This window comes from Streptomyces sp. NBC_00019 (genome assembly GCF_045041015.1).
Taxonomy (GTDB): domain Bacteria; phylum Actinomycetota; class Actinomycetes; order Streptomycetales; family Streptomycetaceae; genus Streptomyces.
The window spans coordinates 848,289-1,299,000 of record NZ_CP108302.1 but is presented as its reverse complement, the minus strand read 5'-3'; the positions used below and the strand labels follow the sequence as shown (position 1 = coordinate 1,299,000).

Genomic DNA, 450,712 nt, shown 5'->3' with positions numbered 1-450,712 from the left:
TTCGCGGCCGTCTGTGTGCTGCTCGCCGCCCTGGGCCACGTGATGATGTCCGGCAGTGACGTCCCGGTGTGGGCGTTGGCGGCCGGGGCGGTCGTGACCGGCGGCGTGGGATGGTGCTTGGCGGGTCGTGAGCGCGGGCTGCCGCTGATCGTGGCCGTCGTGGTCGCCGCCCAGACCGGGCTGCACTCGGCCTTCTCGCTCGCCCAGTCGGCTACCGGGGGTGCGGGTCCCACGGGGCACGACATGGGGTCGATGGACATGGGCGCCATGCACACGGGCTCGATGCACATGCACTCCATGGACTCCATGGATATGGGGCACATGGATTACGCGGGCCACTCCATGACCGGCTCGTCGTCCTTCGGAATGCTCGCCGCCCACCTGCTGGCCGCGTCGCTGTGCGGGCTGTGGCTGGCGTACGGCGAGCGGGCCGCGTTCCGCATCCTGCGGGCCGTCGCCGGATGGCTGGCCGCACCGCTGCGGCTGCTGCTCGCCGCTCTGCCCATCCCCCCTGAGCGTCCACGCGTCCGTGCGCACCGGCCTTCCTCGGACCGGGTGCCGCGGCTCCTCCTCGTCCATGCGATCACTTCTCGGGGTCCGCCCGTGGGGACCGCTGTCGCCTGACGACAGCCGGTATCCCCGAGGCCGTCCCTGAGGCGCCTCGGGCCTTGGCCGTACGCCGCCCTCGCGTTGCCGTACGGCCGTCTCCCCACGCACCGGACCGTTCGCGCTTCCCATGCGCCCCGGTCCGGATCACGGATGACCGAGAAGGACACCAAGTGATCACTTCTGCCCTGTCGGCCGCGCGCGAGAACCACGACGCGGCGATGTCGATGGACGAGTCGATAACCGCCTGGGCGCTCGCCGCCCGCGGAGGTGACGCGGACGCGGTCGAGCACTTCGTACGCGCCCTGCACCTCGACGTGACGCGCTATGTCGCCCACCTCTGCGGCGACCCACAGGCCGCCGACGACCTCGCCCAGGACACGTTCCTGCGCGCGCTCGGCAGCCTGCACCGGTTCGAGGGCCGCTCCTCGGCCCGTGCCTGGCTGCTGTCCATCGCCCGCCGCGCGGTGGTCGACAGCTACCGGTACGCCTCCGCCCGGCCCCGCCTGTCCGACGTACCGGACTGGCAGTTGGCCGTCGAGAACGCGCAGCCGCGGGACCTGCCCGGCTTCGACGACGGCATCGTGGTGCTCGACCTGCTGGAGTCGCTGCCGGACGAACGCCGTGAGGCGTTCATCCTCACCCAGCTGGTGGGCCTGCCCTACGCGGAGGCGGCCGAGGTCAGCGACTGCCCCGTCGGCACGGTCCGCTCCCGCGTCGCCCGGGCCCGGTCGACCTTGATGGACCTGCTGGACGAGGCGGAGCGGCCTGCCCTGCAGGCGGCCTGAGCAAGGCGGGAGGGTGTCGGTGCGAGCGGCGAGCTCCGGCACCGACACCCGCGTCAGCGTCTGAAGCGTCAGGCGGCGACGGCGTACCCCGCCTCGACGATGGCCGCGCGCAGTTGCTTGTCGTCCAGGTCCGCGCCGTGCACCGTGACCGCGTTCGCGGCCGGGTCGACCACGACCTCGCTCACCCAGGCCACCTCGGAGACCTCCTCCCTGACGCTCGCCGCGCAGTGCTCGCAGGTCATGCCGGTGACGGTGTACTGCTTCTGGGCCATGCCGAACTCCTGGATGCCGTAAGGGTGTTGGCTGGCGTACGGACCCGCCGGGGCGGGCGTGCAAACCGACGCCGTCACCTCAGGAGTCGGTCCGGCGGAGCGCGCAGATCCGTGGGATGCGGCCTGATTTCCCGGCGACGGGTCGATCCCCAACGTCCGCCGACTCAAGGGGAATTCGTCCGAACGGCCGGGAACTCGAACCTCGCCTCGCCCGACTACTGGTTCGACAGCGCACCCCGACACGTCGATCCGGAGAGCCGCGTGACACCGGAGATAGAGGCAGCGTTCGCCGCGATCCGAGCCGAGTTCGGGGCGGAATCGATCGCTCGGGTCGAGCAGATGCTGGAACCGGGCGGAAGCGAACGGCATCCGCTGCAGAAGGGGGCCAAGTGGATCATGCCGGGTCTCTCGCCCACTCCGTGGCACGACCCCTACGCCTATGCCGAACTGGCCCCCGTCGTCCATGAGCTCGAAGCCAGTCACGGGGCGATCAAGAAGGAGCTGAATTCCGCATGGGATCGGCGGCGGAAGGATTTCTCGGACTACGAGCACTATCTGACCCGCCAGGAGAACTGGCAGGCCCTCTACCTCTTCCGCCGGGGAGACCTCGTCGAGCGGTCGGCCGTCACGGCTCCCACCGCTTATCGCCCGCCCCCGACTCGGCCTGGACGAGGCGGAGTTCGCCGAACTCGCCCGCACCTGCGGCGCGATCCTCCACAACGGCGCGACCGTGAGCATCATGCGCGAGTACGCCACCCTCCGCGCCGCCAACACCGAGTCCACCCGCACCCTGCTGCGCATGGCGGCCGTACGCGCGACGCCCCTGCACCTCGTGTCGACCCTCTCCGTGGCCCCGCCACTCACCCTCGTCCCCGAAGTCCCGGAGGCGTTCCTCCCGTCCCATCCCGGACTGCGCCACGGCTACCAGCAGTCCAAGTGGGCCGCCGAACGTCTGCTGGAGCAGGCCGCCGAACGGGGAATGCCGGTCACCGTGCACCGGCTCGGCCGCATCCTCGGCCCGGCCGCCACCGGGTACGTGAACGAGCGGGACTTCCTGTGGAGCGTGCTGCGCGCGGGGATCCCCGCAGGGATCGTCCCCGACCTGTTCGAGGAGGAGACCTGGACCCCGGTCGACCACGTCGCCCAGGCTCTCGTCCACCTCTGCCTCCGGCAGCGACCACCGGGAGCCACCGTCTTCAACCACGCCGCCACCGCCCCGGTGCGCCTGAGTGACGTCTACGACTGGCTGGAGGAGTACGGCTACGAGCTGCGGCGCCTGCCGTTGGCGCGGTGGCGTGCGGAGCTGCCGCCCACTTCCGACGCGGCACAGAGCATGCTCGCCTTCTTCGAGGCCGCGGACACGACGGCCGCCGTCGACGCGAGCGGACCCGACCTGCGTCTGGGACACGTCCGTGCCGACAACGTCGTCGCCGGCCTGCACGGCAGCGGGATCACCTGCCCGCCGGCCGACCGGGACCTTGTCTTCCGCCACCTCGACCACTGCGTCACCACCGGGGCGCTGCCCGCTCCGGCCGGGAAACGGGGCCCGCTCGCAACTCCCGTGAAGTAGTGGGGAATTCCCGGGAACTCACGGTGCCGGCCCCCCGACTACTGCAACAGAACCCGTCGCGTCACGAGCACCCCGCACCAAGGAGCCTGCATGCCGGAGAAACGGCCCGCCGCGATCGCCCTGGCCGGCGCCCTCTGTCTGGTCACCGCGGCCTGCGGCTCCTCGACGGACACCGCGGACGGCGACGCGGGCAAGGCGCCCGCGGCCGCCGCGAACTCCGGCTACCCGGTGACCCTGGAGAACTGCGGAGCCCCCGAGAGGTTCACCGAGGAACCCGGCCGCGTCGTCGTCATGAACGGCGCCTCGGTCGCCGAGGTCTCCACCCTGCTCGCCCTCGGCGTCGATGACCGCATCGTCGCCAACCAGCAGACCTACGGGATGTCCGAGGTCGCGGGCCGCGCCGACGCCATCAAGAAGCTGCCCACCGGTGACGTCAAGCTCAACGACGCCTACGACATCCCGCGCGAGGCGATGATCGGGCTCCGCCCGGACCTGGTGCTGTCGACGACGTCGTACGGCTTCGACGAGAAGAACGGCTTCGCCACCCGCGAGCAGCTGAAGCAGGTGGGCGCCCACACCTACGTCTCCCCGCAGGGCTGCGACCAGGACACCTCCGAGATGACCATCGCCGACAGCTACACACTGCTGCGCGACATGGGCAAGGTCTTCGGCAGGAGCGCCCAGGCCGAGAAGATCGTCGCCGCCTCCGAGAAGCACATCGAAGAGGTCTCCGCCAAGGTCGAGGGCGAAAAACAGCCCGAGGTCATGGTCCTGTTCTCCAACATGGCCATGGGCGGCAACGACTTCAGCTCGGTCGTCGCCAAGGGCATCTACAACGACATCCTCGCCAAGGCCGGCGGCTCCAACGCCTTCGAGAACGCCTCCGCGACCTCCTTCGCCGACCTCAGCAAGGAGAAGGTGGCCGCCACCGACGTCGACGCGCTCGTCGTCATCGGCTACAACGACCCGAACCCGGCGGCCTACGCCAAGAAACTGCTGAAGGAGTTCCCCCAGTGGCCGGCCGCGAAGAACAACAAGTACGTGGCTCTGTCGGACTCGATGTACCTCGGCCCGAGCAACGACCTGGCGGTGGAGGAGATCGCGAAGGTGCTGCACCCCGACAGGTTCTGAGCCGTCTGCGGTTGCCCCTGGGGGTCCTCGGGCTCCTCGTCGTCCTCGTCGCCGTGATGGTGGTGGCGGTCAGCATCGGCGCGGTGAACATCCCGGTGGGTGAGGTGTGGAGGATCCTCCTGCACCACCTCACCGGCCGCGGAGCCACCGGTGATCCGGCCCTCGACCAGATCGTGTGGACCTTCCGAGCCCCCCGCGTCGCCCTGGCCGCCCTGGTCGGCGCGGGCCTGGCCGTGGCCGGGGCGGTGCTGCAGACCCTGGTCTCCAACCCGCTCGCCGACCCGATCGTCCTCGGCTTCTCCTACGGCGCCTCCCTGGGGGCCGTACTGGTCATCACCCTCGGCGGTGTCGCGCTCGCCGGACTGGGCGGACTCGGCGTCTCGGGAGCGGCCTTCGTCGGTGCCCTGGCGGCCGGGGCACTGGTCTTCGCGCTGGGGCAGCGGCGGGGCCGGCTGGCGCCGACCCGGCTGGTCCTGGCCGGGGTCGCGGTCGGGTACGTCCTGCTGTCGGTCACCAGCTTCGTCCAGCTGATGGCGACCCCGACCGAGCTGCGTACGGTCATGTTCTGGATGCTCGGGAGCGTCGCCGGCGCCCAGTGGAGCCAACTGCCCACCGTCACCGTGGTGGTCCTCGCGAGCACCGTCCTGCTGGCCCTGTTCGGGCGTCGGCTCAACGCCCTGCTGGCCGGCGACGAGTCCGCGACCGCGCTCGGCGTCGACGTCAACCGGCTGCGGGCCGCCCTGCTGGTGATCAGCGCCCTGCTCACCAGCACCGTCATCGCCGTCGCGGGCGGCATCGGCTTCGTCGGCCTGATGATCCCCCACCTGGTCCGCATGACCGTGGGTGCCGACCACCGACGCCTGCTGCCCCTGACAGCACTCCTGGGCGCCAATTACCTGGTCCTCGTGGACCTGTTCTCCCGCACCCTCACCCGCCCCAACGAACTGCCGCTGGGCATCCTCACCGCCCTGCTCGGCGCCCCCTTCTTCCTGTGGCTGCTGCGCCGCAACAAGGGCCTGGACACCGTATGAAACTGACCGTGGACCAGCTCCACATCACCCTGGACCGCAAAGCGATCCTCCGCGCGGTGGATCTGGAGGCGGCCAAGGGGGACATCGTCGGGCTCGTGGGCCCCAACGGCAGCGGCAAGTCCACCCTGCTGCGCACCGTCTACCGCTCGCTGCGGCCGGCCGACGGAGTGGTCAGGGTGGGCGGCGACGACGTGTGGGAGCTGTCCGCGCGGACCGCCGCCCGCCGCACGGCGGCCGTCCTCCAGGACGCCGGCACCACGACCGGACTGAGCGTCACCGAGATCGTCGCCCTCGGCCGCACGCCCCACCACGGTCTGATGGGCCGGGACGGCGCCGACGACCGAGAAGCCGTGGCCGAGGCGGTCGCACGCTGCGGCGTCGGCCCCTTCGCGGACCGCGACTACGCCACCCTGTCCGGCGGCGAACGCCAGCGCGTCCTGCTGGCCCGCGCACTCGCCCAGCGACCCCGGCTCCTGGTCCTGGACGAACTCACCAACCACCTCGACATCCGCGCCCGCTTCGAGCTCCTGGACCTGATCCGCAGCACCGGCATCACCACCCTGGCGGTCCTGCACGACCTCGACCTGGCCGCCCGGCTCTGCGACCACATGGTCGTCCTCCACGAGGGCGCGGTGGTGGCGGCGGGGCCCGTCCTGGACGTCCTGACCCCGGACCTCCTGCGGGACGTCTTCGGCGTACGGGGCAGCACGGAACGCCACGCGGACGGCGTCGTCCGCATCACCTACGCCGCGCAGCCCCTCGCCCACGAGAAGCACACCGCACGACACCCGTGATCGTCTTCTGACTCCTCGGACGACAGCCGGACCCTCTCCTGCGGGTGCCCGACGTTCAGTTTCCCGAGACCAGCACCCGGGCCCGCGCCACGAACACATCGTGCAGATCCTGGACCGCGCGCGGCACCGGGTCCGCGCGGCGGCGCTGAAGCATCAGCAGGACCCGGGTCGAGTCGTCGGTGAGCGGGCGATGGGTGAGCGCACCGCCGCGCACCAGCGGATCGTCCACGACGCTGAAGTCCGGCAGCACCGTCACACCGAGCCCCTCCGCGACCATCAGCTTGCCCATCTCGGCGCCGTCGGTGGAGTACGAGAACGAGGGCGCCCTGCCGTCCAGCAGCCGGTGAACATAACGGTGCATGACATAGCCCGAGCGCATCGCGATCAGCGGCGTGTCCAGGAGGTCGGTCACCGACAGGGCGGTCCGTGAGGCCAGTGGACTGTCCGGGCGCAGGCACACCACGGGGCGGCCGCGCAGCAGCTCCGCGCTCTCCAGCCCACGCCGGTGCGTCGTCATGGTTCACGCGCCGAGATCGAAACCGCCCTCGGACAGCGCCCGGTGGATGTCGGTCTGCTGGGCGCCGACCACCTCGACCTGGGTCACCGGATGGGTGGCGCGGAACTCCCGCACCGCCGGGATCAGCAGCGGCACGGTCGCCGCGTTCACCGTCCCCACGCGCACCATCCGGCTGATGCGGTGCTGCTCGCCCGCCGCCGACCTCAGCCGGTCCACCGCGTCCAGCACATTGATGATGTGCGGCAGCAGCTCCCGGCCCTCCGCGCTCATCGTCGCGCCCGAGCGCTTGCGCTCCAGGAGGTCCACGCCCAGCTCGCGTTCCAGGTTCCGTACCGTCTCGCTCAACGCGGGCTGGGAAAAGCGCAGTTCCTCCGCGGCCCGGCGCAGGGAACCGAGCCGGGTCACCGCGGCGATGTATTCGAGCTGTTCGGTCCGCATGGCAGGAAGAATGCGGCCCATTTCCCGGTGCGTTCAAGGGTTTCCCTGTCCCACCTTCGTGAAATTCAATGGTCCGCGATACGAGACCGGTCGGGTTTACCTTGACGGCCCGGACCGGCGGCTGTCACGATCGAGAACATGATGATGCGACTGGACCTCACGCGGCGACGCCATGTCGACCTCGCGCGCGTCTCCAGCGCCTCCTGTTGCCCCGCGGCCTGATCACTCTCCCGAGATCCGCCGCGCTTTTCGCTCTCCCCGCCTGAATTCAACGCGTCCGCGTTCCCTTTGACGACCTCCTTGAATTCGGCGTGCTCGAAAACATTCCGCAACTGGAGTTCCGCATGCCCGCAGAGCCCGTGAAATTCGCCTACTGGGTCCCCAACGTCAGCGGGGGCCTCGTCACCAGCGAGATCGAGCAGCGCACCGACTGGGGCTACGACTACAACCGCGAACTCGCCGTCCTCGCCGAGAACAACGGATTCGACTACGCCCTCAGCCAGGTCCGCTACATGGCCAGCTACGGCGCCGAGTACCAGCACGAGTCGACCAGCTTCAGCCTCGCCCTCCTCCTCGCCACCCAGCGTCTGAAGGTCATCGCCGCCGTCCACCCCGGCGTGCTGGCCAAGCTCGGCGCCACCGCCGACCACCTCTCGAACGGCCGCTTCGCCGTGAACGTCGTGTCCGGCTGGTTCAAGGGCGAGTTCACCGCCCTCGGCGAGCTCTGGCTGGAGCATGACGAGCGCTACCGCCGCTCCGAGGAGTTCATCCGCGCCCTGCGCCAGATCTGGACCGAGGACCACACCGAACTCGCCGGTGACTTCTACCGGCTGCGCGACTTCTCCCTCAAGCCCAAGCCGCTCAACACGCCCGAGCGCCCGCACCCGGAGATCTTCCAGGGCGGCAACTCCAGCGCCGCACGGCAGATGGCCGGCCGGGTCTCCGACTGGTACTTCTCCAACGGCAAGGACTTCGACGGGGTCGTCGAGCAGATCGAGGACGTCCGCAAGTCCGCCGCCGAAGTCGGCCGCACCGCACCACAGTTCGGCCTCAACGGCTTCCTCATCGCCCGTGACACGGAGGCCGAGGCCCGCGACACCCTCGGGGAGATCGTCGCCAAGGCGCCCCATCACCTCACCTTTGTGGGCCCCAACTCCACGGCGCCGTCGCCCAGTTGCTGCACGCCGCCATCGACGCCGGGATCGCCGGGGGAGCGCTGGCGGAGGCGGCGGAGTTCGTACGGACGAAGAGCAGGCCGTGGTTCGAGAGCGGCCTCGAAACGGCTGCCGAGGACCCGCTGCTGATCCAGCGGTTCGGCGAACTCGCCCTCCAGGTACGGGCGGCGGAAGCGCTGCTGCGGGAAGCCGCGCGTGCCGTGGAGGCGGCCCGGGCCGACCTCACCGACGACTCCGCCGCCGAGGCGTCCATCGCGGTCGCCGCCGCCAAGGTGCAGGCCGCGAACGCCGCCGTGGACGTGGCGAGCGCCCTCTTCGAGGTGTCCGGCACCCGATCGGCCCTCAACTCCCTCAATCTGCACCGGCATTGGCGCGACGCCCGCACGCACACCCTGCACGATCCGACCCGCTGGAAGATCCAGCACATCGGCCGGTACGTGCTCAACGGCACCAGGCCGCCCCGCCACGGTCTGCTCTGACCCCGAAGATCCCGAAGCCTTGATCGGAGACCCCCACGTGTCCCTCACCTTCCACTGGTTCCTCCCCACCAACGGGGACAGCCGACATGTCGTCGGCGGCGGCCACGGCACCCCGGCGACCGTCTCCGGGCGTGACCGGCCGCCGACGGTGGCCTATCTGAGCCAGATCGCCCGTGCCGCCGAGGATCTCGGTTTCGTCGGCGCGCTCACGCCGACCGGCGCCTGGTGCGAGGACGCGTGGCTGACCACCGCCATGGTCAGCCAGCACACCGAGCGGCTGAAGTTCCTGGTCGCCTTCCGCCCCGGTTTCGTCTCACCGACCCTCGCCGCGCAGATGGCCTCCACCTTCCAGCGGCAGAGCGGCGGACGGCTCCTGCTCAACGTCGTCACCGGCGGCGAGAGCCATGAGCAGCGGGCCTACGGCGACTTCCTCGACAAGGACGACCGCTACCGCCGTACCGGCGAATTCCTCGAAGTCGTACGCGGGTTGTGGGAGGGCAAGACGGTCGACCTGAAGGGCGATCACCTCCAGGTCGAGGACGCCAAGCTCGCCCGGGTGCCCGACCCGGTCCCCGAGGTGTACTTCGGCGGCTCCTCGCCGATCGCCGGCGAGGTCGCCGCGCAGCACGTCGACGTGTACCTGACCTGGGGCGAACCCCCGGCGGCGGTCGCCGGGAAGATCGCCTGGGTCCGGGGGCTGGCGGCGAAGCACGGCCGCACCCTGCGCTTCGGCATCCGGCTGCACGTCATCACCCGCGACACCTCCGAGCAGGCATGGGCCGAGGCGAACCGGCTCCTGGAGGGCTTCGACCCGGACACCGTGAAGTCGGTCCAGGCCGGACTCGCCCGCAGCGAGTCCGAGGGACAGCAGCGGATGCTCGCCCTGCACAGCGGAGGCACCGGCGACGGACTGGAGATCCACCCCAACCTCTGGGCCGGCATCGGCCTGGTCCGCGGCGGCGCGGGCACCGCCCTGGTCGGCAGCCACGACGAGGTCGCCGAGCGGATCAAGGAGTACCACGCCCTCGGCATCGACGAGTTCGTCCTCTCCGGCTATCCGCACCTGGAGGAGGCGTACTGGTTCGGCGAGGGCGTCCTGCCGCGGCTCGCCGCCCAGGGGCTGTGGCGGCACCCGTTCGAGAAGGCGGCCGCTCCCTCCGCGCAGGTACCGTTCGCGAGCTAGCGGCTGCCGCTGACCTCGCCACCGAAGAAGACCTGCACCTCCCCAATGAGCCCGTCCCGGACGGTGATCGCCTCGACATTGCGGTACCGGCCGCCGGTCGTGAGCTCGTACTCGTAGTGCACGAGTACGAGCTCCCCGTCGGCGGGGACGACGTGCAGCAGCCGCTGCTCCGCGAACCGGTCCGCGGTCGGGAAACACCGCTCGAAGAAGGCCGCCCTGTCGATGTGGTCGTCCCGCGGACTGGTGAAGGTGAAGTCCTCGGCGTAGAGCGCGAAGGCGGCCTCGCGATCCTGTGATCGGTAGTGGCGAAACGCCGCTTCGACGATGTCGGTCGGACTGTTGCTCATGCGGACCCCCAGAGTTCCGTCAGCGCGTCGAGATGCGCCCTTCGCACCACCGACGTCTGCCCCTGCACCAGCAGGAACAGTCCCTCCCGGGCCAGCCGCTGGGCAGGATGGCGTACGTCCATGGTGCGGCCGCCCCCGGCCACGACCGCGGCGGTCGTGGCCGCACGCATCAGGTCGTACGACCGGGTCTTGAGCGCCAGGCGCTCCTCGACGCGCTCGTGCGCGACGGGGTGATCGGCCAGCGCGTACGCCTGTCGCCGCACCTCGTCGACCTGCCCGCGCAGCTCACGGGCCGTCTCCGACTCCCCGGCGTCCTCCAGCACACGCAGCGCGGCATAGGCCACCCCGAAGACCGCCGGGGACGTGTTGGTGCTCCGGGGCAGGTCGAGGAGGGCGAACTTCTCCTGCGGAGTGCGCAGCACCACGCTCTCCTCGGGCAGCCACAGACCGTCCAGCTCCAGGGAGACCGTACGGGCGGCCGTGAGCGCCGCCAGCCGCATCGGCTCCGAGGCACGCACACCCGGCCGCTCGCGCGCGTTGGCGAAGGCGAACACGATCTCGTCGGAGTCGGTCACGCCCGCGAGCAGCATCACGTCGTTCAGACCCCAGCCCGTGTACCAGGGCACGGCCCCGTCGAACCGCCAGCCGCCCCGCTCGACCGTCGCGCGCACGGGGACCCGGGGGAACGCGCGGACATGGGCGTACGCGATCCCGGCCAGCAACTCGCCGGACGCCAAGGGACGCAACAGGCGTTCGCGGACAGGGAGTTCGGACTTGGCGAGCATCCGCACCGGAGTGTGGTGCTGGGTCTGCACGAACCAGGTCGAGCAGCACGCCCCGGCCAGGATCTCCTGGATCTCCCGCGCCACCGAGTCGGGGGCGCCCGCCCCGCCGTACTCCGTCGGCGCGCTCACCCCGAGCAGCCCCGACTGCCTGATCTCCGCGACATGACTCACGGGCACCTCCGCCAGGTCGACCCGCGCCGCCTGCGGGGCGAGGAGACGGTCGGCGAGCTCCTGGGTGCGGACGACGAGCGGGTGCGATGCCATGGTCATGGAAAAGATTCTCCCGATGTCGTCGTGCGCGGTGTCGATCCGGGGGTGAGCCGTTCGTGTAGGAGCTGAGAGAACGACACCGCACCAAGGAGGACGTCATGCAGTACTACCTGCTCAGCGTGATCACCCCGACCGACGGAACGCCGCCCGGACCCGAGGCCATGGCGGAGATCGTCCGCAACCTCGACACCTTCCACGAGGAACTGCGCGAGGCCGGCGCCTGGGTATTCGCCGGCGGACTGCACGGCCCCGACACGGCCACCGTGCTGCGCCCCAGGGACGGCGACATCCTGATCACCGACGGACCGTACGCCGAGGGCAAGGAGTACCTGGGCGGCATCTGTCTCATCAAGGCCCCCGACCTGGACGCGGCCCTGGAATGGGGCAGGAAGGCGACCCGGGCCACCACCCTGCCCATCGAGGTGCGCCCGTTCATGCACCAGGCCGAGGACTGATGCCGGCGCCCGTCGACATCGAGGCGGTCTTCCGCGCCGAGTACGGCCGGGCCGTCGCCGTCCTCGTCCGCTTCCTCGGCGACATCGACCTCGCCGAGGAAGCGGTCCAGGACGCCTTCACCACGGCTGTGCAGCGCTGGCCGGAGACCGGAGTGCCGCCGAGCCCGGCCGGCTGGATCATCACCACCGCCCGCAACCGAGCGATCGACCGGCTGCGCCGCGAGGCCAAACGGGACGGCCGACACGCCGAGGCGACCCTCCTGCACACCCCCGACGCGCCGCCCGAGGAGGGCCCCGTGCGCGACGAACGCCTCCGTCTGATCTTCACCTGCTGCCATCCCGCCCTCGCGCCGCAGGCCCGGGTCGCCCTGACCCTGCGCCTGCTCGGTGGGCTCACCACGCCCCAGATCGCCCGCGCCTTCCTCGTCCCCGAGCCGACCATGGCCCAGCGCCTGGTCCGCGCCAAGGCGAAGATCCGCGACGCCCGGATCCCGTATCGCGTGCCCCGCGACGCCGACCTACCGGACCGGCTGCGAGGGGTCCTCGCCGTCGTCTACCTGATCTTCAACGAGGGCTCGGCCGGCCTGTGCGCGGAAGCGCTCCGCCTCGGCCGTCTGCTGACCGACCTGATGCCGGACGAGCCCGAGGCCACGGGCCTGCTCGCCCTGATGCTCCTCGTCGAGTCCCGCAGGGCGGCACGGGAGGACGGCGAGGGCGTGCTCGTGCCGCTGCCCGAGCAGGACCGCGGGCGCTGGGACCGCGAGCTCGTCACCGAGGGGCAGGATCTGGTACGCCGGTGTCTGCGCCGCAACCAGCCCGGTCCGTACCAGATCCAGGCCGCCATCCAGGCCGTCCACAGCGACGGGCCGCCGACGGACTGGACGCAGGTCCTCCAGCTGTACGACCAGCTGACGGCCCTGGCTCCCAGCCCGGTCGTGGCACTGAACCGGGCGGTCGCCGTGGCCGAGGTCGAGGGACCGCGCCCGGCCCTCGACCTCGTGGACACCCTCGACCTCGACGGCTACCACGTCTTCCACGCGGTCCGCGCCGACCTGCTGCGCCGCCTCGGCCGGGACACGGAGGCGGTGCGGGCCTACGAGGCCGCCGTCGCCCTGGCCGAGAACCCGGCGGAACGCGCCTGGCTCGAACGCCGCCTCACACGCTGAGCGCCTCCCGCACCGCGAGCTCCGACTCCTTGCCGCCCTCGCCGAAGGACGTGACGCGCCCGGCCTCCAGGACGTAGTACTTCTGCGCCGCCCGCATCGCGAAGCCGACGTGCTGCTCGACCAGCAGCACCGAGAGCCCGCCCCGGGCGGCCAGCGCGAGGATCGTCTCCTCGATCTCGGCCACCACCGACGGCTGGATGCCCTCGGTCGGCTCGTCCAGCAGAAGGATCCGAGGCTCCGTCACCAGGGCGCGGGCGATGGCGAGTTGCTGCCGCTGACCGCCGGAGAGCAGTCCCGCACGCCGACCGGACAGCGTCCGCAGCGCGGGGAACAGGTCCAGCGCCTCGGCGATCGCCTCCTTGCCGCGTCTGCGGCCGTCCGCGACGAGCTGGAGGTTCTCCGCGGTGGTCAGGTGCGGGAACGACTGCTGCCCCTGCGGGACGTACGCCATCCCGCGCGCGACCCGCTCGTGCGGCCTGCGACGGGTGATGTCCTCGCCGTCGAGGCGGATCGTCCCGCTGCTCGGGGTGAGCAGGCCGACGGCGGCGCGCAGCAGCGTGCTCTTGCCGGCGCCGTTGTGCCCGAGCACCGCGGCCACGCCGTCCTTCGGTACCTCGATCGACACCCCGTGCAGGACCGTGCTGCGGTGGTAGCCGACGCGGACGTCCTCGATCTGCAACATCACGCCTCCAGTACGACGGCAGGGACGTCCTCGGTCACCGCGTGCCCGAGGTACACCTCCTGCACCTTCGGGTCCGCCTGCACCTGGGCCACCGTGCCCTCGCTGAGCACCTTGCCGGCGTGCAGCACGCTGACGCTGCGCGCGAAGGAGCGCATGAAGTCCATGTCGTGCTCGATGACGACGACGGTGCGCTCCTCGCTGATGCGCTGCAACAGCTCGCCGGTGGCCTGCCGTTCGTCGTGGCTCATACCGGCCACCGGCTCGTCGAGGAGCAGCAGCTTCACGTCCTGCACGAGCAGCATGCCGATCTCCAGCCACTGCTTCTGGCCGTGGGCGAGGGTTCCGGCGGGGGAGTCGGCGAGGTCCGTGAGCCCGACGGTCTCCAGCGCCTTCGCGACGGGCTCCGGGATGTCCTTGCGGCGCCGCAGCATGGTCCACATGCTCCGGCCCGCGCCCGCCGCGATGTCCAGGTTCTGAAGGACCGTCAACTCCTCGAAGACGGTGGCCGTCTGGAAGGTCCGCCCGATCCCGGACCGCGCGATCCGGTGCACGGCCCGCCCCAACAGTTCCCGGTCGTCGAACCGCACCGAGCCCTCCGCCTTCACCAGACCGGTGACCGCGTCGACGAGGGTCGTCTTGCCCGCGCCGTTCGGCCCGATGAGGAAGCGCAGATCACCCGGGCTGACGTCGAGGTCGACGCCGTCGACGGCGGTGAACCCGTCGAAGGACACCCGCAGTCCGCGTATCTCCAGCTCGCTCATGCTGCCTCTCCCACGGGAATGGCGGTCGGCTTCTTCTCGGTGGTCGCCTTGCGCCCCCGTACGAGGACCACCAGCGAGGCGAGTCCGCCCGGGAGGAAGGCCAGCGCCACGATGAACAGCAGCCCCTGGAAGTAGGTCCAGGCCGCCGGGAACTCCTCCGACAGGGCGGTCTTGGCCCACGCGACCGCGACCGCGCCCAGGACCGCACCCACCAGGCTGGCCCGGCCGCCCACCGCCGCGCCGATCACGAACTCGATGGACGGCACGATGCCGATCAGCGCCGGCGAGATGATGCCGACCGCCGGCACGAACAGCGCCCCCGCAAGGCCCGCCATACCGGCGGCGACGACGTACGCGACGAGCTTGACGTTCGCCGGGTCGTACCCCAGGAAGCGCACCCGCTCCTCGGAGTCCCGTACGGCGACGAGGAGTTCGCCGTACCGGCTGTTGATGAGCTGGCGGGCGATCACGATCAGGAGCAGCAGGGCCGCGGCGATGACGAAGTACACCATCCGCTGGTTGACCGGGTCGTCGAGGCTGTAGCCGAAGAAGCCCTGGATGTCGGTGAGCCCGTTGGTGCCGCCGGTGGTGGCCTGCTGGCCGATCAGCCAGATGGCCAGCGCCGCGGCGAGGGCCTGGCTGAGGATCGCGAAGTAGGCGCCCTTGACCCGGCGCCGGAAGATGAACAGACCGAGCAGCGCGGCGACGGCCATCGGGAGCAGCACGGTCGCCGCGAGGGCGAACAGCGGGTTCTCGAACGGCTTCCACCACCAGGGGAGTTCGGTGGCCGTGCCGTACAGCTGCATGAAGTCGGGCAGGTTGCCCGGCCCGGCATCGGCGATCTTCAGATGCATCGCCATGGCGTAGCCGCCGAGCCCGAAGAACACCCCCTGTCCGAGCGTCAGCAGCCCGCCGCGGCCCCAGGCCAGACAGACGCCGACCGCGACCATGGCCGTGCACAGGTACTTGGCGAGCAGCCCGAGCCGGAAGTCGGACAGCGCGAGCGGAGCGACGGCGAAGAGCAGGACGGCGGCCCCGGCGAAACCCGCCCACACCCGTGCCGAGCGGCCTGTCAGGAGGTTCATACGAGACTCCTCGTACGCAGCGTGTACAGCCCCTGGGGCCGCCACTGGAGGAACGCGACGATGGCGACGAGCACCAGCACCTTGGCGACGCTGACGGTCGTGGAGTACTCCAGGACCGACTGGAGCACGCCCAGCACGAAGGCGACGATGACCGTGCCCTTGAGCTGCCCGATGCCGCCGACCACGATCACCAGGAAGGCGTCGATGATGACGTTGGTGCCCATCGTCGGCCCGATCGGACCGACCAGCGTCAGCGCCACCCCGGCCACGCCCGCGAGCCCGGAGCCGATGAAGAAGGCCGTACGGTCCACGGTCGAGGTCGAGATGCCGGACACCTCGGCCAGGTCCCGGTTCTGCACCACGGCCCTGATCCGGCGTCCCAGCGAGGTCAGCCGCAGCGTCAGCGAGAGCGCGACCACGGCCGCCACGGCCAGTCCCAGAATGAACAGGCGGCTGTTGGCGAAGGTGAGCGGGTCGTCGCCGCCGATGACGGTGATGTTCCCGGTGAGGACGTCCGGCGCGCGGGTCTGGACATTGGGTGCGCCGAAAATGTCCCGGGCGAGCTGCTGGAGCATCAGCGAGACGCCCCAGGTGACGAGAAGAGTGTCAAGTGGCCGCAGATACAGGCGCCGTATCAACAGCCATTCCAGCAACGCGCCCAGTGCGCCCGAGACGAGAAATGCGATGGGAAGTGCGACCAGCAGCGAAATTCCCGCGCTGGAAATGGACTTCTGCAGGACGTATGTCGTGTAGGCGCCCGCCATGATGAACTCGCCGTGGGCCATGTTGATGACGTTCATCTGGCCGAAGGTGAGCGAGAGGCCGAGCGCGATGAGGAGCAGGACGGCACCGATGCTGATGCCGGTGAAGGTCTGACCGAGGATCACGGTCATACGGCGGCTCCGTAGAGGCGTGAGGAGAGGCGTAAGACGGGCGGCGGCCCCGCGTGGCGAGGCCGCCGTGTGACGGTCGGTCAGGACAGGTCGGAGGCCCAGGAGTAGCCCTTGAGGAACGGGTCCGGCTTGATGGGCTTGCCGGAGTTCCAGACCTCCTTGATCTGGCCGTCGGTGCCGATCTCGCCGATCCGGGCGGTCTTGTAGACGTGCTGCGAGGCGCCGTCGACGGTGACCTTGCCCTCGGGGGCGTCGAAGGTGATGCCGTCGGAGGCGGCCTTCACCTTCTCCGGGTCGAAGGACTTCGCCTTCTCGACCATCGCCTTCCACAGGTAGACCGAGGTGTACGCGGCCTCCATCGGGTCACTGGTCGGCTTGTCCTGGCCGTACTTGGCCTTGTACGCCTTCACGAACTTCGCGTTCGCCGCGCCCGCGGTGGTCTGGTAGTAGTTCCAGGCCGTCAACTGGCCCGCCAGGTACTGCGTTCCGATCGACTTGACCTCCTCCTCGGCGATCGACACCGAGACGACCGGCATGGCCTTGGCGGTGAGCCCCGCGGACTTGTACTCCTTGAAGAAGGCCACGTTGGAGTCGCCGTTGAGGGTGTTGAAGACGGCGTCCGCCTTCGACGCCTTCACCTTGTTGGCGATCGTGGAGAACTCCGTGGAGCCCAGCGGCGCGTAGTCCTCACCGGCGATCGTCATCCCGTTGGCCTTGGCGTACGCCTTGATCTCCTTGTTGGCGGTACGCGGGAAGACGTAGTCGCTGCCGACCAGGTAGATCTTCTTCAGGCCCTTGCTCTTGAGGTAGTCGAGGCCCGGGACGATCTGCTGGTTGGTGGTCGCGCCCGTGTAGAAGATGTACGGGGACTCCTCGAGCCCCTCGTACTGCACCGGGTAGAAGAGCAGCGACTTGTTCTTCTCGAAGACCGGTTTGACGGCCTTGCGGCTGGCGGAGGTCCAGCAGCCGAAGGTGGCCGCGACCCCGTCCTCCTTGATGAGTTTCTGCGCCTTCTCGGCGAACGTCGGCCAGTCGGAGGCGCCGTCCTCGCTGATGGGCTTGATCTGCTTGCCGAGCACCCCGCCGGAGGCATTGATCTCGTCGATCGCCAGCTTCAGCGAGTCGCGTACGGTCACCTCGCTGATCGCCATGGTGCCGGAGAGCGAGTTGAGCAGACCGACCTTGACCGTGTCACCGCTGACGTCGATCTTCGCGGCCTTGTCGGACGACGAGCCGGCCGCGTCGGTCTTCGCGCCGCACGCGGAGAGGGCCACCACCGCGGTGAGCGCGGCGCCGCCGGCCAGGAAACGTCGGCGGAGAATACGGGAACTGCTGGAACCGCTGGAACCGCTGGACAAACCAACCCCCTCGGGTGACTGCCTGCTGAAGTGCGGTCCACAGACTCAAGTCCCCCTGTTTCCGGGGTGTTTCGCTTGACTTTCCCGGAGGCAACAAAAAACGCCCCTGGCGGCATGTGATCTGCATTCAGAAACTGAAATCACAATTCGCCCGAGGCATTCTAATTACTTTCTGTGGGAAGTATCTTGGCGGTGCCGGGTACCTGTCAAGAGCGGGAACCGTGAAGATCGAGCTCCGTGAGGACGTCGAAGTCCAGCCCGTCGGCGCGCGCCAGGTAGATCCGCTGGCGCACATGCCGGCCCCGCAGATGCATGAGCCCGCGCGGTCCCTCGTAGGACACCGTCCCGGCCGCCGCCCCGATCGCCGTGACGTCCAGCGTCCCGGCCTGCCTGAGCAGCGCGGCGAGCAACAGCACGCCCTCGTAACAGGATTCGCCGAGACTGCCCAGCGCGGGCGCCTCGACGCCGTAGCGTCCGGCGTACTGCCCGTGGAAGTCGAGGGTGTCCTGGTTGGCGAGCGAGGCGAAGAAGCCGGCGGTGCTGTAGAGGTCCTCGGTGGCCGAAGGGCCGCTCGCCATCAGCATGTTCTCGTCCATGAGCGTGCTGAGCCGCAGACAGCGCGCGGGCAGCCCGTAGGCGGCGAACGCCCGGTTGAAGCGCACCGCGTCGCTGCCCACCAGCAGCATCAGCACCGCGTCCGCTTCCGACCGCTCGATGCGCCGCAGCACCGGCTCGAAGTCATGGGTGCCCAGCGGGAGATAGACCTCCCCGTCCACGATCCCACCGGACTCGCGCGCATACCCGTGCGCCGCCCGTGCCGTACGCCGCGGCCACACATAGTCGTTGCCGACCACGAACCACCGGCGCACCCCGCGCTCATGTGCCAACAGTCCCATCGCGGGCCGGAGTTGGTCGCGCGGCGTCTCGCTCGTCAGGAACACCCCGGCGGTGTGCTCGCCGCCCTCGTACAGGGCGGTGTAGACGTACGGCACCCGATGGGCGATCCTCGGCGCCAGCGCCTGCCGCACCGAGGAGATGTGCCAGCCCGTGACGCCCTGCACGACCCCCAGGTCCACCAGTGCCTCGACATGGTCGGCGATCTCCCGCGGCGAACCGCCGCCGTCCACGGGCAGCAGCCGCAGCTCCCGCCCCAGCACCCCGCCCGCCCGGTTGACCTCCTCGGCCGCCAACTGCGCGCACAGCTCGCAGGTCGGCCCGAAGATCCCCGCCGGCCCCTGCATCGGGACCACGAGGGCCACGCCGAGCACGGAGGCGTCGGCCGTGAACCACTCGGGTGCGGGAGGATCGTGCCGGAACATGGCGTCATGATTTCGGGTCCGCCCGGTGAACTCCAGCCTGTCTCATACGATGTACGCACCCCGTGACCTAGGAGCGCGATGCCCACCTCATCTCCGCGTCAGCCCCGTGACCTGGTGCAGCTCCTGACGCGGGCCGAGCGACTGGCCGCGCGCCGCCTCCAGACGGTCCTGGACAGGGAGGGCTGCTCGCTCGACGCCTGGCGGGTGCTCGGCCTGCTCTGTGACGGGCAGGGGCACCACATGACGGCGATAGCCGAGGCTGCGTTCCTGCCGCCGCCGACGCTGACCAAGCTCATCGACCAGCTCGTCGACCAGAACCTCGTCCACCGCCGTGTCGACCCGCTGGACCGGCGCCGCATCCTCGCCCACCTCACCCCGCGCGGCCAGGAATACTGGCGCCGCGTCGACCGCGCCGTCCGTGCCGACTGGCCCGCCCTCGGGGACAGCGACGAGGAGCTCCTGCGCGAACTGCTCGACCGGCTGGCGGGCACGCTGGACAGCTCCACCCGAGTGTGATCGCGGCGTAGCGGAAAGTTACCTACGTGGTGAGGGAATGTATCTGGGTGGAGAAAAGGTTGGTAATTACATCCAACCGTTCGAGGCCGTGCCCAGCGGCCCTCGCAGCATCAGCGAGGCATCGTGAACCAGCCCACCCCCGAGCAGCCCGCCGACATCGTGGCCCGGCTGCGCGCCACCTTCCGCACCGGCCGCACCAAGCCCCTCGCATGGCGCACCACGCAGCTGCGCCGACTGCGCGAGATGCTCACCGAGCACGGCACCGACCTGGCCGACGCCCTCCACGCCGATCTGGGCAAGAGCTCCACCGAGGCCTACCGCACCGAGATCGACTTCGTGATCCGCGAGATCGACCACACCCTCGACCACCTCGAGGACTGGCTGCGCGTCGAGTCCGCCCCGGTCCCCGCGCACCTCGGCGCCGACGCCACCGCCTGGACGCAGTACGACCCGCTCGGCGTCGTCCTCGTCATCGCCCCCTGGAACTACCCGGCCCAGCTCCTGCTCGCCCCCGTGGTCGGCGCCCTGGCATCCGGCAACGCGGTCGTGGTCAAGCCGAGCGAGATGGCCCCGGCCACCTCCGCCGTACTGGCTCGGCTCCTGCCGGCGTTCCTCGACACCGAGGCCTTCGCGGTCGTCGAGGGCGGCATCCCGGAGACCACGGCCCTGCTGGCCGAGCGCTTCGACCACATCTTCTACACCGGCAACGGCACAGTCGGCCGTATCGTCATGCGCGCCGCCGCCGAACACCTCACCCCGGTCACCCTCGAACTCGGCGGCAAGTCCCCGGCTTTCGTCGATCGGGACGCCGACCTCTCCGTCGTCGCCGACCGACTGGCCCGCGGCAAGTTCCTCAACGCGGGGCAGACCTGCGTCGCCCCCGACTACGTCCTCACCGACCCGGAGACCGCCGCCGCCCTAGAGCCCCTGTTCCGCAAGGCGGTCGAGGCCGTCTACGGCAGCGACGCCTCGGCCTCCGGCGAGTACGGCCGGATCGTCAACGAACGGCACTTCGACCGGCTGAGCGGGCTGCTCGACTCGGGCCGAGTCGTCGTGGGCGGCGCGAGCGACCGTACGACGAAGTACATCGCGCCCACCGTCCTCGCCGACGTCGACCCCGCCTCGCCCGTCATGCAGGAGGAGATCTTCGGCCCGATCCTCCCGATCGTCACCGTGCCGGACCTCGACGGGGCGATCGACTTCATCAACGACCGCGACAAGCCCCTCGCCCTGTACGTCTTCACCGCCTCGCAGGACACCCGGGACCGGCTCGCCGCCGAGACGTCCTCCGGCGGCCTCGGCTACGGCCTGCCGCTGGCCCACCTCACCGTCTCCGACCTGCCGTTCGGCGGGGTGGGGGCGAGCGGCATGGGCAACTACCACGGGCGGTACTCCATCGAGACGTTCAGCCACCGCAAGGCGGTGCTGGACAAGCCGCTGGTCTGAGGCGCGCTGTGCTGAACTGAGACCATGCGTACGCGTGTTGTGGGAGTGGACGTCGGGTCGGTGGCCCTGGGCCGATTCGCCTGGGCTGCCGTCGGCGTACCCTCTCCGACCCTCGCGGCTCAGGGGAGCGATCCGGAGTCGGCGGTCCTGGCGCTGGCCGAGGGCCTGGCGTCCGGAGGCCGTGCCGCGCTCGTGCTGGAGGCGCCGATGGCCGTACCGGTCCCGGCCGGGTGGCAGGAGCTGGGCCGGCTTCGTCGACCACATCCTCAACAAGAGCCCCGAAGTGGTACGCGTCTACCTCCCGCCGGACGCCAACACCCTGCTCTCCGTCGCCGACCACGCACTGCGCAGCCGCGACTACGTCAATGTGATCGTCGCCGGCAAACAGCCCTGCTACGACTGGCTGTCGATGGAGCAGGCCAAGGCGCACTGCGCCCGCGGCGCCGGCATCTGGGAGTGGGCCGGCACGGGGAACGGCGACTGCGAACCGGACGTGGTCCTGGCGGCCGCCGGCGACGTCCCGACCCAGGAGGTGCTGGCCGCCGCCGGCGACGTCCCGACCCAGGAGGTGCTGGCCGCCGCCCAGTTGCTCCGCCGCCACCTGCCACGGCTCGCCGTACGCGTCGTCAACGTCGTCGACATCGCACGGCTCATGCCGGGCGACGAACACCCGCACGGGATGAGCGACTTCGAGTACGACGGCCTGTTCACCACCGACCGGCCGGTGATCTTCGCCTACCACGGCTACCCCTGGCTCATCCACCGTCTGGCCTACCGCCGCGACGGCCACCCGCATCTCCATGTCCGCGGATACAAGGAGATCGGCACCACGACCACGCCCTTCGACATGGTCGTCCGCAACGACCTCGACCGCTACCGCCTGGTCATGGACGTCATCGACCGCGTCCCCGGTCTCGCCGTGCGCGCCGCTCCGGTACGACAGCAGATGGAGGATGCCCGACTGCGCCACCACGCATGGATCCGCGAACACGGCACGGATCTGCCGGAGGTGGCGGACTGGACCTGGGGCGGATGATTCATATGTCCGTCAAGGGACCACGTCCCTCGGCGGTCTCTGTGTGACACTCCGCTGATGACCTCCGAAACGATCACCGCGGAGACCGCGGGCACCTGGAAACTGGGCGACCTGACCGTCAACCGCCTCGGCCTCGGCGCGATGCGGCTGACGGGCAGCGCCGCCTTCCACCACGGGACGCCGAGCGACCGGCAACGCTCGATCGCCGTACTGCACAAGGCGATCGAGCTCGGCGTCGACCACATCGACACGGCGGCCTTCTACTTCTCGTCCCTGCGCTCCGCCAACGAACTGATCAACACCGCCCTGGCCCCTTACCCCGACGACCTGGTCATCGCCGTCAAGGTCGGCCCCTTCCGCGACTACACGGGGGAGTGGGGCACCTCGGCCCGCCCCGAGGACCTCCGCGGCCATGTCGAGGAGAACCTGCGCCAGCTGGGCCGGGACCACCTGGACCTGGTGTACCTGCGCCGCATGCGACAGGACTCGATCGCCGAGCACTTCGGCGCCCTGGCCGAACTGCGCGAGGCGGGTCTCATCCGCCACCTGGGCATCTCCGGGGTGAAACCCCGCCACCTCGCCGAGGCACAGGCCATCGCCCCCGTGGTGAGCGTCCAGAACCGCTACGCCCTGGACCACCCCGACGAACTCCTGCGCATCTGCGGCGAACAGGGCATCGCCTACGTCCCGTTCTACGCGGTGGCCGGCACGGCGGGCGAAAAGGGCGCGACCACGAACCACGACGACGAGGTCCTCGCCGTCGCCCAGGCGCACGGTGCGAGCCCCGCGCAGATCCGTATCGCCTGGACGCTGCACCAGGGCCCGCACGTGCTGGCCATTCCCGGTACCGGAAACCCCGACCACCTCGTCGACAACGTGGCGGCCGGCGCGATCCGGCTGACCGACGACGAGCTGAACCGCCTCAACCCGTCGCACACCAAGGCAGGTTGATCAGGCGACGTCACCGATCACGGGATAGTGGTCGGACAGGTTGGTATAGGTGTAGTCGGTTCCCCAGCTCGTCACCGTCCAGGGCTCCGACTCCTCCTCCACGACCTCGTTGTGCCACCCCGACGGACGGGCGTGCCCCGCGCGGTGCAGGACGTAGTCCAGATCCTCGCGCGGGTCGTCCGGGTAGCGGTCACGGGCGATCGAGTTCTCCGCCGTGTCGAACGAGTACGGATGCCCGGTGCGCGCGTCCGCACCCACCAGGCCCCCGTCGGCGAGCATCGAGTCGTACTCCGCGGTGCGCGAGTCGACGTTCATGTCCCCGGCGACCAGGACCTGCTCACTCGCCGGGATGTTCTTGGCGTCCAGGAACGCGTCGATGGCCTTGAACTGCCGACCGCGCATCGCGGCCGCCTCACCGGCGTCACAGCCCGGGTCGGTCGACTGCGCGTGGGTCCCGACGACGTGCACGCGCGCGCCGTTCACGTCCAACACCACATACGCGAAACCCTTGTTGGACCACCAGTCCGCCCCGCACGCGTCCTTGTACACATACTGCTCCTTGCGCAGCACCGGCCACTTGCTGAGCACCGTGACCCCGCCGTCCTCGGGCGTCGTCGCCGAGTAGGCCCCGCCCGTGGCGTCCCAGCCGGTCCTGCTCCGCCCCACCACCGGCGTCTGGTACGGGTACTCGCTCGCCGCGGCGCTCTTCAGCGCGTCCGATGAGGAGTTGTCGAACGCCTCCTGGAGCACCACGACGTCGTTGCCGTGGAAGAAGGATGTCTTCGCGATCTCCGCGGCACGGTGGTCCTGCCCCCAGTTCGGATACAGGGTCTTGCTGAAAAGGAAGGCGTTGTACGTCACCACCCGCACGGGCGGCGCCTGATCGGCGGCCGTGGCGGTGGGAGCGGCGGTGGCCGCGAGGGCGAGCGCGAGGACGGTCGCGCCCAGGGTGCGGCGCGGTGCGAGAGGCGTCACTGGGTCTCCCTGAGGGTGAAGGGGGTTGAGTGGCGCCGCACATCAAACCACCGGAAATTACTCCCAGGTAACACCCGTGCGGGGATCGGCTGACGGGAACCCGTCAGCTGTGGTCATCCCGTGCTTTGCGGAAGGAATCTTCAGCGCCCGCAGCGGCCCTAGACGACCCATTCGCCGTCCCGCATGATGTGCCGTTTCGGCAGCTCCCGTACCTCGTGCCACGCCTGCACCGCGTACGGCCGCACCTCGAAGAAGGCGTACGACGGGCTGTCCTCCCGCGGGTCCCAGCCGTGCTTGGCGAGGAACGCGGCCGCAGCCGCGGGCGGCACCTCCTGGAGGGTGTACGTCTCCACGGAGCCGTCCACCAGAACCACGTCCCGGGTGTCCGCGAACGCCAGCCGCGCCCGGCGGCCGTCCCGCAGATTGCGGCCGGTCGGGTTCGTCAGGCGCGTCGCCAGCCATACGGACTCGGCGTGCCAGGCGAACCAGAGCGGGACCATGCACGGCAGCCCGTCGTCGTCCGCCGAGGCCACCCAGATGTCGCTCTCCCGGTCGAGTCGGGCCAGGACGTGTCGCTTGCGCTCTTCGGCGTCGCGCGGAGGCTTGTCGATCTTCATGACCGGGACGGTAGTGAACCGGCGGGCGACCCGCCTCGGTCCAGGGGCCCGCTCCGGCTCGGGCGTGCGTCCTAGGTCCGGGCGGGACGGACACCGGCGGTCCGAGTGCGACTGGCGTCCACGACGTTTTACGTATAACCTCTTCCGCTAACCCCGCCCTCCGAAAGGCCCCGATGAGACGCGTCGCCCTGGTCACCCTCGTCGTCGACGACTACGACGAGGCGATCCGCTTCTACACCGAGGCCCTCGGCTTCCGGCTCGCCGAGGACGTCCCGCGCCCCGACGGCTCCCGCTGGGTGGTCGTGGAGCCGGGGTCCGGACAGGGCGGCGGTACGGGCCTTCTTCTCGCCCGCGCCAAGAGCGAGGCCCAGCGCGGCCGGGTCGGCGACCAGACCGGCGGACGTGTCGGCTTCTTCCTGCACACCGACGACTTCGCCGGCGACCACGCCCGGATGACCGCCGCCGGCGTGACCTTCCTGGAGGAGCCGCGCCACGAGGCCTACGGTTCGGTCGCCGTCTTCCAGGACCTGTACGGCAACCGCTGGGACCTGCTCCAGCCCGCCGACTGAGGACCGCAACGCACCTGTCGCACCGCCCCGCATCTGTCGCACCGCACCGCCCCGCCCCGCACTGCCAAGGAAAGATCCACCATGACTGCTACGCGCGTAGACCTCGACGCCATCCGCCGGCTGCCCAAGGCCGTGCTGCACGACCACCTCGACGGCGGCCTGCGCCCCGCCACCGTGGTGGAGCTCGCGGACGCGGTCGGCCACACCCTGCCCACCACCGACCCGGACGAGCTGGCCGCCTGGTACTACGACGCCGCGAACTCCGGCGACCTGGTGCGTTACATAGCCACCTTCGAGCACACCCTCGCCGTGATGCAGACCCGCGAGGGCCTGCTGCGCACCGCCGAGGAGTACGTCCTCGACCTGGCTGCGGACGGTGTCGTGTACGGCGAGGTGCGCTACGCCCCCGAGCTGAACACCCAGGGCGGGCTCGCCATGAGCGAGGTCGTGGAGACCGTCCAGGAGGGGCTCGCGGCCGGCATGGCCAAGGCGGCCGCGGCCGGTACCCCGGTCCGGGTCGGCACCCTGCTGTGCGGCATGCGGATGTTCGACCGCGTCCGCGAGGCCGCCGACCTGGCCGTCGCCTTCCGCGACGCGGGCGTCGTCGGCTTCGACATCGCCGGCGCCGAGGACGGCTTCCCGCCCGCCGACCACCTCGCCGCCTTCGATCACCTGCGCCGCGAGAGCGTCCCGTTCACCATCCACGCCGGCGAGGCCCACGGTCTGCCCAGCATCCACCAGGCCCTCCAGGTCTGCGGCGCCCAGCGCATCGGCCACGGCGTCCGTATCACCGAGGACATCGTGGACGGCAAGCTCGGCCGTCTCGCGGGCTGGGTGCGCGACCGTCGTATCGCCCTGGAGATGTGCCCCACCTCCAACCTCCAGACCGGTGCCGCCACCTCGATCGCCGAGCACCCGATCACGGCCCTGAAGGACCTCGGCTTCCGCGTCACCCTCAACACCGACAACCGTCTGGTGTCCGGCACGACGATGACCCGCGAGATGTCCCTGCTGGTCGAGGAGGCGGGCTGGACGGTCGAGGACCTGCGCACGGTCACGGTGAACGCCCTCAAGAGCGCGTTCATCCCCTTCGACGAGCGCAAGGCCCTCATCGAGGACGTCGTCCTGCCGGGCTACGCGCTCTGACGCAGCCCCCGGAGGTAGGCGGCCTGTCCGACGTGCTCCAGATCGTCGGACAGGACGCTGACCAGCCGGACGCCCAGAGTGACCGGCGGATCCCAGTTGTCGTCCACGACGCGTTCCAGGTCCTTGGCGGCCAGCTCACGCAGGACGTCGAGGCTCTGCGCGTGGACGGCGTCGTAGTACCCGGTCAGCAGCTCCGCCGAGTCGACCCGAACCTTGGCCACCTTCGCGGCGCTGTGGCCGTACCCGGTGTCGCGGGCCGGCAGATCGAGGGCGAAGCGTTTCTCCCAGTCCTGGGTCAGCCAGACCTGGTCGAGCCCGAAGGCGTCGGCCATGTGGTCGTCCTGGACGCGGGTGAGATGCCAGATCAGCCAGGAGATGGAGTTGGCGCCGGGTGCGGGCTGGTGGTTGAGGTCGTCGGGGCCGAGGCCTTCGACGGCGGCATGGACTTCTTCTTGGATGCGGCTGTAGCCGTCGATGAGGATGTCCTTCGCATGCATACGTCCACCATCGCGCACCCGGGCGCCTCATGCGTCCGGAATCCAGCTCCCGTGGAACCCCAGCGGTACCCGGCCCGGCAGATGGATCCGGGCGACCGGCTCGCCGGTGAAGTCCTGTGCGGCGAGGATCAGCAGGTCGGACGCTCCGCGGTCGGGATTGTGGACGTAGGCGATCGCGTACCCGTCGTCCTCGGCGGCACTGTGTTCGCGCGGTACGAACACGGCCTCGCTCGCGGCCGCTCCGCGCGGCAGCCGGTGGACCTGGGTCGTGCCGCGCAGCAGGTCCTGCTTGATGAGCGCGTTGCTGAACGCCCGGTCGGGCGTGTTGCCGTCGACCGCCATGTAGGCCACCGCCATCTCCGCGGACGCCGCCGAGTAGCCGTAGCGGTGCCTGCGGGAGACCAACGACTCGTTCACGCGCGGGAATTCCTGCGGGCGGTCGTCGAGGGTCCGGGTGCGCACCCGGCCGTGGCGCAGGTCGATCGTCCAGCGGTCGAGCCTGGGGGTGCCCGCGCTGTAGGGGCCGCCCGAGCCGTTGCCGGCGACGAGGAAGGGGGCGTCGAAGTTCGTCGTGTCGATGACGATGTTCGGGCCCTCCTCGTAGGCGTTGAGGGTGTGCGAGTAGTAGACCGGGTCGACCTCGAACCAGCGGACCGCACCGCCCTTGCGCGGCAGTACGCCGACCCGGGCCGGGTGCTTGTCGTTCCAGACGTACGGGACGATGTCTCCGCGCTCGGCGGCCGCCGGGTCGAAGGTGACGGGCATGTCGAGGATGATCACGTGGTGCTCGGTGAGGGCGAAGTCGTGGATCATCGGCGCGTCCGCCACCGGGATCCTGGTGGTGCGTGAGACGCGGCCCGCCGGGTCGATCACCAGGTGCCGGACATGGTCCCAGGTCGGGTAGTAGGCGATGGCGTGCAGTTCACCGGCGTGGACGTCGAACTTGGTGTGCGCGGTGAGCGGGCCCTTCAGGGTGCCCCGGAAGTCGTACGTACCCACGGTGTTGAGGTCGTCGTCGAGTTCGTACGGCAGCGGTCCGCTCTCCTGGAGCGCGAGGATCCGCCCCCGGTAGGGGATCACGTGGGTGTTGCACGGGAAGTCGTCCGGCGGCACCGGGCGCGGGTAGGGCTCGCCCAGTTTCTTCGCCACCTGGGAGGAGCGCACCCAGCGGTTGCGGTACCACTCGGCGCGTCCGTCGCGCAGCCGGACGCCGTGCACCATGCCGTCGCCGAGCATCCAGTGGTGGGCGCGCGGGTCCTCCAGGCCCAGGACGTTGGGGCCGTTGCGCAGATAGCGGCCGTTCAGGTCGTGGGGGATGCGGCCGGTGACCGGCAGGTCGAAGGCCGTCAGTTCCTCCGTGACGGGCTCGAACGCGCCCTCCAGGAAGGGGAAGCGCCGTGCGGTGGACGCCTGGGGAGCCGCGGCGGCCGCATGCGGTCCCGCCCCCGCTCCCGTGCCCACCAGTCCGCCGGCCGCCGTGATCGCCGCCGCGCCGCGCAGTACGTTCCGTCGTGTGTGGTCCGTCATTTCCCGTACTCCTGATCGCAGTTGTCGTGAGGGACGGTCACGAGTCTGCGGTGGGGGACGGGCCGGGTCAGGAGGGGTGGGGCCCGTCCGGGGGTGTACCTACGCCCCCTGTTTCCAGCAGCTCCATCAGTGCCCGGGCCGCAGGGCTGGTGGCCTGCTCGGGCGGCAGCAGGGCGACCGTCTCGTACACGGTCTCCCCGGTGCCCTTCACGGGCAGCGCGGTCAGCGACGGGCGCTTGTGGCGGAAGTGGCGCGGTACGACGGCGACGCCGAGGTTCTCGTCCACCAGGTCCAGGAGGCTGTGCACGTCGTTCACCTCCAGCGCGACCGCCCGCCGTACGCCCGCGGCGGCGAACGCGGCGTCGGTGGTGCGGCGCGGGCCCCAGTCCGGGTGGAAGTCCACGAAGACCTCGCCGCCCAGATCCTCCGGGGTCACGGCCGCGCCGACGCGCGCGAGCCGGTGGTCGGGGTGGCACAGGACGGTCATCGGCTCCCCGGCCAGCGGTACGACCCGCAGCTGGTCGGTATCCTCCTGTGCCGTCCGCACCGCGAAGGCCAGATCGAGGCGCCCGGCCGCGACCTCCTCCGCGAGCGCGCCCGAGCCCGCCTGCCGCAGACAGATCTCCACGTCCGGGTGCCGTCGCCGGAACGTGGCGAGCAGGCCGGCCACATGCACCCCGGCGATGCACTGCTCCGACCCGAGTGCGAGCATCCCGCGCAGCACCCCCTGCACCGCGGCGACCGCCTCATGGGCCGCCCGCACCTGCGCGAGGATGCGCTCCGCCTCACCCAGCAGCGCCCGGCCCGCCGGGGTGAGCGTCACCCGTCGGGTGGTCCGCACGAACAACGGCGTCTGCAGCTCCCGCTCCAGCGCCCGGATGGAGGCCGACAGACCCGACTGGGACACCAGCAGTCGCTCGGCGGCCCGGGTGAAGTGCTGGTCCTCGGCGACCGCGACGAAGTGCTGGAGATGTCGGAGTTCCATGACTGAGAAGCGTATCCGCTTAATTCCATCGGATTCTTCTGTTGGACCAATGCCCCCAGGTCGCGAAAGAGTGGACGACGGTAGTGGACAGCGGTTCTCAGGAAACCGTGGTTCTCAGGAAACCGTGCCAACCCCTCTGGAGTCGCGTTGTACACCGCACACCCCGACCGCTACACGGACATGCCCTACCGGCGCACCGGCCGCAGCGGCCTGAAGCTTCCCGCGATCTCGCTGGGCCTGTGGCACAACTTCGGCCCGGCGGACCGCACCGTCGAGACGCAGCGCGCGATCCTGCGCCGCGCCTTCGACCTCGGGGTCACCCACTTCGACCTGGCCAACAACTACGGCCCGCCGCCCGGTGCCGCCGAGTCGGCCTTCGGCGAGGCCCTGAAGTCCGATCTCGCCGCCTACCGCGACGAGCTGATCATCTCCACCAAGGCCGGCTATCTGATGTGGCCCGGCCCGTACGGCGAGTGGGGCTCCCGCAAGTACCTGCTGTCCTCGCTGGACCAGAGCCTCACGCGGATGGGCCTGGACTACGTCGACGTCTTCTACTCGCACCGCCCCGACCCTGAGACTCCGCTGGAGGAGACGATGGGCGCCCTGCACTCGGCCGTGCAGCAGGGCAAGGCGCTCTACGTCGGCGTCTCCAACTACTCCGCGGAGCAGACCCGCGAGGCCGCCCGTATCCTCGGCGAGCTGGGCACCCCGCTCCTCATCCACCAGCCGCGCTACTCGATGCTCGACCGGCGCCCCGAGGACGAGGGCCTCCTGGACGCACTGGACGAGCTCCAGGTCGGTTCGATCGTCTTCTCCCCGCTGGAGCAGGGCATGCTCACCGGGCGCTACCTCAACGGCATCCCGGAGGACTCGCGGGCCGCGAGCGACAGCCCGTTCCTGAACTCCGACGCGCTCACCGAGGACCTGGTCGCCCAGCTGCGCGAGCTGAACGACATCGCCGAGTCCCGCGGCCAGACCCTGGCCCAGCTGGCCCTGGCCTGGGTCCTGCGCGGCGGCCGGGTGACCTCCGCCCTGGTCGGCGCGAGCAGCCCGCAGCAGATCGAGGACAGCGTCGGCACCATCCGCAACCTCGACTTCGACGCGGACGAGCTGGCCCGGATCGACGCCGTGCTCAAGAAGTAAGCCGCTCCTGGAGGCGGACGGTCACCGTGTCGCCCGCCTCCTTCCCGATGGCCCTGCGCACCTCGGCCTTCACGGGCAGCTTGTGCCTGCCGTCGCCCAGGGCCATGAAGGAGCTCCGGAACGGGTGCCCGTCGATCGTGCCGCGCACCTTGACCAGCCCGCGCGTGCCGAAGAAGGCGACGGACTCGGGCCACACGAGATAGGTCCAGCCCCCTTCAGCGGGGCTCTTGACCAGCTCGGCGGTGAAGTGCCGGTCCAGTTTCTCGGTCGTACTCATGGCGCCGCCTTTCGCTCACGGTGGTCTCCCGTTCAGGAGACCTCCCGTTCAAGAGACCATCGCGAGCGCGAAAACTCATCACGCCCCGGCGGGCACCCGGTCCAGAAATCCGAGCACCGACCGGATACGGCCCTTCTCGTCCAGCGTGATCACGTCGAAGCCGGCGACGGGTGCGCTTCCGTCGGCCTCGTTCACCAGCTCCCAGGAAAAGCGCGCGGTGTGGTGATGGGCGTCCACGGCCGCGGTGGGGTGGAAGACGAACCCCGGGAACTGCTCGTGCGCCGCCGCGATCACCGCGGCGATCTGCTCATGGCCGCCCACGTCGGTCAGCGGGTCGGTGTAGGTGCCGTCCGGCGCCCAGGCGGCAGCCACCGCCTTGGCCAGCGTCTCCTCGTCGACGGCGTTCCAGGCCTCGAAGTAGCGGGCGACGGCACTCTCGTAACGGTCGGTGTCGGCGGGCATGCGAAATCAGCCTCCATTGAGGTCGTATCTGCTGGTCAGGAACCGGATCCCGGTCGTGGTGACCCGGTACCGCAACCTTGCCCGCATCGCCGCGGAGCGTCGATTACCCCTGGGGTAATGCCGACGTCGCCGGATTTCGGCCAACTCCCCTGGTGAATATGCCAGGAGACTGGCCGGAAAGTCGTGGTGACAGTGTTTCAGTAGTGAACATACTCAACTGACAGGGCATTCACATCGAGCGAGGATTCGATCACGCACCGCACATGAGCCCTGGGTACCCGCAAGCACGAGAGCCGCACCGAAAGCGAGGCAAGCCGAGAGGCGCACTACGCACCGGGGGAGTGAACGTGCACGACGAATTCCTGTGCCATGTCACCGCGTACGGAACGTGCGAGGGGAAACGTATCGGCGTACCCCTGGGCAGCTATCGGGCCCCGACCCTCGCCCTGGCGCTCTGGTGGCTGCGCGACCGGGCCGCCTGGATCGCCGAGCGGCTCGACCCGCAGCCCGACGCCGAGCACTTACCGACGGGCGCCCTCGTCCCGGTCGCCGACACCGTGCCCGATGTGCCCGCCGTGCTGCGCGCGTGGTGCGGGGACGACGCCCAACAGGACCTGGTCGCCGAGGAGTTGGCGGCCGGACGGCTGATCCGGATCGCCACCAACGACGACACCACCGAGTACGAGCTGCTCGCCGAGTCGGTGGACGCCCTGCGGATGCAGCGGACGATTCCGGCGCTGGTCGTGTCCGTGGGCTGAGCCCCTGAGGCGACATCGGGCGCACATCAGGACGTATCGGTAGAATTTCGGCATGGCAGAGCGGCCGAACACGCCGACCGCGCCTGAACTCGTCCTGGAGACCGAGACGGGGTCCACGGTGATGAGTCCGGGCCGCGACTACCACGTCGGGCGCGATCCACTGAGCGACATCGTGATCGACGATGCCCGGGTCTCATGGCACCACGCGGTGCTGCGGCCCGAGGCCGACCACTGGACGCTGGAGGACGAGCACAGCACGAACGGCACCTACGCCGACGGCCGCCGTGTCGACGAGTGGAGCGTCGGCCCCGGCAGCGTGATCCGCTTCGGCAACCCCGCCGACGGCCCCAGGGCAGTGCTGAGCGGTACCGCACCGGCCCCCCGGGAACGCCCCTCGGCGGTGTCCATGCCCGCACTGACCGGCACCTTCCGACAGCCCACCACCGTCCGTCCGCTGCCCTCCCGTACCGTCCGCATCGGCCGCGCCGCCGACAACGACCTGGTCATCGACGACCTGGTCGTCTCCCGCCGGCACGCCGAGCTGCGCGCCCACCCCGACGGAACGTACGAGATCGCCGACCTGGGCAGCCACAACGGCACCTACCTCAACGGCGGCCCCGTCACCCGCGCCCAGCTCGGCCCCGGCGATGTCGTCGGCATCGGCCACTCGGCGTTCTGCCTGGTCGGCGACGAGCTCCAGGAGTACGTCGACACCGGCGAGGTCTCCCTCGACGTACAGGATCTGAGTGTCGCCGTCGACCACGGCCGCAAGACGCTCCTCGAGCACGTGTCGTTCCCGGTGGGGGAGAAGTGCCTGCTCGCGGTCGTCGGCCCGAGCGGCGCGGGCAAGTCCACCCTCCTGGGTGCTCTCACCGGGCAGCGCCCCGCCGACCACGGCACGGTCCTGTACGACGGCCGCGACCTGTACCGCGACTACGCCGAGCTGCGCCAGCGCATCGGCCTCGTGCCGCAGGACGACATCCTGCACGCCCAGCTCACCGTCCGCGCCGCCCTGTCCTACGCCGCCGAACTGCGCTTCCCGCAGGACACCGCCAAGGCCGAGCGGCAGGCAAGGGTCGAGGAGGTCATCCGCGAACTGGGCCTGGAACAGCGCGCAGACCAGGCCGTGCACAGCCTCTCCGGCGGTCAGCGCAAGCGTGTCAGCGTCGCCCTGGAGCTGCTGACCAAGCCCTCACTCCTCTTCCTCGACGAGCCGACCTCGGGCCTCGACCCCGGCATGGACCGCTCGGTGATGCACATGCTGCGCGGCCTCGCCGACGACGGCCGTACCGTCATCGTCGTCACCCACAGCGTCCTCAGCCTCGACGTCTGCGACCGGCTCCTCGTCCTCGCCCCCGGCGGGAGGATCGCCTACTACGGCCCGCCCGAGGACACCCTCGCCTACTTCGGCTACGAGCAGTGGCCGGAGGCCTTCGAGGCCTTCGAGCGGGACCAGGGCCGGGACTGGGCCGGAGAGTTCCGCACCTCGTCCCTCCACCGGCAGTACGTCTCCGAGGCGACCGGGCAGCCCCGGGTGTCCAGGTCCGGACCGGTCGTCATCGCCCCACCGCCCAGGCCCCGCAGCCGGGGCGCCCAGCTCGGCACCCTGATCCGCCGCTATGCCACGGCGCTCGGTGCCGACCGCACCTTCCTGGTGATCATGATCGCCCTGCCGTTCGTGATGGGCGCGATGGCCCGCGCCCTGGCCGGCAGCAAGCTGACGCAGGAGACGGCGATGAACGCGCTGCTGATCCTGTGCGTCGGCGGCGTGCTCACGGGGGCGGCCAACGCCGTGCGCGAGCTGGTCAAGGAACGCGTGATCTATCAGCGGGAGCGGGCCGTGGGTCTGTCCAGATCGGCGTATCTGCTCTCCAAGGTCGTCGTCCTCGGCACGATCACCGTGCTCCAGGCGGTCGTGCTGACCCTGGTCGGCCTGTTCGGCGTCGACCTCAACGCGCCGGGCGGCGAAGGCGTGCTGATGCCGCCCCTTGTTGAGATCACCGTCGCCGTCGCCCTGCTGGCGTTCACGGCGATGATGCTCGGTCTGCTGGTCTCCGCGCTGGTGCGCAAGGAGGAGGTGACGATGCCGCTGCTCGTGCTGCTCGCCATCGTCCAAGTGGTCTTCTGCGGCGCCCTGCTGAAACTCGACGGCGTGCCCGGCCTGGAGCAGCTGTCCTGGCTGGTGCCCTCGCGCTGGGCGCTCGGAGCGATGGCCGGCACCGTCGGGCTCTCCCGGATCGTGCCCGGCGAACTGACCAGTGACCCGCTGTTCCGGCACTCGGCGGGGGTGTGGCTGCTCAACGTGGCCATGCTCGTCGTGCTGTCGGTCGTCTTCGGCTACGTCGTGTCCCGGCTGCTGCGCCGGCACGAGCCGGCCGTCCTGCGGAAGTAGGCGCGCGATGGCGACCCCCGGCTTCCGGCCCACCCACGTCGTCCCCCAGCACGGCATGCCCGCCTGGGAGGCCCCCGACCCCGCCCGGCCCACCGTCCCCCTCGACCCGCTGCTCCCGGTCCAGCTGGTGGAGCGGCGCGGCGACTGGGGACACGTCCTGTGTGCCAACGGCTGGTCGGCCTGGGTCGACGGCCGCTTCCTGGTCGCCGTCCCCCCGGATCCGCCCGCCGCGGACGGCCCGCTCACCCGCACCGCCGACCCACGCCCCCTGCTGGCCCGCGCCGAGCAGACCCTGGGCGACTACCGGGCCGCGGTCGAGGAACTCGCCTCGGGCGGCCTCGACGGCGAGGCCTTCCAGGCGCGTACCCGCGGCCGGCGCGTCGGAGTCGTGGTCGACGGCGAGTCCGTATGGCTCTACGACGCCCAGCACGGCCGCTGGGTGTACGCCGACGGCACCCGTCTGAGCACCTTCGCCACGGACGAGGCACCCCGCGCCGCCGTCGAGGACCACGCCCCCACACAGGTCGTGACCCCCGATGGCCCGTGACACGAGCCTCTTCTCCGGCCGGCCCTCCGAGCTGATCGGCCGGCAGGTCGCCGGCTACCGCATCGAGCGCGAGATCGGCCGCGGTGGCATGGCCGTCGTCTACCGCGCCCGCGACCTGCGGCTGGACCGCACGGTTGCGCTCAAGCTCCTCGCCCCCGAACTCGCGCGCAACGACACCTTCCGCCGCCGCTTCACCCACGAGTCCCGGGCCGCCGCCGCGATCGACCACCCGCACATCGTGCCCGTCTTCGAGGCGGGCGAGACGGACGGCGTCCTGTACATCGCGATGCGCTACGTCGAAGGCAGCGACCTGCGTCATCTCCTGGACCGCCAGGGCCCGTTGGCGCCCGCCGTAGCCCTGCGCATCGCCGCCCAGGTCGCCTCGGCGCTGGACGCCGCCCACGAGCACGGGCTCGTCCACCGGGACGTGAAGCCCGGGAACATCCTGGTCGCCCGCGGCACCGACAGCGACCACCCCGAACACGCCTACCTCACCGACTTCGGCCTGACCAAGAAGTCGCTGTCCCTGACCGGCTTCACCACGGTCGGCCAGTTCGTGGGCACCCTGGACTACGTGGCACCGGAGCAGATCTCCGGCAAGCCGGTCGACGGACGCTGCGACGTGTACGGCTTCGCCTGCGTCGTCTACGAATCCCTCGCCGGCCGCCCGCCCTTCCGCCGCGACGACGACATGGCCCTGCTGTGGGCCCACCAGTACGACGATCCGCCCCCGCTGACCGAGTCCCGCCCCGACCTCGCCCCGGACGTCGACGCCGTGTTCGCGCGCGGCCTCGCCAAGAGCCCCGACGCCCGCTACGACACCTGCCTCGGCTTCGTCGCGGCCCTGCGCGCGGCCACGACCGGTGACCGTTTCGGCGCCCACGCGCCGACGGAGGTCGACCTGAAGGTCGTGGAGACGTCGCGGGAGGGCCCGAAGCGGCCGCCGCCGTGGGCCCAACCGGTGTTCAGGGGCGGCTAGTTCCGCTCAGCGGCACCCGCCGCGGCGACACCTTGCGGTGCGACACCCGCCAGCCGGTGCCGACACGGACGACCGTGTCCTCGTACGTCACCGACCCGCACGAGCCGTCGGCCATGATGCCCAACCCTTTGGACCGGACGAGCACTTGGCCGTCCGGCGCCTCGCCGATCACCACGTTGGTGACGTGGTGCGCGACGGGATTCGCCGAGCCCAGGGTCAGTGCGGCCTCCCGTAGCGCGGGGACGCCGGTGACCTCGCCCTGTCCGTAGTCGGAGAGGTCGTAGACGACGTCGGAGGTGAACACCTCCTCGAAGCGGTCGAGTTGCCCGTCGTCGACCAGATGGCCGTGCAGGGAGATCAACTCGGTGATGGCCAGGCGGTCTTCGAGCGGCAGCGTCATGGCCGCACACTGTCACGCCCGGAGCCGGTGGTCCCAGCCGTTTTCGCCTCGCCGGTCCGCCGCACCGGACGGGCGAGGAGCGCGCCCAGGAAGCCGGTGACGAGCCCCCACAGTGCGGCGAGACCGACGGCGGTCCATAGCTCGGGCTCGAGGAAGAGCTCCCCGTCGAGATCGCCGCCGAGGTCGCCGATGCCGAGGACGGACAGGCCGTAGTGCGCGGAGATCCGGCCGACGAGGCAGATCATCAGCACCGTGAGCGCGAGCGCGACCGCCATGTGCAGGGCGTGCTGCCAGGCGCGCATCCGGGCCGGGGAGCGCGCCGCCATCAGGAACGCGGCGGCCAGCAGCAGGACCGCGTCCACGGCGGCGAGCCACCACACCCGGCCGTCGTACTCGGCCAGCGTGCGCAGATTCAGCGTGGCGGTGTCCGAACCGCGCAGCACCTCGTCGAGGACATGCGGCATCGGCAGTCCGAAGGGGCCTTCCACCCGGCCGTTCCAGGTGGCGCCCAGGCCGATCGTGAGCGTCAGCCACACCAGGTTCGGCATGCCGAGCAGGATCACGGCGAGGGTCGCCGACGCCTGCCCGCGCGTGACCGCCACGACGACGGCGATGAGGATGCCCAGGGCCACGTAGGCCAGGAGCAGGACCACCATCGCGTACGCCGCCGGCCGTACCGTCGCCTGGAAGCGCAGCAGCCGGGCCGGGAGCGGCGCGCCGCGCGAGACCAGCAGGGCCAGCACCAGGACACCGGCCAGCCACAGCAGACCGAAGAACAGTGTCGGGGCCAGGTCCGTCTCGAAGCCGACCTCCGGCGAGACACCGAACACGTCGCCCAGGTCGGAGAGCGTGGAGTCACCGAGAGAGAGCTGGAAGGTCTGCCGGGCGCCGAGGGCCAGGGCGAGCAGCGCGAGCAGCCACAGCACGGCGACCCTGGCGGCCCAGCCGGCCAGTTCCCCGCCGCCCGCGACCGCCCGGTGCCGCAGCGGCCGCAGGAAGCCCGCGGCGATTACCAGCGCCCCGACGAGCGTGACGGACAGCGGGATCACGGTAAGCCCCGCCTGGGTGTCGGCCAGTCCACCGGCGTTCCCGGAGAGCTCGATCGTGCCGCCGACCGCGGTGACCACCGTCGCCGCCACGACCCGGGGGAACGCGCCGTCGGGGAGGTCCGTCGCCCCGGCCGCCCACAGTCCCAGGGTCGCGGTGACGCCCATGGCGATCAGTCCGGACAGGGCCGTGAGGAGGGCCTGTACCCAGCCGTGCGGGGCAAGGGCCTGGTCGGAGCGGGTTCGCGGGCTCACCCTGCCACGCTAAGCAGGGCCCGGGGTGCCCCGCCCGCCGAGAGGGCCGTCCGCGTCGGCTTGCGAGCGGCAGGGCACCGGAGCACACAATGTAAGAGTCGTGGATAAAAGCGGAGTAAAGGATCAAAAGCCGCAGGAGTTCCACGTCGGGAAGAAGGGCTCGTGAGCGTCGAACCGCCGTCCTCCGGCCGGCCCACAGGACCGCCCTCGGGTCCGCTGTCGGGCCCTTCCCAGCCGCCTTCGGGGCCGCCCTCGCAGCCCCCGGGCAGCAGCGGGGGAGCGCCCTCCCCGGAACCGCACCGCCCCTGGTGGCGTTCCGTGCCCCGTATCGCCCTGCTCGCCGGCGCGGTCGCGGCCGCCGTGGTCCTGGGCCTTGTCCTCACCCGCCCCGACGGCGGCTCCGGCAAGAGCGGGAACAGTGAGGTCTTCCTCCAGGCCGCCGGCAAGAGCGGACCCGACCCCTTCACCGGGTCGACGGCGACCAACAGCTCCGCCGCGCCCGCCTCCGCCTCCCCGGCCACCGAGTCGGCCTCCGCGAACGCGGTACGCGGCGTCGACGGCAGCGCGCCCGGTCTCTACGGCGGCACCCGCAACGTCGCCAGCTGCGACGTGGAGCGCCAGATCAAGGCCCTCCAGGCGGACCCGCCGGTCAACCAGGCCTTCGCCTCGGTCGCCGGGGTCCAGCCGTCCGGCGTCCCCGCCTACCTGCGCTCGCTCACCCCGGTCCAGCTGCGCATGGACACCCGCGTCACCAACCACGGCTACCGGGACGGACACGCCACCGGCTACCAGGCCGTCCTCCAGTCCGGCACCGCCGTCCTCGTCGACGACCGCGGCGTCCCCCGCGTGCGCTGCGCGTGCGGCAACCCCCTGACTCCGCCGGTCGCCCAGCAGAGCACCCCGAAGCGGACCGGCGACACCTGGTCGTCCTACCGGCCCTCGAACGTCGTGGTGGTCGCGCCCTCGGTGACCGTCATCAACATCTTCGTGATCTACGACCACGACTCCGACGACTGGATCGCCCGCCACCGCGGCGACACGGCCCACAAGGACAAGCCGACCGAGCCGCCGGTGAACCCGGCCTCCCCGTCCGCGAGTGTGATCACGCCGACCGCGCCCACGACACCGACCTCGCCCTCCTCCCCGGAGCCGTGCCTCTCCACCGCCACCGGCACTCCTTCGGACACTCCCTCCGGAACGCCCACGGACACTCCCGGCGACCAGGCGACAGCGACACCGTGCCCGCCCACGTCGACCGCCCCGTCCTCGTCGCCGCCGGGCCCCGAGCCACCCACGTCGGACTCGGAGACGACCGAAGAGGAGGAGCCGTCCGCGGACACCTCCGTGCCTCAGCCCCCACTGGCATTCGACACGCCGACAGAATCGGGGTCCGCGTACAGTGCCCCGGGTCCGCGGTGACGTCACCAACCATGTGACCGACACGACCCGTTATGGGGACTGCGGAGCCGCGCTCGGGGTACGAGCACTGGTGCAGCAGGCGTCCGGCCAGTCCGGCTTCCGAGAGAGAAACGCATGATCGAGCACCTGGACGGGGCAGTGATACCGACTGGTTTCGACGTGCCCGTGGATCCACTACGGCGGGCGGCCCACTTCACCGGTGAACCGGGATGCATCGCCGAGGCCCGCAACTTCGCCGCGCACTTCCTCGAGCAGCTCAGGACCGAGTGGTGCGCCGAGATCGGCGACCGGGCCGACGGCGAGGTGCTTCTGGTGGTGAGCGAGCTGGTCACCAACGCGGACCGGCACAGCAACGGGCCGTACATCCTCGACCTGGAGGGCACGGACGTGGTCGTCACCGTGTCCGTCTACGACAGCAGCGCGGCGCTGCCCCTGCGCTTCCCCAAGGACCCGGAGCGGGTCGGCCGGCACGGTCTGGAGATCGTGCACGCGCTGGCGGCCGAGGTCAGCGCGGAACGGGTGCCGGTCGGCAAGAGAGTGAGCGCCGTCCTGCGACTCGAGACGGAATGACCGCCGGAGTCACCTCCGGCGGTCACCTCTCGTCTCAGGCGTCTCAGGCGCAGCCCAGCTCGCCCAGCATGCCCGTGCGCAACCGGGTGATGATCCGCTTGATCAGCCGGGACACATGCATCTGCGAGCAGCCCAGCTGTTCACCGATCTCCGCCTGGGTGGCCTCCTCCACGAACCGCAGATGAAGGATCTGCCGGTCGCGCTCGCTGAGTTCGGCCATCAGTGGGGCGAGCGACTGGAAGTCCTCGACGAGGCGCAGTCCGTCCTCCTCCACGCCGATGAAGTCGGCCAGGACCGACTCGCCGTTCTCGGGCCCGTCGCCGGTGAGCGCGGCGTCGAGCGACGAGGAGTTGTAGCCGTTCGCGGCGATCTGCGCCTCGATCACCTCGGACTCGCCGATGTTCATCAGGGTGGCGAGCTCGGCCACCGTCGGCTCCCGGTCCAGCCTGCTGGCCAGCTCCTCACGTGCCTTGGCCAGCTCGACCCGCAGCTCCTGGAGCCTGCGCGGCACGTGCACGGCCCAGGTGGTGTCACGGAAGAACCGCTTGATCTCGCCGACGATGTACGGCAGGGCGAAGGAGGTGAACTCGACCTCCCGTGTCAGGTCGAACCGGTCGATGGCCTTGATCAGGCCGATCATGCCGGTCTGGACGATGTCCTCCATGTCGTCGCCGCGGCCGCGGAATCGGCCGGCGGCGAAGCGCACGAGGGACATGTTCATCTCGATGAGCGTGTTGCGCGCGTACTGGTATTCGTGCGTGCCTTCCTCGACCTCGGTCAGGCGCTGGAAGAACTGGCGCGACAGCTCCCGTGCGTCACGCGGAGCCACGCTCCGGGGGTCCACGACTCCTGGCAGTGATGTCTCACCCGTGCTGGTCCCGGCGGTCTTCTCCACGACCTGTCCCTCCGACCGGATCACGGCGGTGTCCATGTACCTCTCCCACGCAAGTCATGGCTTGACGTCAGCCTCTTCAGCCTCGGTTGTTTTCCGAAACTGTGCTTCGCGGCCCCTCGGGTACCCGCATTGCGACGACGTATGCGTATGTCCGCCGCTGACCAGCGGGTTGCCCGCGGACAGTCTCTTCAGCGCCTACCCGTTCCGTGACGGCGCATGCCGATACGGCCGACATGGTCTCGGACGGCGTGCAGCCTCCGGCTCCGGTGATTCCACCCAGAGCGGAATGCTGATCCCTTCCGCTGTGGTCCACGGCTTCTAGGCTGAAGAGGTGAGCGAAGAAGCGACGAACCAAGCCCGCGTCATCCCCCTGCGCCCGGGGACCGCCCGCCCTGCCGCCGCACCGCCCCCCAAGGAGCCCTTGCTGCGTGACCTGGTCGGCGACGTCCTGCGCCGTGAACGGCTCGCCCAGGAACGCACGTTGAAGGACGTGGCCGACGAGGCACGCATCTCCATGCCGTACCTCTCCGAGGTGGAGCGGGGCCGCAAGGAGGCCTCGTCGGAGGTCCTCGCGGCTGCCGCCCACGCCCTCGGACTGGGTCTCGGAGACCTGCTCGGACGGGCCCAGGGCGAACTCGTCCGGATCACCAGCCGGCACTCGGTCGGCAGCCGCAGGGCGGCGCCCGGTTCGTCGTACGACGGGCTCTGCCTGGCCGCCTGAGCGGAACCCGGCGCCTCACACCCCCACGAGGCGCCGGCTCACCACCTCGTCCGCCAGCCCGTAGGCCACCGCCTCCTCGGCGGTGAACACCTTGTCGCGGTCCATGTCCGCGCGCAGCGTCTCCACGTCGTGGTGGGTGTGGCGGGCCAGTACCTCCTCGACCTGGGAGCGGATCCGCATCATCTCCTTGGCCTGGAGGGCGAGATCGGAGATCGCGCCCCGGCTGCCGCCGCTGGCCGGCTGACCGAGCAGCACCCGCGCGTGCTCCAGCACGAACCGCCGCCCGGGGTCCCCTCCGGCCAGCAGAACGGCCGCCGTGGAGGCCGCCTGTCCGACGCAGAACGTCGAGATGGGCGCCTGCACGTACGTCATCGTGTCGTAGATCGCCATGAGCGAAGTGAACGAGCCGCCGGGGGAGTTGATGTAGATCGCGATCTCGTTGTCCGGTGCCGACGACTCCAGATGGAGGAGTTGCGCGATGATGACGTTGGCCACCCCGTCGTCGATCTCGGTGCCGAGGAAGATGATCCGCTCCGACAGCAGCCGGCTGAAGACGTCCGAGGACCGCTCACCGTTCGCGGTCCGCTCGACGACGTACGGAATCGTGTAGTTCCCCATGTCACAGCCCCATCCGTCGCTTCGAGGCGGCCGGGCGGACGTCGGCGAGCGACTCCACGACCTGGTCCACCATTCCGTACTGCCTGGCCTGCTCGGCCGTGTACCAGCGGTCGCGGTCGCCGTCCCGGGCGATGGTCTCCGGCGTCTGGCCGGTGTTCTCGGCGAGCAGCCTTTCCATGGTCCGCTTGCTGTGGTCCAGGTTCTCCGCCTGGATCTCGATGTCGGCCGTGGTCCCGCCGATGCCCGCCGACCCCTGGTGCATCATGATCCGCGCGTTCGGCAGGGCGTACCGCTTGCCGGGCGCGCCCCCGCAGAGCAGGAACTGGCCCATGCTCGCCGCGAATCCCATGGCGAGCGTCGACACGTCGTTGGGGATGAGCCGCATCGTGTCGTAGATGGCGAGGCCCGCGTACACCGAGCCGCCCGGGCTGTTGATGTACAGGCTGATGTCGGTGCGCGGGTCCTCCGCGGACAGGATCAGCAGCTGGGAGCAGACCCGGTTCGCGGAGACCTCGTCGACCTGCGTGCCGAGCAGGACGATCCGCTGTCCGAGCAGCTGGGCGGCCAACTGGTCGTCGAAGCGGGAGGGCGCGGTGTCGCCCTCCTCCGCCCGCGGGGCGAGCGTGGTGAGTGGAGTCATCGGTTCTCCTCGTGGTGGCGGGGATGCCGTCGACTCCACTCTTGACCTCGGGCGACGCCCTTCAGCCCGTTCTCTGCCCGCGGCAGATTCGCCGAGGGCAGAGCGCCGCTTTCACCGCAGGTCTCAGCCCTTCTCGCGCAGCTGCCGGAAGAAGGCCCGTACGTCGTCCACCAGCAGGTCAGGCTCCTCCATCGCGGCGAAGTGGCCGCCCCGGTCGAGCTCGGTCCAGCGCACGATGTTCTCGGTGCGCTCGGCCTTGTGGCGCAGCGGGATCTGCGGGTCGCCGGGGAAGGAGGCCACCGCGGTCGGGGCGGTCGAGGGCTTGTGCTGGGCGGCGATCCGGTCGCCCTTGGCGTGGGCGCGCTCGTAGTAGACCCGGGCGGAGGAGCCCGCGGTGCCGGTCAGCCAGTACAGCATCACGTTGGTGAGCATCAGGTCCCTGTCGACGGCCTCCTCGGGCAGTTCCTCGGAGTCCGTCCACTCCTGGAACTTCTCGACGATCCAGGCGAGTTGGCCGACCGGCGAGTCGGTGAGCGCGTACGAGAGGGTCTGCGGCCGGGTGGACTGGAGATGGAAGTAGCCCACTCCGTCGCGGAACCACGCGTCCCACTTGCGCCACGAGAGCAGGGTCCGCTCCCGCTCCTCGGAGCTCAGTGCCTCAAGCTCCTCCTCGGTCGGTTCCGTGGCCGCCTGCGCGCCGGGCAGCAGATTGAGGTGGATGCCGATCACCCGGTCGGGATGGACACGGCCCAGCTCGCGGGAGATGCCCGCGCCCCAGTCGCCGCCCTGGGCGCCGAACCGCTCGTAGCCGAGGCGTGTCATCAGCTCGACCCATGTGTCGGCGATCCGGCACGCCTCCCAGCCGGTCTCCCGGGTCGGCCCGGAGAACCCGAAGCCGGGGATGCTCGGCACCACGAGATGGAAGGCGTCGGCGGGATCGCCGCCGTGCGCGGCCGGATCCGTCAACGGGCCGACGACGTCGAGGAATTCGACGATCGACCCCGGCCAGCCATGGGTGATGATCAGCGGGGTGGCATCGGGCTCGGGGGAGCGGATGTGCGCGAAGTGCACATGGGCGCCGTCGATCTCGGTCGTGAACTGCGGCCACTCGTTCAGCCGCGCCTCCGCCGCCCGCCAGTCGTACTCGTGCCGCCAGTACCGCACCAGCTCGCGCAGATACCCCTCCGGCACGCCGTACGCCCAGCCCACCCCGGGCAGCTCGTCGGGCCACCGGACCCGGTCGAGGCGGTCGTGGAGGTCGTCCAGGTCGGCCTGCGGTATGTCGATGCGGAAGGTGTGAAGGCCGGTGTCGGCGGGCGAAGACGTCATGACCCGGATGCTAGTTCCGAACGGTGTACGGGCCACCTGGATTAACCGGCCACGCGACCGATGAGTTTCGCGGCGAGGATCGGTCGACACAGGTGACAGCGATCCGCACGCCCAGGAGGTACTCATGGCAACCGACGGTTTCACCACGTGTCTCTGGTTCGACGGCCAGGCCGAGGAGGCCGCCCACTTCTACGTCTCGGTCTTCAAGAACTCCAGTGTCGGCAAGGTCGCGCGCTACCCCGAGGGCGCGATGCAGCCTGCGGGCACTGTGATGACCGTCGAGTTCACGGCCAACGGCCACAGGTTCCTCGGGCTCAACGGCGGCCCTCAGTTCAAGTTCACCGAGGCGACCTCCTTCATGATCTTCTGCGAGAACCAGGAGGAGATCGACTACTACTGGGCCAAGCTCCTCGAGGGCGGCGGCGAGCCCGGCCCCTGTGGCTGGCTCAAGGACAAGTACGGACTGTCCTGGCAGGTCGTCCCCGACACGCTGGACACCATGGTCACCGACCCGGACCCGGCGAAGGCGGCCCGCGTGACCGAGGCGTTCATGGCGATGGGCAAGTTCGACATCGCAGCCCTGGAGAGGGCCTACGCGGGCGAGTGAGGCTCAGTCGACGGGCGTCCGGCCGATCACCCGGGTGATCTCCCGCGCGATCCGCAGGATGCCGGGGGAGCGGACCGGGCAGGGCTTCGGCGTGGACGTGGTGGGCGCCAGACAGAAGTGCAGATAGTCCTTGTCGAGGTGGAGGGCGGTCCGGTCCCGGCCCGGCTGGGTGCAGTACGCGGAGTGCTCGCGCTCGTAGGCGGTGCACGGCAGGTACTGGGCCCAGGTGTAGCGGGCCCCGGCCGCACTCACCTTGGCTCCCGCGTCGGCGACGAGGTCGCCCGAGGCGGCGGCCTGCCGGGCGTAGAGCTCGTTCACGCGCCGGACCCGGTCGGGGGTGATCGGGTCCGGGCCCTGCGCCACCCACACGATCCGGGGCCGATGGGCGCCGCCCGCCGTCGCGATCTGCTCGGTCAGACGGGCCATGTCGGCCCGGTACCGCTTGAAGTACGTCGCCGGCGCCTCGGCGTGGGTGATGCCGTCCATGCACCACGTGTAGCCCCACGCGTTGCCCCAGAACTGGAGCACCACGAAGTCCGGCCGCAGCGAGCGCACCAGGGCGGCCGCCTTGTCGCGGTCCGGTACGAGGGACTTGGCGCCGGTGCCCTCCAGGTAGTCGCACACCGTCGTCCCGGAGTACGGCTTGCCCGTGTACTCGGCACGCAGGTCCCGGCGGAGCTCCTGCCCGACCACCTTCTGGGACTCCATCGCCAGCGAGTCCCCGAGATACAGCACCACCGGAGCCTTCTCCGGGACACCGGGAGTGCCGGCGGCCTGCTGTTGCGTCGTGCCGGCCGGCTTCGGAGGCGCGACGGAGGACGGGGCCGCCTCGGGCCCGGACGCCGGGTCCGAGCACGCTCCGAGCAGCACTCCGGCCAGCAGCATTCCCACGATCCACGGCTTCCGCATGCAGCAACTCCCGCCCCGGACACCGAAAACGGCTCCCCAGGCAAGCACAGCGGGGCACAGGGCGGAAGACGTGTGCCGGTCACGGCTCGTCGAAGCGCTCCAGGAGGTCGATGAGATCGTTCAACGGCAACGGCTTGGTCAGATGCGCGTCGAAACCGGCCGCCCGGGATCTGGTGCGGTCGCTGCCCTGGCTGAAACCGGAGACCGCGATCAGCCGCAGCTGCTCGCCGTGCGGCCGGGTCCTGATCGTGCGGGCGACCGTGTAGCCGTCGATGTCGGGCAGACCGAGGTCGCAGAGCACGACGTCGAAGAGGCGGCCCTCGGTGGCGGTGAGCGCGTCCGTGCCGGTGTGCACCGCCGTGACGTGGTGGCCCTGCCGCTGGAGCAGGGTGCGGTAGGTGAGGGCGAGATCCGCGTTGTCCTCCACGATCAGGATGGACAGCTGCCGCCTGGCCGGACGGACCACCACCGGTCGTGCCGGTTCGGGCGCGCCGGAGTCGGCGATCGGCACCGCCACGGTGAACTCGGCGCCCCGGCCCGGCCCTTCGCTGTGCGCGGAGACACGGCCCCCGTGCAGCTCCACCACGGTGCGGGCGACCGCGAGGCCCAGCCCCAGCCCCTCCGGTGTGTCGGGCCCGGCCGGAGCCGCCCGCATGAACACCCCGAACAGGTCCTCGGCCTGGCCGGGCCGAAAACCGATCCCGTCGTCCCGCACGGTGAGCCGGGCCCGGTCGCCCTCGACGCCCAGGGCGACCTCGGTGTGCCCGCCCGGCGATGTGTACTTGAGCGCGTTCGACAGCAGGTTGGTCAGCACCTGCGCCAGCCGCAGCCGGTCGCCGTCCACGATCACCGGTTCGCCCGGCACACCGACGTCGAGCTTGCGTCCCTCGTGCCCGAACAGATGGCGGATGTCGGCACATGCCCCCTCGACGACGGACCGGATGTCGACCCGCTCCCGCACCAGCTCCAGCCGCCCCGTCACCGCTCGCGTGCCGTCCAGCAGGTCGTTGCTCATCCGCACCAGCGTGCCCAGCTGCCGTTCCAGCACGGACAGCGCCGGATGGCCCTCGGGCATGTCGAGGGCCAGCAGCTCGGTGGCCGCGGTGGCCGCCGCGAGCGGGTTGCGCAGCTCGTGCGAGAGCGTCGCGATGAACCGGTCCTTGGCCTCCTGCTCCTCCCGCAACCGCCGCCCCACCGCGTCCAGTTCGGCGTTGGCCAGCTGGAGCTGCTCGTTGACCTCGCGGATCTCCCGGGCCCGGACGAACAGATCGATCTCCATGCCCTCCGCGCGCATCTGCGCCTCGGCGGCCATCCGCTGCTGCTCCCGCCCCACGTGGCGCACATGCACGAACTCCGTGACGTCCTCGACCCGGTGGATGATGTACGACAGCTCACCCTCGGAGTCCAGGACGGGCGAGTTCACCGGACTCCAGTAGCGCTCGGCGAAGCCGCCGTCCTCCGTGGGGATGTCGTAGCGCTGGAGCGCCATGGTGTCGGTACGACCGGTGGCGACCACCGCTTCCAGGGAGCGGCGCAGATTGGCGACGCCGTCGGCCGACGGATCGTCGGGGTTGTCGGGGAACACGGCGAAGATGGGGCGCCCGACGATGGCGCGTTCGGTGCGGGTGGCCATGAGATACGCGCGGTTGACCTCGACGATGGTGAAGTCGGGGGTGAGGACCAGCAGGGGGGACAGGACGGCGTCGAACAGGCGCCGGAAGTCCGGGGCGTCGGCCATGCGTCGCTCTCAGGGGTCGAGTCGGTAGCCGTAGCCGCGGACGGTGGTGATCCGAGGGGCGGGCGCGGGCAGCCGGGCGAGCTTGCCGCGCAGCCGGTAGACGTGCTCGACCACGGTCGCGGGCTGCTGCCAGGAGGCGCCCCAGATCCGCTCGAGGAGCTGTTCCGCCGAGAAGACCCGGCCGGGCGCGGCGGCCAGCAGCTCCAGCAGGGCGTACTCCTTGGGCGGCAGCGTCAGCAGAAAGCCCTCGGAGGAGGCCTGGCGGGCGGCCGTGTCGACGCGCAGGGAGCCGATCCGGAGCACGGTCGGAGTCTCCGGCGGCTGCGAGCGGCGCAGTACCGCGCGGATCCGGGCCACCAGCTCGCGCTGCGAGAACGGTTTGACGAGGTAGTCGTCGGCGCCGATCTCCAGTCCCGCCACCCGGTCGGCCTCCGCACCGCGGCCGGTGACCACGATGACCGGAAGGCGGCTCGTGGAGCGCAGCGCCCGCAACAGTTCCAGGCCACTGCCGTCGGGAAGGCCCAGGTCGAGGACGGCCAGATCGACGCCGCCCTCGTGCAAGGCGGCCTTGCCGGCGCGGGCGTCCATGGCCCAGGTGACGGTGAAGCCCGCGCGTTCCAGATAGGAACGGCACATCAGTGCGAAATCGGAGTCGTCCTCGATCAGGGCGAGGTGCGGACGCATTCCGCATCACCTGGCCCAACTGCCGTCCGCTCGTTGTGCAACCGACGAGCGGGCGTTGATGCCCCGACCATGTGGCGAAGGTAGAACAGTAAAGGCCCACGGTTCAAGGGGGAGCCGCCAAGGGGGAGTTCCGGCGCGGGTGCCTGCGGTGCGGGGATGACGAAGTCACCGCACGCGCCCGTGCCGGAACACGCGGCAGGTACGGAACGGGGACGGACGGCTTGCACGACACCATTCTGGAGCTCGTCGGCTCGGCCTCCTGGCCCCCCGCCGGCGAGCACGCGCTGCTGCGTACGGAGACCGGACTGCTGGTCGCCGAACTGCACGGCGACATCGATCTGGCCACCGCCGCCCACCTGAGCCTCTGGTTCGACTCCCTGGCGGCGGTGGCCGCCCCGGGCTATGCCGTCGACCTGCGCCCGGTCTCCTTCATCGACTCCGCCGGCCTCAACGTGGTGCTGCGTTTCCGGCGCCGCGTCATCGAGGCGGGGTGCGGATTCGCCCTTCTGTGTGACACCGGCCAGCTGCGGTTGCTGTGCGCGAACGGCACAGCGGACGTGCTGAATCCATTCGCCACCCTGGCCGAGGCGGTGTCCGCGCTCACCGCACCAGTACGGCCGCCCCGTCGAAACGGCCGGCCTTGAGATCCCGCAGCGCCTGGCCGGTCCGTGACAGCGGATACGTGTGGGTGATCGCCCGCACGCTGTAGCGGGCGGCGAGCGCCAGAAACTCCCGGGCGTCCTCGCGTGTGTTCGAGGGCGCGCAGTGCCACCGGGACCGGATCGCCGACCGGGGCGAACAGGATCGCGCTGTCCAGGGGCTCGGGCGGCGGGGCGTACGCGTCCTGTGCGGAGGCGGCGCCCAGGTCGAGCGCCGGCCGCCGTGCCGCCTCCCCGCGGGTGAGCAGGTGCACGGTGGCACCCTCGGCGAGCGCGACCTGGGCGCACAGATGGGCGCTGCCGCCGAACCCGTACAGCCCAAGTCGTCCGCCCGGCGGGCGCGCGGTAGCCGATGATGCCCGCGCACAACAGCGGCCGTCCGGCAGCCGGTGGGCGAAGGCGTCGGGCAAGGTCGTGTACTCCGCGTAACCGCCGTCGGCGTCCCAGCCCGTGTACCGGGAGGCCGGGCACAGGTTCTCGGCCCCGCGCAGGCAGTAGGGGCAGCTCCCGTCGGTCCGGCGCAGCCAGGCGACGCCCACCCGGTCGCCCACGGCATAACCGCCCGTCGCACGCATCACCGCACCGACGACCTCGGGCCCCGGCCGCACCACGGACCACGCCCGCATCGCACCACCCGTCATACCGTCCCCCTTTCCGTGACGGCCCCCTTTCCCGTCCGAAACGGACCGAACCGTTCGGCGCGCGACCCGGCGGCGGGGTGACTAGCGTGAGAAACCGGACCGACCACCGAACCGGAGAGGGCCGCAGCCATGGCCGTACAACCTGAGGGAACCCCCTGTTGGGCCGATGCGATGTTCAGTGACGTCGAGGGAGCCAAGAGCTTCTACGGCGACGTCCTCGGCTGGACCTTCGGCGAGGCGTCGTCGGAGTACGGCAACTACACGCAGGCGTACTCGGACGGCAAGGCCGTCGCCGCCGTCGTCCCGCCCATGCCGGGCCAGGAGGAGGGCCCCTCGCAGTGGTGCCTCTATCTGGCGAGCCCGGACGCCGCTGCCACGGCCGGCAAGATCCGTGAGAACGGCGGCGAAGTACTGATGGAGCCCATGGCGGTCGGCGACTTCGGCACCATGTGCCTGGCCCGCGACCCCAGCGGCGCCGTCCTCGGCGTCTGGCAGGCCGGACAGCACGAGGGCTTCGAGGCGATCGGCGAGCCGGGGGCGTACGCCTGGGCGGAGGTGTTCACCCGTGAGCCCGCGAAGACGGCGACTTCCTCACGGCGGTCTTCCCGTACCGCGCGAAGCAGATGGAGGACGACGGGGTCGACTTCCGCATCTTCGACATCGGCGAGAACACCGTCCTCGGCCGGATGAAGATGACGGACGACTTCCCGCCCGAGGTCCCGTCGTACGTCAACGTCTACTTCGCCGTGCCCGACTGCGACGACGCCGTCGCCAAGGCCACCAAGCTCGGTGGCATCCTGCGCTTCGGGCCGATGTCCAGCCCCTTCGGCCGGTTCGCCGCGCTGAGCGACCCGCAGGGCGCGAGCTTCTCGGTGATCGACCTGAGCACGACCGAGGGCGAGATGCCGAAGATCTCGGAGGTCTGAGGACCGGTGGCCGGGCGCCCCGCCCCTCCGTGGCATGATCGGGCCCATGCGTGAACGTGTGGTGGCCGCTTGCGACGGCGCTTCGAAGGGAAACCCCGGACCGGCCGGCTGGGCCTGGGTCGTCGCGGACGACACGGAGACCCCGGCCCGCTGGGAGGCGGGGCCGCTCGGCAAGGCCACCAACAACGTCGCGGAACTCACCGCGCTGGAACGCCTGTTGACGGCGGTCGAGCCGGACGTGCCGCTGGAGATCCGGATGGACTCCCAGTACGCCATGAAGGCCGTCACCACCTGGCTGCCCGGCTGGAAGCGCAACGGCTGGAAGACGGCCGCCGGCAAGCCGGTCGCCAACCAGGACCTGGTCGTCCGTATCGACGAACTGCTCGACGGCCGCAAGGTCGACTTCCGCTACGTCCCCGCCCACCAGGTCGACGGCGACCCCCTCAACGACTTCGCGGACCGCGCCGCCAGCCAGGCCGCCGTGGTCCAGGAGCCCGCGGGCACCGACCTCGGCTCGCCCGAGCCGCCGCCCTCGCCCGACACCCCGAAGGCCTCCCGCCCCGCCAAGGCCAAGTCGCCCCGGCGGAGCGGCGGTCCGGCCGCCTCGGCGTCCTCGGGGTCTCGCACCATCAAGGCCAAGTTCCCCGGCCGCTGTCTGTGCGGCCGCCCCTACGCGGCAGGCGTGGACATCGCGAAGAACGCGCAGGGCTGGGGCCACCCGGAGTGCCGTACGGCGGACGCCTGATCAGTCCGTGTCGAACGTGTAGTGCGCCCGGTGGTCCAGCAGGTCCGCCGGGCGTACGTCGTTCCACGGCTTCATCGTCTCGTCCAGGTCGACCACGTCCCGCGTCCCGGCGGCGGGCAGATACCCCGAGTCCGGGTGCCTGCGCTGCCACTCGGCCCACAGCTTGTCGACATAGGCGTGGTGCAGCCAGAACACCGGGTCGTTGGGGGAGACCCCGGTCGCCATCTGGCCGCCGACCCAGACATGGACCCGGTTGTGCAGATTGACCCCGCGCCACCCTTCCAGGTGGTTGCGGAAGCCGTCCGAGGCGCTGTTCCAGGGCGCCATGTCGTACGTCGACATGGCCAGCACGGAGTCGACCTCCGCCCGTGTCGGCAGTTCGCGCACGGATCCGCCGAGCGAGCGGCGCAGGAACGTACGGGCGTCCACCCGCACGGATATGGGCCAGTTGCCGGCCGCCGTGGCGAACGGTCCGTCCATCACCTGGCCGTCCCGGCTGCGGCCGGTGCCGCCGAGGAAGTCCGGCGCCCACAGCGAGGCGCGCGGGGAGCGGTCGGTGGACCAGTCCCAGTACGGGAGCGCCACCGACGCGTCCACCGACTGCAGGGCCCGCTCGAACTCGAGGAGGTATCTGCGGTGCCAGGGCAGGAACGACGGTGAACGGTGGCCCGTACGTTCGCTGTTGTCGGTGTCGGACATGATGAAGGCGTTGTGCGTGGTGACGAAGGCGTCGTAGCGGCCGCTGCGCTTGAGCTCCAGGACGGCGGCGACGAAGCGCCGCTTCTCGTCGGTGCTCAGGCTCGCCTGGTTCTTGCGGACGGTCATGTGCGGTACTCCAAGGTGCGTGCGGGGCAGGTCAGTTGGCGGGGAACGGGACGAGTCGTGCGCCCCGCAGCTCGTCGACGGCGGCCCGTGCGGCGGCCTTCGGCGTCGGTACCGGGTCGTAGTGGCTGACGACGCTGATCCAGGTGCCGTCGGCGTTCCGCATCACGTGCAGTTCCGCGCCGTCGACGAACACGGCGTATCCGGTGCCGTGGTGGTGACCGCCCGCGGCGGCGGGGTGGCCCTGGATGCGGCGGCCCTTGTAGACCTCGTCGAAGGCCTCGGGGGAGTGGTCGTGGGCGGCGGCTCGGGGTGCGACGGCGACCGTGGTGGCGAGGGCGGCCGCGGCGGTGAGTGCGCGGCGTCGGGTCAGTTCGGGCATGGGAGTCCTTCCGGTGGTGGGCGACTCCGCATGCCTATCGGGCCGGTGGAGAGCGGGAGAAATCCCCCGGGACCGGTTGGCTACGATCCGGACAATTACCAACATGTCGTGCAACGTTGAACGAAGATGATCTTGCTTCGGCGGGGCCCGTGCAGCGCCGGAACGGGCAATTCCTTTCGCCGGAGGCCGTGTTTTGGGCGGTCCTTGGCGGACGGGTGTGCCGTCGGTGGCCTGGCTCACCTGGAGGAACTGGCGCAATCGCCTGCTACTCTGCGTCGTCAATTGACCGCTTTGAGTAATTCCTGGGGTGCGCGTGAAGGTCGCCTGCGTCGGTGGCGGGCCCGCCGGCCTGTATCTGTCGATCCTGCTGAAACGGCAGGACCCGTCCCACGACATCACCGTCTACGAGCGCAATCCGGAGGGCTCGACCTACGGCTGGGGCGTGACCTACTGGCGTGGTCTGCTCGACAAGCTCCACGAGCGCGACCCCGAGACCGCGCGGGCCGTCGAGGAGCACTCGGTCCGCTGGAACGACGGCGTCGCCCATGTACGGGACCTGACGACCCGCCACCGCGGCGACGAAGGGCACGGCATCGGCCGCCACCGCTTCCTGGAGCTCCTCGCCGCCCGCGCCCGGGAGCTCGGTGTACGGCTGGAGTTCGAGCACGGGATCACCCCGGAGAACCTGCCCGACGCCGACCTGATCGTGGCCGGCGACGGCGTCCACAGCGCGCTGCGCACCGCCCACGCCGACCACTTCGGCACCGAGGTCAGGGCAGGCCGCAACCACTACGCCTGGCTCGGCACCACCAAGGTCTTCGACGCCTTCACCTTCGCCTTCGTCGAGACCGACCACGGCTGGATCTGGTGCTACGGCTACGGCTTCGGCCCCGACCGCAGCACCTGCGTCATCGAATGCGCCCCGGAGACCTGGTCAGGCCTCGGCCTCGACGGAGCGGACGAGGCCGAGGGCCTGACCCTGCTGGAGAAGCTCTTCGCCGACGTCCTGGACGGCCACTCCCTCATCGGCCGCTCCGGTGCCGACGGCAGCGCCCAGTGGCTCAACTTCCGCACCCTCACCAACCGCACCTGGTCCCGCGACAACCTCGTCCTCATCGGCGACGCCGCCCACAGCACCCACTACTCCATCGGTGCCGGCACCACCCTCGCCCTCGAGGACGCCATCGCCCTGGCCGCAGCGCTCCGTGAGCACACCGACCTCCCGCAGGCCCTCGCCCGCTACGAGCGGCAGCGCAAGGCCGAGCTCCTCTCCGTCCAGAGCGCCGCCCGCTACAGCGCCCAGTGGTACGAGAACCTCCCGCGCTACATCCATCTGCCCCCGCAGCAGATGTTCGCCCTGCTCGGCCAGCGCCACTCGCCCCTGCTGCCCTACGTCCCGCCCCAGCTGTACTACCGGCTCGACAAGGCCGCGGGGCAGCTCGAAGCGCTGCGCCGGCTCAAGCGCTGGCTGGGTCCGAAGATCGCGCGCAGCGCCCACACCCGGGCCCTGGGCGAGCGGAAGTAGCGGCCTTTTCTCTTGGGTGAATGGCAATTCACCAGCTATGGTGAATTGCCATTCACCCGCATTTTCCGCTGGAGTGCCTATGGACGAGCCCGCCGCGATACCCCGGCCCCTGCGGGAACGGCTGACGGTCCCGGTGCTGGCGTTCGGCGGCATCCTCATGGCCGTCATGCAGACCGTGGTCGTCCCGCTGCTGCCGGACCTGCCGCGGCTGACCGGTGCCTCACCCGGCGCCGTCTCCTGGATGGTCACCGCGACCCTGCTCGCCGGCGCCGTCCTCACCCCGGTCCTCGGCCGGGCCGGCGACATGTACGGCAAGCGCAGGGTGCTCATGGCGGCGCTCGGCCTGATGACCGTCGGCTCGGTGCTGTGCGCCCTGTCCTCCGACATCCGGGTGCTCATCGCCGCCCGCGCCCTCTCGGGCGCCGCCTCCGCCGTCGTACCGCTGGCCATCAGCATCCTGCGCGACGAACTGCCCCCGGAACGCCGGGGCAACGCGGTGGCGCTGATGAGCTCGACCGTGGGCATCGGCGCCGCGCTGGGCCTGCCGCTCGCGGCGGTCATCGTGCAGTACGCGAACTGGCACGCCATGTTCTGGGTGACCGCCGGCCTGGGCGCGGTCGGCGTCACCTCGGTCTGGTGGGCGGTACGGGAGTCGCCGGTGCGGGAGCCCGGCCGGTTCGACGTGCCGGGCACCCTCGGCCTGGCCGCCGGGCTCGTCAGCCTGCTGCTCGGGGTGTCGCAGGGCGGGCAGTGGGGGTGGGACAGCGCGCGGATCCTGGGACTCTTCGGTGCGGCCGTCGTCGTACTGGCCCTGTGGTGGTGGCAGCAGTTGCGGACCGAAAGACCGCTGGTCGATCTGCGGCTGGTGTCGAAGCCGCGGGTCGGGCTCTCGCATGTGGCCGCACTGCTGACCGGGTTCGCGTTCTACGCCAACTCCCTCGTCACGGCCCAGCTCGTGCAGGCGCCCCGGGCCACGGGGTACGGGCTCGGGCTGTCGATCGTCCAGACCGGTCTGGTGCTGCTCCCGGGCGGTTTCATCATGCTGCTGTTCTCGCCGGTCTCGGCGCGGATCTCCGCCTCCCGCGGACCGCGCGTCACGCTCGCCCTCGGGGCGTTGGTCATCGCGGCCGGGTACGTAGTGCGCATCGCCGACAGCCACGACCTGTGGATGATCATGGTCGGTGCGGCGGTCGTGGGCACCGGCACCACCCTGGCCTACTCGGCGCTGCCCACCCTCATCCTGCACGCCGTCCCGGCAGGCCAGACCGCCTCCGCCAACGGCGTCAACGTCCTGATGCGCACGATCGGGCAGGCGGTGTCGAGTGCCGCCGTCGCCGCGGTCCTGGTCCGCCACACCAGCCTGGTCGGCGGTGTTCCCGTACCCGCCCTGGACGGCTATCTGCTGGCCTTCGGCGTCGCGGGTGCGGTCGCCCTGGCGGCGTGCGCGACCGCACTGTGCATCCCCGCCGACCCGGAGGCCGGCGGAACACGCAGGGCCCGGGGAGCCCGCAAGGGGGTGATGGAGGGAGCATGAGTGCCGTGAGCACCCCACCGACCGCCTCCACGTCCGCCCGCCGGGACGCCGAGGCGACCAAGGCGGCCATCCTCAGGTCGGCCCGCTACCTCCTGGCCCGCCACGCCCACGCCGACATCACCCTGAAGGCGGTCGCCGAACGCGCCGGTGTGAGCCCGCCGTTGATCCTGAAGTACTTCGGCAACAAGGACGCCCTCTTCGCCCGCGTCATGTCCTTCGAGACCGACGCGGAAGCCCTGCTGGACGCACCCCTGCAAGAGCTGGGCCGGCACATGGTCCGGCACGTCCTGGAGAGCCAGAGCGAGCGCGGCGCCGACCCCCTGCTGCGCATCGCCTTCGCCCCCCTGCACGGCGAACAGGGCGACATCCTGCGCGCCAACTTCCGCGCCCAGGTCACCGAACGCCTCGCCGAACGTCTCACCGGCCCCGACACCGGACTGCGCGCCGAACTCGCCGTGGGCACCCTTCTCGGCCTCGGCGTGATGTACGGCATCGCCCGAGGGACCCATCTCAGGGCGAGCACGCTCGACACCATCGTCGAGCGGTACGCACCCGTGGTGCAGGCCCAGCTCACGCCCTAGCCGAACAGCCGGTCCAGGAAGGCGTTGCCGTACACGCCGTGCGGGTCGAGACGGTCCAGGATGCCGGCCGCCTGCTCCCAGACGCCGTCGCCGAGGGACGCGGGCACCGCCGTGCCGAGCACCTGCTCGTCGTCCCACACCGAGTCGTCCGTGTAGGCCCAGCCCTTGGACCACTCGACGCGGGTCAGGGCGTCCGTGCCGTCGTGGCTGTCCAGCAGGAACTGCTCCAGCTCACGCAGGAAGGCCTCCGCGTACGGGGTCCCCGGCAGCGTCAGCACGTCCAGCCAGACGGCGGTGTCCCACTGCGGGTGCTCGCTGTCCGGCCGCAGCGCGGAGAGCAACGGGGCGCGGGCGCCGACGAGTTCGGCGTCGGCCGGGTCGTCCAGGCCCGTCACACGGATCTCCACCGAGCCGTTGACCGGGAAGCGTCCCAGGGCCGCGTACGCCGTGAGCCGTTCGCGGTAGAAGGCGGTGAACTCGGCCACGACACGCTGCACCTGGTCCCGGGAGGTGAGCACCGCGTAGCCGTTGGCGTTGATCCGCAGGGTGGTGGGCCTGACGTAGAGCAGCGTGTTCTTGGACGGCCCCCAGATGTCGGCGGACAGCGTCGCCACGAGCCCGAGCGCGGCCGTGTCGTACTGCGCGTTCCCGAGCACCGGTGCCAGATACCAGGCCGCGTCCGAGACCATCCGCCCGGCGAGGTCCGCCACCAGGGTCGGGACGTTGTCGGAGAAGGGGTAGTTGTACGGCGACGTCACGCGGCGCGAGGTGAGCGGCTTCGTCGGCTCGACGCTCCACACCTTGAACCACGGGAACTCGGTGAAGGCGAACCAGATCGCCTCGACGCGCCCGGCCTCGTCCAGGTAGCTCGCGAGGGTGCGTCCGTCGCTGCCGGGGGCGGCGAAGAGCTCACCTGCCGGGATGTCCATACGGCTGACACAGCGCAGGTTCACGTTCGCGCCGACCCGCAGGACGACCTCCGTGACGAAGGTCCGCCCGAGATGGGTCAGCAGCGCGGCGGCGTCCGCCTCGTCCCGTGCGAAGGTCCGCAGGACGTAGGCCCCGGTGCCCTCGTCCCACACGACCGCGGTGACCGACAGCACCCGGTTGCTCAGCGAGCCGTACGTCTGGCCCGGCAGCCGCCGCTCGCCCTGTGCGGGGACGGCGCTGCCGTGCGCGTCGATCGCCAGGGCGCCGCCGAGGGTGAGGTCGCCGGGCGCGGGCGCGGCCGTCACACCGAGGCCGTGTCCCTCCAGGAAGGTCAGCAGGGACTCCATCGAGGCGCCGGCGCCGGCGCGCACTGCGTCGGCGGACTCCAGGGCCAGATCGGTGAGGTGCGCGGTCGTGTCGACGAGTAGCACGGGTGCGTCCGGCGAGGTGCCCTCGGTGATCGTCAGCGGTGACCAGCCGTGCGAGAAGCCCCGGGCGCGCACCCGCCAGCCGTTCTGCCAGGCCCAGTTGACGACGGCGGCCACCTGGTCCCCGTCGGACGGCGCACAGGCCCACAGCCCGGCGGCGGTGATCTCGCCGACCCAGTTCCGGTACGCCGAGCGGTAGAGCGCCACCTCGTCCGGGAAGCCGGGCAGTTCCTGCGCGGCGACGGCCGGATCGGCCGGCACGAGGGTCAGGGCGGCGGCGCTGAGGAGAAAGCTTCTGCGGGTCCAGTTGTGGGTCACGGGGGTCAAGCTAGGGACCTGCTGACAGAGAGCGCTTGCTCATCGAGTTCATTCACTCGTGTGAGTGAATGATTCACAGGGGAGCCTCCGGAGGAGCCCGTTCCGCGCACAGAGGTGACGGATGACAGACTGACGCCATGGACGAGCGCACTTTCGGTAGGTCGGGTCAGCACGCATCCGTCGTCGGTCTCGGTACATGGCAGCTGGGTGCCGACTGGGGAGACGTCGACGACAAGGAAGCCCTTTCGGTACTGGAGGCCGCCGCCGAGTCGGGCGTGACCTTCTTCGACACCGCCGACGTGTACGGCGACGGCCGCAGCGAGCAGACCATCGCCACGTTCCTGCGGAGCCGGCCCGACCTGCACGTCCTGGTCGCCACGAAGATGGGCCGCAGGGTCGACCAGATCCCGGAGAACTACGTCCTCGACAACTTCCGTGCCTGGAACGACCGTTCCCGCCGCAACCTCGGCGTCGACCGCCTCGACCTCGTCCAGCTGCACTGCCCGCCCACGCCGGTCTACTCGACGGACGCGGTGTACGACGCGCTGGACACCCTCGTCGAGGAGGAGCGCATCGCCGCGTACGGCGTCAGTGTGGAGACCTGCGAGGAAGCCCTGACCGCGATCGCCCGGCCGGGCGTGGCCAGCGTGCAGATCATCTTCAACGCGTTCCGCATGAAGCCGCTTCAGCGGGTGCTCCCCGCGGCGCAGGAGGCGGGCGTCGGTATCATCGTCCGGGTGCCCCTGGCCTCCGGTCTGCTGTCCGGCAAGTACACCAAGGACACGGTCTTCCCCGAGAACGACCACCGCACCTACAACCGGCACGGCGAGTCCTTCGACGTCGGCGAGACCTTCTCCGGCGTCGACTACGCGACCGGCGTGGAGGCGGCCGCCGAGTTCTCCGCCCTCGCCCCCGAGGGATACACTCCGGCCCAGCTGGCACTGCGCTGGATCATCCAGCAGCCCGGCGTGACCACCGTGATCCCCGGCGCCCGCAACCCCGAGCAGGCCCGCGCCAATGCGGCCGCCGCCGCGCTGCCGGAGCTGTCCGAGAAGACGCTCACCGCGATCCGGGACCTCTACGAGGGGCGGATCAAGGACCAGGTCGAGAACCGCTGGTAGTCCATGGGGACGGGAGCCCGGCTGTTTGAACGATCAGACGCCGGGTTACCCGTCCCGCATGGTGCAGGCTGCGGAGAGACGAACGGGACGCGACGAGACCGAGGACGAGCGAGCCGACCGTATGTGGGCCGAGCTCATGCAGGAGATCCGTGTCGCTCAGATGGGCGTGCAGATCCTGTTCGGCTTCCTGCTGACCGTCGTCTTCACACCGAAGTATGCCGACCTCGGCGACACCGAACAGACGATCTACATCGTGACGGTCGTCCTCGGCGCCACCGCCACCGGTGCCCTCATCGGGCCGGTGTCCCTGCACCGCCTGGTGTCCGGGCGCCGCATCAAACCCCGCGCGGTGCTGTGGGCGGCCCGGCTGACCTTCGTCGGCCTGGTGCTGCTGCTCGCCACCACGGCCGCCTCACTCCTGCTGATCCTGCGGGTCGCCACCCACGACCCCTACGTGCCGTGGCTGGTCAGCGCAGTGGTCGCGTGGTACCTGGTGTGCTGGTTCCTGCTGCCGCTGTGGATCCGGCGCCGCTATACGACGGAGTGAAGGCCCGCGCGGCCAGCTGCCGGTCGTGCGGGCGGCTCAGCAGCAGCACCGAGACGGTGGCGCCGACCAGGGCGCAGAACATGTCCCACTGGGTGTCCCACACATCGCCCTGCGTGGCCAGGAAGGCGTCCGCCGCCTGACCCCCGAGCACCGCGGCCAGCCACTCCAGCATCTCGAAGACGGCACTGAAGGCCAGACACGCGCACACTGTCAGCGGCGCCAGCCAGCGACTGCCCCGCAGCGGCGAGGTCCGGCTGAGCAGCTCCCGCACCAGCAAGACCGGCACGAACCCCTGCATGAGGTGGCCGAACCGGTCGTACGGATTGCGCTCCAGGCCCAGCTCGTCGCGCAGCCAGTTGCCGAACGGCACCTCCGCGTACGTGTAGTGGCCGCCGATCACCAGCACCAGCGCATGGGCGGCCAGCAGACAGCACAGCAGATCGGTCAGCGGGAAGCGCCGCCGGGTCAGCACGATCAGCGGCAGCCCGACCAGCACCCACACCGTCTCCAGGAACCAGGTCGTGCGGTCCTGCGCACCCCAGGCGGAGAGGGCCACTCCCACGACCACGACCCCGGCCAGCAGGGTGGGCAGACGGCGGCGAACTGCTGTCATTTCGGGGCTCCTTGTCGTAGGAGCCCCATCGTGGGGCGGGGGCGGGGGAGAGGCATGAGTACGGCTACTCAGTTCAGCCCCGTGCGATGACCTCCGCGAGGAAGTCGTCGACCTCGACCTCCTCCTGCCCCGGCAGCACCACCTCGTAGGTCCGGCTCAGGAACGCGGCGACCGTCGGGGCCCACACGAACACCACGGCGTGATGTCTTCCGCCGCCGGGCCGGGCGTCGCCGAGGAGCTCCATGCGCAGCTCTTTGCCCGCGCCCGAGGACACGGGGCGCAGACGTACGTCGCCCAGTCCGACCGGCCCGGTCAGCCCCTGGGCGAGCATCTCGCGGTCGAGGCGCCATCGGGCGAGCACCCGGCCGTCGTGGCTGAACACCACCGTGACGGCGAACGGGTCGGAGGCGTCGTAGTCCAGGTGGGCGAGCACGGGGAAACGATCCGTGTCGCCCGCCTGGAGCTGTACGACCAAGGTCTTGTGCGTCGAGAAGTTCACGTGAGGGCCTCCGGAAAGAACGGACGCGGTGCTGCCCTCAAGTACCCCTCTCACGCACGAAATGCTCACTCGTGAGGCTGATTCCCCCGAGCGTCGCGCAGGGACGTGATGCACGCGCCGATGGCCTGCTGCAACTCCTCGAGCTGCTGGACCATGTCGTCCTCGTAGAAATCCTGTGCGTCGTCGAAGGTCAGTTCCTCGAACACCTTCGTCGCCTTCTGGAGGCTGCTGTAGAACTTCGTCCGCCGTTCCTGGACACGGAGTTCGGGATCGGCCTCCACGGCCTCGACGACGAGGGTCTTCATGGTGCCGTAGGCCTCGGTGGCCCACTCGCCGGTGTCCTCGTCCTCGTTCAGCTCGTCGAGGAGGGAGAGGTGCCGCTCGGCCTCCTGGCGGAGGTCGGCGGGTGCGTCGACGGTCTGTCCGGCGGGGGTCTTGATCTGGCCCGACTCGGCGATCTGGCGGACGTAGCCGATGCGGTCGGCGGACCTGCTCTCGGTGGCGACGGCCTTCTTGAGGTCGTCGGTGCGCACGACGTCACGGGCCAACTCGGCCTGCAGGTCGGGGTCTTCGCGCACCCGGTCCAGGAGCGCCTGGCGGGCGGCCCGGGCGGTGGAGGGGTCGGCGAGGATCGCGGCGCGCAGCGCGGTGGGGTTCTCGGCGACCTCCAGGGCCTTCGTGGGCCGGATACCCTCGGCCTCGGCGGCCTCGGCGATGGCGGTGCCGCGTTCGGAGGCGGCACTGCTGCGGGAGACGTAGTAGGTCAGCCACACGTCGGAGTCCGGCAGCTCCACCTCCTGGCCCGGTGCGAGCGCCTCGAAGTGCGGGACGAGACCGTCGTCGGCCGCCCGGTCCCACGACTTGTAGTAGCGCATGACACGATCGGCGGAGCAGCCGCCGAGCTCGGCGAACTCCTTCGCGGACACCTTCGGCGTCTCGTCCGCGCCCTGGCCGCCGGGCCGTACGCTGCGTGCCACCATCAGCCCGAAGGCCCAGCCTCCGGTCCGCGCGTAGGCGCCGAACTCACGGGCGTCCCGCGCCACGAGGTCGGACAGGGGTGCGGAGGACGTCTCGGACGGGGCGATCGCTAGGGTCACGGGTGACTCTCCTGGGTGGGGGCCGGTCGAACTGCGCGAGTGCAGGGAGGCAGCCTATATCCACCCATTGGCGATGCTTTGGCAACCCCTGTGTGTCTAGTGGTCCAGGGCGTCGTGGAGCGCGGGCAGCAGCGTCTTCTCCGCCCAGTCCAGATACGCCGGCTGCGACTCGCCGCCGATCTGCACCAGGGCGATCTCGGTGAACCCGGCCTCCGCGTAGGGACGTACGGCCTCGACGAAGTCGTCCGGGTCGTCGCCGCACGGGATGGAGGCGGCGACGTCGTCAGGTGTCACGAACTGCGTGGCCCCTTCGAACGAATCGGGATGCGGCAGCTCCGAGTTGACCTTCCAGCCGCCGCCGAACCAGCGGAACTGCGCGTGGGCGCGCTTCTCGGCGGTGTCCCGGTCGGGGTCGTAGCTGACCGGCAGTTGGCCGACGCGTGGCTTGCCGGTGCCGCCGTTGCGGTCGAAGGCGTCGAGGAGGCCGGCCTTGGGCTCGGTCGCGATCACCAGGTCTGCGAGCCGGCCCGCGAGGGCGCAGGACTGCTCACCGGAGACGGCGATGCCCAGGAGCGGCGGTTCGTCGGGCAGATCCCACAGCCGGGCGGACTCCACGTCGAAGTGCGTCCCGCGATGGTTCACATGTCCGCCCCGGAAGAGCGCCCGGATGATCTCGACCGCCTCCTCCAGCATCTCGTGGCGCACGTCCGCGGACGGCCAACCGCCGCCCACCACATGCTCGTTGAGATTCTCTCCCGAGCCGAGCCCCAGCCGGAACCGGCCCTCGGAGAGCAACTGCATCGTCGCCGCCTTCTGCGCCACGACGGCCGGGTGGTAGCGGAACGTCGGACATGTCACGTACGTCATCAGCGGGATGCGTGAGGTCGCCTGCGCGGCGGCGCCCAGCACACTCCAGGCGTACGGCGAGTGACCCTGTGCGCGCAGCCACGGAAAGTAGTGGTCCGAGGTCACCGAGAAGTCGAAGCCCACCTCCTCGGCCCGCACCACATGGTCGACGAGCTCACGGGGCCCGGCCTGTTCGGTCATCATCGTGTATCCGATTTGCACCATAAGGGGCGAGTCCCCGGGCTTCGGGACGGAAAACGGCTCGCGGGCGTCTGGATCATGACGTGATCGCCGGGAGAGGATGGTCGTATGAGTGTTCGCCCCTTGCCCACGAGCACCCCGTCCGCCGAAGGCATCGACGCGACCGGCGTGCAGGCCCTGCTCGACGCCCTCGAATCCGCCCCGGACATCGAGCCGCACAGTCTGATGGTCCTGCGCCACGGCAAGGTCGTGGCGTCCGGATGGTGGGCGCCGTACACCGCCGACCGTCCCCATCTCCTGTACTCGCTGAGCAAGAGTTTCACCGCGACGGCCGCCGCCTTCGCCGTCGCCGAGGGCCTGCTCCGGCTCGACGACCCGGTGATCTCGTACTTCCCGGAGTTCGACGCCGACATCACCGACCCGCGCAGCCGCGCGATGCTCGTCCGGCACGTCACGACGATGGCCAGCGGTCATGAGGCCGAGACCCACGACCGGGCGCTGGCGACGGACCGCGAGGAGCCGGTGCGCGGCTTCCTGCTGCTGCCGCCGGACCGCGACCCGGGCACGGTCTTCGCCTACAACCAGCCCGCCACCTACACCCTCGCGGCGATCGTCCAGCGGGTGACCGGCCTGCCGCTGACCGAGTATCTGCGCCCGCGCCTCCTCGATCCCCTCGGGATCGGAGACGTGGCGTGGCTGCGCGGCCGGACCGGACGCGAGCTGGGCTACAGCGGACTGCACGCCACCACCGACGCGATCGCCCGGCTCGGCCAGCTGTATCTCCAGGGCGGCGTGTGGGAGGGCGAGCGGCTGCTGTCGCAGGAGTGGGTCGCCGAGGCGACGCGGTCGCACATCGTCAACGGGGGCGGCACGTGGACCGACTGGGCGCAGGGGTACGGCTTCCAGTTCTGGATGTCCCGGCACGGCTACCGCGGGGACGGCGCGTACGGGCAGTACTGCCTCGTGCTGCCCGAGCAGGACGCGGTGGTCGCGATCACCGGGGCCACCAATGAGATGCAGAAGGTGCTGGACCTGGTCTGGAGCCATCTGCTGCCGGCGTTCGGCGCCGGCCCGCTGCCCGGCCGCGAGGAGGAGGATGTCGCGCTGGCCGAGCGGATGTCCCGGCTCGCGCTGCCGCCGGCGGCGGGCAAGCCCGCACCGCCCGAGCAGGCCGTCGCGTTCACACCGCACGGCGGAGTCTGCGAGGGACTTCCCAAGCTGACGGCGGTCGAGGTCGACGCGGAGGGCCGGCGGCTGACCCTCGTCGAGGACGGCCACCGGCTGGAGTTGCGGTTCGGAGAGCCGGGCTGGACCGTCACCGACGGACCGGTCCCCGCGGCCGTGAGCGGAGGATGGAGCGGCCCGGCCACCCTCGCCCTGGATGTGGCCCTCCTGGAGACCCCGCACCACGTCGACCTGACCTGCTCGCTCACGGACCGGACGTTCACCGCGCGGTGGCGCACCCAGCCGCTGCACAGCTCCCGTGTCCGCGCGATGCGCGCACCCCGCGACTCAGCCTGAGGGCACGCGGAACGTCCGCAGGATCGTGTCCAGGGTCTGCTGGTTGGCGTCGTCGTCCCAGTCGGACGCCGGGGTGGTCCAGCGCAGCGAGAATCCCTCGCCCGAGCCGAGGAGGAAGCCACGGCCCAGGGTGTGCACGCGGGTGCCGTCGACGGTGGCGAGCCACTCCAGGTCGGCGGCCTCACGGCCCTGGTACGTGGTCGCGCGGATCTCCCCGATCCGCTGGTAGTCGCCCGACTGCTGAAGCCTCGGTTCGACGTCGTCCCGCCAGACGGCGACCGGATCGTCGCCCACGCGCGTGCTGTAGGTGACCGCGAGCGTGCGCGGGTCGCCCTCCGCGCCGAGGACGACCCGGTACGCCAGATCGTCCTGCTTCGTCGTGCTCAGTGCCTCCCAGCCCTCGGGGAGGGAGACGGAGAAGCCCTGCGGTGAGGTGTAGCGCTGGAACTCCGGTTGCGGAGCCGCCGGCGAGGCGCTCGTAGGAGTGGGCGTCGGCGTAGGTGTGGGCGTCGGACTCGGAGCCGTCGGCGTCGGGGCGGGCGCCTGGCTGGGCTGTGCGGCGGGGACGGAGGCGGTGGCCGAGGCGGACGGCCTGGGCGTGGCCGCGTCGGTCGCGGAGTCGTCCGAACCGCCGGGCAGTTCACGGGCCACGGCGACGACCGCCACCGCGACGGTGACGACGGCCAGCGCGGTGCCGGCGGCCATGGTGCGCCGGCTCCAGCCCGGTCCACCGGAAGTGAGACCGCGCAGCCGGGGCCGGGGGGCCGATGCCAGGGCCGCGTCGGGGTCCTCGGAGACGACACGGACGAGCGCCTCACGGACCACCTGGCGGTTCAGCCGCTCCCTGGAGTTCTTCCGGAGCAGCCCCTGCACGGTCTGGGTGAGCGGCCCGGCCCGCACCGGGCTGCGCAACGGCAGCCGGTCCACGCCCTTCAGCGTGGTCTCCGGGCTGTCCCGGTCCCGGAAGGGCGGGCGGCCCTCGACCATCGTGTACAGCATCGCGCCGAGCGCCCACAGGTCCGCGGCCGGCCCGATGCGCTCGTCGCGGGCCTGTTCCGGGGAGGCGTACGACGGTGCGCTGACCCGGGGTGCGAGCGTCGCGCCGGTCAGGCCGAAGCCGGTGACCACGACGGGGCCCTTGTCCCGTACGAACACCTGGCCGGGGCTGAGCTCGCCGTGGGTGATGCCCTCGCCGTGCCCGGCCTCCAGCACGTCGAGCAGTTCCAGGCCGATACGGGCCGCCCGCACGTAGTTGAACGTGCCTTCCCTTTCCAGGACTTCGCCCAGCGGGGTGCCCTCGATCCACTCGGTGACGGTCCACAGGGTGCCGTACTCCTCGACGGCGTCGACGACCGAGGCGAGCCGGCCCGGGCAGAGCCGCCCCATGGTCTCGGACATCCGGATGACGCGGGCGATCGCGCGGCGCGAGCTCTCGCCGTCCGGATCCGGTGGCAGCCCGATCTGTGTGAGCAGACACGGCCGGCCGGCCTCGACGTCCTCCCCGTACCAGCAGACGCGGTTCGTTTCGCGGTGGAGGACCTCCAGGAGCCGGTACCTTCCGGCCACCAACTCGTGTGTGGAGACGTGCGCCTTGACCATGGTCATCCCTTGCTGAACCTGTCTCTCACCTTTCCCACAGGTACGGGGGGCGTGACGGGGTGCGTTCAGCGGAAAGCGGGGTGCTTTTCCTGATGGGCTGTCATGGGAAGGGATTTGACGAATGGTCAGAGCAATTCGAAACGTTCTGCCCAGGTTTTGACATCTCCGGTCGTCGCGTTGCCCCCGCACACCACCAGCCCCAGCCGGGCGCCGTCGCCCGCCCGCTGAAGCACCCGCCGGGCCGCGGGCAGCAGACAGCCGGCGGCGGGCTCGGCCCACACCTTGGCGTGATCGGCGAGCTGCAGCGAGCCCTGCACCGCTTCCCGGTCGGTGACCACGAGGACCTCGTCGACCAGGGCCGACACATGGTCGTACGTCAGTTGCGACACGGACGGCGCGCTGAGCGTGGACACGATCGACGACAGCGCGACCGGCACCGGACCGCCCGCGGCCAGCGCCTCGGACATGGCCTGGGCACCCTCGGTCTCCACACCCCAGATCCGCAGACCCGGGCGCCGGGCGCGCAGCGCAGCCGCGACACCGGCGATCAGCCCGCCGCCCCCGATGCTGACGAGGACGTCGGTGAGTTCACCGGCGTCCTCGGCGAACTCCAGTCCCACGGTTCCCTGCCCGGCGATCACGAGCGGATCGTCGAAGGGGTGGACCAGGGTCAGGCCCTCGTCCCGCAACCGTGTCACCAGCGAGAACGCGCCGTCCATGTCGTCGGTGACCCGCACCGACGCACCGGCGTCCTTGGCGATCTCCACGGCATGGGCGGGCGCCGAGCGCGGCATGACGACGGTGGCCTTCACATCGAGCGCCGCGGCCATCACCGCGAGGGCGATGCCGTGGTTGCCGCCGCTGACCGCCACGACTCCGGCGGCCCGCTCGGCCTCGGTGAGCGAGAGCAGCTTCGCCGTCGCGCCGCGCACCTTGAACGAACCGGTGCGCTGGAGGAGTTCGAGCTTGGCGGTGACCGGGGCGCCGAGCAGCGCGGACAGCCCGGGGCTCGGCACGGTCGGGGTGCGGACGACGTGTGCCGCGATCCGCTCGGCCGCGGCTTCGATGTCGGAGATCCCGATCAAGACACTCACCCTTCCGGCACGGACGATCCGCACCGCTTCGACCCTGGCGCGGTGCGGGGCGCCGGTCAACACGGTTTCGGGCGGTGGGGTGATCGGCTCAGTGCTGTTGCGCCTTCTGCGGTGTCGCCTCGCTCGGCCGTACGACGACGTACCCCTGGCCCTGGAGCATCAGCTGCACGGCCTCGCCCGACCCGCCGCGCAGCATCGACCCGATGGACTGCGAACGGTGCAGCGAGGTCTGCAGGCCGGCGGTCCAGCCCACGACCGCGTCCGTGTCGACGTACACCGGGTACTGCTGCGAGACGGGGATCACCAGCGGGTTGCCCTCGCACACCAGCCCCAGCCTGCCACTGCCCGTGAAGACGCTGTTGAACAGACCGCCGCCCGAGATGCCCGCGCCCTTCACCGTGGAGATCCGGTACGACAACGAGGCGTCGAAGCACAGGACGTTGCGGCCGTTGACGGTGAACTCGACGCCCGGGTCGACCTCGACGACGAAGCAGTTCTGTGCCTCGTGCGCGAACCAGGCCTCGCCCTGGCCGCGCACGGTCATCAGCGGCAGTCCCTCACCGGTGACCGCGCGCTTCAGCATGCCGCCGACGCCCTGGCCCTTGCGCTCGAACTGGAGGTTGCCGCGGTAGGCGATCATCGCCCCCTGCCGGGCCAGCATCTCGCCGTTCACCGTGTACCTGATGCACTTCGCGTTCTCGACGGCCATGCCCGGCGTCGTGGCCGGCTGGACCATGTGCTCACTGGAAAAGAGGTCACCCTTCATGGGGGCATGGTGTCCCGGACGTTTCCGTTCCGCCATGGGGCCCACCGGCGTGTCGGTTCAGGCGCCGAAGAGCTGTGTCCAGTACGTGCCCGAAGAGCCGCCGCCCGCGAAGCCGATCCCGATGTGGGTGAAGTCGGGTTTGAGGATGTTGGCGCGATGGCCCGGGCTGTTCATCCAGCCCTCCACGACTTCGGCGGGGGACCGCTGTCCGCAGGCGATGTTCTCGCCGATCGAGCGCCGCCTCGATCCCGCGGCGGCCGCCCGGTCCCAGGGCCGGCTGCCGTCCGGCGAGGTGTGGGAGTAGAAGGCGCGAGCGATCATGTCGGCGCTGTGGGCCTGTGCGGCGGTGGTGAAGAAGGGGTCGACGGCCAGGGGAGGCAGGCCGTGGCGGGCGCGCTCGCGGTTGGTGAGGTCGACGACCTCGGACGCCGTACGGCTCAGGTCGCCCGGTGTGAGGGGCCTGGCCCACAGCGCCGTCCAGTAGGTGTCGCCGGTGCGGCCGTCGGAGGCGTGGGCCAGACCCGCGTGGGTGAAGGCCGGGTCGCTGAGGGTCTGGCGGGGCTGGGTGGTGCGCAGACAGTAGTCGACGAACTCGGCGGGGGTGCGCGGGCCGGAGACGAGGTGTTCGCCGACGGTGACGTACGCGTACCCGGTGGCGGTGAGTCGCTGGTAGACGGAGATGCCGTCCGCGCCCTGGACGCCGAGGCTTCGGGCCGCGGCCATCGCGGAGGCGTGGGCCTGGGCGGCGGAGGTGAGGCGGGCGTCGGGGCAGACGGGCGGGGAACCGGCGGCGGCGCGGGCGGAGTTGACCAGGGTGAGGAAGGCGTCGGGGGCGGGGGAGGGCCTGTGCAGCGCGACGGGGCTCGGGGGCGTGCGTGGGGCCACGGGCGGCCGCGAGGGCATCGGCGGGGGCACGGGCGTCGATGAGGCCATGGGCGGCGCGGAGGCCATGGGCGGCGTGGAGGCCGGGCTCGGCTCCTCGATGACATCCACCCCGAAGTCCCGTGCCAGCCCCGCCAGGCCGTCGGCGTATCCCTGTCCCAGTGCGCGCAGCTTCCAGCCGGTGCCGCGCCGGTAGATCTCCGCGAGCAGCAGCACCGTCTCCTGGCGGGGGCGTGGCGGGGCGAACCGGGCGAGTGCGCGGCCGCCCGGGCCGGTGAGGTGGAGCGTGGGTGCGGGCAGGCGGCCCAGGGGAGTGCCGGGGTCGGCGGGGGTGACGGCGACCGTGATCCGTGTGGCGCCGGCGCGCAGTCGCGCCGGGTCGAGGTTCAGGGTGTCGCCGGAGAGCCGGGCTCCCGGGGCGGCGGGCTGGTTGTAGAACACGAAGTCGCCGTCGCCCCGGACCCTGCCGCTGTCGTCGGTGATGAGGGCGGACACATCGAAGGGACCGGACACCCGGACGGTCACGGCACCGCCCGGGAGGGGCAGATTGCCCCCGGGGACCAACTCGGTCATCGCGCCGTCCTGGTGTCGTCGTACGGAACCCGGTGGGGGGTGTCCGAAGAACGTGCGCCCGGTCACCGGGGTTCCCGCCCGGTCAGTCCAGCGCGACGCCGGGGGCGACGTCCTCGTGCCGCTCGACGTGCGCCGATCCTCGGACCGTCGCCGCCCGCTTGCCGCAGAAGGCCGACTCCAGGGTGCCCATCATCGTGTTGAGCACCGTCCCGTTGTTGGAGGTGTTGGCGAGCGCGCTGAGGCTGCGCCTGCCGTCCTTCGACGTGAACGCGTACGTGTAGTAGCCCTGGACGGCGCCCGTGTGGCCGTACACCGACGTCCCGCACGACAGGGTGCGGCGGCGCAGGCCGAGGCCGTACGCCGTGGTGCTGTTGACCTTCCACCACCGCTGCATCTGCTCCAGGCTCCTGGCGGAGGTCAGCTCTCCGCCGAGCAGTGCCGACAGGAAGGTGTTGAGGTCCCCGGCGGTGGAGATGAGTGCTCCCGCGCTCTGCGCCCAGGACGTCGTCTGCCGAGTCGCGTCGATCGGCGCCGCACCGGCCGTGTCCGACGTCATGTAGCCGCGGGTGTGGCGGCCGGGGATCTTCGTGGAGGGGTGCACGTACAGCGTGTCGCGCAGTTGGAGCGGCTCGATGATGCGGCTCTGGTAGGCGGTCCCCACGGAGTGGCCGGTCAGCTTCTCGATGAGCATGCCGGCGACCACGAAGTTGGTGTTGGAGTACGAGTAGGCGGCGCCGGGGCTGTTGGTGCGGGCGTGTCGCAGTGAGCGGTCCACCAGCTGGCGGTAGGTGAAGACCTTGGTGCGGACGGCCTCGAAGCCCGGGACCGACCTCGCGAACATGTCGTTGGTGTAGTCGTACAGACCGCTGCGATGGCTCAGGACGTGCCGCACGGTGATGCGGTCGTCGGGCAGCAGGCCGGGCAGATAGCGGTTGACCGAGGCGTTGAGCTTGAGCTTCTTCTCGTCGCGCAGCTGCAGCAGCACCACGGCGGAGAAGGTCTTGGTGACGCTGCCGATGCGGAACCGGTCGAGGGTGCTGATGGTCCGTCGGGTCTTGCGGTCGGCGAGACCGGTGACCATCCGGTGGACGGTGTCGCCGTCGTCGATCCGTGCCATCGCGCCGGGCGCGCCCTGCCGCAGGGCGGTGCGCAGCACGCCGCGCAGCCCTGTGATGTCGGGCTGGGGCAGGGCCGCGGCGTTCGTCGGGACTGTGTCGCTCTCGTCGGCCGTGGCGTGGGCCGGGACCGCGAGCAGGGACAGCAGGACCGCGCCCGAGACCGTCGCCCTGCGCAGCGTTGCTGATGTCATCCGAGTGTTCTCCCGTTTCTCCTCGATGCGAGATCGATCACACGCACGCCGGGCAACCTCCTCGCACCCCGTCACATCTCCACAGCCGACGCACAGTTGGTCACTCGTTGCTCACTGAGCGCTGCGGATTCGCAAAGTATTGCCATGAAGTGTTGGAAAAGCGACTATTCAGGCTTTACATGTACATGACTCATCCGTAAGGGTTTCGTCCGGGGCCCGACCAGCCCCCATGGCGCGCAACCGCGCCATGACCCAGGGCGGTTGGTGATCCCGGCCGCCTTCGCACGAAGGAACCCTCAATAGTGCGTAGACCCCATATACGCAGCCTGGCCGTCGCCGTCGCGGTGACGACGGCCGCCACGGGGCTCGCGGGCACGGCCTTCGCCGACCCGTCCACGGGGCAGCCGGGGAAGTCCCCGGCCGTCACGGCCACGTCCGTCGTCGAGGCGGCCCGCGCCGCCGCGTTCGCCCACATCTCGGCCACCGGTGTCGCCCCGGGCGACGAACTCCGGGCCCAGGATGTGCTGATCGACCCGGAGGGCGCCCGGCACGTCCGGTTCGTCCGGGCCCATCGCGGCATGCCGGTCCTCGGCGGCGATCTCGTCGTCCACCTCACCGAGCGGCTGGCCTACGCGGGCGTCACCCGCGCGGCCGACCACTCCGTCGAGCCCAAGACCGCGCGCGCCCGGCTGACGGCCCAGCAGGCCCAGGAGCGCGCCGCCGCAGTCGCCAAGGGTGACGCCGGCCCGGCGGAACTCGTCGTCGACGCCCGTGACGGTGCCTCGGCCCTCGCCTACCAGGTGCGGGTCACCGGCAGCGCCACCGCCGAGGCGGGCGGCTCCCGCACGGTCGTCGTCGACGCCGTCACCGGCAAGGTACGCAGCAACACGCCGGACAGCGACGAGTTCCTCTCGCCCCAGCTCATCGATACCCTGCGCGAGCGCGGCGAGAAGCTGGACCCGGCCACCGGTACCGCCCCGCAGGCCGACGCCCTCGCGGCGACCGCCTCGGGCACCGGCAACTCCCTCTTCGCCGGCAAGGTCACGCTGACCACCACGAAGACGGCCAGCCGCAGCTACGTCCTCAAGGACCCCAACCGCTGGGGCACCGAGACCCGGGACGCGAAGGGCCAGGAACTGGAGAACTTCGCCCGCGGCAAGAAGTTCACCAGCACCACGAACAAGTGGGGCAACGGCACCGTCTCCAACCGTGCCAGCGCCGCCGTCGACGCCCAGTACGGCATCACCAAGACCCTGGACTTCTACAAGAAGACCTTCGGCCGCAAGGGCATCGCCAACAACTCCAAGGGCGCCAAGGCGATGGTCCACTTCGGCAACAAGGTGGCCAACGCGTTCTGGGACCCGGCCTGCGGCTGCATGCTGTACGGCGACGGCGACGGCGACATGTTCAAGAAGCCGCTCGTCGTCCTCGACGTCACCGGCCACGAGCTCACCCACGGTGTCGTGGACGCCACCGCCCGACTGGAGCCCACCCGCGTGGACGCGGACGGCAACCAGTACGGCGAGGCCGGCTCCCTCAACGAGTCGCTGGCCGACATCTTCGGCTCGAACGTCGAGTTCAGCGCCAACAACCCGAAGAACCCGCCGAACTACCTGCTCGGCGAGAAGCTCGGCCTGGACCAGAAGTTCCTGCGCCGCCTCGACAAGCCCTCCCTGGACGTGCTCGAAGGCGCCATCGACTACTGGTCACCGGCCGTCTACGACGCCGAGGTCCACGCCGGCTCCGGCGTCTCCTCGCACGCGTACTACCTGCTCGCCGAGGGCAGCGGCCGTAAGAAGATCGGCAGCGTCACCTACGACTCGCCGACCGTCGACGGACTGCCCGCGAAGGGCATCGGACGCGCCAAGGCCACGGCGGTCTACTACCGCGCCCTGACCCGCTACATGGTCTCCACCACCGACTTCCACGACGCCCGCAAGGCGACCCTGAAAGCGGCGAAGGACCTCTACGGGGCGGGCAGCACCGAGTACAAGGCGGTGAACCGGTCCTGGGCCGCCGTCAACGTGACCGCGGCCAACACCCCGGCCGCCCGGCACTGACGGCACACGACACTGTCAGGCCCACTGTCTCTCCACCTCGTCGGACACACCGAACCCGGCGTCGCAGGAGGGGCAGTGGGCCCTGCCGAAGACATACGTCAGGGCGAGCGCGACCTCGTCCCGGCCCGCCTCCACGGCCTCCCGGTGCAGACGGGCGCCGATCCCCTCGAGCCGTTCCGGAGCCGTGGGCACGAGCCGCGCCCGGCCCTCCTCGTCCTCCGCTCCCGGGCCGGTGACATAGTCGCCCGCCACGGAGAAGTGGCCGTAGGAACCGAAGGCGACGAAGAGGCCGTCCTCGCACGCGGGGCACTCCAGCTCGTACTCCTCGTTGAGCAGTCCCTCCAGCGCCGCGGCCCACACGCCGGCTTCCTCGAAGGCCAGGATGGCCATCTGGAGATAGACGAAGTCGCCCATCTCAAGGTCCCTCGCGGCGAACAGTCCGCGTGCGACGCCGAGCAGTTCCTCGATCTCATGGGCGCAGCGCTCGCGGCGGGCGGGGTCCGGGTCCGTCGTGATCAGCCCGGCCATCAGCACCGCCTGAAGCGGCTCGCCGGGCGCCCGGCCCAGCGCGATGTCCGCGAGGACCGGCATCGCCGCCCAGCTCGCCTCGTACACCGACCCCTGATGGCACAGCGCGGACCACAGGTCGTTCCACACCTTGCCGTCGTCGGGGCCGCCGAGCTGCGCGAAGAGCCCCGGGATGTCCTCCGCGCTGCCGTACGCGTGGGTCAGCTCGGCCCAATTGATCGTCGTCATGGGGCGATTGTGCCTACCGGCACTGACAGCCCGGTCACAGACGAATCCTGCTTCTTTTATTGACGACGGAAAAGAACCCCTCTAAGTTCCCGGCCATGCGCCCGATCTCCCGCGCCGAGACGTTCCCCGTGAACACCCCCGCCGCCTCGCAGGTGTTCACCACCGTCCTGTCCCAAGGCCCGCTCGCCCGACTGGAGGTGGCCCGTCGGGTGGGTCTGTCCGCGGCCGCCGTCACCAAGGCGGTCCGGCCCCTCATCGAGGCCGGATACCTGGTGGAGGGTGCGGACGACGAGGCCCGCCCCGCACTCGGGCGGCCCGCGAACCTGGTGCGGGTCGACGGCGGACGCGCCCTGTTCATCGGCGTCAAGGTGACCGGCGACGAGATCATCGGCGTCCTCACCGACCTGTGCTGCCGCATCCGCGTCGCCCGCCATGTGCCGCTTCCCGACCGTGCGGCCAAGGCGGTGCTGGCGTCCGTCGCGGGCCTGGTCCAGGACCTGCTGACCGAGGCGGACGGCGTCCCGGTACTGGGCCTCGGCGTCGCCGTCTCCGGAGACGTGGACCGGACCGAAGGCACCGTCCGCTACTCGCCGTTCCTCGACTGGCGCGACGTACCCCTCGCCGAACTCGCCGCTCTGACCACCGGGTTGCCGGTCACCGTCGACAACGACGTGCGCGCCCTCACCGTCGCCGAGCAGTGGTTCGGCGCCGGCGCGGGCCTGTCCGACTTCGCCGTGGTGACCGTCGGCGCGGGCATCGGCTGCGGCCTCGTGGTGCACGGCCGGGTGGTCGCCGGGGCCCACGGCGTGGCCGGCGAGATCGGCCATGTGACCGTCGACCCGAACGGCCCCCTGTGTCACTGCGGCAACCGCGGTTGCGTGGAGGCGATCGCGGGGGAGGCCGCGATCGTCCGCCGGATCCGGGAGATCACCGGCGTCGAAATCGCCGACGCGGCCGAGGCGTTGACCCTGGCCCGCCGCGGCGTCGCCGGAGCCCGAGAGGTGTACGCACGGGCCGGCGAGGCGATCGGCCGCGGCATCGCCACCGTCGCCAACCTCCTCGGTCCCGAACGCGTGATCATCTCCGGCGAGGGGCTCGCCGCCTACGACCTGTTCGCCGAACAGATCCGCGACGCGTTCGTCGCGGCCGCCTTCGGCTCCGCCGCACAGTGCGATGTCCTCACCCGCCCACTGCCCTTCGAGGAGTGGGCCCGCGGGGCCGCGGCCACCGCGATCCAGTCCTTCGTCCGAGCCGACGTATAACTCCCACGACCCAGGAGGTACGACCCATGCGGTCATCCTCGTACTCCGTCATGCCCGCACGCACCCTCAGAGCCCTCGTGGTCCTGGCTCTCGCCGCCGGTGCCGTCACCGTCGCACCGACGGCCGGCGCCGAGACCTCCGCCCCCGCCCTCGCCGCCAAGCCCTACATGGGCTGGACCAGCTGGAGCATGCAGTCGTCCAAGTACCCCGGCCTCAACCCGGACGGCGACTACAGCTACCTCACCGAGGCCAACGTCCTCAAGCAGAGCGACGCGATGGCCGCCAAGCTCAAGAAGTTCGGCTACGAGTACGTCAACATCGACGCCGGCTGGTGGATGGACAAGACCTGGAAGTCCGGGTTCGACCAGTACGGGCGCCAGAAGGCCGACCCGGTCCGCTTCCCCAGCGGCATGAAGGCCGTCGCCGACCGCATCCACGCCAAGGGCCTCAAGGCCGGCATCTACCTGCCGGCCGGCCTGGAGAAGGGGGCCTACGGCGAGGGCAGGACGCCGATCTGGAACGCCGACGGCTGCACCACCGCCGACATCGTCTACGGCGACCTGCGCACCACCAACGGCTGGGACAGCTCCTACAAACTCGACTTCTCCCGCCCCTGCACCGCGAAGTACATTGACTCCCAGGCCCGGTTGATCGCCGACTGGGGCTACGACTTCCTCAAACTCGACGGCGTGGGCCCCGGCTCCGGCAAGAGCGGCGACCAGTACGACAACGTTGCCGACGTGGCCGCTTGGAACAAGGCGATCGCCGCCACCGGCCGCCCGATCCACTTCGAACTGTCCTGGTCCCTCGACATCGGCCACGCCGAGGACTGGAAGAAGTACTCCCAGGGCTGGCGCGTCGACACCGACGTCGAGTGCTACTGCAACACCCTCGTCAGCTGGGAGAACTCCGTAGACGACCGCTGGGACGACACCCCCGCCTGGACCCGGCACGCCGGTCCGGGCGGCTGGAACGACCTCGACTCCCTCGACATCGGCAACGGCGAGATGGACGGTCTCACCAAGGCGGAACGGCAGAGCTACGCCACCCTGTGGGCCATCGCCAAGTCGCCCCTCTACACCGGCGACGACCTCACCCGCCTCGACTCCTACGGCCTGTCCCTGCTGACCAACCGCGAGGTCATCGCCCTCAACCAGGGCGTCGCCCCGCCCGCGCACCCGGTCACCCCGTCCGACCCCCAGCAGGTGTGGGCCGCGAAGAACCCCGACGGCACCTACACCGTCGCCCTGTTCAACCTCGCCGACGCCCCCGCCGCCGTCACCGCCGACTGGGCGACCCTCGGCTTCACCGGAAAGGCGGCCGTCCGGGACCTCTGGAACCACGAGAGCCTCGGCACCTACAAGAACAGGATCACCCAGGCCCTACCGGCGCACGGCTCACGTCTGTTCACGGTCACCCCGCGCGGGGACCGGCTCACCTGGACGGGCATCGAGGCCGAGTCCACCACGAACACCCTCGGCGGCAACGCCTCCGTCGCCGACTGCTCCGCCTGCTCCGACGGAAAGAAGGTCGGCAACTTGTACCTCGGCTCCAAGCTGACCTTCAACGACGTCGTCGTCGCCCGGGCGGGCACCTACCAGATCAAGGTCTCGTACATCAGCGGCGACGCCCGCTCGGTGGACGTCTCGGCGAACGGTGGCGGCGCCACCCGCCACAAGCTCCCCGCCACCGGCGACTGGGGGACCGTGTCCAGCGTGTACGTGCCCGTGACGCTCAAGGCCGGCTCCAACACGATCACCTTCGACAGCGGCACGGGCTACGCACCGGACATCGACCGGATCGACGTACCGAAGTCGTCCTGAACGACCCTCCAGGAGCCGCCATGACCCCCGAACCGTCCAGACGCACCCTCCTCGCCCTCGCCACCGCGACCGGAGCCCTCGCCACGCTCCCCGCCTTCACCGCCTCGGCCGCACCGCGGCGGCCCGAGGCCTCGTACGACACCGCCGCACACGACGAGCTCTGGTGGCAGGCCCCCGCCGACGAGCACTCGATGATCGAACAGGGCCTGCCCATCGGCAACGGCCGTCTCGGCGCCCTCGCGAGCAACGACCCCGGCCGCGAACTCCTTCTCGTCACCGACGCCACGATGTGGACCGGCGGTCTCAACGACACGCTCGACGCGGACGGCCAATTCCCGTACGGCCGACAGGATTTCGGCTCCTTCACCCTGCTCGCCCGGCTCGCCGTCGACATCCCCGACCACGACCTGTCCGCCGTCTCCGGCTACCGCCGCACCCTCGACCTCGACCGAGGCGTGATCACCACGTCGTACGTCCGCTCCGGAGTGACGTACCGGCGGCAGATCTTCGCCAGCCGGACCGACGACGTGATCGTCCTGCACTTCTCCCAGAGCGGAGGCGGCCGGTACTCCGGCACGGTGGCGCTGGAGGGGACGCACGGCGAGGGGAGCTCGGTGTCGTTCGGGGCGGCCTTCGCGAACGGGCTGCGCTACGGGGCCGCCGTGACGGCGTACGGCGCCGGTGGCACGGTCACCGCCGGCGGCTCGGGCATCGCCTTCGCCCGCTGCAAGGACCTCACCGTGGTCCTCAGCGGTGGCACCAACTACGCGCCCGACGCCGCCACCCACTACCGGGACCCGTCCCTCCACCCCGAGAAGCTGGCCCGCACCAAGGTCCGGGCCGCCGCCCGCCACACGGCGGACACCCTGCTGCGCACCCATGTCGCCGACCACCGTGCCCTGTTCGGGCAGCTCGACGTCGCCCTCGGCACGTCATCCGAGGAGCAGCGCTCCCTCGACACCTGGGAGCGGATCCGGGCGCGCGCCCGGGACGGCGTGCCCGACCCCGAACTGGAGGCCCAGTACCTGCAGTTCGGCCGGTATCTGATGATCGCGGGCTCACGCGGCAGTCTGCCCCTCAACCTCCAGGGGCTGTGGCTCGACGGCAACGACCCGGACTGGATGGGCGACTACCACACCGACATCAACCTCCAGATGAACTACTGGATGGCCGACCGGGCCGGACTGTCCGAATGCTTCGACGCCTTCACGGACTACTGCGTCGACCAGCTCCCGTCCTGGACCGAACTGACCCGGACCCTCTTCAACGACCCGCGCAACCGCTACCTCAACTCGACCGGAAAGATCGCCGGCTGGACCGTCGCCATCTCCACCAACCTCCATGGCGGGATGGGCTGGTGGTGGCATCCGGCGGGCAACGCCTGGCTGTGCGACTCCCTCTGGGAGCACTACGAATTCACCGGGCGCCGCTCCCATCTGGAGAAGATCTACCCGCTGCTCAAGGGCGCCTGCGAGTTCTGGGAGGCCCGACTGCTCACCACCACCCTCCCGGGCACCTCCCAGGAGGTGCTCATCGCGGACAGCGACTGGTCGCCCGAGCACGGGCCGCTCGACGCCAAGGGCATCACCTACGCCCAGGAGCTCGTCCGGTCGCTCTTCGGCAACTACTGCGCCGCGGCGGCGGAGTTGAAGAAGGACACCGGCTTCGCCGACACGATCGCCGGTCTTCGCAAGCGGCTGTATCTGCCGCAGGTCAGCCCCACCACGGGCTGGCTGGAGGAGTGGATGTCCCCCGACAACCTCGGCGAGACCACTCACCGGCATCTGTCCCCGCTCGTCGGCCTCTTCCCCGGCGACCGGATCCGGCCCGACGGCTCCACCCCCGCCGCCCTCGTCGAGGGCGCCACGGCCCTGCTCACCGCGCGCGGCATGGAGAGCTTCGGCTGGGCGAACGCCTGGCGGAGCCTGTGCTGGGCCCGGCTCAAGAACGCGGACAACGCCTACCAGCTGGTCGTCAACAACCTCCGTCCCTCGACCGACGGCGGCAACGGCACCGCCTTCAACCTCTTCGACATCTACGAGGTGGAACAGGGTCGCGGCATCTTCCAGATCGACGGCAACTTCGGCACCCCGGCCGCGATGATCGAGATGCTGCTGTACTCGCGCCCGGGCCACCTCGAACTCCTCCCGGCCCTCCCGGACGCGTGGGCCGCCTCCGGATCTCTCACCGGGGCCGGTGCGCGCGGCGGTTTCGTCGTCGATCTACGGTGGAGGGATGGGAAACCGACCGAGGCACGCATCCGCAGCATCGGCGGCCGCACCACGACGGTCGCGTACGCCGGGACCTCCCGGACCGTGGCACTGAAGCCCGGTGCGTCCGTGACGCTCAAGGACCTCGACCGATGAAGGGCCGCCCCGCCCGGACCGTCCGGCTGCTGGTCGTCACGCTCATGGCGGCCGTCCTTCAGGCCGCACCGGCGCGAGCCGCCGTCCAGAGCCCGCCCGACGGGGTCGTCACCTGGGGCGCGAGCGCCGACCGCATCGGTGAGGCGGTCGCCGACCGCGGCTACCGCATGGTCGTGCACACCAGCGTCGCCGGCCGTGACCCGCGCATCCGGCTCTCCAATGCCTTCGGCGACCGACCGGTGACCTTCGACAGTGTCTACGCGGGCATCCAGAAGGAGGGTCCCGAACTCGTCCGCCGCACCAACCGCCGGCTCACCTTCGACGGTTCGACGTCCGTCACCGTCCCGCCCGGCGCCACGGCGTACAGCGACCCGCTACCGGGCAAGCTGGCCGCCGGGACCGACCTGGTGGTCAGCGTCCACTCGCCGGACGCGGCGGGCCCGCTCACCGGCCACTGGATGGCCATGCAGACGTCGTACGCCACCCAGGGCGACCACACCGCCGAGGAGGGCGGTGCGCACTGGACCGAGACCATCGGGTCCTGGTTCTACCTGGACGCGGTGTCGGTGCGCGCCGACGCCGGTGCCGTGGTCGCGCTCGGAGACTCCATCACCGACGGCTGGCAGTCCACGACCGACGTCAACCGCCGCTGGCCCGACTACCTGGCCCGTCGGCTCCAGAAGTCGCAGAACGCGGTCAAGGGCGTGGCCAACGAGGGGATCTCCGGCAACAAGGTGCTGGCGGACGGCGCCGGGCAGAGCGCCCTGAACCGGCTGGACCGGGACGTGCTCTCCCAGCCCGGCGTGCGGACCGTGTTCCTCTTCGAGGGCGTCAACGACATCAAGGCCCACACCGGCGTCACCGCCCAGGACCTGATCGACGGCTACCGGGAGATCGTCGACCGGGCGCACGCGGCCGGCACGTGCGTGGTCGGCGCCACCGTCGCGCCCTTCAAGGGCTGGTCGGAGTGGGACCCGGCCGCCGAAGCCGTACGCCAGGAGGTCAACGCGTTCATCAGGAACAGCGGCGAGTTCGACGCGGTCACCGACTTCGACCGGATCCTGCGCAGCCCCTACGACCAGGAGCGGATGCTCCCCGCCCTGGACGGCGGGGACCACATCCACCCCAACGACAAGGGGATGCAGGCCATGGCGGACGCCGTCGACCTGCGGAGCCTCGACTGCCCGGACCGTTGATCACTCCGGGGCGATCAGGCCTTCCCGATAGGCGACGGCCACCGCCTCGGTACGGCTCGCGGCGCCCAGCTTGGCCAGGATGTTGGAGACGTGCACGCTCGCCGTCTTGCCGCTGATGAACAACTCCTCGCCGATCTGCCGGTTGCTGCGGCCCAGAGCGAGGAGGCGCAGCACGTCCTGCTCGCGGGCGGTCAGGGGCGAGGGGCCGTCCGGGTTCTTCGCTGCCGCCGACAGCCGGCCCCGGCGTATCAGCGTGTCCGCCTCCTCCAGCAGGAGTGTGGCCCCGAGCCGTACGGCCGTCTCCCGCGCCGCACCGGCCTCGACGGCCGCCTCCTCGCGGCGCTCGCCCACCAACAGGGCCTCCGCGTACCGGAGTTGGCAGCGCGCATGCTCGTAGGTGTCACCGAAGTCGAACGCGGCGACCGTCTTCTCCCAGGCCGCCATATCCGGCCCGGTCACCGCCCGGGCCCACTCCGCCTCGGCGCGCGCCAGCCACGCCTGTCCCTCCGGCCCCTGCGGAGTGCCGTCCTCCCCGCGCGCGGCCGTGTGCCGGGCCAGTTCCACCAGTTCGTCCGCCGTGGCCTTCCACCGTCCCGCGCCCGCCTCGTCGCCGGTGAGGCGCAGCCCGGCAGCCGTGTCGGCGACCGCGGACAGTGCCCGGGCGGCGAGCCGGACCGTGACGTCGGGACGTGTGCCCGCGTCGTCGGTGAGGGCCTTGACCGTCGACCGAAGCTGCTCCACGGCGGCCTCGGCGTCACCGCGCAGTGCCGCCGCCTCGGTCAGCGCGATGCCCGCGACGAGCGTGGCCATCCAGTCGAAGGGTCCCTGGAGGAGGGCACGGGCCCGGTCGGCGGCCGTGAAGTCACCGCGCGCGAGGGCGACATAGAGCGCGGGTCCGGCCGCGTACCCACTGAGCGCGGGCAGTTCGGCCCTGCCGGACACCGCGCGCAGGCACTCGTCCCAGCGGCCCAGCGTGTACAGCACCACGAGCTGGAGATGGCGCATCGCCCGCGGGTAGGCCGAGGACAGCAGCCCGGCCCGGCGGGCCCGGTCCAGGCCCTCGGCCAGCAGGGGGAGCGACTCCTCGAGGTCGCCGGTCTCGTAGGAGCCGATGGCGAGATTGAACAGCGCGCGCATCTCCACGGGCGCGTTGCCCGCGGCGTGGGCCAACTCCCTGGCCTCACTGATGCGTCCGCGGCCCTCCGGGGTGCCGCGGCCGCCGCTCTCGAGGGCGGCGAGGGAAATGATCAGGTCCGCACGGGCGTCCTTCGCGTCCAGTTGCTCGGCGACGCGCAGGGCCTCGCGGGCGACCCGGAGCGCGGTCTCGTTCTCGCCGACATGACGGGCCGCCATGACATGGGTGGCGGCTGCCCACACCCAGGTCCGCGACGGCGGATCGGCCGGGATGAGGGCGAGCGCCTCGCTGCTGTACTGGAACGCCGCGGTGAGGTTGTCGACGTCGATCAGGTTCCCGGCGAGCGTGTAGCGGACGCGGGCGGCGAGTTCGGAGTCGGCGTCCTGGTCGGTACCGGCCAGCGCGGCCCGGGTGAGGGAGACCGCGCGGTGCAGCTCACCGGCGTGCGCGGCCGCCGCGGAGGCGCGCAGGGTGAGCGTGACCCGCTCGTCGGAGGGGCGGGCGGCCGGTTCCACCGCCGACCACAGGTCCAGGGCCGTCTCGAGGTGCCGCAGCTCCTCGGCGGGTGCGCCGACCCGCTGGGCGTGGTCCGCGGCCTCCAGCGAGGCGGCCAGCGCCTCGGCCAGGTCATGGCTCTCACGGTAGTGGTGGGCACGCTCGGCGGCGGACTCGGCCCGGTGCCCGTGGCCGGCCAGCAGGCGGGCGAACGCGCCGTGCAGCCGGGCCCGTTCACCCGGGAGCAGATCGGCGTAGACGGCCTCCCGGGCCAGAGCGTGCCGGAAGGAGTACGTGTCCCCGTCCCCGGGCACCAGGAGCTGCCGCCCGACGGCCTCCCGCAGCGCCGACTCCAGCTCGTCCTCGGGAAGCCGGACCGCGTCCCGCAGCAGTGCGTGCTCGACACGGCGCCCGGCGACGGCAGCGGTACGCAGCACCTGCTGGGCGGTCTCCGAGAGCTGCTCGAAGCGGATGAGCAGCACGTCGGCCAGCCCGCTCGGCACCCCGCCCATCTCGGTGTCCGTGGCCGCGACCAGTTCCTCGGCGTAGAAGGCGTTGCCCTCGGCCCGTGCCACGATGCCCCGGACCGTGGCGTCCGGCAACGGCCGGTCCTGGAGCGCCTGCACGAGCCGTGTCACCTCGGCGTCGCCCAGCGGCCGCAGTTCCAGCCGCTCCACAGCGGGCAGCCGTACGAGTTCGGCGAGCAACGGCCGCAGCGGATGACGCCGATGCAGATCGTCGGCCCGGTACGACGCGAGGACCGCCAGCCGATGGGTGGGCGCCCCGCCCGCCGACCGCTGCAGGATGCCCCGGCTGAGCAGGAACCTCAGCAGGTCCCGCGAGGACTGGTCGGCCCAGTGCAGATCCTCCAGCACCAGCAACAGCGGTGCGACATCGGCCAGATCGGCCAGCAGCCCCGCCATGCCCTCGAACAGCTGCAACCGTCCGCCGTCGCCCTCGCCCCCCAGCAGCCGCCCGGCCACCGGATGCCCCGAGAGCACGGGAGCGAACCGCTCGTCGGAGGCGAGGATCCCCAGGATCTCGGTGAACGGCAGATACGGCAGTCCGACGTCACCGAGGTCCACACAGTGCCCGGTGAGCACGGTCATCCCGGCACGGGCGGCCCGCTCGGAGGCTTCGCCGAGGAGCCGCGTCTTGCCGACTCCGGCGTCCCCGGCGATCAGTACGGCACGCGCTTCACCGCCGCGGGCACGCGACAGCACACCGTCGAGCCGGGCGAGTTCGTCGGCACGGCCGATGAGCGGAGAAGAGAAGGAGGTCGGAGGCACAAACACATCCTGTCACCAAAGCACAGAAGCCCCCGAGCCAATTAGCCCCGCAACGTCTTCGCCCAATCCGCCGGAACCCGTCCCTGCGGACCCGGCGCCGGCTGATCCACCGGATGACTGTCCGGTGCCGCGAGCGAGGGCCCGGACTCGAACATCTCCTTGGTCGAGAAGTTCCAGTACCACTTCTCACCCGGCTCGAAGCTCTGCACCAACGGATGCCCGGTCTCCTGGAAGTGTGCCGTGGCGTGCTTCGCGGGCGAGGAGTCGCAGCACCCCACATGTCCGCACTGCGCACACCGTCGCAGATGGAACCACCACCCGCCCGCGGCATCGCACTCGACGCACCCGTTCCCGCTCGGCGGCACGTCGGCGTCGAGTCCCTGGATCTCGGTCATTCCCACTCCTCGCTCGTGTCACTCTCCGCGGCGGTGAGCGGAAGCAGCACCTGGAACCGCGTGTCCCCCGGCCGGGACTCCACCTGAAGCGTCCCGTGATGCTTGTTCACCACGATCCGCCACGAGATGTCGAGACCGAGCCCCGTCCCCTCACCCACCGGCTTCGTGGTGAAGAACGGATCGAAGATCCGGCTGCGGATCTCCTTCGGCACCCCCGGCCCCGTGTCCCGGAACTCCACCAGCAGCCGCTCATGATCGAGCGCCGTCCGCACGGTCAAGGTGCCTTCCCCGCCCGCACTGTTGATCGCGGCGACCGCGTTGTCGATCACGTTGGTCCACACCTGGTTGAGTTCCGCGGGGTACGCGGGGATCTTCGGGAGCGTCCGGTCGTACTCCTTGACGACCTTGATCCGCTGTCCGATCTTGCCGGACAGCATCAGCAGGGTGCTGTCCAGGAGTTCGTGCACATCGGCGTTCTGGAACGGTGCCCGGTCGAGCTGCGAGTACTGCTTGGCGGCGTCGACGAGGTGGGAGATGCGGTTGGTGGAGTCGTTGATCTCGTCCATCAACAGCTCGGTCTCGACGGTGTAGTTGAGCCAGCCGATCGCGTTGGGCAGGAGGTCCCCGTCCACGGCCGCGGCGACCTGGTCCAGCCAGTCCACGTCGAGACCGGCCTGCACGAAGGTGGGAGCGAGCCGCCAGCCGTTCTGGATGTCGTGGTCGTCCAGCCAGTCGGTGACCGCGTCCTCGCGGTCCGAGGCCTCCAGCGGGCTCAACGTCGGTGCCTTGGCGACGCGTTCGGCGGTGCGGTCCTGGATGTCGATGAGGTTCGCCATGACCTCGGGGGCGTAGTTCCCCTGGGCGATGACGGCGAGCTTGTGCCGCATCTTGCCCACACGCTCCCGCAGGGTCGCGGTGGCCCGTACGGCGGCGGCCGCAGGGTTGTTGAGCTCGTGGGTGAGGCCGGCGGACAACGAGCCGAGCGCGAGGAGCCGTTCGCGCTGGCCGATGGCCCGCTGGGTGCTCTGCGAGCCGAAGAACAGCCCCTCCAGCAGGTGGACCGCCATCGGGAACCACTCCTGCATGAAGTCCGAGAACTTCTCACTGGGCAGCACGAAGAACCGCGTCGGCTCCGTGACCCGCATGGAGTTCTTGTAGTCCTGCCGCACCCGGTCCCCGAGGTAGGCCTGCATGGACCCCGCGTACACCCCGCTCTGCGAGGTCCGCGTGACCTCCACGTCGTCGCCGCCGACCCGGCGGGAGAGCACGACCGTGCCCTCGATCATCACGTAGAAGCAGGTGGCGGGCTCGCCCTCGGTGTAGACGGGCCCGGGTTCGAACTTCTCCACCCGACCGGAACTGCACAACTGCCCCAGCTGTTCGGGGGACAGCTTCTCGAACAGGAACAGCGCCCCGATCTCCGCGGGGCTGCACGGCACGAGCTGCCCGCTCATGACTGCTCCAGATACCGGTGGACGAGCATCACGGCCATGGCTCCCTCTCCGACGGCGGACGCGACCCGCTTGGCGGACTCGGCGCGGGCGTCTCCCGCCACGAACACGCCGGGGACGTTGGTCTCCAGGTGGTACGGCGGCCGGTCCAGCTCCCAGTCCGCCGGCGGCCGTCCGTCGGCGGTCAGGTCGGGCCCGGCCAGGATGAACCCGTGGTCGTCGCGCAGCACCGTGCCGTCCAGCCAGCCGGTCAGCGGGGCCGCGCCGATGAACACGAACATCCACTGCGCGTCGACGAGTTCGGTCTCCCCGGTGTCCACATCGCGCAGGGTGAGCTGCTCCAGATGGTCGGAGCCATGGGCGGAGTCGACGACGGTACGCGCGCGTACCGAGATGTTGGGGGCGTCGCTGATCTGCTGGATCAGGTAGTGCGACATCGACGCCGACAGGTCGGCGCCGCGCACCAGCAGGGTCACCGACTTGGCGCCCCGGGACAGGTACATCGCCGCCTGCCCCGCGGAGTTGGCGCCGCCCACGATGTAGATGTCCTGTCCCTGGCAGGAGGACGCCTCGGTCAGCGCCGAGCCGTAGTACACCCCGCATCCGGTCAGGTCGGTGCAGCCCGGCGCCTCCAGCTGCCGGTACGACACACCGGTCGCCAGGATCACGCTGTGCGCGGCGACCGCGGAGCCGTCCGAGAACCGCACGGTCCGGGCCGCCCCGTTCACCTCCAGGCCGGCCACTTCACGGGCGGTGAGGATCTCGGCGCCGAACTTGGCCGCCTGCCGCCGGGCCCGTTCGGTGAGCTGGGCGCCCGACACACCGTCGGGGAAGCCCAGGTAGTTCTCGATGCGTGAGCTCTGCCCCGCCTGCCCGCCGGTCGCGGACCGCTCCACGAGGACGGTCCGCAGCCCCTCCGAGGCGCCGTACACCGCGGCCCCGAGCCCGGCCGGGCCGCCGCCGATGACGACGAGGTCGTAGAAGTCCGCGGTGGGCGTCGTGGCCAGACCCACGTGCGCGGCCAGATCGGGTGCCTCGGGCTCGACCAGGGGAGTGCCGTCCGGGGTGATGACCACCGGCAGCCGCTGTCCGTCCTGGCCCGCGGCGGCCAGCAGCCGCTGTCCCTCGGGCTCCTCGGTCGAGTACCAGCGGTACGGCACCTGGTTGCGGGCCAGGAACTCCCGCACGTCCGAGGAGCGCGCCGACCAGCGGTGCCCGACGACCTTGGTGGCGGGCACCGGACGGTACTCGCTGCACCGCCAGGCCTCAAGGAGGTCGTCCAGGACCGGGTAGAGCTTCTCCTCCGGCGGGTCCCACGGCTTGAGCAGATAGTGGTCCAGATCCACGACGTTGATCGCGTCGATCGCCGCGTTGGTGTCCGCGTACGCCGTCAGCAGCACCCGGCGCGCGCCCGGATACACGTCGAGGGCCTGCTCCAGGAACTCGATGCCGTTCATCTGCGGCATCCGGTAGTCGGCCAGGATCACCGCCACCAGGTCCCCGCGCAGCTTCAGCTCGCGCAGCGCCTCCAGCGCGGACTCACCGGACTCCGCGCGCACGATCCGGTACGACTCGCCGTAGCGTCGCCGTAGATCCCGGGCGACGGCACGGGAGACCCCCGGGTCGTCGTCCACGGTCAGGATGACGGTCCGCGCTGATTCGGCGGCCTGTGCCATACGTCTCCCACCCCGAGAGTTCGGCTGCGACTGCGGCCCATCGTATGTTCGAAAGTCCCGGTCCGCTCAGGTTCGCGGCCCGTGGCCGCGGAGTACGCAGAACTCGTTGCCCTCGGGGTCCTCGAGCACCACCCAGGACTGCTCGCCCTGGCCGACATCCGCGTGCCGGGCGCCGAGTGCCAGGAGGCGGGCGACCTCGGCGGCCTGGTCGGCGGGGCGGAAGTCGAGGTGGAGGCGGTTCTTGATCGTCTTGCCCTCGGGAACCGGGACGAAGAGCAGGCCCGGCAGCCGGTCCTGCTCCGGCCGGATCTCGAACTCCTCAGCGCAGTCGTTGACCACCACCCAGCCGAGCGCCTCGGCCCACCAGCGGCCCAGGGTCTCCGCGTCGTGAGCATCCACGTTCACTTGTTCCCATTCCAGGCTCATGGCGGCAGCGTAGTGAAGACTTGGGCTGATGGACGACGTGACGACGACGCAGGGAGGCAGCCCTATGACGCGCCCGATCACCGCAGCGGTGGACGGATCCGAGGAGAGTCTGGCCGCACTGGACTGGGCGGCCCGGGAGGCGGTCCGCCGGGACCTGGCGTTGCGGGTGGTGCAGGCATGGCGGTTCGAGGCGTACGACGCCGTCGAGGTGGCCACCCCGGACACACAGGCCGGGTGGGTGCGGGAGACGGTGTCCGAGGCGACCCGGGCCGTCACCGGTCGGTACCCGGGGCTCACCGTGACCACCGACGTCCTGGAGGGCGGCACCGTCGAGACGCTGGTCGACGCGGCGGCGGACGCCGAGATGCTGGTGCTCGGCTCGCGCGGCCACGGGCCGGTCGTAGGGTTCCTGCTCGGCTCCGTCGGACAGCAGGTGATCGCCGAGACCGCGCGGCCTGTCGTGCTCGTACGCGCCGGGGACCAGCCCTCCGCGGAGGCCGCAGGCCGCGAGGTCGTCGTAGGCCAGCAGGGTGAGCCGGAGGACAGCGCCGCCGCCCTGCGGTTCGCGTTCGAGACCGCCGCGTCGCGCGGGGCGGCGGTGCGTGTCGTACGGGCCTGGACCCTGCCGCCGGTGTTCGCCTACAGCCCCGGCTCCCTGAAGCTGCTCGACGAGGCCGGGGGTCTGGAGCCGCGTGAGAAGCAGGCGCTGGGGGCCGCACTGGAGCCGTTGCGGGAACAGTTCCCCGACGTCCCGGTGGTGGAGCACGTCGAGATGGGCAGTGCGGGACAGGTGCTGCTGTCGGTGGCGGGGCGGGCCCAGCTGATGGTCGTCGGTCGGCGCGCCCACCGCACCGCCGTGGGCGCCCGGATCGGCTCCGTCGCCCACGGCGTGCTGCATCACGCGGAGTGCCCGGTGGCGGTCGTCCCGCCCGTCTGAGTCAGTTCTCGACGGTGGGCTGGAGCGTCTCCCGCGCCTTGGGCAGGACGTTCTCGATGTAGTCCTCGACCGCCGTGTCCAGGCCGATGTCGTGCTGCGCCCGCTCCGACAGGTACCAGCGGTGTTCGAGCAACTCGTGGTAGATCTCGGCCGCGTCCATCGACCCGCGCTGTTCGAGCGGCACCGCGCGCACGGTCGGGCGGAAGACGTCCCGCACCCAGCGGTGGGCGAGGACCTCGGGGCGGGCGCCGAGGGGGTCGCCCGGGGCGTAGTCGTCCTGGGTGGCCATCCAGCTCTCCAGGTCGTTCAGCAGCCGCCGGGCCTGGTTCTCCTCGGTGTCCAGGCCCGTCAGCCGCAGCAGCTGGCGCTGGTGGTGGCCGGCGTCCACGACCTTGGGCACGAAGGTGACCGTGTCACCGTTGGCCGCGTGCTCGATCTGCATCTCGGCCACGTCGAAACCGAGCTCGTTGAGACGGCGGATCCGGCGCTCGATGTAGTGGTACTTGCCCGCCGGATAGACGGACGTGCGGGTCAGCTCCTCCCACAGGCCGCGGTAGCGCGCGCAGATCTCCATGCCGAACTCGATCGGGTCGACGGAGGGGTGCAGCGCCCCGGAGGCCTCCAGGTCGAGGAGTTCGCCGCTGATGTTCACGCGGGCGAGGTCGAGGTCGTACTCGCGCTGGCCGTTGCTGAGCTGGGGGTGCAGTTCGCCGGTCTCGGCGTCGACGAGATAGGCGGCGTAGGCGCCCGCATCCCGGCGGAAGAGGGTGTTGGACAGAGAGCAGTCGCCCCAGGCGAACCCGGCCAGGTGCAGTCGTACGAGCAGGACGGCCAGGGCGTCCATGAGGCGGTGCATGGTCGCCGGCCGCATCGTCGTCTCGAACATCGACCGGTACGGCATCGAGCCGCCCAGATGGCGGGTGACCAGGACGGACTCCAGCGGTTTGCCGTCCTGGTCGGTGCGGCCGGTGACCACGGCCAGGGGATCCACGGAGGGGATGGCGAGCCGGTCGAGGTCGCGGAGCATGTCGTACTCGTTGAGGGCGGGTCTTGCGGCGAGCTCCTTGACGGCGATCACCTCGTCGCCGGCGCGGGCGTAGCGCACGATGTGCCGGGATATGCCGCGCGGGAGCGGGACCAGGACCTCTTCCGGCCACTCCTCCAGGGGCACGTCCCAGGGCAGCTCCAGCAGGAGCGCGGGGTGCTCCGGGTTCGTCGCGCTGATCTGCAGTGCCATGGGCCGTTCGTCCTCGCCTCGCGGGTGATCGTCACCTCACCTTAGAGGGCGCGCTCCCTGGCCTGAAGTGCCGCTTCACGGACCGGACCGCGGTGCGCCGGACCATGGCCCGGGAGCAGGAGGTCACCCTCCAGGGCGGCGAGGACGTCCAGCGAGGCCACGGCACGGGCGCGCTCGTGGTGGAACATGTCCGGCAGCAGCTGAGGGCCCTTGACCCGCGAGGTCGGGTGGCCGCTCACCAGGGCGTCACCGGAGATCAGTACGCCGGAGTCCGGAAGGTGGAAGGCGGCGTGTCCGTCGGTGTGTCCCGGCGTGTGCACGGGGACCGGTCGGCCCGGCAGGTCGAGCGCGCCCTTGGAGGGGAACACCTCCGGATCGGTGACCGGGACGTGTGCCTTGCCTCCGGAGCGGATCGCGCGCAGCGCCCACGGCAGGACACCCGGCCGCCGGCCGTTCCTCACCACGTCACCGACGGTCACCTGGTGCAGGAACTCCCGGCGGGCATGCGGCACTTCGTCGTCACGGAGGTACACGGGCGTGCCGTACGTGGCGCGCAGGTACTCGGCCGAACCCAGATGGTCGTTGTGGGCGTGCGTGATCAGCACCGCCGCGACCGCCTCCGGTGAACTGCATCCAGAACAGGAACCGCGTCACGCGCGTGCGGCGGGACGGGCCCTCGCCCAGCGGAAGGGCTGCCTCCGGCGCCGTCCGCCGGAGGCAGCCCCCTGCGTGCTTCCGAAGCAGCCGCCTCTCTGCCTCAGTGCACGCCGTGCGGGCGGAACTGGACGCTGATGCGCGGTCCCGCGGCGCGCGTGGTCTTCGGTACGGAGTGCTCCCAGGTCCGCTGGCAGGAGCCGCCCATCACGATCAGGTCGCCGTGGCCCAGCGGGCGGCGCACGGTGTCGCCGCCGCGCATCGGACGCAGCAACAGGTCGCGGGGTGCGCCGACGGAGAGAATGGCGACCATGGTGTCCTCGCGGGCGCCCCGGCCGATCCGGTCGCCGTGCCAGGCGACGCTGTCCCGGCCGTCGCGGTAGAAGCAGAGCCCGGCCGTGGTGAACGGCTCGCCCAGCTCCTCGGCATAGTGCGCGGTGAGCGCCTCGCGGGCCCGGGTCAGCACCGGGTGCGGCAGTACGTCGTCCACGCCGTAGAACGCCAGCAGCCGCGGTACGTCGACGACCTGGTCGTACATCGTCCGGCGTTCGGCCCGCCACGGAACCTCGGAGGCGAGCTGTTCGAACAGCGCGTCGGAGCCGCCGAGCCAGCCAGGGAGTACGTCGATCCAGGCACCGTGTCCGAGCGCGGTCCGCCGGATCGCGTCGAGCGGGCCGAGGCGGAGCTCGTCGGTCTGGTCGAAGAGGGAGGCCTGGAGGTGCGTGGTCATGGATCCAGCGTACTCCCTATTCGAAAATTTGTTCCCATCGTGTGGTGGTGTCTCCAAACCCGGCTCTGTCGATACATCGTTGTATCGGATACATTCCCGTATCGAACGGAGGGCCGGACATGGCACTGGAGGGCACGACCAAGCGCGTGACCAAGCGCCGGGTCCGCACGCGCGCCAACCTCCTGGACGCCGCGTTCTCGGTCTTCGCCGCCAAGGGCTTCGGGCGGGTCTCCATCGAGGAGGTCTGCGAGGCCGCCGGCTACAGCCGCGGCGCCTTCTACTCGAACTTCGACAGCCTGGACGAGCTCTTCTTCGCCCTCTACCGGCAGCGGGCGGGCCTGATCGCCGACCAGGTCTCCGGCGCGCTGGCCCTGGACGGACCCGACCTCGACGTGCCCGCCGCCGTGGACCGCGTCACCGAGGTGCTGCTCCTGGACCGGGACTGGCTCCTGGTGAAGACCGACTTCCTGGTGTACGCCGCCCGGGAACCGGCCGTCGCGCAGACCCTGCTGGAGCACCGGGAGCGGCTGCGCCGGGCGGTCGCCGAGCGGCTGGCCCGGGCGCAGGGCCACACCGCGCTGCCCGCCGTCCTCGGCGACCTCGACGGGGCCGCCCACGCCGTCGTCGCCGCGTACGACGGGGTCACCACCCAACTGCTGCTGGACCGGGACCTCGAGCGGGCCCGCGCCTGGCTCGGCCAACTGCTCACCGCGCTGCTGACCGACGGCAGCGACACCACCGTATGAGGAAGGGACGGTCGCCATGGATGCCGACGTCATTGTCGTCGGAGCGGGGCTCGCGGGCCTGGTCGCGGCGCATGAACTGACCAGCCGGGGCCGCAGGGTCGCGCTGGTCGACCAGGAGAACGCCGCCAACCTCGGCGGTCAGGCCTTCTGGTCCTTCGGCGGGCTCTTCCTCGTCGACTCCCCGGAGCAGCGGCGCCTCGGCATCAAGGACTCCTTCGACCTGGCCTGGAACGACTGGCAGGGCAGCGCCCAGTTCGACCGCGAGGACGACGAGGACTCCTGGGCGGTGCGCTGGGCACGCGCCTACGTCGAGTTCGCGGCGGGGGAGAAGCGGTCCTGGCTGGAGGGGCACGGCATCAAGTTCCTGCCGACCGTCGGCTGGGCCGAACGCGGTGACCTGCGCGCACACGGGCACGGCAACTCCGTGCCGCGCTTCCACGTCTCGTGGGGCACCGGCACGGGCGTCGTGGAGCCGTTCGTCAACTATGCCAAGCAGGCCGCCCGCGACGGGCTGCTCACCTTCTACTACCGCCACCAGGTCGACGGACTCGTCGTCGAGGACGGGCAGGCGCGCGGTGTGCGCGGCACCGTCCTCGCCGAGGACAACTCGGCACGGGGCGTGAAGTCCAACCGCGACCGCGTCGGCGACTTCGAACTCACCGCCCAGGCCGTCGTCGTCACCAGCGGCGGCATCGGCGCCGACCACGACATCGTCCGCCGCTACTGGCCCGAGCGCCTCGGCACCCCGCCCACCGAGATGGTCACCGGCGTCCCCGCGTACGTCGACGGGCGCATGCTCGACATCAGCGCGGAGGCGGGCGTACGCCTGGTCAACCGCGACCGCATGTGGCACTACACCGAGGGCGTGCAGAACTGGGACCCGATCTGGCCCGGCCACGGCATCCGGATCCTGCCCGGACCGTCCTCCATGTGGTTCGACGCCCTGGGCCGCCGGCTGCCCGACCCGTGTCTGCCCGGCTACGACACCCTCGGCACCCTGAAGTACCTGCGCACCACCGAGGACATCGCCGGCTACGACCACTCCTGGTTCATCCTCACCCAGAAGATCATCGAGAAGGAGTTCGCGCTGTCGGGCTCCGAGCAGAACCCCGACATCACCGCCAAGGACCGGATCGGGTTCCTCAAGGAGCGGGTGCTGGGCAAGGGGGCCCCGGGGCCGGTCGACGCGTTCCTGCGCAACGGGGCGGACTTCGTGACCGCGCCGGACCTGGAGCAGCTCGTCGAGAAGATGAACGCCCTGACGGACAAGCCGCTCCTCGACGCGGCCACGGTGCGCCGCCAGATCGAGGCCCGTGACCTCCAGATCGCCAACCCGTACAGCAAGGACGCCCAGGTCCAGGGCATCCGCAACGCCCGCCGCTACATCGGCGACAAGCTCGGCCGGGTCGCCACCCCGCACCGCATCCTCGACGCGGACGCCGGCCCGCTGATCGGCGTCAAGCTGCACGTCCTGACCCGCAAGACCCTCGGCGGCATCCAGACCGACCTGGACTCCCGCGCCCTGGGCGCCGACGGCAACCCGATCGGCGGACTGTACGCGGCGGGTGAGGTGGCCGGCTTCGGCGGCGGCGGCGTGCACGGCTACAACGCGCTGGAGGGCACCTTCCTCGGCGGCTGCCTGTTCTCCGGGCGGGTGGCGGGCCGGGCGGCGGCGCAGCAGACCGCGTGAGGCGCACCGGCTGAGAGCCGCTCAGTCCAGCAGGCGTGCGAGTACGGCCGCGTGGCTCTCCCCGGGAGCCTTCGCGGCCGTCAGCAGCGTGAGGGGCCCCTTGCGGGCCAGCTCGCGCACGTGGTCCAGGAGTTCGGCCGCCTCGGGTGCGGCCAGCTCCGCCTCGTAACGCCCGGCGAACTCCTCGTAGGACCCCTCACCCGCGTGGTACCAGCGGCGCAGCCCGGTCGACGGGGTCATGGCCTTGGGCCACTCGTCCACCCGCGCGGCCTCCTTGGACAGGCCGCGCGGCCACAGCCGGTCGACCAGGACGCGTACGCCGTCCTCCGGCTCGGGCGACTCGTAGACGCGGCGCACACGAACGCTCATGGCGGGGCCCTTCCACAGGGGTGGTGACGTGCCGGGAGCGTACTTCGGGGAGCGGCACGTCTTGACCGGCTCAAGGGTGAGTTCCTCCGAGATCACCTTTAGTGTGAAGCCGTCTGCCACCCGCCACCCGCCAACCGCAGGAGCGCACGTGCCTCAGGCCGTCAGACGCACCGTCGTCCTCGGAACCGTCCCCGTCGCCCTGGTGGCGCTGCTCGGGGCGGCCGCACCCCCGTCGACCGGCTCGTCCGGCGCCGGTGACCCGTACTTCCCGCTGGCCGGCAACGGCGGTTACCACGTCGGCCACTACGACCTGACCCTCCGCTACGACACGGACAGCCGCCACCTCGACGGCAAGGCCGTCCTCTACGCCCGCGCCACCCAGAAGCTCAGCCGCTTCGACCTCGACCTGAACGGGCTGAAGGTCACGAGCCTGACCGTCGGCCGTGACAAGGCCGCCTTCAGCCGCGACGGCCAGGAACTCGTCGTCACCCCGCGCAAGACCCTGCACAAGGGGCAGTGGTTCCGCGTCACCGTCACCTACAACGGCAAGCCGGCCCCGGTCACCGACCCGGACGGCTCCCTCGACGGCTGGATCCCCACGGACGACGGAACCTTCGTCGCGGGGGAGCCGCAGGGCGCGATGACCTGGTTCCCCGCGAACAACCACCCCAAGGACAAGTCGTCGTACGACTTCACGATCACCGTCCCCAAGGGCCGCACCGCCGTCGCCAACGGCGTGTTCCTGGGGCAGGCGACCGCCCACGGGCAGACCACGTTCCGCTGGCGCCAGTCCGAGCCCATGGCCGCCTATCTGGCCACGGCGACGGTCGGGAAGTTCACGGTGGAGCGGTACTCGACTCGCGACGGCATCCAGGTCTACAACGCCGTCGACCCGCGCGAGGCCGACGCCGCCGCACCGGTCCTGAAGAAGCTGCCGTCCGTCCTGGCGTGGGAGAGCAAGCTCTTCGGGCCCTACCCGTTCAAGGCCGCCGGCTCGATCGTCGACCGGGCCCCGAACGTCGGGTACGCGCTGGAGACACAGACCCGGCCCGTCTACGACCGGGCCCCCGACCTGAGCACCCTCGTCCACGAGAGCGCCCACCAGTGGTTCGGCGACTCCGTCAGCCTGACCTCGTGGAAGGACATCTGGCTCAACGAGGGCTTCGCGACCTACGCCGAGTGGCTCTACGCCGAACAGCACGGCGGCGACAGCGCGCAGAAGTCCTTCGACGCGCTGTACGCCCGGCCGGCGAGCGACGGGCTGTGGGAGTTCCCGCCCGGTGACCCGGGCAGCGGCGCGAACATCTTCGGTACGCCCGTCTACGCCCGTGGCGCGATGGCCCTGCACCAACTCCGCAAGGCCGTGGGGGACCGGGTGTTCTTCCGGATCCTGCGGGCCTGGGCCGGCGAGCACCGGGACGGACACGGGACGACCGCCCAGCTCGTGCGCCTGGCGGAGCGCGAGTCCGGCAAGGACCTGGACGGTCTGTTCCGGACGTGGGTGTACCAGCAGGGCAAGCCGGCCGCACCCTAGAACCTGACGAGTTCCAAACAAGTGTCGGCGAGGGTCGACGCATGATCACACGCAGACCGCCTGTCGCGCTGTTGGCCGCCTCCCTCGTGCTCACCGGGTGCGGGGCAGGGGCGGTGGCGACCCCCGAGCGGCGGCCGCCGGCCACCACGTCGATCCGGCCAGTGCCGCCGATCTCCCTGGAGGTCGCCCCGCAGCAACTGCCCGGGCTGGGGCCGAAGACGTGGGCGAAGGTGCCGGACGACACCCGCCAGGCCGTCGTCGTCACCGGACGCGGCAAGAACTCCTCGCGGTCCACCGTCGTCCTGTACGCGCGCACCGACGACGGGTGGGAGGCCGGCGACCGTTGGCCCGCGCACAACGCGCTGCGCGGCTGGAGCGACCACCACCGTGCAGGCGACCTGCGCTCACCCATCGGCGTCTTCGGCCTCACCGACGCCGGCGGACGGCTCCGCGACCCCGGCACCCGGCTGCCGTACGACCACGGCACCGGCTTCACCGCGACCGGCACCGGCTTCGAGGGCGAACCCCTGGCGGGCTCCTTCGACTATGTGATCGCGATCAACTACAACCGCGAGCCCGGGACTTCACCCCTCGACTGGACCCGCCCGCTCGGCGCGGGCCGCGGCGGCGGGATATGGCTGCACGTCGACCACGACGGGCCCACCCAGGGCTGTGTCAGCCTCGCCGAGAAGCACATGAAGGAGCTCCTCCTGGCCCTGGACCCGGCCCGGCGTCCGGTCGTCGTCATGGGCGACGCCGACTCCCTGGCCCGCTGAGCGGCTTAGGATCCGCCAGGTGTGCGCACATGTGCTGGTCGCCGAGGACGACGAGATGCAGGCCGAACTCATACGCCGCTCCCTGCTGGCGGAGGGCCACACCGCCACCGTGGTCCACGACGGCGGCGCCGCCCTCGACGCGGTGCGACGGCTGAGACCCGACCTGGTCGTGCTGGACCTGATGCTGCCCGTGGTCGACGGCCTCGGTGTGTGCCGGGCGCTGCGGCGGGTGGACGACACCCCGGTGCTCATGCTCACCGCCCGCTCCTCCGAGGACGACGTGCTGCTCGGCCTGGACGTGGGCGCCGACGACTACATGACCAAGCCCTACAGCCCTCGTGAGCTGATGGCCCGGATCCGTACGGTTCTGCGGCGCAGCGGACGCACCGCGGGCGTCGTACGGGCCGCGGGGCTGCAGGTCGATCCCGTACGGCACGAGGTGCGGTGCGAGGGCGAGGAAGTGGAGTGCACGCCCGCCGAGTTCGCGATCCTGCTCGCCATGGCCGCCGAACCCGAGCGGGTGTTCTCCCGGCGGCAGTTGCTGGAGTGCACCCGTGGCATCGACCGGTCGTCCACCGAGCGGGCCGTGGACGTCCACATCATGAACCTGCGGCGCAAGACCGAGACGGATCCGCGCAGGCCGGTCCGGCTGCTGACCGTGTTCGGCGTCGGCTACAAGCTCAGCGGCGGCCGCGGATGAGCCGCCGCATACCCCTGCGCAAGCGCCTCTCGGTGCGGCTGCTGATCACCTCCGTGCTCATCGCCGTGTGCTCGGTGGCCGCGACCGCCTGGCTGGCGGTGGAGACCACCACCCGTGCGCTGCGGGAGGAACAGGGCCAGGTCCTCGCCGAGGACATGGACGTCCTGGCCCGGCTGAGCGGGTATGCGGCAACGCACCGGGACTGGCGGGGCGTCGGGTCGGTCGTCCGCACGCTGTCCGAGAGGACGGGCCGGCGTATCGCCCTGACCACCACCGACCGCCGGACCCTCGTCGACTCGGCGCCGCCCGGCACCTCCCTGCCGCCGCGCGCCGCGGCCACCGTCGACCCCCTGCGCACCGACACCTACACCGAGCGCGGGGCGCAGCGCAGCGGCATCGATCCGCGGGTGGTGGGGCCGTACCGGCTGACGGCCGGGGAGCGGGCCAGGCTGGGAAAGCTGGCCGTGGTGCGGCAACAGTGCTTCGCCCGTAACGGCATCGAGACCAGCATCGTCAGGATGCCGAGCGGCCGCCCGTTCCTGAGCGAAGACGTCGAGACGCCCCTCGAGTGCGCCGACGGGAAGCTCAACACCCCGACCGCCGGTGAGGAGAAGGCCCTCGCGGACCTGATGGAACATGCCCGCGGCTGCCTGGGCGGGCAGGACCTGAAGTTGGTCGCGCCGCTGTTCATCTCCCTCGACGGCACGGACCGGGGCGTGGGCGGCCGCTATCAGGTGGGAAAGACCGACGTGGAGCCCGGGTCGGAGGCCGCCCGCACCGCGCAGAACTGCGTCGACAGTGCGCGCCGCGCCCAGCTCGACCCCTATGTCGCGCCGACCGCCGAGCTGTTCCTGGGCGGCGGGGACCGGACCGCCGTGCGGTTCGACATGTCACCGGCCAACAAGGCCAAGGTCGTCGGTGTCGCCGGGCTCGTGCTCGCCGTCACCGTCGCCGTGACCGCCCTCGTCGCCACGCGGCTCGTCCGGCCGCTGCGCGCGCTGACCGCGGCGGCCCAGCAGCCGCCGGAGCTGCATGTGCGGGTGCCCGTGACCACGCGGGACGAGACCGGCATCCTCGCCGCGGCCTTCAACGACCTCACCGAACGCCGGGAACGGCTGGAAGCGCAGCGCAAGGCCATGGTCAGCGACATCGCCCATGAACTGCGCAGTCCGCTCACCAACATCCGCGGCTGGCTGGAGGTCACCAAGGACGGGGTCGTGGCTCCGGACCCGGAACTGCTCGCGTCGCTGCACGAGGAGGCCCTGGTCCTCCAGCGAGTCATCGACGACCTCCAGGACCTCGCCGCCGCCGACGCGGACACGCTGCGGCTGCACCGGGAGCCCGTCCGTGCCGACGAGTTGATCGGTCAGGTCGCCGCGGCGTACCGGGTGGCCGCGGACACGGCGGGCGTCACCCTGCGCACCGAGACGGAGGGCACGCCGTGGCTGGACGCCGACCCGGTGCGGATGCGGCAGGCGCTCGGCAACCTCGTCTCCAACGCTCTTCGGCACACGCCCGCGGACGGGACCGTCACCCTCGCGGCACGGTGCGAGGGTGACGATGTCGTCCTCGAAGTCGCCGACACCGGCAGCGGGATCGCGGCCGATGATCTACCGCAAGTCTTCGACAGGTTCTGGCGAGCCGAGAAGTCCCGCAGCCGCCGTACCGGCGGCAGCGGGCTCGGTCTGCCGATCGTCCGCCACCTGGTCGCCGCGCACGGCGGCACGGCTCAGGCGACGAGCGAACCCGGCGCGGGCAGTGTCTTCACCCTCCGGGTGCCGGTACTAGCCGGAGGTGCGCCCGGCCCTGGCCCGGCGCCGTTGCAGTGAGCGTCGTTCGGCCTCGCTCGTTCCGCCCCAGACACCGATCGCCTGCCCGGTGGCCATGGCCCACTCCAGGCACTGTTCCCGCACGGGACAGCGATGACAGATCGCCTTCGCCTGTTCCGTCTGCACCAGTGCCGGGCCGGTGTTTCCGATCGGGAAGAAGAGGTCGGGGTCCTCGTGGCGGCATACGGCATGGTCTCGCCAGTTTTCCATCGATGTCACCTGCGCTCGAAGTCGTCCGTGCCCTCGCGGATGGCTTACTCGCTTTCGGGTCACCTGTCGATGCATGAGTGAAACAACGGATGTCCGGTAAATCCGGGCTCACTGCTCGCGCAGCCCCCACGGGGAGCCGTACGCGGTCAGCAGATCGAGGAAGGGGCCGGCGGGGAAGGCCTCCGGGCCGAGGACGCCCGAGCCCGACCAGGCGCCCGTGGCGAGGAGTTCGAGGGCGACGACCGGGTTGATCGCCGTCTGCCACACCACCGCCTGGCAGCCGTACTCCGCCATGGACCACTGGTTGTCGACCACGTGGTACAGGTACACCTCGCGCGGCGCCCCGTCCTTGACGCCCTTCACCCAGGTGCCCGCGCAGGTCTTGCCGTGCATGAGCTCGCCCAGCGTCGCCGGGTCGGGGAGACAGGCGGCGACCACGTCCCGGGGCGAGACCCGGACCGGTCCGCTCGCGCTCGGCACGGTGACCGGCTCCGTCCGGTCCAGACCCAGCAGGTGCAGCGTCCTCAGCGTCTGGATGAACTCCTCGCCCAGGCCGTACTTGAAGGTGACACGCTTGGCGTCGACCCAGCGGGGAACGAGCAGCACCTCCTCGTGCTCGACGTTCACGCACTCCACCGGGCCGATGCCCTCGGGAAAGTCGAACACCTCGGGCTCGCTGAACGGTTCGGTGGTGAACCAGCCGCGGTCCTCCTCGTAGACCACGGGCGGGTTGAGGCACTCCTCGATGGTGGTCCAGATGCTGAAGGACGGCGCGAAGTCGTAGCCGTCCACGGTGAGGTTCGCACCGTCGCGGATGCCGATCTCCTCGATCTCGTCGAAGAGTTCATCGGCCGCGTAGCGGGCGAAGACGTCCGACAGACCCGGCTCCACCCCCATGCCGACGAGCGCCAGCACCCCCGCCTTCTCCCAGCCGATCGCCTCCTCGAACTGGGCGTCGCCGAGCTTGACCCCGCACTCGTCGTAGGGGCGCTCGGGGTGCGGTCGCGACAGCGACATCGCCATGTCGACATACGTCGCCTCGGCCGCGCGGGCCGCCCGGAACAGCGGCATCACGAAGCGGGGGTCGGTCGCGTTGAGGAGGACGTCGCACGCGTGCCGCTCCAGGAGCGCCGCCACGGCCGCCTCGTCGCTCGCGTCGACGCGCTCGGCCCGGAAGCGGGCTCCCTCGGCGCCGAGCGCCGCCACTGCGGCCTCGGCGCGGGCCAGGTCGTAGTCCGCCACCACCATCGCCTCGAAGAACGGCCGCCGGGCCGCGATCCGGGTGATGGCGGTGCCCACTCCACCGGCTCCCACGAGCAGTACACGCATGACAAGTACTCCGTCGGTCGAAGGTCCAAGACGTCGGTGGGGCCCCTGACGGAGATACAACGCCGTCCGCTCACATAAGGTCAATGGCGTTGGCATAAGGAGGAGCGGCATGCCGAAAGCGGTCGTACCCGAGGAGAAGCGGCGCCGGCGCCGCCCCACCAAGAGCGGCACCGTGCTGTCCGAGGCGCTGATCGTCGAGACCGCGCTGCGGATGCTGCGCGAACACGGCAGCACCGGGCTCACCGCCCGCCGCCTGGGCCTGGCCCTGGACGCCGACCCCAGCACCCTGTACCGCTACTTCCGCGGCATGGACGACCTGACCCTGGCGATCGGCGACGCCCTGATCGGACAGGCCCTGCGGGGCTGGGAGCCGACGGGGCGGTGGCGGGCGGACCTGCGCGCGGTCGGGCTGCGCCTCCACGCCGCGTACCTCGCCCATCCGCAGGCCGCCGTGCTGACCACGAACCGGGTCACCGGGCGGCCCAACGAACTCGCCGCCGACGAGGCGGTCCTCGACGTGCTGCGCACCGCCGGCTTCCCGCTGGCGGACACGGTGCGCATCTACCACGCCTTCATCGACCAGACCCTGGCCTTCGCCGCCCTCGACGCCGCCTCCCTGGCCCTGCCCAGCGCCGCGCTCCACGCCGACGAGGACATGTGGAGCTCGACCTACGCCCACCTGCCCCGCACCACGCATCCCCGGATCGCGGAGGCGGCACCCCTGTTGGCGGGGCGCATGGTGGACAGCGCCTATCCGACGGCGCTGGAGATGCTCCTGGACAGCGCCGAGGCCCAACTGGCCGCGCTGCTCAGCAGAACGAGCGGGCGATGAAGCTCTCCATCTCGTCGTTGCGCCACAGCTCGGGGATGCGCTGGTGCGGCTGGACACAGCCGAGGAAGCCGGTGAGGTCGTCGTTGTCGTACATCACGATGTAGTCGTCGGAGGCGTTGTCGATGCTGCTGATCTCGTTGTCGCCGTTCCAGCCGTCGATGTCGTACGGACCGCCCGCGACGACACCGACGTACCTGCTGCCCTCGTAGTTGCCGTCCTCCCACATGCAGACGCGGCCGGCCCCGCAGTAGCCGTCGGCCTGCGCCTCGCCGGCGAAGCCGAGGGTGAGGGCCGGTACGGCGAGCAGGGCGGCGAGTGATGCTTTGGTCCTGGTGAGCATGGTGTTCTCCTCCCGTTGAGTCACCACGGTGACTCCGGGACCAGGTCGCGCGGCACCTCGGAGGTGTGAGGTTGACTCGCCTAGGAGGTGAGTGCCTCGGCCGCCGCGGCGGCCACCGCCTCGGCCACGGTCGCCAGCGCGGGCGAGTCCAGCTTCCACTGCTGCCAGTACAGGGGTGCGTCCACCGGGCGGTCGGGCGCGAGGTGGACCAGCCGGCCCGTGGCCAGGAGGGGCTCGGCCTGGACGTCGGGGACCATGCCCCAGCCCAGGCCCAGCGCGACGGCCGCCACGAAGCCCTCCGAGGTGGGGACGTAGTGGCGGGCGGGACTCGCGCCGCCCCGGCCCCGGCGCAGGCTCCGTACGAAGCGGTCCTGGTAGGAGTCACGGCGGTCGAAGGCCACCGAGGGCGCCTCCGCCAGCGCGTCCCGCAGCGGACCGTCGAGCCACCGGTCGACGAACTCCGGGCTCGCCACGGCGAAGTACCGCATCCGCCCCAACGGGCGCACGGAACAGCCCGACACGGCGTCCGGCGAGGAGGTCACCGCCGCCATCACGAGCCCCTCCCGCAGCAGTGTCGCCGTGTGCTCCTCGTCCTCGCGGTGCAGCTCGAAGGTGAGCCGGAAGCCGTCCGGAACGCGGTTCAGCGCCGGGAGGAACCACGTCGCCAGCGAGTCGGCGTTGACCGCGATCGACACCCGCGTCGACTCCCCGACCGCGCTCATGCCCAGCTCGGCCCGCGCGTCCCGCTCCAGTCGCGCCAGCTGCCGCGCGAACCGCACGATCACCTCGCCCGACTCGGTGGGCCGCACCGGCTTCGTACGCACCAGCAGCACCCGGCCGGTGCGCTGCTCCAGGGCCTTGACCCGCTGACTCACCGCCGACGGCGTCAGATGCAGGGCCGCGGCAGCCGCGTCGAAGGTGCCCTCGTCGACCACCGCCAGCAGGGTCCGCACCTGGTCGAGGGGAAGCTCTGTCATCACGAGCGCTAATGATACGTAAGAATCTTTAGCTGTACTCCAGGTCGCCGCCCACCTAGCGTCGACGCCATGACCGCTTCGCTCGCCGCCGCTGCCGCCGGATTCGGCACCGGCCTCTCGCTCATCGTCGCCATCGGCGCCCAGAACGCCTTCGTCCTGCGCCAGGGTGTCCGTCGCGACTCCGTCCTCGCCGTCGTCGGCATCTGCGCCCTCTCGGACGCGGCCCTGATCGCCCTGGGCGTCGGCGGACTGGGAGCGGTGGTGGTGGCGTGGCCGGACGCGCTGACCGCGGTCGGCTGGATCGGCGGCGTCTTCCTGCTCTGCTACGGCGCCCTCGCCGCCCGCCGGGTGTTTCGGCCGGCCGGCACTGCCCTGCGCACGGAAGGCGAGGCGGCGGGCTCCCGCAAGCGGGCCGTCCTGACCTGTCTGGCACTGACCTGGCTCAACCCGCACGTCTATCTCGACACCGTGTTTCTGCTCGGCTCCGTCGCCGCCGACCGCGGCGCACTGCGCTGGACCTTCGGGCTCGGCGCCGTGCTCGCCAGCCTGTGCTGGTTCGCGGCACTGGGCTTCGGCGCCCGACTGCTGGGCCGCTTCCTGGCCAGGCCCATGGCCTGGCGCGTCCTGGACGGGCTGGTCGCCGCGACGATGATCACCATGGGCGGGATGCTGATCGCCGGGGCCTGAGCAACACCCCGTCCGCAAGCTGGGATTGCGGGTCCCGCACGCTCGGACTGAGCTGCCATAGTGAACCCTGGTTCCGAAAGATGTAACGACCAACCAGGAAGCCCGTGGACACGAGCGAGAGCAGCACCGAAGAGCAGTCGACAGACCCCACGGAGGAGCCCGCCCGGCGCGGCTGGCGCCGGTTCGCGATGGACACCCGTCCGCTGCGTCGCCCGGCCTACCGCCGGCTGTGGACGTCGACCATCGTCACGGCCGTCGGCAGCCAGCTCACCGCGGTCGCGGTGCCCAAGCAGATCTACGACATAACTGGCTCGTCCGCGTGGGTCGGCTACGCGAGCCTCGCCGGACTGCTGCCGCTCATGGTGTTCGCGCTGTGGGGCGGTGCGATCGCCGACAGCGTGGACCGCCGCAAGCTGCTCCTCGTCACCAACACCGGGATCGCCGTCACCTCGCTGCTCTTCTGGATACAGGCCGTCACCGGCCTGGAGTCCGTGGCCGTGCTGATGGTCCTGCTCGCGATGCAGCAGGCGTTCTGGGGCCTGAACGCACCGGCCCGCAACGCCTCCATCGCCCGGCTCGTGCCCGCGGACGAGCTGACCGCCGCCAACGCCCTCGGCTCGACCGTCATGCAGACCGGACAGGTGGTCGGCCCGCTCCTGGCGGGCGCCCTGATCCCGGTCATCGGCCTGCCGGAGCTCTACCTCATCGACGCCCTGGCGCTGTGCGTCACGGTGTGGGCGGTCTACAAGCTGCCCGCGCTGCCGCCGCTGGCGTCGCAGACCAAGCGCCGCGCGGGAGTGCGCGAGATCGCGGCCGGGTTCCGGTACATCTCCCTGCACAAGGTGCTGCTGCTGTCCTTCCTCGCCGACATCATCGCGATGGTCCTCGGCATGCCGCGCGCCCTGTTCCCGCAGCTGGCCTCGGAGACCTACGCGCCCTACGGCGAAGGTCTCGCCCTCGGTCTGCTGTTCGCGGCGATCCCCATCGGCGCCGTCCTCGGCGGACTGCTCTCCGGCACCTTCTCCCGGGCCCGCCGGCACGGCTGGATGGTCATCGGCGCCGTCGTCGCGTGGGGCGCCGCCATCACCGGCTTCGGGCTGAGCGACAGTCTCTGGCTCGCGGTCGCGTTCCTCGCCCTGGCAGGGGTGGCCGACATGGTCTCCATGGTCTTCCGCGGGGCGATCCTGCTGTCCGCCGCCACCGACGAGATGCGCGGCCGTATGCAGGGTGTCTTCACCGTCGTCGTCGCGGGCGGACCGCGCCTGGCCGATGTCCTGCACGGCACCGCCGGCTCGGCCTTCGGGCCACGCGCGGCCGTCGCGGGCGGCGGTCTCCTCGTCGTGGCCGTGATGCTGGGCCTGGCCGCCGCCGTACCGGCGCTGCGCCGCTACCGCGTCTGAGCCGTCAGCGGGCGCGCCGGGAGATCGAGTACTGCTCCAGCAGCTTGCCCCGGGTCGTCTCCAGCCGGTACGCCAGGATCTCGGCGACGCTGCGCACCAGGATCATCCCGAGCTGGGGATCCTCCTCGCACAGACCGAGCACCGCCGCCGCGTCGAACTCGTAGGCCCGCACGGGGCTGAAGGCCACCGCGCCGAAGTCCCACTGGTGCGGCGGGAACAGCCACGACCAGCCGAGCAGATCGCCCGAGCCGAGACTGGCCACGGTCACCCGTTGCAGGGACGTCACCTCCTGGTCGAGGGAGACCGCGCCCGAGCGGATGACCCAGAAGCGGTCGGCCGTCCCCCCTGGCTCGAAGATCCGGGTGTCCTCGGCGAAGGAGACCTCCTGGGCCAGGGCCATCAGGCGGGCCCGCTGGGGCGGGGGCAGGGCGGTCAGCAGTTTCGTCGCTTTGGTCATGACGCGGGGCTCCTCGCCGACGGTTCGGTTCCGGTGCTTTCCCTACGCCCATTTCAGCTGCTGCGGACGACCAGGGCACCTCGGCGGCGTGCACTTCCGGTGCTGTCGTCACGCGGGCATGAAAAAAGCCCTGGCTGGACGGGGGAGGCCAGCCAGGGCCGTATGAGAGGTGATCTATGAAGGACGTATACCGTCGACTCCATGACGACCTATGAATGAACCGTAAACCATCTCGGAGCATTTTGCGTATACGAAAGCCGGGCACGTGACCCGTTTCACTCCGTGTCAGCCCGGTCCGCCGCCAGCACCCTGATCGTCTCCAGGCCGGGGTCGCTCGGGTCGGGCAGGTTCATCCCCGCGGCCAGTCCGGTCGTCAGATAGCGCACCACGGGCTCGGTGAGCCGCTCACCGGGCAGGACGGCCGGGATCCCGGGCGGGTACGGCGTGACCATCTCCGCCGCGACCCGCCCGGCAGCCTCCCGTACCGGCACATCCTCGGTGGGGCCGAAGAACGCGTCGCGCGGCAGGACGGCCTGTGCCATCCGCAGCTCGGACGGCGGCGGCACCTCCACCCGGGGAGCCGGGGGCAGCTCGGGCGCGGCCCGTGCCAGGTCCCGCAGCGCGGCGAGGAGTTGGTGGGCCGTGCGCTCGTCGTCGCCGTGGGTGATCTGCGTGCCGATCCGGCGGTGGTCGGTGAGGTGCGCGTCGATCTGCCGGTGCGCACGCAGCCAGTCCGCCGCCTGGAATCCGGTGATACCGAGGCCGTCGAGGTCGATGACGACGGGGAGCGGGTCGAAGTCGTCCGCGAGTCCGGGACCGCAGAAGTCGTCCCGGTCCTCGACGTGCAGCCCCTCGATCTCCTCCACGGCGGCCCGGACCTCTGCGGCGAGATCCAGTGCGGCACCCATGAGTTCCTTGCCGCGCAGGGCCATCTGCCGTCGCCAGCCGTCGAGTCCGGCGTAGATCAGCACCGACGGGCTGGTGGTGCCCAGCAGATCCGCGCGCAGCCGCAGCAGTTCGGGCGGCACGTGATCGCCCCGCAGATGGAAGACCGAGCCCTGTTCGAGGCCGCTGCCCATCTTGTGGATGCTGGTCACACAGATGTCGGCGCCCGCGTCCATCGCCCAAGACGGCAGATCGGGGTGGAAGGGCAGATGCGCACCCCAGGCCTCGTCCACGATCAGCGGGCGCCCGTACCGGTGGCACACCTCGGCGACGGACCCCAGGTCGGCGCAACTGCCGTACGGGGTCGGGCTGGTGACCAGGGCGCCCTTCGCGTCGGGATGGTCGGTGAACGCCTTGTCGAACTCGGCGGCGGACGGCGGATGCGCCAGGTGCCGCTCGGCGTCCCAGCGCGGCTCGACCCACACGGGCTCGATGCCCGAGAGGATCAACCCGGAGACGACCGACTTGTGCCCGTCCCGCCCGATCAGCAGCTTCTCGTGCGGTCCCGCCACGGCCAGCATCGCCGCCTTGACCGAAAGGGAGCTGCCGCACGTGGTGAAGAACGTGTGCTCCGCGTGCACGGCGTCGGCCATCAGCTCCTCGGCGCGCTCCAGCACCCGGCCCCGGGTCAGCCGGTCGTCGAGACCGCCCGACGCCAGGACGTCACCGAGGAACACCGCGTCGCCCAGGACCTCCCGCACCGCCGGATCGGCGCCCCGGGCCTGTTTGTGTCCGGGCGGGGTGAAGGAAAGCCGGCCCTGGCGGTGGTAGTCGTCCAGCGCTTCGAGCACCGGTGCCCTGGTGTGATCCACAGTCATGGCGAGCCGGGTTCCCGGGACCGCGGCCGTCAATCGGAGCGCTCGGCCGTCCCGGGCTGCCTGCCCGGCGTCAGGATCTCGTCCAGCACCCTGAGCACCGCCTCGTAGGCCAGCGTCCGCACGGCCGCGTCGCGCGAGCCCTCCGGGTCGCTCGGCCGCAGGGCGTCGCTGCGGGACCGCCAGGCACGCTCCTCCTCCAGGGCACAGGCCCGGGCACGCTGCATGCGCCGCAAAAGTTCATCCGCATCCACGACATCCGTCATGACACCCGGGTACCCCGCATATGACTTCGGATGGCCCGTGTCCACGAGGTTTGATGCGGCTCCGAGAGGTGAGCCGAAGGGATAGAGACCTGCGGTGCTCGCGGAGTGTGACGGATCCGCTGCCGCCAGACGGGAATGCCGTGTTGTCCGCGAGCGCCCTGGTCTGCCCCCCACCGATTCAGGGAGCCCCGGGATGTGCGAGAAGCACAGGACCGAATCTGTCGAGCGGCGCCGACGACCGTGCCAACCGGCAGAAGCGCGCCGCGCCGTCGAGCGTGCCGTGGCCGAACGCTGCCGCGTCACCCACACGAGCTGTGACCGCGAAGCCCTGGGAGACGCCCTGCTCGTCGCCTCGGAGCTCACCACCAACGCGATCCTGCACGGCGGCGGAGTCACCGACTTCCGCGTCGATGTGGGCGAGCCCGGCGTACGGGTCTCGGTGAGCGACCGCAGCGACGCGCTCCCCGTGGCCGCGGAACCCTTCGACCCGCACGGGCGCCGCCGAATCGGCGGGCTCGGCTGGCCCATCGTGTGCCGACTGGCACGCGATGTACGGGTCACCGACCTGCCCTCCGGAGGCAAGTGCATCACCGCGGTCGTGCCCCTGTCCTGACAGTCGGCCGATCTTCCGGGGTGAAGCGGAGTTTGGTCCCCCGGGGTGAGGGCAGACGCAGTTTCGTGCTTCGGACCGGAGGCGCGTCAGCGGGAGCGACATGGCTGCTGCAAGGCCCACGTCCGGTGTCCGGTCGGCGGCCCGTTCCCGCGGCAATTCCCTGAAACCACCGTTCAGGAGCGATTCCGCATGCCAATCGACATGTCGACAAGCCGTCCCGACGCCCCCACCACCACGGCCGCCCGACGGCGCCACGACGACGCTCCCGACACCGCGGGGCTCTTCGCCCGCCTGGCCGTCCTGGAGGAAGGCTCCGAGCGGGAGGCCGTACGCGACGAACTCGTCACCGCCTGGCTGCCCATGGCCCACCGCATCGCCGGCCGTTTCCGCGAGCGCGGCGAGTCCATCGAGGACCTGCGACAGGTGGCGGCCCTGGGTCTGGTGAAGGCGGTCGACCGCTTCGACCCGGAGCGCGGCGCCTTCGAGAGCTACGCGGTGCCGACCATCACGGGCGAGGTCAAGCGCCACTTCCGCGACCGCATGTGGGCCCTGCGGGTGCCCCGCCGGGTGCAGGAACTCCGCAACAAGGTGCGGGTCGCCCGCCGCGAGCTGACCCAGACGCCGGGCAGTGCCGAACCCGCTGTCGCCGACCTCGCCGCCCACACGGGCCTGACCGAGGACGAGGTCGCCACGGGACTGGAGGCGCTGGAGAGCTTCAGCACGCTGTCCCTGGACGCCGAACTCTCCTCCGACGAGGACGGATACAGCCTCGTCGACACCCTGGGCACGGCCGATGCCTCGTACGACACCGTGGTGGACCGGGAATCCGCCAAGGCGGGTCTGCGCCGGCTGCCCGAACGTGATCGCGCCATCCTCTACATGCGCTTCTTCGAGGACATGACACAGAGCCGCATCGCCGACCAGCTCGGCATCTCCCAGATGCACGTCTCCCGTCTCATCAGCCGCAGTTGCGCCCGTGTGCGCGCCGAGGCGCTGGGAGAACGCGCCGGCGCCTGAGTGACCGGGTCGTATCCGGGCACGTGTCTGTTCCGGCGAACAGGAACTGAGGAGCCCTATGACAGTCCCCGGACAGACAGCCGCAGACGACGGAGCGGACCACGACGAGTACCGACGGTTGCGGGCCGAGGTGCGCGATCTGCGCGCCCGGGCCCGCGCCCACGCCCTGATCGCGGAGGCACAGGGCATGCTGCGTGAGCGGTATGCCCTGTCCGACGCGGACAGGGCGTTCACGCTGATGCGGCTGGCGTCCCAGCGCTACAACGTCAAGATGCGCACCCTGGCCGAGATCCTGCTGTCCGCCCCGCGCCCGGACGCCCGGGAAGCGCTGTGGTTCCCGCGGCGCGCCCGGCTCGCACAGCCACCCTTGAACTTCCCGGCGGCACGGCAGGTCGGGCCCGGCAACCGCAGCGCCGTCCTGAAGGCCGTACTGAGCCAGACGCTCGCCGTGGTCGGCACGGACATGGGGAACGTCCAGCTCGTCGACCGGGTCAGGGGCGGCCTGCGCATCGAGGCGCACACCGGACACACAGCGGACTTCGTCGACTTCTTCGGCCATGTCGGCGAGCACGGCACGGCCTGTGCGCAGGCCGCACGCGACGTCGCCCAGGTCACCGTGCACGACGTCGAGACGGATCCGGTCTTCGCCACATCCGCCCGCGAGGCGATCCTCGCGGAGGGCAGCCTGGCCTGTCACAGCGTGCCGCTGACCAACTCGTCCGGCATCTGTGTGGGCATGGTCTCGGCCCACCTCGACCACACCATCGGGGACCTGACTGCGGCGCAGCTCAAGGTGCTGGAAGTGGTGGGCGCGCAGGCCGGCCGATGGATCGCCTGGCACGAGCGCACGGTGGTCCTGGACGCCCTGGAGTACCTGCACGCCCTGGGCAACGGAAGCGCCCAGCCGTAGGCCCGTGGGGTGTGCATGGCCGTGACCGGGGCATTCGGAGTGCGGGAGGTCCAGATGAACCCGACTGTCACCGCACGGACCGGCCGGATCGGGGTCCGGCGTTCGACCCGCCGTTCTGCGACGGAGGGTGCAGCCCGGGCGGGACTCGCCGCACGCGGCGTGATCTATCTGCTGGTCGGCCTGCTGGCCCTGCAGATCGCCTTCGGCGACGGGAAACGCCAGGCGGACCGCGGCGGCGCGCTCGCCGAGCTGTCGGACAAGCCCTTCGGTGCCGTCCTGCTGTGGGCCCTCGCCATCGGTCTGGTCTGCATGGCGCTGTGGCGGCTGTCGGAGGTGCTGTTCGGCTCGGTCGGCCCGGACGGACGCAAGGCGAAGAAGCGCCTGCTGGCGCTGGCCCGGTTCGTGTTCTACGCGTTCGTCGCCTACTCCGTGCTGTCGTTCACGGTGGGCTCGGGGTCGAGCGGCGGTGGCAGCGGATCGGGCGACAAGCAGTCCAAGGACGTCACGGCGAAGGTGCTGGACATGCCCGCCGGGCAGTGGATCGTCGGTGTGGCCGGCGCGGGGATCGCCGTCGCCGGTGTGTGGCTCGCGGCCCGGGCCGTCATGCGCTCCTACCGCGACAAGTTCAAGCTCGGCGAGATGTCGCCGCGGATGCGGCGGCTGGTGGACGTGACCGGGGTGGGCGGCGGCGCGGCCCGCGGGCTGGTGTTCGCGGCCGCCGGTGCCTTCGCCGTACGGGCCGCCGTCGACTACGAACCCGACAAGGCGAAGGGCCTGGACGACACGCTCCGCTCCTTCGCCGAGACCCCGCTCGGCCCCTGGCTGCTGGCCCTGGTGGCGGTCGGCCTGGTGCTGTTCGGCCTGTTCTCCTTCGCGATGGCACGCTGGCGCAGGGTGTGAGCCGCCCCGGCGTCAGCCCTTCGGCCGCGCCACCGGTACCCGCAGCGGCCGGGCCAGCCCCACCACACCCTCGTCCAGCCGCTGGAGATGCCGCAGCACCCGGTCGGTGACCCGGCCGAAGCGCGGAGACCCGGGGACGGCGGACTCCAGCATGGAGGCGATGCTCGGCCCCGTCTCGACCTCGTCGGTGGACCGCTCGTCCGCCACGTGTGCCGCGGTCGCACCGATGTTGCTCAGGATGCGCCGCCCCGCCCCACGGAGCCGGGGATCCGCCGCGATCGACGGGTGCGTGGGCAACAGCTCGGCCGTCGCGGCCAGGGAACGCGCGTGATACGCACAGGTCTCCAGCAGCGCGACGACGTACCGCGCGGTGTCCCGCCGGGCCCGCAGCGGGGTGACGGGGTGGGTGAGCGGCTGGGTGGCGGCCCGCAGGTCGGCCAGCGCCTGGTCCAGGTCACGGGCCTTGTCGAGGAGCTCGGCCGGAGGCCCGCCGCTGAGCTGGTCCACCGCCGTCTCGGTGACGTCCGCGAGCCGGTCCAGCACCTCGACCAGAAGGTCGTTCGTACGGCGGTCCGTGCGCACCGGCAGCACCAGCGCCGCCGCGAGGACCCCGCAGGCCGCGCCGAGCGCCGTCTCCTCCACCCGCAGCACCAGCACCGACAGGCTGTACGTGTGCAACAGGGTGTACAGCACGCCCAGCGCGGCGGTGACGAAGAACGACATCAGCGTGTACGACAGGGGCGCTGTATAGAACATTAAAAAGACGCAGACCAGCACCACCGCGAACGCCGTCCAGGTGTGGTGGCCGACCAGCCCCGCCAGCCCGATGCCGGCCACCACCCCGAGCACGGTGCCCAGGAGCCGCCGGTAGCCCTTGACCAGGATCTCGCCCGTGGAGGCGGTGTTGATGAACACGATCCAGCAGGTCAGCACCGCCCAGTACCAGCGCTGACTGGACAGCAGCTCACCGCCCACGATGGCCAGCGACGACCCCACCGCGACCTGCACGGCCGCCCGTGTCGTGGGCCGCCGCAACCCCGCCGGCGCCTCCTCGGCAGGCTCCTCACCGGCGTCGATGGCCGCGTCCTCGGCGTCCAGTTCCTCGCGCGAGCGGGTGGTGGCCGGACTGTCGTCGGACTCGTCCTGCGGCCCGTCGAGAGCGATCCGCAGCCCCAGCACCGCGCGGGCCGCCTCACCGATGCCCCGGAAGACGTCCTGGACGGCCGGTGGTGCGGCCGGCAGGTTCTCCTCGTCCCGGTAGCCCAGCAGCCGGTTGCGCACATGCGAGAGTCCCGTGCCGGGCTGTGTGGAGACCGGCCGCAGGACGAGCAGCCGCAGCGCCTCCAGGTCGCGCCGCACGGTTTCCTTCGCCTCTTCCCGTACGGGCAGCCTCCCGGCCCGCGGAACGGGCGCACCCGGCAGATGCAGGGTCAGTGTGTCCGCCCGCTCCGCGCTGCGCGCGGTCAGCAGCAACAGGCCGAGCCGCTCGGCGGCGACCTCGGCGTCCGCGACGCGCCGCTGCACGAGCCGCGCCACCGCCGCGTCGGCGGTCCCCTCCTCCAGCCGGCCCTGGATCATCAGTGCCGTCTCGTGCAGCCGGGCCGTGCCGTCGCGCACATGCTCCAGGGCCTTCTCCACCTCCTCCGGCCCCGCCGCGTCCAGCAGTTCCAGCTGCGTCGCCACCAGCTGGGCCAGCCGGGCCCGGAAGGCTTCCCGCAGCCGCTCCAGCATCCCCGCGGGCGTCTCGGGCACGAGCGCGAAGCGCGCGACGGCACTGGCCAGGAAGGCGACGACGAGAGTGCCGTAGAGCTGTGGCAGCGCGGAGACGGTCGCGCCGACGAACAGGGAGGCGAAGTAGACCTGGAACCCGATCAGTCCGAGCGCGGTGCCCCGGTCGCCGTACCGGCGCCCGTAGACGGCGCAGAAGATCAACGCAACGAAGAACAGGTCACCGGCCACCACATGGGAGCGCAGCAGGGCGGCGAGGGTGACGGCGGCCAGCGCCACCGGAAGGCCCAGCGCGAGGGTGACGGCCTGCCGGGCGCGCTGTTTCTCCCGGATGGCGAAGGTGGCGACCATGGCCGCGATCGCCCCCGCCACCAGATGGGACACCTCGGCCCGCAACAGCCCGAGCACGGCCAGCGCGAGCGCGATGGCGCCCACCGTCCGCAGCCCGGCCGCCAGCCGCAGCAGTCCGGGGTCGGACGCGGCCACCACATCCCGCAGCCGCGCCCGCCCCGGACGATGTACCTCCCGCACCCCGGGCGGACTACTCCTGACGGTCCGACCCCTCGACATGCGCCTGGACCTGCTCCGGCGTCAGATACGAGTTGGTGTACTCGAAGTCGTGGAGCTTGGCGGCCTTGCGGGCCTGGAAGCCGGTGCGCACGAAGTCGTCGCCCGCGAGGGCGTTGAGCGTCCAGTTGGTCGCGACGCGCACCTTGGCGACGTTGGTGCGCAGCGCCGCCCAGTGGTAGCCGCGGGCCGCGAACTGGGCGGGCAGGCCGCGCAGTTCGATGCCGAGCGGCTTGGACACGGCGTCCGTGCCGCCGAGGTCGACGACGAGTCCGAGGTCCTTGTGGCTGTACGGCGTCGTCGACTGCCCCCGCAGGGTGGCGATGACGTTGTCGGCGACGTGCTTGCCCTGCCGCATCGCGTGCTGGGCCGTGGGCGGGCAGATCGCGCCCTCCTCGTCCTTGGCCTTGTCGGGCACAGCGGCGGAGTCACCGAGCGCGAACACCCCGTCGTGGCCCGGCAGGTTCATGTCGGCGGTGACCGCGAGCCTCCCTCGGACCGTCTCCGCGCCGAGCGTCGCGATGAGCGGGCTCGCGACCACGCCGGCGGTCCAGATCAGGGTGCGGGTGGGGACCACCCGGCCGTCGGTGAAGGTGACCTCCTCCGGGCCCGCCTTGGCGATGGACGTGCCCAGCGAGATCTCGATGCCGCGCTTGGTGAGGATGCGCTGCGCGGAGCTGCCCAGCTTGTCGCCCAGCTCGGGCATCAGCTTCGGCGCGATGTCGATCAGGTGCCACTTGATGAGCCCCGGGTCGATGCGCGGGTAACGCTTGACGGCGGCGTGGGTGAGCTTCTGCAGACAGGCCGCGGTCTCGGTGCCCGCGTAGCCGCCGCCGACGACCACGAACTGCAGCCGCGAGGCACGTTCGGCCTCGTCGTCGCTCGCATCGGCGAGGTCGAGCTGCGCGATGACGTGGTCACGGACGTAGGCGGCCTCGGCGAGGGTCTTCATGCCGAACGCGTGGTCGGTGAGGCCGGGGATGTCGAAGGTGCGGGTGATGCTGCCGGGGGCCAGCACGATGTAGTCGTACGGCTCGTCGACGATCTCGTCGGTGATGGTGCGGATGACGCAGACCTTGGACTTGAGGTCCACGCCGATGGCACCGCCCGGGATGATCTTGGTGCGGTACTTCTTGCTGCGGCGCAGGGAGACGGCGATCGACTGCGGGGTCAGTACCCCGGAGGCGACCTGGGGGAGCAGAGGAAGATAGAGCTGGTAGGCGAACGGCGTCACCAACGTGACGTCGGCCTCGTCGCGGGCGAGTTTGCGTTCCAGCCGGCGCACGCATTCCACGCCGGCGAAGCCTGCGCCAACCACCAGGATCCTGGGTCGTGTCACGGTCTTTCTTCCCTTCTGCGGCTCCGGCGGTCCGAGTCGGACGCCGTTCGCCTGCCCTGGATCTCCGCTTCGCAACATCGATCTCACCGTGCCTCAAGCCGTTCCGCCAGCCGGGTGCGGCAGGCAGACGAACGCGTCGTGCACCACCATGCCCGTCAGGGTGCGCCCGCGCACCGGCTGGGAGTGAATGTCGTGTGTCTCACCAGGGCAGAAACACGTGCACGTCCTTGCTGCTGCTCTCCGTTACCACGCTCACCTGGTCGCACAGGGCGTGGATCAGATGCCAGCCGACACCGCCACCGCCGGTGCTCGGGTGAAAGGAACGCGGGGCCGGCGGGGTGGGATTCGTGTCGTGGAGGGTCACATGGACGCCGTCGAAGGTGCGGCGCATGGACAGGTCGAAACGGCCCGGGGCGTACTGGACTGCGTTGGCGGCCAGCTCCGTGACGACGAGCAGGATGTCGTCCCAGTGCTCGGGCGTCGCGGGTGGCGAGGCTTGTGCGAGCCCGTACAGGAACTCGTCCGCGGCGATCCGCGCAGCCGTGACGCTCTGCGGCTCGCCCGCAAAGCTCGTGGTGCGACTCGGGATCTCCACGGAGGCCAATGGTGCTTCCTGCCTGGTTCGTGTGCCAGTGCTTACGGCGCTCTTCGTGGGCGCCACTTCTGCGAGTTCCCGGGGGCGCTGAGGTCAATCGGACTCCCGGGACCCGAAACCGGGTCACCGGAACACGTTGTCCGAGTCGTCCCAGCCCGTGACCTCCTCGGTCATCTGCTGTCGCGGGGCGGGCGAGCGTGCCTGGTACATCGCGTCGATCTCGAACGCGTAGTGCTCGACGATCGCGTCCCGGCGCAGCTTCATCGACGGTGTGAGCAGCGTGCTGGTGCGGTCGAAGGGTTCCGGCAGAACCCGGAACACACGGATGGACTCCGAACGGGAGACGGAACTGTTCGCCGCGGCCACCGCGCGCCCGATCTCCTCCCGCAGCGCGTTCTCCTCGCGCGCCTCCCGGCTCGGTGCGTCACCCGGCAGCGCGAGTCCGCCGCGCCAGTGGGCGAGGAACTCCGGGTCCAGTGTGATCAAGGCACCCACACAGGGCCGGTTGTCACCCACGAGGACCGCCTGATGGATGAGCGGATGCATACGCAGCCGCTGCTCCAGGAAGGCCGGAGCCACGCTCTTGCCGCCACTGGTGATGATGACGTCCTTCTTGCGGCCGGTGATCGTGAGATACCCCTCGGGGTCCAGCTGCCCGAGGTCGCCCGTGGCCAGCCATCCGCTGCCCAGCGCGGCCCGGGTGGCCGCCTCGTCGTTGACGTATCCCTGGAACACCGAAGGACCGTGCACCAGGATCTCCCCGTCTTCGGCCAGCCGGATGTCCGTGCCCGGCAGGGCCCGGCCGACCGTGCCCGACTTCTCCCGGCCCACGGGCTGTGCCGTGATGCCGCCGCTCGTCTCCGTCAGCCCGTAGGCGTCGTTCACGTAGAGGCCGATGCCCTCGTAGAACAGACAGAGTTCGCGGCCCAGCGGTGACCCGCCCGAGGCCGCGCGGAGCACGCGGCCCCCCAGCGCGGCCCGCAGCCTGCGGTACACCGTCCGCTCGTACAGCGCGTGCTGGAGCCGCAGATCCAGGCCGGGACCCGGTCCCAGTCCCAGCCGATGGCGTTCGACGGCCGCCGCGAAGTCCCGTGCCGTCTCCGCGGCCCGCTCGAACAGGGCGCCGCGGCCCGCCTGTTGGGCCATCCGCAGAAAGTTCTTGTAGATCTTCTCGAAGAGCGAGGGCACGCCGCAGAAGTAGGTGGGCCGGAACGAGAGCAGGGACGCCGACAATGTCTCGGAGCTCAGATCGGGCTCGTGGGCCATCACCAGACTGCCGCGGATGCACAGGCTCTGCACCAGCAGGCCGTACACATGGGAGAAGGGCAGGAAGGCGAGGACCGAGCCCTGCCCGCCCGGCGGCACGACCGTGTGGCCCCACCCCTCCAGCAGGATGTCGCAGGCGCTCGCCAGACCTCGGTGGCTCACCGCGCAGCCCAGCGGCCGACCCGTGGTGCCGGAGGTGTAGACGACGGCCGCGGTGGAGTCCGGCATCACGATGCGACGCAGCGACTCGACCGTGGTGAACGGGATGAACTCGCCCCGCTTCACGAGCTGTTCCAGTGACCCGTCGTCCAACTGCCAGACGTGGCGCAGCCGCGGCAGCGAAGCGCACACCGAGCCGACCGTCATCACGCTCTGCTCGTCCTCGACGATCACACCGACACAGTCCGCGTCCTGCAGGATCCAGGCGACCTGATCGCGTGACGACGTGGGATAGATGGGCACGACCTCGGCGCCGACGGCCCACAGCGCATGGCTGAGAACCGTCCACTCGTACCGGGTGCGCGCCATGATCGCCACGCGGTTTCCGGGGGCGATCCCGGAGGCGACCAGGCCCTTGGCGAGGTCGACGACTTCGTCCCGCACCTCCACGGCGGTCACCTCCTCCCAGGTCGTGGCGGAGGGGTCGGGGCGGCGCGCGAGCATCGGCTGGGTGGGGTTGCGGGCGGCCGTCTCGAAGACTGTGTCGGCGAGTCCGCCCGTCAGCGGCGAGACGGACGGGGGAGCGAGGGCGAGGTCGCGCATGCGCTGCTCCTGATGTGTACGGGGTGTGACTCCACCGATGAGAACTGTTATCGGCGGTGCCCGAATCTAGCCGAGGTGAGCGCGTTCGATGCAGGTATTCGACAACTAGGTCCGACGTGATGATCTCGGAGAGGCCGGTACCCGGAGACCGTTCTACTCCTGCGTGTGGCGCACGCACTCCGTGACGACCTCCCGCAGGCTCCCGGTCCGCGCCAGCAGCTCCCGCTGGACGCGCGCGCCGTTCCCGCGCCGCAACAACTCGGCACAGCCTTCCTGCGCCCGCTCGAGGTCGCCGGTCTCGGCCAGTGCGTCGCCGACGTGGTCGAGAAGTGCCCGTACGACCGTCTCCGCGGGCAGCCGTCGCATGGTCGCCGGATGCAGCAGCTCCTCCGTCAGGCCCGACCGGGCGGCCCGCCAGGCGGCCAGCCGCAGCAGGCTCACACTGTGTCCCGACGGCCTTCGGCCCGCGCGCCACTCACGCGCCGATGTCTCGACGAGGCCGCGGGCGAGGGTGGCGATGAGCGCGGCGGTGGACGCGTGCAGACAGACGTCCGCGACCCGGAGCTCCACCGTCGGATACCGCCGGGACAGCCGCGCGTCGAAGTAGACCATGGCCTCGTCGAGGATGACACCGGTCGCCACCATGTCCGCCACCCGCCGGTGATAGCACTCGGCCGAGCCGAACACCTCGGTCGGACCGGTCGACGGCCACCGCTGCCACACCCGACTGCGATAACTGCTGTACCGCGTGTCCTCACCCTGCCAGAACGGGGAGTTGGCACTCAGCGCCGCCAGCACCGGCAGCCAGGGCTGCATCTGGTCGATCGCACCGACGCCCTCGTCATCGGACTCGACGGATACATGGACATGACATCCCAGGACGAGATCGTTGCTGGTGATGCCGTACTGCTCCGCCATCCACTGATAGCGGCGCCCCACGCCGACCGAGGGGCTGACCGGCAGCGGCGACGACGCGAGCGCGGCGACGGCACAGCCGATCTCCCCGGCGTGCCGGGCCGCCTCCTTGCGACAGCGGACGATCTCCGCGGCGAGTTCCGCCATCTCCGACTGGGGATGGGTGGCGAACTCGAGCATCTGGTTGTGGAGCTCCTTCTCGAAGACGCCACCGTTCGGGCCGTCGTGCGCGGCACGGGCGAGCACCGCGGCCGACAGCGCTCGTGGTTCGCCGGTCTCCGGGGCGACCAGGAGGAGTTCCTCCTCCACTCCGACGGTGCGCACGTGAAGCCGCCCTTCTGCCGCCACAACGAGGTCGTACGCCCCGACTGCCCAGGAGACGACTGATCACACGGGCGACAGCCACACGGTTGCCAGCGGCGGCAGCGTGAGCCGTACGACACCGTCCTCCGGTTTCACCGGGTCGGGACAGGTGGTGACGGCACCGCCGCCGTAGCGTTCCGCGTCGGTGTTGAGGACCTCCTGCCAGGCGGGGACGTCCCCCGGGATGCCCAGCTGGTAGTCGTGGCGGACGACGGGGGAGAAGTTCGAGACGGCGAGGAGGGGGGTTCCTTCGGCGTCGAGGCGCAGGAAGGCGAAGACGTTGTCGTCGGCCGCGTCTCCCACGATCCACCGGAAGCCGTCGGGCTCCGTGTCCCGCTGCCACAGAGCGGGCGTCGCACGGTAGACGGTATTGAGGTCGCGGACCAGGTCCCGCACCCCGCGGTGATCGGGCTCGGCGCCGTAGTCGGGGTCGAGGAGCCACCAGTCCGGGCCGTCGGCCTCCGACCACTCCGCACCTTGGGCGAACTCCTGGCCCATGAAGAGGAGTTGTTTGCCCGGGTGGGCCCACATGAAGCCGAGGTAGGCGCGGTGGGTGGCGCGTTGCTGCCACCAGTCGCCGGGCATCTTCGACACCAGCGACTGCTTGCCGTGGACGACCTCGTCGTGGGAGATCGGCAGGACGAAGTTCTCGCTGTAGGCGTACACCATGGAGAAGGTCATCTCGTGGTGGTGGTACTTGCGGTGGACCGGCTCGTGCTGGATATAGCCCAGGGAGTCGTGCATCCAGCCCATGTTCCACTTCAGACCGAAACCCAGACCACCGCTCTCCGTGGGCCGCGTCACCCCGCCCCATGCGGTGGACTCCTCGGCGATCGTCATGACCCCCGGCACCCGCCGGTACACCGTCGCGTTCATCTCCTGGAGGAACGCCATCGCGTCCAGATCCTCGCGCCCGCCGAACACATTGGGCGTCCACTGACCGGAGTCGCGCGAGTAGTCGAGGTAGAGCATCGAGGCGACCGCGTCCACCCGCAGCCCGTCGATGTGGAACTCCTCGCACCAGTAGACGGCGTTGGCGACCAGGAAGTTGCGCACCTCCACCCGACCGAAGTCGAACTCGTACGTCCCCCAGTCCGGATGCTCGGCCCGCCGCCAGTCTCCCGGCTCGTACAACGGCTCCCCGTCGAACCGCCCCAACGCCCAGTCGTCCTTGGGGAAATGAGCCGGAACCCAGTCCATGATCACGCCGAGACCGGCCCGGTGCAGGGCGTCCACCAGATACCGGAAGTCGTCCGGCGAGCCCAGCCGCGAGGTCGGCGCGTAGAACCCGGTGACCTGGTAGCCCCAGGAGCCGCCGAAGGGGTGCTCGGCGACCGGCATGAGCTCGACGTGGGTGAAGCCGAGGTCCTTGACGTACGCCGGGAGCTGTTCAGCGAGTTGACGGTACGTCAGTCCCATTCGCCAGGAGGGCAGATGGACCTCGTACACCGAGAAGGGAGCCTCGTGGACCGGCACGTCCCCGCGCCGCGCCAGCCACTCCTGGTCGCCCCACTCGTAGCGGGAGGCCGTCACCACGGACGCCGTCGCGGGCGGTACCTCGGTACGGCGTGCCATCGGGTCGGCCTTGAGGAAGCGGTCGCCGGAGCGGGACGTGATCTCGAACTTGTACCGTGCGCCCTCGCCGATGCCCGGCAGGAACAGCTCCCACACCCCGGACGCGCCGAGGGACCGCATCGGGAACGCCGTCCCGTCCCAGCAGGTGAACTCCCCGGCGACCCGCACACCCTGCGCGTTGGGCGCCCACACCGTGAAGCGGGTGCCGGTCACACCCTCGTGGGTCATGGGCTCGGCACCGAGCGCCTTCCACAGCTCCTCGTGCCGGCCCTCACGGATGAGATGCAGGTCGACGTCACCGAGGGCGGGCAGGAAGTGGTACGGGTCGTGCACCTCCTGCTCGTCGTCGTCCTCGTAGGAGACCAGCAGGGTGTACGGGGGAATCGCCTCCAGCGGGAGTACGCCGGAGAAGAGGCCGTCGCCCTCGGACGAGAGTCTGCTGCGCTCGCCCTCGACGACCACGTTCACGGCACGGGCGAAGGGACGCAGCGTCCGGAAGGCGATCCCGCCCGGCACCGGGTGGGCGCCGAGCACGGAGTGCGGGTCGTGATGGGCGCCCGACAGCAACCGCGTGCGGTCGGCGGGGTCCAGGGGAGGTGCGGCACGGCAGGGGAGTGGACCGCCGGCCTCGGGAGGTGTGGTGTCGCGCAGTGCCATGGCTTCAGGCTCCTCTCACGGCGAGACGTTCGATCGCCGCCATCGGCACGGGCAGCCAGTCGGGGCGGTGCCGGGCCTCGTACAGGACTTCGTACACGGCGCGGTCCGTCTCGTAGGCGCGCAGCAGGCCGTGCTTCTTGCGCGGGTCCCACCCGGCGAGCGAGGCATACCCCGCGCAGTAGGCCTCACGGCAGCGGCGCGCCCACTCCGGACGCCAGGGGCGGCGCTGGCGGGCGGCGTAGTCGAAGGAGCGCAGCATGCCGGCGATGTCCCGCACGGGGGAGTGGGTGCTGCGGCGCTCGGCGAGGGGACGGGACGGCTCACCCTCGAAGTCGATCACGAACCACTCGCGGCCGGCCCGCAGCACCTGCCCCAGGTGCAGATCACCGTGGATGCGCTGGGCGGGCGGACCGGGATCACAGGTGATGAGGGCGGCGAACGCGGTCTGCAGCGCGGGGACGTACGGCTGGAGCGCGGGTACGCAGTGCGCGGCGGCGTCGAGCCGCTCGGTCATCGCGGCCGCCGTCCGGGCGTTCTCGGCGTGTGCCAGGGCCGGGAAGGCCGAGGCCAGCGCGAGGTGCACCTCCGCCGTGGCCCGTCCCAGCTCGTGGGCCTTCGCCGTGAAGTCGTCGCCGGAGGCAAGGGACTGCAGAGCCAGTGTCCAGCCGTCGGACGCATCGGGCAGGAAGGGCTGGAGCACGCCGAGCGTCGCCTCCTGCGGCTGCGTCGTGCGGAACCAGGCGACCGGCGCGGGCACCCGACGGCACCCCTGCCCGGCCAGTGCGCCCGGCACCTCCAGGTCGGGGTTGACGCCGGGCTGGATACGCCGGAAGACCTTGAGGATGAACGAGTCCCCGTACACCAGCGAGGTGTTGGACTGCTCGGCGTCCAGCATGCGCGGCACGAGCCCCGCGGGCACGGACGCGGACGGGTCGGCCTCGAAACACAGGGGGCCCGCCGTGCCGGGGTGCCGCAGCCGCTCCAGGAGCAGCTGCGCGACCCGCGAGTCCTGGAGCGCGTCGTAGACCGTCAGACCGGCCAGCGGCCCTTCCTCCGCCCGCCCGATGAGGGCCCGGCCGAGACGCGGCGACAGGTGCTTGCGTACGCCGAGCAGCAACTGGTAGCAGTCGCCGGTCGCGGCGGTGCCGCCACCGGGGACGGCCGCGTGTCCGGTCTGCACCAGCAGGTGCAGACAGCCCGGGAACAGCTCCGTCATGGACAGCAGCGAGAGGTCCGAGACGGGCCGGTCCTTGCCCGCGAACCAGCGCTGCCGGGGCAGCCACTCGCGCAGCAGCCCGGCGAGCGAGGCCATGGGCCCGGGGGCGGTCGTGCTGCCCGGGTGGGGGAATGCGGTCTTCGGCATGGTGACGCCTCCTTTCACCGGCGGACGTTCAAGGTCGGCGGCCGATGCGGGATGCGACTCGGGAGAGCCGGAACCAGTAGAAGCCGTGCCCTGCCAGCGTCAGCAGGTACGGCAGTTCACCGATGGCGGGGAACCGCACCCCGCCGATGAGTTCCACGGGGTGGCGTCCGTCGAAAGCACGGAGATCGAGTTCGGTGGGCTGTGCGAAGCGGGAGAAGTTGTGCACGCACAGGACGAGGTCGTCCTCGTACTCGCGCAGGAACGCGATGACGGCGGGGTTGGACGACTGGAGTTCGGTGTAGGAGCCGAGGCCGAAGGCGGGGTTCTGTTTGCGGATCTCGATCATGCGGCGGGTCCAGTGCAGCAGCGAGGAGGGCGACGACATGGACGCCTCGACGTTGGTGACCTGGTAGCCGTAGACCGGGTCCATGATGGTCGGCAGATAGAGCCGTCCGGGGTCGCAGGACGAAAATCCTGCGTTGCGGTCGGGTGTCCACTGCATGGGGGTGCGGACGGCGTCGCGGTCGCCGAGCCAGATGTTGTCGCCCATGCCGATCTCGTCGCCGTAGTAGAGGATCGGCGAGCCGGGCAGGGAGAGCAGGAGTGCGGTGAACAGCTCGATCTGGTTGCGGTCGTTGTCGAGCAGGGTGGCGAGCCGCCGCCTGATGCCGATGTTGGCGCGCATGCGGGGGTCTTTGGCGTATTCGGCCCACATGTAGTCGCGTTCCTCGTCGGTGACCATCTCCAGGGTCAGCTCGTCGTGGTTGCGCAGGAAGATGCCCCACTGGCAGCTGGACGGGATGGCGGGGGTCTTGGCGAGGATTTCCGAGACGGGGTAGCGCGATTCCCGGCGCACGGCCATGAAGATGCGGGGCATGACGGGGAAGTGGAAGGCCATGTGGCATTCGTCGCCGCCGGACTGGTAGTCGCCGAAGTAGTCGACGACGTCCTCGGGCCACTGGTTGGCCTCCGCCAGCAGCACCGTGTCCGGGTACATCAGGTCGATCTCGCGGCGCACCCGCTTGAGGAAGTCATGGCTGGCGGGGAGGTTCTCGCAGTTCGTGCCCTCGGCCGCGTACAGATAGGGGACGGCGTCGAGGCGGAAGCCGTCGATTCCCAGGTCCAGCCAGAAGCGAAGGGCGGCCAGGATTTCCTCCTGGACCGCCGGGTTCTCGTAGTTGAGGTCCGGCTGGTGGGAGAAGAAGCGGTGGAAGAAGTACTGCTTACGCACCGGGTCGTAGGTCCAGTTGGAGGCTTCGGCGTCGACGAAGATGATGCGGGCGTCGGCGTATTGCTTGTCGTCGTCGGCCCACATGTAGTAGTCGCCGTAGGGGCCGTCGGGGTCCTTGCGGGACTCCTGGAACCACGGGTGCTGGTCGCTGGTGTGGTTCATGACGAAGTCGATGATGACGCGCATGCCGCGCTGGTGGGCGGCGTCGACGAATTCCACGAAGTCGGCGAGGTCGCCGAACTCGGGCAGGACGGCGGTGTAGTCGGAGACGTCGTATCCGCCGTCACGCAAGGGGGACTTGAAGAAGGGCGGCAGCCACAGGCAGTCGACGCCCAGCCATTGCAGGTAGTCGAGTTTGGCGGTGAGGCCCTTGAGGTCGCCGACGCCGTCGCCGTTGCTGTCCTGGAAGGAGCGGACGAGCACCTCGTAGAAGACGGCACGCTTGAACCAGTCGGGGTCCCGGTCCTTCGCGGGAGTGTCCTCGAAGGTGTCGTGGACGGGCTCGTTGACGGTCATGACGCTCTTGCCCCTCCGGTCTCGGATGCCGATGGCTGGACATGGAGCACGTGCGCGGGCGCCCGACCGGGTTCGAGGCGCACATAGTTGGTCCGGCCCCAGCGGTAGGTCTCACCCGTCAGTTCGTCGTGCACGGACATGGACGGGTTCCCGTCCAGGCCGAGTTGCGGCATGTCCAACGAGACCGTGGCCTCCTGGGTGTGATGAGGGTCGAGGTTGACGACCACCAGAACCGCGTCCGGGCCGGTGCGCTTGCTGTACGCGATCACCGCGTCGTTGTCGGTGTGGTGGAAGTGGATGTTCCTGAGCTGCTGCAGGGCCGGGTGGCCCCGACGGATCGTGTTCAACCGTGTGATCAGGGGGGTGATGCTGTCGGCTGTCTCCCAGTCGCGGTGGCGGAGTTGGTACTTCTCCGAGTCGAGGTATTCCTCGCTGCCGGTGCGCAGGGGGGTGTTCTCGCACAGTTCGTAGCCGCTGTAGATGCCCCAGGTGGGGGAGAGGGTGGCGGCCAGGACCGCGCGGATCTCGAAGGCGGGCCGGCCGCCCTGCTGGAGGTAGGCGTGCAGGATGTCGGGGGTGTTGGCGAAGAAGTTGGGCCGCATGTAGGCGGCCGCCTCACCGGACAGCTCGGTGAGGTACTCGGTGAGTTCTTCCTTGGTGTTGCGCCAGGTGAAGTAGGTGTAGGACTGCTGGAAGCCGATCTGTCCCAGGGCGTGCATCATGGCCGGGCGGGTGAACGCCTCGGCCAGGAAGATCACGTCCGGGTCGCCGGCGTTGATGTCCGCGATCACCCGCTGCCAGAAGACGACCGGTTTGGTGTGCGGGTTGTCGACCCGGAAGATCCGCACGCCGTGGTCCATCCAGTACCGCAGCACCCGCAGCGTCTCCGCGATCAGGCCGTCCATGTCGGCGTCGAAGGCGATCGGGTAGATGTCCTGGTACTTCTTCGGCGGGTTCTCCGCGTAGGCGATGGTGCCGTCCGGGCGGTGGTGGAACCACTCCGGATGCTTCTGCACCCACGGATGGTCGGGGGAACACTGCAGGGCGAAGTCCAGAGCGATCTCAAGATCGTGCCTGCGGGCCTCGGACACGAACCGGTCGAAGTCCTCGATCGTCCCCAGATCCGGATGGATCGCGTCGTGCCCGCCCTCCGGAGAGCCGATCGCCCACGGCACCCCGACGTCCTCCGAAGCGGCCGACAGGGTGTTGTTCGGGCCCTTGCGGAAGGTCGACCCGATCGGATGGATCGGCGGCAGATACACGACATCGAACCCCATCGCCGCGATCGCCCCGAACCGCCGCGCGGCCGTCCGGAAAGTGCCGTGCGGGTGCTCCGGCGTGCCCTCGGACCGCGGGAAGAACTCGTACCAGGCCCCGTACAGCGCCCGCTCCCGCTCCACCAGCAGCGGCAGCACCTCCGAGACCGTCACCAGATCCCGTAGCGGATACCGCGCCAGCACCGCGTCCACTTCAGGCGTCAACGCCCCCGCCAGCCGCGCCGAGATCGACAGCGAATCCCCGCGCAGCGCCTCCGCGGCGGCCAGCACCAGTCCGCGTCCCGCTTCGTCCGGCACCCCGGCCGCCGCCCGGAAGTAGAGGTCGGCGCCCTCTTCCAGCACCAGGCCGACGTCGATGCCGGCCGGGATCTTGATGCCGGCGTTGTGGCGCCAGGTGGCGATCGGGTCGCTCCAGGCCTCCACGTGAAAAGTCCAGTGGCCCAGGGCGTCGGGGGTGACATCGGCGCCCCAGCGGTCGCTGCCGGGAGCCAGTTCACGCATCGGCGTCCAGGGACCCGGGCTGCCCTCGGGATCGGTGAGCACGACGTTGGCGGCGACCGCGTCATGGCCCTCGCGGAACACCGTGGCGGTCACCTGGAACGTTTCCCCGACGACCGCCTTGGCCGGACTCCGGCCGCCGTCGACGAGCGGCTGGACGTCCCGTACCGGGATGCGGCCGATGGTGGTGCTGGCACTCATGGGGCTCACCTCCGCCGTGCTCGAGGCCGGGCCCGTGGCCCGGCCGGGGATCGAAGCTGCGCCGGAAGGGACTACCTCCCCGCGGGGGTACGCAGGAGCCTCACCGGCGGACCCCGCCTGGCCGAGGCGGTCGTGCACACCTGCTCGTCCTGCTCGCTGAGATAGGAGACGGGGTTCGTCCGCAGATAGCGTTCCGCGGCGTCCGCGGCCTCCCGCGCACAGCGCTTCCCCATGAGGACGCAGAGGGTGTAGCCCGAGTCCTCGAAGGATGCCCGCGCCCCGCGATCGGCGGGGGAAGCCAGCATCACGCGTTCCCGGGCCCGGTAACGCCGCAGTTGCCGGGCGACTTCGGCCTTGGCCGGTAGCAGCATGGCGCCGTTCACCTTCCATGGAGAGTTTCACTCATGGTGCACGGGCGACGACGCAGCGTCTTGTTGGGTCTTCAACCATCTCGGTGGTCGCTCGTGTTGCACGAATGGCGTAGCACTCCCACAGTTGAGGTGACTCAGAAGCGATCACTGCTCACGCTCCGCGTTCGGGGCTTGTCCCGCCGGGACGAGGAGGAGCTGGAGCTTCGCCGGTGAGGAGCCAACGACGATGAAGACCGCAGTGCCCCGCTACTACCACCTCGATGTGGAAGTCACCCCGGAACGGGTCGGCCAGGTCAGCCGGATTCTGGCCGCTCACCTCCGGTACTGGGACCTCGACATCCTGGTCGAGCCTGTCTGCCGCGGTGCCGAACTGCTGCTGAAGGCCATCGACGAGCACGCGACCGACAAGTTCACCTCGATCGAGATGTGGTGGAACGGCCAGCACCTCATCACGGCCGTCGGCGACAACGACCGCGATCTGCGCCCGGACCAGGATCTGCGCGGATGTCTGGAGCACATCGCCGCGATGAGCGACGGCTGGGGGTGCTGCGCCACGGACACCGGCAGCAAGGTCATCTGGTTCTCGCAGCGCGCCAGGGCCGGCGGACGTGTGCCGCTGGTGCCGACGGCGCCGGTGCCGAGCGTGCGCGAGGTGCTTCAGGTGCCCCGCGAGGAGCCGGTCGTGGGCGGCGTGCTGGAGGACGCCCGGTGACCGCAGAGCGCCGTCGCAAGGCAGGGGTGCCCGTCTGGAGCGGGCACCCCTACCCGTTGGGTGCCGCCTTCGACGGGCAGGGCACCAACTTCGCGCTGTTCAGCGAGGTCGCCGAGTGCGTCGAACTCGTCCTCGTCGAGGACGACGGCAGCCATCGCAGCGTTCCCCTTGCCGAGGTCGACGGCTTCGTATGGCACTGCTACCTGCCCGGGATCGGGCCGGGGCAGCGCTACGGCTATCGCGTGCACGGGCCCTGGCACCCGGAGCTCGGCCACCGCTGCAACCCGGCGAAGCTGCTGCTCGATCCGTACAGCCGGGCGGTGGACGGGCAGGTGGACGATCATCCCGCGCTGTACGACCCGGCCGCCGACAGCGCCGGACACACCATGCTCGGTGTGGTCACCGACCCGTTCTTCGACTGGGGCGAGGACCGCCCGCCCCGACGCTCCTACGCCGACACCGTCATCTACGAGGCCCACGTCCGCGGTCTGACCCGCACCCATCCCGACGTCCCGGCCGAACTCCGCGGCACCTACGCCGGGTTGGCCCACCCCGCGGTCGTCGAGCATCTGACGTCCCTCGGTGTGACGGCCGTCGAGCTGATGCCGGTGCACCAGTTCGTGCAGGACGGTGTGCTGCAGGGCCGCGGCCTGTCCAACTACTGGGGCTACAACACGATCGGCTTCTTCGCCCCGCACAACGCCTATGCCGCCCGGGGCACCCGCGGTCAGCAGGTCAACGAGTTCAAGTCGATGGTGCGGACACTGCACGCGGCCGGCCTCGAAGTGATCCTGGACGTCGTCTACAACCACACCGCCGAGGGCAACGAGAGGGGGCCGACGCTCTCCTTCCGAGGCATCGACAACGCCTCCTACTACCGGCTGGTGGACGGTGACTGGGGGCACTACTACGACACCACCGGCACCGGGAACAGCCTGCTGATGCGGCACCCCTACGTGCTCCAGCTGATCATGGACTCGCTGCGTTACTGGGTCACCGAGATGCACGTCGACGGCTTTCGCTTCGACCTCGCGGCCACACTGGCCCGGCAGTTCCACGAGGTGGACCGGCTCTCGGCGTTCTTCGACCTGATCCAGCAGGACCCGGTGATCAGCCGCGTCAAGCTGATCGCGGAACCGTGGGACGTGGGCGAGGGCGGCTACCAGGTGGGCAACTTCCCGCCCCTGTGGTCGGAGTGGAACGGCAAGTACCGGGACACCGTGCGGGACTTCTGGCGCGGCGGCGAACACACGCTCGGCGACTTCGCCTCCCGGCTGACCGGCTCCTCCGACCTCTACCAGCACAGCCGGCGCCGACCGCGGGCCAGCGTGAACTTCGTGACCGCGCACGACGGCTTCACCCTGCGCGACCTCGTCTCGTACAACGACAAGCACAACGAGGCCAACGGCGAGGGCAACCGGGACGGCGAGAGGGACAACCGGTCCTGGAACTGCGGTGCGGAGGGCGAGACCGACGACGCGTCCGTGCTGGAGCTGCGCGCCCGCCAGCAGCGCAACTTCCTGGCCACGCTCCTGCTCTCGCAGGGCATCCCCATGCTCTGTCACGGTGACGAACTCGGCCGCACCCAGCGCGGCAACAACAACGCCTACTGCCAGGACAACGACGTCTCCTGGATCGACTGGCGGCTGACCGGCGAGCAGCGCGACCTCGCCGACTTCACCCGGTACGTCATCGGACTGCGCGCCGCCCACCCCGTGCTGCGCCGCCGGCGCTTCTTCCGCGGGGAGACCGTGACGTACGCGGGTCAGCCGCTGTCCGACCTCGTGTGGTTCGCGCCGGACGCGCGCGAGATGACCGACGGGGACTGGCTGCGCTCCGACGCGCACTCCGTCGGGGTCTTCCTGAACGGTGACGCCATCGCCGAACCGGACCCCTGCGGCCGGCCCGTGCTGGACGACTCCTTCCTGCTCCTGCTCAACGGCTACTGGGAGCCGGTCGTCTTCCGGCTGCCGGAACCGGCGTACGGCGAGCGCTGGATGACCCTGATCGACACCGCGGAGCCGAAGGCGGCCCCCGACGAGACGGAACACAAGGCGGACTCGACTCTGACGGTCGAGCCCCGCAGCCTGGTCCTGCTGTCACGGCCCCCGGCGAACCCGCCGCGGCCCGCCGCAGGCCAGTAGGGGTAGGAACCAGTAGGAAGGTGGCGAGCGCGCCGGCCGGGCTCAGTGCACGCGGCGCGCCGTCACCGTGAACCGGGCGCCGTCGGGATCGCGCAGCACGGCCTCGTCGCCGCCCTTCGACAGGACACTCCCCCCGTGTTCCTCCGCGGCCCGGGCGCAGGCACCGACGTCCGAGACGGCGAAGTGCACCTGCCAGTGCGGCCGAATGGTGGGGTCGGGAGCCGCGTCCAGCGCGCCCGACTCGATACGGGCCACGATGTCGCCCTCGCTGCGCAGCACGACCTCGCCGCCCTCGTAGCGGACCTCGCAGCAGCCGGGACGGTCCGACGCCCAGTCGAGGATCTCGCCGTAGAAGATGGCGGCGTCGAAGGCGTCGCGTGTGTGCAGTGTGATGAAGGTCGGGGCCGCGCGGCGCCATTTCCCCCAGTTGGCGACGAGCTCCCCCTCCCAGATCCCGAAGGTCGCCCCGTCCCGGTCGGCCAGCAGCGCCGCCCGCCCGGGCGGGAAGGAGAGCGGCCCGACGGCGGCGGTGCCGCCCCGTTCCTGCACCCGTGCCACGGCCTCGTCCGCGCTGCGCACGGCGAAGTACGGCGTCCACGCCACCGCCATCTGCCACATCGTGGCGACCGCGGCGATTCCGGCCACCGGCGTCTCGTCCACCACGGCCATCCGGAACCGGTCGCCGAGCTTGGCCGGGCGCCATTCCCAGCCGAGGACAGCGGTGTAGAACGCCTCGGCGGCCTCCTGGTCCCGGGTGGTCAGGCTCACCCAGCAGGGGGCGCCGAACACGGCGTGCGTGGAGACGACGTCCGTCGTGCCACCGGGTCGTCTGGTGTCCTGGTTCATGTCAGTCGCGTCCTGGTCTCGCCGGCCGGCAGCCACCGGTCCTCTACCAGTGTCCAACCGGAACCGTGCCGGGCGCCTGTCGAGTACCCGGCGGACGTGGCCGAAACGAGTGGTGTGCGCCCGGTGGCACTGGGCCGCTCGAGTGAGCAGGATGGTGGTATGAGCGCGGGACAGGATGACGCCGGTGGCGAGGCGGGCCGCATTTTCGAGCTGCAGGAAGAGGTCGAGCAGCTGAAGGAGGCCGTCGCCTCGCACGCCGTCGTGGACCAGGCGATCGGCATGATGGTGGCGCTCGGACGGGTGACCCCGGACCAGGGCTGGGTCGTACTGAAGGACGTCTCCCAGCGCACCAACATCAAGCTGCGCAATGTCGCCGATCTGATACTGATCTGGGGACGGAACGGGGACCTGCCCCCGGAGATCCACGCCGAGCTGGAGGCGGCTCTCGACCGCCACGGACCGGCGCAGATCCCGGAGGCGTCGTCTGAGTGACCTTCCGGCGTCAGCGGACCTCGGCCAGCAGCTCCTCACGGATCCGGTCGAAGCAGCCGCTGAGGAGACGGGAGACGTGCATCTGGGAGATGCCCAGCTCCTCGGCTATGCGGCTCTGCGTCATGCCCTGGAAGAACCGCAGATAGAGGATGGTCTGCTCGCGCTCGGGCAGGGCCCGCAGACAGGGGCCCACGGCGACGCGGTCCACGACGACGTCGAAGCGGGGGTCGGGGGCGCCGAGCGCGTCCCCCAGGGCGTACCCGTCGGTGCCGGGCATCTCCGCTTCCAGCGACAGCGCCGAGAAGCACTCCAGGGCCTCCATGCCGGAGCGCACCTCGTCCTCGCTGAGCTGGGCGCACTCGGCGATCTCGGCGACGGTGGGGGCCCGCCCCGCCGTGGTCTGTGACAGCTCCTTGAGGGCGGCGCGCACCCGGTTGCGCAGATCCTGGACCCGGCGCGGTACGTGCAGCGTCCACATGTGGTCGCGGAAGTGCCGTTTGATCTCGCCGGTCACGGTCGGCACGGCGTACGCCTCGAAGGCGTGGCCGCGCGCGGGGTCGTAGTGGTCGACGGCCTTCACCAGGCCCAGGGCGGCCACCTGGTACAGATCCTCCAGGGACTCGCCGCGGCCCTTGAAGCGGACCGCTATCCGCTCGGCCATCGGCAGCCACAGCTCGACCAGCTCGTCCCGGAGCGCCTTGCGTTCCGGGCCCTCGGGCAGGGTGGCGAGGCGTTCGAAGGAAGCGGCGGTGTCGGGGGCGTCGTCGTGCGGATGTTGCTTCGTTCTGGTGGTGACGCGCATCGCGCGCACCTCCCTCAACGGTGCTGGGTGACAGACACCATGGGAGCCACGCGCTCGGACCTGACGGAGGGCACCGGGGACGGCTCCCACGGACGTGCCTCCTGTCCGAAGCACTGACAAGCAAATGCCCAGTGGAGGAGATCCTAAACAATTCAGGACAATTCACTCAGAATGCTGCACGGACCGAAGTTCGCATTCTCAGCGTGAGAGACCTTGACCGTTCCTTGGGTCCATTACCTCTGCTACAGAGGTAATCTCGGCGGCGTGGAACAGGAGACCTTCCCGGAAGAGCTCGCCGACGCGCTCGTCGGCGTCCAGCGGCTGATCCGGCGCCGGTTGCGCCGCGAGATGCCCGCACCGCAGTTGCGCGGCGCCGAGGTCGAACTGCTGCGGCTGGTCGTGGACCGGCCCGGGATCGGCATCTCGGACGCCGCCAGGGAGCTCTATCTGGCGGGCAATTCGGTGTCGACGCTCGTCAACCAGCTGGCCCGGCAGGGCTACCTGGTCCGGGAGACCGACCCGGCCGACCGGCGTGCCGCCCGTCTGATGCCGACTCCCGCGGCCGAGGCGCGGCTCGGCGAGTGGCGCAAACGCCGCGCCGACCTCGTACGACACCAGGTGGCCCGGCTCGACGAGGCCGACCTGGAAACCCTGGCGGCGGCGATCCCGGCCCTGCGCCGCCTGGCCGACAACCTGGGGGAGGAACCGTGACACAGGACGCCGTCACCTGCACCGGACTCGTGTACGCCTTCGGTGACACCAACGCCGTCGACGGGCTCGACCTCACCGTGGCCGAGGGCGAGGTCTTCGGACTGCTCGGGCCCAACGGCGCCGGGAAGACCACGGCGATCCGCTGCATGACCACGCTCCTGCCGGTACCGGCGGGCATGGTCCATGTCTTCGGGCACGACACCGCCGGGGACCGGATGGCCGTACGGCGGCTGCTCGGCTACGTGCCGCAGCAACTCTCCGCCGACCAGGGCCTGACCGGCCGCGAGAACGTCGCCCTGTTCGCCCGTGTCTTCGACGTGTCCCGCCACGAGCGCGCCGCCCGCGTCGCCCAGGCCCTGGACGCCGTCGACCTCACCGACGCCGCCGACCGGCTCGCCAAGACCTACTCCGGCGGCATGGTCCGCCGCCTCGAACTCGCCCAGGCACTGGTCAGCGCGCCCCGTCTGCTGATCCTCGACGAGCCGACCATCGGACTCGACCCGATCGCCCGGACCGGTGTGTGGGAGCACATCAACGCCGTCCGCGCGGCCACCGGCATGACCGTGCTGGTCACCACCCACTACATGGACGAGGCCGACCAGTACTGCGACCGGGTCGGCCTCATGCACCGCGGCCGCATCCGCGCCCTCGGTACGTCGCAGGAGCTGCGCCGGGGACTCGGTGAGCGCCGGGGCGCCCGGGCCACCGACCCGCTGCCCACGCTGGAGGACGTCTTCCGCGACATCGCCGGCAGTGGACTCGACGACCAGTCAGGAGACTTCCGCGATGTCCGAAGCACCCGCCGCACCGCAGGCCGTGTCGGCTGACCGCATCGGTCTGCTGCTGAAGCCGCCGCAGCCCCGCGCGGGCTGGCGGCTGGTCCCCGCCCGGGTCGGCGCGATGTGCACCGTCGAACTGCAGAAGCTGCGCCACGACCGCACCGAGCTCTACACCCGGGCCGTCCAACCCGCCCTGTGGCTGCTGATCTTCGGCCAGACCTTCACCCGGATCAAGGCGATCCCCACCGACGGCATCCCCTACATCGACTATCTGGCACCGGGCATCATCGCCCAGTCCGCGATGTTCATCGCCATCTTCTACGGCATCCAGATCATCTGGGAACGGGACGCCGGCATCCTCAACAAGCTCCTCGTGACCCCGACCCCGCGCTCGGCACTGATCACCGGGAAGGCGTTCGCGGCCGGGGTGAAGTCCCTGGTCCAGACCGTCGTCGTGATCCTCATCGCCGCCGTCCTCGGCGTCGCCCTGACCTGGAACCCGCTCAAACTGCTCGGCGTCGCGGCCGTCGTCGTCCTCGGATCCGCCTTCTTCTCCTGCCTGTCCATGACCATTGCCGGCATCGTCCTCAGCCGCGACCGCCTGATGGGCTTCGGCCAGGCGATCACCATGCCGCTGTTCTTCGGCTCCAACGCCCTCTACCCGCTGTCCGTCATGCCCGGCTGGCTCCAGGCCGTCAGCAAGGTCAACCCGCTCAGCTATCAAGTGGACGCCCTGCGCGGCCTTCTCCTCGGCACGCCCGACCATCTCGCGCTCGACTTCGCGGTGCTGTTCGTTGCCGCCGCACTGGGCATCGCCGCGGCCTCGTCGCTGCTCGGCCGTCTCGCGCGCTGATCATGCTCATGGACGTGATGTGCGGCACGCCCGCCGGGCGCAGTGCGCCCCCCGTCGGCGAGTTCTTCCTGCGCACGGCTTGATCACTGATCAAAGGGGGTGAACCCGCTGGCCACAGCGCATTCCGCTCATTTGACAGTGCACTGAGCACACAGATAGGAAGCAGCTCTCTGAGGGACAAGAGGTGGATTGTGTACGAGCCGAACGTGGTCGGGGACTGGCAGGAGTACGACGAGCATGCCGGCCTGCGTGTCCGCGTCCACGGGCTGGAGGCCTCCGAGCCACCACGCGGCCGGGACGACGCCGCCGAGGGGCTCACGTACTTCACTGTCCGTGTGACCGTCGAGAACCGCGGCGGCCGGAACTCCACCATCCACCTGGAGGACGGCCAGATCGATGTCCGGGTCGGCCCCGACGGCGAGAGCGCGTTCATCGACTGGCGCAACTCGCAGTTCATCGAGGGCTTCGACGTCTACCCGCTGCGCCGGGCCACCGCCGTGCTCTACGCGGCCGGCCCCGAGGCGTCCCTGAGCCTGGTCGACGTGCAGATCCAGCTGCGGGTCGACGACGACTGGGCCGACCGCCGGCTGTGGGCGGGCGGCATCGGTCTGCAGGAAGGCGCCGTCCAGGCGGCGGCCGGCCGGGAGGGCCTGGCCCACCAGGTGAGCAACTTCCTGCGGGACCAGGCCGAAGAGGGCACCGCCTGACGGTCGGTGCCCGTTGCGGCATCAGTGCGGATGTCGCCTCAGTGCGGGATGCCGTCGATGATCTCGCGGGCTCCCTGACGCAGCAGTGCCACCGCGACCGAGGTGCCCAGCGTGGCCGGGTCGAGCCGGCCCGCCCACTCGTGGGCGTTCAGCCGGGTCTTGCCGTCCGGGGTGAACACACAGGCACGCAGGGACAGTTCGCCCCCGTGGTCCACGCGCGCGTACCCGGCGATCGGGCTGTTGCAGTGGCCCTGCAGCACATGCAGGAACATGCGCTCCGCGGTGGCCTCACGGTGGGTGTCCGGATCGCCGAGCCCGCTGACCGCGTCGATCACCTCGGTGTCGCCCTCACGGCACTGCAGGGCCAGGACGCCCGCGCCGATCGGCGGCATCATCGTCTCGGGGGAGAGGACCTCGCTGATCACGTCCTCGCGGCCGATGCGCTCGAGGCCCGACACCGCGAGCAGCAGCGCGTCCGCCTCTCCGGCCGCGAGCTTGGCCAGCCGCCGGTTGGCGTTGCCGCGGAACGGCACGCACTCCAACTCCGGATGGGTGGCCGCCAGTTGCGCGACCCGGCGCACCGAGGAGGTCCCGATGCGGGTACCGGCCGGAAGCTCGTCCAGGGTGAGTCCACCCGGATGGATCAGGGCGTCGCGGATGTCGTCCCGCTTGAGGAACGCGGCGAACGTCGTCCCCGCCGGGAGCGGCCGGTCGGCGGGTACGTCCTTCACGCAGTGCACCGCGAGGTCGGCCTGCCCGGCCAGCAGTGCGGCGTCGACCTCCTTGGTGAAGGCGCCCTTGCCCTCGACCTTCGACAGGTCGCCCATCCACTTGTCGCCGGTCGTCTTCACCGGCACGACCTCGGTGCGCACCCCGGGGTGCAGCGCGGTCAACTCGGCGCGGACACGCTCCACTTGGGCGAGCGCCATGGGCGAGTCGCGGGAGACGATACGGATCAGTTCGGGCACGGGCATGCGGACACGATAGACCCTCGCGGTCGAGCGGCTGTGCAGTACCGCGCTTCACATGCGCCAGTCGAAGGGGAAGAACTCCTCACCCGCCGCGCCTTCGTGGGCCGGCGTGCGCACCAGACAGCGGTGACGCAGCAGTTCACGCCGTTCCTCCGGGGACAGCCCGCGGGCGGTCCAGTCCTCGGCGTCGACGTCCTCGCGCCCGCAGGCGTTGACCTCGTCACCGGATGCGTTTCTCAGGTCCACCCGGAAGTCCGTGCGCCACTGGGAGTTGGACCCCCAGCCCTGCGACAGGTCCACGGTGGGCCGGTGCCGGCGCAGATAGGTCCAGTAGAGCGGGGAACGGTCCGCCACGCCGCGCTCGGCGTGCCGGACGCCCGCGCGCACCCGCACCCCGGCCCGGGAGAACAGCAGGGACCCGAACCACAGTCCGGGCCACACGACATCGGTGATCCGCACGGGCTCGTCCGGGTCCTCGGCCTGCTCGACCTCGACGATCTCGTGCAGGAACGGGTCGAAGACGTCGCTCTCCTCGAACGGTGTCAGGCCCAGGCCGGTGAAGAGCCCGAGATACTCGGTCCTCGACACCGCGGGCCAGACGCCGGCGTGCTCACCGGCCGGCTGGAAGCCGGTCAGCAGCACATCGCTGACCCGGCTGAGCGCGTACAGCTCCCACAGCAGGTCGCCGCAGCGCTCGTCCGGTCCTTCCACCGCCGTCGCGACCAGCAGCTCCACGCCCGTGGTGAGCGCCTCGCGGTAGGCGAGCCGGGCCCGGGCGAGCCAGGGTTCCACCACGCCGGTGTACACATCCGCACCGTCGTGGTCGCGCAACGCCTGGAACAGTATCCGTGCGTTGACCCAGGCCTCCTCTTCGTCCATGCGCGCACCCTAGCGACGGCCGGGAGCGGTGATCCACACGTTTATCCGACGAGCGGAGCACTCATCTCGACCGAGCGCAGTGCCGCGGCGAGTGCCAGTTCGTCGCCGACGTCCAGAGCCGTGTCGGTCAGCTTGATGACGTGCTCGTCGCCGTGGGCGAGGGCACGCTCCATGACCTCCTCGGCGGTGAGCCGGGCGGGTGGCGTGTACTCGACGGCCTCCGCGGGCGTGTACATCGCGGTGACCGCCGCGGACGCGCTCCATGCCGCGTGCAGGCTCGGCGCCCACAGCTCCCGGGGCAGCGAATCCAGGGCGCGCAGCACGGCGTTGGGCGCGGTGGCGGCGTGCACGAGCATGGTGGGCTCGCCGTGGCCGTGGGTGGCGTAGCGGTGGGTGGCGGCGTGGACGAGTTCGGTCAGTCGTGCGCGGGCCGTGTCGGGGTCGGTCACCTCGTCCGCCCATGCGGGCAGTCGCTGCACGGCGGCGAGGCGCTTGCGGAACCCCATGTGGCCCGGGTCGATCGGGGGTACGGCGTCCAGGGACTCCATGGCGGTCGTCGCGCCCGGCAGTACGGCGACGCCGGTCACCGGCTGGTGCCGGGCCGCCCAGTAGCCCAGCGCGTGGGCGAGTTCGGTGGTCCGGGGCGCGTTCTCACCGGTTTCCAGGGCGCGTACGGCGTGGCCGACCCGTATGACGGTGTGGGTGGCGCCGCCGTACAGACCGGGCAGCAGGCGCGGCCACCACTCGGCGAGGACGTCCCGCCACGGGCGCTCGGCCAGCGTGCGGGAGAAATGGTCGGTCCAGTCCGCGATCCGGCGTGGATCGCCCAGCGCCTGGGGCCAGTTGTCGTCGGTGACGGGGGCCACGCGGTCGGGGAAGTCCTCCAGCTTGTCCCGGTAGAGGTCCACCCAGTGATGCACGGCCCCCGCCTGCCCGTGGGCGGCGAGCGCCTCGACGACCATGGGGGCGTGGTTGGACAGCCAGCCGTTGCGTTCGGGGCCGGAGGCGTGGAGGCGTTCCAGGGCTTCTTCGAGCTGTCCGCTCGTGTCGCTGTCGTCCATGAGCCGGACGCTATGCCTCATGTGCGGGTGCCGGGATCGGGCGCGGGACGGAAGCCGCGGGGTGCACGGGTCCTAGGTCCCGCGCCCGATGCGCGCCGGATCAGGCGTTGGGGTCGAACGAGATCCCCGACGGCTTGGCCTTCGACAGGTCGGAGGCGAAGTTCGCGTCCTTCAGGGCGAAGTTGGCGCTGCCGAAGTCGTACGCGACCAGCTTGTCGCGAACGCCCGACGGGTAGCCGTTCCAGCCGACCAGCGGCGGGTACTGCCAGGTGCCCTTGGCGTTCTCCGGCGGCTCGTCATTGGAGTTGGCCAGCCGGAAGGCGTGGGTACTGGCGCCGTCCTTGTGGTAAACGATCTTCGCGTGGGTGCCGTCGAAGCGGACGCCGGAGGGCGCTGTCGTCGTGTACGAGCCGTGGGCGGACGTCGAGACGTACTGGATGGTGCCGTTCTGCACCCAGATCACGACGTGCTCCCAGTCGTGCCGGTGCCCGCCGATGCTGCTGTTCGCCAGGGCCTGGTCCTTCTCGAAGTACAGGCCGTACATGTAGGCGCACCAGCCGTTGTTGCACTTGTAGCGCGAGTACGAGTTGGTGTTGTTCAGGTCCGAGAGGTCGTGGCACTCGCCGCTGAGCGAACCCGTCGGGTTCAGACCGCCGTTGACCGTGCCGTCGGGGCCGATGGCGGGCGTGGGGTAGCAGCCGTCGGTGTCGTAGTCGAAGGCCGGCTGGTAGGTGTACTCGGCCGACTCGGCGTTGGTCGGCAGGGCCGTGGGCGGGGCGGCGAAGGCGGCGCTCGGGAAGGCGACGACCAGGGTGGCTGCGCCGGCCAGGCCGGTGAACCATCTCGCGCGATGCTTCTTGAACGACGGAGACGACACTGCGTCCTCCTCATGTTCCGGGCGCAGCCCAACGGCTGTGGGGGAATGGGAGGTTCAGCTTCCCGACTTTTCATGTCCGCGCCAAGATGTCGTAAGCGACTCTCTGGTAACAACCGTCCGAACAGTGGGATCTTGTTCGGGATGTCAGACAAGGTCGTCCGGAAGGTCGGCTGCCGACTCCTCCGGCGCGAGCTCCGGGCGCAGCCGGAGCCAGGACGGCTGGCGCAGCAGTCCCGCCCGGGTGCGGGTGCTGTAGCGGACCTCGCCGACCAGCCGGGGCAGGACCCAGTGCGAGCCCGAGACCGGCGGCGGGGTGTCGAAGGGGCACACGTCCGTCGCCGCGGCCCCGAGGAGGGCGGCGAGTCGGGTCCGTTCGGTCTCGCTCCAGCCGGTGCCCACGTTGCCGACGTACCGAAGGCGTCCGGCGGTGCGCTGTCCGACCAGCACGGCGCCCGGCAGGCCCGTCAGCCGTCCCTTGCCGGGCAGCCAGCCGCCGACGATGACGTCCTCGCTGCGCATGTTGCGGATCTTGATCCAGGCGCGGGAGCGCACCCCGGGCTCGTACACCGAGTCGAGCCGCTTGCAGACCAGGCCCTCGAGGCCGTGGTCGCGGGTGGCCTCCAGCGCCTGTCGACCGTGTCCGACGATGGCGCCCGGGGTCGACCAGAACGGTCCGTCCAGACCCAGTTCCTCCAGCTGTCCGCGCCGTCGGACATAGGGGAGTGCGGTCAGGGAGCGCCCCGCCAGATGCATCACGTCGAACAGCACCAGATGGACGGGGACTTCGGCGGCCTTCCGCGCGGCCTTGCCCGGGGCGTGGACCAGCCCCATGCGGGACTGGAGCAACTGGAAGTCGGCACGCCCCTGTTCGTCGAGCGCCAGGACCTCGCCGTCCAGTACGGCGGGCAGCGTGCCGAGCGTGCTGCCGAGTGCCCCCAGTTCGGGATAGGCGGCGGTGATGTCCTCCCCGGAACGGGCGCGCAGCAGCACGCTTCCGTCCCCGGCGAGGTACAGCACGACGCGCTGGCCGTCCTGCTTGGTTTCGTAGGCCCAGTGCGCGTCCTGAGTGGCCGACGGCAGGGTGCCGGAGGTGGCGAGCATGGGCGGGATCAGGGGGAGGCTCACGGGTCAGTTGTCGACGGGCCCCGGTGTCGTCACGCGCGCGTGAGGGCGGTTTCCCCTGAACGGCGGTGTCCCGGGCGAGGGCAGGGGCACCTCAAGGGCCACTCGGCCCCGTCGGCCCGGTCGGAACCCTCAGATGATCCCGCCGTTGGCCCGCAGCACCTGCCCATTGACCCAGTGCCCGCCCGGACCGACCAGGAAGGAGACCACGGAGGCGATGTCCTGCGGTGTTCCGAGGCGCTCCAGCGGCGGCTGGGCGGCCAGCCGGGCGACGGTCTCCTCGTCCTTGCCGTCGAGGAAGAGGTCGGTGGCGGTCGGGCCGGGCGCGACCACGTTGACGGTGACGTCACGGCCCCGCAGCTCCCGGGCGAGGACCAGCGTCAGCGCCTCGACCGCCCCCTTGCTCGCGGCGTACGCGCCGTAGGTCGGGAAGGCGAGGCCGACGACCGAGCTGGAGAAGTTCACCAGCGCCCCGCCCGGACGCAGTCGGCGGGCGGCCTGCTGGCCGACGGCGAACGTGCCGCGGATGTTGGTGCGGTACAGGGCGTCGAGCTCGTCGAGATCGAGCTCCGCGACGGGTGCCAGCAGCATCCGCCCCGCCGCGTGCACCACGGCGTCCACCCCGCCGTACGTCTCCTCCGCCAGGTCGAACAGGGCGGCCACCTGGGCCTCGTCGCCGACGTCCGCGCGGGCGGCGACGGCGGAGCCCCCGGTGGCCTCGATGGCGCGCACGACCTCGTCGGCCGCGTCCTTGTTGCCCGCGTATCCCACGAGGACGGCGAACCCGTCGGCGGCCAGCTGCTGGGCGGCCTGGCGTCCGATGCCGCGCGATCCTCCGGTGACGATCGCGACGCGCTGCTGTGTGGTCATGTCCGCTCCTTGTGTTAGCGACGCTACGTGCATCACGTAACGACGATAACACGGTTTCGTAGCGCTGGTATTCCCCGGCTCGTATCAGCGCTACGAATGTCGTACCGTGCAGGCATGGACGCGAGGGAAAAGATCCTGGAAGCCGCCGCGGAACTGCTGGCCACGGCCCCGGCCGCCGAAGTCTCCACACGTGCCGTGTGCGAGGCGGCCGGCGTGGGCGCGCCGATGCTCTACCGGCTGTTCGGCGACAAGGCCGGGCTGCTTGCCGCTGTGGTGGACCGGGGATTCGAGCAGTACCTCGCCTCCAAGCGCGCGGCCCGGCCCGGCGAGGATCCCGTCGCGGATCTGAAGAGCGGCTGGGACAACCACATGCAGTTCGCGCTGGAGCACCCCCATCACTACCGCCTGATGTACTCGCCCGAGCTGACGGTCCCGCCCGCCGCCGCGAGCGAGGCGCACGCCCTGCTGCACGCGATCCTCGAACGCTGCGCGGCGGCCGGCCGGCTCACCGTCCCACCCGTCCTGGCCACGCAGATCATCATGTCCGCCAACGTCGGCGCGTCCCTGTCGATGCTCAGCAGACCGGAGCAGTACCCGGATCCGGGATTCTCGGCCCGCCTGCGGGACGCGGTGATCGATTCCCTGACGCGCCCCGCCGGGCCCGCACAGGGGGACGGAGTGCCCGTCGCGGCCGCCACCCTCGCGGCCCGGCTGCGCGCGGAGCCGCACGAGTCCTTCACCCCGGCCGAGTCCGGCCTGTTGCAGCAGTGGCTGGAGACGCTCGCCGGGACCTGACCTCTCAGGGCGCCTGTACGAGCCCCGACTGGTAGGCGATGACGACGAGTTGCGCGCGGTCCCGGGCGCCCAGCTTCGTCATGGCGCGGTGCACATGGGTGCGCACCGTCAGCGGGCTGACGAAGAGCTTCTGGGCGATCTCCTCGTTGGAGTGGCCCTCGGCCACCCACGCCATCACCTCACGCTCGCGCGCGGTCAGCGCCACGAGGTCCCCCGGCACCGCGAGGCGGGCGCCCCGTGCGGGCGCGGCCAGGAAGCGGGCGATCACCGTGCGGGTGGCGACGGGGGACAGGAGGGACTCGCCCGAGGCCACCGTCCGTACCCCGGCCAGCAGCACGTCGGCGGTGACGTCCTTGCCGAGGAAGCCGCTCGCCCCGGCCCGCAGCGCCTGGGCGACGTACTCGTCGATCTCGAACGTCGTCAGGATCAGCACCCGGGTGTCGGCCAGGTCCGGGTCGGCGCAGATGGCGGCCGTGGCGGCCAGGCCGTCGGTGCCCGGCATCCGGATGTCCATCAGGACGAGGTCCGGGCGGTGGACGCGGGCGAGGGAGACGGCCTCGGAGCCGTCGGCCGCCTCGGCGACCACCTCCATGTCCTCGCAGGAGTCGATCAGGATCCGGAAGGTGGCCCGCAGCATTGGCCTGGTCGTCGGCGAGCAGTACGCGGATGGTCATGGGTTCCGTTCTTCCGGGTCCGGAGCGATCGGGTACAGCGGCAGCCGGGTCGTCACCTCGAAGCCGCCCTCGACACGGTGCCCGGCCCTGAGCGCGCCGCCCATGGACCGGGCCCGCTCCCGCATGCCGATCAGACCGAAGCCCTGCCCCGGTTCCGCGGCGGCGGTCGAGGTGCCGTCGTCGGTGACGGTGATCGTCAGATGGTCGGTGGCGTACCCGAGGCGCACATACGCCGTCCTGGCCGCGGCGTGCTTGGTCACATTGGTCAGCGCCTCCTGCACGATGCGGTACGCCGTCAGGTCCACGCCCGGCGACAGCGGCCGGGGCGTGCCCTCGATGTCGACCCGGACGGGAAGCCCCACCGCCTCGAACGAGGCCGTCAGTTCGTCGAGCCGGGCGATGCCCGGGCTGGGGGCGAGGGGCGCGTCGGGGTCGTCCCGCTGGCGCAGCAGGCCCACGGTCGCCTTCGTCTCGCGCAGCGCCGCCGACGTCGTACCGGCGAGCTCGGTGAGGATCCGGTGCACCTGATCGGGGTGGGTGCGTGACAGATGGGCCGCCGTGCCCGCCTGGGCGTTGGCCAGGGCCAGATGATGGGCGACGAGGAAGGCGAACCGTGCGGCTCGGCGGCCGGTGTGCACGGCCAGCCGGTACAGCGCCAGCATGAGCGGGGCCATCAGGAGCGGTGTGAGCAGCATGCCCAGCGCGGAGGCGGCGGCGGTGCACACCGCCGTCACCACGACCACGGCCCGGGGGCGGGTGCGCTGCCAGAAGAGGGAGCCGCAGGCGGCGGTGGCCAGGGCGATCGTGGGGCCCACCGAGTCCGGCAGTTGCTTCACCTGCGGGAAGTTGATCTCGCTGCCGAACAGGAAGCACGCGAACAGCAGCGCGGCCGTCATCGTGTCGACGGTGCGGGCGTGGTCGTCCGCGTATCGCTGCCAGGGGGTGCTCATCGCCGCTCTCCGGTCGGTGGTGCCGCTCGTCGGCAATCGCGGCTACTGGGTACGCAGTACACGGCCCTGCCCACGGCGTCCCCGGGAATGAGCACGGTCGAGCGGGGTTCCACGATCTTAAGTCAACTGCTTGACTTGGTTGGATCACGGTCCTCGACGTGCTGTTGCGTAGGCTTCCGTCCTTGGAACTCGCCGTAGCGGCGGAGGACCTGCGACGGCTCGAGGGGCTGGCCGTCGGAGGGCTGAGGGAAGTCCCGGTGCGATGGTGATGATGGCGGCAGGCAGGGCGGTACGGGCGGAACAGGTCAGCGCGACCCGGGAGCTGATCCTGACCGCGGCCGAACGGCTGTTCGCCGAGCGCGGGGTCTACGCCGTCTCCAACCGCCAGGTCAGCGAGGCCGCAGGGCAGGGCAACAACGCCGCGGTCGGCTACCACTTCGGCACCAAGGCCGACCTCGTCCGCGCCATCGTCCGCACGCACGCCGAGCGCATCGAGGAGATCCGCGCCCGGCTGCTGGCGGGGATCGGCGACTCCACGGACCTGCGGGACTGGGTGGACTGTCTGGTCCGCCCGGTCCCGGAGCACCTCGCGGCCCTGGGCGGCCCCACCTGGTTCGCGCGGTTCTGCGCGCAGGTGATGACCGACCCGGCACTGCACCGGATCATGGTGGAGGAGTCCCTGGCCTCCCCGTCCCTGCGGCAGATCGTCGACGGAATGCACCGGTGCCTGCCCGCACTGCCCCCCGAGGTCCGTGCCGAACGCGGCGACATGGCACGCCATCTGCTCGTCCACCTGCCCGCCGAACGGGAGCGCGCCCTCGCCGAGCACCGGCCCACCGCGCGCTCCAGTTGGCACGACTACGCCACCGGGCTCGCCGACGCGGTCGTCGGCATCTGGCTGGCACCGGTGACACAGGGGAAGGAACAGCCCGCGCGTGAGCGGTGAGAGGCCCGCGCTCGCGCGTGGCTCCGGGCAGCACGTGCTGGTCGTCGGTGGACCGGAGGTGACCGAACTGCTCTCCACCACCCTGGAGTTGGCGGGCTACCGCACCTCCGTCGTCGGCACCGGGACCGAGGCGCTGACGCGGGCCGCGGGGCACCGCTACGACCTCGTCCTCCTCGACACGACGCTGCCCGACGTGCCCGACCTCGGCCGTCGGCGCCTGCCGCCCGTCACACACCGACCGCCGGTCCTGTTCCTCACCGCGGACGACTCGTTGGGCAGCCTCCTGCCCGAACTCGGCCTGGGCGAGAGGGACTACGTCACCAAACCGTTCCGGGTGGCCGAAGTCCTGGCCAGGATGCAGGTGTTGCTGCGCGGCCCGGGTCCGGTCCGACTTCACCAGGGTGGACCGCGCTACGGCGACCTGGTGCTCGACGACGCCCTCTGTCAGGCGCGGCGCGGAACGCTGGCACTGGACCTCACGCCCGCGGAGTACCGGCTGCTGCGCCATCTCCTGGTCAACGCCCACCGTGTGCTGTCCAAGGACCAGATCAGCCGGTACGTCTGGGGCGACTTACGAGGGGACAACGCCATCGAGCAGCTCGTGTCCCGGCTGCGGCGCAAGGTGGACCGGAACGCCCCGGCGCTGATCCACACCCGGCGGGGCTTCGGCTACTGGCTGGGACGGGCCGAGGCGGAGGCCTGAGGCGCGGTAGCAAACGCCGGGAACGCTCGTTCTTCGCAGAGTCGGCAGGGGGGTCGTCGTTCGCTCGCGCCGCTGCTCGACATGGTCAACTCGTGGCGGGCGAACGTGAGTTGTGAACCGATTCGGCATGGGTTCGGTGTGTGATCTGGGTCACGTCAGCTTTCTGTCAGGGAACTGACCGGTGCCCGTCAGGCCCGTCTGTTTGCATGTGCTCATCGAGGCCTCACCCCTCCCCCCCGGCGCTCCGACTCTCGACCGGAGCCCCCCACCACCGAGGAGAACCATGGCCGACGCACCGGCTGTTCCCGAGTTCCCCATGCCGCGGGCCGCCCGCTGCCCCTTCGACCCGCCGCCCGGCCTCAAAGAGCTCCAGGACCAGGGGCCGTTGGCGAAGGTGCGGCTGTGGGACGGCAGCGAACCGTGGCTCGTGACCCGCTACGCCGAGCAGCGCGCCCTGCTGGGTGACGCCAGGGCCAGCTCGGACATCGACCGCCCCGGCTTCCCGCCCAAGGCCAGCTCCGAGGGCAGCGAGGGCAAGCTCAGCTTCATCATGATGGACGACCCCGAACACGCCAGGCTGCGCCGGCTGGTGACGGCGCCCTTCGCCATCAAGAAGGTCGAGGCCCTCAGGCCCGCCGTGCAGCGGATCGTGGACGGCCTGATCGACGACCTCCTCGCGGGCCCGCAACCGGTCGACCTCGTCGAGGCGTTCGCCCTGCCCATCCCCTCGCTGGTGATCTGCGAACTGCTCGGGGTGCCTTACGAGGACCACGAGATGTTCCAGTCCCACACCAAGACGATGGTCAGCAGCGCCGCGACACCCGAGCAGCGCAATGTCGCGACCCGGGAGATCGCCGGCTACCTGGCCACGATGATCGGCAAGCGGCTCGCCGAACCCAGGGACGACCTGCTGTCGAGCATCGCCGGACGGATCACCACGGGCGAACTCGACCATCAGCAGGCCACGGAGATGGCGCTGCTCCTGCTGATCGCCGGACACGAGACCACCGCGAACATGATCGCGCTCGGCACCGCGGCCCTCCTGGAGCACCCCGACCAGCTGGCCCTTCTGCGCGAGAGCGACGACCCCAAACTGGTGGCCTCGGCCGTCGAGGAACTGCTGCGCTACCTGAACATCACCCACCAGGGGCGCCGCCGCGCGGTCACGGAGGACATCGAGATCGCCGGAGAGGTCATCAAGGCCGGCGAGGGCGTCATCGTGGTGAACGAGATCGGCAACCGCGACCCCGAGGCCTTCGAGGACCCCGACCGCCTCGACATCACCCGGGACGCCCGCCGCCACGTCGCCTTCGGCTTCGGCATCCACCAGTGCCTCGGCCAGCCCCTGGCCCGCATGGAGCTCCAGGTCGTCTACGGCACCCTCTACAAGCGCATCCCCACCCTCAGGCTCGCCTGCGACGTCCAGGACGTGAAGTTCAAGCACGACGCGTTCATCTACGGCGTCCACGAACTGCCGGTGGCCTGGTGACGGCTCCGCGTCCCGCGAACGAACAAGCAACACGCGACAAGAAGGGCAATCCCGTGAAGGTGGAGCTGGAAGCCGACAAGTGCGTCGCCTCGGGGCAGTGCGTGCTCGCCGCGATGGACGTCTTCGACCAGGACGACGACGGCATCGCGATCCTGCTGGCGGAGGAGGTCGGCGACGAACTCGTCGACGACGTCAAGGAAGCCGTCGCGGTCTGCCCGGCAGCCGCGATCCGACTGGTCCAGCAGTGAACCGGATCGTCGTCGTCGGAGCCTCGGCCGCCGGACTCGCGGCGGCCGAGACGCTCCGCCGCGAGGGCTACGACGGCCCGCTCACCCTCGTCGGCGACGAACCCCTTGCGCCGTACGACCGCCCGCCGCTGTCCAAGCAGCTGCTGTCCGGCGAGTGGCAGCCCGAGCGGCTGGACCTGCGCACGCCCGCGGACCTGACCGCGCTCGGCCTGGACCTGCGCCTCGGTGTCCGCGCGACCGGCCTCGAACTCACCGAGCGCACGGTGCGGCTCGCCGACGGCTCGACGGTGCCGTACGACGGACTGATCCTGGCCACCGGCGTCCGGCCGCGCCGGCTCCCCGGCGAGGGCGCACATGTACTGCGAACCCTGGACGACGCCCTGACCCTGCGCGACCGGCTGGGTCCGGGGCTGCGGCTGGTCGTGGTCGGCGCCGGATTCCTCGGCGCGGAGGCCGCCGCGGTGGCCTGGCGCCTCGGCGCCGAGGTGACCCTGCTCGAACCCGCCCCGGTGCCGCTGGCGCACGCCGTCGGCACGGAGGTCGGGCAGGTGCTCTCGCAGGCACATCTCGAGCGGGGCGTGGAGCTGCGCTGCGGGGTCACGGTCACCGAGGTGACCGAGGACGGGGTGCGGCTCGCGAGCGGTGAAGTGGTCGAGGCCGACGAGGTGCTGGTGGCCGTCGGTTCGCTGCCCAACACCGAGTGGCTCGACGGCAGCGGTCTGCCGGTCGGCGACGGAGTGATCTGCGACGAGTACTGCGAGGCCGCGCGGAACGTGTACGCGGCCGGTGACGTCGCCCGCTGGTACAACCCGCTGTTCGGGACGTCGATGCGGATCGAGCACCGCACCCACGCCGCCGAACAGGGCATGGCGGCCGCTCGCAACCTCCTCGACCCCGAGGCGCGCAAGCCGTTCGCGCCGGTGCCGTACTTCTGGTCCGACCAGTACGACATGAAGATCCAGGCGTACGGCTTCCTGCGCGGCCACGACGAAGTCGCCGTGGTGGAGGGCGACTTGGCCGAACGGCGGTTCGTCGCCGTGTATCGCGCCGGCGACCGTGTGAGCGGCGCCCTCGCGGTCGGCATGCCGCCCAAGGTGATCCGGCAGTGGCGACAGTCGATCGTGACCGGCGCGGCATGGAGCGAGACCGAACGATCGGCGCAGCAGTCCGCGTAATACGCACGCAGTAGATTACTTGAGTTACGCAACAAGATGGTAAAGTGGCTTGCATGGCCACCCCATCGCTCCCCGACGGCCCCGCGTCTCCGCAAGTGATCGAGATCGAGCGGGCGCTGACGCGCATCACGTACCTGAGCACGCGCGCCCGGCAGCACGACCGGCTGATGGCCCTGGCCGGAGTGCCGCTGGACCGGGCCGCCGTGGCACTGCTGCGCCAGGTCGCCGACTCCGAGCCGCTGCGCCCGGGGGAGTTGGCCAACAGGCTCGGCGTGGAGGCCTCGCACGTGACCCGTACCGTGCAGCAACTCCAGAAGACCGGGTACGTCACCCGGGTCCCGGACCCCGACGACCGCCGCGCCCAGCGCATCGAGCTCACCGAGGCGGGCCGGCAGGCCATCGACCGGGTCCGGGACGCCGGCGCGCGCGGCATGCAGCTCGCCCTGTCCGAGTGGGCGCCGGAGGAGCTGGGGCAGCTGGCCACCCTCTTCCACCGCATGGTCGACGACTTCCTGGCCTACGCCGTCGACGACGACACGGAGCCGGCGACCACCGTCTGATCCCCGGCGCCGGGTTCGCGCAGCCCGCACATCAGGAGCCGGCCCACCGCGGGCAGGGCGACGAGCGGGAGCAGCGCGATGTGCAGGGACGTGGCGTCGGCGAGTGCCCCCAGGGCGGGCGCGGCCAGCCCGCCGACGCTCACCGTCAGCCCCAGCGTGACACCGCTCGCCGTACCGACCCGCCGCGGCAGATAGTCCTGGCCGAGCGTGACATGCAGCGAGAACGGCACATACAGGCCCGCCGACGTGAGCGCGACGAACGCATGGACGAGCGGTCCCGGCACGAGCACCAGCCCCGCGACGGCCAGGACGGTCAGCACGTACGACCGGCGCACGACCGTCAGCCGCCCGTACCGGTCCGCGAGCCGCCCTCCGGCCACCGTGCCCACCGCACCCCCGGCGTAGAGCACGCACAGCGCGACCGTGCCGGCCATCTCCCCGCCCCCGGTGCGCTCACGGACGTACAGCGAGACGAACGCGCTCAGCCCGACGAACACGACCGACCGGCAGACGATCGCCCCCGACAGCCGCAGGAACGACGGCCAGTCGTCGCGGCCGGCACCGGCGGACGTACCGCCGGACACGGAACGGCGTCCGGCCGCGCGGACCGCCGCCGCGCACAGAACCGCTCCCGCGAGGGCGGGGACGATCAGCAGGGGAGAGGCGCCCAGAGCGCCGGTCCCGACCACGGCCATGACGAGCAGCGGTGCCGCGGCGAAGCCGAGGTTGCCGCCCAGGGCGAACCAGCCCATCGCCGTGTGGCTGCCGCCCGCCGCGGCGCGGGCCGCCCGGGCGGCCTCCGGATGGTAGGCGGCGACCCCGACCCCGGACACGGCGACCGCGGCGAGGGTCAGCGCGTACGAGTCGGTGACCCCGCTCAGCGCCACCCCGGCCCCGGCGGTGAGTGCGCTCAGCGGCAGCAGCCACGGCATCGCCCACCGGTCGGTGAGCGCCCCGAACAGCGGCTGCACGACGGACGACAGCAAGGACGCGGCGAGGACGACGCCCGAGGCGGCGGCGTAGGTGTAGGCGCGCTCGGCGACGAAGTACGGCACCAGGGCGGCCACCGCCCCCTGATAGACGTCGACGCAGGCGTGTCCCAAGGACAGATGGCGTATCGCGGTCATACCGAGATCGTCGCGAGAGCGGGGTCTGGCGCGCTTTCGATAAACTGCCTACTTGTGCCGGACATCCGCCATACGCCGAAGGCCCCGACCCGTGCCCAGAGCCTGGCCGCCGGGGAACGCATCGACGCGCACCGGCACGACGACCACCAGATCGTCTACGCCGGCTCCGGAGTCCTGGCCGTCACCACCGACGCCGGCACCTGGTTCGCCCCCGGCAACCGAGCCATCTGGGTCCCCGCGGGCACCGTCCACGCCCACCGCGCCCACGGCCACCTCGACCTGCACCTGGTGGGTCTGCCCGCCGACGACAACCCGCTCGGCCTGGACGCCCCCACCGTTCTCGCCGTAGGACCGCTCCTGCGCGAACTGATCGTCGCCTACACCCGGGCCCCCGACGACGACAGCTCCGAACGCCACCGTCTGCTCGCCGTCCTCCGCGACCAGCTGCGCGCCTCGCCCCAGCAGCCCCTGCACCTGCCCACCGCCACCGACCCGCGCCTGACCGCGGTCTGCGAGATCCTGCACGCAGACCCCGCCGACCCACGCACCCTGGCCGCCCTCGGCACCGTGACCGGGGCGAGCGAACGCACCCTCAGCCGGCTCTTCCGCAGCGAGTTCGGCATGACCTTCCCGCAGTGGCGCACCCAGTCACGCCTCTACCACGCCCTGCGGATGCTGGCCGACGGAGCACCCGTCACCACTGTCGCCCACCGCTGCGGCTGGTCGTCCACGAGCGCGTTCATCGAGGTCTTCCGCCGCTCGTTCGGACATACACCCGGGACTCACAACCGCCTTTCCCCGTAGGTGAAGAGGCCGCCGCACGACCTGCTTGTACCGTGCAGTAATATCGCGCGGCAAGCCCCTAGGAGGAACCGTGCCCCGGTCCCAACGCTCACCCCTGCTGCTGGCCGGTCTGCTGGCCGGCGTAGGGGTCACCCACTTCGCCGCGCCGCGCTCGTTCGACGCGACCATCCCGAAGTTCCTGCCGGGATCGCCCAGGACCTGGACCTACGCGAGCGGCGTCGCCGAGTTCGCGCTGGCGGCCGGTCTCGTGGCGCCCCGCACCCGCAAGGCCGCCGCCCTGGCCTCAGCCGCCTTCTTCGTCGGGGTCTTCCCGGCGAACGTGAAGATGGCCGTGGACTGGCGCCACCGCCCCACCCCGCAGAAGGCCGCCGCGATCGCACGGCTGCCGCTTCAGGTGCCCCTCGTCCTGTGGGCCCGCAACGTCGCACGGAACACGGAGGGTCAGGCATGAGCGCGCGCATAGACGTCGGCGACAAGATCGAGGACTTCGAACTGCCCGACGAGACCGGCACCCCGCGCAGCCTGACCTCGCTGCTCGCCGACGGGCCGATCGTCCTGTTCTTCTACCCCGCGGCACTGACCGCCGGCTGCACCGCCGAGGCCTGTCACTTCCGTGATCTGGCGGCCGAGTTCGAGGCCGTCGGCGCCCGCCCCGTCGGCATCAGCGGCGACTCCGTGGAGCGTCAGCAGGAGTTCTCCGGCAAGCACACGCTCGGCATGCCGCTGCTGTCCGACGCCGACGGGGCGATCCGGGAGCGGTTCGGGGTGAACCGCGGGTTCTCGCTGGCCCCGACCAAGCGGGTCACCTTCGTCATAGCGCAGGACCGCACCGTCCTGGAGGTCGTCCGCAGCGAGCTGCGGATGAACACCCACGCCGACCGGGCCCTCGCCGCTCTGCGCGACCACCGCAAGTGACGTACGAGTCCTGGTAGCCGTACCGAGGTTGTTGCGGTGCGGCAAAGGGACCATCCTGGACGATATGGAGCACGCCTCGGCCGCGGCGATCATCGACGTGCGCGGCATGGTGACGGGGTGGAGCGACGGTGCCCGGCGGCTGACCGGATACCCGGCCGAGGAGGCCGTGGGACTCCCGGTGCGTGAGCTGCTCGCCGAGGACCCGTCGCCCGACGTCCTGGCGGCCCGGACCGGCACCGTCGTCCTGCGGCACCGGGACGGCACCCCCGTCGCCCTCCCGCTGCGGGCGTGCGAGGTGCTGGGCCCGGACGGCTCACCCGGCGGGTTCGTGATCACCGCGGAGCAGCCCGGCGGGGCGGAGCCGACCCTCGCCGGGCAGGCCTTCCAGCAGGCCTCCATGTCCATGTCGGTCTTCGATCCGCAGCAGCGTTATCTGCGGCTCAACTCCGTCGCCTGCCAGGTGATGGGGGTGCCGGAGGAGGCCCTGCTCGGCCGGTTCTTCCCGGAGACCGTGGAGGACGCCGAGCACAGCCGGGGCTTCAACTGGCATCTGCGGCACGTCGCCGAGACCGGCGAGCCCATCCACTACGAGAGCCACACGCGCGCCCCGTCCGGCAGCCGCTACCACGCCTGGAACATCGAGATGTGGCCGGTCCGCAACGGCGTCGACGACGTGGTCGGGGTCGCCCTGGCCGCCTTCGACAGCACCGCGCAGCACTGGGCCCGCCAGCGCCTGGCCCTGCTGAACGAGGCCGCGGACGCCATCGGCACCACCCTCGACGTGGTCCGCACCGCCGAGGAACTGGTGTCGCTCGTGGTCCCCCGGTTCGCCGACTTCACCAGCGTCGACCTCCTCGAATGGGTCCTCGGCCCGGACGAACCGCCCAGCGCCATGCCCCAGGACGTCGTCCTGCGCCGCGTCGCCCACGGCTCCGCCCACGAGGGCACCCCGGAGGCCGCCGTCCACCTCGGCGCGCTGGACGTCTACCCCCCGTACTCGTCGCCCGCGCGGGCCCTGCGCGAGGGCCGGGCCGTGCTCAGCCGGGCCGGCGAACCGTCTTTCGACCGCTGGGTCCGCGAGCGCAACGCCCGCGCCCCCAAGGGCCGGCCCTACCGGGAGGGCACCCACTCGATGCTGGCCGTACCCCTCAGGGCCCGCGGCATCACGCTGGGTGTCGCCGTGGCCGTCCGTATCGGCCCCTCGGACCCCTACGTCCAGGACGACGCCGCCCTCGCCGAGGAACTCGCCAGTCGCGCCGCCGTCTGTATCGACAACTCGCGCCGCTTCGCCCGTGAGCGCACGACCGCGCTCGCCCTCCAGCACAGCCTGCTGCCCCGCGGGCTGACCGGGCAGGCCGCCGTCGAGGTCGCCCACCGCTATCTGCCCTGCGGCTCCCTCGCCGGCGTCGGCGGCGACTGGTTCGATGTCATCCCGCTCTCCGGCAGCCGCGTCGCCCTCGTCGTCGGCGACGTCGTCGGGCACGGCATCGCCTCCTCGGCGACGATGGGCCGCCTCTGCACGGCCGTCCGCACCCTCGCCGACGTGGACCTGCCGCCCGACGAACTCCTCACGCACCTCGACGACCTGGTCACCCACCTGGCGGCCTACGACAGCGACGACGACATCGCCGAACTCGGCGCGACCTGCCTCTACGCCGTCTACGACCCCGTGTCGCGCCGCCTCACCCTCGCCGCCGCCGGTCACCCGCCGCCCGCCCTCGTCCTGCCCGACGGCAGCGCGGAGCTCGTCCCCATGTCCGCGGGACCCCCGCTCGGCGTCGGCGGACTGCCCTTCGAGGCCACTGAGGTGGAACTGCCCGAGGGCGCCGTCGTCGCCCTGTACACCGACGGCCTCATCGAGGACCGCGACCGCGACATCGACCACGCCACCGGTGAGCTCTGCCGTGCCCTCACCGCACGCGCCAGCTCTCTCGAGGCCCTCTGTGACACGGTGCTGAAAGCCGTGCTCCCGGAGGAGCCGAGCGACGACGTGGCCCTGCTGCTGGCCCGAACCCGCGCCCTCGGCGCCGACCGGGTCGCCACCTGGGACATCACACCCGACCCCGCCCGGGTGGCCGACGCCCGCCAGGCCGCCACCGAGCAACTCACCACATGGGGCCTGGACGAGGCCGGCTTCGTCACCGAACTCGTCGTCAGCGAACTGGTCACCAACGCCATCCGCTACGGAGCCCCGCCCATCCAGCTCCGGCTGATCCGCGACCGCACCCTCATCTGCGAGGTCTCCGACGGCAGTTCCACCTCGCCGCATCTGCGCCGCGCCCACGCCTACGACGAGGGCGGTCGCGGACTGCTGCTGGTCGCCCAGCTCACCCAGCGCTGGGGCAGCAGACAGACCGGCGCCGGCAAGACGATCTGGGCCGAACAGCCGCTGCCCCCGCACTGATCACTCGAAGTCGCAGCCGGGGTTCGGCACGTCCTCGGAGAAAGCCGATCCGTGCGGCAGTACGTACAGCACCTCGAGGACGAGCGGAGTGTCGCCCAGGTTCCGGCCGAGATGGACGTCGCTCGGCCCGCCCGGCTCCCGGACGACGGTGCCCTTCGGATAGACCCCGTCACTGGCGCAGTCGGAGTGGTAGTGGCTGAGCGTGCCCTGCTTCACGTACCCGTACACGGGACCGCCGTGGTAGTGCCAGCCGGTGGCCTGGCCGGGCGGAACGGTGATCTCTCTGACGGTGTAGTCGGTGCCCCCGACGGTGACCTGGCTGATCAGTTTTGCCGTGACGCCGGGGCCCGGCGGGGTCGCCTGGGCGGTGGTGCCACAGGTGAGGGCGGCGGCCGCGGCCACCGCCCCGGTTATGCCGACGCGAAGCGAGGTGCGCATACGGGGCCTCCTGACGTTTGCGGAAGATCGATGATGTTCCGCAGTGAACATAGAGGCAGAGATCGGTAGTTGGGGCCGGAATCGGCAGAACTCAGAACTCCTCGTGCACCTCCGGATCCCCGCCCCGGCGCTCCTGGGCCCGGTCGGCGATCGCCGCCATCTGGTCGGGTCCGAGCTCGAAGCCGAAGATCTCCAGGTTGGCGCGCTGCCGGTCGGGGTTCGACGACTTCGGGATCGGAACCGAGCCGAGCTGTGTGTGCCAGCGCAGGACGGCCTGCCCCGGCGTCACCCCGTGGGCCTCGGCGACCGCGGCGACGACGGGATCCTCCAGCAGCGTGGAGCCGGGGGCCAGTGGGCTCCAGCTCTCGGTGCGGATGCCCTTGGCGGTGTGGAAGGCGCGCAGCTCGTCCTGCCGGAGGAAGGGGTGCAGCTCGATCTGGTTGACGGCGGGCAGGACCCCGGTCTCCTTCTCCAACCGCTCGAGGTGCTCCGCCGTGAAGTTGGAGACGCCGATGGAGCGGACCAGACCCTCCTCGCGGAGCTTGATCATGGCCCGCCAGGAGTCGATGTACTTGTCGACGCGGGGGAGCGGCCAGTGGATGAGGTAGAGGTCCACGTGGTCCAGGCCGAGTCGGCGGCGGGACTCCTCGAAGGAGGTCAGGGTCTCCTCGTAGCCGTGGTGCCGGCCCGGGAGTTTCGTCGCGACGACGATCTCCTCGCGGGGGACACCGCTGCGGGTGACACCGAGGCCCACTCCGGCCTCGTTGCCGTAGTTCGTCGCCGTGTCGACCAGGCGGTAGCCGAGCCGCAGGGCCTGCGCCACCGCCCGCTCCGCCTCCGCGTCGTCCATGGGCCAGGTGCCCAGACCGATGGCCGGGAACGTCGTACCGTCGTTGAGCGTGTGTACCGGGCTGTCGATCACTGTTGGACCTTTTCCCTCGACCGTGTCGTCCCCCCAGCCTCGCGGATAAGGTGAGTCGTGATCAACCGGACGGGTGGGGGATGAAGGCGGCGGACGGCATGGGCGGCACCGAGCAGAACCGGCAGCCGGGCGGACGTCCCACGTCGAAGGACGTCGCCCGGCTCGCAGGGGTCTCCCACACCGCGGTCTCCTTCGTGTTCAACGGCCGCGCCGAGGGCAATCTCTCGCCGGCCACCCAGGAACGCATCCGGCAGGCCGCCGACCGGCTCGGATACCGCCCCGACCCCGTCGCCCGGGGTCTGCGCCGCCGTCGCACGGCCGTGATCGGCCTGGTCACCGACGAGATCGCCACCTCTCCCTTCGCGGGCCGCCTGTTGCGCGGCGCGATGGAGACCGCCTGGGACAGCGAGCACCTCGTTCTGACCGTCGACTCCGGCGGCGACCCCGCCAAGGAGGACGCGGCCGTCGCCGAGCTCCTCGACCGGCGTGTGGACGGCATCATCTACGCGGCCATGTCCCTGCGCCGGGTCCGCGTCCCCGAGGGCCTGCACCGCATCCACTCCGTCCTTGCCAACTGCGTCCCCGAGGACGACTCGCTGCCCGCCGTCATCCCCGCCGAGCGCGCCGGAGGCCGTACGGCGGCCCGGCTGCTGCTGGACGAGGGGCACCGCAGGGTCGCCATGGTGGGCGGCCAGGACGACATGGCCTCCGCCGACCGGCTGCGTGGCTTCCGGGACGCTCTGCGCGCCGAGGGCATCACCGTCCCCAAGGAGTGGGTGGTGCGCAGCGGAGGAGAGATCAACAGCGGGTACGAGGGCGCACTGCGTGTCCTCGACGGCATCGCCGCCGACCGGCGACCCACCGGGATCTTCTGCTACAACGACCGGGTCGCGGCAGGCGTCCTGCACGCCGCGACCCGGCTCGGCATCGCCGTCCCCGAGGAGCTGTCGGTGGTGGGCTACGACGACCAGGAACACATGGCCGCGTACCTCACCCCGGCCCTGACCACGGTCGCGCTGCCCCACCGGGCGATGGGCGAGGCCGCCGCACGGCTCCTCCTCGACTCCATCGACACCGGCAGGACCTCGCCCGCGACGGTACGGCGCCTCGCCTGCCCGGTGATCAGTCGTGCGTCGGTGGGACCAGCTCCCAGCCGGTGACCGTGGCCCCGGTGCCCGTGACGACGAGCTCGGGCACATCGTCCGGCCGCCGGTAGACCCGCTCGGTCACCGTGGCCCGGCCGTCGACGAACAGTTCGAACAGCGAGCCGTCGACGAGGATCCGCACCTCTGTGGCGGGCGCCCGTACCACGATCGGCGCCGAGCCGTCCGGCCGTGCCCGCGGCCAGTCCGCGCGGTCGAGCGTCACCGTCCCCTCGTCCGGGTCGAGCAGGACCGTCAGCCGTGCGCCGAAGGCGGACCGCAGCAGACGCACGGTGGTGCGAGTCGATGCGGTCACGGTCAGGTCGTACGCGTCCGGCAGCGTCGTGGGACGGTCCGGTGCCGTGGTGAACGGCTCGGCCGCACGCAGCAGTTCGAGCTCCGGAGCCGGTACGACGCTCAGGACGCCGTCCGGATGGACATCGACGACCCTCGGTGCGCTGAGGACCCCGGCCCACCCGGCGCGATCCACCTCGCTCTGCTCGCGGGCCTCCCAGGACCAGCCCCACATCAACGCCCGGTCCGGTTCCTGGAGTACGGCGGGCGCGTAGAAGTCACGTCCGTGGTCCAGCCGACCGCCGGCGCGCGTCACGAAACGCAACTCACCGTCCCCGCCGGGTTGGAGACGACCCGTCAGATATCCGGTGGAGCACGGATCCCCGTCCCACAGCGACACCACGAGCATCCACTCCCCGCTCGCCGTCGCATACAGCTGAGGGCACTCCCAGCCGACGGCCTTGTCCCCGAACACGTCCACCGCGACCGGGTCGCTGCCGTCGAGCAGCACCCCGGCGAACCGCCAGTCGGTCAGATCGTCGCAGGCGTAGACGAGCACCGACGGAGTCCCGTCGGCGTGCCCCGCGCCGACCAGCGCCCACCGTCGGCCGTTGCTGCGGAACACGAACGGGTCGCGGAACATCACCACGTCCAGGCCGGCCGGCGGGCCCGTCACCACCGGTGCGGGCAGCGGCTTCCAGTCGGTCAGGGTCTCGTCCTGAGGCACCAGCGCACGTGCCAGACAGATCGAGCCGAGCCCGGTATGGTGCCGGTCGACGCCGGTGTAGACGGCGGTCGGCACACCCTCGTCGTCGACCACGCACCCCGACCAGCAGCCCGCCTCGTCGGGGCCGCCCGGGGTCGGGGTGAGGGCGACCGGATGATGCTCCCAGTCGGCGAGATCGGGGCTGGAGACATGGCCCCAGTGGACGTTCGCGTGGACCGGGGCATCCGGGTTGTGCTGGAAGAACAGGTGGTAGCGGTTCCGCCAACGGAACGGCCCATTGGGGTCGTTGACCCAGTTCGCGGGCGGACGGACCCTGAACCGGGGGGCGTCGGGGGTGTGGCTCAACGGTTGACTCCTGCGGAGGTGATGCCCTCGCGCAGAGGGCGCTGGCCGACGAGGAACACGGCGACGGCGGGAAGCATGGAGAGCACGACACCGGCGAGCACCACCGAGATGGAGCCGGTGCCGAGGTTGCCCTGGAGGGAGACCAGACCCAGCGGGAGGGTGTAGTTCTGGCCGGAGGTCTCCAGGATCAAGGGTCGGAAGAACTCGTTCCAGTGGTAGTTGAAGGCCAGCACGCCGACGATCGCCAGGCCGGGCGCGGCCAGCGGCGCGTACACGGACCGGAAGATCCGCCAGGGCCCGCAGCCGTCCAGCATCGCCGCCTCGCCCAGGTCCTTCGGCATGCCGAGGAAGTACTGGCGCATCAGGAAGGTGCCGAACGCAGTCGGGAAGGCCGGGATGATCAGCCCAAGCAGGGTGTCGGTCAGGCTCATCGACTTCAGCACCAGGAACACCGGCACGATGGTCACCTGCAACGGCACCATCATGGTGGCCAGCACCAGGCCGAACAGCGGCTTCTTGAACCGGAATTCGAGGCGTGCGAAGGCGTATCCGGCAAGACCGGCCGTGATCATCTGGCCGACGGCGATCAGCGCGGTCACGAGCGTGGAGTTGAGCGCCAGCAGCCAGACGTCGATCTGGTCGAAGACCCCGCGGTACGACTCCGCCGTCGGGTTCGTCGGGATGATCTTCGGCGGAAGATCGAAGGACTCGGCCGGGGTGCGCAGGGATGTGGAGACGGTCCAGATCACCGGGCCGAGGGTCAGCAGGGCGCACACGGCGAGGGCGGCGATCCGCGCCCAGGGGGCGAGCGAGTGGCGGGCACGGCTCAGATTCAGGGTCGCTTGGCTCATGGAGGTCACTCGGCTCACTGGTAGTGGACGAAACGCCGGCTGAGCCGGAACTGGAGGGCGGTGACCGCCATGATCAGCACGAACAGCAGCACACCCACCGCAGAGGCCTCACCGAAGCGCAGCTGTTCGAAGGCGCTCTCGTAGATGACCATCACCACGGTCCGGGTGGAGTCACCGGGACCGCCGTTGGTGAGGACGTAGGGCTGTTCGAAGACCTGGAGGGCGTTGATGATCCCGACCACCGACGCGACCAGGAGGGTGGGGGAGAGCAGGGGCAGGGTGATGTTCAGGTGCTTGCGCAGGCCGGTCGCGCCGTCGAGGGAGGAGGCCTCGTGGATCTCCTTGGGGATGTTGTTGAGGCCCCCGACGAACAGGAGGAAGGAGAACCCGAACTGCTGCCAGACATAGACCAGGACGACCGTCGTCATCGCCGCGTTCTCCGAGGTCAGCCACGGCACCGGAGCGATCCCGACCGTCCCCAGCAGCCAGTTCACGACCCCGAAGTCCTGGTTGAACAGGTACTTCATCACCACCGAGATCGAGGCGGCGGACAGCACCAGCGGGAAGAAGAACGCCGAGCGGAACACCGACCGCAGCCACACCGGCATCCGCCCGTTGACCGCGAGCGCCAGGACCAGGGCGATCAGCAGTTGCAGCGCGACCGCGAACACCATGAACACGAGCGTGTTGCGGAAGGAGACCAATACGGTCGAATCGCCGAACACCTCACGGTAGTTGGCGGCCCCGGCGAAGCTCGGGTCGTCGATCACGTTCCAGTGGAACAGGCTCAGTATCACCGAGCCGACGATCGGCACGACGGTGAAGACGACGATGCCGACGATCGTGGGCGCCAGGAAGAGCGTGGCCAGCAGCCGGGTGCCGCGGTCGCGCGCCGAGGGCCGCGAGGCGGTCGCGGGCGAGGTGAACTCCTTGACCGGCGCGGGTGTCTGAGTGCTCGTCATACGTCACGCTCCATGGCCTTCTCCAGATCGCCCTGCATCCGGCGCAGCGCGGGGGCCACCGCACGCCGGGAGGCCAGCGCGGTGCCGGTGTGCTTGAGCAGTACCTGCTCGACCTCGGCCACCTGCGGCGGGGCGGGGATGGGCCCGGTGTCGGGGAACTTGTCGAGGGTGTCGTAGAAGACCTGCCAGTGCTTCGGGCCGATCTCCTGGTAGCGCTCCGCGGTGAGCATCGAACGGCGGGCGGGGGTGGTCTGGTTGGTCTCGAACAGCCGCATCAGGGTGTCCCTGCGGGCGGCGTACTTGATGAACTCCCAGGCCTCGTCTTTGCGCTTCGAGGTGCGCAGCAGCGCGTAGCCGGCGGCGCCGAACTGCATGCGCTGAGTTCGCCAGCGCGGGAAGTACTGCACGTCGAAGCTGTCGGGCGCCATGCCCGCCAGATGCAGACCGCCCGCCCAGAAACCGCCGGCGGGCGTGACGCCGACCCGGCCGGTGGAGAACACACCGATCAGGTTCTGGCCGTTGCCGCCCTCGGGCCGGCTGCACAGGTCCTCCTGGATGAGGGAGGCGAGATAGTCGTACGTCTCTTCCACCCGCTCATGAGTGGCCTGCGGGGTCGTCCACCGGAATCCGCCCCCGCGCCCCTGCCGCTCGGCGGCGGGGTAGAAGGAGTCCCACAGCCACTTGCCGCCGGGCGCCTTGGACTCGGTGAGCAGATTGGTGCCGTTGGCGAAGAGCCACGGCACCACACCGCCCCACAGCCGGTTCGTCCAGAAGTACGGAGTGAACTGGGAGCCGCTGGACTTCTTCATGTCCCGCAGCAGGGCGGTGAAGTCGTCGCGGGTCCAGTCGGGGGCCGGGAAGTCCGCGCCCGCCCGCTTGAGCACCTGGTCGCTGAGGTACATGTCGGCGGCGTTGAACTCGACCGGCAGCTGGTAGAGGCTCCCCTCGTACATCATCGACTCCACCAGCGAGGGGTGGACGTCGGCGAAGTACTCGCGCAGCTCCTCGGCGTCCCGCTTCACCCAGTCGTCCAGCGGGACCCCGAGGCGCTGTGCGAACAACTGCACGCCCTCGGTGGCGACGTACACGAGATCGGGCGCGGTGCCCGCCGCGATCTGGGTGAGGATCTTCGCGAAGAAGTCCGACCAGTCGACGGCCTGCACGGCGTTGATCCGGAGCTTGATGTCGGGGTGGATCTGTCGGAAACCCTCGGTGAGGGTGCGCACGGCCTCCGGTCCGTAGGCGGGGCCGAGCGTGGCGACGACGAGCGAGCCGTCGTCGCGTCCGGGGATGTCGGCTCCGGTGAGCCGGTCCCAACTGGCGGCGGTACCGGCGAGCGCGGCGGTGCCCGCGCCGTAGGCGCCGTACCGCAGCAGCGTGCGGCGGGTGAGGTGCGAGTCGGTCATCCAAGGGCCTAACTCGTGTTAGTTCAGGGTTGACGCCCCAGATGATGGGAAGTGGCGCACGGTGCTGTCAAGAGTCGTGCACCCCTTGACCTTTAACGAGTTAGGTCTCAGAGTCCTGGACCCATGAGCCGCCGTTTCGGACGAGAGGAACGATGTGTGATGCGTGGGTTGTCCAGGAGAGCGCTGTTCGCGGGGTCCACGGCCGGCGCGGCGGCCGTGCTGCTGCCGGTCGCCGCCGCTCCGGCTGCCGCGAAGCCCAAGGCGACCGCCGCGTGCGCGAGCTACCGCGCCGCGTACCACTTCACGGTCCCCGACCAGTGGAAGAACGATCCGCAGCGACCGGTGTGGATCGACGGCGAGTACCACTACTACTACCTGTACAACGCGGACTACTTCACCGGCGGTACCACCTCGGGCACCGCTTGGCGCCTCGCCACCAGTACCGACCTGGTTTCCTTCACCGACCGCGGGATCGCCGTGCCGAAGGACACCACCCCGGGCGGCGACGTCTGGTCCGGCTCGGCAGTGGTCGACAACGACAACACGGCGGGCTTCGGCGCGGGCGCGGTGATCGTCATCGCCACCATGGCGCCCGACGACGTCACGCAGGCGCAGTACCTGTACTACTCGACCGACGGCGGCCGTACGTTCACGAACCACGGCACCGACCCCGTGCTGCCCAACCCCGGGGTCCGGGACTTCCGCGACCCCAAGGTGATCCGTGACGAGGAGCGCGGCCGGTGGGTGATGACGCTCGCCGAGAACAACAAGGTGGGCTTCTACCACTCCACCGACCTGAAGTCGTGGAGCTACGTGAGCGGCTTCGTCAAGGACGGCATCGGGGTCCTGGAGTGCCCGGACCTGTTCCGCATCCGGGCGGAGGACGGCGCCTGGAAGTGGGTGCTGGGAGTGAGCGCCAACGGCAAGGGCTCCGGGCTGCCGAGCACATACGCCTACTGGACGGGTGCCTTCGACGGGACCACCTTCACCCCCGAGGCTTCAGATCCGCAGTGGCTCGACCACGGCTGGGACTGGTACGCGGCCGTCACCTTCGAGAAGCGGGACGCCAACGGCACCCTCGACCCGGCCGCCCGGTACGCGATCGGCTGGCTGAACCACTGGGACTACGCGAACACCACGCCCACGATCGACTCCGACGGCTTCAACGGCACCGACTCGATCGTCCGCGAGGTCACCTTGAAGCGCGCGTCCTCCGGCGGGTACTACCTGGCCTCACGGCCGGTGGCCGCGCTGGACTCCTATGTGTCGCGGACGGTGAGCCTGGGCGACCTGGAGGTGAGCGGCACCCGCCTCCTGGACTACACGGGAACGGCCTACGAGCTGAGCTGCCAGATCACCTGGGACCAACTCACCGGAGCGGGCGTCCAGTTGCGCCGTTCGGCCGACGGTGGCCGGCACGTCGACGCCGGGATCTACGCCGACTACGCCTTCCTCAACCGCCGCACCACGGTGAACCCGGATGCCTCCGGCCGCTGGCAGGAGAGCCACAGCCCCTTCGACCCGGGCGCCCGCACCGTGAAGCTACGGATCCTGGTCGACCGGACGTCCGTCGAGATGTTCGTGGACGACGGCCGGTACGTGCACTCCTCGGAGGTCTTCCCCTATCTGATCGACACCGGTCTCGCACTCTTCACGATCGACGGGACGGCGGTCTTCCGGGACGTGCTGATACGGGAGTTCGCCGTGTGAGGGGCTGGCACACGCCCGGCGGGCCCATTCACCGGCGTACCGCGCCGAAGGGTGTCTAGGGTCGGTGATGTGCGCGTAGTGCTGATCGGGGGAACCTCCCACGCAGGCAAGTCGACCGTGGCCCAGGCGGTCGCGGAGCGGCTCGGGTTCACGTACCGCTCGACGGACCTGCTGGCCCGGCATCCGGGGCGACCATGGGGGAAAGTACCTCCGCATGTCGTCGAGCACTACGAGACGCTCGCCGTCGACGAGCTGATCCGCTCGGTGCTCGACCACTACGAGCGCCTGTGGCCGCGCATAGAGGAGCTGATCACCGAACGGGCGAAGGGCGACGGGCCGGGGCTCGTGTTGGAGGGCTCCGCGCTCTGGCCAAACCGGGTCGCGGGGCTGAGCGTTCCGCGCACCGAGGCCGTCTGGCTCACCGCGGACGACGCGGTGCTCGGTGCGCGCGTGCGGGAGTCCGCGCGGGAGGAGGAGCGGCGGCACCCGGTGGACAAGTTCCTTGCCCGCAGCGTGCGTTATCAGCAGCTGATGGTGGAGTCGGTCGACGCGCACGGCCTGTGCCGCATCGACACGGGTGGCCGTCCCGTGGCCGAGCTGGTGGACGTGATCCTGGAGAGGCCCTGTCGCCAGGACCCGTGATCGCTGACACGATCTTCAGGGAGCGGCCGCGGACGACCAACGGAGTACGGATGACGACGAACACGGGCACGGCGGAGGCGGAGCACATCCCGGGGATCGAGGTGAAACCGGTCGCCGGGCACATCGGGGCGGAGATCACGGGCGTCGACCTCGCCGGGGAGCTCGACGACGCCGTGGTCGCCGCGATCCGGTCGGCCGTGCTGCGCTGGAAGGTGGTGTTCTTCCGGGAGCAGCGGCTGGATCACGCCGGGCATGTGGCGTTCGCGCGCCGGTTCGGCGAGCCGGTGGTGCTGCGGAAGCGGGGCAGTGCCTCGCCGCCGGGCTTTCCCGAGGTGGAGACGACCGCCGACCGGCTCGAACTGGGCGGCAAGTTCGGCATGGAGCACGACGAGTGGCTCCAGCGGCGCCGGCACACCCTGCTGCGCGGCTGGCACTGCGACCACGGCGCCCGTATCGACCCGCCGGCCGCGACGATCCTGCGGGCCGAGACCGTACCGCCGTACGGCGGCGACACGACCTGGTCCAACCTGGCCGCCGCGTACGCCGGACTCTCCGCGCCGGTACGGGAGTTCGTGGACGGACTGCGGGTGGAACACCGGCTGGGCGTCGGCTATCAGTCCCGTCCCGGTGACGACTCCTACGTCCGCCATCTGCTGGACCACCAGGTCGCCTCGCTGCACCCGCTGGTGCGCCGCCACCCGGAGACGGGGGAGCGGATCCTCTACGTCAACGGCTACTACGTCGAGCAGATCGCCGACATCTCCCGAGCCGAGAGCACCGCGATCCTGGACATGCTCCTGGAGCAGGCCGTCCGGCCCGAGTACACCGTCCGCTTCCGCTGGGAGCCGGGCAGCGTGGCCTTCTGGGACAACCGTGCCACCATCCACCTCGCCCCCGGCGACAACGCCCACCTCGGCTTCCCACGGACCATGCACCGGGTGATGCTCGCCGGGGACGTCCCGGTGGGAGTGAACGGCAAGCCGTCGGAGCCGATCGTCGGCACCGAGGTCGGACGCTGGTGAGGCGTGGGCAGGCGTCGGCAGGCGTGTTCCGGGCGGCCCCGCCGGGGCTCACCTTCCGGGGCGCTCGCCGGGGTTCGGCCGGTCCAAGTGGGAGGCGATCACGGCCGCCTGGACGCGCCGCTGGACGCCCAGCTTGGCCAGCAGTCGGCTGATGTGGTTCTTGACGGTCTTCTCCGACAGGTAGAGCTTCTTGCCGATCTCGCGGTTGGTGAGCCCCTCCCCGATCAGGGCGAGGATGTCCCGCTCGCGCGGGGACAGGCTCGTCAGCTCGGGGGACATGCCCGGGGTCTCGGCGGGGTCGGCGCGCAGCGAGCGCATCAGCCGGGCCGTGGTCGCGGGGTCCAGCATGGACTGGCCCGAGGCGACCGTTCGCACGGCCGAGACCAGGTCGGAGCCCCGGATCTGCTTGAGGACATAGCCCGAGGCCCCGGCCATGATCGCGTCGAGCAGGGCGTCCTCGTCGTCGAACGAGGTCAGCATCAGACAGGCCAGTTCCGGCATCTGGCTGCGCAGCTCCCGGCAGACCGAGATGCCGTCGCCGTCGGGGAGCCGTACGTCGAGCACGGCGACGTGCGGGCGCAGCGCCGGACCGCGCGCGAGTGCGTGCTCGACGGTGCCCGCGTCGCCGACGACCGAGATGTCCGGCTCGAAGTCGAGAAGGTCGGTCAGACCCCGTCGTACGACCTCGTGGTCGTCCAGCAGGAACACACGGATGGGGTCCTGTTCGCTGAAGGTGTGTGCCTCGGTCATGACGACCCCTCGTTCCCCGACGGTGGACGGATCGCGGGCTGTCCGTCTCGACGATCATTGCTCGCCGGGACCGGATGCACTAGGGCCGTCCGGCCCCAGTCGGCTCGGAGACTCTCGGCGGGGCCATCGGGGTGATCGGATCTCGACTCCTTCTCGGCACGGGGCGCGGACGCGGTCACACAGCGCTGCCGGCGCCGTACGGGGCGTAGAGGTCCAGCAGTCGGACCCGGGCGGAGCGCAGTCGGTGGGCGAGTACGTCGCCGACCCACTGAGCGATGGTGTGGCCCATGGCCGGGTCCTCCTGGCACATCATGCGGACGGCTGTGGCGTCGAACTCGTACGCCCGCACCGGCGTCGTCGCCGTGGCGCCCAGGTGCCAGGCATGCGGGGTGAACAGCCAGGACCAGCCGACGAGTTCGTTGTGCCGCAGGCTCTCGATCACGGCCGCGCTCCGGCCGGGCACGTGCATGTCGAGCTCGACCGTGCCCGTGCGGATGATCCAGAACCGGTCCGCCTTGCCGCCCTCCTCGAACAGACGTGTTCCTTGCGGGAACGAGACTTCGCGGGCGACGCGCATGAGCCGCTGCCGGTGCTCGGCGGGCAGGGCCCGCAGCATGCTGGGCGTGGGGGTGATGGTGGTCACGGCGTGCCTCCCGACGGGTGTGGGAACTGCCATGTCCAGCCTCCGCCCGTCGGCGATGGCGGGCCATGGGCCACCCGGCCCCTCGACCAGGCCACCCGGCCTGGGGCCCCGCAGCGCCCCGTCGCCGCTACCTCGACGTGCTCTCCTCGGGGTTCGCCTCGCTCCACTGCCGGTAAGCGGCCACCGCCGTCGGAAGGGTGGGGAAGATGTGGTCGGTGCCGACGGAGTCCGTGAGGCCGTACGCCTCCAGGTCGTCCAGCAGATCCTGCTTGACCCGGGCCAGGGCGAACACGAGCCCGCGCACGGCGAGTTCGCGGCGCAGTTCGTCGACCGCGTCGAGTGCGGTGATGTCGACCTCCACGTTGGCCTCGGTGTTGAGGACGAACCAGCGGACGGGCCGGGTCTGTTCGTCGACGGCGGCCAGGGCGCGGCGGCGGAAGTCCTCGGCGTTGGCGAAGAACAGCGGGGAGTCGTAGCGGTAGACCAGCAGTCCGGGAATCGTGCGGGCCTGCGGGTAGTCGTCGATGTCGTGCATGCCCGCGATGCCGGGCACCAGGCCTTCGACGGCGTCGTGCGGACGGGCCACCCGGACCAGCAGCTCCGCCACCGACAGACCGACGGCGACGAGCACGCCATAGAGGATGCCGAGGGTGAGCACGCCGGCCAGACAGCCGAGGGCGAGCAGGAGTTCACGGCGGCGGAAGGACGCCAGGCGGCGGAAGCCCGTGAGGTCGATCATGCGGACGGCGGCGTACACGACGAGGGCGCCGAGCACGGCGGACGGCGTGCGGGCGAGCAAGGGGCTGAGGAACAGCAGGACGGCGAGGACCACGACGCCGGCGACCAGGGAGTACGCCTGACTGCGGGCGCCCGCCGAGGAGGCGAGCGCGGTGCGGCTGGCGCTGCTGCTGACGGGGAAGCCGTGCAGGAAGCCCGCGCCGAGGTTGGCCGCGCCCAGCGCCGCGAACTCCTGGTCGGCGTCAAGGCCGGGGCCCTTGCCCTCCTCGCGTCCGGCGAACGCCCGCGCGGTGAGGATGAAGTCGGTGTACGCGACCAGGAGCACACCGAGGGCGGGCAGGACGAGATGCGGCACCTCGCTCCAGTCCGGCCACGCGAGGCCGGGCAGGCCCGACGGGACCTCGCCGATCACCTTGACGCCGTACCGGTCGTCGAGGTCGAACACCACCACGGCCGCCGTGCCCAGGACCACGGCGAGCAGGGGAGCGGGCACGGCGCGGAGATACTTGGCCGCCGCGAAGAGGAACGCGAGCACGGCGGCCGAGAGAACCACTGTGGGCAGATGGGCGTCGGGCAAGTTCCCCGCGAAGGACCACAGTTGGGGGAAGAACCTGGTTCCTGCCGCCCCCGCGCCGGTGAGTTTCGGCAGCTGGTCCACGATCATGATCAGCGCGACGCCCGCCAGGTAGCCGATCAGGACCGGCCGGGAGAGCAGGTCGGCGAGGAAGCCCAGCCGCACCGCCCGTGCCACCAGGCACAGGAGGCCGACCGTGATCGCGAGGGTGGCCGCCAGGGTCGCGTAGCGCCCGGGGGCGCCGGCCGCCAGTGGGGCGACCACGGTGGCGGTCATCAGCGCGGTCGTGGACTCGGGGCCGACCGAGAGCAGCCGCGAGGAACCGAGGAGCGCGTACACGCCGAGGGCGGGCAGGATCGCCCACAGCCCGGCGACCGGCGGCAGTCCGGCGACGCCCGCGTACGCCATGACCTGCGGCACCAGATACGCGGCCACGGTGACGCCGGCCAGCAGATCGCCCCGCAGCCAGATACGTCGATAGCCGATCAGTGGTCCGAGACCGGGCACCGTACGGCGCCAGCCCGGAACGTGTCCGCCCGCGCTCCGGGACATGGGCCGCCTCTCTCCGTCCGACACAGGATCCACCGGTGGTGTGCCGAACCTGATCATGCACCCGGACAGGCCCTGTGGACAGGGTGACCTTCGGCCTCGGCCAGGCCACCCGGTCCGGCAAGGACTGGATCGACGGCGGCCACTCCGCCGAGGGCTTCCTCGGCGGAGTGGCCGCCGGACCGATGGAGTCGACCTTCCACTTGGCCGCCCGCCCAGCACCTCTCCGACGGTTCGCGGAGTACCACCTCGTCTACGCGGTCGTCCTGACCGGGGGAGGGGCGCGACGGGCTCGCGCGTTCGGCACCGGTCTGGGCCGGTCGGCCCCGGGTGGGGACATGCGGCCCCTGCCGGGAGCCTCAGCTGAGGACGACGCTCGCATCAGGACCCGATGCAGCGGATTCGGAAGGTGGACCTCATGACCCGCACGATCACCGTCGGTCTGGACGGCTCGGCCGAGAGCCGCGCCGCGGCCGAATGGGCGGCGCGCGAGGCACGGTTGCTCGGCCTGCCGCTGAAGCTGGTCCACGTCTGGGAGCCCGTACCGGAGCCTATGGCGCAGGCACCGCGCCCCTCCGCGGAGACGCAGGCGCACTGGACCGAGCGGATCCCGCGTGAGGCGGCCGCGGGCCTCCGGCTGCGCCACCCCGGCCTCGATGTGACCACCGAGCAGCTGTCCGGTCACCCCGCGGACGTCCTGGCGAGCGCGGCGAAGGACGCCGAGCTGCTGGTGCTGGGCTCGCGCGGGCTGAGCGGGATCGGCGGGTTCATGGTCGGCTCGGTCGGGCTGTCGGCCGTGGCACACGCCGAGCGGCCGGTCGTCCTGGTCCGGGCCGGTGAGCAGGCCTCCGACGAGCACGAGATGGATCCCGTCGGCATCCCGTCCGCCGCGACCGCTTTCCGGCCCGTCGTCCTCGGCCTCGGCATCGAGAGCCCTGACGAGGAGCTGATCGGGTTCGCGTTCGCCGCGGCGGCTCGCCGTGGCACATCCCTGCGGGTCGTCCACGGCTGGAACCCGCCCCCGTACTACGCCTACGGGCTCGCCTCGGACCTCGAACTCCACGGAGAACTGGCCCGACGCGAGACCACCGCGCTGACCGAGGTCCTTGCGCCATGGCGCAAGAAGCACCCGGACGTCGAGGTCACCGAGGAGTCCCGCTACGGCACCCCCGGCAACCATCTCGTCGACGCCGCCCGCGAGGCCTCCCTGGTCGTCGTCGGCCGCCGTATCCGCCGCAGCACGTTCGGCGCCCACATCGGCCCAGTCGCGCATACCGTCCTGCACCACTCCGCCGCCCCCGTCGCCGTCGTCCCCCACTCCTGAGGAGCAGTAGCCATGAAGGCAGCGGTCGCAGAAGCCCTCGGCGTGCAAGTGGCCGGACGCACCCGAGTGAACCAGCAGACCCGCCCGCCGACGTCGGTCGGCGAGTCCATGGACGCGATACGGCGCGGAGACGTCGAGGCCCGCATCGTCCTCGACCTCGGTACGGGAAGGTGAGGGCGATGGATCTGCCGGTCGTCGTCGGGGTGGACGGCTCCGAGCCCAGCCTGCGCGCGGTCGACTGGGCTGCCGATGAGGCCGTCCGACGCGGGGCGCCGCTGCGCCTCGTGTACGCCTCGCTGTGGGAGCGATACGAGGGTGCCCGGCTCGCCGAGGACCCGGGCGAGCCGTATGAGCGGTTGCGGGCCGAGGACATCGTCGGGGCGGCGGCCCGTCGCGCCCACGGTCGCCGACCCGACCTGAAGATCTCCACCGAGGTGCTGGCCGAGGAGCCCGAGTACGTGCTGGTGAGGGAGAGCAGGAGCGCCTCCCTGCTGGTGACGGGCACCCGAGGCCGCAGTGGGATCGCCGAGGCTCTGCTGGGTTCCGTGAGCTTGACCGTGGCGGGTCACGCACACTGCCCGATGATCATCGTGCGGGGCAGCCATGACAACCAGGCCCGGACCGGCATGCGCGGTCGTATCGTCGTCGGGGTCGCGGAGAAGGCGGCGGGCTCGGCGGCGGTGGGCTTCGCCTGCGACGAGGCTCGGCGACGCGGGGTGCCGGTGGACGCCGTACGGGCCTGGCGGTGCCCCACGCACGAAACCACCGACCATCCGCTGCTCGCCGGAGAGCCCGCCAGGCTGCACGAACAGCGGGCGGCCGAGGAACTCGAAGCGGCACTCCAGGACGCCCCGGCCGATGTCGAGCTGCACCGCCGTACCGTCGAGGGCCACACCCGGACCGCACTGGTGAACGCCTCGCGCGACGCCGACCTTCTGGTCATCGGAGCCCGGCGCCATCACCGCCACTTCGGGCTCCAACTGGGTCGGGTGGCCCATGGAGTACTGCACCACTCCGCCTGCCCGGTCGCCATCGTGCCCGAACGGGTGGGCGCGGCCGAGGACCGGCCGCACAGGATGTGAGAGGAGGTGGACCACCATGACGGGCAAGGTACTGGTGGCCTACGGGACGACGAACGGCTCCACCGCCCGGATCGCCGAGACCATCGCCGAAGTGCTCTGCAAGGAAGGGCTGACCGCCGAGGCCCGGCCCGCCCGATCGGTGGCCGGCGTCGAACAGTACGACGCCGTCGTGATCGGGGGCAGCCTGTACGCCGGACGCTGGCACAAGGACGCCCGCCGCTTCGTCCGGCGGCACCGCAGGGCCCTCGCCGAACGACCGCTCCGGTTCTTCAGCAGCGGACCGCTCGACGCATCGGCCGCCGAGCGGGACATCCCGCCCGTGCCCGGTGTGCAACGCGCCATGACACGGCTGGACGCCGACGAGCACGTCACCTTCGGCGGCTGTCTGGAAGAAGGCGCGAAGGGGTTCGTCGCCCGGATGATCCTCCGCTCCGGAAAGGGCGGGGACTTCCGGGACTTCGCCCGGATCGAGGCGTGGGCAGCGCGTGTGGCGGGGGAGTTGACAGAGCGTCGGAGGTGAGGAGTCCTCATCGCAGCGGCTCCGGTGCCCGGGCACCGGAGCCGCTGCGATTCGGTCCAGGGGGCGAAAGCTGAGGACCGAGGGCCGGACAGGTGGTCAGGCCGTGTCAGGCAGCCACAGGTCCGGGCCGAACACCTCGTAGTGGATGTGGTGTGCGGGGATGCCGAGGCTCAGCAGCTGGGTACGGATCGTGCGCATGAAGGGCAGTGGGCCGCACAGGTAGACGGTGGCGTCGGTCGGCACGTCCAGGCCGGTGAGGTCCATCAGGCCGGTGTGCGCGTCGGGTTCGGCGGGGGCGGGCCGCTCGTACCAGAACTCGGTCGCCGCTTGCGGTAGCCGGTCCGCCAGCTCGCGCGTCTCGGCGCGCAGGGCGTGTGCGGCCGGGGCGGTGTCCGCGTGCAGGACGAGGACGGGGCGGGTGGAGCCGGTTTCGGCGAGGTGGGCGAGCATGCCGACCATGGGTGTGCAGCCGATGCCGGCGGAGACGAGGACCAGCGGTGTGTCGGCCTCGTCGAGGGAGACGTCGCCGCAGGGCGCGGAGACGGTCAGCTCGTCCCCGGGCCGCACGGTGCGGTACAGCAGATTCGACACCTCGCCGTCCGGGGTCGCGTCCGTCCCCGCGACCCGCTTGACCGTGATGCGGCGCAGGTCGCCGCCGGCGTCCGCGGACAGGCTGTACTGGCGCACCTGGTGCACGCCGTCCGGCATGCGCATCCGGACGCTGACGTACTGTCCCGCCTTCGCCGCCGGCGCGGGGCGGCCGTCGGCGGGACGCAGCAGGAACGAGGTCACGTCCGTGGTCTCCTCGTGGCGCTCGACGACGGCCCACGGCCGCCAGATCTCGCCCGGCGTCACCCCCGCCTCCTGGTAGAGGCGGGCCTCCTGGGCGATGAGGGCACCGGCCATCAGCCAGTAGACCTCGTCCCAGGCCTCGGCCACCTGCGGGGTGACCGCGTCGCCGAGGACCTCGGCTATCGCGCCGAAGAGGTACTTGTGGACGATCGTGTAGTGGGCGTCGGTGACCCCGACCGCGGTGTGCTTGTGGGCGATCCTCGCCAGCAGGGCGTCCGGCCTGGTGTCGGGGTCGTTGACGAGGGCGGCGGCGAAGCCGGCGATCGAGCCGGCCAGTGCCCGCTGTTGGGTGCCGTCGGCCTGGTTGCCACGGTTGAACATCCCGTCCAGCAACTCGGGCCGGTCGCGGAACATCGTGGCGTAGAACCGGGTGGTGATCTCGTCGAGCGCCCCGGCCACGGCGGGCAGTGTGGCCTTCACGGCGGCGGTGGACTCGGCGGACAGCATGAAGCCTCCCAGGGCTGGGACGGGACGGGGGAAAGCGGGAACCGGCGGCCGCTGATCGCGCGGCGGCAGCCCCTGTATAGCAAGAGGAAATCCGGCATATCGGCCTCTTCGGGGTGGTGCGGGGAGGGCGAGGGACCATCGGCACCGTGATCGGGGACGAAGGTCCCGGTTCTCCGCTCCCGGGCGGGACCGACCGGTTCACGGCCGGGGCCGTTCGGCCCCACGGCGGGCGGTCACCGGGCCCGATGTCACCACCCCCGTTCCCGTGCCGTCACGCATGTGGGGCCGATACCGTGAGCAGTACCGGAGCGGGCGGCGTCCGTGCGGCCCAGGGATCGGAGGAGACGCAGGTGGGAGGCCCCGAAGAGTCCCGGGAGGCCCGTGTACGGTTGCCCCAGTTGAGGCTGGACGAACTGCTGGAGGAGCTCCAGGCCCGGCTCGACGCGGCCCGCGGCACCCGCGACCGGGTGCACAGCCTGCTGGAGGCGGTGCTCTCCGTCGGCCGGGAACTGGACCTGGAGCAGGCGCTGCACAGCATCGTCGAGGCCGCCGCGGTGCTGGTCGACGCGGAGTACGCCGCGCTGGGAGTGATCGGCCCGGACGGCAGGCGGCTGTCGGCCTTCCACACGGTCGGGGTGACCGAGGAGCAGATCGCCCGGATCGGCCCGTTCCCGGAGGGGCACGGCATCCTCGGGGAGCTGATCCGCCATCCCGAGCCGCTGCGCCTGGCGAAGATCTCCGAGCATGCGGCGTCGTACGGCTTCCCGCCCAACCACCCGCCGATGAACACCTTCCTCGGCGTTCCCATCCGGGTGCGCGACCAGGTCTTCGGCAATCTCTATCTCACCGAGAAGCGGGGCGCGGCGCAGTTCGACGAGGAGGACGTCTCGGTGACGTCGACGCTGGCCGTGGCGGCCGGGGTCGCCATCGACAACGCCCGCCTGTACGAGGAATCCCGGCTACGGGAGCGCTGGCTCCGGGCGAACGCGGAGATCACCCACACGCTGATGTCGGGCGGTGAGCAGGGCGAGGTCCTGCGGCTGATCGCCGACCGGGCCCGCGAGATCACGGGTGCGGCACTGGCCGTGGTCGCGGTGCCGATGGCGGACACCGACGCCCTCGTCCTGGAACTCGCGGTCGGGACGGACGCGGACGCACACCGGGGTCTGGTGGTGCCCGGCAAGGGCAGCCTCATCGGTGAGGCCTTCGCCGCCGGCACCCCGGTCACCAGCGGCGACGTGTCCCACGACGAGCGGATGTCGTCAGGGCCCGACGGCTTCGCCGGGCTCGGCCCGGCCGTGGCGGTCCCCATCGGGACTGACCCGGGGGCTGTCCGGGGTGTCGTCCTGCTGGTCCGTGAGCGGGGCCGGGCGGTGTTCTCCGGCAAGGAGATCGAGCCGCTGAAGGGCTTCGCCGCACAGGCGGCGGTCGCGATCGAGCTGGCGGAGCGGCGCGCGGACGCCGAGGAGGTCGCGGTGCTCCAGGACCGCGACCGGATCGCCCGGGACCTGCACGACCTGGCGATCCAGCGGCTGTTCGCCACGGGCATGACCCTGCAGAGCGCGGGCCGCTTCATCGATCACCCCGAGGCCTCCGAGCGCGTGGTGCGCGCGGTGGACGATCTCGACGAGACCATCAAGATCATCAGGTCGACGATCTTCGGTCTGCGGGCGCGCGGGGGCGTCGGCGGCTCCGGTCTGCGGGCACGTGCGATGCGGATCGTGGGCGAGTCGGCGCCGGTGCTGGGCTTCGCGCCCAGCGTGCGGATGGAGGGGCTGCTGGACACCCAGGTGTCGCGCGAGATCGCCGACCACGTGGTGGCCGTGCTCTCCGAGGCGCTCACCAACATCGCCCGGCACGCGCGGGCCGATCGCGCCGACGTCGCGCTCACGGAGGACTCCCACCACGTGCGCCTCACCGTCTCCGACAACGGCGTCGGCATCCCGTCCGAGGGCCGCCGCAGCGGGTTGCGGAACATGGCGGAGCGGGCCCAGCAGCTGGGCGGGGAACTGGAGTTGAGCCGCTTGCCGGACGGCGGGACCGCGTTGGTGTGGTGGGTGCCGGCGCCGACGGAGTAGGGGATTCCGGAAGGGTGGACGCCGCCCGCGCGGCGCCCTGCCGCCGTGCCGGCCGGCCGGGCGCCGCATCCTGGACGGGCCCGCGTCAGGCGGACGGCTGCCAGCCGAGTGCCGGACCGAGCCGCGTGGCCATGTCCGTGAGGATCTGCACGTAGTCCTCGTGGTCGAAGGTGAAAGGCAGCGCGAACGCGACCTCGTCGACCTCGCGGAACGCGACGTGCGCGTGCAGCCGTTCGGCGATCTCGGCCGAGGTGCCGACGATGTCCGGCGCGAACATCAGACGGGCCGGACCCTGCGGTGACGTGGTGCGAGGGATGCGCTTCGCCGCGTACTCCTCGTACCGCGCGCGCTGTTCGGGTGTGGCCGAGTCGGTGGGGATGACGACCAGGCCCTGGGAGACGCGAGCGGCCTCGCCGTCGGGGTGGTGGTCACGGAAGGCCCGGATGTGGGAGAGCTGGATCTGGGCGAAGTCCGTTGTCTCCTGCGGGTTTTCGGCCTTGACGACGCTGCTGGTCAGGAAGTTCATGCCGTGCTCGCCGGCCCAGCGCGCCGAACTCAGGCTGCCGCCGCCGTACCAGAGCCGCCGGCCCAGGCCGGGGGAGTGCGGCTGCACCCGATCGGAGAACACTTCGAAGCCCTCGACGCCGCTGAAGTCGGTCGCCGGCTTGCCGCGCACGAGGTCCAGCAGCCGCCGCACCCGCTCGTAGGAGAAGTCCTCGACGTCGGCGGTGTCCGGGTAGAGCGCGTCCTTGACCTGGTCGTAGTGCATCGGCGGGCCCACGCTCACGCCCGGGTTGATCCGGCCGCCGGACAGGAGGTCGACCGTCGCCAGGTCCTCGGCCAGCCGCAGCGGGTTCTCCCAGCCGAGCGGGATGACCGCGGTGCCGAGTTCGATACGGCTCGTGCACTGCGAGGCCGCCGCCATGACGGCGACCGGGGAGGAGATGCCGTACTGGAGGTGCCGGTGGCGCAGCCAGGCGCTGTCGAAGCCGAGCCGCTCGCCCAGCTCGATGATCTCCAGCGTGGACTCGTGGCCGCGGCGCGGATCCGCGTCGTCGAAGAGACCGATGGTCAGGAAGCCCAGCTTGCGCAACGGGCGAGAGGTGGGGGGCACCGGCTCCTCCAGGTGAGCACCGATCGACGTCGTACAGCTGTGGCAACTTGATCCTGGCCTGCGATGTTCCCCGCCACCGCGATCAGATCAGGGGGATGGTGACCTCGTCCTCGACCGGCGGGTCCAACTCCTGGCGGCGATTGCCCGTGGCCGCGTGGCAGCGCAGTCGGATCGCCTCCGGGGTGACGTCCAGGCGCAGGAAGCACTTGAAGAACGGCGGGCTGTAGGTCGCGGAGCTGGGGGAGAACAGCTGTGTGTAGATCTTGCGGACCGGGAGCCGGAACCGCGAGGTGCGGTCGGGGCGGCCACCCGCCCCAAGGAGACTGGCGACCAGACGGGTGCGGAAGGTGACGCGGGCGGGCCGGCCCGGGGAGCGGGTCAGGGGGATGCCCAGGCGCTCGGCGATCACGGCCGCCGCGTCGGCCTCGGTGAGGGTGAAGAAGCGGCGCAGCCGCAGTCGGCGCCCGTAGAGGGTGCTGTAGAAGGCGAGGGAGTCGCCGCGCAGCGGATAGCAGCGGAAGTCCTGCTCCGTGACGTTCGCGACGGCCACGCGCGGGATGGTGTGGGTGGCGTGCATGAAGGCACCGCCACCGCCCGAGACGACGTACTGGATGGTGCGGCCGTCCACGTCGACGGGGTAGCGCTGGTAGTTGTGGATGTCGCCGCCTATCGCCGCGACGTAGTGGTGCCCCGGGTCGCGGACGATGTCGTCGACCGTGCCGCCCCCGTCGATGGGGCACGGGTGGTGCTCACCGTCCACGTACAGGGGCGAGCCGGTGATGAGGATCTTCGGGCGCGGCCCCTGGGACACCTCGCGGAGCCAGGCGCCCTGCTCGGCGTCGATCGTCCCCAGCAGTCCGGTGTCGATGCCTATGATCCGCACGGGCCCGGCGTCGATCGCCCAGTACGGGCCGGGCTGGGCCGCCTGTTGGCCGGTCGCGGAGCGCAACTGCCGTGCCTGGTTGAGGCGTTGTCCGTCGTGCGGGCTCGGACGGTGCCAGAGCAGGGAGCGCAGCCAGGCCCGGCCGAGGGGGCGCGGCCCGGGCTCGGGGGTGAGTGGCGGGGTGTCGGCGCAGAAGACGCGCATGAACGCGCCGAGGTCCTCGTACCAGTCGTGGTTGCCCGGTATCGCGTAGATCGGCGCCGGGTAGTCCTGGTACGGGCGGAAGAACTTCGTGTCGTAGTCGTCGGCGCTGCCCACCGGGTAGATCACGTCACTGGCGACGACGGAGAAACGGGTGTCCTGACTGACCTTCAGGAAACCGGGCACGACGGCGTACTGGGGCGCGTCGCCCTCTCCGGTGTCGCCGATCACCATGAAGGAGAACCGGTCCGGGTCGTCCCGCCGGATCACCTTGTCCGCGGGCGCTCCGGCCGCCGCCCGCTGGGCCACCCAACGGCTGCGGGTACGGCCGGTGGGGTCCCCGAACCAGGAGGCCAGCACGCCGTTGCGGGCCGCCCACAGGGTCCGCGGGTCGAGCCACGAGAGCTTCTCGACCTTGGACGGCATCAGCCGTTCGTACGCGCCGGGTTCTGCGGTGCCCCAGCCGGCGCCCTCGGCGGTATCGCGTGATGAGTCAGACACCGGTGCACCGTAACAATGATCTAGCGGAGGCCGAGCAGGGGGAGGGTTCTGGCGCTCGTGAACGTCCCTGGGGTGGGCGGCTGTTGACCTGTGGTGCCGATCACCACTCGCCGGTGCGCTGCGACGCCTCGTACGGGTGCTGTCGGGCGTGCAGGCGTGCCGCGGGCGGGTCGAAGGCCGAGCTGTGCCGTGGTGCGGCCGGTTCCTCGGCGGGCTCCTTGGCGGGTCGCCGGCGGGAGGTGGGGCGGTTCCAGTTGCTGTCGCCCATGACGAGCAGGGGGTCGAACATCACGACCACGCCGGCGAGTACGAGGAAGATGACCGGTCCCAGCAGCATCGGCAGGAGCAGCGAGGAGGTCGATTCGCCGTCCCAGGTGCCGCCGGTCGTGCCGTGCACATGGACGCTGACCGCGGCCATCGCCGTGTAGTGCATACCGGACACGGCCACGCCCATGATGAGACTGGCCCCGAGACTCGTCATGAACCCCCGGATGGTGACGGCGGCCCACAGTGCCGCGCTGGCGGCGACGATGGCGATCAGGACGGACAGGGCGACGGTCGACACGTCGTAGCTGACGGCGCCGTTGAGCCGCATCGCGTACATGCCCAGGTAGTGCATCGCGGCCACGCCGAGTCCGGTGACCGTGCCCGCCAGCGCCAGGTTGGCGGTGCCGGCGCCGCGGTAGCCGACGATGAACACACCGATGCCGACCACGATGACCGCCACTGCGAGGCTGAGGAGGGTCAGGCCCACGTCGTAGCGGATCCTTGTCTCCTCGACCTGGAAGCCGATCATGGCGATGAAGTGCATCGTCCAGATACCGCAACCGATCGACGCGGCGCCCAGCGCCAGCCAACCGGGTTTCCACGACTGGTCGTTGAGCAGGGACCGGACGATGCAGCGCAGCCCCAGCGCCCCTCCCAGACAGGCCATGAGATAGGCCGCCACCGGCGTCACGACGCCATAGCGAAACCCGTCAACCGTGCCTTCCATAAGCCAACTCCCCCCAGAGTCACGGCTGCTGATGGAGCAAGGTCTACGGGTAAGGACCGGGTAAAGCAAGCGTTTACCGCCAGTAACCAGTGAACTCTGAACTATCACAGGTTCACTTTGGTCACTCAGTGACGAGATCCGGCCATGAACGACTCGGTCGGCGGTGGACTCGGGGAGCGGCGACCTTGGACGTCCGGCGTGCGGTCTCCGACCTGTGTGAGCACCCTGATGTCGAGTGGAGTGGTCCGGTCTCGGGCGCGGCGGAAGGCGACGCACCCGGGTTTCGGCGCGCAGGGACGAGATGGCGAGGGTGAGCGGCCTAGGCTCTCAGCCGGCATCGGCACGATCTCAGGAGCGCACATGGACATCCCGTACCCCGACGGCCACAGCCTTGACGAGGCGCCCGTTCCGCACGCACTGCTCGCACCCGTGCTCGGTCTCTTGGGGACGTGGCAGGGGCGGGGCCAAGGCGGATATCCCACGCTCGCCGAGGACTTCACGTACGCGCAGGAGGTCACGTTCAGCCACGACGGGCGCCCCTTCCTCCGCTACGACGCCAGGGCCTGGCTGCTCGACGGCGACGGGGCACCCCTGCGGCCGGCGGCTCGGGAGAGCGGCTGGTGGCGACTTCAGCCCGACGGCAGGGTGGAGGCGCTGATCACCCAGCCGACCGGCATCGCGGAGATCGCGGTAGGGCAGGCGGCGGACGGCGCCGTCGACCTCTCCACCCACGACGTCGCCCTCACCCCCACGGCCAAGGACGTCACCGCCACCCGCCGCCGCTACACCCTGACCGACGACGACACGCTCACCTTCGTCCACGACCTCGCGGCGGTCGGCCAACCCCTGCAGCACCATCTCTCCGCGAGCCTGCGCCGCAAGCGGTAGGCTCGTTCGCGTTCGTGTGTGCCCGAGTCGAGGAATACGGGGAGGCGAGGTCGATGACCGCGCTCAAGGTCACTGCCGTGCGCAGCGCCCGGACCTTCCTCACGTTCCGGGCGACGGTCTGACCTCCACCGGAGCTACCTCGCCGGGAGCGTGAGCTCGCGAGGCGTCACCCACACGAACACCACCATGAAACGGATCCCTGTCCCGTCATGAGCATGCGCACCGACTGGATCACGCGCGCCGAGACCGGCGCCGACATCCCCGCCATCCGCGAGATCGACCTGGCGGCCTTCGACACCCCGCTGGAGGCCGATCTGGTCGAGGCCCTTCGCACCGACACCGCCTGGATCGAGGGCCTGTCCCTCGTCGTCACCGACCAGGACGGCAAGGTCGTCGGCCACGCGCTGATGACCCGCTGCCACATCGACGACACCCCGGCCCTGTGCCTGGGACCCGTCGCCGTACTGCCCGAGTACCAGAACACCGGTGCCGGGTCAGCGGCCATCCGGGCCGCACTCGAGGCGGCCGGGAAGCGGGGCGAGCGCTTCGTCACCGTCCTCGGACACCCGCCGTACTACCCGCGCTTCGGCTTCACCCGGGCCTCGGCACACGGTATCCGCATCACCCTCGACGTCCCGGACGAGGCCATGATGGCCCTCGCCCTCGACGCGGCACATCCGCTGCCCAGCGGCACGGTCCGCTACGCGGCACCCTTCGGTATCTAAGGCCTGATCCGCCGGACAGGCCCCAGCCGGACCCGCCGTGCGGGGGCTCAACGCTCCCGCACGGCGGCATGGGAGGCTCAGTGCACCGACAGCCCGCCGTCGATGAAGAGCGCCTGCCCCGTGACGTACGCCGAGGCACCGCTCGCCAGGAACACCGCCGCACCCGCGAAGTCCTCGGCCAGACCGTTGCGCCCGACCATCGTGCGCGCGGCCAGCTCCGCCACCTTCTCGGGGTCGGACGCCAGCCGCGCGTTGAGCGGCGTCATCACGAAACCCGGCACGAGCGTGTTGCAGGTGACGCCGTACGGCGACCACGCCTCGGCCTGTGAACGAGCCAGCGACTCCAGTGCCCCCTTGGAGACCCCGTAGGCGCCGCTCTGCACGAACGCCCGGTGCGCCTGCTGCGACGTGACGTGGATGATCCGCCCGAAACCCCGCTCGGCCATGCCGGGCCCGAACCGCTGGCCCAGCAGGAACGGAGCCTCCAGGTTCACCGCCATCGTGGTGTCCCACACGTCCTCGCCCAGCTCACCCATCGGCGGCCGCAGATTGATCCCGGCGCTGTTGACGAGAATGTCGGGTTCCCCGAACACCTCCGCCACCTGCTCCGCCGCCGCACGCACCCCGGCACGGGTGCTCAGGTCGCCGCTCACCCACGCCGCCCGGCAGCCCGCCGCGGTCAACTCGTCGACCGTGGCGACCAGTTCCGCCTCCTTGCGCGCCACGACCACGACACTCGCCCCGGCGCGAGCGAGCGCCCCGGCGATCGCCCGCCCGATGCCGGAACTGCCCCCGGTCACCACGGCGACCCGGCCGTCCAGGGAGAACACTTCGGAGAGATATGTCTGCGAGCTCATGCCTCGCACCCTAGACGGACTGGGAACGGGCGGCCTACGGCGATCTGTTCGGACCCGCCCCCTCCTGCTGATCCACGGCCTCGCCGACGCCAGGGACTGCACGCGGCCGGGCGCCCGCACGAGGTGTGTCTCATGGCGGGCGCCGGTCATCAGCCGGTGGGGACCGCGGTCACCGCCGAACTGTCGGAGCGTCAACTGTGCTTTCTTCAGGGTTCTTTAGGGGTCAGCTCAACGGGTCGAGCGTGAGGTAGGCCTGTTGCGGGTTCCCGTCGTGCACGAGGGACTCGTGGTTGCCGACGTCGTCGAAGGCGAACGCGTAGGCCTTGCCGTCGGCCATCCGGTCGTGGATGACACGGGCGTAGTGGTTGGTCACCGCGTCCTGGTAGAAGGCCGCCGACGAGGCGTCCGGCTGGTTGGGGTTGGTGAGGAGCGTGGAGCGGTTGAAGCCCGCGCAGAGCGTGCGGGAGATCGGTCCGCGGACCTGGTCGTTCGGGGCGTCGAGGAGCTTGTGGCAGCCGAAGACGCTGGACGCGTCCGGCTTCTGGAAGCTGGTGACGGTCGCACCGGCGGAGTTCGTGAAGTTCATGACGCCGCCGGAGACCCGGCCGAAGTACTTGGTGTTCGGCTGGTCGGTGAACGGGGTCACCGTGAGCGTTGTCGTGGCGTACTTCTGCCAGACGCGGTTGATGTAGTCGTCCAGGACGGAGGCGGGCAGTGCTCCGGTCTCCAGGCCATAGGCGGGGGAGAGCGCGCGCAGCACCGTGCCGTCCGGGCGGCTCTGGACCAGGCCCGCCCAGCCGCCCGACTGGCCACGCAGAGCGTTGAGAACCGCGTTGTAGCCACCGGACTTGAGGTGCCCCGTGTTGATCGTGGTGCCGTCGGACCGCTGGACGCCCACCGCGTAGGGGGCGGAGAACATGTCGACCTGGGTGCTGTTGAGCCACAGGCCCGAGTCGTTGAGCGTGTACTCCGACCAGTTGAAGAGGATGTTGCGGTTCGGGTCGCTCGGATTCTGCACGGCCGGCTGCACCAGGCCGCCGGTGGTCAGCCGGAAGTCGAGCTTCTGGCCGTAGGAGAAGTAGACGCGGCCCGAGAACTTGGGCATCCGGATCGTCTTGGACTGCCCGGCGGCCGGGCCGGGGATGGAGGCGTCCGGGGCGGGCGTGGGCGGGTTGCCGCCCGCGGGCCAGGCGTGGAACGTGCCGTTCGCATCGGCCCAACCCTGCTGGCCCGTCGCGAGGTTGGTGCCGAGGTTGTAGACGTAGACGGCGTCGCTTCGGCCGGAGTTGTTGGTCAGCTTCAGGGGGATCGTGGCCGGCACCGCGCCGCTGGCGGGCTGCGACGCTCCGAGCGCGAGCAGCCCGCCGAGCAGGGTGGCCGCCGCGGCCGTGGCGAGGAGTTGGTGCCTGAGTCGTCCGAGCACTCTCCACCTCCGTGTGGGGGGATGTGGATGGGGGGATTGGTCCGTACCTGTTCTGAGAGCGCTCTCAGCGTTGCGCCGCGACGCGGGCATGTCAATGACATCGACAGAACTCGGATGTCCGTGAAGATCGCGGAAGGGCGGCACTCAGGACATGCCTGCCGTGCCGCCCTCCGGTCCGGAACGCGTGCTTCAGAAGGTGCGCTTCAACAGGTCCAGCAGCGCCGCCCAGTGCCGCTCGTCGGCCTCGCGGTGGTACGCGGCGGTGTCGGCCTGGGTGAAGCCGTGGTGCGCGCCCGGGTAGACCTCGCAGCGGTGCCGTACGCCCGCCTTGACGAGGGTGTCCTCCAGGAGCTGGATCTGCTCCGGCGGCAGCGAGGGGTCCTCGTCGGCGTGGCCGAAGTACAGCTCGGCGGTGATGTGTTCGGCCACCAGGTGCGGGCTGTCCGGGGCGTCGGTCGCGAGCCGGCCGCCGTGGAAACCGGCCGCGGCCGCGACCCGGTCCGGATAGGTGCCCGCGGTGAGCAGGGAGAGCCGGGCGCCCATGCAGTAGCCGGTCAGCGCCACCGGGCCGTCGGCCACGAACGGACTCTCGGCCAGCCACCCCAGGTAGGCGCCGGCATCGCGCTTCGCGAGTTCGGGGGTCAGGGTCTGCATGACCGGGCCGATGCTGTCCCAGAGGTCGGGCCGGCTGTCGGTGTCGATGAACTCGGGCAGCTCGAAGACCGGTGAGCGCCCGTGACGGTAGAAGACATTGGGGACGAGCACCGTGTGACCGGCCCCGGCGAGCCGGTCGGCCATCGACTTCAGGTGCGGGCGCAGGCCGAAGGCGTCCTGGTAGAGCAGGACGCCCGGGTGGGGGAGTCCGTCGCCGGGATGGACGAGGTAGGCGTCGGCGACGCCGTCCTCGGTGCGGATGTCGACGGATGTTCCCTGTACGGAGGTCATGGGGGCTGCCTCTCTGCGCAAGGGACGGCGAGCAGTTCGCCGGCCCGGGAAGGTGGGGCCGTCGATATGGTTTCACCCGCCATCCAACTGCGTTGCGGCACCCCCTGGGCCCTATTCGAACCGGGTCGTGTCCCCCGCCCCGTGCCGGATGATCTCCGCCTCGCCGTTCGAGAAGTCGATGACCGTCGTCGGCTCGGTCCCGCACTCGCCGGAGTCCACGACCGCGTCCAGCACATGGTCGAGCCGGTCCTTGATCTCCCAGCCCTGGGTCATCGGCTCGTCCTCGTCGGGCAGCAGCAGCGTGCTGGACAGCAGCGGCTCCCCGAGCTCGGTGAGCAGGGCGTGCGTGACGACGTGGTCGGGGATGCGCACACCGACCGTCTTCTTCTTGGGGTGCTGCAGCATGCGCGGCACCTCCCTCGTCGCCGGGAGGATGAAGGTGTAGCTGCCCGGCGTCGACGCCTTGATCGCGCGGAACACGTCGTTGTCGACCCGTACGAACTGGCCGAGCTGCGCGAAGTCCTGGCAGACGAGGGTGAAGTGGTGCCGGTCGTCCAGCTTGCGGATCGTCCGGATCCGGTCGATGCCGTCACGGCTGCCCAGCTTGCAGCCGAGCGCGTAGCAGGAGTCCGTCGGATACGCGATGAGCGCCCCGTCGCGGATGCTGTCGGCGACCTGGGAGATGGTGCGCGGCTGGGGGTTGTCGGGGTGCACGTCGAAGTACTTCGCCATCCGCCGAGCTTATGCCGTCCGAGGGCGGCGGCAACGCAGGCCCGGTCGCCGGGGCCGCTCGTCCCGCCGTCCGGAGCGGGAAGACCCCTGGCCATCGGTGAGGTAACGTCCGGACGACTGTGCCGAGGGCGATGCGAGGGACGAGGAGACGGGTGCCGTGGCTGGCGGAGAGGACGGTCGGGTGAAGGGCACCGGCGCGCCGTGGGCGGAGGAGCTGCTCGACCATCTGCGGCCCACCGGACGGGACGTCCGCCGGGTCGTCGCCTGGCTCGCCGACAGCGTCGACGGGACGGCCGCCCTGCAGGACGCCGGCGGTGCCCTTCTCGCCGGAACCCGTGTCCCGCTCGACGAGGACCTGGTCGCCGAGATCGTCGCCGGCCGGATCGCCTCCGCCGCCTGGGAGGGCGAGGGACGCCACCAGCGCCTGGTCAGGGTGGAGCAGCCGCACTCCGCGACGGCGTGTGTGCTGGCCGTGTCCCGGCCCGCGCCGTTCGACCGGCGGGCCGCCGACATGCTGACGCACACCGGCCAGGTCGTCGAACTCCTGCTCAGGGCGCGCGAGACGACCGCCGCCGGACTCCGGCTGGCACGGGCCACCGCCGACCTGCGGCTGGCGATCCTGCAGCTGCTGATGGTGGAGGACATCGTCTCCGCGCGCCGCGTCGCCGCGGGCCTGTGGCCCGGGCTGCTCGACACGGACTCCGCGTGCGTCTACGTAGTGGAAGGCACCGCCGAGGAGCGCGACCGGCTGGCCGAGGAGTGCGTGGCCGCCACCGAGGAGCAGGCCCTGGTCGTGCGCTGCCCGGCCGTGGACCAGCACGTGATCGTCGTGGCCCCCGACGAGACCGCCGCCCGGGAGCTGCGCTCGCTGGTCGAAGGGCGCCCCGACACCTTCATCGGCGGCAGCTCCCGCCAGACCCTGGCCCGGACCGCCACCGCCTACGGACAGGCCGTCAGCGCCCTCGCCGTCGCGCACTTCCGGCCCGACAACGCCGCGGTCTACGCCGAGCGCACCCACCCCGAACGCCTCATGGACCCGGCGCTCCTGCACGGCTGGACCGCGGACCTGCTGCGCCCGCTCGACGTACTGGCCCGCCACACCCATGGTGAACTCCTCGCCACCACCCGGCTCGGCCTGGAGTTCACCGCCGTGAGCGCGGCCAAGGTCCTGGGCGTCAGCCGCAACACCGTGCGCGCCCGCATGGAGCGGGTGGAGGGCCTGCTCGGCACGGACTTCTCCGACCTCACCGTCCGCGCCCTGGTCCACCTGGCACTGAACACCCAGGCAGGCATGGAACAGGGACCCGGCAGGGAGCGGTCCGGGCCCGTCCCGCTCGGGGAGGTGCTGTCCGGGCCCGCTCTGCGCACCTGGGCCCTGGACCTGCTGGGCCGTCTCGACCCGGACGCCCGCGATCTGCGCCGCACCCTGCGCACCTGGATCGCCGTCGGCGGGAACTCCGAGCGGACCGCGCAGACACTCGGTGTGCACGCGCAGACGGTGCGCGAGCACGTCCGCAGTGCGGAGCCCGTCCTGGAACGGCAACTTCTGGCCGCGGGCAGCGATCTCTACGAGGTCGTCCTGGCCCATCTGGCGACGGGAGAGCTGGAACCGCCCCGGTTGGCAGCATAGAAAACGCGCCATTCGGACTCACCTGTGCACAGGTGAGTCCTCCGGGCCCCGCATCGGGCACCGCTGCGGTTCACAACCGCTCTGCTGTTCACGTAAGTTCGACGGGCCGCAGGGGCACGACCGGAACGGGGGACCGGTCCTGCCCCTGCTCGCGGCGTCAGCCGTGCGGCCGCACCGGCACCTCCTGCCAGCCGAACGCGATGAACGACGGCACCTGCCGCAGCTCCTCCTCCCCGACCGCGAGGCGCAGGTCGGGGAAGCGGTCGAAGAGGGCCGGCAGCGCCGTCAGGGCCTCCACCCGGGCGAGCGGTGCGCCGATGCACCGGTGCACGCCGATCCCGAACGCCAGATGATCGTCCGCCCCGCGCGCGGCGTCGAAAGTGTGCGCGTCCGGTCCGTAGTGGGCGGGATCGAGCCCGGCGGCGGCGAAGGTCGTGATGATGGCGTCGCCGGCCGGGACGGTGACATCGCCGACCTCGAGGTCGCTGACCGCGAACCGCAACGGCAGCGAGGCGATGGAGGGCTGCAGCCGCAGCGTCTCGTCGACGACGGCGTCCCAGCCGATCCGCCCGGACCGCACCGCGGCCAGCTGCCCGGGATCCCGCAGCAGGGCGACGATCGCGTTGCCGATGAGATTGACGGTCGTCTCGAAGCCGGCGCCGATGACCAGCAGCAGCGTGTACAGCAGCTCCTCGTCGCTGAGCCGGTCGCCGTCCTCGTCCCGCACCCGGATCAGCTCGGTGGTCAGGTCGTCGCCGGGGTGTGCGCTGCGGTGGGCGATCAGCGCGGGCAGCACCGTGCCGATCTGCTGCTGCACGAACGCCGCGTGCTCCGGAGTCGGGTCGGAGGTGTCCATGATGGCCGCTATCATCCGCGCGGTGTCGGGCACCAACTCGTCGGGGACTCCGAAGAGTTCGCAGATGATCCGCATGGGCAGGGCATGGGCGAGGGCCGCCCGCAGGTCGACCACCTCGGCGTCGTCCGCCGCCACCGCGTCGAGCAGCTCCGCGGTGATCGCCTCCACCCGGGGGCGCATCGTCTCGGTGCGCCGGTGGGTGAAGCTCGGCGCCACCAGCTTGCGCAGCCGCGTGTGGTCGGTGCCGTAGGTGGAGAGCATGTTGACCACGCCGATCCAGCCGAGGACCCAGCCCCACGAGGGGTGTTCGCCGAGCTCGGGCCAGAGCCGCCAGTGCAGCCGCGGATCCTTGCTGACCCGCGGGTCGAGGATCAGTTCCTTGAGGGTGTCGTAGCCCGTGGGCGCCCAGGCGGGGATGCCGCCGGGCAGTTCGACGGGGACGATCGGGCCGAAGGCGCGCAGCCGGGCGCACTCGGCCGCGATGTCGGATCCGAACGGGTCGATGACAAAGCGGTCGATGCGGTCGGTCACGGTCACGACGGATCTCCTGGCTGATCGGGGGAGCGAGGGCTGAACCTGACGGGCAGCGCCGTCAGCGAACGGTGGAACGGGCCCGGCCGCCAGGAGAGTCGCTCGCGCGGCAGCACGGGTTCGAGGTCGGGCAGCCACTGGGTGAGCCGCTCGATGGCCTCGGTGGCGATGAGCAGCGTGTGCTGCTTGACCGGGCAGGCGTGCGGGCCCGCCGACCAGGACAGGTGGGAGGCGTCCTTGGGGTGGCGGCCGTCGACGACCTCCTGCTCGGCGAAGTACGCGAGCGCCCCGTACGACACCACGACCGGCACCGCTGCTCTGATCCACGTTCCATGGAAGGTCATCGGCCGACGAGCGTAGTGGACGCCGTAGTTCGCGAGCGGGGTCTCGTGGTGCAGCACTTCGACCACGGCGTCCATCACCGGGCGGGCGCCGCTGGTGAGCGTGGAGTAGTAGAGCGGGTTGCCGAGGATGCGGGACAGCGCGTTGGACACCAGGTTCGCGGTCGGTTCGTGGCCGGCGCCGAGGGTGAGGAACACCTGCCAGGTGACCTCCTCCGGGGTGAGCCCCGCCGGGTGGTCCAGGAGATGGCTCGGCAGGTCGTCGCCGCGCCGCTGTGCCTTGGCCGCGATCAACTCCAGTACGTAGCCGCCGAACTCCGCCTCGCCCGCGGCCGCCTGTGCGCCGCCCTCCATCATCTTGCCGAGCGCCTGGTTGAGCCGCTCGCTCTGGCTGTCGGGCAGCCCGAAGAGGCTGTTGAAGACCAGCGCCATCAGCGGCCGGGCGAACTCGCCCACCAGATCGGCCTCGCCCTTCGGGCCGATCCGGCTCACCAGCAGATGCACCGCCCGGTGCACACGGGCCCGCAGGTCGTGCGGCTCGACCAGGTCGAAGGTGTCGATCAGCGTGGTGCGGTAGCGGGCATGGGCGGTGCCGTCCGCGAACAGGGAGTTGGGCCGCCAGCGCATCATGCCGAGCACGGGGGAGTCGTCGGCGACCGTCGACTCCCACGGCCGCGGGTCGTGCGAGAACGTCTCCGCGTCGTGCAGCAGTTCCAGCGCGGCCCGCCGGTCGGTGACGACGTACGCCGGCACGCCCGGCGCCAACTCCGCCCAGCCGACCGGGCCCTGGGCCCGCAGGTCGTCGTAGTAGCGGTATGGGTCGAGGGCGAAACCGTCCTCCCACAGCCGCACAGGTGCGGAGCGGGAGAAGTCCTGGCGGGCAGGGGGGTAGGTGGTCACCGGCTCTCCGAGGGGTGGCGGTCGATGAGGTGCTGGACCAGCGTGAGCAGTGCGTCGATCGAGGAGTTCGCGTCCCGTGCGTCACAGGTGACCATCGGTGTGCCCGGCTCCAGGTCCAGGGCGGCACGCAGCTGTTCCTCGGTGTGGTGGCTCGGCGCGTCCGGGAAGGCGTTGAAGGCGACCGTGTACGGCAGCCCGGTCTCCTCCACCAGGCCGAGCACGTCGAAGGAGGCGTCGATCCGACGGCTGTCGACCAGGACGAGGGCGCCCAGCGCGCCGTAGGCGATGTCGTCCCACAAGGACCGGAACCGTTCCTGTCCGGGGGTGCCGAACAGGTACAGGACGACGCCGCCCGCCAGGCTGATCCGCCCGAAGTCGATGGCGACGGTGGTCGTCGACTTGTCCCGCACCCCCTCCAGGTCGTCCACCTGCGCGGACGCCTCGGTGAGCTGTTCCTCGGTGTGCAGTGGCGCGATCTCGGACACCGAGTCGATCAGGGTCGTCTTGCCCACGCCGAAGGGGCCCGTGACCAGGATCTTCACCAGATCGCGGGCGGTGTCCGGCAGATGGACGCGGCCGGGTGGGCCGGGGGCGCTGCTAGCTGTGCTTGAGGGCGCGGAGGCCATCGGCCACTCTCTTCAGCAGGTCGGGGTCGAACCGTTCGGCGGGCGGGACCGGGGCGCGGGACAGCACCAGGTCCCGGTCGAGGAGGGCGCCGGCCAGGACACGGACGGCGGAGACCGGGAGCCGGAGCAGGGCGGCGGCCTCCACCACCGTCAGTGAGCCCTCCTCCAGGGCGTCCAGGAGGGCCAGTTCGGCGGCCGGGAGATCGACCGGCGTCGGTGTGCCGTTGGCGGTGAGGACCGACAGCCGTTCCAGGTGCGGGCGGCTGGGGCGGGCGGTGCCGCCGGTGGACAGATACGCCGGGACCAGGGGGCGGCCGGTCATGCCGGAGCGCCGTCGTCGCTCCCTCGGGGTGCGGTGGCCATCGCCTTCTCGCCCAGCCGTGCCACCTGCGAGTGCACGCGGTGCGCGAGCAGGTCCAGACGCACCTCGCCGTTTCCGTACGCGGCCACACAGGTGCCGTGGTCGGTCGGCACGATGAGGACGTACCCGTGGTCCGACTCGATGACGATCTGCCGTATCTCGGCCCGGTCCCGGTCGGCGAACGCGGCCGCGGCGGTCCGGCACGCCCCCTGCACGGTGCTGGTGATCGCGGCCACCCGCTCGGCCGAGGGCCGGGACAGCGCGTCCGTGTACCCCGTGACCAAGCCGTCCCGGGTGAGCAGGACGGCGGCCACGACATGCGGCACCTCGAGGATCGGTTCCAGTACCCATGCCGTGTCGCCTGCGTCGCGGCTGGTCATCGAGCCGGTCCCCCCTCGTAGTCGGTCTCGTTCGTCGGTACGTCGGTGACGGCACCGTCCGCGCGGGCCGCGGCGGTGCCGGACTGCAGGGCGCCGAGCGCGGCGGCGGCGTCCTCGGGACTGCGTGCCACTTGCTCGGCCGCGGATGCCTTCGGAGCGGCGGCGCGGGTACGGCGGCGGCGTTGCGGCAGCTCGTCGTGGTGCCCGGTGATGGCGGCGGCGTCGTCGGTGCCGTAGCCGTGGGACGCCTCCGCCGCGGCCTTGCGCGTCGAGCGCGGCGTGCTGACCGCCGGTGGCTGCTCGACGGGGTCGATACGGCTGAGGAGATGACTCTCGACTCTCAGCACCGCGCGTACCCCGCCGTACGGGGACGGCGAGGAGAGGTCGACGCCCAGATCGAACTGCCGGGTGAGCTGGCCGATCGCGGCGAGGCCCATGCGGGGCGGATCGCCGAGGCCGGTGAGGAGGATCGGCTCGGTACCGGCCACCGTCCGCTGGGCGTGGGCCCGTTCGTCCTGGGTCATGCCCACGCCCGAGTCGTCGACGGTGACGCAGACGCCGTGATGGACATGCTCCAGGTTGACCACGACGTCGGTGTCGGGCGCGGAGTGGCGCAGCGCGTTGTCGAGGAGCTCGGCGACGATGATGGCGACCGGCTCGACGGCGTGCGAGACCAGGGCGGTGCCCGTCTCCAGATGGTTGTGGACCTTGACCCGGTGGTAGCCCGCGAGCCGTGACTGTCCGCCGGTCACCGCGTCCACCAGGTGCGACTCCTCGCGCGCGAGCCCCACCCAGGCCCCGCACACCACGGCGGCGACCTGCGCCCGGCGCAGCGACTGCTCGTTCTCGTGGTCCAGCTGGAAGAGGGTCTGCGCCAACTCAGGGTCGTCGTAGCGCTGTTGCAGCTGGCGCAGGGCATCCTGCAAGCGGTAGAGGGCCGCCTGGATCTCCCGGGTGGCGCCGCGCATCCCGGCCTGCGCGGCCGCGTCGATACGGGTGCGCTGTGCGGAGAGCTCGGCGCGCAGCCCCAGCAGCACGCCTTCCAGGGCGATACCCAGGGGCGTTCCCGCGGTGTGCGGCTGGAGCGGGCCCGGGACCGCCACGTGCGGGTGGGCGAGCTGCCGGGCGGCGGCGGGTACGCGCTGTGCCGCCAGGTGCTCGACCTCGGCCGTCAACGTCTGCAGCGCGCCGTCGAGTCGGGAGCGCAGGGCGTCCGTCTCGGCGCGCTGCCGGGTCAGTTGACGCCGTGAGCGCAGCAGACCGCCGCCGAGGGCGAGCGCGGACAGTGTGCCGACGGCGAGACCGCCGACGGCCAGGTCCGGTAATTCGATCATCGAATCGGTTTCCAGGGGAAGTCGGGCAGGGGTGAGTCCGAGTGCCGGTGGCTAGGCGCTCGCAGCACAGTACACACCGTCGCCGACCCCTCTCGCACGGTTGATCGAGACTTCGCTCCGAAACCGAACGCTCTCTGTTCACTTCTGCGTCGACTGTCTGAAATGCCGCGTGGGGAAGGTGAGTTGACGCCTTCCCCGGCGCTCGGATCAGCCGTGCGGCACAATCACCGCACGCCCGTCTATCTTCCCGGCGTGCAGCCGCTCGTAGGCGAGCGGAGCCTCGTCCAGCGAGAACGTCTCGGTGTGCACCGACACCGCGCCGGCCCGGGCCAGCGCCAGCACCTCGATCAGCTCGCCCCGGCTGCCCCAGTACGGCGCGCTGACCGACACCTCGAAGGGCAGCAGCCCGAACCCGACGGGCAGCGCCCCGCCACCGATCCCGACGATGCTCACGTCGCCCTCGACCGCCGCGACGGCTCCCGATGTCCGCGCGGTGGGCTCGGCGCCGACGAAGTCGAACACCGCCTCCGCACCGAGACCGCCGGTGAGCCCGCGCACCGCTTCCGCGGCCCACGCGTCCGACAGGACCGCCTCGTGCGCCCCGACCTCACGGGCCAGCCGCAGCTTGTCCTCGCTGACGTCCAGCGCGATCACCCGGGCCGGCGTCAGCGCGCGCAGCAACTGGATGGCGACGTGCCCGAGCCCGCCCGTACCGATCACCACCGCGGTCGACCCGGGCACCAGCTTGGGCAGCGACCGCTTGATCGCGTGGTACGGCGTCAGCCCGGCGTCCGTGAGCGGCACCGCGGCGACCGGATCGAGCCCGTCCAGCGGCACCAGATGCCGGGGGTCGTCCACGAGCAGGTACTCGGCCATGGCCCCCGGCGCGCCGAGCCCCGGCGGGCGGATTCCCAGCTCGTCGGCGCGCAGACAGTAATTCTCCTTGCCCTCCACGCACTTGGCGCAGGCCCCGCAGCCCCACGGCCCGTACACGGCGACCGAGTCGCCCTCGCGCACCCCGGTCACTCCCGCGCCCAGCGCGGCGACCGTGCCCACGCCCTCATGGCCGAGGGTGAGCGGAAGCTCGTACGGGAACCCCTCGGCCGGCCAGCTCATCACGGCGATGTCGGAGTGGCACACACCGGCGGCGGTGACCTTCAACAGGACCTGTCCGGGCCCGGGTTCGGGGACGGTGACCACCTCGGGCGGTGCGCCGATGGTGCGGTACTGAAGTGCCTTCATGACGGGACTCCCTTCTGCGGTCAGACGGCGGTGTAGGCGCCGTCGACCAGGTGGTAGCTGCCGGCCACGAACGAGGCGCGCTCGGAGAGCAGGAAGACGATCAGCTCGGCGACCTCCTCGGCGCGGCCGAGACGGCCCGCCGGGTGCAGGCCCACCAGTCCGTCGTACGCGGCCTGGTCCATGCCCTGGAGCAGGGGCGTCTCGATGAAGCCGGGGCCCACCGCGTTGACCCGGATGCCCTTCGCGGCGTACTCGGCGGCCGTGGTCTTGGTCAGGCCGACCACGCCGTGCTTGGCGGCGACGTAGGCGGGGGAGCCGGCGAAGCCGACGGAGCCGAGGATCGACGCCACGTTGACGATCGCGCCACCCCGGCCGGTCGCCTCGATGGCGGGCAGTTCGAAGCGCAGGGAGTAGAAGACGCCGTCGAGGTTGGTGCGCACGACACGGTCGTAGGCCTCGATGTCGTACTCGCCCGTGGGCGCGCTCGGGCCGCCGATACCGGCGTTGTTCACGGCCAGGTCCAGGCCGCCGTAGGTGTCGACGGCGAAGGCGACGGCCGCCTCGACGGAGTCCGGGCGGGTCACGTCGACCTCGACCGCGGCGGCCTCGATGCCGTCGGCCCGCAGTGCGGCGGGGGCCTGCTCCGCGCCCTCGGCGTTGTGGTCGGCGATGACGACGTTCGCACCGCCCGCGCCCAGCCGGCGGGCGGTCGCGAGACCGATGCCGGAGGCGGCTCCGGTGACGAGGGCGGTCTTGCGCCCGACATGCTGACCGTCGGCAAGGCGATCGGCGGCGGCATCCCGGCCGGCGCGTACGGACTGTCCGCCGAGCTCGCGGACCGCCTCCTCGGCCGCGACGACCTCGACCTCGTCGACATGGGCGGCGTCGGCGGCACCCTTGCGGGCAACGCCCTCTCGGTCGCTGCGATGCGCGCCACGCTCGAACACGTCCTGACGGACGAGGCGTTCGGCCGGATGGCGAAGCTGTCCGAGCGGTTCGAGGCCGGCGTCCGGGCGGGCATCGACGCCCACGCACTGCCCTGGTCGGTGAGCAGGCTCGGCGCCCGCACCGAGTACCGCTTCGCCTCCCCGGCGCCCCGTACCGGCACCGAGTCCGAGGCGGCCGGTGACGCCGAGCTGGAGGACTTCCTGCACGTCCACCTCGCCAACCGTGGCATCCTCCTGACGCCCTTCCACAGCATGGCGCTGATGTGCCCGGACACCACCGAGGCGGACGTGGACACCCACACCGAGGTCTTCGCCGCCGCCCTGGCCGAACTGGCCGGATGACAGACCCCGAAAGGAAGCACGTGGACGAGATCGACCGGGCCATCCTGCGCGAGCTCCAGACCGACGGCCGGATCGCCTACGCCGACCTCGGCCCCAAGGTCGGCCTGTCCGCCTCGGCCGCACGGCAGCGCCTGCAACGGCTCCTGGACTCCAAGGCGGTTCAGGTCGTCGGTGTCACCGACCCGATGGCCATGGGCGGCCAGGCGATGGCCCTGCTCGGCATCGGCGTGGACGGCGACCCGCGGACCGTCGCCGACGAACTCGCCCGGCGTGACGAGGTCGTCTACTCGGTGCTGACCTCCGGCGGCTTCGACCTGTTCGTCGAGGTGGTCGCCCCCGGCCCCCGGGACCTGCTGGACTTCGTCAACGACGTCGTACGCAACGTCGAGGGGGTCCAAGAGGTCCGCTCGTTCCCGTACTTCGGCATCCACACACACCGGTTCTTGTGGGACGTCGGCTGATTGACCGGCGTGGGACGGGTACCCGGACGGCACCGCAACGACAACCGCTGGAGGAGGCCCGTATGACCAGCAGCACGGAGACCGGCGGCGTGACCGGTACGCCGGACAAGGACTACAACCTCATCTGGTACGTGGAGGCGTGTCTGAGCAACGCGCTGCGCCTCGAGACGTACATCCAGGACGCCGAACGGAACAAGGACACCCAGGTCGCGGATCTGTTCCGCAAGGCGCAGGCGGACAGCCGCAAGGGTGCCGAAATCGGCAAGGGGCTGCTGCGCGCGCGGCTGAACGGCGGCTGACCGCAGGTTCGCAGGGCGCTCGGCCGGGGGTGTCCGGCCGGGCGTTCCGCATGTCCAAAACCGTTTGCCCCGCCGCCACCGCCCGGCCTACGGTCGCGATCATGCTGCCCGTGGTGGAGACCGACGAAGAGTGGGACGCGGTCGTCGAGGACGAGAAGCTGATGCGGGCCGGCGCGGAGGACCTCTGCGCCCGCCTCGGACTCGGCGACGCGCCCCTGACCCGCTTCCCGGACGGCTCACAACCGGTCTACGCGGTGGGGGAGAACCGGGTCCTCAAGCTCTTCCCCACCTCCGCCGCCCGGGACGGCATCGCCGAAGGCCGTGTCCTGTCCCATCTGCACGGGCTGCTCCCCGTACCGACGCCCGGGGTGGACGACTTCGGGCCGTACGAGAACGGCTGGCAGTACGTCCTGATGTCCCGGCTGAGCGGCGAGAACCTCGCCCGGGCCTGGGACCGCATCCCGCGGCCCGACCGGGAACGCCTCGTCACCGAGATCGGCGAAACCCTCGCCGTACTCCACTCGCTCGACCCGGCCCCGCTCGAGGACGTCCTCGGGCCCGGCGACTGGGGTGCCTTCCTCGACCGGCAGCGCGCGAACGCCGTGGCCCGGCAGCGCGGCCACGGACTGCCGGACACCTGGCTGGAGCAGATCCCCGACTTCCTCGCCTCGGTCCCGCTGCCCCGCACCCCACGGCGCTCGCTGCTGCACACCGAGGTCATGCAGCAGCACTTCCTGGTCGACCCCGACGGCTGGCGCCTGACCGGCCTCTTCGACTTCGAGCCCGCCATGATCGGGGACGCCGGCTACGACTTCGTGGGCGTGGGCCTGTTCGTCACCCGAGGAGACCCCCACCTGCTCGCCCGGCTCACCGCGGCGTACGGAAGCGGCGTCGATCCGTCCCACGCCCTCGCCTACACACTGCTGCACGTGTACAGCAACCTGCCCTGGTACCTGAGGGAGTTGGAGGGCCCCGCCGAAGGGACCCTGTCCGGGCTCGCCCGTGCGTGGTTCGGCGCGTGACGCGCTCCGCGAGCATCAGCCGCACAAAACGCCGTAGCTGACGCCGCCCGCCCGGGATCAGGCGATCCCGGTCCCTTTGTGCGAGCGTGGCCCCAGGTACGCCGTCCGGGGCGAGGCATCGCGCCGAGAGAGGAAGTGAGCGGGGATGAGCGAGATCGTCGACCAGATCGACCGTGGACACCGGGAGGTCGGCACCCGCAAGGTCGAGGAGGCGGAGGCTCATGCGGTGCTGCTACGGCGCAGCTATGACGCCGAGATCGCCGAGGTCTGGGGCGCGGTGACCTCCCCCGAGCGGATCGGGCGGTGGTTCCTGCCGGTCACCGGGGAGTTCCGGCTCGGCGGGCGCTATCAGCTGGAGGGCCATGCCGGGGGCGAGATCCTCGAGTGCGTGGAGCCGGAGCGGCTGCGGGTGAGCTGGTTGTACGGGCCGGACCCGGGCTTCAGCGAGGTCGAGGTGCGGCTCACGCCGGACGGCGAGGGGCGGACGGTGTTCGAGGTGGAGCACGTGGCCGTGGTGCCGGAGGAGTTCTGGAACCAGTTCGGGCCCGGCGCGGTCGGAATCGGCTGGGACAGCATCGCCCTCGGTCTCGGCATGCACCTCGCGGGACGCGGGATGAGCCGGGAGGAGTCCGAGGCCTGGCAGGGCACGGCCGAGGCCAAGGAGTTCTTCAAACGGTCCGGCGAGGAGTGGGGCGCCGCCTATGCCGCCTCGGGAGCCGATCCGGAGACGGTGACGGCCACGACGGCGGCGACGGTCGGGGCCTACACGGGGGAATAGCGGCGTCGGCGGGACTCGCACGGGGCAGGCCCGGCCGTTTCCGCACGGGCATCCGGGCGGGCGCCGAGTCGGGGTTCCGGCTGCGGAGCCGCAGCCGGATCGAGGTCTGCTTCCGGGCACTGCCGGAGCAAGCCGGGAGTCGTCCCCGCCGGGCTCTGGCGCCCGGACGACGGTGGCGGACACTGCACGGGGCAGATGTACGCCGGGGCGCCGGGGCCGGTGCCGTCGCGGTGTGACGGAGCCGACCCGGCAGAGGTGTCAGGACTTGGCGCTCCAGGAGTGGGCCACGTCCACCACGACCCGGTCGTCCACCCGCAGGACCCGGAACGGGAGCCGGGCGCGGACGCCGAGGCCGAACTGTGTGTCTCCTTCGAAGCTGCCGGCGAATCGGGTGTCCCTGAAGGTGCGGTACCCGTCGAGGTCGACGCCCGGCAGGGGGCGGGCCACCCGTCCGGGATAGGTCGGGGCGCCGGTATCGACGTCGTAGGCGGGTGCGGCCACCCGTACTTCGAGGACGGCGCCGCCGGCGACCGGTATCAGCCGGCCCGATCCGTCCTGGTGGAGTCGGTCGACGTACCGGACGGAATAGCCGAGGCCGGCCTTCGCCGCGCCCGGAACGTCCACGACCAGACGGTCGTAGCAGGCGTGCCTGCCGGTCCGTGCGTTCGTCACCGATTCCGTCGTGCTGACCGCCTGGGTCTTGTCGATGCTGCCCCAGCCGGTGGGGCAGGTGGTGGCGGCCTGGGCGGGTACCGCGGCCACGCCGAGCGTCGCACCCATGAGAGCGACGGTGGCCCAGGTTGTTCTGCTGCGTCTCATGATGTCCCCCGGGGTGTTCATGTGCCTGATATCTGATGAGACAACACGGTTGAAGAAAAGGTTGCACCTTGTCCCGATATCAATTTTCGAAACATTCGGTGCGGCGATCGAATGTTGGATGGGAACTGGGGCGTCATAGGTCAACTGGCGAGAGTTGATGTGCGGCCTGTTGACGGTGTGATGCGCCGCTCGTAGGGTCTCGGCGCGATTCCGGAATCATACCGAAACTTTCGAACGGACGGAGTGAGATGGTTACCCGCAGATCCATTCTCCTGCCCCGCAAGGCACTGGTTCTCGGCATGGCGAGCCTGCTCGCGGCAGCAGGCGTCACCGCCCTGTCGGGAACCGCCGACGCCGCGAGCACCCTCGGTACGGCCGCGGCCGAGAAGGGCCGCTACTTCGGGGCCGCGGTCGCCGCGAACCACCTGGGCGAATCCGCGTACGTCTCCACGCTCGACACCGAATTCAACTCGGTCACGCCCGAGAACGAGATGAAATGGGACGCGGTCGAGAGCACCCGCAACTCGTTCACCTACACGTCCGCCGACCAGATCGTCAGCCACGCACAGAGCAAGGGGATGAAGGTCCGCGGCCACACGCTGGTGTGGCACTCCCAGCTGCCCGGCTGGGTATCCGGCCTCGCCGCCGCCGACCTCAGGACGGCGATGAACAACCACATCACCCAGGTCATGACCCACTACAAGGGCAAGATCCACTCCTGGGACGTGGTCAACGAGGCCTTCCAGGACGGCAGCAGCGGCGCCCGGCGCAGCTCACCCTTCCAGGACAAGCTCGGCAACGGCTTCATCGAGGAGGCATTCCGCACGGCCCGCGCCGCGGACCCGGCGGCCAAGCTCTGCTACAACGACTACAACACCGACGGCGTCAACGCGAAGAGCACCGCCGTCTACAACCTGGTCAAGGACTTCAAGGCGCGCGGGGTGCCCCTCGACTGCGTGGGCTTCCAGTCCCACTTCAACAGCGACTCCCCGGTGCCCTCCGACTACCAGGCCAATCTGCAGCGCTTCGCCGACCTCGGCGTCGACGTGCAGATCACCGAGCTGGACATCGAAGGCTCCGGCACGGCCCAGGCCACTAGCTACAGCAACGTCGTCAAGGCCTGCCTGGCCGTCTCCCGCTGCACCGGCATCACCGTGTGGGGCGTCACCGACAAGTACTCCTGGCGCGCCAGCGGCACACCGCTGCTCTTCGACGGCAACTACGCCAAGAAGGCCGCCTACACGGCCGCACTGACAGCCCTCGGCGGCACCGGCTCGGGCGGCGGTGGCGGTAGTGCCGCCTGCACCGTCTCCTACAGCAAGCAGGAGGAGTGGAGCGACCGCTTCAACGGCAAGGTGACCATCACCGCGGGCAGCGCCGCGATCAGTACCTGGACCACGACCGTCACCCTGACGTCCCCGCAGAAGGTCTCCTCGACCTGGAACGGCACGCCCACCTGGGACAGCAGCGGCAACGTGATGACCATGAAGCCGAACGGCAACGGCAGCCTGGCGGCCGGCGCGTCGACGAGCTTCGGCTTCACGGTCATGAAGAACGGCAGCACCGCGGCGCCCGTCCTCGGATCCTGTACGGCGTCCTGACCATGGTGTGATGCCAACGTTCCGGTGCGGCGGACCCGTCCGCCGCACCGGAACGGCTCAGGCCGTCTGTCAGACCTTCTGGAGGGTCTTCTTCGCCAGTTCGAACGCCGGGGCCATCTTCTCGTGCTCCTCGGTGTCCATACCGCCGAGGTGCACGACGACGGGGCCGTCCGGGGTGGTGACGGCGAAGGCACTCTCCTTCTTCGTCTCGTCCAGGAGCTCGCTCGTGACGACGTACTCCACCTCGACACCGGCGAGCTCGCCCGACTTGAAGGAGCTGTACTTCGCCTTGCTGGAGTCGTCCTCGGCCGCGACGAACTCCTCCAGCACGGTGCGTGCGTCGTCGTCGCCGGGCTCGCCGGTCCAGATCCGCAGGAAGCCGATGTAGCCGGCCGGCTTGGCGTCGACCTCGCACGCGGCGGCGACCGGACCCTGGCGGAGGAGGGAGTCGAGGACCTCCTCGGAGATCTCGTCCTCGAGACCGCCGGAATCGGTCGGCGAGGCCTTGTCCTGGGCGGCCGCGGAGTCGATGGCCTCCGCCTCCCAGTCCTTGGCGAGGTCGAAACTCACGGGCAGCTCGCACGCTGAGCCGGCCGCCCCGATGCTGTCGCCGCTCTCGGCGGCCTGCCCGGCGCTCGCCGACGCACTCGCGGACGTCTTCGCGTCCTTCTTGTCGTCGGCGGCCTCCGAACAGCCCGCCAACACCCCCGCCAGCAAGGCCACGTAAGCCATCCGACGCCCTGCATTCCCCGCCCTGACCAGCACTTCGATGTCTCCCCTCGGTTCAGGGCGCACACATTAGCGGAGGCCACCGACAGGCCGTACCCGGGAGGTGCCTTCGCCGACCGGGCATCGGAGAAAAACCGAGTGACCGCATCCGTGCAGGTCAGCACAATGGAGCGCCACACCCCCGATCCGAAAGGTGGCCGACGTGACCGTCCCGAACGTACTGCTGTCCGGCATCGTCGGCTCCACCGCCTACGGCCTCGCCCATGAAGGCTCCGACGTGGACCGCCTCGGCATGTTCGCCGCACCCACCGAGTCCCTGCACGGCCTCCACGGGCCGAAGGAGTCCCACGTCAGCACGGCCCCGGACCGTACCCTGCACGAGGCCGCGAAGTGGTGCCGGCTCGCTCTGGGCGGCAACCCCACCGCCATGGAACTCGCCTGGCTGCCAACGGAGTTGTACGAAGTGCGCACTCCGCTCGGCGACGAACTGATCGGCCTGCGCACGTCGTTCCTGAGCGCGAAGCGGGTCCGGGACGCCTATCTCGGCTACGCCACCCAGCAGTTCCGCCGTCTCGAGAGCCGGGCCGACCGCTCCTCCTCCGCGGAGACCCGCAAACGCACCTCCAAGCACGCCCGGCACCTCAAGCGACTGTGCCACCAGGGCCTGGAACTGTACGCCACCGGCCACCTCACGATCCGCGTCGAAAACCCCGAGGAGTACCGGGAGTTCGGCGAACGGGTCGCCGCCGACGCCTCAGTGGCCCGTCCTCTGCTCGCGTACTACGAGACGGCGTTCGACGAGACCCGCACGGTGTTGCCGGACCACCCCGACGAGGCGGCGGTGGAGGCTTGGCTGCACCGGGTCCGCGACCACTTCTACGCCCGGCTCAGCTCGACGGGGTAGAGGTCGGTGCGCGCGACGGCGGCGTCCCGCTCGTCCGCGAGGGCGGTGCGGCGCCCATCCGTCATGAACCCGTCGTACCCGTCCTGCGTGGCGAACTCGATCAACTGGATCTCGTCGGGGCGGCCGTCGCTTCCGTCGGCACGGGCCCGCTGCACCACCCGCCCGCCGTGCTCGCCCAGCAGGGACAGCACCTTGTCCTCGTACGCGGCCAGCGCGGCGGCGGCGCCCGGCCGGGCCCAGAGCAACACGCACAGTTGAACCGTCATGGCGCCCGACCTTAGCGAACCAGGCTGTCCGTAAAACCGGATGCCCGGCGACGGACCCCGTTGCTACCCTCGATCCCATGATCACGCCTACGCCTCAGCACCGCATGATGCCCCCGCACCGGGGCTGCTGAGCGCGCACGCGCACCGATACCGAGGCCCCCGGAACGGGGCCTTTGCGCGTGGTGCGGATCTGGTCCCGTTGCCGGTAGGAGGACCGATGACCGGACCACGGCACTACATCACCACGACCATTCCGTACGTCAATGCCCGGCCGCACCTGGGCTTCGCCCTGGAGCTCGTGCAGGCGGACACGCTGGCCCGGCACCTCCGGCACCTCCGGCAGCGCGGCGGGCAGGTGCGGCTGTTGAGCGGGACGGACGACAACTCCCTGAAGAACGTTCTCGCCGCGGAGGCCGAGGGCGTCGACGTGCGGGAGTTCGTCGACCGCAACGCCGACGCGTTCGCCGCGCTGCGCGACCCGCTGGCGTTGTCGCTGGACGACTTCATCCGCACCAGCAGCGACCCCCGCCACCGCACTGGCGTGGAGCGACTGTGGCGGCGCTGCGCGGAGACGGGTGATCTGTACCGCAAGCAGTACGAGGGGCTGTACTGCGTCGGCTGCGAGCAGTTCTACACGCCCGACGAACTCGTCGACGGCAGATGCGGCGAGCACGGCACCGAACCCCAGCTCGTCGCGGAGGAGAACTGGTTCTTCCGGCTGTCCCGGTATGCCGACCGCCTCCACGCGCTGATCACCGACGGCACCCTGCGCATCGAGCCCGCCGCTCGCCGCAACGAGGTCCTCGCGCTCATCGCCGGCGGCCTGCACGACTTCTCCGTCTCCCGCTCCCACACCCGCGCCCGCGGCTGGGGCATCCCCGTCCCCGGCGACCCCGAGCAGGTCGTCTACGTGTGGTGGGACGCCCTGGGCAACTACGTCACCAGCCTCGGCTACGGCACCGACGACCCCGCCTACGCGCAGTGGTGGGCGGCCGGGGACCGCCGTATCCACCTCGTCGGCAAGGGCGTCGTGCGGTTCCACGCCGTGTACTGGCCGGCCATGCTGCTGTCGGCGGGTCTGCCGCTGCCCACCGACATCCTCGTCCACGACTATCTGACGGTCGGCGGGCGGAAGATCAGCAAGTCGGGAAACGGGACGGCCGTCGACCCCGTCTCACTGGCCGCCGGCTACGGCACGGACGCCGTCCGCTGGTGGCTGCTGCGCGACGTCCCCCGGGTCGGGGACGCCGACTTCACCACCGAGCGGCTGATCGCCCGCGCCGACGCCGACTTCGCCGGTGGCCTGGGCAACCTGGTCCACCGGATCGTGACGATGATCCACCGCTACCGCGGCGGGTCCGTGCCCTCACCGGGGACCGACCGGTTCCCCGTGGCGACGCTGCTGGACGTATGCCGTGAGGCACCCGGCCGCATCGACGCCGCGCTGGCCGACTTCGACTTCCGCCGGGCCGCCGACGCGGCCTGGGACATCGTGGAGGAGGCCAACCGCTGCATCGACGCGACCCGCCCCTGGGAACTGGCCAGAGCGGAACGGCACGGCAACACCGACGCCGCCGAACGCCTCGACGCGGTGCTCGCCGCACTGGTCACGGCATGCCGCGCTCTGGCCGACGAGCTACGGCCCTTCATCCCCGGCGCGGCGGAGCACGTCAAACGCCGGGTGACCCCCGTCGACGGCACCCTCCCGGAGACGGAACCACTCTTCGCCCGCCTCCAGGAGCGGCGCTGATCACCAGCGTGGCAGCTTCAACTCGTAGGACGGGTCGAAGCGTTGCATGTATCCGGTGTCGTCGCGGGAGCGCACGCCGGAGTCCAGGTACAGGTGGTGGAGCCGGTCGAGGGCGTCGTGGTTCAGCTCGACGCCCAGACCGGGGCCGGTGGGGACCTTGACGTGGCCGTCGCGCAGTTCCAGGACGCCGGGGACGATCACGTCGTCGGCGAAGTTCCACGGGTAGTGGGTGTCGCAGGAGTGGTCGAGGTTGGGGATGGCCGCGGCGACGTGGGTCATGGCGGCCAGGCTGATGCCGAGGTGGGAGTTGGAGTGCATGGAGAGGGCGAGTCCGAACGCCTCGCAGACGGCCGCCAGTTCGCGGGTGCGGCGCAGACCGCCCCAGTAGTGGTGGTCGGTGAGGAGCACCTGGATCGCGTTCTGCTCGATCGCGGGCTTCAGGTGCTCCCAGGCGATCACGCACATGTTGGTCGCCAGGGGGAGAGGGCAGTCCTCGGCCACCTCGGCCATGCCCTCGATTCCCCTCGTCGGGTCCTCCAGGTACTCCAGTACGCCGTCCAGTTCACGGGCGACGTACCGCGATGTCTGCACCGTCCAGGCCGTGTTGGGGTCCAGGCGCAGCGGCTGGCCGGGGAAGGCCTCGGCCAGTGCCTTGATCGCGGCGATCTCCTCGTCGGGAGGGAAGACACCGCCCTTGAGCTTGAAGGAACGGAAGCCGTACCGCTCCTGCATCAGCCGGGCCTGTTCCACGATCCCGGCCGGGTCCAGGGCCTCGCCCCAGTCGTCGCCGATCGCCACCCGTCCGTCGAGGGCGGGGTGTTCGGCCCACTTGTAGAAGAGGTACGCGGCGAAGGGCACCGCGTCCCGGACCTTCCCGCCCAGCAGGTCGCTGACCGGGCGGCCCAGCAGCTTGCCCTGGGCGTCGAGGCAGGCGACCTCCACGGCCGAGGTGGTCCAGCCGCGTTCGTGGGAGCTGGGGACGGTGGGGAGGAGATCGGCGTCGATCGCCGCCGAGACGGCCGTCGTGTCGAAGACGTCCATGCCGGGGACCACCTGCGCGGCCGCCTCGAGGCGTGCCAGGCGGGCCGTTCCGCCGGGGGACTCGCCCAGGCCCACCGTGCCGTTCTCCAGGACGAGTTGGAGGATGATCCGCAGGGCGAGGGGCTCGTGGACGCCGTTGGAGTTGAGCAGCGGCGGGTCACGGAAGGCGATCGGGGTGACGATCAGTTCCCTGATCCTGGTGGGGTTCATGCGCCGACCACCTCCAGGCCGTGGTCGATGAGTTTCGCGAGGCGGGCCACGTGTTCCGGGGTGGGGTCCAGGAGCGGGGCCCGCACGCCGCCCACGTCCAGGCCGCGCAGCGTCACGCCCGCCTTGACCAGGGCCACGGCGTATCCGGGTACCTCGTCGCGGAGTGCGACGAGCGGGCCGTAGAACTCGTCCAGGAGCGTCGACAGCAGCGCCTCGTCGCCCTCGGCGAGCGCCCGGTGGAAGGCCAGGGCGATCTCGGGGGCGAAGGCGAACACCGCCGAGGAGTACAGGCCGACACCGATGCCCTGGTAGGCGGGCGCGGTCATCTCGGCCGTGGGAAGGCCGTTGAAGAACTGGAAGTCCTGCCCGTCCGGCAGGGCGCGCACCGCGCGGACGATGCGGTGCATCCGCTCGATGTCGCCGAGGCCGTCCTTGAGGCCGGCGACCTTGGGCAGCGCGGCGATCTCGGCGGCCGTCGTCTCCGTCAGACGGGCCGTGCCGCGCTGGTAGAAGATCATCGGGAGGTCGGTGACGGCGGTGACCTCCTCGACGTAGCGCACCAGGCCCTGCTGCGGTGCCGTCACCAGGTAGGGCGGCAGCAGCAGGATGCCGTCGGCGCCGGCCCGTGCCACGCGGACGGCGTGGTCGCGGGCGACCGGTGTCGGTCCGCCCGCCGCGGCCAGGACGGGCACGCGGCCCGCGGTCGTCTCGACCGCGACCCGGGTCGCCCGCTCCAGCTCGTCGGCGGTCAGCGCGTGGAACTCACCGGTGCCGCAGGCGACGAACACGCCGCCCGCGCCCGCTGTGACTCCGGCCTCGATGTGCCGCGCGAGCCGTTCCTCGTCCAGCGAGCCGTCCGGGGCGAACGGCGTGACCGGGAAGAACAGCACTCCTTGGAACTTCATGTCTCCCTCGTAACTACGGTGTGCTCAGCCCTTGGTGGCGCCGGCGGCGATGCCGGTGACCAGCGAGCGCTGGAGGAGCAGATAGACGATCAGGCTGGGGATGAGGGCGATGACCGCACCGGCCAGCACCACCCCGGAGCCGACCTCGGGGTCGGTGCGCAGGATGGACAGGGCGACGGTGACCGTGTAATCGGTGGGGTCCTTGGAGGCGATCAGGGGCAGCAGGTACTGGTCCCAGATCATGATGAAGCCGAGCACGCCGGCCACGCCGAGCGCGGGCTTGCACAGCGGCAGGACGACCTGCCAGAGCATGCGCAGCTCGCCGACGCCGTCGAGACGGGCCGCTTCCTCGATCTCGGTGGGGATGTCCTTCATGAACTCGGTCAGCATCATCACCGAGAAGCCCCAGGCGCCCAGCGGCAGGATGACGCCCCACACCGTGCCCTTGAGGTCCAGGTGGACCACCGGGACATCTCCGAGGACCAGCGACAGCGGGATCGCGATGACCTCCTCGGGGAGCATCAGCGTCATCATGAACAGCATCATGATCAGCGCCTGGCCGCGGAACCGGTGCCGGGCCAGCGCATACGCGGCGAGCGTGCACACCACCAGCTGGAGCAGCAGTCCGCCGCCCGCGATGACGAGGGAGTTGCCGAGGTAGTCCCAGATGCCGCGCTCGCCCGCCACCTTGAAGTTGAGCAGCGTGCCGTCGTGCGGCAGGAACGACAGCGAGGAGCCGCTGGGGTTGGTGCTGAAGGCACCCGAGAAGATGGTCAGGAACGGGGCGGCGAAGATGCCCAGGGCTATCGCGCAGAGCAGGATCCGCAGGGTCCAGGCCAGTCCCGGCTTGTCGTTCCAGCCGAGTGCGGTGTCGAAGCGGGCCGGCGTGGTGCGCTGGGGCTTGGAGGATCTCCGGGACGGTGGCTTCGCGGCGACCGGACGGACGGGCTCGATGACGGGGGCGCTCATCGCACGTCTCCCCTCTTGCGGAAGTGGTTGACCGTGACGGTGAGCAGCAGCGTCACGCAGAGCAGCACGACCGAGGCCGCGGAGGCGCCGCCGATGTCGTTGCGGGTGAAGCCGAGGGTGTAGGCGCGGGTCATCCAGACCTCGGTGGATCCGGCGGGGCCGCCGCCGGTGAGGACGTAGACCTCGGTGAACACGCGCAGTCCGCGGATCGCGGCGAGCGTGAGGACGATGCTGAGTGCGGGACGGATCGCGGGCAGGGTGACGTGGCGCAGCCGCTGCCAGAGCGAGACGCCGTCCATCGCCGCGGCCTCGTACAGCGTGCGGTCCACTCCGGCTAGGCCGGCGAGGATGATCACCATGTTGTACGGGGCCCAGATCCAGATGCCCATGACCATCGTCGAGTACAGGGCGAGGTTCGGGTCGTCGAGGTACTGAACGGGCCCGAGCCCGAGCAGATGGAGGCCGCTGTTGAGGAGGCCGTCGGAGGTCGGGTAGTACATCAGCCGCCACAGCTCACCGACGACCGCGGTCGCGGTGACGGCAGGCAGGAAGACCGCGGTACGGATGAACTTCAGTGAGCGTGCCTGGCCTTCGAGGAGCAGGGCGAGGACGAAGCCGAGGAGGATCGCGCCGAGCGACTGGCCGATGCCGAGGACCAGGGTGTGCCCGATGGCGTCCTGGAAGCGGTGGTCGCTCAGGACCCGGGTGTAGTTGTCGAGGCCGGTCCACTTGTCGCCGAGGAAGGGGCGTACGTCGTGGAAGCTGAGCCAGACGCCCTTGGCCATCGGCCAGAACTTGAAGACGAGGGCGAGCAGCAGACCCGGCGCCAGGAACAGCCACGGGATGACGGCCTTCTTGCTGATCGCGCCGAAGACTCTGCGCGCCGCGGGGGTGGTCACGGTAGCGGTCATTTCAACAGGTCCTGGTCCTTGAGGTCGCCGGCGAGGGTCTCGTTGAGCTCCCCCAGCTGGGAGCGCACATCACTGCCGCAGTAGGTGAAGACGGCGTTCAGGCTGTCGGCGGTGTCCTGTTTGATGGGGGCGAAGTCGGGTGCGTTGGGGAACTGCTGCGAGGCGTCCTCGTACGCCTTCTGCACCACGCTCCAGCGGGGGTCGTTGCGCACCTCGGCCGCGTCCAGCGTGGAGTTGACGGGGATGCGGACGACGGGCTGGTTCTTGCCGGTCATGGCGAGCTGCTGGCCCTGCGGCGAGATCAGGAACGCGGCCAGCGCCTGCTCCTGCTTCGTCTTGCCGGTCTTGGCGCCGAAGTAGATGTTCTCGCCGTCGGCCAGCACGTCGTCGCCGGCCGGGCCCGCGGGGGCCGGGACCACCTCGTACTTGTCCTTGCCGAGGGTCGTGTCGAAGGTGGCGATGTTGTAGGGGCCGGTGAGGTACATCCCGGCGTTGCCGTTCTGGAAGTTGGTGGCGGTGCCGGTGACCGCGGTGACGGCGCCGGGCTGGATGACAGCGTTGTCACCGCAGAAGAGGTTGTCCTTCATCCAGGTCACGGTGTTCACGGCGGCCGTCGAGTCCATGGCGGGGGTGTAGGTGCCCTTGCCGTCCGCCTTGATGATCTGGGCGCCGCCCTGCCAGAGGAAGCTGGCGCCCCACCAGGCGGCGTAGCCGTTCTGGGCGCTGCCGGGGACGACCATGCCGTAGGTGTCGGCCTTGCCGTCGCCGTCCGGGTCACGGGTGGCGAACGCCTTGGCGACGGTGAGGAGTTGCTGCCAGGTCGTGGGCGCCTTCAGGCCGAGCTTCTTGAGCCAGTCCGTGCGGATCATCAGGGTCTGTGCCTGGCGCGAGTACGGGATGCCGTAGTGCCTGCCGTCGATGCCGACGGTGGAGGACCAGGTCTTGTCGGTGATCTGGTCGCTGCCCGCGATGGAGGCGGGGGTGACGGGCTTGAGCAGGCCCTGGCTCTGGTAACTGCCCATCAGCGCCGTGTCGTTGATCATGACGTCCGGCAGGTCCTTGGTGGACGCGCGGCTCTGCAGCTGCTGGTCGAAGTTGATGACCGGCTGGTAGTCGATCTTTATGCCGGTCTTCTTGGTGAAGGCGGCGAAGACCCGCTCATAGGTGGCGGCCGGATCCGGGTTGCTGCGGGTCCACACCTCGAGCGTGTTCGGGTCTCCGCCGCCGGCGCTGTCGGAACCGGAGCCGCAGGCGGCCGTTCCGAACGCCAGCGCCGTGACGGCGAGCACGGCGGCCAGGCGGCGACTTCGTCGGCGATCGCCCATGAACATTCTCCGTTCATATCCGTGAACTGGCTTCACGAATCTAAATGATCGCCCAAGCTAAGAATCGTTACCGGGGTATGTCAAGACATGGATCGGAGATTTCACCGAGGTCACAACTTCCCCCACGGACCCACTCCACGGGCTACCGTTTCCGCACTCCCCCCAAGCAGCGGTTCGGACGGTTCGCCAGTGCAAGCAGCTCTCTCCCCGGTCATCGCGGCCACCGCCCAGTGGCTGACGTGCGCCTTCCCCGCCTCCGGCGGCGCCCTGGCCTCGGCCCTGTGCGAGGTGCAGGCCCGGCAGGCCGTCACGGTCGCGGCATGGCTGCGCCACCCCACGTCGATGGATGCCGCGCTGGTCGAGATGGCGGGACCCGGCGGTGCCGCACGACTCGACTGGATCACCGGCGCGGACCGGCACGACAGTGCCGACGGCGAGGCCTGGCGCACCTGGGTGGACGAGGTCGTCGCGAGCTGGGCCGCCTGTCTGCTGACCGACCCGGAACTGGCCCGCCTCGCCGTGGCCGCGGTGGGGGAGGGCGACCACACGGCCGGGACGCCCTTCGAGTTCCGGCGCCTGCTCGCCCCGGACGAGCACGACCGGCGGGCGGCGGCCCTGCTGCGCCACCCCGACCTGGTCGCGCCCGTGGCCGAGCTGCACCACGCCCGGCTCCTGGAGCGGCTGGGGTCGCCGGACCAGGCGCTCATCGCCTGAGAGCGTTCAGGACATGGGGCCCCGGCCCTGACCCGACCGGGCCACGCGGAACCCCACGTCGTCCACCCGGAACGTGGGATGACTGCGGCGCCGCACGGAGGCCCGGCAGCTCCAGTGCTCGTCGAACCAGCCACCGCCGCGCAGTACCCGGTAGCTGCCGTAGACCTCGGCGTCGTACACGTCCCAGCACCACTCCCACACGTTGCCGAGGGTGTCGTGCAGCCCCCACGCGTTGGGTCGTTTGCCGCCCACCTCGCGGATCCGCTCGTCCGAGTTGCCGCGGTACCACGCGATGTCGTCCAGAGGGCCGTAGCGCGGGCCGGTCGTCCCGGCGCGGCACGCGTGCTCCCACTCCGCCTCGGTCGGCAGCCGGTAGCCGTCGGCCGAGGCGTCCCAGTCGACGTGATCACCGCCGGAGGCGAGACGGTAGGCGGGCTTCAGCCCCTCGCGTTCGGACAGGGCGTTGCAGAAACCGACCGCGTCCCACCACGAGACGCCCTCGACCGGCAGCCGCTCCCCGTCGGCCGCGGTGGGACGCAGACCGGTGACCTGCTCGTACAGTGCCTGGGTGACGGGGTGCGCCGCGAGTCCGCAGGCCGCGACCTCGACCGCCCAACTGCGCTGCGTCCTGCGGTCCGACAGCGTGACCCGCCCGGCCGGGACGGTGATCATGTCCATGAGCGGGGGAGTCTATCGGCGCAGGCCCTGCAGCCCGACGACGAGATCGCGGGGCAGGCCGTGGGTGTCATGGAGGTAGTGGTAGTCCTCGTCGCCCAACTCCCCTTGGTACTGCGGGCGGGAGAGGATCCGCCGGCCCTGTTCCAGGAGCTTGCCGAAGCGGCGCTCCTCGTCCAGGAGCACCTTGAGGACCGGGGTGGTGTCGCCGGACAGGCGGAAGTGGTCCAGGGTGTGCTCGACGAGTTCCGGCGGCAGGTCGGACAGGGTGCGGGTGGGGTCGTGCTGCCAGAGGGTGGTGAGGACACGGCGGGCCAGGCGCCGCAGGACATAGCCGCGGCCCGTGTTGGACGGCCGGACGCCGTCGCCGATGACGACGATGCCGGACCGCAGATGGTCGCAGACCAGCCGTAGCGACGGCGTCCCGTCCAGGTCCCACAGCGGCGGAAGCAGACGCGTCCAGGGCTCGAACAGGTCGGTGTCGTAGACCGAGTCGTGGCCCTGGAGCACGGTCACGAGGCGTTCCAGACCCATGCCCGTGTCGATGGAGGGCTGCGACAGCGGGGAGAGGCTGCCGTCCTCGTGGCGGCGGTAGCGCATGCTGACGTGGTTCCAGACCTCGACCCAGCGCGGGTCGGTGGTGGGGGTGCCCTCCGGTGGGGTGTCGCCGGTCCAGAGGAAGATCTCTGAGTCGGGTCCGCACGGGCCGACGGGGCCGTTGGACCACCAGTTGTCCTCGCGGGTCTGTTCCACGGGCATCCCCAACTCCCCCCAGGTGCACAGGGATTCGGTGTCGGGGCCGACCTGGTCGTCCCCGCCGAAGACCGTGACGTACAACTGCCCGTCCGGGATGCCGAATCCGTCGTGCAGCAGCTCGTGTCCCCAGCGCAGGCTCTGCGAATGGCCGTAGTCGCCGAGCGACCAGGAGCCCAGCATCTCGAAGACCGTCAGATGCGTGGAGTCGCCGATCTCGTCGAGGTCGGTGGTGCGCAGACAGCGCTGGACGTTGACCAGGCGCCGGCCCCGAGGGTGCGGGCGGCCTTCCAGGTACGGGGTGAGGGGGTGCATGCCGGACGTGGTGAACAGCACCGGGTCCGACGGCGGCGGCAGCAGGGTGCTGCCGGTGATGAGGTGGTGTCCGCGCTCGACGTAGAAGTCCGTGAAGGTGCGCAGGATCCGGTCCGTGTTCATGGCGGTGTTCCTTCGGGTCGGGGGACCGGAAAGAACCGCGGGACAGAGAAGAAGAAGGCGCACTGCACCGGCGGTCCGTTTCCGGCCGCCGGGGGAGGGGTGAGGTCAGGCGTCGGCAGCCGGGGAGCTGGTCGCTCGCGCGGCTGCGGTGTGGGTGTGCTCGATGACCTCCATGGATCAACGGTAACCGGCGGTGCCGGGGACGTCCTCCGGTTTTCAGTCCGTCCCGCCCGGAGTGATCAGCCCGGTCTCGTACGCCAGGACGACCGCCTGGACCCGGTCGCGCAGATCCAGCTTCGACAGGATGCGGCCGACGTGGGTCTTGACCGTGGTCGGGCTGAGGAAGAGCCGGTCGGCGAGCTCGGCGTTGCTCAGACCCGTCGCCAGCAGCCGGAGCACCTCCATCTCGCGCGGTGTCAGGCCGGAGAGGTCACGGTGCAGGCCGGGAGCCGGACGGGCCTCCTCGCGGTGCGCGAAGCGCTCGATCAGCCGGCGGGTGATCGCCGGCGCGAGCAGCGCGTCCCCGGACTGCACCAGTCGTACGGAGGCCACCAGATGCTCCGGGGTGACGTCCTTGAGCAGGAAGCCGCTGGCGCCGGCGGTGAGCGCGGCGTACACGTAGTGGTCGAGGTCGTACGTGGTGAGGATGATGACCCGGGGGCCGTCCGCGCCCTCCTCCGTGAGAATGCGGCGCGTCGCCTCGATCCCGTCCATCCCCGGCATCCGGATGTCCATGAGGACCACGTCCGGCCGGGTGCGGCGGACCGCGTCGACCGCCTCCGCCCCGTCGGCGGCCTCGGCGGTGACCTCGATGCCGTCCGCGGCGAGGATCATCCCGAAGCCGGTCCGTACGAGGGCTTGGTCGTCGGCGATGACGGCGCGCAGCTCCGGCCCGCTCATGCCGTCCGCCACGGGATGAGGGCCCGGACGCGATAGCCGCCGGCGAGGGTCGGACCGGCGGTCAACTCGCCGCCGTAGACCGCGAGTCGCTCTCGCAGCCCGATCAGCCCCCGGCCGTTCCCCTCCGTCTGCGGGGCGTCACGGACGGCTCCGGTGTCGATGACCTCGATCTGGAGGACCTCCTCGGCGTAGCCGATCGCGACCGAGGCTTCCGCGCCCGGCGCGTGTTTGATCGTGTTGGTCAGCGCCTCCTGCACGACGCGGTACGCCGTCAGATCGATCCCTGGCGGCAACGGGTCGGGTGGGAGCGAGACCGCGACGCCCACCGGAGTCCCGGCGGCGCGCACCCGCACGATCAGCGCGTCGAGCTGCGCGAGGCCGGGCTGGGGTTCCAGGGCATCGGGCTGCTCCGCGTCCGGGGCGGCCAACAGGCCCATCACATGGCGCAGTTCGGCCATCGCGGCCCGGCCGCCCGCCTCGACCGCCAGCAGCGCTTCCTTCGACCGCTGCGGCGCCACGTCCATCACCTTGCGCGCCGCCCCCGCCTGAATGACCATCACGCTCACATTGTGGGTCACGACGTCGTGCAACTCGGCGGCTATGCGGGCCCGTTCCTCCTCCACGGCCCGGTGCATCGCCTCCTCCTGGTCCCGCTGGAACTGCGCGAGCCGCTCGCGGTCGGCCGACAGACGCCGTCGCCAGTAGCGGACGAGACCGGCCGTCACCCCCGCGATCAGCAGGACCACCGCAGGGCTCGACCACCCCGGCAGGATGGGCTCCGTCTCCCGGAAGGCGAAGCCGGCCAGCACCGCCGCGAAGACCATCGCCGCCGTCGCCACCGTCCGGTGCCGGCTGTGCATGACGGCGCTGTACGCGGCGATGACACAGGTCAGCACGTTGATCCAGGAGGCGTCGTCGCCGATGGCCAGCACCGCGGTCATCAGCACCGCGAACGCGGCGAGCGGGAACCTGCGCCGGACGGCAAGAGGCAGCGCCGACAGGACGATCAGCGGCCAGGGCGTGGAGTACTCCTCTTCCGGGATGAACCGCGGTTCCGGTGGCACGGGAGGAGAGGGCGCGTCCGGGGCCCCGTACCTCACGTTGCCCAGGCTGGCCGGCCCGTCGCCGGGATAGCGCGCCGCCACCAGCAGCGCGACCACGGTCAGCAGCACCGCCAGTACGACGTCGGCACTGAGCGCACGCCGCGACAGCGGGGTACGCCTCGGCTCCGGCCGCACGGCGGCACGCACCTGACGCAGCCAACGGTTCACGGTCTCCATCGGCACATTGTGGGGCCCGTGCCGACGCGGACGCGTCCGCCTGTGAGGCCGACGAACCGTCCTCGGGGCGTACTTCGCAGGGATGACCCCGCGATCGGGTCCTCCGCGGGAAGGGCCCCATGTCGGTGCCCCGGGCGACGCGGCGAACGAGCCCGCGCCCCTACCTTCGCTGAGCCTGAACCCCTTCGACGCGAGGACCGACTCCATGACTCATGTGATCGAACTGACGGGCGTGGCAAAGCGCTACGACAGTGCCGGCGCACCCGCGCTCGGACCGATCGACCTCGGTGTCGCCCAGGGCGAGGCCCTCGCCGTCACCGGCCCCTCCGGCAGCGGCAAGTCCACCCTGCTGAACCTCGTCGCGGGCCTCGACAAGCCCACCACGGGCACCGTGACCGTGGCCGGACAGCAGGTCGACCGGATGGGCGAGCACGCGCTGGCCCGGTTCCGCCGCGAACAGATCGGCATGGTCTTCCAGTTCTTCAACCTGCTCGACGATCTCACCGTCGCCGACAACATCCAGCTGCCCGCCCAGCTGACCGGCACCTCCCGGCGCAAGGCGGCCACCCGGGCCGGGGAGCTCATGGAGGTGCTGGGCATCCAGAAGCACGCCGGCGCCTACCCCGGCCGGCTCTCCGGCGGCGAGCGTCAACGGGTCGCGGTGGCCCGGGCGTTGGTCAACCGGCCGGCGCTGCTGCTCGCCGACGAGCCGACCGGCGCCCTGGACAGCGCCTCGGGCGCGGACGTCCGGGAGCTGCTGGTCGACCTGCACCGCGGCGGGCAGACCATCGTGCTCGTCACCCACGACCCGGCCCTCGCCGAGGCGTGCGCGAGCCGCACGATCCACCTGGTCGACGGCCACCTCGCCCTCGACACCCGGACGGAGGCCGTGCGATGAGCGCCCTCGGGCGGGTCGTACGGTCCGGGGTCGGCCGGCGCCGGGTGCAGACCGTGGTGATCGCCCTGGCCACGATGATGGCCGTGGCCTCGGCGGTGGTCGCCGGCTCGCTCATGGTCGCCACCAACGCCCCCTTCGACCGCGCCTTCTCCCGGCAGAACGGGGCCCATCTCACCGCGGAGTTCGACCCCGCCAAGGTGAGCACGGCCCAGCTGACGGCCACGGGCACGCTGGACGGCGTCGCCGGGACCGCGGGGCCCTACCCCTCCACGACGATCCACGGGGTGGACGACCAGGGGCGCAAGACACCGGCGATGACGCTGGTCGGCCGGTCCGACCCGGACAGCGACGTGGAGCGACTGGACCTCAAGTCGGGCCGGTGGCCGACGAAGACCGGTGAGATCGCACTCTCGGAGTCGTTCGAGGGCCCCGCCTTCAAGCTGGGCTCCACCCTCAAGACCTCGGACGCCGACAACAGCCCGACGCTCACCATCGTCGGATTCGCCCTGTCCGTCGGCAAGACCGCCGACGCCTGGGCGACCCCCGCCCAGGTGCAGGCACTCGGGTCGAAGGACACCCCGGCCACGAGCCAGATGCTCTACCGCTTCGACTCCGCCGGCACCAAGAGCCAGATCGCCGCCGACCGGAAGCAGCTCGCAGCCGCCGTGCCGTCCGGTGCGCTTCTCGGCAGCCAGTCCTACCTGGACACCAAGCGCGCCGCCGACCAGAACGCCGCCCCGACGATCCCGTTCCTCATCGCCTTCGGCGTGCTCGGCATCGTCATGTCGGTGATCATCGTCGGCAGCGTGATCAGCGGCGCGGTCGGGACCAGCCTGCGCAGGATCGGCATCCTCAAGGCCATCGGCTTCACTCCGCGCGAAGTCGTCCGCGCCTACGTCGCCCAGGCACTCCTCCCGGCCGGCGCCGGTATCGCGCTGGGTGTCGTCCTGGGCAACCTCATGGCTCTGCCGCTCCTGGAGGACACCGAGACGGTCTACGGCACGGTCTCGCTGACGGTCGCCTGGTGGGTGGACGTCCTGGTGGCTGCCGTCGCCCTGCTCGTCGTCGGGATCGCGGCGCTGGTCCCCGCGCTGCGGGCCGGACGGCTGCGGACCGTGGAGGCCATCGCCGTCGGCCGGGCACCCCGGACGGGACGCGGCCAGTGGGCACACCGGGCGGCGGGCCGGCTGCCGCTGCCCCGCGCGGTGACCTACGGTCTGGCGAGCCCCTTCGCCCACCCGGTCCGTACCCTCGCGATGCTCCTCGCCGTGGCCTTCGGCACGGTCGCGGCGACCTTCGCGCTGGGGCTGACCTCGTCACTGAACGAAGTGGCGGCGGCCGGGGACCCCGAGAGCCGCAACGACGTGAGCGTCTTCGCGGGCGGTCCCACCATCGCCAAGGGCGAACACGTCCCCGCACCGAACGCCCCCGCCCCCACACGGGCCGACCCGGCGAAGGTGAGCGCCGCCATCAAGGCACAGTCGGGCACCGCCCTGTACTACGGCGTGGCCCAGGAGGAAGCCACGGTGTCCGGAGTCTCCGGCACCGTCCGGGTCACCCTCTACGACGGTGACTCGAGCTCCGGCAGCTACGCCATGATCTCCGGCCACTGGATCACCGGCCCCGGCCAGGTCATCGTCTCCTCCCACTTCCTCGAGACCACCGGCACGGAGATCGGCGACACCGTGCGGGTGACCGCCGGCAAGGACACGGCCACCATGCGGATCGTGGGCGAAGCCTTCGACACCTCAGACGACACGCTGGAGATCCACGCGGACATCGCCGACTTCCCGGCCGTCGAGCCCACCGAGTTCCGGGTCGATGTGAAGGAGGGCGTCTCCCCGACCGAGTACGCCGAGGCACTCGCCGCGGCAGTAGAGCCTCTTGGGGCCGACGCCTTCGCCAACTCCGTCTCCGAGCAGGACAACCTCCTCATCGTCCTGAACGCGATGGCCGCGCTCCTGACCCTCATGCTCATCTCCGTGGCCGGACTCGGGGTCCTCAACTCCGTGGTCCTCGACACCCGCGAGCGCGTCCACGACCTGGGGGTGTGCAAGGCGCTCGGTATGACGCCGCGGCAGACCGTGAGCCTCGTGCTCGCCTCGGTGGCCGGGATCGGCATTCTCGGCGGACTCGTCGGGGTGCCGGCCGGATTCGCCCTGCACGGCTTCGTGCTGCCGGAGATGGCGGAGGCCGCGGGCACCGGGCTGCCGCCGTCGGTCCTGGAGGTGTACGACGCCCTCGAACTGGTCCTGCTGGGTCTGGCCGGGGTCGGCATCGCCGTACTGGGCGCGCTGCTTCCGGCGGGCTGGGCGGCCAAGGCCCGCACGGCGACGGCCTTGCGCACGGAGTAACCGCTCGCGCCATCAGCACAGTTTCATTACGAGAATTCCACATAAGTGCCCCCGCGGGTGATCATTGAGCACTCAACAGCACCATCCCTGGGGGGACCATGAGCCACGACAGCACACCGCCGCCCATGCCGGGCTACACTCCGCCGCCCGCGCCCGGCTATCTGCCGCCGCCGCAGCCGCCTCAGCGCCCGAACAGGACCACCACGGTCCTCGTCGCCGCCGCGGCCGCGGTGGTGGCCGCGGTCCTCGCCGCCGTCGTCACCGCGAGAGTCGGCGGCGACGGCGAGGCCGAGGCGGCACCGACCGTCACCGTCACCAGGACGGTCCCGGCCGACTCCGGTGACACGGTGGCGGACACCGACTCCGACGAGCCCACCGAGGAAGCGACCGCGGAGGAAGCGGGCGAGGACTCCTACGGGTTCGACGACACGATCGTCTACGACAACGACGTGGAGATCAGCCTGTCCAAGTTCTCCCGCGCGGTCTCCAGCGACTACGCGGCGCCCGAGAACACCCCGTACGCCAAGTTCACGATCAAGATCGTCAACCGGTCCGACAAGAAGGTCGACGCGAGCATGATGACGGTCAACTGCGCCTACGGCGACGAAGGCAAGGAGGGCGAGGCCATCTACGACGACGGACTCGACGGACTGCCCGACACCAGCATCCTCGCCGGCCGGTCCCTCTCCGTGCCCTGGGGATGCGAGCTTCCCAAGGGTGAGAACTTCCTCCAGATCGAGGTGGCACCCGACTACGAGTCGGAGACCTCCATCTTCACCGGTGAGGTGAAGAAGTAGCCGCCGCGTTTGCGTGCGACGCCGGGCCGACGGCAGGGTTCGGGGTGTGGCTACCTTGCTGATCGTGCATCACACCCCCTCGCCCAACTGCCAGGCGATGCTGGAAGCCGTCGTGTCCGGCGCCACGGCCCCGGAGATCGAGGACGTCCAGGTCGTCCGGCGGGCCGCACTGGCGGCCACCGCCTCCGACGTACTGGCCGCCGACGGCTATCTGCTGGGCACCCCGGCGAACCTCGGCTACATGTCCGGTGCCCTCAAGCACTTCTTCGACCAGGTCTACTACCCGTGCCTGGACGAGACGCGGGGCCGGCCCTTCGGCTACTACGTGCACGGCGGCAGCGACGTCACCGGAGCGGTGCGGGGCATCGAGTCGATCACCACGGGCCTCGGCTGGCGCCGGGCGGCGGACGCCGTGACGGTCACCGGAGAGCCCGCCAAGTCCGACACCGAGGTCTGCTGGGAGCTGGGCGCGACCCTGGCCGCCGGGCTCATGGGCTGACCCTCAGCTCTTGACCGCCTCCGCGATCCGCAGGGCGGCCTCGGCGGGCGTGATGTGCGTGGTGCCGACGACCTCGGCCTCGGCGTGCAGCCACGTGCGGGCGGCCTGGTCGGCGTGGAGGACGAAGTGCCGTACCGGGATGGCGTGTCGGGCGAGGCCCGTGCTGATCTCGCGTCAGTACTGCTCGACCAGGACGGTCATGGGGATCACCAGAGTGCCGCCGGTGTAGTCGAGGAGGGGTGGCAGGCGGTCTCGACGCCGAGCGGCCGCCACGGCGACCAGTCGTCTTGCCCGCGCCGTGGGTGCCGTTGAGCCATACGATCATGGGGTCCCACGCTAGCGCCGCGGCGGACGAGGGCGGGGCCGGTCATCGAGATCAGGTGTCACCGCGCGGCCGTAGCCCTCGGCGAACTGGTGCGCCAATTTGAGCTCCAGGTCACAGGTGGACGGTCACCCGTGGTGAGCGCGGGAGGTTCTCGTTGACCCCGGCACAACTACGGGCCTTCTCGGCGACCGTGCGCCTCGGGTCGGTGAAGGCCGCCGTGGCCGGTCTGGCGGTGAGCGAGGCGGCGATCTCGATGCACATCGCGCATCTGCGCCGGGAACTCGGCGACCGCCTCTTCACCCGCATGTCCGGCCAACTCGTCTTCACCCCCGGCGGCTTACGGCTGGCCAGCCGCGCCGCCGAACTCCTGGGACTCCAGGACCGCACGATCCTGGAGGTACGCCGGGCAGGCTCCGGCCGCCGCCAGTTACGCATCGCCGCGTCCAGCCTCTTCGCCGAGCATGCCGCGCCCGGGCTGATCGAACTGTTCGCCCGCCGTGCCGACGATCTGGACGTCGAGCTGAGCGTCCACGACCCCCAGCGCTTCGGCACGCTCCTGACGACCGAAGCCGCCGCGGAACTACGCCGCCTCGTCACCACACCCCGCGCCACCCAGGCGATGCTGCGGGGAGCAGGGGAGCAGGGGAGCAGGGGAGCAGGGGAGCAGGGGAGCAGGGGAGCAGGGGAGCAGGGGTGACGGCGGGGCGGTTCCGGCCGGCGATCCATGTGACGTTGTGGAGTTAGAGGCCCAGGGCATCGGCGAAGGAGGAGAAGGCAGGAGCCACTTCCCGCCAGGCGCACTGCCGGGGGTTCGTCCAGAAGTCGCTGCCCACGACACGGGGATCGGCGGGGTCGGTCCGGTAGTCCAGCGCGAGGGCCACGTCGTCACCGGCCCTGCGGTTGACCGCGATGAGCAGCGCCTGTTCGATGTCCAGCCAGGGCAGTTCCACGGGAGCCGGCCGGGTGCTGCCGCGTACCTGGCGGAAGAGTTCGTAGGACACCGGATCGTCGGCGAACAGGTCCATCGGCCGAGACTCCCGCTCCATCTCCTTCGTGCTCTTCAAGAAGTCGAGCGGGTCCTCGAACCACGGGATCAGTCGCGCCAGCTCCGCATCGCCGGGATGCTGCCACCGGCCCTCCCGCAGCAGCGTGATCAAGCGCGCGGGCAGGGCATGTCCACGCACCTCCGTCTGTTCCATGGCGCACACAGTGTCACGGGCACCGGAGCCCCCGACGGCCGGTCCCTCGGCGTGCGATCTCGCCCGGGACGCGCGACAGTTCGGCGAAGCTGCCGGCCGGCAGCAGCAGGTCGACGTACGGCAGGGCCGCTGTCATCGTCGTGGTGCGAGGGGTGAATCCGGGTAGTCCCGCGCGCGGGTTGAGCCAGATCACCAGGTGCGCGCGGCGCCGCAGCCGGGCCCTCGGCGGCGAGGCGTTGCGGAGGGTCCCCGTCCCAGCCGTCGGAGGCGACGAGGACGACCGCGCCGCGAAGGCCGCCGTGTCCGGCCCGTTGGGCGCTCGGCGCCGACGGGTGTCAACGGCTGGTTAACCGTTCACTTAAGTCGCCCACGAAGCCCGGAATGGCATGCTGGACCGCATGGGCGATCACGCACACCACGACTCGGTACGCCGCAGCTACGACACCGTGGCGGAGGAGTACGCGACCCGCCTCCACGCGGAACTCGACCACAAGCCCCTGGACAAGGCGTTGCTCGCCGCCTTGCTGGAACAGACCGAACCGGGCACCACGATCGGCGACCTGGGCTGCGGGCCCGGACACGTGGCGGCCTGGCTCGCCGAGAAGGGTGCGCACACGGTCGGGATCGACCTGTCCCCGGGCATGCTCGTGGCGGGCGGGCGCCGCTTCCCGCAGGTGGAGTTCCGCGAGGGCGATCTACTGGAACTGCCCGCGAAAGAGGCCGAGTTCGGTGCGGTGGTCGCCTTTTACACGATCATCCACCTCGACCCCGATGAACTTCACCGCGCCTTCGAGGAGATGGCACGCGTCCTGCGTCCTTCGGGCCTCGCCCTCCTCTCCTTCCACATCGGCGAGGAGATCCGGCACCTGGACGAGTGGTGGGGGCACAAGGTGGACGTCGACTTCCGCTTCCTCGACCCGACGCGCATCGCCGAGCAGCTGGAGACGGCTGGATTCGCCGTGGAGATGAGCCTGCAACGCACGTACTACGCCCACGAGGTGGAGACCCGCCGCGCCTACGTCCTGGCCCACCGCTCCTGACACGTCACGACGGGCTGGTAGTACCCGGTGGTCTCCGGCGCGTGCCAGACGATGTCGGCGAAGCCCGCCTCGGTCATGAGGTGCGTCAACTGCGGGCGGGACAGGGCCCAGTAGGTGGTCCGGCGTCGTCGGACCGTCCAGTCGTCCCCGGCGGGGATGAGCTGGAAGTGCTCCAGGTCGTAGCGCTCGCCGTCCTCGTGCCAGTGCCACAGCTGGAGCGTGATCACCCGGCCGTCGGGGGTCTGGCTGACCTGGGGTGGTGTCGAGAGGGGTCTGGTCCGGCGGATCTCGTCGTAGTCCCGCAGGGTGAGCACCAGCAGTCCGCCGTCGCGCAGCACCCTCCGCATGCTGCCGAGCGCCGCTGCGACGTCCGGTGCGGAGAGCAGATGCGGGAGCGAGTTGTCGGCGCAGACGACGACGTCGAAGACGGAGGAAGCGAACGGCAGCCGGCGCATGTCCCCGGCTGCCGTCGCAAGCCCGACGCCCCGCGCGGCCGCCTCGGTCCCGGCGCGGGCGGCGGCACGCGGACTGAGGTCGCTGCCGACGACCCGGTGACCGGCTCGGGCCAGCCCGATCGCCTGCGTGCCGATCCCGCAGGAACAGTCCAGGACGCGCCGCGGCCCCGCTCCCAGCCGGTGCTCGACGAGCGCGTCGAGCGCCGCCGCCTGGCGCGCCATGCTCGCATCCCAGTCGGGGAACATCAGGTGGTAGTCGGCGGCCAGGTCGTCGTAGAACGCCCTGGGTGAGGACCCGCTCGCTGCGCTGCTCAGTTCAGTACCGCTTCCCAGGTGTCGACGGCGAAATGAAGCGTCAATCCGTTACGTCCGTACAGCTCGGGAGCGCCGGTGGCGTTGGCCGTGTCGACGCCCAGCCCCACCGTATCCCGCCCCCGCCCGGCGAACGCGGCGAAGGCATGCCGCAGCAGCAGTGCGCCCAGACCCCGGCCACGGGCCTCGCGCAGCACTCCGATGCTGCGGATCCATCCCATAGCCTCCCGGTCGTCCCGGGAGATCAGGAACCCGGCGTCCCCCGACTCCTCTGTGCTGACGATCCAGACCAGCGACCAGTCGAGGAGTTCGGCGTCGACGTCGTGCAGCCACTGCTCGTACGTGCGCGGCTGGAAGTCGAAGTGCTCGGCGAAACCGGCCTGGTAGAGCCGGTGGACGCGCTCACGGTCGGCATCCGTCGTGCACGGGCGTATCCGTACCCCGGCGGGCGGCTCTGGGGCGAGGTCGCGCGCCGGGTCCAGGGGGCGTCGCAGCACGTGGTAGCGGCGTACGACCTGCCAGCCCCGCGCCTTGATCAGCGCTGTGTCGAGCGTGGGCTCGGTGTTGAGATGCAGATGGACCACGGCCTTCGCCGCGCCGTTGGCCCGGGCCTTGTCGAGGGCCCTGGTCTGCATCGGGTCCAGGAGCAGTTCGCCGGCCGGCTGGTGGTCGGGAAGCACGTAGTGGTCGATGTCGACGCGCTCGTCCCCGGAGTCGTCCCACAGCAGCCCGTACGCCACCAGCAGGTCCCCGTCGAAGGCCAGCCAGGAGTCGCGCTCCAGGTCGATGTCGGGCCGCTTGAGATCCGCCTCGACGGTGTGCAGGTCGGTCTCGCGCCGGCCGATCTCGATCTCGTCGACGGTGTTGAGCAGTTCGGTGATCGCGGGGGCGTCGGCGAGCAGGGCCGGGCGCAGGACGTAGGACATGAGGGCCAGAGTGCTGGGGGGCGGGGGAGCGTGCAACGGAATTTCGCGCGGCGGGCGCCGCATGCGCTCTGTCCGGTTGCTCGTTTGTCCCCATTCTCCGGTGTGTCGGGAACAAGACACCCGGTAACGTCGCCGTTCTCAGACCGGCTCGTGTTCGGGGGAAGCGCATGGACTACTACGACCTCGGCACTCACGGCCGTACCGTGACGACCTCGTCCCCCGAGGCCCAGCTGTGGTTCGACCGCGGTCTCGTGTGGACGTACGCCTTCCACCACGAGGAAGCCGTCGCCTGCTTCGAGGCCGCCGTCCAGGCCGACCCCGACTGTGCCATGGCGTACTGGGGCATCGCGTACGCGCTCGGGCCCAACTACAACAAGCCGTGGGAGTTCTTCGACGGAGAGGACCTCGTACGGACCGTCGAGCGCACCCACGCCGCGGTGGAACTGGCGCACGAGAAGGCGCAGGCCGGTGCCACGCCCGTCGAGCGGGCCCTGATCGGCGCGCTGCGCGCCCGCTACCCTCAGGCGAAGGCCGTCGAGGACTGCTCCGTGTGGAACGCGCCGTACGCCGACGCCATGCGCGCCGTCCACGAACTCGCTCCCGACGACCTGGACATCGCCACCCTGTACGCCGACGCCCTGATGAACCTGACGCCTTGGCAGCTGTGGAACCTCAGGAGCGGTGAGCCGGAGGAAGGATCCCGCACCCTGGAGGCCAAGGCGGTGCTCGACCGCGTGCTCGCGACGGACGCCGGCGCACACCATCCAGGAGTGCTGCACCTCTATATCCACCTGATGGAGATGTCCCCGACGCCCGAGGCCGCGCTGCCCGTCGCCGACCGGCTGCGCGGACTGGTCCCCGACGCCGGTCATCTGCAGCACATGCCCACGCACCTGGATGTGCTGTGCGGCGACTACCGGCGGGTCGTGTCGGACAACAGCGCCGCGATCGTCGCCGACGAGAAGTTCCACGCCCGGGCCGGAGCCATGAACTTCTACACCCTGTACCGGTCGCACAACTACCACTTCAAGATCTACGGCGCGATGTTCCTCGGCCAGTCCCGGACCGCCCTGGACACCGCCGCCCAGCTGGAGGCCTCCGTCCCGGAGGAACTGCTGCGCGTGCAGAGCCCGCCCATGGCCGACTGGCTGGAGGGCTTCCTCGCCATGCGGGTGCATGTGCTGATCCGCTTCGGCCGCTGGGCCGACATCCTCCAACTGCCCCTGCCCGCCGATCCGGAGCTGTACAGCGTGACGACCGCGATGCTGCACTACGCCCGTGGCGTCGCCCTGTCCGCCACCGGCCGGATCGCCGAGGCCGAGGCCGAGCGCGTCGTGTTCCACGAGGCGGTGGCCCGGGTGCCGGAGACGCGCATGCTGTTCAACAACACCTGCGCCGACGTCCTCGCCATCGCCTCCGCGATGCTCGACGGTGAACTCGACTACCGCAAGGGCGACTTCGACGCCGCGTTCGCCGCGCTGGAGCGGTCCATCGACCTCGACGACAACCTCCCCTACGACGAGCCGTGGGGGTGGATGCAGCCCACCCGGCACGCCTACGGCGCCCTGCTCCTGGAACAGGGACGTGTCGCGGAGGCCGAGGCGGTCTACCGCGCCGACCTCGGGCTCGACGACACCCTGCCGCGCGCGGTGCAGCACCCGAACAACGTGTGGGCCCTGCACGGGTTCCACGAGTGCCTCGTGCGGCTCGGCAAGCTGGGCGAAGCGCGGATCGTGGCGCAGCAGCTGAAGATCGCCGTCGCGCTGGCGGACGTACCGATCGAGGCGTCGTGCTTCTGCCGCCTCGACACCGGTTGCTGCTCCTGATCACGGGGTGAAGAGCCGCAGTTGGAGGGCCGAGCGTGCTGTAGTACCCCACCGGCTCGAAACATGGGTCTTCCATTGAGCGTTTGCCTGTCGACAGATGGACAGGCATGGCCGGAAGGGATTGCAGGGGATGTTGATAGTGTCGACACCGTTGAATCGGCTTTGAGCCGACGCAGGCAGGGAGAGTCGTCGCATGACCGATCAGGACACGCACCTGGTGCTGGAGCGTCTGCTGCGGTTGCGGGACCGGCGTGAGCCGCTGGTCGCGCAGATCGCCGAATGGGTCGGCGGGGGCATCATCGAGGGGCGCCTCGAACCGGGGCAGGACCTCAACAGCGTCGAGCTGTCCCGCCGGTTCGACACCAGCCGTACGCCCGTCCGCGAGGCGCTGATGCTCCTCGAGCAGGAGGGCCTGGTCGAGATGAAGGCCCGCCGCAGGCCCCGGGTCGCCGCGCCCTCCCTCCAGGACATCCGGGACATCTACCAGGTCAGGCGACAGCTCCTGGCGATGCTCGCGGGCCTGCTGGTCCAGCGGGCCACCGACGCCGAACTGGCGGAGCTGCGGGGCCGGGTGGAACGTATGCGCAAGGTCGCCGACTCCGGGGACGTGGACGCCTACTTCTGGGCCCACGTCCAGCTCCAGGAGCGCATGACCGAGGTCGTCGGCAACGCCACCCTGAAGCAGATCCTGGACTCGCTCGCGCTGCGCACCCTGATGCTGCGCCACCTCGGCCTGACCCGTGCCGGGCGCCTCGCCTACAGCATCGACGACCAGGAACGCCTGTTGCAGGCCTGCGAGGAGCGGGACGGGGAGCTGGCGTCGGCGCTGATCGCGGGGGCGACCGCCCGGGCGCTGCGGGCGGTGGAGGAGCAGCTGGAGCAGGACGCGGCCCGCAGCCGCAAGCCCGCGCGGAAGCGGGGTGCGGCCGCCTCCTGAGGAACGTCGCCTGGGTGGTGGTCACTTGGCGAGCCGCGGCTCGCCCTCCATTCCTAGTGTCGACACTGTGGCGTGGTCAAGGGTGAGGGTGTTCGTCATTCCCGATGGTGTCGACAGTCGGAGCGTATTGCAGCCGTGTATGCGCTTTCTATTGACGTGTACTTGGCATAGTGGCTACATGGGAGCGCTCCCATCCCCCTCTTCCGAGCCTGAGTTTCTTGGCGCTCACTCCCTGGAGTCGCAGTGAGAAGAACAAGAAGCACGACAAGAAAGAGCCTCTTGGCGCGCCTGGTGACCGTCCTCCTCGGACTCGTCGTCGTAGGCGCCCTGTGCCCGGCCGCGGCCCTGGCCCAGGCCGAACCACCGGGCACCCAGGCCACCGGCCTGCACATCAGCAACGGCAGGCTGGTCGAAGGCAACGGCAACGACTTCGTGATGCGCGGCGTCAACCACGCCCACACCTGGTACCCGAACGAGACGCAGTCCCTGGCCGACGTGAAGGCGCTCGGCGCCAACACCGTCCGCGTCGTCCTCGCCGACGGTCACCGCTGGACCGCGAACAGCGCCGCGGACGTTGCCAACGTTGTCAGCCAGTGCAAGGCCAACAAGCTCATCTGCGTCCTGGAGGTGCACGACACCACCGGATACGGCGAGGAGGCCGCGGCCGGCACCCTCGACCAGGCGGCCGACTACTGGATCGGCCTCAAGAACGTGCTCGCCGGCGAAGAGAACTACATCATCATCAACATCGGCAACGAGCCCTGGGGCAACACCGATCCCGCCGGCTGGACCGCCCCCACCACCGCCGCGATCAAGAAGCTGCGCGCCGCCGGCTTCGAGCACACGATCATGGTGGACGCGCCCAACTGGGGCCAGGACTGGCAGGGCGTCATGCGCGCCAACGCCCAGTCCGTGTACGCCGCAGACACCACCGGCAACCTGATCTTCTCGATCCACATGTACAGCGTCTTCGACACGGCGGCGGAGATCACCGACTACCTCAACGCCTTCGTCACCGCCAAACTCCCTCTCGTCATCGGCGAGTTCGGCGGCCCTGCCGACCAGTGGGGCGATCCGGACGAGGACACCATGCTGGCCACCGCCGAGCAGCTCGACCTCGGCTATCTCGCCTGGTCCTGGAGCGGCAACACCGACCCGATCCTCGACCTGTCGATCGGCTTCGACCCCAGCCAGTTGAGCGCCTGGGGCCAGCGCATCTTCAACGGCGTCAACGGCATCGCCCAGACGTCGAAGGAAGCCACCGTCTTCGGCGGCAGCAACCCGGGCGACACTCAGGCGCCGACGGCCCCCGGCACCCCCACCGCCTCCGCGGTGACCGCAACCTCCACGACCCTGTCCTGGACCGCCTCGACCGACAACGTGGGCGTCGCCGGCTACGACGTCGTGCGGGTGAGCGGCAGCACGGAGACGAAGGTCGCCGCCTCCACCACCAACTCCGTCACGGTCTCGGGCCTCACGGCCGAGACGGCGTACAGCTTCGCCGTCTACGCCCGTGACGCGGCCGGCAACCGCTCGTCCCGTTCGGCCACGGTGAACGTGACGACGGACGACACACCCGCCGGCACCTGCTCCGTCGGCTATCGCGTCGTCGGGGAGTGGCAGGGCGGATTCCAGGGCGAGATCACCATCCGCAACACCGGGACGGCCGTCGTCAACGGCTGGACCCTCGGCTTCTCCTTCGCCAACGGTCAGACCGTCTCCAACATGTGGGGAGGCACCCCCACCCAGACCGGCGCCGCGGTGAGCGTCAGCCCCGCGTCCTACACCTCCACCATCCCCGCCGCCGGCTCGGTCACCGTCGGCTTCATCGGCACCAAGGGTGCGACCAACGCGGCCCCGACCGCGTTCACCCTCAGCGGGAGCACCTGCACGACCGCCTGACCGGACACCTGGCCGACCGGCGGGGGCGCTGCCCTCGCCGGTCGACGTGTGCGGTGACCCGGGTGCGTCAGTGGTGGTGCCCCTGTCGGCCGAGGGTCTCCACGGGGGCCGCGCCGGGGCGGGTCCACTGCGCCACGGGGCGACCGGTCGGGCCCCAGGTGGGGTTCCCGTCGGCGTCCGAGCGCCAGGACCAGCAAGGGCCGCGCCCCTCGGGCCATCCCTCCGGGTTGTCCTCCCAGGCCTCGCCGCGGCCGTACGGCGTCATGTCGAGCAGGCCCAGGGCGGTGCTGGCCCGCTCGTTGCCACGGCCCGTCGTGGAGTAGGTGAGGAACACACGGTCGCCGTCGCGCAGGAAACTGGTGAGGTACCCCATGTCCCCGCCGGCCGGCCCGTCCACGTCCCGCACCGAGTACCAGGGCTGGGTGTACCCCATGAACTCGACGTAGGAGGCCACCTCGTCCCACGGTCCCGTGGTCAGGATCGCGAACGAGACGTCGCGGGCGTTGAGGTACACGGCGTCCTGCAGATGCCAGGCCGTGGTGGTGCAGCCCTCGCACTGACCCTGGTGCGGCGCGCCGTCGTACCACATGTGCTTGTAGACCACGAGCTCGTCGCGCCCCTGGAACAGCTCGAGGAACGGGACCGGCCCGTCGGCGCCCACGACCTCGACCGCCCCGTCGAACTCGACCATCGGCAGCCGCCGTCGGGCCGCGGCGATCGCGTCCCCCTCACGGGTGTGCGCCTTTTCGCGGACCAGCAACTCCTCACGCGCCGCCTCCCAGGTCTTGAGGTCGACGATTGGTGGCTTCCCGGGGAGGTTGCTGCTCGTGTTGCCGGGCGTGGTCGTCATGGTGTCCTCCGTGGTGTCTAGTCCCGGGCAGCGTCGTACGACGTCTCTCGACGCTCACCGGAACAGACTCGCGACGGGGCCGGAACTCATCGCGACGGGGAGTCCGGACGTGTCCCGGTGACGATCGCTCTGGTGAAGCCGCTGCTCATTGCCGCCGCGAACCGGTCCAGTGACTTCAGGAGCCGACTGCCGCGCTCACCCCGCCGCCACCTCGCCCCCCGTCTCTCCCGCCCACCGCGCACTCCACGCGGTCAGCGGACTCAGGGCCTCGACGAGATCCTCACCGAGCGGGGTGAGGCGATACGCGTCGTCGTGCAGGGCGAGGAGACGGGCCTCGGTCAGTTCGCCGAGGCGGGTGCTGAGCACGCTGGAGGACATGCGCTCGCACCGCCGCTGAAGCTCGCGGAAGCCCGCGGGGCTCTGGTGCAGCTCCCAGAGGATGCGCAGTGCCCAGCGTCGGCCGAGCAGATCCAGTGCCGCCATGACGGGGCGGCCCGACGTGGACCCGCGTACCGGCACACCTGGCCGCGGCGTCGCGGACTCCGTGTCTGACCCCATGCCCCACTCCTTGTGCTTCGGTTTTGAAAGCAGCATACTGATTCGAAAATCGAAGCAGGAGGGTGCCGTATGCCGCGCATAGAACCGCTCCACCCGCCCTACCCCGCCGCCATCGACCAGTCACTGCGCCGCTGGATGCCCCCGGACGCGCCGCACGAGCCGCTCACCCTGTTCCGTGTCCTGCACCGCAACCCGGAACTGACCTCCCGGATGTTCGTCCTGGGCTCCGGACTCCTCGGCCACGGGCTGCTCCCCGCGACGGACCGCGAGATCGTCATCGCCCGCGTCACCGCACGCGCCGGCTGCGCCTACGAGTGGGGCGTGCACGCCGCCTCCCTGGCCCGGCAGGCGGGACTGACCGAGGAGCAGATCCGGGCGACCACGGAGACCGACCCCACCGCGAAGACCTCCTGGCCGCCGCGCCACGCCGCGCTGCTCGCCGCCGTCGACGAACTGCACGACACCGCGCGCCTCTCACAGCCCGCCTGGGACGCCCTGCGCGTCCACTACGAGGACGCCCAACTCCTCGAGTTCCTCGTGCTGACCGGCTGGTACCGCACGATCAGCCACCTGGCCAACGGACTTGAACTGGAGGAGGAGGCCTGGGGCACCCCGTTCCCGGCCACGCCCGTCAGTCGGCCCGGCGAGTGAACCGCTCCACCGCCTCCCACAACTCGGCTTCGCGCTCGGGGTCGTACGACTCCGGCGACGAGCGCGCGACACGACCGCGATCGACGTACTCCCCGCTCGATGCCGGCGTCTCGCCGAGCGCCGCGTCGGCCAGGTGCCGCCCCGCCTCGCCGAGGCCGGTCGCGAACGGTGTGAGGGTCGCCGCCGGCAGGATCCGTCGCATCGCGAACCGGGCGAAGGCGCCCGCGTTAATGAACCCATGCCAGACCCCCGGCCCGACTTCGCCACCCTCCTGCACACCTGGCGTGACCGCCTCTCCCCGGCCGACGCCGGGTTCACCGCGACACCCGGCCGCCGAGCGCCGGGACTGCGCCGCGAGGAACTGGCGCAACTGGCCGGCCTCTCCGTCGACTACCTCCTGCGCCTGGAGCAGGGACGTGCCAGAAACCCCTCGCCACAGATCGTCGGCGCCCTCGCACGCGCCCTGCAGCTCTCGCGCACCGGGCGCGACCAGCTCTACCGCGGCGCCGGGCTGCTGCCACCGCAGGACGGGACGGTCTCCGGCCATGTGCCGCCGGGCGTCCAACGGCTCGCCGCGCGCCTCGGGGACGTACCGATCGGTGTGTTCGCGGCCGACTGGACGCTGGTGTGGTGGAACGTGATGTGGAGCGCCCTGCACGGCGACCCCGCCGCCGTCGCACCCGCCGAACGCAACCTCGCCCGCGCCCTGTTCGGCGACGGCCCGGGCCACGCCGCCCTGCGCCCGATCCTCTCCGCGGGGGCCCGGAGGCCTTCGCGGCCTCGATCGTCGGCGATCTCAAGGACGCGGCGTCCCGCTACCCCGCGGACACCGAACTTGCCACCCTGGTAGGGGAACTGCGAGCGCGGTCCGCCGTCTTCGCCCACCTCTGGGCCACCGCCACCGCGACCCCGCACGCCTCCGAACAGAAGACGGTCCGCCATCCGGAGGTCGGCGACATCCTGCTCGACTGCGACGTCCTCCTCGTTCCCGGTGCCGACCTGCGCGTGGTCACCTACACTGCGGCCACCGGCACGAGTGACGCGGGCAGACTGGACCTGCTGCGTGCCCTGGGCATGACGGGCGTCTCCGGCATCTGAGCCGTCGAGGAACCGCCTCCGTCACCGCCCCACCCCTTCCACCACGCACGAGAGGCCTCCGAATCATGCGCCGTTACGTTCTCACCGGCACGCCGGGCGCGGGCAAGACGTCGATCCTGCACGGCCTCGCCGACCTCGGACACGCGGTCGTCGAGGAGGCGGCGACCGCGGTCATCGCAGAGGCCCAGGCCCGCGGCGAGGACGAGCCGTGGACTCGGGCATCCTTCATCGAGGAGATCGTCGAGCTGCAGCGGCGGCGGCAGTTGGCAGCCGCCGCGGCCAACTCCGTCCAGGTGTACGACCGTTCGCCGGTGTGCGCCCATGCCCTCGCCCGGTACCTGGGGCGGCCGGTGCCGGCGTCGCTGACCGCGGAGATCGAACGGATCACGGCCGAGGGGATCTACGAGCCTCAGGTGTTCTTCGTCCGCAACCTGGGCTTCTGTGAACCCACCAGTGCCCGCCGGATCAGCTTCGCGGAGTCGCTGGAGTTCGAGAAGGTCCACGAAGAGAGCTACCACGCCTTCGGCTACGAGCTCATCGACATCCCCGCCGCCGATCTGGCGCGCCGCGTCGCCACGGTCAGCGCGGCGATCTCGAGCCACGGCCCGTGAAGGCGCCGGTCTCGACGAAGTGCTCCACGTCGTCCGACGTGGGCCGGAGGACTCCGTCACGTACACACAGGGCCGTGGCCTCGGCCCGCGAGGCGCAGCCGGTCTTGCGCAGGAGGTGCTCGATATGACTGTGCACGGTCCGCGGTGACAGGAACAGCGCCTGGGCGATGGCCTGGTTCGTCTGGCCCCTCGCGGCCCGGGTGAGCACCTCCAGTTCGCGCGGACTCAGACCGTACGGCAGTTCCGTGGACGTCCCGGAGACCAGGACCGCCTGCCGTTCGCGACGGACCCTCGCGGGCAGCGGCCTGAACACCGCACGGCGGCACCCGCTCCTCGTCGTCCTGATCGTCATGGTGCTGGTCTTCCAGCTCACCACCGGCAGTTTCCTCGACGCGGGCAACCTGCGCGGGATCGCCACCGACGCGGCCACCCTCGCCATCGTGGCCGTACCTCTCGCGCTGCTCGTCGTCAGCGGCTACCTCGACCTGTCCGTCGGCTCCACCCTCGCCCTGGGCGGGCTCGTGGGAGGCTGGCTCGCCGGTCAGCACCACCAGTCACCGGTCGTCGCCCTGCTCGGTGCGCTGGCCGTGGGCGCGGCGGTGGGTGCGGTGAACGGCATCCTGTGCTGCTACCTGGGCCTGTCGGCGTTCATCGTGACGCTCGGCATGCTCACCGCGGTGCGCGGACTGGCCCAGCAGCTCTTCCCGCTGCCGCTGAGCAGCTTCGGGAGCGGGTTCGCCTGGCTCGGCGGATCACGGATCGCCGGGATCGACGCGCCGGTCGTCCTCGCCGGGCTCGTGCTGGTGGCGGGCGCGTTGTTCCTGGCGGTCACCCCGGGCGGGCGGCATGTCTTCGCCATCGGGGTCAACCGGGAGGCCGCCTACCTCTCCGGGATCGATGTCCGCCGGATGCCGTTCGCGTTGTTCGTCGTCACCGGGGGCGCCGCGGCCCTTGCCGGGGCCATCAAGGCATCGGTCCTGGACAGTGCGGTCGCCGGCACCTCCGGCGCCGGATTCGAACTGACGGTGCTCACCGCCGTGTTGCTCGGCGGAGTCGTGCTCACCGGCGGATCGGGCTCCATTTTCGGCGTACTCCTCGGCGTGCTCTTCCTCGGCAGCCTGCAGAACGGGCTGACCCTGTTGAACGTGCCGACCTTCTGGCAGCAGATGGCGCAGGGCACCGCCCTGGTGGCAGGCGCCGCCCTGGCCTGCTTCGGACCGCGGGCGACGCGGTGACACCCACCCCACATCTCCGAATCTCCGAGAGGAATCGCGTGAGCGACAGCACCCCCACCCTCATCCTGACGGACGGTCAAGTCATCACCGTCGACGGCGACTTCGCCGTGGCCGAAGGTGTGGCCGTACACGGGCGGGACATCGTGGCCGTCGGGAGCGACGCCGAGATGCGCGCCCTGGCCGGCCCCGGCACCCGGATCGTCGAACTCGGCGGCCGGACCGTCCTGCCCGGCATCAAGGACTCCCATCTGCACGGGGCGGCGTACGGGCTGACGAAGCCGTCGTTCGCCCTCGATGTCGGCCATCCGGCGGTCGGGTCGATCGCCGACATCGTCGCCGTGGTGGGGCAGGCGGTGGGCGAGGCCCGGCCCGGTGAGTGGATCGTCGGACTGGGCTGGGACCCGGGCTATCTCGCGGAGTGCCTCGCGGATCCGCGCCGCTTCCCGCACCGCCGGGACCTGGACGCGGTCGCGCCGGACAACCCGGTCTGTCTGACGGACTTCTCCTCGCACATGGTGTGGGTCAACAGCGAGGCACTGCGCGGCTGTCGCATCGACGCGCACAGCGTGGAACCGGCGGGCGGTGTCATCGACCGCGACCCGAACGGTGAGCCCACCGGCGTCCTGCGCGAGACGGCCCAGCGGCTCGTCCAGGCCGAGCTGCCCAGCCCCACCGTGGCCCAGCGCCGCGAGGCCATCACGGGCGTGATCCGTGAACTCCACACCCGCGGCATCACCAGCTACACCGAGCCCGGCCTCGGCGCCGGCGGCACGACCTCGCTGTTCGGCGGACTGAGCACCGACAACTGGACGGCGTACGCCCAACTCGCCGAGGAGAACGCCCTGGACGCCCGGATCAGTGTCCTCCTGCTGCCCGCCCCCATGGGCGGCTCCGCCGACGACGTACGCAAGGGACTGGCCGAACTGCGACACCCCGCCTCCGCGGACGAGCGGCTCCTGCGGGCGATCGGCGTCAAGATCTTCGCCGACGGGGTCCCGCCGAACCGTACGGCCTGGATGACCGAGCCCTACGCGGACGGTGGCCACGGCGCCCTGTGCGTGCACGGCGACACCCCCGCCCTCCAGGCCGGCGAACTACGCGAGATGATCCTGGTCGCGCACGAGGCCGGCTACCAGCTCGGCGTGCACGTCACCGGCGACCGGGCCATCGACGAGGTCGTCGACGCCTTCGTCGCCGCGCACGAGGCGGCGCCCCGCCCGGAGGCGCGGCACTACGTCATCCACGGTGACTTCGTCGGCCCCGCGAGCCTCGCCAAGCTCGCCGCGCGCGGCTACGGCGTCAACATGAACCCCGGCATCAAGTGGACCGTCTCCGACCTGATGGACGAGGTTGTCGGTCCCGAACGTTCCGCCTACCAGTGGCCCGTGCGCTCCGCCCTCGAAGCCGGGGTCACGGTCTGCGCCAGCTCCGACGCACCGATCACGGAACCCGACTGGCGTCAGGGGGTCGCCGCGATGATGCTCCGGGAGTCCAAGGCCAGCGGCCGGGCCAGCGGCCCCGAGCAGTGCGTACCGCTCCCCGACGCCCTGCGCGCGTACACGATCAACCCGGCCCGCCAGGACTTCGCCGAGGACTGGAAGGGGTCGATCGAGGTCGGCAAGGTCGCCGACCTGTGCGTCCTGGACCGGCCGCTGCTGGATCTGGACCCGCACGACATCACGGACGTACAGGTGGACCTGACGGTGTTCGACGGGCGCGTGGTCCACGAGCGGGGTGTGCGATGAGCGCCGCGCCCCGCATGCTGCTCGTCCCCAGCGAGAACTGGACCCTCACCGGTGGCCGGGCCGACCTGCCCGCCGCCGTCCGCTGGGCCCGGGAGGCCGAGGACGCCGGCTTCGACGCGGTCATGGTCAGCGAACACATCGTGCTCGGCCCGGACGCGGCCGCCGACGGGATCATGGGCAACCCACGCGACTACGCACTCCCGGGCAACCAGGACCCGTACACCCCCTGGCCCAACTCCCTGCTCCTGCTGTCCGCCATCGCCTCCGTCACCGAGCGCCTGCGGCTGGCCGCCGCGGCCGTCCTCGCACCGCTGCGCCATCCCCTGCTGATGGCAAGGGAGTTGGGCACCCTCGACCTGATCAGCGAGGGGCGGCTGCTGGTGCAGCCGACGGTCAGCTGGAGCAAGGACGAGTACGACGCGCTCGGTGTCCCCTTCGGCCGCCGCGGGCGTCTGCTGGACGAACACCTGGAGGTGTGGGCGAAGGCGTGGGGTCCGTCCCCGATCTCCCACGAGAGCGAGCACTACCCCTTCCGGGACGTCTACTTCGAACCCAAGGCCCACCGCCCCGACGGCCCCCGCCTGTGGTTCGGCGGACAGCGTCTGCACGGCCCCGTCCTGCGCAGACTCGTCGAGTACGGTCACGGCTTCCATCCGCTGGGCCGCCCCGCCCCGCAGGACTTGCGGGCCCTCGAGGAGGCCATGACCGCGGCCGGCCGGGACGCCGCCGACCTGGAGATGATCGGCGGCACCCAGGCCGTGTTCCCCGACGATCGGTCTCCGGCGGACCTGGGCGCAGCTCTCGCGTCGATCCCGGAACAGCTGGAGGCGGGGTTCACGACCTTCTGCGTCAAGCCGAACCAGTTCATCGACGACGGGGGAGGAGTGGGAGCTTTCTGCCGCGACGTGATGCGCCGGGTGGAGGCCTTTACGAGGTGAGGGGGTGTCCTATGTTCTCCAGGTGGATTAGTTTTCCGTATGCCCTCACTGCGTCTGGCCCAGGCGCAGGTGGCCGGCGGCGGCCGGGCGCACGTCTACGACCTCACCTGGTCGGCCCCCGCGAACGGCGGCGCACTCGGCGCCTGTCACGGGCTGGACGTACCCCTGACCTTCGGCGTGTTCGACGGTAACGGTCTCGGCACCATGCTGATCGGACCCACCCCCTCGCCCGAGACCCTCTCCACCCACATCCGGTCTTCCTGGACCGCGTTCGCCACGACGGGCGACCCGGGCTGGCCCGCCTACGATCCCGACCATCGCCTCGTCCGGCTCCTCGACACCGAACCCACGGTCGCCGCCTACCCGGAGGAGGCCTCACGCCGGCTGTGGGAGGGGCACACCTTCACCGCGCTGCCCCTGACGACGGCATAGCCCCACCCGGCGTGCGTCACAGGCGTGCCGCGTGATCGGGGACATAGGTCTGCAGATCGCGCGGCGTGCGCTGATAGCCGGTCGATCCCGGGCGGTCGGGCAGCTCCAGCACCGGCGGTGGCACCTCGTCGTAGGGCACCGAGCTCAGCAGATGGGCGATCGTGTTGAGCCGGGCACGGCGCTTGTCGTCGCTCTCCACCACGTACCACGGGGACTCGGTGATGTCGGTGTGCACCAGCATGTCGTCCTTGGCCCGCGAGTACGCCTCCCAGCGGGTGATCGACTCCAGGTCCATCGGAGACAGCTTCCAGCGCCGCAGCGGATCCTCCAGCCGGCGTCGGAAGCGTTCCTGCTGCTCGGTGTCGCTCACCGAGAACCAGTACTTGCGCAGCAGGATGCCGTCCTCCACGAGCATCCGCTCGAAGACGGGGCACTGGCGCAGGAAGAGCTGGTGCTCCTCCTTGGTGCAGAAGCCCATCACGTGCTCGACCCCGGCCCGGTTGTACCAGGACCGGTCGAACAGCACGATCTCGCCGGCGGCCGGCAGATGCTCGACGTAGCGCTGGAAGTACCACTGACCGCGCTCGCGCTCGGTCGGCTTGGGCAGTGCCGCGATCCGTGCCACGCGCGGGTTGAGATGCTCGGAGACCCGTTGGATGGTGCCGCCCTTGCCCGCCGCGTCCCGCCCCTCGAAGACGACGACCAGCCGGGTCCCCGTGGCCCGCACCCACTCCTGCAGCTTCACCAACTCCGTCTGCAGGCGCAGCAGTTCCTTCTCGTACACCTTGCGCGGCAGTTTCTCCGCCTTCTCGCCGACCATGCCAGCACCGTACTGTCCGGGCGGTGACCGCGCATCGTGGACGGAGCCTTGTCCAGAGTACTGACAGTGCGAAGTGTGGCGTGTAGATTGCGGCCGTCGCGAAAATGCACAAATAAGCCGGGCTGGTCGAGCCGCACCAGGACAGCCGTGGTCTCTTCCCCCACCCCTTCCCCCAGGAGGAGCCCATGCGAAGGCGCATACTCGGGTTCGGTGCAGCGCTGATCACTCTCGTCGCCGTGGCCGGATGCGGATCCTCGGACTCGGGCAGCAGCGACTCGTCATCCTCGGGAGGTGGCAAGACCACGACGGTCAAGGTCGGCATCATTCCGATCGTCGACGTCGCCCCGCTCTATCTGGGGCAGGAGAAGGGCTTCTTCAGCAGCCGTGGCATCAAGCTGGAGATGGTCCCCGCCCAGGGCGGCGCCGCGATCGTCCCCGGTGTGGTGAGCGGGCAGTTCAAGTTCGGGTTCAGCAACACGACCTCGCTGATGGTCGCCCAGGTCAAGGGCGTTCCGGTCAAGTCCGTGGTCAACGGGGCGGCCTCCAACGGCAAGGTCGGCGGCGACGTCACCGCCGTGATGGTGAAGAAGGACAGCCCCCTCAAGACGGCCAAGGACCTCGCCGGACGGACGGTGGCCGTGAACACCCTGCAGAACATCGGCGACACCACGGTGCGCGAGTCGGTGCGCCAGGCCGGCGGTGACCCCTCCAAGGTCAAGTTCGTCGAGATCCCGTTCGACCAGATGCCCGCCGCCGTGGACGACGGCCGGGTGGACGCCGCCTGGATGGGCGAACCCGCGCAGACGGTCGCCAAGGCGCAGGGCGCCCGCGTCGTGGCCTCACCGTTCGCCGAGACGGACCCCAAGCTCACCGTGGCGACGTACTTCACCTCGGCACAGTTCGCGCAGCAGAACCCGGACCTGGTGAAGAAGTTCACCGAAGCCATGACGGAGTCGCTCGAGTACGCCTCCGCCCACCCCGACGAGGCCCGCCAGATCCTCACGACCTACACCAAGATCAGCGGCGATGTCCTGAAGAACCTCATCCTCCCCAGTTGGCCGGCCGAGGTCGACATGGCCTCCCTGGAGAAGCTGGCCGCGCTCAGCGAGAAGGACGGCCTGTTCGGCGACAAGAAGCCCGACCTGAACACCCTGTTCTCATGACCGAGCCGTGTCGTCGTCCTGGGGGCGAGGCGTGACGATCTCGCCCTGAATCACCTCGGGGTCCGCTCGTTCCTCGGTCGGGCCGTCGTCCACGGCATCCTTCTCCGCCTTGAGGATGCGCGCCGACTTGCCCGCCGAGCGGGTCAGTTCGGGGAGCTTCTTCGCCGCCAGGACGGCGATGACGACGAGGAGAAGGATGACGAGCTCGCTCAGTCCGAACATGAGGATCCCTCCGGATCAGACGGTGTCGCCGAGTCGGAGGCGATCTCGGCCAGGCGGGCAGCGTACCCCTGTCCGACCGCGCGGAGCCGCCCGGTGTCCTTACCATGGACCGCCTGTGAAGTGCGTGGCAGCGGAAGGGAGACAGGACGTGACGGATCACCGAAGGCCCCGGCGACGGGGGCAGGGCGAGCTGGAGGCGCAGGTTCTGTCGGTCCTGCGCGAGGCCGACGGTCCGGCGACGGCGGGCTGGGTGCGGGAGCGGCTCGGCGCGGGCCTCGCCTATACGACGGTGATCACGATCTTGACCCGGCTGCTGGCCAAGGCCGCGGTGACCCGGGAGCGCTCGGGCCGGTCCTTCGTCTGGACTCCGGTGTCGGACCAGGCCGGGCTGGCGGCCCACAAGATGCGCAAGCTGCTGGACGGCGAGAGCGACCGCGAGGCGGTCCTCGCCAGCTTCGTCACCTCGCTCGATCCGGACGACGAGAAGCTTCTGCGCGACCTGCTGGGGCAGATGGAGGGCGAAAGCGACGCGGGCGAAGAGGCCGAGGGCGAAAGGGAACACTGACTTCTCATGGGGGTGTTCGTCTTCCTTCCGCTGGTGCTGCCCTTGACGGCCTGGCCGATCGCGCGGCTCGCCGAACAGCGTCTGCATCCACGCATCGCCACCCGCCTGCTGACGGGCGTGGCCGGAGTGATGGCGCTGTGCAGCACGGTCTGTCTGGGGCTGCTGATGGTGGTCGGCACGGCGCAGCTGCCGGGCAACCCCCTGCCCGACGGCTGGTCGGACCCCGAGGTGCGCGAGGCCGTCCCCTACGACGAGGTGGCCGGCAAGGCGGCCATCCCGGCCCTGATGGCCGTCGCGGTGCTGTGCGGGCGGGCGCTGTGGCGGCACGCGCAGGTACGGCGTCGCGCCCACCGGGCGCTGGCCGGCCTGCCCGGCACGGAGGTCGTGATCCTGCCCGACGACGCGCCGTACGCGTACGCCCTGCCCGGCGGGACCCGTGGCCGCATCGTGGTGACCACGGCCCTGCTGTCCGCTCTCCGGCCCGCCGAGCGGCGCGCCCTGTTCGCCCATGAGCGGGTGCATCTGGCCGCCCGTCACCACCGGTTCCTGCTCGTCGCCCAGCTGGCGGCGCGCGCCAACCCCTTTCTGCGTCCGCTGCGTACGGCGGTCGTGTACACGACGGAGCGCTGGGCGGACGAGGAGGCGGCCCGCGTCGTCGGCGACCGCCACACCGTGGCACGCGCGATCGGCAGGGCGGCGCTGGTCTCCCGCGGCACTCCCGTGCCGACGCTCGCGGGCTTCGCCCTGCCCGGCCCGGTGCCCCGGCGGGTGGCGGCCCTGCTGGCGCCCGCTCCCGGCGGTCGCGGCTGGCCCTCGATGTTCACCGCGGTCGGTATGGCGGCCTGGGCGGCCGCCGCGGGTACGGCGCTCTCCGCGCTGTCGTCCGCCAACTCCGCGGTGACGATGATCGTCATCCTGCGCGCGGCGACGCCGTTGTGACGGCGCCGCCGTGTGTGCCGTCCTCGCTCAGAGGTCGAACTCGTGCGGCGGCAGGTCGAGTGCGAAACACGCCTCGCGTACGACGGTCTGCTCGCTCTTGTCGAAGTCGCCGTCGGCCCCGCCGATGACGATGCCGATCTGAACCACGGCACGCGCCTCGGCGGGCTTCTTCTTGGCCTTGCCGATCTCCTGGAGCACGCTCACCTTGCCGAAGGCGAAGTCGGCGGTCAGCTTGTTGATGTTGTCGTCGAAGCGGCGCTGGAGGTCCATGGCGTCGAAGTTCTGCAGCACCTCGTTGGTGGCGATCAGCTGGGCCACCCGCTGCCGCTCGGAGGGATCGACCGTGCCTCCCCCACTGCCTAAAGGGCGTGGGAGGTACCCCCAGCGGCGGCGACCAGCGCGCACATGGCCATGCTCGCGTCGCGGAAGGCGCCGCTCTTGAGGTCGTTCTCCTTCGCCACGAGCTGGGTCTGCATCGTCGACGCGGACTCCTTGAACCGGTCCCACAGGGCCATGACTACTCCAAAAGGTCGGTCGGGGCCCGACCCGCTCCGACGGCGATTCGGCACCCCTTAATATCTACAGCAACGTAGAAACTAGCGGCCGAGCTGATAAGTTCCGCCGATCCGGAAGGAACTCCACTCCCGCCGCGTTCGTTCACGCACCGCACACCGACTGAAGGAGCAAGACGTGTCCGCCACCATGACGGACTCCCCGGGGCACCGTCCCCGACCACCCCGCCAGGTCCTTCCTGAGCACGGCACGCGACGGGGCGCCCACTCTCGATCGACACGCCGATGAGTGTCGTGAACGCCCTGCTCGGCCTGCTGGCCGTCTTCGTCCTCACCGCCGGCACCGGCTACTTCGTGGCCCAGGAGTTCGCCTACGTCTCCGCGGACCGGCTCGCCCTCGCCCGTGAGGCCGAGGCGGGCGACCGGAAGGCCGCCCGCGCCCTGACGGTGCTGGAGCGGCTGTCGTTCATGCTGTCCGGCGCCCAGCTCGGCATCACCGTCACCGGCCTGATCGTCGGCTTCATCGCCGAGCCGTCCGTCTCCGCACTGCTCGAGCCCGCGCTGACCGGCATCGGCATCCCCGAGGGCGCCGTCGGCGGCATCTCCGTCGTCCTCGCCTTCGTCCTGGCCACCGTCGTCCAGATGGTGCTGGGCGAGCTCGCCCCCAAGAACCTCGCCATCGCCGTCCCGGAGCGCCTGGCCAAGTCCCTGGCCGCCTCCACCCTGGCGTACCTCAAGGTCGTCGGCCCCCTCGTGCGGATCTTCGACGGCGCCGCCAACCGGCTGCTGCGCAAGGCCGGCATCGAACCCGTCGAGGAACTCCACCACGGCGCCACCCTGGAGGAACTCGGCCACCTCATCGGCGAGTCCCACGAACAGGGCGAACTGCCCAAGGAGACCGCCGAACTCATCGACCACGCCCTGGAGTTCTCCGAGCGCACCCTCGACGAGGTGATGGTCCCGCGCGTGGACGCCGTCTTCGTCCGCAAGGACGCCACCGCCGCCGAGGCCGTCGACCTGATCGCCAAGCACGGCCACTCCACCTACCCCGTCCTCGGCGACCACCCCGATGACGTCCCCGGCGTCGTCGGCGTACGCGAGCTGATGCGCCTGCCCGCCGCGACCCTGGCCACCACCACCGCGGGGGCGGTGGCCCGCCGTCCGCTGCTGCTGCCCGACACCCTCCCGCTGCCGGACGCCGTCGAGCAGATGCGCGAGCGGGACGACGAGTTCGCGGTCGTCCTGGACGAGCACGGCGGTCTCGCCGGCATCGTCACCTACGAGGACATCGCGGAGGAACTGGTCGGAGACATCGCCGACGAGACCGACACCGTCATCGAGGTCGCCGTCCCCGACGGCGAGGGCTGGCTGGTGGACGCCGGCCGCCGCCTCGACGAGATCGCCGACGCCACCGGCATCGAACTGCCCGAGGAGGACGACTACGACACCGTGGCCGGTCTGATCGTGGACCGCCTGGGCCGCTTCCCGGCCATCGGCGACCGGCTCACCGTCGAACTCCTCGACGGAGGACGCGCGTTGATCGACGTACGCACGCTCGACCGGCACGTGCCGGACCGAGCCCGGATCCAGAGGGTGGAGGAGGAGCAGGCATGAGCTTCCCGATGGCGCTCTTCGTCACCGTGCTGCTGCTGATCGGCAGCGGATTCTTCGTCGCCGCCGAGTTCGCCCTGGTCGCCGCCAAACGGCACCGCATGGAGAAGGCCGTCGCGCAGGGGCAGCGCGGCGCCAAGGCGGCCCTGGCCGGCATGCGGGAGCTGTCGCTGATGCTGGCCGGCGCCCAACTCGGCATCACCGTCTGCACCCTGGGCCTGGGCTCGGTCTCCAAGCCGGCCATCTCCCACGAACTCGACCCGCTCCTGCACGACCTGGGCCTGCCCAGTGCCCTCAGCTACGGCATCGCGTTCGTCTTCGCGATGGTCGTCGTGGTGTTCCTGCACATGGTGCTCGGCGAGATGGCCCCCAAGTCCTGGGCCATCGCCCACCCCGAACGCTCCGCGATGCTCCTCGCCCCGCCCTTCCGCGCCGTGGTGAAGGCGGTACGCCCGCTGATCGCGGTGCTCAACCGGATGAGCAACGCGCTCGTACGGCTGTGCCGGGTCACCCCGCGCGACGAACTCGCCTCGGTCCACAACCGGGAACAACTCACCCACCTGGTCGAGGAGTCCGAACGCCTCGGTCTGATCAGCGAGAGCGACTCGGAGCTGCTCACCCGCTCGCTCGTCGAGCCCGAGACGCCCGTCGGAGAACTCCAGATCCCGGCCGGGGAGATCACCTCGGTCGACGGTGACGCGGGCATCGACGACATCCTGCGCCTGGCCACCGACCATGACCGCACGCGCCTGCTGGTACGGGACGCGGGCGCCGTCCTCGGTTCCGTCCATGCCCGCGACGCCTTGGTGGCCCGGGCCCGATCCAGGGTCGCCGACGCCCGCGCTCTGGCCAGACCCGTACCGGAGGTGACGCAGGAGACCACGGTCGCGGACGCGATCGAGCTCCTGCGCCGCAACCGTGCCTCCCTGGCGGTCGTCCGGGACGAGACGGGCAGCCTCACGGGCATGGTGACCCTGGACGACCTGCTGGCCCGCTATCTGCAGCCGGCGTGAGTGCGGTCGACCGGTCAGAGCTGTGCGGGCATGCTCCAGCAGTTGGAGGCGGCCTTCTTGCCCGACAGCCGGTCGGTCAGCCAGGAGATGGCGTCGCCCTGGTCGGTGAGCAGTGGAGCGAAGTGGTTGAGCAGCGCGCTGCCGACATTGGGCAGGACGACGCCCTTGTACGTGACGTCGGCGCCCTTCTTGCACCAGTCGACGGCGAGTTGGCGTGCCTGTCCGTGCGGGACGAGGTTGTCGCTGAGGCCCGTCGCCAGACGCACGGGGCCGGACGGTTTGAGCGTCCCGATGCGCTGGCTGTCCAGGAACGCCTGCAGCGCGGGCGTCGCGGCGATGATGTCGCTGATGGACCGTCCGTCGGTCGTCCACTTGGTGCTCTTCGCGTAGCCATAGCCGAAGAGGGCGTCCCCGACGCACATGGTCGACAGGTCGGAGAGGGCCGTCTTGCCCGCCGCGTTGAGATGCGCCTCGGCGATGGGCTTCAGGGACGGGTCGGACTGGAGGAAGCCGTTGAGCGACCAGCCCAGCGCGCCGGCGAGTTCGCTGCCGTCGATGGCCTTGGTGACCGAGGTCAGATCGGCGGGCGGCGCGCCCGCGTAGGTCCCGGCGAGCGTGACGTCGGGGGCGTAGGAGGACTGCAGTTCGGCCGCCGAGGCGGTCGCTCCGCCGCCCTGGCTGTATCCGAACAGTCCCACCCGGGAGGCGGAGGTGATGGAGGCCCCGCCGACCGAGCGGGCGGCGCGGACGGCGTCCAGCACCGCGTGCCCCTCGTCGACCCGGTTGACGTAGGTGTGCAGCCGGTCGGTCGCGCCGAGGCCGGCGTAGTCGGTGACGACCACGGCTATGCCCTTCGCGAGAAGGCGGTAGATCGCCAGATCCTCGTAACCGACGGACACGGTCTGGCCGTTGAGGTTCAGCGGGTGCTCCAGGCCCATGGACGCGGCGCACTGGTCGCCCTGTCCCATGGTGCCGGGTGCCACCGCGACCAGGGGGCGTGGTCCGTCGCCCTGCCAAGCGGCGGCGGGTTCGATGTAGGCGCCGGTGACGGCCACCGGCCGGCCGTTCGAGTCCGTGGACTTGTACATCAGGCGGGTCGCGGTGCCGGGGAGCGGTCCGTCCAGGCCCGGCAGGCTGAGGGCCAGTGGCAGGGGCTCGGTGCGGATGAGGGTGCCGTTGGCGGCGGGCAGGGTGGTGGGCGGGCTGTAGAACGCCGGGATGGTGACGCCTCGGGAGACGACCTCGTCCGCCGCCACGGCGGCGGTGTCCGAGAGGGCCTGGGCTCCGAGGCAGGCGGCAGCGGTGACTGCTGCGGCCATGAGCCGACTGCGTGCGGGCATGGCGAACCTCCTGTGGAAGCGGCTGGCAGAGAGGTGCACAGGTGAAACCGGCACGGGAACGCGGCCGTCCCACGGGCCGGTCCATGCCGCACTGAAGTGGTTCGCCAGGACCTTACCTGCGAGTAAGTTACTCGTGGTAGCACCGCGCAGGTTACGGTTCGGTAATTTGACAGGATGTCTAATTACGCGCCGCGGCGGCTACATGGTGTAGCGGTGAGCGCTCCTGAACTGGAGCTCTGTGTCGACGTTCACCTCGACAAGAGGGCCGGCGTCACTCCCCGCAGAAGGCGCGCTTCCCCATCGCCGACTCGATGCCGCCGAGAATCAGCCTCTGGAACTCGGCGGCACCGGCGTAGGAACCGTCGGTGGAGAACGCCCGCGCGTCATGGCCGAGGGTGGTGAGCCAGGCGCGGCCGCCGTCGTAGTACTGGCACCAGGCGACCGGATGGTCCTTGCCGTGCCCGGGGTGGTGGTAGTTGCCGGCCACACCCTCGGCGAGGGTGCTCTCGTCGACCTCGGCCAGGACACGGACCTTCGAGGGGGCCGGGATCAGGTTGTACCACTCGTCGGTGAAGGTCCAGGCCGACGGCAGCGAGGCGGTCGAGGCGTCCTTGCGGCCCACCACGCGTACGGTGCCCGGTTGCACCGGCCCGTGGTCGTAGAAGTTCGCTCCGCCCAACAGGCCCTCGTACCAAGGCCAGTTGTACTCCGTACCGAAGGCGTTGTGGATGCCGACGAAACCCCCGCCGCCCCGGACGTACTGGCGCAGCGAGGTCTGCGCGGCGTCGTCGAGTGTGTCGCGGCTCGTGGAGAAGAAGACGACCGCGTTGTATCGGAACAGGGTCGCCGGGGACGCCAGTTGGGTGACGTCCTCGGTGTAGTCGACCCGGAAGCCGTTGTCCGCGCCCATCTCGACGATCGCGTTCTGGACGACGTTCGCGGTGGTGAGCGGCGGGTTGAGTCCGGTGGACAGGGCCGGTCCGAGGTTGGCGTGGCGGGGGCCCGCGGTACGTGTGTAGAGCAGGATCCGGTAACCCTGGGCGGCGTCGAAGTTGCCCCAGTCGTGGTAGCAGCGGGGGTTCGTGCCCCGGCACACGCCGTAGTCGGGGTCGCCCAGTTCCTGTGCGCCGTGGCCCACCCGGCCCTGGGCGAAGCTGACGGTGGCGGTGGCCACGAGGGCGCTCAGCGCGACGCCCAGTGCTGCGAATCTGGCTCTCGATGTCATGGTCGACTGCCCTTCCTCAGCTCACGACGATCTTTCCGGTGCTCTGGGGTGCGATCGGGTCGTTGTAGAAGTACTCGCCGGGTGTCTCGAAGGTGTGCGTGTACGACTGGCCCGGCATGAGCAGCCCGGTGTCGAACTCGGCCTCGAAGAACGACACGGCGCCGTGCGCGGACCTGTTGTCCGCCGGGTTGGTGAAGGTGACGGTCGTGCCGGCCGGGACACGCAGGTGCTGGGGCGCCATGGCGTTCTGGGCCACGAGGTTCTCCGTCGTCCCCGGCGCCTGGGTCGCGCTGTTCCACACGCGGCCCAGGGTGACGGTGTCGCCGGTCACCGCGGCGACGCGGATCTGGTTGCGGCGCGAGGGAGGGGTGGGGGCGGCGGCCGGTCCGACGGTGCCGCCGAGCTTGAACGCCCACAGGCTGTCCCCTTTGGGGATGTCGGGATACGGCAGCCAGTTGCCGCCGGCCAGGACGGCGACGTACTGCTCTCCGTCGATCTCGTACGTCAGCGGGCTGGTGTTCACCCCGGCGCCGCACTGCCAGCTCCACAGCTGCCGGCCGTCACGGTCGTCGAGGGCGGTGAGGACACCGTCGGGACGGCCCTGGAACAACAGGCCCCCGGCGGTGCTCAGTACGCCGTTGCCGTGCGCGAGGGACCAGTCGCCCTCGCGGCGCCAGGCCACGGTGTTGGTGCGCGGGTCGACCGCGGCGAGACCTCCGGCGAAGTACTCGCCCAGCGGGCGGGCGGTGTTGACGCGTCCGCCGCGAGTGTTGGAGTAGGCCGAGTTGATCAGGCCGTAGCCGACGTAGACGAGGCCCGTGCGGTGGCTGAAGGAGGGGAAGGCCCAGTCGGCGCCGCCGCCCGCACCGGGGAAGAGGATGGTGGCGCGGTCCCAGAAGACCTCGTAGATCCCGCCGGTGGGATAGAAGGGGACCGGCCGGGTGGCCTTGTCCAGGCGGGGCTCGCTCTCGACGAAGGGCTCGCCGCCGGGGAAGGGCTGGGTGGGGGCGGTCTTCTGGAGCGCGTGCTGCGGTACGGCGCGCTCCTCCATCCCGTGGACGGGCTTTCCCGTGACGCGGTCGAGGATGTAGTACATGCCGGTCTTGCTGCCGTAGACGACGACCCGGCGCTTCCGCCCGTCGATCAACAGGTCCGCCAGGACGGGGGACATGACGTTGTCGTAGTCCCAGATGTCGTGGTGGACGGACTGGAAGTGCCAGCGCCGTTCGCCCGTCTTGGCGTCGATGGCGACCAGGCAGTTGGAGAACAGGTTGTCGCCGGCGCGTGAGGAGCCGTCGGTGCGGGGGTAGGGGTTGCCGAACGTCCAGTAGACCAGGCCGAGTTCGGGGTCGATGGCAGGGTGGATCCAGCACACCGCGCCGCCGTTCTTCCAGGAGTCGCCCGCCCAGGTGTCGTGGCCGTACTCGCCGGGGCCCGGGGTGCCCCAGAACGTCCAGGCGAGTTCCCCGGTCGCTGCCTCGATCGCGTATCCGCGGCCGCGGGCTCCGGCGGTGCTGCCCTCGGTGCCGATGTAGATCAGGCCGTCCCAGTAGACGACCGCACCGGCCAGACCGCCCGAACTGCCCCCGCACTGACCGCTCTCGGGGTCGCAGCCGGGGTCGCCCTGGTCCTCGACGAGCAGCTCGCGGGTCCAGACCACGGCACCGGTCTTCTGGTCCAGGGCGTGGACGACGTTGGCGCCGGAGATGGTGAAGGCGAGCCCCTGCCCCAGGGCGACGCCGCGCATGTTGGTGGTCTCGGTGCCGACGTCGGTCTTCCAGCGGACGGCTCCCGTACGGCCGTCGACGGCGAAGACGTTCTGCTGGGTCGTGACGGCGTAGAGGATGCCGTCCTGCGCGATGACCGCGCACTGCTGATGGGCCGAGGTGGACCCGCCCTCCAGGTTGAGGTGCCAAGCCCCGCGCAGCGTGCGGACGTTGGTCGTGGTGATCTGCTTCAGCGACGAGTAGCTGTGGTTGCCGAGGTTGCCGCCCGCCTTGGGGTAGTCCTTGGCGGTGGCCCGGTGTGACTGGGACGGCACGGGGAGCGCCAACTCGCCGGAGTTCTCGGCTGCTTGGGCGACGGACGTGCCGAGCAGGGCGACGGTGCCCGCCGTCCCGAAGGTCGTCGACGTGAGAAAGCTGCGTCTGTCCATGATCCCTCTTTCGTGGCATGCACCTGCAGGCATGAAGTGGGTCAGGCAGTGGGGGAGGGAGGAGCGCTGCGGCTCGTGGTCCGCTGTACGGTTTTCAGAACCCGTAGTGCGGTTGCCGATACGTTAGAGATGGGCCCCGAGTGTGGCAAGGGGGTGTAGCACGACTTGTTCAGTCGTCGAGGCGGGCGGGCAGCACGCTGCGCGGGATCGGGCCCTTGTTCCGGCGGCCCTGCCCCATTTCCTCCCAGGCGTGGGCGAGTAGGCCCACGGAACGGCTGAGGACGAACAGACCGCGGGCGAGCGGCGCGGGAAAGCCCAGTTCGGCGTAGATGACGGCGGTGGCGCCGTCGATGTTCATGGGCACGGGACGGGGATGTCGCAGCAGTGCTTCCTCCACGGCCAGGGCGGCGTTGAGGTGGTCGCCGTGGACGATCCCGTCCTCGACCGCCTGGCGGACCAGGCCGATCAGCGGGTCGCGGCGCGGGTCGACCGGGTGGAAGCGGTGTCCGAAGCCGGGCAGATAGCGGGAGCGCTGTTGCCACTCGGCCATGACCGCGCGAGCCGCGTCCGCCCAACTGCCCTCGCTCGCACGGCGGTTGCGGATGTCCTCCAGTAGCTCCACGCACTGCTGCCCGGCACCGCCGTGCGAGTCGCCGAGCATGTTGACGCCGGTGGCGATCGCGTTGTTGAGGCCGATTCCGCAGGTGGCGGCCATGCGGGTGGCGGCGATCGAGGGGGCCTGCGGGCCGTGGTCCACGCCGGCGACGAGAGCGGCCTCCAGCAGGGCCGACTCGCGGGCGCCGGGCAGGTCGCCGCGCAGGAGCAGCCAGATGACGTCCACCAGGCCGACGGAGCCGATCAGGGACTGGACGGGGCGGTCGCGGAGCTCGATGCTGCCGGGTTCGATGTGGCTGATGGCGGTGGCCCACCACTGCGCGCTCTCGTCGGCGCTCATGACGCGGCCGCCTCCTCGGCGGCCTCGGACGCCCAACGGCGGGCCAGACGTTGCCGTTCGTGGTTGTGCTCGCCGAGCAGCGGGGGACTGGTCAGGGGTGCGAACGCCTCCCCGTCGAAGAGCACGCCGCTGCCCACCACCCGCAACGGTTCCCCGGCGCGTCCGGGGTGCTCCAGTTCGGCGACGAAGCGGCGGTGGTCCAACTGCGGTTGTTCCAGGGCCTGTGGCACGGTCAGCACGCGGGCGGCGGGCACTCCGGCCGCGTTGAGCTCGCTCTCCCACGCGGCCGCCGGCTTGGTCGACAGGGCCGCGTCGAGGGCGGCGTTGAGCTCGGCGCGATGGGTCTTGCGCTGTTCCCGCTCGCTGAAGCGCGGATCGGTGACGAGTTCGGGTGAGCCCACCAGGTGGCAGAGGGTCTCGAACTGGCGCTGCTGATTGGCGGCGATGTTCAGGGGCCCGTCGAGGGTGTGGAAGGTCCCGGAGGGAGCCGCGGTGGCGTTCTGGTCGCCCAGGGGCCTGGGCGGGACTCCGCTGACGAGATAGTTCGACACGGCCCAGCCCATCGCCGACAGGGACACCTCCAGCATGGAGACGTCCAACCGGCTGCCCTGTCCGGTGCGTTCGCGGTGCAGAAGAGCCGCGCTGATGGCGAGGGCGGCCATCAGGCCTCCCGTGGTGTCGCAGATCGGGAAGCCGACCCGCTGGGGCGCCGTGTCGGGGGTGCCGGTGATGCTCATCATTCCGGTCAGGCCCTGGACGATCTGGTCGTAGGCGGGGGCGTCGCTCATCGGGCCGGTGTGACCGAAGCCGGAGATGGAGCAGTAGACGAGGCGTTCGTTGATCCGGCCGAGCCGGTCCGTGTCGTAGCCCATCCGGGCCAGGACGCCCGCCCGGAAGTTCTCCAGCAGGACGTCGGCGCCGCCCAGGAGGGTCTCGAAGCAGGCCTGGTCGGCGGGGTCCTTGAGGTCGAGTTCAAGAGATTTCTTGCCCGCGTTCTGGGCCAGGAAGGAGGCCCCGATGCCGTCGCGGTTCAACGCGGGATCGGGGCCGAGACTGCGCGCGAGATCGCCTTGCCCGGGTCGCTCGATCTTGACCACTTCGGCGCCCAGGAGCATGAGTTGGTAGCTGCAGTAGGGCCCGGCCAGCACGTTCGTGAGGTCCAGAACGCGGATGCCGTCGAGCGGGCGGACGTGCATGGGACGTCTCCTTCCGGGCGCCGCGCACGGCGCCGGTTGCCGGCGTGTTCGTCAGCCGCGCGGCCCCAGGGGGTGGTCGAAACCCTGGGAGGCGATGCGCGCGGCCACCTGTGTCAGGTCGTGCGCGAAGTCCTTGGTCACGCGGTCCGGGATGCGCGCGGAGGGGCCGCTGAGCGAGAGCGAGGCGACCACCACGCCCGAGTGGGTCGTGATGGGCACGGCGACCGCCGTCAGGCCAACGTCACGCTCGCCGTGGCTGATCGCGTAGCCGCGTGTCGTGGCCTCCTCGGCCCACTGCCGCAGCTGCTCGACATGTGCCACCCCGTGCGGCGAGGCGGCTGCGACCCGCTGGAGCAGACCGTCGGTCGCCCCGATGAGGAGCACCTTGGACGAAGCGCCCGCCCACAGGGGCAGTTCATCACCGACCCGCACCACGTGCCGCAGCGGCTGTGGGCTCTCCTGCTGGGCCACACAGACACGGTGGATGTCACGGCGGATCATCAGGTTCGCCGTCTCACCGCGCCGGTCGGCCAGATCCCGCAGCAGTTTCTGTGTGTCCGGCGGCAACTCCCAGCTGGTGTGGGCGAGATGGGCCCAGCGCCACAGCCCGGGTCCGGCCGAGTAACCGGCGGGCGTGGCCCACAGCAGCCCGTACTGCTCCAGGGTCTGCACCAGCCGCACCACGGTGGTCTTCGGCAGTCCGGTGGCCTCGACCATGTCCCGCAGCGGAACGGTGGGCTGATCCTCGGTCAGCAGCGACAGGATGTCCAGCGCCCGGCGCACACTGCGTACGCCGCCCTGGCCTTGCTCCGCGTCCACGGTCTCTCCTTCACGGCTCGGGGAAACGCGCCGGACCTGCCCGCCGTACGGGCACCGGCACCTGGGGCGACAGCTTCCACCAGTCCGGGTTCCCGGGAGAACCGCCGGTCGCGACTTCCTTTCGCGCGGCCTCTTGCCACGGACTCCCGGCGCCCGTACGTTACACGCCAGTCCGCACAGCAGTCCACGAAAACCACCAGATGGTTTTTGGAGGTGTGATGCTGCAAGACCTCCTGAAGGCGGCCGGCGGAACCGACGTCGTCGAGGTGCTCCCTTTCGTCTCAGGCTCGTGGGGCGGCGAGGGCCCGCTCCTGGAACGCACCGGCCCCTACCTGCGCCGCACGGTCAGCCGAACCCCGACCGCGACCCCCACCGAGATCGACCTCGCCCTCACCAAGGCCCGCGCCTACGCCCCACAGATCGCGGACCTCGCCCCCGCCGCACGCGCCGACATACTGGAGACCGCCTCCCGAGCGGCCCGGGCCCACCGCGACCCACTCGCCCGCCTCCTCGCCCTGGAACTGGGAAAACCGCTCAAGGACAGCCGCACCGAGATCGACCGCGTGGCCTCCACCTTCGCCGTGTGCGCCGCCGAGGCCCGCCGGATCGACGGCGAGACCCTCCCGGTGGCCGGCTGGTCCACGGGCATCGGCAACACCGCCTTCACCTACCGCGCACCGGCCGGCGTCGCCCTCGCCATCACCCCGTTCAACGCCCCGGCCAACCTCCTCGCCCACAAACTCGGCGCCGCCTTCGCCGCCGGCAACACGACCCTCGTCAAGGCGCCCCCGCAGGCCCCGGCCACCTCCGCCGCCGTCGTCGCCCTGCTCCTGGACAGCGGCATGCCCCACCAGGCGGTCCAACTCCTGCACGGCTTCGGCGACATCGGCGCCGTACTGTGCGCCTCCGAACAGGTCGACGTCATCAGCTTCACCGGCAGCGCCACCACCGGCACCGCCGTGGCCCGCGCCGCGGGCGCCAAACGCCTCGCCCTCGAACTCGGCGGCAACGCGGCCACGATCGTCTGCGAGGACGCCGACCCCGCAGCGGCCGCCGCGGTCTGCGCCCGCACCGGCTACAGCAACTCCGGCCAGAGCTGCATCTCCGTCCAGCGCGTCTACGTGCACCGCAGCCGCTGCGCCGACTTCCTCGACGCCCTCACCGCGGCCGTGGACGCACTCGTCGTCGGCGACCCCTTCGAGGACACCACCGACGTCGGCTCCATGGTCGACGAGCAGGCCGCCGAGCGCGTGGTCGCGTGGACGAAGGAAGCCAAGGACATGGGCGCCACCATCGTCCGCGGCGGCACCCGCGACGGCGCAACGGCCGCACCGACCATCGTCGCCGACCCGCCGCCCACCGCCTCGGTCGTCGTCCACGAGGTCTTCGGCGCCCTCGTGGCCGTGCTGCCGTACGACGACTTCGACACCGTCGTCGAACAGTGCAACGCGAGCCGCTACGGACTCCAGGCAGGCCTGTTCACCCACGACATCGGCCGCATCCTCACCGCCTGGCGGCGCCTGGAGGTCGGCGGCCTCATCGTCAACGGATCCTCCAACTTCCGCCTCGACCACGTCCCGTTCGGCGGGGTGAAGGACTCCGGCTTCGGCCGCGAGGCTCCCCGCTGGCTCATCGACGACTTCACCGTCGTCAAGACACTCGTCCTGCGCGGTCTGTCCGTCTGGGGCGATCGCCGAGAGCTGCCCGGGGAGGGTCAGTGACGACCGCGGCCGAGGCCCTCGTTGCCCAACTCGCCTCCTACGGCGTCGAATACGTCTTCGGCACCTGCGGGCACACCAACATCGCCCTCCTCGACGCCCTCGGCCCCAGCCCCATCGAGTTCGTCATCGCCCGCCACGAACAGGCCGCCGCCCACGCCGCCGACGGCTACGCCCGCGCCACCGGCCGCCCCGGCGTCCTGCTCACCCATGTCGGCCCCGGCATGATGAACGCGGTCACCGGCGTCGCCACCGCCGCCCTGGACTCCATCCCCCTGGTCGTGATCACCGGCGACATCCCCTCCTACTACTCCGGCCGCCACCCCCACCAGGAGGTCAACCTCCACGCGGACGCCGACCAGAGCGCGATCTACCGGCCGTTCTGCAAACGGACCTGGCAGGTCCAGCACGTGCGCGACCTGGCCCGGATCACCGAGCGCGCCTTCTGGACCGCGACCAGCGGCCGTCCCGGAGCGGTCCTGATCAACGTCCCCATGGACCTGTTCAGCCGTCGGATCGAGCCCTACGACGGTGCGCATCCGTTGCCCGTCCACGTGAGCCGCCCCGGACTGGACGAGGCGAGCGCGGCCCGCATCGCCGAGGCGCTCACCGAAGCCGAACGCCCGCTGATCTACTTCGGCGGCGGTATCCGTGAACCCCGGGCCCGCGCAGCCCTGTCGGAACTCGCCGAGCATCTCGACATCCCGCTCGCCCACTCCCTGATGGGCAAGGGCATCGTGCCCGACCGGCACCCGCTGCTGCTGGGCATGCCCGGCTTCTGGGGACTGGACAGCACCCACCGGCACACCAAGGGCGCCGATGTCGTCCTGGCCCTGGGCACCCGGTTCGCGGAGACCGACGCCAGCTCCTGGGAGAGCGCCCACACCTGGAACTTCCCGCCTAGCCGGCTGATCCAGATCGACCTCGACCCGGCGGAGATCGGCCGCAACTACCCCGTCGAGATCGGCGCGGTGGCCGACGCGGGACTCGCACTCGACGCCATCACCGCGGCGGTGCGCACCCGACGACCCCGGACGGTGACCCGGCCCGGACTGCGCGAGGCCATCGCCGAAGCCCGCCACACGGTCTTCTCCGCCGCCCGGGAAGCCGGCCGCAGCGACGACTTCCCGCTCCGCCCCCAGCGCATCCTGGCCGACCTGCGCGACGCCCTGCCCGCTGACGCGGTGCTGGTGACGGACGTCGGCTGGAACAAGAACGGCGTCGCCCAGTGCTACGAACTCCCCGCCGAGGGCCGCTTCATCACCCCCGGCGGCGCCTCCACCATGGGATTCGGACCGGCCGCGGCCGTCGGCGTCCAGATCGCCGAGCCCGACCGGGCCGTGGTCGCCCTGATCGGCGACGGCGGCATGAGCGCCCAACTGCCCGCCGTACCCATGGCCGTGGAACAGGGCGCGCCCGTGCTCTTCGTCGTCATGAACAACCGCGCCCACGGCACCATTGCCGACCTCCAGGCCTCGGCCTTCGGCCGGTCCTACGGCTGCGAGTTCACCGACGCGCAGGGACGGCCGTACAGCCCCGACTTCGCGGGCTACGGCGAGACCTGCGGGGCCGACGGCTACGCCATCGCCGCACCCGGCGACCTGGCCAAGGCCCTCCGCGACGCCCTCGCCCGACGCCGTCCCGCGGTACTCGACGTACCGATGGTCAACGAGCCGGTGCCTACGCCCGGCCACTGGAACATCAAGGACATCTACGCCGGCAGATTCCCCGACGGCGCCAACTGACCTGCTCAGCAAGCCGCTTCGACCTCCCCCACACCTCTTCACCCACCACACGTCTTCCATGAGGTGACCGCAATGTCCCGCTCCCCGAGGCCTTCGGCCCCACGCACCATGCTCGTCGGCGCCGTCGCCCTGGCCGCGGCTCTGGCCGCCTGCAGCGCCCCCGGTGACGACAGCGACGACGCCAAGTCCGACTCCGGCCCCATCAAGATCGCCGTCGTGGACGCCCGCAGCGGCCAGCTGTCCTCCCTGGGCGACTGGGAGTGGAAGGGCGCCAAGCTCGCCGTCGACGAGTGGAACAAGAAGGGCGGCATCGACGGACGCAAGATCCAGATCAAGTCCTTCGACGACCAGGGCGACCCCACCACAGGCACCAACCTCGCCCGCAAGATAGCCAGCGAGAAGTACATCGCCATGATCGGCACCGCGGAGAGTGCGGTCACCATCGCCATGGCACCCGTCCTGAAGCAGTCCGAGATCCCCAACATCACCTCGGGCCAGGCGGACGCGCTGGTCGAGCAGAAGAGCGAGTTCCTCTTCCTCAACGGGCCCACCAGCACGACCTACGACACCACGCTGGCCAAGTACCTGATCCAGGACAAGGGCTACCAGCGGATCGCGGTGATCACCAACAACGGATCCTTCGGCAAGGGCGAGCATGACGCCTTCACCAAGGCCGCGGGCGACCTCGGGGTCAAGGCGCTCACCGACCAGGTGGTGACCACCGACCAGAAGGACTTCAGCGCCGCGCTCACCGCGATCCGCTCCAAGAAGCCACAGGTCGTCTTCATCGGCTCCGAAGAGGTCGAGGCAGGGCTCATCGTCAAGCAGGCCCGCGACCTGGGCATCACCGCCCCCTTCGCCGGCGCCGCCCCGCAGGGCACACCCGTCTTCATCGACACCGCCGGCACGGCCGCCGTCGAGGGCACCATCGTCAGCTCGCCCTACCTCAGCAACGACAGCAGCCCCGCCGCCCAGAAGTTCGCCGCCGCCTACCAGGCCGCCTACGGCGAGGAGGCCGAACTGCACGGCGCCAAGGCCTACGACGGCGCCAACATCCTGCTCACCGCCCTGAAGTCCAGCAAGGTCGCCACCGGCAAGGAACTCGCCGACGCCATCCGGGCCACGCGCTACGACGGACTGCTGGGCCGGTTCCGGTACGGCGAGAACGGCGTCGGGATCACCGAGACCAGCATCGGCGTCATCCGCGACGGCAAGCTCGTAGAGGAGAAGTGAGACCGTCGTGCAGGAGACCCTTCAGACACTGGTCGGCGGCCTGAGCCTCGGCGCCGTCTACGCCCTGGTCGCCATGGGCTTCTCGCTGGTGTACCGGACGATGGGCCTGGTCAACTTCGCCCACGCCGACATCGCCATGATCGGCGCGTACGCGGCCTCCACCTTCTACCTCACCTCGCACCTGCCCTTCGCGCTCGCCATGGTCGTCTCCATCGTCATCACCGGCGCGATCGGCCTGGTCATCGAACGCGTCCTGAGGCCGCTGGAGAACAAGGACTTCGACCTGATGCTGATCGGCACGATCGGCTTCGGGATCGTCCTGCAGGCGGTGGCCATCCTCATCTGGGGGAGTACGGGGCGAGCCATGCCCTCCCCGGTGCGGACCGCGCCGCTGGACCTCTTCGGGGTGCGGGTGCGCACGTACGACCTGCTGGTGATGGCGGTCGCCGCGCTCGCCGTCGTGGGCCTCGGCTTCTTCCTGTCCCGCACCAAACGGGGCGTGGCCATGCAGGCCGTCGCCATGGACCACGAAGCCGCCACCGCGGTCGGGATCAACGTGGGCCGCAGCAACGCCCTCGCGTTCGCCATCGGAGCAGGCCTGGCCGCCCTCGCCGGCGGTCTGGTCGGCCCCATGCTCTACGTGGACGCCTCCCTCGGCGGGGCCCTGGGCATCAAGGGCTTCGCCGCGGCCATGCTCGGCGGCTTCGGCTCCATCCACGGAGCCGTCGTCGGCGGCATCGCCATCGGCGTCCTCGACTCCTACACCGCCGGCCACTTCCAGGGCTACTCGGTCCTCGCCACCTTCCTCGTCTTCACCGTGGCGATCATGATCCGGCCCATGGGGATCTTCGGCGAAAGGACGGTCAGCCGCGCATGAAGTCCCGCCTCGCCGCCGTGGCCGCACTGGTCGTCGCCGCCTGGGCCCTGCCGTACGGCCTGGGCAGCTACACCATCCACGTCGTCGACATCGCCCTCATCTACGCCCTGCTCGCCATCGGCATGGGTCTGGCCATGGGCATCTCCGGCCAGATCAACCTCGCCCAGGTCGCCTTCTTCGGCGTGGGCGCCTACGTCGTCGCGATCCTCACCACCGACAACGGATACGGCTTCTGGGTCGCCGCCGTCCTCGCCGTCCTGGCCACCGCCGCCACCGGCCTCTTCGTCGGCATCCCCGCCCTGCGCATGCAGTCCCACTACCTCGGCATCGTCACCCTCGGCCTGGCGCTGGGCTTCATCAACTGGATCACCAACGCCGACGTCACCGGCGGCGCCGACGGCATCTCCGGCGTCCCCGTACCCACCCTGCCCGGCCTGGACCTGTCCAGCGAGTACCTCTACTACTACCTGGAAGTCGTCGTCTTCGGCGCGGGACTCGTCTTCGGCCTGTTCGTCGTCCACACCTCACTGGGCCGCCGACTGCGCGCCATGCGCGACGACGCCCTCGCCGCCGGCGCCATGGGCGCGGAGATCCCGCTGCTGCGCATGACGGCCTTCGTCCTCGCCAGCCTCTACGGCGGCCTGGCGGGCGTCCTCTACGCCGGACTCATCCGATACGTCGCACCCGAGACCTTCTCCATCGGCAACATGTTCATCCTGCTGGCCATGGTCATCATCGGCGGCCGGCGTTCGCTGGTCGGCTGCGTGGTCGGCGCCGTCGGCCTCACCCTGATCCGCGAATGGCTCTCGGACTTCTCCGCCTACGCCCAACTCGGCTACGGCGTGGTCGTCGTCCTCATGGTGGTCTTCGCGCCCACCGGCCTGGCCGGCATCCCCGCCCGCCTGCGGGACCTCTACCACCGACGCTTCGGCAGTGGTGACACCCGGGCCGAACTGCGCCCCTTCACCCCGTACCCGCCGGGACCCCGGCCGGCCAAGGACCAGACCCTCCTCGCCGTCCAGGACATCACCAAACAGTTCCGCGGACTGCGCGCTCTCGACGAGGTGACCCTGACGGTCAGGGCGGGGGAGATCAGAGGAGTCGTCGGCCCCAACGGGTCGGGAAAGACCACCCTGTTCAACGTCATCAGCGGCTTCTACCGCGCCACGTCCGGCACGGTCCGCTTCGCCGACGCCGACACCACCACGGCCCGCCCCTACGTCCTGTCGCTGGCCGGAGTGGCCCGCACCTTCCAGAACCTCCGGCTCTTCGGTCAACTCACCGTGCGGGAGAACATCCTGGTCGCCCTCGACCGCACCCGCACCCGCACCATCTGGCAGTACGCCGTGTGGCAGCCCGGCGTCCTGCGCCGCGAACGCCGGCTGCGCGCCGAGGCCCAGCAGCTCCTCGACCGCTACGGCCTCGCCGACTTCGCCGAAGCGGCCCCCGCCGCCCTGCCGTACGGCATCCAACGCCGTATCGAGATCGCCCGGGCCATGGCCGCCCGCCCCCGTCTGCTCCTGCTCGACGAACCGGCCGCAGGGCTCAACGGCGAAGAGGTCCAGCAACTGGTCCGTATCGTCCGCTCGATCAGGGACAGCGGGACCACCGTCGTCCTCATCGAGCACAACATGGGCCTGGTCATGTCCCTGTGCGAGAAGGTCACCGTTCTGTCCAGCGGCAAGGTCATCGCCGAGGGCACCCCCGGCGAGGTCGTCGCCGCGCCCGAGGTCATCGAGGCCTACCTCGGCGACTCCGACCTGTCCGAACTCGGCCTGAGCACCGAACTGCCGGCTCCGCGCCCGGCCCCCGCCGAGGAGACCACCTCATGAGCGTCAGCAGGGCGGGCGAGGCCGAACGCCTCACCGTGGAGGACCTCAGCGTCCACTACGGCGGCGTGCGAGCCGTACGCTCCATCGGCTTCACCGTCGCTCCCGGTGAGTCGGTCGGGATCATCGGCGCCAACGGAGCCGGCAAGACCTCAACGCTCAAGGCACTCATGGGACTTGTGCCCCGCAGTGGCGGCCGCATCCGCCTGGGCGAGCGTGACCTCACCAAAGTGCGAGCCCGGGACATGGTCCGCCTCGGCATCGGATACGTCCCCGAGGGTCGCCATGTCTTCCCCGGACTCCCCGTGGAGAAGAACCTGATGCTCGGCGCGTACTCGCGCGCCTGGGACAAGGAGACGTACGGCCAACTCGACCAGATCCACACCCTGTTCCCCGCCCTCGCCGGAATGCGCGACCGGCTCGCGGGTGCCCTGTCCGGCGGCGAACAGCAGATGCTCGCCATCGGCCGGGCCCTGATGACCCGCCCCCGTCTGCTCGTCCTGGACGAACCCTCGATGGGCCTGTCACCCAAACTCGTCGGCAGCATCCTCGACGTCCTGCTGACCCTGCGGGGGGAGGGGCTCAGCCTGCTGCTCGTCGAGCAGAACGCGAAGCTCACCTTCGGCGCCACCAGCCACTGCCTGGTCATGGAGAACGGGGAGGTGGCCATGAACGGCCCCTCCGATGAGCTCCGTCACGACCCCCGGGTCAGGGAGGTGTACCTGGGCCTGTGAAGGGACTTCCCCGCAGCCATGCGAGTTGGTAGAGATAACGGACTGGTTCGTACATTACTGCGGGAGCGGCCGTGACCCAGGACTCGTATCTCGTCGGCCTTGTCGGATCGGGCATCGGCCGCTCGCTCAGCCCCGAACTCCACCAGCGCGAGGCCGACCGGCACGGCGTGCGCTACCTCTACCGGCTCCTCGACATCGAAACGCTCGCGCTGCCCGCCGAGGACGTCTGGCGCATCACGTACGCCGCCCGGGACTGCGGCTTCAACGGACTGAACGTCACCCACCCCTGCAAGCAGCTCATCGCCGCGCAGCTCGACGAACTGACGGCGCCGGCCGCCCGCCTCGGCGCGGTCAACACGGTCGTCTTCACCTCCGAAGGCCGCGCGGTCGGCCACAACACCGACATCACCGGCTTCGGCGCGGCCTTCACCCGCGGGCTGCCCGACGCACCCCTGCGGCATGTGATCCAGCTCGGCGCCGGAGGAGCCGGCGCCGCCGTCGCCTTCGCCCTGCTCGACCTCGGCGTCGCCCGCCTCACCGTCGTGGACACCCTCACCGAACGCGCCCACACCCTGGTCAAGGCACTCAACCAGGACGCCGGAGGCGAACGAGCCGAAGCCTGCCTCCCCGAACACCTCGAAGCGGAACTGGCGGGCGCCGACGGCGTCATCAACGCCACCCCCGTCGGCATGGCGGCCCACCCCGGCACCCCGCTGCCCGTCTCCGCACTCCACGACGGCCTGTGGGTGGCCGACCTCGTCTACCGCCCGCTGGAGACGCCCTTGCTGCGCGCCGCACGCAGCCGCGGATGCCGCGCCCTGCACGGTGGCGGGATGCTCGTCCACCAAGCGGCGGACGCCTTCCGGGAGTTCACGGGCCTCGAGCCACGAACCTCGTCCATGCTGGCCGACTTCGCGGACCTCACGGCGGCGCCGGAGGCGCACACCTGACACCGAGGACATCCAGCACCTGCCCGACCGTCGCGTCCAGCGTGCTGCCCGCCGGGATCACCGTCTCGACACCGCCGGGCAGCAGGTCCAACGCCCGGTACCACGACCGGAGTTCGTCCTTGCCGACGGTGTCGGCGATGGGCTTGGTGGCGTGCCGGGACAGGGTCTCCTCGAAGGGGACGTCCAGGTAGAAGCAGTGCGCGCGGTCACCGTAGTCGGTGAGGAGTCCGGCGAGCATGTCGCCGTAGTGGGCGACGTACAGGATGCCTTCCAGCACCGTGTGAAAACCGTGTTCCAGGGCGTGCCGCACGGTCAGATCGATCAGGCCGATGTTCGCGGCGCCGGGGACGTCACGTTCGCGCAGCACATCGCGGCGCAGTGTGTCCTGACTGACCAGGGCGATGCCTCTGCCGTAGCGCTCGCGCAGCCCCGCGGCCACCGAGCTCTTCCCGCTCGCACTGTTTCCGCGCAGCACGATCAGCCTGGTGGGGGAGGGGACCGTCGTCACCCGGGGGACCCTACCCTCGGTCGCCGGGGTGCCGGCCGTGCCCCGTGCGAAGGAACTCGCGGGCGCCGCGCAGGCGTGTGGTGATGCGCCTCTGTGTGGCGGTGCTGTCGAGGCGGACGTCGAGGGCGCCGGGTGTGCGGCTGTCGGTTCGGCGTCCAGCGGGCAGTCGGGTCGGGTCGAGGCCGTCGCGGCGGGCGATGAGGACCCCGAGTTCGTGGCGGCTGAGGGCGTCCGGTCCGGCGAGGTGGAAGATGCCGGGCCGGTCGGATGCCGCGAGTTCCAGCAGGGCGGAGGCGAGATCCTCGACGTGCACCGGGCAGCGGATGGTGTCGGTGAACAGGACGCCGTCGTCGGTGCCCGTCGCCAGGCCGTGCACCATGCGCTCGTGCGCGGATCCGCCGTTTCCGATGATCAACGAGGTGCGAGCGACCGCGGCGGCCGGCGCCAGGAGCCGCACCGCGCTCTCGGCGGCGGCCTTCGCCGCACCATACGGGGTGACCGGATCGGGCAGGCAGCTCTCGCCGTAGTGAATCCGGGACCCGGAGAACACCGCGTCGCTGGAGACATGCACCAGACGGCAACCGCGACGCGCGGCGGCCATCGCCACGCGGATCGAGCCGTCGGCCGTGACCGCCCAGTCGCTCTGTCCACTCGTCGCGTTGATGACGACGTCGGGGGCGACCGAGGTCAGAACCTCGTCGATCCATTGGGGGACACGAAGGTCGACGTGGTGCCACGAGGCTCCGGGGGTGCCGCCGGGGCGGGACTGGTACGTCGCGGCCGTCTCCCGGCCCGCGGCCGTGGCCCGACGCACGAGCTCCGTTCCCAGAAACCCGCTCCCGCCGATGATCAGCACTCTCATGGCGCCCCACCGTAAGGCACGCCAGCAGCTCAGTGGCCGGCCTCGGCCAGGAGCTGCCGTGCCGTGCCCAGGGCCTGTTCGGCGTAGGAGCGGCCGAAGAGCACGGCGTGGACCAGGAGCGGGAAGAGCTGGTGCAGGCCGACGCGCTGCTGCCAACCGGCGGCGAGGGGTGTGGCGTCCTGGTAGCCCTCCAGCACCTCCGTGAGATGGGGACAGCCGAAGAGCTGAAGCATGGCGAGGTCGGTTTCGCGATGCCCGCCGTGTGCCGCCGGATCGATCAACCACACATGGCCGTCGGCACCCCACAGCACATTGCCGCTCCACAGATCCCCGTGCAGCCGCGCAGGTACCTCACGCGGCCCGGCGAGGTCGGCCAGGCGCTCGCAGACCCGCTCCACCACGACCGCCTCGTCGCGCAGCACGGTGCCACGGTCGACGGCCTGACGAAGATAGGGCAGCACCCGGTGCTCGGCGTACCAGCGGGGCCAGTCGCTTCCCGGCACATTCCGCATCGGGGCGAGCCCGATGTACGCCTCGGAATCACCACCGGGAGGTGGCGCCCCGAACGCCGCCGCACCAGCGGCATGCAGCCCGGCGAGCTCACGGCCGAACCGCACCGCGGCCCCGGCACTGGGCCGCCCCTCCGCCACCCAACCGGTCACCAACCACTGCCGATCAAGGCCGTGAACGACCGGCACCCGCACCGCCCCCGCATCGGCCAGCCACCCCAGCCCGGCGGCCTCGGCGCGCGCGGCCCTTGCACTCCCGGCCTCCTTGACGACCACCGGCCCACCGTCCAGCGCGACTTCGGTGACCACACCGGTCAACCGCCGCCGTGCCACCACCGCACGCCCGGTCAGCCGCGCGGCCACAGCCCCGGGCCCGTCACCTTCCTCGCGCACTACTCCTGGCCTCCGTCCGCCCCGCAGAACCCCGGCGTGATCAACCGCCGCCCAGGCCGTATGCCGGCTTGCGCACCATGAACACGTCGACCGGGTCCTCCGACTCGGTGGTGAACCCGTGCCGCTCGTACAGCCGTCGGGCCGCGCTGCCCTGGAGCACGTTCAACCGGACCAACAGGCCGTCGCGGTCGCACCGCTCCAGCAGCTCCCGCAGGACGCCCGAGCCGACACCGCTCCCCTGAAGGTGCGGCGCCACGAAGAAGTGTTCCAGCCAGTGGGCGTCCTCGGCGGGCCGCAGTGCCACGCAACCGGCGAACGCGCCGTCCACCTCGATGATCCAGGCGTACTCGGGGACGAAGCTGTCCCGCAGCCGCTGCCGTACCCGCTGCCCGTCGTAGCGCCCGAGCCGTTCCAGGTCCGGCCGCATCACCACGGCACGCAGCTCGACGATCACCTCGACGTCGGCCGTCGACGCCGACCGCAGTTCCCAGTGCGCCATGATCACCACGCTAGGGTAAATCGCATGCGTGTGCGGCGCGCACGTCGGTGTCGGCGATGTCGCCGACCCCGTGGCATCGTGGCGGCCATGCCCATCGAGGTACGCCCGGCTTCGGTCTTCGAGGACGTCAGTGCGGTGCTCGGACCGAAGTCGCCCACCGCCAACGTCTGCTGGTGCCTGAGCTACCGGATTCCCTCCAGGCTCAACAGCGAGCTGCGCGGTCCGGCCCGCGGAGAGTACGTCGCCGGGCTGTGCCGCGCAGAGCTCCCTCCGGGGGTGCTCGCCTACGACGGTGACGACCCCGTCGGCTGGGCCGCTGTGGCGCCGCGCTCGGAGACCTCCTTCGCCCGCAACCGGAAGATCCCCCACCTGGACGACCTGCCGGTGTGGTCGCTGTGGTGCATCCGCGTGCGCCCCGGGCATCGCAAGCAGGGGATCTCGCACGCCCTCATCACCGGAGCCGTCGACTTCGCCCGCTAGCACGGCGCACCGGTGATCGAGGCGTATCCCCTGGACAACGGTGACGCCCGGGTCGATCTGACGATGGCGTACGCCGGTATCCGCGGGAACTTCGAGCGTGCCGGATTCGTGCACGCCGCCGACACCACGTCCGTGCTGGCCGGCCATCCACGGATCCTGATGCGACTCGATCTGCGCTGACGGCGCATTTCTTCGACACGGGCGGCAACCTTTTCGGTTCCGGCGGCCACTGAGGGGTCGGAGGCTCTCTTCACCGGGCCTTGCACACAGCACGCGTGCTCCCGAACCACGTAAAGGACCTCATCCGTGGCGTCGTCCTCTTCACACCGTCGTCGCCCCGCTCGGCGGGGCACCTGGGTGCTCTCCTCGATCGTCGTGGCGACCGTCGCGCTCGTCGCCTCCCTGATCGTGGCCTTCGTCCCCGACGACGGGCACGAGACCACCGCATCCGCGGTGGGCGCCGAGTCGAGCGCGACGCCCACGACACCGGGCCCGACGCCCTCCTCGCCATCCCCGAAGGCGACGGCGACGGCCACGAAGGCCAAGCCCTCCACCACGCCGTCGCCGACCGCGAGCACCCCGAAGGCCCGGCCCTCGACCACCAGCCCCCGGCAGACAGCCGCCGCGGTGGGATCACTGGCCGGACGGATCCGCCCCGGGACCACCTACGAAGGGGTGGCCACCTTCTACGACACCGGCAACGGTGACGGCGCCTGCTCCTACGGTCCCACCGACGACACCATGACCGCGGCGATGAACCACACCGACTACGAGACCTCCCAGGCCTGCGGAGCGTATGTCCTCGTGCGCGCCGGTGGTGCCTCCGTGACGGTCCGGATCACCAACGAGTGCCCGCTGCCCTGCGCGCCCGGGCAACTCGACCTCAGCCCCCAGGCCTTCGCCAAGCTCGCCGCTCCCTCGCGCGGCCAGATCCCGATCACCTGGACTCTGCTCAGCCCCGCCACGTCCGAGAAGATCTCGATCCGCTACAAGACGGGCTCCACGCGCTACTGGTGCGGCATCCAGGCCAGCGGCCACCGCAATCCGCTGGCCCGCCTGGAGGTGCGCACGGGCAGTGGCTGGACCCGACTGGCCCGTACCGAGTACAACTACTTCCTCTCCGAGCAGGGCAGCGGGTGCGGCGGATCGATCAGGATCACCGACATCTACGGCGAGCAGCTGACGGTCGACGGGATCGCACTGCGTGCGGAGGCCGTGCAGCCGACCGGGGTCCAGTTCGCCGCGCACTGAAGACGAGCCACGGCTGTCAGCGCGTCGGCCACAACGCGCCGAGGATCACCCGCACTTGGCCCATCAGCCGTGGCAGGTCGAACTTCTCGGGTTCGGTGAGCGCGACGCGGCCGAAGTGTTCCGCACAGGCGACGAGGGCGTGGGCGAGGACCTGTGCGTCGAGCCCCGGATCACTCCGGTCGGTCAGGGCGAGGGAGAGCCACTTCTCGACCAGCAGCCGGAACCGCTCCCGGTCCGCCTCGATACGGTCGCGGACGACGGTCGGCATGTTGCCCGGCGGCAGCAGGATCAACCGCCAGGTGTCCGGGTCCTGGTGGAGCATGTCGGCCATCCGGCGCACCGCTTCGGAGGCGAACGCTGCCGGGTCGTGCAGCACGTCGGCGTCCGGAACGGTCCTGAGCAGCCGTTCGAAGGCGCGGGCCTGCTGCCGGTCGAGCAGCGCGGTCAGCAGGGCGTCGAGATTCTCGAAGGCACCGTAGACCACCGACCGGGCGACACCGGCCCGCTTGGCGATGGCGTCGATGGAGATCCGGTCGTAGCCGTCGCTGACGATGACGGCCAGGGCCGCGTCGAGCAGTTGCTCGCGGCGTTCCTCGATCGGCACGCGCGGGGCGTAGGGCCGTCGCCTGCGGGGCCTGTCCGGTGAATTCGTGGACGCTGACACCTTGGCAGTTTACGACACCCGTGTCTTAATTTACGACAGCGGTGTCGTAATCGAGTCGCGGTCCACGCCGCGGACACACAGGGAGCGGCTCCATGACGAGGTTCAAGCGCAGCGAGGTCCAACCGCACGAGGACTACGGCTTCTTCGGCCCCGGCTCGGTGGTGTGGAAGGTCTGGAGCTATCCGACCGCGCCGACCGTGGGTTTCCAGCGGGCCGTGGTGGTGGAGGAGCTCGACCCGCCGCTGGTGGCCGCCGTGCACGGGACCCAGGGCATCTACCAGCGCGCCCGTACGCGCTACGACCGGACCCTGCGGTACTTCGCGATGGTGGCCTTCGCCGGTTCGCGGGAGGTGTCCAAGGCCGCGGACATCCTGGTCAAGGTCCACTCCAAGGCGATCGGCGAGCTGCCGTACGGCGGCGGGACGTACGACGCCAACGACCCGGCCTCCCAGCTGTGGATCCAGCTCACCGGCTGGCACTCGATCCTCTACGCGTACGAGAAGTACGGTCCCGGCAAGCTCACCGCGCAGGAGGAGAAGGAGTACTGGGAGGCATGTGCGCTCGCCGCGGAGCTCCAGACGTGCTCCCCGGACGACGTCCCCCGCACCCGTGACGGGATACGGGCGTACTTCGAGGAGATGCGCCCCCGGCTGTCCGCCAGCCCGATCGCGCGCCAGGCAATGAACCACCTCCTGCGGACCGAGCTCGTACTGCCGCCGGTGCCGCTGTGGGCGAAGCCGGTGAGTCTGGCCGTCGCGAAGGCGCAGCGGATCGCCACGATCGCCACCATGCCGCGCTGGATGCGCGAGATGGCGGGGATCAGACAGTCCCGCCTGCTCGACCTCCTCATCGTGCCCGTCATGAAGGTGTCCTTCGCCCTCGCCCACCTCAACCCCAAGGTGGAACTGCGGCTGTTGGGCCTGCTGTCGCCCTCCACGGTCCCGGTGGTCGCCCCGATCAGGCTGGGCATCCCGCCCCGCAACGAGGAAGTACTGACCCCGGCGGAAGCCCGCGCCCGCTACGGATACGCCAAGCCCGCCGAAGCCCATCTCGAGTTCCGGGCCCGCCAGGCCGCCCGCGTCTTCGGCGACGGCAAGGCCCCCAGCGACCAGGGGCTCATCGAGTCCCAGGACGTCCTGGGCCCGCTGGCCTGATCAGCCGTCAGGCACTCCCGGGCCGACGCCGACGACTGTCGCCGGCCACGCCTCGGCCGCCGCGCGAAACCGCGCAGACCCGCTGCCCGCCACCGACGAGAACCGGTCGGCGGGCAGCGGTCCGCTGACGTGACGGGCGTCGGCACCTGCCGAAATGAGTGCTGACACCGATGGTGGCGGGTGTGGGGGCCGTGTCAGCGTGGAGACGACGCCGATCGAGCCGGTGGTGACACCCGGCCGCGGCGCCGCCCTGAAGACGTCGGCAGCCACGCACCACAAGGAGTACTTGTATCCATCCCCGTCAGATGCAGCCACCCCGACCTCTCGCGCAGCCGAAGGAGGTGACCCGTGGGGCACGCTGACACCCTCCTGGCCATGGGTGGCGCCTTCCTCGCGGCCGCCCTCCTCGCCCGCCTCGGCGGCAGGATCGGACTTCCGACCATCCCCCTGTTCATGCTGGCCGGCATCCTGCTCGGCCCGCACACACCCGGCATCGTGCTGGTCCAGGACGCCCACGACTTCGAGATGCTCTCCGCACTGGGCCTGGTACTTCTGCTGTTCTACCTGGGCCTGGAGTTCCACCTCGACGACCTCAGGAGCGGCGGCAGGCGGCTCCTGGCGGCAGGCGGCATCTACCTGGTGCTGAACGTCGGCGCGGGGCTGGGCTTCGGGTTCGCCCTGGGATGGGGCACCCGGGAGGCGCTGGTGCTGGCCGGCGTGCTGGGCATCTCCTCGTCCGCGATCGGCACCAAGATCCTCATCGACCTGGGCCGTCTCGGCCGCCCCGAGACACGCCTCATCCTGGGCGTCATCGTGGTGGAGGACATCTTCCTCGCCCTGTATCTCGCGGCACTTCAACCGGTCATCGGCGGCGCCCAAGGTGTCGCGGACGTGCTGTGGCAGGCGGGCAAGGCATTCGGCTTCCTGCTGGCCCTGGCCGCCGCGGCCCGCTACGGAACCCGGCTGGTCGGACGTCTGATCGCGGTACGCGACAACGAACTGCTCGTGATCAGCTTCCTCGGTGCGGCGGTTCTCGTGGCCGGTATCTCCGAGGTCCTGGGCGTCGCCGACGCCATCGGCGCCTTCATGGTCGGACTCATCCTCGCCGGCACCCCTTCCGCCGCCCGGATCCGCCGACTCGTGCACCCCTTGCGAGACGCCTTCGCGGCCATCTTCTTCTTCGCCTTCGGACTGGCCATCGACCCCGGCGTCGTCGCGAGCGTCGCCGGACCGGTGGCCGCGGCGGCGGCACTGACCGTGGTCATGAACATCGTCGCGGGACTCCTCGTGGCACGCCTGTACGGCTACGGTCCCGAGCGCGCCGCGGAGATCGCCACCACCCTGGTCGCCCGCGGGGAGTTCGCCCTGATCCTGGCCGCGATGGCGACCAGCGCGGGCCTCGACGACCGCCTCGCTCCGTTCATCGCCGGATACGTCCTGGTGCTCGCGGTCCTGGGCCCGGTCGTCGCCGGACGCTCCGAACTACTGGCCCGCGCCCTGGCGTTCATGGGTTCTCGGAGGCCGGGCCGCCAACCCTTGGCCGACACTTGTTTGCAGGGGCCACCTGTTAGGGAGAATGCATAGAGAGCCGGGCAGCGCGAGCCGGGACGTATCTCTGACCACGCTCATCGTGTGTCCAGCCAACCGCTCTCCCCAGCCCCGCACAGCGCATGGCGCGAAGGAGAAGGCATGCCCCGATCCGAGGACGAGCGTCTGGTCGCGCTCGAAGCACGCTGCGCATGTGACGATCCCCTGTTCGCCAGGGCGATGAGCATCGGACGCCCGCGTCGCCCCCGTGAGTTCCGGCGCACGGGGGCCTGGTGGTCCCTGGCCGTCGCGACGGCCATCCTGATCGGCGGGGTGATCGTGGCGAACGGGCTGCTCATCGCCACTGGCCTGGTAGGGGTTGGCCTGGCCGCGCAGTTGCTCGATCCGCCAACCTGACACTCCCTCACCACCAGTTCTACCAAAGCTAGTTGTGTCTAGGAGTTCTTCGCCGCCCGGGCCCGATGAGCCGCGACGGTCGTCCGGCTCGCGCACGCGTTGGAGCAGAACCGGCGTGTGCGGTTCCGCGACTGGTCCACGAAGTAGTTGTCGCACCCGGCCGCGGCGCACCGCCCCAGCGTCACCGCCGGATCCCCGGCCACGACCAGGGCGAGCTTGGCGGCGATCAGCTGTCCGACCCAGCGCTGGGCCGGGGTGCCGTTGCGGCTGAAGTGGATGTGCCAGCCGCCGAGGCCGTCATGGTCGGACAGGTGCATGTCCGGCGGATAGTCGCGCAGCAGACGGTGCACGGCGTCGGGGGCTGTGCCGTCGACCGACTGCGCCAGGGCCGTGCGCACGAGGTCGGGCAGCTCGCCATAGTCACCGCCCGGCGGCGGAGTGATCTCGTGCTCCGCGAAGAACGCGGCGACCAGTTCGCCGTGCTGGTCGAGGGTTCCGGTATTGGCCAGCTCGACGGCCAGCCGTGTCACGTTCCCAATGTAGTCACCGTATTGCACTTGACCACCTACATCGACGCTTCTTAATGTAGGCGCCATGTTATCCGACGACACCTACGTGGCCCGCCGTCTGCACCTGCTCGGGGAATGGGACGCCGCGCTCGCCGCCCTGGACCCGGACACCGATCCCGAACTGCGCGCCGAGATCGCCGTCGACCGCTGGTTCTTCCGGATCGAGGGTCACGAGGAGGCCGAGAAGGCGGTCGCGGCGCTCGATCCCGCATCATCGACCGCGCACTTGCTCACGGCGCGACTGGCCTACAGCCGCCTGCTGTTCCAGCGCGACGCCCGTCCCGACGACCGCGCCGCGGCCGAGGCCGGCTACCGCGCGGCGGTCGAGAGCGGCGACGAGAAGCAGCGCGCCTGGGCCGAGTACCACTGGGCGGTCCTGCTGGACAACATCGACGAGGACACGGCCGGCGCCCTCCCGCTCTACGAGACAGCTCTCGAGATCGCGACCAAGCACGGCGACGGCTACTTCGAGTCCTACATCATCCGCCACCTCGCACCGCACAAGGAGCCCGCCGAGCGGATCGCGATGCTGCGCCGCTCGCTCCATCTGCGCGCCGCGCTCGGCGCCCGGCCCCAGACAATCGCCGCGCAGGCCCTCCTCGCCGACAGCCTCCCCGAGAACGACCCCGAACGCGCCGAGCTCATGCGGACGTTCCGCCCGGGTGCCGAGGAACTGCGCATCGGCTGGCTCCTGTCCGAGGACTGATCCACCGAGCGCCGCCTCAGGAATTCATGGTCGCTCGGTCGGACTCGCTGCGCAGAACACAGAATTCGTTGCCTTCGGGATCGGCGAGGATCGCCCAGCCAGACCCATCGGGATTCCGGTGATCGGCGACGAAGGTGGCACCGAGGCCCAGGAGCCGGTCCACTTCCTCATCGCGGGAGGTCTCAGGACGCAGACACAGATGGATGCGGTTCTTGATCGTCTTGGGCTCGGGCACCTGGTTGAAGTACAACACCGGGCCCTCCGCCAGCATCACCTGAGTCTCCCGGGCCCCCGGCCCGTCCTCCGGATGCAGCGGACGGCCTGTCACACCGCTCCAGAACCGGGCCAGTTCATAGGCGTCCGCACAGTCGATCGCCACGTTCTGCACTACCGAAACCATGCGCGCGAGCCTTCCCGATCTCCCTACCGAACACCACCGAGTCGCGCTCACTCTTCCATGCGCACCGTGGGCGCACGGCCGGGAGCTGCCTTGTAACTGGCTACGGCTACGGCTACGCTCGACGGTTCCTCTCGCTTCGTACACTGACCCCACGCACCGTCGGCAGGAGTCTCGCGTGAGGGAACCGGCAATGCCCCGACGCCCTGAGGGCCTGTTCATCGGCCTGTGCACCCTCGACGTCATCCAACTCGTGGACCACGCACCCGCCTCCAACGAGAAACTGACGTCGCGCCGGCAGACCATCGCCGCAGGCGGCCCGGCGGCGAACGCGGCCGTGGCCTTCAGCCACCTCGGCGGCGCGGCCCGCCTGCTCACCGCGATCGGCTCCCATCCACTGGGCCTCGGCGCCGCAACCGACCTGCACCGACTCGGCGTCACCGTGTCGGACCTGACGCCCGAGGCGACCGAGCCCCCGGCCGTCTCCTCCATCATGGTCACCGCGTCCACCGGAGAACGCGCCGTCGCCTCGACCAACGCGACGGGCCACCGCGTCACCCCACCCGACGACCTCGACACGCTCGTGGCAGCCTGCGACATCGTCGAGTTCGACGGCCACCACATGGAACTCGCCGTGTCCGCCGCCCACACCGCACGAGCAATCGGCCGCCCGACCGTCCTCGACGCGGGCAGCTGGAAGGACGGCATGGAGAACCTGCTGCCCTCGATCGACGTGGCCGTCTGCTCGGCGGACTTCCACCCACTCGGCACGACCACACCCACCGAAACCCTGCGCTTCCTCCAGGAGCACGGTGTCCGCTGGTCGGCAGTCACCCAAGGCGCAGAACCCATCGTCTGGCTCGGCCCCGACGACAGCGGCACAGTGGACGTTCCGACGGTCCCCGTGACGGACACGCTCGGCGCGGGAGACGTCCTGCACGGAGCCCTCACCCACCACCTCGCACTCCAGGGCCACTTGACCTCACAGCACTTCACCGAGGCCCTACGCGCCGCGGCCGCGGTGGCATCCAGAGCCTGCACCTCGTTCGGAACCCGCGCCTGGATGCGAGGAGAGTAAGAGGCCGCACCGCGCCGCACTTTCATCCAAGTGCCGTAGATCTTTGTCCATGGACGGATCAGCCGCCCACGCGTGAGGGTCGACGCATGCGCGAATCCGACAAGGCGACGACGGACAGATGAGAGCCGCCAACCCCCACCCCGTTCTGCACGACCGCCCCCTCGAACGCCGACGCATGCCAAGTGGGCTCATCGCGCTGGCACTCGGCGGCTTCGGCATCGGACTGACCGAGTTCCTGATCGCCGGACTGCTGCCCCAGGTCGCGTCGAGTCTCGCCGTATCGGAAGCGGCAGCAGGCTGGCTGATCTCCGGATACGCGTTGAGCGTCGCGATCGGCGCCATCGCGCTGACCGCGGCCACGACACGGCTGCCCCGCAAACAGGTCCTGGTCGGCCTGGTGGCGTTGTTCGTCATCGGCAACCTGCTGTCCGCGCTCGCGCCGAACTATCAGGTGATGCTGCTCGGCAGGGTCGTGGCGGCGTTGTGCCACGGTTCGTTCTTCGGAATCGGCTCCCTGGTCGCTCGCAGTCTGGTGGCGCCGGAGCGCAAATCCCGCGCGGTGGCGGTGATGTTCGCCGGGCTGACCCTGGCGAACGTGCTGGGCGTGCCGTTCGGCGCGCTCGTCGGCGAACGCTGGGGCTGGCGGGCGGCTTTCTGGGCGGTCACCGCGATCGGCGTACTGGCACTGACGGGAATCGCAGCCCTCGTCCCCACCCAAACCGGCCACCCCGCAAGGACACCGGCCGACGGTCTGCGCGCACAGTTCCGTGCGTTCCGCTCCTGGCAGGTCTGGCTGACCCTGACCGCCACCGGCCTCGGCTACGGCGGCATGTTCGGCGCGTTCAGCTACATCGCCTACACCTTCACCGAGGTCGGCGGCTTCTCCTCGGGCGATGTCGCCTGGCTGCTGATGGTGTACGGCGTCGGCCTGGTCGTCGGGAACCTGATCGGCGGACGCGCGGCCGACCGGGACCGGGACCACGCCCTGGTCCTCGCCCTGCTCGGACTCACCGTCACCCTGGCCGCGTTCGGCCTCCTCGCCACCAGCCCCACCGCGTCGGTCCTCCTGGTGTTCCTGATGGGCCTGTTCGGGTTCGCCGCCGTGCCCGGCATGATCACCCGCGTCACCGACGTCGCCCACGGCGCGGCACTGGCCGCCAGCGCCAACGTCTCCGCGTCCAACATCGGCAACGCCCTCGGCGCCTGGCTCGGAGGGCTGGCCATCACCGCGGGGCTCGGCTACACCGCACCGCTCTACGTCGGCGCCGGGATCACCCTGATCGCCGTACTGGTCATGGCTGTCGCCGCGCGCCAGGCACGTCGACACTGAGCGCCTCCCTGCGGGCTCAGGCGAACCACACCACGAGGCGCACATGCTCCGGCCCATGCAGCGCGCCCAGCGTCCGCATCACATCCCAGACCGGCGCCCAGTGGGTCCCCGCCCCGGCAACGGCGCTGCGGCTGCGCCTGCCGGACGCGTCGGTCTCCTCCCAGTCGGCGGCCGACAGCTCGGCCCAGCTGATCCAGGTCGTTCCGTACGCGCCGTCCGGCCCTTCCCACGCACGGAACGAGTCCCGGAGTCCGTCCGAGGCGTCCTCCGGCAGCCCACGATCCGCGGCCAGCGGCCGGAACCCGAACGAATTGCGGACACCGAAGAGGCAGGCGAGAGCGTCATAGGCGTTGCCGGTGTTGAGGAGAAAGAGGTCGATGGCGGAGTGCCATACGGCGTCCTCGTCATCCTCACCCCAGATCCGCGCCAAGGGCCTGCACTCGATCATTCCGCTCAACTCTGTGGACATGCCAGGAGTCTGCCGAGCACGGCCCCGATTCGGCGCCCCGATTTCCGGGGCGCCTCTACGGGGCAGGCCAACAGACGCAACGCCAGGGGTCGTTGAGCGGTCCGGCCGTCGGTCCCTTTCGGGCCGGGGGCCGGCGGTGTGGTCACCGCCGGCCCGGCATGCTGGGTCACGCTCATCACCGGGTGCCCTTCGCGGCGAACTCGGCGACGGCGTCGGCGTTGTCCTTGGTGATGAACGCCGGTCCGGTGAGGACGGGTGCGGTGCCGCCCCCGCTGAAGTTGCCGTTGTTCTTGTAGAGCCACAGTGAGTCGACGGCGAGGTAGCCCTGGAGGTAGGGCTGCTGGTCGACGGCGAACTCGACGGTGCCTTCCTGGACGGCCTTGACGAGGTCCTTGTTGAGGTCGAAGGTGGCGATCCTGGCCTTGCTGCCGGCGTCGGACAGGGACTGCACCGCGGTCAGCGCGATGGGCGCGCCGAGGGTGACGACCTGGTCGATGGAGGAGTCGGCCCTGAGCTTGGCGGTGATGGTGGACTTCACGGACGGCATGTCGGTGCCGTTGACGTAGAGCGTGTCGGTCTTGCCGCTGAAGCCCTTCTTCAGGCCGGCGCAGCGGGCTTCCAGGGCGACCTGGCCCTGTTCCTGGATGACGCACAGGGCGTATTTGGCGCCGAGTTGGTCGAGGCGTTCACCGAAGGCCTGACCGGCGATGTTCTCGTCCTGCCCGAAGTACTCGAGCATGCCGAGGTCTTTCCAGTTGTCGACGCCGGAGTTGAAGCCGACGACGGGGATGCCGGCCGCCTTGGCCTTGGCGATGACGTCCTTGAGGGCGTCGGGCTTGGCCGCGGTGAGGGCGATGCCGTCGACCTTCTGGTCGATGGCGTTCTGGACGAGGTTGGCCTGGGTTCCGGCGCTGGGGTCGCTGGAGTAGACGAGCTTGATGTTGTCCTTGGCGGCCGCGGCCTGGGCGCCCTTGCGGACGAGGTCCCAGAAGGTGTCGCCGGGGGAGGCGTGGGTGACCATGGCCACGGTCATGCGCGGTGTGTTGGCCTTGCCCGCGGGGGCCGCCGCGTCGCCTTCCTCGGACTTCTTGCCACCGGAACTGCTGGAGCAGCCGGTCGCGAACAGGGCGCCGACGAGAACCGTGGCGGTCAGAGTGGCGGCTCGGTGGTGTCTGTGCATGTCCCTTGCACCTCGCTGTGCTGATCAGGGTGGAAGTGGGATGCGGATCTTGGTGTGAGGGGTGCGGCATTGGAGGGTGGGTGCCGCTGTAGGGGTACTAGAGCGCGTTACTAGCGCGCTCTAGTTGCGTCGTACTATGAAACGCCCCACTGGTGATGTCAATAGGTTTGTCAGGACGTATCGACAAGGGGTCCTGACGGGAACCGGCGCGTGCCGCGGGCTCATGGGCGCGGCCCCCAGGGCCCGCCCGGCGGATCTTGCCGGACGGGCCCCAGGTCCCGAGGAGGCCTCGAGTCAGCGCTTCAGGGTGAAGGTGAAGTCGCCGGAGAGCTTGCCGCTCAGCCGGACCGCCGACACGACTCTCCCCTCCCCGATCAGTCGCTCGACCTCGGCCCGCGAAAGACCGCAGCCCTCGGCGATCAGTCGCACCGGCCGGACAGGGATCCGCGCCGCGAAGCGCACCGAGACGTCGAGCACCTCATGGTCCAGGTGATCCGATCCGCCGGTGTCGAGGCGCCAGGCGTCGCCCCAGTCGAGGGCGATGCGATTGCGGCGCTGGACGACCGGATGCTGAAGCAGTTCGGCCGTCAGGCCGAGGTCGTTGTCATGCAGCCGGTCCAGCATTTCAGGTCGTACGGAGCGCACGTTGACCCGCTCCAGGACCGTGAGCTTCGCGGTGTCCCCGCAGGAGGTGCAGAGCACCAGGAGCCAGGCGTCGATGAGCTTGTGATGGGCGTTGACGCGAAACTTGCCGCTCGCCCGGAAGGTCTCGGACGCGCACGTGTGGCAACGGCGGAGAACGAGCGGCAGGCAGGTGGGCATGACCACCCAGTTATCGAGCACAGAAGTACACCGGTTTCAGTGAGAAGTCCGCAGCAAAAAGAAGCGCGGCGCACATGCGCGACGCGCGACAGATCAGCTCTCGGGAGGTCTCACACGGTGTACAACGGCACGTCCTTACCCAGACGACTCGGTTCGCCAGCACCGTAATGACGCAACTCGGTGCTGTGCCACTGGTTTTCGAGCGCCCCACCGCCGGCTTCCGGCGGTCGTGTACCTAGAGGTCGCGTACCGCCTGCCCCATGCGGGCCAGTGCTTCGCGCAGGATGGCCGGCGACGTCGCGAAGTTGAGGCGTACGTGTCCCTCGCCGCCGGAGCCGAAGACGTGTCCCGAGCTGAGGGCGACCCTGGCCTTGTCGAGGAACATCCTCGCGGGTCCGGCGACGTCGCTCACCACACCGGGCCCATCGGTGCCGTGATCACCGTGCAGCCCCAGCCGCCGGCAGTCCAGCCAGGCCAGATAGGTGCCCTCGGGGCGGCGATACAGCACGTCGGGAAGGTGCTCTGCGATCAGTTCACCCAGCAGGCGCCGGTTGGCGTCGAGCCCGAGCAGCAGTTCGTCGAGCCAGTCCCCGCCCTCGCGGAAGGCCGCCGTGTGGGCCATCACTCCAAGATGGCTGGGGCCGTGGCCGACCTCCTCCGGCAGGAGCCGGAGTTCGTCGGCGGCCTCGGGACCGGCGACGGCCACGGCGGCCTTGAGACCCGCGAGGTTCCACGCCTTGGAGGCCGAGGCCAGCATGAACGCGTTCTCGGCACCGGGCACGCTCAGAAACGGGGTGAACGTGGCGCCCGGCAACACCAGAGGAGCGTGGATCTCGTCGGACACCACCCGCACACCATGCCTGCGGGCCAGCGCCGCGACAGCCTCCAGCTCCTGGCGGGTGTGGACGACACCGGTCGGATTGTGCGGGTTGCTCATCAGGAACGCGGCCCGACGGCCCCCGCGCCGAGCCCGTACGAAGGCATCCTCCAGCGCCTCCGGATCGACCCGCAGGTCCGGACCGAGGCGAGCCTCGACGACCTCACGGGCGTCGTGGCCGACGAACGCGTAGAAGGGCGGATAGACCGGCGGGCACACCACGACCGCGTCGCCGGGATCGGTGATCAGCCGCAGCACTTCGACGATGCCCATCATCACGTCGGGCACGATCGCGGTGTGCTCGACGCGCAGCCCGTCCCATCGCCACCGTTCGTGAGCGAAAGCGGCGAGGGCCTCGGCGTAGGCGGTCCCGAAGGGATATCCGGTGTCGCCGAGGTCGAGCGCCGAGTGCAGCGCCTCGACGATGGGCGCGGCGAGCGGCACGTCCATCTCCGCCACCCACAACGGGAGTACGTCCTCGGGATGGGTACGCCACTTCATGCTGGTGCGCCGCCGCAGCTGCTCCAGGGTGAGCCGGGCGAGGGGATCCGTCCGGTGGGGCTCGCCGGCAGCGGGGTCGTGTTGCGTGGGCCCGGGCTCGGTCATGACGCGCTCCGATGCCCGGGGACACCGGGGCCGCAGCCGGATGAGCGGCTACCCACGTCATACGATGCTTTGGCTACTGTGCCGATCATGCGCATGCCTGACCCACCCCTGTCCTCGCCCTCACCCGAAGCTCCTCGCCGGGCCCGGGAACTCGGTCTGGGCGTCGGTGACGTGCCTACGGGACCGCACAACACTTTCACGGACGTGCCCGGCATTCGCGTAGGGCACACCACACTGATCGATGCGCCGCGCGTGCACAGTGGTGTCACCGCGATCGTCCCTGACGGTGTGGGCCCCGCAAGCCCGCTGCCGGCCGGCGTGTTCGCGGGCAACGGCTACGGCAAGCTGCTGGGCAGCACTCAAGTCGCCGAACTCGGCGCGCTGGAGACCCCCGTACTGCTCACCTCGACGCTGTCCGCCTTCCGGGTCGCGGACGCCTTGGTCGGCTGGCTGCTGGAACAGCCCGGGACAGCCGGTGCGCGGAGCCTGAACCCCGTGGTGGGGGAGTGCAACGACGGCCTCCTGTCCGACATCCGCTCGCGCCCGGTCCACGAGGAACACGTCCGCTCCGCACTCGAGACCGCCCACAGGGGCCCGGTGCCCGAGGGCTGCGTCGGTGCCGGCACGGGGCTCACCGCGCTCGGCTTCAAGGCCGGCATCGGCACCTCCTCGCGCCGTCTCCCGCTGGCGGGCCGAGAGGTGACCCTGGGCGTCCTCGTCCAGGCCAACTTCGGCGGCACGCTGCGCGTCCACGGCCGCACGATCACCCCCGCCGACGTCGGCCTGCCCACCGCAGGCCCCGTCCCCGACACCGGCTCCTGCATGATCGTGACCGCGACCGACGCACCCCTGGACGCCCGCCAACTGACCAGGCTCGCCCGACGCGCCGTCTACGCCCTGGCCAGGGTCGGCGCCGCATACAGCCACGGCAGCGGCGACTACGGCCTGGCCTTCGGCACCCGCCCCCTGGGCACACCCGCCGGCCCCGCCGTGGTCCCCGACGACACCCTCGACCCCCTCTTCAGCGCCCTTCTGGACGCAGTGGAGGAAGCCGTCCTGAACTCCCTCCTCACCGCCACCACGACCACGGGCCCCTACGGCGACACACGCCACGCTCTGCCCGCGGCACCGCTGCTCGCTGTGCTCGGGTGACGAGCCCGGGCGTACGGGTCAGCGCATCCGCGGATTGAGGGCGACCAGGCGCTCCCGGAAGCCGGGGTCGGGCCGGTTGGGTTCCACCTCGCCGGTGCCCGGGTCGAGGTATCCCCACTCGCCCTGCCGTCCCGCCCCGCACACCATCAACGTCAGTGTCCGGCCCGGCACCTGAATGTGCGTCACCTCGTGAAAAGAGCTGAGGGGCATGTGATTCGTCCCGCCCGCCTCATGCACCTGGGTCTCGGTGACGACCTGGCCGTCGACCAGCTCGTAGCGCTGCTCGGTGTACCCGCCCGCGAGGATGTGCGCGGTGAACTCCCACGGATGGTTGTGGGGCTGCGGCTTCGCACCGTCGCGCAGGTCGGGCGCCATCCACAGGTTCACCTTGACCGTGGCGTCCTCCTCCCGGCGCAGCACCAACTCGGCCTTGTAGCCGCGGCCGTCGGGGTCGGGCACGAGCAGCCACCGATCCTCGGAGGTGAAGTCCTCCCAGGTGAGCGACTCGGACGGCGCGAACTGTTCGAGCCCATGGACGGCGGCGTCGAAGAGCTCCTCGTCCACGGACAGGCCGGGCACGACCTGAACTGTCCTCATGCTTCCTCCCCGTCAGACGCGCGACTGGTGAGCGTGTGTTGCCTCGCCGCAGGATATCCGGCTGACTGATACGGCTGTTCGAGCAGGGCCCACTATCAGCCCCTTGAGTACCCGGGCCGTCCGCACGGACCGACCCGGCGGCGGGGACCGGACAGGGCGCGCGGCCCGGCCCGGTCCGGCGCCGGATCAGAAGTTGATCATGTGTCCGGCCAGGCCGTGCACCGCTTCCTTCACCGCCTCGCCGAGGGTCGGGTGGGCATGGACGTTGCGGGCGATCTCGTGGACCGTCAGGTCCCACTGCTGGGCCAGGGTCAGCTCGGGAAGGAGCTCTGTGACGTCCGGGCCGATCATGTGGGCGCCGAGGAGCTCGCCGTGCGTCGCGTCGCTGATGACCTTGACGAAACCGGTGGAGTCGCCCAGGCCGTGCGCCTTGCCATTGGCGGTGAACGGGAACTTGGCGACCTTGACGTCGAAGCCCTTCGCGCGGGCCTGGGCCTCGGTCCAGCCGAAGCTCGCGATCTGCGGCTGGCAGTAGGTGGCCCGCGGGATCATCACATAGTCCAGTTCCATCGTCTCCGCGTCGGCGATCGTCTCGGCGGCGACCACTCCCATCGCCTCGGCGGTGTGCGCGAGCATCAGCTTCGCGGTGACGTCGCCGATGGCGTAGAGGTGCGGCACGGAGGTGCGGCCGCGGCCGTCGACGTCGATCGCGCCCCGCTCGGTGAGTGCCACGCCGGTGTTCTCCAGGCCGTAGCCGGTGACGTTCGGCGCGAATCCGATGGCCTGCAGGACCTTGTCCGCCTCCAGCACCTGCTGGGCCCCGTCCTTGCCGGTGACGGTGACGCGTACCTTCGGGCCGGACTCGTCGATCGACTCCACCCGGGTGGAGGTGAGTACGTCGATGCCGAGCTTGCGGTACTGCTTGGCGAGTTCGGCGGAGACCTCCTCGTCCTCCAGCGGGGCGACTCGGTCGAGGAACTCGACGACGGTGACCTTCACGGCGTAGTTGTGCAGCACGTAGGCGAACTCGATGCCGATGGCGCCCGCGCCCGCGATGACGACCGAGCCCGGCAGATCCTCGGCGAGGATCTGCTCCTCGAACGTGACCACGCGGTCGCTGCGCCGGGTGCCCGGCAGCAGCTTCGGGGTGGCGCCGGTGGCGATGACGCAGTTGTCGAAGCCGATGGTGCGGGTCGTCCCGTCGCTCAGGGCGACCTGCAGCGTGTTGGCGTCCAGGAAGGTGCCCCGGCCGTCGAGTTCGGTGATCTTGTTCTTCTTCATCAGGTAGTGGACGCCCTTGACGCGGCCGTCGGCCACACGGCGGCTGCGCCGGAACGCCTCGCCGTAGTCGAACGTCACCTGTCCCTCGGCCTTGATGCCGAAGGTCTTGGCCTCGCGGGTGAAGATGTGGGCGAGCTCCGCGTTGCGCAGCAGCGCCTTGGTCGGGATGCAACCGACGTTCAGACAGACCCCGCCCCAGTACTTCTCCTCCACCACCGCGACACGCTTGCCCAGTTGGGCGGCGCGGATTGCGGCGACATAGCCGCCGGGGCCGGCGCCGAGCACGACGACGTCGAAGCGGTCATCCATGAGGTTTCTGCCTCTCCAGGTTCTCGATCGTTACATTCCCGATCATCCGCCGACACGGAACGTAATGGGAAGGCGGGGTGGGGGGAGTCACGTTGGACGTGCGACGGTCAGCTGCGAGGATGCCCCTGTTTCTCAAGCGGAGGATATTTGTTCGTCTTTGTGTGTGCGGGGTGCGGGGCCAGAGTGACCACCCTGCTGTCCGAAGTCCCCCTGCCGGCCCACGCCCATCAGCAGTTCGGGAACGGGCTCCAGCTGCCGGTGCTCATGGAGCCGGGCACGTTCGCCGTGGATCCGGAGCCCTGGGGGCCGCCGTGGCGGACGTGGGAGGAGATCGATCCGGACGAGGCGGCGGCCCGGGGCATCTACGCGCCCGTCCCCGTCCTGTCCGACGCCCCGCCGGGGGCGATCGTCATCGCCCCCGGAGACACCCGCGGCACCGTGCTGGCCCCGGAGAGACGCGGCGGCGGCTACTGCTGCGGGCTCGACGGAGCCGACGGCCCCAACATGGCCTGCGAGGTGTGCGGCCTGCTCGTGGCGACCCGGATCGACGACTGCTCGCTGTGGCAGACGGTGTGGCTCGCCCCGGACGCCGTGCGGCGCCTCCCCGTCGACGACGCCACACCGCTTTCCTGGGCGGAGCTGATGGCGGAAGGCGAGGGAACGCCCCCGTTCGCGCCGATCACCACATGGGGATCACGACTGGGATCGAACCGCTGGTGGTCATGGAACCCACAGTGGGAGGCGGCGGTCGGGCAGGCGCTCGCCCACTTGTTGGTGGCTTCGGAGGGCCTACGAGTGACCGTCCCGGACGGACTCACCAGCGAAGTCCTCCAACGCGCCCTCGACACCCTGCTGCCCGCGGGTCCGCCGGTGCGGCGCGCCGACCTCGCCGGCCCGGGACTGCCCACCCCTGACGCGGGCGCCGACATCCTCCTCGTACCCGTCCATCCCCGGACGGGGGAGACCTGGGCCCCGGACAGGGCCACCTCGGCGTACCCGGTGCCGCTGCCGTTCGGCGTATGGCTGTGGCTGGTCTTCCCCGAGCCGGACCTGCCCGTCCCTGCGTCGGGCAGCCTGCCCTACGGCGTCCTCCGCGACGACCTGCCCATGCAGCGCCCCCGCCACCTGTTCCGGGCCGACCCGCGAGCGTTCCAGCACACCCTGGCCCGACTGCCGGCCGTGCGCACCCCGTGGCTGCGCGAGATCCTCGACAACCTCACTCAGCACGGGCGAGCGGGCCTCTTCTAGGTCCGGCCGGCCGGAGAACGGACCGGGCTGCGGCCGAGCCGACCGGGAGATCTAGCGTGCGATGGCGTGAAGGACGGAATCACCGAGCGGACCCAACCAGCCCGCGAACGACGACAGCACTCCGGCGAGTGCCCCGCCGGCGGAGACAACAGCACCCGCCGTCGTCACCAGTCTGACGATCTGTACCAAGCGCTGGGCCACTGTGGTTCGATCCGGAGAGGGGGAGCCGATTTCGGCACTGATGGAAGCGACCTCACCGTTCACCTGCCTCGCGACATTGGGCGGGAGGCCAAGGCGATCGAGCTCCGAGCGCAGCAGACCGAGCATGGCCCGCGGGTCCGTAGCCGCCGTGAACTCTCCGTGCTGGCCGCCGTGGATGGTCTGGTCGCCGGCGACGTTATTGATGTTGCCCTGTTGGCTGCCGATGTTGAAGGTCACTGAGGAGCCTCTCGCGTGCTTCAGTAGCGGCGTGAGGCCGCGTCGAACGAGCGTTGACGGGATGCAGCGATGATGTGCATCACCAGCCCGGTCACCAGCAGGACCATGCCGACGAGTGCGGCTGCCCAGCCGAGAAGGAACACCGGAATGCCGTTGATATCCGTGCCGAGCATGTCCCCCGGCTCAGGCCAGTCATTGGGATCATCGGGTATGGGCTCACCAATACGGCCCATGAACCGCAGAACTCCATATGCGAAGACGGCGAATCCGCTCAAGAACAGCACGAACCCGAACAGCACGATCCTTCGAGCTCTCGTGCGAGCTGCGGCGACCTGCCGGAGAAAACTCTCCTGTCTTTGATCGATGTACTGGTGCCCGCCGACATTGTTGATGTGCGCGCCATGCTGCTGACCCACATCGAATCGAGGAGCACGGTTCACAGCCGGCATCAGAACCGTCCCCTGAACGACCGCACGCCTCTCCGGAGTACTTTCGTGCCATTCGTATCGGATGCTCACGCTCCCGAATGTGAGCACGTCACCGTCGCGCAGCATCCGTGGAGAGTGAACAGGGCGGTCGTTCACCAGGGTGCCGTTGGCGGAACCGAGGTCTTCCAGGACCACGTTCGCTCCGGAACGACTCAGCGTGGCGTGTCTGCCGCTCACATACGGATCATCTATCCGTATGTCACAGCCGGGATCTCGGCCCAGAACTGATCGAGCGCCGGACAGGCGGAGAGGGGAGCCGTGCAGGTGCGCCGGGTGGATGAACGTAAGCTGGGGATCGGAGCGATCAGGATAACTCGCCATGATCCCACCCCCGTTGGGAATAGGCGGAAAAGTCAAGTTTAGCCGTGGTGGTTTATCTATGGCCCACGCAGAACCTGACATTCCCCACCACAATCTGATGCGGCGCCTCCGTATGGCGAAGCTTCTGGCCGGATATTTCTGGCATCCAGCCGCCATGCTTTGCGAGAAAAGGGCTCGTGGTCACGCACCAGTGGACATGGATGCGCATCGACCGCCGCCTCTTCGTTGGGTTACCGTACTGGCACGCTGCGTTGCCCCCCGGTGGGCCGAGGAGGAATCCTGTGTCATCGCCCTGCGACCCCCAGTACGCTCCCGCCGGCGATGTGGGCGCAGCGCTCATGATGATCGACTCCCGGCTGAAGGCCATGTACGGCGATGGGGCCGAGACCGATCCCCTACAGCAGCAGCTGACCGAGCAGTTCACCGCGTCACTGGCCCCCAAGGACGCCGATGACCTGGTGGACGGCGCCTGCACGCTCATCTACATGTTCATGCGCTGGCTGCGGATGGCCTACGAGGACCACGGCAAGGACGTCATCGAGTGCGTGGTGCCCGGCCTCGTGGCCTCGCTGCGCATGATGCCCAAGAGCATCCGTCCGGAGGTCATCCCCACCATGGCCGGCCTGGTCGTCGCGGCAGGCACCGGACTCAGCCCCAGCCTGTGGCGCAAGCAGTACGGAGACTGGACGAAGGACGAGATGAACTCCCTGGAAGCAACAGCCCTGTTGCTCGCGGAGCACATCAACCGGCTCACGGACAACCGTGACTTCGCCGCCCGCATGATCGCCGAAGCCATGTCCCGCGCGACCGAAGGCTGACGCTCGGCATCTTCGAGAGAGCCGTGCACGTCGCGAGGGAGCGGGAGACGCAGGGTTACGGGGTCACAGGGCGATCAACCCTGCTGTCGTCTCCCTGAAGCCACACGCCTCGAAGTAGAACGACCGCAGGTGCTCCTCGAAGTCGACATGCAGCCACTCACACCCCGCGGCACGGCTTCCCTCGGCAGCTGCCTTGATCAGCGCGGCTCCCACCCCGTGCGAACGATTGCGCTGAGCCACGACCGTATCCAGAACGAACGCATGGACTCCGCCGTCCCAGGCGACGTTGACGAACCCGACCAGACGATCGCCTTCCCAGGCGCAGACCCAGCCGAGGCTGTGACGGTGAAGTCTGGCGCGCCAGTCCGTCTGCCCGACCGGATAACCGAACCCTTCGGCATGCAGCTCGTTGAGAGCCGAGTTGTCCACGTCGCCCCGCCACTCATACGTGATCGTCATGGTCCGAACCTAGTGGCCATCAGAACCGGGCCCGCCTTTTCCGTGCCTTTGCATCTGCTACGCGCTCGATCTGCTGGGCAGCGAGTTCGCCCACCCCCTGCACAGCGTCGCCGCGCTGAGCGCCGGTGACGTCGTCGAGCACCTGGAGACCCTGCCCTGGCGGGAGGACCCCTGGTACAGCGGCGACTGGGTCGACACCCTGGGTACCGCCGTCATGTGGAACCGCCGTCAGGGAGTCCGCGAACGGTCCGGAGCGCTCGACGCCCTGTTCGGCTGGCTGCTCACCCACATCGACCCGCACTCGGGCCTGTGGGGTGAACCCAGTGCCACCGACGGCCTGATGCGGGTCGTCAACGGCTTCTACCGCGCCAGTCGCGGCACGTTCGCACAGTACGGACTGCCCGTGCCCCACCCCGAGCGGACCATCGACTCCGTGCTCCGGCACGCCCGCGACGACCGCTACATCCGCCGCGACAGGCAGACCGCCTGCAACATCCTGGACATCGCCCATCCGCTGTGGCTGACCCGCGCCACCGGGTATCGCGCGGACGAAGTGGTCTCCGTGGCACGGCAGTTGCTGGCAGACGAGCTCCAGCACTGGGTGGACGGCGAAGGGTTCGCCTTCCGCGCCCCGCACCCCACCACCGCGGGCGATCGGCACACCCGACCCGGCTTGCAGGGTACGGAGATGTGGCTCGCCATCATCTGGTACCTCGCCGACCTGGCCGGTGTCTCCGACGCACTCGGCTACCGACCGCGTGGCATCCACCGGCCTGAACCGGCCCTCTGAGAAGACTCGCAACCGCCCGACCGGCCGGAGCCGCTCACCTTCGTCTGTCCGGTCCATTCGATGGGCGAATCGACGTCACACCCCACGTAACCTCTTGCCCGTGCCGACCTCCCGCCTTCACCGCGTCGCCGTCCTCGTGCTCGAGGGTGCGAAGCCGCTCGATGTCGGCATTCCCGCGCAGGTCTTCACGACGCGCGCGAGCATGCCGTACGAGGTGCGGGTGTGCGGCGCGACGCCCGGCCTCGTGACCGGCGGCGACGGCCTGTCGTACCACGTCGATCACGGCCTCGACGCACTCGCGTGGGCCGACATCGTCTTCGTCCCCGGCTACCGGTTCCCGGACCGTGACGACCCGCCGCAGGGTGTCGTCGACGCCCTGATCGCCGCCCACGCCCGGGGCGCGCGGCTCGCCGCCATCTCGACGGGTGCCTTCGCACTCGCCGCGACGGGGCTGCTCGACGGCAGACGCGCCACGACGCACTGGCACTACACGCGGGCACTCATGGCCAGGCATCCGCTCGTCCAGGTCGACGAGAACGTGCTCTTCGTCGACGAGGGCAGCGTGCTCACCTCGGCCGGCGCCGCCTCCGGCATCGACCTGTGTCTGCACATCCTGCGCGGCGACCTCGGGGTGGCCGCCTCGAACCACGCGGCCCGCCGACTGGTCGCGGCCCCCTACCGCAGCGGCGGCCAGGCCCAGTACGTGCCGCGCAGCGTCCCCGAGCCGCTCGGCGAGCGCTTCGGCGCCACCCGCGAGTGGGCGCTGCACCGGCTCGGTGAGCCGCTCACCCTCGAGATACTGGCGCGGGAGGCCGGGGTCTCGGCACGCACGTTCTCCCGGCGCTTCGTCGAGGAGACCGGCTACACGCCGATGCAGTGGGTGATGCGCGCCCGCATCGATCTGGCCCGCGAACTGCTCGAGCGGTCGCAGCGCAGCGTCGAACAGATCGCCACCGACGTCGGCCTCGGTACCGGCGCGAACCTGCGCCTGCACTTCCAGCGCATCCTCGGCACCACACCGAGCGAGTACCGGCGCACCTTCACCCGGGGTGAGTAATCTCGCCCGGCGCCGTATGGCGGGATCCTTTTGAACCATGGCGATCTCGCCACTGTCAGCGACAGGCGCCGCGAGCGAGCCTGGTGGTGAAGGGAAGGGACACCACTCATGACTCGCATCGCCATCAACGGATTCGGCCGCATCGGACGCAATGTGCTGCGCGCACTGCTCGAACGCGACAGCGCCCTCGAGATCGTCGCCGTCAACGACCTCACGGAGCCCGCCACGCTCGCCCGGCTGCTCGCCTACGACAGCACCGCAGGCCGGCTCGGTCGACCGGTGACCGTCGACGGGAACGCCCTCGTCGTCGACGGCCGTCGCATCACGGTGACGGCCGAGCGCGAACCGGCACAGCTGCCGTGGGCCGAACTCGGCGTGGACATCGTCCTGGAGGCCACCGGCCGCTTCACCTCGGCCAAGGCCGCCGGCGCGCACCTCGACGCGGGCGCGAAGAAGGTGCTCGTCAGCGCGCCGTCGGACGGCGCCGACGTCACGCTCGCGTTCGGGGTCAACAGCGACTCCTACGACCCGGCCGTGCACACGATCGTCTCGAACGCCTCCTGCACCACCAACGCGCTCGCGCCGCTGGCCAAGGTGCTCGACGACCTCGCCGGTATCGAGCACGGGTTCATGACGACGGTGCACGCCTACACGCAGGAGCAGAACCTCCAGGACGGTCCGCACCGCGACGCCCGTCGCGCCCGGGCCGCCGGCGTCAACATCGTGCCCACCACGACCGGCGCCGCCAAGGCGATCGGCCTGGTGCTGCCGAACCTCGAAGGCAAGCTGTCGGGCGACTCGATCCGCGTACCGGTGCCGGTGGGCTCGATCGTCGAACTCAACACGACCGTCGCCCGCGACGTGACCCGCGACGACGTACTCGCGGCGTACCGCACCGCCGCGGAGGGACCGCTCGCCGGCGTCCTCGAGTACTCGGAGGACCCGCTCGTGTCGTCCGACATCGTGGGCAACCCCGCCTCGTCGATCTTCGACTCGGCCCTCACCCGCGTCGACGGCCGCCACGTCAAGGTGGTCGCCTGGTACGACAACGAGTGGGGCTTCTCCAACCGCGTGATCGACACGCTGGAGCTCCTCGCCGCCGGCTGACCGGGCGCCGGGGCGGCATCCCGTCTCCGGCGGCCGTGCCACGCAGCCATCAGGCTATGGCGCGTCCGCTGCGGGCAGCCCGCAGAGGTCGAGCAGTTCGTGGAGGCGCTCCGTAGAGAGGCTCGGGTTGGCCGCGGCTCCTTCCGCGGTTTCCGGCCCTTGCAGCAGCGTCGAGACGAGTTCGGCCGGCAGAAGAGGGTTGCCTGCGGCGGCCAGGCGGACACGGGCGTCGGGATCGGTGAGCAAGTGGACGGGCGGCTGCCGCAGTGTTGTGTCGGCGGCCGCCCGTGCTCGTACCTCCGGATCCTCGTGACCGAGGAAGTCCTCCAGACCGGTCCGGGGCAGTTGCGGCAGTGTCAACAGGTACGGGCGCTGCCGGGGCGTGGCGATGAAGGCGTCGAGAACCGTCCTGGCGGACGCGAGCGGGTGGTTGTAGGCGAGCAGGTGCCGTACGTCCGTATCGGGGTCGTCCGCCAGGAGGTCCACGAGTGCCTCGGGAAGTCCGGGGCAGGTCGCGGCGACTCGGCGCAGCAGCGGATGCTCGGACCTCGCGCAGGTGCTGTACCAGCCGGTGTCCGGCTCCAGGAACATCTCGGCGACCGGCCCGACATCCTCGGCGGAGCGCTGGGCAACTCGGTCGATGGCATCGCGCTGCTCCCAGGTGCGCGGCAGCGTCTGGATCCGCGCCCGCATCCGCACCGTCTCGTTGGTGTCCTGGGACAGTTCCGCCAGTGTCGAGGGATCGAGGTCGGCCCTGCTGGCGATGCGTTCACGAATCCTGGGATCACGGTGGCGTGCAAGCCGCAGTACGGCATCGGCGGGCGTGTACGGATTGTGAGCCAGACCCCAGAGGTTTCGATCCTCGGCGAGGCACGCATCGACCACGGTGCGGGAGACGGCGTAATTGGTGAGCAGGACCCTTCGGTGGTGGCAGTCCGGGTCCGGCAGATCGGCCTCCATCGCCGCAGGATCCAGACTTCGGCTGTGATCGCGTGCGGCGTCGCGCACCGCGGGATCCGGGTCTGCCAGCAGGTCCGCGCGTTGAGCTGGGCTGAGCCACGTCCACAGCCGCGCTGCCAGAGCCCGCAGTCCGGGGTTCGTGTGGCCGGCCATCCTGCGACGGAAGGACGACGGGATCTGTCCGGAGAATCCCAGCTCCTCCCCGATCTCGGTGGCCGAGAGGAACGGAGCGGCGCCGGGGGCGTCCTGCGCTGTCAGCAAGGTCTCCAAGACGTCGTCAGGCAGTGCTTCGACCCTGCCGAACCGCGGGCGAGGACCCCCGGCGAGGGAACCGCGTACGCGTGCGTCGGCATCGTCGACCAGTCGACCGCGCTGTGTGGGAGCGACATGACGGTTACGAGCGAGCGCTCTGCGGATCTCCCGCCGCGGATGCGCGATCACCGCGTCGACGACGTCAGCGGGCAGCTCACGCTGCTCGCACAGGACCGTCCAGGCTGTGCTTGCTGTCGTGTCCAGCAGCCGCAGCAACACCTCGGACGGCGCGGACGAGTTGGCTGCCACGCCCCGCAGCCACGGTTCCATCAGGGGTGAGGTGGACATCGGAGCATCCTGCCATCTGATGTCACGGTTTCGAGTCGGGGCAGAAGCATGGGTTGTTGACGACTTCGTGTCATAGCCTCGTACATGAGGCCGTCAGTGCTGTGTGTGTCCACATTGGGGAGGCGTCCGTGTTCGGTAGGGGCACGCGGTTGTTCGCCGGCGCGGTGATCGTGGCTTGTGGGGCGCTCGTCGGCCACGGTGCGGTGGGCAGTGCTCTCTTCGGCAAGTCGGTGTCTGCCGGTGCGGTCAAGAAGGTCGTTGCGAACCGGGTGATGACGTGGAATCTGTGCAACCCGTGCGAGGAGAGCAACGTCGATCGGGCGGCGGAGATCGCCGAGTACGCGCCGCAGGTCATTGCCGTGCAGGAGGCGTGCGCGCCTGACGTGAAGAAGATCCGCGACTATCTGGAGAGCCTTTTCGGGCTGGTCTACCACGTCGAGTACGGGTCGGTTCTGCAGAACTGGGGCCGCTGCGGGGGAGCGCCGTGGAATCCGGGAGGCTACGGTCAGGCGCTTCTGTCGGCGGCTCCGATGACGGATCGCGTCAGCGTGGAGTACCCCGACGGCGGATCCGAGGACCGCGGCTACATGGCCGTCACCACCAGGGTGGGCGGCAAGGCTGTCCGGGTCTTCAACACGCACCTTGCTCAACGACGGCAGGAAGAGGTTCGGGCGGAGCAGGTCGGCGTACTCGCCAAGGAAATCGCCCGCCATGACCGTGCCATCGTCCTCGGCGACTTCAACGCCGTGCCGGACGCTCCCGAGCTGTCCCCGATCTGGGCGCTGGCCATGGACACCGACCCGCAGTGCCGTCCCTCGTCCATGGGTGTCTGCGAGCCGACCACTGACTGGCAGAGCAAGTTCGACTACGTCTTCCTGCGGGGCATCACCTCGCTCACGCACCGCGTGCACCCCAGCCGGTACTCGGACCACAAACCGCTGCAGGCCGACCTGGACCCTGCGTAGGTCGTGCCAATGCCGTTGAAGTCAGTGTTCCCTGGGGAGCAGTTCGTCGAGTTGTGCACCGTCTGCCCAGCGTTCCAACGCCAGGTTGTCCAGCAGGAAGGTGTTGCCTTCGCGTAGTGCCCATCGGATGTCTCGGGCCTGGAAGGTGCCTCGGTGTACGACCAGGTGGAGAAGTGAGTCCGGGTCCTCCCGGTGGGTGTGGGCGTGGGGGAGGGCCTCGTCGGGTAACGGCTCCGCGACCGGACGGAAGGCCACGTCGAGTCGGCGGCCGTCCGGATGCCGGGCGCACAGGCGTGGCCGGTCCGGTGCGGGTAACAGCCGAACCCTCCACTGGTCGCGGCGCAGCATCCGTGCCACCGCCAGGGCCAGGCCCTGGATGTCGAGGTCGAACAGTTCCTGCGGGGTGTAGTGGCCGCGGCGGCGTCGAGCGTCCGGGCGGCGGCGCCTGAACCCGATGACGAGGACGACCGCCAGGAGGAGTACGCCGGTGACCGGGACGACGATCCCGGCGGCGCGGGAACCCACGACAAGGCCGGCTACGACCGTGCACACCGCCACCGCCAGGACGGCGAACGCGGGCAGGACATCGCGGAACCTGGGTCCATAGCGGCCCTGGGCGCGCAGTCGGCGTACCGTGTCCCGTTTTCGGTGGCGCTGTTCCTCGGCCGGCTCGGACGTCCATGACGGGCGTGCCACAGTGTCAGCCCCCCTGCATCTGCTTGCGCCGATTCCGGAGGGATACCCCGCGAGCCGAACGAATGCTCGATCGGCGGTCGGGAACCGGCCAAGCGGCCGGGCGCACGGATGCACTGGGCGGCGCAAGGTCCGGGTGGTGGTGGCTCAGTGCGCCGCGTGGTGCCTCGTACGGCCGACGGGGGAGGACCGCCGTATCGATGTGACATGGATCATGGAGAGTGGGGCGGGATCTTGGAATTCCTCGTTCCGCGCCGCTGCTGCAATCGTTATGGGCTCACCATGCCCTGGGGGACGCCGGGCAATGATGCCGGGCCCGGGAGCCGCACCATCGTGGTCCCGCCCCGCTCCCTCGATTCTCTTGCACCGCCTCTGAAAGGTTCACCTGCGCCATGCCACTGGCTCTCCTGGCCCTGGCTGTTGTCGCCTTCGGCATCGGCACGACCGAGTTCGCCACGATGGGACTGCTGCCCCAGATCGCTGACGGGATCGGGGTGTCCGTGCCGCAAGCGGGCAATATCGTCTCCGCCTACGCGCTCGGTGTCGTCGTCGGTGCCCCCGTGCTGACGGGCATCGGCGCGCGCATACCCCACAAGCGGCTGCTGCTGCTCCTGTCCGGGCTGTTCGTCATCGGCAACGTCGCGTCCGCGCTCGCCCCCGACTTCGGTCTGCTCTTCGCCGCACGTTTCCTGGCCGGTCTGCCCCACGGAGCGCTGTTCGGTGTGGGCGCGGTCGTGGCGTCCCGGCTGGTAGCGCCCGACCGGGCCGCACGCGCGGTGTCGAAGATGTTCCTCGGACTGACCGTCGCCAACATCGTCGGCGTCCCGGCCGGTACGGCGCTCGGTCAGCAGCTCGGCTGGCGGTCCGCCTACGTCGCGGTGGCCGTCATCGGACTCGTCGCTCTCGCCGCGCTGGCCGTCTTCGTCCCCCACCAGCCCCGCGGCGAGCAGTCCGGCGTCGGGCGCGAGCTGCGCGCGATGGGCAACAAGCAGGTGGTCATCGGCCTGGCCACCGCGATCGTGGGATTCGGCGGGTTCTTCGCCGTCTACAGCTACCTGGTGCCCATGCTGACCAACGTGACGGGCCTGTCCGACTCCTCGACGACGCTGGTCCTCGCGCTCTACGGCGTCGGCATGACGCTCGGCACCCTGGTCGCGGGCCCGCTCACGGACCGCGCCCTGCGGCCGACGCTGTACGCGGGGCTCGCCCTGCTGACCTCGGCACTCGTGGTGTTCTACTTCGCCGTCCACAGCACCGTGCCCGCCCTGGTGACGATCACCCTCATCGGCGCGATGGGCGCCCTCATCACCACGCCCGTCCAGATGCTGCTGATGGCCAAGGCGAAGGACGCTCCGACCATGGCCGCGGCCTCCAACCACTCCGCCTTCAATCTGGCCAACGCGGGCGGCGCCTGGCTCGGCGGCCTCGCCATCTCCGCGGGCTGGGGCTGGACCTCGCCGGCCCTGGTCGGCGCGGCCCTTGGCGTGGCCGGGCTGGGACTGGCGTTCATGGGCGGTGTCATGGACCGGGGCGGCCGACGCTCCGAGGTGATCACGTCGTCGGGCGCGCAGACCGAGCAGGTCACCGCCGCTCCGTAGGGGGAGTGGGCGGCTCAGTCCCAGAGCGGATAGGACACGGTCTGCGCGTACCGCTCGGGCCGCCCGTCCGTGTACTCGAGCGTGATCCGGGAGTAGTGCGAGAGCTGGGGCCGCTTCTTCCAGGGCTGTGGGTGGTCGAGCCGTACGGTCACCGGGTAGGCGTGGAAGCGGCCTGCCGCGCAGTACGGCTTGCAGTCGTTGACCCAGTTCACGCCCTTCGCCCGCGCCGAACCCGTACCCCACTGCGACCAGTGCAGCGAGGTCAGGCGACTGTTGCCGTCACCGCAGGCGAGCATGAAATCGGTCGGACGTATGTGCGGGTGCCAGAAGCAGTCGACGAGGACCGGAAGAACGGTGGGCTGCTGTGCGATCTGCGCGGCCGGTGCCGGGACGGACCGGGCCGCGGGCGGCGTGCCTGCCGCGGTGGCCAAGGAGGCGACCGCGCAGAGCGTGACCGCCGTCGTGAGTGCGCGCATACGCATAGCCGCTCCCCGCTGCCGCCCGCCGACAGATGTCCCAGTTCCGACGCTACGACCGGGGGCGTGAACGCACCACTCGAACGGAGGAGTGCGCCACCGATTCATCCCGGCCGGTCACGGCAGCTCGAAGCGATGGCGCGGAGCCGACCAGTTCGCCGCCGTCGCGACCGCCCGTTCGACGTCCTCGGCGAGGAGGAACCGGCGCGCCGCGAGGTCTTCGGCGGCGGCCCTGATCGCGGCGGTGCACTCGGCCGCGTCCCGATGGCGTCTCTGGACGCTCGGACGGGGGTCGCCGGTGATCAGGCGTTCGTCCTCCGTCGCGGCGAAGGGGAACGTGGAGCCGCTGAACTCGTGCAGCGCGCCGTGGCCCTGACCGGGCGCGCGAGTGTTCCAGCCGGTGTAGGTGGGGCCAGTTGCGTGGAGAAGGAGCTGCGCAGGATGTCCGGGTCGGAGCGGGTCAGGTTGCCCCACACCAGGTCGAAGTCGCCGCCCTGGAGTGTGGTGGCGAACTGGCTGACCTGGCCCTGCTTGAGCGCCACGTCGATCCGGACGTCCTTCAGCTGCTGCTGGACCAGCTCCAGTGCGGGCTGGTTGGTGGCCGCGTTGGGGAACCAGCTGATGGCCAGGCTCAGCTTCTTGCCGTCCTTGACGCGGACGCCGTCGCCGTCGGCCTTCCAACCGGCCTCGTCCAGCAGGGACTTGGCCTCGGCCGCATCGAAGACGAGGTCCGAGGAGAGATCGGTGTAGTCGGGCGTGGTGTGCGCCAGGACGCTGGTCGCCGGCTTGGTGCCGGTCGGGAACACCGTGTCGGCGATCTGCTTGCGGTCGACGGCGGCGAGGATCGCCCGGCGCACCTTCGCGTCCTTGACGGGAGCCGCGAGTTGTTGATGCCCAGCCCGAACACCACACCGGGGTCGGCCCGGCGCAGGAGGGTGACCTGGCCGCCCTTGAGCGCCGCCTCGTTGGCCTTGCCGACGCTGCTGATCGCGTCCACCTGGCCGGACTGGAGGCTTCCGGCCCGCACCCCCGCCTCGGGCACCACCTTGAACACCAGCTTGTCCAGGTAGGCCTCGCCCTTCTTGGACCACAGCGAGGAGCCCCAGTCGTAGCCGGTGCGATTGGCCAGGGTGATCGACTGGTTCTGCACGTACTGCTTCAGTACGAACGGTCCGGTCCCGACCACACCGTCGCTGCACTTCTGCTGCGGGGTCTTCTTCACGCTCGCCGACGACTCGATGCCCAGCGAGTGGGTTGAAGTCGCCTGGAGGAACTGCGCGTTGGGCTCCTTGAAGGTCACCTTGACGGTGAGCGGGTCCACCGCGGCGGTGCTCTTGACGCTGCTCAGATAGCCCTGGGCGAGGACGCCCAACGCGCCGAGCTTCGGGACCGCGTCGAAGTTGTCCTTGACCACCTGCGCGGTCAACTCGGAGCCGTCGCTGAAGGTGACACCCGAGCGCAGATGGAACGTGAACTCCGTCGCGTCGGCGTTGATGTCCCAGCTCTTGGCCAGCCACGGCACGATCTTGCCGGTCTCGGGGTTCTGGTCGGTCAGGGAGTCCACGGTCTGACGTACCGAGTAGATGCTTTCGTTGCTGCCGACCTGCTGCGGGTCCACGCAGCCGGCGTCAGAACCCACCGCGAAGGTCAAGGTGCCGCCGGACTGCGGCCGACTGCTTCCGCTGCCGGAGCCGGTGCTGCCCGATCCGCAGGCGGTCAGCAGAACACTGGTCGTCAGGAGGGCGGCGAGGGGCGCCCATCGGGAGGTTCTGAAATCCGGAAGTGCTGTCACGGAGGGGTCTCTCCTAGTCGTGTCACCAGGCAAGGGGGTGCTCGGCTCCCCGGAATCGCTGACCGGACTCCTCACCGAACTCGCCCGGTCCGTCGACGGCATACGGCTGCACCCCGCCGTCCTCGCCGACGACCTGCCCGTCCTGGCCGACCGGGTCCTGCCCGCCCTGGCCGCCGCCGGCCTTCACCACCCGCCCAACCCCGGCGACACGCTGCACACCACGCTCGGCCTGCCCCGCCCCGCCGGCCGATTCGCCGCCGCGACCACGAACGCCTGAGGTGACCGCCATGACCGAACCGTCCTCCCGACCCCAGCTCCACCTCGGCCTGTTCTTCACCGGAGTGGGACCCCAGCTGATCTGGACCGACCCCGACGCCCCCTCGCACACCGCCATCGAGACCTCCGTCGACGTGGTACAAACCCTGGAGCGGGGGCTCTTCGACGCCTTCTTCCTCGGCGAGGGACTGCGAGTGCGGGAGAACCGGGGAAGGATCTTCGCCCTCGACGTCGCAGGCCGCCCCGACGCCGTCACCCAGCTGTCCGCCGTTACCGAACGGATCGGCCTGGTGGCCACCCAGAACACCACCTACAACTACCCGGCCGACCTCGCGCGCCGCCTGGCCGGCCTCGACCTGCTGACCGGGGGCCGGGCCGGCTGGAACATCGTGACCACCCGACAACGCCTGGACCGGAGCCGACTTCCGGCACGGCGGCTGGCTGGAACACGAACGCCGCTACGACCGTGCGGGACAGTTCGTCGACCCCGCGAAGGAACTGTGGTCGTCCTCCCGGCCGGTGGAGCGCGACACCGACCTGGTCCGGTTCCGCGCGACCGCCACCGTCCCGGCCGGCCCCCAGGGCAGGCCGGTGCTGTTCCAGGCCGGAGACTCCGACGGCGGCCGCGAACTCGCCGCCCGTCACGCGGACGTCGTCTTCTCCGCCAACACCGAGTACGGCAAGGCCGTCGCCTACGCCGCCGACCTGCGCGACCGGCTGGCCCGGCACGGCCGCTCCCCGGACTCGCTGCGGATCCTGCCGGGCGCGAGCGTCGTCCTCGGCGACACACCGTCGGAGGCGGAGGAGAAGGCCCGCTGGGTGCGCGGCGAACAGATCAACGGGCCCCGGGCGATCGCCTGCCTGGAGCAGTACTGGGGCATCGACCTGTCCGCCTACGACCCGGACGGACCGCTGCCCGACATCGAGCCCAGCGAGGACGAACTCGACCCCTCACGCGGCACGATCTCGATCGCGCACCGCACCGGCAAGGCGGCCCTGATCCGCAAGTGGCGCGAACTGGCGTCCGAACGGGGCCTGTCGATACGGCAGTTGGTGCTGGAAGTGGCACCGGGCCACCCGGCGTTCACCGGCACGCCGTCGGCCGTCGCCGACGAATGGACCCGCTACGTCACCACCCGAACCGTCGACGGATTCAACATCGTGCCGCACCTGCTCCCGTCCTCGGTCACCGACATCGTCGACAAGCTGGTACCGGAACTCCAGAGCCGAGGTGTCTACCGCACCGAATACCGGGGCACCACCCTGCGCGACCATCTGGATCTGCCGCCGCGCGCCGACTGAGTGCGAAGGCAACGGGTTCCAGCGGCCGGATCAGCTCAGCGCTGCGAGCGTGAAGTGCCGCACCTGAAGCGGTGCGACGAGGTACTCGTCCTCGCCCGGCAGCACCACGGGCTGGTCACGCCAGTGCTCGCCGGCGTAGTGGACCAGATCCTCCTCGCTGCGCCAGCGACTGACGTACAGCAGCGAGTGGGGCGGCGCGAGGAGCACCTCGTGGTCCATCAGCCCGGGGTAGCGGCCGGGAAACTCACGTACCGCGGAGACGATCATGTCGTGGAACGCGTCGAAACGTTCAGGACGGACGCGTGCCTCACTCACCCTGATGATCACAGTCGTCAGGGTGCCACGCGAGCAGGTGCGGCGCCACACCTGGACCAGCCGCAATCAGTCCATGAGCGCCCGCACTTGGCGGTGGCCGGCTTGTCCGCGCGACCAGATGTGCGTCAGGCGGCGCGGGTTCGCGCGGTCCCAGGTGTCGTGGTCCATGACGGCAACGGCGTCGGACAGCCGCCACCGCCAGGAACTCCATGAGGCTTGGGGCACTTCCAGCAGGCCGTCGAGGCGCGCGATGGCCGAGGCCGCGAGCGTGCCCACGGGCCATGGCTCCCACGACGCGACGGTGTCGGTGAGGGCATGTGATTCGATCAGGTGCAGGAGGGACGGTGCGACGGGGAGGTAGGGACTGCTGCCGTCGACGTCGGTGCCCACACTGCCGTCGGTGTGGATCAGGTCCCGGCACGGCTTCGACACCCGCTCGCCGGTCCATTCGAAGTACCAGCCGCCTCTTCCGGGGTCCTGCCATGCACGAGTCTTCATGCCGAGGTGGTCGTACCCCCACCTCCGCACGGACTCGTACCGCTCCCCGTCCACGACCAGGCTACGGCGTACCTCGTAACGCAGACCTGCGAACTTCTGCTCGAATCCCTCGCATCGGATGAGGAGATCCATCGGGGCGGGGACGAGTTTCCCCGCATGATCGTGCACTTGCCAGAACTCCATCGGCAGCCCGAACCGGGCGGGGCGCTCACGCCGGCCTGTCCGATCCAGGAATTCCTGTGCGCGCAGTGAGAGCTCGGACGGGTCTTCCAGGATGTGCATGCTGTACTTCATTTCCCAGGAAGGTACGGCTGTCGGGCGAGGAGGCGGTCAGCTGAAAGCGTCGGTCATGCAGTCCCTCCGGCAGTCCGCGGCCTCGAAGCGCAGGCGTAGGGCCGCAGCTGCCTCTTCGCGTTCCACGGAGGCGTATCCGTAATGCCGGCACGCCACCTTGTGCACGTCCCCGACGGTGATGATGGCCGGCTCGCCCGGTGTGGCCTGGCGGCGGGCCTCGGCGATCGCCATGTCCGCGGCACGCAGCAGGTTCCTGGAACGGTCCCGGGTCACGGACGCCTGGGCCCGTTTCGCCGAGAAAGGGCGCAGGACTCGCCCACGCCAGAGGGAGCCGGCGGCGACGAGAAGGAGGCCGAGTGCTATGAACAGGACTCCGCCGGGGTCGTAACGCATGGGCTCAGTCTCCACCACATCCCGCCCGGAGTGGCAGCGGGTCTCGCTCGGCACAGGTCAGGAGATGGCCCGGAGAGTGCTGTGCTGTCGGCGTCGGTGGTGGAGTTCTTCGACGGCTGCGGCGGTCTCGTCATCCGCGGGGAGAAGGATGGTCAACTGCTGGTCATCCGCCGGGAGTTCGAGGGTTTCCCGCAGCAGCCGCAGCTCGCATCCGGTTGGATGGTTGACCCGGAGGACTCCGCGCTGCGGAACGACGTGCCGGTTCAGGCGGTGGGTCAGATCGGGGCCGGCGAGGGGTGCGAGTTGTGTGGTGAACCACTCGGAGCTCGCCGCGGAGGGGGCGAGCCACAGGTCGAAGGCCTGCTCGTCGGCGATGTCGTCCCAGTCGGCGAAGAACCTGCGGGCGCGGGAGTCGGTGAAGACATAGCGGGTGAGGTTCGGGGCTTCGGCGTCGAGCAGTCCGCTGCCGTTCGTCACCGACTCGTACGCGGGGGTGTGGGCGAGGATGTCACCCAGCCGGTTGGTCACCACGGCGATGCCCGGTTCGAGGAGGCGGAGTGTCTGCCGAACGGTGTCTCGCACGTGCCGGGGCGGGGGTGCGGGTCGCGCGTGCGCGGTGCATTCTCCGCCTGAGATCTTCGTGAGATAGCGCAGGTGGGCGCGCTCGGAGGGGGAGAGGCTGAGGGCGTCGGCGACAGCGTTGACGACCGCCACCGAGGGATTGCGGTCACGGCCCTGCTCGATGCGGGTCAGATATTCGACGCTGATGCCGGCACGCGCCGCGAGGTCCGTGCGGCGGAGCCCCGGTGAGCGGCGGCGGCCTCGGTCCGGCAGGCCGAGTGTCTCGGGCTGGACACTGTCGCGCTTGCTCCGGATGAAGTCTCCCAACGGCGTACCCATGCTTTGAGGATAGGACGGGCGGGACGGGTCGCGGTGAGTTGAGGGTGGCCCTGCGGGGGCCAGCCTGAGCTCGGCCTGGCTGTCGCTGAGGGCCGACCCGATGGTGGTGGGCATGGACAACAACACGCACAAGCTGGTGGTCATCGTCGCGAGCGTCCGCGAGGGACGGTTCGGCCCGGTGGTGGCCTCCTGGTTCGCCGAACAGGCCGATCTGCACGGGGGTTTCGACGTCGATGTCGTCGATCTGGCCGACGTCGAGATCCCGCTGTCCCTGCCCGCGGCATCGCCGAAGTACGCCGGTGACGACTACCCTCGCCCGGCCGGGATGCAGCCACTGACCACGGCGCTGGAGAGCGCGGACGCGTTCGTCGTCGTCACACCCGAGTACAACCACAGCTACCCCGCCCCTCTGAAGGCCGCCATCGACTGGCACTTCACCCAGTGGACGGCCAAGCCTGTCGCCTTCGTCAGCTACGGCGGCGCGGCGGGCGGCCGCCACGCGATCCTGCACCTGGAGAACGTGCTGACCGAACTGCACGCGGTGACGATCCGCGACGGCCTCGCCTTCCCCAACTACTTCACTGCATGGCACGACGGCCGCCCGCTCGACCCCGAGACCCCCGGGTACGCCAAGACACTGCTCGACCAGCTGGCCTGGTGGGCGGGCGCCCTCAAGTCGGCACGCGAGGTGACCCCTTACCCGGCGTGAGTCCGGCAGGGGACCATCTGCGGCGGAAGACCGGCACAGACCCCCTGCTATCGTGCGCCGATGTCAGCGATCAAGAAGTTCCAAGTCACCTTCGACTGTGCAGAACCCGAGCGTGTGGCTCGCTTTTGGTGTGAGGTGCTGGGGTACGTCGTACCGCCGCCGCCGGAGGGGTTTGCCACGTGGGGCGACTTCGACCGGTCTCTGCCGCCGGAGCGGCAGGGCGCGTCGTTCGCCTGTGGTGATCCTTCGGGTGTGGGTCCGCGGCTGTACTTCCAGCGCGTCCCCGAAGGCAAGGTCGTCAAGAACCGGGTGCATCTCGATGTGCGAGTCGGCACGGGGCTCGTGGGTGAGGAGCGCCTCGCCACTCTCGAAGCCGAGTGCACACGACTCCTTGCGCTCGGCGCGACTCGCGTGCAACTGCTGCGTGCCGATGGCGTCAACGAGTCGTGCATCGTGATGCAGGACGTCGAGGGCAACGAGTTCTGTCTCGACTGAGCATCCTGGGCTCTGCTCAGCGCGGGGCATCGCCGCGGTCGGACACGGCGTCGGTGCAGCACTCGTCTGCTTGTAGGCCGGCGCCGTATTGAAGCCGTCGTGCGGTTTGCACGAGGGGCGCCAGCGGATCTTTCTTGAAGGGGTGCTTGTTCCGCCAGGTCTGGCGGAGTCGTGCCCAGGACGCCAGAACGCTCATGGTCCTGAGGTGGTGGGCCGACGTGGGAGAACACCCGTTCCAGAAGTGAACATGGCGAAGGTAATCGCCACGGTTCGCCACCCCTTCCGCTCAGTAGAAATATCTACCAGCATGAATGTGCCGGGTCCGGCCATCCCGGATGTGGGGGAGCACGTCCCGCTTGCGCGGGCAAATGGATCCCGGAGGACAGCATGCGAACCGTCTCTCGGAAGGCCGTTGAATGGCTGTCGGCAGCAGCCACCGACCCGCGGGAGTGCAAAAGACAGTGGCACAGTGAAGGCGGGACCGCGGTGTTGGGCTGTGGCCGGTTCTGGGATGTGCTGAGCGTGCCGGAGGAGTTGGCCGTACCGGCCCTGGAGGCTCTGCTGGGCATCCCGCAGCCGCCCGGGCCGGCGCTGGTGGACACCGCCGCCCGCCGGGTGGCCTTCTTCCTGCCGCCGGACCCCGAGGGCCGCTGGATAGGCTCGGGCATCCGCTATGCGGGCAAGGGCGCATGGGTCGCGGTGCCCGCCCCGCACCGAGCGGCCGGACGGCTGCGCTGGCTGGTGCCGCCCGACGGCAGCGGGGCGCTGTTCGTGCCCGCGGCGGTGGAACTGGCCCTGCAACTGGCACTCGGACGGCTGGCCGCCCAGGAACGGACCAAGCGGCGCTGTCCCGCCTGTGGGGCATCGGTCCCCGGACCACCCGCCCGGGGCGGCGGCCGGACCGTGTGACACCGGTTCGTTGCCGCGGGGAACCCGGCGCGGCGATCCGCACACCATCGTGCGCCGCCGTCAGTGTGCGGACGCCAGGTCGGCACCGGACGCGCCGGTCAGGACACCTGCGCGCTCCCAGTGGCCCGGGTCGGGCGGGGTGGTGAGCTGTCCCGTGACAGCGGGGCTCAGGGCCATCAGCAGCATCCACTGCGGATCCCGCGTACCCGGAAGTGTCCGGCCGTCGGCCCGCCACTCCCTGACGAGCGCGGCATAGATGGGCGGGTCCGCATGAGGCGGCGGAGCGGGATCGGCGTGCGGGGCGTGCCGGGCCTGGTCGTCCAGGACGAGGCGTCCGGTGGTGGCGGTGCAATTCATGTCCGTGCAACGTGCCCGCGTACGCGGGTGGTACGGGCTGGTCGCGGCGTGGCCCGATCGGATGACGCCGCGTCCGTCGTTCGGGGCCATGTGCTAGTCGCACCAGATCACTGGCGGGGGTGCGCGGGCTGGACTGCACCCCGTTCACGGTGAGTTCTTCGCATTGGGTGCCGAACTCACCGTGAACGGGGGACTTTGAGGGTCGGTCAGCGGGGCTGGGCCAGTTGGGCGGCGAGGAGATGGGAGTCCAGCAGAGTGGTGTCGGCGGTACGGGCGGCTCTGGCGTAGCCGGTGAGCATCCGTTTGGTCAGCACGAGGGCCTGAGGGGAGCGCCGTGAGAGGGGTTTGGTCCAGGTGGTGATGGTGTCGTCCAACTCGTCGAGCGGGGCGACCTTGTGCAGAAGGCCGAGGCGATGGGCGGTGTGGGCGTCGAAGTCGTCGCAGGTGAGCATGAGTTCACGGATCCGGGCGGCGCCGGCCTCGGTGATCAGACGGCCCATGGCGCCGCCCCAGGCGGGTGCGAGCCCGATGCCGACCTCCGGCATGCGGAAGCGGCTGGTGTCCGCGCCCGCGCGGAGGTCGCAGTAGGCGGCGAGCGCGAGGCCGGCGCCGATGACCTTGCCGTGGAGCCGGGCGATGGTGACGGCGTGGGTGTCTTCCAGCGCCTGGCACACGCGGTGGGCCTTGTCCGCGATACGTCGCAGGGTGGCCCCGGTGGGGTCGGTGGCCAGGGCGTCCTGGTACTCCCGGCGGTCGGCTCCCAGGCAGAAGTCGTTGCCCAGGGAGGAGAGCACCAGGATGCGGATGTCGGGCTGGTCGTGGAGGTCGTCGAGGACGGCGAGGAGTGCGTCCAGGACGGCGGCGCTCAGGACGTCGTCCTGTGCGGAGGGGTTGAGCCGGACATGGAGGACGGGTCCGGTTCGACTGAGGGCCAGGGGAGGGGGTAGGGGGGAGGGGTCGGGGGTGTGCGCGGGTTCCCGGTCGGAGGCGAGGGCGGACACGGGAGCGGGGACGGTTGGCGGGTTCATGCCAGTGTTACATCCAGGTTCAGCAGGCGCCTGAACGCCACCCGGGGGGCCGACGCGGGGCGGCGGGCCAGGGTGAGTCTCGGCAGACGGGTGATCATTTGGCGGAGCAGGGTCTGTGCTTCCAGCCGGGCCAGCGGCGCTCCGAGGCAGTAGTGGATGCCCCAACTGAAGGCCAGGTGGCTCGGGTTGCGCCGTGGGTCGAACGAGTCGGGATCGGCGAACCGGGTGGGGTCGCGGTGGGCGGCGCCCACGAGGAGGTGGACCATCTCGCCCGCACCGACCTCGGTGTCGTCCAGGATCGTGTCCTGGGCCGCGATGCGGCTGATCACATGGGTGGGAGGGTCGTAGCGCAAGGACTCCTCCACGAACGACGGCACGAGGTCCGGCTGTTGGGCGAGCAGACTCCAGCGGTCGGGGTCCTCGACCAGCAGGAGCGTCATCGTCGACAGCAGGGTCGCCGTGGTTTCCAGGGCCGCCAGCAGGACGAACAGCGCGAGGAAGTAGACCGCCTCGTCGGCCTTGTCCTGGTCCGGTTCGAGTTCGTCCCAGGTGCGTATCCACTGGGAGACGGGGTCGTCCCCCGGACGTTTTCGCCGTTCGCGCACCAGACCGAGGAAGTAGGTGCGCAGTTCGGCCATGGCGGCGTCGGAACGGGCCAGTTGGCTGGCATTGGGGAGGAGCTCCTGGGTGAAGACCTGGTCGTGGGTCAGTTCACGCAGGCGGGGCCAGTCGGCGCTCGGCAGCCCGAGCCAGTCGCCGATGGTGGCGACGGGCAGTTCCTCGCTCACCAGCGCCGCGAAGTCGGCCTCTCCCGCACGCAGGCGTTCGTCGAGCGAGTCGAGGAGCCGGTCGACCACGTGACTCACCCGGCGACCGATCTGGTCGATGGTGCTGCGGTCGAAGGTGCCCGCCGACCGGCGTACTCGGGTGTGCTCCGGAGGGTTGAGGGCGGGCAGGGTACGGCTGATCTCCCGGGAGGAGGGGGCGCTCCAGCGGGTGCGTGCGCCCTGCTGCTCTCGCCATGCGGTGTCCGGTTCGAGCCAGGTACCGCTGCGGAGCACCTGCTCACAGGTTGCGTAGCTGCTGACGAGTAAACCGCCCCAGGGCGCGGGGCTGACTTCGCCGCGCGCCCTGAGCTCCGCGTAGATGGGGAACGGGTCGGCCTGTCCTTCGGCCGTCCGAAGACGGGAGAACAGGGAAATGGTCGCCCGACGGTCCGAGGACGGAGTCGCGAGACTTCCCACGATGACGGCTCCTTTCTGCCAGCCGCCATCCGTACCCGTGGGATGCTTGAAGCATCCAATAACACAGTGTTCTCGTAGGGTTACTTACGTCACTCGCCATTCACCCAGGCCCGGAAGCGGCTGAACAGACCGCCCTTGGGGCGGGGTGCGGCGTGGGACGCCCGGCCTGCCGGGGCGGGCTGCGGGACGGTCGCGGTCGAGTGCGCCGCCTGAACCGAGGACGGTGCCGCGGGCCGGGTCCGGGCCGCGGGTGCCACGGTGCGGGGGGTGTACCGGATGGGCACGGTGACCAGCGAGCGGCTCCACGGCGTCGCCACCCAGGCGAGTTCCTTGAAGGGAACGCGCAACTCGACATCGGGCAGCCGGTTGAGCAGGGACTCCACGGCGGTGGCCGCGATCATGAACGCCGGGTCCTTGGCCGGGCACGCGTGCGGGCCGGCACCGAAGGCGAGATGGGCCTTGGAGCTGAGCTGTTCACGGTGCTCGGTCAGCTTGGGGTCGGTGTTGGCCGCCGCGAAGGAGATCAGGACCGGGTCGCCCGCCCGCAGGGTCCGGCCCCCCAACTCGACGTCCTGGGTGGGGTAGTGGGCCGCGTAGTTGGCGATCGGGGCGTAGTTCCACAAGGTCTTCACGACCGCGTCCTCGGCGGGCAGGCCGCTCGGCCAGTCGTCGCTGAGGTACAGCGCGGCGCTGGTGCCGATCGAGGCCGACAGGGGCGCGGTGCCGCCGGAGAGCAGGGTCACGAGCTGGTGCAGCACCTCCTCGTCGGTCAGCCGGGCGGAGTGCACCATCAGCCGGGTGGTGAGGTCCTCACCGGGCTCCCGGCGCTTGAGGGCGATCAGTTCGGCGAGCGCGCCGCCCAGGATCTCGTCGGCACCCGGGGTGCCCTGGAAGATGCCGGTGATCCCGGCGATGACGCGGTCGCCGAGTTCCGGGGGGCAGCCGAACAGGTCGCCGAAGACCAGCAGGGGCAGCGGCTGGGCGTAGGCGGCCATCAGCTCGGCCTGACCGAGGGCCTCGGAGCTGAAACGGCTGATCAGATAGTCGGCCGACTGCTGGGTCAGCCTGACGAGCCGGCCCTGGTCGACAGTGGCGAGGCTGTCCGTGACCGCCTGCCGCAGCCGGGCGTGCGCGGCGCCGTCGCTGAACAGGGCGTTGGGACGGTAGCCCATCATGGGCAGGGCCGGGCTGTCCTGCGGTACCCGCCCTTCGTTGAGGGCGTTCCAGCGGCGCGAGTCCCGCACGAACAGGGTCGGGTTCTGCAGGATGTACAGGCTCGCGTCGTAGCTGGTCACCAGCTCGACCTCGACGTCCGGCGCGATGTCGACGGGGGTGCTGGGGCCCGTCGAGCGCAGCTGGTCGTAGGTGCGCTCAGGGTCGGAGCCGAAGTCGGGCCCGTACATCGCGACGTTGCCGTGTGCGGGGCAACCGGCCGGTATCCCGGTCGACTCGAAGGGCTGTTGCATAGTGGGCTCCTAGCCGAGTGAGGACAAGAGGTGCTTCACGAGTGTGATGAGGGCCTGCATCGAGGAGTCCTGGTCACGGACGTCGCAGTCGATGACCGGTGTCTCCTCGGAGATGTTGAGTGCCTCGCACACTTCGGACAGGGGGAAGTGGTTCTTGCCGTCGAAGGTGTTGACACCGATGACGTAGGGCAGTCCGAAGGCTTCGACCAGGTCCAGGATCGGGAAGGTCTCCTCCAGCCGCTCGGGGTCCACCAGGACCAGTGCGCCCAGCGCTCCCCGCGACAGGCCCTCCCACATCTGCTTGAACCGTTCCTGCCCGGGGGTTCCGAAGATGTAGAGGACCAGGTCCTCGCTGAGGGTCAGCCGCCCGAAGTCCATCGCCACGGTCGTGGTCGTCTTGTCCGGGGTCTCGGAGAGGTCGTCGAGGCCCTCACTGGCCTCGGTTATCTCCTCTTCGGTCTGCAGCGGCTCGATCTCGGAGACGCTTCCGATGTATGTGGTCTTCCCGACCGCGAAGTGGCCCACGACCAGGACTTTCACGGAGCGGGAGACGTCGGGATCCAGATACAAGGTGGTTACGCTCCGGTTCGAATTCGCATCAGGCCGTCGAGCACGGCGGTGAGCAGGACGGGGTCATGGCGTTCGGCGTGCGGCACCGGGTTACGCACATGAATGAGGCCGTCCTCGGCCATCTGAGCCAGCAAGATGCGCACGATGCCCAGGGGCAGCCGTGTGTGGGCGGCGACCTCGGCGACCGAGAGGTAGCCGTCCGCGATCAGGTCCATGACCGTTCGGGATTCCGGAGCCAGGGTGCGGGTCGCGGTCGAGGCACCCTCCTGGGCCGTGATCATCGTGGTGTGCTCGTACTCGCTGTCACGGGGCAGTGCGCGTCCCCCCGCGACGATGAAGAGGGGGACTAAGGGGGCCGTCAGCTCGAGCTCACTGGACGGGTCGTCATGCATCGCTGGCCCTCTCTCCCTGCGCGACCGTCCGCGAGATGAGCGCGGGCATCGCGTCACTCAGATGTGCGGTGAAGTCCTCGATGTCGCAGTCGTGCTCGGCCGCCGCCGCCAGGAAGTCGCCGTCGCCGGCCGCGATCAGGAAGATCCAGCCGTGCTGGAACTCGATGACCGTCTGGCTCCACTCGTCGTCGTGCGCTCCGCCCGCGAACGGCGCGGTGGCCCGGCTGTAGGCGTGGATGCCCGTCATGGCCGCCGAGATGGTGTCCGCGAGGTCCCTGCCGATCCCCGTGCTGGCCCCGCGCGGCAGACCGTTCGCACCTAGCAGCAGGGCGTGCAGGGCGCCCGGTACCGAAGCCACGGCCTTGTCCAGTTCGCCGAGAACGGTGACAGACCTGTCCGCCTCGTCGCGCAGTGCCTCGGCGTTGTCCCCGTACTGCTCCGCGTCACGGGTGTTCACCCGCGGCGGGGCGGTGAGGTTGTTGCCCAGCCGGGCGACCAGCCGGTTCATACGGAAGCTGAGCTGCTCCATGTCCACGTCGGGCTCCGCGGCGGCAGCCAGATAGGCGCCCTGGCCGGCCCCGATCAGGAACACCCAGCCGTGCTGGAACTCGATCACGGTCTGAATCCACGCCCGGTCCTGCGAGGTCCCGGCGAAGTGGGCGGTGGCCCGGCTGAGCGACTGCATCCCGGCCATGGCCGCGGAGATGGTGCGCACGTCCTGGCCGGTCAGGCCGTCCGTGGCCCCGCGCGGAATGCCGTCCGCGGACAGCACCACGGCGTGCCGTGCCCTGGGCACGTTGTCCACGATGTCCTGGACCATCCACGACAGGTCTGTCGTACTCATGCGTTGTCAGACCCTCCGGGTGTGGGGGTGTCCAGAGCGGCCACATCGCGCGCGGTCTGTGTGCCGCGCTGGAGAGCGGCCAGGCTGCCGGCGCCGCGTCGGACAGTTCGCCTGGCCGGCTGCTCCGTGCCGGAGTTGCCGGTGGGCGACGTGCGGGCTCCGCGCTTGGGCAGGCCGCCGGCCGTACGGGCGGTCTCCACCGACACCGGCCGGATGCTGCTCACGGGCGCCTCGGTGGCCGGCGGCAGGGCCTCCTCCATGGTCCACAGCTCCTCGGGCAGCAGGACGACGGCGCGCACGCCGCCGTATCGGGAGACGCCTGTGACGTCCACCTTGAAGCCGTGCTGGCGGGCGATCAGACCGACGACGGGGAAGCCGAACTTCGGCTGGGTGCCCAGCTGGGACAGCCGGGGGAGGTCGTCGCCGGACAGCAGAGCGCTCGCCCGCTGACGCTCCTCGTCGCCCATGCCGACGCCGGCGTCGTCGATGACGATGCACAGGTTCTTCTGGGCCTGCCGGAACGTGACCTCGATCGGGGCGTCCGCCTGGGAGAAGCTGGCGGCGTTGTCGAGCAGTTCCGCGACGGCCAGGGCGACCGGCGCGACGGCGGAGGCCTTCAGCGCGATGCCGCTCGGCTGCATGATCTCGACCCGCTGGAAGTTGCGGATCTGGCTCTGGGCGCTGCGGACGACGTCGTAGACGCTGGCAGGCTGGTTGCGACGCCCCAGAGGGGCACCGCACATGACCGCGATACCCTGGGCCTTGCGGGCCATCTGGGCGTTGGCGTGGGTGATGTCCATCAGATCGGACAGGACCGCGTGGCCGCCGTACTCGCGCTGGACCCCGTCCAGCAGCGTCGTCTGCTCGGCCGCGAGGCTCTGTAGGAAGCGCGCGGCGCCCTTGAGGACCGCCTTGGTGTTCTCCTCGGCGGCCTGCTCCGCCTCCCGGATGACACCGTCCTGCTCGTTCCGCATCCTGGACAACTCGCTTTGCGTGCGGCCCAGTTCATCTTGGCTGAACTGCAGCCGCGCCTCCAGCGCGGTCTCGGACTCCCTCTTCCTCCTCGTCAGGCCTCTGCTTCGGAGCACGAGTGCCACGACGGCGGCTACGGCTATCACCGCTATCGCAACCAGGCACCAAAGAAGCACGTCTTGAGTCATGGAAACCTTTCCCGGTGCGTGGCATGCAGGCGTCGACAAATACAGCTCGCAAGGATCCGCAACCCGTCCAGGGGGACTGCACGGCTGATTTGGGCGAACTCACTGCGTTCAGGTTCAAGGCCTGAGCAAAAGTGGATCAAGGTCGCAGACGGCGGAATGCTATCACCGTCAACCGCACTGCCGGAGGCCACCCCTCCGGGTTGAATCGCGGTCAACAAGCCTGCCGTGTATGGGCCGTTGACGATGCACCAGATCCCGCAGGCCGGCCCCCGGCCCCGGCTCGGTTCGGGTGGGGGGCCGGCCTGCCGGGTGGACTCAGGCGTGCAGGGTGGGCCGGTAGATGAGCTCCTGGATGTGCCCGTCGAGGATCCGGCTCTCGATCAGTTCGAGGTCGAAATCGGCCGCGCCCTGGAAGATCGGACTTGCCCCGGTCTGACCGCTGATCACGGGAAAGAGCGTCACCTGGACACGGTCGACGAGACCGGCGGCCATCAGCGCCCGGTTCATCGACAGACTGCCGTGCGAGCGCAACGGCACCTCGGACTCCTCCTTGAGCCGGGCGACGACGTCGACGGCGTCACCGCTGACGAGGGTCGCGTCCGGCCAGCGAAGGGGTCCTTCGAGCGTCGTCGACACCACGGTGGTCGGCAGGTTCCTCATCCGGGTGTTCACGGGGTCACTCACCTCGGACTCCTCACTGCTCGGGCCCAGAATCTGCGAGAACAGCCGAAAGGTGTTCGCCCCGAGGACCAGCCGCTGCGCCTCGCTGTACACGGCGAGACGGCGGTCGAGGAACTCGGCACCTTGCTTGCCCCAGTAGCCGCCCCAGTCGCCGTCGCTGTTGTAGGAGCCGTAGCCGTCGAGGGTGGAGAAGACGTCGACGGTGTAGGTGGCGGTCATGATGCTCTCCCTGAGTGCGCTTGATCGGGTGGTGGAGATGGAGACTGCCAACCTGGGCGAGACTCATCGCTCCTTGAACTCCCCCCGGCATGCGGGGATCTTCCGCAGGTGCCGATCCGGGCAGATCAGCACCTGCGGCCGCCGCGCAGCTCCAGTCGGTCGCCCGGGAAGCGCTCACGGAAGCCGCGGTCGTGCGAGACCGCGACCACCGCTCCCGGGTACGAAGCGAGCGCCGCCTCCAGGTCCTCGACCAGGTCGAGCGCGACGTGGTTGGTCGGCTCGTCGAGGACGAGAAGATCCGCGGGCCGGGTCACCAACCGCGCGATCTGCAAGCGGCGTTGCTGTCCCGCGGACAGCGCCGCGACCGGCACGTCCAGATCCTCCTCACGGAACAGCCCCAGCGTCAGCAGCTGATCGGCGTACTCCTGCGGCAGCCCGGGCCTCCCGGCCGCGAAGGCGGCGAGCAGGGGGAGTCGCGTGGAGTGCGCGGGCAACTCCTGCGCCAGGTATCCGATCAGAGCCGGACGCCGTGCCACGCCCGCATCCGGCTCCAGGTCGCCCGCCAGGACACGCAGCAGCGTCGTCTTGCCCGCTCCGTTCTCGCCCGTGACCAACAGCCGCTGCCCGGGCTCGATCGACACCCGTCCGTCCAGACTCAGCCGCGCACCCACACGTACGCCGTCGAGCTCGGCAAGGGGACATCTCGCGGGCGAGGACAGCGGAGCGCTCGGCGACGGCCCGTCCACCCGACGCGCACCGCCCGCTGCCGACAGGGTCGCCGTGAATCGCAGCGGTTCCGGCGGCGCTGCCACCGGGTTGCGCCGCAGGTGGCCGAGCCGCTCCCGGACGGATCGCACCTGACCGCCGAGCTTCGCCTCGTGCGAGCGGCGGTGCTTGCCGAAGCCCTGCCGCGGATCCTTGCCGGTGGTGGCCAGCCGCTTCCCGGCGGCCTCGAGCAGTTCCTCGCCACGGGCCACTTCCTCGACCCAGTCCGCGTGTTCCTGCGCGGCGCGGCGCCGGGCGGCGGCCTTCGCGGCGCGGTAGCCGGCCCAGCCGTCGCCGTACCGGCGCACCGTGTGCGTATCCCGGTCGACCGCGAGGATCGTGGTGGCGACGCGTTCCAGGAAGCCGCGGTCGTGGGTGACCGCGACGACGGTGCCGCGGTGCGCGCGCAGGTGCTCCTCGAGCCAGCGCACGGCCGCCGCGTCAAGATGGTTCGTCGGCTCGTCGAGGAGCAGCAGCTCGGGGGCCGCGGCCAGCACACAGGCCAGCGCGAGCCGCGACTGCTCGCCGCCGGAGAGCGTGCCGAGCATGCGGTCACGGGTGATCCCGGCGAGCCCGAGCCCGTGCATCGCGGCGTCCACGCGGGTGTCCGCCTCGTATCCGCCGCGTTGCTCGTATGCGGTCAGCAGCTCGCCGTACGCGGCGAGTTCGTCCTTCGACGCCTCACCCAGACGCTCCTCCGCCGAGCGCAACCGGCGCTCCATGTCGCGCAGTTCGGCCAGAGCGAGGTCGACAGCGTCCTGCACCGCGCAGTTGGGGTCGAGTTCGAGGGTCTGGGCGAGGTGCCCGATGCCGCCGGGGAAGCTGACGGTGATCTCGCCGGCGTCCGGCGCCTCGGCCGTGGCCAGCAGCCGCAGCAGGGTGGACTTCCCGGATCCGTTCTCGCCGATGACAGCGGCCTTCTCACTCGGTCGGACGGTGAAGGAGACCTGGTCGAGAACGGTGCGGGTGCCGTAGGACTTGGTGACGTCCTTGACGGACAGCTGTGCCACGTCGGTGGGGGTGGTGGGTACGGCGGCATGGGGGGCGCGGTTGCGCATTTGGCTTTCCCTGGTCGGACGAGGGGTCTACGGGCAGCAGAAACGGCGGCATCGGCCGTGCCCGGACTCAGACGAAGAAAAGGAAAGCCATGCCCCCACCATAACAAGACGAACCGTCTCGCCTCAACCCGTGTGTGCCGGTGATCGGCGATTCCGGCGCTCGGCCGCTGACGACGATCGACGCTCTTCGGGCTGTTCAGGCGGTTGGGGCGGGTCGGTCGGGGTTTGGGTAGGCCTTCTCGCCGGTCTCGTGTGGTTCACGGTTGTTGCTCTCTGGTGATCGTCCTTTCCGCGGTGTAGCGTCACTGCCAGCTGTCGTGGTTCGCAGTACCTGCCCGCGCTTAGGCGCGGGCGCTTTGCTGTGCAGTACCGGACCAGGGCGATCACCTCCAGGACCGCGCGGTGCGGTCCTGACGTCTACTGAGAGGTACCAGCATGGCCAGCGGAACCGTCAAGTGGTTCAACGCGGAGAAGGGCTTCGGCTTCATCGCCCAGGACGGCGGCGGACCGGACGTCTTCGCTCACTACTCCAACATCAACGCCTCCGGCTTCCGTGAGCTCCAGGAAGGCCAGGCGGTGACCTTCGACATCACCCAGGGCCAGAAGGGCCCGCAGGCGGAGAACATCACCCCCGCCTAGTACTGAAGGCCGGCCCTCGGGTCCGAGGACCGGCCTGCTCCTGCGTCGCCGCGGCGTTGTGTACGCCGCGGCGACGACGGCGCCCGGCCCGTGTGCGACGGGGCACCAGCGCGAACGCCGGCTACGGGCGGAGCACGATCTTGCCGGGGCTGTGCCCCTGTTCCAGCTCGCGGAACGCGTCTCGCACCCCCTCCAGCGGGTAGCTGCGGGCGATCCGCACCTCCAGTTCCCCACGCGCGGCAAGCCGGGCCAGCTCGCCCACCACGACCGCGCACGCCGCCGCGCCTTCGCCGTAGGTCCGCGCCCCGACCCTGGCCGCGGCCTGCCAGTCGCGGATGGTGTTGATCCGCTCGGGCCGCACACCCAGCTCCACCGCCAGGTCCACGTAACCGTCGCCGAACGTATCGATGAACGCGTCGACGTCTCCGCCGCAGGCCTCCCGGATCCGTTCGGCCACGCCCTCCCCGTACGCGACCGGGACGACACCGCGCTCCTTCAGCCAGGCATGGTTCCCCTCGCCCGCCAGCCCGATCACGGTGGCGCCGCGGTGTCGCGCGAGCTGCACGGCAAGAGACCCGACACCGCCCGCCGCACCGGACACCACGACCGTGTCCGTCGGCCCGGGATCCACCGCGAACACGCAGGCATACGCGGTCGTGCCGGCCACGTACAACGACCCGGCCACGTCCCACGACAGTCCCTGTGGCCGCGAGACCACGTCCACGTCGTCGACCACGACGAACTCCGCATGGCTCGCCCTGCCATGGGTGAAGCCCAACACCTCGTCGCCCACCGCGAAGCCGCGCACCTGCGGGCCGACCTCCGCTACGACACCGGCCAGATCGCTGCCCTGCCCGGAGGGGAACGTGGCCGGCCAGCGTCCGTGTCGCGCGCCTTCGCGGATCATCACCTCGCCGGGCTGGATCCCGGCCGCGCGGACCTCGACCAGCACCTGTCCGGGGCCGGGTGCCGGCCGCTCCACCTCCTCCACCCGCAGCACATCGATCCCGCCGTACTCGTGGAACCGCACCGCTTTCATCGTGTGGTCACCGCTTTCCCTCGTCCGAACAAGCCTGGGCCGGCCACGCGCCGAACGCCACACGGCGACCGCGCCGTCGCAGTCAACGGTTCAGGAACGGCGTTGTCTTCCTGACACTGACAGCCTCAGCCCGAGTCAAACGGTCCCTGAGCCGGTTCAGTACCCGATGGCCTCTCGCAGAAGCAGCACGGTGCCGCGCCCCGGATGGAGTTCCGCGTTGAGGATGAGCAGCCGGTTGAGGCGCTGGGCACTCCATACACGTGCTCAGGTCGGGCACCACCTTCTGCCCGCCGACGATCCAGACCGCGTGGGCGGCGCCGCCCACGTTGGCGGGGAGCTGGCTGCCGCTGCCCGAGGCGAGAACGAGGGAGCCGGTCTCGGCGGCGGCAGCGACGCTGTTGACGACGAACTCGGGGCTGGCGACCAGCTTGCGGATCTCGTCGGCGCCGGTGGCACGGTCGAACCTCAGGACGCGCGGCCTGATGGCGTCGTACCGGTCGCCGGTGCTGATGTCCTCGTCGACACCGGAGAGTCGCAGGGTCTCGCCGGCTCCGGTGAACACACTGGCGCCCTCGGGAACCAGGTCCTTGACGCGGATGCGCGCGGCCGTGGCGTCGTCGAGGATCTCGGCGGCGAAGCCGTTGGCACGCAGAGCGGCAGCTGCCCGCTCCAGTCGTTCAGCCCCTGGCGTCCGTCGAGGGCACGCGCGAGTTCCTGGACGTAGGCGCGGCCGGTCGCGGTGTCGCCGTCGAGGAGGATCGTGCCGGGGTGTGGCGGTGAGCAGATCGCACATGCCTACGCCGAGATCGCCCGTCTCTCGGGCGAGCGCACGACGTTCCTGGAGTACACGGTCAACGGCCTGCCCGGCTTGGTGGCGCGGCAGGACGGCAAGTTCGCGACCGTGTTCGCGTTCGAGATCGTGGGCGACCGGATCAGGCGTATCTGGGCGGTGCGAAACCCCGAGAAGCTCCGCCCCTGGCGGATCGGATGACGTCAACGACATCCGCGTGGTGGGGTCGGTGTCCTCCGGGAAACCGGCCCCACGTCGTGGTGACGGATTCGGGCGAACGGCCCGGCCCGGTCCCGTCGGACCCGGCCGTCACATCCACAGCACGCCGTCGTCCTCGTGCTCACGGACACGGAACGCGATCATCCGGCGCAGCAGGTCGTCCGGCACGGGCCGGCCGTACGGGAGTTTGATCGAGCCCTTGCCCGTACCGAAGCCGGAGAGTTCGGCGTCGAACGCCTCTCGAGTGCTGGGGGTGAACACGACGTTCGCGTGCTTCGCGTGACCGCTGAGCATGAACAGGATGGTCCCGGACGGGTGGACCCACGCGGCGTGGCCCCATTTGATCGCCTCGCTCGCCGCGGGCACCGCATCGAGGGCCAGCGCCCGCACCTGCTCAAGCACCTCGCGAGCCTGCTCCGCGAAGCCCTCGATGTACTCATCGACCGTCTGTGGCTTTCCCATGCCATCAGTGTGAGGCCTGTGGTGATCGATGCCAGTGCGTGTTGAGATGCTGCCGTCGCGCAGTGCGGCTCAGAGCCTGGTGGAAGGGGGCAGTCCGTAATGGACTCGGAGATAGTCGTCGCGGCGTGTGCCGTGGTGATCGCCGTGGCGTCGCTCGCCGTCTCGGTGTACGAGGTACGCGCGACCCGGCAGCACAACCGCTACTCGGTGCGGCCCATACTCCAGTTGCAACGGGGGATGTCCGAGGGGCAAAAGGCGGGGATCAGGCTCATCAACTCCGGTCTGGGCCCAGCCGTCATCATCAGCAGCACCCTGACGGTCGACGGCGAGGTCGTCGGCGCCTGGAACAAGGCCGGCGCGGACAGAGCCCGTGACGGCCTCGCCGTATGGCCCTACGCGGTGACGTTCACCGAGACGCAGACCATCGCCACCAGCTACGAGGAGTTCCTGCTGAGCGTGGACGCCTACGATCCACAGGCTCATGCCGAGTTCCTGGACCTGATAACTCGGCGCCTGCACCTGGAGATCCGCTACGAGTCCCTCTATGGCGGGGAGAGCTATCGCGTGACTCTGCGCCCCCGTACACAGGGCTGACTGCTCCTGCGTCTCGACGCGCGGGACCACGGTCTGGCTGCCCCTTCCACCAGAAAATGAGGTGCCCCGGCAGGGAGCCCGCCCTAGGGTGGGTGTCGTTCAGGTGCGGAGGTTGCGGCTACTTCTCCTCTCAAGAGAGCGACGCGGGTTCGAATCCCGCCGCCGGCCCTTGGCCGGTGTCGTCCAGCGGCCCAGGATGCTTACGTTGCCGCCGCCGATTTTGATCTCTGAACACCGAAGGCCAGGAGCCGCCCGCCACGGGGGAACAGGCGGGCGGCTTCGCCGTGTCAGTCGCTCGTGCACTCTCGAGAGCGGCCAGTGAGACGGCCATGTGTGAGTGCTCCGCAACAGATGTCTCCGGTGTGTCACAGCCCACCTCGGCCCCACAACTTGTGCCGGGCCACCCGTGTCGAACTCCGCGTCAGGCCAGACCACCTGACTGACACATCGTCAATCTTCCACGCGGGAACCAGACATGAGCACCACCGCGCGCACCACCCGCCGTACCGCAGGCTCGGCCGCCGTCGCAGCCGCCTCGTTCCTGCTGCTGGCGGGAGCGGGCATCCTGGCCGCGCCCACCGCGTACGCGGGCATTCCCGGCGGCACTTCCGCCGCCGACCGCAACAGTGACTTCAACGGCGACGGCTACACCGACCTCGTCACCGGCGTCCCGGGCGGCACGGTCGACGGCCGGGAGGGTGCCGGGTACGTCAACGTGCAGTACGGCGCGCCCAACGGCATCGGCACCAACACCACCGTGCCCAAGGGCCGGGTCGAGCTCATCAGCCAGTCGTCCAAGGGCGTGCCCGGAACCTCCGAGACCGGCGACCGCTTCGGGCAGGCGGTCGCCACCGGCGACCTCGACGGCGACGGCTACGACGACCTCGCCGTCGGCCAACTCGGCGGCGTGGACGAGACCGCAGACGACGCGGCCGGCGGCCTGGTCGGCGTCTACTACGGCGGCGAGGACGGGCCTTCCGGAACCGAGGGCCCCGGTACCGCCCCGCAGTGGTGGTCGCAGAACTCGCCTGGCGTGCCCGGCGCGGGGGAGCTCGACGACTCCTGGGGCAACGAGCTGTCGGTGGCCGATGTCGACGGTGACGGCTGCGCCGACGTGGCTGTCGGCGCGCCCGGCGAGGACGCGGACGGTGAAGCCGCCGCAGGTGCGGTGTCGTTGTTGCGTGGCTCGCAGGCAGGGCTGACGGGCACCGGCTCCCAGTACTTCGACCAGAACACCCCCAAGATCCCCGGTGCTGCCGAGTCGGGCGACGGGTGGGGCGCCCAGGTGCGGCTGGTGGACACGGACGGCGACGGCAGGGCCGAGCTCGTCGCTGCCGCGCCCGAGGAGAACGCGGGCGACGGCGCGGTGTGGATCCTGCCCGCAAGCGGGAGTGGGCTGCTCGCCGACGGTTCGAGGTCCTACGGAGCTGCCGCTCTCGGCGGCAACGCTCACGGCGCTCACTTCGGCTCGGTGATCGACGAGTAGGGGTTCGCCGACGTACGCGGGCCGCGCGGCATGCCGCGGAAGCAGCCGGCGTAGCGCAGGTGAAGAACGGCAGTGGCACCCGTGGCGATGCGCATCGCCACGGGTGCCACCGCCGCTCTCATTCGTGGGAGTGCACTGGTGCGAGCGGGCGGGTCGGTGTGCAGCAGCCAGGTGGTCAACGTCGGTGTGCGGTGACCAGCCACGCGCGGGAGTCGAACCAGACGCCGTCGCCGGTGTCGTGTGCGTCGAGAGTCGCGTGAAGCCGGTCGAGTGCGCGCTCGGCGGACGGGGCATCCAGATCGGTGAGCCATTCCTTCGCCATCCGGAGCTGGAGTACGCCGGCGAGCGCGCGCTCGGTGTTCGGGCCGTAGTACACGGGCTCGCGTACGTCGGCGACGTCGACCGCTGTGAAGCCAGCCGTGGTCAGTGCGTCGGCCACGACGTGCGGATCGGCCAGTGTGAACGGGTCGTCGGCCTTTGGGACCGACAGCGAGGGCGGATGCCCGGGAGAGAGCGCTGCCCGGATCGCGGCATGCCAGTCCTGAAGGTCGGCGGCCTGCCAGACCAGCTGCACCAAGCGCGCACCCGGACGCAGCGCATGTCCGATGTTGGCGAACGCGAGGGCCGGGTCGGAGAAGAACATCGTGCCGAACCGGCTCATGGCCAGACTGAACTCCTCCGGCGCAAAGGCATGGGTCTGGGCGTCGGCCTGCACGAAACCGGTATTGCGGAGCCCTTCCCTCTCGGCCTGTTGACGGGCCCGCGCCAGCATCGGGCCCGAGACGTCGATGCCGAGCGCAGCACCCGGTGCCGCGGCTCTGGCCGCGTCCCTGGTGGTCTGGCCGGTGCCACAGCCGATGTCGAGGACACGATCGCCGGGTCGGATGTCGAGGGCCTGCCGCAGCCGCTCGTGATAGCGGGCCAGCTCCGAGTCGTAGTCGAACAACACGACTGCCTCCTCACGCCGCGGGGCCGTCGCGGAGCACGCCCCGCACGGCGTCGAGCCCTACGCCCGGGTCGAACTCCGGCAGCCACCACGTCGCGCCGGCCTTCGCGTACGGCTCGGGGTCGATACCGAGCGGGAGACTGACGGCGATGTCGTACGAGGCCATCTGACCATGGCGCAGTGCGGTGAGGGTGGCGACGACCTCGGCGAGCTGGTCCGGGTGCTCGAGATTGGCAGGGAAGAAGCCGTCGAGCCGGGCGGCCCGGTGGACCGGTTTGAGGTTGCCCGGGAACCCGGCGGCCCACGCCGGTACGCCGGGCAGCTGGACCGGCCGCGGAAGGAACGTGATGTCCTCGACCGTGTAGTGCTCGCCGCGGTGGTGCACCGGCTCGCCGGACCAGGCGGCGGCCAGGATCGCCAAGGACTCGTCGAGCATCCTTCCGCGCAGTCGGTCGTCGAGTTGCTCCCCGGTCCTGGACAGTTCGCCGGCGAAGCGGTCGCTGCCGAGGCCGACGCCGAGGGTGAGGCGGCCCTCGCTGAGCCGATCCAGCGTCGCGGTCTCCCGGGCGACCTTGGCCGGCCGTCGGCGGGCGAGTGGCGTCACCATCGGGCCGAGCCGCAGCCGCTCGGTCGCGGTCGCGATCGCCGCCAGCGCGATCCAGGGGTCGGCGACCTGTCGGACCGGTGCCCGCCAGCACAGCTGATCCCACACGAAGCAGCCGTCCCACCCGGCTTCCTCCGCGTCGGCGGCGAGGCGTGCGACCACTCGCGGGTCGGCGAGGTCGTCGAAGAGCGGCAGCCAGAGTGCCGAGCGCAGCCGCTTCATGAATGGCCTCCCTGCGTGTGCCGCACCAGGGCCGACACGAAGTCGTCCCACACGGCCTTCGGCAGGTCATGTCCGGCCCCCTCCAGGACCAGCAGCTCCGCACCGGGAACCGCGTCACGCAACGCCTTGCCGTGCGGCAGCGGCAGCAGCGGGTCGTGGTCGCCGTGCACCACGAGCGTCGGCGCCGCGATGTCGCCGAAACCTCCTCGCACCGGCCCGTCGAGCTCGATGGCGAAGTGGTTGACCAGAGTCGACGCGTAGTTCCTGGCGCGCGCCACGTCCTGTTCGACCAGGGTCCGGATCGCGGCCTCGTCGAAGTACGGTGAGCCACCGGCGTACGCCTTCGCGCCGGCGACCACGTACGCGACGACCGCGGCCGCGTCGGAGGTGTCCGGCTCGGCCGGCATGGCCAGGTCGCTCGACGGCGGCGGCAGGTCGTCGGCGCCGGTGGAGCTCGAGACGAACGTCAGTGACGCGACCCGATCGGGATGGTCCACCCCGAGGATGAGTCCGGTCCCGCCGAACATCGACTGACAGACCACATGGGCGCGCTCGATGCCCAGAGCGTCCTGGATGCCGAGCACGTCCTGGGTCAGGTCGGTGAACGAGTACGTCGGCCGTCCCGGCGGGTAGGAGGTCGAGCGACCGGTGTCCCGATGGTCGTACCGGACCACGAACCGGCCTTGGACGGCGATCCGTTCGCACAGCTCGGCGTCCCACCACAGCATCGAGGCGGCCGATCCGGCGACCAGCACGATCGCGGGGTGAGTGCGGTCCCCGAAGGTCTCGACACACAACTCGGCGCCGTCGATGTCGAGGAGCCGTTCGCCGTGAGATTCATGTGAGGTCATGTCTGGAACGCTAGGCCTCGAAAAGCATCGTGAAAAGCGATGATTTTCGATTGAATCAATCGCATACAACGATGGGTCTCGCTACGCTGGAACGCGTGATGAACGTCGAGCTGCGCCACCTGGCGGCGATGGCCGCCATCGTCGAGGAGGGCTCGTTCGGGAGGGCGGCCGCCCGTCTCGGGTACACCCAGTCGACGGTGAGCCAACAGGTGGCCGCGTTGGAGAAGGCCGTGGGCGGCCCGGTGTTCGACCGGCCGGGCGGTCCCAAGCCGGTGCGGCTCACTCCGTTGGGCTCCGTGGTCCTGGACCAGGGCCGCGAACTGCTGGCGAAGGCCGACGCGTTGGCCGATGCCGTGGACCGGTTCAAGGCGGGAGGCGGCCGGATCGACATCGGTACGTTCCAGAGCGTGTCCAATGTGATCCTGCCGTCGGTCGTACGACGGCTGCGGGACGACTACCCCGGCTGCGACATCAGGTTGTCCGAGGAGGAGCCGGAGCAGCCGCAGATCGGCGACCTCGATCTGCTGTTCTACGACGGCCGCATCGACGGCGATGTCGAGCGGCTCAAGCTGCTCGACGACCCGTACCTGCTGGTGGCAGGCGCCGGCACCTTCCCCGAGGGCCCGGTCCCGCTGGAGCGGCTCGACGGGGAGCCGATGGTGGCCTGGCCGCTGACCTGCGACCAGCCCGAGATGGAGCAGGCGGTCGCCCGAAGCGGCGCCCGTCCGCGCGTCGTGTTTCGCACCGCGGTCAACGACACCCTGTTGTCGATGGTGCGAGCCGGCCTGGGATCGGCGGTGCTGCCCTGGCTCGCCATCCACGGCGCCGACGTCCCGTCCGACCACAGGCTCCGCGTCCATGAGCTGCAGCCGTCCCTGCCGCCACGGGAGATCTACCTGCACTGGCGGGCCGGACGTACCCACTCACCACTCGCCGGCCGAGCCGTCGAGATCGCCGTCGCGGTCGCTGCGGAACTCGCACCGCCGCCGACCGGTACCTGACCCCCTCCGGCTCGGCCCTTGCTGTCAGAGGAAGTCCGGGCACTCCTCGGCGAAGCCCTCCGAGACGGGCTGCCACGCGCCGTGGTCCTCCCGCACGCTCAGGCGGTCCGCTTCCCTCGCGGTCTCGATGAGCTGAGCGGTGGTCAAGGGGACGGCCGCCGCGAAGACCCGCCCGAGGTGGTGGCAGTGCAGCATCGGGCGGATTTCCTCCGAGTACGGCTCCTCGGCGACCGCGAAGAGATCAGGCAGCGTCCAGCCCAGCGGACCTGCTACGGCGGACAGTTGCTGTCGGCGGTGCGGACTCGGGTCGCAGCGCCACACCATTCCGTACAGCGTGCTGAGGGACAGTCCCATGAACGGCAGTTCGCGGATGCCGAAGCCGCGATTGCGGATCAGCGCACCGAGCACGGTGGCGAACCTGGTCTCGGCGGGACGGCGGCCTGGCCACGTCGGCTGCACGAATGGTCCCGGGGCGGTGACGCGAGGCAGCGAGCGGACGAAAGCCTCCAGCGCGGCGAGCCGCGAGTGGTCGCAGTGGCTGACGCGGTAGGCGAACTCTCTGAGGACCCTGGCGTCGCGCTCCGGCGGCAGGAGTTCCGACGGCACCGGATGGCCCGCGACAACGAGAAGGTCGGCGGCCGGTATGCCGAGTTCGGCGGCAAGTTCGGTGAGTCGCTGCGGGGCGGTGTCGGTTCCGCTCGCGGCGAGGCTGCTCAGGATGATGGCCCGTTCCATGGGGGGAAGGTAGCGGGCGGGTTGTAGGCGCTACGAGATCGGCGACGGGTGAGTGCAGCGGTGTGTCACACGGCGCGCTGCATGCACACCAGCTGATCCCGCTCGTCCCATGACTCGGTGACGGTGAAGCCGAAGCGTTCGTACAGGGCGATGGCCCCGGTCCGCCATTTCCACACCGACAGTCGCACGGTGCCCACGCCGCTTTCCGCAGCGTGCGCGAGCGCGGCGTCGAGCAGGCGGGACGCAATGCCCCGGCCCCGGAACGCCGGGTCCGTCCACAGTCTTTTGACCTCCGACTGCCCGTCTACGGGGGCGGTCACCACCAAACAGCCCACAGGGGTGTCCCCGCTCAGGGCGATCAGTACGTCATCGTTGCCGAACGCGGTCCGTGGGTTGGAGATCTCCGCCCGGTAGCGTTCCGGCAGCCCGTCCACGTCGGCAACGGCCTCGCCCTTCTCGGCCTCCGTCCGCAGGTGGTAGGACGCCAGCAATGCGGCCAGGCCGTCCTCGACGGAAGCGGCCCGGTCCGGGTAGCGGACGATGGCAATCTCGCCTTGATCGGTCATGGCGCCAGCATCACACGTGGGTCAGAGCCGTCTACTCTGCCGCCACGATGCGCTCCACCGCGGCCATCACCAGTTGCTCACGCTCTGCTTCCGTGAAGACGTCCGGCAGGGTGAGCTGCTCGACGATCAGCCAGTTCAGCGTCAGCATGAGCAGCTTGACGGCGGTGGCGTCGCCGGGAAGCCCGGAAGCCTCGTGATAGGCGATGTTGCCCTCGACGTCGGCCCGGACCCGCTCGGTGAGGACTTTGCGCAGTTGGGGGCGGCGGGTGGCCTCGAGGCGGAGTTCCAGCAGAGCGAGGTAACCGGTGCGGAAGGAGGCGATGCGGCCGACGAGCTCGCGCATCAGCTCGACGTAGGTCTCCCGGTCGCGGCCGGCCGCCTGGTGGCGGGCAATGGTGGCCTCGTCGGGCTGGAGTCGCTCGTAGACGCGGGCGCCGGCCTGGGTGAACAGGTCGTCGCGGTTGGCGAAGTAGTTGGAGGCCGTGCCGGCGGGGACGGTTGCCGCGGCGTCCACGGCCCGGAAAGTCAGGCCGCGTGCGCCTTCGCGGGCCAGTACCTCGATCGCCGCGTCGACGAGGGCCGCACGCCGTTGGTCGTTGCGTCGCACCATTGACACCACTCCAGATGTAGTACTACGTTCAAACCACTATAGATAGAGTACTACGTGTGGGGGATCGCAGTGCGAAAGCTCGTGTACTACATCGGCGTCTCGCTCGACGGCCGCATCGCCGGTCCCACCGACGAGTTCGACTTCTTTCCGCAGGGCGACGAAGAGCAGGCCGCCGCCTACGCGGCCTGGATGAACGCGCTGTACCCCGACACCGTCCCGACCGCATACCGCGCTGCCGTCGGCGTCGCCGACATGCCCAACCGCCGCTTCGACACGGTCGTCATGGGCCGCGGTACATACCGCCTCTCCCTCGACCACGGGATCACCAACCCGTACGCGCACCTGCGCCAGTACGTCGTGTCCAGCACCCTCGAGTCGGACACGGACCCAGCCGTCACCGTCGTGCCGAGCGACCCGCTCGCTATCGTCCGCGAGCTCAAGGGCGAAGTGGGCGCTGGCCTGGATGTCTGGCTCTGCGGAGGCGGCCGGCTCGCGGGCAGCCTGTTACCCGAGATCGACGAATTGCTGATCAAGACCTATCCGGTCGTTGCCGGTACCGGCATCTCGCTGTTCGACGGCGCTTTCGCCCCCACCTTCTTCGACGTCGCAGAGCGCACCGCCTTCCCCAACGGGGTCACTCTCACCCGCCTCACCCGCCGCCAGTTCGTTTGAGGCTTCCGTGAACCGCCACACACTGCCGACGGGTCCAACCTGCCGACGCCTGCAGGCGGTTGACGGGCAATCAGGCAACCGCAGCAGCGGCGGGGAGCGGCCTGCCGAGTCGCTCACACCTGCTGACTTCTTGAGTCATCGGCCGCGGAAAGCCGTGTGCGTACGGGATCTCGTCCGTGTCACGATGGCGGCGGGAAGCGAGGTCTCGTGGACGAGTTGGGGCGATTCCGTCGGGCTGCGGTGGCGTGGGCGGCAGGCGGGGCAGGGGCGGATGAAGCCGCCGCGGCGGCCAGGGAACTGGCCGGCGGCGTGCGGACGATCGTCCTCGTCGAGGGGAACAGCGATCAGGTCGCGCTGGAAGCGCTGGCCACGCGCCACGGCCGCGACCTGGATGCGGAGGGCGTCGCGGTCGTACCGCTGGGAGGTGCGACGAACATCGGGCGCTTCCTGGACGTGTGCGGTCCCACGGGGCTCGGACTGCCGCTGGCCGGTCTCTGCGACATCGGCGAGGAACGGCACTTCCGGCGTCATCTGGGACGGGTCGGGCTCGGCTCCGGTCTCTCGCAGGCCGGGCTGGAGGCGCTCGGGTTCCACGTGTGCGTCGCCGACCTGGAGGACGAGTTGATCCGTGCTCTCGGGGCCGAGGGCGTGCGTCAGGTGATCGAGGCCCAGGGCGAGACGCGCCCCTTCCACACCTTCCAGGGGCAGCCGGCACAGCGGGAACGGCCCGTGGAGCACCAGCTACGGCGCTTCATGGGTACACACAGCGGCCGTAAGGCCCTCTACGCGCAGGCACTTGTCGCGCACCTGGACCTCGAACGGGTCCCCCGGCCGCTGGACCGCCTCCTCGCGCACGTCTGATCCGGCCGGACCCGTCCGGTGGTGCCGCTCGCGCCGGTCACCTGCGCTCCAGCGCGGCCAGCCGCATCTCAAGCTGGTCGATGCAGGGTGTCTCGTCCAGTTGCTCGAAGAGCTCCAGCTCGGATTAACCCGATCAGTAGGGTCCGTACCGCGGTGCCGGCGTCACTGGAAGGATCGCAGGAGTCGCGCCCAGCCCGTGGCCGACCGGCGCACCGGTCGCCAGCCACCACCTGCTCGAGGCGATGCTGCGGGCGGAGAACAGCATGGCGGCCAGGGTGCTGCCCGAACTCGGGGTCGCCCCGGACACCAACTGCTCCTGGAGATCCAGCGCGTGTTGGAGCCGGAATCCGACAGCGAGGGCGGATCCGCCGCGAGCAACGCGGCCGAGGCGGTGCACACCGTGCTCGCGCCCCGGCTCCGCCGGTGGGCCGGCTGACGGCCATGACGCCTTCGCCGGAGCGGGTCAGGGAGTGAGCTCCTGGTGGCCTATGACGGAGAGCAGTTCCAGCAGGCGGACGAACTCAGGGCTGCGTTCCTGGAGTTCGGCGAGGATGCGGGCAGCGTTGACTGGACGCGATCGCCTCCGTCCTCAGCAGCCCCGGGGCACGCCCGAGCCCACCGGCGCCGAACCAGGGTCGCTGTAACTCAAGCTGCACCAGACGGAGTTGGTTCCTGGTGACAAAGGTGTCGGCCGGCGCTGCGATGTTGTGAGCAAGGGTCGGTGGGGCCGGTTTCGCGGTCCTACCGTCCCAGCATGAACACGAGTCGCAGCAGAGTAATGACCCTTGGGGCGCCGCGGAGTGTCGCGCTGGCGGTGCTGCTGACCGTCGGGGCGTTCACCGGGGCCGCCCCGGAAGCCCGGGGCGAGGACGCGCGGACCGAGACGGCCGTGGTGTCGACGAGTCCGGTCGGTGGTGTGACCGAGACGTTGGTGCGGGTGAGGGCGCCGCTGCCGGCGTCGTTCGGGGCGCGGCCGGCGGCGTGCGACTGGCTGTCGTATCTGCGTTACCGGGCCGCCGACGGACCGGCCGACTCGGCCGACGCCGACCGGATCCTCGTTGCCCAGCCGGGAATCCTGGAAGGCGCCGGAGCCTTCGACAGCGTCGCCCGCAACACCGTGGCCCGCGCCGCCGAAAAGGGGCGGCACATCGAGTTCTGGGCACTGGACCGGCGCTCCAACTGTCTGGAGGACCGCACCGGAGTGGCCTCCGGCGACCAACACACGGCCGTCGACTACTACTACCGGGACAAGCAGGTCGAGGGCCGCACCTTCGACGGTTACGTCGGCAACGGCGACCTGGGGTGGATGGCGAAACTCGGCATCGAGCGGACCGTCCGCGACCAGTACGACCTGCTCACCGCCGAGCTGCCCGACCAACAGCTGCGCAAGCAGAAGGTGTTGTGCGGCGGGCACTCGCTGGGTGGTGTGATCACCGGGTACTTCGCGACGGCCGACTTCGACGGAGACCGGGCCACCACGGCGGACGCCGGACACAACCAGTGCACCGGCTACTTCGCGCTCGACACCACCGTCTCCACCTCGCTCGCCGATCTGAGCGGCAGCATCCCGGACGACACCAACCTGCCGGACGTGGGCCTCGGTTACGGCGTGGTCCAGGCCGGGCTCGACAGCGGAGTGCTGTCCCGCACACTGTCCGCACCGGTGCTTCTCAACCCGGAGACGATGACCCTGCTGGCCATCACCGGCATGGGCGCGCTGCAGGATCCGGACGGCGAGACCGATCTGCCGCGCTATCTGCCCGCCAACACCAACATCGAGGTGACCAACCGCTTCCTGTTCTCCGAGGACACCGCCACCTTCCTCGGCGGATCCCCCGCGGTGAAGGACTTCCGGCTCACCAACGAGGCGATCCTCGGCGCGCTGATGGACGATCACTCCGTACCGCTGGCGTTCCTTCAGAGCAGCGTGGGCTTCTTCGACGGCGGGCCCGTCGTCGACAAGAACTTCCCCGTCGCCAACGGAAGCGAGGAACAACCGGCGCTGTTCGGCAGCGAGTACAAGGCCATCCCCGACCAGCCGGGCGGGCCGCTCTACACCTGGCGGAACTACGACCGCGTCGGCGACCCCGACGACCCCGGGTACCGGTCGGCCGACGGGACTCCGTTCACCGACGCGGGCAAGGAGGTCACCGACATCAGGGAACTGGCCCGCAGCATGGCCGAGCAGCCGCTGGACTTCACCGAGCAGTACTTCCCGACCAAGCTGGTCACCGACCTCCAACTGGCCACTTCACCCCAGGTGAAGCGCCTCGTCGTCCATCCGGACGGGCTCACCGCCAACCCGACGCTCACCGTGCTCGCGGGCGACGGACTGCTGGCGGGCCGCGTCCCGACGGACCTGGACCCCGTGGTCGCCGACGGCTACCAGCACCTCGACGTGCTGACCGCCGCGCCCACCCAGAACAACGGCCGTCCCGAACCCGTCTCCACGAACCTGACGGAGTTCGCGCGGGACCCCGGCCAGGGAGGCCAGTCGGTCGCGGTCAAGGGGTGGATCGTGCAAGGCCCGTGATCCAGGCCGCCGTTGCCGTTCCGTTATCGGCTGGTCCAGGCCCGGTCACAAGCCGGTTGGAGCCTCGTAGGGCGTGATCGTTTCCGTGACGCCCGAGACGAGAGACAGGCAATGCGCATACCCACACCCCCCAACAGACACTTACGTACGGCGGCCCCGCCGGCGGTGACGGTTATGGCCGTCGTACTGGCCGCGACCGTGGTTCCCGGCGTGGGCCGGGCCGCCGCGGCCTCCCCGGACTCTTCGGAGCGCGGGAAAGGCATCCGGACGGTGACGCTGATCACCGGTGACCGGGTGACGGTCGCCAAGGACGGCTCGGTCACCGGGATCGAGCGGGCCGAGGGACGCGAGGGCGCTTCGTTCTCGGTCCGGAAGGTCGACGGGCACACCTACGTCACGCCCGGCGACGCGGCACTGCCGGTGGCCCAAGGCAAGCTGGACCGGCGGCTGTTCGACATCACCCAGCTGCTCGCATACGGATACGACGACGAGAGCCGGTCGGACCTGCCGCTGATCGTGACCTACGGCGGGGACGAGACACCCGCCGCGAGCGCCTTCCGTGACGCTCGGGCCCGTGTGAGCCAGACGCTGGACAGCGTCAACGGCGTCGCGTTGCGGGCCGACAGGCGCGGTGGTTCCGCGTTCTGGGACACCTTCACCGACGGTGGCGAAGGCGGCGGGGGCACCGCGCGGCTGGCCGGCTCACCGGCGGTGAAGAAGATCGAGAAGGTCTGGCTGGACGGCAAGCGTCAGGCGGACCTGGACCGGAGCGTGCCCCAGATCGGTGCGCCGACGGCGTGGGAGGCCGGGTTCGACGGGACGGGCGTCAAGGTCGCCGTGCTGGACACCGGCGTCGACGAGACCCACCCCGACCTCGCGGGCCAGGAGATCACCGAACGCAACTTCTCCGACTCCGAGGACAGTGTGGACCGCAACGGTCACGGCACCTATGTGGCCTCCACCATCGCCGGTACGGGTGCCAAGTCGCAGGGCAGGTACAAGGGTGTCGCGCCCGGCGCGCGCATCCTCGCCGGCAAGGTCCTGGACGACGCGGGCTTCGGCTGGGACTCCGACATCATCGCGGGCATGGAGTGGGCGGTCGCCGAAGGCGCCGATGTCGTCAACATGAGCAAGGCAACCGACTGTCGCTCAAGCACCCCGCCGAGCCGGGCACCGTCTCGCTGCGGGCCGAGCTGACCGACCGTGACGGCAACACCCTGGTCCAGACCGTCGAGCGGGCCTACCTCACCGTCCGGTAGGTCAAGGACGCCACGGCGTGCCCGGGATCCGTCTCCCGGGCACGCCGTGCGGAATTCACACCTTGGTCGCGGCGAAGGTGGCCGCCGCGTCTGCGTTCGCGGTGTAGCCGAGGTGGGCGCCCACGTCGTCACCGCCGTTCTCGCAGACCGGGTCGCCGGCCGCGCAGAAGTCGATGGTGCGGCTCTGGTAGGTGCCGGTGACGCTCTTGCCGATGGCGCGGATCGGGTTGCCGAACAGCAGCACCGCGGCGACCTTCGGTTCGAGCGCCGTGGGGATCGTGGCCACGATGGGGCTGCCGACGACCGCGCCGGCGCTGCTGATGCCGATGGAGTTGTCGACGACGTTCGCGCCCTGCGAATAGCCGACGAGAATGAAACGCTGGTTCGGGCAGGAAGCGGCCTGGCTCCTGACATGGTTCACCAGGTCCGTGTTGCCCTGCGCGGCCGAGGTGAGGGAAAGGTCCGCGGGATAGTTCACCTTGTAGCTGGACAGTGATTTGCCGGTGATTTTCTTCTGCAGCGCGGAATACACCGGGTCGCCGACGATGAAGCCCAGTGTGCCGGGTTCGAACGTGCCGCGAGCCGCGACGACGTCGATGTCCGTGCAGGCAGCGGCGGTGGCCGTGGGGGCCGAGACGGTGGCCAGTCCGGCCCCGCCGGCCAGCGAGAGAGCGGCGAGACACAAGCGGATACGCATGGGGATCCTTTGAGGGTGGGGCGCGTGGAGCGCCTGTGGAAAGGACGTCCCGAACGTATTCGCGTTGTCGGACCGGGTGTGATGGACGGGAATTCAGGAATTCCTTGTCTTTTTGTGCCGAGGTGAGTAAGGGTTTCTCAGTGACATGATCTCGTGAGGGGCTCGACCCAGGTAATCCCGCGAGTCGCGATGAGTTTGGCGGCCTCCGGCAGTCGTACGGTGAAACCCTGCTTCCCAGGAGGACATGTGACGCGCAGCGTGACTTATTCGATGAACGTCTCACTCGACGGATACATCGTCGGGCCGGACGGCAGCTTCGACTGGTCGGCGCCCGACCCGGATGTCTTTCGCTTCTGGATCGACGAGATCCGGGAGGTCGGCGTCCATCTGATGGGGCGGCGGCTGTACGAGACGATGCTGTACTGGGAGACCGCCAACCAGGACGGGTCGCTCGACGAGGCCGAGCTCGAGTGGGCCGCGCTCTGGAATCCGCTGCCCAAGGTGGTGTTCTCCACCACGCTGTCGGAGGTGCAGGGCCATGCCCGCCTGGCCTCCGGCGGCGTCGCGGAGGAGATCGAGCGACTGCGCGCCGAGCCGGGGGAGGGCGACATCGCGATCGGCGGCGCGACTCTCGCCGCCGAGGCGGCCGCGGCGGGGCTGATCGACGAGTACCGGGCCGTGGTCTACCCGGTGCTGGTCGGCGGTGGCATCCCGTTCTTTCCCCGGGACGAGCGCCGGGTGGATCTCGAACTCGTCGAGACCCGCACCTTCAACGAGAAATTCGTCTACCTCCGCCACCGCGTGGTGCGTCAGCCGACCGATCGCTGAGAGGGCGTCAGCCGGCTTACCTAGGCGGTGAACGTGGCGTCGTCCCGCAGTGCCTCCGCACGCAGGGCGAGGATCAGGTCCAGGCGGGCGCCCGGGTCGTGCAGGGCGTCGCCGAAGAGCTTCTCCAACTGCCGCAGGCGGTAACGCACCGTCTGCGGGTGGACGTGGAGGCGGGCGGCGACGTCGGGCACGTTGCTGCCGCTCAGCAGCCACGCCAGGAGCGTCTCGGCGAGCCGGCCGCGCGGCCCCTCCGCGACCGCGTCCAGCGGTCTCAGCACCCGCAACTGGAGCTGGGCGAGCATCGGTTCGTCGGCGTGCAGCAGCAGCGTCGACAGATGGTCGGCGCAGCGCACCACGCCCTGCCGGGGGAGGATGCCGCGCCCCATCAGACCGAGGGCCCGGGTCGCCCAGTGCAGCGAACGGGCGGCCTCGTCGAGCGGGACCGTCGGTCCGATCGCGGCGGGCCGGCCGCGCAGCGCGAGCGTGAACGCCCGGCCGCCGAAACGGCCGGAACCGTCCGGGTCGGGCACCAGCATCCGCGGCGGCCGGGAGTCCATGTCCACCAGCGCCCCCGCGGCTGCCAACGGCCGATCCGCCTCCCGCTGGTCCGGGGACGACGCGAGCGCGACCACCGCGACCTGTCTCGGCACCGACCACCGGGCGCCGTGCGCCAGATCCTGCACCGCCTCCGGGGCCACCGGCCCCTCGCCCAGCAGCAGGTCGAGCAGCCGTCGGCGACGCCGCTCCAGCTCGTCCGTGCTGCGCAGCCGTGCCTCCGCGTATCCGGCGGCGGCCGCCTCGGCGACCTCGTGCACCGTCTGGAAAGCGAGTTCACCCAGAGTGGAGACCACCGAGGAGTCCAGTCCGAGTTCCTCCGCGGTACGGCCCATCAGCCGCCAGGCGTGCAGACCGCCGATCCGTAACGCGGACTGCAACGCGTCCAGACCACGCCCTTCCATGGCCTCGCCGCGCCCGAGTTCGTAGTACGTGGCGGTGATGGCGGCGCCCTGGCCGTGCGGATCGGCGATGTGGTCGACGAACAGGGTCAGTGCCTGTACGACCCCGGATCTCAGGTGCGTGCCGTACGTTCCCGGCCGGGCGTACTCCGGGACCTGTCTGCGTACCTCCTCCTCCACCTCGTCGGCGACGGCCTCCAACTGGTCGCGCAGCACCTTGGCCAATTCGGGGGGCACCGGGGCGGCGCGCGGGCCGTCCGGTACGCCGGGCGGCGGTGTGGGGGCAGCCACGGCGGACCCTCCTTTCACCCGGAAGCGGCTCACCCGTGGGCTGGTGCCCGTGGGGCGAGGGACAAGTCCTGGGTTGGACGTACGTCCCCTGCGCTCCGTTCCGTGCCCCGACGGCACCGGCCTCACGCCGGCACCCCCAGGGCACCGGCGAGCATCGGCCATGATGCGCCGAACTCCCGCTTCCAGTAGGTCCAGCTGTGCCCGCCTCCCGCGTAGTAGTGAGTCGTCACCGGGACGCGCAGCCACGCGAGGGTGTCGGTGAAGGCGTGCGCCGACGGCCACAGCGCGCTCTCCAGCGCCTCCGGCAGCCAGTCGCCGCTCCCGCCCACCACCCCGCTGCCGCTGGACACGTACAGCGCGGTGCCGCGCAGCCCTGCCGCGCGTGCCCGCGGGTTGAAGTCCCGCCAGGTGAGCAGGTTCAGGATCGGGTTGCCCCACAGGGACAGCGGCGCCAGGTTCTCGCGGGCCACGATGGCGTCCATCAGGCTGGGCACGCCGGGGGCCGTGGTGTCGAGGATGCCGCTGTACGAGGCCGCCGCCGCGAACGTTCCCGGATGCCGCGCAGCGTGGGCCATCGCCCCATAGCCGCCGGTGGAGACCCCGGCGACGACCCGGACCGCGGACGCCCGGTAGTCCCGGGCCAGCAGCGCGGGGACCTCGGTGAGCTGGAAGGTCTCGTAGTCCGGGCCGTTGCGCCAGGCGGTGGGGATGCCGGTGGGCCCGGCGTCCGGCATCGCCACGATCAGCTCCCGCCCCTCCGTGAACGCCACGATGTCCGTCTCCCGGGTCCAGGACGTGTAGTCGTCGTGGGCACCGTGGAGGAGGTACAGCACGGGGTATGTGCGGCCCGGTTGTGTGGCGAACGAGGAGGGGAGCACAAGCCGCACCGGGGCGCTGCGGCCCAGGGCGGTGGAGGGAAGGGAGACATCGAAGGTGCGGGGGCCGAGCTGGGTGACGCTGGGAGCGGCGGCTGCCCGGCGTGTGGTCGCCGCGGCGGTGCCGGTGGCCGCGGCGGTGCCGGTGGCCGCGGCGCCGAAGAGGGCGGCCAGACCGGTGGCGGCGGCCGCTCTGGTGACGGCGCGTCGGGACATTCCGGCGGTGCCGGCGGACACTTCGGCGGTACCCCGGGACGATGCGGTGGTGCGGTCGGGCATAGCGGCTCTCCTCGGATCGGATTCAGTGGCGGTCCTTCGCGAGCTCCCACCGCAGATGGGCGGCGATCTCATCGACGTGCGGCGGGTCGAGGAGCGACAGATGGTGGCCCGTGACCCGGACGACGGACAGATCCGGGCACACCTCGTCCCAGCCGAGCGATGCGTCGTCCCGTTCGTACGCCGGGTCGCGCACGGTGTGCGGGGCCGGTTCGGTGGCCCGGTAGAGGACCACTGGCCCGTCGTAGCGGCCCGGCCGGTGGGCCTCGCCGATCCGCAGGTCCAGATAGGAGGACCGCTGGTGCTCGAGGGCGGCGCGCGGCAGGTCGGCCGCCTCGCGCAGGGTCCGCAGTACGGTGTCGATGCGCTCGCCGTCGTCCTGCTTCGCGACCAACTCGTCGTATGCCAGCCGTAGTTGGACACCGTAGGTCTCGGCGACATGGCGGGCGAAGCCGGTGAAGTGGGCGCGGATGCGGTCGGCCTCCGTGCCCTCCGTCCGAGGCAGCGGTCGTACGGAGTCGATGAGCACCACCAGCTCCACGTCCCGCCCGGCCTCCGTGAGCTGCCGCGCCGTCTCCTGTGCGACGAACCCGCCGAACGACCAACCGCCCAGCAGACAGGGCCCGTCGGGGTGCGCGGCGGCCACCGTCTCGGCGTACCGACGCGCCTTCTCGCCGACCGAACGGATCTCTGCGAGCCGCTCGAGCCCGTACACCGGCCGCTCCCCGCCGAGGCGTTCGACGAGGTGCCGGTAGACGTCGGTCGTGCCACCGGCGGCGTGGACGAGGAAGAGCGGGGGGTGAGAGCCCGTGAGGTGGAGGGGGTGGAGCGGGGGATGGGGGCCGGAGGTGAGCAGAGGTGGGAGCGGGGAGTGCTCGCTGGTCGGCTTTGTCGGGGGCGCGTGGACGCCTTCGGCCGCCGATGCGTTCCCCGGCAGCGCCTGTTGGATGCGGGTCGCCGTGTCCTCGACGGTGGTGGCGCCCAGCAGGTCGCGCAGGGGCAGTTCGATGTCGAACTCGCGTTCCAGGGCGGTGCGGATGCGGACGGCCATCAGGGAGTCCAGGCCCAGTTCGGCGAAGGCGGTGGTGGGGGTGATACGAGTCGGCGGGTGCCCGGTGACGGCGGCGATGTGGTGGCAGAGGCGGTCGGAGACCGAGGCGTCCTCCGCCACGCGACCCCTTTCCACCAGATGCCCGCCCGCCTCAGGCGCCACGCGGTCCCCCTTGGAGAGGTGGCCCCCTGCTGACCGCGTCCTCGCCGAACCCGTGGCCGAGCCCCCCGCCCGCCCGTCCGTCCACCAATGCCGCACGTGCCGCCAGCGAGGCAGGGGCAGGTCGATGACTCGGCCGGGCGGCAGCGGTAGGCGCAACCCGGCGGTGTGGAGGGTGCCGAGTTGTGTCAGGAAGTCGGCGGAGGCGTCGGCGTCGCGGTGGAGGGTGCCGAGGGCCAGGGCACCCGGCGCGTTGTCGGTGATGGCTCGGGTGAGAACGGGGTGGGGGGACAGTTCGACGAAGGCGGTGTGGCCGTCGGCGGCGGCCGCGGAGACGGCCTGGTCGAGGCGTACGGGCCGCCGCAGGTTCGCGACCCAATGTGCGGCGTCGAAGACACAGTCGCCTCGCGGGTCGTCCAACACGGTGGAGTAGACGGGGATTCGGGGGCGGCCACCTCGGATGTCCGCCAGGGAGTCGGCCAACTCCGCCAGCAGTGGCTCCACTTGAGGGGAGTGCCCCGCCCCGACCACGCGCATCGCACGCGCGGCCCGCCCTTCTCCCTCAAGCCGACGCACGAGCCGGGCCACCGCGGCCTCCTCCCCGGTGACCACCTTCTGGCGGGGGGAGGAATGCACGGCGACGTGGACACCGGGGAAGTCCCGTTCCAGAGCGTCGAGTTCGCCGTCGTCGAGGTCGACCACCGCCATCGCCCCACCGCGCAGTCCGCTGAGCAGCCGGGCCCGTACGGCGACGACGCGTGCCGCGTCCGACACCTCCAGCGCGCCCGCGCACACCGCGGCGGCCACCTCGCCCAGGGAGTGGCCGATGACGGCGACCGGCTCGACGCCGTGCGCCCGCCACAGCTCGGCGAGAGCCAACTGGACTCCGAAGAGCACGGGTTGAGCGATCTCCAGCCGGTCGAGGCCGCCGCCGGAAGCCAGGTGGTCGCAGAGGGAGAACCCGCACTCGGGGGCCAGCTGCGCGTCCAGTTTCTCCACGGCCGCGGCGAAGTCGGGTTCCTCGTCCAACAACCGCCGCCCCATGCCGGCCCACTGGCTGCCGTACCCGGAGAACACCCACACCGGGCCGCGCCCGACGAGATCCCGGTCACCCGTCATGACCCGCGCGTGCGGTCGTCCTGCCGCCAACGCGCCCAACCCGTCGGCCAGTTCGGCTCGGTCACCGGCGACGATCGCGGCTCGCACCGAGCCCCGCCCTGTCCGTCCGGCGAGCGTGCGGGCCAGGTCTGCGGGGTGCGTGGCGGCTGCCTCGGGCGTGCCGAGCCAGTCCGCCAGCCGGCCGGCGGTGTCACGGACGCGTGCGGTGTCGGCGTCGGACAGGAGGTGGAGGCGGGCAGGGGGTTCGTCGGCAGGGAGCGGGAGGAGGGCGCCGGGTCGCCATTCCTCCAGCACGGCGTGGGCGTTGGTGCCGCCGAACCCGAATCCGGAGACCCCGGCGGTGGCGGTACCGCCGTACCGGGGCCATGGCTCGGCCTCGGTCACGACTCGCAGTCGTACGTCGTCGTCCAGGGCGCTGCCTTCGGCACAGTGCAGCGAGGGCGGGATCAGGTCGTGGTGGAGGGCGAGCACCGTCTTCACCAGGCCGGCGATGCCCGCGGCGGACTCCAGGTGACCGAGGTTGCCCTTGACCGAGCCCAGGAGCAGCGGCTGGTCGGGGTCGCGGCCCGTGCCGAGCACGGCGCCGAGCGCGCCCGCCTCGATGGGGTCGCCGAGCGGGGTGCCGGTGCCGTGTGCCTCGACGTGGTCGATGCGTGCGGGGGCGAGTCCGGCTCGCACGTAGGCGGTCGTCAAGAGGGCTTGCTGGGCGGCCGGGTTGGGGGCCAGGAGGCCGTTGGAGCGGCCGTCGGAGTTGACGGCGGTGGCGCGGATGACGGCCAGGACGCGGTCGCCGTCCCGCTCGGCGTCGGACAGCCGCTTCAGCAGCACCGCCGCGCAGCCCTCGCCGCGGCCGATGCCGTCGGCCGCCGCCGAGAACGGCTTGCACCGCCCGTCCGGCGCGAGCGCGCCCGCCCGCCGGAACGCGACGGTGACCGTGGGGGAGAGCAGCAGATTGACCCCCGCGGCGATCGCCCGGTCGCTCTCGCCCGTGCGCAGGCTGACACACGCGTGGTGCACGGCGACCAGCGATGACGAGCACGCGGTGTCGACGGCCATGCTCGGCCCGCGCGTGTCCAGGCAGTACGCCAGACGGCCCGCCGCCACGCTCAGCGCCCCGCCCGCCGGGGCCCACGGGTCGACGGCCTCCGGGTCGGCACCGGTGAGCTGGCCGTACTCGGGAGCCGAGACCCCGACGAAGACACCCGTAGCGGTACCGGCGAGGGACGCGGCCGGGACGGCGGCGTGGTCGAGGGTCTCCTGGACGACCTCCAGCAGGATCCGCTGCTGTGGGTCCATCACCGCGGCCTCGCGCGGTGTGATGTGGAAGAAGTCCGCGTCGAACCCGGCGATGTCGTCCAGGTAGCCGCCGTACGGGAGCGCGTCGGCGGGCGGGTACGGCGTGAAGTCCCGCCACCGGTCCTCCGGGACCCGCAGGATCGCGTCGACGCCCTCGCGCAGCAACCGCCAGTACTCGTCCGGGCCGTGCACACCCCCGGGCAGCCGGCAGCCGATCCCGACGACCGCGATCGGCTCGCCGGGCTCGGGTGCGGGAGCCGTGTGCGGGGAAGCCGCGCCCTCCGCCGGAGCGATGTCCGCCGCGGCACCGCACACACGCGCCACCAGCGCGTCGCCCGTGGACGCCTCCCACAGCAACGTCGCCGGCAGGTCGAGGCCCGTGGCCCGGGACAACTCCCCGGCCAGCACGACCGCGTCCCGCGAGGCCATCCCGAGATCCGCGAGCGGCTGGTCCATCGGCACGTCCCCGACCGCGATCCCGCTCCAGCCGGCCACCTGCTCGGCGATGAGCCGACGCAACGCGCGTTCTTCGCCCTCTCCTTCGGCGACCAGGCGGCGCAGGTTGCCTTCTCGCTCGCTCGCGCCCCTCATCCCGCGACCTCCGCCGCGTAGGCACCCGCCAGATAGCGCTCGCGGGTCAGCGCCCGGGACACCTTTCCGCTGGATGTACGGGGCACGGTGCCCGGCGGGACGAGAACCACGCCGGAGAGCCGCAGCCCGTGCCGGGCGGAGACGGCCGCGCGTACGGTCCGCACGAGGGCCGGTACGTCGATGTCGGAGAGGGGCACGGCCCGTGCGTGCTCCGCGACGACGACCACCCGTTCCCCGGAGCTGCCCGGTACGCCGAACGCGGCGAGCCGGTCGCGTCGTACGGCCGGATGGGCGTCCTGTGCCGTGGCCTCGACGTCCTGCGGGTAGTGGTTGCGTCCGTCGACGACGATGAGGTCCTTCAGCCGCCCGGTGACGATCAACTGCCCGTCCAGGACCGTCCCCAGATCGCCGGTGCGCAGCCACTTGCCCGGCCCGGCCGCGACATCGGCGAGTACGGCGCCGAAGACGCGCAGGGTCTGGGGCTCCTGGTTCCGGTATCCCCGCCCCACGTTGGGGCCCTGCACCCAGATCTCGCCGACCTCGCCCTCCGCCAGTGCCTCCCGCGACACCGGGTCGGCGATCCGCACGCGCTGGCCCGCCGGAGCTCCGCAGCCGGTCAGCAGTACGGCCCTCGGATCGTCGGGCCGCGCGGGCAGGGCCTTCCCGGTAGCCAGGGCGTCGCGGTCGAGCGCGAATCTGCGCAACGGCTGCCAGGGGCGGGCGGCACTGACGAACACGGTCGCCTCGGCCAGCCCGTAGGACGGACAGTGTGTCTCCGGGAGGAGTCCCTGGGCGGCGAACGCGGCGTGGAAACGGTCGGCCGTGCCGGCGCGGACCGGCTCGCTTCCGTTGATCAGGGCGAAGATGCCGTCCAGTCGCAGGTCGGCCTTCTGCGCCTCGGTGACCGTCGACGCGCAGTAGTCGTAGGCGAAGTTGGGCGCCGCGCTCAACGCGCGCGGGTGCGCGGCCAGCAGCCGTAGCCAGCGTACGGGTTCGTGCAGGAACGCCACTGGATCCATGAGTACGGACAACAGCCCTCGCACCACCGGTGCCGCGACACTCAGCACGAGTCCCATGTCGTGGTACAGCGGCAGCCAGCCCACACAGGTCACCGGATGCACGTCGGCACCGTAGGCGGACAGTGCCTGGCGGGCGTTGGCGACGACATTGGCATGGGTGATCTCCACACCCGCCGGGGTGCGGGTCGAGCCGGACGTGTACTGGAGGTACGCGACCGCGTCGGCGTCGAGGGTGCCGGGCTGCCAGTCGCCGCCGGCGGCGTCGGGGACTTGGTCCCCGGCGACGACCTTCACGTCCCGGCCCTCGCACAACTCGCGTACCTCGGCCAGGGCATGACTTGTCGTCACGACGACCGCCGGGCGTGCGTCGGCCAGTACTGCCGACAGCCGGTCGCCCTGTCCGGGCAGCCCGGGTGGATACAGCGGTACGGCGACCAGGCCGGCGGCCAGCGCCCCGAGAAAGGCGGTGATGTAGTCCGTCCCTTGGGGACACAGCACCGCGACACGCTCCCCGGGCTCCGCCTCAGCGGCGAGCCGGGCGGCCACGGCCCGCATCCGCAGGTCCAGTCGGCGCCAGGTCAGCGTGCGGTGGACGCCGCGCGAGTGCGGCGCGGGATGGTCGACGAAGGTGAACGCCCGGCGGTCGGGGGTGGTCTCGGCCCAGTGCCGGACGTACTCCGGCAGACTCCGGAACACGGGCGCGAGCGGGGGGCGGCGGCTGTCCATCGGGCATGGGCTCCTCACGTCGCGGGGACGGCTAGCGGTCAGAGCGGGATGTTGCCGTGGCGGCGTTCCGGCATCGGTGCCCGCTTGCCGCGCAGGGCGCGCAGAGCACGGCAGATGTGGGCGCGGGTGTCGCGCGGGGCGATGACGGCATCGATGTAGCCGCGCTCGGCAGCGAGGTACGGGGTGCCGTACGTGCTCTCGTACGCGGTGACGAGACGGGCGCGCAACGCCTCGGGGTCGGCCGCGGCGGCGAGTTCACGGCGATGCAGGACGCCCACCGCGCCCTCGGCGCCCATGACGGCGATGCGGGCGGTGGGCCAGGCGAGGTTGATGTCGGCGCCCAGGTGCTTGGAGCCCATCACCGCGTACCCGCCGCCGTACGCCTTGCGCACCACCACCGTGACCTTGGGGACGGTCGCCTCGGCGTACGCGTACAGGAGTTTGGCGCCGCGCCGGATGATGCCGGCCTGCTCCTGGCGGACTCCGGAGAGATAGCCCGGGACGTCGGCGAAGGTCAGCAGGGGGATGCCGAACGCGTCGCAGAACCGTACGAACCGTGCGGCCTTCTCGGAGGCGTCGATGTCGAGGACCCCGGCGGCGTGCAGCGGCTGGTTGGCGACGACTCCGACGGCACCGCCGTCGACGAGGGCCAGCGCGCAGATGATGTTCGGCGCGAACAGCTCCTGCACCTCCAGGAGTTCGCCGTCGTCGACGACCGCGCGCAGGATGTCGCGCATGTCGTAGGCCTGCCCGAGCCGGTCCGGCACCACCGTGTCGAGGCACAGCCCGGCGGGTGCGGCCCCCGGCGCGTACTGCGGGGGCCGGTCCAGGTTGTTGGCGGGCAGGTACGACAGCAGGTCGCGCACGGTGTCGAGGGCGTTCACCTCGTCGGCGGCGAGGAAGTGGGCGTTGCCGTTGAGGGTGTTGCTGGTGCGGGCGCCGCCCAGTTCCTCGGCGCTGGTGCGTTCGCCGGTGACCGTCTCGATGACGTCGGGACCGGTGACGAACATGTGCGAGGCACCGTCCACCATCACGGTGAAGTCGGTGATGGCCGGTGAGTACGCGGCCCCGCCGGCGCACGGGCCCAGGACGACCGAGATCTGCGGGATCACCCCGGACGCCTGTACGTTGCGGCGCACCAGCTCGGCGTAGAGGGCGAGCGAGGTGACACCCTCCTGGATACGGGCGCCACCGCCGTCGTTGAGGCCGATGACCGGACAGCCGGTCTTCAGAGCGAGGTCCATCAGCGCGAGCGTCTTCTGCCCGAAGGCCTCGCCCATGCTGCCGCCGAAGACCGTGGCGTCCTGCGCGAAGACACAGACGGCTCGGTTGTCGATCGTGCCGTACCCGGTGATCACCCCGTCGCCGTACGGGCGCCCGGTGCCGTCACCGGTGGGCCGGGCGCGTACGAACAGGCCCGTCTCGGTGAACGAGCCCGCGTCCAGCAGCAGATCGATCCGCTCCCGGGCGCCGTACTCCCCACGTCTCCTGGGCCCGTGCGCGGTGACCGCTCGCATTCGGCGGCTCTCCAGTGCGGTGATGCGATCGACGGTTCGGTCCGCGGATCGTTCGGCGATCGGGTCGGGCACCCGGTCGGCCTCCCTCTCCACCACCGGCCTCGCCCTGAATGTCTCCACCTCAAGTGTCATGGCCACCTCCGAAGTGGCTACCGAATATGGCAGCGCCGCGGGGGCGGACCGCGTCAATCGGCCTTCTGTTTGGGGGAGATGAGTCCCGCGGGGCCGTGGATAGTCCGTGGGTGACAAGGGCGGGGGCGGGACGGGGGCGTCCCGCGGAACATCGAGGCGGACGGCGTGGGCGTACCGGCAGCGCGATCACCTGGTGCGCTGCCGCCGACCGGATGGGTCTTCGGGCCGGTCCGGCATGGTGTCGGGCGAATGGCGTGAGGGGCCCGGATGCTGATGGCCCGCGAACCAGGAGAGGCCGTGGTCGATCCCAGTCCTGAAGAAGTCCCGGCGCCGGCCGCCACCGGACCGGGCCGTGACGTTCCCGGTCAGGCGGGGGTCATCGGCATCGGCCTGGCCGCGGTGCTGACGTTCGCCCTCGCTCAGGGGTCGTGGGAGTGGTTCGCCGCGTACATCGGGGTGACGCTGCTTGCGGTGATCTTCGCCTTCTGCCGGCCACCGACGTGGATGCCCGGTCTGCGGTCTGCGTACCTGTGGAGTCTGACGGCGTATTCGATGGTCGTGGGCCTGTGCGTCGCGATCGCGCTGGCTCCCGCGCTGCAGCGCTGGTCGTGGTTGTTTCCGATGCCTGGCACTCGTGACGGATGCTCTGAGCTGGGCAGGTACACGGGCATCCGGGCGCAGGCCGACATGGCGAACCTGGGCGGCCTCGACAGTGCCGCAGTCGCCTACGTGCGGGACGCCCGGAGTCATGCTGCCGTCGCCGACTGCCTGGCGGCCACGACGACCCGGTGGCTGCCGGTGTACGCGGGAGCGGCGGCCATGGTGACGGGGCTGGCCGTGTGGCTGCTCGACCGTGCCCGGGTGAGGAAGGAGGCGGCCACGGCAGGATGGCCGCCCGCCGAGCGGACCGGCACCGAGCGCTGAACGCCTTGCTGCGTGGCCCGTTTCCTTGGGGGACGGGAGACTCCGTCCCCCAAGGAAACCCGGGTCAGTTGCGGCCTGCGCGTCGGCGGCGCACGGCGGCCGCCAGCTCACCGAGGAGTTGCTCGGTCTCGCCCCAGCCGATTCGAGTCCGGACTTCGCGAGGAGGGCGATGGCGTCGCGGACGTCCTCGGGGCCGTGGTTCGGGCCGCCGCGTCCGCCCCGCAGGATGACGTGGCAGTCGGGATTTCCGCTGGTCGAGACGATGGAGGCGTGCCCTTGGTCGTCGATGCCGAAGAAGACGTGGTTGCCGGCCGAGGCCCGGCAACCGTCGATCGCCACCGTCACATCCCCGTCCGTCGCGTTCTTGAACCCGACGGGCATCGACAGACCCGAGGCGAGCTGACGGTGCACCTGGCTCTCCGGCGTGCGCGCGCCGATGGCACCCCATGTCACCGCGTCGGAGATGTACTGCGGGCCGGTCGGCTCCAGGAACTCACACCCCACCGGCAGTCCCGCGTCGAGCACGTCGAGCAGGACCTGACGGGCCATGCGCAACCCCAGCTCCACGTCATGGGTGCCGTCCAGGTGCGGGTCGTTGATCAGGCCCTTCCAACCGACGGTCGTACGCGGCTTCTCGAAGCACACGCGCATCACCACGCACAGGTCGTCACTGAGCGGGGTGACCGCTGCCGCCAGTCTGTGTGCGTAGTCCCTGGCTGCGGCCGGGTCGTGCACCGAGCACGGGCCGACGACCAGGAGGAGCCGATCGTCCTCACCGGTCAGCACCGCGTTGACGGCGCGGCGACTGCTCTCCACCAAGGCTGCGCGGGTCGAACCCAGTGGAAGCTCGCCGCGGAGGGCGGCAGGGGGGATGAGGGGCTGGAAGCCGGTGACGCGAAGATCGTTGGTCTGGGGTGAGGCGCCGGTCGGTGTGGTCATCGGGGAGGTTCCCGTCCTTGTACAAGGCGGGTCCGGTTCGGTTCGTGTCTTCCACACCCGGGCCGGCCCGCCGTAACGACGAAGGGCAGAGACGGTCCGTCTCTGCCCTGCTGGCTCCGGGTGAATGGTTGGTCAGCGCACGCGACCCCCGGCTCCACCCGGAGCCGGCGGAAAGCGCCAATACCAACGATTCACCGTAGACACACGCGCACAGTAGCGCTCCTTCGTGAGCCGCATGTACTGCTTTTCCTCCGCGGCTGGGGTGTGTTCAGCGCTCGCGGGTGCGGCGGGCCTCGGCCACGAGTGCGCCGGGCAGTCCCGGCCCCGCGCACGCGTAGTCGATCAGCAGGTCGCGGTAGGAGGTGTTCGTGAGTCCCGGCGCGATGGCGATCAGGTCCCGCAGGTTCTCGGACGAGCCGGTCAGACGGGAGCGGTAGGCGGCACGTGCCGCGCGTAGGGAGACTTCGTCCGGAGCGTGTGCCAGGCCCTGTTCGGCGTGGCTCACGGCCGCGGCGAAGTCGCCCTGCTCAGCACGCAGGTCCGCAAGGTCCAGGTGGAGCGACCAGTTGTCGGGCTCCAGGGCCAGGGCACGTGCGAAGGCGGTCGCGGCCTGGTCCAGGTCACCCATCGCACGCCAGGTGCCCGCTCGGGTGACCTCGGTCCACATCACCCGGTCGACGGCATCGGCGCGGTCGCACAGCGCGAACGACAGCTCATGGCGACCGCAGGCCCGAGGCAGCCGGGCCATGGAGGCCAGCGACTCCGGCACGGGACTGCGCTCGGACACGACGTCGAGGGCATGGAACCAGGGTGCGAACCGCTCACGCATCTCGTCGGAGTCCAGGTCGCGGCCATAGTCCAATGTCCGCAGACACGCCTCGGCCAGCGCCTGGGCACTCACCGCGCCGAGAAGGCGCGCATCGCCGAACCACGGGGCAGCGCCCCACGCCACGTCCGGCCGCACCCCCGTGACCGAGCCGAGGGTCATCACCGCGTCGTCCATGGCCCCGTCGAGGAAGAGGAAGTACGCCTGCGCCAACACAGCGCTCAAGGAGCCGTCCCTTTCGAGACCCTCCTTCAGCTCGGAGCGCCGCTCACGCCACAACTCGGCGAGGGCCGCATAGGGCTCCGGGGCCGCCGGCGCGGAGGCTATCGCCCCCACCAGGTACTCCACGGCGCGGACCGGGCTTCCGCCGCAGTGCGCCATCACACCGGCGAGAGCGACTCCCGCTGTCACTGAACGATTCGACATCGCCAGAGAATATCCGTGGCCCGGTGGCCCAGGCAGGACGTGGGCCCCGCACAAGCGGCGGGGCACACGTCGTCAGCCGGTCAGCCGGTCAGCAGGTCGAGTTGGTCTGGGTGAGCAGGCCCAGTCGCCACGGCAGGTTGTTGTAGTCGCCGCTCGCGTTGGGGTTCATGCCTTGGTACAGGTACTGGAGCCGGCACGAGGGGATGGTCAGTGTCTGGTCGTAGCCGGCGCGGATCATCTCGCCGTGGCTGATGTCCCTGGTCCAGGATCCGGAGGGGAAGGTCACGTTGCTCGCCTTGGCGAACGGGTTGCTCTCGGAGGCGGCCAGCGGTGTCCACGACCCGGCGAGGCTGCTCGTCGTCCAGGAGCGGAAGTAGCGTCGGCCGTCCGAGCCGATGGCCTCGACCAGGAGCAGGTACTGGTTGGAGCCCTGCACCTTGTAGACGTTGCTCGCTTCCCACAGGGCGTACTTGTTGGAGTCCTGGGCCACGATCACGGTGTTGGTGAACCCGTTCGGGAACTGGCCGACGGTCGTCTGGGAGCGGTAGAGGTGCCCGTTGTCGTCGGAGGAGAACAGGTAGCAGTTGGCGCTGTCGCAGATCACCCACATGTCGACCCAGTAGCCGTTGCCGATGTTCTGCCTGATGATGTCCGGCATCGACGAGTAGAAGTTGCGCGGCGCACTCCACCCGTTGGGGTTGCTGATGTCGGGGTTGGTCGAGTAGGACGCGTTGCCGGTCTGGTAGACGAGGTACCACAGGCGCTGCGAGGTGTTGTAGAAGACCTGGGGCGCGGCCCGGTACCCGGTGCCGATGGCGGTGCGGTCCAGGTAGTGGTGCGTGGCGGAGCCCGCCTGCGACCAGTCGGAGAAGCTCAGGTACACGAGGTTGTACCCGGCGGAGCTCGCGGTGCTCGCGAACACGTGGTACTTGCCGTTGTAGTACACGACCGACGGGTCCTTGACCGCCGCGATGTTGTGGGTCGAGTCCGGTTTCGGCCCGATCAGGGCCCCGCTGGAACTCCACGAGAAGCGAGAGGGGAGGGCGGCGGAGGACTTGGCCGACAGGGCGGTCGTGCTCTGTGCGGCGGCAGAGCCGCCCATCGCGGTCAGCGCCGACTGGTACGCCGCCTTCTTGTTGCCGTTCCGGTCGAACAGCAGCGGGTTCTCGCCACTGCGCCAGGAGTCGCTGTCGCGGATGCCCCAGACGGTGATGCCGGTGCAGCGCGACACGTTCATGCAGGCCCGCACCGTGTTCGCGTACGCGGTGGACGGTGCCTGGGCGATGTCCAGTTCGGTGATCTGTACGTCCACGCCGAGGGCGGCGAAGTTCGACAGCGTGGTCTGGAAGCCGGCGGGCGGGCCGCCCGTGCCGAAGTGCGCCTGGAAGCCGACGCAGTCGATGGGCACCCCGCGCGACTTGAAGTCGCGCACCATGCGGTAGACGCCCTGGGTCTTCGCGTCGCTCCAGTTCTCGATGTTGTAGTCGTTGTAGCAGAGCTTGGCCGCCGGGTCGGCCGACCGTGCGGTGCGGAAGGCCTGTTCGATGAAGCCGTTGCCGAGCAGGTTCTGGAACACCGAAGGGCGGTGCTGGCCGCTACCGCCGTCGGCGAAGGCCTCGTTGACGACGTCCCATGAGTGGATCCGGCCCTTGTAGTGGTTCGCCACGGTGGTGATGTGGTTGTTCATCACGCTGCGCAGGGTGTTCGCGTCGGTGATGGAGCTGACCCAGCTGGGCAGTTGGGAGTGCCATACCAGGGTGTGGCCGCGCACGCGCTGACCGCGGGCCGTCGCGCGGTTGACGATCTGGTCGGCTGGGCCGAAGTTGAACGAGCCGCGAGATCGCTCGGTGGTGTCCCACTTCATCTCGTTCTCGGGTGTGACCTGGTTGAACTCGCGGTCCAAAATCCCGGTGTACGTGCCGTCGCCGAGCTTTCCGGCGGCCACCGCGGTGCCGAAGTACCGTCCGGACTGGGCGGCTTGGGCGCCGAGTGTGGAGGCCCGGACGGCATCGGGCGCAGCGGTTGCCGCCTCTGGCGCCACCAGGGCGGCGACGGCCAGCAGGGATAACACCGAGGCTCGGCGACGGCCGAGCCGTTTCAGCGGGTTCATGGTTCTCCTCGTACGGTTGGGGTGGGGGGTGGGTTGTGCGATCCTCCGATCGTTCAGGGCGTGGCCAGCTCGAATCGCGGGACGCGGACCGCGCCGCCGAGTGCCTGGGTGGCGTGGTTGAAGAGGGCGAACCGGTAGCCCATGAAGAACCGCCAGTCGTTGCCCATGGAGAAGGCGGGGCCCAGGCGGGTGAAGTTGGTGCCGTCGGTGCTGTAGGAGAAGGTTCCGGGGCGTGCCGCGCCGGGGCGGATGTCCGCGCTCGCGCGCAGCCAGATGCGGCTGCCGGACGTGGTCGCACTCGCGACTTCCGTGCCCGTACCGGTGGTGTTCCAGTTGCCGTCCATGGTCAGCCCGTTGACCATCACCACCCGTGTCGCGCCTGCGTCGCGCTTGATGCCGATCCAGGCGGAGGAGTCACGCAGCAGCGCGAGTCCGGCCCGGTCGCCGTCGCGCATCGCCGAGAAGTCGAGCTGGACCGTGGCGGTCGAGGTGGGGCCCTGGATGCGGTGCGTGAGCGTGTTGCGGGCCCAGTACAGGTCGTTGGTGACGGTGGCGGTCCGCAGCGTCAGTCCGTTGTCGACCGACCACTTGGTGTTGTCCGGGTTGTGGTTCCACTCCCATCGCGGCTTGAGGCGTGTGCCGTCGAACGTGTCGACGCCGATCATCGGGGTGACCTGGCGGGGTGGAGCGGGCAGGGCAGGGCTGGGGTACGAGGTGCCCCACGCGCCGTTCACGAGTTGCACGACGGGCCAGCCGTCCGCGGTCCAGGTGACCGGCGCCAGGGCGGGCACCCGGCCGCCGGGGTAGGCGTCCACGAAGGCCATGTAGTACCAGGCACCGCTCTGCGTCTGCACCAGCCCGCCCTGGTGCGGGACTCCACCGCCGGCGATCGGCCCGCGCAGGTCGAGGAGGACCTGCCGCATCGTGTAGGGACCGAAGGGGCCGCCCGACGACTTGAGGATGTACTGGCCGTTCGCGGGGCGGGTCAGGAAGATGTAGTACTGCCCGTTGATCTTGTAGAAGCGGGCACCCTCGAGGGTGCCGACACTCGACGGCGTCGTGAACACCTGTTGCGTGCGGACCTGGTTGCGGCCGTCGGGCGAGAGCTGGGCCACGCTGATGGTGGTGTTCCCGTACGCCACGTACAGGGTGTCGTCGCTGTCGACGAGCAGCCCTGCGTCGTAGTACGGCGTGCTGATCGTCGTCAGCCTGTTCCACGGCCCCTCGACGGCGGTGGCCGTGTAGATGTACGTCCTGGCGAAGTCGATCTGGCCGAGCCAGTAGAAGGTCGCGTTGCTCGGCCGGTAGGCCAGCGACGACGCCCAGATGCCCCGGACGTAGCCACGGGCGCCGTTCAGGTCGTACTTGGTGCCGAAGTCGAGCACGGGCACCGAGTGGCCGGCGATCTCCCAGTTCACCAGGTCGTACGACCGCAGGACGGGCGCCCCGGGCGAGTAGTGCATCGTCGAGGCCGAGGCGTAGTAGGTGGCGCCGACGCGGATGATGTCGATGTCCGCGAAGTCCTGCCAGATCACCGGGTTCGTGAACGCCGCGGCGGCCGCCCGGGCGGGGGTGGCCGGAAGCAGGGCAGCGGTAACCAGGCCGGTGGCGGTGGCCAGCACTCGGCGACGCCCCAGAGGTTGATCAGGGCATGACATATCCATGTGTCGATCTCTCTGTGAGGGAGCGCTGTGGGGGTAGATCGGTCCCGCGAGGTTCGGTATGACGAACGCCAATCGACTCATCGAGCAACCGGGATGATTGCGAGGCCTACAGCTCCCGTCAATACATCTCGCATGATTCGATCCAGACGTCGAAATCTTTCGCATTCGGCTGTGCTCGATCGTCGACGAGTCGGGGCGCAGGTCTCGGTGTCTGCTGTCGACGCGCCTGAGGGAATCGGTTGACCGGCCGATTGGTGTTGACATGCCCAGAACTCCCTCTAGTCTCCCTGGGGTCGGCGATCCGAAAGTGGACCGAAATTTCGGACGCCGATGTGAATGTCATAGACATGTCACACGCCTCTCCCGCGCGTCGGTCATCCCTTGTCCGGCGCCCTTGCCTGCGCTGAAAGGAGCCCAGGGTGCTCAGACCATCGGGCAGACGCCTTCTCCATCTGTTCGCGGCCGCCGCACTGACGGTCACCGCGTCCCTCACGGCCTCGGTCCACTCCACCGCCTCCGCCGCGCCCGGCAGCCCGGCCCTCACTCCGCCGCTGGGCTGGAACAGCTGGAACAGCTTCGGATGCGGGGTCACGGAGGCACGGGTCCGCGAGGCCGCCGACGCGATGGTGTCCTCGGGTATGCGGGACGCCGGTTACCGGTACGTGGTGGTCGACGACTGCTGGTTCGACCCGCAGCGCGACACGGCGGGCAACCTGCGGGCCGACCCGGCCAAGTTCCCGAGCGGAATGAAGGCACTCGGGGACTACATCCACGGCAAGGGCCTGAAGTTCGGCATCTACCAGGTGCCGGGCGAACGCACCTGCGCACAGGCCACAGGCGGCTACCCGGGGTCCACGGGCAGCAGGGGACACGAGGTCCAGGACGCCACCACGTTCGCCTCCTGGGGCGTCGACTACCTCAAGTACGACTGGTGCTCCTCCAGCGGTACCCGTGACGAACAGGTCGCGCGGTTCACGCTCATGCGCGACGCCCTGCGTGCCACCGGACGGCCCATCGTCTACAGCATCAACCCGAACAGCCTGCACGCCATCACCGGCGCCACGTACAACTGGGGCGAGGTCGCCGATCTGTGGCGGACGACCGAGGACCTGCTCGACATCTGGCAGAACGGCAACACCAACAGCTACCCGATGGGCGTCGGCAACGTCCTGGACATCACCGCGCCGCTGGCGGCGCAGTCGGGCCCGGGCCACTGGAACGACCCCGACATGCTCGTCGTCGGCCGCCCCGGCCTGTCACTGACCGAGTCCCGATCCCACTTCGCCCTGTGGGCACTTCTCTCCGCCCCGCTCATGGCCGGCAACGACATCCGCACCATGTCCGCCGACGTGAGCGCGATCCTGCGCAACCCGCGTCTGCTGGCGGTGAACCAGGATGCGCTCGGCGCGGGCGGGCGCCGGGTCCGCGACGACGGCAACACCGAGGTGTTCGCCAAGCCCCTGTCCGACGGTTCGGTGGCGGTGGGCCTGTTCAACCGGGGCAGCGGCGCCGCGACGGTCAGCACGACAGCGGCTCAAGTCGGTCTGTCGGGCGGGTCGTTCACCCTCACGGATCTGTGGTCGGGCGGCACGTCGAGCACGTCCGGGCAGATCTCGGCGAGCGTCCCCGCGCACGGTGTGGCCGTGTTCCGGGTGACCGGCGGCAGTCCGTCGGCCGCCACCACCTCGCGGCTGCGCGGCAACGGCTCCGGCCGCTGCATGGACGTGGACAACGCCTCCACGGCCGCCGGGGCCACCGTACTGCTCTGGGACTGCCACACGGCCGCCAACCAGCTGTGGACCACGTGGGCGGGCGGCGAGATCCGCGTCTTCGGCGACAAGTGCCTCGACGCCTACAACCAGGGCACCGCCAACGGCACCCGGGTCATCACCTGGACCTGCAACGGCCAGAACAACCAGAAATGGACCATCGGCTCCGACGGGTCGGTCCGCAACGTCCACTCCGGACTCTGCCTCGACACCGACCGGGCCGGCACCGCCAACGGCACCGCACTGGTCCTGTGGACCTGCGACGGCAGGGCCGGCCAGAAGTGGAGCCGGCTGTGAACAGGGCGATGATCCAACAGCGAAGGGGAGTTGCATGAGGACCAGGACAAGGGCGAGATTCCACTTATGGGGCGCCGTGGTGGCGGTACTGCTCGTTCTGGCCACGGGAGGCACCGCACTGGGCAGCGGACCCGACGCGAACACCGCGCTCCCGGCCGCCGCCCCGACCGCCGGATGCGGCAAGGCCCCCACCCTGACGAGCGGTACGTACACGATCCAGAGCAACGGCAAGAGCCGGTCCTTCATCCTGCGGATCCCGGACGGCTACGACCAGAACCGCGCGTACCGGCTCGTCTTCGGGTTCCACTGGCTGAGCGGCACCGCCACCGACGTCGCGACCGGCCGCACCGTGGAGACGGGCACCTGGGCCTACTACGGGCTCCAGCGGCTGGCGAACAACAGCACCATCTTCGTCGCACCCCAGGGCCTCAACAACGGGTGGGCCAACACCGGCGGGGAAGACATCACGCTCGTCGACGACATCATCAAGCGGATCGAGTCGGATCTGTGCGTCGACACGACGCAGCGCTTCGCCCTGGGCTTCAGCTACGGCGCGGCCATGTCGTACGCGCTGGCCTGTTCCCGGGCGACCGTCTTCCGCGCGGTCGCGATCCAGAGCGGCGGGCTGCTCAGCGGCTGCAGCGGCGGCACCCAGCCCATCGCCTACCTCGGGGTGCACGGCCTCAGGGACAACGTCCTCGGCATCTCCGGGGGACGGACCCTGCGGGACAGGTTCGTCAGGAACAACGGCTGCACCGCGCAGAATCCGCCCGAACCGGCGCAGGGCAGCCTGACGCACCGGATCACCACCTACTCGGGGTGCTCGGCCGGCCATCTGGTCGCCTGGGCCGCGTTCGACGAGGGGCACATCGCCGCTCCGCAGGACGGGGCCGCCGGTGACAGCGGCTCCAGGACCTGGCTGCCGGCGGAGGTGTGGAAGTTCTTCACCCAGTTCCAGACCTCCACCCCGACGCCCGGCACCGCGAGCTGCCAGGTCGGCGACACCGTCAGCGCCTGGAACTCCGGTCTGACCGCGAGCATCACCCTCACCAACACCGGCACCACCGCGATCGACGGCTGGTCCCTGGGCTTCACCCTGCCCGCCGGCCAGACCGTCACCTCCGGCTGGAACGCCGCCTACTCGCCCGCCTCCGGCCGGGTGACGGCCGTGAACGCGTCCCACAACGCGACCATCGCCCCCGGCGCGTCCGTCGACATCGGCTTCCAGGCCAGTCACACCGGCAACACCGCCTCGCCGGACGCGTACACCCTCAACGGCACGGCCTGTGCTGTCACGGGAGTAGGTGGCGCCGCATAGCGGCCGGCGAGCCGTACAGACCGGGACCGACGGGTCCCACCTCGGTCGCGCCCGCATGACCATCTGTTCCGGCGGCGCACTTCGGCACGCTGTTGAAGTGCGCCGCCGACCGCGTGCGAGTGCGCCCGGCCCCGATCGGCTCGCGGGCAGGGACACCAGATCCAGCCGCCCGCCGGCCATGGCCACCACGGCCGACACGAAGGCCTGGAGACAGGTGCGCTCGGCCTCCTCGTCGGGGAGGGAGAGGTGCTGCATGGTGAGCCCGTCGAAGCCGGCCAGGAAGAACCGCGCGATCGTCTCCGCAGGCTGGGCAAGAGGCCGGCCGGTGCGCTCGGCCGCCTCGGCCACCAGCCTCGCCGTCACTTCGGTCACGCTCCGGCAGTGGCTCTCGAGGGCCTCGCTCAGGGCGGGGGAGCGGAGCGCGAACATGGTCAGCTCTGTGAGGAGCTGATGGTTGGCGGGCTGCTCCCGCACCGTTCGCCACAGCGCGGCGGCCAGGGTGCCGGCCGTCTCCTCGAATCCGGCGTCGGCCGGAGCGGCCTGCTCGACCTGTGCGATCAGATCCTGCGTGAGCTGCTCCATGACGGCGCGGTACAGCCCTTCCTTCGTGCCGAGCCGGATGCCGTGGTCGCGCGGCCGCTGAGGTCCGGTCCCTGGCCGCGCGGGTCAGTTCCCGCTGAACGGCGGGTGCATACGTTTCCTCCAACGCCCGTGAAGCGGGACGAACGAGGAGGCAGGCCCGTGAAGGAAAGCCAGTTTGATACGTGTGTGATCGGGGCGGGGCCTGCCGGGCTGGCGGTCGCCAGGGCCCTGGCGGAGCGGAATCTCCCGTACACACATCTGGAGCGGCACACCGGGCCCGGCGGCATCTGGGACATCGACAATCCTGGCGGCCCGATGTACGAGTCGGCCCACTTCATTTCCAGCAGGACCCTGTCGGGCTTCGGCGGCTTCCCGATGCCCGACCACTTCGCGGACTACCCGCCCCACCGGCAGATCCTGTCGTACCTGACGTCCTTCGCCGACGCCTACGGGCTGACGGACCGCATCGAGTTCGGCACCGAGGTCGAAGGCGTCCAGAAGAACGCCGACGGCACCTGGACGGTCACCCGGGCCGACGGGCGGGAGAGCACGCACGGTCAGGTCGTCGTGTGCACGGGCTCGCAGTGGCACCCCAACATCCCGGAGCTTCCGGGGGAGTTCAGCGGAGAGGTCCGGCACACCGTCGGTTACCGCAGCGCGGAGGAACTGCGGGGCAAGCGGGTCCTGGTCGTGGGCGCGGGCAACTCCGGATGCGACATCGCGTGCGACGCGGCCCGGTCCGCGGACCACGCGGTGATCAGCATGCGGCGCGGATACTGGTTCATCCCCAAGCACCTCTTCGGCCGGCCGGTGGACACCATCGCCAACAGCGGGCCGCATCTGCCGATGTGGCTGGCGCAGCGGGTCTTCGGCGCCCTCCTGCGGATCATCAACGGGGACCCGACGCGGCTGGGGCTGCCGAAGCCGGACCACAAGCTGTTCGAGACCCACCCTGCCGTCAACTCGATGCTGATCCACCACCTCCAGCACGGCGACATCACCGCGAAGCCCGGGATCGCCCGCACCGAGGGCCGGACCGTGCACTTCACCGACGGCACGAGCGACGACTTCGACCTCGTCCTGCTCGCTACCGGCTACGTCCACAAAGTGCCGGTCGCGCAGCAGTACTTCGGCGACGAACAGCACCCCGACCTGTATCTGTCGTCGTTCTCGCGTGAGCACGAGGGCCTGTTCGGTATCGGCTTCGTCGAGACCAACTCCGGTGCCTACCAGCTCTTCGACGCGCAGGCGCAGCTGATCGCCGGGTACCTCCACGACGTGCGGCACCGGCGGTCGAACGCGGAGAGGTTCACCCAGAGGATCCGCGCCGACCGCCCGGATCTGTCCGGCGGGCTGAAGTTCGTCGACTCGCCGCGCCACACCGGCTACGTCGACAGCGGGGCCTTCGTGAAGTACCTGGGCAAGGTCGCGCGCGAGATGGGCTGGCGCACCGAGGGCCAGCCGCCGCCTGTGCGCTCCCTTCGCCCCGCGGCGGCGACGGCGTGAGCGCGTTCGATTTCACCGACAAGGTCATCGTGGTGACCGGTGGAGCGGGCGGCATCGGCAGCGCGCTGTGCCGTCGCTTCGCCTCCGGCGGCGCCCGCTGCGTCGTCGTCGACATCGACGCGGTCCGCGCCATGAGGGTGGCCGCGGACCTGCCGGGCGCCGGGCACACGGGCATCGGCTGTGACCTGACGGACCGCGCCCAGGTGGAGCGGTTGTTCGAGGTGGTCGCCGAGGACCACGGCGGGCTCGACGTACTCGTCAACAACGTGGGCATGACGAGCGCCGAACGCTTCGACGTCCGCAGTGTCGAGAGCATCGAGCGGGAGATCACCCTCAACCTGACCTCACCGCTGATCGCGACCCGGATCGCCCTTCCTCTGCTGATGGCTTCCCGGGACGCCCGGGTGGTCACCACGGTTTCCCTCGGAGGGGTCTTCCCGCTGGGCGAGACCCCGATCTACACCGCTTCCAAGTTCGGGCTGCGCGGCGCGATGCTCGCCATCGGGCTCGACCTGAGGAGCAAGGGAATCCTGGCGGGGTCGGTGCTGCCGTCGGCGACCGACACCCGGATGTTGCGCCAGGAGGCCGTGGACGGCGGGAACTCCATGCAGTTCCAGGATCCCCCGCAGCAGCCCGCCGACGTCGTCGCGGCCGTGGTGAGCCTCCTGGACAAGCCGCGACTGGAGGCCTACCCGCGGGCCGGCGAGTCCCGTCTGGTGCGGTTCGCGATGCTCATGCCGAACCTGCTGCCCCGCGTCTTCCCGCTGTTCCGCAAACGCGGTGACCGCGGCATGGCCCGCTATCTGGAGGACCTCCGCCGACGCGGACTCGCCCGCCGTACCGACGGACGCTGGGAACTGGTGGAGGAAGCATGACCACGAACGAGATGCTGCACGTCGTCAACCCCGCCACCGGCGAACCCATCACCACCCTTCCCGCCGCGAGCGCCGACGACGTCGCCAAGGCTGCCGAGCAGGCCCGGCAGGTCCACGACGCCCGGGTGTGGTCGCGGCTGCCGGTCAGGGAGCGCGGTGCGGTGCTGCTGCGACTCGCCGACCTCATGGAACGCGACGCGGAGATCCTCGCCCGGCTGGACAGCGAGGACGCGGGCAAGCCCATCACGGAGTGCCGTACGGGCGACGTACCGGGCGCGATCGAGTCGATCCGCTGGTTCGCCGAGGCGGCCGACAAGGTCTTCGGCCGCATCACGCCGGGCGGGCCCGACGGTCTCGGTCTCATGAGCCGCGAACCGGTCGGGGTCGTCGCGGCGATCCTGCCGTGGAACTACCCGCTGGCCATGACCGCCTGGAAGGTCGGACCGGCCCTGGCCGCCGGCAACTGTCTGCTGGTCAAGCCCGCCGAGGCGACCCCGCGCTCGGCCCTGCACCTGGCCGCGCTCGCAGCCGAGGCCGGTCTGCCCGACGGAGTGCTCACGGTGCTGCCCGGGTACGGCCAGGAAGCCGGGGCGGCCCTCGCCCGTGACCCCCTCGTGGGGGCGCTCTCCTTCACCGGGTCCACCGCGACCGGCCGCCGCATCCTCAAGGACGCCGCCGAGAGCAACTTCAAGCGCGTATCGCTGGAGATGGGCGGCAAGAGCCCCCAGGTGCTGATGGCCGACGCGCTCTCCTACGGCGACGAGCTGATCGACAACATGATCGAGGCCGCGTTCCTGACCATGGGGCAGAACTGCACGGCCGGCTCCCGGGTCCTGGTGCACTACGCCATCGCCGAGGAGGTTCTGGAGCGGTTCACAGCCGCAGCGAGGGAGCTCGTCATCGGCGATCCTGCCGACCCGAGCACGCAGGTAGGGCCGCTGATCAACCGAGCCGCCCTCGACCGGGTCGCGGGAGCCGTGGAGGCCGCCCGGGCCGGCGGAGCCCGGATCCACACCGGGGGACTGCCCCATGGTCTGCCCGAGCGCGGCGCCTACCATCCACCCACCGTGATCACCCGGGCCCCCGACGGCAGCGACGTCCTCACCAAGGAGCTCTTCGGCCCCGTCGTCACCGTCGAGACCTTCACCTCCGAGGACGAGGCGGTCCGCAGGGCCAACGCCACCGAGTACGGCCTCGCCGCCTCGGTGTGGACCCGCGATCTGGACACCGCGCTGCGACTGGCCCGCGGCATCGAGGCCGGCGTGGTCTCCGTCAACGCCTACAGCGAGGGTGACATCAGCACACCTTTCGGCGGCTGGAAGCAGTCGGGATTCGGCGGCGCGGAGAAGTCCACCGACGCCTTCGACCAGTGGACCCGGGAGAAGACGATCTGGATCCGCACCCGCTGACCTCGGCCTCAAAGGCGAGCGGTACGCATCCGCTCCCGCAGCTCAACAGGGGAGGCCCCGTGCCAGCGGCGTACCGCGCGGCGCAGCGCCCGTTCGTCGGAGAACCCCGCCCGGCGGGCGATGTCGCGCAGGGTCAGTTCCGGGCGGAGCAACAGCTGCTCGACGCGCTCCCGGCGCACCCCCTCCACGAGTGCCTCGTACGTCGTGCCGCAGTCGGCCAGCCGGCGGCGCAGCGTCCGCTCGCTCGTCGCATGCCGCCGCGCCTGCTCACCGAACGAGGGCACCACCGGCAGGCTCTGCGCGACGGAGATCTCCAGTACCTCCAGCAGGTCCTGCTGGTCACGACGGGAAGCCATCTGCTCGTCGAGCATCTCCAGCGTCGACGCGTAGCCCACCGGATCCCGGCCGGGCATCCGGGCACGGGCCCACGCCGCGTCGATGATCATCCGGTTCGCGGGGGCGCCGAAGCGGACCGGACAGCGGAACAGGGCGCTGTACAGGTCGAGTTGGCGCGGCGGAGGAAAGGAGAACTCCACTGCCCGTGGCGCGAAGGCCGGGTCGACGGCCAGCCGCGACAGGGTGACCACGGAGGCGAACGCCTCCTCGCTCAGGAAGGACGCCACCGCCGGGTCCATGGCGGGATCGGGAAGATCGGCGCGCAGCACGAAGGCGTCGTCCTCCTGACCCACACCGGCCGACCACACCACCATTGCCCCGGACAGGTTCTGGTACTTCACCCCGGTCTCGATGGCGTGCTGGAGCGTCTCGTCGGCCATCAGGGCGAAGCCGAGCAGGCCCCACGCGGTCAGGTGCTGCGCCGCGCCGACCCTCAGCCCCAGGCGCTCGTCCCCGGTGAGCTCCAGCGCACGGCGGATCACCGCGCTGCCCTGGCGGTACGACACCCGCAGTGCGGCGGAGCGCATGACGGTCTCGTCGAGGCCCATCTGCTTCAGCAGGGGCCGCAGATCGACACCGCGCTCGTCGGCGACCACGACGAGATAGCGCAGGATGTTCGGCTGGATCGTCGCCGACGTGCTGCGACTGGTGCCGGGCGGGTCTGCCGGGTTGGGGGCCATGGACATCGCACTCACCTTCTCCTCGGCGACCACCGTAAGCAGCGGGCGTCACCGGTCGACCTGACTGGCCCCCGAAGTCCCCTGTACGGCCCCTGGCGTCCTGAGTCTGTCTTCCGTGCCTGGTTAGGGTTTCGGCCACCCCCACGACCCACACGGCATTCGACCACCTGGTTCTCGACTGTTCACCTCAGCGCACACAGGAATTGAAGGCGCGACGGCATCATGACCTCTCATGCTCCAGTACGGGTGACGGCCGGCCATCCGGTCTCCAGGACCGGTGCCCGGAGGGGCGCGACCTTCGCGTTCGCCGCGCAAGGGGTGTCCGTCGCCGCCGTGTACACGACCGTCCCCGCTGTCACCGAACACCTGAAACTGGCTCCGCTCCTGACGACCGCCCTGTTGGTCGCGGTGGCATTGATGGCAGGGGGTGGCAGCTTCCTGGGTCTGGCCGCGATCCGTCGCGCCGGTCCCGTGGCCACGATGCGCGGGGCGGTGCTGACGGCCGCGGTCGCGCTGGTGCTGATCGGGTGGGCCCCTGACGAAGCGACCGCCATCTGCGCGTACATCCTCTTCGGACTCGCTGTCGGTGCCCTCGATGTCGGGGCCAACACCCGGGCTGCGGCGATCGAACGCGCCTACGGCCGCAGCATCTTCGGCTCCTTCTACACGGCATGGAGTGTGGGCGGTGTGGTCGCGGCACTGCTCACCGCCGGGGCCGCCCGGCTGGAGTGGCCGGTAGGCGTCGGCCTGAGTGTGCAGGCCGGGATCGTGGTGCTCCTCGCCGGCTGTATCCGCACACATGCTCTCCCCACCTCCGGCACGGGACCGTCGGACACCGTCGCGCAGCCGCCGCTGGGGCGCCGCCTGTGGATCCGGCTCATCCCCTTCGGCCTGGTCCTCCTCGTCGTCTACGTCGTCGACTCCACGGTCTCGGCCTGGTCGTCGGTCTACCTGTGCCAGACCCTCGCCGCGTCCCTCACGGTCGCGCCGCTGGCGTACGCGGCCTACCAGGCCGGCACGGTCGCCGGTCGCGCCGCCACCGACCGTCTCGTGCAACGGTTCGGAGCGGTTGCCGTCGTCCGCACCGCGGCCCTGCTCGTCGCGAGCGCCCTGATCGGCATGGCCGCCGCGCCGAGCTGGCCCTTCGCCGTGCTCGCGGCCGGGGCTGTGGGGCTGGGAGTGTCCGTCCTGGCTCCGCTGTGTCTGGCCTCCGCCGCGCGGCTGCGCCCCGCCGCCTCCGAGGCGGTCCTGGCACGTCTGAACCTCTTCAACTACGTCGGTGTCATCACCGGCGGCGCGGTGAGCGGACTCCTCGGCTCCACCGGCCAGTTCCGACTCGCCTACGCGGCACCGGCCGTCCTGGCCGCTCTTCTCCTGGTCGCCGCCCGCCATTTCGCCTTCGTGCACGTGAGGAGCGTACGGGAGACCACCTAAGGATAGATCCGATGTATGGGATGTCCTCGCCAGCGTGGCTGCCCCTCATTGATCCCGCCCTCTCTGGGAATCCCCCCACCAACGCCTTCTGTCAGGGAATTTCGTCCTGCACCTAGACGCGGCTACCGGCGCACCCATATAAATCCATCCGATGTATCTTCTTGGCTCAACGCGGAGCAGGGTCCCAGGACTGACGTTCCGCTCGTAGCGCCCTGCCTTCCTCCCCCTGACACATGGAGCCGCACCATGTCCTCAGCTCCCCTCAGCAGACGCTCTCTGATGAAGGCCGCCGCCCTTGCCGGAGGAGTGGCGGCCTTCGGGCTGCCGCAGGCCCTGTGGCCCGCCACCGCCGAGGCGTACACCGTCCCCTCGAAGATGGACTGGTGGTACCAGGCCCGGTTCGGGATGTTCATCCACTACGGGTCGTACTCGCAGCTCGGCCAGGGCGAGTGGGCGTTCACCAACTCGCAGTGGAGCAAGGCGAACTACCAGACCCAGGTCACCCAGAACTTCAACCCGAGCCAGTTCAACGCCGCCCAGATCGCCGAGCTGGCCAAGAACGCCGGCATGAAGTACCTCGTGATCACGTCCAAGCACCACGAGGGCTACGCGATGTGGAACTCCGACGTCGCGGGCTTCAAGGACGCCACCGGCACCAAGCTGTACAACCTGCGCGACTTCGGCGGCATCCAGACCGACCCGCTCATGAGCCTGAAGACCGAGTGCGAGAGCCGCGGGATCAGGTTCGGCCTGTACTACTCGATCCTCGACTGGAACCACCCTTCTCAGACCGACCGCCACGACAGCGGCCTCACGACGATGTCGTCGCAGGCCGCCCGCACGGGCTACATCGCCGACATGAAGGCGCAGCTTCAGGAACTGCTGGACCGCTACGACCCGGCGCTGCTGTGGTTCGACGGCGACTGGTTCGACGAGTCCTCCAGCCCCACCCTGGAGGACTGGTGGCTGTCATCGGACGGCGTCGACCTCTACAACTGGCTGATCGCCCGCAAGCCCAACCTCATCGTCAACGAACGGGTCAAGCGGGACCACCGTCTCGGTGACTACGCGGTCGCGGAGTTCGGGATACCCAGCGAGCCGATGAGCCGGGTGTGGGAGCGGTGCGCCACCATGAACGGCGCCTGGGGTTACAACGCGTCGCGTGAGAACTCCTACAGATCCGTCAAGGACATCGTCCAAGAGCTCGTCACGGTGGTCTCCCGGGACGGCAACCTTCTGTTGAACATCGGTCCCAAGGGCGATGGTTCGGTCACCGCGGGAACCCAGACCGTCCTGAACGGCCTGGCCACATGGATGTCGACGCACAGCGACAGCATTCACGGCACCAGCGGCAGCCCGTTCGCCGGCGAACCCGCATGGGGGATGGTCACCAAGAAGAGCGGCAAGCTCTTCGCCCATGTCTTCACCTGGCCCACGAACGGCCAGCTGCGGATCCCGAGGATCGACAACACGATCAGCCGCGTCTATCTGTTGAACAACCCCTCGGTCTCGCTCTCGTACACCGTCACCGACCAGATCAACGTCTCCGTGCCGGCCACCGCGCCGAACGCCACCCTCCCCGTGGTGTGCGTCGAGGTCCAGGGCATGCCTACGACGGTCTCACCGACGGTGTTCCAGAACGTCGACTACCAAGGCACCCGCGGCGTTCTGCAGCTGGGCGGTTACACCTCCTCCCAGCTGTCCGCCGCCGGTCTGGGCCCCGCCGCGGCCTCCTCCATCCTGGTGCCCGACGGCTTCCAGGTCACGGGCTACTCCGGCGACAACTTCACCGGCACCGCCTGGACGTTCACCTCGAACGCCGCCGACCTTCGGGTGACCGGCAACAACGACGCCATCGCCTCGCTGAAGGTGACGTTCAACCCGGCCACGTACTTCCGCCTGGGCAACGTCACGAGCGGCCTGGTACTGGACAGCGGCGGCAGTGCGTCCAGCGGCTCGAACCTGAAGCAGTGGGAGCCGATAGACCACGCCAACGTCCAGTGGCAGGCGATCGAACTCGGAAACGGCTATTACCGGCTCGTCAACCGCGGCAACGGCATGGCCGCCGACGGCTGGGGCGCCACCGGCAACGGCGACCCGGCCCGGCAGGCCCCCTGGAACGGCGGCCCCAACCAGCAGTGGCAGATCACCGACCGCGGCAACGGCCGGTACTCGATCGCCAACCGCAGCACGGGACTGGTCCTCGACGGCGGCGGCATGGTCGCCGAAGGGGCCGCGGCCAAGCAGTGGACATGGCAGCAGAGCACCAACCTGATGTGGACGTTCGGGGCTTGATCCACGGCCGGATGGTCAGGGGTATGAAGTAACGGGGCGCGGAGCTCCCGTCGACAGGCAGTCCGCCGTAATGACCTGTCGACGGGAGCTCCGTCGCGTGCGGGGAGGCTGAAGCAAGCGCCCGTACAGCCGAGTTGGCCGGGACGCTCGCCTCCGGCGGGGACGCGGACATGGGCAGCTTGAGGTGAGCGCGAGTCCGGGCTCAGCGAACGGAGCAACCTGTCGAGGTTGGTCATGGAGGTGCGCATCGCGGACCGCATCGCCGGTTCCTGGATGCGGTTGAGCAGGTCCCCCAGCGGTCCCAGCCCGATGGTGTACTCGACCTGGTAGATCATCTCCGTCGTCTCCCGGCCGTCCCCGCTCTGCATCGGCCGGAACTCGAAGACGTTGGTCACGTTCTGGAGCGGGGCGCACCCGGTGCCCGTGTCGACGCGGCGCTTGAAGGGCTCGATCTCTCTGACCGTCCCGACCGAGTCGGTCTTCAGGGGGCCGAGCGTGTGGTTGCGTTCGGCGTAGGTCAGCTTCCTGCCGATCATCCTGATCGGAGTGCTCTTCGGAATCGCGATGGACTACGAGGTGTTCCCGGTCTCCGGGATGCGGGAGGAATGGGTCCGCACCGGCATGGCCCGCCAGGTCCGTGATCGACGGCGTCCTGCCCGCCCTCGACGTCGAGGGCACACGTCTTCAGAAAGTCCCCGAGGGAGAGCCCAAGGAGTCCGCGCGAGTCGGCTGACCACCGCGTACCTGGCGGCGCCTTCCCCATCGGGCCATGGGCATGGCCCGCCGCCACCCGGTCGGTGCGTGGGAGGGGGAGACCGGATGGCGGCGGGTGCGGAGGGGAGCGGGGTCAGTCGGCGATCGCTCGTATCGGGTTGTCGGTCAGACTGCCGGCGAGCCACTGCTCGACGGCCGTGATGTGGACGGTCGCCGCGGAGACGGCGAGGAGGGCGTCGCGTGACTCGAGCGCGCTGAGGATCTGCTCGTGGTCCTCGTGGGCGCTGTTCAGGGCGTGACCGGCCTGGCTGCCGCGGACGATACGGACGCGCTGGGTGCGGGTGGAGAGCACCTGCAGCAGCATCGACAGCACGGGGTTGCCGACGGCTTCGACTATCCGGAGGTGGAAGGCGATGTCGTGGGCGACGAACTCCTCCACGGTGGTGACGGTCCGGGAGCGGTCGAGGATGCTGCGCAGTTCCTGGAGGTCCTTCGGCTTCAGCAGCGTGGCGGCCAGCCCTGTCGCCTGCGGTTCGAGCAGGCGTCGTACCTGGAGCAGCTGCAGAGCCGTGTGGCCCTGGGACACGTCGGCGGCGAAGGAGAGGCTTTCCAGCAGCAGATGGGGTTCCAGGCTGGAGACGTACGTGCCGTCGCCCTGCCGGGTGATCAGGATCCGCATGGCCGTCAGTGCTCGGACGGCTTCGCGCAGGGAGTTCCGGGACAGGCCGAGCTGTCCTGCGAGGACCTCCTCCTTGGGCAGCCGGGAGCCGGGCGCGAGTTCACCGGCGACGATCATCGCCTTGATCTTGTCGATCGCCTCGTCCGTGAGTGCCACGGGGGTGCCTCTCTGAGTGGGGGATGTGCCGGTGGGCGGCTCCGCAGGGTGGGGCCCGGGGCGGGCGGAGCCGCCCACCGGTACGTGGCTATTCCTGCTTCTCGCCGGAAGCGAAGCGGGAGATGATCAGGGCGACGATGATGATGGCGCCGTTGAGGAACTGGTTCCACAGCGGGGGGACCCCCGCCAAGGTCATGACGTTCACGACCAGTTGGAGGGTCAGCACACCGGTGAGCGCGCCGAACACGGAGCCCTTGCCGCCGTTGAGGCTGACGCCGCCGATGACGGTCGCCGCGAAGACCTGGAAGATCCAGCCGCTGCCCTGGGTGGCGGAGATGGAGCCGTAGTGGCCGCTGTAGAGGATGCCGGCGAACGCGGCGAGGACACTGCCGAGGATCAGGACGATCCACACGATGCGGTCGACGCGGATGCCCGCGGTGCGGGCCGCCTCCGGGTTGCCGCCGATCGCGTACAGCGCCCGGCCGTGCCGGAGCCACGCCAGCGCACTGCCACCGATGGCGAAGAGCAGCGCGCACACCCAGACGGCGGCGGGTACGCCCAGCCAGGACGCCTTGCCCAGGTAGGTGAAGGAGGCGGGCAGCTCGACGATGGACTGGCCCTCGGAGAGGGCGACTTGCAGACCGCGGAGCATGGTCAGGGCGCCGAGGGTGACGATGAAGCCGTTGAGGCGCAGCTTGAGGATGAGGAAGCCGTTGACGGCGCCGATCAGCGCGCCGACCAGCAGGCAGAGCGGGACGGCCGTCCATTCGGGCAGGAGGCCGAGCCCGTTGAACCGGCCGCCGCTGCTCGGCAGGACGAGCCACACGGCGATGACGGGGGCCACGCCGATGGTGGACTCCAGGGACAGGTCCATCCGTCCGGCGATCAGGATGAAGGTCGTGGCGAGGACGAGCAGGCTCAGCTCGGTGGACTGCTGGAGCACGCCGATGAGGTTGTCGGCGGTGAGGAAGGCCGGCGAGACGATGAACCCGATCAGGCCCAGGACGAGGATCGCCGGGACCAGGGACAGTTCACGGAAGCGTCCGAGGTCGACCCGGCGGCGCCTGGTGTGCGCGGGGGTCGGCTCAGCCGTGCTCACTGCGGGCTCGGTGAGATCTGTGGTGGCGGACATGACTACCTTCCGTGCTCGTCTGCGCCGGATGAGGCGGATACGGGGAACGTGCTGGCGGGGGTCGTGTCGCCGGAGACCCCCTCGATGGCGGCGACGAGGTCCTCGTCCTTCCAGCCGTGGTCGAACTCGGCGACCATGCGTCCGTGGAACATGACGACGACCCGGTCGCAGACCCTGAGGTCGTCCAGTTCGTCGGAGACGATCAGCGCGGCCTTGCCGTTGTCCGCGACCTGCCGGATGCGGCCCAGGAGGAACTCCTTGGACTTGACGTCCACGCCGTTGGTGGGGCGGATGGCGACCAGCACGTGCGGGTCGGTGGCCAGGGCGCGGGCGACGACGACCTTCTGCTGGTTGCCGCCGGAGAGGGCGGAGACCGGGGTGGCGGCTCCCGGGGTCTTGATGTCGAGGTCCCGGATCATGCGCCCGGCGAACGCTTTGGTGCGGGAGGGCAGCACCGTGCCGAACGGGCCCAGCTGGGCGGTGACGGTCAGCGTCGCGTTCTCCGCCACGCTGCGGTTGTTCACCAGTCCCTGGAGGTGACGGTCCTCGGGGACCAGACCGACTCCGGCGGCGAGCGCGGACGGCACGCTGCCGGTGCGCACGGTCCTGTCGCCGACGGTGATCCGTCCGTCCTTGGCGCGGTGCAGACCGGCGATGGCCTCACCCACCTGCACATTGCCGCTGGCTGTGGCGCCGGCGAGCCCGATGACCTCGCCGGAGCGGACCGAGAGGGAGATCTCCTCGCAGACGCCGGGCAGTGTCAGGCCGTCGATCGCCAGCAGTTCCGTGGCGTGGGACCGCGAGGCGGGACGTTCGCCGACGGTGGCGGCGACCGTGGAGTGGGACTCGCCGGTCATGGCCTCCACCAGTGCCTGGTGGCCGAGTTCGGCGACGGGCGCGGTGAGGATGTGGCCCGCGTCGCGGTAGACCGTGACGGTGGTGCAGAGGTCGTAGACCTCTTGCAGGTGGTGGGAGATGAAGAGGAAGGCGACACCCTGACGCTGGAGGTCGTGGAGTTTGCCGAACAGCCGGTCGATGCCGCGGGCGTCGAGTTTGGCGGTCGGCTCGTCGAGGATGATGAAGCGCGCGCCGAAGGACAGGGCGCGGGCGATCTCGACGAACTGCCGCTGTTCGACGGTGAGTTCCTTGGCCCGCGCGGTGGGGTCGACGGCCACGCCGTACTCGCCGAGCAACTCCTCGGCACGTCGGCGCAGTTGCTTCCAGCGGATGGGCTGCACCGCCCCGCCGCTCTGCCGGTTCAGGAAGAGGTTCTCGGCGACGGTCAGGTCACCGATGACGGTGGAGCGCTGATAGACGCAGGCGACCCGGGAGCGCCAGGCGTCGATGTCGCCGAAGGCGGGCGCCGGCTCCCCGGAGAAACGCAGGGTTCCGGTGTCGGGTTGCTGGAGGCCGGTGAGGATGGACACGAGCGTCGACTTGCCGGCGCCGTTGCGTCCGACCAGGGCGTGCGACTCGCCCGGGGCGACGGTGATGCGAGCGTCGCGCAGTGCGACGGTCGCGCCGAATCGTTTGCTGATGCCGGTCGCCTCGGCCACCGGGGCCGGGGTGCCGGGGCCGGTCGCCGGGGCGGTCGCGGTGTCCGCCATGGTGGATACCGTCCTTCGTGTGCGGAGGCTGGGGCCGAGGGGCGCGGGTGTGCACCCGGAGTGGGGTGAGGGGGAGCGTCGGAGACGGGGGATGCCCGTCCCCGACGCGGCGGGCGGAAACTGTCGGCCGTCAGCCGACGTTGTTGCCCCACAGCGACTTGTCGTCGACGTTGTCCTTGGTGACCAGGGGCGCGGGCAGCTGGTCCTCCAGGCCGTTGGACAGCTTGATGATGGTGGAGTCGTGGTCGGTCTTGCCCGGCTGGAAGGTCTTGCCCTCGGCCGCGGCCTTGGCGTAGTACAGCGCGTACTTGGCGTAGAGGTCGGCGGGCTGGGAGATGGTGGCGTCGATCTGGCCCTTGCGGATGGCGTCGAACTCCTGCGGGATGCCGTCGTTGGAGACGATGCTGATGTGGCCCTTCTCCCCGGCGGGCTTGAGCAGGCCCTTCTGCTCCAACAGGGCCAGGGTCGGCTGCAGGAAGACGCCGCCGGCCTGCATGTAGATGCCGTTCAGGTCCGGGTGCTGGGCGAGCAGGCTCTGCAGCTTGGCGGAGGCCACGTCGCCCTTCCAGTCGGTGGGCAGCTCGAACACCTTGATCTTCGGGAACTTCGTCTTCATGCACTGCGCGAAGGCCTCGGAGCGGTCGCGTCCGTTGATCGAGTCCAGCGCGCCCTGGAACTCGGCGACCTTGCCCTTGCCGCCCAGCTGCTTGCCGAGGAACTCGCAGGCCTTGGTGCCGTAGGCCCGGTTGTCGGCACGGACCACCATGTAGACATCGCCCTTGTCGGGTCTGGTGTCGACGCTGACCACGGGGATCTTCTTCGACGCGAGGGTGTCGAGGGTGGAGGCGATGGCGCCGGTGTCCTGCGGGGCCATGACGACGGCCTTGGCACCGGTGTTCTGGAACACCTGCACGTTGGCGACCAGCTTGGTGACGTCGTTCTGGGAGTTGCTGATCGGCAGGGCCTTGATGCCGTCGGCCTTGATGTCCTTGTCGATGTACTGCGCGTAGGAGTTCCAGAAGTCGGAGTCGGAGCGCGGCAGGTCGACGCCGATGGCGGGCTTCCCGCCGTCCGAGGCGACCGAATCGGTGCCCTCGCGGTTGCACGCGGTGGCGAGGGCCAGTACCGCGAGGACGGCGGTGGCGGCTGCAGCGGTGGAGCGGGTGCGAGCGAGCTTCATGGCCGTGTTCTCTCCTTAGCCAGGGGCGCGGGGCCGCAGGGCGACGGTGGGAGGGGGTGTACCTGCCTGCGGGGGACGGGCGAGGCCGGACGGGCAGGTGCCGATCCGGAGCGGAAATGCGCGGATCATGCCCGACAGGGTCGGAAGTGAGGGTCGGTCAGGGGGCCGAGGAGGCGGAGGCGAAGCGGCGCACGGATGCGAGCCGAACAGACGCACTGGGCGATGCGAACCATTCCTCCGATGTATCCCGGACGTCGAGGACGTTACGACGGCATTGCCGACATTGACAAGAGTTCGCCGCGAGAGATTTGCGGGACATCACTCCGCGGGGCGGCGAGGCGTCGTCCCGCTCCTGCGGTATCGCATCGACAGCCCTCCTACCTGCGTATTCGTGATCGTCTTAGGGGGCGGGCGACGCGCTGTGGCAGCTCACAATTCGGAAACGGGGGCGGCTGAGCCGACGGGAGAGGCCGCCGCGAGGGGACTTTTCTGTCCGGGTCGGCCAGGGGTAAGCCTGCTCAGCGCGCTCTGATCAGGGGAGGTGACCCTTGCGGCTCGACTGTGGATTCATCGGATGGCGGGGAGCGCGTCGACTTCGTAGGCCAGGCGTGACCATGGAAAATCCGCCTTGAGGGGTGCTTGTTCGGCATCACCGAGGAAATACATCCGAGGAATCCTTGTCAGGTGCGGATCTCTGCATCTAAGGTCACCGTGCCGCCATACATCCGATGACTGTCGATGCGGATGAGTGAGACCCCGGACGGTCCGGCTCACCGCACGGCGGGCGGCCCCGGCTCTACGGCCGATCACCCCTCAGATGAATCCCGCATGGCAAGGGAGCTCCCCAGTGAAACTGCTACGAGTCGGCGCCCCCGGTCAGGAACGGCCCGCCGTCCGCACCGAAGACGGCCGGCTGCTGAACCTGTCCTCCGTGACCCCGGACATCGACGGCGTCTTCCTCGCCTCCGGGGGAGTCGACCGGGCCCGTGCGGCCGTCACGGCGGGACAACTGCCCGAGCTCGATCAGGACGGCCTGCGGGTGGGCGCCCCCGTCACCCGCCCCGGCAAGGTCATCTGCGTCGGGCTGAACTACCGCGACCACGCCGCCGAGACCGGCGCGGCGATCCCGGCGCGCCCGGTGGTGTTCATGAAGGATCCGAGCACGGTCGTCGGCCCGTACGACGAGGTACTGATCCCCCGCGGCTCGGCCAAGACCGACTGGGAGGTCGAGCTGGCGGTCGTCATCGGACAGCGGGCCCGCTACCTCGAAGGACCTCAGGCCGCACGTGACGTCATCGCCGGGTACGCGATCAGCCATGACGTCTCGGAGCGCGAGTTCCAGCTGGAGTACTCGTCGCAGTGGGACCTGGGCAAGTCCTGCGAGACCTTCAACCCGCTCGGCCCCTGGCTGGTCACCGCCGACGAGGTCGGCGACCCGCAGAGTCTCGGGCTGCATCTGAGCGTCAACGGCGTGAAGCGGCAGGACGGCCACACCAGCGACATGATCTTCGCGGTCCACCACATCGTGTCGTACCTGAGCCAGTACCTGGTCCTGGAACCCGGCGACGTGATCAACACGGGTACGCCAGCGGGCGTGGCCCTGGGTCTTCCCGGCACTCCCTACCTGCGCCCCGGCGACACCGTCGAGCTCTCCGTCGACGGCCTCGGCAGCCAGCGCCAGACCTTCGCCCAAGCGTGAAAGGCAGCACGACCTTGACTGCAACACCCGCACGGATCATCGCCGTCGACACCTACGACGTCCGTTTCCCCACCTCCCGGGAACTGGACGGCTCCGACGCGATGAACCCGGATCCCGACTACTCCGCCGCCTATGTGGTGCTGAGCACCGACGCCGACGACGGACACGAAGGCCACGGTTTCACCTTCACCATCGGACGTGGCAACGACGTCCAGGTCGCCGCGATCGACGCACTGCGGCCCCATCTCATGGGCCGTTCCGTCGAGGAGCTGTGTGCCGACCCCGGCTCACTCAGCCGCGACCTGATCGGCGACAGCCAGCTGCGCTGGCTCGGTCCCGAGAAGGGCGTGATGCACATGGCGATCGGCGCCGTGGTCAACGCGGTGTGGGACCTGGCCGCCAAGCGGGAGGGCAAGCCGCTGTGGCAGCTGCTCGCGCACGCCGCCCCGGAGTGGCTGGTCTCCCAGGTCGACTTCCGCTACATCGCCGACGCCCTCACGCCCCAGGACGCCCTCACCCTCCTGCGCGAGGGCCGCACAGGGCTTGCCGAGCGTGAGGCGGTGCTGCTGGAGCGCGGCTACCCGGGCTACACCACCTCACCGGGCTGGCTCGGCTACTCCGACGACAAGCTCACCCGGCTGGCCAAGCAGGCCGTCGCCGACGGCTTCACCCAGATCAAGCTCAAGGTCGGCGCCGACGTCGACGACGACATCCGGCGCCTGCGCACCGCCCGCGCCGCCGTCGGCGACGACATCCGCATCGCCATCGACGCCAACCAGCGATGGAACGTGGACGAGGCGATCGAGTGGACCAAAGCGCTCGCCGAGTTCGACCCGTACTGGATCGAGGAGCCCACCAGCCCCGACGACATCCTCGGCCACGCCTCCGTACGGCAGGCGGTCGCCCCCGTGAAGGTCGCCACCGGCGAGCACGTGCAGAACCGCATCGTCTTCAAGCAGCTCCTCCAGGCCGGCGCCATCGACGTCCTCCAGATCGACGCGGCGCGCGTCGGCGGGGTCAACGAGAACCTTGCGATCCTGCTGCTCGCCGCCAAGTTCGGCGTGCCCGTCTGCCCGCACGCGGGTGGCGTCGGCCTGTGCGAGCTGGTGCAGCACCTGTCGATGTTCGACTACCTCACGCTGTCCGGCACCACCGAGAACCGTGTGATCGAGTACGTCGACCACCTCCACCAGCACTTCACCGCGCCCGTGGTCATCCGCGACGGCCACTACACCGCGCCGCTCACCCCGGGCTTCTCGGCCACCATGCGGCAGGAGTCCATCGCCGAGTACCGCTACCCGGACGGCACGTTCTGGGTCGCCGACCGTGCCGCTCAGGAGGAGGTGTCATGACCGGTCTGACCGGACTCAGGGCCGTCGTCACCGGGGGCGCGTCCGGCATCGGGCTCGCCACGGCCCGCGCACTGGCGGCGCAGGGTGCGGCGGTGGCCGTCCTCGACCTCGATCCGGACGGCGCCGGCGAGCCGCTGCTCGGCTTCAAGGCCGACGTCGGCGACGACGTCTCCGTGCGCGCCGCCGTGGACGAGGCGGCGACACGGCTCGGCGGCATCGACATCCTCGTCAACAACGCGGGCATCGGGGCAGCCGGCACCGTCGAGGACAACGACGACGAGCAGTGGCATCGCGTCCTGGACGTCAATGTCCTCGGCATCGTCCGCACCACCCGCGCCGCTCTGCCCCATCTGCGTCGCGCTGCCACTGCCCGTCCGGGCACTGCGTCCGTCGTCAACACCTGCTCCATCGCGGCCACCGCGGGACTGCCGCAGCGTGCCCTGTACTCGGCCAGCAAGGGCGCCGTGCTCTCGCTCACGCTGGCGATGGCCGCCGACCACGTCCGTGAGGGCGTCCGCGTCAACTGTGTCAATCCCGGCACCGCCGACACTCCCTGGGTGTCCCGGCTGCTGGACGCAGCCGACGACCCGGAGGCGGAGCGCGCAGCCCTCAACGCCCGCCAGCCGATGGGCCGTCTGGTGACCGCGGACGAAGTCGCCGCCGCCATCGTCTACTTGGCGAGTCCGGCAGCGGCGTCCGTCACCGGCACCGCGCTCGCGGTGGACGGCGGCATGCAGGGCCTGAGGCTGCGCCCGGTGGACCGGTCGTGAGAACCACCAGGTTGGGCGGCAGCACCGTACCGGTCTCGGAACTGGCGCTGGGCTGTGCCGCCCTCGGCAACCTCTTCCACCCGGTCACCGACGAGACCGCCCACGCCACGGTGGACGCGGCCTGGGACGCCGGCATCCGCACCTTCGACACCGCGCCCCACTACGGTCTCGGCCGGTCGGAACGACGGCTCGGCGCCGCCCTGCGCGACCGCCCTCGCGACACCTACACCCTCTCCACCAAGGTGGGCCGGCTCCTCGTGCCGCACCCGGACAGCGGCGCCTGCGACGACCTCGCCCACGGCTTCGCCGTCTCGGCCACCCACCACCGGGTCTGGGACTTCAGCGCCGACGGAGTGCTGCGCTCCCTGGAGGCCAGCCTGGAACGCCTCGGCGTCGACCACGTCGACGTGGCCCTGCTGCACGACCCGGACGACCACGCCGAGCAGGCGCTGCGCGAGGCGTATCCGGCGCTGGAGCGGCTGCGCGCCGAAGGAGTGATCGGAGCGATCGGCATCGGGATGAACCAGTCCGCGCTGCCCGCCCGGTTCGTCCGGGAGACCGACATCGACGTGGTGCTGCTGGCCGGCCGCTACACCCTTCTGGAACAGGACGGGCTCACCGAGCTGCTTCCGGAGGCGGCAGCCCGCGGCCGGAGCGTGGTCATCGGAGGGGTGTTCAACTCCGGTCTCCTGACGACCCCCCGGCCCGGCGCCACGTACGACTACGCACCCGCACCGCAGCCGGTGCTCGACCGCGCGCTGCGGCTGCTGGCGGTCTGCGAACGCCACGGCGTGCCGCTGCGTGCCGCCGCGCTGCGCTTTCCGTTCGGTCATCCCGCGGTCGCGAGCGTCCTGACCGGCGCGCGTTCCCCGCACGAGGTGCACGACACGGTGGAACAGCTGACCCGCCCGATCCCGGACGCGCTGTGGGACGAACTGCGCGCCGAGGGCCTGCTGGACCCGGGCATCCCCGTCCCCGCGGCCACCCCGACCGAGCAAGCCATGCCGTCGAAGGAGCCGTCATGAAGGTCGCCCTGCACACCAAGGTCCGCGCCGACCGCATCGAGGAGTACGAGGCCGCGCACCAGGAGGTGCCCGAGGAACTGACCGCCGCCATCCACGCCGCGGGGGCGAGCGAATGGACGATCTGGCGCAGCGGCACGGACCTGTTCCATGTGCTGGAGGTCGAGGACTACCAGGCGATGATCGCCGAACTCGACCGGCTGCCCGTCAACATCGCCTGGCAGGCCCGGATGGCCGACCTGCTCGACGTCGTCCACGACTACTCCGCGCGGGGCGGGGACGCCTCGCTGCCGGTGGTGTGGCACCTGTGACCGGCCCGTCTGCCGGCACACCGCCACCTACGCCGAAGTGATCGCCGCCGCACGCGAGTTGACGGCCGGGCTCGGGTCGGCCGAGAGCCACGACGTCTTCACCCGCACGGCCGTGCGGACCTACGACCTGTCCGTCCCCGCACCGCCGGCCCCGCACCAGGAAACCCCATGCGCATAGCCCTCTTCATCACCTGCTTCAACGACACGATGTTCCCCCGCACCGGTCGCGCGGTGACCGAGCTGCTGGAACGCCTCGGCCACACCGTGGAGTTCCCGCAGGGCCAGACCTGCTGCGGCCAGATGCACTTCAACACCGGCTACCGCCCCGAGACGCTGCCCATGGTGCGCCGTTTCGCCGAGGTCTTCGCGGGCTACGACGCCGTCGTGGCCCCCTCCGGGTCCTGTGCGGGCATGGTGCGCGACCACCATCGTGTGGTGGCCGCTCAGTACGGCGACGACACTCTCGCCGAGGCGGTCGAACAGGTGGTGCCGACGGTCTACGAGCTGTCGGAACTCCTGGTCGACGTCCTCGGTGTCACCGATGTCGGCGCGTACTTCCCGCACCGCGTCACCTACCACCCGACCTGCCACTCCTTGCGCATGCTGCGGGTCGGCGACCGGCCGCTCCAACTGCTGCGCGCGGTGAAGGGCATCGACCTGGTGGAACTGCCCGCCGCCGAGTCCTGCTGCGGCTTCGGCGGCACCTTCGCGCTGAAGAACGCGGACGTGTCCAACGCGATGCTGGCCGACAAGATGCGCCATGTCCTGGACACCGGCGCCGAGTTCTTGTCCGCGGGCGACAACTCCTGCCTGACCCACATCGGCGGCGGCCTGTCCCGGCTCCGTACCGGCGTCGGCACGATGCACCTGGCCGAGATCCTGGCCGCCACGGAAGGGGACGTACGGTGAGCGGTGCCGACAACGTCGTATGGCTGGGCACCCCGGCCTTCCCCGAGGCGGCGCGCACCGCGCTCGCCGACACCCGGCTGCGGGCCAACCTGCGCCGCGCGACCGGCACCATCCGGGACAAGCGGCTGGCGGTCGCCGCCGAACTGGAGGACTGGGAGGAACTGCGGGAGACAGCCGCGACGATCAAGCGGCGCACCCTCCGCCACCTCGACCACCACCTTCTGCGCCTGGAGAAGGCGGTGACCGCCGCGGGGGGAGTGGTTCACTGGGCGGCCGACGCGGCCGAGGCCAACCGCATCGTGACCGCCCTGGTGCAGGCGACCGGCGAGGACGAAGTCGTCAAGGTCAAGTCGATGGCGACCCAGGAGATCGGCCTCAACGAGGCGCTCGCGGACGCGGGCATCCGTGCCTACGAGACCGATCTCGCGGAACTCATCGTGCAGTTGGGCGACGACCGCCCCTCGCACATCCTCGTGCCGGCCATCCACCGCGGCCGCTCCGAGATCCGGGAGATCTTCCGCCGGGAGATGGGGGAGTGGGGCAGGCCCGCCCCGGAGAACCTCACCGACGACCCCCGCGACCTCGCCGAGGCGGCCCGGCTCCACCTGCGGGAGAAGTTCCTGCGGGCCAAGGTCGCCGTCTCCGGCGCCAACTTCGCGGCCGCCGACACCGGCACGGTGGTGGTCGTGGAGTCGGAGGGCAACGGGCGGATGTGCCTCACCCTGCCGGAGACCCTGATCACCGTCATGGGCATCGAGAAGGTCCTGCCGACCTTCGCCGACCTCGACGTGTTCCTCCAGCTCCTGCCCCGCTCGTCGACCGGCGAGCGGATGAACCCGTACACCTCGCTGTGGACCGGGGTCACCGAAGGCGACGGACCGCGGAACTTCCATCTGGTGCTGCTCGACAACGGCCGCACCGCCACCCTCGCCGACGAGGTGGGCCGCCAGGCCCTCGCCTGCATCCGCTGCTCGGCGTGCCTCAACGTCTGCCCGGTGTACGAGCGGACGGGGGGCCATGCCTACGGTTCGGTCTACCCAGGGCCCATCGGAGCCGTCCTGACCCCGCAGCTCGTCGGCATCGAGAACGCGGCCTCGCTGCCGTTCGCCTCGACCCTGTGCGGAGCTTGCTACGACGCCTGCCCCGTGAAGATCAACATTCCCGAGGTGCTGGTCCATCTGCGCGCCGAGGCCGTGGAGGCCAAGCGCCGGGACCGGCTGTTCCCCACGTCCGAGGCGCTCGCCATGAAGGCCGCTGGTGCGGTTCTGGGCTCACCGCGGCGGCTGGCCGTCGTGCAGCGCCTGGCCGCACAGGGAGCCCGACTGGTGGCCCGCGACGGCCGGATCGGTGCCCTGCCCGGTCCGTTCGCCCGTTGGTCCGGCACCCGGGACACCCCGGCGCCGGCCCGAGAGTCCCTGCGCGCCTGGTGGCGCCGTACCCGACCACCCAGCAGCGAGGACAGCCGTACGACGGCGGAAGGGAAGGGACGATGACGAACGGCCGCGAGAGCGTCCTGAGCGCGATTCGAGGAGCGCTGTCCGGCGTTCCAGGTTCGGAGCGCCCTGACGACGTACCCCTTTCACCCGGTCACCGCGCCGACCACGCGGGACCGGACGTCGTCGGGCTGTTCGCCGAGCGTGCCGCCGAGTACCGCGCCACGGTGGTCCGTGTTCCGCCGGCCGATGTCGCGGCGGCCGTCGGTCGCGCCCTGGCCCGCACCGGAGCACGCTCCCTGGTGGTGCCGCCCGGGCTCCCCGAGGACCTGGTTCCGGAGGGGCCCTGGTCCCTGCTGACGGACGTCCCGCCGCTGACGGTCGGACAACTCGATGCCGCGGACGCCGTGGTCACCACCGTCGCCACCGCCATCGCGGTCACCGGCACCGTGACCCTCGACCACGGTCCGGGTCAGGGGCGGCGGGTCCTGACCCTGCTTCCGGACCAGCACATCTGTGTGGTCCGGGCGGACCAGATCGCTCCCGACGTACCCGAGGCACTGCGGCTGCTCGACCCCTACCGCCCGCTGACGCTGATCTCCGGCCCCTCGGCCACCAGCGACATCGAACTGGACCGTGTCGAGGGCGTGCACGGCCCCAGGACTCTCGACATCGTCGTGGTGGAGGACGCGTAGCCGACGCGATCGAAAACCGATCGAAAAATCCGGCAACCTTTCCGGCGCCTGTGACCACTGAGCAGTGCAAGCGACACGCTCTTCGAACGGATGGACATGCAAGAAACACGCCAGGCCGCGCGGCAGCGCAGACACAGACGCCGGCTGATGGTGGGTACGACCACGGGGCTGGTCGTCGCAGGTCTCCTTGTCTGCCTGGCCATCGTGATGCAGCCGGACCGCAAGGGGGATGCCGCGCGGGCCGCGGCCACGGCCGTCGCCAACTCCGAGGAGTCCGGCCTGCCGTCGTCGCCGGCCGGGAAGAAGTCCGTCACGCCTTCCCCGTCCGCGGCGTCCGCCTCGCCCAAGGCCAAGAAGTCGAAGTCCAAGAAGCCGAAGGCCTCCGCGTCCCCGTCGGCGGCGTCGTCACCGTCATCCCCGCAGAAGGTCCCTGGCACGTCGTCCTTGGCCGGGCGGATCCGCGGCAACGTCACCTACCCGGGAGTCGCCACCGTCTACAAGGCCGGGGTCGGGGACGGCGCCTGCTCGTACGGGCCGAGCAGCGACATGATGATCGCGGCGATGAACACCACCGACTACGAGACGTCCCAGGCCTGCGGGGCACACATACTCGTTCGCGCGGCGAACGGTGCCACCGTCACGGTCCGGATCACCAACGAATGTCCTCTGCCCTGTGCGCCGGGGCAACTCGACCTCAGCGAACAGGCCTTCGCCAAGCTGGCCCCTGTCTCGACCGGCCGGATCGCCATCACCTGGAGCCTGGTGAGCCCCAGCTCGGCGGGCACGATCTCGATCCGCTACAAGATCGGATCCAGCCCCTACTGGTGCGGCATCCAGGCCATCGGGCACCGCAACCCGATCGCCCGGCTGGAGGTCAGCACCGGTGGCGGCTGGCGCCAACTGACCCGCACCGACTACAACTACTTCCTCTCTCCCAACGGCAGCGGATGCGGCAAGGCGATCCGGCTCACCGACATCTACGGAGAACAACTGACCATCAACGGCGTCGCCTTGCGGCCGGACGTGGTGCAGTCGACGGGAGTCCAGTTCGCCCGGCACTGATCCGGTGCCGGTGTGTCAGGCCGACCGACCGAACTGGATGCCACGGCCGTTGGTGGCCAGGTAGACATGGCCGGGGACCCGCGGGTCCCCGGTGATGGCCTCACCGATCCAACCCCACTGGTGCTGGCCGTCGTTGATGCGCAACCAGGTCCTCGCGATGTCGTCGGAGCGGTGGACGGCGGTGACACCGTTCACGGTGGCCACGTGGTAGATCGCGGGACAGGAGGCGCCGTTGGCCGCCGCGCCGAAGCCGAGCGTGTACGAGGCCTCGCAGCCGTCGACCTTCGAGAAGGTCCTGCCGCAGTCGGTGGACCGGAACAGCCCGTTGTTCTTGGCGCTGAGCCACAGGTCCCCGGAGCGTCCCGGTGCCGCGGCCAGCTTGTACCCGGCGTCACCGGAGGGGAGTCCGGTGGCCCGGGCCGTGAAGGTCAGACCCTTGTCGGTGCTGGCGAACAGGTTTCCCGTGCCGGTGTCGAACGCGTGTACAGGACCGCGGGATCGGCCGGGTTCGCCACCGGTGTGGTCCCGATCGTGGATTCCGCGGCCCGGGCACGGTCCTGGAGAGACGGGAGACCGGCGAGCGCGGCTGCGGCCGCGGTCCCGGCGAGAACGGCACGCCGACGCAGATCGGACCCATGCATGACATACCTCAATCTGTGGAGCTGGGAGGCGAGGCGGGGCCACGCCTGCGGATCGGTGACTGATCCGCAGGCGTGATCGCTCCGGGTCATTGCGCATGTTCGGTTTGCGGTTGAATGTCTGATGGTGTCGAAGGGTGGGCGGGTGTTTTGTCGGGCTCTCGGTTCTGTGTGCGGGTGGGGTCAGGAGGGGACGATCTGCCATTGCTGGTGCGTCTGCGAGGCGTACGGCTGTTGCTCGATGGCGGCCCCGTCGGCGGTGCTGCCGTCGTCGACGGCGAGGGAGAGCCCGCTGTAGCGGTTGACGAGGAAGTAGTGTCCGTCGCCGCTGGGTGTGACGGCCCAGTGCTGTTGGGGGCGCCGGCGTCTCCCCAGATGCCGGCGGTTCCGCCGTTCGCGCGGGAGGGTGGCGGAGGCCAGCGCCGGCTTGACCGACCGGCCGCCGAGCCGGACACCGCTGATGTTGGCGTAGCCGCCGGTGGCTGCGTCGACCTGGATCCGTACGAAGCCTACGTTCCGGTTGGGTCACTCGACCAGCTTGGTCTTGCGGTTGCCGGCCCAGGTGCCGGTGGCGACCTGGGTGAGGGGCGGCTGCCCGGGGCGGAACTGTCCAAGCTGCCATGGACACGAAAACCCCCGGCCGACGACGTATGCGTCATCCGGGGGGGAGGGTCCCAAGGGGAGAGAGCTCTGTATGACCCCCCGGGGCCCGCCGTTCGGCGTGGAGGAAGCGGGCGGGCCCCGGAGGGGGAACGTGGGTCACGCGGTGGTGCAGGCGGTGCCGTTCAGGTTGAAGCCGGAGGGCTTGGTGAAGGTGCCGCTGGAGGTGCCCTGGAACCCGAAGGTCGCCTGGCCGCCGGCCGTCAGCTCGCCGTTGTGGGACACGTTGCTCGCTGTGACCGCTCCTGAGGACCCGGAGAGGTTCGCGTTCCAGGCACTGGTGATCTGCTGCCCGGAGGGGAGGGTGAACCCGAGCTTCCAGCCGCTGACGGCAGAGGCGCCGGTGTTGGTGATGGTGACGTCGGCGGTGAAACCGCCCTGCCAGGCGCTCGCCGCGTACGCCACCTTGCAGGCCGTGGAGCCTCCGGGGGTGCCCGGGTCACCGGAGGAGCCGCCCTTGTTGACGGTGGAGGAGAACGAATTCACGGCGAGGCCCGCGCCGTTCTGCCAGGGCTCGAAGCCCGCCTGAACACTCGTCAGGTACCAGTTGTTCTGGGCGAGTCCGCGGGAGACGGCCTGCCGGGCGAAGTCCATGACGTCGAAGTTCCAGCTGCTGATCGCCGACGGCGCGACGAACGACAGCACGTCGTTCCCGCCGTTGTTGCCGGACCACACCTGCCAGTCGCGCCCGCCCACGTTGGCGTTGCCGACCGGGGAACCGATGGGCTGGATGGAGCCGACCTTGTTGAACCAGATCATGATCTCGGTCCGGTTCACGCCGTCGGTGCGGGGCGTGGGGTCGAGCCAGATGTCGTACGAGGCGTTGTACGCCGCGTCGTTGACGAAACCGTAGGAGATGCCGCTGGGCGCGCTGGAGATGGTGCTGAGCTGAGCGGGAAGGTTGGTGCCGGGCGAACAGTTGGTGTAGTGGCAGCCGTTGTAGACGGACGGGTAGGACTTCGGAGCACCGTTCGTGGGGACGGATCCGTCGGCCTGGGTGATCCTGAACCCCGAGTCGGTCGCCGTGATGCACTGCGTGGCGCTGGTGCCCCAGCGGTTGTTCTGCACCACGTAGCGACCCTGGATGGTCGTCGTGCCGAAGGGTTGGCAGATCGTGGTGTCGGCCTGCGCGACCGGGGTGGTGGTCAGAAGCGCGGCGAGCGAGACGAGCGAGGTGAGCAGCGCGCCGAGCAGGCCACGCGCGCGGCGGGCATGGTGCGGTGATGGACGCATGCGGATCCTCTTCAGGGGGAGGGGGGAACGGGGAAGTGTTCCCACGACCTTGTGAATGGGAGCGCTCCCAATCCTGGGTTCGGGCAGGACTGTAGGGATGGTTCAGGTCCATGACAAGGTTGCCGACAGGAACACGTCGAACCGATTTGGGAGTTGCAGGTCAGACAGGTCTCGCGAGACAGGGCGCGCCGGTTCCGGGAGCGCGCCCATGGCGCTTGTGCGGGCGACGATCAGGTCGACTCGCGGACCACCAGCTCGGTACGAAGGATGACGTGACGCCAGGCCACGGCGCCCTCTTCCATCTCCTCCAGGAGCAGTCGGATCATGGCCCGCCCGATCTCGTCGATCGGCTGACGCACCGTGGTCAGGCGTGGTTCCGTCCGCTGCGCCAGCGGAAAGTCGTCGAAGCCGATCACGGCGACATCCTCGGGCACCCGGCGTCCGGCCTCGCGCAGGGCCTCCAGCGCTCCCGCCGCTGTGGTGTCCGACGCGGCGAGGACGCCGTCGATGTCCGGATGCCGTTCGATGAGCTCGGTCATGGCCCGGTGTCCGCTCTCCGCCGTGAAGTCGCTTTCGGCGGCACGGGTCTTCTCGACCTTCAGACCCGCCAGTGCCAGGGCCTCTTCGTAGCCGCGCAGTCGGCACTGGGCGGCGTGCAGGTCGAGCGGCCCGGTGATGGTGGCGATGACCCGGCGGCCCCGCCGCAGCAGGTGGGAGACGGCGCTGCGGGCTCCGCCGACGTTGTCCACGTCGACGTAACTGACGTACTCGTCACCGGAGCGGCGCCCCAGCAGCACGGTCGGCAACCGGGCCTCGGCGAGCATGTCCGGCAGCGGATCGCCGGCGTGCACGGACATCAGCAGGACGCCGTCGACCCGGCCGCCGCGCGCGTACTCGAGGAAGCGCTGGCGCTCGGCGTCCGAGCGGACCAGGGTCAGCAGCAGCTGTATTCCGGTGTCTGTCAGGGCGTCCCCGAGCGAGGTGACGATCTCGGAGAAGAAGGGCTCCGCGAACTGCCGCCAGTCCGGCTCCGTCATGACCAGGGCGACGGCGTCGGCTCGCCGCCCGGCCAGGGAACGGGCCGCGAGATTGGGCACGTATCCCAGTTCGTCGATGGCCCGCTGTACGGCCCGGCGTGTCGACTCCTTCACGCCCGCGGCGTTGTTGATGACGCGGGAGACCGTGCCCCGCCCCACCTGCGCGTGGGCAGCCACCTCCTCCAGCGTCGGTGCCTCCGGACGCCGTCTGCCCATGCCACCTCCCCCAAGAGATCACCGATCTTACCGGCCGGAGGGGATCGAGCACACGACTTCACCAGGGGCGTGGTCACAGAGGGTTGTTCTGCCCCCAATGGTTGGGAGCGCTCCCGTTCCGCCGCGTCTTGCCGCACTCGCGGGAGAGGGCCGGGCGGCCCCTGGGGGGTGTGGGGCCGCCCGGCCGGGTGACCCGTCGCCGTGTGACGGGTCGTGTACGCGGAACCCCGGGGGCTACTCGAGGAGTTCCGCGTACGAGCCCATGGCCAGGGCGATGTCCGCCTGGGCCCAGAACCGGTGATAGGTGAAGACGGGCGCGGCGCCGCCCTTGAGGTAGGCCTCGATCTTCGACCAGGCCGGGTCGTTCTTGTAGAGGGACCGGATCGAGGAGAACGTCGAGGACGAGTTGATGGCCTCGACGTTGGGCATCGTGCCGGTCCAGCCGCTCGGCACGTAGACGCTGTCGTTGAACCGGCTGTAGTCCGTTCCTCCTTGCGTCATGCGACTCACGGAGAGATACCAAAGCCTGAATCCAGTGGGAGCGCTCCCATCGTGGGGATTGAGGCAAGTGCCGTCAAGATGTTGGGGAGTTCAAAGTTCGAACTGGGCCGACAGGAGCGAAAAGTTTCGCAAGGGCCCTATGAAAGCTCGTCGGCTGGCGCTAGCTTCCTCCTCACCAGTGGGAGCGCTTCCATCACTCGACGCGTCCGTAGCGGCGCGCCAAGCTGTGAGGACTCGCTCATGAGACACCCCCCGCATTCAGTACTTTTAGTCAGCGCCGCTCTGTCTGCCGCACCGCCGAGGTCCTGGCGGTCCGCAGCGAGACGTACGGCATGAAGCACCCGCTCGGCTCACCGGGCCACCGGAACTCCACGCTTGCCCAGGCGTGGCCCAAGTGCCCTTTGCTGCCGGGGAGTTCGATGCAGTCGCCTGATCGCACTCCCTTGTCGCCCGGGAGTGACGTGGCGCGACGACCGTGAGTTCGTCCTGCCCGGACAGACCTGGCACGCGCAGGGCTGCTCGTCTGCTCCTTCCTTGATCTCCGCCTACGACGGCACTGCCTCCGCGTAGGCCGTCGACCCGCGCGACCGCTCGCGCGGCCTCCACCCGTAAGTCCACACCGAGAGAGGGAAACCCGCACTCATGAGTCACACCCGCCAACGAGAGCTACAACGGCACGCTCGCGAGCGGCGGTTCGGTCAGTTTCGGCTTCAACGGCTCCTCCAGCGGCACCAACAGCGTGCCCGCCACGTTCACGCTCGACGGCGTCGCCTGCAACGTCGGCGGCGGCCCCACCGACCCGGGACCCACTGATCCGGGACCGACGGACCCAGGACCGACCGACCCCGGCACCCCCTCAGGCAAGGCCAACAACCCCTACACCGGCGCCAAGGTGTACGTGAACCCCGAGTGGTCCGCCAAGGCCGCCGCCGAACCGGGCGGCAGCAAGATCGCCGACCAGCCCACCGCCGTCTGGCTCGACCGCATCGTCGCCATCAACGGCGTCAACGGCGGCATGGGCCTGCGCGCGCACCTCGACGAGGCACTGAAGCAGAAGGGCTCCGGCGACCTCGTCATCCAGGTCGTCATCTACGACCTGCCCGGCCGCGACTGTGCCGCCCTCGCCTCCAACGGCGAGCTCGGGCCCAACGACCTCGACAAGTACAAGTCCCAGTACATCGACCCCATCGCGTCGATCCTGTCCGAATCCAAGTACGCGGGCCTGCGGATCGCCACGGTCATCGAGCCCGACTCGCTGCCCAACCTGGTCACCAACGCCGGCGGCACACCCACCACCACCGACGCCTGCGTGACCATGAAGGCCAACGGCAACTACGAGAAGGGCGTCGGCTACGCCCTCGACAAGCTGGGTGCCATCCCCAACGTCTACAACTACATCGACGCCGCCCACCACGGCTGGCTCGGCTGGGACAGCAACCTCGGTCCCGCGGTCCAGCAGTTCCACAAGGTCGCGACGTCCAACGGGGCGAGCGTCAACGACGTGGCCGGTTTCATCGTCAACACCGCGAACTACAGCCCCACCAAGGAGCCGTATCTCAAGGTCACCGACACGGTGAACGGTCAGACCGTACGTCAGTCGAAGTGGGTGGACTGGAACCAGTACGTGGACGAGCAGTCCTTCGCCCAGGCACTGCGTGACAAGCTCGTCGCGGCCGGGTTCGACTCCGGGCTCGGCATGCTGATCGACACCTCGCGCAACGGCTGGGGCGGCTCCGCCCGGCCCACCGGTCCCGGAACGCAGACCACCGTGGACGGCTACGTCGACGCCAGCCGTATCGACCGGCGCATCCACGCCGGCAACTGGTGCAACCAGAGCGGCGCGGGCATCGGCGAACGGCCGACCGCGGCTCCGGCCGCCGGTATAGACGCCTATGTGTGGGTCAAGCCGCCCGGGGAGTCGGACGGCAACAGCGCCGCCATTCCCAACGACGAGGGCAAGGGCTTCGACCGGATGTGCGACCCGACCTACGGCGGCAACCCCCGCAACGGCAACAACCCCACGGGCGCGCTGCCGAACTCGCCGCTGGCCGGACGCTGGTTCTCCGCCCAGTTCCAGCAGCTGGTCCAGAACGCGTACCCGCCGCTGTCATGACCTGCTGACGCGGTGCGTGATCGCCGGGATCCGTCCCTCGGCCCTGCCGAGGGACGGATCCCGGCTGATCCCGTTCTCGGCCGGTTCATTTTCCGGACACCTCAAATACTCCTGGAATTACCCCGCAATTCTCAGCGGCTTCTCACGTCACGCCGGTTTCGTGTGCGGTGTCGCCCGACCGGGCCGTACGACGAAGGAGGCGCATGGTGGTGCTACCGGTGACCACATGGCGGAAGTCCCCGAGCCGGGAGGAGGACCAGGACCCGGCGGGGGAGCAGCCGTTGCACGTGGCCAGCAGGCTGCACGCGTTCAACCGGTTCGAGCTGAAGTACCTCGTGCCGGTCGAGGAGGCGGCCGAGATCCGGGACGAGCTGGCCGAGCGCATGGACCGTGACCTGAACAGCCCGGTCGGAGGCTACGGCGTCTGGAGCCTGTACTACGACACCCCGCAGCTGCGGTTCTACTGGGAGAAGATCGAGGGACTGAAGTTCCGGCGCAAGCTGCGCATCCGCCACTACGGGGACCTGGACGGCGTCACGGACGAGTCCCCGGTCTGCGTGGAGATCAAGCAGCGCGTCAACCGGGTCACGCAGAAACGCCGCATCACTCTCCCTTACGGCACCGCCCGCCGGCTGTGCGACGGCCGTGAGCTGGTGGAGCACTCACCCCAGGAACGTGCCTTCATCCACGAGGTGCTCGAACTGGTCGTACGGCTCAACCTCCAGCCCACCGCGATCACCGGCTACCAGCGCGAGGCCCTGGTCGGCCGCGACGCCGACACCGGACTGCGGGTGACCTTCGACCGGCGTATCCGCGGCCGGGACCGGGACTTCCACTTCGGCATCGCCACGCCCGAGAACCGGTTCACCATCCCACCCCACATGTCGGTGATGGAGATCAAGGTCAACGAGCGCACCCCGCACTGGATCACGGACCTCGCGGCACGCCGGAACCTCAACCTCATCCGGGTCTCCAAATACGTGCAGTCCGTCGAGGCGTTCGGGCTGGCACCCCGGTCCGTCTTCCACGTCAACGAGGCGGACTGTCCGCCGCCCAACCCCACCGAACAGTCGCTGCCCCAGCAGCGGTCGGCGCCCGATGCGCCCTTGAAAGCAGGAGCACAGTGAACTTCGATCTGCAGGAACTCAGCGGTACGTTCAGCGTCACCGACGTGGTCGTGGCCATGGCGCTGTCGTTCATCCTGAGCACGATGATCGGTTACGTGTACCGGTACACGCACCGCAACGTCTCCTACAGCCAGTCCTACGTACAGACCCTCGTCATCGTCGGCATGATCGTCGCGCTGATCATGCTGGTCGTCGGGTCCAACCTGGCCCGCGCGTTCTCCCTGGTCGGCGCACTGTCCGTGGTCCGGTTCCGGAACGCGGTCAAGGAGACCAGGGACGTCGGCTTCATCTTCCTGGCCATGGCCGTGGGCATGGCCGCAGGCGCCCGTTTCTACACCCTCGCCGCCGTCGCCGCGGTGGTCATCTGCGCCGTCATCATCGTGATGTTCAAGTTCAACTGGTTCGCGCTCAACGTCCAGCGCCAGGTCGTCAAGGTCCAGGTGCCGGCCGGCGAGGACTACTCGTCGGACATCCGCGATGTCCTCATCCGCTACACCAGTGAGTTCGAGCTGGTGAGCACGGAGACGATCCGTGGCGGGGCACTGACCGAGGTGTTCTACACAGTGCGCATGAAGAAGGGCACCGAACCCAGCGACCTGGTGAACGCGCTGCAGGAACGTACCTCAGGCCAGCGGGTGACCGTCCTGACCGGTTACGACACCACTGACCTGTGATGAGCGACGGCGCGACGGTACGCAGGCCGCGGCGTCTGCGGGACCGTGTCCCCGTACGGTTGCGGCACCACTGGAAGCCGGCCGCGGCCCTGTGCGCGGGTCTGGCGACGATGGTCTATTTCTTCGGCGACGCCCGCATATCGCCGTATGTCACCTCGTCCTCCGTCGTGGAGGCCGACGCGATCACGGACGACGTACAGGGCACGATCGATCTGTACGACACGTCCGTGTCCCACTCCGTCCAACTCGAGTACGACCAGACCGAGTTCGACAAGATGATGAAGGAGTTCCGGGAGGACGGCACCAAGGAGTACATCGAGGCCGACCTCACCGTCGACGGCGTGTATCTCGAGGACGTCGGGATCCGTCTGAAAGGGAACTCCACCCTGATGTCCCTGCGCGGCAGCGGTCAGGGCATGGCCGGTGGCGGCCGGACCATGCCTGCCGGAGCCGCGCAGGGCGACCCGGTCCCGTCGCAGGACGACGGGACCGGGGGCCGGGACCGCGGCCAGGACAACGGCGGCGGTCCCGGCGGAGCCGGTGGCGCCATGGGCGGGATCACGCAGTACAACCTCTCCGAGAAGAAGCCCGAGGAACTGCCCTGGCTCATCAAGACCGACGAGTACGTCGAGGGCCGTGCCTACCAGGGCGAGCGTGAGATATCGCTGCGTCCCGGCAGCAACGGCCAGGTACCGGTGAACGAGGCGCTCTCGCTGAACCTGACGGAGACCACCGGCCAGAAGAGCGAGCGGTACGCCTTCACGTCGGTGAAGGTCAACAACCGTCCGGCCGCCACCCGGTTGATGGTCGAGAGCCCGGACACGGAGTACGCCGAGTCCATCGGTGATGGCAACGGAGTCCTGTACAAGGCGCGGGCCGGCGGCAGCTTCGAGTACAAGGGCGACGACCCCACCGACTACGAGGAATCGTTCGAACAACTCAACAAGGTCGGCAGCCAGGACCTGGAGCCGGTCATGAAGCTCATCAAGTGGGCCGACGAGGCATCGGACGAGGAGTTCGAGAAGGAGCTCGACCAGCACGTGGACGTCGAGTCGCTGGCCACGTACGTCGCGGCGCAGAACCTGCTGATGAACTTCGACGACATGGCCGGACCGGGCAAGAACTACCTCTTGTGGTACGACCTGGACACCAAGAAGTTCTCGGTCCTCGGGTGGGACTACAACCTCACCTTCAGCGGGGACGCGGCGTCGGGCCCGGACGACGACATGGGCATGGGCGGCGCTCTCGGTGGCGGCGGCGCTGCCGACGGGCAGGGCGACCAAGGCGGTCAGGGCGCAGGTGGTGCGACCACAGGCGGCCAGGGGACGCAGAACCCACCCTCGGGAATGCCGTCCGGGATGCCGGAGGGAATGCCGTCGGGGATGCCCGAAGACCTGCCGGAGGGAATGCCGTCGGGAATGCCTTCAGGCATGCCGGGCGGTCAGGACGGCCAAGGCGGTCAGGACGGCCAAGGCGGTCAGGACGGCCAAGGCGGTCAGGGCGGCGAGGGAGACGGTGGCGGGTTCGGCAGCATGATGGGCCACCCCCTCAAGGAACGCTTCCTGGACTCGGACGCCTTCGATCCCGTCTACAAGAAGGCCTACAAGGAGCTGTACGAGAAGTTCTACGGCTCCGGGAAGGCCCTGAAGGCGCTGAACAGCATCGCCGAACAGGCGGGGAAGGCCGGTGCCGACGGGAAGGAGCTGGACTCCGCCGTCGAGAAGCTGCGCACGACGGTCACCGAGCGCACCGCGGCGCTGAGCAAGAACAAGGAGGTGACCGGCTGATTTCCGGCGCCCCGGACGGCAGTTCCTTCCCCCGAGGGACACCGTCCGGGGCGTTCGGTCGAATCCGACCCCGCACCAGTGAAGGAAACGCCATGCCCGTCGCGCCGCCGGCGCCCGCGCCGCCCAGACACAACGTGCTAGTGGTCGAGGACGACCCCAGCATCCGCACCCTGCTCACGTCCGCTCTGCACGCAGCCGGATACGCGGTGCACACCGCCGACACCGGCCGGACGGCCATGTTCGAGGCGGGCCGCCGCCAGCCGGACCTGATCCTGCTGGACGTGGGTCTCCCCGACATCGACGGCTTCGCGGTGACCCGGCACCTGCGTGCGGAGGGTGTCTACACACCTGTGCTGTTCCTGACGGCTCGTACCGACGTGGAGGACCGCATCATCGGCCTCAGCGCCGGCGGGGACGACTACGTCACCAAGCCTTTTCACGTACAAGAGGTGCTGCTGCGCATCCGTGCCATCCTGCGGCGCAGTGACATGCCACCGGGTGGCGGGGCCAGGCGGCCGCCCTTGCGGTACGCCGATCTGGTGCTGGACGAGCAGACGCACGAGGTGTCGCGGGCGGGCCTGCCGATTCAGCTGTCGCCCACCGAGTTCCGGCTGCTGGTCTGTCTGCTGGCGCAGCCGGAACGGGTGGTGGGCAAGAAGGAGATCCTGTCCGAGGTCTGGCACTACGACTTCGCGGGGGACGCGCGGATCGTCGACACGTACGTACGCAATCTGCGGCGCAAGATCGACCGGTTCGAGCCCCAGCTCATCCAGACGATCCGGGGGGTCGGTTACTGTCTGCGAGCCGCCCGTCCCGGACCGGGAGCGGCGGCGTTGTGAGGCAGCGGCTGCGGAGACTGCAACCGCGCTCTCTGCGGGCACGGTTGGTGCTCGGCGCCACGCTGCTGGCCACCTCGGCGGTGCTGCTCTGCCAGGCGGCGGGGCTCGTCGTGCTCCACACCTGGCTCACGGACCAGGTCGACGGGCGGCTCAGCCGTTTCCAGCCGGTGGCCGAGGCGGGCCAGGACATCCTTGACGGACGGGCGCCCGCGGGGGCGCCCGGCGGGAACAGCGACATCCTTCCCTCGGACTACCGGGTGTACTTCTACGACACTGACGGACACCGGCTGGCCAGGTCCCTGGGTGGTGAAGAGGGCGGTGCCGGGCCGCGGTTGCCCTCGTCGGAGTCGGCCCTCGGCCTGCACGACGGCCGGCCCGCCACGCTCGCCTCGACCGACGGCGGCAGTGCCTGGCGGGTGATCGCCCGATCCGGTGAGGACGGCACGCGGGTGGTGGTGGCTCTGCCTCTGCAAGAGGTGGACGCCGCGACCGTCAGGATGCTGTGGTTCAGCCTGGCCGTCGGGGTGGCCGTCGCCGTCGGTGTCATCCTCTTCGGCAGCCTCGTCGTGCGCCTGGGCCTGCGTCCGCTGGTCGGGGTCGAGCGCACCGCCCGGCGCATCGCCGACGGCGAGTTGGAGCTGTGCGTGCCGGACCGGCACGTGGTCACCGAGGTCGGCCACCTCAGTCGAGCTCTGAACACCATGCTCGACCGACTGCGGACCGCGTTGCACCGCGCAGAGGCATCCGAACAGCGCCTGCGTCACTTTCTGGCGGACGCCGGCCATGAACTGCGCACCCCGCTCACCTCCTTGCAGGGCTTCGCCGAACTCCTCGTACAGGAACCGGAGATGAGACCGGAACGACGCCATGAGGCGCAGCAGCTGATCGTGCGGAACGCGGAACGGATGAGCCGCCTCGTCGACAGTCTGTCCCAGCTGGCCAAGCTGGGTGACGTGCCCGCGACGCAGTGGCAGCCGGTCGACCTGCTGTCCCTGGCCGCGGACAGCATCGCCGCCGTCGCCGTGCAGTACCCCGACCGCCGCATAGGCCTGGGTGCCCTCACCGACACCGAGGGCGATCCCCATGAAGCCGAGCTCGATGTCGTCGATGCCCTCGGTGATCCTCATCAGCTGACGCAGATCCTGTTCAACCTGCTCACCAACGCGTGCGTCCACACCCCACCCGGGACACATGTCAGGGTGCGCGTCGGCACCCTCCGTATCCGCCCGAACGGCCAGGGCACGGACGGGGAGGGCCGTACCAGCGCCAATCCTCCACTTGCCCCCGGAACACCTGTCTGTGCCATCGAGGTGACCGATGACGGGACCGGCCTCCCGGCAACGGACGCCCAGCGCGTGTTCGAACGCTTCTATCGCGCCGGTTCCGCTCAGCAGTCCGCGGCCGGTTCCGGTCTGGGGCTGGCGATCGCGTCCAGTGCCGCGGAGGCCAACGGCGGGCGTCTGGAGCTCGACACCCGGCCGGGCGACGGCTGCACCTTCCGCCTGCTTCTGCCGTACCGGCCCACCGGCACATCCACCGAGCATCTCGAAGGCCGGGCCCGTCCGTTGCTGCTGTCCGCCCAGGCTGGAGGCGCCGGCGGATGACCCTTGCCTGACACGTTCTCAGCACTACCGAAGAGGAGTCTCGCCGGTGAAGCTCAGCACCGTACGCCTGGGACAGAACCGTACGGCCGCCGCGCGTCTGCAGAAGAAGCACTGCGTGCTGCTGCCGTATCCGGATGTCGGGGCGCTGATCGCGTCCGGCGGCGACTGGTGGGAGCGGGCCGGTGCCGATACCGGTGAGCGTCACAGGCTGGACGACATTTCCTATGCGCCGCTGATCGTCCGGCCGGGCAAGATGGTTGCCGTCGGCCCCAACCATGCGGTTCGCGTGCGGGAGTTGGGGTGTCCCGTCCCTGCCGCGCCGGAGTTCTCCCTGCGGAACGGCGGGCATGTGGTCGTCGGTGCCGAGGACGACATCCGCGTGCCGGCCGAGGGGCAGGACGTGTTCTGGGGCGTGGAGTTGGGCGTGGTGATCGGGCGAAGGGCCCGGGATGTGACGGCCCGAACGGCCCTGGGGCATGTCGCGGGCTACACCGTGGTCAACGACGTCGCTGTGGGCAACGGCCCGCAGGACATCCCGTCGACGGCTGTCGCGACCGTGGTGGGGCCCGCCCTGGTCACCACCGACGATGTACCGATCGGTGCTCGCGGCCTGACGATGAACTGTCTCGTCGACGGGCGCGTCCGGCAGAAGGCGAGCACCTCGGAACTGCTCTTCGACGTCGCCACCGTCATCGCGCACGTCAGCAGATCCGTCACCCTGCTGCCCGGCGATCTGATCACGACCGGAACGCCGACCGGAACGGGTACCAGCCAGGAACGCGAGGAGCACCCTCGGCCAAGAACACAGGTGACCAGTGTGATCAGAGGCGTCGGCGAACTCCGCAACGCCGTGATACGGCCGAGTCCACAGTGAGTCGTGGGAGCGCTTTCGGCCATAGATCTGACTCCCCGTCAGTTCTCGGTATTCTCCCCCCACCCCCACAGGCGGGACGGCAACAGTGAGGCCGCGGCCCTGGACCAGGGCCTGTGAGCCGCAGTCTGCCGTCCCCTCATGCCTGAGGAAGCCATGACTCCCACCCCCCACCTCACCGACAACGCCGCCCGCATGGAGCGGCCGACCCCGTTCCAGCCCGTCGACCGCTCACTTCTCCCGGACGCCGGTACCGCGACGGTGGACATCGTCGTGCCGGTCTACAACGAGGAACGCGCCCTGCCCGGGTGCCTGCACACCCTCCACGCACGTCTGTCCGAGGGTTTCCCCTTCCCCTGGCGGATCACGGTCGCCGACAACGCCAGCACCGACGACACCCTCGCCACCGCCCGCCGCCTCGCCGACGAACTGCCCGGGGTGGGCGTCGTCCACCTGGACCGTAAGGGGCGCGGGCTGGCCCTGCGCACCGTCTGGGGCTCCAGCGACGCGGACATCGTGGCGTACATGGACGTGGACCTGTCCACCGGTCTCGACGGGCTGCTCCCGTTGGTCGCCCCGCTGGCCAGCGGCCACTCCGACCTCGCCATCGGCTCCCGGCTGGCACCCGGCGCGCGTACGGTGCGCGGGCCGCGCCGCGAGTTCGTCTCCCGCTGCTACAACGGCATCATCCGGCTCACCCACGGCGTCCGCTTCACCGACGCCCAGTGCGGGTTCAAGGCGGCCCGCACGGAGGTGCTCCGGCCGCTGCTCAAGGTGACCCGCGACGACGCGTGGTTCTTCGACACCGAGCTGCTCCTGCTCGCCGAGCACAACGGACTGCGCGTGCACGAGGTGCCGGTCGACTGGGTCGAGGACGTCGACACCCGGGTGGATGTGGTGAGCACCGCCACCGACGACCTGCGGGGCCTGTGGCGCATGGCGCGCCTCAAGGCCTCCGGCGGCGCCCGCGTCGCCGTACGACCTCGCCCCGCACCGGCCGCCGAGCACCCCGACGCCGTCCTCGCACCCGCCACGCGACGCGGCGTGCTCTCGTGGGAGGTCGGCTGCTTCCTCGCGATCGGCGTCGTCTCCACGGTCGGACAGGCACTGCTGTACTGGCTGTTGCGCGGCTGGTGGACGCCTGCCGTCGCCAACCTCGTCTCGCTGTTCGTCCTGACCGTCCTCAACACCGAGGCGAACCGGCGCCTCACCTTCCGGTACTCCACCACCCCGCCCGCCCGTGCCCACCTCGGTGCCGGAGGCCTGTTCGCCCTCGGGTACTTGGTCACCTCCGGGGCGGTGCTGTGGTTCAAGTGGCTCGACCCCGGCGCCACACCGGCCGCCGAGACCGCGGTCCTCGCCGTGGCGTCCGTCGCCGTCACCGGCGTCCGCTTCGCCGTCCTGCGCCTGGCCGTCTTCGCCGGCCCCCGCAGCCGTACCAGCTGACGAGAGCGAAACCAGACATGAGCAACTACGCGCACATCACGTCCGAACCGGCGGCTTCGGCGGACACCGGGAGGCACACGTCCGCCCGCGCGCTGCCCACCTGGGCGGCACCCGCTGCACTCGGAGCCGTCCTGGTGCTCTCGGCAGTCCTGTACGGATGGGCACTGGGCTCCCTGGGCTGGGGCAACAGCTACTACTCGGCGGCCGTGAAGTCGATGGGGCAGAGCTGGACCGACTTCCTCTTCGGCTCCTTCGACCCGGCCGGCGTGGTCACGGTCGACAAGCCGCCGGCCGCGCTGTGGCCGCAGGTGATCAGCAGCAAGATCTTCGGCATGCACGGGTGGGCCCTGATCCTGCCGCAGGTGCTCGAAGGAGTGGCCACGGTGCTGGTGCTGCACCGCACCGTGCGCCGCTGGGCGGGGGAGGGCGCGGCGCTGGTCGCCGCCCTGGTCCTCACCCTCACGCCCATCACCGTGGCCATCAACCGGGACAACAACCCCGACACCCTGCTGGTCCTGCTGCTGGTGTCCGCGGCGTACGCGCTCACGCGCGCGCTGCAGGCCGAGGGCAGGGCCGCGACCTGGTGGCTGTGCGCGAGCGGCTTCCTGATCGGGTGCGGATTCCTCACCAAAATGCTCGCCGCCTGGATGGTCATCCCCGCGTTCGCCGTCGCCTGGCTCGTGGGAGGAAGCGGCGCCTGGATACCGCGAGTGCGGCGTCTGCTGGGCGCGGGAGCCATCCTGGCGGCGTCCTCCTTGTGGTGGGTCGCCATGGTCGCCCTGTGGCCGGGCGACCGCCCCTACATCGGAGGCAGCGAGGACGGCTCGGCCTGGGACCTCGTGATCGGCTACAACGGACTGGGGCGGGTCTTCGGCTCCAGTGACGGAGCACCTCAGGGCATGGGCGGCGGAGGCGGGTTCGCCGGCGGGTTCGGCGGTGAGTACGGCCTGACCCGGATGTTCGACACGCAGGTGGGCGGTCAGATCAGCTGGCTGCTGCCGCTGTGCGCCGTGGCCATGGTCGTCGCCGTTGCCATGGGAGTACTGCACCGACGCGGGAAGCTGCCCGCCTCGGCGCTGCTGCCGGCCTCCGGCTGGCTGTTGTGGGGAACCTGGCTGGTGGTCTGTGCCGCCGTGTATTCGTCGCAGAAGGGCATCTTCCACCCCTACTACACCACTCAACTCGCGCCCGCCATCGGCGCGCTGTGCGGCGGGCTGACGGCCGCCCTGGTCCGCGTGCACCGTGCGGGTCTGCGCTGGGCGCCCCTGGCCGGCGTGGCGGGCGTCGCGGTGAGCGTGGTCTGGGCGGTGGTGCTGATCCGCCGTGAGCCCGACTGGAACGGCTGGCTGGTGTGGCCGGTGCTGCTCGTGGGCTGTGCCGCGGTCGTCCTGCTGGTGCTCTCCCGACGGCGCGGCCGGCTGCTGGCGGCTGCCGTGGGTGCGGCGGTGGCGTCGGTTCTGGTGGCCCCGGGTGCCTGGGCGGTGAGCGTGCCCGGCTCGACCAGCATGGGCGGCTCCAACCCGACGGCCGGTCCGCAGACGCTCGGTTTCGGCGGAGGTGGCGGCATGCCGCGGCAGAGCGGGAACGGCGGAGGCGTTCCGTCGGGCATGCCGTCCGGGATGCCGTCGAACATGCCGGGACTCCCCGGCGCCGACGGGTCATCGGGCCGACCCGATGAACCCTCGTCCGGCGGGATGCCTTCCGGAATGCCTTCCGGAATGCCTTCAGGGATGCCTTCCGGCCTGCCCACGGGAGGAGCGAACGGCATGCCCGGTGCCGGCTCGGGAAGTGCCCCGGGCGGGCGCGGCGGTCTCGGCAGCGGGGAACTCACCGCCGACCAGCGCAAGATCCTCAAGTACGCCGTCGAGCACGCACCCGACGCACGCATCAAGCTCGCCGTCGAGGGCGGTGCTCTGTCCGCCAGCGGCTTCATCCTGGGCACCGACGAGACCGTCATCGGCATGGGCGGCTTCACGAACAGCGACAACGCGCCGTCGGTGGCCCAGTTGAAGGAGTGGACCAAGAACGGCGAACTACGCTACATCCTGGGTTCCGACACCAGCGGTGGCGGCCGGCCGGGGATGTCAGGCGGATACGCCGAGCAGCGCTCCGACTGGATCGCCGACAACTGCACGAAGGTTCCGGAGTCGTCGTACGGCGGCACCTCTTCCCAGGCGGACGACGACGGTGCGACGGGACTCATGGGAGGCGACGTGCTCTACGACTGTGCCGCCAAGTAACCCGGGCCGGAGCAAGCGCCGCCACACGGCAGAACGGATCAGCAGACGTCATGACCGAGCAGCCCGCAGCGGCGACGCCCGGATACCGGCTCCTCGTGGTCGAGGACGAGCCCAGCATCCGCACCCTGCTGGAGGCGACGCTTCGCCTGACCGGATACGAGGTGAGCAGCACCGACACCGGACAGTCGGCCCTCCTGGAGGTCGAACGCCTGGAACCGCACCTGGTGCTGCTCGACGTGATGCTGCCCGACCTGGACGGCTTCGAAGTGACCCGCAGACTGCGGGCGGCAGGCAACGAGTGTCCGATCCTGTTCCTGACCGCCCGCACCGGCACCGACGACCGCATCAGCGGACTGCGTGTCGGCGGGGACGACTATGTCTCCAAACCGTTCGACATCGAGGAGGTGCTGCTGCGCATCGAGGCCATCCTGCGCCGCACGGCGCCGGCCATCACGGGGCAGGTGTTGCCGAGCGTCCTGAGCTACGCCGACCTGGAACTCGACGAGGGCGCCCACGAGGTGCATCGCGCGGGGGAGTACATCGCGCTGTCACCCACCGAATTCAAGCTCCTGGCCTATCTCCTGGCGAACGCCGGGCAGGTGGTGAGCAAGATCCAGATTCTCGACCACGTCTGGAGCTACGACTTCGCGGGCGACGTCCGGATCATCGAGACGTACGTCCGCTACCTGCGCAAGAAGATCGACCGCTTCGATCCGCCGCTCATCCAGACCGTGCGCGGGGTCGGCTACAGCCTCCGTCTTCCCCGCGACCACGGAGGGGCGCCGGAGCAGTGATCCACCTCCTGACCCGGCCGCCCGGATCCTTGAGACGACGCCTCGTCCTCGGCGTCACCGTCCTCGCCACCGCGGCCGTCCTGGCCTCCCAGACCATCGGCTACGTGGTGCTGCGATCCTGGCTCCTGGACCGCGTCGACGAGCAGCTCGTCGAGTTCCACCCCCCGGCACCGGCCTTCTACGACGCCCTCGCCGGAACACTCCCGGCGCCCGGGGAACGCCCGGACATGCTGCCCTCGGATTTCCACATCTACTTCTACGACGCCTCCGGGCACCTTCTGAACGACTCCCTCGGCTCCGAGGCGAAGCCAGGACCTCAGCTGGCCGATGACGTCCAGGGCCTCGGCCTGCGGGACGGGCATCCGGAGACCGTGCCCGCCGTGAGCGGTGACGGCCGCTGGCGAGTGATGCTCAATCCCGGCCCGGACGGCATGACCGCGGTGGTCACACTGCCGCTCGACACCGCCGACGGCGCCACCTCGAAGATCCTGTGGCTGAGCGCGGTCCTGCTGGCCGTCACGATCATCGCGCTGCTCGCGCTGGGCCGGTGGGTGGTCCGGCTGGGTCTGTTGCCCCTGACCAGAATGGAAAGCACCGCCCAGGACATCACCGCGGGCCGGCTCAACCTGCGCCTGCCCGACACCGATCCGCGCACCGAGATCGGACGGCTCGGCCGGGTCCTGAACTCCATGCTCGACCGCCTCCAGAGGGCGCTGCTGGCCCGTGAGGCCTCCGAGGCCCGGCTGCGCCGGTTCGTCGCCGACGCGGGACACGAACTGCGCACCCCCCTCACCGCCATCCAGGGCTACGCCCAACTCGCCCTGCGCCCGGAGCAACGCTCGGCGCGGGAACTGCACGACGCCAACCGCTTCATCGTGCAGAACGCGGAGCGCATGAGCCTGCTCGTCGACGACCTTCAGCTGCTGGCCACCCTGGACAAGGAGCCCTCCTACCTGAGGGAACGGGTCGACCTGCTGTCCCTCGCGGCCGACGCCGTCAGCGCGGCAGCCGTCCGCAGCGCGTCCCACCCCGTCGACCTCGGCCCGTTGCACACCCCGGCCGATCCCACCGGGGCCCAGAAGCTCGACGTCGCGGAGACCGTCGGTGACCCGAACCGGCTGCGCCAGATCCTTGAGAACCTCCTCTCCAATGCCCGTATCCACACCCCGGAGGGCACCCGGGTCCACGTCCGCGTCGGCGGGACCGAGGCGGGGCCCGAAGCCGGCGGCACCGACAGACCCGGGCGCACCAGCGCCTCACCGGCCCTCCCGAAGCGCCTCCCGATCAGCGTGATCGAGGTGGCGGACGATGGACCGGGCCTCGAACCCGTCGACGCCGAGCTCGTCTTCGAGCGCTTCTACCGCGCCGACTCCGCCCGCTCCCGCCTCCACGGCGGCAGCGGCCTCGGCCTCGCCATCGCCGCGACCATCGCCGAGGGCCACGGCGGCCGCCTCGAACTCGACACGACCCCAGGCCGCGGCTGCACCTTCCGCCTGGTCCTGCCCGCAGCCGACTCCGGCCAGGAACCCCGCTGATCCCGCGCACCCGGAGGATGACCAACCGCCGGTGCAGCAGGGGAGCGTCATAGCGGCCGGTCCGTTCCGCGGCGGGGTGCGAAAAGGCCTGGTCGGTGGCCGGTGTGACGGCCGACGCGGCCACGGTGGTGGCGAGTTGGGCCAGGAAGCCGGCGGAGCAGCCCTGGACGATCACCGCGAGCGCGATACCCAGGCCGTCGAAAGTGCCACGGCGGCACGGGCGGTGAGCAGTTCGTCCGACGGGTCTGACCGCTTGCGTTCGGCGGAAGGGCTCTACTTCGAGGTGCAGTACGACGTCGAACGCCTCGGTGGACCGGAACCACTGGAGAGGCGTAGCGCATCACGGGTGCACTGTGGCGATATGGACTCCTTGTGCGCAAGGAAGATCGTGGCGAACTGGTGAAGGATTGACGGGAGTTGTGAAAGGTCGCAAGAATGCAGCTCGCTTCGCTGCGTCTGCAGCGAGCGAAGTGACGCGAGCGGTCTGATCGCGCACGCCTTCGAACGTCCCCCCCGGCGTACGCCCACCGCTCGCACACTGCCACCTCCCACACCTTCATCTCCGCAGAGGCTCACCTTGTCGCGTTCGCAACATCTCAGAAGTCTGCCCGCGCTCGCAGTAACCGTTTTTGCCGCCATCCCGGTTTTCGGAGCCGGCGTGGCCAGCGCAACACCCTCCGGCGGGTGTGAGTCCGCCACGGTGCAGTACCGCATCGTTGGCGCCGACGGGAACGTCGTCGGTGCCGACTGGACCTCCCAGGGCGGGCTCTACCTCTGGAAGACCGCCCCCGGAACCGTCGAGGTCCGACTCGCTCCCGGCCAGACCGTCGGTGACGGCTGCAAGTACCCCGTCTCCCTCGCCGAATACACCACCGAAGGGCCCGACTGGTACGCCTCCGGTCGTCAGACGCTGGTCGACAAAGCCACTGTCTACCTCACTGCCGCCGACATCGCGGGCACGGACGACACCAAGCAGTCCTGGCAGAAGCTGAGCGTGAAGGCGCCCGACTGCTACGGCCAGATCGACCTGTACGGCGACGACGTCACCTACGACGGCGGTACGGGTGAAGGGCACGGGCCGGCACCCTACGAGCCGGACGGCGTCGTCACCCCCTATCACCTGATAGCGGCGTGGAACGGAGGTGAGAAGGCGTGCACACCCAGCACGCCCGACACCCCCAGCCCGTCCCCGTCGGAGCCGACGACGCCGAGCACTCCCACGACCCCCGCGGACAGCACTCCGCCCACCGGCACGACCGCCCCGCCGACCACCCCCAACCCGTCTTCGACGCCTCCCACGACACCTGACGTCCCTCCGCTGGAGTCGACGCCGCCCGCCACCCCGCAGCCGACGCCCAGCGACAGCACGCCGCCACTGGCCGAGACCGGTTCCAGCGCGCCCGTCGGTCTGATCGCGGGAGGTGCGGCTCTGGTGGTCGCCATCGGAGCCGGGGCGGTGTTCATGGCGGGCCGCGCGCGCCGCTCGTGACGAGGAATGTGAGAGTCGCCTTCTTGGCATAGCGCGCCCTGATGGCTCCGCCCCGACATGCGTCACCGGGGCGGAGCCGTCTTTTTCGTCCGAGGCGGGGCGGCGCTGACGGTGGGTTCTGTCGACGGCCCTCGTTGCGCGTTGTGCCGCCACCTGTCGCGCTGAGATCAGGGGTTGTCGAGAGGCGGAACCTCGACCTACTGTCTCGATAAACACTGCAGCGGTCCTGATAAAGGAGACAAGGCGAGTACTGCTGGTCTGGGCCGCCGGATTCTGGGTCGGACCTGGCGAAGATGCCTGACTCCCTTCGACCAGGACCTGGCAGGTCCTCCCAGGCGGAACGACTGCACGTCCAGCCCACACTTCCGAAGGGTCCCTCCACGGCCATACCGCCCCCGGCGTCCTCCGGCGCGACGCCACTGGTGCTCGTCGTCGGCGCGGGACCGGTCGGGCTGACCGCGGCCAATCTCCTGGGCGCGCTCGGGGTGCGCGTCCTGGTCGTCGAGCGTCACGCGACCACGAGCGACGACGCGAAGGCGATCAGCCTGGACGACGAGTCGCTGCGCACACTGCAACTGGCCGACCTGGACGAAGCCGCCTACCCGATCATCGTGCCGGGGACGGGTGCCAGGTACTACGGAGTCGGCGGTCGACCGCTCGTCCATGCCCGCGGCACCGGAAAGCGGCGATACGGGCACCCGTTCAAGAATCCGTTCGCCCAGCCCGATCTCGAGCGCGTCCTGCGCTCCGCTCTCGACCGCTTCCCGCACGTCGACATTCGCTTCGGGACCCGCCTCGTGGAACTGAGCCAGTATCCCGACCGCGTGTGGGCCACCCTGGCATCCGCCGACGAGGACGGTGACGCAGTGACGCAGCAGATCGAGGCCGCCTACGTCCTGGGGTGCGACGGAGGCCGCAGTACCGTGCGGGAGCAACTGTCCGTCCCGATGCGCGGACGCAGCTGTCCCGACGACGTCTGGCTCGTCGTGGACACGCTCAAGGATCCGCACGACGAGGGTTACGGCATGCACGTCGGCGATCCTGACCGGCCCCTCGTCATCGTGCCCGGGCGTGCGGGGCGGTGCCGATACGAGTTCCGGTTGGGCCAGGGCGAGTGCGCCCCCGGCGGCGCGGTGCCCTTCGGCCTGGTACGGGACTTGCTGCGCCCGCATCGGGACATCACCCCGGAACAGGTCGAGCGCTCGGTCGCCTACACCTTCCACGCCCTGCTGGCCGAGCGGCTGCGCGACGGCCGCTGCTTCCTGCTCGGCGACGCGGCGCACATGATGCCGCCCTTCGCCGGACAGGGGCTCAACTCGAGTGTCCGGGACGCGGCCAACCTGTGCCCGACTGAGCCAGGCGCTGTGACCGCGCTCCCGAGGGGCGTCTGTTCGGCACCGGCTTCGCCGCCCGTTCAGCCATGACCTCGCGGCGCGTTCACGGCGATGGAATCTTCGCCGGACGCCGCGGAGCACGCCCGGCTGTCCACCTCCCTCCAGCCCGGCTTCGTCCGGGTCCTCATCGCCCAGTTCCGCGACGCCGGGACACGAACGACCCGAGGAGTTCGAGGCGGCTACTACCGTTCCTTGGTTACGAACTCGGGGCAGCCGGCGCGGTGATGCGTCGACGGCGATCCGTAGAAGGAATGGCACGGTCAGCGGGGCGACCGAGCCGACTGCGCCCGCGTCGAAGCGGATGATGTCCTGGGCGTCCCGCGCCATGCCCGCGACCACTCGCTCGCGGGGGAGATCCGGTCCTGTCCCTCGGCGGCAGGGGTGAGGGGGCCGGGTCGGGGTAACCGCGTCCGTACGAACTCCTTGTCACTGAGGGGAGTTGTCACTGACCGTCCGAGGAGGACAGCCGTGCCAGGCATCTTGGCCAAGATCAAGCAGTTCAGCAGGAGCCCGCAGGGACGACGTGCCGCGGAGCAGGTGCGGCGTGCCTCTGCCGATCCACGCCGCCGAGCCCAGGCTCAGCGGCTGCTCGACAGGCTGCGGGGACGGCGCCACTGAACCGACGGTACGGGGCCCGGGGCGAGCGAGCCTCCGAGGGCGGTACGTCGCCGGCCATCGGGCCGCAGGGCCGCACTGTCAGTGGCAGGCGCCAGAATGCGGACCAGCAAGATCAACATTGGACCTGAACGAGGCGAACGGTGTCCGTTCCTCCGCCCTGGAAAGGCTGCACCGATGCCCCCGACCCCCTCCCACGCCCCGCACCGCAGCGAAAGCGACCCTGCCGGACGGACGGCACGTCCGGACTTCACCCGCCTGAGGGCAGCCTCCCTTCTGCACCCGCCCAGATCCACGACGCCACCCGACGCCCTCGCGGCCGACGTGCTGCGTATCGTGTCCGACTCCCGCACGCCCGTCTTCGTCACCGTCCACGCGGGCGGACGGATCCGTTACGGCTACTGGCGCCCCGTCGACTCCGCCACCGGCAGGGGCGGTTGCTACGTCGCTCTGCCGACCGACGTGTGCGAGGAACTGCGCTCGGGCGGGCGTATCGCATGGGGCGAACCCGTCACCGATCCGTCGAAGACCACCTGTCGGGTGACGCTGGCCCACACTCCGGCGAGGGCGGGACGCGAAGAGGGAAGCGCCGCATGAGTGGCTGAGGCCCAGCCGCCATCACCGCGATCCCGCCCCACCGTCCCCTGCCCGCGGCGGTCCGGTCCGGTACTCGGGCCCCGCGCGTGCGAGGTGGGAGCGAGGGGCTACGGTGCGCTGGGGCACAGAGCCGCCGTACGACGAGGAGCGTCCACGCCATGGGTACCGCTGTCCATGTCCCGCAGACCCGGGACATGATCGGGGAGGAGCTCTCCGGGGACGAGGCGTTCACCGCCCTGCGTCACTACGGGAGCCTGCGGCTGCTGACGGACTCCATCGCCCGGTTCCGCTACGCCGACGGCTTCAGCAACGCGCGGGCCCTCGCCTTTCAGGTGGTGCTCGGGCTGGTTCCGTGCACCGTGGCGCTGGTCGGGCTGGCCACGACGGTGCACACGGAGAGCCTGGGCCGGGTCATCGAGCTCACGCTCGGGCGGATCGTGCCCGGTGCCAGTGCCGAGATCGTCGAGGACGCCATCGACGGGGCACGGCGCACCGCGCACGGCGACGTCTGGAGCACCCTCGCCCTGTGGCTCGGCACGGGCTTCGCGTTGTTGAACCTCGCCTCGGCCATGGGCCAGATCGAGCGTGGCGCGAACCGTATCTACGGCATCGAGCGGGACCGCCCCTTCCTGCACAAGTACGCGCGGGCGATCGCTCTCGCGTTCGCCGCCGGCCTGCCCCTGATGCTGGGTTTCGTCGTACTGGTCACCGGCCGGGCGGTGGGCGACGCGGTGGCGGACACCGCTGGCTGGGAGGGGAACGGGGCCTACTGGTGGGGTGTGCTCTGCATCCCCGTGGGGCTCGTACTGGCTTGGGTCGCCTCCGCCGTGATCTTCCGCTGGTCGCCGCGCCGGCGCCAACCCGGCTACACCTGGCTGGCGTTCGGGTCGGCCGTGCACCTCCTGCTGTGGGTGTCGGCCACCTGGCTGCTCGCCCTGTATGTCGAAGGAAGCGGTGCCTTCGGAGCGGTGTACGGTCCGCTCACCGCGTTCATCGCCCTGCTGCTGTGGGCCAACCTCACCGCTGTTGCGCTCTTTCTGGGCATCGCGTTCGCCGCCCAGCTGGAAGCGGCCCGCGCGGGTATCGAATCGGCCGTCCATCCGGACCCCGGACCAGGGCCGTGAAGGAATTGTCGCCGTCCTAGGGCCTGGCCGGCGGGGCTACGACCAGTTCGGTGCCCGGGTCGTGGTCCAGCCGTGGCGGGCCGCCGACGATCAAGGTGGCTCGGGCCCAGGGCTGTTCGCACAACAGGAACGGCAGTTCCTCCAGCAGCCAGGCCGCCACATGTTCCCGCTGCACGGGGGAGTCGCCGTCGCGGATGGCCAACAGACGCCTCTGCTCATCGAGGTCACCCTGCATCCACACCGAGGCGTCCAACCATGGCGCCAGCTCTTCGCGGATGATGCCGGTGCCCTCGACCCAGATGAAGTCCGCACCGGCGGGGACGGTGATCGATCCGGGTCGGCCGTGGGCGACCCAGGCATCAGGGCGGAAGTCCACAGACTCCCCCCGGTGCAAGGGCTGCAGGATGTTCTCGACGAGTACGGCGCCCCAGTCGAAGCAGGCGTGGTTCCAGGCGATGTCGTCCGTGTGTACGACGGCGGATTCGGGTTCGCCCCTGCGCAGCCGCTCGGCCAGGGTCGTCTTGCCGGCGCCGCCCCGGCCGTCGATCGCGATCACCCGCGGACGTCCGGTGACGGCGGGTGATGCGTCGCGCAGCTGCCCGACGGCGTCGAGCAGGGGCACCACCCGCCAGCCGACGGCCTCGGTCTCGCCTGGATGCAGACGCATTGGCGACCTGCCTCCGGGGGTGAGGAGCGCGTCCGTCTGTTGTGGGTGTGAGAGCCGTTTCAGCCGTCGAACTCGCGCAGCGGATCGTCGAGCAGCGCGAGCCGACCGGTGATCCGCTTGCCGACGGGCTCGCGGTGCGCCTCGAAGCCCTGGACCACGGCCATCACGATCTCCAGACCGTGCTGGCCCACCCGTCCGGCGTCGGCGCTCCGGGCCGTCGGGAGGGTCGGGTCGGTGTCCCACACGGTGATCTCCACCGAGTCGCCGGTGATGCGCAACTGCAGCATGACCGGCCCGGGCGCGTATTTGAGCGAGTTCGTGACCAGCTCGCTCACCACCAGCTGCGCCAGGTCCATGGTGCGTGCCGACACCGGTAGGCCATGGTCGCGCTGGGCCCGTGTCAGGAACTCGGCCGCACTGGTCCTCGCGTCGGCGATACAGCCGACGGCCCCGTCCAGGGCCACGGTCATCTCGGCAGGTGCGTCATCCGGCATCCGGGAACACTCCTCGCGCGGGACAGGTTCCCTGCCGACGATCTGCAATACCCCGTTCATGAGCGCGCGAATACCCGGTAAATCCGGTATCACTCCTGTGTCGCGAGTCTATGAATGGCTGATCTGCGCGCATCGCGGGCGGGGGAGCGGGGCAACGTTGGCAAAAACGGAGACGTGGCTCAGCCCCCGAGCGTGCAGAGGATACGAGTGGCAGACAACCAGGAAGCAGTGGGTCACGGCCGGCTGTCCGTGGTCCGGTCCGACGTCGAGGGCGTCACCGTCCTCAGCCTCTACGGCGAAGTGGACTACCAGAGCGTGACGGCGCTCACCCGGGTCGTGCCCGCGGCGGACGCGGCCGCCGGGCAGCGGGTCGTCGTCGATCTGAGCCGGGTGACGTTCATGGACTCCAGCGGGGTCAACGCCCTGGTCGCCACGTATCAGGCCACGCAGGCCGTGCAGGGATGGCTACGGCTCGTGGGAGTGCGGGGCGCCGTGCTGCGCACGGTGCAGCTCGTGGGGCTCGACACCCTCGTCGCCTGTTATCCGACTGTCCGGGATGCCCTCGCGCAATGACCGCCGTTGTCGGCGTCGAACTCTGCCGAGTGCCCCTGGACAGCTCGGTCATGCCACTTCCGTACGGCCTTTTTCGAGCAAGCGGGTGGCTTGCGCCAGGCTTTGGTTGTCGCCCGACAACTGCGTTAGCCTTCACCGCATTTCCATATCGTGCGCACTCCGTGAACACCGGAAACGCGGGCGATGGGCAGGGCCCTTCACGGCCTGGCGCGGTTCCGAGTCCTCGGGGTGAGGGCTCTTGGGGAGCGGAACGAGGGTGCGGATGACCGGCAAGACGATCGAGGCCGCGGAACGGGCCCCGGGCGAGCAGGAGCTACGGCAGCTGCTGGCCGGCCTGACCGCCGTCCGTGACGGTGACTTCGGCACCCGGCTGCCGTCCGACGGCGAGGGCCTGCTCGGCGACATCGCCACGGTCTTCAACGGCATGGTCGACCAGTTGTCCCTCTTCACCTCCGAAGTCACCCGCGTGGCACGCGAGGTGGGCACCGAGGGCACCCTGGGCGGCCAGGCGGAGGTTCCGGGAGTCTCGGGCACCTGGGCCGACCTGACCGACTCGGTCAACGCCATGGCCGGGAACCTGACCACGCAGGTGCGCGACATCGCCCAGGTGGCGACCGCGGTGGCCAAGGGCGACCTGTCGCAGAAGATCGACGTGCCCGCGCGCGGCGAGATCCTGCAACTCAAGGAGACCGTCAACACGATGGTCGATCAGCTGTCCGCGTTCGCCGACGAGGTCACCCGCGTCGCCCGAGAGGTCGGCACCGAAGGCCGGCTGGGCGGGCAGGCGGATGTGAAGGGCGTCAAGGGCACCTGGCGCGATCTCACGGACTCCGTGAACTTCATGGCGGGCAACCTGACTTCCCAGGTCCGCAATGTCGCCCAGGTGGCCACCGCGGTGGCGCAGGGGGATCTGTCTCAGAAGATCACGGTGGATGCCCGGGGTGAGATCCTTGAGCTGAAGAACACCATCAACACGATGGTCGATCAGCTGTCCGCGTTCGCCGACGAAGCCACCCGTGTCGCCCGAGAGGTCGGCACCTAGGGCAATCTCGGGGGCCAGGCGATCGTCCGGGGTGTGTCGGGGACCTGGAAGGACCTGACGGACAACGTCAACGTGATGGCGTCGAACCTGACCGGTCAGGTCCGCTCGATCGCCCAGGTGGCCACCGCCGTCGCGCGCGGAGACTTGTCGCAGAAGATCACCGTCGAGGCCAAGGGCGAGGTCGCCGCCCTGGCCGACGTCATCAACACCATGGTCGACACCCTGTCCGCGTTCGCCGACGAGGTCACCCGGGTCGCCCGCGAGGTCGGCACCGAGGGGCGGCTCGGGGGACAGGCGCACGTGCCGAACGTGGCCGGCACGTGGAAGGACCTGACGGACAACGTCAACTCCATGGCCAACAACCTCACCGGCCAGGTCCGCAACATCGCTCTGGTGACGACTGCCGTGGCCAACGGCGATCTGTCGAAGAAGATCGACGTCGACGCCCGGGGCGAGATCCTGGAGCTGAAGACCACCATCAACACGATGGTCGACCAGTTGTCGTCGTTCGCCGCCGAGGTCACCCGTGTCGCCCGTGAGGTGGGCAGTGAGGGCCGGCTGGGCGGCCAGGCCGAGGTGGAGGGTGTCGAGGGAACCTGGAAGCGGCTGACGGAGAACGTCAACGAACTCGCCGGGAACCTCACCCGGCAGGTGCGTGCGATCGCCGAGGTCGCGAGCGCCGTCGCCGAGGGCGACCTGACCCGCTCGATCACCGTGGAGGCCTCCGGCGAGGTCGCCGAGCTCAAGGACAACATCAACTCCATGGTGGAGTCCCTGCGCGAGACCACCCGGGCCAACCAGGAGCAGGACTGGCTCAAGACCAACCTCGCCCGGATCTCCAGCCTGATGCAGGGCCACCGGGAGCTGCCCGTCGTCGCCGAGCTGATCATGGACGAGCTTGCGCCGCTCGTCACCGCCCAGTACGGCGCCTTCTACCTGGCCGAGGACACCGAGCGCGGTCACGAGCTGCGGCTGGTGGGCTCGTACGGCTACCCCGACGACGCCGAGCGGCCCGTCCGTATCCCCGTGGGGCGCTCGCTGGTCGGGCAGGCCGCCCGCAACCACCGCGCCATCACCGTGGAGGAGCTGCCGCCGGGCTATGTCACCATCTCCTCCGGCCTCGGACAGACGGTGCCCAGTGCCTTGGTGGTGCTGCCGATCGTGGTCGAGGACCAGGTCCTCGGGGTCATCGAGCTGGCCTCCGTCACCCGCTTCACCCAGATCCACCAGGACTTCCTGACCCAGTTGACGCCGACCATCGGCGTCAACCTCAACACCATCGTGGCCAACGCCCGTACCGACGAGCTGCTCGACGAGTCCCAGCGTCTGACCGGCGAACTCCAGTCCCGGTCCCAGGAGTTGCAGATCCAGCAGGAGGAACTGCAGCGTTCCAACGCCGAGCTGGAGGAGAAGGCCTCGCTGCTGGCCTCGCAGAACCGCGACATCGAGGCCAAGAACCTGGAGATCGAGCAGGCACGACAGGAACTGGAGACCCGCGCCCAGCAGCTGGCGCTGGCGTCCAAGTACAAGTCGGAGTTCCTGGCGAACATGAGCCACGAGCTGCGCACCCCGCTCAACAGCCTGCTGATCCTGGCCCAGTTGCTCGCCCAGAACCCCTCGCGCAACCTCACCCACAAGCAGGTCGAGTACGCGGGCATCATCCACTCGGCGGGCTCGGACCTGCTGCAGCTGATCAACGACATCCTCGACCTGTCGAAGGTCGAGGCCGGAAAGATGGACGTCGCCCCCGAACGCGTCCCGCTGCGCAAACTGCTGGAGTACGTCGAGGCGACGTTCCGGCCGATGACGACGCAGAAGAGCCTGGACTTCGCCGTGGCCACCGCGCCGGGCACCCCCGCCGACCTGCTCACCGACGACTCCCGGCTGCGTCAGATCCTGCGCAACCTGCTGTCCAACGCGGTGAAGTTCACCGAGCAGGGCGGTGTGGAACTGCGTATCGAACCCGCCGCGGATCGGGAGGTGCCCCTGGGTGTCCTTCGCGGTGGCCCGGTCGTGGCCTTCCGGGTGAAGGACACCGGTATCGGGATTCCGCAGCAGCAGCTGGAGACGATCTTCGGGGCGTTCCAGCAGGCGGACGGGACCACCAGCCGCAAGTACGGCGGCACCGGGCTGGGTCTGTCGATCACCAGGGAGATCGCCCATCTGCTCGGCGGGGCCGTCACCGTCGACAGCACACCCGACCAGGGCAGCACCTTCACGCTCTATCTGCCCGTCGCCCACGCCGACTTCGAGGAAGTGCTCGGCGGCGGCCGGCCGCTGGAAGCGCCGCACGATGCCGACGCCTCCGAGGCACCGCCCGCTTCCCCCGCGGCGCCCGAGCGGCGCAGGCGCCGCCTGCTCGTGGTCGAGGAGCGGCTGCGCGGTCTGCTCACCCTTGTCGCCGAGCGCGCCGTCGCCGACCTCGCGCCGGACTCGGACGACCCGCGCGGGACGATCGACATCATCACCGCCGTCGGCGCCCAGGAGGCAGCCGGCACGCTGGCCGCCGAACCCTGCCACTGCGTCGTGCTGGAGCTCGGCATGCCGGACGAGGAGGGGGTGCAGCTGCTGGAAGCCATGCAGGGCGACCCGGCGCTGGCCAGCGTGCCCGTGCTCGTCCACACCAGCCACCGGCTGGACCTGACACAGGAACAGACGCTGCGCTCCCGTGCGGGCGGCCGTCCGCTGGACTTCCTCTCCAGCCTGGACGAGCTGCGCGAACACATCACGCTGCACCTGTCCGCGGAGGAACCGGGCGACGTCCTGGCCCTCGTGCACACGGAGGAGTCCCCGCAGCCGGCCCAGCAGGTGGTGGACGACTCCTTCCGGGGCCGTACCGTCCTCGTGGTCGACGACGACGCGCGCAACCTCTTCGCGCTGAGCGGGGTGCTGGAGTTGCACGGCTTCCAGGTTCTGCACGCCGACAACGGCCGCAAGGGCATCGAGATGCTGCTCGCCCACCCGGAAGTCTCCCTGGTGCTGATGGACGTGATGATGCCGGAGCTGGACGGGTACGCCGCCACCGCGGAGATCCGCCGGATGCCCCAGTACGCGAACCTGCCCATCATCGCCGTCACCGCGAAGGCCATGCCGGGCGACCAGGAGAAGAGCCTCGCCTCGGGCGCGAACGACTACGTCACCAAGCCCGTCGACGCCAACGACCTCATCGGCCGCGTACGACGCCGGCTGCTCGCATGACGGAAGGTCACGCCGCCGTGTGTACCCGCCGACCAATGGTCGTCCCTGGACGTTCGAGCCGAGGAACAGCCCCATCGTGAGCCGACTTCACCAGCCGCCCGATCCGGCAGGCGCCGACGACCCGGCGACCGGCCCTGCTCCATCCCACGGCCAGGGCTCCACCTCGCTGCCCGGAGCCCGCAGCGGCGCGGACCCGACAGGGGCCGGGGCCGACGGCGAGGACGTCGCCGCCGGCCAGACGCCCGTCGGCCGGCTCGCGGCGACCGTGGAGCGGCTGCGCCGGGAGGTCCGCGCGGCGCAGGCGGAGGCGGACGGACGCGCCCTGATCGAACTGGCCAAGGGCATCCTCGTCGAGCGTCTGGGGTGCGGGCCGGCGCAGGCCGCTCGGCAGCTGGCCGAGCTGACCGGACAGGCGGGTGTGACTCCGCTCGAGTTCGCCGTCGAGGTGATCAACCAGGCCTCGCGGGACCGGCTCTCCGAAGTGACGACCGCCTTCCTCGCGGCCGCGGCGGGCCGGACCGTCGCGCTCGGTACGCCGGAACAGTGCTCGGCCGCTGTGGGACTGCGGTCCGCGGAGAGTGCCGCACTGGCCGCACAGGACGCGCAGAGCGTCGCCGACTCCCTGCTGGCCCACGCACTGACCCCGCTGGGCGCGGTGGCCGTGGCCATCTGGGCCCTGGGCTCCGACGGTTCGCTCACCCTCGCGGGCAGCGCCGGATTCTCCCCCGCGGAAGCAGGGCGCTGGCGGTACGTGCCGCCGGGCGTGGCGACCGTGGCGCGCCGGGGTCTCTCGGAACGGACGGGCCAGTGGATCGGCCGTCTGTCCGACACGGGTCTGCCCTCCGTCGGCCGGCATCAGCACCCCGATGGCGGCCGGGTCGCGGTGCCGGCCGGCACCGCGGGCCGCATCCACGGTGTCCTGGAGATCGTCTGGCCCACCCGGCTGGAGCCCCAGCCCCCGCAGATCGTCCGGCAGATCGAGGCTCTGGCGGAGCTGTGCTCGCACACCCTGGAGTCGTACGACCCGCGGTACGGCGACGACGGCGCCCTGGGACCCCGAGTCCTGCCCGACGCCGCCGAGTTGATGGACCTGGCCGACGGGCTCCATGACCCCGCCCTGGTCCTCGTCCCGCACGTGGATGCCGCGGGGGAACTCGTCGACTTCCGTATCCAGCATGTCAACGCCCGCTTTCTGGACCCCGCGGGCCGGCCGCGGGGCGTGGTGGGCGGGGCCCTCCTGCTGGAGGCGTACCCGATGGCCGCCGGTGAGAGCGGACTGTTCGAGCAGGTCGAACGCGTCCACGCCACGGGGGAGCCTTTTCGCGCCCACCGCATGCGGCTCACCGAGTTGCTGGACGACGTGCCGCTGGCGGCGGTCGCCGACGTCAGCATCAGCAGGCACGGGGGAAGTGTGCTGCTCATCTGGCGGATAGAGGACGAGACGGCGCGCCTGGCGAACCTGCTCCAGCACGCCCAACGGCTGGGTCGCATCGGCGGTTTCGAGGAGAACCTCCTGACCGGTGAGATCACCTGGAACAGCCAGCTCTACCACCTCTACGGCCAGCCGGTCTCCAGTGGACCCATCTCGCTGGAGGGTCTGCCCGCCCACGCCCACCCGGACGACGCGGTCGCCATCGGCCGGTTCCTGCGCACCCTCCTGCACCACCACCGGCCGGCCTCCACCGCCTTCCGGTTGCTGCGGCCCGACGGCGTGACCCGGCATCTGCGGGTGGCGGCCGAGCCGGTCCTCGACTCCGACAGCCGCCTGCATCTCGTACGGGGCGCCTACCAGGACATCTCCGCTCACCACTGGACGGAGGTGGCGCTCGCGGCCACCCGAGACCAGCTCGCCCACACCGAGCAGCAGGCCAGTGAACGCCACCGTCTGACCCTGCAGTTGCAGCACGCCATCATGCCGCCGGCGCAGGCACCGCTCGAGGCACCCGGGCTGCGCGTGGCGGTGCGCTACCGGCCCGCCGAGACGGAGCAGTTGGTCGGCGGCGACTGGTATGACGCCGTCGTGTTGCCCTCCGGGCTGGTGCTGCTGTGCGTGGGGGACGTCGCCGGACACGGCATCGAGGCGGCCACCAGCATGGTCGTCCTGCGCAACGCGCTGCGCGGGCTCGCCGTCACCGGTGCCGGGCCGGGCCAGCTGCTGTCCTGGCTCAACATGGTGGCCCACCACCTGAGCGGGGCCGTCACCGCCACGGCGGTCTGCGGTCTCTACGATCCCGACCGCCGCAACCTGCGCTGGGCCAGGGCAGGGCATCTGCCGCCGGTCCTGGTGCGCGGCAGCGAGGCGACGACGCTGCCCTTGGTCAAGGGTCTGCTGCTCGGCGCCGTGCCCGAGGCGACGTACCAGGAACACGAGATGCAACTGGCCGCCGAGGACACCCTGTTGATGTACACGGACGGCCTGATCGAACGCCGTGACCGTTCCGTGGAGGAGTCGCTGGCCCATCTGCTGAGGACCGCTCGCACCCTGCAGCCCACTCTTGAACAGCAGTTGGACCGTCTGCTCACCCACAGCAGGTCCGACACGGACGACGACACATGCGTCGTGGGCATCCGGGTGACCTAGCGGTACGGCGTCAGGGCGTCGGTGACGCCTTCTCGGAGTCGTGCGCGGCTCGAGCCACGACGAGGAGGAACAGGCCGCAGGCGGTCACGAGCAGCCATCCGGGACGGGTCGCCTGGGCGAGGTCGGCGGGGCTGACGCCTGAGACCAGACCCCCTGCGGCAGCGATACCGACCGCTGAGCCGACCTGGCGTGCGGTGGAGGTGATGGCCCCGGCCACGCCGGCGCGGGATGGCGGCAGACCGCTGACCGCGGTGTTGGTGATGGGTGCGTTGGCGAAGCCGAACCCGATGCCGATGAGCAGGTGGGCCGGCAGGATCAGCAGGACGCTCGTGTCCTGACCGATATTCACCATGCACAGGCCACCGGCGGCGGTGAACCCGCCCGCGAGGACGAGCGGACGTCGTGGTCCGAGAAGCGCCACCAGGTTGCCGGACCACGGCGCGCACAGAGTGGCCCCGAGCGCCATGGGCAGGGTCGCCATGCCTGACGCGAGCGGCGTCCATCCGCGGGCGTGCTGGAGATAGAACGTGCTGAGCAGGAGAGTCACGTTGAGCGCGGCGAACACTGCCATGGCGCCCAGGACCGCCGAAGCGAACGGCGGTCGCCGGAAGAGCCCGAGATCCATCAACGGCTCGCGCCGGTGCAGCTCGACCCATGTGAACCCGGCCGTGGCAACCACGATCAGGGCGTAGCCGGCCATCGCCACGGGCGAGGCCCAACCGATGCGGGGTCCTTCGATGAGGACACCGACCGAGACGCACAGAGCCACCGCGAGGAGTGCCTGGCCGGGCAGATCCAGCCGCCGGGCGCGCTGTCCGTGTGACTCGGGTACGAGCACCGCCACCAGGATGAGGGCGGCGACGATGATCGGTGCGTTGATCCAGAACACCGATCGCCAGCCGAACGTGGCGATGAGCCACCCGCCGGTCACCGGGCCCGCCGCCATGCTGAGCCCGAAGACCGACGCCCACACGCCGATCGCCCGGGCTCGCTCCCGTGGATCGGGCATCGCGTTCACCACGATCGCCAGGGCCACGGGGCTCAGCATCGAGGCGCCGACGCCCTGGACGGCCCGTGCCATGACGAGGAATCCGAGCGACGGAGCAACCGCGCATGCCAGTGACGCAGCGCCGAAGACGATCAGTCCGCACTGGAACACACGACGTCGGCCGAAGCGATCCGCGAGGGCGCCGGAGGAGATGAGGAGGCTGGCCAGGACCACGGTGTAGGCATCCACGACCCATTCCAGACCGCGGGTGCCCACGCTCAGGCCGCGGCCGATCACGGGCAGGCCCACGTTGACGATGGTGGTGTCGAGGCCGACGAGGAACATGCTCAGCGCACAGACGGCCAGCACCGTCCAACGTCGACGTGCGCTCAATGCGGGTCGGGCAGCCAAGATTGTCGCGGTCACGGGTCCACCTTCCGTACGGGGTCGTCTGGCGGCCCATGTTCGGATCAGGTGACAGCACCGGCCCAGCAGATTTGCGAAGACTGCAAAATGGACCCCATGGACCCCATGGACGCCGAACTCGTGGAGATACTCGACAGCATCGGGCCACGGCTGCGAGCACTGCGACGCGACCGCGGACTCACGCTCGAGGCACTCGCGGAGGACACCGGGATCTCTCTGAGCACGCTGTCGCGCTTGGAGTCAGGCAAGCGGCGCCCGACACTCGACCTGCTCATCCCGCTCGCGCGAACGCACCGCGTCGCGCTCGACCAACTGGTGGCGGCTCCAGCCACCGGTGACCCACGCGTTCACCTGAAACCCCGTCGCAGGGAGCGCGGAAGCGTCCTCGTGCCCCTGACGCAGTACCCGGGCAGGGTCCAGGTCTTCAAGCAGGTGCTCGCCCACCGTGAACCGAAACTCGTGACCCACGCCGGCTACGAGTGGCTCTACGTGCTCGCCGGCGAACTCCGTCTCATCCTGGGAGAACGCGAGTTCACCGTCCACCCGGGCGAGGTGGCCGAGTTCGACACCAGCGAACCGCACTGGTTCGGCCCCGCCGATGCGAACGCAGTGGAGATCCTGCACCTGTTCGGCCCCCACGGCGACCAAGCCGTCATCCGCACGGGCCCGTCAGCCACGTCGTGACCCGCAACACCCGGCCCGTCGTCCGAATCCGCGGGCACGCCACGGCGGGCCGGCCGCTCGCGGTACGCGTAGCCCGCACCCCCGTGGGAAACCAAGGGACCACAGGGACCAGTGAGCCGGTCAGGCGGTGGCGCGGCTCCGAGCGGGGGAAGGCGAGATGACAACCGAGCACAGTCGGGACCGGAGTGCGGCCTCCGGGACCGTCCGGGAGCGGGCCACACGCTACCCGGGCGAGCTGCACGACGTCACGGACGCCCGCCTCGACGCGGAGCAGTTCCTGGACGGCCTCGCGCGGGTGACACCGCCGGCCGCGCCGGAACACTGGGACGACATCCTCCTGGTCGTCACGGAACTGGCCGCGAACGCGGTCCAGTACGCACCGGGCCCCTTCGAGGTCCGACTCCGCAGGACCTTCGACGGCGTGCATGTCGTCGTCCACGACACAAGCAGCACACCCCCGGCCCCGCGGCCCTTCCGACGCGACAGAGACGGCGGGGTCGGCTGGTATCTGATCCATACCCTGTGCAGCCAGGTCAGCGTCGTCACGAAGGACGACGGGAAGGACATACACGTCTTTCTTCCCTGGTGAGGGCGTTATGGCCGGGCACGCAGCGGGACCAGCACGCTGATCGACTTCTTCGCGTGCCGTGCGGGACGCCGAGTCCCATCGCTGCCGTACGACCGACCGCGCGTACTCCCGGGCCGCCGACGCGGTCGTCACCGGGGGGCGCGATCGTTGCCCTGTCGGCCGTACGACCATGCTGTGCGGTCATGTGGTCAAAGCACCCTTTCTGCGCCTTCGAGGAACAGCCCTGTCCCGACCAGGTCAGAACCTGTGCCGTGCTCACCTCAGCAGATACCCGGCTCGCCTTGTCGCATTCTGCCCACCCTTTTGCCGAGGAGTACCGAACGGCCCTCTTATCGAACGATCCGCAGCGGCTTGAGCCTCAACTCGCCAGCAAGTCTTGCCAATTACTCATCCGGCGGCGCCGGAATGACCTTTAGGGTGGGGCAATGGCCAGCCCCATCTGTCCCTTGCGTCACATGGGTCGCTCTCGCAGGCCGGTGTGGAGGGAGCTGCCCCCTGGGTGACGCTCGGTCGCCCGCCGTTCCGCCGTCGAGACCGTCCCGCCGATGGAGGCTGACACTGCATGCACGAGCACAGGACCTTCGTCGAACTCATGCGTGCGAGGGCGGACGAGCACGGTGACCGGACCGCCCTGATCTTCAGCGCGGATCCGCTCCGCGCCGAGGCCGACGAGACCATGACGTACGGGGAGCTCGATCGTGCCGCCCGCCGGGTCGCCGCGCTCTTGCAGGAACGGTTCGCTGTCGGCGACCGCCTGTTGGTACTGCATCCCTCCGGGCCGGGGTTCGCGCGGTCCCTCCTGGGCTGCATGTACGCGGGCATGGTCCCGGTGCCCGCGCCACCGCCCGACGGCCCGCAGCGCAAGCAGGCCGGCCGGCTCGCCGCGATCGCCCGCGACGCGGGAGCGGTCGGCGCCCTGGCCGAGGGGACGGACCTGGAAGCGCTCGCGTCCTGGGCCAAGGAGCAGGAACTCCAGGGCGTGACCGTGCTCGCACCCGACTCCGCCGCGCACGAGCTGCCCGCGGCGGACCGGTGGCGGCCGCCACCGGCCGACCCGCACGCTCTGGCCTTCCTCCAGTACACCTCGGGGTCCACCGCCGCCCCCAAGGGCGTCATGGTCGACCATGCCAACCTGCTGGCCAACGCCGAGATCCTCGCGGCGATCGCCGGTATGAGCGCCGACCGCCCGGTGGGCGGCTGGCTGCCGCTCTACCACGACTTCGGGCTGATCGGGCTGCTCCTCACACCCCTCGTCCTGGGCGGTCGCAGCGTGCTGATGCCGCCGATCGCCTTCCTCAAGCGCCCGCACACCTGGTTGACGCTGATCGACCGGCACGGCATCGACTTCTCTCCCGCCCCGAACTTCGCCTACGACCTGTGCCTCCAGCGGATCACCGACGAGGAACTGGCCCACCTGGACCTCTCGCGCTGGCGGTGCGCGGTCAACGGCGCCGAGCCCGTCCAGGCCGCCACCGTCGAGGCGTTCACCCGGCGATTCGCCGCCGCCGGGCTCCGACCCGAGGCGATGCTCCCCGGCTACGGCATGGCCGAGACGACCCTGGTCGTCTGCGGCGACCGGCCCGCCCGCCGCGCCGTGATCACCGAGGTGGACGCCGCCGCGTTCGAGCGCGGCGAGCTGCTGCCCCCGGCCTCCGACGCGCCCCTGCACCGCATCGTCAGCAGCGGCCCCGCCCAGTACCTCGACGTCCGGATCATCGACGCCGACGCGGGCCGGGCGCTGCCGGACGGCCGGGTCGGCGAGATCTGGGTGCGCGGTCCGAACGTGGCCCGGGGCTACTGGGGACGGCCCGAGGAGACCCGGCGCGTCTTCGACGCCGTCACGCCCGACGGGGAGAGCGGCTTCCTGCGCACCGGTGACCTGGGGATCCTGCACGAGGGCGAGCTGTACGTCACGGGCCGCAGCAAGGAGCTGATCATCGTCCGCGGCCGCAACCTCTACCCGCAGGACCTGGAGGCGGCGACGCGCCAGGCCCACCCGGCTCTGGAAGGCGGGGTCGGTGCGGCCTTCTCGGTGCCGGTGCCCGAGGAGGAGGTCGTGGTCGTCCGCGAGTACCGGGCCCGCCAGGTGGAGCCGGACGAGCTGGCCCGCGCCGTCGCCGGTGTCCGCGACCGCCTCACCCGGGAGGTCGGGGTGCCCGCCCACAACGTCGTGCTCGTCCCTCCCGGCACGGTCTCGCGGACCACCAGCGGCAAGATTCAGCGTCGGCTGCTGCGCCGGCGGTTTCTCGGCGGCGAGCTGGAGATCCTGCATGCGGAGCTGTCGCCGGCCGTCCGCGCCCGGCTCGGCGACGCGGCGGGCGGTGACGCCTCGTGACGGTGACCGACCTGCTCATGGACACCGGCCGGGTCGACCTCGACGGCTTCGACCGGGCGCTCGGTGATCCGACCGACCCCGCGTCACCCCTCTCCTACGCCCGCAACGCCGAGCTGGACCGCGACGAGCGGTTCCCCGCCGACAGCTGCCGGGAGCTCGACCGCATGGGGCTGCCGCGCCTGTACGTGCCCGCCGAGTTCGGCGGCGCGCTGACCCGCTACGACGAACTCGCCGCGGCGCTGCGGGCGGTGGCCGGCCGCGACCTGACCGTGGCGATCGGGCACGGCAAGACGTTCCTCGGGGGCGTCTGCATGTGGCTGGCGGGCCGTCCGGAGCAGGCACGCGAACTCGGCGCCGACATCATCGCGGGGGCGCCGGTGTCATGGGGCCTGACCGAGCGCGGCCACGGCAGCGACCTGCTCGCCGGCGAAATGACCGCCACGCCGGAACCCGGCGGCTTCCGCGTGCACGGCGAGAAATGGCTGATCAACAACGCCACCCGCGGCACGCTGCTCTGCCTTCTCGTCCGCACCCGGCCGGAGGGCGGGCCACGCGGCTTCAGCCTGCTGCTCGCCGACAAACGACGGCTCCCGGCGGACCGCTGGCGGCCGCTGCCCAAGGTGCCCACGCACGGCATCCGGGGCGCCGACATCAGCGGGATCGCGCTGGACGACTGCCCGTTCCCGGCCGACGCGCTGATCGGCGAACAGGGCGCAGGCCTGGAGATCGTGCTCAAGGCGCTGCAGCTCACCCGGACCGCCTGTACGGCCCTGTCGCTCGGCGCCGCCGACCAGGCGGTGCGGCTGGCCGAGGAGTTCACCGCAGGGCGCGAGCTCTACGGCCGCCGGCTGATCGAGTTGCCGCACGTACGCCGCGTACTCGGAGAGGCGTACGCGGCGCTCTACGCCGCCGAGATCGTGAGCGTGCTTGCGGCCCGTAGTGTGCACACCCTGCCGCAGGAGATGACCGTCATCTCCGCGGTGGCCAAGTCGTACGTCCCGACCCGCGTCGACGAGCTGATCGCCGCCTGCGGCGAGCTGTTGGGCGCCCGCGCGTTCCTCACCGAGGTCCACGAGCACGGCGCGTTCCAGAAGCTGGAACGCGACCACCGGGTGGTCGGCATCTTCGACGGCAGCACCTTCGTCAACCAGCACGTCCTGATCAACCACTTCCCGGTGCTGGTCCGCGGTCATCAGGAGGGCACCGCCGACGAGGAGGCCGTCGCCCGCGCCGCCGACCTGTCGGCCCCGCCGCCCCCGGCCCGGCTCGACCGGCTGAGCCTGCTGGCGCGCGGCGGGTGCAGCTTCACGCAGAGCCTGCGCACCGCGAGCGGTGAACTGCGTGCGCTGGCGACCGCAGGCCAGGCGCCCGCACGCGTGGCCGAGCTCGCCGAGGAGCTCACCGACAGCTGCGACCGGCTCCATGGCGAGCTGGCGCTGAGCCCGCCCGCCTCCCAGGAAATACGGCCGGAGGCCTTCGCGTTGGCGCGCCGCTACGAGCAGTGCTTCGCGGGTGCGGCCGCCCTCAGCGTGTGGCTGCACAACCGCACACCCGGCGAGGACCTGTTGTGGCTGGAGGCGGTCCTCACCCACGTGCTGCGGTCGGTGCGCCCGCCGGGACGGCCGACCGACGGCGAGGTGTTCGACCGGCTCTTCGACGCTCGTGCAGCCGGTCGTCCCACCGCTCCTCCGACCTCGGTGGTCACCTCGTGATCGACAAGACCCGGGCGCGTGACGCCCCCGCGGGCATCGCCCGACCGGACGACCCAGCGGCCGCCTCCGTCGACGACCTTGAACGCCGGTTCGGCGACCCCTGGGATCCGGGCAATCCGACCGGCCACGCCGCGGTGCTGGCGGCCGACGAGGCGGGCGAGATGCTTGCCGCGGGCGAACGGCTGCTGGACGACTACCGGTTGAACGCCGAATTCGTCCCGCCCGAGCTCGGCGGACGGCTGACCCGGCTCGACCACCTCATCGAGGTGATGCGGACGGTCTTCCGCCACGACCCCTGCCTGGGCCTCGGATACGGAGCCGCCAGCCTCATCCCCGCGGTCAACGTCTGGGCCGCGGGCGACGCGCGGCAGCGCCGCAGGATGGCCGAGGTGCTGCTGGCGGGTGGCCGAGCCGTCTCCGGATACCACGAGCTGGCGCACGGCAACGATGTCGCGCGGGCCGATTTCTCGGCGCTGCCGGGCGACGACGGGCGGCTACGGCTCAACGGGCGCAAGGAAGTGATCGCCAATGCCCAACGCGCCGAGGCCATGGTGCTCTTCGCGCGCACGTCGGCCGCGCCGGGCAGCCGGAGCCACTCGCAGCTGTTCGTGGAGAAGGCGGACCTGCCCGAAGGCGCGCCCGTCCACCTGCCGCGTTTTCCCAGCGCGGGGATGCGCGGGGTCCAGCTCGGCGGACTGGAGTTCCGGGACTGCCCGATCCCGGCGGACGCGGCGCTGGGCGCGCCCGGGCTCGGCATGGAGACGGCGCTGCGCTCCTTCCAGATCACCCGCACCGCGCTGCCGGCGATGACCGTGGGCATCCTGGAGACCGGCCTCGACGTCGCCGCCCGGTTCGCCGACGAGCGCGTCCTGTACGGGCGTTCGCTGGCCGGCATGCCGCACATCGGCGCGATCCTCGCCGACGCCTTCACCGATCTGCTGATCTGCGACTGCCTTGCCACCGTGACCGCACGCTCGGTGCATCTACTCCCCGGCGAGACCAGCCTGTACGCCTCGGCCGCCAAGTACTTCGTGACCACCCTCCTCATGGACGCCATGGACGCGCTGTCGCGGGTACTGGGCGCTCAGTTCTACATCCGCGACGGCGGCTACGGAATCTTCCAGAAGCACCTGCGCGACCTGGCGCCGGCGGGCTTCGGCCACACCGCGCGCGTGGCCTGCCTCAGCACCGTGCTGCCGCAACTCCCTCGGCTGGCCCGCAAGGGGTGGCTGGACGACACCCAGCCGCCCGCCGGGGTGTTCCACCTCGGCGCGGACCTGCCGCCGCTGCCCTTCGAGCGGCTGTCGATCAGCTCGGGCGGCCGGGACAGCCTCAACGCCTCGCTCTCAGCGGCCCTCGACTCCTCTGAACTGGACAGCGAGCTGCGCCGGTTGGTTCTCGTCATCGCGGCCGAACAGGCCGACGTCCGACGGGAATGCGCCGCCCTGGCCCCCGGGGACCTCACCGTCGCCGCCCGGCCCGAGGCACTGCGGCTGGCGGCGCGCTACGCCGCGGTGCTCGCGGCGATCTCCTGCGTGAACATCTGGCTCCACAACCGGGAGCGGCACGACGCGTTCCTCGGCGATGCCCGCTGGGCCGTCGCGGCGCTGGGCCGGATCGCCGAACGGATGGGCCGCGACCCCGGGCAGCGGCCCGGGCACGTCACCGAACGGCTGTCGGCGGAGGTCCTTTCCCGGCACCGCGACCGCCGCGGGTTCGGCTTGTCGAACCGGCGCCTGCCCGGACAGCGCCGCCATTGATGACAAGCCGCCGCCATCGATGACAAGGAGAATGAGATGAACAGCCCCGAATCGGCCCCGTCAGCTCTGTCTGCTCCGTCGGACACCGAACTGCGGAGTTGGCTGCGCACACGGGTCGCCCACTACGTACAACTCGACGTCGCCGACATCGACACCACCGCCACGCTGACGACCTACGGTCTCGACTCGGTCTACGCGCTGACCCTCTGCGGCGACATCGAGGACCACCTCGGGCTGGTTCTGGAGCCGACCGTGGCCTGGGACCACCCGACGATCGACGCCCTGACGCGACACCTGGAGGAAACGCTCGCCCAGGCCTCCCCGGCGGGGGAGAACGGATGACGTCGCTGGAGGAGGTGGCGGCCTATCTGCCGTCGCGGCGGATACCCATCGAAGAGCTGAGCGACGAACTGGGCCTCAGCGCCTCGGAGATGAAGGTCTACCGGCGCTACCACGGCCTGGCGGAGGTCCGCCGCGAGCCCGGCGGCACGCACACCGATCTACTGCTGGCCGCCGCGGGCAAGCTCGACGCACTGCGCGGCAGGGAGGAGCGGGTGCGGTACGTGGTCCAGGCGCGGACCATGCCGATCGTCGTTCCCCATCCGGTCAACCCCGTACACGAGGTGCGTGACACGCTCGGGCTCGGGCACGCCACGGCGTTCGCGGTGACCCACCACGCCTGCGCCTCAGGGCTGTTGGCGGTGGACCTGGTCGGCAAGCTGCTGGCGAGCGCCGGTGATCCGGACGCGCTGGCGTTGGTCCTCACCGGCGAGAAGACCTTCACCCGGGCCGCACAGATGGTGCCGGGCACGGCCATCAATGGCGAGGGCGCGGCCGCGGTGCTCGTCGGGACCCACGACGACCGGGACCGGATGCTGAGCTACGCCGCCCGCACCCACGGCCGTTTCTACGACTGCCTGTCGCTCACCCACGAGTTGTCCGTCGAGTACCAGCGGATCTACATCGAGGCGCTGGCCGAGGTCATGCTGGCGGCGGTCGGGAAGGCAGGGCTGACACTGGACGACCTCACCATGATCTTCCCGCACAACGTCAGCCGGCTGTCGTGGACGCGGCTCGCCAAACATCTCGGGCTCCCGCTGGAGCGCTTCTTCCTGGACAACGTGCCGGTCACCGGACACTGCTTCTCCGCGGATCCCTTCATCAACTACCGGACCGCCCTCGATCTGGGCCGGCTGCGCCCGGGGGACCGCTATCTGCTCGCCACGGTCGGTCTCGGCTCGACCTTCTCGGCGATGCTCTTCGAGCACTGAAAGGGGGGTGGACGAGATGACCGGGAATTTCACCAGCCGCCTGAAAGCGGCCCTGACCGGGACCCGTGAGGCGGAACTGGTGTTCCTCGGCAACTTCGAGGTCGAGGACCAGTGGGCCCGCGGCGAGATGGGGCTGCCGAGGCTCGGGTTCGGCTCGGGGAACGTCATCGTCAACCGGATGGACGAGTTCGCCCTGCTGCTCGCCGGCAAGGGTGACCACGTCGTACTGAAGGAAAGACCTGACGCCGACTATCTGAGCCACCTGGAGGAACTCGGGTTCGATCTGCCGGGCATGCTCGTGGTGGAGCGCCAGGACCCGCGCAGCACCGTCACCCAGGACGCGCTGGAGGACCGGCCGGTCCTGCGCGAGCTGGGCAGGCTCGGTGCTCGCGGTGGCGTCGTCTGCGCGCACGGGGTCAGTGAGTTGGAGGAGCGGCTGGCCGAACGCGCCGGGATCCCGCTGGCCGCCCCGCCGGCGGCGATCTGCAAGGCGGTCAACAGCAAGATCTACAGCCGGCGGCTGGCCGACGAACTGGGCATCCGGCAGTCCCGCGGCTGGAGTTGCGCCGGCCTGGCCGAACTCGACGCGGCGGTCGAGGCCGCCCGCGCGCTGCTCGCCGACGGCCGCCGGGTCGTCCTCAAGGACGCCTTCGGCGTCTCGGGCAAGGGCATCGAGGTGGTCGAGGACGAACGCCGCCTGGACCGGCTGCACCGCATGATCCTCAGCCGGGCGCGGAAGGCCGGGAACGACCGGGTCGGCCTGGTGGTGGAGGAGTGGGTGGCCAAGCGCGCCGACCTCAACTACCAGTTCACCGTCGGCCGGGACGGCAGCGTGCACGTCGACTTCGTCAAGGAGGCTCTGACCGAGGGTGGGGTGCACCTGGGCCATCGGATCCCGGCGCGGCTCACGGAGCGGCAGACGGCCCAACTGACGGAGGTCTCCCACCTGCTGGGCGGGCGGCTGGCCGACGACGGGTACTTCGGGGTCGTCGGCGTCGACGCGATGATCGATCCCGACGGCGGCCTCTACCCGCTGGTCGAGATCAACGCGCGCCACAACATGTCCACGTACCAGGCATCGATCCAGGAAGCCTTCATCGGGACCGGGAGCACGGCGCTGGTGCGCAGATATCCCCTACGGCTCGGCGCGCCGCTGCCGTTCGGGTCGCTCCGCCGCGCCGTGGCGGACCTGTTGTTCGACCCCGCCCGGGGCACCGGGCTGCTGATCAACAACTACGCCACCGTCAACGCGGCCGCGTCGCCCGGAGAACCGGCCCCGGGGGCGCACTTCGACGGGCGTCTCCACGGGGTCGTCGTCGCCGACTCGGCGGACCGGACTGCGGCACTGGACGACGAGATCGGCCGCAGGCTGGCCGCCGTCGCGGAGAGCACCAGGGGAGAGGGACGAGGATGACACGTGAGTTCCAGGTGCAGGGCGTGCCGGTGTCCGAGCTGGCCCGGCGATATGACACCCCGTTGTTCGTCTACGACGGGACGGTGCTGCGGGACCGGTTCCACGGGCTGCGCGGCCGGCTGCACCCGGCCATGGAGATCTTCTACTCGCTCAAGGCCAACCCGAACATCTCGGTCTGTGCGCTGCTGCACTCGTTCGGCGCCCGGGCCGAGGTCTCGTCACTGGTGGAACTGACGACCGCACGCCGGGCCGGTGTGCCACCGGAACAGGTGATCTTCCTCGGCCCGGGCAAGAGCCGGCAGGAGCTGGCCGCCTGCCTGGACACCGGGATCCACGCCATCGTCTGCGAGTCCCTTCCCGAGGTGGCTCTGGTGGACGAGCTGGCCCGGGACCGGGGGGTGCGGGCGCCGGTCGCGCTGCGCGTCAACCCGCGCTTCGCGGTCAAGCGCTCCGGGCTGGCGATGGGCGGCAAGCCGCGCCAGTTCGGCATCGACGAGGAGGAGTTGTTCGCCCGGACCGACCTGGTGAAGCAGTTTCCCGACGTTGACCTGATGGGGGTGCAGGTTTACATGGGCACCCGGATCCTCGACGAGAACGTCGTCATCGAGAACACCACCCGCATCCTCGCTCTGGCAGAGCGACTGTCGGCCGCGTTGCACCTCGACCTGCGGATGGTCGACGTGGGCGGCGGTCTGGGCGTCGCCTATTTCGCCGGCGAGAGCGACCTGGACGCCAAGGTGCTGACCGACGGGCTCAACCCCGTCATCGAGGACTTCACCGCCCGGCACCCCGGCACCAGGCTGATCATGGAGCTGGGCCGCTACCTCACCGCCGAGGCCGGCACCTACGTGATGAGCGTCCGCTACACCAAGACCTCGATGGGGGAGCGGTTCGCGGTCGCCGACGGCGGCACCCACCACCACATGGCGGCCGTCGGCATCGGCTCGTTCGTCAAGCGCAACTTCCCCATGGCGGTGCTCAACCGGCTCGACGAGCCGCCGACCGAAGAGTGGAACGTCACCGGGCCGCTCTGCACCCCCAACGACACGATCGGCAAGAAGGTCTCCCTGCCACCGGTACGGCCCGGCGACCTGATCGGCGTGCACCGCTCCGGGGCCTACGGCCCAACTGCCTCACCGGGGCTGTTCCTCAGCCACGGCTACCCGGCCGAGGTGCTGGTCCACGAGGGGCGGTGCCACCTGGTCCGGGAGCGGGACAGACCCGACGACCTCCTGCTGCGACAGCGACTCTACGACCCGACCGCGAACGACGCGGCCGACGTCTCCCCCTGACCCCCCCCAACAACACGAGACACGAGAGGTGAACGATGGAGCACACCACACCGGACGCCGACACCGCTGACCTGTACGGCCGGGCCGTCGCCACGATCGCCGACTCGCTCGCCAAGGCGATGCAGGTCGACGCCGCCACCATCACCGAGAACAGTCGGCTGTTCGACGAACTCGGCCTGGACTCCACGACCGTGCTCGGGCTGCTGATGACGATCGAGGAGGAGCTCGGAATGGAGTTCGACACCGACGATCTCGAGCAGCACCACTTCGAGACCGTCGGGTCGCTGGCCGCGCTCGTCCGGGAGCAGGCCGGCGAGCAGGCCGGGGCCTGACCGCCGATGTACCTCACCACGCCCCCAGGCCCGGTCGACGCAGCGGCGCCTGCCCGGCGGGCGCCGCTGCGCCTGTCGCGCCTGGTCAGCCGGACCTTCTCCGGTGGCAGGCCCTTCCTGCCCGATCCGCTGGAGCCGAGCCTGAGCCGGATGCAGGCCGACCTCGTGCGTCCGTACTCGGTGGAGTTCCGCCCGGAGCTTCTGGAGCGGGGCGAGCGCAACACCTTCATCGAGATGACCCAGGAACTCCTCGCCGACCTGCCCCCGCTGGAGGAGCCCCTGGATCTGGTGCTCGTCGCCCACACCGCCCCGGACGCCGATCCGCGCCGCTCCACATCCTGCTTCCTGGCCGATGCGCTGCCCGGCGACCCACTGGCCTTCAACCTCTCGGACCAGGGGACCGCCACCGGGTTCACGGCCCTGCGTCTGGTCTCGGAGTACGCCGACGCCGACGCGTTCCGGCACGCCCTGGTCGTCCTGCTCGATCAGCGGGCCTTCCTGTACGACACCCCGGGGGCGCATGACGTGCCCCGGCAGGACTGCGCGGTGGCGCTGCTCTTCGGCCCCGAGGGCCGCGCGGGCGAACCGGTGACGCGGCAACTCACCGGCGTCGCGCGGGAGGAGGTCCGCGCGACGCTCGACGCGGTGCTGAACGAGCCGGACGGCGGCGGCGCGGGCCGGCCCACCACGCTCATCACCGGTCAGGGCCTCGACGCCGAAGAGTTCGGGCCGGGACTCGACGTGCGCCCCGCGCCGCCGGGCCGTCCGTGCACCGGCCCCTGGTCGGCCCTGGCCGACGTACTCCCCGAGTACGCGGGAGACGGGCCGCGCCGCCTTGTCGTAGCCGAATACGACAGCACGCTGCGGTACTTGTGCGTGAGCACACTGGATCTGGAGGAGGGGACATGAGCGGCCGTACGGCCGCTACCGGCGAATGGATGCGGTACCGGCGGACCGCCCGCCACGACGGTCTCGTCTCGGCGCTGTCCCTGCTGTGCGAGACCGTCTGCGACGGCACGCCGCCCCGCGGCCCGGGCGGACACGTGGTGGCGGCCGCAGGCATGGCCGGTGCTGACACCGAGGACGTCATGGCGACCATCACGGTGGAGGACGGCACCATCATCGCGACGCGGAGCCCAGCCGAACCACTAAGCGGGACCCCTTGGACGGCATGGGCGTTGGGTGTGACCTGTCTGCGCTTCGGCGTCTCGGAGCGGCTGCTCGATGCCGTGCTCGCTCATCTCGGCGGCCGTACCGTCGGCGACGCGAAGCTGCTCCACCAGCAGATGGTCAAGGGCGGCGTCGCGGAGGTGGTGATCGAGCAGTTGGAGATCGAGACCATGCTGGCCGGCGCCACGCCGGGCGACCTCGACGACGGCGTCCTGGCTGGCCTGAACGCCCAGATCACCGAGACCGACCGGATGTTGCTGCGGCTGCTCGGTGCCGTGAGCTTCCTGGCGGACGGGCCGGGCCAGGTGGCCCGGGTGTCAGAGCTGATCGCCGACGTCTACTTCGGCCCGGCCCGCGCCGGGGAGCATGGGGGAGCGGCATGATCGAGCTGGACGACAGGACACTGGCGTTCCAGCGCCAGGCCCGCGCGTGGGCGCAGGAACTCAAGCCCCTCGCCCTGGAACTCGACCAGGACCCGGACGCGATCCACCGCCATCTGGACGTGGCCATCGTGTCGTACCTGACCAGGATGACGGTGCCGCCCGAGTTCAATCCCGACCCGGTGGTCATCGACGGGCATCGCTTCTACGGCACCGGAACCCTGGAGCGGGTCGTCCTCGCCGAGGAGGCGGCGGTCGGTGACGCCGGCATGCTGCTGGCGTCACCGGGGCCGGTGATGTCGGGTGTGCTGGTCGATGCCATGGGCGACGAGCAGCAGAAGAAGTGGTTCTACAGCCGGATCATGGAGAAGCCCACCTGGACCTTTTTCGCCCTGACCGAACCGGACCGCGGCTCGGACGCGGGGGCGATGAGCACCACACTCACCCCGGACGGCGACCACCACTTCGTGCTCCGGGGGGCCAAGCGCTACATCGGCAACGCGGCCCGCGCCGACCTGGGCATCGTCTTCGCCCGCACCCGTCCAGGGCCGCTCGGCGTGACCGCGGTCCTCATCGAGACCTCGGCCGCCGGGCTCACCGCCGAGCCCCTGGAAACCATCGGGCTGCGCGGCCTGCGCCTCACCGCCGTCACCCTCGACGACGTCCGTGTGCCTGCCGACCAGGTGCTCGGCAGGCATCTGCGGGCCACCCAGCGGGGCATGTGGAGCGCGGTGCAAGGCCTGAACCGGCTCCGCCCCGGTGTCGCCGCGTTCGGCCTGGGCATCGCGCGGGCCGCCTACGAGTACGTCCTGGACAACCGCCGCACCCTGAACACGGCCGAACGTCACCGGCTCGACCGTCTCGCCCTCCGTCTGACGGAGCTCCGGCAGCTCATCTGGCGCTCGGCGATCGCCGTCGACGACAACGAACCGGCGGCCGGCTACCTGGCGTCCGCGGCGAAGGCACGTGCCTCGCGCCTCGCCGAGGAGGCAACGCTCGAAGCGCTCGCCTGCTTCGGCCCCGGCGCCCGGCTGGACCACCCCCTGCTGGACAAGCTCGCCCGGGACGCCCGCGGCGTGGAGTTCATGGAGGGAACCGGCAACATCCAGAAGCTCAACCTGTTCACGGGCCTGGTCCAGGGAAGTCTCCGCCGTGACTGACGCCGGCCTCGTACCGGCGAGCCGGCTCTGACATGGACGAGCCCAGGGTGGACGTCTGGACGGTGCCGCTGGACGCGCCGTCGGCCACGGTGGCGGCGCTGTCCCGGGGTCTGTCGGGGCGGGAGGCCGAGCATGCCGGCCGCTGTCGTTTCGCGGCCGACCGCAGGCGTTTCGTCGTCGCGCATGGCGCGTTGCGGCGGATTCTGTCCGGCTACCTCGACGTCCCTCCCGAGGAACTGCGCCTGGAGCGGGGACGTCATGGCAAACCACGGCTCGCGGACAGTCCCGGTCTGCGGTTCAACCTTTCCCATTCCGGTGAGCTCGCTCTGGTGGCGGTGACCCGGCACGCCGAGGTCGGGGTCGATGTGGATCGGCTGCGGCCGGGCCTGTCGGTCGAGCCGTTCGCCGAGCGCTTCTTCCCCGCGTCCGACGCCCGTTTCGTGGCGGCGGCCGCGGGCCCCACGGAACGCGCCGAGCGCTTCCTGCGGCTGTGGACCCGCAAGGAGGCAGTGGTCAAGGCCGCCGGCGCGCGCCTCACTCAGGGCCTGAGCCTGCCGGTGTGCCCCGACACAGACACAGACGCCGACGTCGTCCGCGATCCGTCCGGGCAGATCCGCGGCGTCTGGTCGGTGCGCGACCTGCCGGTGCCGGACGGCTATCTGGCGGCGCTGGCCGTCGCGGGGGCGGCGGCTCCCAGGATCTCGGTCAGGCATGCCCATCCGGGGAGCACGTGGGTGCGACCACTCAAGGGTGGCGTCAATTCAGCCCGGGAGAGGTGAGGTAGGCCTCCCAGCGGCCCTCGGGGCACAGGTCGGCTGCGAGTGTGAGCACCCGGCGCGGCTGCGGGCGTAGGCCGACGATCCTCAGAAGACCGCCGCGGTCGGTGACGGACCGGTCGATCGTGAGGACGAGATGGAGGAGAGCCGAGTCCACGAAGCCGACGTCGGCGAGGTCGAGGGTGAGTTGACGTACGGAAGGCGGCAGTTGGGTCGCCGCGCTCTCGATGGCGGACCGCGCACGGTCGTCGATGTCGTTGTCCACGGTCAGCGTGGCGGCGTGACCGCCGGGACTCAGGGAGATGTGAGTGCCCATTCTGCGGGCCCCTTTTCCGTGGGGGTTGGTGGCCGGTGAGCGGCCGCTGGGCTCCCTCCACCGTGTCACGTGGCGCCCCACACGTCGAACGGCCCGTGCGGGCGCGGTGCATGACGTGCGCGTTCAGGGGTAATCGCGCATCCGCGGCGGGCATTGCGACCCGCAGGCGAGAAGGTCATCAGCCCTGGCCGTTGTACACGCTGTTGTTGGAGGTAAATGTGTCCGTTGCCCAGAACCCCCTGTCCGTCGAGGTCGGCCTGCTCCGTGAGGATGTGGCCCTGATCACGGTGCAGGGCTATTTGGACGTCGACACCGCGACCGAGTTCCAGCACCATCTGGCCAACCAACTGCACCACGGCCGACGGCACTTCCTGCTCGATCTCTCGCAGGTGCCGTTCATGGACTCGTCCGGCATGAACATCATCCTCCGCGTCTACCAGGAGGCCCGAGAGCTGCCCGGCAGCGTCCACATCATCTCGCCCCCGCCCGCGGTACGACGGATTCTGGATCTGACCGGTGTCAGCATCACGGTTCCGGTGTCGGGGAGCGTCGAGGAGGCGCTCACCCTCGTCGACCAGCCGCACTCGTGACAACAGTTGCCGTTTGAAAACTATGAAGCCAAGGCAAGAGAGTGAGCTCGCACGCGCGGGAGGGGTCGGGGATGAAGTGGCGTCAGGCGCTACGGGCGGCGGACTCGCCGTCCTCGTGGATCTGTGCAGCCGCGGCGGCGCAGAACGCCTCAAGTCCCTTCAGCAGCGCGGATCGCTGGGAAGTCGGCATCTGCTCGAGCACGGACTGCACGGCGCTCTCCCGACGAGCGCGCAGGTCGGTGAGGAAGGCCCGTCCGCGTCGGCTCAGGTACAGCTCCAGCTCCCGCCGGCTCGCGATGGCGGCCCTGCGCTCCACGAACCCCACGGCCTGCAGCCGGTCGCACAGCCGGCTGGTCGACGGAGGCGTGGAGCCCAGCGCGTCGGCGAGCGTGCGCAGGTTGATGCCTTCGTTGTGTTCCAGGACGAACAGAACCCGCAGCTGCGAGGCGGAGACCGGCGCCGTCGAGGCCCGGCCCCACAGAACTTCGAGCAGTTCGGCCGCCTCGGAGGTCACGCGCGCGACCTCCTGGGGCCGCGGGCGAGGGTGCGAGATCGTCACCCCGACACCTTCTCAGTCTTACCCCGCCCTGTCAGCCCGCCCCGGCGCACGATGCGCGACAGCGGGCATGGTTCGGAAGGAACGGGCGCAGCCGTCGTCACGGTGCAGACGCGGCGGCGCGCCCTCGCACGGAATGACATGACCGACAACGTGAACAGATTCGTGGCCGCCGAGCGCGCCCTGCGCTCCGCGGCTCCGCACCAGCTGCCGACGACCGTCCGCGACGTGTTGTGCGGGCAGTACGGCGCCGAGAGCGTGGACCTGCTCCTGGTCGACTACGGGTCGACCGTGCTGCAGCCCGTGTCCGCGACGGCAGGTCCGTCGCGGACACTGCCGGTGCACGGCAGTGCGGCCGGTCGCTCCTTCGGGGCGCAGGAGCCGTTCGTGTCCCAGGGCGAGGGTGGGCGGACGCACGTGCACCTCCCCGTCACCGTGCGCGGCGACCGGCTGGGGGTGCTGTCGGTCATGCTGCCGCCCGGCACGCGGCCCGACGACGAACTGGCCGAACTGGCCGCGGTGGCCCAGGTCCTGGGGCACGAGGTGGTGGTGGCAGAACGCGACACCGACCTCTATCAGCGGGCCCGGCGCAAGGAGCGGCTCACGCTCGCCGCGGAGATGCAGTGGCAGCTGCTCCCGGCCCGGTCCTGCGCGGGACCGCAGTACGCGCTCGGCGCCCAACTGGAGCCCGCCTACGCGATCTTCGGCGACAACTTCGACTGGTCGGTGTCGGCCGACCGTCTCCTGCTCTACGTCACCAACGGCATGGGTGAGGGGATCGAGGCGTCCCTGCTGACCAACCTCGGGATCAACGCCTTGCGCAACGCACGGCGGGCGGGCATCCCCATCGCGGACCAGGCGGCCCTCGCCGACCAGGCCGTCTACGCCCAGTACCGGGGCGAGGCGTATCTGTCCGTCCTGCTCGTGGATCTCGAACTGGGCACCGGGCGCGTACAGATCGTCGACGCCGGCTCGCCCCGGATGCTGCGCATGCGGGACGGGACCGTGACCTCCGTCGACCTCGAGGCACAGCTTCCGCTCGGCATGTTCGAGGAAACCGACTACGTGGCGCAGGACTACCAGTTGCACCCGGGCGACCGTCTCCTGTTCGTCAGCGACGGGGTGCACATGGTCCCTGCGCCGGGTGGCGAACCGTACGGCGATCACGCTCTCGCGCGGGCCATCACGGCCACGCGGCTGTTGCCGGCCGCCGACGTACCGGCCGCGGTGCTGCGGGAACTGAGGGGGCATCGCGGCCGCCCGGAGCCGGACGACGACGCGTTGGTGGTCTGTCTCGACTGGTTCGGCAGGCAGCCGACGCCCTAGCGGGCCGGCCGACCCCGGACACCTGTCACGGAACAGAATCGTTACAGTTGTCGTTCGGCAACAGTTTGCGTCACCTGCGGCCGGACTTCGGCCACCGCGGGTCACGCGAGCGCACTACTCGGATGAGGTGAGAGCAGGTGCCGGAGCACGAAGCGGCAGTACGGCGAGGTTCGTCGGCGCAGGTGGTCGGGGACTTCCTGTACCGCCATCGCGAACGGATCGCCCAGCGCTGGGCCGACGAGCCGCTGTTCCGCAGCGTGTTCACCCTCTCGCGGGACGAGGCTGTGGAGGCGGCCCGGACAGTGATCGAGGCGTTGGCCCAAGTCGCCGAATCGGACCGGGTGTACGACACGGATGCCACCGGATTCGCGGTCGTGCGCGAGCAGTTGGCCCGCATGGCCGCCGCGCGTTCCCGCGCCGGGATCACCATGGCCCAGGTGTCGGCAGAGGTGGACGCCCTGCGCCCGCCCGTCGCCGACTTCCTCGTCGAGGAGTTTCCGGAGACAGCCGCCGAGCAGGTACGCGAGTGCACGACCGCGCTCACCGTGCTGATGGGGACACTGCGGCTGGTTGTGCTGGACACGGCGCTGTCCGAGGGACAGGCACTCATCGAGCGGCAACAGCTCCAGCTGCTCAAGGTGGCCACCCCCGTGATCAAGCTGTGGGACGGCGTCGTGGGCGTACCGCTGATCGGCACGCTGGACAGCGCGCGCAGCCAGGTCGTCATGGAGACGCTGCTGGAGGCCATCGTCGACCAGCACGCCCGCTTCGCGATCCTCGACATCACCGGCGTCCCCACCGTGGACTCGTTCGTGGCCCAGCACCTGATGAAGACGGTGGCGGCGGCCCGGCTGATGGGCGCTGTACGCCACCGCCGTCATCGCCCGCTTCCACCCCGACGAGCCCACCCTGACCTGGGCGGCCGCAGGTCACCCGCCGCCGGTGCTGCGGACTCCCGACGGCCAGGTCCACACGCTGGACGCCAAGCCCGGCGCGATGCTGGGCATCCCACTGAACCAGCAGATCGAAGACCACACCGTCCACCTCCCGCCCGGCTCGACCCTGGCCCTCTACACCGACGGCCTCGTCGAACGCCGCGCTCAGGGAATCGATCCGGGCATCGCCCGCCTCGCGGACGCACTCGCGGCGTTCGGACCCGCGGAACTGGAGGACCTGGACGGCTCGGCGGACCGCGTTCTGGACCCGCTCCTGGGCGACTCCGAACGCGACGACGACGTATGCCTGCTGCTGTGCCATGTCGCGCAGCACGCCATCGTCTGACAGTCATGCCGGTCGCCCCGTCTGATGCTCCTGCTGGTGAGCGAGGATCTCAGCGCAGTCGGCGTACGCGCAGTACCAGGTCGTCGGTGTGGTGCGCGCCGGCGCCGCCGTCGGGCGCTACGCGCGGCCGTTGCTCGTCCACCTCGATTTCCCAGTCGTCGTCAAGGAGATCGGCGACCATCGAGGGCCAGACATAGTCGGCCGGGTCGAAGCCGCCGTCGTCAGCGTGCTGGGTGTCCATCCCCGCGTGGTGCACGAGCAGCAGTACGCCGCCGGGTGCGACGGCGGCGAGCAGTGCCCGCTCGGCGGCGGCGTCAGGGGTGCGCAGCAGTGCCGGGTACTGCGCGGAGACCAGATCGAAGGAGGCCGGCGGGAGCGCTGCCTCGGTGAGTGTGGCGTGGACCCAGTGAATGGCGACGCCGGCGTCCCGGGCGTGCCCGGCCGCCCGCTCCAGTGCCACGCCGGAGACCTCGAGCGCGGTCACGTCCCATCCGCCGCGGGCGAGCCAGACGGCGTCCGCGCCTTCGCCGCAGCCGATGTCGAGCACGCGCCCGGGAGTGAGGCCGGCGACCTCGGCCACGAGCGCACCGTTGGGCCGGCCGCTCCACAGCTGTTGTCGGTCGGCGTAACGGTGGTCCCACTCTGCCCGCACGGCGGGGTCTCCGAGGTATCCGTCGGTGTGTGGTCCTGCTGCGATGTTGTCGGTCACGAGCCCACGGTCTCGGACCGCGCCCATGGCTGCCACTCTTGTTGCCGGTCCGGCAAAACGACGTTCATGAACCTGATCCCGGGCGGACGATCATCGGTGTCGGGCCCTGTGTGCCTTCCGCCTGCGTGAACGCGTGGCTCCGTTCCACTTTGGCCACATGCAGGCTGTAGCTCTGGTACCACTCGGCGCGCCCGCGCTTTTGCGCCGCGCGGTGCTCGGAGTTGGTTCGCCACTGGGTGAGGGCGTCGGCGTCGCGGAAGTATCCGACGGTGATGGACAGCCCGCCAGGGGTATGGGCCTGGTCCATCCCCAGGTATCCCGGGACTTCCTTGACCAGGTCTTCCATGCGTGCGGCGGTGTCGCTGTAGCCGCTCATGTCCTGGGTTCGCACCGTAGTGAAGACAGCCACGTAGTAGGGGGGTTCGAAGGCCTGGACGGGCGTGACAGGTGCCTCGGAGTCATGGCTCATGTCGTCACTGTAGGGCTGGGGCGCGTCCAAAGATCCGGTGTCTGTCCTGAACGGGTGCGGCAGCTGACAGCCGCTCAGGGGATCGCAGTGAGGGAGGAATTGGAGGGGCGAAGGTCACAGAAGCATATCGGGCATTTAGTGCTTCGATCTTCACGGAAGGCTCACAAGTTGGCTAAGTTGGTTACTGTCTGCACGACTCCCTCCGCTAGGTGGTCTCGTGCACTCTCGTACGGAAGGAGTGCCGTTTCCATGGCGCCGGAACGAACCTCGCCCCCCGAAGTGACCCCCTTCTCGGGCAGGGACAACTCCCTTGCTCCAAGGGAGGGCGAGGGGCCGAGCCGCGACGAGGTCCGGCGCAAGATCGACAGCCTCTACGACCGGGCCGAGAGCGACACAGGCACCTTCAACGCGACCCGCGCCGCCGCGATCCCGCGCCAGCGGGGTGCGGGCGGCCGCGACCGGTCCGAGGACGACATGCAGCCCGCGGTCGGAGCCCTTGCCCGGCAGTGGTTCGACGCCGCACGCGCCAAGCTGGGCCCGACCGTGCCGGTATCGCAGCCGGAGAGAAGGATGCCCGCCCGTCCCGACCGCGCGCCCCAGCAGGCACGACCCGCACGCCCGACGGAACGTCCCGCGCAACCCCTCGCCCTCGAAGCGCCCAAGGCGCCCACGGGCGCTGTACGGGAGTTGACCGGCGGATCAGCTCAGGCACCGACCGCAGGACTCCTTCCGGAGCTGCCCGCCCAACCCGTCGAGCCGGCCGCGGCAAGCGAGCCGAGGGTGGACGAGAGCGCCTGGCACACCGGAGCGCAGCCGGTCCTCGGCGGCGACGGGGCGGCGTGGCCGCTGTACCAGCCGGCCTCGGCGACCGCCCCGGAGCCCACCGCGACATGGCCAATCGCCCCAGACCCCACTGTGGGTACCTACCAGGCGGAGCTTCCCGCGCTCGGAGCGGAGACGTACGGTGCCGGTCCCGCGACCGACGCGACCGCAACGTATGCCATGGCTCTGCCGGCCGATCCCACCGCTGCCTACACCGCCGGCCCACCGGCCGACGTGACCACCGCGACCTATGGCGCCGGCCTGCCGACCGCCCCTGCGTTCGCCTTGGCGGCCCCTGCCCCGGCAGCGCCCATCGAGACGGCCGCCGCACCCGCCTACGCCTACGCCGCACCGCCAGTGGCCGCCGCCCCGACGGCACCGGTCACCTACACGGCACCCGAAGCTCCCTCCACCCCCCTCGCGTCCGCTGCCTACGGCGGATCCTGGCTGTCGGCGGACCCGGGCCACAGCACCCAGGCCGAACGAGTGATCGCCTTCGCTCGCGCGCAGATCGGTCGGCCCTGTGTATGGGGCGCGGTCGGGCCGGGATCGTACGACGCGCCCGGTCTCACCCAGGCCGCGTGGAAGGCCGCGGGCGTCACGCTGCCCCGGACCGTCCAAGCACAGTCGGGAATGGGGGTGCAGATCTCTCTCGCCGACGTCCGGGTCGGAGACCTGGTCTTCTTCCACGACGATCTCAGCCACGTGGGCATCTGGAGCGGGGACGGCATGATGGTTCACGCCCCGGGCCCGGGAGCGACCATCCGTGAGGAGTCGGTGTTCTTCGCCGGCCAGTCCGCGATCAAGGGCGCGGTCCGCCCGGCCTGACGCCCCGTTCCTGTCGGCTGATATCGGTCGTTCGAGTCGTCCTGAGCGGCCACCGCCCAGGCGGTAGGTCGCCGCGGCTTCCGTACCGAACACCATCGGCCCCGTCAGATCGCCGGTGAGCAGGGCGTCCTCACGGCACGTCAGGTCCCGGTCCGTGTATGTGTCCGCCGACTCGGCGAACCGGGCGAGTTGAGTGGGTGAAGCTTGGGCCTGTGATCGCAGCGCGGGGCATGGATGAGGCTCGCGGCCGTACCCGGCCGAGTCGACGGACACGACGCGCTGGAGGCGAGCCATGAATCAAACAGACGATCAAGCCAACCACACGACTCACCAGGTCCCGGTCCTCATTGTCGGCGGTTCCCTCGTCGGCCTGTCGACCTCGCTGTTCCTGGGCCGGTTGGGGGTACGGCACACGCTGGTGGAGCGCCATGCCGGCACTTCCATTCACCCTCGTGGGCGCGGCAACAACGTCCGAACGATGGAGCTGTTCCGGGCGGCCGGCATCGAGCCGGGGATCCGGGAGGCCGCCGCCACACTGGACGACAACCACGGGATCCTGCAGACGCCCACTCTGGTCGGCGAAGCGGGCGAGTGGCTCTTCAAGGAGATCGACGCGGGTGGCGCGCTGGCCCGCTTCAGCCCCAGCTCGTGGTGTCTGTGCAGTCAGAACGACCTGGAGCCGGTGCTGTTCGAGCACGCCGAGCGGCTCGGCGGTGATCTGCGGTACGGGACCGAACTGCTGTCGTTCGACAGTGACCCCTCCGGCGTCACCGCGGTGGTCAAGAGCCGGGAGACGGGCGAGCACACCACCATCCGCGCGGACTACCTCGTCGCGGCGGACGGCCCCCGCAGCCCCGTTCGCGAGCAACTCGGCATCGCCCAGAGCGGTCCTGGTGACCTGTTCAGCAACGTCAGCATCACCTTCCGGTCCCGCCGACTCGCCGATGTCGTGGGCGACCGCCGCTTCATCGTCTGCTATCTGACGGACCCGGAGGCCGACGGCGCGCTGCTGCCCGTGGACAACCAGGAGAACTGGGTCTTCCACGCTCCCTGGCACCCGGAACGCGGCGAGACCCTGGAGGAGTTCACCGACGAGCGGTGTGCCGAGCACATCCGGCGCGCGGTCGGAGTGGCCGATCTCGACGTGCAGGTCACCGGCAAGGCTCCGTGGAACGCCGCCCAGCGGGTCGCCCGCAGCTACCGGACCGGACGGGTCTTCCTGGCCGGTGACTCGGCCCACGAGATGTCCCCCACCGGGGCCTTCGGCTCCAACACCGGCATCCAGGACGCGCACAACCTCGCGTGGAAGCTGGCCGCGGTGCTCGGCGGATGGGCGGGGGAGGGGCTGCTGGACACCTACGACGCCGAGCGGCGCCCGGTGGCCGAGGCGACCAGTGCCCGCGCCGCCGCACGCTCGGTCGAGCACAGCCACCCCGGGTTCGCCCCGCCGCCCGGCATGGGCGGTGGCGGCGGTGGAGGTGGCCCGCAGCGCGGCATCCTCAACGTGGTCCTGGGCTACCGCTATCCGCAGGGCGCCGTCGTCGGCACCGACCCCGCGGCTCCGGTCGTACCGGAACGCTTCGATCTGTCCGGTGAACCCGGCAGCAGGGCTCCCCACTTGGCGGTACGTCACCGAGGTGAGCGGATCTCCACGTTGGATCTCTACGAACGGTCGTTCGTGCTGCTCAGCGACGCGGATGACCCGAGTGGCTGGCACGAGGCCGCCATTCGGCTCGCCGAAGACATGTCCGTCCCACTGAGTTCGTACCGGGTGGGCAGCGCTTCCGATGCCGAGCTGACGCCCGAGGGCGACACGGACTGGTCGGCCGTCCATGGAACGGCGCGCGGCGGCGCCGTACTTGTCCGGCCCGACGGGTTCGTGGCCTGGCGGTCCGCAGGGCCGGACCCGGACGCCGAGTCGGCACTGCGCCATGTCCTGACCACGCTGCTGGCAGCGGTCTGACCTCGGAAGACACGGCCGGCCGACCCCTCGACGGGGTCGGCCGGCCGTGTCACGCGGTCGTGACTTCGTTCCGCCGGGATCTGTGCGGGTTCACCCGTGTGATCGTCCTGAGTTGTGACGGGAGGTCAGCTGACTGACGGTGGATCACGTCGAGGGCGGGTCACATCAGCTGACGAAGTGCCAGCTGTCCGTCCCCCGACGGAGGGAACGTCAGATGCACTCTGCTCGCATGCTCCTGGCCACCGCGGCGGCTTCGACCGTCCTCGTCCTCGGCGCTCCCGGCGCCTATGCGGCCGGGAACGACTGGGAGGACCACACGGACTCCTCCTACAGCAAGGACCACGACAAGGAGCACGACAAGGAGCACGGCAAGGAGCACGGCAAGGACAGCAGCCAGGACTCGCCGCGCGGTGGCATGCACACCGGTGGTGGGGCCCTGACCGCGGTGAACGCGGACGGCTCGGACACCGCGAAGGACCCCAAGTTCGACCCGGAGACCTACAAGGACAAGGAGCAGGGCAAGGACTCCGGTAGCGGGAAGCAGGACGAGGACTCCTGGAACAAGGAGGACGGCGGCGACTCCTGGAGCAAGGAGGACGGCGGCGACTCCTGGAGCAAGGAGGAGAAGCCCAGCGGCGGAATGCACACCGGAGGCGGCGCGTTGGCCTCGCCTGCCGTGACCGCGGGTGGGCTGGCCGTCCTGGCGGTGCTCGGAACCGGTCTGTACTCGGTGCGCCGCAAGAAGACCGCCGGAAGCGTGGCCTGACCCATGCCGGATGCGATAGCCGCTGTGGCCGCCACGCCCGTGCAGCGTGGCGGCCCCGCCGGCTTTCCCCGTGCTCCGTCCCTCGTCCGATTTGCTGCCGTGCCCTGGTGAGGTGGTGTCCGATGGCAGTTCCCCCGTCCCCCGCAGACAACCCTTCCCGTACCAAGGTGATGGTGATCGGCGCCGTGGCCGCCCTGGTGCTGGCCATCAGCCTGCTCGGCGGCAATGACACCGCGTCCGACACCGCGTCGTCCGACGCCCCCCGCCCGTCGCGGCCCGCTCACACCGCCGCGGCGGCTCCGCCGGCCGCACAGCCCGCGGCGAAGCATCTGCCGCGATCGAGGCCCGTACGCCTGCTCATTCCGAAGATCTCCGTCGACGCCCCTTTCATGGAACTCGCCATCGGCCGCACAGGACAGCTCGAGCCGCCCCCGGCCGCCGACACCAACCTCGTCGGCTGGCACGCCAAGGGAGCGTCCCCCGGAGAGGCGGGCACGTCGATCATCGCCGGGCACGTCGACACGGCGACGTCGGCGGCCGTCTTCGCGGACCTCGGCGAACTGGAGAAGGGGGACGTCTTCCACGTCAGACGAGCCGACGGGCGCAAAGCGTCCTTCGTGGTCGACAGCGTGGAGACGTTCGACAAGGAGAACTTCCCCAGCCGGCGCGTGTACGCCGACACGGCCCAGGCACAGGTCCGGCTCATCACCTGTGCGGGTGACTACGACCGCACGGTCAGGGACTACACGGACAACCTGGTGGTCTTCGCTCACCTCGTCTGAGTCGGCCCTGCCTTCCCTGGCGGTCGGTCACCCGGGCAGTGGCATACGAGTCGCGCGCCTGTGGGAGCGGGATCAGGATCGAGGAGATCGAGGCACGTCGGCGTCTCATCGACGTGGCTGAGATCCGTCCGCTTCTGCCCTCGCGAAGGAGATGTGCGCAGAATGACCACCACGTCCGAACGTGTTCCGGAAACTCTCATGCGACAGGCGGCGCAACGCGTCTCCCAGTCAGTGTTCGACGGCTCCCCGCTTCGCGTAGTCCTGCTGGTGGACGTCTACGACGGTGCCCAGCAGCAGTTCCTGGAGGCGTACGAGCAGCTGTGCAACCAAGTCGCGTCCGTCCCCGGGCATGTCAGCGACCAGCTGTGCCAGTCCATCGAGAATCCCTCCCAATGGCTCATCACGAGTGAGTGGGAAAGCGCCCCGCCCTTCCTCACCTGGGTGAACAGCGAGGAACACGTGCGGATGGTGGAGCCACTGCACAGCTGCGTCCGCGACACCAGGTCGCTTCGCTTCCACATCGTCCGCGAGACCGGCGGTCCGGCGGCGGAGACCGAGCCCGGCACGCGTCGCCTCCAGGTGGCACCGAGGATCGGCGACGGGCTGATCCGCCACGCGCTCACCTTCACGGTCAAGCCCGGCAGCGAGAAGAAGGTGGCCAAGATCCTGGCCGGGTACACGTCACCGGAGCCGCGGGTCGACGACACCACCCAACTGTGCCGCACCTCCCTGTTCATGCACGGCAACCGGGTGGTCCGGGCCATCGAGGTGCGGGGCGACCTGCTCGCCGCGCTGCGCCACGTCGCCAGGCAGCCCGAGGTGCGGGCCGTCGAGGAGGCCATCAACCCCTATCTGGAGCAGGACAGGGACCTCGACGACCCCGAGTCCGCCCGGGTCTTCTTCACCCGGGCGGCGCTGCCCGCCGTACACCATGTGACGGCAGGCCAGGAGAGTCCGGACGCGGTGCGGCACGCGCTGTACTACCCGGCCCGTGAGGGTTGCGGCATGCGGCTGGCCGAGTTGCTCGCCCGCCAGGACGAGGCCGCGGCGGACGATCCGCACGGCCCGGTGCTGCGCAGCACGATCTTCCAGCGCGACGACGTCGTTGTACGGCTGGTCGACGTGCGCGGCGGCCTCGACACCGACCCGAGTCCCGTGTTCGGTCTCACGGATCGCACCCAGGCGGCCGAGCTGACGGAACTCCTGGACGGCGGAGCCCTCGGAGCGGACGCTCCGGCGCTGAAGGACGGCGCCCCCGCTCGCCTCCTCACGGTCTCGCGCATGGAACTCGTCACCGACCGTCGCGCGCCCGACGCCTGACTGCCGGCACCTGGGCCGTGACGGCCACGCCCCCTGTCGATGCTGCACATGTTCGGAGGAACGTCGTGAACAACCGCCATCCCGGAATCGTGGATGTCAGCGAGGTCGAGCCCAACACTCGGCGCGGTGGCGACCTGCGTGCCCTGCTCACCCCCACCACCGTCGGCTCGACCAGCGGCTTCATGGGCGTGGCCATCATCCAGCCCGGCGACCGCATCGCCGAGCACTACCACCCGTACTCCGAGGAGTTCATCTACGTCCTGTGCGGGCAACTGGAGGTGGACCTGGACGGTGAGCCTCACCCGCTGCAGCCCGAGCAGGGGCTCCTGATCCCCACTCACATGCGCCACCGCTTCCGCAACGTCGGCAAGGTGGAGGCCCGCATGGTCTTCCACCTCGGCCCGCTCGCCCCGAGCCCGCCGCTCGGCCATGTCGACACCGAGGACGCCGACGGCGTACCGATCGTGGTGGAGGCGGCCCACGGGGGTGCGGGACGGACGGCCGAGCGATCTCAGGTCCGTTCATGACGAGGCGCGTGGCGGTCACTGGCCTGGGCATCGTCGCTCCGGACGGCATCGGCATACCGGCGTTCTGGGATCTCCTGTCCAACGGGCGTACGGCGACACGGGGCATCACGTTCTTCGACCCGTCCGGGCTGCGTTCGCGGATCGCCGCCGAGTGCGACTTCGACCCGGTGGCCCACGGGCTGGACGCGGAGCAGATCGCACGGTGCGACCGGTACATCCAGTTCGCCCTGGTCGCCGGGGAGGAGGCCGTACGGGACTCCGGCCTCGACCTCGCGGCGGAGAACCCGTGGCGCGTCGGGGTCTCCCTGGGCACCGCGGTCGGCGGCACCACCCGGCTGGAGAACGACTACGTACTGGTCAGCGAGCGCGGCAAGCGCTGGGACGTGGACCACCGGGAGTCCCGCCCGCATCTGCACCGGGCGTTCTCGCCCAGCACACTCGCCTCGGCGGTGGCGGAGCGGTTCGAGGCACGCGGGCCGGTGCAGACCGTCTCCACCGGCTGCACCTCGGGACTCGACGCGGTCGGGTACGCCTTCCACGCGATCGAGGAGGGCAGGGCCGACGTGTGCATCACCGGCGCCTCGGACTCGCCGATCTCACCGATCACCATGGCCTGCTTCGACGCGATCAAGGCCACCTCTCCGAACAACGACGACCCGGCCCACGCCTCACGGCCCTTCGACGCCGACCGCAACGGGTTCGTCATGGGGGAGGGCGGCGCGGTACTCGTCCTGGAGGAGCTGGAACACGCGCTGGCCCGCGGCGCGCACGTGTACTGCGAGATCAGCGGCTACGCCACCTTCGGCAACGCCTACCACATGACCGGTCTGACCACCGACGGCCTGGAGATGGCCCGGGCCATCGAGGACGCCCTCGACCAGGCCCGGCTCGACGCCACGGCGATCGACTACGTCAACGCGCACGGATCGGGCACCCAGCAGAACGACCGGCACGAGACGGCCGCGGTCAAACGCGTCCTGGGCGCGCACGCCTATGACACGCCCATGAGCTCCATCAAGTCCATGGTGGGCCATTCGCTCGGCGCGATCGGCGCGATCGAGGTCGTGGCCTGTGCGCTGGCCCTGACCCACCAGGTTGTCCCGCCCACCGCGAACTACGAGACCCCGGACCCCGAGTGCGACCTGGACTACGTCCCGCGCGTCGCCCGCGAGCGAAGACTGAACAGTGTGCTCTCCGTGGGCAGCGGGTTCGGCGGCTTCCAGTCCGCGGTGATCATGAACCTGCCGAGGGAGAAGACACGATGAGCGAACCGCATCCTCGGCGCGCGGCCATCACCGGAATCGGACTGGTCGCGCCCAACGGAACCAGCACCGAGACCTTCTGGAAGTCGACCAGGGAGGGCATCAGCGTCCTGGACCGGATCACCCGGGAAGGATGCGGGCACCTGCCGCTACGAGTGGCCGGTGAGGTCCGGGACTTCGATCCGCCGACCGTGGTCGAGGAGCGCTACCTCGTCCAGACCGACCGGTTCACACACTTCGCGATGGCCGCGGCCGACCAGGCGCTCGACGACGCCGGCCTCGACCGGACCGAGACGGACGCCGCGCCGTTCTCCGTGGGCGTGGTCACCGCGGCCGGTTCCGGTGGCGGCGAGTTCGGGCAGCGGGAGCTGCAGCAGCTGTGGGACAAGGGCAGTCGCTTCGTCGGGCCGTACCAGTCCATCGCCTGGTTCTACGCCGCGAGCACCGGCCAGATCTCCATCCGCCGCGGCTTCAAGGGCCCTTGCGGTGTGGTCGCCGCCGACGAGGCCGGCGGCCTCGACGCCCTGGCGCATGCGGCGCGGGCCGTGCGGCGCGGCACCGACGTGATGGTGGCCGGTGCGACCGAGGCGCCACTGGCTCCCTACTCGATGGTCTGCCAGCTCGGCTACGAGGAGCTGAGCGCCGTCGACGACCCGGAGCGCGCCTACCGCCCGTTCACCGCCTCGGCCTGCGGATTCGTGCCCGCCGAGGGCGGCGCCATGCTCGTCGTGGAAGCCGAGACCTCGGCCCGTCGACGGGGTGCGCCCGTGCGGGCCACCCTGGCGGGCTACGCGGCGACGTTCACCGGCGCCTCCCGCTGGGAGCAGTCCCGGGAAGGGCTGGCCCAGGCCATCCGGGGCGCCCTGGACGAGGCCGGCTGCGCCCCCGAGGAGATCGACGTGGTCTTCGCCGATGCCCTCGGCGTACCGGAGGCGGACCGGGCCGAGGCACTGGCGATCGCGGACGCCCTGGGCGCGCACGGCAGTCGCGTCCCCGTCACGGCGCCGAAGACGGCCATCGGCCGGAGCTACTCGGCGGCGCCCGTTCTGGACGTCGCCGCGGCGGTGCTCGCGCTGGAACACGGTCTGATTCCGCCCACCCCCAACGTCTTCGACATCTGCCACGAACTCGACCTCGTGACCTCCCGTGCCCGCGCCGCCGAACTGCGCACGGCGCTGGTCCTCAGCCGAGGACTCATGGGGTCGAACTCGGCGCTCGTGCTACGGCTCGGCGCCGGCGACGCCTCGTGACGAGGCATCGCGAGCATCCATCACACAGCACCCGACACGAAGCAGGGAGAGAAACCGCATGAGTGACCGAATCACCGTGGAGGAGCTCGCCGAGCTCATGAAGAAGTCCGCCGGAGTCACCGTCTCCCCGGAGGAACTCCAGCAGCGGTACGACACCGGCTTCGACGCCTTCGGCATCGACTCCCTCGCGCTGCTCGGCATCGTGGGCGAGCTGGAGAACCGGTACGGCACACCCATGCCTCCCGACGCCGAGAAGAGCAAGAACCCCCGGCAGTTCCTCGATCTCGTCAACAGCGCGCTTCTGGCGGGTGCCTGACATGGCCGGGCACACGCAGAACGAGGTCACCATCGCCGCGCCGCTCGACCTGGTCTGGGACCTGACCAACGACGTGGCGAACTGGCCGCAGCTGTTCAGCGAGTACGCCTCCGCCGAGATCCTCTCCCAGGAGGGGAACAGGACCACCTTCCGGCTGACCATGCACCCCGACGACAACGGCAAGGTGTGGAGCTGGGTCTCGGAGCGCGAGCCGGACCGAGACACGCTCAGCGTGCGGGCCCGCCGCGTGGAGACCGGACCCTTCGCCTACATGAACATCGTGTGGGAGTACGAAGAGGTACGCGAAGGCACCCGCATGGTGTGGACCCAGGACTTCGCGATGAAGCCGGACGCACCGGTCGACGACGACTGGATGACGGACAACATCAACCGCAACTCCAAGGTCCAGATGGCCCTGATCCGGGACCGCATCGAGCAGGCCGCGACGGAACGCCGGCCCGCGCCGATGCTCTCCGACTGACCGGGACGGAGGACAGGACGATGCACCAAACCCTGATCGTCGCCCGCATGGCACCGGAGTCGGCCCTCGACATCGCCAAGGTGTTCGATGAGTCGGACCGGGGGGAACTGCCGCACCTCGTGGGAGTCGCCCGGCGCAGCCTCTTCCAGTTCGACGACGTGTACCTGCACCTCATCGAGTCGGAGCGGGACCCCGGGCCCGCCATCGCGAAGGCGGCCGGTCGCCCCGAGTTCCGGGACATCAGTGAACGGCTGTCGGCGTACGTCACCGCGTACGACCCGGCGACCTGGCGTTCACCGAAGGACGCGATGGCGCGCTGCTTCTACACCTGGGAGCGCGACGCCGCCTCCTGAACCACCCGCACGAACCGCCGGTCGCCGGGCACGCAATCCTCGCGTGCCCGGCGACCGGCGGTTCGTGCGGGAGCTGCCCAGGGGACGTGGTCACCCGGGGACGGTGCAGTCGAACGCGTGCAGATAGGGATTGACCGGGCTGACGTCGTCGATGACCAGGCCCGCCTCCGTCAGCCTGCCCGCCATGCTGGCGGTGGTGTGCTTGGCGCCGCCCACGTTGAGGAGCAGCAGCAGGTCCATGGCGGTGCTGAACCGCATGGAGGGCGTGTCGTCGACGAGGTTCTCGATGACCACGACCCGCGATCCGGGACCGCCCGCCTCGATGACGTTGCGCAGCGTGCGGGTCGTGCTGTCGTCGTCCCACTCCAGGATGTTCTTGATGACGTAGACATCGGCCCGGACCGGGACGGCCGTACGGCAGTCACCGGGCACGAGGCGCATCCGGTCCGCGAGTGCGCCTCCCGCCCGCAGCCGTGGGTCGGCGTTGTCCACCACGCGCGGCAGGTCGAGCAGAGTGCCGTGGAGCGAGGGGTACTTCTCCAGCAGACTCGCCACCACATGCCCCTGGCCACCGCCGATGTCGGCGACCGACGTGGCCCCCGACAGATCGAGGAACTGGGCGACGTCCCGCGCGGACTGCACGCTGGAGGTCGTCATGGCACGGTTGAAGACGTCGGCCGATTCGGGGGCGTCCTCGTTGAGGTAGGGGAAGAACTCCTTGCCGTACAGATCCTCTACGACGTTACGGCCGGAGCGCACCGCCTCGTCCAGCCTCGGCCACGCGTCCCAGGTCCACGGCTCGGTGCACCACAGCGCGATGTCGCGCAGGCTGTGCGGATCGTCCTCGCGCAGCAGCCGGGACATGTCGGTGTGTGTGAACGTCCCGTCCGGCCGCTCGGCGAAGATGCCGTAGCAGGACAGGGCGCGCAGCAGCCGTCGTAGGGGCTTGGGTTCGGTCTTCACCGCGGCCGCGAGGTCCTCCACGGCCAGCGGGCTGTCACCGAGGGCGTCGGCGACCCGCAGCCGAGTGGCCGCGCGGAGGGCGGCCGCACACGCCGCACCGAACACGAGCTCCCTGAGCCGCATGGACGGCGGCGGTGCGGCCTGTGCGGGCTGGGTGGCCGGTGACGTCTTGGTGGTCTGCGCAGTCGTCATGTGCCGCCTTTCTTCTTCGAGTTCATGAGCGACTCCACGGCCGTCAGCACAGTCCCGCGGGCTTGGACGCCCGGCAGGAGTTGCCCTGGAAGGTGTTGCCCTCGCCGGTGTCGGTGTTGACGAGGTCCGCCGGGGCGTTGTCCTTCAGCACGTTGTCGGTGATCCGGTTCCGCTCGCTGGTGGCGCCCACGAAGCTCTTGAACAGGACGATGCCGCCCGACAGCGAGGAAGGGCCGGCGTTGCCCGTGACCCGGTTCCTCGTCACCAGCGTGTCCTCGGCTCCGGTCAGCACGATGCCGGAGCCCTGCAGAGCCTCGAGCCGCGCGGTCTTCGGGCAGGACTTGTTGTTCCGCGCGACGCGGTTGTCGCGCACGGTCAGGGCGCCGGCCCTCGGCGCGTTCTCGTCGCCCACGACGAAGACGCCCGCGCAGTTGCCGATGACTTGGTTGTGCGCGACGGTGAGGTTTCGCAGCCGCCGGACGGTGAGGCCGACTCGATTGCCTTCCAGGAGGTTGCGTTCGACCACCGTTCCTTCGGTGTCCGCGGCGCCCTCGTCGGACCCGACCGTGTTCGCGAGGAACAGGCCGGCGTCGCCGTTGTTCCGGGCGGTGTTCTTGCGGAACACACTGCGGACCGAACGTTCCTGAGCGATGCCCCAGACCCCGTTCTTCACCGCGGTCACGTTCTGCACGGTCAGTCCGTCGGTTCCCACCGAGAACACTCCGGCCTTGGCGAAGCCCGTCACGGTCAGGGAGGCGACGGTGACGCCCTTGACGTTCTTGTCCTTCTTCCCGCCCACGCAGATGCCGTTGCCGCCCTCGCCACAGCTGTCGGCAGCCTTGGTCGTGGCCGGCTTGAGGACGGTGCTGCGGCCCATGCCGCGCAGGGTGAGGTCGGGCGTAGTCACCTTGACGCTCTGGCGGTAGGTGCCGGGGGTCAGGAGGACGGTGTCTCCTGGATCGGCGGCGTCCACCGCCGTCTGGATCGACTCCCCCGGAAAGACCACGTGGGTCATCTGGTGGTCTGCAGCAGCGGGAGGAGCGGCAGCGAGCCCCACCCCGGTGATCGCTGTCGCGCACGCCAGGTAGGCGATATGAAGTTTCATCATATTCTGCACGCTATGACCCAATAGTCCGCGAATGGTCTCGATAGCCCATCCGGCGGCGTGTCATGGCGCCTTCCTCGGTTGCCGACGCCAGGTTCCTGGTGCGGCGCGGCAGAGCAGACTGCGAGCATGACCAAGAACTGGCAGTCCAGCACTGGCACTTCGTACGCGGCCGTGCTCGTCGACGTCGATGGCGTACTGCGCCACTGGCCCGCTCACGACGGGATCGAGCACCGTCACGGACTGCCTTCCGGTGCCCTTGCCGCCGCGGCTTTCGCGCCTGCTCGCGTCCACCCGGCCGTAACTGGGGCGCTCACGGATGAACAATGGCGGTCCGCCGTGGCCGTCGACCTTGCCAGGACCTGCGGATCCCGGGACCGTGCCCGCGCCGCCGTGGCTGCCTGGTCGGCACTTGTCCCGACAGTGGACCGCGAACTGGTCGCCCTGCTCAGCCAGGTCCGGACCGTCGCCTCGGTGGCCCTGGTCTCCAACGGAACCACCCGACTGGAGGAGGACCTCGCCCGCCAGGGACTGGATGCCGTGGCGGACACGGTGGTGAACACCGCCCGCATCGGCGTGGCGAAGCCGGATCCCCGGGTCTACCGGATCGCTGCCGAACGCGTCGGGGCCCCGGCCGGCCGATGCCTGTTCATCGACGACACAGCCATCAACGTCACGGCCGCCCGGGACGCAGGAATGGCTGCCCTCCACTACCGCCGACTCGACGAACTGCGCACGGTGCTCGCACCACTGCTCGGACAGGTGCAAGCCATGCGGTCAGAGCATCACCGTCAGTAGGCTCAGGTCGGTGGAAAATCAGCGCCTGCGGCCGCCTCGTGCGGGCCATCCGGTGCCGATACCCGCGAGATGCAGGGCCAGGGCGGTGAGCCCGAGCAGCATCACGTTGGTTGAGCTGAAAGCGTCGTTGGTGGAGATCTCGGCCGCGTTGATCAGGAAAGCGACGAAGAACAGGATTGCGGAAATGATGGCCAGCAAGGTGACCGTCCCTTCGTCGGGGGCTCGTCGTCTACTTGCCGTCCGGGTGCCCCCAAGTCGCAGGAAAACACGACCGATTGTGACCTGATTAACTCCCCGCTGATGGGCGCACTGTCACCTGGCCGTGGCGTCGGTACGGGTGAAGGTGCCCAGTCCCTCGCTGTCGAGGTATTCGACGGTGAAGGACTTCCCGTTCGGGGCGAAGGAGACCCCGGTCGGGCCGACCGCGTTTTCGCCCGCGGTCTCGAAGCTGAACGTGTCGCCGTCGTAGTGCGTGAGCCGGTACGACTGGGGCTCGGGCCCCAGACGGAGCGTGAGAGCACCGCTGTCGTCGGCGACGACCTGGGCCCGACCGTAGTAGTCGCTGTCGTACGTGCCGGTGTAGGTGTCGGCAGCCTTCGCGGGCGCGGCATCGGAGGGCGGGTGGGCGTAGTCGGTCTTGGACCGGCCCGCGTCCTCCTGCTGCTGGTACACCGAGTCCACGAGGGGTATCCAGTCCCGACTGATCTTGCCTTCCTGCGCGATGTCGAAGAAGTCGAGGGCGACGGCGTCGGCGACCCCGACCGGTGAGGTGTTGGTCAGGACGACGATGCCGAGCTGCTCGCCGGGCAGCATCGTGACGTTGGTGTGCGCGCCCGACGCGAACGCTCCCGTGTGCGACAGCCTGAGCCGACCCTCGTCGTCGTAACTGACGTTCCAGCCAAGGCCGTAGAAGCCGGTCCGGCCGGCCGGGGCGTGGGGTGGGGAGGCGACGGACTCGGGCCAGTGGGTGCGCTCCAGGGCCTCGGCGTCGATGATCTGCTTGCCGTCGAGCTTGCCGTCAGCGAGCTGAAGCTGCAGCCACGTCGCCATGTCCCGGGCAGAAGAACTGACGCCGCCCGCGGGGGACTGTGCGTCCGGATCCCGTACGAGCTCCGCCTTCCAGTCGCCGTCGGCCGTCTTGACGTGGCCCCAGGCGCGGTCGGCGGCCTTCGCGTAGTCCTCGAAGAGGGAGCTGGTGGAGTTCATGCCGGCCGGCTTGTAGAGGGTGTCGGCGGCGAGCTTCTCCCAGGAGACGCCCTTCTCGTCCGCGACGGCCTGGGCGGCGGCCGTCAGGCCGAAGTTGGTGTAGGCGTAGCTGGCGCGGAACGGCGCGAGCGGCTCGTAGCGCAGGTGGGACAGGATGTACGCGCGGTCGTAGCCGAGGTCTTCGAGGAGGTCGCCGGCGTGGTCGGGGAGGCCACTTCGGTGCGAGAAGAGGTCGGCGACCGTCACGTGTGAGGTGACCCATGGGTCCTTGAGGCGGAAGTCCGGCACGTTCGGGGCGACGGGCTCGCCCCAGCCCTCGACGCCCACCGCTCCGGAGACCACGGTGGAGGCGATCGGCTTCGAGACGGAGGCGAGCTGGAAGACGGTGTCGGCGTCGACAGCTGCTTTCTCGTCGGCCTTGCGTACGCCGTAGCCCTTCAGGTGGATGACCTTGCCGTCGTGGACGACGGCGACGGCCACGCCGGGTGTCCCCGTGCGCTTCATGGCCGCCCGGACCACTCCGTCGAGCTGGTCCACGGCGCGCTGGACCTCTGCGTCGTCGAGCTGGGGCGGAGGCTGGGCCGGGGGCGGAGAAGGTCCCGGTGCCATGGCGCCCAGCAGCGTCGTCAGCCCGGCTGCGGCAATCCATCGCAGAGTGCTCACCCTTCCATTGAAATACCTTCGGTGAGGTCTGTCGCGCGCAGCCGCTGCTGGTGTCGGCGGAGCTGTCAACCCTGACGATCGGCAGGGGTCGCTGTTGCCGTTCGGCTCGGGTTCGTGGCTGTCCGCGCTTCTACGTTCAGGACCCATGGAACAAGAACCGCGACGGAACATCAGAGCTGGTCGGCTGCTTGGGGCTTGGGGCGTCCTGGGTGCGGGGGCGGGTGCGGTCGTCTGGCTCTCGCCGGGTGGGCTGGGTGACGCCGGTGCCGTCCAGGTCACGGGTGGGGCATCGGCGTCCGGGTACCGGTCGGTGACGCGGGCGGTGGCGGACGCGCCGTCGTGGCTGGGCCCCCTCCTGGAAGCAGCCACCGAGGGCACGCTGGTGATTCTGGGAATGCTGCTGGCCTGGACGTGGTGGACAGCAATGCGTCGCAGAGATGCGCGAGGGGTCGCCGGATCCGTGTTGACCGGGCTCGGCACCGTCGCGGCCTACGCGGTGAGCGAGGCCGTGAAGCTGGTGGTGGACGAGGAGCGACCGTGCCGTGCGCTGCGCACCGGGGTCGGCCTCGTCGCGGAGTGCCCCGGCGCGGGGGACTGGTCCTTCCCGAGCAACCACGCCACCCTGGCCGCCGGGATGGCCGTCGGCCTGGGCGTGCTACGGCCGCGCCTTGCCGCGGTCACGCTGTCGCTGGCCGGGGTCGCCGCGTTGCTGCGTGTGATGGTGGGGGTGCACTACCCGCACGATGTGCTCGCCGGCGCGATGTGTGGCGCCACGGTGGTGATGGCCGTACTGCTGATGTTCCTGCCGTCGGCGCAGCGGGCGGCATCACGGCTGGTTCGGCGGGGGCACGATCCCGGCCTCGTGGGCGACGACCGCGGCAGCGGCCCGGTTGTCGACGCCCAGCCTTCCCAGAAGGGAACTCACATGGGCCTTCACGGTCCCCTCCACCACGTGCAGCCGCCGGGCGATCTGCCCGTTGGACAGGCCGCTGCCGAGGAAGGCCAGTACCTCCCGTTCCCGGGCGGTCAGGGAGTCGACCCGGGCGCGGGCGACGGCGCGCCGGCCGGCCAGAGCGCCCGCGCCCGTCGCGGCAAGGTGCGCGACGACCCGGGCCGCGACCTTCGGTGACAGGTAGGCGGCACCGTCGGCAACCGCCCGGATCCCGGTGATCAGTTCCTCGGGTTCGCCCGACTTGATCAGGAAGCCGGCAGCGCCACCACCCAGGGCCCGCAGGATGTAGTCGTCCTCACCGAACGTCGTCAGCATGACCACGCCCGTGCCGGGCGAGGTGCTGCGGATCTCCGCTGCCGCGTCGATGCCGTTCATCCCCGGCATACGGATGTCCAGCACAGCCACCCCGGGGCGGTGACGCCGGGTCAGCTCCACGGCCTCGCGTCCGTCACCTGCCTCGGCGACGACCTCGATGCCCGGATCCGAGGCGAGAACGGCGCGTACTCCCGCCCGGATCATCGGCTCGTCGTCGGCGATCAGCACCCGGATCATCGGACCCTCACGGGGTGAGAGTGTCCCGGGACACCAGGATGCCGTCCCGGAAGCAGAGCCGGTACGCGTCGCCGGACCGGTCGTCGAACCGGTCGGCCGTTATGGCGTAGTACTCGCACGTTGTGCCGTCTCCTGTCGGCTCGGCCGTCGGCGGTCGGTGGTTCGTCTGCCGCGCGGGGAGGAAACGCTCCACCTCGGAGCGATCTTGCCCCACTCGCAGACGCGCGAAGTCACCAGGTTCCAGGACCGATCGGGACGCCGAGAGCATCTCCCACCCCGTGAGCGCTCCGCTCAGCACCGCTCCCGCCACCAGCGGCACCATGACCGCAGCCACCAGGGTCCGGCCGGCCCGGCGCCGGGCACGGCGATGCTCCTGCGGCAACTCCTCGTCAGCCCGAGAGACCGCGGGTGCAAGGAGCCGCGTTGACGCTGACGACGGCGCGTGCGGGAGCCGTGCGCCGACGGCATAGCCCCCGTCGCGCGGACCATGGTCGAACGACCCGCCGGCCAGTCGCACCCGTTCGTCGAGACCGATGAGATCATGCCCGCCGCTCCGGGGCCGGGGATGCGGGTCGACCGCGGACGATGGCGGCCCGTTCTCCACGACGACCTCCGACTCCGTTGCCTTATGCGTCACTTGGACGGTCACCGTCGCGCCGGGCGCGTGCTTGGCGACATTGGTCAGCGCTTCCTGCACGACCCTATGAACCGCTCGCTCGACCACCGGTGGCAGGTCGTCCGCCGTGCCGTCGGTGCGGAGCTTCACAGCGAGCCCGGCCGCGGAGGCCTCTGCGATCAGGCCTGCAAGACTGGCGCCGTCAGGGTCCGGCGGCGTGTCGACGCCCTCCTCACGCAAAACACCGATCACCTCGCCGAGACGCTCCACCGAGGCCGCCGCCCTGGCCCTGATGTCACCTGCCGCCTTTCGATGCTGTTCTGCCAGGTCAGGCGCGAGCTTGAGGGCGCCGGCCGACAGGGCGATCAGGCTGAGGTCATGGCCCAGTACGTCATGCATGTCCTGCGCGATACGTGCCCGCTCGCGCAGCCGGGCCCGCTCGAGCACCAACTCCTGCTCGCGTTGCAGCTGCCCCGCGCGCTCCCAACCGGCCTGGACAAGCTGCTGATAGTGACACCAGAACCGGCCCGCGAACCAGGGCACCATCATGGCGACCACCACGACGGTCACGAACCGGCCCGCCAATGACAGCCAAGCGGGCACGACGGACAGCGCCACCACCCCGGCCGAGAGAAGCCCGACCAGAGCGAGCACGGTCGGTGCCATCCGTCCGGGCCGTCGCCCGGCCAGGAACGCGGCGACGGCAGCGGGGACGGCCCACCACAGGTTCACCATGCTCAGACCGGCAGCCGTCATCGCGCCCGCCGTCAGAAGGCCCCCGGGGGCAAGGGGCTGTCGGTACAAGGCCGTTCCGGCCCCACTGTTGATCACCATGCTGTCCACGGAGGTGACGGTACGGACATCGGGAGCGGTCCGACACTGCCGAAAGTCCAATCTGCGTCGGCAACCGGCAACCGGCAACCGGCGAGCGGTGCTTCAAGGTCCCCCCGCTGCCCGCCTCACCAGGTCTTGCCGGCCTGCTCTCGGGTCGTGCGGTTGACCCGGTTGAAGAAGTTGGGCATCGCGATCTCCAGGGTGATCGCCCCCAGTTGCTCCTCGCTGAAGTGGCCGGCGGCGGCGTCCCAGACCTCGTCGGTCACGCCCGGTGCGCCGTCCTGGAGCCGGGTGGCGGACTCGGCCAGAGCGAGGGCCGCCCGCTCCTCCTCGGTGTAGAACGGCGTCTCGCGCCACGCGACCACGTTGTGCAGCCGCTCCTCCGTCTCACCGGCCTTCTTCGCCGACTCGACCGAGGCGAAGACGCAAGGTTACCTGCGCCCCTTCGGGCACGTCATCACCCATGACGGAGCAGCGCCGAGGAAGGTAACAACATGTCCGACACCAGCCCGACGGACCCGATGGCCGCGATGTTCGAGGCCCAGGGCGACCGGCTTCGGGCGGTCGCCCACCGCATGCTCGGGTCGCACGCCGATGCCGAGGACGTGGTCCAGGAGGCTTGGCTGCGCCTTTCCCGCCAGGACACGGCGACCATCCACAACCTCGCCGGGTGGCTGACCACGGTGGTCGGCCGGATCAGCCTCGATGTCCTGCGATCGCGTCAGACCCGCCCGGAGGCGCCCTACGACGACAGCCTGCACGAGTTCGTGGTGACGCTCGACGAGCATCCCGCCCCCGAGGACGACGCGGTACTCGCCGACTCGGTCGGACTCGCGCTCCTCGTCGTCCTGGAGTCGCTCGGTCCGAGCGAGCGGCTGGCGTTCGTGCTGCACGACCTGTTCGCGGTGCCGTTCGACGAGATCGGTCAGATCCTCGGCAAATCCACCGCCGCAACCAAGATGCTCGCCAGTCGCGCCCGCAGGAAGGTGCAGGCGATGGAGCGGCCGACCGGCGTCGGAAGGGAACAGCGAGAGGTGGTCCGAGCCTTCCTGGCGGCGGCTCGCCGCGGCGACTTCGAGGAGTTGTTGCGGCTACTGGACCCCGAGGTGGAACTGACCGTCGACACCCCAATCACGGTCGCGACCGACCCGGCCAAGCTCGCGCTGATGAACCTGCCGGATCCGGCGTGAGTGCCTGCCGAGACAGTCGCATGTCTCGCGGTGCGGGGCTCACGGGGCGTTCTTGCCCGAACCGCCGGGGGCAGCGCGTCAGTGGCCGCTGCTGTTGCTTAACCAGTGGCGTCCTCGCGCACGGGTCTCATAGCTTGTGCATTCGTGACTGATGATCCGCAGACGCACCCGAACCAACGCGACCTCGGCCGAGTGTTCAACGACGTGCCGGAGCTCTACGACCGGGTCCGCCCGGGCTACCCCGACGAGCTGTTCGCGGACCTTGCCGCCATCACCGGCCTGGACACACAGTCGACGGTGCTGGAGGTGGGCTGCGGCACCGGTCAGGCGACGCGCTCACTGGCAGCACTCGTATGCTCGGTGACCGCCGTCGAGCCCGGCGCAGACATGGCCGCGCTCGCTCGCCGGCGGCTCGCCGCACTCCGGAACGTCGAGGTCGAGACGTCGACCTTCGAGGAGTGGGACGACCGCGGCCGACGCTTCGATGCCCTCGTAGCCGCGTCGTCGTGGCACTGGGTCGACCCGTCGATCGGCTGGCCGAGAGCGCACGACGTACTCCACCCCGGAGGCTGGACGGCGCTGCTCGGCAACATCGTCGTCCGCAGGCAGGACGAGCCGGAGGTCTACGCCGAGACCGCCGACCTCCATGAGCAGTTCTGCCCCGGGAACCCCGACTGGGGGCATCCGCCGCTGGAGGACGAGGTGCGCGCCACCGACGAGGGCTGGGGCCTGGTCGGCGATCCCGGAGAAATGTTCGGCCCGACGATCGTGCGCTGGTACCCCACCGTTCAGTGGTTCGACGGGGACGGCTTTGCCGATCACCTCCGCTCGCAGTCGCTGTATCGCAAACTCGACTCCGACGTCCGTGAGCCCCTGCTCGACGCCATCGCCGAACGCATCCGCACGCGAATGGGCGACCGAGCATCACGCCGCTACCTGACCGTCCTGCGGGTCGGGCAGCGCGCCGAATGAAGTCGCGGGGCCGCGTCCGCCCGCGTTGTCACGGCGGGAACCGCTGCGGGCGGAAGTCCGCGAGCAGTGCGTCTCTCTTCCCGGTGAGGATCTCTGAGGCGAGGAGTCTGCCGATGACCGGTCCGAGGGTGATGCCGCTGTGGGTGACGGCCTCGTAGTAGCCCGGCACGGACGGGACCGCTCCTACGGAGGGGAATCCGTCGGCGGGGATGGGCCGGTGGGCTATCCGTGCCTGCGCGATGGGGGAGTCGCCGAGGTCGGGGACGACGTGCCGGGCCGATTCGTGGAGCAGGCGTGCGAGTTGGTCGGTCTCTTCGCCGGTGTCGATGAGGGCGTCGATCTCGCGGCTGTGCAGGACCACCGAGGCGTCTCCGTCGGGGCGGATCTCGATGTGAGGTGCGTGCATGGCCCGGTGGATCGGGACTGGGGCACAGCTGATCCGGGTGACGACGCCGGGTTCTGCGCGCATCGGCAGGTGCCGTGCGATGAGCCCGGCGACGTGAGAGGCGCTGGGGCCTGCCGCGTTCACGACGGCGTCGACGTCGAGGGAGCTCCCATCGGACAGAGCGACGGTCCGGATACTTCCGTCGGCGCCCGTGCCGATGTCACGGACCGAGGTGCCGGAGCGGAGCTCGGCGCCGGATGCCACCGCCTGGTGGACCAGGCGGCGGACGAGATGACGGCCGTGCACCCAGGCCTCGTCGGGGTAGAACAGCACCCGAGCCTCACCGGGCATCGTGACGGCAGGTTCGAGGCGGCGGCGCACATCGGCCCCCGTGTATTCCTCGACCCGATAGCCCCAACTGGCCAGCAGCTCTGCCGTTTTGAGGAACTGCGCCTGCGCCGCGGGTTCGTCCGCCCAGCGCAGGTGGCCGCTGGGATACCACCACGAGTCCGGTCCGATGGCCTTGGCCAGATCACGGTGGGCCGCCATGCCCGCGACGTTCAGGTCGAAGTAGGACCTGCTCACGGTCTTGTTACTGGCGTTGACCCACGAGAAGGACCAGTTGGTGGCGCCCTCGCCCGGCTGGCCTGCGTCGATGAACACCACTTCGGCGCCGCGCCGGGACAGGTTCCAGCCCACGGCGGCTCCCAGGACGCCCACGCCCACGACAGCGACACGTTCAGGCCGCTGCACGAACCCGATCCTCACGCCTCACGAAAGCAGCCTCCCCAGATCACCGGCGAACTCCCGTGTCTAGCACGCGAGTACAGGTTCGGGTAGCACTGTGAACGGGACAGACAGTTGAGGGTGGAGTCGGCGCATCCTGTGGCTGCAGCTCCTCATGCACCTGTACTGGGCCGGCAGCGCGACCGCCGGAGCTCTGCTCGGTTCCCCCCTCGTCCCGGACAGCGTCACCGGCCTGGACTTCGCCCTGACCGCCCTGTTCACCGTCCTCGCCCTCGACGCCCTCAAGGACCTGCGCAACGACCTGCCCACCCCCGCACTCGCCCTGCTCAGCGCCGTAGCCGCCCGGCTGCTCTTCCCGGGACAGATGCTCCTGACCGCCTTCGCCCTGTTCACCGCAGGGCTCCTCGCCCGCCATTTCCTGTCCGCCAGGAGGCCGGGCCGTGTCTGACACCGTCCACGCCGTCGCCGCTGTCCTCGCCGCCGCCGTCACCTGGGCCTTGCGCGCCCTGCCGTTCGCCGCGCTCGCCCCGCTGCGTGTGAGCGCGGCCGTCCAGTTCCTCGGCACCCGTATGCCCGCCGGCGTCATGCTGATCCTGGTCGCCTACTGTCTGCGCTCGCGGCCCTTGCCGTCACCGTCGGCCTGCACCTGTGGCGCCGCAACGCCCTGCTCAGCATCCTCGGCGGCACGGCCGTCCATGTCGCCCTGGCCGGCACGGTGTTGGCCAGGTGAACGGGTTCGCCGCGTGTCGTCCCCACTCCGTCTCGGGCGCGTGGCCACGTTCCCGACGGCCCGCTTGAAGTCCGGACAGTCGACGATCGGCTCGTGGTCGCAGACCGCCGCATGCCGCAGGCTGTCGCGGAGTCGGGTGAGCCGGCTGATCTGTTCGTCGAGGGTGTGCGCCTTGGCCGTCATGCGTGTGCGCAGGTCCGCGTCGGAGGGGCGAGCCAGCAGGAAGCGGCTGATCTCGGCGATGGAGAATCCGGCGCTGCGTGCGCAGGTGATCAGCGTCAGGCGTTCCAGGACGTCCGGGTGGTAGGTGCGGCGCAGACCGTTGCGTCCGGCGGCGGCGATCAGGCCCTTCTTCTCGTAGAACCGCAGTGCCGACGGCGCCAGGTCGGACCGCTTCGCGACCTCGGCGATGTCCAACAACGACGTGTCCATCGAAGCCTCCTTGACTTGAACCGCGGTTCAAGTCGCAGCCTAGTCGCCATGAAGATCCATCACCTGAACTGCGGCTCGGTGCGCACCATCGAGGCCACCTACGACGGTCCGCAGCCCGCACCCGCGGTGAACCACTGCCTGCTGATCGAGACCGATGCCGAGGGCCTGGTCCTCGTCGAGACCGGCCTGGGTCTGGCCGACGTCCGTGACCCGGCCGGCACGCTCGGCGCCGAGTGGGTCACGATGGCACAGCCCACGCTCGACGAGGAGGAGACGGCCGTCCGGCAGGTCGCCCGGCTGGGATACGCGCCCTCCGACGTACGCCACATCATCGTGACCCACCTGGATGTGGACCACTGCGGCGGCCTTCCCGACTTCCCCGACGCCCGGGTCCACGTACTCGCCGACGAACTCGATGCGGCGCGCGCGGAAGCGCCCAGCTTCCGCTACCGCCCGGCTCACTGGGCACACGAACCTCGCTGGGTCGCCTACGACCTCGAGCCGGGCGAACCCTGGTTCGGCTTCACCGCTGTGCCGATGAGGGGTCTGTCGCCGCAGTTCCGACTCGTCCCCCTGGGTGGTCACACCGCCGGTCACACCGGGGTTGCCGTGCGCACCGGCGACCGGTGGCTCCTGCACTGCGGGGACGCCTACTACTACCACCGCGAAATGGAGGACGTGAAGGAGCCCCACCCCGTGCTGGACTTCGTCCAGACCGGCTCCCAGGTGCACCGCGACCTGCGGCTGGGTACTCAGGCCCGGCTGCGTGAGCTGGTCCGTGACCATGGCGACGAGGTCGAGACCTTCTGCGCGCACGACCCGTGGGAGCTGGCCCGCTACCAGGGCGCCAGGTGAGGGCGGCCCCGGGGCGGTGTGCGCGATCGCCCTGGAGCCGGCGGCCGTCACCCGCTAGTCGCTGTCCCGCTCGGGCATGGGGGAGTAGCTGGTGGGTCCGGGCGTGTGACCCTCCGGCGGGTAGTCACAGTCGAGGCTGGAGATCTCGTAGTCGTCGCCCTCGCTCTGATCCTGGTCGACGACGACCGCCGCGGTGCACACGCGGCCGTGCTCGTCGGTGAACGTGACGATCTCGGTGTAGTCCGTCGGATTGGCGCAACCCGCGAGCAGCAGTGCCGCCGTCCCGACGGTCACCGCCGCTCCAAGTCCCCATCGTGGCTTCATCGTTGGCCCCCGTGTCCGCTCCGCAGTCCATCTCGGTCGCTGCTACTCGAAGAACGTAGCCGTCGACGGCGGCCCGGTCACCGTGCCCGTCGACAGCGCATCGGACACGGGGAACCGAGAGGATCGGCCGATCGTCCTAGTGGGCGTGCTTCGCGCTCTCACCCCTGGAATCGGCCCGCTTGCGGTGCCGGGCATGGACAACGATGTCACCTCTGCGGCTTTTGACCAGAAGCCCGCAGGCTGTGGCGAACGCTCCATTGAAGCCTTCACGTCACTGGCTTTGCGGGGTGGGTCGGCTGCGGAGGACGAGGCGGCGCAGTGGCGACTGTGACCGACAGACGCTCCCTGCTGCCCCGCGTGGAGACGCCGGGTCGGCGGAAAGCGGAACCGCCTCTTACAATCCTGGCGACCACATCGGGGGAAAGTCGGTATGGAAACGATCATTGTGCAGCCGCCCGGTCCGTCACGGCCGGGCGAAGTCGGCGTCGTCGGGCCCGAGTTGCTGCACATGGGACCGGGCGACGTGGCCGACTTCGGGCGCGGACTGCCCGGCGGCCGGGAGGTCGCCATCGTGCTGCCCGACCCCGGAATCTCGCGGCGGGCGGGGCGGCTGGAGGCGGCCGAGGACTACTGGCGGCTGTCGAACTTCAGCCGTGACACCGCGTACGCGGTCGAGAACCTGGAGGGTGCCGGCGAGTACATCACCGTCGCGCCCGGTCGGCTGGGAGCGCCGGTGCCCTTCGAGTTCTCCCGGGTGGTCCTGCCCGCGATGAGCGGGACCGTCGACTTCAAGGTGTTCGCCCCGCAGCACGCCTATCTGGACAAGCGGTCCTCGCCCGGCGCAGGGGAGTTGACCGTGCATCCCTACGCGCTCGATGCGACGGCGAAGTACTTCCTGGTGCTGGTGGCCCTGTGTGAGCCGCGACTGCGCGACCCTTCGGACGGTGCGCTGCCGGGCGCGGGGGACATCGCGGAGCGGCTTCGCCCGCTGGAGAGCTGTCGTGGTCTGACCCGCTCCGCGGTGAACTACCACATCGACTATCTGGCCTTCGCCAAACTACGCCTGGACCTGGGCGAGGAGCCCGGAGCGGACGGCAACGGCCGCACCGGCGCCAAGCGTGCCCGGCTGGCCTCCCTCGCCCTGCGCTTCGGCCTGGTCCGCGAGGAACACCTCGCCCTGTTGCCGTCCCGCAGACGGCCCGTCCCGCAGGAGAGCGGCGCATGAGCTCGTCAGGTGCCGAAGAGGGCGCTCTCGAAACGCCGCGTCTGCCGGCGGGATTCCGTATCGAGGGCTGGGAGTTGGACGCCGTCATCGGGTCGGGCGGCTGGGGGACCGTGTACGAGGCCCGCGCGGTCGCCGACGGCACGATCGCGGCGGTGAAGGTGCTGCCGACGGGCGCCCTGGCACCCGGTCAGCGTGCCGCGCTCGGCGAACTGGTCGCGCGCGAGGTGCGGTTCAGCGCCGAGGCGGACCACCCCCACCTCGTACGGACGCATGCCGTGTGCACCGTGGACGCGCCGGACCTGCCCACGCTGGACGGTGCCATCGCGCTCGTCATGGACCGCGCCGAGGCCAGTGTGCGTCAGGTGCTGGACGCTGCCGCGACAGGCCGTCCGATCCCGGAGGCCGTGCGGGTCCTGCGCGGCGTCGCCGCCGGTCTTTCCCATATGCACGGGGCCGGTTGGGTGCATGGCGACCTCAAGCCCGCCAACGTGCTGCTGGGCGCGGACGGCGCGGTCTGGCTCGCCGACTTCGGTCTGGCCACCGAACTCGAGGGCACCCACGCCTATGTGCCGCCGCTCGGCACGCTCGATCATGTGCCGCCCGAGTGGTGGTCCCAGCGCACCGGGGCGGACGGGACGATGGTGCGGCCGACCGCCGACATCTGGGCCTTCGGCATCCTGGCCCACCAGGTGCTCACCGGTGGCCTCCACCCGTTCCCCGGTGCCACCGCTCGGGCCCGCTCGCTCGCCGCGCAGGCCTACGCCCGGGGCACCGCGCCACTGCGTCTGGATGCCGGACTCGACGAGAACTGGCGCCGACTCATCGAGGACTGTCTGGCACCCGATCATGCCGGCCGGCTGCGCCACACCGCCGCGAGCCTGTCCGCCCGGATCGAGCAGCTGGCGAGCCCGCGTGGCCGGCGCCGCCTGCTGCCGGTCGCCGCCGTGGCGCTGGCCGCGGTGTCGGCCGCCGCCATCGGCGGGGCCGCGCTGCTCGGGGGCGGCGGAGGCGCAGGAAACGACGATGACGATCAGGGGCGCCGTACACCGGCCGTCGTCACCGGCGCGCACAGTCCGGCCGCCGGGGAGATCCCGGAGGACTCCGACGTACCCAAGGCACTGCGACCGATCATCGTGAAGGCCGCCCACCGCTGCACCGACGCGGAGGTCACGCCCGCGTTCCTCGCCGCCATGATCAAGGCGGAGAGTGGTTTCGACGCGGACGCGTCCCGCCCGAAGAGCGAGGAGTTCGGCATCGCCATGTGGACGCCGTCGGTGTTCCGGGCCTGGGCGGTCGACGGTGACGGCGACGGCGACAAGGAGTACTGGTCGCCCCAGGACGCGATCTCCACGATGTCGCTGTATGTGTGCTGGCTCGACCAGCAGTTCAAGAAGAACAACATGCCGACCAAGGATCTTCCCGCGCTGATGGCGGCCGGCTACCGCACGAGCGACCGCACGGTCATCACGGAGGGCGGCGTCCCCGAACGCGTGCGGCCCCACGTCGAGAAAGTGCTCCGCTACCTCGCCGACTACGAGCGGTGAGGGAGCGGAGCTGTCGCTCAAGGCCGTTCAGCAGTCCTTGACGTCCGGCATCTTGTTGTCGGGCGAGTTGATGTAGATGTTGGAGATCCAGCCGTTGTACTGGGGGAGGTACGCCCACCAGTCATTGCTGTACGGCGGTACGTTGACCTTCTCGCCCCTCGCCTGGCAGCCCACCAACACCTCGACGCCTGCGGGGAGTTGGGTGATGGGCGCGTTGCCCGTGTTCGGGTTGGGGCGGACGTTCACATGGTCGCTCCATGTGCCGTACCACCATCCCGCGGGCCGGGTGGCTCCGGGAACGTTCAGGGAGCGGGTCAGTCGGCCGATGTCCGTGTACGCCTTCCCGTACGACGTGCCGACGGGATGCAGCGTGAACACGGCCACGATGGACCGGTCACCGGCGCCCACGGTGCCCGTGCTGTGCAGGGCGGGCCGGGTCAGGTCCACGTCCACGTCCGCGGCGGCGGCCGGAGCCGGACTCGATGCACCCGTCGCGGTCGCGGAGGCGGTGGTCGGCGTGCCGCAGGTGCCCTTTTCGTAGGAGGTTCCCGCCCAGCCCTGCTTCACCGCCCACGGCTTCGCGAACGCCCCGGCGACGCCGAAGTGCTGGTCGAACTTGTCCGAGGCGCAGCGGGTGGACTGACGCAGGTTGTCCATCACGAAGGTGCGCACCGGGGCGGGCGCCGAGTCCAGGAGGTAGCGGTAGATCGTCACCGTGTCGCGGGCGGAGAGCGCGGTGTAGCCCCAGAAGCCCTCCTTCCCGGCGGGCGGCACTGCCGTGTCCTTGAGCTCGAGGTTCTTCACCATGCGGGTGATGATCGCCGTACCGCCGTGGTCCGACCAGTAGTTGTTGGCGGCGTTGTCGTTGCTGCTGCGCAGCATCGGCTCCAGCCATGCCCGGTCGGCGGCGGGCACGGTGTAGTCGGGGTCTCGGTCCCACAGGTAGTCCAGCGCCATCAGCAGCTTGACGATCGAGGCGGACCGGAAGCGGGTGCTCGAGTTGAGTTGCTCGGTGAAGGTGCCGGTCTGCCGGTCGAAGACGGCGACCCCGGCGCTGACGCCGGAGGGCACCTCGACGGACGCGGCGGCGGGGCGCACCGGCTGCCCGGCCGGGGCATCGGCGGCGGCGGAGCCTGCCACGCCGCCGATCAGCAGGAGCGCGGCGGCGGCAGCGAGAAGAGGGCGCTTCACAGGTAGTGCTCCCTGGGATTGATCGAGCTGACCGGTCTGAGGGCGAGCGCGGCGGCGCCGTGCAGGAGTCTGCGCATGTGATGCCTTTCGTCGTGAACGCCGGTAAGCGGGGCCGGTCAGGCTCCGTCCTGCGGACCGGACGGTGAAGGGCCCGGCCGGGTCCGGCCGCTGATCTTGCCGAGGGCGATCTGCCGATCGACGTGGACGCTCTTCGTCAGAGTGATGCGGACACTGTCAAGGCGCATGAGAGCCGTCTCTTCCTGTCTGTGGAGGGTGCCCCGCAGCACGGCCGGGGACTGGAAGACGACTCGAACCCTAGAAAGGGGAGTGGGGTCGGCGGTCCTGACGAATGTCAGGGTGGCGCTCGCGGGCTGTGGGCTCAGCCCGACAGCAGGTTGACGAGTGTTGCACCTGACGTCGTACGCCGGGCCACCACGTGCTGCCCTCGGCGCTCCCGGCTGAGGAGGCCGGCCGCCTCCAGTTGACCGCAGTGGTAAGTCACGGTCGCCGGCGTGCAGTTGAGCGCGGAGGCCAGGGTGCCCATGGTGCACGGGCGGACCAGCTCGCGCAGGATCCCCGCCCGCAGGGAGCCCACCACGAGCTTGAGCGGGTCCCTTTCGGCGGTGGCCTTCCGAGCGGTCCACAGCGTGTTCAGGCCGGGCACGGGATAGCCGAACCACACGGCGTCGGACCGGTCGAAGCTGAAGACCGAGGCTCCGTTGCCCGACACGATGGGCACCAGCACCACACGGCGGGCACCCCGCTCGAACGTCTCGGGGTGCGGATCGGGCACGTACAGCGTCTGCCCGGCAAAGCGGATCTTGGGCCCGAGCCCGCTCATGACGAGCGGCAGGGCGCTGCTGACGACCGCCACACCCACCCGCTCGGTCTCCCGGGCCAGCAGGGAGCCGGCCCGCGCCCAGATCGGCCCGAAGGCCTCCCACAAGGCGCCGAGAATGGCCGCGTACGTGTGGATGAAGGCTCTCGGCCGGTCGACGACCGACTGCCACTGCCGGGGGACCGTCCCCCCGAAGTCCGTCTCCAGCTCCTGCAGCAGCAGATGGGGCGAGACCTCCGCCAGACGGTCGAGCTGGACCGAGAGATCGGTCTCCCACAGTGGTGCCGTGGGGGTGAGGCAGTCGGGGACCATCGAGTACTCACGCGTGAACAGCGGCCGCAGCACCGTCTCCGCCCCCTCGGGCACCGCCGAGCGCAGCGCGCGCCGCCACGTGGGGTGCACGCCCTGGGAACGTCCGCCGAGCGCATCCGCGACGAGCGACATCAAGGTGACGCCGGGCTGCGCCACGACCGACACCGGCACTGTTTCCAGCGGCCCCAGACACAACTCGGAGAACCGGGCCATGAACACTCCCCCATTGACGTACCACCACCCCTTGGGACGCACGGGTTCGAGTAAAGGTTTCGAACAACCTGAGCAAAGACGCCGACGGGGACACGTTTTGAAGCCGCTCGAAATGCTGGGTCGGGCTGCCGGCTTTGAACAGACTGTGTCCGACCACGGGGGGACGGTGGCGGCTGACCAACCGCGCACATCGCTGTGCCCCCGCGCAGAACACGCAAGAGAAACGGGGCACTTGTATGTCTCTTGGACGCCGTGCCGGCACGGGGCTGTTCGCCGTGCTGACGGCCTTCGCCGCCACGCTGACGCTCGTCACTCCCGCCGAGGCAGCCGTCCACGACTGCCGTGTCTCGGGGGACCGGGCGGTCTGCGCGTACGTCACGGGAATCGACGCGGGCTCCTGGCTGCAGATGCGCACCGGCCCCGGATACGCCTACGCCGACGTGCCGTACGGGCGCCTGGACAACGGGGAAGAAGTGGGCCTGGACTGCTGGACCACGGGCGACGGGGCGACGGACAACCCGAACTACCGCTACTGGATGCGGATCGACACCGGGGTGCGCTCCGGCTTCGTCAACGACTGGTACCTCGACACCGGCAGCCCCGCGGTGTGGCAACAGCGGATTCCGCAGTGCTGAAGACCCGGACAACGAAGAGAAGGAAGAGGGGGAACCTCATGAGCTCCGTACGCCGCAAGATTCTCGGCTTCGCGACCGTTTTCGCCACCGTCGCGACGATGATGGCCACGGCCACACCGGCGAACGCCGCGACCTACCCGTGCGAGAGGTCGGGTTCCATCATCCCCTGCACCACGGTCACCGGCATCGACCCGGGCTCCTGGCTCCTGGTGCGCACCGGCCCGGGCTACGGTTACGGCCCGATCGAGCAGGCGTACAGCCGTATGTACAACGGCAACGAGGTCGGTCTGGACTGCTGGACGACGGGCGACGGCGCCTACGACAACCCCGACTACCGCTACTGGATGAGGGTCGAGCTCCCCAACAGCCGCGGTGGCTACGTCAACGACTGGTACCTCAACAGCGGTAGCCCGGACGTGTGGAAGCAGCAGGTCGAACAGTGCCGTGCCTGATACGGCCTCCCGCTCCCGCCTCCCTGTGCCGCACCCTTCGACTCGAGGAACTGACGTGACGTTGAACAACCGCCGGCGGCTGGCCGCAGGCGCCACCCTGATCGCCGCGCTCGCCGCCGGTGTCGTACCCGCCACCACCGCCCAAGCCGCGCCCGCCGCCCCCGGCGCCACCAAGGCGACCACGCCCGCACCAGACATGGAAGGTGTGGTCGCCGCGCTGAACGCCGCCATGGCCGAGGGCGCACCGGGAGCGATGGCCCGGTTCACCGGCCCCGACGGTGTCCAGGCCCGGACCGTGGGAGTGCGCGACCGGGAGTCGGGCGCCGCCATGGACGTCCGCGCACGCTTCCGTATCGGAAGCGTCAGCAAGACCTTCTCCAGTGTGGTGCTGCTCCAACTCGTCCAGGAGCGGAAACTGGAGCTCGACGCGCCGGTGAACCGGTACCTTCCCGGACTGCTGCCCGACGACCGGATCACGGTGCGGCACCTCATGACCCACCGCAGCGGGCTCGCGGACTACACCGACGCGATGTTCGAGCACACCGTGCCCGGCTTCGAGGCCGTACGCAATCGGGTCTTCAGCTACCAGGAACTGGTGGACCTCTCGCTGAGCGAGCCCCGCACCACCGAGCCCGGCGTCGCCTACAAGTACTCCAAC

Annotated in this window: 426 protein-coding genes and 27 pseudogenes (2 of these 453 only partly in view); 234 read left to right on the top strand and 219 right to left on the bottom strand. The window is 70.5% G+C overall.

Annotation, left to right across the window (positions count from 1 at the left end):
- Both OHU89_RS06425 and OHU89_RS06420 read left to right on the top strand, forming a co-directional pair.
- Positions 1-624, top strand: partial view of a hypothetical protein gene (locus OHU89_RS06425; RefSeq protein WP_405640712.1) — the 3' portion only. The gene continues 42 nt to the left of window position 1, outside the view; only the last 624 of its 666 coding nucleotides appear in the window; the start codon falls outside the window, past its left edge; its stop codon occupies positions 622-624.
- Positions 625-779: 155 nt separating this feature from the next.
- Positions 780-1,394 (top strand): sigma-70 family RNA polymerase sigma factor, encoded by a 615-nt coding sequence (locus OHU89_RS06420; protein WP_405640709.1) that lies wholly within the window; start codon positions 780-782, stop codon positions 1,392-1,394.
- A 68-nt stretch (positions 1,395-1,462) separates the two neighbouring features.
- Here the strand turns inward: OHU89_RS06420 and OHU89_RS06415 are convergent, their stop codons facing one another.
- A complete protein-coding gene (locus OHU89_RS06415) occupies positions 1,463-1,666 on the bottom strand; it encodes a heavy-metal-associated domain-containing protein (RefSeq protein WP_405640706.1) in 204 nt (67 codons plus the stop codon).
- Between the two features lie 643 nt (positions 1,667-2,309).
- Here OHU89_RS06415 and OHU89_RS06410 point away from each other — a divergent pair.
- From OHU89_RS06410 to OHU89_RS06395, 4 genes are all read left to right on the top strand, one after another.
- Positions 2,310-3,236, top strand: a complete 927-nt coding sequence (locus OHU89_RS06410) for a thioester reductase domain-containing protein (protein ID WP_405654348.1) — start codon at positions 2,310-2,312, stop codon at positions 3,234-3,236.
- 90 nt (positions 3,237-3,326) lie between these two features.
- Positions 3,327-4,367, top strand: a complete 1,041-nt coding sequence (locus OHU89_RS06405; RefSeq protein ID WP_405640703.1) for an ABC transporter substrate-binding protein — start codon at positions 3,327-3,329, stop codon at positions 4,365-4,367.
- Between the two features lie 56 nt (positions 4,368-4,423).
- Complete coding sequence (locus tag OHU89_RS06400; protein ID WP_405654347.1) at positions 4,424-5,398, top strand: FecCD family ABC transporter permease; 975 nt, start codon at positions 4,424-4,426, stop codon at positions 5,396-5,398.
- Positions 5,395-6,192, top strand: a complete 798-nt coding sequence (locus OHU89_RS06395; protein ID WP_405640701.1) for an ABC transporter ATP-binding protein — start codon at positions 5,395-5,397, stop codon at positions 6,190-6,192. Before OHU89_RS06400 ends, OHU89_RS06395 begins: the two co-directional genes overlap by 4 nt.
- A gap of 55 nt (positions 6,193-6,247) precedes the next feature.
- Here OHU89_RS06395 and OHU89_RS06390 read toward each other — a convergent pair.
- Positions 6,248-7,147 (bottom strand): annotated as a pseudogene (locus tag OHU89_RS06390) (LysR family transcriptional regulator).
- A gap of 138 nt (positions 7,148-7,285) precedes the next feature.
- On the opposite strand from OHU89_RS06390, the gene OHU89_RS06385 reads away from it, so the two are divergent.
- From OHU89_RS06385 to OHU89_RS06370, 4 genes are all read left to right on the top strand, one after another.
- Positions 7,286-7,369 (top strand): putative leader peptide, encoded by an 84-nt coding sequence (locus tag OHU89_RS06385; RefSeq protein ID WP_350955400.1) that lies wholly within the window; start codon positions 7,286-7,288, stop codon positions 7,367-7,369.
- Between the two features lie 122 nt (positions 7,370-7,491).
- Positions 7,492-8,451: a dimethylsulfone monooxygenase SfnG gene (gene sfnG, locus OHU89_RS06380; protein ID WP_405640698.1), complete on the top strand. Its 960-nt coding sequence runs from the start codon at positions 7,492-7,494 to the stop codon at positions 8,449-8,451.
- A complete protein-coding gene (locus OHU89_RS06375; protein WP_405654344.1) occupies positions 8,337-8,801 on the top strand; it encodes an acyl-CoA dehydrogenase family protein in 465 nt (154 codons plus the stop codon). Before sfnG ends, OHU89_RS06375 begins: the two co-directional genes overlap by 115 nt.
- Positions 8,802-8,838: 37 nt before the next feature.
- Positions 8,839-9,984: an LLM class flavin-dependent oxidoreductase gene (locus OHU89_RS06370; RefSeq protein ID WP_405640695.1), complete on the top strand. Its 1,146-nt coding sequence runs from the start codon at positions 8,839-8,841 to the stop codon at positions 9,982-9,984.
- Here the strand turns inward: OHU89_RS06370 and OHU89_RS06365 are convergent.
- Together OHU89_RS06365 and OHU89_RS06360 are read right to left on the bottom strand one after the other, a co-directional pair.
- A complete protein-coding gene (locus OHU89_RS06365; protein WP_266896738.1) occupies positions 9,981-10,331 on the bottom strand; it encodes a nuclear transport factor 2 family protein in 351 nt (116 codons plus the stop codon). The genes OHU89_RS06370 and OHU89_RS06365 overlap by 4 nt on opposite strands.
- Complete coding sequence (locus tag OHU89_RS06360) at positions 10,328-11,386, bottom strand: acyl-CoA dehydrogenase family protein (protein ID WP_405640689.1); 1,059 nt, start codon at positions 11,384-11,386, stop codon at positions 10,328-10,330. The genes OHU89_RS06365 and OHU89_RS06360 overlap by 4 nt, the downstream gene beginning before the upstream one ends.
- Before the next feature lie 98 nt (positions 11,387-11,484).
- On the opposite strand from OHU89_RS06360, the gene OHU89_RS06355 reads away from it, so the two are divergent.
- Together OHU89_RS06355 and OHU89_RS06350 are read left to right on the top strand one after the other, a co-directional pair.
- Positions 11,485-11,841, top strand: coding sequence for a YciI family protein (locus OHU89_RS06355; protein ID WP_405640686.1), 357 nt, complete (start codon positions 11,485-11,487; stop codon positions 11,839-11,841).
- Positions 11,841-13,007, top strand: coding sequence for an RNA polymerase sigma factor (locus tag OHU89_RS06350; RefSeq protein ID WP_405640684.1), 1,167 nt, complete (start codon positions 11,841-11,843; stop codon positions 13,005-13,007). The genes OHU89_RS06355 and OHU89_RS06350 overlap by 1 nt, the downstream gene beginning before the upstream one ends.
- Here OHU89_RS06350 and urtE read toward each other — a convergent pair.
- The 6 genes from urtE to OHU89_RS06320 form a co-directional block, all read right to left on the bottom strand.
- Positions 12,997-13,689: an urea ABC transporter ATP-binding subunit UrtE gene (urtE, locus tag OHU89_RS06345; protein ID WP_266896747.1), complete on the bottom strand. Its 693-nt coding sequence runs from the start codon at positions 13,687-13,689 to the stop codon at positions 12,997-12,999. The genes OHU89_RS06350 and urtE overlap by 11 nt on opposite strands.
- On the bottom strand, positions 13,689-14,450 hold the full coding sequence (gene urtD / locus OHU89_RS06340) for an urea ABC transporter ATP-binding protein UrtD (protein ID WP_405640681.1): 762 nt from the start codon (positions 14,448-14,450) through the stop codon (positions 13,689-13,691). The genes urtE and urtD overlap by 1 nt, the downstream gene beginning before the upstream one ends.
- On the bottom strand, positions 14,447-15,535 hold the full coding sequence (gene urtC / locus OHU89_RS06335; protein WP_405640678.1) for an urea ABC transporter permease subunit UrtC: 1,089 nt from the start codon (positions 15,533-15,535) through the stop codon (positions 14,447-14,449). The genes urtD and urtC overlap by 4 nt, the downstream gene beginning before the upstream one ends.
- Positions 15,532-16,428: an urea ABC transporter permease subunit UrtB gene (gene urtB / locus OHU89_RS06330; RefSeq protein ID WP_405640675.1), complete on the bottom strand. Its 897-nt coding sequence runs from the start codon at positions 16,426-16,428 to the stop codon at positions 15,532-15,534. The genes urtC and urtB overlap by 4 nt, the downstream gene beginning before the upstream one ends.
- A gap of 80 nt (positions 16,429-16,508) precedes the next feature.
- The gene (urtA, locus tag OHU89_RS06325) at positions 16,509-17,750 is read right to left on the bottom strand and encodes an urea ABC transporter substrate-binding protein (protein WP_405654342.1); all 1,242 of its coding nucleotides are present in this window, start codon (positions 17,748-17,750) and stop codon (positions 16,509-16,511) included.
- Positions 17,751-17,992: 242 nt separating this feature from the next.
- A complete protein-coding gene (locus OHU89_RS06320) occupies positions 17,993-19,105 on the bottom strand; it encodes a substrate-binding domain-containing protein (RefSeq protein WP_266896755.1) in 1,113 nt (370 codons plus the stop codon).
- 78 nt (positions 19,106-19,183) lie between these two features.
- On the opposite strand from OHU89_RS06320, the gene OHU89_RS06315 reads away from it, so the two are divergent.
- From OHU89_RS06315 to OHU89_RS06300, 4 genes and pseudogenes are all read left to right on the top strand, one after another.
- Entirely contained in the window at positions 19,184-19,621 is a 438-nt protein-coding gene (locus OHU89_RS06315; protein ID WP_405640672.1) for a MarR family winged helix-turn-helix transcriptional regulator, read from the top strand.
- Between the two features lie 123 nt (positions 19,622-19,744).
- Positions 19,745-21,067 carry an aldehyde dehydrogenase family protein gene (locus OHU89_RS06310; RefSeq protein WP_405640669.1) on the top strand — a complete coding sequence of 441 codons (1,323 nt, stop codon included), beginning with the start codon at positions 19,745-19,747 and terminating at the stop codon, positions 21,065-21,067.
- A 244-nt stretch (positions 21,068-21,311) separates the two neighbouring features.
- Positions 21,312-22,103 (top strand): annotated as a pseudogene (locus OHU89_RS06305) (phosphoketolase); the annotation flags it as partial.
- Positions 22,104-22,160: 57 nt separating this feature from the next.
- Positions 22,161-23,054: an aldo/keto reductase gene (locus tag OHU89_RS06300; protein ID WP_405640666.1), complete on the top strand. Its 894-nt coding sequence runs from the start codon at positions 22,161-22,163 to the stop codon at positions 23,052-23,054.
- Here the strand turns inward: OHU89_RS06300 and sph are convergent, their stop codons facing one another.
- Entirely contained in the window at positions 23,055-24,029 is a 975-nt protein-coding gene (gene sph, locus OHU89_RS06295) for a sphingomyelin phosphodiesterase (protein WP_405640664.1), read from the bottom strand.
- A 158-nt stretch (positions 24,030-24,187) separates the two neighbouring features.
- Positions 24,188-24,646, bottom strand: a complete 459-nt coding sequence (locus tag OHU89_RS06290) for a pyridoxamine 5'-phosphate oxidase family protein (protein WP_405640661.1) — start codon at positions 24,644-24,646, stop codon at positions 24,188-24,190.
- A 173-nt stretch (positions 24,647-24,819) separates the two neighbouring features.
- Here OHU89_RS06290 and OHU89_RS06285 point away from each other — a divergent pair, with 173 nt between their 5' ends.
- Both OHU89_RS06285 and OHU89_RS06280 read left to right on the top strand, forming a co-directional pair.
- Positions 24,820-25,215, top strand: coding sequence for a VOC family protein (locus OHU89_RS06285; RefSeq protein WP_405640658.1), 396 nt, complete (start codon positions 24,820-24,822; stop codon positions 25,213-25,215).
- Between the two features lie 81 nt (positions 25,216-25,296).
- Positions 25,297-26,361, top strand: coding sequence for an adenosine deaminase (locus tag OHU89_RS06280; RefSeq protein ID WP_405640656.1), 1,065 nt, complete (start codon positions 25,297-25,299; stop codon positions 26,359-26,361).
- On the opposite strand, the gene OHU89_RS06275 is transcribed toward OHU89_RS06280, so the two are convergent.
- The 3 genes from OHU89_RS06275 to OHU89_RS06265 all read right to left on the bottom strand — a co-directional run bounded on the left by OHU89_RS06275 (position 26,349) and on the right by OHU89_RS06265 (position 29,370).
- Positions 26,349-26,858: a mycothiol transferase gene (locus OHU89_RS06275; RefSeq protein ID WP_365395928.1), complete on the bottom strand. Its 510-nt coding sequence runs from the start codon at positions 26,856-26,858 to the stop codon at positions 26,349-26,351. The two genes, OHU89_RS06280 and OHU89_RS06275, sit on opposite strands and share 13 nt — an antisense overlap.
- Before the next feature lie 27 nt (positions 26,859-26,885).
- Positions 26,886-28,385: a carotenoid oxygenase family protein gene (locus OHU89_RS06270; protein ID WP_405640652.1), complete on the bottom strand. Its 1,500-nt coding sequence runs from the start codon at positions 28,383-28,385 to the stop codon at positions 26,886-26,888.
- 67 nt (positions 28,386-28,452) lie between these two features.
- The gene (locus OHU89_RS06265; protein WP_266896781.1) at positions 28,453-29,370 is read right to left on the bottom strand and encodes a LysR family transcriptional regulator; all 918 of its coding nucleotides are present in this window, start codon (positions 29,368-29,370) and stop codon (positions 28,453-28,455) included.
- Positions 29,371-29,517: 147 nt separating this feature from the next.
- Here OHU89_RS06265 and mgrA point away from each other — a divergent pair, with 147 nt between their 5' ends.
- Positions 29,518-30,513, top strand: a complete 996-nt coding sequence (gene mgrA / locus OHU89_RS06260) for an L-glyceraldehyde 3-phosphate reductase (RefSeq protein ID WP_266896783.1) — start codon at positions 29,518-29,520, stop codon at positions 30,511-30,513.
- Here mgrA and OHU89_RS06255 read toward each other — a convergent pair.
- Both OHU89_RS06255 and OHU89_RS06250 read right to left on the bottom strand, forming a co-directional pair.
- Positions 30,503-30,790 (bottom strand): DUF1905 domain-containing protein, encoded by a 288-nt coding sequence (locus OHU89_RS06255; protein ID WP_266896785.1) that lies wholly within the window; start codon positions 30,788-30,790, stop codon positions 30,503-30,505. The genes mgrA and OHU89_RS06255 overlap by 11 nt on opposite strands.
- Positions 30,791-30,868: 78 nt before the next feature.
- Positions 30,869-31,252, bottom strand: coding sequence for a nuclear transport factor 2 family protein (locus OHU89_RS06250; RefSeq protein ID WP_405640648.1), 384 nt, complete (start codon positions 31,250-31,252; stop codon positions 30,869-30,871).
- A gap of 347 nt (positions 31,253-31,599) precedes the next feature.
- On the opposite strand from OHU89_RS06250, the gene OHU89_RS06245 reads away from it, so the two are divergent.
- The 4 genes from OHU89_RS06245 to OHU89_RS06230 are packed head-to-tail and all read left to right on the top strand — an operon-like array spanning position 31,600 to position 35,928.
- Positions 31,600-32,010 (top strand): hypothetical protein, encoded by a 411-nt coding sequence (locus tag OHU89_RS06245; protein WP_266896789.1) that lies wholly within the window; start codon positions 31,600-31,602, stop codon positions 32,008-32,010.
- 52 nt (positions 32,011-32,062) lie between these two features.
- Entirely contained in the window at positions 32,063-34,402 is a 2,340-nt protein-coding gene (locus OHU89_RS06240; RefSeq protein ID WP_405640644.1) for an FHA domain-containing protein, read from the top strand.
- Positions 34,403-34,409: 7 nt separating this feature from the next.
- Positions 34,410-34,949, top strand: coding sequence for a hypothetical protein (locus OHU89_RS06235; protein ID WP_405640642.1), 540 nt, complete (start codon positions 34,410-34,412; stop codon positions 34,947-34,949).
- Positions 34,939-35,928 carry a serine/threonine-protein kinase gene (locus OHU89_RS06230; RefSeq protein WP_405640641.1) on the top strand — a complete coding sequence of 330 codons (990 nt, stop codon included), beginning with the start codon at positions 34,939-34,941 and terminating at the stop codon, positions 35,926-35,928. Before OHU89_RS06235 ends, OHU89_RS06230 begins: the two co-directional genes overlap by 11 nt.
- Here OHU89_RS06230 and OHU89_RS06225 read toward each other — a convergent pair.
- Positions 35,915-36,328 carry a nuclear transport factor 2 family protein gene (locus tag OHU89_RS06225; RefSeq protein ID WP_405640639.1) on the bottom strand — a complete coding sequence of 138 codons (414 nt, stop codon included), beginning with the start codon at positions 36,326-36,328 and terminating at the stop codon, positions 35,915-35,917. The genes OHU89_RS06230 and OHU89_RS06225 overlap by 14 nt on opposite strands.
- Positions 36,325-37,629, bottom strand: coding sequence for a streptophobe family protein (locus OHU89_RS06220; protein WP_405640636.1), 1,305 nt, complete (start codon positions 37,627-37,629; stop codon positions 36,325-36,327). Before OHU89_RS06220 ends, OHU89_RS06225 begins: the two co-directional genes overlap by 4 nt.
- Positions 37,630-37,791: 162 nt before the next feature.
- Here OHU89_RS06220 and OHU89_RS06215 point away from each other — a divergent pair, with 162 nt between their 5' ends.
- Both OHU89_RS06215 and OHU89_RS06210 read left to right on the top strand, forming a co-directional pair.
- Positions 37,792-39,048: a DUF6777 domain-containing protein gene (locus OHU89_RS06215; RefSeq protein WP_405640634.1), complete on the top strand. Its 1,257-nt coding sequence runs from the start codon at positions 37,792-37,794 to the stop codon at positions 39,046-39,048.
- A 114-nt stretch (positions 39,049-39,162) separates the two neighbouring features.
- Positions 39,163-39,618, top strand: a complete 456-nt coding sequence (locus tag OHU89_RS06210; protein ID WP_266896802.1) for an ATP-binding protein — start codon at positions 39,163-39,165, stop codon at positions 39,616-39,618.
- Between the two features lie 43 nt (positions 39,619-39,661).
- Here OHU89_RS06210 and OHU89_RS06205 read toward each other — a convergent pair whose 3' ends face one another.
- A complete protein-coding gene (locus tag OHU89_RS06205) occupies positions 39,662-40,549 on the bottom strand; it encodes an RNA polymerase sigma factor SigF (protein ID WP_405640632.1) in 888 nt (295 codons plus the stop codon).
- 295 nt (positions 40,550-40,844) lie between these two features.
- Here OHU89_RS06205 and OHU89_RS06200 point away from each other — a divergent pair, with 295 nt between their 5' ends.
- Positions 40,845-41,234 (top strand): helix-turn-helix domain-containing protein, encoded by a 390-nt coding sequence (locus OHU89_RS06200; protein ID WP_266896806.1) that lies wholly within the window; start codon positions 40,845-40,847, stop codon positions 41,232-41,234.
- 15 nt (positions 41,235-41,249) lie between these two features.
- Here the strand turns inward: OHU89_RS06200 and OHU89_RS06195 are convergent, their stop codons facing one another.
- The 3 genes from OHU89_RS06195 to OHU89_RS06185 all read right to left on the bottom strand — a co-directional run bounded on the left by OHU89_RS06195 (position 41,250) and on the right by OHU89_RS06185 (position 43,821).
- Positions 41,250-41,852 carry a ClpP family protease gene (locus OHU89_RS06195; protein WP_266896808.1) on the bottom strand — a complete coding sequence of 201 codons (603 nt, stop codon included), beginning with the start codon at positions 41,850-41,852 and terminating at the stop codon, positions 41,250-41,252.
- Position 41,853: 1 nt separating this feature from the next.
- A complete protein-coding gene (locus OHU89_RS06190) occupies positions 41,854-42,492 on the bottom strand; it encodes a ClpP family protease (RefSeq protein ID WP_046259243.1) in 639 nt (212 codons plus the stop codon).
- 123 nt (positions 42,493-42,615) lie between these two features.
- A complete protein-coding gene (locus OHU89_RS06185) occupies positions 42,616-43,821 on the bottom strand; it encodes an epoxide hydrolase family protein (RefSeq protein WP_405640628.1) in 1,206 nt (401 codons plus the stop codon).
- A gap of 124 nt (positions 43,822-43,945) precedes the next feature.
- On the opposite strand from OHU89_RS06185, the gene OHU89_RS06180 reads away from it, so the two are divergent.
- Entirely contained in the window at positions 43,946-44,428 is a 483-nt protein-coding gene (locus OHU89_RS06180; protein WP_405640626.1) for a VOC family protein, read from the top strand.
- Positions 44,429-44,431: 3 nt separating this feature from the next.
- On the opposite strand, the gene OHU89_RS06175 is transcribed toward OHU89_RS06180, so the two are convergent.
- The 3 genes from OHU89_RS06175 to OHU89_RS06165 form a co-directional block, all read right to left on the bottom strand.
- Positions 44,432-45,337, bottom strand: a complete 906-nt coding sequence (locus OHU89_RS06175) for an SGNH/GDSL hydrolase family protein (RefSeq protein ID WP_405640623.1) — start codon at positions 45,335-45,337, stop codon at positions 44,432-44,434.
- Positions 45,338-45,416: 79 nt separating this feature from the next.
- Entirely contained in the window at positions 45,417-47,075 is a 1,659-nt protein-coding gene (locus OHU89_RS06170; protein WP_405640621.1) for an ATP-binding protein, read from the bottom strand.
- Between the two features lie 9 nt (positions 47,076-47,084).
- Entirely contained in the window at positions 47,085-47,759 is a 675-nt protein-coding gene (locus OHU89_RS06165) for a response regulator transcription factor (protein ID WP_405640620.1), read from the bottom strand.
- A gap of 221 nt (positions 47,760-47,980) precedes the next feature.
- On the opposite strand from OHU89_RS06165, the gene OHU89_RS06160 reads away from it, so the two are divergent.
- Positions 47,981-48,403, top strand: a complete 423-nt coding sequence (locus OHU89_RS06160; RefSeq protein WP_405640617.1) for an STAS domain-containing protein — start codon at positions 47,981-47,983, stop codon at positions 48,401-48,403.
- Here the strand turns inward: OHU89_RS06160 and OHU89_RS06155 are convergent.
- A pseudogene (locus tag OHU89_RS06155) lies at positions 48,360-49,026 on the bottom strand (alcohol dehydrogenase catalytic domain-containing protein); the annotation flags it as partial. The gene OHU89_RS06160 and the pseudogene OHU89_RS06155 sit on opposite strands and share 44 nt — an antisense overlap.
- 162 nt (positions 49,027-49,188) lie before the next feature.
- On the opposite strand from OHU89_RS06155, the pseudogene OHU89_RS06150 reads away from it, so the two are divergent.
- Both OHU89_RS06150 and OHU89_RS06145 read left to right on the top strand, forming a co-directional pair.
- Positions 49,189-49,985 (top strand): annotated as a pseudogene (locus OHU89_RS06150) (VOC family protein).
- Between the two features lie 34 nt (positions 49,986-50,019).
- Positions 50,020-50,730 (top strand): ribonuclease H, encoded by a 711-nt coding sequence (locus OHU89_RS06145; RefSeq protein ID WP_405640615.1) that lies wholly within the window; start codon positions 50,020-50,022, stop codon positions 50,728-50,730.
- Here the strand turns inward: OHU89_RS06145 and OHU89_RS06140 are convergent, their stop codons facing one another.
- Both OHU89_RS06140 and OHU89_RS06135 read right to left on the bottom strand, forming a co-directional pair.
- Positions 50,731-51,555, bottom strand: coding sequence for a tyrosinase family protein (locus OHU89_RS06140; protein WP_405640612.1), 825 nt, complete (start codon positions 51,553-51,555; stop codon positions 50,731-50,733).
- 31 nt (positions 51,556-51,586) lie between these two features.
- Positions 51,587-51,934: an apotyrosinase chaperone MelC1 gene (locus OHU89_RS06135; RefSeq protein ID WP_266896829.1), complete on the bottom strand. Its 348-nt coding sequence runs from the start codon at positions 51,932-51,934 to the stop codon at positions 51,587-51,589.
- 307 nt (positions 51,935-52,241) lie between these two features.
- On the opposite strand from OHU89_RS06135, the gene OHU89_RS06130 reads away from it, so the two are divergent.
- The 3 genes from OHU89_RS06130 (at position 52,242) to OHU89_RS06120 (ending at position 55,574) form a co-directional block, all read left to right on the top strand.
- The gene (locus OHU89_RS06130; protein WP_405640609.1) at positions 52,242-53,459 is read left to right on the top strand and encodes an FAD-dependent monooxygenase; all 1,218 of its coding nucleotides are present in this window, start codon (positions 52,242-52,244) and stop codon (positions 53,457-53,459) included.
- 79 nt (positions 53,460-53,538) lie between these two features.
- Positions 53,539-54,993 carry an MFS transporter gene (locus OHU89_RS06125; protein WP_405640607.1) on the top strand — a complete coding sequence of 485 codons (1,455 nt, stop codon included), beginning with the start codon at positions 53,539-53,541 and terminating at the stop codon, positions 54,991-54,993.
- Complete coding sequence (locus OHU89_RS06120; RefSeq protein ID WP_405640604.1) at positions 54,990-55,574, top strand: TetR family transcriptional regulator; 585 nt, start codon at positions 54,990-54,992, stop codon at positions 55,572-55,574. Before OHU89_RS06125 ends, OHU89_RS06120 begins: the two co-directional genes overlap by 4 nt.
- On the opposite strand, the gene OHU89_RS06115 is transcribed toward OHU89_RS06120, so the two are convergent.
- Positions 55,571-57,250, bottom strand: coding sequence for a cholesterol oxidase substrate-binding domain-containing protein (locus OHU89_RS06115; RefSeq protein ID WP_405640601.1), 1,680 nt, complete (start codon positions 57,248-57,250; stop codon positions 55,571-55,573). The two genes, OHU89_RS06120 and OHU89_RS06115, sit on opposite strands and share 4 nt — an antisense overlap.
- Before the next feature lie 137 nt (positions 57,251-57,387).
- On the opposite strand from OHU89_RS06115, the gene OHU89_RS06110 reads away from it, so the two are divergent.
- On the top strand, positions 57,388-58,371 hold the full coding sequence (locus OHU89_RS06110; RefSeq protein WP_405640598.1) for an aldo/keto reductase: 984 nt from the start codon (positions 57,388-57,390) through the stop codon (positions 58,369-58,371).
- A gap of 58 nt (positions 58,372-58,429) precedes the next feature.
- A complete protein-coding gene (locus OHU89_RS06105; RefSeq protein ID WP_405654340.1) occupies positions 58,430-58,918 on the top strand; it encodes a DUF6328 family protein in 489 nt (162 codons plus the stop codon).
- On the opposite strand, the gene OHU89_RS06100 is transcribed toward OHU89_RS06105, so the two are convergent.
- From OHU89_RS06100 to OHU89_RS06085, 4 genes are all read right to left on the bottom strand, one after another.
- Positions 58,839-59,531: a DUF2238 domain-containing protein gene (locus tag OHU89_RS06100; protein ID WP_405640595.1), complete on the bottom strand. Its 693-nt coding sequence runs from the start codon at positions 59,529-59,531 to the stop codon at positions 58,839-58,841. The genes OHU89_RS06105 and OHU89_RS06100 overlap by 80 nt on opposite strands.
- A 73-nt stretch (positions 59,532-59,604) precedes the next feature.
- Complete coding sequence (locus OHU89_RS06095) at positions 59,605-60,030, bottom strand: SsgA family sporulation/cell division regulator (RefSeq protein WP_405640593.1); 426 nt, start codon at positions 60,028-60,030, stop codon at positions 59,605-59,607.
- 65 nt (positions 60,031-60,095) lie between these two features.
- Positions 60,096-61,127, bottom strand: a complete 1,032-nt coding sequence (locus OHU89_RS06090) for a hypothetical protein (protein ID WP_405640591.1) — start codon at positions 61,125-61,127, stop codon at positions 60,096-60,098.
- A 96-nt stretch (positions 61,128-61,223) separates the two neighbouring features.
- Complete coding sequence (locus OHU89_RS06085) at positions 61,224-62,198, bottom strand: LLM class F420-dependent oxidoreductase (RefSeq protein WP_405640588.1); 975 nt, start codon at positions 62,196-62,198, stop codon at positions 61,224-61,226.
- Positions 62,199-62,282: 84 nt separating this feature from the next.
- Here OHU89_RS06085 and OHU89_RS06080 point away from each other — a divergent pair, with 84 nt between their 5' ends.
- Positions 62,283-63,695, top strand: coding sequence for a serine hydrolase domain-containing protein (locus tag OHU89_RS06080; protein WP_405640586.1), 1,413 nt, complete (start codon positions 62,283-62,285; stop codon positions 63,693-63,695).
- Here OHU89_RS06080 and OHU89_RS06075 read toward each other — a convergent pair.
- From OHU89_RS06075 to OHU89_RS06055, 5 genes are all read right to left on the bottom strand, one after another.
- A complete protein-coding gene (locus OHU89_RS06075) occupies positions 63,687-65,300 on the bottom strand; it encodes a serine/threonine protein kinase (RefSeq protein ID WP_405640583.1) in 1,614 nt (537 codons plus the stop codon). The genes OHU89_RS06080 and OHU89_RS06075 overlap by 9 nt on opposite strands.
- A 119-nt stretch (positions 65,301-65,419) precedes the next feature.
- Positions 65,420-66,379 carry a threonine/serine dehydratase gene (locus OHU89_RS06070; protein WP_405640581.1) on the bottom strand — a complete coding sequence of 320 codons (960 nt, stop codon included), beginning with the start codon at positions 66,377-66,379 and terminating at the stop codon, positions 65,420-65,422.
- A gap of 97 nt (positions 66,380-66,476) precedes the next feature.
- Positions 66,477-67,154 carry an AIM24 family protein gene (locus tag OHU89_RS06065; RefSeq protein WP_405640578.1) on the bottom strand — a complete coding sequence of 226 codons (678 nt, stop codon included), beginning with the start codon at positions 67,152-67,154 and terminating at the stop codon, positions 66,477-66,479.
- Between the two features lie 57 nt (positions 67,155-67,211).
- Complete coding sequence (locus OHU89_RS06060) at positions 67,212-68,609, bottom strand: CAP domain-containing protein (protein ID WP_405640575.1); 1,398 nt, start codon at positions 68,607-68,609, stop codon at positions 67,212-67,214.
- A gap of 82 nt (positions 68,610-68,691) precedes the next feature.
- Positions 68,692-69,918, bottom strand: a complete 1,227-nt coding sequence (locus OHU89_RS06055) for a serine hydrolase domain-containing protein (RefSeq protein ID WP_405640572.1) — start codon at positions 69,916-69,918, stop codon at positions 68,692-68,694.
- A 302-nt stretch (positions 69,919-70,220) separates the two neighbouring features.
- Here OHU89_RS06055 and OHU89_RS06050 point away from each other — a divergent pair, with 302 nt between their 5' ends.
- Positions 70,221-71,978, top strand: a complete 1,758-nt coding sequence (locus OHU89_RS06050; protein WP_405640570.1) for a M4 family metallopeptidase — start codon at positions 70,221-70,223, stop codon at positions 71,976-71,978.
- Positions 71,979-71,993: 15 nt separating this feature from the next.
- On the opposite strand, the gene OHU89_RS06045 is transcribed toward OHU89_RS06050, so the two are convergent.
- Positions 71,994-72,734 carry a hypothetical protein gene (locus OHU89_RS06045; protein ID WP_405640568.1) on the bottom strand — a complete coding sequence of 247 codons (741 nt, stop codon included), beginning with the start codon at positions 72,732-72,734 and terminating at the stop codon, positions 71,994-71,996.
- Between the two features lie 95 nt (positions 72,735-72,829).
- Here OHU89_RS06045 and OHU89_RS06040 point away from each other — a divergent pair, with 95 nt between their 5' ends.
- The 4 genes from OHU89_RS06040 to OHU89_RS06025 are packed head-to-tail and all read left to right on the top strand — an operon-like array spanning position 72,830 to position 79,381.
- Positions 72,830-73,996 (top strand): ROK family protein, encoded by a 1,167-nt coding sequence (locus OHU89_RS06040; RefSeq protein ID WP_405640567.1) that lies wholly within the window; start codon positions 72,830-72,832, stop codon positions 73,994-73,996.
- Positions 73,997-74,022: 26 nt separating this feature from the next.
- Positions 74,023-75,819 carry an alpha-galactosidase D gene (locus OHU89_RS06035; protein WP_405640564.1) on the top strand — a complete coding sequence of 599 codons (1,797 nt, stop codon included), beginning with the start codon at positions 74,023-74,025 and terminating at the stop codon, positions 75,817-75,819.
- 20 nt (positions 75,820-75,839) lie between these two features.
- The gene (locus OHU89_RS06030) at positions 75,840-78,185 is read left to right on the top strand and encodes a glycosyl hydrolase family 95 catalytic domain-containing protein (RefSeq protein ID WP_405640561.1); all 2,346 of its coding nucleotides are present in this window, start codon (positions 75,840-75,842) and stop codon (positions 78,183-78,185) included.
- Positions 78,182-79,381, top strand: coding sequence for an SGNH/GDSL hydrolase family protein (locus OHU89_RS06025; protein ID WP_405640558.1), 1,200 nt, complete (start codon positions 78,182-78,184; stop codon positions 79,379-79,381). The genes OHU89_RS06030 and OHU89_RS06025 overlap by 4 nt, the downstream gene beginning before the upstream one ends.
- Here OHU89_RS06025 and OHU89_RS06020 read toward each other — a convergent pair whose 3' ends face one another.
- The 5 genes from OHU89_RS06020 to OHU89_RS06000 all read right to left on the bottom strand — a co-directional run bounded on the left by OHU89_RS06020 (position 79,382) and on the right by OHU89_RS06000 (position 86,248).
- Complete coding sequence (locus tag OHU89_RS06020) at positions 79,382-82,300, bottom strand: AAA family ATPase (RefSeq protein ID WP_405640555.1); 2,919 nt, start codon at positions 82,298-82,300, stop codon at positions 79,382-79,384. It abuts the gene before it with no gap.
- 41 nt (positions 82,301-82,341) lie between these two features.
- Positions 82,342-82,695: a UBP-type zinc finger domain-containing protein gene (locus OHU89_RS06015; RefSeq protein WP_405640552.1), complete on the bottom strand. Its 354-nt coding sequence runs from the start codon at positions 82,693-82,695 to the stop codon at positions 82,342-82,344.
- Positions 82,692-84,149: an ATP-binding protein gene (locus OHU89_RS06010; protein WP_405640549.1), complete on the bottom strand. Its 1,458-nt coding sequence runs from the start codon at positions 84,147-84,149 to the stop codon at positions 82,692-82,694. The genes OHU89_RS06015 and OHU89_RS06010 overlap by 4 nt, the downstream gene beginning before the upstream one ends.
- Positions 84,146-85,822, bottom strand: coding sequence for an FAD-dependent oxidoreductase (locus tag OHU89_RS06005; protein ID WP_405640547.1), 1,677 nt, complete (start codon positions 85,820-85,822; stop codon positions 84,146-84,148). Before OHU89_RS06005 ends, OHU89_RS06010 begins: the two co-directional genes overlap by 4 nt.
- A 66-nt stretch (positions 85,823-85,888) precedes the next feature.
- Positions 85,889-86,248 (bottom strand): VOC family protein, encoded by a 360-nt coding sequence (locus tag OHU89_RS06000; protein ID WP_405640544.1) that lies wholly within the window; start codon positions 86,246-86,248, stop codon positions 85,889-85,891.
- 64 nt (positions 86,249-86,312) lie between these two features.
- Between OHU89_RS06000 and OHU89_RS05995 the strand changes: the two genes are divergently transcribed.
- A complete protein-coding gene (locus OHU89_RS05995; RefSeq protein ID WP_405640541.1) occupies positions 86,313-87,185 on the top strand; it encodes a universal stress protein in 873 nt (290 codons plus the stop codon).
- A gap of 1 nt (position 87,186) precedes the next feature.
- On the opposite strand, the gene OHU89_RS05990 is transcribed toward OHU89_RS05995, so the two are convergent.
- From OHU89_RS05990 to OHU89_RS05980, 3 genes and pseudogenes are all read right to left on the bottom strand, one after another.
- Positions 87,187-88,422 (bottom strand): DUF4032 domain-containing protein, encoded by a 1,236-nt coding sequence (locus OHU89_RS05990; protein ID WP_405640538.1) that lies wholly within the window; start codon positions 88,420-88,422, stop codon positions 87,187-87,189.
- A gap of 41 nt (positions 88,423-88,463) precedes the next feature.
- Positions 88,464-89,051: pseudogene (locus OHU89_RS05985) on the bottom strand (MBL fold metallo-hydrolase); the annotation flags it as partial.
- Positions 89,052-89,179: 128 nt separating this feature from the next.
- Entirely contained in the window at positions 89,180-89,806 is a 627-nt protein-coding gene (locus tag OHU89_RS05980) for an alpha-ketoglutarate-dependent dioxygenase AlkB (protein WP_405640535.1), read from the bottom strand.
- A 119-nt stretch (positions 89,807-89,925) separates the two neighbouring features.
- Here OHU89_RS05980 and OHU89_RS05975 point away from each other — a divergent pair, with 119 nt between their 5' ends.
- Together OHU89_RS05975 and OHU89_RS05970 are read left to right on the top strand one after the other, a co-directional pair.
- Complete coding sequence (locus OHU89_RS05975) at positions 89,926-90,552, top strand: TetR/AcrR family transcriptional regulator (protein ID WP_405640532.1); 627 nt, start codon at positions 89,926-89,928, stop codon at positions 90,550-90,552.
- Positions 90,553-90,568: 16 nt separating this feature from the next.
- On the top strand, positions 90,569-92,242 hold the full coding sequence (locus OHU89_RS05970) for an FAD-binding dehydrogenase (protein ID WP_405640529.1): 1,674 nt from the start codon (positions 90,569-90,571) through the stop codon (positions 92,240-92,242).
- A 21-nt stretch (positions 92,243-92,263) separates the two neighbouring features.
- Here OHU89_RS05970 and OHU89_RS05965 read toward each other — a convergent pair whose 3' ends face one another.
- Complete coding sequence (locus OHU89_RS05965) at positions 92,264-92,611, bottom strand: DUF488 domain-containing protein (RefSeq protein WP_405640526.1); 348 nt, start codon at positions 92,609-92,611, stop codon at positions 92,264-92,266.
- Between the two features lie 148 nt (positions 92,612-92,759).
- On the opposite strand from OHU89_RS05965, the gene OHU89_RS05960 reads away from it, so the two are divergent.
- Genes OHU89_RS05960 through OHU89_RS05945 form a run of 4 tightly spaced genes read left to right on the top strand, consistent with a single transcriptional unit; the run spans position 92,760 to position 97,450 of the window.
- A complete protein-coding gene (locus tag OHU89_RS05960) occupies positions 92,760-94,145 on the top strand; it encodes a M1 family metallopeptidase (RefSeq protein WP_405640523.1) in 1,386 nt (461 codons plus the stop codon).
- Between the two features lie 41 nt (positions 94,146-94,186).
- Complete coding sequence (locus OHU89_RS05955) at positions 94,187-94,921, top strand: L,D-transpeptidase family protein (RefSeq protein WP_405640520.1); 735 nt, start codon at positions 94,187-94,189, stop codon at positions 94,919-94,921.
- A gap of 19 nt (positions 94,922-94,940) precedes the next feature.
- Positions 94,941-95,621, top strand: a complete 681-nt coding sequence (locus OHU89_RS05950) for a response regulator (RefSeq protein WP_405640518.1) — start codon at positions 94,941-94,943, stop codon at positions 95,619-95,621.
- Positions 95,618-97,450 carry a sensor histidine kinase gene (locus OHU89_RS05945; RefSeq protein ID WP_405640515.1) on the top strand — a complete coding sequence of 611 codons (1,833 nt, stop codon included), beginning with the start codon at positions 95,618-95,620 and terminating at the stop codon, positions 97,448-97,450. Before OHU89_RS05950 ends, OHU89_RS05945 begins: the two co-directional genes overlap by 4 nt.
- Here OHU89_RS05945 and OHU89_RS05940 read toward each other — a convergent pair.
- Positions 97,406-97,660: a WhiB family transcriptional regulator gene (locus tag OHU89_RS05940; protein WP_405640513.1), complete on the bottom strand. Its 255-nt coding sequence runs from the start codon at positions 97,658-97,660 to the stop codon at positions 97,406-97,408. The two genes, OHU89_RS05945 and OHU89_RS05940, sit on opposite strands and share 45 nt — an antisense overlap.
- Before the next feature lie 108 nt (positions 97,661-97,768).
- Positions 97,769-98,989 carry a saccharopine dehydrogenase family protein gene (locus OHU89_RS05935; protein WP_405640510.1) on the bottom strand — a complete coding sequence of 407 codons (1,221 nt, stop codon included), beginning with the start codon at positions 98,987-98,989 and terminating at the stop codon, positions 97,769-97,771.
- Between the two features lie 109 nt (positions 98,990-99,098).
- On the opposite strand from OHU89_RS05935, the gene OHU89_RS05930 reads away from it, so the two are divergent.
- On the top strand, positions 99,099-99,821 hold the full coding sequence (locus OHU89_RS05930) for a TetR/AcrR family transcriptional regulator (RefSeq protein WP_405640507.1): 723 nt from the start codon (positions 99,099-99,101) through the stop codon (positions 99,819-99,821).
- Here OHU89_RS05930 and OHU89_RS05925 read toward each other — a convergent pair.
- Both OHU89_RS05925 and OHU89_RS05920 read right to left on the bottom strand, forming a co-directional pair.
- The gene (locus OHU89_RS05925) at positions 99,799-100,161 is read right to left on the bottom strand and encodes a peptidase inhibitor family I36 protein (RefSeq protein WP_405640504.1); all 363 of its coding nucleotides are present in this window, start codon (positions 100,159-100,161) and stop codon (positions 99,799-99,801) included. The genes OHU89_RS05930 and OHU89_RS05925 overlap by 23 nt on opposite strands.
- A gap of 80 nt (positions 100,162-100,241) precedes the next feature.
- Positions 100,242-101,138: a LysR family transcriptional regulator ArgP gene (locus OHU89_RS05920; RefSeq protein ID WP_405640501.1), complete on the bottom strand. Its 897-nt coding sequence runs from the start codon at positions 101,136-101,138 to the stop codon at positions 100,242-100,244.
- Positions 101,139-101,207: 69 nt separating this feature from the next.
- Between OHU89_RS05920 and OHU89_RS05915 the strand changes: the two genes are divergently transcribed.
- Together OHU89_RS05915 and OHU89_RS05910 are read left to right on the top strand one after the other, a co-directional pair.
- Positions 101,208-101,825: a LysE/ArgO family amino acid transporter gene (locus OHU89_RS05915; RefSeq protein ID WP_405640498.1), complete on the top strand. Its 618-nt coding sequence runs from the start codon at positions 101,208-101,210 to the stop codon at positions 101,823-101,825.
- A 104-nt stretch (positions 101,826-101,929) separates the two neighbouring features.
- Positions 101,930-103,225, top strand: a complete 1,296-nt coding sequence (locus OHU89_RS05910) for an MFS transporter (protein WP_266896914.1) — start codon at positions 101,930-101,932, stop codon at positions 103,223-103,225.
- A 4-nt stretch (positions 103,226-103,229) separates the two neighbouring features.
- Here OHU89_RS05910 and OHU89_RS05905 read toward each other — a convergent pair whose 3' ends face one another.
- The 3 genes from OHU89_RS05905 to OHU89_RS05895 all read right to left on the bottom strand — a co-directional run bounded on the left by OHU89_RS05905 (position 103,230) and on the right by OHU89_RS05895 (position 105,708).
- On the bottom strand, positions 103,230-103,682 hold the full coding sequence (locus tag OHU89_RS05905; RefSeq protein ID WP_405640494.1) for a cyclic nucleotide-binding domain-containing protein: 453 nt from the start codon (positions 103,680-103,682) through the stop codon (positions 103,230-103,232).
- A 275-nt stretch (positions 103,683-103,957) separates the two neighbouring features.
- Positions 103,958-105,445 (bottom strand): aminotransferase class I/II-fold pyridoxal phosphate-dependent enzyme, encoded by a 1,488-nt coding sequence (locus OHU89_RS05900; protein WP_405640492.1) that lies wholly within the window; start codon positions 105,443-105,445, stop codon positions 103,958-103,960.
- Positions 105,446-105,474: 29 nt separating this feature from the next.
- The gene (locus OHU89_RS05895; RefSeq protein ID WP_405640489.1) at positions 105,475-105,708 is read right to left on the bottom strand and encodes a hypothetical protein; all 234 of its coding nucleotides are present in this window, start codon (positions 105,706-105,708) and stop codon (positions 105,475-105,477) included.
- 193 nt (positions 105,709-105,901) lie between these two features.
- Here OHU89_RS05895 and OHU89_RS05890 point away from each other — a divergent pair, with 193 nt between their 5' ends.
- The 4 genes from OHU89_RS05890 to OHU89_RS05875 all read left to right on the top strand — a co-directional run bounded on the left by OHU89_RS05890 (position 105,902) and on the right by OHU89_RS05875 (position 109,148).
- Entirely contained in the window at positions 105,902-106,321 is a 420-nt protein-coding gene (locus OHU89_RS05890) for an ATP-binding protein (RefSeq protein ID WP_267017534.1), read from the top strand.
- 189 nt (positions 106,322-106,510) lie between these two features.
- The gene (locus tag OHU89_RS05885; RefSeq protein WP_405640484.1) at positions 106,511-107,338 is read left to right on the top strand and encodes a SigB/SigF/SigG family RNA polymerase sigma factor; all 828 of its coding nucleotides are present in this window, start codon (positions 106,511-106,513) and stop codon (positions 107,336-107,338) included.
- Between the two features lie 58 nt (positions 107,339-107,396).
- Positions 107,397-108,248, top strand: coding sequence for an ANTAR domain-containing protein (locus tag OHU89_RS05880; RefSeq protein WP_405640481.1), 852 nt, complete (start codon positions 107,397-107,399; stop codon positions 108,246-108,248).
- 54 nt (positions 108,249-108,302) lie between these two features.
- Positions 108,303-109,148 carry a DUF1206 domain-containing protein gene (locus OHU89_RS05875; protein ID WP_405640478.1) on the top strand — a complete coding sequence of 282 codons (846 nt, stop codon included), beginning with the start codon at positions 108,303-108,305 and terminating at the stop codon, positions 109,146-109,148.
- 12 nt (positions 109,149-109,160) lie between these two features.
- Here OHU89_RS05875 and OHU89_RS05870 read toward each other — a convergent pair whose 3' ends face one another.
- The 10 genes from OHU89_RS05870 to OHU89_RS05825 form a co-directional block, all read right to left on the bottom strand.
- Complete coding sequence (locus tag OHU89_RS05870; RefSeq protein WP_405640475.1) at positions 109,161-111,407, bottom strand: FUSC family protein; 2,247 nt, start codon at positions 111,405-111,407, stop codon at positions 109,161-109,163.
- Between the two features lie 10 nt (positions 111,408-111,417).
- On the bottom strand, positions 111,418-112,761 hold the full coding sequence (locus tag OHU89_RS05865; protein WP_405654338.1) for an NAD(P)/FAD-dependent oxidoreductase: 1,344 nt from the start codon (positions 112,759-112,761) through the stop codon (positions 111,418-111,420).
- A 220-nt stretch (positions 112,762-112,981) separates the two neighbouring features.
- Complete coding sequence (locus tag OHU89_RS05860; RefSeq protein WP_405640473.1) at positions 112,982-113,386, bottom strand: ATP-binding protein; 405 nt, start codon at positions 113,384-113,386, stop codon at positions 112,982-112,984.
- A gap of 114 nt (positions 113,387-113,500) precedes the next feature.
- On the bottom strand, positions 113,501-115,405 hold the full coding sequence (locus OHU89_RS05855) for an AMP-dependent synthetase/ligase (RefSeq protein WP_405640470.1): 1,905 nt from the start codon (positions 115,403-115,405) through the stop codon (positions 113,501-113,503).
- Positions 115,406-115,558: 153 nt separating this feature from the next.
- A complete protein-coding gene (locus tag OHU89_RS05850; protein ID WP_405640467.1) occupies positions 115,559-116,644 on the bottom strand; it encodes a glutamate--cysteine ligase in 1,086 nt (361 codons plus the stop codon).
- A 63-nt stretch (positions 116,645-116,707) separates the two neighbouring features.
- On the bottom strand, positions 116,708-118,915 hold the full coding sequence (gene glgB / locus OHU89_RS05845) for a 1,4-alpha-glucan branching enzyme (RefSeq protein WP_405640464.1): 2,208 nt from the start codon (positions 118,913-118,915) through the stop codon (positions 116,708-116,710).
- A 4-nt stretch (positions 118,916-118,919) separates the two neighbouring features.
- On the bottom strand, positions 118,920-120,278 hold the full coding sequence (locus OHU89_RS05840; RefSeq protein WP_405640461.1) for a maltokinase N-terminal cap-like domain-containing protein: 1,359 nt from the start codon (positions 120,276-120,278) through the stop codon (positions 118,920-118,922).
- 28 nt (positions 120,279-120,306) lie between these two features.
- The gene (gene treS / locus OHU89_RS05835; protein WP_405640459.1) at positions 120,307-122,025 is read right to left on the bottom strand and encodes a maltose alpha-D-glucosyltransferase; all 1,719 of its coding nucleotides are present in this window, start codon (positions 122,023-122,025) and stop codon (positions 120,307-120,309) included.
- Complete coding sequence (locus tag OHU89_RS05830; protein ID WP_405640456.1) at positions 122,022-124,001, bottom strand: alpha-1,4-glucan--maltose-1-phosphate maltosyltransferase; 1,980 nt, start codon at positions 123,999-124,001, stop codon at positions 122,022-122,024. The genes treS and OHU89_RS05830 overlap by 4 nt, the downstream gene beginning before the upstream one ends.
- 71 nt (positions 124,002-124,072) lie before the next feature.
- Entirely contained in the window at positions 124,073-124,372 is a 300-nt protein-coding gene (locus tag OHU89_RS05825) for a DUF5133 domain-containing protein (protein ID WP_405640453.1), read from the bottom strand.
- A 226-nt stretch (positions 124,373-124,598) separates the two neighbouring features.
- Between OHU89_RS05825 and OHU89_RS05820 the strand changes: the two genes are divergently transcribed.
- A complete protein-coding gene (locus OHU89_RS05820) occupies positions 124,599-125,084 on the top strand; it encodes a pep a2 (RefSeq protein ID WP_266896948.1) in 486 nt (161 codons plus the stop codon).
- A gap of 26 nt (positions 125,085-125,110) precedes the next feature.
- Positions 125,111-127,228 (top strand): glycogen debranching protein GlgX, encoded by a 2,118-nt coding sequence (gene glgX / locus OHU89_RS05815; RefSeq protein ID WP_405654336.1) that lies wholly within the window; start codon positions 125,111-125,113, stop codon positions 127,226-127,228.
- Positions 127,229-127,270: 42 nt separating this feature from the next.
- Here glgX and OHU89_RS05810 read toward each other — a convergent pair whose 3' ends face one another.
- Positions 127,271-128,074 (bottom strand): VOC family protein, encoded by an 804-nt coding sequence (locus OHU89_RS05810; RefSeq protein ID WP_405640450.1) that lies wholly within the window; start codon positions 128,072-128,074, stop codon positions 127,271-127,273.
- Positions 128,075-128,233: 159 nt separating this feature from the next.
- Here OHU89_RS05810 and OHU89_RS05805 point away from each other — a divergent pair, with 159 nt between their 5' ends.
- Complete coding sequence (locus tag OHU89_RS05805; RefSeq protein ID WP_405640448.1) at positions 128,234-128,566, top strand: ANTAR domain-containing protein; 333 nt, start codon at positions 128,234-128,236, stop codon at positions 128,564-128,566.
- 10 nt (positions 128,567-128,576) lie between these two features.
- Here the strand turns inward: OHU89_RS05805 and OHU89_RS05800 are convergent, their stop codons facing one another.
- Positions 128,577-129,368, bottom strand: coding sequence for a SigB/SigF/SigG family RNA polymerase sigma factor (locus OHU89_RS05800; protein WP_405640445.1), 792 nt, complete (start codon positions 129,366-129,368; stop codon positions 128,577-128,579).
- A gap of 264 nt (positions 129,369-129,632) precedes the next feature.
- On the opposite strand from OHU89_RS05800, the gene OHU89_RS05795 reads away from it, so the two are divergent.
- The 4 genes from OHU89_RS05795 (at position 129,633) to OHU89_RS05780 (ending at position 132,418) form a co-directional block, all read left to right on the top strand.
- A complete protein-coding gene (locus OHU89_RS05795) occupies positions 129,633-130,079 on the top strand; it encodes a MarR family winged helix-turn-helix transcriptional regulator (RefSeq protein ID WP_266896958.1) in 447 nt (148 codons plus the stop codon).
- Positions 130,076-130,906 (top strand): ABC transporter ATP-binding protein, encoded by an 831-nt coding sequence (locus OHU89_RS05790; RefSeq protein ID WP_405640442.1) that lies wholly within the window; start codon positions 130,076-130,078, stop codon positions 130,904-130,906. Before OHU89_RS05795 ends, OHU89_RS05790 begins: the two co-directional genes overlap by 4 nt.
- A complete protein-coding gene (locus OHU89_RS05785; RefSeq protein ID WP_405640439.1) occupies positions 130,866-131,711 on the top strand; it encodes an ABC transporter permease in 846 nt (281 codons plus the stop codon). Before OHU89_RS05790 ends, OHU89_RS05785 begins: the two co-directional genes overlap by 41 nt.
- 191 nt (positions 131,712-131,902) lie before the next feature.
- Entirely contained in the window at positions 131,903-132,418 is a 516-nt protein-coding gene (locus tag OHU89_RS05780; protein ID WP_266896964.1) for a hypothetical protein, read from the top strand.
- A gap of 38 nt (positions 132,419-132,456) precedes the next feature.
- Here OHU89_RS05780 and hemC read toward each other — a convergent pair whose 3' ends face one another.
- The 6 genes from hemC to OHU89_RS05750 form a co-directional block, all read right to left on the bottom strand.
- Complete coding sequence (hemC, locus tag OHU89_RS05775; RefSeq protein WP_405640437.1) at positions 132,457-133,392, bottom strand: hydroxymethylbilane synthase; 936 nt, start codon at positions 133,390-133,392, stop codon at positions 132,457-132,459.
- A 48-nt stretch (positions 133,393-133,440) separates the two neighbouring features.
- Entirely contained in the window at positions 133,441-134,268 is an 828-nt protein-coding gene (locus OHU89_RS05770; protein WP_405640434.1) for a hypothetical protein, read from the bottom strand.
- Positions 134,269-134,309: 41 nt separating this feature from the next.
- Positions 134,310-135,329 (bottom strand): questin oxidase family protein, encoded by a 1,020-nt coding sequence (locus OHU89_RS05765; RefSeq protein WP_405640432.1) that lies wholly within the window; start codon positions 135,327-135,329, stop codon positions 134,310-134,312.
- A 100-nt stretch (positions 135,330-135,429) separates the two neighbouring features.
- Complete coding sequence (locus tag OHU89_RS05760; protein ID WP_405640429.1) at positions 135,430-136,206, bottom strand: NPP1 family protein; 777 nt, start codon at positions 136,204-136,206, stop codon at positions 135,430-135,432.
- Between the two features lie 144 nt (positions 136,207-136,350).
- Complete coding sequence (locus OHU89_RS05755; protein WP_405640426.1) at positions 136,351-137,331, bottom strand: ATP-dependent DNA ligase; 981 nt, start codon at positions 137,329-137,331, stop codon at positions 136,351-136,353.
- 129 nt (positions 137,332-137,460) lie between these two features.
- Positions 137,461-138,198, bottom strand: a complete 738-nt coding sequence (locus tag OHU89_RS05750) for an SDR family oxidoreductase (protein ID WP_405640423.1) — start codon at positions 138,196-138,198, stop codon at positions 137,461-137,463.
- Between the two features lie 114 nt (positions 138,199-138,312).
- On the opposite strand from OHU89_RS05750, the gene OHU89_RS05745 reads away from it, so the two are divergent.
- Positions 138,313-138,993, top strand: coding sequence for a TetR/AcrR family transcriptional regulator (locus OHU89_RS05745; RefSeq protein ID WP_405640420.1), 681 nt, complete (start codon positions 138,313-138,315; stop codon positions 138,991-138,993).
- Positions 138,994-138,997: 4 nt separating this feature from the next.
- Here the strand turns inward: OHU89_RS05745 and OHU89_RS05740 are convergent.
- Together OHU89_RS05740 and OHU89_RS05735 are read right to left on the bottom strand one after the other, a co-directional pair.
- Positions 138,998-139,667, bottom strand: a pseudogene (locus tag OHU89_RS05740) (response regulator).
- A complete protein-coding gene (locus tag OHU89_RS05735) occupies positions 139,664-140,617 on the bottom strand; it encodes a sensor histidine kinase (RefSeq protein ID WP_405640417.1) in 954 nt (317 codons plus the stop codon). Before OHU89_RS05735 ends, OHU89_RS05740 begins: the two are co-directional and overlap by 4 nt.
- A 262-nt stretch (positions 140,618-140,879) precedes the next feature.
- Here OHU89_RS05735 and OHU89_RS05730 point away from each other — a divergent pair, with 262 nt between their 5' ends.
- The 6 genes from OHU89_RS05730 (at position 140,880) to OHU89_RS05705 (ending at position 145,738) form a co-directional block, all read left to right on the top strand.
- Complete coding sequence (locus OHU89_RS05730; RefSeq protein WP_405640414.1) at positions 140,880-141,563, top strand: TetR/AcrR family transcriptional regulator; 684 nt, start codon at positions 140,880-140,882, stop codon at positions 141,561-141,563.
- The gene (locus OHU89_RS05725; protein WP_405640411.1) at positions 141,553-142,266 is read left to right on the top strand and encodes a response regulator transcription factor; all 714 of its coding nucleotides are present in this window, start codon (positions 141,553-141,555) and stop codon (positions 142,264-142,266) included. The genes OHU89_RS05730 and OHU89_RS05725 overlap by 11 nt, the downstream gene beginning before the upstream one ends.
- A 283-nt stretch (positions 142,267-142,549) precedes the next feature.
- Positions 142,550-143,755, top strand: coding sequence for a cytochrome P450 (locus OHU89_RS05720; RefSeq protein WP_405640408.1), 1,206 nt, complete (start codon positions 142,550-142,552; stop codon positions 143,753-143,755).
- A gap of 53 nt (positions 143,756-143,808) precedes the next feature.
- Positions 143,809-144,003 (top strand): ferredoxin, encoded by a 195-nt coding sequence (locus OHU89_RS05715; protein WP_266896992.1) that lies wholly within the window; start codon positions 143,809-143,811, stop codon positions 144,001-144,003.
- Complete coding sequence (locus OHU89_RS05710) at positions 144,000-145,178, top strand: NAD(P)/FAD-dependent oxidoreductase (RefSeq protein ID WP_405640405.1); 1,179 nt, start codon at positions 144,000-144,002, stop codon at positions 145,176-145,178. The genes OHU89_RS05715 and OHU89_RS05710 overlap by 4 nt, the downstream gene beginning before the upstream one ends.
- A gap of 53 nt (positions 145,179-145,231) precedes the next feature.
- Complete coding sequence (locus OHU89_RS05705) at positions 145,232-145,738, top strand: MarR family winged helix-turn-helix transcriptional regulator (protein ID WP_405640402.1); 507 nt, start codon at positions 145,232-145,234, stop codon at positions 145,736-145,738.
- Here the strand turns inward: OHU89_RS05705 and OHU89_RS05700 are convergent.
- Positions 145,696-146,865: an MFS transporter gene (locus OHU89_RS05700; RefSeq protein WP_405640399.1), complete on the bottom strand. Its 1,170-nt coding sequence runs from the start codon at positions 146,863-146,865 to the stop codon at positions 145,696-145,698. The genes OHU89_RS05705 and OHU89_RS05700 overlap by 43 nt on opposite strands.
- 54 nt (positions 146,866-146,919) lie before the next feature.
- Here OHU89_RS05700 and OHU89_RS05695 point away from each other — a divergent pair, with 54 nt between their 5' ends.
- The 4 genes from OHU89_RS05695 to OHU89_RS05680 all read left to right on the top strand — a co-directional run bounded on the left by OHU89_RS05695 (position 146,920) and on the right by OHU89_RS05680 (position 150,988).
- Positions 146,920-147,669 (top strand): AraC family transcriptional regulator, encoded by a 750-nt coding sequence (locus tag OHU89_RS05695; RefSeq protein ID WP_405640396.1) that lies wholly within the window; start codon positions 146,920-146,922, stop codon positions 147,667-147,669.
- A gap of 70 nt (positions 147,670-147,739) precedes the next feature.
- On the top strand, positions 147,740-148,120 hold the full coding sequence (locus OHU89_RS05690) for a DoxX family protein (RefSeq protein WP_365408375.1): 381 nt from the start codon (positions 147,740-147,742) through the stop codon (positions 148,118-148,120).
- A complete protein-coding gene (locus OHU89_RS05685) occupies positions 148,117-148,584 on the top strand; it encodes a peroxiredoxin (RefSeq protein WP_206326826.1) in 468 nt (155 codons plus the stop codon). The genes OHU89_RS05690 and OHU89_RS05685 overlap by 4 nt, the downstream gene beginning before the upstream one ends.
- A gap of 64 nt (positions 148,585-148,648) precedes the next feature.
- Positions 148,649-150,988 carry a SpoIIE family protein phosphatase gene (locus tag OHU89_RS05680; protein ID WP_405640392.1) on the top strand — a complete coding sequence of 780 codons (2,340 nt, stop codon included), beginning with the start codon at positions 148,649-148,651 and terminating at the stop codon, positions 150,986-150,988.
- Here OHU89_RS05680 and OHU89_RS05675 read toward each other — a convergent pair whose 3' ends face one another.
- Positions 150,989-151,426, bottom strand: coding sequence for a cupin domain-containing protein (locus OHU89_RS05675; protein ID WP_361559299.1), 438 nt, complete (start codon positions 151,424-151,426; stop codon positions 150,989-150,991). It lies immediately after the preceding gene.
- Positions 151,427-151,517: 91 nt separating this feature from the next.
- Positions 151,518-152,348, bottom strand: a complete 831-nt coding sequence (locus tag OHU89_RS05670) for an aldo/keto reductase (protein ID WP_405640389.1) — start codon at positions 152,346-152,348, stop codon at positions 151,518-151,520.
- 98 nt (positions 152,349-152,446) lie between these two features.
- On the opposite strand from OHU89_RS05670, the gene OHU89_RS05665 reads away from it, so the two are divergent.
- The gene (locus OHU89_RS05665) at positions 152,447-153,508 is read left to right on the top strand and encodes a LacI family DNA-binding transcriptional regulator (protein WP_405654334.1); all 1,062 of its coding nucleotides are present in this window, start codon (positions 152,447-152,449) and stop codon (positions 153,506-153,508) included.
- Here OHU89_RS05665 and OHU89_RS05660 read toward each other — a convergent pair.
- From OHU89_RS05660 to OHU89_RS05645, 4 genes are read right to left on the bottom strand one after another with little or no spacing between them, the layout of a single operon-like run.
- Positions 153,471-154,856, bottom strand: coding sequence for a glycoside hydrolase family 32 protein (locus OHU89_RS05660; RefSeq protein ID WP_405640386.1), 1,386 nt, complete (start codon positions 154,854-154,856; stop codon positions 153,471-153,473). The two genes, OHU89_RS05665 and OHU89_RS05660, sit on opposite strands and share 38 nt — an antisense overlap.
- Positions 154,853-155,707, bottom strand: coding sequence for a carbohydrate ABC transporter permease (locus OHU89_RS05655; RefSeq protein WP_266831225.1), 855 nt, complete (start codon positions 155,705-155,707; stop codon positions 154,853-154,855). Before OHU89_RS05655 ends, OHU89_RS05660 begins: the two co-directional genes overlap by 4 nt.
- Positions 155,708-155,721: 14 nt before the next feature.
- The gene (locus tag OHU89_RS05650) at positions 155,722-156,669 is read right to left on the bottom strand and encodes a carbohydrate ABC transporter permease (protein ID WP_405640383.1); all 948 of its coding nucleotides are present in this window, start codon (positions 156,667-156,669) and stop codon (positions 155,722-155,724) included.
- Positions 156,666-158,075, bottom strand: coding sequence for an extracellular solute-binding protein (locus tag OHU89_RS05645; RefSeq protein ID WP_405640380.1), 1,410 nt, complete (start codon positions 158,073-158,075; stop codon positions 156,666-156,668). The genes OHU89_RS05650 and OHU89_RS05645 overlap by 4 nt, the downstream gene beginning before the upstream one ends.
- Before the next feature lie 159 nt (positions 158,076-158,234).
- Between OHU89_RS05645 and OHU89_RS05640 the strand changes: the two genes are divergently transcribed.
- The 3 genes from OHU89_RS05640 (at position 158,235) to OHU89_RS05630 (ending at position 161,449) form a co-directional block, all read left to right on the top strand.
- Complete coding sequence (locus OHU89_RS05640) at positions 158,235-159,785, top strand: glycoside hydrolase family 32 protein (RefSeq protein ID WP_405640377.1); 1,551 nt, start codon at positions 158,235-158,237, stop codon at positions 159,783-159,785.
- A 69-nt stretch (positions 159,786-159,854) separates the two neighbouring features.
- Positions 159,855-160,427 (top strand): AAA family ATPase, encoded by a 573-nt coding sequence (locus OHU89_RS05635; RefSeq protein ID WP_405640375.1) that lies wholly within the window; start codon positions 159,855-159,857, stop codon positions 160,425-160,427.
- 50 nt (positions 160,428-160,477) lie between these two features.
- Complete coding sequence (locus OHU89_RS05630; protein ID WP_405640372.1) at positions 160,478-161,449, top strand: TauD/TfdA dioxygenase family protein; 972 nt, start codon at positions 160,478-160,480, stop codon at positions 161,447-161,449.
- A 48-nt stretch (positions 161,450-161,497) separates the two neighbouring features.
- On the opposite strand, the gene OHU89_RS05625 is transcribed toward OHU89_RS05630, so the two are convergent.
- The 3 genes from OHU89_RS05625 to OHU89_RS05615 form a co-directional block, all read right to left on the bottom strand.
- Positions 161,498-162,199: a response regulator gene (locus OHU89_RS05625; RefSeq protein ID WP_405640370.1), complete on the bottom strand. Its 702-nt coding sequence runs from the start codon at positions 162,197-162,199 to the stop codon at positions 161,498-161,500.
- A gap of 175 nt (positions 162,200-162,374) precedes the next feature.
- Complete coding sequence (locus tag OHU89_RS05620) at positions 162,375-162,815, bottom strand: cyclic nucleotide-binding domain-containing protein (protein WP_405654332.1); 441 nt, start codon at positions 162,813-162,815, stop codon at positions 162,375-162,377.
- Between the two features lie 154 nt (positions 162,816-162,969).
- Positions 162,970-164,706 (bottom strand): SulP family inorganic anion transporter, encoded by a 1,737-nt coding sequence (locus tag OHU89_RS05615; protein WP_405640367.1) that lies wholly within the window; start codon positions 164,704-164,706, stop codon positions 162,970-162,972.
- A 74-nt stretch (positions 164,707-164,780) separates the two neighbouring features.
- On the opposite strand from OHU89_RS05615, the gene OHU89_RS05610 reads away from it, so the two are divergent.
- From OHU89_RS05610 to OHU89_RS05590, 5 genes are read left to right on the top strand one after another with little or no spacing between them, the layout of a single operon-like run.
- The gene (locus OHU89_RS05610) at positions 164,781-165,125 is read left to right on the top strand and encodes a hypothetical protein (RefSeq protein ID WP_405640365.1); all 345 of its coding nucleotides are present in this window, start codon (positions 164,781-164,783) and stop codon (positions 165,123-165,125) included.
- Positions 165,122-166,027 (top strand): universal stress protein, encoded by a 906-nt coding sequence (locus OHU89_RS05605; protein ID WP_405640363.1) that lies wholly within the window; start codon positions 165,122-165,124, stop codon positions 166,025-166,027. Before OHU89_RS05610 ends, OHU89_RS05605 begins: the two co-directional genes overlap by 4 nt.
- Positions 166,028-166,039: 12 nt before the next feature.
- Entirely contained in the window at positions 166,040-166,201 is a 162-nt protein-coding gene (locus OHU89_RS05600; RefSeq protein WP_405640361.1) for a hypothetical protein, read from the top strand.
- 5 nt (positions 166,202-166,206) lie between these two features.
- Positions 166,207-167,109 carry a universal stress protein gene (locus tag OHU89_RS05595; protein WP_405640358.1) on the top strand — a complete coding sequence of 301 codons (903 nt, stop codon included), beginning with the start codon at positions 166,207-166,209 and terminating at the stop codon, positions 167,107-167,109.
- A gap of 16 nt (positions 167,110-167,125) precedes the next feature.
- Positions 167,126-167,629 (top strand): flavodoxin domain-containing protein, encoded by a 504-nt coding sequence (locus tag OHU89_RS05590; protein WP_405640356.1) that lies wholly within the window; start codon positions 167,126-167,128, stop codon positions 167,627-167,629.
- A gap of 96 nt (positions 167,630-167,725) precedes the next feature.
- Here OHU89_RS05590 and OHU89_RS05585 read toward each other — a convergent pair whose 3' ends face one another.
- Complete coding sequence (locus tag OHU89_RS05585) at positions 167,726-168,928, bottom strand: globin domain-containing protein (RefSeq protein ID WP_405640354.1); 1,203 nt, start codon at positions 168,926-168,928, stop codon at positions 167,726-167,728.
- Positions 168,929-169,278: 350 nt separating this feature from the next.
- Between OHU89_RS05585 and OHU89_RS05580 the strand changes: the two genes are divergently transcribed.
- Positions 169,279-171,006, top strand: a complete 1,728-nt coding sequence (locus OHU89_RS05580) for a GAF domain-containing protein (RefSeq protein ID WP_405654329.1) — start codon at positions 169,279-169,281, stop codon at positions 171,004-171,006.
- A gap of 85 nt (positions 171,007-171,091) precedes the next feature.
- On the opposite strand, the gene OHU89_RS05575 is transcribed toward OHU89_RS05580, so the two are convergent.
- The 3 genes from OHU89_RS05575 to OHU89_RS05565 all read right to left on the bottom strand — a co-directional run bounded on the left by OHU89_RS05575 (position 171,092) and on the right by OHU89_RS05565 (position 174,699).
- Entirely contained in the window at positions 171,092-172,120 is a 1,029-nt protein-coding gene (locus OHU89_RS05575) for an LLM class flavin-dependent oxidoreductase (protein ID WP_405640351.1), read from the bottom strand.
- Between the two features lie 82 nt (positions 172,121-172,202).
- Positions 172,203-173,705, bottom strand: a complete 1,503-nt coding sequence (locus tag OHU89_RS05570) for a metallophosphoesterase family protein (protein WP_405640348.1) — start codon at positions 173,703-173,705, stop codon at positions 172,203-172,205.
- A 100-nt stretch (positions 173,706-173,805) separates the two neighbouring features.
- Positions 173,806-174,699 carry an MHYT domain-containing protein gene (locus OHU89_RS05565; protein ID WP_405640345.1) on the bottom strand — a complete coding sequence of 298 codons (894 nt, stop codon included), beginning with the start codon at positions 174,697-174,699 and terminating at the stop codon, positions 173,806-173,808.
- Between the two features lie 360 nt (positions 174,700-175,059).
- Between OHU89_RS05565 and OHU89_RS05560 the strand changes: the two genes are divergently transcribed.
- Complete coding sequence (locus tag OHU89_RS05560) at positions 175,060-175,587, top strand: FABP family protein (protein ID WP_405640342.1); 528 nt, start codon at positions 175,060-175,062, stop codon at positions 175,585-175,587.
- 215 nt (positions 175,588-175,802) lie between these two features.
- A complete protein-coding gene (locus OHU89_RS05555) occupies positions 175,803-176,312 on the top strand; it encodes a GNAT family N-acetyltransferase (RefSeq protein ID WP_405654327.1) in 510 nt (169 codons plus the stop codon).
- A 77-nt stretch (positions 176,313-176,389) separates the two neighbouring features.
- On the opposite strand, the gene OHU89_RS05550 is transcribed toward OHU89_RS05555, so the two are convergent.
- The 4 genes from OHU89_RS05550 to OHU89_RS05535 all read right to left on the bottom strand — a co-directional run bounded on the left by OHU89_RS05550 (position 176,390) and on the right by OHU89_RS05535 (position 180,269).
- Entirely contained in the window at positions 176,390-177,169 is a 780-nt protein-coding gene (locus OHU89_RS05550; protein ID WP_405640339.1) for an SDR family NAD(P)-dependent oxidoreductase, read from the bottom strand.
- Positions 177,170-177,392: 223 nt separating this feature from the next.
- Positions 177,393-178,592 (bottom strand): glycoside hydrolase family 64 protein, encoded by a 1,200-nt coding sequence (locus OHU89_RS05545; protein ID WP_266897051.1) that lies wholly within the window; start codon positions 178,590-178,592, stop codon positions 177,393-177,395.
- A gap of 189 nt (positions 178,593-178,781) precedes the next feature.
- Positions 178,782-179,537, bottom strand: a complete 756-nt coding sequence (locus tag OHU89_RS05540; protein WP_405640335.1) for a dienelactone hydrolase family protein — start codon at positions 179,535-179,537, stop codon at positions 178,782-178,784.
- A 111-nt stretch (positions 179,538-179,648) separates the two neighbouring features.
- Entirely contained in the window at positions 179,649-180,269 is a 621-nt protein-coding gene (locus tag OHU89_RS05535; protein WP_266897055.1) for an L-threonylcarbamoyladenylate synthase, read from the bottom strand.
- Between the two features lie 157 nt (positions 180,270-180,426).
- Here OHU89_RS05535 and OHU89_RS05530 point away from each other — a divergent pair, with 157 nt between their 5' ends.
- Positions 180,427-181,899, top strand: coding sequence for a helix-turn-helix domain-containing protein (locus OHU89_RS05530; protein WP_405640332.1), 1,473 nt, complete (start codon positions 180,427-180,429; stop codon positions 181,897-181,899).
- Positions 181,900-182,056: 157 nt separating this feature from the next.
- On the opposite strand, the gene OHU89_RS05525 is transcribed toward OHU89_RS05530, so the two are convergent.
- The 8 genes and pseudogenes from OHU89_RS05525 to OHU89_RS05490 all read right to left on the bottom strand — a co-directional run.
- A complete protein-coding gene (locus OHU89_RS05525; RefSeq protein ID WP_405640329.1) occupies positions 182,057-183,292 on the bottom strand; it encodes a cytochrome P450 in 1,236 nt (411 codons plus the stop codon).
- Positions 183,289-184,527 carry a cytochrome P450 gene (locus tag OHU89_RS05520; RefSeq protein WP_266897061.1) on the bottom strand — a complete coding sequence of 413 codons (1,239 nt, stop codon included), beginning with the start codon at positions 184,525-184,527 and terminating at the stop codon, positions 183,289-183,291. The genes OHU89_RS05525 and OHU89_RS05520 overlap by 4 nt, the downstream gene beginning before the upstream one ends.
- A complete protein-coding gene (locus OHU89_RS05515; RefSeq protein ID WP_405640326.1) occupies positions 184,524-185,153 on the bottom strand; it encodes a GTP-binding protein in 630 nt (209 codons plus the stop codon). Before OHU89_RS05515 ends, OHU89_RS05520 begins: the two co-directional genes overlap by 4 nt.
- Positions 185,125-185,475 carry a DUF742 domain-containing protein gene (locus OHU89_RS05510; protein WP_405640323.1) on the bottom strand — a complete coding sequence of 117 codons (351 nt, stop codon included), beginning with the start codon at positions 185,473-185,475 and terminating at the stop codon, positions 185,125-185,127. Before OHU89_RS05510 ends, OHU89_RS05515 begins: the two co-directional genes overlap by 29 nt.
- Positions 185,472-185,894, bottom strand: a complete 423-nt coding sequence (locus OHU89_RS05505) for a roadblock/LC7 domain-containing protein (protein ID WP_405640320.1) — start codon at positions 185,892-185,894, stop codon at positions 185,472-185,474. The genes OHU89_RS05510 and OHU89_RS05505 overlap by 4 nt, the downstream gene beginning before the upstream one ends.
- Entirely contained in the window at positions 185,891-187,228 is a 1,338-nt protein-coding gene (locus OHU89_RS05500) for an ATP-binding protein (RefSeq protein WP_405640317.1), read from the bottom strand. Before OHU89_RS05500 ends, OHU89_RS05505 begins: the two co-directional genes overlap by 4 nt.
- A gap of 207 nt (positions 187,229-187,435) precedes the next feature.
- Positions 187,436-188,470, bottom strand: a complete 1,035-nt coding sequence (locus OHU89_RS05495) for an NAD(P)-dependent alcohol dehydrogenase (protein WP_405640314.1) — start codon at positions 188,468-188,470, stop codon at positions 187,436-187,438.
- Between the two features lie 20 nt (positions 188,471-188,490).
- Positions 188,491-189,225, bottom strand: a pseudogene (locus tag OHU89_RS05490) (SDR family NAD(P)-dependent oxidoreductase); the annotation flags it as partial.
- Positions 189,226-189,234: 9 nt separating this feature from the next.
- Between OHU89_RS05490 and OHU89_RS05485 the strand changes: the two are divergent.
- The 5 genes from OHU89_RS05485 (at position 189,235) to OHU89_RS05465 (ending at position 192,319) form a co-directional block, all read left to right on the top strand.
- Positions 189,235-189,759, top strand: a complete 525-nt coding sequence (locus tag OHU89_RS05485) for an aminotransferase class III-fold pyridoxal phosphate-dependent enzyme (protein WP_405640311.1) — start codon at positions 189,235-189,237, stop codon at positions 189,757-189,759.
- A 20-nt stretch (positions 189,760-189,779) separates the two neighbouring features.
- Positions 189,780-190,220 (top strand): Lrp/AsnC family transcriptional regulator, encoded by a 441-nt coding sequence (locus OHU89_RS05480; RefSeq protein WP_405654324.1) that lies wholly within the window; start codon positions 189,780-189,782, stop codon positions 190,218-190,220.
- Positions 190,221-190,282: 62 nt separating this feature from the next.
- A complete protein-coding gene (locus OHU89_RS05475) occupies positions 190,283-190,519 on the top strand; it encodes a hypothetical protein (protein ID WP_405640309.1) in 237 nt (78 codons plus the stop codon).
- Positions 190,520-190,620: 101 nt separating this feature from the next.
- The gene (locus OHU89_RS05470) at positions 190,621-191,541 is read left to right on the top strand and encodes an aminoglycoside phosphotransferase family protein (protein ID WP_405654322.1); all 921 of its coding nucleotides are present in this window, start codon (positions 190,621-190,623) and stop codon (positions 191,539-191,541) included.
- 145 nt (positions 191,542-191,686) lie between these two features.
- Entirely contained in the window at positions 191,687-192,319 is a 633-nt protein-coding gene (locus OHU89_RS05465; RefSeq protein WP_405640307.1) for an SRPBCC family protein, read from the top strand.
- Between the two features lie 258 nt (positions 192,320-192,577).
- On the opposite strand, the gene OHU89_RS05460 is transcribed toward OHU89_RS05465, so the two are convergent.
- Entirely contained in the window at positions 192,578-193,099 is a 522-nt protein-coding gene (locus tag OHU89_RS05460; protein ID WP_266897081.1) for a hypothetical protein, read from the bottom strand.
- 287 nt (positions 193,100-193,386) lie between these two features.
- Here OHU89_RS05460 and OHU89_RS05455 point away from each other — a divergent pair, with 287 nt between their 5' ends.
- Positions 193,387-194,739 (top strand): endo-1,4-beta-xylanase, encoded by a 1,353-nt coding sequence (locus OHU89_RS05455; RefSeq protein WP_405640304.1) that lies wholly within the window; start codon positions 193,387-193,389, stop codon positions 194,737-194,739.
- 69 nt (positions 194,740-194,808) lie between these two features.
- Here OHU89_RS05455 and OHU89_RS05450 read toward each other — a convergent pair whose 3' ends face one another.
- On the bottom strand, positions 194,809-195,471 hold the full coding sequence (locus tag OHU89_RS05450; protein WP_405640302.1) for a lipoprotein: 663 nt from the start codon (positions 195,469-195,471) through the stop codon (positions 194,809-194,811).
- A 199-nt stretch (positions 195,472-195,670) separates the two neighbouring features.
- Between OHU89_RS05450 and OHU89_RS05445 the strand changes: the two genes are divergently transcribed.
- The gene (locus OHU89_RS05445) at positions 195,671-196,372 is read left to right on the top strand and encodes a DNA polymerase beta superfamily protein (protein ID WP_405640299.1); all 702 of its coding nucleotides are present in this window, start codon (positions 195,671-195,673) and stop codon (positions 196,370-196,372) included.
- On the opposite strand, the gene OHU89_RS05440 is transcribed toward OHU89_RS05445, so the two are convergent.
- On the bottom strand, positions 196,345-196,638 hold the full coding sequence (locus OHU89_RS05440) for a hypothetical protein (RefSeq protein WP_266897089.1): 294 nt from the start codon (positions 196,636-196,638) through the stop codon (positions 196,345-196,347). The two genes, OHU89_RS05445 and OHU89_RS05440, sit on opposite strands and share 28 nt — an antisense overlap.
- 217 nt (positions 196,639-196,855) lie before the next feature.
- Here OHU89_RS05440 and OHU89_RS05435 point away from each other — a divergent pair, with 217 nt between their 5' ends.
- Positions 196,856-198,388: a methionine--tRNA ligase gene (locus OHU89_RS05435; protein WP_405640297.1), complete on the top strand. Its 1,533-nt coding sequence runs from the start codon at positions 196,856-196,858 to the stop codon at positions 198,386-198,388.
- On the opposite strand, the gene OHU89_RS05430 is transcribed toward OHU89_RS05435, so the two are convergent.
- Genes OHU89_RS05430 through OHU89_RS05410 form a run of 5 tightly spaced genes read right to left on the bottom strand, consistent with a single transcriptional unit; the run spans position 198,389 to position 203,749 of the window.
- Positions 198,389-199,639 carry a glucarate dehydratase family protein gene (locus OHU89_RS05430; protein ID WP_405640295.1) on the bottom strand — a complete coding sequence of 417 codons (1,251 nt, stop codon included), beginning with the start codon at positions 199,637-199,639 and terminating at the stop codon, positions 198,389-198,391. It abuts the gene before it with no gap.
- Positions 199,636-200,544 (bottom strand): 5-dehydro-4-deoxyglucarate dehydratase, encoded by a 909-nt coding sequence (locus OHU89_RS05425; protein ID WP_405640293.1) that lies wholly within the window; start codon positions 200,542-200,544, stop codon positions 199,636-199,638. The genes OHU89_RS05430 and OHU89_RS05425 overlap by 4 nt, the downstream gene beginning before the upstream one ends.
- A gap of 24 nt (positions 200,545-200,568) precedes the next feature.
- Positions 200,569-201,513, bottom strand: coding sequence for a carbohydrate ABC transporter permease (locus OHU89_RS05420; protein ID WP_405640291.1), 945 nt, complete (start codon positions 201,511-201,513; stop codon positions 200,569-200,571).
- Complete coding sequence (locus OHU89_RS05415) at positions 201,510-202,424, bottom strand: carbohydrate ABC transporter permease (RefSeq protein ID WP_267016603.1); 915 nt, start codon at positions 202,422-202,424, stop codon at positions 201,510-201,512. Before OHU89_RS05415 ends, OHU89_RS05420 begins: the two co-directional genes overlap by 4 nt.
- Positions 202,421-203,749, bottom strand: coding sequence for an ABC transporter substrate-binding protein (locus OHU89_RS05410; RefSeq protein ID WP_405640288.1), 1,329 nt, complete (start codon positions 203,747-203,749; stop codon positions 202,421-202,423). Before OHU89_RS05410 ends, OHU89_RS05415 begins: the two co-directional genes overlap by 4 nt.
- 189 nt (positions 203,750-203,938) lie before the next feature.
- Here OHU89_RS05410 and OHU89_RS05405 point away from each other — a divergent pair, with 189 nt between their 5' ends.
- Positions 203,939-204,463: a hypothetical protein gene (locus OHU89_RS05405; protein WP_405640286.1), complete on the top strand. Its 525-nt coding sequence runs from the start codon at positions 203,939-203,941 to the stop codon at positions 204,461-204,463.
- A 6-nt stretch (positions 204,464-204,469) separates the two neighbouring features.
- On the opposite strand, the gene OHU89_RS05400 is transcribed toward OHU89_RS05405, so the two are convergent.
- The 4 genes from OHU89_RS05400 to OHU89_RS05385 form a co-directional block, all read right to left on the bottom strand.
- Entirely contained in the window at positions 204,470-205,135 is a 666-nt protein-coding gene (locus OHU89_RS05400; protein ID WP_405654320.1) for a formylglycine-generating enzyme family protein, read from the bottom strand.
- Between the two features lie 18 nt (positions 205,136-205,153).
- Positions 205,154-206,329: an alanine--tRNA ligase-related protein gene (locus OHU89_RS05395; protein ID WP_405640284.1), complete on the bottom strand. Its 1,176-nt coding sequence runs from the start codon at positions 206,327-206,329 to the stop codon at positions 205,154-205,156.
- Between the two features lie 216 nt (positions 206,330-206,545).
- Positions 206,546-207,229: a response regulator gene (locus OHU89_RS05390; protein WP_405654318.1), complete on the bottom strand. Its 684-nt coding sequence runs from the start codon at positions 207,227-207,229 to the stop codon at positions 206,546-206,548.
- The gene (locus OHU89_RS05385) at positions 207,226-208,509 is read right to left on the bottom strand and encodes a sensor histidine kinase (RefSeq protein ID WP_405640282.1); all 1,284 of its coding nucleotides are present in this window, start codon (positions 208,507-208,509) and stop codon (positions 207,226-207,228) included. Before OHU89_RS05385 ends, OHU89_RS05390 begins: the two co-directional genes overlap by 4 nt.
- A gap of 205 nt (positions 208,510-208,714) precedes the next feature.
- Here OHU89_RS05385 and OHU89_RS05380 point away from each other — a divergent pair, with 205 nt between their 5' ends.
- The 4 genes from OHU89_RS05380 (at position 208,715) to OHU89_RS05365 (ending at position 213,057) form a co-directional block, all read left to right on the top strand.
- Complete coding sequence (locus tag OHU89_RS05380) at positions 208,715-209,407, top strand: ABC transporter ATP-binding protein (protein ID WP_405640280.1); 693 nt, start codon at positions 208,715-208,717, stop codon at positions 209,405-209,407.
- Positions 209,404-211,761 carry an ABC transporter permease gene (locus OHU89_RS05375; RefSeq protein WP_405640278.1) on the top strand — a complete coding sequence of 786 codons (2,358 nt, stop codon included), beginning with the start codon at positions 209,404-209,406 and terminating at the stop codon, positions 211,759-211,761. Before OHU89_RS05380 ends, OHU89_RS05375 begins: the two co-directional genes overlap by 4 nt.
- A gap of 98 nt (positions 211,762-211,859) precedes the next feature.
- Positions 211,860-212,558, top strand: coding sequence for a hypothetical protein (locus tag OHU89_RS05370; protein WP_266897115.1), 699 nt, complete (start codon positions 211,860-211,862; stop codon positions 212,556-212,558).
- 46 nt (positions 212,559-212,604) lie between these two features.
- The gene (locus OHU89_RS05365) at positions 212,605-213,057 is read left to right on the top strand and encodes a flavodoxin family protein (protein ID WP_405640276.1); all 453 of its coding nucleotides are present in this window, start codon (positions 212,605-212,607) and stop codon (positions 213,055-213,057) included.
- A 3-nt stretch (positions 213,058-213,060) separates the two neighbouring features.
- Here OHU89_RS05365 and OHU89_RS05360 read toward each other — a convergent pair.
- A pseudogene (locus OHU89_RS05360) lies at positions 213,061-213,382 on the bottom strand (hypothetical protein).
- A gap of 154 nt (positions 213,383-213,536) precedes the next feature.
- On the opposite strand from OHU89_RS05360, the gene OHU89_RS05355 reads away from it, so the two are divergent.
- The gene (locus OHU89_RS05355) at positions 213,537-214,079 is read left to right on the top strand and encodes a LysR family transcriptional regulator (RefSeq protein ID WP_405640274.1); all 543 of its coding nucleotides are present in this window, start codon (positions 213,537-213,539) and stop codon (positions 214,077-214,079) included.
- A gap of 43 nt (positions 214,080-214,122) precedes the next feature.
- On the opposite strand, the gene OHU89_RS05350 is transcribed toward OHU89_RS05355, so the two are convergent.
- Both OHU89_RS05350 and OHU89_RS05345 read right to left on the bottom strand, forming a co-directional pair.
- A complete protein-coding gene (locus OHU89_RS05350; RefSeq protein ID WP_405640272.1) occupies positions 214,123-214,581 on the bottom strand; it encodes a hypothetical protein in 459 nt (152 codons plus the stop codon).
- A 13-nt stretch (positions 214,582-214,594) separates the two neighbouring features.
- Positions 214,595-214,774 carry a hypothetical protein gene (locus OHU89_RS05345; protein ID WP_405640271.1) on the bottom strand — a complete coding sequence of 60 codons (180 nt, stop codon included), beginning with the start codon at positions 214,772-214,774 and terminating at the stop codon, positions 214,595-214,597.
- Between the two features lie 205 nt (positions 214,775-214,979).
- On the opposite strand from OHU89_RS05345, the gene OHU89_RS05340 reads away from it, so the two are divergent.
- Positions 214,980-215,621: a class I SAM-dependent methyltransferase gene (locus OHU89_RS05340; protein ID WP_405640270.1), complete on the top strand. Its 642-nt coding sequence runs from the start codon at positions 214,980-214,982 to the stop codon at positions 215,619-215,621.
- Here the strand turns inward: OHU89_RS05340 and OHU89_RS05335 are convergent.
- Both OHU89_RS05335 and OHU89_RS05330 read right to left on the bottom strand, forming a co-directional pair.
- Positions 215,597-216,322 (bottom strand): class I SAM-dependent methyltransferase, encoded by a 726-nt coding sequence (locus OHU89_RS05335; protein WP_405640268.1) that lies wholly within the window; start codon positions 216,320-216,322, stop codon positions 215,597-215,599. The genes OHU89_RS05340 and OHU89_RS05335 overlap by 25 nt on opposite strands.
- Positions 216,323-216,387: 65 nt before the next feature.
- A complete protein-coding gene (locus OHU89_RS05330) occupies positions 216,388-217,314 on the bottom strand; it encodes a GNAT family N-acetyltransferase (protein ID WP_405640266.1) in 927 nt (308 codons plus the stop codon).
- A gap of 167 nt (positions 217,315-217,481) precedes the next feature.
- Here OHU89_RS05330 and OHU89_RS05325 point away from each other — a divergent pair, with 167 nt between their 5' ends.
- From OHU89_RS05325 to OHU89_RS05315, 3 genes are all read left to right on the top strand, one after another.
- Positions 217,482-219,140, top strand: coding sequence for a hypothetical protein (locus OHU89_RS05325; protein WP_405640264.1), 1,659 nt, complete (start codon positions 217,482-217,484; stop codon positions 219,138-219,140).
- Between the two features lie 193 nt (positions 219,141-219,333).
- Entirely contained in the window at positions 219,334-220,077 is a 744-nt protein-coding gene (locus tag OHU89_RS05320; protein WP_405640262.1) for a GntR family transcriptional regulator, read from the top strand.
- 243 nt (positions 220,078-220,320) lie between these two features.
- Positions 220,321-221,979 (top strand): cellulase family glycosylhydrolase, encoded by a 1,659-nt coding sequence (locus OHU89_RS05315; protein ID WP_405640260.1) that lies wholly within the window; start codon positions 220,321-220,323, stop codon positions 221,977-221,979.
- A 67-nt stretch (positions 221,980-222,046) separates the two neighbouring features.
- On the opposite strand, the gene OHU89_RS05310 is transcribed toward OHU89_RS05315, so the two are convergent.
- Both OHU89_RS05310 and OHU89_RS05305 read right to left on the bottom strand, forming a co-directional pair.
- A complete protein-coding gene (locus OHU89_RS05310) occupies positions 222,047-222,829 on the bottom strand; it encodes a DUF899 family protein (protein WP_405640258.1) in 783 nt (260 codons plus the stop codon).
- Positions 222,830-223,024: 195 nt separating this feature from the next.
- The gene (locus tag OHU89_RS05305; protein ID WP_405640256.1) at positions 223,025-223,387 is read right to left on the bottom strand and encodes a winged helix-turn-helix transcriptional regulator; all 363 of its coding nucleotides are present in this window, start codon (positions 223,385-223,387) and stop codon (positions 223,025-223,027) included.
- A 69-nt stretch (positions 223,388-223,456) separates the two neighbouring features.
- Between OHU89_RS05305 and OHU89_RS05300 the strand changes: the two genes are divergently transcribed.
- Complete coding sequence (locus OHU89_RS05300; protein ID WP_405640254.1) at positions 223,457-224,038, top strand: carboxymuconolactone decarboxylase family protein; 582 nt, start codon at positions 223,457-223,459, stop codon at positions 224,036-224,038.
- Here OHU89_RS05300 and OHU89_RS05295 read toward each other — a convergent pair.
- Complete coding sequence (locus OHU89_RS05295) at positions 224,019-224,240, bottom strand: hypothetical protein (protein WP_405640252.1); 222 nt, start codon at positions 224,238-224,240, stop codon at positions 224,019-224,021. The genes OHU89_RS05300 and OHU89_RS05295 overlap by 20 nt on opposite strands.
- Before the next feature lie 36 nt (positions 224,241-224,276).
- Here OHU89_RS05295 and OHU89_RS05290 point away from each other — a divergent pair, with 36 nt between their 5' ends.
- The 3 genes and pseudogenes from OHU89_RS05290 to OHU89_RS05280 all read left to right on the top strand — a co-directional run bounded on the left by OHU89_RS05290 (position 224,277) and on the right by OHU89_RS05280 (position 225,747).
- Complete coding sequence (locus OHU89_RS05290) at positions 224,277-224,888, top strand: helix-turn-helix domain-containing protein (RefSeq protein WP_405640250.1); 612 nt, start codon at positions 224,277-224,279, stop codon at positions 224,886-224,888.
- Positions 224,822-225,040: pseudogene (locus OHU89_RS05285) on the top strand (transcriptional regulator); the annotation flags it as partial. The gene OHU89_RS05290 and the pseudogene OHU89_RS05285, both read left to right, overlap by 67 nt.
- 161 nt (positions 225,041-225,201) lie before the next feature.
- Entirely contained in the window at positions 225,202-225,747 is a 546-nt protein-coding gene (locus OHU89_RS05280; protein WP_405640248.1) for an ATP-binding protein, read from the top strand.
- Here OHU89_RS05280 and OHU89_RS05275 read toward each other — a convergent pair.
- On the bottom strand, positions 225,716-226,120 hold the full coding sequence (locus OHU89_RS05275) for a response regulator transcription factor (RefSeq protein WP_405640246.1): 405 nt from the start codon (positions 226,118-226,120) through the stop codon (positions 225,716-225,718). The two genes, OHU89_RS05280 and OHU89_RS05275, sit on opposite strands and share 32 nt — an antisense overlap.
- Between OHU89_RS05275 and OHU89_RS05270 the strand changes: the two genes are divergently transcribed.
- The 4 genes and pseudogenes from OHU89_RS05270 to OHU89_RS05255 form a co-directional block, all read left to right on the top strand.
- Entirely contained in the window at positions 226,098-226,982 is an 885-nt protein-coding gene (locus tag OHU89_RS05270; protein WP_405640244.1) for an ABC transporter permease, read from the top strand. The genes OHU89_RS05275 and OHU89_RS05270 overlap by 23 nt on opposite strands.
- A gap of 38 nt (positions 226,983-227,020) precedes the next feature.
- On the top strand, positions 227,021-228,727 hold the full coding sequence (locus tag OHU89_RS05265) for an amidohydrolase (protein ID WP_405640241.1): 1,707 nt from the start codon (positions 227,021-227,023) through the stop codon (positions 228,725-228,727).
- A complete protein-coding gene (locus OHU89_RS05260; protein WP_405640239.1) occupies positions 228,724-229,665 on the top strand; it encodes an LLM class flavin-dependent oxidoreductase in 942 nt (313 codons plus the stop codon). The genes OHU89_RS05265 and OHU89_RS05260 overlap by 4 nt, the downstream gene beginning before the upstream one ends.
- A 30-nt stretch (positions 229,666-229,695) precedes the next feature.
- Positions 229,696-230,097, top strand: a pseudogene (locus tag OHU89_RS05255) (carboxylesterase/lipase family protein); the annotation flags it as partial.
- Between the two features lie 16 nt (positions 230,098-230,113).
- Here OHU89_RS05255 and ppk2 read toward each other — a convergent pair.
- On the bottom strand, positions 230,114-230,917 hold the full coding sequence (gene ppk2, locus OHU89_RS05250; RefSeq protein ID WP_405640237.1) for a polyphosphate kinase 2: 804 nt from the start codon (positions 230,915-230,917) through the stop codon (positions 230,114-230,116).
- A gap of 185 nt (positions 230,918-231,102) precedes the next feature.
- Here ppk2 and OHU89_RS05245 point away from each other — a divergent pair, with 185 nt between their 5' ends.
- A complete protein-coding gene (locus tag OHU89_RS05245) occupies positions 231,103-232,080 on the top strand; it encodes an ABC transporter substrate-binding protein (protein WP_405640235.1) in 978 nt (325 codons plus the stop codon).
- Here the strand turns inward: OHU89_RS05245 and OHU89_RS05240 are convergent.
- Entirely contained in the window at positions 232,075-232,302 is a 228-nt protein-coding gene (locus OHU89_RS05240) for a twin-arginine translocase TatA/TatE family subunit (protein WP_405640233.1), read from the bottom strand. The two genes, OHU89_RS05245 and OHU89_RS05240, sit on opposite strands and share 6 nt — an antisense overlap.
- A gap of 148 nt (positions 232,303-232,450) precedes the next feature.
- Between OHU89_RS05240 and OHU89_RS05235 the strand changes: the two genes are divergently transcribed.
- Together OHU89_RS05235 and OHU89_RS05230 are read left to right on the top strand one after the other, a co-directional pair.
- A complete protein-coding gene (locus OHU89_RS05235) occupies positions 232,451-232,867 on the top strand; it encodes a BlaI/MecI/CopY family transcriptional regulator (protein WP_405640231.1) in 417 nt (138 codons plus the stop codon).
- Between the two features lie 6 nt (positions 232,868-232,873).
- Complete coding sequence (locus OHU89_RS05230) at positions 232,874-233,806, top strand: M56 family metallopeptidase (protein WP_405640229.1); 933 nt, start codon at positions 232,874-232,876, stop codon at positions 233,804-233,806.
- A gap of 27 nt (positions 233,807-233,833) precedes the next feature.
- On the opposite strand, the pseudogene OHU89_RS05225 reads toward OHU89_RS05230, so the two are convergent.
- A pseudogene (locus OHU89_RS05225) lies at positions 233,834-234,321 on the bottom strand (tellurite resistance TerB family protein).
- 282 nt (positions 234,322-234,603) lie between these two features.
- Here OHU89_RS05225 and OHU89_RS05220 point away from each other — a divergent pair.
- Together OHU89_RS05220 and OHU89_RS05215 are read left to right on the top strand one after the other, a co-directional pair.
- Positions 234,604-235,932: a hemolysin family protein gene (locus tag OHU89_RS05220; RefSeq protein WP_266897164.1), complete on the top strand. Its 1,329-nt coding sequence runs from the start codon at positions 234,604-234,606 to the stop codon at positions 235,930-235,932.
- The gene (locus tag OHU89_RS05215; protein ID WP_405640227.1) at positions 235,929-236,942 is read left to right on the top strand and encodes a hemolysin family protein; all 1,014 of its coding nucleotides are present in this window, start codon (positions 235,929-235,931) and stop codon (positions 236,940-236,942) included. The genes OHU89_RS05220 and OHU89_RS05215 overlap by 4 nt, the downstream gene beginning before the upstream one ends.
- Positions 236,943-236,956: 14 nt before the next feature.
- Here OHU89_RS05215 and OHU89_RS05210 read toward each other — a convergent pair whose 3' ends face one another.
- The 6 genes from OHU89_RS05210 to OHU89_RS05185 form a co-directional block, all read right to left on the bottom strand.
- Positions 236,957-238,282, bottom strand: a complete 1,326-nt coding sequence (locus OHU89_RS05210; protein ID WP_405640225.1) for an alpha/beta fold hydrolase — start codon at positions 238,280-238,282, stop codon at positions 236,957-236,959.
- 271 nt (positions 238,283-238,553) lie between these two features.
- Positions 238,554-239,507 (bottom strand): ThuA domain-containing protein, encoded by a 954-nt coding sequence (locus OHU89_RS05205; protein ID WP_405640223.1) that lies wholly within the window; start codon positions 239,505-239,507, stop codon positions 238,554-238,556.
- A gap of 16 nt (positions 239,508-239,523) precedes the next feature.
- Positions 239,524-241,662 (bottom strand): PQQ-binding-like beta-propeller repeat protein, encoded by a 2,139-nt coding sequence (locus tag OHU89_RS05200; protein ID WP_405640221.1) that lies wholly within the window; start codon positions 241,660-241,662, stop codon positions 239,524-239,526.
- A gap of 169 nt (positions 241,663-241,831) precedes the next feature.
- Complete coding sequence (locus tag OHU89_RS05195; RefSeq protein WP_405640219.1) at positions 241,832-242,617, bottom strand: citryl-CoA lyase; 786 nt, start codon at positions 242,615-242,617, stop codon at positions 241,832-241,834.
- Positions 242,614-243,813: a CaiB/BaiF CoA transferase family protein gene (locus OHU89_RS05190; RefSeq protein WP_405640217.1), complete on the bottom strand. Its 1,200-nt coding sequence runs from the start codon at positions 243,811-243,813 to the stop codon at positions 242,614-242,616. The genes OHU89_RS05195 and OHU89_RS05190 overlap by 4 nt, the downstream gene beginning before the upstream one ends.
- Before the next feature lie 51 nt (positions 243,814-243,864).
- Complete coding sequence (locus OHU89_RS05185) at positions 243,865-244,632, bottom strand: IclR family transcriptional regulator (RefSeq protein ID WP_405640216.1); 768 nt, start codon at positions 244,630-244,632, stop codon at positions 243,865-243,867.
- A gap of 218 nt (positions 244,633-244,850) precedes the next feature.
- On the opposite strand from OHU89_RS05185, the gene OHU89_RS05180 reads away from it, so the two are divergent.
- The 7 genes from OHU89_RS05180 (at position 244,851) to OHU89_RS05150 (ending at position 253,718) form a co-directional block, all read left to right on the top strand.
- Positions 244,851-246,353, top strand: a complete 1,503-nt coding sequence (locus OHU89_RS05180; RefSeq protein WP_405640214.1) for an aldehyde dehydrogenase family protein — start codon at positions 244,851-244,853, stop codon at positions 246,351-246,353.
- Positions 246,350-248,095, top strand: coding sequence for a thiamine pyrophosphate-binding protein (locus OHU89_RS05175; protein WP_405640212.1), 1,746 nt, complete (start codon positions 246,350-246,352; stop codon positions 248,093-248,095). The genes OHU89_RS05180 and OHU89_RS05175 overlap by 4 nt, the downstream gene beginning before the upstream one ends.
- A 72-nt stretch (positions 248,096-248,167) precedes the next feature.
- Positions 248,168-249,328, top strand: a complete 1,161-nt coding sequence (locus OHU89_RS05170) for an ABC transporter substrate-binding protein (protein ID WP_405640210.1) — start codon at positions 248,168-248,170, stop codon at positions 249,326-249,328.
- Positions 249,329-249,335: 7 nt separating this feature from the next.
- On the top strand, positions 249,336-250,205 hold the full coding sequence (locus OHU89_RS05165) for a branched-chain amino acid ABC transporter permease (protein WP_266897183.1): 870 nt from the start codon (positions 249,336-249,338) through the stop codon (positions 250,203-250,205).
- Positions 250,202-252,037, top strand: coding sequence for an ABC transporter permease subunit (locus OHU89_RS05160; protein ID WP_405640207.1), 1,836 nt, complete (start codon positions 250,202-250,204; stop codon positions 252,035-252,037). Before OHU89_RS05165 ends, OHU89_RS05160 begins: the two co-directional genes overlap by 4 nt.
- Complete coding sequence (locus tag OHU89_RS05155) at positions 252,034-252,768, top strand: ABC transporter ATP-binding protein (protein ID WP_405640205.1); 735 nt, start codon at positions 252,034-252,036, stop codon at positions 252,766-252,768. Before OHU89_RS05160 ends, OHU89_RS05155 begins: the two co-directional genes overlap by 4 nt.
- A 71-nt stretch (positions 252,769-252,839) precedes the next feature.
- Positions 252,840-253,718, top strand: a complete 879-nt coding sequence (locus OHU89_RS05150) for a shikimate dehydrogenase (RefSeq protein ID WP_405640203.1) — start codon at positions 252,840-252,842, stop codon at positions 253,716-253,718.
- Here OHU89_RS05150 and OHU89_RS05145 read toward each other — a convergent pair.
- From OHU89_RS05145 to OHU89_RS05130, 4 genes are read right to left on the bottom strand one after another with little or no spacing between them, the layout of a single operon-like run.
- Positions 253,690-254,226, bottom strand: coding sequence for an AAA family ATPase (locus OHU89_RS05145; protein WP_405640201.1), 537 nt, complete (start codon positions 254,224-254,226; stop codon positions 253,690-253,692). The two genes, OHU89_RS05150 and OHU89_RS05145, sit on opposite strands and share 29 nt — an antisense overlap.
- A 10-nt stretch (positions 254,227-254,236) precedes the next feature.
- The gene (locus OHU89_RS05140) at positions 254,237-255,088 is read right to left on the bottom strand and encodes an SDR family oxidoreductase (protein ID WP_405640199.1); all 852 of its coding nucleotides are present in this window, start codon (positions 255,086-255,088) and stop codon (positions 254,237-254,239) included.
- A 29-nt stretch (positions 255,089-255,117) separates the two neighbouring features.
- Entirely contained in the window at positions 255,118-255,990 is an 873-nt protein-coding gene (locus OHU89_RS05135; protein ID WP_405640197.1) for a fructosamine kinase family protein, read from the bottom strand.
- Positions 255,991-256,030: 40 nt separating this feature from the next.
- Positions 256,031-256,489, bottom strand: a complete 459-nt coding sequence (locus OHU89_RS05130) for a GNAT family N-acetyltransferase (protein WP_405640195.1) — start codon at positions 256,487-256,489, stop codon at positions 256,031-256,033.
- 87 nt (positions 256,490-256,576) lie between these two features.
- Here OHU89_RS05130 and OHU89_RS05125 point away from each other — a divergent pair.
- Both OHU89_RS05125 and OHU89_RS05120 read left to right on the top strand, forming a co-directional pair.
- Positions 256,577-257,149: pseudogene (locus OHU89_RS05125) on the top strand (GNAT family N-acetyltransferase).
- A 126-nt stretch (positions 257,150-257,275) separates the two neighbouring features.
- Positions 257,276-258,220 carry an expansin EXLX1 family cellulose-binding protein gene (locus OHU89_RS05120; RefSeq protein ID WP_405640193.1) on the top strand — a complete coding sequence of 315 codons (945 nt, stop codon included), beginning with the start codon at positions 257,276-257,278 and terminating at the stop codon, positions 258,218-258,220.
- A gap of 16 nt (positions 258,221-258,236) precedes the next feature.
- On the opposite strand, the gene OHU89_RS05115 is transcribed toward OHU89_RS05120, so the two are convergent.
- Entirely contained in the window at positions 258,237-258,824 is a 588-nt protein-coding gene (locus OHU89_RS05115) for a TetR/AcrR family transcriptional regulator (protein ID WP_405640191.1), read from the bottom strand.
- Positions 258,825-258,976: 152 nt separating this feature from the next.
- On the opposite strand from OHU89_RS05115, the gene OHU89_RS05110 reads away from it, so the two are divergent.
- From OHU89_RS05110 to OHU89_RS05100, 3 genes are all read left to right on the top strand, one after another.
- A complete protein-coding gene (locus OHU89_RS05110) occupies positions 258,977-260,038 on the top strand; it encodes an oxygenase MpaB family protein (RefSeq protein WP_405640189.1) in 1,062 nt (353 codons plus the stop codon).
- Between the two features lie 348 nt (positions 260,039-260,386).
- Complete coding sequence (locus OHU89_RS05105; RefSeq protein WP_405640187.1) at positions 260,387-261,622, top strand: cation:proton antiporter; 1,236 nt, start codon at positions 260,387-260,389, stop codon at positions 261,620-261,622.
- A gap of 105 nt (positions 261,623-261,727) precedes the next feature.
- Positions 261,728-261,982, top strand: coding sequence for a DUF3040 domain-containing protein (locus tag OHU89_RS05100; RefSeq protein WP_405640185.1), 255 nt, complete (start codon positions 261,728-261,730; stop codon positions 261,980-261,982).
- 38 nt (positions 261,983-262,020) lie between these two features.
- On the opposite strand, the gene OHU89_RS05095 is transcribed toward OHU89_RS05100, so the two are convergent.
- Positions 262,021-262,512 carry a CGNR zinc finger domain-containing protein gene (locus tag OHU89_RS05095; protein ID WP_266897205.1) on the bottom strand — a complete coding sequence of 164 codons (492 nt, stop codon included), beginning with the start codon at positions 262,510-262,512 and terminating at the stop codon, positions 262,021-262,023.
- 64 nt (positions 262,513-262,576) lie between these two features.
- On the opposite strand from OHU89_RS05095, the gene OHU89_RS05090 reads away from it, so the two are divergent.
- Positions 262,577-263,257: a hypothetical protein gene (locus tag OHU89_RS05090; RefSeq protein ID WP_405640183.1), complete on the top strand. Its 681-nt coding sequence runs from the start codon at positions 262,577-262,579 to the stop codon at positions 263,255-263,257.
- Between the two features lie 16 nt (positions 263,258-263,273).
- On the opposite strand, the gene OHU89_RS05085 is transcribed toward OHU89_RS05090, so the two are convergent.
- Positions 263,274-263,657 (bottom strand): VOC family protein, encoded by a 384-nt coding sequence (locus OHU89_RS05085; RefSeq protein ID WP_405640182.1) that lies wholly within the window; start codon positions 263,655-263,657, stop codon positions 263,274-263,276.
- 190 nt (positions 263,658-263,847) lie between these two features.
- On the opposite strand from OHU89_RS05085, the gene OHU89_RS05080 reads away from it, so the two are divergent.
- Both OHU89_RS05080 and OHU89_RS05075 read left to right on the top strand, forming a co-directional pair.
- A complete protein-coding gene (locus OHU89_RS05080; RefSeq protein ID WP_405640180.1) occupies positions 263,848-264,732 on the top strand; it encodes a PfkB family carbohydrate kinase in 885 nt (294 codons plus the stop codon).
- 175 nt (positions 264,733-264,907) lie between these two features.
- Positions 264,908-266,062 carry an MFS transporter gene (locus OHU89_RS05075; RefSeq protein WP_405654315.1) on the top strand — a complete coding sequence of 385 codons (1,155 nt, stop codon included), beginning with the start codon at positions 264,908-264,910 and terminating at the stop codon, positions 266,060-266,062.
- A gap of 16 nt (positions 266,063-266,078) precedes the next feature.
- Here the strand turns inward: OHU89_RS05075 and OHU89_RS05070 are convergent, their stop codons facing one another.
- From OHU89_RS05070 to OHU89_RS05055, 4 genes are all read right to left on the bottom strand, one after another.
- A complete protein-coding gene (locus tag OHU89_RS05070) occupies positions 266,079-266,531 on the bottom strand; it encodes a hypothetical protein (protein ID WP_405640178.1) in 453 nt (150 codons plus the stop codon).
- Between the two features lie 175 nt (positions 266,532-266,706).
- A complete protein-coding gene (locus OHU89_RS05065; protein ID WP_405640176.1) occupies positions 266,707-267,711 on the bottom strand; it encodes a sugar ABC transporter substrate-binding protein in 1,005 nt (334 codons plus the stop codon).
- Between the two features lie 294 nt (positions 267,712-268,005).
- On the bottom strand, positions 268,006-268,533 hold the full coding sequence (locus OHU89_RS05060; RefSeq protein ID WP_405640174.1) for a DUF1062 domain-containing protein: 528 nt from the start codon (positions 268,531-268,533) through the stop codon (positions 268,006-268,008).
- Between the two features lie 235 nt (positions 268,534-268,768).
- Positions 268,769-270,016 (bottom strand): MalY/PatB family protein, encoded by a 1,248-nt coding sequence (locus tag OHU89_RS05055; protein ID WP_405640172.1) that lies wholly within the window; start codon positions 270,014-270,016, stop codon positions 268,769-268,771.
- Between the two features lie 93 nt (positions 270,017-270,109).
- On the opposite strand from OHU89_RS05055, the gene OHU89_RS05050 reads away from it, so the two are divergent.
- Positions 270,110-271,168 (top strand): P1 family peptidase, encoded by a 1,059-nt coding sequence (locus OHU89_RS05050; RefSeq protein WP_405654313.1) that lies wholly within the window; start codon positions 270,110-270,112, stop codon positions 271,166-271,168.
- Between the two features lie 18 nt (positions 271,169-271,186).
- On the opposite strand, the gene OHU89_RS05045 is transcribed toward OHU89_RS05050, so the two are convergent.
- Both OHU89_RS05045 and lpdA read right to left on the bottom strand, forming a co-directional pair.
- Positions 271,187-271,765, bottom strand: coding sequence for a hypothetical protein (locus OHU89_RS05045; RefSeq protein WP_405640170.1), 579 nt, complete (start codon positions 271,763-271,765; stop codon positions 271,187-271,189).
- A gap of 186 nt (positions 271,766-271,951) precedes the next feature.
- Complete coding sequence (gene lpdA, locus OHU89_RS05040; protein ID WP_405640168.1) at positions 271,952-273,355, bottom strand: dihydrolipoyl dehydrogenase; 1,404 nt, start codon at positions 273,353-273,355, stop codon at positions 271,952-271,954.
- Between the two features lie 147 nt (positions 273,356-273,502).
- Here lpdA and OHU89_RS05035 point away from each other — a divergent pair, with 147 nt between their 5' ends.
- A complete protein-coding gene (locus tag OHU89_RS05035) occupies positions 273,503-274,603 on the top strand; it encodes a hypothetical protein (RefSeq protein ID WP_405640166.1) in 1,101 nt (366 codons plus the stop codon).
- 51 nt (positions 274,604-274,654) lie between these two features.
- Here OHU89_RS05035 and OHU89_RS05030 read toward each other — a convergent pair whose 3' ends face one another.
- Both OHU89_RS05030 and OHU89_RS05025 read right to left on the bottom strand, forming a co-directional pair.
- Positions 274,655-275,041, bottom strand: coding sequence for a hypothetical protein (locus tag OHU89_RS05030; protein ID WP_405640164.1), 387 nt, complete (start codon positions 275,039-275,041; stop codon positions 274,655-274,657).
- Positions 275,042-275,061: 20 nt separating this feature from the next.
- Positions 275,062-275,850 (bottom strand): FHA domain-containing protein, encoded by a 789-nt coding sequence (locus tag OHU89_RS05025; protein WP_266897231.1) that lies wholly within the window; start codon positions 275,848-275,850, stop codon positions 275,062-275,064.
- A gap of 281 nt (positions 275,851-276,131) precedes the next feature.
- Between OHU89_RS05025 and OHU89_RS05020 the strand changes: the two genes are divergently transcribed.
- Complete coding sequence (locus tag OHU89_RS05020; protein ID WP_405640162.1) at positions 276,132-276,668, top strand: hypothetical protein; 537 nt, start codon at positions 276,132-276,134, stop codon at positions 276,666-276,668.
- 63 nt (positions 276,669-276,731) lie between these two features.
- Here OHU89_RS05020 and OHU89_RS05015 read toward each other — a convergent pair whose 3' ends face one another.
- Positions 276,732-277,127, bottom strand: coding sequence for a GNAT family N-acetyltransferase (locus tag OHU89_RS05015; RefSeq protein ID WP_405640160.1), 396 nt, complete (start codon positions 277,125-277,127; stop codon positions 276,732-276,734).
- A gap of 214 nt (positions 277,128-277,341) precedes the next feature.
- Here OHU89_RS05015 and OHU89_RS05010 point away from each other — a divergent pair, with 214 nt between their 5' ends.
- From OHU89_RS05010 to gap, 3 genes are all read left to right on the top strand, one after another.
- Complete coding sequence (locus OHU89_RS05010; protein WP_405640158.1) at positions 277,342-277,917, top strand: hypothetical protein; 576 nt, start codon at positions 277,342-277,344, stop codon at positions 277,915-277,917.
- 100 nt (positions 277,918-278,017) lie between these two features.
- Entirely contained in the window at positions 278,018-278,974 is a 957-nt protein-coding gene (locus OHU89_RS05005) for a GlxA family transcriptional regulator (protein ID WP_405640156.1), read from the top strand.
- A 108-nt stretch (positions 278,975-279,082) separates the two neighbouring features.
- Entirely contained in the window at positions 279,083-280,081 is a 999-nt protein-coding gene (gene gap, locus OHU89_RS05000; protein ID WP_266897245.1) for a type I glyceraldehyde-3-phosphate dehydrogenase, read from the top strand.
- A gap of 54 nt (positions 280,082-280,135) precedes the next feature.
- Here the strand turns inward: gap and OHU89_RS04995 are convergent, their stop codons facing one another.
- A complete protein-coding gene (locus tag OHU89_RS04995) occupies positions 280,136-281,641 on the bottom strand; it encodes a hypothetical protein (RefSeq protein ID WP_405640154.1) in 1,506 nt (501 codons plus the stop codon).
- 128 nt (positions 281,642-281,769) lie between these two features.
- On the opposite strand from OHU89_RS04995, the gene OHU89_RS04990 reads away from it, so the two are divergent.
- Positions 281,770-282,606 carry an endonuclease/exonuclease/phosphatase family protein gene (locus tag OHU89_RS04990; RefSeq protein ID WP_405640152.1) on the top strand — a complete coding sequence of 279 codons (837 nt, stop codon included), beginning with the start codon at positions 281,770-281,772 and terminating at the stop codon, positions 282,604-282,606.
- 21 nt (positions 282,607-282,627) lie between these two features.
- Here OHU89_RS04990 and OHU89_RS04985 read toward each other — a convergent pair whose 3' ends face one another.
- A complete protein-coding gene (locus tag OHU89_RS04985; RefSeq protein WP_405640150.1) occupies positions 282,628-283,302 on the bottom strand; it encodes a hypothetical protein in 675 nt (224 codons plus the stop codon).
- A 389-nt stretch (positions 283,303-283,691) separates the two neighbouring features.
- Here OHU89_RS04985 and OHU89_RS04980 point away from each other — a divergent pair, with 389 nt between their 5' ends.
- On the top strand, positions 283,692-284,897 hold the full coding sequence (locus tag OHU89_RS04980) for an MFS transporter (RefSeq protein ID WP_405640148.1): 1,206 nt from the start codon (positions 283,692-283,694) through the stop codon (positions 284,895-284,897).
- 14 nt (positions 284,898-284,911) lie between these two features.
- On the opposite strand, the gene OHU89_RS04975 is transcribed toward OHU89_RS04980, so the two are convergent.
- The 4 genes and pseudogenes from OHU89_RS04975 to OHU89_RS04960 all read right to left on the bottom strand — a co-directional run bounded on the left by OHU89_RS04975 (position 284,912) and on the right by OHU89_RS04960 (position 287,454).
- The gene (locus OHU89_RS04975; RefSeq protein ID WP_405640146.1) at positions 284,912-285,379 is read right to left on the bottom strand and encodes a hypothetical protein; all 468 of its coding nucleotides are present in this window, start codon (positions 285,377-285,379) and stop codon (positions 284,912-284,914) included.
- Between the two features lie 111 nt (positions 285,380-285,490).
- Positions 285,491-285,847 (bottom strand): alpha/beta hydrolase domain-containing protein, encoded by a 357-nt coding sequence (locus tag OHU89_RS04970; protein ID WP_405655097.1) that lies wholly within the window; start codon positions 285,845-285,847, stop codon positions 285,491-285,493.
- A gap of 29 nt (positions 285,848-285,876) precedes the next feature.
- Positions 285,877-287,267, bottom strand: a pseudogene (locus OHU89_RS04965) (ABC transporter substrate-binding protein); the annotation flags it as partial.
- Entirely contained in the window at positions 287,188-287,454 is a 267-nt protein-coding gene (locus tag OHU89_RS04960) for a hypothetical protein (RefSeq protein WP_405640144.1), read from the bottom strand. The gene OHU89_RS04960 and the pseudogene OHU89_RS04965, both read right to left, overlap by 80 nt.
- Here OHU89_RS04960 and OHU89_RS04955 point away from each other — a divergent pair.
- Positions 287,453-287,785, top strand: a pseudogene (locus OHU89_RS04955) (F420-dependent methylene-tetrahydromethanopterin reductase); the annotation flags it as partial. The gene OHU89_RS04960 and the pseudogene OHU89_RS04955 sit on opposite strands and share 2 nt — an antisense overlap.
- Positions 287,786-287,882: 97 nt before the next feature.
- Complete coding sequence (locus OHU89_RS04950) at positions 287,883-288,743, top strand: LLM class flavin-dependent oxidoreductase (protein WP_405654311.1); 861 nt, start codon at positions 287,883-287,885, stop codon at positions 288,741-288,743.
- Positions 288,744-288,773: 30 nt separating this feature from the next.
- Here the strand turns inward: OHU89_RS04950 and OHU89_RS04945 are convergent, their stop codons facing one another.
- The 4 genes from OHU89_RS04945 to OHU89_RS04930 form a co-directional block, all read right to left on the bottom strand.
- Complete coding sequence (locus OHU89_RS04945; protein WP_405640142.1) at positions 288,774-289,058, bottom strand: antibiotic biosynthesis monooxygenase; 285 nt, start codon at positions 289,056-289,058, stop codon at positions 288,774-288,776.
- A 66-nt stretch (positions 289,059-289,124) separates the two neighbouring features.
- On the bottom strand, positions 289,125-289,850 hold the full coding sequence (locus OHU89_RS04940; protein ID WP_405640141.1) for a hypothetical protein: 726 nt from the start codon (positions 289,848-289,850) through the stop codon (positions 289,125-289,127).
- A 36-nt stretch (positions 289,851-289,886) separates the two neighbouring features.
- Entirely contained in the window at positions 289,887-290,243 is a 357-nt protein-coding gene (locus OHU89_RS04935; RefSeq protein ID WP_405640140.1) for a hypothetical protein, read from the bottom strand.
- A gap of 57 nt (positions 290,244-290,300) precedes the next feature.
- The gene (locus tag OHU89_RS04930; protein ID WP_405640138.1) at positions 290,301-291,143 is read right to left on the bottom strand and encodes a helix-turn-helix domain-containing protein; all 843 of its coding nucleotides are present in this window, start codon (positions 291,141-291,143) and stop codon (positions 290,301-290,303) included.
- A 112-nt stretch (positions 291,144-291,255) separates the two neighbouring features.
- Here OHU89_RS04930 and OHU89_RS04925 point away from each other — a divergent pair, with 112 nt between their 5' ends.
- The 3 genes from OHU89_RS04925 to OHU89_RS04915 all read left to right on the top strand — a co-directional run bounded on the left by OHU89_RS04925 (position 291,256) and on the right by OHU89_RS04915 (position 293,256).
- Complete coding sequence (locus OHU89_RS04925) at positions 291,256-291,852, top strand: NADPH-dependent FMN reductase (RefSeq protein WP_405640136.1); 597 nt, start codon at positions 291,256-291,258, stop codon at positions 291,850-291,852.
- A 60-nt stretch (positions 291,853-291,912) separates the two neighbouring features.
- The gene (locus OHU89_RS04920; RefSeq protein ID WP_266897285.1) at positions 291,913-292,347 is read left to right on the top strand and encodes a VOC family protein; all 435 of its coding nucleotides are present in this window, start codon (positions 291,913-291,915) and stop codon (positions 292,345-292,347) included.
- Positions 292,348-292,734: 387 nt separating this feature from the next.
- On the top strand, positions 292,735-293,256 hold the full coding sequence (locus OHU89_RS04915) for a bifunctional DNA primase/polymerase (protein WP_405640134.1): 522 nt from the start codon (positions 292,735-292,737) through the stop codon (positions 293,254-293,256).
- A gap of 60 nt (positions 293,257-293,316) precedes the next feature.
- On the opposite strand, the gene OHU89_RS04910 is transcribed toward OHU89_RS04915, so the two are convergent.
- From OHU89_RS04910 to abc-f, 10 genes are all read right to left on the bottom strand, one after another.
- Positions 293,317-293,613, bottom strand: a complete 297-nt coding sequence (locus OHU89_RS04910) for a hypothetical protein (protein WP_405640132.1) — start codon at positions 293,611-293,613, stop codon at positions 293,317-293,319.
- 206 nt (positions 293,614-293,819) lie between these two features.
- On the bottom strand, positions 293,820-294,641 hold the full coding sequence (locus OHU89_RS04905; protein WP_405640130.1) for an enoyl-CoA hydratase/isomerase family protein: 822 nt from the start codon (positions 294,639-294,641) through the stop codon (positions 293,820-293,822).
- Positions 294,638-295,885: a cytochrome P450 gene (locus OHU89_RS04900; protein WP_405640128.1), complete on the bottom strand. Its 1,248-nt coding sequence runs from the start codon at positions 295,883-295,885 to the stop codon at positions 294,638-294,640. Before OHU89_RS04900 ends, OHU89_RS04905 begins: the two co-directional genes overlap by 4 nt.
- Before the next feature lie 89 nt (positions 295,886-295,974).
- A complete protein-coding gene (locus OHU89_RS04895) occupies positions 295,975-297,351 on the bottom strand; it encodes a cytochrome P450 (protein ID WP_405640126.1) in 1,377 nt (458 codons plus the stop codon).
- A 9-nt stretch (positions 297,352-297,360) separates the two neighbouring features.
- Positions 297,361-297,921: an ATP/GTP-binding protein gene (locus OHU89_RS04890; protein WP_171145029.1), complete on the bottom strand. Its 561-nt coding sequence runs from the start codon at positions 297,919-297,921 to the stop codon at positions 297,361-297,363.
- A gap of 5 nt (positions 297,922-297,926) precedes the next feature.
- Positions 297,927-298,313, bottom strand: coding sequence for a DUF742 domain-containing protein (locus tag OHU89_RS04885; RefSeq protein ID WP_266897297.1), 387 nt, complete (start codon positions 298,311-298,313; stop codon positions 297,927-297,929).
- Positions 298,306-299,133: a roadblock/LC7 domain-containing protein gene (locus OHU89_RS04880; protein ID WP_266899840.1), complete on the bottom strand. Its 828-nt coding sequence runs from the start codon at positions 299,131-299,133 to the stop codon at positions 298,306-298,308. Before OHU89_RS04880 ends, OHU89_RS04885 begins: the two co-directional genes overlap by 8 nt.
- 20 nt (positions 299,134-299,153) lie before the next feature.
- On the bottom strand, positions 299,154-300,317 hold the full coding sequence (locus tag OHU89_RS04875) for an ATP-binding protein (RefSeq protein ID WP_405640123.1): 1,164 nt from the start codon (positions 300,315-300,317) through the stop codon (positions 299,154-299,156).
- 315 nt (positions 300,318-300,632) lie between these two features.
- Positions 300,633-301,217, bottom strand: a complete 585-nt coding sequence (locus OHU89_RS04870; RefSeq protein ID WP_405640121.1) for a dihydrofolate reductase family protein — start codon at positions 301,215-301,217, stop codon at positions 300,633-300,635.
- Positions 301,218-301,342: 125 nt separating this feature from the next.
- Positions 301,343-303,040, bottom strand: a complete 1,698-nt coding sequence (gene abc-f / locus OHU89_RS04865) for a ribosomal protection-like ABC-F family protein (protein WP_405640119.1) — start codon at positions 303,038-303,040, stop codon at positions 301,343-301,345.
- Positions 303,041-303,475: 435 nt separating this feature from the next.
- Between abc-f and OHU89_RS04860 the strand changes: the two genes are divergently transcribed.
- Positions 303,476-303,679 (top strand): cold-shock protein, encoded by a 204-nt coding sequence (locus tag OHU89_RS04860; RefSeq protein ID WP_037751662.1) that lies wholly within the window; start codon positions 303,476-303,478, stop codon positions 303,677-303,679.
- Between the two features lie 121 nt (positions 303,680-303,800).
- On the opposite strand, the gene OHU89_RS04855 is transcribed toward OHU89_RS04860, so the two are convergent.
- Positions 303,801-304,718 (bottom strand): NADP-dependent oxidoreductase, encoded by a 918-nt coding sequence (locus OHU89_RS04855; protein ID WP_405640116.1) that lies wholly within the window; start codon positions 304,716-304,718, stop codon positions 303,801-303,803.
- Between the two features lie 82 nt (positions 304,719-304,800).
- Positions 304,801-305,511 (bottom strand): LUD domain-containing protein, encoded by a 711-nt coding sequence (locus tag OHU89_RS04850; protein WP_405640114.1) that lies wholly within the window; start codon positions 305,509-305,511, stop codon positions 304,801-304,803.
- On the opposite strand from OHU89_RS04850, the gene OHU89_RS04845 reads away from it, so the two are divergent.
- A complete protein-coding gene (locus tag OHU89_RS04845; protein ID WP_405640112.1) occupies positions 305,479-305,709 on the top strand; it encodes a hypothetical protein in 231 nt (76 codons plus the stop codon). The two genes, OHU89_RS04850 and OHU89_RS04845, sit on opposite strands and share 33 nt — an antisense overlap.
- Before the next feature lie 108 nt (positions 305,710-305,817).
- Here OHU89_RS04845 and OHU89_RS04840 read toward each other — a convergent pair whose 3' ends face one another.
- A complete protein-coding gene (locus tag OHU89_RS04840; RefSeq protein WP_405640110.1) occupies positions 305,818-306,189 on the bottom strand; it encodes an iron chaperone in 372 nt (123 codons plus the stop codon).
- A 99-nt stretch (positions 306,190-306,288) separates the two neighbouring features.
- Between OHU89_RS04840 and OHU89_RS04835 the strand changes: the two genes are divergently transcribed.
- Entirely contained in the window at positions 306,289-306,783 is a 495-nt protein-coding gene (locus tag OHU89_RS04835; protein ID WP_405640108.1) for a hypothetical protein, read from the top strand.
- A gap of 475 nt (positions 306,784-307,258) precedes the next feature.
- Positions 307,259-308,269, top strand: a complete 1,011-nt coding sequence (locus OHU89_RS04830) for a hypothetical protein (protein WP_405640106.1) — start codon at positions 307,259-307,261, stop codon at positions 308,267-308,269.
- On the opposite strand, the gene OHU89_RS04825 is transcribed toward OHU89_RS04830, so the two are convergent.
- Genes OHU89_RS04825 through OHU89_RS04810 form a run of 4 tightly spaced genes read right to left on the bottom strand, consistent with a single transcriptional unit; the run spans position 308,242 to position 310,892 of the window.
- A complete protein-coding gene (locus tag OHU89_RS04825) occupies positions 308,242-308,391 on the bottom strand; it encodes a hypothetical protein (protein WP_405640104.1) in 150 nt (49 codons plus the stop codon). The two genes, OHU89_RS04830 and OHU89_RS04825, sit on opposite strands and share 28 nt — an antisense overlap.
- 53 nt (positions 308,392-308,444) lie before the next feature.
- Positions 308,445-309,218, bottom strand: coding sequence for a methyltransferase domain-containing protein (locus OHU89_RS04820; protein ID WP_405640102.1), 774 nt, complete (start codon positions 309,216-309,218; stop codon positions 308,445-308,447).
- Positions 309,219-309,228: 10 nt separating this feature from the next.
- Entirely contained in the window at positions 309,229-310,041 is an 813-nt protein-coding gene (locus tag OHU89_RS04815) for an LLM class flavin-dependent oxidoreductase (protein ID WP_405640100.1), read from the bottom strand.
- Positions 310,038-310,892 carry an alpha/beta fold hydrolase gene (locus OHU89_RS04810; protein ID WP_405640098.1) on the bottom strand — a complete coding sequence of 285 codons (855 nt, stop codon included), beginning with the start codon at positions 310,890-310,892 and terminating at the stop codon, positions 310,038-310,040. The genes OHU89_RS04815 and OHU89_RS04810 overlap by 4 nt, the downstream gene beginning before the upstream one ends.
- A 71-nt stretch (positions 310,893-310,963) precedes the next feature.
- Here OHU89_RS04810 and OHU89_RS04805 point away from each other — a divergent pair, with 71 nt between their 5' ends.
- Positions 310,964-311,893 carry a LysR family transcriptional regulator gene (locus OHU89_RS04805; protein WP_405640096.1) on the top strand — a complete coding sequence of 310 codons (930 nt, stop codon included), beginning with the start codon at positions 310,964-310,966 and terminating at the stop codon, positions 311,891-311,893.
- Between the two features lie 24 nt (positions 311,894-311,917).
- Here OHU89_RS04805 and OHU89_RS04800 read toward each other — a convergent pair whose 3' ends face one another.
- The 3 genes from OHU89_RS04800 to OHU89_RS04790 form a co-directional block, all read right to left on the bottom strand.
- Positions 311,918-312,628 (bottom strand): hypothetical protein, encoded by a 711-nt coding sequence (locus OHU89_RS04800; RefSeq protein ID WP_405640094.1) that lies wholly within the window; start codon positions 312,626-312,628, stop codon positions 311,918-311,920.
- Positions 312,629-312,693: 65 nt separating this feature from the next.
- Positions 312,694-313,194, bottom strand: a complete 501-nt coding sequence (locus OHU89_RS04795; RefSeq protein ID WP_405640092.1) for a GNAT family N-acetyltransferase — start codon at positions 313,192-313,194, stop codon at positions 312,694-312,696.
- A gap of 31 nt (positions 313,195-313,225) precedes the next feature.
- Positions 313,226-313,804, bottom strand: a complete 579-nt coding sequence (locus OHU89_RS04790) for a TetR/AcrR family transcriptional regulator (RefSeq protein ID WP_405640090.1) — start codon at positions 313,802-313,804, stop codon at positions 313,226-313,228.
- Between the two features lie 69 nt (positions 313,805-313,873).
- Here OHU89_RS04790 and OHU89_RS04785 point away from each other — a divergent pair, with 69 nt between their 5' ends.
- From OHU89_RS04785 to OHU89_RS04770, 4 genes are all read left to right on the top strand, one after another.
- Positions 313,874-314,476 carry a dihydrofolate reductase family protein gene (locus OHU89_RS04785; protein WP_405640088.1) on the top strand — a complete coding sequence of 201 codons (603 nt, stop codon included), beginning with the start codon at positions 313,874-313,876 and terminating at the stop codon, positions 314,474-314,476.
- A gap of 207 nt (positions 314,477-314,683) precedes the next feature.
- The gene (locus OHU89_RS04780) at positions 314,684-315,337 is read left to right on the top strand and encodes a TOPRIM nucleotidyl transferase/hydrolase domain-containing protein (protein ID WP_405640086.1); all 654 of its coding nucleotides are present in this window, start codon (positions 314,684-314,686) and stop codon (positions 315,335-315,337) included.
- 754 nt (positions 315,338-316,091) lie between these two features.
- On the top strand, positions 316,092-317,870 hold the full coding sequence (locus OHU89_RS04775; protein WP_405640084.1) for a hypothetical protein: 1,779 nt from the start codon (positions 316,092-316,094) through the stop codon (positions 317,868-317,870).
- 174 nt (positions 317,871-318,044) lie between these two features.
- Positions 318,045-319,067 carry a S8 family serine peptidase gene (locus tag OHU89_RS04770; RefSeq protein ID WP_405640082.1) on the top strand — a complete coding sequence of 341 codons (1,023 nt, stop codon included), beginning with the start codon at positions 318,045-318,047 and terminating at the stop codon, positions 319,065-319,067.
- A 117-nt stretch (positions 319,068-319,184) separates the two neighbouring features.
- On the opposite strand, the gene OHU89_RS04765 is transcribed toward OHU89_RS04770, so the two are convergent.
- Entirely contained in the window at positions 319,185-319,826 is a 642-nt protein-coding gene (locus OHU89_RS04765; RefSeq protein WP_405640080.1) for a cutinase family protein, read from the bottom strand.
- A gap of 246 nt (positions 319,827-320,072) precedes the next feature.
- Here OHU89_RS04765 and OHU89_RS04760 point away from each other — a divergent pair, with 246 nt between their 5' ends.
- On the top strand, positions 320,073-320,654 hold the full coding sequence (locus tag OHU89_RS04760) for a dihydrofolate reductase family protein (protein ID WP_405640078.1): 582 nt from the start codon (positions 320,073-320,075) through the stop codon (positions 320,652-320,654).
- A gap of 20 nt (positions 320,655-320,674) precedes the next feature.
- Here OHU89_RS04760 and OHU89_RS04755 read toward each other — a convergent pair whose 3' ends face one another.
- The 5 genes from OHU89_RS04755 to OHU89_RS04735 all read right to left on the bottom strand — a co-directional run bounded on the left by OHU89_RS04755 (position 320,675) and on the right by OHU89_RS04735 (position 330,530).
- Positions 320,675-321,901 (bottom strand): PucR family transcriptional regulator, encoded by a 1,227-nt coding sequence (locus OHU89_RS04755; protein WP_405640076.1) that lies wholly within the window; start codon positions 321,899-321,901, stop codon positions 320,675-320,677.
- A 122-nt stretch (positions 321,902-322,023) separates the two neighbouring features.
- On the bottom strand, positions 322,024-323,055 hold the full coding sequence (locus tag OHU89_RS04750; RefSeq protein ID WP_405640074.1) for an alpha/beta hydrolase: 1,032 nt from the start codon (positions 323,053-323,055) through the stop codon (positions 322,024-322,026).
- A gap of 22 nt (positions 323,056-323,077) precedes the next feature.
- On the bottom strand, positions 323,078-327,268 hold the full coding sequence (locus OHU89_RS04745) for an acyltransferase domain-containing protein (RefSeq protein WP_405640072.1): 4,191 nt from the start codon (positions 327,266-327,268) through the stop codon (positions 323,078-323,080).
- Positions 327,265-329,013 (bottom strand): fatty acyl-AMP ligase, encoded by a 1,749-nt coding sequence (locus tag OHU89_RS04740; RefSeq protein ID WP_405640070.1) that lies wholly within the window; start codon positions 329,011-329,013, stop codon positions 327,265-327,267. Before OHU89_RS04740 ends, OHU89_RS04745 begins: the two co-directional genes overlap by 4 nt.
- Before the next feature lie 38 nt (positions 329,014-329,051).
- On the bottom strand, positions 329,052-330,530 hold the full coding sequence (locus OHU89_RS04735) for an acyl-CoA carboxylase subunit beta (RefSeq protein ID WP_405654309.1): 1,479 nt from the start codon (positions 330,528-330,530) through the stop codon (positions 329,052-329,054).
- A gap of 429 nt (positions 330,531-330,959) precedes the next feature.
- On the opposite strand from OHU89_RS04735, the gene OHU89_RS04730 reads away from it, so the two are divergent.
- Positions 330,960-331,586: a hypothetical protein gene (locus OHU89_RS04730; protein ID WP_405640068.1), complete on the top strand. Its 627-nt coding sequence runs from the start codon at positions 330,960-330,962 to the stop codon at positions 331,584-331,586.
- A 198-nt stretch (positions 331,587-331,784) separates the two neighbouring features.
- Here OHU89_RS04730 and OHU89_RS04725 read toward each other — a convergent pair.
- The 4 genes and pseudogenes from OHU89_RS04725 to OHU89_RS04710 form a co-directional block, all read right to left on the bottom strand.
- Positions 331,785-332,525: pseudogene (locus OHU89_RS04725) on the bottom strand (3-deoxy-7-phosphoheptulonate synthase); the annotation flags it as partial.
- Positions 332,526-332,793: 268 nt separating this feature from the next.
- Positions 332,794-333,777 carry a tetratricopeptide repeat protein gene (locus tag OHU89_RS04720; protein WP_405640066.1) on the bottom strand — a complete coding sequence of 328 codons (984 nt, stop codon included), beginning with the start codon at positions 333,775-333,777 and terminating at the stop codon, positions 332,794-332,796.
- An 88-nt stretch (positions 333,778-333,865) separates the two neighbouring features.
- Complete coding sequence (locus tag OHU89_RS04715) at positions 333,866-335,887, bottom strand: non-reducing end alpha-L-arabinofuranosidase family hydrolase (protein WP_405640064.1); 2,022 nt, start codon at positions 335,885-335,887, stop codon at positions 333,866-333,868.
- Between the two features lie 53 nt (positions 335,888-335,940).
- Positions 335,941-337,545 (bottom strand): glycoside hydrolase 43 family protein, encoded by a 1,605-nt coding sequence (locus OHU89_RS04710; RefSeq protein WP_405654307.1) that lies wholly within the window; start codon positions 337,543-337,545, stop codon positions 335,941-335,943.
- Positions 337,546-337,970: 425 nt separating this feature from the next.
- Here OHU89_RS04710 and OHU89_RS04705 point away from each other — a divergent pair, with 425 nt between their 5' ends.
- Positions 337,971-339,617, top strand: a complete 1,647-nt coding sequence (locus OHU89_RS04705) for an RICIN domain-containing protein (protein ID WP_266897346.1) — start codon at positions 337,971-337,973, stop codon at positions 339,615-339,617.
- Between the two features lie 34 nt (positions 339,618-339,651).
- Positions 339,652-340,935, top strand: coding sequence for a cellulose binding domain-containing protein (locus OHU89_RS04700; RefSeq protein WP_405640062.1), 1,284 nt, complete (start codon positions 339,652-339,654; stop codon positions 340,933-340,935).
- A gap of 144 nt (positions 340,936-341,079) precedes the next feature.
- On the opposite strand, the pseudogene OHU89_RS04695 reads toward OHU89_RS04700, so the two are convergent.
- Positions 341,080-341,547, bottom strand: a pseudogene (locus OHU89_RS04695) (TetR/AcrR family transcriptional regulator); the annotation flags it as partial.
- Positions 341,548-341,676: 129 nt separating this feature from the next.
- Here OHU89_RS04695 and OHU89_RS04690 point away from each other — a divergent pair.
- From OHU89_RS04690 to OHU89_RS04680, 3 genes are read left to right on the top strand one after another with little or no spacing between them, the layout of a single operon-like run.
- Entirely contained in the window at positions 341,677-343,023 is a 1,347-nt protein-coding gene (locus tag OHU89_RS04690) for a flavin-containing monooxygenase (RefSeq protein WP_405640060.1), read from the top strand.
- A complete protein-coding gene (locus OHU89_RS04685; RefSeq protein WP_405640058.1) occupies positions 343,020-343,898 on the top strand; it encodes an SDR family NAD(P)-dependent oxidoreductase in 879 nt (292 codons plus the stop codon). Before OHU89_RS04690 ends, OHU89_RS04685 begins: the two co-directional genes overlap by 4 nt.
- Positions 343,895-345,307, top strand: a complete 1,413-nt coding sequence (locus OHU89_RS04680) for an aldehyde dehydrogenase family protein (protein ID WP_405640056.1) — start codon at positions 343,895-343,897, stop codon at positions 345,305-345,307. The genes OHU89_RS04685 and OHU89_RS04680 overlap by 4 nt, the downstream gene beginning before the upstream one ends.
- Before the next feature lie 8 nt (positions 345,308-345,315).
- Here the strand turns inward: OHU89_RS04680 and OHU89_RS04675 are convergent, their stop codons facing one another.
- Complete coding sequence (locus OHU89_RS04675; RefSeq protein WP_405640054.1) at positions 345,316-346,389, bottom strand: AraC family transcriptional regulator; 1,074 nt, start codon at positions 346,387-346,389, stop codon at positions 345,316-345,318.
- A 216-nt stretch (positions 346,390-346,605) separates the two neighbouring features.
- On the opposite strand from OHU89_RS04675, the gene OHU89_RS04670 reads away from it, so the two are divergent.
- Together OHU89_RS04670 and OHU89_RS04665 are read left to right on the top strand one after the other, a co-directional pair.
- Positions 346,606-347,817, top strand: a complete 1,212-nt coding sequence (locus tag OHU89_RS04670) for an MFS transporter (RefSeq protein WP_405640052.1) — start codon at positions 346,606-346,608, stop codon at positions 347,815-347,817.
- 246 nt (positions 347,818-348,063) lie between these two features.
- On the top strand, positions 348,064-350,112 hold the full coding sequence (locus OHU89_RS04665) for an alpha-L-fucosidase (RefSeq protein WP_405640050.1): 2,049 nt from the start codon (positions 348,064-348,066) through the stop codon (positions 350,110-350,112).
- A gap of 847 nt (positions 350,113-350,959) precedes the next feature.
- Here the strand turns inward: OHU89_RS04665 and OHU89_RS04660 are convergent.
- The 4 genes from OHU89_RS04660 to OHU89_RS04645 form a co-directional block, all read right to left on the bottom strand.
- Entirely contained in the window at positions 350,960-351,661 is a 702-nt protein-coding gene (locus OHU89_RS04660; RefSeq protein ID WP_361489850.1) for an FCD domain-containing protein, read from the bottom strand.
- An 88-nt stretch (positions 351,662-351,749) separates the two neighbouring features.
- On the bottom strand, positions 351,750-352,793 hold the full coding sequence (locus OHU89_RS04655) for an ABC transporter permease (protein WP_266897360.1): 1,044 nt from the start codon (positions 352,791-352,793) through the stop codon (positions 351,750-351,752).
- Between the two features lie 2 nt (positions 352,794-352,795).
- Entirely contained in the window at positions 352,796-354,400 is a 1,605-nt protein-coding gene (locus OHU89_RS04650) for a sugar ABC transporter ATP-binding protein (protein ID WP_405640047.1), read from the bottom strand.
- Between the two features lie 130 nt (positions 354,401-354,530).
- The gene (locus OHU89_RS04645) at positions 354,531-355,580 is read right to left on the bottom strand and encodes a sugar ABC transporter substrate-binding protein (RefSeq protein WP_266897392.1); all 1,050 of its coding nucleotides are present in this window, start codon (positions 355,578-355,580) and stop codon (positions 354,531-354,533) included.
- Between the two features lie 847 nt (positions 355,581-356,427).
- On the opposite strand from OHU89_RS04645, the gene OHU89_RS04640 reads away from it, so the two are divergent.
- From OHU89_RS04640 to OHU89_RS04595, 10 genes are all read left to right on the top strand, one after another.
- Positions 356,428-357,279 carry a fumarylacetoacetate hydrolase family protein gene (locus OHU89_RS04640; RefSeq protein ID WP_405640044.1) on the top strand — a complete coding sequence of 284 codons (852 nt, stop codon included), beginning with the start codon at positions 356,428-356,430 and terminating at the stop codon, positions 357,277-357,279.
- A gap of 14 nt (positions 357,280-357,293) precedes the next feature.
- Entirely contained in the window at positions 357,294-358,631 is a 1,338-nt protein-coding gene (locus tag OHU89_RS04635) for an L-fuconate dehydratase (protein ID WP_405640042.1), read from the top strand.
- Positions 358,628-359,401 carry an SDR family NAD(P)-dependent oxidoreductase gene (locus OHU89_RS04630; RefSeq protein WP_405640040.1) on the top strand — a complete coding sequence of 258 codons (774 nt, stop codon included), beginning with the start codon at positions 358,628-358,630 and terminating at the stop codon, positions 359,399-359,401. Before OHU89_RS04635 ends, OHU89_RS04630 begins: the two co-directional genes overlap by 4 nt.
- Positions 359,398-360,426 carry an aldo/keto reductase gene (locus OHU89_RS04625; protein WP_405640038.1) on the top strand — a complete coding sequence of 343 codons (1,029 nt, stop codon included), beginning with the start codon at positions 359,398-359,400 and terminating at the stop codon, positions 360,424-360,426. Before OHU89_RS04630 ends, OHU89_RS04625 begins: the two co-directional genes overlap by 4 nt.
- Positions 360,423-360,734, top strand: a complete 312-nt coding sequence (locus OHU89_RS04620; protein ID WP_401896422.1) for an L-rhamnose mutarotase — start codon at positions 360,423-360,425, stop codon at positions 360,732-360,734. The genes OHU89_RS04625 and OHU89_RS04620 overlap by 4 nt, the downstream gene beginning before the upstream one ends.
- A 37-nt stretch (positions 360,735-360,771) precedes the next feature.
- On the top strand, positions 360,772-360,912 hold the full coding sequence (locus OHU89_RS04615) for a hypothetical protein (RefSeq protein WP_405640036.1): 141 nt from the start codon (positions 360,772-360,774) through the stop codon (positions 360,910-360,912).
- Positions 360,903-361,643 carry a (Fe-S)-binding protein gene (locus OHU89_RS04610; protein ID WP_405640034.1) on the top strand — a complete coding sequence of 247 codons (741 nt, stop codon included), beginning with the start codon at positions 360,903-360,905 and terminating at the stop codon, positions 361,641-361,643. The genes OHU89_RS04615 and OHU89_RS04610 overlap by 10 nt, the downstream gene beginning before the upstream one ends.
- Positions 361,640-363,136, top strand: a complete 1,497-nt coding sequence (locus tag OHU89_RS04605) for a LutB/LldF family L-lactate oxidation iron-sulfur protein (RefSeq protein ID WP_405640033.1) — start codon at positions 361,640-361,642, stop codon at positions 363,134-363,136. The genes OHU89_RS04610 and OHU89_RS04605 overlap by 4 nt, the downstream gene beginning before the upstream one ends.
- On the top strand, positions 363,133-363,771 hold the full coding sequence (locus OHU89_RS04600) for a lactate utilization protein C (RefSeq protein ID WP_405640032.1): 639 nt from the start codon (positions 363,133-363,135) through the stop codon (positions 363,769-363,771). Before OHU89_RS04605 ends, OHU89_RS04600 begins: the two co-directional genes overlap by 4 nt.
- A gap of 96 nt (positions 363,772-363,867) precedes the next feature.
- On the top strand, positions 363,868-364,833 hold the full coding sequence (locus OHU89_RS04595; RefSeq protein WP_405640030.1) for an expansin EXLX1 family cellulose-binding protein: 966 nt from the start codon (positions 363,868-363,870) through the stop codon (positions 364,831-364,833).
- 15 nt (positions 364,834-364,848) lie between these two features.
- Here OHU89_RS04595 and OHU89_RS04590 read toward each other — a convergent pair.
- The 5 genes and pseudogenes from OHU89_RS04590 to OHU89_RS04570 all read right to left on the bottom strand — a co-directional run.
- Positions 364,849-365,360, bottom strand: a pseudogene (locus OHU89_RS04590) (WD40/YVTN/BNR-like repeat-containing protein); the annotation flags it as partial.
- Positions 365,361-365,654: 294 nt separating this feature from the next.
- Positions 365,655-365,846 (bottom strand): RICIN domain-containing protein, encoded by a 192-nt coding sequence (locus OHU89_RS04585; protein ID WP_405654306.1) that lies wholly within the window; start codon positions 365,844-365,846, stop codon positions 365,655-365,657.
- Between the two features lie 384 nt (positions 365,847-366,230).
- On the bottom strand, positions 366,231-367,364 hold the full coding sequence (locus OHU89_RS04580; RefSeq protein WP_405640028.1) for a GH12 family glycosyl hydrolase domain-containing protein: 1,134 nt from the start codon (positions 367,362-367,364) through the stop codon (positions 366,231-366,233).
- Positions 367,365-367,594: 230 nt separating this feature from the next.
- The gene (locus OHU89_RS04575) at positions 367,595-368,617 is read right to left on the bottom strand and encodes a LacI family DNA-binding transcriptional regulator (protein ID WP_405640026.1); all 1,023 of its coding nucleotides are present in this window, start codon (positions 368,615-368,617) and stop codon (positions 367,595-367,597) included.
- Positions 368,618-368,851: 234 nt separating this feature from the next.
- A pseudogene (locus OHU89_RS04570) lies at positions 368,852-369,100 on the bottom strand (glycoside hydrolase family 48 protein); the annotation flags it as partial.
- Positions 369,101-369,764: 664 nt separating this feature from the next.
- Between OHU89_RS04570 and OHU89_RS04565 the strand changes: the two are divergent.
- From OHU89_RS04565 to OHU89_RS04490, 16 genes and pseudogenes are all read left to right on the top strand, one after another.
- Positions 369,765-371,231: pseudogene (locus OHU89_RS04565) on the top strand (glycoside hydrolase family 6 protein); the annotation flags it as partial.
- A 203-nt stretch (positions 371,232-371,434) separates the two neighbouring features.
- A complete protein-coding gene (locus OHU89_RS04560) occupies positions 371,435-372,358 on the top strand; it encodes a polyphosphate polymerase domain-containing protein (RefSeq protein ID WP_405640024.1) in 924 nt (307 codons plus the stop codon).
- Positions 372,355-373,032, top strand: coding sequence for a DUF4956 domain-containing protein (locus OHU89_RS04555; RefSeq protein ID WP_266897419.1), 678 nt, complete (start codon positions 372,355-372,357; stop codon positions 373,030-373,032). The genes OHU89_RS04560 and OHU89_RS04555 overlap by 4 nt, the downstream gene beginning before the upstream one ends.
- Complete coding sequence (locus OHU89_RS04550; protein WP_405640022.1) at positions 373,032-374,819, top strand: CotH kinase family protein; 1,788 nt, start codon at positions 373,032-373,034, stop codon at positions 374,817-374,819. The genes OHU89_RS04555 and OHU89_RS04550 overlap by 1 nt, the downstream gene beginning before the upstream one ends.
- A 92-nt stretch (positions 374,820-374,911) precedes the next feature.
- Positions 374,912-375,658 (top strand): response regulator transcription factor, encoded by a 747-nt coding sequence (locus tag OHU89_RS04545; protein ID WP_405640020.1) that lies wholly within the window; start codon positions 374,912-374,914, stop codon positions 375,656-375,658.
- On the top strand, positions 375,655-377,262 hold the full coding sequence (locus tag OHU89_RS04540; RefSeq protein WP_405640018.1) for a sensor histidine kinase: 1,608 nt from the start codon (positions 375,655-375,657) through the stop codon (positions 377,260-377,262). Before OHU89_RS04545 ends, OHU89_RS04540 begins: the two co-directional genes overlap by 4 nt.
- A 46-nt stretch (positions 377,263-377,308) precedes the next feature.
- Complete coding sequence (locus tag OHU89_RS04535; protein ID WP_405640016.1) at positions 377,309-378,136, top strand: fumarylacetoacetate hydrolase family protein; 828 nt, start codon at positions 377,309-377,311, stop codon at positions 378,134-378,136.
- Positions 378,137-378,289: 153 nt separating this feature from the next.
- Positions 378,290-379,579, top strand: coding sequence for a glycosyltransferase (locus OHU89_RS04530; protein ID WP_405640014.1), 1,290 nt, complete (start codon positions 378,290-378,292; stop codon positions 379,577-379,579).
- A gap of 17 nt (positions 379,580-379,596) precedes the next feature.
- Positions 379,597-381,819, top strand: a complete 2,223-nt coding sequence (locus OHU89_RS04525; protein WP_405640012.1) for a glycosyltransferase family 39 protein — start codon at positions 379,597-379,599, stop codon at positions 381,817-381,819.
- Between the two features lie 50 nt (positions 381,820-381,869).
- The gene (locus tag OHU89_RS04520) at positions 381,870-382,613 is read left to right on the top strand and encodes a response regulator transcription factor (RefSeq protein WP_405640010.1); all 744 of its coding nucleotides are present in this window, start codon (positions 381,870-381,872) and stop codon (positions 382,611-382,613) included.
- 29 nt (positions 382,614-382,642) lie between these two features.
- Positions 382,643-384,148, top strand: coding sequence for a sensor histidine kinase (locus OHU89_RS04515; RefSeq protein ID WP_405640008.1), 1,506 nt, complete (start codon positions 382,643-382,645; stop codon positions 384,146-384,148).
- A gap of 658 nt (positions 384,149-384,806) precedes the next feature.
- Entirely contained in the window at positions 384,807-385,637 is an 831-nt protein-coding gene (locus tag OHU89_RS04510; RefSeq protein WP_405640006.1) for a hypothetical protein, read from the top strand.
- A gap of 293 nt (positions 385,638-385,930) precedes the next feature.
- Positions 385,931-387,061, top strand: a complete 1,131-nt coding sequence (locus tag OHU89_RS04505) for an FAD-dependent monooxygenase (RefSeq protein ID WP_405640004.1) — start codon at positions 385,931-385,933, stop codon at positions 387,059-387,061.
- 438 nt (positions 387,062-387,499) lie between these two features.
- Complete coding sequence (locus tag OHU89_RS04500) at positions 387,500-387,649, top strand: hypothetical protein (RefSeq protein ID WP_405640002.1); 150 nt, start codon at positions 387,500-387,502, stop codon at positions 387,647-387,649.
- Positions 387,650-387,823: 174 nt separating this feature from the next.
- The gene (locus OHU89_RS04495) at positions 387,824-388,243 is read left to right on the top strand and encodes a hypothetical protein (protein ID WP_405640000.1); all 420 of its coding nucleotides are present in this window, start codon (positions 387,824-387,826) and stop codon (positions 388,241-388,243) included.
- A gap of 158 nt (positions 388,244-388,401) precedes the next feature.
- Positions 388,402-389,367 (top strand): YihY/virulence factor BrkB family protein, encoded by a 966-nt coding sequence (locus OHU89_RS04490; protein ID WP_405639998.1) that lies wholly within the window; start codon positions 388,402-388,404, stop codon positions 389,365-389,367.
- A gap of 16 nt (positions 389,368-389,383) precedes the next feature.
- On the opposite strand, the gene OHU89_RS04485 is transcribed toward OHU89_RS04490, so the two are convergent.
- Together OHU89_RS04485 and OHU89_RS04480 are read right to left on the bottom strand one after the other, a co-directional pair.
- Complete coding sequence (locus OHU89_RS04485) at positions 389,384-390,034, bottom strand: uridine kinase (RefSeq protein WP_405639996.1); 651 nt, start codon at positions 390,032-390,034, stop codon at positions 389,384-389,386.
- Between the two features lie 59 nt (positions 390,035-390,093).
- Positions 390,094-390,528 carry an ATP-binding protein gene (locus tag OHU89_RS04480; RefSeq protein WP_405639994.1) on the bottom strand — a complete coding sequence of 145 codons (435 nt, stop codon included), beginning with the start codon at positions 390,526-390,528 and terminating at the stop codon, positions 390,094-390,096.
- A gap of 207 nt (positions 390,529-390,735) precedes the next feature.
- On the opposite strand from OHU89_RS04480, the gene OHU89_RS04475 reads away from it, so the two are divergent.
- The 4 genes from OHU89_RS04475 to OHU89_RS04460 all read left to right on the top strand — a co-directional run bounded on the left by OHU89_RS04475 (position 390,736) and on the right by OHU89_RS04460 (position 397,922).
- A complete protein-coding gene (locus OHU89_RS04475) occupies positions 390,736-391,101 on the top strand; it encodes an STAS domain-containing protein (protein ID WP_405639992.1) in 366 nt (121 codons plus the stop codon).
- Positions 391,102-391,363: 262 nt separating this feature from the next.
- On the top strand, positions 391,364-392,143 hold the full coding sequence (locus OHU89_RS04470) for a HAMP domain-containing protein (RefSeq protein ID WP_405639991.1): 780 nt from the start codon (positions 391,364-391,366) through the stop codon (positions 392,141-392,143).
- Positions 392,144-392,218: 75 nt separating this feature from the next.
- The gene (locus OHU89_RS04465; protein ID WP_405654304.1) at positions 392,219-395,341 is read left to right on the top strand and encodes a response regulator; all 3,123 of its coding nucleotides are present in this window, start codon (positions 392,219-392,221) and stop codon (positions 395,339-395,341) included.
- Between the two features lie 76 nt (positions 395,342-395,417).
- Positions 395,418-397,922: a SpoIIE family protein phosphatase gene (locus tag OHU89_RS04460; protein ID WP_405639989.1), complete on the top strand. Its 2,505-nt coding sequence runs from the start codon at positions 395,418-395,420 to the stop codon at positions 397,920-397,922.
- Between the two features lie 10 nt (positions 397,923-397,932).
- Here the strand turns inward: OHU89_RS04460 and OHU89_RS04455 are convergent, their stop codons facing one another.
- The gene (locus OHU89_RS04455) at positions 397,933-399,336 is read right to left on the bottom strand and encodes an MFS transporter (RefSeq protein ID WP_405639988.1); all 1,404 of its coding nucleotides are present in this window, start codon (positions 399,334-399,336) and stop codon (positions 397,933-397,935) included.
- Between the two features lie 105 nt (positions 399,337-399,441).
- On the opposite strand from OHU89_RS04455, the gene OHU89_RS04450 reads away from it, so the two are divergent.
- From OHU89_RS04450 to OHU89_RS04385, 14 genes are all read left to right on the top strand, one after another.
- Positions 399,442-400,020: a helix-turn-helix domain-containing protein gene (locus tag OHU89_RS04450; RefSeq protein WP_405654302.1), complete on the top strand. Its 579-nt coding sequence runs from the start codon at positions 399,442-399,444 to the stop codon at positions 400,018-400,020.
- Between the two features lie 157 nt (positions 400,021-400,177).
- A complete protein-coding gene (locus OHU89_RS04445) occupies positions 400,178-400,609 on the top strand; it encodes an ATP-binding protein (protein ID WP_266897449.1) in 432 nt (143 codons plus the stop codon).
- Positions 400,610-401,171: 562 nt separating this feature from the next.
- Positions 401,172-402,944, top strand: coding sequence for a fatty acyl-AMP ligase (locus OHU89_RS04440; protein ID WP_405639986.1), 1,773 nt, complete (start codon positions 401,172-401,174; stop codon positions 402,942-402,944).
- Positions 402,941-404,656 (top strand): acyl-CoA dehydrogenase family protein, encoded by a 1,716-nt coding sequence (locus OHU89_RS04435; protein WP_405639984.1) that lies wholly within the window; start codon positions 402,941-402,943, stop codon positions 404,654-404,656. The genes OHU89_RS04440 and OHU89_RS04435 overlap by 4 nt, the downstream gene beginning before the upstream one ends.
- A complete protein-coding gene (locus OHU89_RS04430; protein ID WP_405639982.1) occupies positions 404,653-406,416 on the top strand; it encodes an acyl-CoA dehydrogenase in 1,764 nt (587 codons plus the stop codon). The genes OHU89_RS04435 and OHU89_RS04430 overlap by 4 nt, the downstream gene beginning before the upstream one ends.
- A 36-nt stretch (positions 406,417-406,452) precedes the next feature.
- On the top strand, positions 406,453-406,758 hold the full coding sequence (locus OHU89_RS04425) for an acyl carrier protein (RefSeq protein ID WP_405639980.1): 306 nt from the start codon (positions 406,453-406,455) through the stop codon (positions 406,756-406,758).
- Positions 406,755-407,687, top strand: a complete 933-nt coding sequence (locus OHU89_RS04420) for a 3-oxoacyl-[acyl-carrier-protein] synthase III C-terminal domain-containing protein (protein WP_405639978.1) — start codon at positions 406,755-406,757, stop codon at positions 407,685-407,687. The genes OHU89_RS04425 and OHU89_RS04420 overlap by 4 nt, the downstream gene beginning before the upstream one ends.
- 16 nt (positions 407,688-407,703) lie before the next feature.
- On the top strand, positions 407,704-409,101 hold the full coding sequence (locus OHU89_RS04415) for a hypothetical protein (protein WP_405639976.1): 1,398 nt from the start codon (positions 407,704-407,706) through the stop codon (positions 409,099-409,101).
- Positions 409,098-410,393 carry a type III PLP-dependent enzyme gene (locus OHU89_RS04410; protein ID WP_405639974.1) on the top strand — a complete coding sequence of 432 codons (1,296 nt, stop codon included), beginning with the start codon at positions 409,098-409,100 and terminating at the stop codon, positions 410,391-410,393. Before OHU89_RS04415 ends, OHU89_RS04410 begins: the two co-directional genes overlap by 4 nt.
- Positions 410,394-410,428: 35 nt before the next feature.
- On the top strand, positions 410,429-410,725 hold the full coding sequence (locus OHU89_RS04405; protein WP_405639972.1) for an acyl carrier protein: 297 nt from the start codon (positions 410,429-410,431) through the stop codon (positions 410,723-410,725).
- Positions 410,726-410,731: 6 nt separating this feature from the next.
- Complete coding sequence (locus tag OHU89_RS04400; protein WP_405639970.1) at positions 410,732-411,634, top strand: hypothetical protein; 903 nt, start codon at positions 410,732-410,734, stop codon at positions 411,632-411,634.
- Positions 411,631-412,278, top strand: a complete 648-nt coding sequence (locus tag OHU89_RS04395) for a hypothetical protein (RefSeq protein ID WP_405639969.1) — start codon at positions 411,631-411,633, stop codon at positions 412,276-412,278. The genes OHU89_RS04400 and OHU89_RS04395 overlap by 4 nt, the downstream gene beginning before the upstream one ends.
- Positions 412,275-413,435, top strand: a complete 1,161-nt coding sequence (locus OHU89_RS04390) for an acyl-CoA dehydrogenase family protein (RefSeq protein ID WP_405639967.1) — start codon at positions 412,275-412,277, stop codon at positions 413,433-413,435. The genes OHU89_RS04395 and OHU89_RS04390 overlap by 4 nt, the downstream gene beginning before the upstream one ends.
- A 32-nt stretch (positions 413,436-413,467) precedes the next feature.
- A complete protein-coding gene (locus tag OHU89_RS04385; protein ID WP_405639965.1) occupies positions 413,468-414,214 on the top strand; it encodes a 4'-phosphopantetheinyl transferase family protein in 747 nt (248 codons plus the stop codon).
- Here the strand turns inward: OHU89_RS04385 and OHU89_RS04380 are convergent.
- The gene (locus tag OHU89_RS04380) at positions 414,192-414,527 is read right to left on the bottom strand and encodes an STAS domain-containing protein (protein ID WP_405639963.1); all 336 of its coding nucleotides are present in this window, start codon (positions 414,525-414,527) and stop codon (positions 414,192-414,194) included. The genes OHU89_RS04385 and OHU89_RS04380 overlap by 23 nt on opposite strands.
- Positions 414,528-414,745: 218 nt before the next feature.
- Here OHU89_RS04380 and OHU89_RS04375 point away from each other — a divergent pair, with 218 nt between their 5' ends.
- Positions 414,746-415,117 carry an STAS domain-containing protein gene (locus OHU89_RS04375; protein ID WP_405639961.1) on the top strand — a complete coding sequence of 124 codons (372 nt, stop codon included), beginning with the start codon at positions 414,746-414,748 and terminating at the stop codon, positions 415,115-415,117.
- An 82-nt stretch (positions 415,118-415,199) separates the two neighbouring features.
- On the opposite strand, the gene OHU89_RS04370 is transcribed toward OHU89_RS04375, so the two are convergent.
- Complete coding sequence (locus OHU89_RS04370; RefSeq protein WP_405639959.1) at positions 415,200-415,631, bottom strand: MarR family winged helix-turn-helix transcriptional regulator; 432 nt, start codon at positions 415,629-415,631, stop codon at positions 415,200-415,202.
- Positions 415,632-415,814: 183 nt separating this feature from the next.
- Here OHU89_RS04370 and OHU89_RS04365 point away from each other — a divergent pair, with 183 nt between their 5' ends.
- The 3 genes and pseudogenes from OHU89_RS04365 to OHU89_RS04355 form a co-directional block, all read left to right on the top strand.
- Positions 415,815-416,999, top strand: coding sequence for a PP2C family protein-serine/threonine phosphatase (locus tag OHU89_RS04365; protein WP_405639957.1), 1,185 nt, complete (start codon positions 415,815-415,817; stop codon positions 416,997-416,999).
- Positions 417,000-417,136: 137 nt separating this feature from the next.
- A pseudogene (locus tag OHU89_RS04360) lies at positions 417,137-417,862 on the top strand (STAS domain-containing protein); the annotation flags it as partial.
- A pseudogene (locus tag OHU89_RS04355) lies at positions 417,861-418,280 on the top strand (PP2C family protein-serine/threonine phosphatase); the annotation flags it as partial. The pseudogenes OHU89_RS04360 and OHU89_RS04355, both read left to right, overlap by 2 nt.
- A 49-nt stretch (positions 418,281-418,329) precedes the next feature.
- On the opposite strand, the gene OHU89_RS04350 reads toward OHU89_RS04355, so the two are convergent.
- Together OHU89_RS04350 and OHU89_RS04345 are read right to left on the bottom strand one after the other, a co-directional pair.
- A complete protein-coding gene (locus tag OHU89_RS04350; RefSeq protein WP_405639955.1) occupies positions 418,330-418,989 on the bottom strand; it encodes a class I SAM-dependent methyltransferase in 660 nt (219 codons plus the stop codon).
- Positions 418,990-419,053: 64 nt separating this feature from the next.
- A complete protein-coding gene (locus OHU89_RS04345) occupies positions 419,054-419,458 on the bottom strand; it encodes an antibiotic biosynthesis monooxygenase family protein (protein WP_405639954.1) in 405 nt (134 codons plus the stop codon).
- A gap of 249 nt (positions 419,459-419,707) precedes the next feature.
- Here OHU89_RS04345 and OHU89_RS04340 point away from each other — a divergent pair, with 249 nt between their 5' ends.
- The 11 genes from OHU89_RS04340 to OHU89_RS04290 all read left to right on the top strand — a co-directional run bounded on the left by OHU89_RS04340 (position 419,708) and on the right by OHU89_RS04290 (position 430,128).
- A complete protein-coding gene (locus tag OHU89_RS04340; RefSeq protein ID WP_405639953.1) occupies positions 419,708-421,108 on the top strand; it encodes an NlpC/P60 family protein in 1,401 nt (466 codons plus the stop codon).
- Positions 421,109-421,400: 292 nt separating this feature from the next.
- Entirely contained in the window at positions 421,401-423,071 is a 1,671-nt protein-coding gene (locus tag OHU89_RS04335) for an FAD-dependent oxidoreductase (RefSeq protein WP_405639951.1), read from the top strand.
- A gap of 214 nt (positions 423,072-423,285) precedes the next feature.
- Complete coding sequence (locus OHU89_RS04330; protein WP_405639949.1) at positions 423,286-423,837, top strand: hypothetical protein; 552 nt, start codon at positions 423,286-423,288, stop codon at positions 423,835-423,837.
- A gap of 122 nt (positions 423,838-423,959) precedes the next feature.
- Positions 423,960-424,619: a class F sortase gene (locus OHU89_RS04325; protein WP_405639947.1), complete on the top strand. Its 660-nt coding sequence runs from the start codon at positions 423,960-423,962 to the stop codon at positions 424,617-424,619.
- Positions 424,620-424,781: 162 nt separating this feature from the next.
- Positions 424,782-425,939, top strand: coding sequence for a SchA/CurD-like domain-containing protein (locus tag OHU89_RS04320; protein ID WP_266897509.1), 1,158 nt, complete (start codon positions 424,782-424,784; stop codon positions 425,937-425,939).
- A 65-nt stretch (positions 425,940-426,004) separates the two neighbouring features.
- Positions 426,005-426,466: a cupin domain-containing protein gene (locus OHU89_RS04315; protein ID WP_266897511.1), complete on the top strand. Its 462-nt coding sequence runs from the start codon at positions 426,005-426,007 to the stop codon at positions 426,464-426,466.
- A complete protein-coding gene (locus OHU89_RS04310) occupies positions 426,463-427,731 on the top strand; it encodes a beta-ketoacyl-[acyl-carrier-protein] synthase family protein (protein ID WP_405639945.1) in 1,269 nt (422 codons plus the stop codon). The genes OHU89_RS04315 and OHU89_RS04310 overlap by 4 nt, the downstream gene beginning before the upstream one ends.
- Positions 427,728-428,978, top strand: coding sequence for a ketosynthase chain-length factor (locus OHU89_RS04305; protein WP_405639943.1), 1,251 nt, complete (start codon positions 427,728-427,730; stop codon positions 428,976-428,978). The genes OHU89_RS04310 and OHU89_RS04305 overlap by 4 nt, the downstream gene beginning before the upstream one ends.
- 58 nt (positions 428,979-429,036) lie before the next feature.
- The gene (locus OHU89_RS04300) at positions 429,037-429,294 is read left to right on the top strand and encodes an acyl carrier protein (RefSeq protein WP_405639941.1); all 258 of its coding nucleotides are present in this window, start codon (positions 429,037-429,039) and stop codon (positions 429,292-429,294) included.
- A gap of 1 nt (position 429,295) precedes the next feature.
- On the top strand, positions 429,296-429,775 hold the full coding sequence (locus OHU89_RS04295) for an SRPBCC family protein (RefSeq protein WP_405639939.1): 480 nt from the start codon (positions 429,296-429,298) through the stop codon (positions 429,773-429,775).
- 20 nt (positions 429,776-429,795) lie between these two features.
- Positions 429,796-430,128: a TcmI family type II polyketide cyclase gene (locus OHU89_RS04290; protein WP_327714910.1), complete on the top strand. Its 333-nt coding sequence runs from the start codon at positions 429,796-429,798 to the stop codon at positions 430,126-430,128.
- A gap of 90 nt (positions 430,129-430,218) precedes the next feature.
- On the opposite strand, the gene OHU89_RS04285 is transcribed toward OHU89_RS04290, so the two are convergent.
- Together OHU89_RS04285 and OHU89_RS04280 are read right to left on the bottom strand one after the other, a co-directional pair.
- On the bottom strand, positions 430,219-431,283 hold the full coding sequence (locus OHU89_RS04285; RefSeq protein ID WP_405639937.1) for a methyltransferase: 1,065 nt from the start codon (positions 431,281-431,283) through the stop codon (positions 430,219-430,221).
- A gap of 43 nt (positions 431,284-431,326) precedes the next feature.
- Positions 431,327-432,391 carry a nitrous oxide reductase family maturation protein NosD gene (locus tag OHU89_RS04280; RefSeq protein ID WP_405639935.1) on the bottom strand — a complete coding sequence of 355 codons (1,065 nt, stop codon included), beginning with the start codon at positions 432,389-432,391 and terminating at the stop codon, positions 431,327-431,329.
- Positions 432,392-432,517: 126 nt separating this feature from the next.
- On the opposite strand from OHU89_RS04280, the gene OHU89_RS04275 reads away from it, so the two are divergent.
- Complete coding sequence (locus OHU89_RS04275; protein ID WP_405639934.1) at positions 432,518-433,186, top strand: HAD-IA family hydrolase; 669 nt, start codon at positions 432,518-432,520, stop codon at positions 433,184-433,186.
- An 18-nt stretch (positions 433,187-433,204) separates the two neighbouring features.
- On the opposite strand, the gene OHU89_RS04270 is transcribed toward OHU89_RS04275, so the two are convergent.
- Positions 433,205-433,384 (bottom strand): hypothetical protein, encoded by a 180-nt coding sequence (locus tag OHU89_RS04270; RefSeq protein WP_405639932.1) that lies wholly within the window; start codon positions 433,382-433,384, stop codon positions 433,205-433,207.
- 114 nt (positions 433,385-433,498) lie between these two features.
- Complete coding sequence (locus OHU89_RS04265; protein WP_405639930.1) at positions 433,499-435,055, bottom strand: serine hydrolase; 1,557 nt, start codon at positions 435,053-435,055, stop codon at positions 433,499-433,501.
- A 145-nt stretch (positions 435,056-435,200) separates the two neighbouring features.
- On the opposite strand from OHU89_RS04265, the pseudogene OHU89_RS04260 reads away from it, so the two are divergent.
- Positions 435,201-435,845 (top strand): annotated as a pseudogene (locus OHU89_RS04260) (phosphatase PAP2 family protein); the annotation flags it as partial.
- 36 nt (positions 435,846-435,881) lie between these two features.
- On the opposite strand, the gene OHU89_RS04255 reads toward OHU89_RS04260, so the two are convergent.
- The 3 genes and pseudogenes from OHU89_RS04255 to OHU89_RS04245 all read right to left on the bottom strand — a co-directional run.
- On the bottom strand, positions 435,882-436,559 hold the full coding sequence (locus OHU89_RS04255) for a response regulator (protein WP_405639928.1): 678 nt from the start codon (positions 436,557-436,559) through the stop codon (positions 435,882-435,884).
- 7 nt (positions 436,560-436,566) lie between these two features.
- Positions 436,567-438,009: a sensor histidine kinase gene (locus OHU89_RS04250; RefSeq protein ID WP_405654300.1), complete on the bottom strand. Its 1,443-nt coding sequence runs from the start codon at positions 438,007-438,009 to the stop codon at positions 436,567-436,569.
- Between the two features lie 125 nt (positions 438,010-438,134).
- A pseudogene (locus OHU89_RS04245) lies at positions 438,135-438,440 on the bottom strand (carboxymuconolactone decarboxylase family protein); the annotation flags it as partial.
- Between the two features lie 63 nt (positions 438,441-438,503).
- On the opposite strand from OHU89_RS04245, the pseudogene OHU89_RS04240 reads away from it, so the two are divergent.
- Positions 438,504-439,139, top strand: a pseudogene (locus OHU89_RS04240) (sigma-70 family RNA polymerase sigma factor); the annotation flags it as partial.
- 204 nt (positions 439,140-439,343) lie between these two features.
- Positions 439,344-440,171, top strand: coding sequence for a class I SAM-dependent methyltransferase (locus OHU89_RS04235; RefSeq protein ID WP_405639926.1), 828 nt, complete (start codon positions 439,344-439,346; stop codon positions 440,169-440,171).
- 28 nt (positions 440,172-440,199) lie between these two features.
- Here OHU89_RS04235 and OHU89_RS04230 read toward each other — a convergent pair whose 3' ends face one another.
- Entirely contained in the window at positions 440,200-441,309 is a 1,110-nt protein-coding gene (locus OHU89_RS04230; protein WP_405639924.1) for an NAD(P)/FAD-dependent oxidoreductase, read from the bottom strand.
- A 121-nt stretch (positions 441,310-441,430) separates the two neighbouring features.
- On the opposite strand from OHU89_RS04230, the pseudogene OHU89_RS04225 reads away from it, so the two are divergent.
- Both OHU89_RS04225 and OHU89_RS04220 read left to right on the top strand, forming a co-directional pair.
- Positions 441,431-441,751 (top strand): annotated as a pseudogene (locus OHU89_RS04225) (branched-chain amino acid ABC transporter permease); the annotation flags it as partial.
- Positions 441,744-442,033 (top strand): annotated as a pseudogene (locus tag OHU89_RS04220) (branched-chain amino acid transporter permease). The pseudogenes OHU89_RS04225 and OHU89_RS04220, both read left to right, overlap by 8 nt.
- 123 nt (positions 442,034-442,156) lie before the next feature.
- Here the strand turns inward: OHU89_RS04220 and OHU89_RS04215 are convergent.
- Positions 442,157-442,465: pseudogene (locus OHU89_RS04215) on the bottom strand (MerR family transcriptional regulator); the annotation flags it as partial.
- Between the two features lie 48 nt (positions 442,466-442,513).
- On the opposite strand from OHU89_RS04215, the gene OHU89_RS04210 reads away from it, so the two are divergent.
- Positions 442,514-443,320, top strand: a complete 807-nt coding sequence (locus OHU89_RS04210; protein ID WP_405639922.1) for an MBL fold metallo-hydrolase — start codon at positions 442,514-442,516, stop codon at positions 443,318-443,320.
- A gap of 54 nt (positions 443,321-443,374) precedes the next feature.
- Here OHU89_RS04210 and OHU89_RS04205 read toward each other — a convergent pair whose 3' ends face one another.
- The gene (locus OHU89_RS04205) at positions 443,375-443,614 is read right to left on the bottom strand and encodes a hypothetical protein (RefSeq protein ID WP_405639920.1); all 240 of its coding nucleotides are present in this window, start codon (positions 443,612-443,614) and stop codon (positions 443,375-443,377) included.
- A 460-nt stretch (positions 443,615-444,074) separates the two neighbouring features.
- On the opposite strand from OHU89_RS04205, the gene OHU89_RS04200 reads away from it, so the two are divergent.
- A complete protein-coding gene (locus tag OHU89_RS04200) occupies positions 444,075-444,869 on the top strand; it encodes a serine/threonine protein kinase (protein ID WP_405639918.1) in 795 nt (264 codons plus the stop codon).
- Positions 444,866-446,413 (top strand): protein kinase domain-containing protein, encoded by a 1,548-nt coding sequence (locus tag OHU89_RS04195; protein WP_405639916.1) that lies wholly within the window; start codon positions 444,866-444,868, stop codon positions 446,411-446,413. Before OHU89_RS04200 ends, OHU89_RS04195 begins: the two co-directional genes overlap by 4 nt.
- A 27-nt stretch (positions 446,414-446,440) precedes the next feature.
- Here OHU89_RS04195 and OHU89_RS04190 read toward each other — a convergent pair whose 3' ends face one another.
- The 3 genes from OHU89_RS04190 to OHU89_RS04180 form a co-directional block, all read right to left on the bottom strand.
- Positions 446,441-447,604 carry a hypothetical protein gene (locus OHU89_RS04190; protein WP_405639914.1) on the bottom strand — a complete coding sequence of 388 codons (1,164 nt, stop codon included), beginning with the start codon at positions 447,602-447,604 and terminating at the stop codon, positions 446,441-446,443.
- A 116-nt stretch (positions 447,605-447,720) separates the two neighbouring features.
- The gene (locus OHU89_RS04185) at positions 447,721-447,849 is read right to left on the bottom strand and encodes a hypothetical protein (protein WP_405639912.1); all 129 of its coding nucleotides are present in this window, start codon (positions 447,847-447,849) and stop codon (positions 447,721-447,723) included.
- Between the two features lie 134 nt (positions 447,850-447,983).
- Positions 447,984-448,967, bottom strand: a complete 984-nt coding sequence (locus tag OHU89_RS04180; RefSeq protein WP_405639910.1) for an ArsR/SmtB family transcription factor — start codon at positions 448,965-448,967, stop codon at positions 447,984-447,986.
- Between the two features lie 236 nt (positions 448,968-449,203).
- On the opposite strand from OHU89_RS04180, the gene OHU89_RS04175 reads away from it, so the two are divergent.
- The 3 genes from OHU89_RS04175 to OHU89_RS04165 all read left to right on the top strand — a co-directional run.
- Positions 449,204-449,602, top strand: coding sequence for a hypothetical protein (locus OHU89_RS04175; protein ID WP_405639908.1), 399 nt, complete (start codon positions 449,204-449,206; stop codon positions 449,600-449,602).
- Between the two features lie 38 nt (positions 449,603-449,640).
- On the top strand, positions 449,641-450,054 hold the full coding sequence (locus OHU89_RS04170) for a hypothetical protein (RefSeq protein ID WP_405639906.1): 414 nt from the start codon (positions 449,641-449,643) through the stop codon (positions 450,052-450,054).
- A 61-nt stretch (positions 450,055-450,115) separates the two neighbouring features.
- On the top strand, positions 450,116-450,712 hold the 5' portion of the coding sequence (locus tag OHU89_RS04165; RefSeq protein WP_405654298.1) for a serine hydrolase domain-containing protein. It continues 627 nt past the right edge of the window; 597 of the gene's 1,224 nt are visible here — the first part of the coding sequence; it begins with the start codon at positions 450,116-450,118; the stop codon falls past the right edge of the window.

Excerpts from the sequence above, each read along its gene's own strand:
- OHU89_RS06415 (WP_405640706.1), bottom strand. The coding sequence starts at position 1,666 with ATGGCCCAGAAGCAGTACACCGTCACCGGCATGACCTGCGAGCACTGC.
- OHU89_RS06405 (WP_405640703.1), top strand. The coding sequence starts at position 3,327 with ATGCCGGAGAAACGGCCCGCCGCGATCGCCCTGGCCGGCGCCCTCTGT.
- OHU89_RS06400 (WP_405654347.1), top strand. The coding sequence starts at position 4,424 with ATGGTGGTGGCGGTCAGCATCGGCGCGGTGAACATCCCGGTGGGTGAG.
- OHU89_RS06395 (WP_405640701.1), top strand. The coding sequence starts at position 5,395 with ATGAAACTGACCGTGGACCAGCTCCACATCACCCTGGACCGCAAAGCG.
- OHU89_RS06385 (WP_350955400.1), top strand. The coding sequence starts at position 7,286 with ATGATGATGCGACTGGACCTCACGCGGCGACGCCATGTCGACCTCGCG.
- sfnG (WP_405640698.1), top strand. The coding sequence starts at position 7,492 with ATGCCCGCAGAGCCCGTGAAATTCGCCTACTGGGTCCCCAACGTCAGC.
- OHU89_RS06365 (WP_266896738.1), bottom strand. The coding sequence starts at position 10,331 with ATGAGCAACAGTCCGACCGACATCGTCGAAGCGGCGTTTCGCCACTAC.
- OHU89_RS06360 (WP_405640689.1), bottom strand. The coding sequence starts at position 11,386 with ATGACCATGGCATCGCACCCGCTCGTCGTCCGCACCCAGGAGCTCGCC.
- OHU89_RS06355 (WP_405640686.1), top strand. The coding sequence starts at position 11,485 with ATGCAGTACTACCTGCTCAGCGTGATCACCCCGACCGACGGAACGCCG.
- OHU89_RS06350 (WP_405640684.1), top strand. The coding sequence starts at position 11,841 with ATGCCGGCGCCCGTCGACATCGAGGCGGTCTTCCGCGCCGAGTACGGC.
- urtE (WP_266896747.1), bottom strand. The coding sequence starts at position 13,689 with ATGTTGCAGATCGAGGACGTCCGCGTCGGCTACCACCGCAGCACGGTC.
- urtD (WP_405640681.1), bottom strand. The coding sequence starts at position 14,450 with ATGAGCGAGCTGGAGATACGCGGACTGCGGGTGTCCTTCGACGGGTTC.
- urtC (WP_405640678.1), bottom strand. The coding sequence starts at position 15,535 with ATGAACCTCCTGACAGGCCGCTCGGCACGGGTGTGGGCGGGTTTCGCC.
- urtB (WP_405640675.1), bottom strand. The coding sequence starts at position 16,428 with ATGACCGTGATCCTCGGTCAGACCTTCACCGGCATCAGCATCGGTGCC.
- OHU89_RS06320 (WP_266896755.1), bottom strand. The coding sequence starts at position 19,105 with ATGTTCCGGCACGATCCTCCCGCACCCGAGTGGTTCACGGCCGACGCC.
- OHU89_RS06315 (WP_405640672.1), top strand. The coding sequence starts at position 19,184 with ATGCCCACCTCATCTCCGCGTCAGCCCCGTGACCTGGTGCAGCTCCTG.
- OHU89_RS06300 (WP_405640666.1), top strand. The coding sequence starts at position 22,161 with ATGACCTCCGAAACGATCACCGCGGAGACCGCGGGCACCTGGAAACTG.
- OHU89_RS06290 (WP_405640661.1), bottom strand. The coding sequence starts at position 24,646 with ATGAAGATCGACAAGCCTCCGCGCGACGCCGAAGAGCGCAAGCGACAC.
- OHU89_RS06285 (WP_405640658.1), top strand. The coding sequence starts at position 24,820 with ATGAGACGCGTCGCCCTGGTCACCCTCGTCGTCGACGACTACGACGAG.
- OHU89_RS06280 (WP_405640656.1), top strand. The coding sequence starts at position 25,297 with ATGACTGCTACGCGCGTAGACCTCGACGCCATCCGCCGGCTGCCCAAG.
- OHU89_RS06275 (WP_365395928.1), bottom strand. The coding sequence starts at position 26,858 with ATGCATGCGAAGGACATCCTCATCGACGGCTACAGCCGCATCCAAGAA.
- OHU89_RS06270 (WP_405640652.1), bottom strand. The coding sequence starts at position 28,385 with ATGACGGACCACACACGACGGAACGTACTGCGCGGCGCGGCGGCGATC.
- OHU89_RS06265 (WP_266896781.1), bottom strand. The coding sequence starts at position 29,370 with ATGGAACTCCGACATCTCCAGCACTTCGTCGCGGTCGCCGAGGACCAG.
- OHU89_RS06255 (WP_266896785.1), bottom strand. The coding sequence starts at position 30,790 with ATGAGTACGACCGAGAAACTGGACCGGCACTTCACCGCCGAGCTGGTC.
- OHU89_RS06250 (WP_405640648.1), bottom strand. The coding sequence starts at position 31,252 with ATGCCCGCCGACACCGACCGTTACGAGAGTGCCGTCGCCCGCTACTTC.
- OHU89_RS06240 (WP_405640644.1), top strand. The coding sequence starts at position 32,063 with ATGGCAGAGCGGCCGAACACGCCGACCGCGCCTGAACTCGTCCTGGAG.
- OHU89_RS06235 (WP_405640642.1), top strand. The coding sequence starts at position 34,410 with ATGGCGACCCCCGGCTTCCGGCCCACCCACGTCGTCCCCCAGCACGGC.
- OHU89_RS06230 (WP_405640641.1), top strand. The coding sequence starts at position 34,939 with ATGGCCCGTGACACGAGCCTCTTCTCCGGCCGGCCCTCCGAGCTGATC.
- OHU89_RS06225 (WP_405640639.1), bottom strand. The coding sequence starts at position 36,328 with ATGACGCTGCCGCTCGAAGACCGCCTGGCCATCACCGAGTTGATCTCC.
- OHU89_RS06210 (WP_266896802.1), top strand. The coding sequence starts at position 39,163 with ATGATCGAGCACCTGGACGGGGCAGTGATACCGACTGGTTTCGACGTG.
- OHU89_RS06205 (WP_405640632.1), bottom strand. The coding sequence starts at position 40,549 with ATGGACACCGCCGTGATCCGGTCGGAGGGACAGGTCGTGGAGAAGACC.
- OHU89_RS06195 (WP_266896808.1), bottom strand. The coding sequence starts at position 41,852 with ATGGGGAACTACACGATTCCGTACGTCGTCGAGCGGACCGCGAACGGT.
- OHU89_RS06190 (WP_046259243.1), bottom strand. The coding sequence starts at position 42,492 with ATGACTCCACTCACCACGCTCGCCCCGCGGGCGGAGGAGGGCGACACC.
- OHU89_RS06185 (WP_405640628.1), bottom strand. The coding sequence starts at position 43,821 with ATGACGTCTTCGCCCGCCGACACCGGCCTTCACACCTTCCGCATCGAC.
- OHU89_RS06180 (WP_405640626.1), top strand. The coding sequence starts at position 43,946 with ATGGCAACCGACGGTTTCACCACGTGTCTCTGGTTCGACGGCCAGGCC.
- OHU89_RS06175 (WP_405640623.1), bottom strand. The coding sequence starts at position 45,337 with ATGCGGAAGCCGTGGATCGTGGGAATGCTGCTGGCCGGAGTGCTGCTC.
- OHU89_RS06170 (WP_405640621.1), bottom strand. The coding sequence starts at position 47,075 with ATGGCCGACGCCCCGGACTTCCGGCGCCTGTTCGACGCCGTCCTGTCC.
- OHU89_RS06165 (WP_405640620.1), bottom strand. The coding sequence starts at position 47,759 with ATGCGTCCGCACCTCGCCCTGATCGAGGACGACTCCGATTTCGCACTG.
- OHU89_RS06145 (WP_405640615.1), top strand. The coding sequence starts at position 50,020 with ATGATCGGGCCCATGCGTGAACGTGTGGTGGCCGCTTGCGACGGCGCT.
- OHU89_RS06140 (WP_405640612.1), bottom strand. The coding sequence starts at position 51,555 with ATGACCGTCCGCAAGAACCAGGCGAGCCTGAGCACCGACGAGAAGCGG.
- OHU89_RS06135 (WP_266896829.1), bottom strand. The coding sequence starts at position 51,934 with ATGCCCGAACTGACCCGACGCCGCGCACTCACCGCCGCGGCCGCCCTC.
- OHU89_RS06125 (WP_405640607.1), top strand. The coding sequence starts at position 53,539 with ATGGACGAGCCCGCCGCGATACCCCGGCCCCTGCGGGAACGGCTGACG.
- OHU89_RS06120 (WP_405640604.1), top strand. The coding sequence starts at position 54,990 with ATGAGTGCCGTGAGCACCCCACCGACCGCCTCCACGTCCGCCCGCCGG.
- OHU89_RS06110 (WP_405640598.1), top strand. The coding sequence starts at position 57,388 with ATGGACGAGCGCACTTTCGGTAGGTCGGGTCAGCACGCATCCGTCGTC.
- OHU89_RS06105 (WP_405654340.1), top strand. The coding sequence starts at position 58,430 with ATGGTGCAGGCTGCGGAGAGACGAACGGGACGCGACGAGACCGAGGAC.
- OHU89_RS06100 (WP_405640595.1), bottom strand. The coding sequence starts at position 59,531 with ATGACAGCAGTTCGCCGCCGTCTGCCCACCCTGCTGGCCGGGGTCGTG.
- OHU89_RS06085 (WP_405640588.1), bottom strand. The coding sequence starts at position 62,198 with ATGGTGCAAATCGGATACACGATGATGACCGAACAGGCCGGGCCCCGT.
- OHU89_RS06080 (WP_405640586.1), top strand. The coding sequence starts at position 62,283 with ATGAGTGTTCGCCCCTTGCCCACGAGCACCCCGTCCGCCGAAGGCATC.
- OHU89_RS06075 (WP_405640583.1), bottom strand. The coding sequence starts at position 65,300 with ATGACCATGGTCAAGGCGCACGTCTCCACACACGAGTTGGTGGCCGGA.
- OHU89_RS06065 (WP_405640578.1), bottom strand. The coding sequence starts at position 67,154 with ATGAAGGGTGACCTCTTTTCCAGTGAGCACATGGTCCAGCCGGCCACG.
- OHU89_RS06060 (WP_405640575.1), bottom strand. The coding sequence starts at position 68,609 with ATGACCGAGTTGGTCCCCGGGGGCAATCTGCCCCTCCCGGGCGGTGCC.
- OHU89_RS06055 (WP_405640572.1), bottom strand. The coding sequence starts at position 69,918 with ATGACATCAGCAACGCTGCGCAGGGCGACGGTCTCGGGCGCGGTCCTG.
- OHU89_RS06045 (WP_405640568.1), bottom strand. The coding sequence starts at position 72,734 with ATGACGACGATCAATTGGGCCGAGCTGACCCACGCGTACGGCAGCGCG.
- OHU89_RS06040 (WP_405640567.1), top strand. The coding sequence starts at position 72,830 with ATGCGCCCGATCTCCCGCGCCGAGACGTTCCCCGTGAACACCCCCGCC.
- OHU89_RS06035 (WP_405640564.1), top strand. The coding sequence starts at position 74,023 with ATGCGGTCATCCTCGTACTCCGTCATGCCCGCACGCACCCTCAGAGCC.
- OHU89_RS06030 (WP_405640561.1), top strand. The coding sequence starts at position 75,840 with ATGACCCCCGAACCGTCCAGACGCACCCTCCTCGCCCTCGCCACCGCG.
- OHU89_RS06025 (WP_405640558.1), top strand. The coding sequence starts at position 78,182 with ATGAAGGGCCGCCCCGCCCGGACCGTCCGGCTGCTGGTCGTCACGCTC.
- OHU89_RS06015 (WP_405640552.1), bottom strand. The coding sequence starts at position 82,695 with ATGACCGAGATCCAGGGACTCGACGCCGACGTGCCGCCGAGCGGGAAC.
- OHU89_RS06010 (WP_405640549.1), bottom strand. The coding sequence starts at position 84,149 with ATGAGCGGGCAGCTCGTGCCGTGCAGCCCCGCGGAGATCGGGGCGCTG.
- OHU89_RS06005 (WP_405640547.1), bottom strand. The coding sequence starts at position 85,822 with ATGGCACAGGCCGCCGAATCAGCGCGGACCGTCATCCTGACCGTGGAC.
- OHU89_RS06000 (WP_405640544.1), bottom strand. The coding sequence starts at position 86,248 with ATGAGCCTGGAATGGGAACAAGTGAACGTGGATGCTCACGACGCGGAG.
- OHU89_RS05995 (WP_405640541.1), top strand. The coding sequence starts at position 86,313 with ATGACGCGCCCGATCACCGCAGCGGTGGACGGATCCGAGGAGAGTCTG.
- OHU89_RS05990 (WP_405640538.1), bottom strand. The coding sequence starts at position 88,422 with ATGGCACTGCAGATCAGCGCGACGAACCCGGAGCACCCCGCGCTCCTG.
- OHU89_RS05980 (WP_405640535.1), bottom strand. The coding sequence starts at position 89,806 with ATGACCACGCACCTCCAGGCCTCCCTCTTCGACCAGACCGACGAGCTC.
- OHU89_RS05975 (WP_405640532.1), top strand. The coding sequence starts at position 89,926 with ATGGCACTGGAGGGCACGACCAAGCGCGTGACCAAGCGCCGGGTCCGC.
- OHU89_RS05970 (WP_405640529.1), top strand. The coding sequence starts at position 90,569 with ATGGATGCCGACGTCATTGTCGTCGGAGCGGGGCTCGCGGGCCTGGTC.
- OHU89_RS05965 (WP_405640526.1), bottom strand. The coding sequence starts at position 92,611 with ATGAGCGTTCGTGTGCGCCGCGTCTACGAGTCGCCCGAGCCGGAGGAC.
- OHU89_RS05955 (WP_405640520.1), top strand. The coding sequence starts at position 94,187 with ATGATCACACGCAGACCGCCTGTCGCGCTGTTGGCCGCCTCCCTCGTG.
- OHU89_RS05945 (WP_405640515.1), top strand. The coding sequence starts at position 95,618 with ATGAGCCGCCGCATACCCCTGCGCAAGCGCCTCTCGGTGCGGCTGCTG.
- OHU89_RS05940 (WP_405640513.1), bottom strand. The coding sequence starts at position 97,660 with ATGGAAAACTGGCGAGACCATGCCGTATGCCGCCACGAGGACCCCGAC.
- OHU89_RS05935 (WP_405640510.1), bottom strand. The coding sequence starts at position 98,989 with ATGCGTGTACTGCTCGTGGGAGCCGGTGGAGTGGGCACCGCCATCACC.
- OHU89_RS05930 (WP_405640507.1), top strand. The coding sequence starts at position 99,099 with ATGCCGAAAGCGGTCGTACCCGAGGAGAAGCGGCGCCGGCGCCGCCCC.
- OHU89_RS05925 (WP_405640504.1), bottom strand. The coding sequence starts at position 100,161 with ATGCTCACCAGGACCAAAGCATCACTCGCCGCCCTGCTCGCCGTACCG.
- OHU89_RS05920 (WP_405640501.1), bottom strand. The coding sequence starts at position 101,138 with ATGACAGAGCTTCCCCTCGACCAGGTGCGGACCCTGCTGGCGGTGGTC.
- OHU89_RS05915 (WP_405640498.1), top strand. The coding sequence starts at position 101,208 with ATGACCGCTTCGCTCGCCGCCGCTGCCGCCGGATTCGGCACCGGCCTC.
- OHU89_RS05905 (WP_405640494.1), bottom strand. The coding sequence starts at position 103,682 with ATGACCAAAGCGACGAAACTGCTGACCGCCCTGCCCCCGCCCCAGCGG.
- OHU89_RS05900 (WP_405640492.1), bottom strand. The coding sequence starts at position 105,445 with ATGACTGTGGATCACACCAGGGCACCGGTGCTCGAAGCGCTGGACGAC.
- OHU89_RS05895 (WP_405640489.1), bottom strand. The coding sequence starts at position 105,708 with ATGACGGATGTCGTGGATGCGGATGAACTTTTGCGGCGCATGCAGCGT.
- OHU89_RS05890 (WP_267017534.1), top strand. The coding sequence starts at position 105,902 with ATGTGCGAGAAGCACAGGACCGAATCTGTCGAGCGGCGCCGACGACCG.
- OHU89_RS05885 (WP_405640484.1), top strand. The coding sequence starts at position 106,511 with ATGCCAATCGACATGTCGACAAGCCGTCCCGACGCCCCCACCACCACG.
- OHU89_RS05880 (WP_405640481.1), top strand. The coding sequence starts at position 107,397 with ATGACAGTCCCCGGACAGACAGCCGCAGACGACGGAGCGGACCACGAC.
- OHU89_RS05875 (WP_405640478.1), top strand. The coding sequence starts at position 108,303 with ATGAACCCGACTGTCACCGCACGGACCGGCCGGATCGGGGTCCGGCGT.
- OHU89_RS05855 (WP_405640470.1), bottom strand. The coding sequence starts at position 115,405 with ATGCGCGACCTCGCCCTCGCTCCCCCGTCCGTCTCGCCGCTGACGGGC.
- glgB (WP_405640464.1), bottom strand. The coding sequence starts at position 118,915 with ATGGCACTGCGCGACACCACACCTCCCGAGGCCGGCGGTCCACTCCCC.
- OHU89_RS05840 (WP_405640461.1), bottom strand. The coding sequence starts at position 120,278 with ATGCCGAAGACCGCATTCCCCCACCCGGGCAGCACGACCGCCCCCGGG.
- treS (WP_405640459.1), bottom strand. The coding sequence starts at position 122,025 with ATGACCGTCAACGAGCCCGTCCACGACACCTTCGAGGACACTCCCGCG.
- OHU89_RS05830 (WP_405640456.1), bottom strand. The coding sequence starts at position 124,001 with ATGAGTGCCAGCACCACCATCGGCCGCATCCCGGTACGGGACGTCCAG.
- OHU89_RS05825 (WP_405640453.1), bottom strand. The coding sequence starts at position 124,372 with ATGCTGCTACCGGCCAAGGCCGAAGTCGCCCGGCAACTGCGGCGTTAC.
- OHU89_RS05820 (WP_266896948.1), top strand. The coding sequence starts at position 124,599 with ATGAAGACCGCAGTGCCCCGCTACTACCACCTCGATGTGGAAGTCACC.
- OHU89_RS05810 (WP_405640450.1), bottom strand. The coding sequence starts at position 128,074 with ATGAACCAGGACACCAGACGACCCGGTGGCACGACGGACGTCGTCTCC.
- OHU89_RS05805 (WP_405640448.1), top strand. The coding sequence starts at position 128,234 with ATGAGCGCGGGACAGGATGACGCCGGTGGCGAGGCGGGCCGCATTTTC.
- OHU89_RS05800 (WP_405640445.1), bottom strand. The coding sequence starts at position 129,368 with ATGCGCGTCACCACCAGAACGAAGCAACATCCGCACGACGACGCCCCC.
- OHU89_RS05785 (WP_405640439.1), top strand. The coding sequence starts at position 130,866 with ATGTCCGAAGCACCCGCCGCACCGCAGGCCGTGTCGGCTGACCGCATC.
- hemC (WP_405640437.1), bottom strand. The coding sequence starts at position 133,392 with ATGCCCGTGCCCGAACTGATCCGTATCGTCTCCCGCGACTCGCCCATG.
- OHU89_RS05770 (WP_405640434.1), bottom strand. The coding sequence starts at position 134,268 with ATGGACGAAGAGGAGGCCTGGGTCAACGCACGGATACTGTTCCAGGCG.
- OHU89_RS05765 (WP_405640432.1), bottom strand. The coding sequence starts at position 135,329 with ATGGACGACAGCGACACGAGCGGACAGCTCGAAGAAGCCCTGGAACGC.
- OHU89_RS05750 (WP_405640423.1), bottom strand. The coding sequence starts at position 138,198 with ATGACCACACAGCAGCGCGTCGCGATCGTCACCGGAGGATCGCGCGGC.
- OHU89_RS05745 (WP_405640420.1), top strand. The coding sequence starts at position 138,313 with ATGGACGCGAGGGAAAAGATCCTGGAAGCCGCCGCGGAACTGCTGGCC.
- OHU89_RS05735 (WP_405640417.1), bottom strand. The coding sequence starts at position 140,617 with ATGAGCACCCCCTGGCAGCGATACGCGGACGACCACGCCCGCACCGTC.
- OHU89_RS05730 (WP_405640414.1), top strand. The coding sequence starts at position 140,880 with ATGGTGATGATGGCGGCAGGCAGGGCGGTACGGGCGGAACAGGTCAGC.
- OHU89_RS05720 (WP_405640408.1), top strand. The coding sequence starts at position 142,550 with ATGGCCGACGCACCGGCTGTTCCCGAGTTCCCCATGCCGCGGGCCGCC.
- OHU89_RS05705 (WP_405640402.1), top strand. The coding sequence starts at position 145,232 with ATGGCCACCCCATCGCTCCCCGACGGCCCCGCGTCTCCGCAAGTGATC.
- OHU89_RS05700 (WP_405640399.1), bottom strand. The coding sequence starts at position 146,865 with ATGACCGCGATACGCCATCTGTCCTTGGGACACGCCTGCGTCGACGTC.
- OHU89_RS05685 (WP_206326826.1), top strand. The coding sequence starts at position 148,117 with ATGAGCGCGCGCATAGACGTCGGCGACAAGATCGAGGACTTCGAACTG.
- OHU89_RS05680 (WP_405640392.1), top strand. The coding sequence starts at position 148,649 with ATGGAGCACGCCTCGGCCGCGGCGATCATCGACGTGCGCGGCATGGTG.
- OHU89_RS05675 (WP_361559299.1), bottom strand. The coding sequence starts at position 151,426 with ATGCGCACCTCGCTTCGCGTCGGCATAACCGGGGCGGTGGCCGCGGCC.
- OHU89_RS05665 (WP_405654334.1), top strand. The coding sequence starts at position 152,447 with ATGGGCGGCACCGAGCAGAACCGGCAGCCGGGCGGACGTCCCACGTCG.
- OHU89_RS05655 (WP_266831225.1), bottom strand. The coding sequence starts at position 155,707 with ATGAGCCAAGCGACCCTGAATCTGAGCCGTGCCCGCCACTCGCTCGCC.
- OHU89_RS05650 (WP_405640383.1), bottom strand. The coding sequence starts at position 156,669 with ATGACGAGCACTCAGACACCCGCGCCGGTCAAGGAGTTCACCTCGCCC.
- OHU89_RS05645 (WP_405640380.1), bottom strand. The coding sequence starts at position 158,075 with ATGACCGACTCGCACCTCACCCGCCGCACGCTGCTGCGGTACGGCGCC.
- OHU89_RS05640 (WP_405640377.1), top strand. The coding sequence starts at position 158,235 with ATGCGTGGGTTGTCCAGGAGAGCGCTGTTCGCGGGGTCCACGGCCGGC.
- OHU89_RS05630 (WP_405640372.1), top strand. The coding sequence starts at position 160,478 with ATGACGACGAACACGGGCACGGCGGAGGCGGAGCACATCCCGGGGATC.
- OHU89_RS05625 (WP_405640370.1), bottom strand. The coding sequence starts at position 162,199 with ATGACCGAGGCACACACCTTCAGCGAACAGGACCCCATCCGTGTGTTC.
- OHU89_RS05620 (WP_405654332.1), bottom strand. The coding sequence starts at position 162,815 with ATGCTGCGGGCCCTGCCCGCCGAGCACCGGCAGCGGCTCATGCGCGTC.
- OHU89_RS05615 (WP_405640367.1), bottom strand. The coding sequence starts at position 164,706 with ATGTCCCGGAGCGCGGGCGGACACGTTCCGGGCTGGCGCCGTACGGTG.
- OHU89_RS05605 (WP_405640363.1), top strand. The coding sequence starts at position 165,122 with ATGACCCGCACGATCACCGTCGGTCTGGACGGCTCGGCCGAGAGCCGC.
- OHU89_RS05600 (WP_405640361.1), top strand. The coding sequence starts at position 166,040 with ATGAAGGCAGCGGTCGCAGAAGCCCTCGGCGTGCAAGTGGCCGGACGC.
- OHU89_RS05595 (WP_405640358.1), top strand. The coding sequence starts at position 166,207 with ATGGATCTGCCGGTCGTCGTCGGGGTGGACGGCTCCGAGCCCAGCCTG.
- OHU89_RS05590 (WP_405640356.1), top strand. The coding sequence starts at position 167,126 with ATGACGGGCAAGGTACTGGTGGCCTACGGGACGACGAACGGCTCCACC.
- OHU89_RS05585 (WP_405640354.1), bottom strand. The coding sequence starts at position 168,928 with ATGCTGTCCGCCGAGTCCACCGCCGCCGTGAAGGCCACACTGCCCGCC.
- OHU89_RS05565 (WP_405640345.1), bottom strand. The coding sequence starts at position 174,699 with ATGGAAGGCACGGTTGACGGGTTTCGCTATGGCGTCGTGACGCCGGTG.
- OHU89_RS05560 (WP_405640342.1), top strand. The coding sequence starts at position 175,060 with ATGGACATCCCGTACCCCGACGGCCACAGCCTTGACGAGGCGCCCGTT.
- OHU89_RS05555 (WP_405654327.1), top strand. The coding sequence starts at position 175,803 with ATGCGCACCGACTGGATCACGCGCGCCGAGACCGGCGCCGACATCCCC.
- OHU89_RS05550 (WP_405640339.1), bottom strand. The coding sequence starts at position 177,169 with ATGAGCTCGCAGACATATCTCTCCGAAGTGTTCTCCCTGGACGGCCGG.
- OHU89_RS05540 (WP_405640335.1), bottom strand. The coding sequence starts at position 179,537 with ATGACCTCCGTACAGGGAACATCCGTCGACATCCGCACCGAGGACGGC.
- OHU89_RS05535 (WP_266897055.1), bottom strand. The coding sequence starts at position 180,269 with ATGGCGAAGTACTTCGACGTGCACCCCGACAACCCCCAGCCGCGCACC.
- OHU89_RS05515 (WP_405640326.1), bottom strand. The coding sequence starts at position 185,153 with ATGGCCTCCGCGCCCTCAAGCACAGCTAGCAGCGCCCCCGGCCCACCC.
- OHU89_RS05510 (WP_405640323.1), bottom strand. The coding sequence starts at position 185,475 with ATGACCGGCCGCCCCCTGGTCCCGGCGTATCTGTCCACCGGCGGCACC.
- OHU89_RS05505 (WP_405640320.1), bottom strand. The coding sequence starts at position 185,894 with ATGACCAGCCGCGACGCAGGCGACACGGCATGGGTACTGGAACCGATC.
- OHU89_RS05500 (WP_405640317.1), bottom strand. The coding sequence starts at position 187,228 with ATGATCGAATTACCGGACCTGGCCGTCGGCGGTCTCGCCGTCGGCACA.
- OHU89_RS05495 (WP_405640314.1), bottom strand. The coding sequence starts at position 188,470 with ATGAAGGCACTTCAGTACCGCACCATCGGCGCACCGCCCGAGGTGGTC.
- OHU89_RS05485 (WP_405640311.1), top strand. The coding sequence starts at position 189,235 with ATGCTGACCGTCGGCAAGGCGATCGGCGGCGGCATCCCGGCCGGCGCG.
- OHU89_RS05475 (WP_405640309.1), top strand. The coding sequence starts at position 190,283 with ATGACCAGCAGCACGGAGACCGGCGGCGTGACCGGTACGCCGGACAAG.
- OHU89_RS05470 (WP_405654322.1), top strand. The coding sequence starts at position 190,621 with ATGCTGCCCGTGGTGGAGACCGACGAAGAGTGGGACGCGGTCGTCGAG.
- OHU89_RS05465 (WP_405640307.1), top strand. The coding sequence starts at position 191,687 with ATGAGCGAGATCGTCGACCAGATCGACCGTGGACACCGGGAGGTCGGC.
- OHU89_RS05460 (WP_266897081.1), bottom strand. The coding sequence starts at position 193,099 with ATGGGTGCGACGCTCGGCGTGGCCGCGGTACCCGCCCAGGCCGCCACC.
- OHU89_RS05455 (WP_405640304.1), top strand. The coding sequence starts at position 193,387 with ATGGTTACCCGCAGATCCATTCTCCTGCCCCGCAAGGCACTGGTTCTC.
- OHU89_RS05450 (WP_405640302.1), bottom strand. The coding sequence starts at position 195,471 with ATGGCTTACGTGGCCTTGCTGGCGGGGGTGTTGGCGGGCTGTTCGGAG.
- OHU89_RS05440 (WP_266897089.1), bottom strand. The coding sequence starts at position 196,638 with ATGACGGTTCAACTGTGCGTGTTGCTCTGGGCCCGGCCGGGCGCCGCC.
- OHU89_RS05435 (WP_405640297.1), top strand. The coding sequence starts at position 196,856 with ATGACCGGACCACGGCACTACATCACCACGACCATTCCGTACGTCAAT.
- OHU89_RS05430 (WP_405640295.1), bottom strand. The coding sequence starts at position 199,639 with ATGAACCCCACCAGGATCAGGGAACTGATCGTCACCCCGATCGCCTTC.
- OHU89_RS05425 (WP_405640293.1), bottom strand. The coding sequence starts at position 200,544 with ATGAAGTTCCAAGGAGTGCTGTTCTTCCCGGTCACGCCGTTCGCCCCG.
- OHU89_RS05420 (WP_405640291.1), bottom strand. The coding sequence starts at position 201,513 with ATGAGCGCCCCCGTCATCGAGCCCGTCCGTCCGGTCGCCGCGAAGCCA.
- OHU89_RS05415 (WP_267016603.1), bottom strand. The coding sequence starts at position 202,424 with ATGACCGCTACCGTGACCACCCCCGCGGCGCGCAGAGTCTTCGGCGCG.
- OHU89_RS05410 (WP_405640288.1), bottom strand. The coding sequence starts at position 203,749 with ATGGGCGATCGCCGACGAAGTCGCCGCCTGGCCGCCGTGCTCGCCGTC.
- OHU89_RS05400 (WP_405654320.1), bottom strand. The coding sequence starts at position 205,135 with ATGATCACCGTCCCGGCCGGGCGGGTCACGCTGTCGGACCGCAGGACG.
- OHU89_RS05395 (WP_405640284.1), bottom strand. The coding sequence starts at position 206,329 with ATGAACACGGACCGGATCCTGCGCACCTTCACGGACTTCTACGTCGAG.
- OHU89_RS05390 (WP_405654318.1), bottom strand. The coding sequence starts at position 207,229 with ATGAGCGGGCCGGAGCTGCGCGCCGTCATCGCCGACGACCAAGCCCTC.
- OHU89_RS05385 (WP_405640282.1), bottom strand. The coding sequence starts at position 208,509 with ATGGAGACCGTGAACCGTTGGCTGCGTCAGGTGCGTGCCGCCGTGCGG.
- OHU89_RS05380 (WP_405640280.1), top strand. The coding sequence starts at position 208,715 with ATGACTCATGTGATCGAACTGACGGGCGTGGCAAAGCGCTACGACAGT.
- OHU89_RS05375 (WP_405640278.1), top strand. The coding sequence starts at position 209,404 with ATGAGCGCCCTCGGGCGGGTCGTACGGTCCGGGGTCGGCCGGCGCCGG.
- OHU89_RS05370 (WP_266897115.1), top strand. The coding sequence starts at position 211,860 with ATGAGCCACGACAGCACACCGCCGCCCATGCCGGGCTACACTCCGCCG.
- OHU89_RS05350 (WP_405640272.1), bottom strand. The coding sequence starts at position 214,581 with ATGGAACAGACGGAGGTGCGTGGACATGCCCTGCCCGCGCGCTTGATC.
- OHU89_RS05340 (WP_405640270.1), top strand. The coding sequence starts at position 214,980 with ATGGGCGATCACGCACACCACGACTCGGTACGCCGCAGCTACGACACC.
- OHU89_RS05335 (WP_405640268.1), bottom strand. The coding sequence starts at position 216,322 with ATGTTCCCCGACTGGGATGCGAGCATGGCGCGCCAGGCGGCGGCGCTC.
- OHU89_RS05330 (WP_405640266.1), bottom strand. The coding sequence starts at position 217,314 with ATGTCCTACGTCCTGCGCCCGGCCCTGCTCGCCGACGCCCCCGCGATC.
- OHU89_RS05325 (WP_405640264.1), top strand. The coding sequence starts at position 217,482 with ATGGACTACTACGACCTCGGCACTCACGGCCGTACCGTGACGACCTCG.
- OHU89_RS05320 (WP_405640262.1), top strand. The coding sequence starts at position 219,334 with ATGACCGATCAGGACACGCACCTGGTGCTGGAGCGTCTGCTGCGGTTG.
- OHU89_RS05310 (WP_405640258.1), bottom strand. The coding sequence starts at position 222,829 with ATGACGACCACGCCCGGCAACACGAGCAGCAACCTCCCCGGGAAGCCA.
- OHU89_RS05305 (WP_405640256.1), bottom strand. The coding sequence starts at position 223,387 with ATGGGGTCAGACACGGAGTCCGCGACGCCGCGGCCAGGTGTGCCGGTA.
- OHU89_RS05300 (WP_405640254.1), top strand. The coding sequence starts at position 223,457 with ATGCCGCGCATAGAACCGCTCCACCCGCCCTACCCCGCCGCCATCGAC.
- OHU89_RS05295 (WP_405640252.1), bottom strand. The coding sequence starts at position 224,240 with ATGCGACGGATCCTGCCGGCGGCGACCCTCACACCGTTCGCGACCGGC.
- OHU89_RS05290 (WP_405640250.1), top strand. The coding sequence starts at position 224,277 with ATGCCAGACCCCCGGCCCGACTTCGCCACCCTCCTGCACACCTGGCGT.
- OHU89_RS05280 (WP_405640248.1), top strand. The coding sequence starts at position 225,202 with ATGCGCCGTTACGTTCTCACCGGCACGCCGGGCGCGGGCAAGACGTCG.
- OHU89_RS05270 (WP_405640244.1), top strand. The coding sequence starts at position 226,098 with ATGGTGCTGGTCTTCCAGCTCACCACCGGCAGTTTCCTCGACGCGGGC.
- OHU89_RS05260 (WP_405640239.1), top strand. The coding sequence starts at position 228,724 with ATGAGCGCCGCGCCCCGCATGCTGCTCGTCCCCAGCGAGAACTGGACC.
- ppk2 (WP_405640237.1), bottom strand. The coding sequence starts at position 230,917 with ATGGTCGGCGAGAAGGCGGAGAAACTGCCGCGCAAGGTGTACGAGAAG.
- OHU89_RS05245 (WP_405640235.1), top strand. The coding sequence starts at position 231,103 with ATGCGAAGGCGCATACTCGGGTTCGGTGCAGCGCTGATCACTCTCGTC.
- OHU89_RS05240 (WP_405640233.1), bottom strand. The coding sequence starts at position 232,302 with ATGTTCGGACTGAGCGAGCTCGTCATCCTTCTCCTCGTCGTCATCGCC.
- OHU89_RS05230 (WP_405640229.1), top strand. The coding sequence starts at position 232,874 with ATGGGGGTGTTCGTCTTCCTTCCGCTGGTGCTGCCCTTGACGGCCTGG.
- OHU89_RS05220 (WP_266897164.1), top strand. The coding sequence starts at position 234,604 with ATGAGTGTCGTGAACGCCCTGCTCGGCCTGCTGGCCGTCTTCGTCCTC.
- OHU89_RS05215 (WP_405640227.1), top strand. The coding sequence starts at position 235,929 with ATGAGCTTCCCGATGGCGCTCTTCGTCACCGTGCTGCTGCTGATCGGC.
- OHU89_RS05210 (WP_405640225.1), bottom strand. The coding sequence starts at position 238,282 with ATGCCCGCACGCAGTCGGCTCATGGCCGCAGCAGTCACCGCTGCCGCC.
- OHU89_RS05205 (WP_405640223.1), bottom strand. The coding sequence starts at position 239,507 with ATGACATCGAGAGCCAGATTCGCAGCACTGGGCGTCGCGCTGAGCGCC.
- OHU89_RS05200 (WP_405640221.1), bottom strand. The coding sequence starts at position 241,662 with ATGGACAGACGCAGCTTTCTCACGTCGACGACCTTCGGGACGGCGGGC.
- OHU89_RS05195 (WP_405640219.1), bottom strand. The coding sequence starts at position 242,617 with ATGAGCGCCGACGAGAGCGCGCAGTGGTGGGCCACCGCCATCAGCCAC.
- OHU89_RS05190 (WP_405640217.1), bottom strand. The coding sequence starts at position 243,813 with ATGCACGTCCGCCCGCTCGACGGCATCCGCGTTCTGGACCTCACGAAC.
- OHU89_RS05180 (WP_405640214.1), top strand. The coding sequence starts at position 244,851 with ATGCTGCAAGACCTCCTGAAGGCGGCCGGCGGAACCGACGTCGTCGAG.
- OHU89_RS05170 (WP_405640210.1), top strand. The coding sequence starts at position 248,168 with ATGTCCCGCTCCCCGAGGCCTTCGGCCCCACGCACCATGCTCGTCGGC.
- OHU89_RS05160 (WP_405640207.1), top strand. The coding sequence starts at position 250,202 with ATGAAGTCCCGCCTCGCCGCCGTGGCCGCACTGGTCGTCGCCGCCTGG.
- OHU89_RS05155 (WP_405640205.1), top strand. The coding sequence starts at position 252,034 with ATGAGCGTCAGCAGGGCGGGCGAGGCCGAACGCCTCACCGTGGAGGAC.
- OHU89_RS05140 (WP_405640199.1), bottom strand. The coding sequence starts at position 255,088 with ATGAGAGTGCTGATCATCGGCGGGAGCGGGTTTCTGGGAACGGAGCTC.
- OHU89_RS05130 (WP_405640195.1), bottom strand. The coding sequence starts at position 256,489 with ATGGCGCACTGGGAACTGCGGTCGGCGTCGACGGCCGACGTCGAGGTG.
- OHU89_RS05110 (WP_405640189.1), top strand. The coding sequence starts at position 258,977 with ATGACGAGGTTCAAGCGCAGCGAGGTCCAACCGCACGAGGACTACGGC.
- OHU89_RS05100 (WP_405640185.1), top strand. The coding sequence starts at position 261,728 with ATGCCCCGATCCGAGGACGAGCGTCTGGTCGCGCTCGAAGCACGCTGC.
- OHU89_RS05090 (WP_405640183.1), top strand. The coding sequence starts at position 262,577 with ATGTTATCCGACGACACCTACGTGGCCCGCCGTCTGCACCTGCTCGGG.
- OHU89_RS05085 (WP_405640182.1), bottom strand. The coding sequence starts at position 263,657 with ATGGTTTCGGTAGTGCAGAACGTGGCGATCGACTGTGCGGACGCCTAT.
- OHU89_RS05080 (WP_405640180.1), top strand. The coding sequence starts at position 263,848 with ATGCCCCGACGCCCTGAGGGCCTGTTCATCGGCCTGTGCACCCTCGAC.
- OHU89_RS05075 (WP_405654315.1), top strand. The coding sequence starts at position 264,908 with ATGCCAAGTGGGCTCATCGCGCTGGCACTCGGCGGCTTCGGCATCGGA.
- OHU89_RS05070 (WP_405640178.1), bottom strand. The coding sequence starts at position 266,531 with ATGTCCACAGAGTTGAGCGGAATGATCGAGTGCAGGCCCTTGGCGCGG.
- OHU89_RS05065 (WP_405640176.1), bottom strand. The coding sequence starts at position 267,711 with ATGCACAGACACCACCGAGCCGCCACTCTGACCGCCACGGTTCTCGTC.
- OHU89_RS05060 (WP_405640174.1), bottom strand. The coding sequence starts at position 268,533 with ATGCCCACCTGCCTGCCGCTCGTTCTCCGCCGTTGCCACACGTGCGCG.
- OHU89_RS05055 (WP_405640172.1), bottom strand. The coding sequence starts at position 270,016 with ATGACCGAGCCCGGGCCCACGCAACACGACCCCGCTGCCGGCGAGCCC.
- OHU89_RS05050 (WP_405654313.1), top strand. The coding sequence starts at position 270,110 with ATGCCTGACCCACCCCTGTCCTCGCCCTCACCCGAAGCTCCTCGCCGG.
- OHU89_RS05045 (WP_405640170.1), bottom strand. The coding sequence starts at position 271,765 with ATGAGGACAGTTCAGGTCGTGCCCGGCCTGTCCGTGGACGAGGAGCTC.
- lpdA (WP_405640168.1), bottom strand. The coding sequence starts at position 273,355 with ATGGATGACCGCTTCGACGTCGTCGTGCTCGGCGCCGGCCCCGGCGGC.
- OHU89_RS05025 (WP_266897231.1), bottom strand. The coding sequence starts at position 275,850 with ATGGCGAGTTATCCTGATCGCTCCGATCCCCAGCTTACGTTCATCCAC.
- OHU89_RS05015 (WP_405640160.1), bottom strand. The coding sequence starts at position 277,127 with ATGACGATCACGTATGAGTGGCGGGGCGACGTGGACAACTCGGCTCTC.
- OHU89_RS05010 (WP_405640158.1), top strand. The coding sequence starts at position 277,342 with ATGTGGAACCGCCGTCAGGGAGTCCGCGAACGGTCCGGAGCGCTCGAC.
- gap (WP_266897245.1), top strand. The coding sequence starts at position 279,083 with ATGACTCGCATCGCCATCAACGGATTCGGCCGCATCGGACGCAATGTG.
- OHU89_RS04995 (WP_405640154.1), bottom strand. The coding sequence starts at position 281,641 with ATGTCCACCTCACCCCTGATGGAACCGTGGCTGCGGGGCGTGGCAGCC.
- OHU89_RS04980 (WP_405640148.1), top strand. The coding sequence starts at position 283,692 with ATGCCACTGGCTCTCCTGGCCCTGGCTGTTGTCGCCTTCGGCATCGGC.
- OHU89_RS04975 (WP_405640146.1), bottom strand. The coding sequence starts at position 285,379 with ATGCGTATGCGCGCACTCACGACGGCGGTCACGCTCTGCGCGGTCGCC.
- OHU89_RS04960 (WP_405640144.1), bottom strand. The coding sequence starts at position 287,454 with ATGGCGGTCACCTCAGGCGTTCGTGGTCGCGGCGGCGAATCGGCCGGC.
- OHU89_RS04940 (WP_405640141.1), bottom strand. The coding sequence starts at position 289,850 with ATGAAGTACAGCATGCACATCCTGGAAGACCCGTCCGAGCTCTCACTG.
- OHU89_RS04935 (WP_405640140.1), bottom strand. The coding sequence starts at position 290,243 with ATGCGTTACGACCCCGGCGGAGTCCTGTTCATAGCACTCGGCCTCCTT.
- OHU89_RS04930 (WP_405640138.1), bottom strand. The coding sequence starts at position 291,143 with ATGGGTACGCCGTTGGGAGACTTCATCCGGAGCAAGCGCGACAGTGTC.
- OHU89_RS04925 (WP_405640136.1), top strand. The coding sequence starts at position 291,256 with ATGGACAACAACACGCACAAGCTGGTGGTCATCGTCGCGAGCGTCCGC.
- OHU89_RS04920 (WP_266897285.1), top strand. The coding sequence starts at position 291,913 with ATGTCAGCGATCAAGAAGTTCCAAGTCACCTTCGACTGTGCAGAACCC.
- OHU89_RS04915 (WP_405640134.1), top strand. The coding sequence starts at position 292,735 with ATGCGAACCGTCTCTCGGAAGGCCGTTGAATGGCTGTCGGCAGCAGCC.
- OHU89_RS04910 (WP_405640132.1), bottom strand. The coding sequence starts at position 293,613 with ATGAATTGCACCGCCACCACCGGACGCCTCGTCCTGGACGACCAGGCC.
- OHU89_RS04905 (WP_405640130.1), bottom strand. The coding sequence starts at position 294,641 with ATGAACCCGCCAACCGTCCCCGCTCCCGTGTCCGCCCTCGCCTCCGAC.
- OHU89_RS04895 (WP_405640126.1), bottom strand. The coding sequence starts at position 297,351 with ATGCAACAGCCCTTCGAGTCGACCGGGATACCGGCCGGTTGCCCCGCA.
- OHU89_RS04885 (WP_266897297.1), bottom strand. The coding sequence starts at position 298,313 with ATGCATGACGACCCGTCCAGTGAGCTCGAGCTGACGGCCCCCTTAGTC.
- OHU89_RS04880 (WP_266899840.1), bottom strand. The coding sequence starts at position 299,133 with ATGGTCCAGGACATCGTGGACAACGTGCCCAGGGCACGGCACGCCGTG.
- OHU89_RS04875 (WP_405640123.1), bottom strand. The coding sequence starts at position 300,317 with ATGACTCAAGACGTGCTTCTTTGGTGCCTGGTTGCGATAGCGGTGATA.
- OHU89_RS04870 (WP_405640121.1), bottom strand. The coding sequence starts at position 301,217 with ATGACCGCCACCTACACCGTCGACGTCTTCTCCACCCTCGACGGCTAC.
- abc-f (WP_405640119.1), bottom strand. The coding sequence starts at position 303,040 with ATGCGCAACCGCGCCCCCCATGCCGCCGTACCCACCACCCCCACCGAC.
- OHU89_RS04860 (WP_037751662.1), top strand. The coding sequence starts at position 303,476 with ATGGCCAGCGGAACCGTCAAGTGGTTCAACGCGGAGAAGGGCTTCGGC.
- OHU89_RS04855 (WP_405640116.1), bottom strand. The coding sequence starts at position 304,718 with ATGAAAGCGGTGCGGTTCCACGAGTACGGCGGGATCGATGTGCTGCGG.
- OHU89_RS04850 (WP_405640114.1), bottom strand. The coding sequence starts at position 305,511 with ATGTGCGATCTGCTCACCGCCACACCCCGGCACGATCCTCCTCGACGG.
- OHU89_RS04840 (WP_405640110.1), bottom strand. The coding sequence starts at position 306,189 with ATGGGAAAGCCACAGACGGTCGATGAGTACATCGAGGGCTTCGCGGAG.
- OHU89_RS04835 (WP_405640108.1), top strand. The coding sequence starts at position 306,289 with ATGGACTCGGAGATAGTCGTCGCGGCGTGTGCCGTGGTGATCGCCGTG.
- OHU89_RS04830 (WP_405640106.1), top strand. The coding sequence starts at position 307,259 with ATGAGCACCACCGCGCGCACCACCCGCCGTACCGCAGGCTCGGCCGCC.
- OHU89_RS04825 (WP_405640104.1), bottom strand. The coding sequence starts at position 308,391 with ATGAGAGCGGCGGTGGCACCCGTGGCGATGCGCATCGCCACGGGTGCC.
- OHU89_RS04815 (WP_405640100.1), bottom strand. The coding sequence starts at position 310,041 with ATGAAGCGGCTGCGCTCGGCACTCTGGCTGCCGCTCTTCGACGACCTC.
- OHU89_RS04810 (WP_405640098.1), bottom strand. The coding sequence starts at position 310,892 with ATGACCTCACATGAATCTCACGGCGAACGGCTCCTCGACATCGACGGC.
- OHU89_RS04805 (WP_405640096.1), top strand. The coding sequence starts at position 310,964 with ATGGGTCTCGCTACGCTGGAACGCGTGATGAACGTCGAGCTGCGCCAC.
- OHU89_RS04800 (WP_405640094.1), bottom strand. The coding sequence starts at position 312,628 with ATGGAACGGGCCATCATCCTGAGCAGCCTCGCCGCGAGCGGAACCGAC.
- OHU89_RS04795 (WP_405640092.1), bottom strand. The coding sequence starts at position 313,194 with ATGACCGATCAAGGCGAGATTGCCATCGTCCGCTACCCGGACCGGGCC.
- OHU89_RS04790 (WP_405640090.1), bottom strand. The coding sequence starts at position 313,804 with ATGGTGCGACGCAACGACCAACGGCGTGCGGCCCTCGTCGACGCGGCG.
- OHU89_RS04775 (WP_405640084.1), top strand. The coding sequence starts at position 316,092 with ATGAACACGAGTCGCAGCAGAGTAATGACCCTTGGGGCGCCGCGGAGT.
- OHU89_RS04770 (WP_405640082.1), top strand. The coding sequence starts at position 318,045 with ATGGCCGTCGTACTGGCCGCGACCGTGGTTCCCGGCGTGGGCCGGGCC.
- OHU89_RS04765 (WP_405640080.1), bottom strand. The coding sequence starts at position 319,826 with ATGCGTATCCGCTTGTGTCTCGCCGCTCTCTCGCTGGCCGGCGGGGCC.
- OHU89_RS04750 (WP_405640074.1), bottom strand. The coding sequence starts at position 323,055 with ATGCCCGACCGCACCACCGCATCGTCCCGGGGTACCGCCGAAGTGTCC.
- OHU89_RS04745 (WP_405640072.1), bottom strand. The coding sequence starts at position 327,268 with ATGAGGGGCGCGAGCGAGCGAGAAGGCAACCTGCGCCGCCTGGTCGCC.
- OHU89_RS04740 (WP_405640070.1), bottom strand. The coding sequence starts at position 329,013 with ATGGACAGCCGCCGCCCCCCGCTCGCGCCCGTGTTCCGGAGTCTGCCG.
- OHU89_RS04735 (WP_405654309.1), bottom strand. The coding sequence starts at position 330,530 with ATGCGAGCGGTCACCGCGCACGGGCCCAGGAGACGTGGGGAGTACGGC.
- OHU89_RS04720 (WP_405640066.1), bottom strand. The coding sequence starts at position 333,777 with ATGTCGAATCGTTCAGTGACAGCGGGAGTCGCTCTCGCCGGTGTGATG.
- OHU89_RS04715 (WP_405640064.1), bottom strand. The coding sequence starts at position 335,887 with ATGAACCCGCTGAAACGGCTCGGCCGTCGCCGAGCCTCGGTGTTATCC.
- OHU89_RS04710 (WP_405654307.1), bottom strand. The coding sequence starts at position 337,545 with ATGTCATGCCCTGATCAACCTCTGGGGCGTCGCCGAGTGCTGGCCACC.
- OHU89_RS04700 (WP_405640062.1), top strand. The coding sequence starts at position 339,652 with ATGAGGACCAGGACAAGGGCGAGATTCCACTTATGGGGCGCCGTGGTG.
- OHU89_RS04680 (WP_405640056.1), top strand. The coding sequence starts at position 343,895 with ATGACCACGAACGAGATGCTGCACGTCGTCAACCCCGCCACCGGCGAA.
- OHU89_RS04675 (WP_405640054.1), bottom strand. The coding sequence starts at position 346,389 with ATGTCCATGGCCCCCAACCCGGCAGACCCGCCCGGCACCAGTCGCAGC.
- OHU89_RS04670 (WP_405640052.1), top strand. The coding sequence starts at position 346,606 with ATGACCTCTCATGCTCCAGTACGGGTGACGGCCGGCCATCCGGTCTCC.
- OHU89_RS04665 (WP_405640050.1), top strand. The coding sequence starts at position 348,064 with ATGTCCTCAGCTCCCCTCAGCAGACGCTCTCTGATGAAGGCCGCCGCC.
- OHU89_RS04655 (WP_266897360.1), bottom strand. The coding sequence starts at position 352,793 with ATGTCCGCCACCACAGATCTCACCGAGCCCGCAGTGAGCACGGCTGAG.
- OHU89_RS04650 (WP_405640047.1), bottom strand. The coding sequence starts at position 354,400 with ATGGCGGACACCGCGACCGCCCCGGCGACCGGCCCCGGCACCCCGGCC.
- OHU89_RS04645 (WP_266897392.1), bottom strand. The coding sequence starts at position 355,580 with ATGAAGCTCGCTCGCACCCGCTCCACCGCTGCAGCCGCCACCGCCGTC.
- OHU89_RS04630 (WP_405640040.1), top strand. The coding sequence starts at position 358,628 with ATGACCGGTCTGACCGGACTCAGGGCCGTCGTCACCGGGGGCGCGTCC.
- OHU89_RS04620 (WP_401896422.1), top strand. The coding sequence starts at position 360,423 with ATGAAGGTCGCCCTGCACACCAAGGTCCGCGCCGACCGCATCGAGGAG.
- OHU89_RS04610 (WP_405640034.1), top strand. The coding sequence starts at position 360,903 with ATGCGCATAGCCCTCTTCATCACCTGCTTCAACGACACGATGTTCCCC.
- OHU89_RS04600 (WP_405640032.1), top strand. The coding sequence starts at position 363,133 with ATGACGAACGGCCGCGAGAGCGTCCTGAGCGCGATTCGAGGAGCGCTG.
- OHU89_RS04595 (WP_405640030.1), top strand. The coding sequence starts at position 363,868 with ATGCAAGAAACACGCCAGGCCGCGCGGCAGCGCAGACACAGACGCCGG.
- OHU89_RS04580 (WP_405640028.1), bottom strand. The coding sequence starts at position 367,364 with ATGCGTCCATCACCGCACCATGCCCGCCGCGCGCGTGGCCTGCTCGGC.
- OHU89_RS04575 (WP_405640026.1), bottom strand. The coding sequence starts at position 368,617 with ATGGGCAGACGGCGTCCGGAGGCACCGACGCTGGAGGAGGTGGCTGCC.
- OHU89_RS04560 (WP_405640024.1), top strand. The coding sequence starts at position 371,435 with ATGGTGGTGCTACCGGTGACCACATGGCGGAAGTCCCCGAGCCGGGAG.
- OHU89_RS04550 (WP_405640022.1), top strand. The coding sequence starts at position 373,032 with ATGAGCGACGGCGCGACGGTACGCAGGCCGCGGCGTCTGCGGGACCGT.
- OHU89_RS04545 (WP_405640020.1), top strand. The coding sequence starts at position 374,912 with ATGCCCGTCGCGCCGCCGGCGCCCGCGCCGCCCAGACACAACGTGCTA.
- OHU89_RS04530 (WP_405640014.1), top strand. The coding sequence starts at position 378,290 with ATGACTCCCACCCCCCACCTCACCGACAACGCCGCCCGCATGGAGCGG.
- OHU89_RS04525 (WP_405640012.1), top strand. The coding sequence starts at position 379,597 with ATGAGCAACTACGCGCACATCACGTCCGAACCGGCGGCTTCGGCGGAC.
- OHU89_RS04520 (WP_405640010.1), top strand. The coding sequence starts at position 381,870 with ATGACCGAGCAGCCCGCAGCGGCGACGCCCGGATACCGGCTCCTCGTG.
- OHU89_RS04505 (WP_405640004.1), top strand. The coding sequence starts at position 385,931 with ATGCCTGACTCCCTTCGACCAGGACCTGGCAGGTCCTCCCAGGCGGAA.
- OHU89_RS04495 (WP_405640000.1), top strand. The coding sequence starts at position 387,824 with ATGCCCCCGACCCCCTCCCACGCCCCGCACCGCAGCGAAAGCGACCCT.
- OHU89_RS04490 (WP_405639998.1), top strand. The coding sequence starts at position 388,402 with ATGGGTACCGCTGTCCATGTCCCGCAGACCCGGGACATGATCGGGGAG.
- OHU89_RS04485 (WP_405639996.1), bottom strand. The coding sequence starts at position 390,034 with ATGCGTCTGCATCCAGGCGAGACCGAGGCCGTCGGCTGGCGGGTGGTG.
- OHU89_RS04480 (WP_405639994.1), bottom strand. The coding sequence starts at position 390,528 with ATGCCGGATGACGCACCTGCCGAGATGACCGTGGCCCTGGACGGGGCC.
- OHU89_RS04470 (WP_405639991.1), top strand. The coding sequence starts at position 391,364 with ATGACCGGCAAGACGATCGAGGCCGCGGAACGGGCCCCGGGCGAGCAG.
- OHU89_RS04465 (WP_405654304.1), top strand. The coding sequence starts at position 392,219 with ATGGCGTCGAACCTGACCGGTCAGGTCCGCTCGATCGCCCAGGTGGCC.
- OHU89_RS04450 (WP_405654302.1), top strand. The coding sequence starts at position 399,442 with ATGGACGCCGAACTCGTGGAGATACTCGACAGCATCGGGCCACGGCTG.
- OHU89_RS04445 (WP_266897449.1), top strand. The coding sequence starts at position 400,178 with ATGACAACCGAGCACAGTCGGGACCGGAGTGCGGCCTCCGGGACCGTC.
- OHU89_RS04440 (WP_405639986.1), top strand. The coding sequence starts at position 401,172 with ATGCACGAGCACAGGACCTTCGTCGAACTCATGCGTGCGAGGGCGGAC.
- OHU89_RS04425 (WP_405639980.1), top strand. The coding sequence starts at position 406,453 with ATGAACAGCCCCGAATCGGCCCCGTCAGCTCTGTCTGCTCCGTCGGAC.
- OHU89_RS04420 (WP_405639978.1), top strand. The coding sequence starts at position 406,755 with ATGACGTCGCTGGAGGAGGTGGCGGCCTATCTGCCGTCGCGGCGGATA.
- OHU89_RS04415 (WP_405639976.1), top strand. The coding sequence starts at position 407,704 with ATGACCGGGAATTTCACCAGCCGCCTGAAAGCGGCCCTGACCGGGACC.
- OHU89_RS04410 (WP_405639974.1), top strand. The coding sequence starts at position 409,098 with ATGACACGTGAGTTCCAGGTGCAGGGCGTGCCGGTGTCCGAGCTGGCC.
- OHU89_RS04405 (WP_405639972.1), top strand. The coding sequence starts at position 410,429 with ATGGAGCACACCACACCGGACGCCGACACCGCTGACCTGTACGGCCGG.
- OHU89_RS04400 (WP_405639970.1), top strand. The coding sequence starts at position 410,732 with ATGTACCTCACCACGCCCCCAGGCCCGGTCGACGCAGCGGCGCCTGCC.
- OHU89_RS04395 (WP_405639969.1), top strand. The coding sequence starts at position 411,631 with ATGAGCGGCCGTACGGCCGCTACCGGCGAATGGATGCGGTACCGGCGG.
- OHU89_RS04390 (WP_405639967.1), top strand. The coding sequence starts at position 412,275 with ATGATCGAGCTGGACGACAGGACACTGGCGTTCCAGCGCCAGGCCCGC.
- OHU89_RS04385 (WP_405639965.1), top strand. The coding sequence starts at position 413,468 with ATGGACGAGCCCAGGGTGGACGTCTGGACGGTGCCGCTGGACGCGCCG.
- OHU89_RS04380 (WP_405639963.1), bottom strand. The coding sequence starts at position 414,527 with ATGGGCACTCACATCTCCCTGAGTCCCGGCGGTCACGCCGCCACGCTG.
- OHU89_RS04365 (WP_405639957.1), top strand. The coding sequence starts at position 415,815 with ATGACCGACAACGTGAACAGATTCGTGGCCGCCGAGCGCGCCCTGCGC.
- OHU89_RS04345 (WP_405639954.1), bottom strand. The coding sequence starts at position 419,458 with ATGAGCCATGACTCCGAGGCACCTGTCACGCCCGTCCAGGCCTTCGAA.
- OHU89_RS04340 (WP_405639953.1), top strand. The coding sequence starts at position 419,708 with ATGGCGCCGGAACGAACCTCGCCCCCCGAAGTGACCCCCTTCTCGGGC.
- OHU89_RS04335 (WP_405639951.1), top strand. The coding sequence starts at position 421,401 with ATGAATCAAACAGACGATCAAGCCAACCACACGACTCACCAGGTCCCG.
- OHU89_RS04330 (WP_405639949.1), top strand. The coding sequence starts at position 423,286 with ATGCACTCTGCTCGCATGCTCCTGGCCACCGCGGCGGCTTCGACCGTC.
- OHU89_RS04325 (WP_405639947.1), top strand. The coding sequence starts at position 423,960 with ATGGCAGTTCCCCCGTCCCCCGCAGACAACCCTTCCCGTACCAAGGTG.
- OHU89_RS04320 (WP_266897509.1), top strand. The coding sequence starts at position 424,782 with ATGACCACCACGTCCGAACGTGTTCCGGAAACTCTCATGCGACAGGCG.
- OHU89_RS04310 (WP_405639945.1), top strand. The coding sequence starts at position 426,463 with ATGACGAGGCGCGTGGCGGTCACTGGCCTGGGCATCGTCGCTCCGGAC.
- OHU89_RS04305 (WP_405639943.1), top strand. The coding sequence starts at position 427,728 with ATGAGCGAACCGCATCCTCGGCGCGCGGCCATCACCGGAATCGGACTG.
- OHU89_RS04300 (WP_405639941.1), top strand. The coding sequence starts at position 429,037 with ATGAGTGACCGAATCACCGTGGAGGAGCTCGCCGAGCTCATGAAGAAG.
- OHU89_RS04295 (WP_405639939.1), top strand. The coding sequence starts at position 429,296 with ATGGCCGGGCACACGCAGAACGAGGTCACCATCGCCGCGCCGCTCGAC.
- OHU89_RS04290 (WP_327714910.1), top strand. The coding sequence starts at position 429,796 with ATGCACCAAACCCTGATCGTCGCCCGCATGGCACCGGAGTCGGCCCTC.
- OHU89_RS04285 (WP_405639937.1), bottom strand. The coding sequence starts at position 431,283 with ATGACGACTGCGCAGACCACCAAGACGTCACCGGCCACCCAGCCCGCA.
- OHU89_RS04280 (WP_405639935.1), bottom strand. The coding sequence starts at position 432,391 with ATGATGAAACTTCATATCGCCTACCTGGCGTGCGCGACAGCGATCACC.
- OHU89_RS04275 (WP_405639934.1), top strand. The coding sequence starts at position 432,518 with ATGACCAAGAACTGGCAGTCCAGCACTGGCACTTCGTACGCGGCCGTG.
- OHU89_RS04255 (WP_405639928.1), bottom strand. The coding sequence starts at position 436,559 with ATGATCCGGGTGCTGATCGCCGACGACGAGCCGATGATCCGGGCGGGA.
- OHU89_RS04250 (WP_405654300.1), bottom strand. The coding sequence starts at position 438,009 with ATGGTGATCAACAGTGGGGCCGGAACGGCCTTGTACCGACAGCCCCTT.
- OHU89_RS04210 (WP_405639922.1), top strand. The coding sequence starts at position 442,514 with ATGAAGATCCATCACCTGAACTGCGGCTCGGTGCGCACCATCGAGGCC.
- OHU89_RS04200 (WP_405639918.1), top strand. The coding sequence starts at position 444,075 with ATGGAAACGATCATTGTGCAGCCGCCCGGTCCGTCACGGCCGGGCGAA.
- OHU89_RS04195 (WP_405639916.1), top strand. The coding sequence starts at position 444,866 with ATGAGCTCGTCAGGTGCCGAAGAGGGCGCTCTCGAAACGCCGCGTCTG.
- OHU89_RS04185 (WP_405639912.1), bottom strand. The coding sequence starts at position 447,849 with ATGCGCCTTGACAGTGTCCGCATCACTCTGACGAAGAGCGTCCACGTC.
- OHU89_RS04180 (WP_405639910.1), bottom strand. The coding sequence starts at position 448,967 with ATGGCCCGGTTCTCCGAGTTGTGTCTGGGGCCGCTGGAAACAGTGCCG.
- OHU89_RS04175 (WP_405639908.1), top strand. The coding sequence starts at position 449,204 with ATGTCTCTTGGACGCCGTGCCGGCACGGGGCTGTTCGCCGTGCTGACG.
- OHU89_RS04170 (WP_405639906.1), top strand. The coding sequence starts at position 449,641 with ATGAGCTCCGTACGCCGCAAGATTCTCGGCTTCGCGACCGTTTTCGCC.